The sequence below is a fragment of the Microbacterium aquimaris genome (assembly GCF_039531285.1).
In the GTDB taxonomy this organism is placed as follows: Bacteria; Actinomycetota; Actinomycetes; order Actinomycetales; family Microbacteriaceae; genus Microbacterium; species Microbacterium aquimaris.
The window spans coordinates 283,953-739,500 of record NZ_BAAAPT010000002.1 but is presented as its reverse complement, the minus strand read 5'-3'; the positions used below and the strand labels follow the sequence as shown (position 1 = coordinate 739,500).

437 protein-coding genes, 17 tRNA genes, 2 other RNA genes, 5 pseudogenes, 1 riboswitch and 1 other annotated feature (2 of these 463 only partly in view) are annotated in these 455,548 nt (G+C 68.8%); of the genes and pseudogenes, 296 read left to right on the top strand and 165 right to left on the bottom strand.

Translation table 11 applies throughout. The features are described from left to right. On the top strand, positions 1-1,160 hold the 3' portion of the coding sequence (locus ABD204_RS13150; protein ID WP_194424454.1) for a UPF0182 family membrane protein. 1,753 nt of this gene lie to the left of the window's left edge; the window shows 1,160 of its 2,913 coding nt (coding positions 1,754-2,913); the start codon falls outside the window, past its left edge; its stop codon occupies positions 1,158-1,160. Positions 1,161-1,256: 96 nt separating this feature from the next. Here ABD204_RS13150 and ABD204_RS13145 read toward each other — a convergent pair whose 3' ends face one another. The 7 genes from ABD204_RS13145 to ABD204_RS13115 form a co-directional block, all read right to left on the bottom strand. Continuing rightward, positions 1,257-2,150: a prenyltransferase gene (locus ABD204_RS13145; protein ID WP_194424455.1), complete on the bottom strand. Its 894-nt coding sequence runs from the start codon at positions 2,148-2,150 to the stop codon at positions 1,257-1,259. Next, positions 2,147-2,473: a lycopene cyclase domain-containing protein gene (locus ABD204_RS13140; protein ID WP_194424456.1), complete on the bottom strand. Its 327-nt coding sequence runs from the start codon at positions 2,471-2,473 to the stop codon at positions 2,147-2,149. The genes ABD204_RS13145 and ABD204_RS13140 overlap by 4 nt, the downstream gene beginning before the upstream one ends. Further along, positions 2,470-2,823, bottom strand: a complete 354-nt coding sequence (locus ABD204_RS13135; protein ID WP_194424457.1) for a lycopene cyclase domain-containing protein — start codon at positions 2,821-2,823, stop codon at positions 2,470-2,472. Before ABD204_RS13135 ends, ABD204_RS13140 begins: the two co-directional genes overlap by 4 nt. 2 nt (positions 2,824-2,825) lie before the next feature. Continuing rightward, positions 2,826-4,376 carry a phytoene desaturase family protein gene (gene crtI / locus ABD204_RS13130; protein WP_194424458.1) on the bottom strand — a complete coding sequence of 517 codons (1,551 nt, stop codon included), beginning with the start codon at positions 4,374-4,376 and terminating at the stop codon, positions 2,826-2,828. Beyond that, a complete protein-coding gene (locus ABD204_RS13125) occupies positions 4,373-5,248 on the bottom strand; it encodes a phytoene/squalene synthase family protein (protein WP_194424459.1) in 876 nt (291 codons plus the stop codon). The genes crtI and ABD204_RS13125 overlap by 4 nt, the downstream gene beginning before the upstream one ends. Beyond that, entirely contained in the window at positions 5,245-6,300 is a 1,056-nt protein-coding gene (locus ABD204_RS13120) for a polyprenyl synthetase family protein (protein WP_194424460.1), read from the bottom strand. Before ABD204_RS13120 ends, ABD204_RS13125 begins: the two co-directional genes overlap by 4 nt. A gap of 148 nt (positions 6,301-6,448) precedes the next feature. Then, a tRNA-Met gene (locus ABD204_RS13115) sits at positions 6,449-6,522 on the bottom strand. 102 nt (positions 6,523-6,624) lie between these two features. Here ABD204_RS13115 and ABD204_RS13110 point away from each other — a divergent pair. Both ABD204_RS13110 and ABD204_RS13105 read left to right on the top strand, forming a co-directional pair. Beyond that, on the top strand, positions 6,625-7,143 hold the full coding sequence (locus ABD204_RS13110) for a DUF6328 family protein (RefSeq protein WP_194424461.1): 519 nt from the start codon (positions 6,625-6,627) through the stop codon (positions 7,141-7,143). After that, a complete protein-coding gene (locus ABD204_RS13105; protein ID WP_194424462.1) occupies positions 7,140-7,937 on the top strand; it encodes a carbon-nitrogen hydrolase family protein in 798 nt (265 codons plus the stop codon). The genes ABD204_RS13110 and ABD204_RS13105 overlap by 4 nt, the downstream gene beginning before the upstream one ends. Before the next feature lie 75 nt (positions 7,938-8,012). Here ABD204_RS13105 and ABD204_RS13100 read toward each other — a convergent pair whose 3' ends face one another. Further along, positions 8,013-9,212 carry an aminotransferase class I/II-fold pyridoxal phosphate-dependent enzyme gene (locus ABD204_RS13100; RefSeq protein ID WP_194424463.1) on the bottom strand — a complete coding sequence of 400 codons (1,200 nt, stop codon included), beginning with the start codon at positions 9,210-9,212 and terminating at the stop codon, positions 8,013-8,015. Positions 9,213-9,310: 98 nt separating this feature from the next. Here ABD204_RS13100 and ABD204_RS13095 point away from each other — a divergent pair, with 98 nt between their 5' ends. The 3 genes from ABD204_RS13095 to ABD204_RS13085 are packed head-to-tail and all read left to right on the top strand — an operon-like array spanning position 9,311 to position 13,536. After that, positions 9,311-10,747, top strand: a complete 1,437-nt coding sequence (locus tag ABD204_RS13095; protein WP_194424464.1) for a S1C family serine protease — start codon at positions 9,311-9,313, stop codon at positions 10,745-10,747. Between the two features lie 51 nt (positions 10,748-10,798). Beyond that, positions 10,799-12,076, top strand: coding sequence for a CDP-glycerol glycerophosphotransferase family protein (locus ABD204_RS13090; protein WP_194424465.1), 1,278 nt, complete (start codon positions 10,799-10,801; stop codon positions 12,074-12,076). Then, positions 12,073-13,536: a CDP-glycerol glycerophosphotransferase family protein gene (locus ABD204_RS13085; protein WP_194424466.1), complete on the top strand. Its 1,464-nt coding sequence runs from the start codon at positions 12,073-12,075 to the stop codon at positions 13,534-13,536. Before ABD204_RS13090 ends, ABD204_RS13085 begins: the two co-directional genes overlap by 4 nt. Before the next feature lie 30 nt (positions 13,537-13,566). Here ABD204_RS13085 and ABD204_RS13080 read toward each other — a convergent pair whose 3' ends face one another. After that, positions 13,567-14,592: a glycosyltransferase family 2 protein gene (locus tag ABD204_RS13080; RefSeq protein ID WP_194424995.1), complete on the bottom strand. Its 1,026-nt coding sequence runs from the start codon at positions 14,590-14,592 to the stop codon at positions 13,567-13,569. Positions 14,593-14,700: 108 nt separating this feature from the next. On the opposite strand from ABD204_RS13080, the gene ABD204_RS13075 reads away from it, so the two are divergent. After that, complete coding sequence (locus ABD204_RS13075) at positions 14,701-15,963, top strand: CDP-glycerol glycerophosphotransferase family protein (RefSeq protein ID WP_194424467.1); 1,263 nt, start codon at positions 14,701-14,703, stop codon at positions 15,961-15,963. 16 nt (positions 15,964-15,979) lie between these two features. Here ABD204_RS13075 and ABD204_RS13070 read toward each other — a convergent pair whose 3' ends face one another. Beyond that, on the bottom strand, positions 15,980-16,915 hold the full coding sequence (locus ABD204_RS13070; protein ID WP_194424468.1) for a hypothetical protein: 936 nt from the start codon (positions 16,913-16,915) through the stop codon (positions 15,980-15,982). Positions 16,916-17,006: 91 nt separating this feature from the next. After that, positions 17,007-17,699, bottom strand: a complete 693-nt coding sequence (locus ABD204_RS13065) for a phosphocholine cytidylyltransferase family protein (protein WP_194424469.1) — start codon at positions 17,697-17,699, stop codon at positions 17,007-17,009. A 448-nt stretch (positions 17,700-18,147) separates the two neighbouring features. Here ABD204_RS13065 and ABD204_RS13060 point away from each other — a divergent pair, with 448 nt between their 5' ends. The 3 genes from ABD204_RS13060 to ABD204_RS13050 are packed head-to-tail and all read left to right on the top strand — an operon-like array spanning position 18,148 to position 21,524. After that, complete coding sequence (locus tag ABD204_RS13060) at positions 18,148-19,665, top strand: ABC transporter ATP-binding protein (protein ID WP_322597587.1); 1,518 nt, start codon at positions 18,148-18,150, stop codon at positions 19,663-19,665. Continuing rightward, positions 19,641-21,206, top strand: coding sequence for a hypothetical protein (locus ABD204_RS13055; protein WP_194424470.1), 1,566 nt, complete (start codon positions 19,641-19,643; stop codon positions 21,204-21,206). Before ABD204_RS13060 ends, ABD204_RS13055 begins: the two co-directional genes overlap by 25 nt. 51 nt (positions 21,207-21,257) lie before the next feature. Then, a complete protein-coding gene (locus ABD204_RS13050; RefSeq protein ID WP_194424471.1) occupies positions 21,258-21,524 on the top strand; it encodes a DUF3039 domain-containing protein in 267 nt (88 codons plus the stop codon). 24 nt (positions 21,525-21,548) lie between these two features. Here the strand turns inward: ABD204_RS13050 and ABD204_RS13045 are convergent, their stop codons facing one another. Beyond that, on the bottom strand, positions 21,549-22,880 hold the full coding sequence (locus ABD204_RS13045; protein ID WP_194424472.1) for a nicotinate phosphoribosyltransferase: 1,332 nt from the start codon (positions 22,878-22,880) through the stop codon (positions 21,549-21,551). Between the two features lie 57 nt (positions 22,881-22,937). On the opposite strand from ABD204_RS13045, the gene murI reads away from it, so the two are divergent. The 4 genes from murI (at position 22,938) to ABD204_RS13025 (ending at position 26,165) form a co-directional block, all read left to right on the top strand. After that, a complete protein-coding gene (gene murI, locus ABD204_RS13040; RefSeq protein ID WP_194424473.1) occupies positions 22,938-23,789 on the top strand; it encodes a glutamate racemase in 852 nt (283 codons plus the stop codon). Beyond that, complete coding sequence (rph, locus tag ABD204_RS13035) at positions 23,786-24,535, top strand: ribonuclease PH (protein WP_194424474.1); 750 nt, start codon at positions 23,786-23,788, stop codon at positions 24,533-24,535. Before murI ends, rph begins: the two co-directional genes overlap by 4 nt. 17 nt (positions 24,536-24,552) lie before the next feature. Beyond that, complete coding sequence (rdgB, locus tag ABD204_RS13030) at positions 24,553-25,167, top strand: RdgB/HAM1 family non-canonical purine NTP pyrophosphatase (RefSeq protein WP_194424475.1); 615 nt, start codon at positions 24,553-24,555, stop codon at positions 25,165-25,167. 89 nt (positions 25,168-25,256) lie between these two features. Next, the gene (locus ABD204_RS13025; protein ID WP_194424476.1) at positions 25,257-26,165 is read left to right on the top strand and encodes a cation diffusion facilitator family transporter; all 909 of its coding nucleotides are present in this window, start codon (positions 25,257-25,259) and stop codon (positions 26,163-26,165) included. A gap of 76 nt (positions 26,166-26,241) precedes the next feature. Here the strand turns inward: ABD204_RS13025 and ABD204_RS13020 are convergent, their stop codons facing one another. Next, positions 26,242-28,812: an ATP-dependent DNA ligase gene (locus ABD204_RS13020; RefSeq protein WP_194424477.1), complete on the bottom strand. Its 2,571-nt coding sequence runs from the start codon at positions 28,810-28,812 to the stop codon at positions 26,242-26,244. 92 nt (positions 28,813-28,904) lie between these two features. On the opposite strand from ABD204_RS13020, the gene ku reads away from it, so the two are divergent. Further along, positions 28,905-29,807, top strand: coding sequence for a non-homologous end joining protein Ku (ku, locus tag ABD204_RS13015; RefSeq protein ID WP_194424478.1), 903 nt, complete (start codon positions 28,905-28,907; stop codon positions 29,805-29,807). 138 nt (positions 29,808-29,945) lie between these two features. On the opposite strand, the gene ABD204_RS13010 is transcribed toward ku, so the two are convergent. The 9 genes from ABD204_RS13010 to ABD204_RS12970 all read right to left on the bottom strand — a co-directional run bounded on the left by ABD204_RS13010 (position 29,946) and on the right by ABD204_RS12970 (position 36,227). After that, positions 29,946-30,749 carry a DedA family protein gene (locus tag ABD204_RS13010; RefSeq protein ID WP_194424479.1) on the bottom strand — a complete coding sequence of 268 codons (804 nt, stop codon included), beginning with the start codon at positions 30,747-30,749 and terminating at the stop codon, positions 29,946-29,948. Positions 30,750-30,803: 54 nt separating this feature from the next. After that, positions 30,804-30,885 (bottom strand) — tRNA-Leu (locus tag ABD204_RS13005). 77 nt (positions 30,886-30,962) lie between these two features. After that, complete coding sequence (locus ABD204_RS13000) at positions 30,963-32,402, bottom strand: carboxylesterase/lipase family protein (protein WP_322597588.1); 1,440 nt, start codon at positions 32,400-32,402, stop codon at positions 30,963-30,965. 74 nt (positions 32,403-32,476) lie between these two features. After that, entirely contained in the window at positions 32,477-32,689 is a 213-nt protein-coding gene (locus ABD204_RS12995; protein WP_194424480.1) for a PLDc N-terminal domain-containing protein, read from the bottom strand. 113 nt (positions 32,690-32,802) lie between these two features. Beyond that, positions 32,803-33,066: a ferredoxin gene (locus ABD204_RS12990; RefSeq protein WP_194424481.1), complete on the bottom strand. Its 264-nt coding sequence runs from the start codon at positions 33,064-33,066 to the stop codon at positions 32,803-32,805. Then, positions 33,063-34,289, bottom strand: coding sequence for an NADH-ubiquinone oxidoreductase-F iron-sulfur binding region domain-containing protein (locus ABD204_RS12985; protein WP_194424482.1), 1,227 nt, complete (start codon positions 34,287-34,289; stop codon positions 33,063-33,065). Before ABD204_RS12985 ends, ABD204_RS12990 begins: the two co-directional genes overlap by 4 nt. Continuing rightward, entirely contained in the window at positions 34,286-34,897 is a 612-nt protein-coding gene (locus ABD204_RS12980; protein WP_194424483.1) for a ferric reductase-like transmembrane domain-containing protein, read from the bottom strand. The genes ABD204_RS12985 and ABD204_RS12980 overlap by 4 nt, the downstream gene beginning before the upstream one ends. Continuing rightward, positions 34,897-35,865 carry an FAD:protein FMN transferase gene (locus tag ABD204_RS12975; RefSeq protein WP_206697365.1) on the bottom strand — a complete coding sequence of 323 codons (969 nt, stop codon included), beginning with the start codon at positions 35,863-35,865 and terminating at the stop codon, positions 34,897-34,899. The genes ABD204_RS12980 and ABD204_RS12975 overlap by 1 nt, the downstream gene beginning before the upstream one ends. A 2-nt stretch (positions 35,866-35,867) precedes the next feature. Continuing rightward, positions 35,868-36,227 (bottom strand): hypothetical protein, encoded by a 360-nt coding sequence (locus ABD204_RS12970; RefSeq protein ID WP_194424484.1) that lies wholly within the window; start codon positions 36,225-36,227, stop codon positions 35,868-35,870. 312 nt (positions 36,228-36,539) lie between these two features. Here ABD204_RS12970 and ABD204_RS12965 point away from each other — a divergent pair, with 312 nt between their 5' ends. From ABD204_RS12965 to ABD204_RS12945, 6 genes are all read left to right on the top strand, one after another. Then, positions 36,540-37,691 (top strand): TadA family conjugal transfer-associated ATPase, encoded by a 1,152-nt coding sequence (locus ABD204_RS12965; RefSeq protein ID WP_194424485.1) that lies wholly within the window; start codon positions 36,540-36,542, stop codon positions 37,689-37,691. Next, positions 37,688-38,542 carry a type II secretion system F family protein gene (locus tag ABD204_RS12960; RefSeq protein ID WP_194424486.1) on the top strand — a complete coding sequence of 285 codons (855 nt, stop codon included), beginning with the start codon at positions 37,688-37,690 and terminating at the stop codon, positions 38,540-38,542. Before ABD204_RS12965 ends, ABD204_RS12960 begins: the two co-directional genes overlap by 4 nt. After that, the gene (locus ABD204_RS12955) at positions 38,539-39,495 is read left to right on the top strand and encodes a type II secretion system F family protein (RefSeq protein ID WP_194424487.1); all 957 of its coding nucleotides are present in this window, start codon (positions 38,539-38,541) and stop codon (positions 39,493-39,495) included. Before ABD204_RS12960 ends, ABD204_RS12955 begins: the two co-directional genes overlap by 4 nt. 108 nt (positions 39,496-39,603) lie before the next feature. Continuing rightward, complete coding sequence (locus tag ABD204_RS12950; protein ID WP_194424488.1) at positions 39,604-40,167, top strand: hypothetical protein; 564 nt, start codon at positions 39,604-39,606, stop codon at positions 40,165-40,167. Beyond that, a complete protein-coding gene (locus ABD204_RS14115; protein WP_194424489.1) occupies positions 40,164-40,643 on the top strand; it encodes a helix-turn-helix domain-containing protein in 480 nt (159 codons plus the stop codon). Before ABD204_RS12950 ends, ABD204_RS14115 begins: the two co-directional genes overlap by 4 nt. Positions 40,644-40,651: 8 nt before the next feature. Next, positions 40,652-41,086: a DUF6941 family protein gene (locus ABD204_RS12945; RefSeq protein WP_194424490.1), complete on the top strand. Its 435-nt coding sequence runs from the start codon at positions 40,652-40,654 to the stop codon at positions 41,084-41,086. Between the two features lie 78 nt (positions 41,087-41,164). On the opposite strand, the gene ABD204_RS12940 is transcribed toward ABD204_RS12945, so the two are convergent. Beyond that, positions 41,165-42,364 (bottom strand): phage major capsid protein, encoded by a 1,200-nt coding sequence (locus ABD204_RS12940; protein ID WP_194424491.1) that lies wholly within the window; start codon positions 42,362-42,364, stop codon positions 41,165-41,167. Between the two features lie 376 nt (positions 42,365-42,740). Here ABD204_RS12940 and ABD204_RS12935 point away from each other — a divergent pair, with 376 nt between their 5' ends. After that, on the top strand, positions 42,741-43,247 hold the full coding sequence (locus ABD204_RS12935; protein ID WP_194424492.1) for a hypothetical protein: 507 nt from the start codon (positions 42,741-42,743) through the stop codon (positions 43,245-43,247). Between the two features lie 67 nt (positions 43,248-43,314). Here ABD204_RS12935 and ABD204_RS12930 read toward each other — a convergent pair whose 3' ends face one another. The 6 genes from ABD204_RS12930 to ABD204_RS12905 all read right to left on the bottom strand — a co-directional run bounded on the left by ABD204_RS12930 (position 43,315) and on the right by ABD204_RS12905 (position 48,251). Beyond that, positions 43,315-43,557, bottom strand: coding sequence for a hypothetical protein (locus ABD204_RS12930; RefSeq protein ID WP_194424493.1), 243 nt, complete (start codon positions 43,555-43,557; stop codon positions 43,315-43,317). A 449-nt stretch (positions 43,558-44,006) separates the two neighbouring features. Next, complete coding sequence (locus ABD204_RS12925) at positions 44,007-45,161, bottom strand: AAA family ATPase (protein WP_194424494.1); 1,155 nt, start codon at positions 45,159-45,161, stop codon at positions 44,007-44,009. A gap of 393 nt (positions 45,162-45,554) precedes the next feature. Beyond that, complete coding sequence (locus tag ABD204_RS12920) at positions 45,555-45,830, bottom strand: excisionase family DNA-binding protein (RefSeq protein WP_194424495.1); 276 nt, start codon at positions 45,828-45,830, stop codon at positions 45,555-45,557. Between the two features lie 146 nt (positions 45,831-45,976). Further along, positions 45,977-46,486, bottom strand: coding sequence for a hypothetical protein (locus tag ABD204_RS12915; RefSeq protein WP_194424496.1), 510 nt, complete (start codon positions 46,484-46,486; stop codon positions 45,977-45,979). Continuing rightward, a complete protein-coding gene (locus ABD204_RS12910; RefSeq protein WP_194424497.1) occupies positions 46,483-46,800 on the bottom strand; it encodes a hypothetical protein in 318 nt (105 codons plus the stop codon). Before ABD204_RS12910 ends, ABD204_RS12915 begins: the two co-directional genes overlap by 4 nt. Continuing rightward, complete coding sequence (locus ABD204_RS12905; protein WP_194424498.1) at positions 46,797-48,251, bottom strand: recombinase family protein; 1,455 nt, start codon at positions 48,249-48,251, stop codon at positions 46,797-46,799. Before ABD204_RS12905 ends, ABD204_RS12910 begins: the two co-directional genes overlap by 4 nt. Positions 48,252-48,379: 128 nt before the next feature. On the opposite strand from ABD204_RS12905, the gene ABD204_RS12900 reads away from it, so the two are divergent. From ABD204_RS12900 to ABD204_RS12885, 4 genes are read left to right on the top strand one after another with little or no spacing between them, the layout of a single operon-like run. Further along, complete coding sequence (locus ABD204_RS12900) at positions 48,380-48,580, top strand: hypothetical protein (protein ID WP_194424499.1); 201 nt, start codon at positions 48,380-48,382, stop codon at positions 48,578-48,580. Between the two features lie 24 nt (positions 48,581-48,604). Next, the gene (locus ABD204_RS12895) at positions 48,605-48,994 is read left to right on the top strand and encodes a TadE/TadG family type IV pilus assembly protein (RefSeq protein WP_194424500.1); all 390 of its coding nucleotides are present in this window, start codon (positions 48,605-48,607) and stop codon (positions 48,992-48,994) included. Then, on the top strand, positions 48,969-49,484 hold the full coding sequence (locus ABD204_RS12890; RefSeq protein WP_194424501.1) for a TadE/TadG family type IV pilus assembly protein: 516 nt from the start codon (positions 48,969-48,971) through the stop codon (positions 49,482-49,484). The genes ABD204_RS12895 and ABD204_RS12890 overlap by 26 nt, the downstream gene beginning before the upstream one ends. Continuing rightward, positions 49,481-49,990, top strand: a complete 510-nt coding sequence (locus tag ABD204_RS12885) for a pilus assembly protein TadG-related protein (RefSeq protein ID WP_241747982.1) — start codon at positions 49,481-49,483, stop codon at positions 49,988-49,990. The genes ABD204_RS12890 and ABD204_RS12885 overlap by 4 nt, the downstream gene beginning before the upstream one ends. Before the next feature lie 57 nt (positions 49,991-50,047). On the opposite strand, the gene ABD204_RS12880 is transcribed toward ABD204_RS12885, so the two are convergent. The 5 genes from ABD204_RS12880 to ABD204_RS12860 all read right to left on the bottom strand — a co-directional run bounded on the left by ABD204_RS12880 (position 50,048) and on the right by ABD204_RS12860 (position 53,939). Continuing rightward, positions 50,048-50,704 carry a DedA family protein gene (locus ABD204_RS12880; protein WP_194424502.1) on the bottom strand — a complete coding sequence of 219 codons (657 nt, stop codon included), beginning with the start codon at positions 50,702-50,704 and terminating at the stop codon, positions 50,048-50,050. Positions 50,705-50,811: 107 nt separating this feature from the next. Continuing rightward, positions 50,812-51,552: an HPr family phosphocarrier protein gene (locus ABD204_RS12875; RefSeq protein WP_194424503.1), complete on the bottom strand. Its 741-nt coding sequence runs from the start codon at positions 51,550-51,552 to the stop codon at positions 50,812-50,814. Further along, complete coding sequence (dhaL, locus tag ABD204_RS12870) at positions 51,549-52,193, bottom strand: dihydroxyacetone kinase subunit DhaL (protein ID WP_194424504.1); 645 nt, start codon at positions 52,191-52,193, stop codon at positions 51,549-51,551. The genes ABD204_RS12875 and dhaL overlap by 4 nt, the downstream gene beginning before the upstream one ends. Position 52,194: 1 nt before the next feature. After that, entirely contained in the window at positions 52,195-53,187 is a 993-nt protein-coding gene (gene dhaK / locus ABD204_RS12865; protein ID WP_194424505.1) for a dihydroxyacetone kinase subunit DhaK, read from the bottom strand. After that, positions 53,184-53,939, bottom strand: coding sequence for an MIP/aquaporin family protein (locus ABD204_RS12860; protein ID WP_194424506.1), 756 nt, complete (start codon positions 53,937-53,939; stop codon positions 53,184-53,186). The genes dhaK and ABD204_RS12860 overlap by 4 nt, the downstream gene beginning before the upstream one ends. Before the next feature lie 153 nt (positions 53,940-54,092). Here ABD204_RS12860 and ABD204_RS12855 point away from each other — a divergent pair, with 153 nt between their 5' ends. After that, positions 54,093-54,842 carry an IclR family transcriptional regulator gene (locus ABD204_RS12855; RefSeq protein ID WP_194424507.1) on the top strand — a complete coding sequence of 250 codons (750 nt, stop codon included), beginning with the start codon at positions 54,093-54,095 and terminating at the stop codon, positions 54,840-54,842. Positions 54,843-54,851: 9 nt separating this feature from the next. Here the strand turns inward: ABD204_RS12855 and ABD204_RS12850 are convergent, their stop codons facing one another. The 5 genes from ABD204_RS12850 to ABD204_RS12830 all read right to left on the bottom strand — a co-directional run bounded on the left by ABD204_RS12850 (position 54,852) and on the right by ABD204_RS12830 (position 63,089). Continuing rightward, the gene (locus tag ABD204_RS12850; protein ID WP_206697366.1) at positions 54,852-55,244 is read right to left on the bottom strand and encodes a VOC family protein; all 393 of its coding nucleotides are present in this window, start codon (positions 55,242-55,244) and stop codon (positions 54,852-54,854) included. An 88-nt stretch (positions 55,245-55,332) separates the two neighbouring features. Further along, a complete protein-coding gene (locus ABD204_RS12845; RefSeq protein ID WP_194424508.1) occupies positions 55,333-57,198 on the bottom strand; it encodes a YcaO-like family protein in 1,866 nt (621 codons plus the stop codon). After that, on the bottom strand, positions 57,195-59,399 hold the full coding sequence (locus ABD204_RS12840) for a YcaO-like family protein (protein WP_194424509.1): 2,205 nt from the start codon (positions 59,397-59,399) through the stop codon (positions 57,195-57,197). The genes ABD204_RS12845 and ABD204_RS12840 overlap by 4 nt, the downstream gene beginning before the upstream one ends. Positions 59,400-59,604: 205 nt before the next feature. Further along, positions 59,605-61,386 (bottom strand): ABC transporter ATP-binding protein, encoded by a 1,782-nt coding sequence (locus ABD204_RS12835; protein WP_194424510.1) that lies wholly within the window; start codon positions 61,384-61,386, stop codon positions 59,605-59,607. Then, positions 61,383-63,089, bottom strand: a complete 1,707-nt coding sequence (locus tag ABD204_RS12830) for an ABC transporter ATP-binding protein/permease (protein WP_194424511.1) — start codon at positions 63,087-63,089, stop codon at positions 61,383-61,385. Before ABD204_RS12830 ends, ABD204_RS12835 begins: the two co-directional genes overlap by 4 nt. Positions 63,090-63,170: 81 nt before the next feature. On the opposite strand from ABD204_RS12830, the gene ABD204_RS12825 reads away from it, so the two are divergent. The 3 genes from ABD204_RS12825 (at position 63,171) to ABD204_RS12815 (ending at position 66,107) form a co-directional block, all read left to right on the top strand. Further along, a complete protein-coding gene (locus ABD204_RS12825) occupies positions 63,171-64,244 on the top strand; it encodes a FecCD family ABC transporter permease (protein WP_194424512.1) in 1,074 nt (357 codons plus the stop codon). Positions 64,245-64,312: 68 nt separating this feature from the next. Then, the gene (locus tag ABD204_RS12820; protein WP_194424513.1) at positions 64,313-65,329 is read left to right on the top strand and encodes an ABC transporter substrate-binding protein; all 1,017 of its coding nucleotides are present in this window, start codon (positions 64,313-64,315) and stop codon (positions 65,327-65,329) included. A 7-nt stretch (positions 65,330-65,336) separates the two neighbouring features. Continuing rightward, positions 65,337-66,107: an ABC transporter ATP-binding protein gene (locus ABD204_RS12815; RefSeq protein ID WP_194424514.1), complete on the top strand. Its 771-nt coding sequence runs from the start codon at positions 65,337-65,339 to the stop codon at positions 66,105-66,107. A gap of 45 nt (positions 66,108-66,152) precedes the next feature. On the opposite strand, the gene ABD204_RS12810 is transcribed toward ABD204_RS12815, so the two are convergent. Both ABD204_RS12810 and ABD204_RS12805 read right to left on the bottom strand, forming a co-directional pair. Further along, positions 66,153-66,497 (bottom strand): hypothetical protein, encoded by a 345-nt coding sequence (locus ABD204_RS12810; protein WP_322597590.1) that lies wholly within the window; start codon positions 66,495-66,497, stop codon positions 66,153-66,155. Between the two features lie 4 nt (positions 66,498-66,501). Then, entirely contained in the window at positions 66,502-67,788 is a 1,287-nt protein-coding gene (locus ABD204_RS12805) for an MFS transporter (RefSeq protein WP_194424515.1), read from the bottom strand. A gap of 122 nt (positions 67,789-67,910) precedes the next feature. Here ABD204_RS12805 and prfB point away from each other — a divergent pair, with 122 nt between their 5' ends. From prfB to ssrA, 10 genes are all read left to right on the top strand, one after another. Continuing rightward, positions 67,911-69,020 carry a peptide chain release factor 2 gene (gene prfB, locus ABD204_RS12800; RefSeq protein WP_194424516.1) on the top strand — a complete coding sequence of 370 codons (1,110 nt, stop codon included), beginning with the start codon at positions 67,911-67,913 and terminating at the stop codon, positions 69,018-69,020. A gap of 145 nt (positions 69,021-69,165) precedes the next feature. Then, entirely contained in the window at positions 69,166-70,428 is a 1,263-nt protein-coding gene (ftsE, locus tag ABD204_RS12795; protein ID WP_194424517.1) for a cell division ATP-binding protein FtsE, read from the top strand. Further along, on the top strand, positions 70,425-71,342 hold the full coding sequence (gene ftsX / locus ABD204_RS12790) for a permease-like cell division protein FtsX (protein WP_194424518.1): 918 nt from the start codon (positions 70,425-70,427) through the stop codon (positions 71,340-71,342). The genes ftsE and ftsX overlap by 4 nt, the downstream gene beginning before the upstream one ends. A gap of 69 nt (positions 71,343-71,411) precedes the next feature. After that, complete coding sequence (smpB, locus tag ABD204_RS12785) at positions 71,412-71,888, top strand: SsrA-binding protein SmpB (protein ID WP_194424519.1); 477 nt, start codon at positions 71,412-71,414, stop codon at positions 71,886-71,888. 118 nt (positions 71,889-72,006) lie between these two features. After that, a complete protein-coding gene (locus ABD204_RS12780) occupies positions 72,007-72,153 on the top strand; it encodes a hypothetical protein (RefSeq protein WP_194424520.1) in 147 nt (48 codons plus the stop codon). A gap of 111 nt (positions 72,154-72,264) precedes the next feature. Further along, positions 72,265-73,089 (top strand): DUF4397 domain-containing protein, encoded by an 825-nt coding sequence (locus tag ABD204_RS12775; RefSeq protein ID WP_194424521.1) that lies wholly within the window; start codon positions 72,265-72,267, stop codon positions 73,087-73,089. Positions 73,090-73,097: 8 nt separating this feature from the next. Continuing rightward, positions 73,098-73,736 (top strand): class F sortase, encoded by a 639-nt coding sequence (locus ABD204_RS12770; RefSeq protein ID WP_194424522.1) that lies wholly within the window; start codon positions 73,098-73,100, stop codon positions 73,734-73,736. A 37-nt stretch (positions 73,737-73,773) separates the two neighbouring features. Continuing rightward, positions 73,774-74,322, top strand: a complete 549-nt coding sequence (locus ABD204_RS12765; RefSeq protein WP_322597641.1) for an RNA polymerase sigma factor — start codon at positions 73,774-73,776, stop codon at positions 74,320-74,322. Further along, entirely contained in the window at positions 74,309-75,274 is a 966-nt protein-coding gene (locus tag ABD204_RS12760; protein ID WP_194424524.1) for an anti-sigma factor, read from the top strand. Before ABD204_RS12765 ends, ABD204_RS12760 begins: the two co-directional genes overlap by 14 nt. Positions 75,275-75,408: 134 nt before the next feature. Beyond that, positions 75,409-75,778: a transfer-messenger RNA gene (ssrA, locus tag ABD204_RS12755) on the top strand. A gap of 75 nt (positions 75,779-75,853) precedes the next feature. Here ssrA and ABD204_RS12750 read toward each other — a convergent pair. After that, complete coding sequence (locus ABD204_RS12750; protein ID WP_194424525.1) at positions 75,854-77,488, bottom strand: hypothetical protein; 1,635 nt, start codon at positions 77,486-77,488, stop codon at positions 75,854-75,856. Between the two features lie 216 nt (positions 77,489-77,704). Continuing rightward, positions 77,705-78,007 (bottom strand): putative quinol monooxygenase, encoded by a 303-nt coding sequence (locus ABD204_RS12745; RefSeq protein WP_194424526.1) that lies wholly within the window; start codon positions 78,005-78,007, stop codon positions 77,705-77,707. Positions 78,008-78,121: 114 nt separating this feature from the next. Here ABD204_RS12745 and ABD204_RS12740 point away from each other — a divergent pair, with 114 nt between their 5' ends. Beyond that, positions 78,122-79,018, top strand: coding sequence for an aldo/keto reductase (locus ABD204_RS12740; protein ID WP_194424527.1), 897 nt, complete (start codon positions 78,122-78,124; stop codon positions 79,016-79,018). A gap of 263 nt (positions 79,019-79,281) precedes the next feature. Here the strand turns inward: ABD204_RS12740 and ABD204_RS12735 are convergent, their stop codons facing one another. Next, the gene (locus ABD204_RS12735; protein ID WP_194424528.1) at positions 79,282-80,706 is read right to left on the bottom strand and encodes an HNH endonuclease signature motif containing protein; all 1,425 of its coding nucleotides are present in this window, start codon (positions 80,704-80,706) and stop codon (positions 79,282-79,284) included. 206 nt (positions 80,707-80,912) lie between these two features. Here ABD204_RS12735 and arfB point away from each other — a divergent pair, with 206 nt between their 5' ends. From arfB to ABD204_RS12710, 5 genes are all read left to right on the top strand, one after another. Beyond that, a complete protein-coding gene (gene arfB, locus ABD204_RS12730; protein WP_194424529.1) occupies positions 80,913-81,350 on the top strand; it encodes an alternative ribosome rescue aminoacyl-tRNA hydrolase ArfB in 438 nt (145 codons plus the stop codon). A 174-nt stretch (positions 81,351-81,524) separates the two neighbouring features. After that, complete coding sequence (locus ABD204_RS12725) at positions 81,525-82,298, top strand: potassium channel family protein (RefSeq protein WP_322597591.1); 774 nt, start codon at positions 81,525-81,527, stop codon at positions 82,296-82,298. Between the two features lie 31 nt (positions 82,299-82,329). Continuing rightward, a complete protein-coding gene (locus ABD204_RS12720) occupies positions 82,330-83,412 on the top strand; it encodes a type I restriction endonuclease (RefSeq protein WP_194424531.1) in 1,083 nt (360 codons plus the stop codon). A gap of 157 nt (positions 83,413-83,569) precedes the next feature. Beyond that, a complete protein-coding gene (locus tag ABD204_RS12715) occupies positions 83,570-83,890 on the top strand; it encodes a nucleotide pyrophosphohydrolase (RefSeq protein ID WP_194424532.1) in 321 nt (106 codons plus the stop codon). Beyond that, positions 83,877-85,661: a DUF2075 domain-containing protein gene (locus ABD204_RS12710; protein WP_194424533.1), complete on the top strand. Its 1,785-nt coding sequence runs from the start codon at positions 83,877-83,879 to the stop codon at positions 85,659-85,661. Before ABD204_RS12715 ends, ABD204_RS12710 begins: the two co-directional genes overlap by 14 nt. Here the strand turns inward: ABD204_RS12710 and ABD204_RS12705 are convergent. Next, positions 85,658-86,224, bottom strand: a complete 567-nt coding sequence (locus ABD204_RS12705; RefSeq protein ID WP_194424534.1) for an AAA family ATPase — start codon at positions 86,222-86,224, stop codon at positions 85,658-85,660. The genes ABD204_RS12710 and ABD204_RS12705 overlap by 4 nt on opposite strands. A gap of 139 nt (positions 86,225-86,363) precedes the next feature. Here ABD204_RS12705 and ABD204_RS12700 point away from each other — a divergent pair, with 139 nt between their 5' ends. Together ABD204_RS12700 and ABD204_RS12695 are read left to right on the top strand one after the other, a co-directional pair. Further along, positions 86,364-87,131, top strand: coding sequence for an enoyl-CoA hydratase/isomerase family protein (locus ABD204_RS12700; RefSeq protein WP_194424535.1), 768 nt, complete (start codon positions 86,364-86,366; stop codon positions 87,129-87,131). A gap of 289 nt (positions 87,132-87,420) precedes the next feature. Then, entirely contained in the window at positions 87,421-87,915 is a 495-nt protein-coding gene (locus tag ABD204_RS12695) for a hypothetical protein (protein ID WP_322597649.1), read from the top strand. A 69-nt stretch (positions 87,916-87,984) separates the two neighbouring features. On the opposite strand, the gene ABD204_RS12690 is transcribed toward ABD204_RS12695, so the two are convergent. Then, a complete protein-coding gene (locus ABD204_RS12690; protein ID WP_194424536.1) occupies positions 87,985-88,665 on the bottom strand; it encodes a PhzF family phenazine biosynthesis protein in 681 nt (226 codons plus the stop codon). 67 nt (positions 88,666-88,732) lie between these two features. Here ABD204_RS12690 and ABD204_RS12685 point away from each other — a divergent pair, with 67 nt between their 5' ends. Genes ABD204_RS12685 through ABD204_RS12675 form a run of 3 tightly spaced genes read left to right on the top strand, consistent with a single transcriptional unit; the run spans position 88,733 to position 90,367 of the window. After that, a complete protein-coding gene (locus ABD204_RS12685) occupies positions 88,733-89,512 on the top strand; it encodes an alpha/beta fold hydrolase (protein WP_194424537.1) in 780 nt (259 codons plus the stop codon). A gap of 51 nt (positions 89,513-89,563) precedes the next feature. Beyond that, positions 89,564-89,887 (top strand): hypothetical protein, encoded by a 324-nt coding sequence (locus ABD204_RS12680; RefSeq protein ID WP_194424538.1) that lies wholly within the window; start codon positions 89,564-89,566, stop codon positions 89,885-89,887. 12 nt (positions 89,888-89,899) lie between these two features. Beyond that, on the top strand, positions 89,900-90,367 hold the full coding sequence (locus ABD204_RS12675) for an aldo/keto reductase (protein WP_194424539.1): 468 nt from the start codon (positions 89,900-89,902) through the stop codon (positions 90,365-90,367). A 76-nt stretch (positions 90,368-90,443) separates the two neighbouring features. Here ABD204_RS12675 and ABD204_RS12670 read toward each other — a convergent pair whose 3' ends face one another. The 3 genes from ABD204_RS12670 to ABD204_RS12660 form a co-directional block, all read right to left on the bottom strand. Continuing rightward, positions 90,444-91,376, bottom strand: a complete 933-nt coding sequence (locus ABD204_RS12670) for a nucleoside hydrolase (RefSeq protein WP_194424540.1) — start codon at positions 91,374-91,376, stop codon at positions 90,444-90,446. Positions 91,377-91,436: 60 nt separating this feature from the next. Beyond that, positions 91,437-92,402: a squalene cyclase gene (locus tag ABD204_RS12665; protein WP_194424541.1), complete on the bottom strand. Its 966-nt coding sequence runs from the start codon at positions 92,400-92,402 to the stop codon at positions 91,437-91,439. 105 nt (positions 92,403-92,507) lie between these two features. Beyond that, a complete protein-coding gene (locus tag ABD204_RS12660) occupies positions 92,508-95,420 on the bottom strand; it encodes an amidase (RefSeq protein ID WP_206697367.1) in 2,913 nt (970 codons plus the stop codon). A gap of 176 nt (positions 95,421-95,596) precedes the next feature. Here ABD204_RS12660 and ABD204_RS12655 point away from each other — a divergent pair, with 176 nt between their 5' ends. Beyond that, positions 95,597-96,304: an HAD family hydrolase gene (locus ABD204_RS12655; protein WP_241747983.1), complete on the top strand. Its 708-nt coding sequence runs from the start codon at positions 95,597-95,599 to the stop codon at positions 96,302-96,304. A gap of 43 nt (positions 96,305-96,347) precedes the next feature. Here ABD204_RS12655 and ABD204_RS12650 read toward each other — a convergent pair whose 3' ends face one another. Next, positions 96,348-96,800 (bottom strand): hypothetical protein, encoded by a 453-nt coding sequence (locus ABD204_RS12650; protein ID WP_194424542.1) that lies wholly within the window; start codon positions 96,798-96,800, stop codon positions 96,348-96,350. Between the two features lie 173 nt (positions 96,801-96,973). Here ABD204_RS12650 and ABD204_RS12645 point away from each other — a divergent pair, with 173 nt between their 5' ends. From ABD204_RS12645 to ABD204_RS12625, 5 genes are all read left to right on the top strand, one after another. Then, on the top strand, positions 96,974-97,972 hold the full coding sequence (locus tag ABD204_RS12645) for an ABC transporter substrate-binding protein (RefSeq protein ID WP_194424543.1): 999 nt from the start codon (positions 96,974-96,976) through the stop codon (positions 97,970-97,972). 181 nt (positions 97,973-98,153) lie between these two features. Then, complete coding sequence (locus ABD204_RS12640) at positions 98,154-99,098, top strand: ABC transporter permease (RefSeq protein WP_241748025.1); 945 nt, start codon at positions 98,154-98,156, stop codon at positions 99,096-99,098. Continuing rightward, complete coding sequence (locus tag ABD204_RS12635) at positions 99,088-100,134, top strand: iron chelate uptake ABC transporter family permease subunit (RefSeq protein ID WP_194424545.1); 1,047 nt, start codon at positions 99,088-99,090, stop codon at positions 100,132-100,134. The genes ABD204_RS12640 and ABD204_RS12635 overlap by 11 nt, the downstream gene beginning before the upstream one ends. Then, entirely contained in the window at positions 100,131-100,895 is a 765-nt protein-coding gene (locus ABD204_RS12630; protein WP_194424546.1) for an iron ABC transporter ATP-binding protein, read from the top strand. The genes ABD204_RS12635 and ABD204_RS12630 overlap by 4 nt, the downstream gene beginning before the upstream one ends. 503 nt (positions 100,896-101,398) lie before the next feature. Then, positions 101,399-102,421: a LacI family DNA-binding transcriptional regulator gene (locus ABD204_RS12625; RefSeq protein WP_194424547.1), complete on the top strand. Its 1,023-nt coding sequence runs from the start codon at positions 101,399-101,401 to the stop codon at positions 102,419-102,421. Here the strand turns inward: ABD204_RS12625 and ABD204_RS12620 are convergent. The 4 genes from ABD204_RS12620 to ABD204_RS12605 are packed head-to-tail and all read right to left on the bottom strand — an operon-like array spanning position 102,392 to position 105,867. Beyond that, complete coding sequence (locus ABD204_RS12620; RefSeq protein WP_194424548.1) at positions 102,392-103,303, bottom strand: fumarylacetoacetate hydrolase family protein; 912 nt, start codon at positions 103,301-103,303, stop codon at positions 102,392-102,394. The two genes, ABD204_RS12625 and ABD204_RS12620, sit on opposite strands and share 30 nt — an antisense overlap. Beyond that, positions 103,300-104,379 carry a zinc-dependent alcohol dehydrogenase gene (locus ABD204_RS12615; protein ID WP_322597592.1) on the bottom strand — a complete coding sequence of 360 codons (1,080 nt, stop codon included), beginning with the start codon at positions 104,377-104,379 and terminating at the stop codon, positions 103,300-103,302. The genes ABD204_RS12620 and ABD204_RS12615 overlap by 4 nt, the downstream gene beginning before the upstream one ends. A gap of 7 nt (positions 104,380-104,386) precedes the next feature. Then, the gene (locus ABD204_RS12610) at positions 104,387-105,160 is read right to left on the bottom strand and encodes an MBL fold metallo-hydrolase (RefSeq protein WP_194424549.1); all 774 of its coding nucleotides are present in this window, start codon (positions 105,158-105,160) and stop codon (positions 104,387-104,389) included. Continuing rightward, positions 105,157-105,867 carry a FadR/GntR family transcriptional regulator gene (locus ABD204_RS12605; RefSeq protein ID WP_194424550.1) on the bottom strand — a complete coding sequence of 237 codons (711 nt, stop codon included), beginning with the start codon at positions 105,865-105,867 and terminating at the stop codon, positions 105,157-105,159. Before ABD204_RS12605 ends, ABD204_RS12610 begins: the two co-directional genes overlap by 4 nt. A 133-nt stretch (positions 105,868-106,000) precedes the next feature. On the opposite strand from ABD204_RS12605, the gene ABD204_RS12600 reads away from it, so the two are divergent. The 11 genes from ABD204_RS12600 to ABD204_RS12550 all read left to right on the top strand — a co-directional run bounded on the left by ABD204_RS12600 (position 106,001) and on the right by ABD204_RS12550 (position 120,739). After that, positions 106,001-106,975: a C-terminal binding protein gene (locus tag ABD204_RS12600; protein ID WP_194424551.1), complete on the top strand. Its 975-nt coding sequence runs from the start codon at positions 106,001-106,003 to the stop codon at positions 106,973-106,975. Then, the gene (locus tag ABD204_RS12595; RefSeq protein WP_194424552.1) at positions 106,972-107,778 is read left to right on the top strand and encodes an SDR family oxidoreductase; all 807 of its coding nucleotides are present in this window, start codon (positions 106,972-106,974) and stop codon (positions 107,776-107,778) included. The genes ABD204_RS12600 and ABD204_RS12595 overlap by 4 nt, the downstream gene beginning before the upstream one ends. A gap of 133 nt (positions 107,779-107,911) precedes the next feature. Then, positions 107,912-109,219, top strand: coding sequence for an ABC transporter substrate-binding protein (locus tag ABD204_RS12590; RefSeq protein WP_322597593.1), 1,308 nt, complete (start codon positions 107,912-107,914; stop codon positions 109,217-109,219). 86 nt (positions 109,220-109,305) lie between these two features. Further along, a complete protein-coding gene (locus ABD204_RS12585; protein WP_194424554.1) occupies positions 109,306-110,190 on the top strand; it encodes a carbohydrate ABC transporter permease in 885 nt (294 codons plus the stop codon). 140 nt (positions 110,191-110,330) lie between these two features. Beyond that, the gene (locus ABD204_RS12580; protein ID WP_194424555.1) at positions 110,331-111,104 is read left to right on the top strand and encodes a carbohydrate ABC transporter permease; all 774 of its coding nucleotides are present in this window, start codon (positions 110,331-110,333) and stop codon (positions 111,102-111,104) included. Positions 111,105-111,157: 53 nt separating this feature from the next. Then, positions 111,158-113,857, top strand: a complete 2,700-nt coding sequence (locus ABD204_RS12575; RefSeq protein ID WP_322597594.1) for an alpha-L-rhamnosidase — start codon at positions 111,158-111,160, stop codon at positions 113,855-113,857. Continuing rightward, positions 113,791-114,858: an alcohol dehydrogenase catalytic domain-containing protein gene (locus ABD204_RS12570; RefSeq protein ID WP_344098540.1), complete on the top strand. Its 1,068-nt coding sequence runs from the start codon at positions 113,791-113,793 to the stop codon at positions 114,856-114,858. Before ABD204_RS12575 ends, ABD204_RS12570 begins: the two co-directional genes overlap by 67 nt. Before the next feature lie 34 nt (positions 114,859-114,892). Beyond that, positions 114,893-117,505 carry an alpha-L-rhamnosidase gene (locus ABD204_RS12565; protein WP_194424558.1) on the top strand — a complete coding sequence of 871 codons (2,613 nt, stop codon included), beginning with the start codon at positions 114,893-114,895 and terminating at the stop codon, positions 117,503-117,505. 93 nt (positions 117,506-117,598) lie between these two features. Then, positions 117,599-117,690: riboswitch (TPP riboswitch) on the top strand. Beyond that, positions 117,682-118,524, top strand: a complete 843-nt coding sequence (gene thiM, locus ABD204_RS12560; RefSeq protein WP_194424559.1) for a hydroxyethylthiazole kinase — start codon at positions 117,682-117,684, stop codon at positions 118,522-118,524. It overlaps the preceding riboswitch by 9 nt. Then, the gene (gene thiE / locus ABD204_RS12555) at positions 118,521-119,201 is read left to right on the top strand and encodes a thiamine phosphate synthase (protein WP_322597595.1); all 681 of its coding nucleotides are present in this window, start codon (positions 118,521-118,523) and stop codon (positions 119,199-119,201) included. The genes thiM and thiE overlap by 4 nt, the downstream gene beginning before the upstream one ends. Before the next feature lie 17 nt (positions 119,202-119,218). Further along, positions 119,219-120,739 (top strand): bifunctional hydroxymethylpyrimidine kinase/phosphomethylpyrimidine kinase, encoded by a 1,521-nt coding sequence (locus ABD204_RS12550; RefSeq protein ID WP_322597596.1) that lies wholly within the window; start codon positions 119,219-119,221, stop codon positions 120,737-120,739. A 25-nt stretch (positions 120,740-120,764) separates the two neighbouring features. Here the strand turns inward: ABD204_RS12550 and ABD204_RS12545 are convergent, their stop codons facing one another. Together ABD204_RS12545 and ABD204_RS12540 are read right to left on the bottom strand one after the other, a co-directional pair. Next, complete coding sequence (locus ABD204_RS12545) at positions 120,765-121,352, bottom strand: hypothetical protein (RefSeq protein WP_194424560.1); 588 nt, start codon at positions 121,350-121,352, stop codon at positions 120,765-120,767. Further along, on the bottom strand, positions 121,352-122,185 hold the full coding sequence (locus tag ABD204_RS12540; RefSeq protein WP_322597597.1) for an inositol monophosphatase family protein: 834 nt from the start codon (positions 122,183-122,185) through the stop codon (positions 121,352-121,354). The genes ABD204_RS12545 and ABD204_RS12540 overlap by 1 nt, the downstream gene beginning before the upstream one ends. Positions 122,186-122,289: 104 nt before the next feature. Here ABD204_RS12540 and ABD204_RS12535 point away from each other — a divergent pair. From ABD204_RS12535 to ABD204_RS12490, 10 genes are all read left to right on the top strand, one after another. After that, positions 122,290-122,365, top strand: a tRNA-Lys gene (locus tag ABD204_RS12535). Between the two features lie 308 nt (positions 122,366-122,673). Next, the gene (locus tag ABD204_RS12530; protein WP_194424561.1) at positions 122,674-123,879 is read left to right on the top strand and encodes a substrate-binding domain-containing protein; all 1,206 of its coding nucleotides are present in this window, start codon (positions 122,674-122,676) and stop codon (positions 123,877-123,879) included. Positions 123,880-123,897: 18 nt separating this feature from the next. Then, positions 123,898-124,671, top strand: coding sequence for an ABC transporter ATP-binding protein (locus ABD204_RS12525; RefSeq protein WP_194424562.1), 774 nt, complete (start codon positions 123,898-123,900; stop codon positions 124,669-124,671). Next, a complete protein-coding gene (locus tag ABD204_RS12520) occupies positions 124,668-125,381 on the top strand; it encodes an ABC transporter ATP-binding protein (protein ID WP_194424563.1) in 714 nt (237 codons plus the stop codon). Before ABD204_RS12525 ends, ABD204_RS12520 begins: the two co-directional genes overlap by 4 nt. Further along, positions 125,378-126,253: a branched-chain amino acid ABC transporter permease gene (locus tag ABD204_RS12515; RefSeq protein ID WP_194424564.1), complete on the top strand. Its 876-nt coding sequence runs from the start codon at positions 125,378-125,380 to the stop codon at positions 126,251-126,253. The genes ABD204_RS12520 and ABD204_RS12515 overlap by 4 nt, the downstream gene beginning before the upstream one ends. A gap of 1 nt (position 126,254) precedes the next feature. Beyond that, positions 126,255-127,376 carry a branched-chain amino acid ABC transporter permease gene (locus ABD204_RS12510; RefSeq protein ID WP_194424565.1) on the top strand — a complete coding sequence of 374 codons (1,122 nt, stop codon included), beginning with the start codon at positions 126,255-126,257 and terminating at the stop codon, positions 127,374-127,376. After that, complete coding sequence (locus ABD204_RS12505) at positions 127,373-128,941, top strand: class I adenylate-forming enzyme family protein (protein WP_194424566.1); 1,569 nt, start codon at positions 127,373-127,375, stop codon at positions 128,939-128,941. Before ABD204_RS12510 ends, ABD204_RS12505 begins: the two co-directional genes overlap by 4 nt. Next, a complete protein-coding gene (locus ABD204_RS12500; protein ID WP_194424567.1) occupies positions 128,925-129,611 on the top strand; it encodes a TetR/AcrR family transcriptional regulator in 687 nt (228 codons plus the stop codon). The genes ABD204_RS12505 and ABD204_RS12500 overlap by 17 nt, the downstream gene beginning before the upstream one ends. Beyond that, positions 129,604-130,356 carry a 3-hydroxybutyrate dehydrogenase gene (locus ABD204_RS12495; protein WP_194424568.1) on the top strand — a complete coding sequence of 251 codons (753 nt, stop codon included), beginning with the start codon at positions 129,604-129,606 and terminating at the stop codon, positions 130,354-130,356. Before ABD204_RS12500 ends, ABD204_RS12495 begins: the two co-directional genes overlap by 8 nt. Further along, positions 130,353-131,258, top strand: a complete 906-nt coding sequence (locus tag ABD204_RS12490; protein WP_194424569.1) for an alpha/beta fold hydrolase — start codon at positions 130,353-130,355, stop codon at positions 131,256-131,258. The genes ABD204_RS12495 and ABD204_RS12490 overlap by 4 nt, the downstream gene beginning before the upstream one ends. 137 nt (positions 131,259-131,395) lie before the next feature. Here ABD204_RS12490 and ABD204_RS12485 read toward each other — a convergent pair whose 3' ends face one another. Next, the gene (locus ABD204_RS12485) at positions 131,396-132,202 is read right to left on the bottom strand and encodes an IclR family transcriptional regulator (protein ID WP_194424570.1); all 807 of its coding nucleotides are present in this window, start codon (positions 132,200-132,202) and stop codon (positions 131,396-131,398) included. A 95-nt stretch (positions 132,203-132,297) separates the two neighbouring features. Between ABD204_RS12485 and ABD204_RS12480 the strand changes: the two genes are divergently transcribed. The 4 genes from ABD204_RS12480 to ABD204_RS12465 are packed head-to-tail and all read left to right on the top strand — an operon-like array spanning position 132,298 to position 135,472. Continuing rightward, positions 132,298-133,074: a CoA transferase subunit A gene (locus tag ABD204_RS12480; protein WP_194424571.1), complete on the top strand. Its 777-nt coding sequence runs from the start codon at positions 132,298-132,300 to the stop codon at positions 133,072-133,074. Position 133,075: 1 nt separating this feature from the next. Next, the gene (locus ABD204_RS12475) at positions 133,076-133,759 is read left to right on the top strand and encodes a CoA transferase subunit B (protein WP_194424572.1); all 684 of its coding nucleotides are present in this window, start codon (positions 133,076-133,078) and stop codon (positions 133,757-133,759) included. Further along, positions 133,756-134,940, top strand: coding sequence for an acetyl-CoA C-acetyltransferase (locus ABD204_RS12470; protein WP_194424573.1), 1,185 nt, complete (start codon positions 133,756-133,758; stop codon positions 134,938-134,940). The genes ABD204_RS12475 and ABD204_RS12470 overlap by 4 nt, the downstream gene beginning before the upstream one ends. A 43-nt stretch (positions 134,941-134,983) precedes the next feature. Continuing rightward, positions 134,984-135,472: an acyl-CoA thioesterase gene (locus tag ABD204_RS12465; RefSeq protein WP_194424574.1), complete on the top strand. Its 489-nt coding sequence runs from the start codon at positions 134,984-134,986 to the stop codon at positions 135,470-135,472. Positions 135,473-135,490: 18 nt separating this feature from the next. Here ABD204_RS12465 and ABD204_RS12460 read toward each other — a convergent pair whose 3' ends face one another. Beyond that, positions 135,491-135,751, bottom strand: coding sequence for a hypothetical protein (locus tag ABD204_RS12460; RefSeq protein WP_194424575.1), 261 nt, complete (start codon positions 135,749-135,751; stop codon positions 135,491-135,493). 127 nt (positions 135,752-135,878) lie between these two features. On the opposite strand from ABD204_RS12460, the gene ABD204_RS12455 reads away from it, so the two are divergent. The 9 genes from ABD204_RS12455 to serA all read left to right on the top strand — a co-directional run bounded on the left by ABD204_RS12455 (position 135,879) and on the right by serA (position 146,170). Continuing rightward, positions 135,879-137,306 carry an alpha,alpha-trehalose-phosphate synthase (UDP-forming) gene (locus ABD204_RS12455; RefSeq protein ID WP_322597599.1) on the top strand — a complete coding sequence of 476 codons (1,428 nt, stop codon included), beginning with the start codon at positions 135,879-135,881 and terminating at the stop codon, positions 137,304-137,306. Beyond that, complete coding sequence (otsB, locus tag ABD204_RS12450; RefSeq protein ID WP_194424577.1) at positions 137,303-138,070, top strand: trehalose-phosphatase; 768 nt, start codon at positions 137,303-137,305, stop codon at positions 138,068-138,070. Before ABD204_RS12455 ends, otsB begins: the two co-directional genes overlap by 4 nt. Before the next feature lie 30 nt (positions 138,071-138,100). After that, positions 138,101-139,807, top strand: a complete 1,707-nt coding sequence (gene ilvD, locus ABD204_RS12445; protein WP_194424578.1) for a dihydroxy-acid dehydratase — start codon at positions 138,101-138,103, stop codon at positions 139,805-139,807. 42 nt (positions 139,808-139,849) lie between these two features. Then, complete coding sequence (locus ABD204_RS12440) at positions 139,850-141,652, top strand: acetolactate synthase large subunit (RefSeq protein ID WP_194424579.1); 1,803 nt, start codon at positions 139,850-139,852, stop codon at positions 141,650-141,652. A gap of 1 nt (position 141,653) precedes the next feature. Continuing rightward, positions 141,654-142,163 (top strand): acetolactate synthase small subunit, encoded by a 510-nt coding sequence (gene ilvN / locus ABD204_RS12435; protein ID WP_194424580.1) that lies wholly within the window; start codon positions 141,654-141,656, stop codon positions 142,161-142,163. Positions 142,164-142,250: 87 nt separating this feature from the next. Beyond that, positions 142,251-143,276 carry a ketol-acid reductoisomerase gene (gene ilvC / locus ABD204_RS12430; RefSeq protein ID WP_194424581.1) on the top strand — a complete coding sequence of 342 codons (1,026 nt, stop codon included), beginning with the start codon at positions 142,251-142,253 and terminating at the stop codon, positions 143,274-143,276. Positions 143,277-143,442: 166 nt separating this feature from the next. Then, positions 143,443-144,069, top strand: coding sequence for a DNA polymerase III subunit gamma/tau (locus ABD204_RS12425; protein WP_194424582.1), 627 nt, complete (start codon positions 143,443-143,445; stop codon positions 144,067-144,069). Next, positions 144,066-144,422 carry a hypothetical protein gene (locus ABD204_RS12420; protein WP_194424583.1) on the top strand — a complete coding sequence of 119 codons (357 nt, stop codon included), beginning with the start codon at positions 144,066-144,068 and terminating at the stop codon, positions 144,420-144,422. The genes ABD204_RS12425 and ABD204_RS12420 overlap by 4 nt, the downstream gene beginning before the upstream one ends. A 143-nt stretch (positions 144,423-144,565) precedes the next feature. Beyond that, on the top strand, positions 144,566-146,170 hold the full coding sequence (serA, locus tag ABD204_RS12415; RefSeq protein ID WP_194424584.1) for a phosphoglycerate dehydrogenase: 1,605 nt from the start codon (positions 144,566-144,568) through the stop codon (positions 146,168-146,170). A 4-nt stretch (positions 146,171-146,174) separates the two neighbouring features. On the opposite strand, the gene ABD204_RS12410 is transcribed toward serA, so the two are convergent. Then, positions 146,175-146,723, bottom strand: coding sequence for a TetR/AcrR family transcriptional regulator (locus ABD204_RS12410; RefSeq protein WP_194424585.1), 549 nt, complete (start codon positions 146,721-146,723; stop codon positions 146,175-146,177). A 91-nt stretch (positions 146,724-146,814) separates the two neighbouring features. Between ABD204_RS12410 and ABD204_RS12405 the strand changes: the two genes are divergently transcribed. From ABD204_RS12405 to ABD204_RS12370, 8 genes are all read left to right on the top strand, one after another. Beyond that, positions 146,815-148,347 (top strand): MFS transporter, encoded by a 1,533-nt coding sequence (locus tag ABD204_RS12405; RefSeq protein ID WP_194425005.1) that lies wholly within the window; start codon positions 146,815-146,817, stop codon positions 148,345-148,347. A 54-nt stretch (positions 148,348-148,401) separates the two neighbouring features. After that, positions 148,402-149,454 carry a 3-isopropylmalate dehydrogenase gene (locus tag ABD204_RS12400; RefSeq protein WP_194424586.1) on the top strand — a complete coding sequence of 351 codons (1,053 nt, stop codon included), beginning with the start codon at positions 148,402-148,404 and terminating at the stop codon, positions 149,452-149,454. Positions 149,455-149,498: 44 nt separating this feature from the next. After that, the gene (locus ABD204_RS12395; protein WP_194424587.1) at positions 149,499-150,605 is read left to right on the top strand and encodes a branched-chain amino acid aminotransferase; all 1,107 of its coding nucleotides are present in this window, start codon (positions 149,499-149,501) and stop codon (positions 150,603-150,605) included. Positions 150,606-150,632: 27 nt separating this feature from the next. Continuing rightward, positions 150,633-151,400, top strand: coding sequence for a fumarylacetoacetate hydrolase family protein (locus ABD204_RS12390; protein WP_194424588.1), 768 nt, complete (start codon positions 150,633-150,635; stop codon positions 151,398-151,400). Next, the gene (locus ABD204_RS12385; protein WP_194424589.1) at positions 151,393-152,649 is read left to right on the top strand and encodes an MFS transporter; all 1,257 of its coding nucleotides are present in this window, start codon (positions 151,393-151,395) and stop codon (positions 152,647-152,649) included. Before ABD204_RS12390 ends, ABD204_RS12385 begins: the two co-directional genes overlap by 8 nt. Before the next feature lie 10 nt (positions 152,650-152,659). Next, on the top strand, positions 152,660-154,168 hold the full coding sequence (gltX, locus tag ABD204_RS12380) for a glutamate--tRNA ligase (RefSeq protein WP_194424590.1): 1,509 nt from the start codon (positions 152,660-152,662) through the stop codon (positions 154,166-154,168). 72 nt (positions 154,169-154,240) lie between these two features. Continuing rightward, positions 154,241-154,315 (top strand) — tRNA-Gln (locus tag ABD204_RS12375). Positions 154,316-154,411: 96 nt separating this feature from the next. After that, positions 154,412-155,263, top strand: a complete 852-nt coding sequence (locus ABD204_RS12370) for a hypothetical protein (RefSeq protein WP_194424591.1) — start codon at positions 154,412-154,414, stop codon at positions 155,261-155,263. On the opposite strand, the gene ABD204_RS12365 is transcribed toward ABD204_RS12370, so the two are convergent. Beyond that, complete coding sequence (locus ABD204_RS12365) at positions 155,257-155,598, bottom strand: YchJ family protein (RefSeq protein ID WP_206697371.1); 342 nt, start codon at positions 155,596-155,598, stop codon at positions 155,257-155,259. The two genes, ABD204_RS12370 and ABD204_RS12365, sit on opposite strands and share 7 nt — an antisense overlap. A gap of 134 nt (positions 155,599-155,732) precedes the next feature. After that, positions 155,733-156,368 carry an MBL fold metallo-hydrolase gene (locus ABD204_RS12360; RefSeq protein WP_194424592.1) on the bottom strand — a complete coding sequence of 212 codons (636 nt, stop codon included), beginning with the start codon at positions 156,366-156,368 and terminating at the stop codon, positions 155,733-155,735. Positions 156,369-156,475: 107 nt separating this feature from the next. Between ABD204_RS12360 and ABD204_RS12355 the strand changes: the two genes are divergently transcribed. Further along, positions 156,476-156,551: transfer RNA gene (locus ABD204_RS12355), tRNA-Glu, on the top strand. A gap of 541 nt (positions 156,552-157,092) precedes the next feature. On the opposite strand, the gene ABD204_RS12350 is transcribed toward ABD204_RS12355, so the two are convergent. After that, a complete protein-coding gene (locus ABD204_RS12350) occupies positions 157,093-158,691 on the bottom strand; it encodes a serine hydrolase (RefSeq protein ID WP_194424593.1) in 1,599 nt (532 codons plus the stop codon). Between the two features lie 139 nt (positions 158,692-158,830). Here ABD204_RS12350 and ABD204_RS12345 point away from each other — a divergent pair, with 139 nt between their 5' ends. Continuing rightward, positions 158,831-160,528, top strand: a complete 1,698-nt coding sequence (locus tag ABD204_RS12345; protein ID WP_194424594.1) for a histidine kinase — start codon at positions 158,831-158,833, stop codon at positions 160,526-160,528. Next, the gene (locus ABD204_RS12340) at positions 160,516-161,163 is read left to right on the top strand and encodes a response regulator (protein ID WP_194424595.1); all 648 of its coding nucleotides are present in this window, start codon (positions 160,516-160,518) and stop codon (positions 161,161-161,163) included. The genes ABD204_RS12345 and ABD204_RS12340 overlap by 13 nt, the downstream gene beginning before the upstream one ends. Before the next feature lie 21 nt (positions 161,164-161,184). Here ABD204_RS12340 and ABD204_RS12335 read toward each other — a convergent pair whose 3' ends face one another. Then, a complete protein-coding gene (locus ABD204_RS12335; protein WP_194424596.1) occupies positions 161,185-162,342 on the bottom strand; it encodes a DUF4349 domain-containing protein in 1,158 nt (385 codons plus the stop codon). After that, a complete protein-coding gene (locus ABD204_RS12330) occupies positions 162,339-162,896 on the bottom strand; it encodes an RNA polymerase sigma factor (protein WP_194424597.1) in 558 nt (185 codons plus the stop codon). Before ABD204_RS12330 ends, ABD204_RS12335 begins: the two co-directional genes overlap by 4 nt. Before the next feature lie 248 nt (positions 162,897-163,144). Between ABD204_RS12330 and ABD204_RS12325 the strand changes: the two genes are divergently transcribed. The 7 genes from ABD204_RS12325 (at position 163,145) to ABD204_RS12295 (ending at position 170,828) form a co-directional block, all read left to right on the top strand. Next, complete coding sequence (locus tag ABD204_RS12325; RefSeq protein ID WP_194424598.1) at positions 163,145-164,266, top strand: TerC family protein; 1,122 nt, start codon at positions 163,145-163,147, stop codon at positions 164,264-164,266. A gap of 166 nt (positions 164,267-164,432) precedes the next feature. Further along, the gene (gene leuC, locus ABD204_RS12320) at positions 164,433-165,917 is read left to right on the top strand and encodes a 3-isopropylmalate dehydratase large subunit (RefSeq protein ID WP_194424599.1); all 1,485 of its coding nucleotides are present in this window, start codon (positions 164,433-164,435) and stop codon (positions 165,915-165,917) included. Position 165,918: 1 nt separating this feature from the next. Continuing rightward, on the top strand, positions 165,919-166,515 hold the full coding sequence (leuD, locus tag ABD204_RS12315) for a 3-isopropylmalate dehydratase small subunit (protein ID WP_194424600.1): 597 nt from the start codon (positions 165,919-165,921) through the stop codon (positions 166,513-166,515). Positions 166,516-166,583: 68 nt separating this feature from the next. Beyond that, the gene (gene murA / locus ABD204_RS12310; RefSeq protein WP_194424601.1) at positions 166,584-167,954 is read left to right on the top strand and encodes a UDP-N-acetylglucosamine 1-carboxyvinyltransferase; all 1,371 of its coding nucleotides are present in this window, start codon (positions 166,584-166,586) and stop codon (positions 167,952-167,954) included. Between the two features lie 4 nt (positions 167,955-167,958). Further along, positions 167,959-168,720 carry a lysophospholipid acyltransferase family protein gene (locus ABD204_RS12305; protein ID WP_194424602.1) on the top strand — a complete coding sequence of 254 codons (762 nt, stop codon included), beginning with the start codon at positions 167,959-167,961 and terminating at the stop codon, positions 168,718-168,720. After that, positions 168,710-169,840, top strand: coding sequence for an NAD(P)H-dependent glycerol-3-phosphate dehydrogenase (locus ABD204_RS12300; RefSeq protein WP_206697373.1), 1,131 nt, complete (start codon positions 168,710-168,712; stop codon positions 169,838-169,840). Before ABD204_RS12305 ends, ABD204_RS12300 begins: the two co-directional genes overlap by 11 nt. Next, on the top strand, positions 169,746-170,828 hold the full coding sequence (locus tag ABD204_RS12295) for a D-alanine--D-alanine ligase family protein (RefSeq protein WP_194424603.1): 1,083 nt from the start codon (positions 169,746-169,748) through the stop codon (positions 170,826-170,828). The genes ABD204_RS12300 and ABD204_RS12295 overlap by 95 nt, the downstream gene beginning before the upstream one ends. Before the next feature lie 11 nt (positions 170,829-170,839). Here the strand turns inward: ABD204_RS12295 and ABD204_RS12290 are convergent, their stop codons facing one another. Next, complete coding sequence (locus ABD204_RS12290; RefSeq protein ID WP_322597600.1) at positions 170,840-171,328, bottom strand: DUF3515 family protein; 489 nt, start codon at positions 171,326-171,328, stop codon at positions 170,840-170,842. A gap of 52 nt (positions 171,329-171,380) precedes the next feature. On the opposite strand from ABD204_RS12290, the gene thiL reads away from it, so the two are divergent. Next, on the top strand, positions 171,381-172,361 hold the full coding sequence (gene thiL, locus ABD204_RS12285) for a thiamine-phosphate kinase (RefSeq protein WP_194424604.1): 981 nt from the start codon (positions 171,381-171,383) through the stop codon (positions 172,359-172,361). A gap of 21 nt (positions 172,362-172,382) precedes the next feature. Here the strand turns inward: thiL and ABD204_RS12280 are convergent, their stop codons facing one another. Then, positions 172,383-172,943, bottom strand: a complete 561-nt coding sequence (locus tag ABD204_RS12280; protein ID WP_194424605.1) for an RsmD family RNA methyltransferase — start codon at positions 172,941-172,943, stop codon at positions 172,383-172,385. 52 nt (positions 172,944-172,995) lie between these two features. Between ABD204_RS12280 and ABD204_RS12275 the strand changes: the two are divergent. From ABD204_RS12275 to mutM, 7 genes and pseudogenes are all read left to right on the top strand, one after another. Further along, positions 172,996-174,810, top strand: a pseudogene (locus ABD204_RS12275) (ATP-dependent DNA helicase RecG); the annotation flags it as partial. A gap of 129 nt (positions 174,811-174,939) precedes the next feature. Then, a complete protein-coding gene (locus ABD204_RS14110; protein WP_409264001.1) occupies positions 174,940-175,161 on the top strand; it encodes a hypothetical protein in 222 nt (73 codons plus the stop codon). A 28-nt stretch (positions 175,162-175,189) separates the two neighbouring features. Beyond that, complete coding sequence (coaD, locus tag ABD204_RS12270; RefSeq protein WP_194424607.1) at positions 175,190-175,687, top strand: pantetheine-phosphate adenylyltransferase; 498 nt, start codon at positions 175,190-175,192, stop codon at positions 175,685-175,687. Between the two features lie 117 nt (positions 175,688-175,804). After that, positions 175,805-176,278: a YceD family protein gene (locus ABD204_RS12265; RefSeq protein WP_194425009.1), complete on the top strand. Its 474-nt coding sequence runs from the start codon at positions 175,805-175,807 to the stop codon at positions 176,276-176,278. A gap of 39 nt (positions 176,279-176,317) precedes the next feature. Next, positions 176,318-176,527, top strand: coding sequence for a 50S ribosomal protein L32 (gene rpmF / locus ABD204_RS12260; protein ID WP_045297913.1), 210 nt, complete (start codon positions 176,318-176,320; stop codon positions 176,525-176,527). A gap of 19 nt (positions 176,528-176,546) precedes the next feature. Beyond that, entirely contained in the window at positions 176,547-177,260 is a 714-nt protein-coding gene (gene rnc / locus ABD204_RS12255; protein WP_194424608.1) for a ribonuclease III, read from the top strand. After that, positions 177,253-178,158 carry a bifunctional DNA-formamidopyrimidine glycosylase/DNA-(apurinic or apyrimidinic site) lyase gene (gene mutM / locus ABD204_RS12250; protein WP_194424609.1) on the top strand — a complete coding sequence of 302 codons (906 nt, stop codon included), beginning with the start codon at positions 177,253-177,255 and terminating at the stop codon, positions 178,156-178,158. The genes rnc and mutM overlap by 8 nt, the downstream gene beginning before the upstream one ends. Before the next feature lie 3 nt (positions 178,159-178,161). Here mutM and ABD204_RS12245 read toward each other — a convergent pair whose 3' ends face one another. Further along, positions 178,162-179,268 carry a GNAT family N-acetyltransferase gene (locus ABD204_RS12245; protein ID WP_194424610.1) on the bottom strand — a complete coding sequence of 369 codons (1,107 nt, stop codon included), beginning with the start codon at positions 179,266-179,268 and terminating at the stop codon, positions 178,162-178,164. Positions 179,269-179,526: 258 nt separating this feature from the next. Between ABD204_RS12245 and smc the strand changes: the two genes are divergently transcribed. The 5 genes from smc (at position 179,527) to ffh (ending at position 186,842) form a co-directional block, all read left to right on the top strand. Next, positions 179,527-183,096 (top strand): chromosome segregation protein SMC, encoded by a 3,570-nt coding sequence (smc, locus tag ABD204_RS12240; RefSeq protein ID WP_194424611.1) that lies wholly within the window; start codon positions 179,527-179,529, stop codon positions 183,094-183,096. A 51-nt stretch (positions 183,097-183,147) separates the two neighbouring features. Continuing rightward, entirely contained in the window at positions 183,148-184,020 is an 873-nt protein-coding gene (gene ftsY, locus ABD204_RS12235; protein ID WP_194424612.1) for a signal recognition particle-docking protein FtsY, read from the top strand. Positions 184,021-184,080: 60 nt separating this feature from the next. Further along, positions 184,081-184,581, top strand: coding sequence for a DUF2004 domain-containing protein (locus ABD204_RS12230; protein WP_194424613.1), 501 nt, complete (start codon positions 184,081-184,083; stop codon positions 184,579-184,581). Positions 184,582-184,691: 110 nt separating this feature from the next. Then, positions 184,692-185,267 carry a TetR/AcrR family transcriptional regulator gene (locus tag ABD204_RS12225; protein WP_194424614.1) on the top strand — a complete coding sequence of 192 codons (576 nt, stop codon included), beginning with the start codon at positions 184,692-184,694 and terminating at the stop codon, positions 185,265-185,267. Positions 185,268-185,279: 12 nt separating this feature from the next. Further along, positions 185,280-186,842, top strand: a complete 1,563-nt coding sequence (ffh, locus tag ABD204_RS12220; protein WP_194424615.1) for a signal recognition particle protein — start codon at positions 185,280-185,282, stop codon at positions 186,840-186,842. 3 nt (positions 186,843-186,845) lie between these two features. On the opposite strand, the gene ABD204_RS12215 is transcribed toward ffh, so the two are convergent. From ABD204_RS12215 to ABD204_RS12205, 3 genes are read right to left on the bottom strand one after another with little or no spacing between them, the layout of a single operon-like run. After that, positions 186,846-188,009: a glutamate--cysteine ligase gene (locus ABD204_RS12215; RefSeq protein ID WP_194424616.1), complete on the bottom strand. Its 1,164-nt coding sequence runs from the start codon at positions 188,007-188,009 to the stop codon at positions 186,846-186,848. A gap of 39 nt (positions 188,010-188,048) precedes the next feature. Then, positions 188,049-188,372 (bottom strand): DMT family transporter, encoded by a 324-nt coding sequence (locus ABD204_RS12210; protein WP_194424617.1) that lies wholly within the window; start codon positions 188,370-188,372, stop codon positions 188,049-188,051. Continuing rightward, the gene (locus ABD204_RS12205; RefSeq protein ID WP_194424618.1) at positions 188,369-188,767 is read right to left on the bottom strand and encodes a DMT family transporter; all 399 of its coding nucleotides are present in this window, start codon (positions 188,765-188,767) and stop codon (positions 188,369-188,371) included. The genes ABD204_RS12210 and ABD204_RS12205 overlap by 4 nt, the downstream gene beginning before the upstream one ends. Before the next feature lie 230 nt (positions 188,768-188,997). On the opposite strand from ABD204_RS12205, the gene rpsP reads away from it, so the two are divergent. Genes rpsP through trmD form a run of 4 tightly spaced genes read left to right on the top strand, consistent with a single transcriptional unit; the run spans position 188,998 to position 190,949 of the window. Then, positions 188,998-189,420, top strand: a complete 423-nt coding sequence (gene rpsP, locus ABD204_RS12200; RefSeq protein WP_194424619.1) for a 30S ribosomal protein S16 — start codon at positions 188,998-189,000, stop codon at positions 189,418-189,420. A gap of 3 nt (positions 189,421-189,423) precedes the next feature. Continuing rightward, on the top strand, positions 189,424-189,654 hold the full coding sequence (locus tag ABD204_RS12195; RefSeq protein ID WP_194424620.1) for an RNA-binding protein: 231 nt from the start codon (positions 189,424-189,426) through the stop codon (positions 189,652-189,654). Further along, complete coding sequence (gene rimM, locus ABD204_RS12190) at positions 189,647-190,267, top strand: ribosome maturation factor RimM (protein WP_194424621.1); 621 nt, start codon at positions 189,647-189,649, stop codon at positions 190,265-190,267. Before ABD204_RS12195 ends, rimM begins: the two co-directional genes overlap by 8 nt. Before the next feature lie 7 nt (positions 190,268-190,274). Beyond that, complete coding sequence (trmD, locus tag ABD204_RS12185) at positions 190,275-190,949, top strand: tRNA (guanosine(37)-N1)-methyltransferase TrmD (protein ID WP_194424622.1); 675 nt, start codon at positions 190,275-190,277, stop codon at positions 190,947-190,949. Positions 190,950-191,005: 56 nt separating this feature from the next. On the opposite strand, the gene map is transcribed toward trmD, so the two are convergent. Continuing rightward, positions 191,006-191,788: a type I methionyl aminopeptidase gene (gene map / locus ABD204_RS12180; protein ID WP_194424623.1), complete on the bottom strand. Its 783-nt coding sequence runs from the start codon at positions 191,786-191,788 to the stop codon at positions 191,006-191,008. A gap of 60 nt (positions 191,789-191,848) precedes the next feature. Here map and ABD204_RS12175 point away from each other — a divergent pair, with 60 nt between their 5' ends. The 4 genes from ABD204_RS12175 (at position 191,849) to ABD204_RS12160 (ending at position 194,546) form a co-directional block, all read left to right on the top strand. Next, positions 191,849-192,430, top strand: a complete 582-nt coding sequence (locus ABD204_RS12175; protein WP_241747985.1) for an MFS transporter permease — start codon at positions 191,849-191,851, stop codon at positions 192,428-192,430. Between the two features lie 167 nt (positions 192,431-192,597). Then, positions 192,598-192,945, top strand: coding sequence for a 50S ribosomal protein L19 (gene rplS / locus ABD204_RS12170; RefSeq protein ID WP_194424624.1), 348 nt, complete (start codon positions 192,598-192,600; stop codon positions 192,943-192,945). Positions 192,946-193,095: 150 nt separating this feature from the next. After that, positions 193,096-193,890: a signal peptidase I gene (lepB, locus tag ABD204_RS12165; protein WP_194424625.1), complete on the top strand. Its 795-nt coding sequence runs from the start codon at positions 193,096-193,098 to the stop codon at positions 193,888-193,890. Continuing rightward, a complete protein-coding gene (locus ABD204_RS12160) occupies positions 193,887-194,546 on the top strand; it encodes a ribonuclease HII (protein ID WP_194424626.1) in 660 nt (219 codons plus the stop codon). The genes lepB and ABD204_RS12160 overlap by 4 nt, the downstream gene beginning before the upstream one ends. A 16-nt stretch (positions 194,547-194,562) precedes the next feature. Here the strand turns inward: ABD204_RS12160 and ABD204_RS12155 are convergent, their stop codons facing one another. Beyond that, a complete protein-coding gene (locus tag ABD204_RS12155; RefSeq protein ID WP_322597601.1) occupies positions 194,563-195,240 on the bottom strand; it encodes an alpha/beta fold hydrolase in 678 nt (225 codons plus the stop codon). A 128-nt stretch (positions 195,241-195,368) separates the two neighbouring features. Here ABD204_RS12155 and ABD204_RS12150 point away from each other — a divergent pair, with 128 nt between their 5' ends. The 7 genes and pseudogenes from ABD204_RS12150 (at position 195,369) to ABD204_RS12120 (ending at position 201,031) form a co-directional block, all read left to right on the top strand. Next, positions 195,369-195,692 (top strand): DUF2469 family protein, encoded by a 324-nt coding sequence (locus tag ABD204_RS12150; protein WP_194424627.1) that lies wholly within the window; start codon positions 195,369-195,371, stop codon positions 195,690-195,692. Between the two features lie 88 nt (positions 195,693-195,780). Next, on the top strand, positions 195,781-196,143 hold the full coding sequence (locus ABD204_RS12145) for a YraN family protein (protein ID WP_194424628.1): 363 nt from the start codon (positions 195,781-195,783) through the stop codon (positions 196,141-196,143). Positions 196,144-196,289: 146 nt separating this feature from the next. Next, a complete protein-coding gene (locus ABD204_RS12140; protein WP_194424629.1) occupies positions 196,290-197,342 on the top strand; it encodes a YifB family Mg chelatase-like AAA ATPase in 1,053 nt (350 codons plus the stop codon). 382 nt (positions 197,343-197,724) lie between these two features. Further along, the gene (locus ABD204_RS12135; RefSeq protein WP_277816680.1) at positions 197,725-197,979 is read left to right on the top strand and encodes a type I restriction enzyme endonuclease domain-containing protein; all 255 of its coding nucleotides are present in this window, start codon (positions 197,725-197,727) and stop codon (positions 197,977-197,979) included. Continuing rightward, positions 197,972-198,328 (top strand): annotated as a pseudogene (locus ABD204_RS12130) (YobI family P-loop NTPase); the annotation flags it as partial. The gene ABD204_RS12135 and the pseudogene ABD204_RS12130, both read left to right, overlap by 8 nt. 55 nt (positions 198,329-198,383) lie before the next feature. Next, a protein-coding gene (locus tag ABD204_RS12125) for an IS3 family transposase (protein WP_241747986.1) occupies positions 198,384-199,648 on the top strand; the annotation gives its coding sequence in 2 pieces (ribosomal slippage) (positions 198,384-198,687 and positions 198,687-199,648; 1,266 coding nt in all). After that, positions 198,683-198,817 (top strand) — a sequence feature (AL1L pseudoknot). It overlaps the preceding gene by 135 nt. A gap of 711 nt (positions 199,649-200,359) precedes the next feature. Further along, complete coding sequence (locus tag ABD204_RS12120) at positions 200,360-201,031, top strand: hypothetical protein (protein WP_194424632.1); 672 nt, start codon at positions 200,360-200,362, stop codon at positions 201,029-201,031. A 206-nt stretch (positions 201,032-201,237) separates the two neighbouring features. On the opposite strand, the gene ABD204_RS12115 is transcribed toward ABD204_RS12120, so the two are convergent. Then, positions 201,238-201,981: a hypothetical protein gene (locus ABD204_RS12115; protein ID WP_194424633.1), complete on the bottom strand. Its 744-nt coding sequence runs from the start codon at positions 201,979-201,981 to the stop codon at positions 201,238-201,240. Positions 201,982-202,151: 170 nt separating this feature from the next. Continuing rightward, positions 202,152-203,177 carry a recombinase zinc ribbon domain-containing protein gene (locus tag ABD204_RS12110; RefSeq protein WP_194424634.1) on the bottom strand — a complete coding sequence of 342 codons (1,026 nt, stop codon included), beginning with the start codon at positions 203,175-203,177 and terminating at the stop codon, positions 202,152-202,154. A 324-nt stretch (positions 203,178-203,501) separates the two neighbouring features. Between ABD204_RS12110 and ABD204_RS12105 the strand changes: the two genes are divergently transcribed. Beyond that, positions 203,502-204,548, top strand: a complete 1,047-nt coding sequence (locus tag ABD204_RS12105) for a DNA cytosine methyltransferase (RefSeq protein WP_322597602.1) — start codon at positions 203,502-203,504, stop codon at positions 204,546-204,548. Here ABD204_RS12105 and ABD204_RS12100 read toward each other — a convergent pair. The 4 genes from ABD204_RS12100 to ABD204_RS12085 all read right to left on the bottom strand — a co-directional run bounded on the left by ABD204_RS12100 (position 204,515) and on the right by ABD204_RS12085 (position 207,965). Next, a complete protein-coding gene (locus ABD204_RS12100) occupies positions 204,515-205,462 on the bottom strand; it encodes an HNH endonuclease (RefSeq protein ID WP_206697375.1) in 948 nt (315 codons plus the stop codon). The two genes, ABD204_RS12105 and ABD204_RS12100, sit on opposite strands and share 34 nt — an antisense overlap. A 363-nt stretch (positions 205,463-205,825) precedes the next feature. Further along, positions 205,826-206,965, bottom strand: coding sequence for a YaaC family protein (locus tag ABD204_RS12095; RefSeq protein ID WP_194424636.1), 1,140 nt, complete (start codon positions 206,963-206,965; stop codon positions 205,826-205,828). A 182-nt stretch (positions 206,966-207,147) separates the two neighbouring features. Continuing rightward, positions 207,148-207,360: a hypothetical protein gene (locus ABD204_RS12090; RefSeq protein ID WP_194424638.1), complete on the bottom strand. Its 213-nt coding sequence runs from the start codon at positions 207,358-207,360 to the stop codon at positions 207,148-207,150. A 125-nt stretch (positions 207,361-207,485) separates the two neighbouring features. Then, positions 207,486-207,965, bottom strand: a complete 480-nt coding sequence (locus ABD204_RS12085) for a hypothetical protein (protein WP_194424639.1) — start codon at positions 207,963-207,965, stop codon at positions 207,486-207,488. A 443-nt stretch (positions 207,966-208,408) separates the two neighbouring features. Here ABD204_RS12085 and ABD204_RS12080 point away from each other — a divergent pair, with 443 nt between their 5' ends. Continuing rightward, the gene (locus ABD204_RS12080) at positions 208,409-208,981 is read left to right on the top strand and encodes a hypothetical protein (protein ID WP_194424640.1); all 573 of its coding nucleotides are present in this window, start codon (positions 208,409-208,411) and stop codon (positions 208,979-208,981) included. A gap of 834 nt (positions 208,982-209,815) precedes the next feature. Next, positions 209,816-210,130 (top strand): helix-turn-helix domain-containing protein, encoded by a 315-nt coding sequence (locus ABD204_RS12075; protein WP_194424641.1) that lies wholly within the window; start codon positions 209,816-209,818, stop codon positions 210,128-210,130. Between the two features lie 526 nt (positions 210,131-210,656). Here the strand turns inward: ABD204_RS12075 and ABD204_RS12070 are convergent. The 3 genes from ABD204_RS12070 to ABD204_RS12060 all read right to left on the bottom strand — a co-directional run bounded on the left by ABD204_RS12070 (position 210,657) and on the right by ABD204_RS12060 (position 215,940). Next, complete coding sequence (locus tag ABD204_RS12070) at positions 210,657-212,393, bottom strand: hypothetical protein (RefSeq protein ID WP_194424642.1); 1,737 nt, start codon at positions 212,391-212,393, stop codon at positions 210,657-210,659. 335 nt (positions 212,394-212,728) lie between these two features. Next, a complete protein-coding gene (locus ABD204_RS12065; protein WP_194424643.1) occupies positions 212,729-214,078 on the bottom strand; it encodes a hypothetical protein in 1,350 nt (449 codons plus the stop codon). Positions 214,079-214,527: 449 nt separating this feature from the next. Continuing rightward, positions 214,528-215,940 carry a tyrosine-type recombinase/integrase gene (locus tag ABD204_RS12060; RefSeq protein ID WP_322597642.1) on the bottom strand — a complete coding sequence of 471 codons (1,413 nt, stop codon included), beginning with the start codon at positions 215,938-215,940 and terminating at the stop codon, positions 214,528-214,530. A 144-nt stretch (positions 215,941-216,084) separates the two neighbouring features. Between ABD204_RS12060 and ABD204_RS12055 the strand changes: the two are divergent. The 5 genes and pseudogenes from ABD204_RS12055 to ABD204_RS12035 all read left to right on the top strand — a co-directional run. Then, positions 216,085-216,213, top strand: a pseudogene (locus ABD204_RS12055) (ATP-binding protein); the annotation flags it as partial. Continuing rightward, positions 216,208-216,561: a magnesium chelatase subunit ChlI family protein gene (locus tag ABD204_RS12050; protein ID WP_241748037.1), complete on the top strand. Its 354-nt coding sequence runs from the start codon at positions 216,208-216,210 to the stop codon at positions 216,559-216,561. The pseudogene ABD204_RS12055 and the gene ABD204_RS12050, both read left to right, overlap by 6 nt. Continuing rightward, the gene (gene dprA / locus ABD204_RS12045; RefSeq protein ID WP_322597603.1) at positions 216,558-217,754 is read left to right on the top strand and encodes a DNA-processing protein DprA; all 1,197 of its coding nucleotides are present in this window, start codon (positions 216,558-216,560) and stop codon (positions 217,752-217,754) included. Before ABD204_RS12050 ends, dprA begins: the two co-directional genes overlap by 4 nt. 65 nt (positions 217,755-217,819) lie before the next feature. Further along, entirely contained in the window at positions 217,820-218,722 is a 903-nt protein-coding gene (locus ABD204_RS12040; RefSeq protein WP_194424645.1) for a tyrosine recombinase XerC, read from the top strand. Between the two features lie 10 nt (positions 218,723-218,732). Beyond that, positions 218,733-219,317, top strand: a complete 585-nt coding sequence (locus ABD204_RS12035) for a hypothetical protein (RefSeq protein ID WP_241747987.1) — start codon at positions 218,733-218,735, stop codon at positions 219,315-219,317. 125 nt (positions 219,318-219,442) lie between these two features. Here ABD204_RS12035 and ABD204_RS12030 read toward each other — a convergent pair. Continuing rightward, positions 219,443-219,877: pseudogene (locus ABD204_RS12030) on the bottom strand (peptidoglycan DD-metalloendopeptidase family protein); the annotation flags it as partial. Positions 219,878-220,179: 302 nt separating this feature from the next. On the opposite strand from ABD204_RS12030, the gene rpsB reads away from it, so the two are divergent. The 9 genes from rpsB to ABD204_RS11985 all read left to right on the top strand — a co-directional run bounded on the left by rpsB (position 220,180) and on the right by ABD204_RS11985 (position 226,868). Then, the gene (gene rpsB, locus ABD204_RS12025) at positions 220,180-221,118 is read left to right on the top strand and encodes a 30S ribosomal protein S2 (protein WP_194424647.1); all 939 of its coding nucleotides are present in this window, start codon (positions 220,180-220,182) and stop codon (positions 221,116-221,118) included. A gap of 83 nt (positions 221,119-221,201) precedes the next feature. After that, complete coding sequence (gene tsf, locus ABD204_RS12020) at positions 221,202-222,029, top strand: translation elongation factor Ts (protein ID WP_194424648.1); 828 nt, start codon at positions 221,202-221,204, stop codon at positions 222,027-222,029. Positions 222,030-222,113: 84 nt separating this feature from the next. Next, positions 222,114-222,836: a UMP kinase gene (pyrH, locus tag ABD204_RS12015; protein WP_194424649.1), complete on the top strand. Its 723-nt coding sequence runs from the start codon at positions 222,114-222,116 to the stop codon at positions 222,834-222,836. 34 nt (positions 222,837-222,870) lie between these two features. Next, a complete protein-coding gene (gene frr, locus ABD204_RS12010) occupies positions 222,871-223,425 on the top strand; it encodes a ribosome recycling factor (RefSeq protein ID WP_194424650.1) in 555 nt (184 codons plus the stop codon). A 7-nt stretch (positions 223,426-223,432) separates the two neighbouring features. Then, positions 223,433-224,485 (top strand): phosphatidate cytidylyltransferase, encoded by a 1,053-nt coding sequence (locus ABD204_RS12005; RefSeq protein ID WP_194424651.1) that lies wholly within the window; start codon positions 223,433-223,435, stop codon positions 224,483-224,485. After that, entirely contained in the window at positions 224,482-225,063 is a 582-nt protein-coding gene (locus tag ABD204_RS12000; RefSeq protein ID WP_241747988.1) for a DivIVA domain-containing protein, read from the top strand. Before ABD204_RS12005 ends, ABD204_RS12000 begins: the two co-directional genes overlap by 4 nt. 54 nt (positions 225,064-225,117) lie before the next feature. Further along, positions 225,118-225,849, top strand: a complete 732-nt coding sequence (locus ABD204_RS11995; protein ID WP_322597604.1) for an aggregation-promoting factor C-terminal-like domain-containing protein — start codon at positions 225,118-225,120, stop codon at positions 225,847-225,849. 3 nt (positions 225,850-225,852) lie between these two features. Next, complete coding sequence (locus ABD204_RS11990; protein WP_194424652.1) at positions 225,853-226,140, top strand: hypothetical protein; 288 nt, start codon at positions 225,853-225,855, stop codon at positions 226,138-226,140. Further along, positions 226,140-226,868 (top strand): alpha/beta hydrolase, encoded by a 729-nt coding sequence (locus ABD204_RS11985; RefSeq protein WP_194424653.1) that lies wholly within the window; start codon positions 226,140-226,142, stop codon positions 226,866-226,868. The genes ABD204_RS11990 and ABD204_RS11985 overlap by 1 nt, the downstream gene beginning before the upstream one ends. 1 nt (position 226,869) lies before the next feature. Here ABD204_RS11985 and ABD204_RS11980 read toward each other — a convergent pair whose 3' ends face one another. Continuing rightward, the gene (locus ABD204_RS11980; RefSeq protein WP_194424654.1) at positions 226,870-227,931 is read right to left on the bottom strand and encodes an AI-2E family transporter; all 1,062 of its coding nucleotides are present in this window, start codon (positions 227,929-227,931) and stop codon (positions 226,870-226,872) included. 173 nt (positions 227,932-228,104) lie between these two features. Between ABD204_RS11980 and ABD204_RS11975 the strand changes: the two genes are divergently transcribed. Both ABD204_RS11975 and ABD204_RS11970 read left to right on the top strand, forming a co-directional pair. Then, positions 228,105-229,925 carry a DUF8094 domain-containing protein gene (locus tag ABD204_RS11975; RefSeq protein ID WP_322597643.1) on the top strand — a complete coding sequence of 607 codons (1,821 nt, stop codon included), beginning with the start codon at positions 228,105-228,107 and terminating at the stop codon, positions 229,923-229,925. 11 nt (positions 229,926-229,936) lie between these two features. Then, complete coding sequence (locus ABD204_RS11970; RefSeq protein WP_194425016.1) at positions 229,937-230,851, top strand: tetratricopeptide repeat protein; 915 nt, start codon at positions 229,937-229,939, stop codon at positions 230,849-230,851. Positions 230,852-230,863: 12 nt separating this feature from the next. Here the strand turns inward: ABD204_RS11970 and glgB are convergent, their stop codons facing one another. Genes glgB through glgX form a run of 3 tightly spaced genes read right to left on the bottom strand, consistent with a single transcriptional unit; the run spans position 230,864 to position 237,260 of the window. Further along, positions 230,864-233,044 carry a 1,4-alpha-glucan branching protein GlgB gene (gene glgB, locus ABD204_RS11965; protein ID WP_194424656.1) on the bottom strand — a complete coding sequence of 727 codons (2,181 nt, stop codon included), beginning with the start codon at positions 233,042-233,044 and terminating at the stop codon, positions 230,864-230,866. Further along, positions 233,044-235,122 carry an alpha-1,4-glucan--maltose-1-phosphate maltosyltransferase gene (locus tag ABD204_RS11960; protein ID WP_322597606.1) on the bottom strand — a complete coding sequence of 693 codons (2,079 nt, stop codon included), beginning with the start codon at positions 235,120-235,122 and terminating at the stop codon, positions 233,044-233,046. Before ABD204_RS11960 ends, glgB begins: the two co-directional genes overlap by 1 nt. A gap of 38 nt (positions 235,123-235,160) precedes the next feature. After that, complete coding sequence (gene glgX, locus ABD204_RS11955; protein ID WP_194424657.1) at positions 235,161-237,260, bottom strand: glycogen debranching protein GlgX; 2,100 nt, start codon at positions 237,258-237,260, stop codon at positions 235,161-235,163. A gap of 67 nt (positions 237,261-237,327) precedes the next feature. Between glgX and ABD204_RS11950 the strand changes: the two genes are divergently transcribed. The 3 genes from ABD204_RS11950 (at position 237,328) to ligA (ending at position 241,971) form a co-directional block, all read left to right on the top strand. After that, a complete protein-coding gene (locus ABD204_RS11950) occupies positions 237,328-238,491 on the top strand; it encodes a cysteine desulfurase family protein (protein ID WP_194424658.1) in 1,164 nt (387 codons plus the stop codon). A gap of 45 nt (positions 238,492-238,536) precedes the next feature. Continuing rightward, a complete protein-coding gene (gene mnmA / locus ABD204_RS11945) occupies positions 238,537-239,634 on the top strand; it encodes a tRNA 2-thiouridine(34) synthase MnmA (RefSeq protein WP_194424659.1) in 1,098 nt (365 codons plus the stop codon). A 69-nt stretch (positions 239,635-239,703) separates the two neighbouring features. Continuing rightward, positions 239,704-241,971, top strand: coding sequence for an NAD-dependent DNA ligase LigA (gene ligA / locus ABD204_RS11940; RefSeq protein ID WP_194424660.1), 2,268 nt, complete (start codon positions 239,704-239,706; stop codon positions 241,969-241,971). Between the two features lie 65 nt (positions 241,972-242,036). Here the strand turns inward: ligA and ABD204_RS11935 are convergent, their stop codons facing one another. After that, a complete protein-coding gene (locus ABD204_RS11935; RefSeq protein WP_194424661.1) occupies positions 242,037-243,740 on the bottom strand; it encodes a long-chain-fatty-acid--CoA ligase in 1,704 nt (567 codons plus the stop codon). A 58-nt stretch (positions 243,741-243,798) separates the two neighbouring features. Between ABD204_RS11935 and gatC the strand changes: the two genes are divergently transcribed. The 6 genes from gatC to ABD204_RS11905 are packed head-to-tail and all read left to right on the top strand — an operon-like array spanning position 243,799 to position 249,405. Continuing rightward, positions 243,799-244,098 (top strand): Asp-tRNA(Asn)/Glu-tRNA(Gln) amidotransferase subunit GatC, encoded by a 300-nt coding sequence (gatC, locus tag ABD204_RS11930; RefSeq protein ID WP_194424662.1) that lies wholly within the window; start codon positions 243,799-243,801, stop codon positions 244,096-244,098. 11 nt (positions 244,099-244,109) lie between these two features. Continuing rightward, entirely contained in the window at positions 244,110-245,624 is a 1,515-nt protein-coding gene (gene gatA / locus ABD204_RS11925; RefSeq protein WP_194424663.1) for an Asp-tRNA(Asn)/Glu-tRNA(Gln) amidotransferase subunit GatA, read from the top strand. Beyond that, complete coding sequence (gene gatB / locus ABD204_RS11920; protein ID WP_194424664.1) at positions 245,624-247,153, top strand: Asp-tRNA(Asn)/Glu-tRNA(Gln) amidotransferase subunit GatB; 1,530 nt, start codon at positions 245,624-245,626, stop codon at positions 247,151-247,153. The genes gatA and gatB overlap by 1 nt, the downstream gene beginning before the upstream one ends. Before the next feature lie 60 nt (positions 247,154-247,213). After that, positions 247,214-248,473, top strand: a complete 1,260-nt coding sequence (dinB, locus tag ABD204_RS11915; protein WP_194424665.1) for a DNA polymerase IV — start codon at positions 247,214-247,216, stop codon at positions 248,471-248,473. A gap of 43 nt (positions 248,474-248,516) precedes the next feature. Beyond that, the gene (locus tag ABD204_RS11910) at positions 248,517-248,837 is read left to right on the top strand and encodes a hypothetical protein (protein WP_194424666.1); all 321 of its coding nucleotides are present in this window, start codon (positions 248,517-248,519) and stop codon (positions 248,835-248,837) included. After that, the gene (locus ABD204_RS11905; protein ID WP_322597607.1) at positions 248,812-249,405 is read left to right on the top strand and encodes a nucleoside/nucleotide kinase family protein; all 594 of its coding nucleotides are present in this window, start codon (positions 248,812-248,814) and stop codon (positions 249,403-249,405) included. Before ABD204_RS11910 ends, ABD204_RS11905 begins: the two co-directional genes overlap by 26 nt. A gap of 7 nt (positions 249,406-249,412) precedes the next feature. Here ABD204_RS11905 and ABD204_RS11900 read toward each other — a convergent pair whose 3' ends face one another. The 5 genes from ABD204_RS11900 to orn form a co-directional block, all read right to left on the bottom strand. Continuing rightward, positions 249,413-249,886, bottom strand: coding sequence for a DUF2017 family protein (locus tag ABD204_RS11900; protein WP_194424667.1), 474 nt, complete (start codon positions 249,884-249,886; stop codon positions 249,413-249,415). Further along, positions 249,883-250,179: an ATP-dependent Clp protease adapter ClpS gene (gene clpS / locus ABD204_RS11895; protein WP_194424668.1), complete on the bottom strand. Its 297-nt coding sequence runs from the start codon at positions 250,177-250,179 to the stop codon at positions 249,883-249,885. Before clpS ends, ABD204_RS11900 begins: the two co-directional genes overlap by 4 nt. Then, complete coding sequence (locus ABD204_RS11890; protein ID WP_194424669.1) at positions 250,176-250,526, bottom strand: metallopeptidase family protein; 351 nt, start codon at positions 250,524-250,526, stop codon at positions 250,176-250,178. Before ABD204_RS11890 ends, clpS begins: the two co-directional genes overlap by 4 nt. Next, a tRNA-His gene (locus tag ABD204_RS11885) sits at positions 250,527-250,602 on the bottom strand. A 37-nt stretch (positions 250,603-250,639) separates the two neighbouring features. Next, a complete protein-coding gene (orn, locus tag ABD204_RS11880) occupies positions 250,640-251,263 on the bottom strand; it encodes an oligoribonuclease (protein WP_194424670.1) in 624 nt (207 codons plus the stop codon). Positions 251,264-251,326: 63 nt separating this feature from the next. Here orn and ABD204_RS11875 point away from each other — a divergent pair. Continuing rightward, a tRNA-Arg gene (locus tag ABD204_RS11875) sits at positions 251,327-251,399 on the top strand. 89 nt (positions 251,400-251,488) lie between these two features. Then, complete coding sequence (locus ABD204_RS11870; protein ID WP_194424671.1) at positions 251,489-251,701, top strand: methyltransferase; 213 nt, start codon at positions 251,489-251,491, stop codon at positions 251,699-251,701. Here the strand turns inward: ABD204_RS11870 and ABD204_RS11865 are convergent, their stop codons facing one another. Further along, a complete protein-coding gene (locus ABD204_RS11865; protein ID WP_241747989.1) occupies positions 251,702-252,148 on the bottom strand; it encodes a YczE/YyaS/YitT family protein in 447 nt (148 codons plus the stop codon). A gap of 200 nt (positions 252,149-252,348) precedes the next feature. Between ABD204_RS11865 and yczR the strand changes: the two genes are divergently transcribed. Then, positions 252,349-253,773 (top strand): MocR-like transcription factor YczR, encoded by a 1,425-nt coding sequence (gene yczR / locus ABD204_RS11860; RefSeq protein WP_194424672.1) that lies wholly within the window; start codon positions 252,349-252,351, stop codon positions 253,771-253,773. Between the two features lie 17 nt (positions 253,774-253,790). Here the strand turns inward: yczR and ABD204_RS11855 are convergent, their stop codons facing one another. Further along, positions 253,791-254,042, bottom strand: coding sequence for a hypothetical protein (locus ABD204_RS11855; protein ID WP_194424673.1), 252 nt, complete (start codon positions 254,040-254,042; stop codon positions 253,791-253,793). Between the two features lie 205 nt (positions 254,043-254,247). On the opposite strand from ABD204_RS11855, the gene ssb reads away from it, so the two are divergent. From ssb to ABD204_RS11835, 4 genes are read left to right on the top strand one after another with little or no spacing between them, the layout of a single operon-like run. Next, complete coding sequence (gene ssb / locus ABD204_RS11850; RefSeq protein ID WP_194424674.1) at positions 254,248-254,769, top strand: single-stranded DNA-binding protein; 522 nt, start codon at positions 254,248-254,250, stop codon at positions 254,767-254,769. Positions 254,770-254,805: 36 nt separating this feature from the next. Further along, entirely contained in the window at positions 254,806-255,345 is a 540-nt protein-coding gene (locus tag ABD204_RS11845) for a DUF6993 domain-containing protein (RefSeq protein WP_322597608.1), read from the top strand. A 56-nt stretch (positions 255,346-255,401) separates the two neighbouring features. Then, positions 255,402-257,081: an energy-dependent translational throttle protein EttA gene (gene ettA, locus ABD204_RS11840; protein ID WP_194424675.1), complete on the top strand. Its 1,680-nt coding sequence runs from the start codon at positions 255,402-255,404 to the stop codon at positions 257,079-257,081. Continuing rightward, on the top strand, positions 257,074-257,562 hold the full coding sequence (locus ABD204_RS11835; protein WP_194424676.1) for an acyl-CoA thioesterase: 489 nt from the start codon (positions 257,074-257,076) through the stop codon (positions 257,560-257,562). The genes ettA and ABD204_RS11835 overlap by 8 nt, the downstream gene beginning before the upstream one ends. 12 nt (positions 257,563-257,574) lie before the next feature. Here the strand turns inward: ABD204_RS11835 and ABD204_RS11830 are convergent, their stop codons facing one another. Continuing rightward, a complete protein-coding gene (locus tag ABD204_RS11830) occupies positions 257,575-258,477 on the bottom strand; it encodes an acyl-CoA thioesterase (RefSeq protein ID WP_194424677.1) in 903 nt (300 codons plus the stop codon). A gap of 60 nt (positions 258,478-258,537) precedes the next feature. Here ABD204_RS11830 and ABD204_RS11825 point away from each other — a divergent pair, with 60 nt between their 5' ends. Further along, positions 258,538-259,209: a DUF8185 domain-containing protein gene (locus tag ABD204_RS11825; RefSeq protein WP_194424678.1), complete on the top strand. Its 672-nt coding sequence runs from the start codon at positions 258,538-258,540 to the stop codon at positions 259,207-259,209. A 7-nt stretch (positions 259,210-259,216) separates the two neighbouring features. On the opposite strand, the gene ABD204_RS11820 is transcribed toward ABD204_RS11825, so the two are convergent. The 3 genes from ABD204_RS11820 to pepN are packed head-to-tail and all read right to left on the bottom strand — an operon-like array spanning position 259,217 to position 263,943. Further along, positions 259,217-260,878 carry an FAD-binding dehydrogenase gene (locus ABD204_RS11820; protein WP_194424679.1) on the bottom strand — a complete coding sequence of 554 codons (1,662 nt, stop codon included), beginning with the start codon at positions 260,876-260,878 and terminating at the stop codon, positions 259,217-259,219. 25 nt (positions 260,879-260,903) lie between these two features. Continuing rightward, entirely contained in the window at positions 260,904-261,371 is a 468-nt protein-coding gene (locus tag ABD204_RS11815; protein WP_194424680.1) for a globin, read from the bottom strand. A gap of 22 nt (positions 261,372-261,393) precedes the next feature. Next, complete coding sequence (gene pepN / locus ABD204_RS11810; RefSeq protein WP_194424681.1) at positions 261,394-263,943, bottom strand: aminopeptidase N; 2,550 nt, start codon at positions 263,941-263,943, stop codon at positions 261,394-261,396. A 126-nt stretch (positions 263,944-264,069) separates the two neighbouring features. Between pepN and ABD204_RS11805 the strand changes: the two genes are divergently transcribed. From ABD204_RS11805 to ABD204_RS11790, 4 genes are all read left to right on the top strand, one after another. Continuing rightward, on the top strand, positions 264,070-265,278 hold the full coding sequence (locus tag ABD204_RS11805) for a ferrochelatase (protein ID WP_194424682.1): 1,209 nt from the start codon (positions 264,070-264,072) through the stop codon (positions 265,276-265,278). Positions 265,279-265,301: 23 nt separating this feature from the next. Next, positions 265,302-265,847 carry a ribose-5-phosphate isomerase gene (locus ABD204_RS11800; protein ID WP_194424683.1) on the top strand — a complete coding sequence of 182 codons (546 nt, stop codon included), beginning with the start codon at positions 265,302-265,304 and terminating at the stop codon, positions 265,845-265,847. After that, positions 265,847-266,845, top strand: coding sequence for an Fpg/Nei family DNA glycosylase (locus ABD204_RS11795; protein WP_194424684.1), 999 nt, complete (start codon positions 265,847-265,849; stop codon positions 266,843-266,845). Before ABD204_RS11800 ends, ABD204_RS11795 begins: the two co-directional genes overlap by 1 nt. Before the next feature lie 79 nt (positions 266,846-266,924). Next, positions 266,925-268,421, top strand: a complete 1,497-nt coding sequence (locus ABD204_RS11790) for an amidohydrolase (RefSeq protein ID WP_194424685.1) — start codon at positions 266,925-266,927, stop codon at positions 268,419-268,421. Between the two features lie 55 nt (positions 268,422-268,476). Here ABD204_RS11790 and ABD204_RS11785 read toward each other — a convergent pair whose 3' ends face one another. After that, entirely contained in the window at positions 268,477-268,962 is a 486-nt protein-coding gene (locus ABD204_RS11785; RefSeq protein ID WP_194424686.1) for a Dps family protein, read from the bottom strand. A gap of 162 nt (positions 268,963-269,124) precedes the next feature. Here ABD204_RS11785 and ABD204_RS11780 point away from each other — a divergent pair, with 162 nt between their 5' ends. Beyond that, a complete protein-coding gene (locus tag ABD204_RS11780) occupies positions 269,125-269,667 on the top strand; it encodes a gamma carbonic anhydrase family protein (protein WP_194424687.1) in 543 nt (180 codons plus the stop codon). A 220-nt stretch (positions 269,668-269,887) separates the two neighbouring features. Here the strand turns inward: ABD204_RS11780 and ABD204_RS11775 are convergent. Next, positions 269,888-269,961 (bottom strand) — tRNA-Gly (locus ABD204_RS11775). 134 nt (positions 269,962-270,095) lie between these two features. Between ABD204_RS11775 and ABD204_RS11770 the strand changes: the two genes are divergently transcribed. From ABD204_RS11770 to clpX, 5 genes are all read left to right on the top strand, one after another. Then, positions 270,096-270,169 (top strand) — tRNA-Pro (locus ABD204_RS11770). 65 nt (positions 270,170-270,234) lie between these two features. Further along, positions 270,235-271,611, top strand: coding sequence for a trigger factor (gene tig / locus ABD204_RS11765; protein WP_194424688.1), 1,377 nt, complete (start codon positions 270,235-270,237; stop codon positions 271,609-271,611). A gap of 144 nt (positions 271,612-271,755) precedes the next feature. Continuing rightward, on the top strand, positions 271,756-272,343 hold the full coding sequence (locus ABD204_RS11760; protein WP_194424689.1) for an ATP-dependent Clp protease proteolytic subunit: 588 nt from the start codon (positions 271,756-271,758) through the stop codon (positions 272,341-272,343). Between the two features lie 29 nt (positions 272,344-272,372). Then, positions 272,373-273,044, top strand: coding sequence for an ATP-dependent Clp protease proteolytic subunit (locus tag ABD204_RS11755; RefSeq protein WP_194424690.1), 672 nt, complete (start codon positions 272,373-272,375; stop codon positions 273,042-273,044). Between the two features lie 164 nt (positions 273,045-273,208). Beyond that, complete coding sequence (gene clpX / locus ABD204_RS11750) at positions 273,209-274,477, top strand: ATP-dependent Clp protease ATP-binding subunit ClpX (RefSeq protein WP_194424691.1); 1,269 nt, start codon at positions 273,209-273,211, stop codon at positions 274,475-274,477. 57 nt (positions 274,478-274,534) lie between these two features. Here the strand turns inward: clpX and ABD204_RS11745 are convergent, their stop codons facing one another. Further along, a complete protein-coding gene (locus tag ABD204_RS11745) occupies positions 274,535-276,586 on the bottom strand; it encodes a M3 family metallopeptidase (protein WP_194424692.1) in 2,052 nt (683 codons plus the stop codon). A gap of 93 nt (positions 276,587-276,679) precedes the next feature. On the opposite strand from ABD204_RS11745, the gene ABD204_RS11740 reads away from it, so the two are divergent. Beyond that, the gene (locus ABD204_RS11740; protein WP_194424693.1) at positions 276,680-277,306 is read left to right on the top strand and encodes a winged helix-turn-helix domain-containing protein; all 627 of its coding nucleotides are present in this window, start codon (positions 276,680-276,682) and stop codon (positions 277,304-277,306) included. Continuing rightward, positions 277,303-277,515: a hypothetical protein gene (locus ABD204_RS11735; protein WP_194424694.1), complete on the top strand. Its 213-nt coding sequence runs from the start codon at positions 277,303-277,305 to the stop codon at positions 277,513-277,515. The genes ABD204_RS11740 and ABD204_RS11735 overlap by 4 nt, the downstream gene beginning before the upstream one ends. Before the next feature lie 25 nt (positions 277,516-277,540). On the opposite strand, the gene ABD204_RS11730 is transcribed toward ABD204_RS11735, so the two are convergent. Then, positions 277,541-277,789 (bottom strand): hypothetical protein, encoded by a 249-nt coding sequence (locus tag ABD204_RS11730; RefSeq protein ID WP_194424695.1) that lies wholly within the window; start codon positions 277,787-277,789, stop codon positions 277,541-277,543. Then, on the bottom strand, positions 277,789-280,353 hold the full coding sequence (valS, locus tag ABD204_RS11725) for a valine--tRNA ligase (protein ID WP_194424696.1): 2,565 nt from the start codon (positions 280,351-280,353) through the stop codon (positions 277,789-277,791). The genes ABD204_RS11730 and valS overlap by 1 nt, the downstream gene beginning before the upstream one ends. Positions 280,354-280,683: 330 nt before the next feature. On the opposite strand from valS, the gene ileS reads away from it, so the two are divergent. The 4 genes from ileS to ndk are packed head-to-tail and all read left to right on the top strand — an operon-like array spanning position 280,684 to position 286,173. Then, complete coding sequence (gene ileS, locus ABD204_RS11720) at positions 280,684-284,016, top strand: isoleucine--tRNA ligase (protein WP_194424697.1); 3,333 nt, start codon at positions 280,684-280,686, stop codon at positions 284,014-284,016. Beyond that, positions 284,013-285,368, top strand: coding sequence for a bifunctional folylpolyglutamate synthase/dihydrofolate synthase (locus tag ABD204_RS11715; RefSeq protein WP_194424698.1), 1,356 nt, complete (start codon positions 284,013-284,015; stop codon positions 285,366-285,368). Before ileS ends, ABD204_RS11715 begins: the two co-directional genes overlap by 4 nt. Continuing rightward, the gene (locus ABD204_RS11710) at positions 285,361-285,759 is read left to right on the top strand and encodes a DUF4233 domain-containing protein (protein ID WP_194424699.1); all 399 of its coding nucleotides are present in this window, start codon (positions 285,361-285,363) and stop codon (positions 285,757-285,759) included. The genes ABD204_RS11715 and ABD204_RS11710 overlap by 8 nt, the downstream gene beginning before the upstream one ends. Further along, positions 285,760-286,173 (top strand): nucleoside-diphosphate kinase, encoded by a 414-nt coding sequence (ndk, locus tag ABD204_RS11705; protein WP_194424700.1) that lies wholly within the window; start codon positions 285,760-285,762, stop codon positions 286,171-286,173. Between the two features lie 61 nt (positions 286,174-286,234). Here ndk and ABD204_RS11700 read toward each other — a convergent pair whose 3' ends face one another. Continuing rightward, entirely contained in the window at positions 286,235-286,852 is a 618-nt protein-coding gene (locus ABD204_RS11700) for a vitamin K epoxide reductase family protein (protein WP_194424701.1), read from the bottom strand. Between the two features lie 420 nt (positions 286,853-287,272). Here ABD204_RS11700 and ABD204_RS11695 point away from each other — a divergent pair, with 420 nt between their 5' ends. Continuing rightward, the gene (locus ABD204_RS11695; RefSeq protein WP_194425020.1) at positions 287,273-289,747 is read left to right on the top strand and encodes an Rne/Rng family ribonuclease; all 2,475 of its coding nucleotides are present in this window, start codon (positions 287,273-287,275) and stop codon (positions 289,745-289,747) included. Positions 289,748-289,774: 27 nt separating this feature from the next. Here ABD204_RS11695 and ABD204_RS11690 read toward each other — a convergent pair whose 3' ends face one another. Next, positions 289,775-290,047: a DUF4031 domain-containing protein gene (locus ABD204_RS11690; RefSeq protein ID WP_194424702.1), complete on the bottom strand. Its 273-nt coding sequence runs from the start codon at positions 290,045-290,047 to the stop codon at positions 289,775-289,777. Between the two features lie 189 nt (positions 290,048-290,236). On the opposite strand from ABD204_RS11690, the gene rplU reads away from it, so the two are divergent. The 11 genes from rplU to ABD204_RS11635 all read left to right on the top strand — a co-directional run bounded on the left by rplU (position 290,237) and on the right by ABD204_RS11635 (position 298,251). Next, on the top strand, positions 290,237-290,545 hold the full coding sequence (rplU, locus tag ABD204_RS11685; protein WP_194424703.1) for a 50S ribosomal protein L21: 309 nt from the start codon (positions 290,237-290,239) through the stop codon (positions 290,543-290,545). Between the two features lie 20 nt (positions 290,546-290,565). After that, positions 290,566-290,823 carry a 50S ribosomal protein L27 gene (rpmA, locus tag ABD204_RS11680; protein ID WP_194424704.1) on the top strand — a complete coding sequence of 86 codons (258 nt, stop codon included), beginning with the start codon at positions 290,566-290,568 and terminating at the stop codon, positions 290,821-290,823. A gap of 82 nt (positions 290,824-290,905) precedes the next feature. Next, the gene (gene obgE / locus ABD204_RS11675) at positions 290,906-292,414 is read left to right on the top strand and encodes a GTPase ObgE (protein WP_194424705.1); all 1,509 of its coding nucleotides are present in this window, start codon (positions 290,906-290,908) and stop codon (positions 292,412-292,414) included. After that, the gene (proB, locus tag ABD204_RS11670) at positions 292,411-293,244 is read left to right on the top strand and encodes a glutamate 5-kinase (protein WP_194424706.1); all 834 of its coding nucleotides are present in this window, start codon (positions 292,411-292,413) and stop codon (positions 293,242-293,244) included. Before obgE ends, proB begins: the two co-directional genes overlap by 4 nt. Before the next feature lie 6 nt (positions 293,245-293,250). Beyond that, positions 293,251-294,513 carry a glutamate-5-semialdehyde dehydrogenase gene (locus tag ABD204_RS11665; RefSeq protein ID WP_409263993.1) on the top strand — a complete coding sequence of 421 codons (1,263 nt, stop codon included), beginning with the start codon at positions 293,251-293,253 and terminating at the stop codon, positions 294,511-294,513. Between the two features lie 57 nt (positions 294,514-294,570). Then, positions 294,571-294,795, top strand: coding sequence for a hypothetical protein (locus ABD204_RS11660; RefSeq protein ID WP_194424708.1), 225 nt, complete (start codon positions 294,571-294,573; stop codon positions 294,793-294,795). 9 nt (positions 294,796-294,804) lie between these two features. After that, positions 294,805-295,401: a nicotinate-nucleotide adenylyltransferase gene (nadD, locus tag ABD204_RS11655; protein WP_194424709.1), complete on the top strand. Its 597-nt coding sequence runs from the start codon at positions 294,805-294,807 to the stop codon at positions 295,399-295,401. After that, complete coding sequence (locus ABD204_RS11650) at positions 295,398-296,426, top strand: hypothetical protein (protein WP_194424710.1); 1,029 nt, start codon at positions 295,398-295,400, stop codon at positions 296,424-296,426. The genes nadD and ABD204_RS11650 overlap by 4 nt, the downstream gene beginning before the upstream one ends. Continuing rightward, entirely contained in the window at positions 296,426-296,803 is a 378-nt protein-coding gene (rsfS, locus tag ABD204_RS11645; RefSeq protein WP_194424711.1) for a ribosome silencing factor, read from the top strand. The genes ABD204_RS11650 and rsfS overlap by 1 nt, the downstream gene beginning before the upstream one ends. Positions 296,804-296,906: 103 nt before the next feature. Further along, a tRNA-Ala gene (locus tag ABD204_RS11640) sits at positions 296,907-296,979 on the top strand. A 69-nt stretch (positions 296,980-297,048) separates the two neighbouring features. Beyond that, positions 297,049-298,251: a glycoside hydrolase family 3 N-terminal domain-containing protein gene (locus ABD204_RS11635; RefSeq protein ID WP_322597609.1), complete on the top strand. Its 1,203-nt coding sequence runs from the start codon at positions 297,049-297,051 to the stop codon at positions 298,249-298,251. 9 nt (positions 298,252-298,260) lie between these two features. Here the strand turns inward: ABD204_RS11635 and ABD204_RS11630 are convergent, their stop codons facing one another. Genes ABD204_RS11630 through ABD204_RS11615 form a run of 4 tightly spaced genes read right to left on the bottom strand, consistent with a single transcriptional unit; the run spans position 298,261 to position 301,594 of the window. Further along, positions 298,261-299,121 carry a 3-methyladenine DNA glycosylase gene (locus ABD204_RS11630; RefSeq protein ID WP_194424712.1) on the bottom strand — a complete coding sequence of 287 codons (861 nt, stop codon included), beginning with the start codon at positions 299,119-299,121 and terminating at the stop codon, positions 298,261-298,263. Then, entirely contained in the window at positions 299,118-299,831 is a 714-nt protein-coding gene (locus tag ABD204_RS11625; protein WP_194424713.1) for an SOS response-associated peptidase, read from the bottom strand. The genes ABD204_RS11630 and ABD204_RS11625 overlap by 4 nt, the downstream gene beginning before the upstream one ends. A gap of 33 nt (positions 299,832-299,864) precedes the next feature. Next, positions 299,865-300,902, bottom strand: a complete 1,038-nt coding sequence (locus ABD204_RS11620; protein ID WP_194424714.1) for an App1 family protein phosphatidate phosphatase — start codon at positions 300,900-300,902, stop codon at positions 299,865-299,867. A 5-nt stretch (positions 300,903-300,907) separates the two neighbouring features. Continuing rightward, entirely contained in the window at positions 300,908-301,594 is a 687-nt protein-coding gene (locus tag ABD204_RS11615) for a DedA family protein (protein ID WP_194424715.1), read from the bottom strand. A 36-nt stretch (positions 301,595-301,630) separates the two neighbouring features. Between ABD204_RS11615 and pabB the strand changes: the two genes are divergently transcribed. From pabB to holA, 5 genes are all read left to right on the top strand, one after another. Beyond that, positions 301,631-302,935 carry an aminodeoxychorismate synthase component I gene (gene pabB, locus ABD204_RS11610; RefSeq protein WP_194424716.1) on the top strand — a complete coding sequence of 435 codons (1,305 nt, stop codon included), beginning with the start codon at positions 301,631-301,633 and terminating at the stop codon, positions 302,933-302,935. Between the two features lie 61 nt (positions 302,936-302,996). After that, the gene (gene leuS, locus ABD204_RS11605; protein ID WP_194424717.1) at positions 302,997-305,591 is read left to right on the top strand and encodes a leucine--tRNA ligase; all 2,595 of its coding nucleotides are present in this window, start codon (positions 302,997-302,999) and stop codon (positions 305,589-305,591) included. A gap of 87 nt (positions 305,592-305,678) precedes the next feature. Then, on the top strand, positions 305,679-306,266 hold the full coding sequence (locus tag ABD204_RS11600; protein ID WP_322597610.1) for a ComEA family DNA-binding protein: 588 nt from the start codon (positions 305,679-305,681) through the stop codon (positions 306,264-306,266). Then, complete coding sequence (locus ABD204_RS11595) at positions 306,266-308,608, top strand: ComEC/Rec2 family competence protein (protein ID WP_194424718.1); 2,343 nt, start codon at positions 306,266-306,268, stop codon at positions 308,606-308,608. Before ABD204_RS11600 ends, ABD204_RS11595 begins: the two co-directional genes overlap by 1 nt. A 9-nt stretch (positions 308,609-308,617) precedes the next feature. Then, positions 308,618-309,655 carry a DNA polymerase III subunit delta gene (holA, locus tag ABD204_RS11590; protein ID WP_194424719.1) on the top strand — a complete coding sequence of 346 codons (1,038 nt, stop codon included), beginning with the start codon at positions 308,618-308,620 and terminating at the stop codon, positions 309,653-309,655. Between the two features lie 138 nt (positions 309,656-309,793). On the opposite strand, the gene rpsT is transcribed toward holA, so the two are convergent. Next, the gene (gene rpsT, locus ABD204_RS11585) at positions 309,794-310,054 is read right to left on the bottom strand and encodes a 30S ribosomal protein S20 (protein ID WP_194424720.1); all 261 of its coding nucleotides are present in this window, start codon (positions 310,052-310,054) and stop codon (positions 309,794-309,796) included. Between the two features lie 109 nt (positions 310,055-310,163). Beyond that, positions 310,164-310,910, bottom strand: a complete 747-nt coding sequence (locus tag ABD204_RS11580; protein ID WP_194424721.1) for an alpha/beta hydrolase — start codon at positions 310,908-310,910, stop codon at positions 310,164-310,166. A gap of 159 nt (positions 310,911-311,069) precedes the next feature. Between ABD204_RS11580 and lepA the strand changes: the two genes are divergently transcribed. The 14 genes from lepA to ABD204_RS11510 all read left to right on the top strand — a co-directional run bounded on the left by lepA (position 311,070) and on the right by ABD204_RS11510 (position 325,903). Beyond that, positions 311,070-312,929: a translation elongation factor 4 gene (lepA, locus tag ABD204_RS11575; protein WP_194424722.1), complete on the top strand. Its 1,860-nt coding sequence runs from the start codon at positions 311,070-311,072 to the stop codon at positions 312,927-312,929. 52 nt (positions 312,930-312,981) lie between these two features. Beyond that, positions 312,982-313,632, top strand: a complete 651-nt coding sequence (locus tag ABD204_RS11570) for a DUF1990 domain-containing protein (protein ID WP_194424723.1) — start codon at positions 312,982-312,984, stop codon at positions 313,630-313,632. Positions 313,633-313,651: 19 nt separating this feature from the next. Next, complete coding sequence (hemW, locus tag ABD204_RS11565; protein WP_194424724.1) at positions 313,652-314,869, top strand: radical SAM family heme chaperone HemW; 1,218 nt, start codon at positions 313,652-313,654, stop codon at positions 314,867-314,869. Positions 314,870-314,966: 97 nt separating this feature from the next. Then, positions 314,967-316,007: a heat-inducible transcriptional repressor HrcA gene (gene hrcA / locus ABD204_RS11560; protein WP_194424725.1), complete on the top strand. Its 1,041-nt coding sequence runs from the start codon at positions 314,967-314,969 to the stop codon at positions 316,005-316,007. Between the two features lie 50 nt (positions 316,008-316,057). Continuing rightward, positions 316,058-317,182 carry a molecular chaperone DnaJ gene (gene dnaJ / locus ABD204_RS11555; RefSeq protein WP_194424726.1) on the top strand — a complete coding sequence of 375 codons (1,125 nt, stop codon included), beginning with the start codon at positions 316,058-316,060 and terminating at the stop codon, positions 317,180-317,182. A gap of 3 nt (positions 317,183-317,185) precedes the next feature. Beyond that, positions 317,186-317,920, top strand: a complete 735-nt coding sequence (locus ABD204_RS11550; protein WP_194424727.1) for a 16S rRNA (uracil(1498)-N(3))-methyltransferase — start codon at positions 317,186-317,188, stop codon at positions 317,918-317,920. A gap of 49 nt (positions 317,921-317,969) precedes the next feature. Beyond that, positions 317,970-318,317 carry an HIT domain-containing protein gene (locus ABD204_RS11545; RefSeq protein ID WP_194424728.1) on the top strand — a complete coding sequence of 116 codons (348 nt, stop codon included), beginning with the start codon at positions 317,970-317,972 and terminating at the stop codon, positions 318,315-318,317. Then, the gene (locus tag ABD204_RS11540; RefSeq protein WP_206697379.1) at positions 318,262-319,389 is read left to right on the top strand and encodes a PhoH family protein; all 1,128 of its coding nucleotides are present in this window, start codon (positions 318,262-318,264) and stop codon (positions 319,387-319,389) included. Before ABD204_RS11545 ends, ABD204_RS11540 begins: the two co-directional genes overlap by 56 nt. Further along, entirely contained in the window at positions 319,386-319,853 is a 468-nt protein-coding gene (gene ybeY / locus ABD204_RS11535) for an rRNA maturation RNase YbeY (protein ID WP_194424730.1), read from the top strand. Before ABD204_RS11540 ends, ybeY begins: the two co-directional genes overlap by 4 nt. After that, entirely contained in the window at positions 319,850-321,202 is a 1,353-nt protein-coding gene (locus tag ABD204_RS11530; RefSeq protein WP_194424731.1) for a hemolysin family protein, read from the top strand. The genes ybeY and ABD204_RS11530 overlap by 4 nt, the downstream gene beginning before the upstream one ends. Then, positions 321,199-322,095: a GTPase Era gene (gene era / locus ABD204_RS11525; RefSeq protein ID WP_194424732.1), complete on the top strand. Its 897-nt coding sequence runs from the start codon at positions 321,199-321,201 to the stop codon at positions 322,093-322,095. Before ABD204_RS11530 ends, era begins: the two co-directional genes overlap by 4 nt. A 164-nt stretch (positions 322,096-322,259) precedes the next feature. Beyond that, positions 322,260-324,020, top strand: coding sequence for a 2-isopropylmalate synthase (gene leuA / locus ABD204_RS11520; RefSeq protein ID WP_194424733.1), 1,761 nt, complete (start codon positions 322,260-322,262; stop codon positions 324,018-324,020). Positions 324,021-324,023: 3 nt separating this feature from the next. Further along, complete coding sequence (locus tag ABD204_RS11515) at positions 324,024-324,851, top strand: MTAP family purine nucleoside phosphorylase (RefSeq protein ID WP_194424734.1); 828 nt, start codon at positions 324,024-324,026, stop codon at positions 324,849-324,851. Further along, the gene (locus ABD204_RS11510) at positions 324,851-325,903 is read left to right on the top strand and encodes an NAD-dependent epimerase/dehydratase family protein (RefSeq protein ID WP_194424735.1); all 1,053 of its coding nucleotides are present in this window, start codon (positions 324,851-324,853) and stop codon (positions 325,901-325,903) included. The genes ABD204_RS11515 and ABD204_RS11510 overlap by 1 nt, the downstream gene beginning before the upstream one ends. A 2-nt stretch (positions 325,904-325,905) precedes the next feature. Here ABD204_RS11510 and ABD204_RS11505 read toward each other — a convergent pair whose 3' ends face one another. Together ABD204_RS11505 and ABD204_RS11500 are read right to left on the bottom strand one after the other, a co-directional pair. After that, positions 325,906-327,054, bottom strand: a complete 1,149-nt coding sequence (locus ABD204_RS11505) for a sensor histidine kinase (RefSeq protein ID WP_206697380.1) — start codon at positions 327,052-327,054, stop codon at positions 325,906-325,908. Next, the gene (locus ABD204_RS11500; protein ID WP_194424737.1) at positions 327,051-327,794 is read right to left on the bottom strand and encodes a response regulator transcription factor; all 744 of its coding nucleotides are present in this window, start codon (positions 327,792-327,794) and stop codon (positions 327,051-327,053) included. Before ABD204_RS11500 ends, ABD204_RS11505 begins: the two co-directional genes overlap by 4 nt. A 123-nt stretch (positions 327,795-327,917) precedes the next feature. Between ABD204_RS11500 and ABD204_RS11495 the strand changes: the two genes are divergently transcribed. The 3 genes from ABD204_RS11495 to ABD204_RS11485 are packed head-to-tail and all read left to right on the top strand — an operon-like array spanning position 327,918 to position 329,948. Beyond that, positions 327,918-328,577, top strand: a complete 660-nt coding sequence (locus ABD204_RS11495; RefSeq protein ID WP_194424738.1) for a glycosyltransferase family 2 protein — start codon at positions 327,918-327,920, stop codon at positions 328,575-328,577. Next, positions 328,574-329,212: a TIGR04282 family arsenosugar biosynthesis glycosyltransferase gene (locus ABD204_RS11490; protein WP_194424739.1), complete on the top strand. Its 639-nt coding sequence runs from the start codon at positions 328,574-328,576 to the stop codon at positions 329,210-329,212. Before ABD204_RS11495 ends, ABD204_RS11490 begins: the two co-directional genes overlap by 4 nt. After that, positions 329,202-329,948 (top strand): class I SAM-dependent methyltransferase, encoded by a 747-nt coding sequence (locus tag ABD204_RS11485; protein ID WP_322597611.1) that lies wholly within the window; start codon positions 329,202-329,204, stop codon positions 329,946-329,948. Before ABD204_RS11490 ends, ABD204_RS11485 begins: the two co-directional genes overlap by 11 nt. Here ABD204_RS11485 and ABD204_RS11480 read toward each other — a convergent pair. Then, entirely contained in the window at positions 329,849-330,301 is a 453-nt protein-coding gene (locus ABD204_RS11480) for a hypothetical protein (RefSeq protein WP_194424740.1), read from the bottom strand. The genes ABD204_RS11485 and ABD204_RS11480 overlap by 100 nt on opposite strands. Beyond that, the gene (locus ABD204_RS11475; RefSeq protein WP_194424741.1) at positions 330,298-331,533 is read right to left on the bottom strand and encodes a molybdopterin-dependent oxidoreductase; all 1,236 of its coding nucleotides are present in this window, start codon (positions 331,531-331,533) and stop codon (positions 330,298-330,300) included. The genes ABD204_RS11480 and ABD204_RS11475 overlap by 4 nt, the downstream gene beginning before the upstream one ends. A gap of 99 nt (positions 331,534-331,632) precedes the next feature. On the opposite strand from ABD204_RS11475, the gene ABD204_RS11470 reads away from it, so the two are divergent. The 4 genes from ABD204_RS11470 to ABD204_RS11455 are packed head-to-tail and all read left to right on the top strand — an operon-like array spanning position 331,633 to position 335,301. Beyond that, on the top strand, positions 331,633-332,988 hold the full coding sequence (locus ABD204_RS11470; RefSeq protein ID WP_194424742.1) for a hypothetical protein: 1,356 nt from the start codon (positions 331,633-331,635) through the stop codon (positions 332,986-332,988). 45 nt (positions 332,989-333,033) lie between these two features. After that, entirely contained in the window at positions 333,034-333,762 is a 729-nt protein-coding gene (gene recO, locus ABD204_RS11465; protein WP_194424743.1) for a DNA repair protein RecO, read from the top strand. Continuing rightward, the gene (locus ABD204_RS11460; protein ID WP_194424744.1) at positions 333,759-334,568 is read left to right on the top strand and encodes an isoprenyl transferase; all 810 of its coding nucleotides are present in this window, start codon (positions 333,759-333,761) and stop codon (positions 334,566-334,568) included. The genes recO and ABD204_RS11460 overlap by 4 nt, the downstream gene beginning before the upstream one ends. Positions 334,569-334,614: 46 nt before the next feature. Beyond that, positions 334,615-335,301: a DsbA family oxidoreductase gene (locus tag ABD204_RS11455; protein ID WP_194424745.1), complete on the top strand. Its 687-nt coding sequence runs from the start codon at positions 334,615-334,617 to the stop codon at positions 335,299-335,301. Between the two features lie 4 nt (positions 335,302-335,305). Here ABD204_RS11455 and ABD204_RS11450 read toward each other — a convergent pair whose 3' ends face one another. Beyond that, positions 335,306-335,803, bottom strand: coding sequence for a glutathione peroxidase (locus ABD204_RS11450; RefSeq protein WP_194424746.1), 498 nt, complete (start codon positions 335,801-335,803; stop codon positions 335,306-335,308). Between the two features lie 57 nt (positions 335,804-335,860). Here ABD204_RS11450 and dusB point away from each other — a divergent pair, with 57 nt between their 5' ends. From dusB to ABD204_RS11415, 7 genes are all read left to right on the top strand, one after another. Then, entirely contained in the window at positions 335,861-337,027 is a 1,167-nt protein-coding gene (gene dusB / locus ABD204_RS11445; protein ID WP_194424747.1) for a tRNA dihydrouridine synthase DusB, read from the top strand. Between the two features lie 10 nt (positions 337,028-337,037). Further along, positions 337,038-338,381, top strand: coding sequence for a deoxyguanosinetriphosphate triphosphohydrolase (locus tag ABD204_RS11440; RefSeq protein ID WP_194424748.1), 1,344 nt, complete (start codon positions 337,038-337,040; stop codon positions 338,379-338,381). After that, positions 338,381-340,231, top strand: coding sequence for a DNA primase (dnaG, locus tag ABD204_RS11435; protein ID WP_194424749.1), 1,851 nt, complete (start codon positions 338,381-338,383; stop codon positions 340,229-340,231). Before ABD204_RS11440 ends, dnaG begins: the two co-directional genes overlap by 1 nt. 45 nt (positions 340,232-340,276) lie before the next feature. After that, a complete protein-coding gene (locus ABD204_RS11430; RefSeq protein WP_194424750.1) occupies positions 340,277-341,077 on the top strand; it encodes an ATP-binding cassette domain-containing protein in 801 nt (266 codons plus the stop codon). 59 nt (positions 341,078-341,136) lie between these two features. Next, positions 341,137-341,209 (top strand) — tRNA-Asn (locus ABD204_RS11425). 119 nt (positions 341,210-341,328) lie between these two features. Next, the gene (locus tag ABD204_RS11420; protein ID WP_194424751.1) at positions 341,329-342,675 is read left to right on the top strand and encodes a ferredoxin reductase family protein; all 1,347 of its coding nucleotides are present in this window, start codon (positions 341,329-341,331) and stop codon (positions 342,673-342,675) included. A gap of 10 nt (positions 342,676-342,685) precedes the next feature. Next, on the top strand, positions 342,686-342,868 hold the full coding sequence (locus tag ABD204_RS11415; protein ID WP_194424752.1) for a hypothetical protein: 183 nt from the start codon (positions 342,686-342,688) through the stop codon (positions 342,866-342,868). 44 nt (positions 342,869-342,912) lie between these two features. Here ABD204_RS11415 and def read toward each other — a convergent pair whose 3' ends face one another. Continuing rightward, positions 342,913-343,479 (bottom strand): peptide deformylase, encoded by a 567-nt coding sequence (def, locus tag ABD204_RS11410; RefSeq protein WP_194424753.1) that lies wholly within the window; start codon positions 343,477-343,479, stop codon positions 342,913-342,915. Positions 343,480-343,530: 51 nt separating this feature from the next. Between def and ABD204_RS11405 the strand changes: the two genes are divergently transcribed. From ABD204_RS11405 to gnd, 4 genes are all read left to right on the top strand, one after another. After that, the gene (locus ABD204_RS11405) at positions 343,531-344,604 is read left to right on the top strand and encodes a DMT family transporter (protein ID WP_194425024.1); all 1,074 of its coding nucleotides are present in this window, start codon (positions 343,531-343,533) and stop codon (positions 344,602-344,604) included. A gap of 31 nt (positions 344,605-344,635) precedes the next feature. Then, a tRNA-Ile gene (locus ABD204_RS11400) sits at positions 344,636-344,709 on the top strand. Between the two features lie 4 nt (positions 344,710-344,713). Then, the gene (locus ABD204_RS11395; protein ID WP_206697381.1) at positions 344,714-345,007 is read left to right on the top strand and encodes a GNAT family N-acetyltransferase; all 294 of its coding nucleotides are present in this window, start codon (positions 344,714-344,716) and stop codon (positions 345,005-345,007) included. An 85-nt stretch (positions 345,008-345,092) separates the two neighbouring features. Then, complete coding sequence (gene gnd, locus ABD204_RS11390; protein WP_194424755.1) at positions 345,093-346,142, top strand: phosphogluconate dehydrogenase (NAD(+)-dependent, decarboxylating); 1,050 nt, start codon at positions 345,093-345,095, stop codon at positions 346,140-346,142. Positions 346,143-346,146: 4 nt separating this feature from the next. Here the strand turns inward: gnd and ABD204_RS11385 are convergent, their stop codons facing one another. Continuing rightward, positions 346,147-348,141, bottom strand: coding sequence for a DUF262 domain-containing protein (locus ABD204_RS11385; protein ID WP_194424756.1), 1,995 nt, complete (start codon positions 348,139-348,141; stop codon positions 346,147-346,149). Positions 348,142-348,292: 151 nt separating this feature from the next. Here ABD204_RS11385 and ABD204_RS11380 point away from each other — a divergent pair, with 151 nt between their 5' ends. Next, positions 348,293-349,066 (top strand): hypothetical protein, encoded by a 774-nt coding sequence (locus ABD204_RS11380; protein WP_194424757.1) that lies wholly within the window; start codon positions 348,293-348,295, stop codon positions 349,064-349,066. Positions 349,067-349,244: 178 nt separating this feature from the next. Then, positions 349,245-349,748 (top strand): DUF3145 domain-containing protein, encoded by a 504-nt coding sequence (locus tag ABD204_RS11375; RefSeq protein WP_194424758.1) that lies wholly within the window; start codon positions 349,245-349,247, stop codon positions 349,746-349,748. Between the two features lie 161 nt (positions 349,749-349,909). On the opposite strand, the gene ABD204_RS11370 is transcribed toward ABD204_RS11375, so the two are convergent. The 6 genes from ABD204_RS11370 to aceE form a co-directional block, all read right to left on the bottom strand. After that, the gene (locus ABD204_RS11370) at positions 349,910-351,148 is read right to left on the bottom strand and encodes a beta-ketoacyl-[acyl-carrier-protein] synthase family protein (RefSeq protein WP_194424759.1); all 1,239 of its coding nucleotides are present in this window, start codon (positions 351,146-351,148) and stop codon (positions 349,910-349,912) included. Between the two features lie 59 nt (positions 351,149-351,207). After that, positions 351,208-351,456 carry an acyl carrier protein gene (locus ABD204_RS11365; protein WP_071043424.1) on the bottom strand — a complete coding sequence of 83 codons (249 nt, stop codon included), beginning with the start codon at positions 351,454-351,456 and terminating at the stop codon, positions 351,208-351,210. Between the two features lie 76 nt (positions 351,457-351,532). Beyond that, entirely contained in the window at positions 351,533-352,534 is a 1,002-nt protein-coding gene (locus tag ABD204_RS11360) for a beta-ketoacyl-ACP synthase III (protein WP_194424760.1), read from the bottom strand. Positions 352,535-352,548: 14 nt separating this feature from the next. Beyond that, a complete protein-coding gene (locus ABD204_RS11355) occupies positions 352,549-353,457 on the bottom strand; it encodes an ACP S-malonyltransferase (protein WP_194424761.1) in 909 nt (302 codons plus the stop codon). A gap of 115 nt (positions 353,458-353,572) precedes the next feature. Next, complete coding sequence (locus tag ABD204_RS11350) at positions 353,573-354,787, bottom strand: PucR family transcriptional regulator (protein ID WP_194424762.1); 1,215 nt, start codon at positions 354,785-354,787, stop codon at positions 353,573-353,575. Positions 354,788-354,795: 8 nt separating this feature from the next. Then, positions 354,796-357,522 carry a pyruvate dehydrogenase (acetyl-transferring), homodimeric type gene (gene aceE, locus ABD204_RS11345; protein ID WP_194424763.1) on the bottom strand — a complete coding sequence of 909 codons (2,727 nt, stop codon included), beginning with the start codon at positions 357,520-357,522 and terminating at the stop codon, positions 354,796-354,798. Positions 357,523-357,708: 186 nt separating this feature from the next. Here aceE and ABD204_RS11340 point away from each other — a divergent pair. From ABD204_RS11340 to rnpB, 5 genes and pseudogenes are all read left to right on the top strand, one after another. Next, positions 357,709-357,781, top strand: a tRNA-Val gene (locus tag ABD204_RS11340). A 33-nt stretch (positions 357,782-357,814) separates the two neighbouring features. Continuing rightward, entirely contained in the window at positions 357,815-358,546 is a 732-nt protein-coding gene (locus ABD204_RS11335) for a zinc ribbon domain-containing protein (protein WP_194424764.1), read from the top strand. Then, a complete protein-coding gene (locus tag ABD204_RS11330; RefSeq protein ID WP_194424765.1) occupies positions 358,543-358,971 on the top strand; it encodes a reverse transcriptase-like protein in 429 nt (142 codons plus the stop codon). Before ABD204_RS11335 ends, ABD204_RS11330 begins: the two co-directional genes overlap by 4 nt. Continuing rightward, positions 358,925-360,669: pseudogene (locus ABD204_RS14100) on the top strand (bifunctional 3'-5' exonuclease/DNA polymerase). Before ABD204_RS11330 ends, ABD204_RS14100 begins: the two are co-directional and overlap by 47 nt. Positions 360,670-360,697: 28 nt before the next feature. Next, positions 360,698-361,054, top strand: an RNA gene (gene rnpB, locus ABD204_RS11315) — RNase P RNA component class A. Positions 361,055-361,058: 4 nt separating this feature from the next. Here the strand turns inward: rnpB and ppgK are convergent. Next, positions 361,059-361,820 (bottom strand): polyphosphate--glucose phosphotransferase, encoded by a 762-nt coding sequence (ppgK, locus tag ABD204_RS11310; protein ID WP_194424766.1) that lies wholly within the window; start codon positions 361,818-361,820, stop codon positions 361,059-361,061. A gap of 88 nt (positions 361,821-361,908) precedes the next feature. Between ppgK and ABD204_RS11305 the strand changes: the two genes are divergently transcribed. The 3 genes from ABD204_RS11305 to ABD204_RS11295 are packed head-to-tail and all read left to right on the top strand — an operon-like array spanning position 361,909 to position 366,506. Next, positions 361,909-362,127, top strand: a complete 219-nt coding sequence (locus ABD204_RS11305; RefSeq protein WP_194424767.1) for an SPOR domain-containing protein — start codon at positions 361,909-361,911, stop codon at positions 362,125-362,127. A 40-nt stretch (positions 362,128-362,167) separates the two neighbouring features. Continuing rightward, entirely contained in the window at positions 362,168-363,505 is a 1,338-nt protein-coding gene (gene glnA / locus ABD204_RS11300; protein WP_194424768.1) for a type I glutamate--ammonia ligase, read from the top strand. A 10-nt stretch (positions 363,506-363,515) separates the two neighbouring features. Continuing rightward, complete coding sequence (locus ABD204_RS11295; protein ID WP_194424769.1) at positions 363,516-366,506, top strand: bifunctional [glutamine synthetase] adenylyltransferase/[glutamine synthetase]-adenylyl-L-tyrosine phosphorylase; 2,991 nt, start codon at positions 363,516-363,518, stop codon at positions 366,504-366,506. 91 nt (positions 366,507-366,597) lie between these two features. Here ABD204_RS11295 and glnA (ABD204_RS11290) read toward each other — a convergent pair whose 3' ends face one another. Then, positions 366,598-368,022, bottom strand: coding sequence for a type I glutamate--ammonia ligase (gene glnA / locus ABD204_RS11290; protein WP_194424770.1), 1,425 nt, complete (start codon positions 368,020-368,022; stop codon positions 366,598-366,600). A 135-nt stretch (positions 368,023-368,157) separates the two neighbouring features. Between glnA (ABD204_RS11290) and ABD204_RS11285 the strand changes: the two genes are divergently transcribed. Beyond that, complete coding sequence (locus ABD204_RS11285; protein WP_194424771.1) at positions 368,158-368,577, top strand: RDD family protein; 420 nt, start codon at positions 368,158-368,160, stop codon at positions 368,575-368,577. A gap of 51 nt (positions 368,578-368,628) precedes the next feature. Here the strand turns inward: ABD204_RS11285 and ABD204_RS11280 are convergent, their stop codons facing one another. Continuing rightward, the gene (locus tag ABD204_RS11280; RefSeq protein ID WP_194424772.1) at positions 368,629-369,336 is read right to left on the bottom strand and encodes a DUF4191 domain-containing protein; all 708 of its coding nucleotides are present in this window, start codon (positions 369,334-369,336) and stop codon (positions 368,629-368,631) included. A 134-nt stretch (positions 369,337-369,470) separates the two neighbouring features. Between ABD204_RS11280 and ABD204_RS11275 the strand changes: the two genes are divergently transcribed. After that, positions 369,471-370,745: a hypothetical protein gene (locus tag ABD204_RS11275; RefSeq protein WP_194424773.1), complete on the top strand. Its 1,275-nt coding sequence runs from the start codon at positions 369,471-369,473 to the stop codon at positions 370,743-370,745. 12 nt (positions 370,746-370,757) lie between these two features. Here the strand turns inward: ABD204_RS11275 and sucB are convergent, their stop codons facing one another. The 3 genes from sucB to ABD204_RS11260 all read right to left on the bottom strand — a co-directional run bounded on the left by sucB (position 370,758) and on the right by ABD204_RS11260 (position 375,419). Continuing rightward, on the bottom strand, positions 370,758-372,494 hold the full coding sequence (gene sucB, locus ABD204_RS11270) for a 2-oxoglutarate dehydrogenase, E2 component, dihydrolipoamide succinyltransferase (RefSeq protein ID WP_194424774.1): 1,737 nt from the start codon (positions 372,492-372,494) through the stop codon (positions 370,758-370,760). 94 nt (positions 372,495-372,588) lie between these two features. Continuing rightward, positions 372,589-373,959: a dihydrolipoyl dehydrogenase gene (lpdA, locus tag ABD204_RS11265; protein WP_194424775.1), complete on the bottom strand. Its 1,371-nt coding sequence runs from the start codon at positions 373,957-373,959 to the stop codon at positions 372,589-372,591. After that, positions 373,959-375,419, bottom strand: a complete 1,461-nt coding sequence (locus tag ABD204_RS11260; protein ID WP_194424776.1) for a leucyl aminopeptidase — start codon at positions 375,417-375,419, stop codon at positions 373,959-373,961. The genes lpdA and ABD204_RS11260 overlap by 1 nt, the downstream gene beginning before the upstream one ends. A gap of 83 nt (positions 375,420-375,502) precedes the next feature. On the opposite strand from ABD204_RS11260, the gene ABD204_RS11255 reads away from it, so the two are divergent. The 3 genes from ABD204_RS11255 to ABD204_RS11245 all read left to right on the top strand — a co-directional run bounded on the left by ABD204_RS11255 (position 375,503) and on the right by ABD204_RS11245 (position 378,630). Then, positions 375,503-376,426: a proteasome assembly chaperone family protein gene (locus ABD204_RS11255; protein ID WP_194424777.1), complete on the top strand. Its 924-nt coding sequence runs from the start codon at positions 375,503-375,505 to the stop codon at positions 376,424-376,426. Positions 376,427-376,636: 210 nt separating this feature from the next. Continuing rightward, positions 376,637-377,935 (top strand): RNA polymerase sigma factor, encoded by a 1,299-nt coding sequence (locus ABD204_RS11250; protein ID WP_194424778.1) that lies wholly within the window; start codon positions 376,637-376,639, stop codon positions 377,933-377,935. Then, on the top strand, positions 377,932-378,630 hold the full coding sequence (locus tag ABD204_RS11245) for a coenzyme F420-0:L-glutamate ligase (RefSeq protein WP_194424779.1): 699 nt from the start codon (positions 377,932-377,934) through the stop codon (positions 378,628-378,630). Before ABD204_RS11250 ends, ABD204_RS11245 begins: the two co-directional genes overlap by 4 nt. A 39-nt stretch (positions 378,631-378,669) precedes the next feature. On the opposite strand, the gene ABD204_RS11240 is transcribed toward ABD204_RS11245, so the two are convergent. Beyond that, positions 378,670-378,894, bottom strand: a complete 225-nt coding sequence (locus ABD204_RS11240) for a DUF7455 domain-containing protein (protein WP_194424780.1) — start codon at positions 378,892-378,894, stop codon at positions 378,670-378,672. Positions 378,895-379,058: 164 nt separating this feature from the next. Between ABD204_RS11240 and ABD204_RS11235 the strand changes: the two genes are divergently transcribed. Beyond that, the gene (locus tag ABD204_RS11235) at positions 379,059-381,128 is read left to right on the top strand and encodes a DNA gyrase/topoisomerase IV subunit B (protein WP_322597614.1); all 2,070 of its coding nucleotides are present in this window, start codon (positions 379,059-379,061) and stop codon (positions 381,126-381,128) included. Between the two features lie 24 nt (positions 381,129-381,152). On the opposite strand, the gene ABD204_RS11230 is transcribed toward ABD204_RS11235, so the two are convergent. Then, the gene (locus ABD204_RS11230) at positions 381,153-383,597 is read right to left on the bottom strand and encodes a DNA gyrase/topoisomerase IV subunit A (protein WP_194424782.1); all 2,445 of its coding nucleotides are present in this window, start codon (positions 383,595-383,597) and stop codon (positions 381,153-381,155) included. A gap of 67 nt (positions 383,598-383,664) precedes the next feature. Here ABD204_RS11230 and ABD204_RS11225 point away from each other — a divergent pair, with 67 nt between their 5' ends. Further along, a complete protein-coding gene (locus ABD204_RS11225) occupies positions 383,665-384,789 on the top strand; it encodes an alkaline phosphatase family protein (protein ID WP_194424783.1) in 1,125 nt (374 codons plus the stop codon). Between the two features lie 12 nt (positions 384,790-384,801). On the opposite strand, the gene sepH is transcribed toward ABD204_RS11225, so the two are convergent. Next, positions 384,802-385,860: a septation protein SepH gene (sepH, locus tag ABD204_RS11220; RefSeq protein WP_194424784.1), complete on the bottom strand. Its 1,059-nt coding sequence runs from the start codon at positions 385,858-385,860 to the stop codon at positions 384,802-384,804. A 203-nt stretch (positions 385,861-386,063) separates the two neighbouring features. On the opposite strand from sepH, the gene ABD204_RS11215 reads away from it, so the two are divergent. Then, positions 386,064-386,360: a DUF4193 domain-containing protein gene (locus tag ABD204_RS11215; RefSeq protein ID WP_194424785.1), complete on the top strand. Its 297-nt coding sequence runs from the start codon at positions 386,064-386,066 to the stop codon at positions 386,358-386,360. Here the strand turns inward: ABD204_RS11215 and ABD204_RS11210 are convergent. After that, positions 386,327-386,830, bottom strand: a complete 504-nt coding sequence (locus ABD204_RS11210; protein ID WP_194424786.1) for a DUF3093 domain-containing protein — start codon at positions 386,828-386,830, stop codon at positions 386,327-386,329. The genes ABD204_RS11215 and ABD204_RS11210 overlap by 34 nt on opposite strands. Positions 386,831-386,842: 12 nt before the next feature. On the opposite strand from ABD204_RS11210, the gene dut reads away from it, so the two are divergent. From dut to dxs, 5 genes are all read left to right on the top strand, one after another. Next, positions 386,843-387,295 carry a dUTP diphosphatase gene (gene dut / locus ABD204_RS11205; RefSeq protein WP_194424787.1) on the top strand — a complete coding sequence of 151 codons (453 nt, stop codon included), beginning with the start codon at positions 386,843-386,845 and terminating at the stop codon, positions 387,293-387,295. Further along, entirely contained in the window at positions 387,292-387,861 is a 570-nt protein-coding gene (locus ABD204_RS11200) for a DUF3710 domain-containing protein (protein WP_194424788.1), read from the top strand. Before dut ends, ABD204_RS11200 begins: the two co-directional genes overlap by 4 nt. Next, entirely contained in the window at positions 387,858-388,610 is a 753-nt protein-coding gene (locus tag ABD204_RS11195) for a DUF3159 domain-containing protein (RefSeq protein WP_194424789.1), read from the top strand. The genes ABD204_RS11200 and ABD204_RS11195 overlap by 4 nt, the downstream gene beginning before the upstream one ends. Before the next feature lie 136 nt (positions 388,611-388,746). After that, positions 388,747-391,575 carry an aconitate hydratase AcnA gene (gene acnA, locus ABD204_RS11190; RefSeq protein WP_194424790.1) on the top strand — a complete coding sequence of 943 codons (2,829 nt, stop codon included), beginning with the start codon at positions 388,747-388,749 and terminating at the stop codon, positions 391,573-391,575. A 141-nt stretch (positions 391,576-391,716) separates the two neighbouring features. Beyond that, positions 391,717-393,672: a 1-deoxy-D-xylulose-5-phosphate synthase gene (gene dxs / locus ABD204_RS11185; RefSeq protein ID WP_194424791.1), complete on the top strand. Its 1,956-nt coding sequence runs from the start codon at positions 391,717-391,719 to the stop codon at positions 393,670-393,672. 53 nt (positions 393,673-393,725) lie between these two features. On the opposite strand, the gene ABD204_RS11180 is transcribed toward dxs, so the two are convergent. The 4 genes from ABD204_RS11180 to ABD204_RS11165 form a co-directional block, all read right to left on the bottom strand. Continuing rightward, the gene (locus ABD204_RS11180; protein WP_194425025.1) at positions 393,726-395,870 is read right to left on the bottom strand and encodes a 3-hydroxyacyl-CoA dehydrogenase NAD-binding domain-containing protein; all 2,145 of its coding nucleotides are present in this window, start codon (positions 395,868-395,870) and stop codon (positions 393,726-393,728) included. A gap of 8 nt (positions 395,871-395,878) precedes the next feature. Beyond that, entirely contained in the window at positions 395,879-397,087 is a 1,209-nt protein-coding gene (locus ABD204_RS11175) for a thiolase family protein (RefSeq protein ID WP_194424792.1), read from the bottom strand. Positions 397,088-397,160: 73 nt separating this feature from the next. Continuing rightward, on the bottom strand, positions 397,161-398,360 hold the full coding sequence (locus ABD204_RS11170) for a ribonuclease D (RefSeq protein WP_194424793.1): 1,200 nt from the start codon (positions 398,358-398,360) through the stop codon (positions 397,161-397,163). After that, positions 398,353-398,913 carry a DUF3000 domain-containing protein gene (locus tag ABD204_RS11165; protein ID WP_194425026.1) on the bottom strand — a complete coding sequence of 187 codons (561 nt, stop codon included), beginning with the start codon at positions 398,911-398,913 and terminating at the stop codon, positions 398,353-398,355. Before ABD204_RS11165 ends, ABD204_RS11170 begins: the two co-directional genes overlap by 8 nt. A gap of 52 nt (positions 398,914-398,965) precedes the next feature. Here ABD204_RS11165 and ABD204_RS11160 point away from each other — a divergent pair, with 52 nt between their 5' ends. Next, positions 398,966-400,180, top strand: a complete 1,215-nt coding sequence (locus tag ABD204_RS11160) for an alpha/beta hydrolase family protein (RefSeq protein ID WP_194424794.1) — start codon at positions 398,966-398,968, stop codon at positions 400,178-400,180. Here ABD204_RS11160 and ABD204_RS11155 read toward each other — a convergent pair. Genes ABD204_RS11155 through ABD204_RS11145 form a run of 3 tightly spaced genes read right to left on the bottom strand, consistent with a single transcriptional unit; the run spans position 400,128 to position 402,212 of the window. Continuing rightward, positions 400,128-400,874 carry a dihydrofolate reductase family protein gene (locus tag ABD204_RS11155; RefSeq protein WP_194424795.1) on the bottom strand — a complete coding sequence of 249 codons (747 nt, stop codon included), beginning with the start codon at positions 400,872-400,874 and terminating at the stop codon, positions 400,128-400,130. The genes ABD204_RS11160 and ABD204_RS11155 overlap by 53 nt on opposite strands. Further along, positions 400,864-401,313, bottom strand: coding sequence for a SufE family protein (locus tag ABD204_RS11150; protein ID WP_194424796.1), 450 nt, complete (start codon positions 401,311-401,313; stop codon positions 400,864-400,866). The genes ABD204_RS11155 and ABD204_RS11150 overlap by 11 nt, the downstream gene beginning before the upstream one ends. Further along, complete coding sequence (locus ABD204_RS11145) at positions 401,310-402,212, bottom strand: sulfurtransferase (RefSeq protein WP_322597615.1); 903 nt, start codon at positions 402,210-402,212, stop codon at positions 401,310-401,312. The genes ABD204_RS11150 and ABD204_RS11145 overlap by 4 nt, the downstream gene beginning before the upstream one ends. A gap of 114 nt (positions 402,213-402,326) precedes the next feature. Here ABD204_RS11145 and zapE point away from each other — a divergent pair, with 114 nt between their 5' ends. The 4 genes from zapE to ABD204_RS11125 all read left to right on the top strand — a co-directional run bounded on the left by zapE (position 402,327) and on the right by ABD204_RS11125 (position 405,918). After that, positions 402,327-403,355, top strand: a complete 1,029-nt coding sequence (gene zapE, locus ABD204_RS11140; protein WP_194424798.1) for a cell division protein ZapE — start codon at positions 402,327-402,329, stop codon at positions 403,353-403,355. Positions 403,356-403,615: 260 nt separating this feature from the next. Next, positions 403,616-404,830 (top strand): ammonium transporter, encoded by a 1,215-nt coding sequence (locus ABD204_RS11135; RefSeq protein ID WP_194424799.1) that lies wholly within the window; start codon positions 403,616-403,618, stop codon positions 404,828-404,830. A gap of 98 nt (positions 404,831-404,928) precedes the next feature. Continuing rightward, the gene (locus ABD204_RS11130; protein ID WP_409263994.1) at positions 404,929-405,441 is read left to right on the top strand and encodes a type II toxin-antitoxin system PemK/MazF family toxin; all 513 of its coding nucleotides are present in this window, start codon (positions 404,929-404,931) and stop codon (positions 405,439-405,441) included. Between the two features lie 204 nt (positions 405,442-405,645). Beyond that, a complete protein-coding gene (locus ABD204_RS11125; protein WP_194424800.1) occupies positions 405,646-405,918 on the top strand; it encodes a hypothetical protein in 273 nt (90 codons plus the stop codon). Between the two features lie 62 nt (positions 405,919-405,980). On the opposite strand, the gene ABD204_RS11120 is transcribed toward ABD204_RS11125, so the two are convergent. Further along, positions 405,981-406,053: transfer RNA gene (locus ABD204_RS11120), tRNA-Val, on the bottom strand. Positions 406,054-406,219: 166 nt separating this feature from the next. On the opposite strand from ABD204_RS11120, the gene ABD204_RS11115 reads away from it, so the two are divergent. From ABD204_RS11115 to ABD204_RS11105, 3 genes are all read left to right on the top strand, one after another. Further along, a tRNA-Gly gene (locus ABD204_RS11115) sits at positions 406,220-406,292 on the top strand. A gap of 55 nt (positions 406,293-406,347) precedes the next feature. Next, positions 406,348-406,418, top strand: a tRNA-Cys gene (locus ABD204_RS11110). A 27-nt stretch (positions 406,419-406,445) separates the two neighbouring features. Further along, positions 406,446-406,520, top strand: a tRNA-Val gene (locus ABD204_RS11105). 66 nt (positions 406,521-406,586) lie between these two features. Here the strand turns inward: ABD204_RS11105 and ABD204_RS11100 are convergent. The 13 genes from ABD204_RS11100 to ABD204_RS11045 all read right to left on the bottom strand — a co-directional run bounded on the left by ABD204_RS11100 (position 406,587) and on the right by ABD204_RS11045 (position 415,940). Further along, the gene (locus tag ABD204_RS11100) at positions 406,587-406,763 is read right to left on the bottom strand and encodes a hypothetical protein (RefSeq protein WP_194424801.1); all 177 of its coding nucleotides are present in this window, start codon (positions 406,761-406,763) and stop codon (positions 406,587-406,589) included. Positions 406,764-406,991: 228 nt separating this feature from the next. Beyond that, positions 406,992-407,195: a hypothetical protein gene (locus ABD204_RS11095; protein WP_194424802.1), complete on the bottom strand. Its 204-nt coding sequence runs from the start codon at positions 407,193-407,195 to the stop codon at positions 406,992-406,994. Between the two features lie 70 nt (positions 407,196-407,265). Further along, positions 407,266-410,046 (bottom strand): phage tail tape measure protein, encoded by a 2,781-nt coding sequence (locus tag ABD204_RS11090; protein WP_194424803.1) that lies wholly within the window; start codon positions 410,044-410,046, stop codon positions 407,266-407,268. Continuing rightward, positions 410,018-410,254 (bottom strand): hypothetical protein, encoded by a 237-nt coding sequence (locus tag ABD204_RS11085; protein WP_322597616.1) that lies wholly within the window; start codon positions 410,252-410,254, stop codon positions 410,018-410,020. The genes ABD204_RS11090 and ABD204_RS11085 overlap by 29 nt, the downstream gene beginning before the upstream one ends. A 178-nt stretch (positions 410,255-410,432) precedes the next feature. Next, the gene (locus tag ABD204_RS14095) at positions 410,433-410,699 is read right to left on the bottom strand and encodes an HNH endonuclease (protein ID WP_194424805.1); all 267 of its coding nucleotides are present in this window, start codon (positions 410,697-410,699) and stop codon (positions 410,433-410,435) included. A 62-nt stretch (positions 410,700-410,761) separates the two neighbouring features. After that, positions 410,762-411,547 (bottom strand): hypothetical protein, encoded by a 786-nt coding sequence (locus ABD204_RS11080; protein ID WP_194424806.1) that lies wholly within the window; start codon positions 411,545-411,547, stop codon positions 410,762-410,764. Then, entirely contained in the window at positions 411,544-411,798 is a 255-nt protein-coding gene (locus ABD204_RS11075) for a hypothetical protein (RefSeq protein WP_194424807.1), read from the bottom strand. The genes ABD204_RS11080 and ABD204_RS11075 overlap by 4 nt, the downstream gene beginning before the upstream one ends. Before the next feature lies 1 nt (position 411,799). Next, positions 411,800-412,045, bottom strand: a complete 246-nt coding sequence (locus ABD204_RS11070) for a hypothetical protein (protein WP_194424808.1) — start codon at positions 412,043-412,045, stop codon at positions 411,800-411,802. A 156-nt stretch (positions 412,046-412,201) separates the two neighbouring features. Then, the gene (locus tag ABD204_RS11065) at positions 412,202-413,236 is read right to left on the bottom strand and encodes an AAA family ATPase (RefSeq protein ID WP_322597617.1); all 1,035 of its coding nucleotides are present in this window, start codon (positions 413,234-413,236) and stop codon (positions 412,202-412,204) included. After that, positions 413,233-413,565, bottom strand: coding sequence for a hypothetical protein (locus ABD204_RS11060; RefSeq protein WP_194424809.1), 333 nt, complete (start codon positions 413,563-413,565; stop codon positions 413,233-413,235). The genes ABD204_RS11065 and ABD204_RS11060 overlap by 4 nt, the downstream gene beginning before the upstream one ends. Positions 413,566-413,694: 129 nt before the next feature. Next, positions 413,695-413,877: a hypothetical protein gene (locus ABD204_RS11055; RefSeq protein WP_194424810.1), complete on the bottom strand. Its 183-nt coding sequence runs from the start codon at positions 413,875-413,877 to the stop codon at positions 413,695-413,697. Between the two features lie 499 nt (positions 413,878-414,376). Continuing rightward, positions 414,377-414,703 (bottom strand): hypothetical protein, encoded by a 327-nt coding sequence (locus ABD204_RS11050; RefSeq protein WP_194424811.1) that lies wholly within the window; start codon positions 414,701-414,703, stop codon positions 414,377-414,379. 91 nt (positions 414,704-414,794) lie between these two features. Beyond that, positions 414,795-415,940 carry a tyrosine-type recombinase/integrase gene (locus ABD204_RS11045; RefSeq protein WP_194424812.1) on the bottom strand — a complete coding sequence of 382 codons (1,146 nt, stop codon included), beginning with the start codon at positions 415,938-415,940 and terminating at the stop codon, positions 414,795-414,797. Between the two features lie 504 nt (positions 415,941-416,444). Here ABD204_RS11045 and thrS point away from each other — a divergent pair. Both thrS and ABD204_RS11035 read left to right on the top strand, forming a co-directional pair. After that, complete coding sequence (gene thrS, locus ABD204_RS11040; protein WP_206697479.1) at positions 416,445-418,382, top strand: threonine--tRNA ligase; 1,938 nt, start codon at positions 416,445-416,447, stop codon at positions 418,380-418,382. Beyond that, positions 418,379-418,927, top strand: a complete 549-nt coding sequence (locus ABD204_RS11035) for an HIT family protein (protein WP_322597618.1) — start codon at positions 418,379-418,381, stop codon at positions 418,925-418,927. Before thrS ends, ABD204_RS11035 begins: the two co-directional genes overlap by 4 nt. 6 nt (positions 418,928-418,933) lie before the next feature. On the opposite strand, the gene pdxY is transcribed toward ABD204_RS11035, so the two are convergent. After that, positions 418,934-419,785, bottom strand: a complete 852-nt coding sequence (pdxY, locus tag ABD204_RS11030) for a pyridoxal kinase PdxY (RefSeq protein ID WP_194424814.1) — start codon at positions 419,783-419,785, stop codon at positions 418,934-418,936. 8 nt (positions 419,786-419,793) lie between these two features. Beyond that, a complete protein-coding gene (locus ABD204_RS11025) occupies positions 419,794-421,131 on the bottom strand; it encodes an aminotransferase class I/II-fold pyridoxal phosphate-dependent enzyme (protein ID WP_194424815.1) in 1,338 nt (445 codons plus the stop codon). 111 nt (positions 421,132-421,242) lie between these two features. On the opposite strand from ABD204_RS11025, the gene pdxS reads away from it, so the two are divergent. The 10 genes from pdxS (at position 421,243) to ABD204_RS10975 (ending at position 431,440) form a co-directional block, all read left to right on the top strand. Continuing rightward, positions 421,243-422,133, top strand: coding sequence for a pyridoxal 5'-phosphate synthase lyase subunit PdxS (gene pdxS / locus ABD204_RS11020; protein WP_194424816.1), 891 nt, complete (start codon positions 421,243-421,245; stop codon positions 422,131-422,133). Further along, the gene (gene pdxT, locus ABD204_RS11015) at positions 422,123-422,734 is read left to right on the top strand and encodes a pyridoxal 5'-phosphate synthase glutaminase subunit PdxT (protein WP_322597619.1); all 612 of its coding nucleotides are present in this window, start codon (positions 422,123-422,125) and stop codon (positions 422,732-422,734) included. Before pdxS ends, pdxT begins: the two co-directional genes overlap by 11 nt. A 27-nt stretch (positions 422,735-422,761) precedes the next feature. Beyond that, positions 422,762-423,526: a YebC/PmpR family DNA-binding transcriptional regulator gene (locus tag ABD204_RS11010; protein WP_194424817.1), complete on the top strand. Its 765-nt coding sequence runs from the start codon at positions 422,762-422,764 to the stop codon at positions 423,524-423,526. A 55-nt stretch (positions 423,527-423,581) separates the two neighbouring features. After that, positions 423,582-424,145: a crossover junction endodeoxyribonuclease RuvC gene (gene ruvC, locus ABD204_RS11005; RefSeq protein WP_194424818.1), complete on the top strand. Its 564-nt coding sequence runs from the start codon at positions 423,582-423,584 to the stop codon at positions 424,143-424,145. Between the two features lie 46 nt (positions 424,146-424,191). Then, positions 424,192-424,815, top strand: coding sequence for a Holliday junction branch migration protein RuvA (ruvA, locus tag ABD204_RS11000; protein ID WP_194424819.1), 624 nt, complete (start codon positions 424,192-424,194; stop codon positions 424,813-424,815). Further along, positions 424,808-425,848 (top strand): Holliday junction branch migration DNA helicase RuvB, encoded by a 1,041-nt coding sequence (ruvB, locus tag ABD204_RS10995; RefSeq protein ID WP_194424820.1) that lies wholly within the window; start codon positions 424,808-424,810, stop codon positions 425,846-425,848. The genes ruvA and ruvB overlap by 8 nt, the downstream gene beginning before the upstream one ends. A 77-nt stretch (positions 425,849-425,925) precedes the next feature. Continuing rightward, the gene (locus tag ABD204_RS10990) at positions 425,926-426,381 is read left to right on the top strand and encodes a preprotein translocase subunit YajC (RefSeq protein ID WP_194424821.1); all 456 of its coding nucleotides are present in this window, start codon (positions 425,926-425,928) and stop codon (positions 426,379-426,381) included. 37 nt (positions 426,382-426,418) lie between these two features. Then, the gene (secD, locus tag ABD204_RS10985) at positions 426,419-428,149 is read left to right on the top strand and encodes a protein translocase subunit SecD (protein ID WP_194424822.1); all 1,731 of its coding nucleotides are present in this window, start codon (positions 426,419-426,421) and stop codon (positions 428,147-428,149) included. After that, on the top strand, positions 428,149-429,141 hold the full coding sequence (gene secF, locus ABD204_RS10980) for a protein translocase subunit SecF (protein ID WP_194424823.1): 993 nt from the start codon (positions 428,149-428,151) through the stop codon (positions 429,139-429,141). Before secD ends, secF begins: the two co-directional genes overlap by 1 nt. Positions 429,142-429,193: 52 nt before the next feature. Then, positions 429,194-431,440, top strand: a complete 2,247-nt coding sequence (locus ABD204_RS10975; protein WP_194424824.1) for a RelA/SpoT family protein — start codon at positions 429,194-429,196, stop codon at positions 431,438-431,440. Here ABD204_RS10975 and ABD204_RS10970 read toward each other — a convergent pair. The 3 genes from ABD204_RS10970 to ABD204_RS10960 form a co-directional block, all read right to left on the bottom strand. Then, positions 431,427-431,975: a type IV toxin-antitoxin system AbiEi family antitoxin gene (locus ABD204_RS10970; RefSeq protein WP_322597620.1), complete on the bottom strand. Its 549-nt coding sequence runs from the start codon at positions 431,973-431,975 to the stop codon at positions 431,427-431,429. The two genes, ABD204_RS10975 and ABD204_RS10970, sit on opposite strands and share 14 nt — an antisense overlap. Before the next feature lie 65 nt (positions 431,976-432,040). Continuing rightward, positions 432,041-433,399 (bottom strand): DUF349 domain-containing protein, encoded by a 1,359-nt coding sequence (locus tag ABD204_RS10965; RefSeq protein ID WP_194424825.1) that lies wholly within the window; start codon positions 433,397-433,399, stop codon positions 432,041-432,043. 87 nt (positions 433,400-433,486) lie between these two features. Further along, complete coding sequence (locus ABD204_RS10960) at positions 433,487-433,774, bottom strand: dioxygenase (RefSeq protein ID WP_194424826.1); 288 nt, start codon at positions 433,772-433,774, stop codon at positions 433,487-433,489. A gap of 119 nt (positions 433,775-433,893) precedes the next feature. On the opposite strand from ABD204_RS10960, the gene ABD204_RS10955 reads away from it, so the two are divergent. The 15 genes from ABD204_RS10955 (at position 433,894) to ABD204_RS10885 (ending at position 451,143) form a co-directional block, all read left to right on the top strand. Next, complete coding sequence (locus ABD204_RS10955) at positions 433,894-435,255, top strand: replication-associated recombination protein A (protein WP_194424827.1); 1,362 nt, start codon at positions 433,894-433,896, stop codon at positions 435,253-435,255. A gap of 177 nt (positions 435,256-435,432) precedes the next feature. Beyond that, positions 435,433-436,062 carry a 30S ribosomal protein S4 gene (gene rpsD / locus ABD204_RS10950; RefSeq protein WP_194424828.1) on the top strand — a complete coding sequence of 210 codons (630 nt, stop codon included), beginning with the start codon at positions 435,433-435,435 and terminating at the stop codon, positions 436,060-436,062. A gap of 180 nt (positions 436,063-436,242) precedes the next feature. Beyond that, positions 436,243-436,497: an ATPase gene (locus tag ABD204_RS10945; RefSeq protein WP_194424829.1), complete on the top strand. Its 255-nt coding sequence runs from the start codon at positions 436,243-436,245 to the stop codon at positions 436,495-436,497. Positions 436,498-436,558: 61 nt separating this feature from the next. Next, positions 436,559-439,219: an alanine--tRNA ligase gene (gene alaS, locus ABD204_RS10940; protein WP_194424830.1), complete on the top strand. Its 2,661-nt coding sequence runs from the start codon at positions 436,559-436,561 to the stop codon at positions 439,217-439,219. Next, positions 439,216-439,689 (top strand): Holliday junction resolvase RuvX, encoded by a 474-nt coding sequence (gene ruvX, locus ABD204_RS10935; RefSeq protein ID WP_194424831.1) that lies wholly within the window; start codon positions 439,216-439,218, stop codon positions 439,687-439,689. The genes alaS and ruvX overlap by 4 nt, the downstream gene beginning before the upstream one ends. Beyond that, a complete protein-coding gene (gene mltG / locus ABD204_RS10930) occupies positions 439,689-441,254 on the top strand; it encodes an endolytic transglycosylase MltG (protein WP_194424832.1) in 1,566 nt (521 codons plus the stop codon). Before ruvX ends, mltG begins: the two co-directional genes overlap by 1 nt. Next, complete coding sequence (locus ABD204_RS10925) at positions 441,224-442,081, top strand: shikimate dehydrogenase (protein ID WP_322597621.1); 858 nt, start codon at positions 441,224-441,226, stop codon at positions 442,079-442,081. The genes mltG and ABD204_RS10925 overlap by 31 nt, the downstream gene beginning before the upstream one ends. A 4-nt stretch (positions 442,082-442,085) precedes the next feature. Continuing rightward, positions 442,086-443,303 (top strand): chorismate synthase, encoded by a 1,218-nt coding sequence (aroC, locus tag ABD204_RS10920; RefSeq protein WP_194424833.1) that lies wholly within the window; start codon positions 442,086-442,088, stop codon positions 443,301-443,303. Further along, positions 443,300-443,887, top strand: a complete 588-nt coding sequence (locus tag ABD204_RS10915; protein WP_194424834.1) for a shikimate kinase — start codon at positions 443,300-443,302, stop codon at positions 443,885-443,887. Before aroC ends, ABD204_RS10915 begins: the two co-directional genes overlap by 4 nt. Further along, positions 443,884-444,960: a 3-dehydroquinate synthase gene (gene aroB, locus ABD204_RS10910; protein WP_194424835.1), complete on the top strand. Its 1,077-nt coding sequence runs from the start codon at positions 443,884-443,886 to the stop codon at positions 444,958-444,960. Before ABD204_RS10915 ends, aroB begins: the two co-directional genes overlap by 4 nt. Beyond that, positions 444,957-445,424, top strand: a complete 468-nt coding sequence (aroQ, locus tag ABD204_RS10905) for a type II 3-dehydroquinate dehydratase (protein WP_194424836.1) — start codon at positions 444,957-444,959, stop codon at positions 445,422-445,424. Before aroB ends, aroQ begins: the two co-directional genes overlap by 4 nt. A gap of 88 nt (positions 445,425-445,512) precedes the next feature. Beyond that, positions 445,513-446,073, top strand: coding sequence for an elongation factor P (gene efp, locus ABD204_RS10900; protein ID WP_194424837.1), 561 nt, complete (start codon positions 445,513-445,515; stop codon positions 446,071-446,073). A gap of 6 nt (positions 446,074-446,079) precedes the next feature. Next, positions 446,080-446,490 carry a transcription antitermination factor NusB gene (nusB, locus tag ABD204_RS10895; RefSeq protein ID WP_194424838.1) on the top strand — a complete coding sequence of 137 codons (411 nt, stop codon included), beginning with the start codon at positions 446,080-446,082 and terminating at the stop codon, positions 446,488-446,490. Positions 446,491-446,523: 33 nt separating this feature from the next. Beyond that, positions 446,524-449,499 carry a DEAD/DEAH box helicase gene (locus ABD204_RS10890; protein ID WP_194424839.1) on the top strand — a complete coding sequence of 992 codons (2,976 nt, stop codon included), beginning with the start codon at positions 446,524-446,526 and terminating at the stop codon, positions 449,497-449,499. 81 nt (positions 449,500-449,580) lie between these two features. After that, positions 449,581-451,143 carry a Rieske 2Fe-2S domain-containing protein gene (locus ABD204_RS10885; protein ID WP_194424840.1) on the top strand — a complete coding sequence of 521 codons (1,563 nt, stop codon included), beginning with the start codon at positions 449,581-449,583 and terminating at the stop codon, positions 451,141-451,143. Between the two features lie 28 nt (positions 451,144-451,171). Here the strand turns inward: ABD204_RS10885 and ABD204_RS10880 are convergent, their stop codons facing one another. The 5 genes in view from ABD204_RS10880 to mvaD are tightly spaced (each overlapping or abutting the next) and all read right to left on the bottom strand, a layout consistent with a single transcriptional unit that may run on beyond the window. Continuing rightward, on the bottom strand, positions 451,172-452,335 hold the full coding sequence (locus ABD204_RS10880) for a hydroxymethylglutaryl-CoA synthase (protein WP_194424841.1): 1,164 nt from the start codon (positions 452,333-452,335) through the stop codon (positions 451,172-451,174). Next, positions 452,332-453,381, bottom strand: coding sequence for a hydroxymethylglutaryl-CoA reductase (locus tag ABD204_RS10875; RefSeq protein ID WP_194424842.1), 1,050 nt, complete (start codon positions 453,379-453,381; stop codon positions 452,332-452,334). Before ABD204_RS10875 ends, ABD204_RS10880 begins: the two co-directional genes overlap by 4 nt. Next, entirely contained in the window at positions 453,371-454,444 is a 1,074-nt protein-coding gene (gene fni / locus ABD204_RS10870) for a type 2 isopentenyl-diphosphate Delta-isomerase (protein ID WP_194424843.1), read from the bottom strand. Before fni ends, ABD204_RS10875 begins: the two co-directional genes overlap by 11 nt. Further along, positions 454,434-455,543 (bottom strand): phosphomevalonate kinase, encoded by a 1,110-nt coding sequence (locus ABD204_RS10865; protein WP_194424844.1) that lies wholly within the window; start codon positions 455,541-455,543, stop codon positions 454,434-454,436. The genes fni and ABD204_RS10865 overlap by 11 nt, the downstream gene beginning before the upstream one ends. Then, positions 455,540-455,548, bottom strand: partial view of a diphosphomevalonate decarboxylase gene (gene mvaD, locus ABD204_RS10860; RefSeq protein WP_194424845.1) — the 3' portion only. Its footprint extends 951 nt past the window's final position; the window shows 9 of its 960 coding nt (coding positions 952-960); its start codon lies beyond the right edge, outside the window; it ends in the stop codon at positions 455,540-455,542. The genes ABD204_RS10865 and mvaD overlap by 4 nt, the downstream gene beginning before the upstream one ends.

Here is a 455,548-nt window from a genome sequence, read left to right as displayed (position 1 = left end):
TCGACGGGTACACCCTGAGTGCGAACTACCCGTACTCCTCGACGGTGAGCCTGTCGTCGGCGATCTCGGACTCGACCAACCCCGCGCCGCGCTTCGCGCTGGATGACATCAACTACATCCGCAACTCCGTCAAGGCGACCGTGGACGCGTACGACGGCTCGGTGACGCTGTACGCGTGGGACGAGGAGGACCCGCTGCTGCAGGCCTGGCAGAAGGTCTACCCCTCCAACCTCCAGTCGTACGAGGACATGTCCGCCGAGCTGATGGCGCACGTGCGGTACCCGACCGATCTGTTCAAGGTGCAGCGCGCGATGTTGCAGGTCTACCACGTCGACACCGCGCAGTCCTTCTACCAGCGTGACAACGCGTGGGCGACCCCGGAGGACCCCCAGAGCGACGCCGAACTGCAGCCGCCGTACTACCTGACGATGCAGATGCCCGATCAGGACGAGCCGTCGTACTCGATGTTCACGACGTTCATCCCGTCATCGGAGGGCGGCGCGAGCCGCAACGTGCTGATGGGCTATCTCGCGGTCGACTCGAACGCCGGTTCCGAGGAGGGCGTCATCGGCGAGGGCTACGGCACGCTGAGGCTGCTGGAGATCTCGGCGGACACGACGGTCCCGGGCCCGGGACAGGTGCAGAACACCTTCGATTCCGACACGCAGGTCTCTTCGCAGATCAACCTGCTGAGACAGGGGCAGTCGGAAGTCCTCAACGGGAACCTGCTCACCCTGCCGGTCGGTGGCGGTCTGCTCTACGTGCAGCCCGTGTTCGTGCAGGCCTCGCAGGGCACGCAGCTACCGCAATTGCGGAAGGTCCTGGTCGCCTTCGGTGACGACATCGCCTTCGAGGACACCCTGGATGAGGCGCTGGACGCCCTGTTCGGCGGAGACTCGGGCGCGAGCGCCGGTGACGGCGACGTCGATCCCGACGACATCCCGACACCGGACCCCACGGACACCGGTGACACCGATGACACGGGCGACACCGGGGAATCCACCCCGACGCTCGAGTACGAGGCGGCCCTCGTCGAGGCCCAGCAGGCCATGCTCGACCGCGACGCGGCGTTGCAGGCCGGAGACTGGACGGCATACGGCGAGGCGGACGAGCGGCTGACCGCCGCGGTCGAGCGCCTCATCGAGCTCGGCGGCGAGTGAGCCGGCGCGACTGACGGACGAAGGGCGACGGGGGCGAATCCCCGTCGCCCTTCGTCGTGCCCGGCGTCGGAGGGCCCCCCGGAGCCGCGCCGCGGGTCACGCGGTGAGGAGGGCGTACCAGATCAGCAGCAGGGTGGTGAGGAACCCGGCGAGCTGGTTGATCCAGAGGAACCGGCCCCAGCCACGTGTGGCGGTGTCGGCGGTCTGGTCGGTGATGTTCCGGAACGGCCATACGGTCACGAGGTAGGGCACGGCGATGAGCGAGCCCAGCGGCCCGGGCCACGCGGTGCCGAGCATCAGCAGGCCGGATGCGGCGTAACACACGAGGGCGAAGCGTACCGTCCACCGTGCGCCCCGCGCGGTGGCGATCGAGGCGATGTCGGCGTCGCGGTCGGCGACCACGTCCTGCACGGCGCCGAACGCGTGCGAGGCGACCCCCCACAGGGCGAAGGCGGCGATGACCGCCCCGAGTTGCCAGGTCCACGTGGCCCCGGCCAGGACCAGGCCGTAGACGGCGGGGGAGAAGAAGTGGATGCTGCTGGTCATCGAGTCGGCGAAGGGTCGTTCCTTCAGCCGCAGTGGCGGGGCGCTGTAGAAGACGACGAAGAACATGCTCGCCGCCAGGACCAGGGACGCGAGCCACGAACCGACCGCGACCAGGTAGACGAGGAAGGGAAGGCAGGACAGCCCGGCCGCCCACACGGTGATGCGGTGCAGGCGGCGGTCGAGGACGGCACCGTGCGCGCCTCCCTTGCGTGGGTTGCGCAGATCGGACTCGTAGTCGAAGACGTCGTTGATCCCGTACATGGCGAGGTTGTAGGGGATGAGGAAGAAGACGGTCCCGAGGATCAGGGTGAGGTCGATCTGCCGGGTGGTGAGCAGGTAGGCGGCGGCGAACGGGTAGGCGGTGTTGATCCAGCTCACCGGCCGGGAGGAGACGAACAGTTGTGTGAGCACGGCGGCGGGGCGAAGCGGCGCGGGGGTGGTCATGCGGAGGCCTCCGGGGTGCGTCGGACGGCGCGGGATTCGAGGATCGTCCACACGGCGGGGACGAGGAAGGCCGCGCACAGCGGGTAGGAGAAGTCTTCCAGGGGCGCCAGCCCGAGGCGGAGTCCGCTGAGGTGCTCGTCGGGATAGGTGAACAGGCCGGCTCCGATCATGACGTTGTCGAACACCGCGGTGAGCAGGCAAAGGACGACGGCCGCGAGAGCGGACGCGGCCATCCGGGCCCCGAATCGGGGGAGCCGGAGGGTGGCGAGGGTGACTGTGAGGGTGAGCAGCGCGAACGGCACCACGATGAGGGCGTACGTCATGTCCTCTCCGCCCCGTCGGAGTCTGCCACCGGACGGGTGCGACCCTCGATCACGCGCATCGCCGCACGCCAGCACACGAGAGACAGGTAGCTGAGGAACACGAGGAACACGAGCTCCTCCAGGGGGAGGTGCGGGGCGAGGTCGATGCCGAGGTACAGCGGGCTGTCCCCCTGGACGAACACCCCGGCGGAGATGCCGATGAGGTCCCACGCGAGGAAGAAGGCGGTTCCGGCGGCGGTGGCGGCCAGTGTCCGCGCGGGATGGCGGGCCAGGGCCAACCCGAAGCGGGCATCCAGCAGGACGATCCCGGTGAGGGAGAGCAGGATCGCGCCGAGATAGACCCCCGGCACCCCTACAGCTCCACCGAGGCGGGCTCGGCCAACGGCCCGGCTGTGCGGTCGCCGCGGAGGCGTTTGAGGACGAGCTCTGCGGAGATGAGGCACATCGGCAGCCCGATGCCGGGCAGCGCGGAGGTCCCCGCGTACGCGAGGTTCTCCACGCGGCGGGACATGTTGCGCGGGCGGAACATCGCGCTCTGTCCGAGCGTGTGGGCGAGGCCCAGCGAGTTGCCCCGCCACGAGTTGAGGTCGGTGGCGAAGTCGCCCGGCGAGATGGTGCGTCTGACCACGATGCGCCCGGCGAGGTCGGGGATCCCCGCCCAGGACCCGATCTGCTCGATCACCCGGTCGGCTGCCGCTTCGACGCGCGGGTCTCCGTCGCCCTCGGTGCCCCCGTGGCCCAGCGAGGGGTCTGCGGGGATCGGGACGAGCACGAAGAGGTTCTCGTGACCGGGAGGGGCGACGGTGGCGTCGGTGGCGCTGGGGCGGCAGACGTAGACGGACGCCGGATCGGGGATGCGGGGACGGTCACCGAAGATGTCGTCGAAGTTCCGGTGCCAATCGTCCGTGAACAGGAGGGTGTGGTGCGAGAGCTCGGGGACCTCCCCTTCGACGCCGAGGAGGAGGAGCAACGCCCCCGGGCTGGGCGTGCGCTTGTCCCACCACGACTGGGGATAGCTCTGCAGCCGCTCGGGCAGCAGCGTCGTCTCGGTGTGGTGCAGGTCGGCGGTGGAGACGACGAGGTCGGCGGTGAGGTCGCTTCCGTCTTCCAGCCGCACGCCGGTGGCGCGCGCCTGGTCGGTCGTGATCGAGGTCACCGGTGTCCCGGTGCGCACGGCGACCCCGCGCGCACGGGCGAGACGTTCGATCGCCGAGATGACGGTCGTGAACCCGCCACGCGGGTAGAGCACCCCCTCGTCGAGGTCGAGGTGGCTCATGAGGTGGTAGAGGCTCGGTACGCCGTAGGGTGAGCCGCCCAGGAAGACGGCGGGGTAGCCGAGGATCTGGCGCAGCATCGGGTCCGTGAAGCGCTTCTCCACGTGGCTCGACAGGGACCTCGTCAGCAACGGTGCGAGCTGGGGCACCCGCCGCAGCAGGGCGGGGTCGCGCAGGCCCGCCGTGGTCTCGTACGTGTCGTAGAGGAAGCGACTGACGGCCAGGTCGTAGGCGTCACCCGCGGAATCGAGGTAGGCCGCCAGGCGATTCCCCGCGCCGGGCTCGATGGTTTCGAACAGCGCGGTCGCGGCCTCCCGCCCGGAGCGCACGTCGATGGGGGGCGTTCCGGGAGGACCGTACACGCGGTATGCGGGATCCAGGGGGACGAGGTCGAGCTCGGCCTCGGCGGTGGTGCCCAGCAGGCGGAAGAAGTGGTCGAAGACCTCGGGCATGAGGTACCAGCTGGGGCCGGTGTCGAAACGGAAGCCGTCCTGCTCCCATGACCCGGCGCGACCGCCCAGTTCCTCCCGACCCTCGACGAGGGTGACCTCGTGGCCCTCCTCGGCGAGCAGGGCGGCGGTGGCCAGCCCCGCGATGCCCCCGCCGATGACGATCGTGCGCGTGCTCATGACGTTCGAGCTCCTCTCGGTGCGAACCCCAGCCATGCGCGGGCGGCGAGCCCGGCCTTCACGGGGTCGGGGACGCGGACGCGGACGCGGGCGGTGTCGCCCTCCCGCCGCAGTCGCGTGGACAGTTCGGCGAACAGGTCGTGGGCGGCGGTGACGGCGCGGCGGCAGTCGGCAGGGAGCCTGGGCACCACGGCGGCGGCCGCCGCGAGGTCGCCGTCGATGCGGTCGAGCACGTCGCCACGGTCGACGGAGCCGTTCTCGATGCCGAGGTAGTCGCGCCCGAGCGCGTCTTCGTCGAAGTCGAGGTCCCGCAGGAAATTGACGTCCTGGAAGGCGGCGCCCAGGCGCCGCGCCCCCTCGACGAGTTCGGCCGGCGCCGGCGCGGTGCCGGGCCGCCCGGCGTTGACGAACACCTGCAGGCACATGAGCCCGACGACCTCCGCGGAGCCGTAGACGTAGGCGTCGTGCGAGGCGGCGTCGTGCTCGTGGGTGGTGATGTCCACGCGCATCGACTGGAAGAACGGTTCGATGAGGTTGGGTCCGATGCCGCATTCACGGGCGGTGCGGGCGAATGCATGGACGATCAGGTTGGAGCTGAAGCTGCTCTCGATCGCGGCGTAGGTCTCCCTCTCGAGGTCGTCGAGCACGCGGCGCTGCGCCGTCGTGTCCAGACCGGCGTCCTCCCCGGGGCCGTCGACGATCTCGTCGGCGACACGCACGAGCGCGTAGATGTTCCGTACGTGCGGGCGCGGCCTCGGTCCGAGCAGGCGGCAGGCCAGGGCGAAGGACGTGGAGTAGCGGGAGATCACCGCAGCGGCGGCCGCCTCGGCGGTCCGGTGGTACAGGGCGAGGCCGGTGGGGGCGCCGCTCACGGGATGCGCTCCTTGACCTGTTCGGCGAGGTCGCCCAGGAGGTGCTCGGCGGCCGTCGGCAGGGCCGGGTCGCCGGCCTGCCGCAGCGCATCGGCGAGCGTGTCGTCGATGACCGAGCGGAGCCGTTGCGGCGCGCCGCTGCGTTCGAGGAGGCGCTGGGCCTGCCGGACCGCGACCGGACCGGTGTGCGCGAGCGCGACGGCGGCGTCGACCCGTGCCCAGTCGGCGCTTTCGCGCGCATACGCGATCAGCGGGGTGCGTTTGGCTTCGCGCAGGTCCACCCCCTCGTCCTTGCCGGCTGCGGCGGCGGTGCCGAAGGCGCCGATGAGGTCGTCGACGAGTTGGAACGCCAGACCGATCCGACCGCCCGCGGAGCCGAGGCGTTCCACGGCTGACGGCGGTGCGCCCGCCAGGAGCGCCCCGGCGCGCAGCGGGGCGGAGAAGGAGTAGACGGCGGTCTTGTTGTAGGCGGCCGCGAAGATGGATGCGCTGTCGGCGACGTCGGCGGCCACCGCGTTGCCCACGTCCGCCAGCTCCCCGCCCGCGGAGACGTAGACCGCGTCGTCGAACTGGTCCAGCAGGGCGCGTCGCACGGGTTCCGCGGCGGGGGAGAGGGCGATGATGCGCTGTGCCTCGTGCAGGAGCAGGTCACCGGCGAGGATACCGGCGGCGTCGCCGAGGAGTGTCGCGCCGGCGCCATCGGCCCCGGTGTCGAGCGCCCGCTCGCGGAACTCTCCGCCGATGTTGGGGATCCCGCGTCGGACGGTGTCGTGATCGATGACGTCGTCGTGCGCGACGAAGGCGGTGTGCAGGAGTTCGAAGGCGGCGGCCACGTCGTACACCCCGAGCGCACCGGCGTCGCCACCTCCGAAGGCTCGGAAAGACGCGACGACCAGTGCGGGCCGGAACCGTTTGCCGCCGTCCGCGGCCCGCTCGATGGCCGACCCGAGGGCCGCCATCTCGCCGCCGATCGCGGTGGCCCGGGACTTCACGCGGGCAAGACTGCGCGCGATCGCCTCGTCGGTGGCCGCGCGGGCATCGGTGTCGATCATCGGCGCCTCCCCACATTGCTAGTTTGCCTAGCAATACCGCTCGAGACCGATGCTACCCGCCTGTGCGGGCCGTGTCCACGCGTGGAAAACAACCCCCGAATGGGGTATGCAGAAGGCCCGGATCCGTGTGGATCCGGGCCTTCGTCCGTTGCGGGGACAGGATTTGAACCTGCGACCTCTGGGTTATGAGCCCAGCGAGCTACCGAACTGCTCCACCCCGCGGCACAAGAGATGAGCCTAGCACGGGGTTTTCGGGGTGTCGAATCGTGCTCGGACATCCGCCGTGCCGTTGCCCCCGAAGCCGTCGGTGATGAGGATGGCGTCATGGTCGATCACTCCGCCTCCGAGCTCTCCGACGATCGGCGTGAGGGCCGGGACGAGACACCGTACGAGCGCGCGGACCGGAACTGGAACGAGATGCTCCAGGAGCTGAGGGTGTTGCAGACCGGTGCGCAGATCCTCGCCGGGTTCCTGCTCGCGCTGGCCTTCCAACCGGCCTTCGACGACCTCGACGGCGGCCAGCGGGTGCTCTACCTCTCGCTCGTCGTGCTGGCCGGGGTCACCTCGATCACAGCGCTCGCGCCGGTGGCGATGCACCGTCTGCTGTTCCGACAGCGCGTGAAGGTCGAGGTCGTCTCGCTCAGTCATGCGGCGGTGGTCGTCGCCCTCGGACTGGTGGCCGTGCTGGTGGTGGGGGTGGTGGCTTTCGTGTTCGACGTCGTGCTGGGCGGGACCGCTGCGTGGATCATCCTGGCCGCCCTGGGTACGCTCGTGATCGTGGCGTGGATCGTCGCCCCGTTCGTGCTCCGCACGCGTCGGCGCGTCGGAAAGGGGAGCTCATGACCGTCGCCGTCGCCGTCGCGCAGTTCGCGCCCGTCGCCGACACCGAGCGAAACATCGCGGAGATCGGTGAGCTGGTCGCGGTCGCCGCGGACCGTGGCGCCCGTGTGGTCGTCCTCCCGGAGTACTCGAGCTACTTCATCGACCCCTTCGACGCGTCGTTGCGCGCGAACGCCCAACCCGTCGACGGGCCGTTCACGGCGGCGTTGCGCGAGATCGCCACCGCCCACGGTGTGACCGTCGTCGCCGGGTTGCTCGAGACGGGGGAGGGCGAACGTGTGCGCAACACCGTCGTCGCCGTCGACGAAACCGGGGTGCTCGCCTCCTACCGGAAGCTGCACCTCTACGACGCGTTCGGCCAGCGTGAGTCGGACTGGGTCGAACCCGGTGAGATCGTCCGGCCCCCGGTGTTCGCCGTCGACGGGCTGCGGCTGGGCATCATGACCTGCTACGACTTGCGCTTCCCGGAGGTCACGCGCCTGCTCGCCGATGCCGGGGCGGAGGCGGTCCTCGTCGCGGCCGAGTGGGTGCGCGGTCCGTTGAAGGAGCACCACTGGCGCACCCTGCTCCACGCGCGCGCGATCGAGAACACCGTGTTCGTCGTCGCATCCGACCACCCGCCGCCCCTCGGTGTGGGTCATTCGATGGTGGTGGACCCGCAGGGTGTGGAGGTCGCCGCCGTCGGCACCGGTACCGGAGTCGCCGTCGCGCACCTCGACCCGGAGGCGATCTCACGCGTGCGGCGGGTGAACCCCGCGCTGGCGCTTCGCCGATTCGGTGTCGTGCCCCGGGACTGACGCCTCACTCGCGGCCCGGAGCCCGTTCCGCCGTGCCGCGGGCCGGTGCCTGAGGCGTGTGACCTGCCGTGCCCGTCAGATCATCGCGGCCAGGCGTCCCCCGGCGTCGCGGATGACGTCTTCGCGCTTGCAGGCGGCGAACCGCACCAGCGTCGCGTAGTCGGGACGCCGTGCATCGGTGACGAACGCGGTGAGGGGGACGGCGACGACGCCGGCCCGGTCGGGCAGCTCACGGCAGAAGTCGTCGGCGTCGCGCGCGCCCAGCGGCGCGGCGTCGGCGACGGTGAAATACGAACCGGCGGGGGTCGACACCGCGAATCCGGCCGCGGCCAGACCCTCGCCGAGGAGGTCGCGCTTGCGCCGCAGCGTGTCGGCGATGCCGTGGAAGAAGGAATCCGGCAGGCGCAGCCCCGCGGCGATCGCCGGTTGGAACGGGCCGCCGTTGACGTAGGTGAGGTACTGCTTGACGGTCATCGCCGCGTCGATGAGGTCGGCGGGACCGGTCGCCCAGCCGATCTTCCATCCGGTGGTGGCGAAGGTCTTGCCCGCCGAGGAGATCGCGATCGTGCGCTCGCGGGCGCCGGGCAGGGTCTGCACGACGGTGCGTTCCCCCTCGAGGACGAGATGCTCGTACACCTCGTCGGTCACGATGATGGCGTCGTGGCGTTCGGCGAGGGCGACCACGTGCTGGAGCACCTCGCGCGTGAACACGGTGCCGGTCGGGTTGTGGGGGTCGTTGACGAGGATGACGCGGGTACGGTCGCCGACGGCGGCGGCGAGCTCGTCGAGGTCCGGCTGGAAATCGGGCCACCGCAGCGGAACCGTGACCAGACGGGCGCCGGCGAGGGCGACGAGGGCGGCGTAGGCGTCGTAGTAGGGCTCGAACACCACGATCTCGTCTTCCGGGGAGTCGATGAGGGCGAGCAGGGCCGCCGCAAGCCCCTCGGTCGCGCCCGCCGTGGCGATGATCTCGGTACCGGGATCGAGGGCGACCCCGTCGAACCTCGCCCGGTGTTCGGCGACGGCTTCGAGGAGGTCGGGATGGCCGCGGCCGGGCGGGTACTGGTTCATCCCGTCGGAGATCGCCTGCCGAGCGGCCTCGAGCACCTCCGCCGGTCCGTCTTCGTCCGGGAAGCCCTGACCGAGGTTGATCGCGCCCGAACGGGCCGCGAGCGCCGACATCTCGGCGAAGATGGTGGGGGAGGCGACGCCGTCCGCGCTCATGAGCCCTGCGCCCCGGGCGGTGCGGCGCCAGGCGCCGGGTATCTCTCGCATCCGGCCCACGCTACTCGCATAGAGGCATCCCATCTGTGCCATAGGGAACCCACAGGCTCGCTCGGCATCGTTGTCGACGTGAGGCAGAAGGAGCAGCAATGACCGAGAACCAGGGCGAGCGCCCCGAAGACCGCAATCCCGTGGAACCGCAGGCAGGCGCCGTCTGGCAGCCGCCCGCGCAGCCGCCGCTGCCGACCACGCCGGCCAGCGAGGGGTACCCTCCCCGTGCCACGGGGGTCCCGCCGCAGCCGCAGGCGTCGCACGCACAGTACGCCTTCGGACCGGCTGCGCCCACGGGGGTCCAGCAGACGCTCCCGATCCAGGACGCGCCGACGTCGCCGAAGAAGCAGAAGGTCGGCGCCGGCAAGGTCGCCGGCATCATGATCGCCGCCGCGATCGTCGGCGGTGCCGCCGGACTGGGCGGCGCCTATGCAGGGGCGAGCCTGTTCTCGACCACGAGTGAGACCGCCGTGGCCGGACCGTCCACCGTGACCGTCAACGACACCGACTCGGTGAACCAGACCACCGCGATCGCCGCGAAGGTCGTGCCGAGCGTGGTGACCATCTCGGCGAACAACGACACCACCGGCGGGACCGGTTCCGGCGTCGTGCTCAGCGAGGACGGCTATGTCGTGACCAACACCCACGTCGTCACGCTCGACGGCGCCACCGCCGACGCGTCGATCAGCGTCACCACCTCGGACGGCCGCGTGTACAGCGCCGAGATCGTCGGCACCGATCCGATCTACGATCTGGCCGTCATCAAGCTGGAGGACGCCGAGGGGCTCACCCCGATCGAATTCGCCTCGTCGGCGGATCTCAACGTCGGCGACACCACGGTCGCCGTGGGAGCGCCGCTGGGACTGTCCAACACGGTCACCACCGGCATCGTCAGTGCGCTCAACCGGTCCATCCAGATCGCCTCGTCGGCCGCACCCGACATCGAGCAGGACGAGACACAGGACGACGGCAACGACCGCACCCCGCCGTTCTACTTCGACTTCGGTGACGAGGGGCAGCAGACCACCGCGACCGAGACCATCTCGATCGCCGTCATCCAGACCGACGCGGCGATCAACCCCGGCAATTCCGGCGGGGCCCTCGTCGACGACGAGGGGAACCTGATCGGCATCAACGTCGCGATCGCCTCGGCCGGCAGCTCCGCGGAGTCCGGTTCGATCGGGGTGGGCTTTTCCATCCCCTCCGACGTGGTCCAGCGCATCACCGACGAGATCATCGCCGAGGGCGGTGCCACGCACGGTCTGCTGGGGGCCAGCGTGATGCCGGCCGCCGCGGTCGAGGGGGCCACGATCTCCGGTGCGTACCTCGCCGAGGTCGTCGCCGGTGGCGCCGCCGAGGGTGTCGGCCTGCAGGCCGGTGACATCGTCACGGCGTTCAACGGCGTGCCCATCACCGACGCCACCGATCTGACCGCGCAGGTACGCGCGGCCGCCGCCGGTAGCGACGCCACCGTGACCTTCGTCCGGGACGGCCAGACCCAGACGGTGGAGGTCACCCTCGGCGAGCTCGGCTGACCCCCCGGCCGCTTCTGCGGCACCGACGCCACCCCGCGATAGGCTCGCGGGGTGGCGTCCTTCTCGTTCGGCGCGGGGAATGCGCGCAAGCTCCTGAGCATCCCGTTGTACGGCCTCGGTCGCCTGGCCACCCTCGTGATCCCGCGTACCGCGGACCGGTGGGTGTTCGGATGCGCGGTCGGGGTGACCGACGGGGCCTTGGCGCTGTGGAACGCCGCCGGTGAGGATCTCGACGCTCGCGCCACATGGCTCGTCGACGACGATGCGCAGGCGGCCGAAGCCACCCGCCGCGGGATCCCGTGGGTGCGCAAGAACTCGCCGCGTGGGTTCTGGCGCACCGCCCGCGCGCGCGTCGTGGTCGTCACCCACGGGTTCGGCGATGTGCACCGCTACGCCGTATCGGGGGCGTTCATCGTGCAGCTGTGGCACGGTATCCCGCTCAAGCGCATCGGTCTGGACTCGCCCGTCACCACCCGCAGCCGCATCCTCCCCGCGTCCCGACTGGTCCGTGCGCTGCTGGCGTTCATGTACCGGGGGGCGACCCGCCGCATCAGGCTGATCCCGGCGGCCTCCCACCGGGTCCGCGGGCGGCTCGAGTCGGCCTTCGCCCTCGCCGATGAGCGGGTTCCGGTCACGGGGGAGCCGCGCGTCGATGTGCTCTCGGCGGGTACGGCCGACCACCGGCGCGGCTCCGCCCTCGCCGCGCTCGCCGCGGCATGCGGCCGGGACGGCGTACAGCACCGCGTGCTGTACGCCCCGACGTGGCGGGACGGGGAGCCGGACCCGGCTGTCCCGGATACGGGGGAGTGGCGGCTCATCGCCGAGGTGTTGGAGCGGCATGATGCGGTGCTGTACATCCGCTCGCACCCCTTGGGTGCGGGGGAGTACGCCCCACCGGATGAGATCACCGGCCGCCGGGTGCGGATGCTGGGCTCCGACCTCGTCCCGGAGATCACCCCGTTGCTGCCCGCGTTCGACGCCCTCGTCACCGACTATTCCTCGCTCGTGTTCGACACGTCCCTCGTGCCGCTCCCCGTGATCTTCCTCGCGCCGGACCTCGAGCGGTACGCCCGCGAGCGGGGGTTCTACGGGGCGTATCGGGACGTCGCCGGTGACGATGTCGCGACCACGTGGATCGAGGCCGCCGGGCGTCTCGACGCAGTGTTCGCCGATCCGGCCGAGCGCGAGCGCCGCCTCGCACGTGCCCGAGAGCTCGACGCGCGGGTGCACACGTTCCACGACGGCCGGAACGCCGCCCGGGTGTACCGTGCCATTCTGACCGCGCTCGCCGACGAGCCGCACTCCGGTTCGAGGGAAGGAACCCGATGATCCATGCCCGCTTCGACGGAGGGGATGCCCCCACGCTGGTGCTCTCCGGAACCGGTCCGCGCCCTCGGGCCGTCGAACTCGCCGGCAGCCGTGCTCGCACCAGCGCGAGGCTGACCGGCCGCGGCAAGACGTGGCGGGCGGTCCTCCCGCTCACCGTGTCGCGGTGGGGTGGGCCGGTGCTGCCGATCCCGAGCGGCGAGTACCGCGTCGAGATCACGCCGGCGGCGGACGCGCAGGACCCGCAGGAGGCCGCTCCGATCGAGGACCTGCCGTTGACCCAGCTCGGCGGTCTGCGCGCCCACCTGACCGGGGGCCTGATGACCGCCGGTCCGCCGATCGATCCGGCCTACGATTCCGGAGAGGGGCAGGACGCGCTCGAACGCCGCTACGCCACCCGGCCCGGCGGTCTCGAGAACGCGGTGTTCTTCGAGAGTTTCTACGGTCGCAACGTCAGCTGCAACCCGCTGGCCATCGACCGTGAGCTCGCGCGACGCGCCCCGCGTGTCACCCGGTATTGGAGCGTCGTCGACCTCTCGGTGCCGGTTCCGGACGGGGCGGTGCCGGTCGTCGAGGGGAGCCCGGAATGGTGGCGCGCGCGCGGGCACAGCCGGCTTCTGGTGATCAACGACTGGTTGCGACGCCGGTTCGTCCGAGAGCGTGGCCAGATCGTGTTGCAGACCTGGCACGGCACCCCGTTGAAGCGCCTTGCGCTGCACCGGCCCGGCTTCGACCCGCGACGCATGGCGGCGGTGCTCAAGGAGTCTCGTAGGTGGAACGTGCTGCTCGCGCAGAACCCCTATGCCGCGAAGGTGCTCGGCAAGGCCTACGCCTTCCTGACCCGACCGATGTGGGTGGAGGGCTACCCGCGCAACGACGTCCTGGTCCACGGCGACGACGACGGCACGCGCGAGGCCCTCGGCATCGGCGCGGGGGAGCGTGTGCTGCTGTACGCGCCGACCTGGCGCGACGACCGTCGCGAGATCGTCGATTTCGTCGACCCCGCCGCGCTGGCCGCCGCGACCGGTGCCGTCGTGCTCGTGCGCGGCCATTCGCGCACGCTCCAGCCGGGGCGCGATGCCGAGGGGCCGCGGGTGGTCGATGTGACCGGTTTCCCGGACACCTCGCGGCTGCTGCTGGCGGCCGACGCGCTCATCACCGACTACTCCTCGGTCATGTTCGATTTCAGCGTGACCGGCAAGCCGATGTACTTCCTCGTCCCCGATCTCGAGCGCTACCGCGGGGAGCTGAGAGGCTTCTACTTCGACCTGGCCGACCGGGCCCCCGGTCCGCTCGTGCGCTCACAGGAGGAGCTCGTGGCGGCGTTGTCACGCGATGACGCCGATGTGTACGCCGACCGCTATGCGGTGTGGCGACAGACCTTCAACGCCCGCGACGACGGACACGCCGCCGAACGTGTCGTCGATCGCATCCTCGATCAGGGGTTCGTCGACGCCGGCTGAGCTCGCCGCGGTCGGCGACGACGACCCCGATCAGGGCAGGGGCGTGTTGCGCCCGTCCAGACGTGAGGTGTCGACGGTGTCGTCGGCTCCGCGCACGGTGCCGACGAGGAATCCGGCGCCCCACGCCACGTGCATGGTGGGAAGCACCGCGAGCGTCCACAGTTTGTCGCGCCAGCCGGTTCCCCCGCCGCGACCGGCCGCGACGCCGCCGACGAGCATCGCGTAGGCGATGATCGGCAGGTACACCACCGCCGCCAGCCACGCCCACACCCCGGTGAGCACGCGGGTCACCTGCAACAGGCCGACCACGGTGGCCGCGCCCAGCACGGCCACCAGAGCGGGGGGCGCGAAGAAGCGCACCGAGTTGGTGCGTCCGTAGCGGCGGACGAGTTCTCCGCGCCAGCGGCCCGTGGCGAAGAACTGACGGACCAGGCGCGTCCAGCTGTCGCGTGGCCAGTAGGTGACGGCGAGCTCCGGGTCGAACCACACCACGTGGCCGGCCTGGCGGATGCGGAGGTTCAACTCCCAGTCCTCACCGCGTCGGATGCTCTCGTCGAACAGGCCGACCTCTTCGAGGACGTCACGCCGCATCACCCCGAGGTAGGCGGACTCGGCCTCCCCCTCGCGGGCTCCGACGTGGTACGCCCCGCCCCCGAGGCCGATGGGGGAGTTGTAGGCGCGGGCCACGGCGCGTTGGAAAGGCGTCCGGCCGTCGGCGCGCATGACGCCGCCGACGTTGGCGGCACCGACGCGTCGCAGGGTCGCCAGGGCGCGCACGGTGTATCCGGGGTCGAGTTCGGAGTGGGCGTCCACGCGCACGACGATCGGGTGGGCGCCGGCGCGGATCGCGAGGTTCAACCCCACGGGGATGTCGGCGGCCGGGTTGTGGACCAGGCGCACACGGGGATCTTCCGCAGCGAGCTCCGCGGCGACGGCTTCGGTGCCGTCGGAGGACGGGGCCAGGGCGAGGATGAGCTCCAGCGGCCCGGGCAGCTGCTGCGCGAGCACGGATTCGACGGCGCGACGGAGGTAGGCCCGCTCGTTGAGGACGGGCATGACGAAGGTCACGCCGGTGGTGTCCGAGACCTCCGGCGCGTCCTCGCGCCCGGGCTGGTGGACATGCACCCGACGATCATGTCATGGGCGGCTGGGTAGGCTGGGAGGGTGAGTGTGGTGACGGACGCGCGCAAGGCGGTCGCTCTGCTCCGCAAGGCCGTCGACCAACGGCGTGCGGTGCGGGACGTCAAGCGGCGGGTCGCGGCGCAACCGCACCACCCGTCCCGGCACTACCGTGTGGCGGTGTACTTCGCCGACGGCGACGTGAACATGTATCAGATGCGGCAGTGGTACAAGCCGCTGGCGAAACTGGCACAGACGTGGCCGGTCGTCGTGCTCAGTCGTGCGGTCACCGGTGCGTCGGCGTTGCTGGCCGATGGCGCCTTGCCGGTGGCTTTCGTCCCGACGGTCCGTCAGCTCGAGCAGTTCGTCGCCGATCAGGACATCCGGGTCGTCCTCTACGTCAACCAGAACACCCGGAACTTCCAGATGTTCCGGTACGGCCGCCGCTGGCATGTCTTCATCAACCACGGCGAGTCCGACAAGATGTACATGACCACCAACCAGTTCAAGGCCTACGACTACGCCTTCGTGGCCGGGGACGCCGCGCGTGAACGCCTCTCGAGGGTGCTGTGGGACTACGACCTGGAGGCCCGCACGATCGAGATCGGTCGACCGCAGGCCGACCACTACTCCGGCGCGACGCCCTACACACCCGATGAGCGCACCGTCGTGCTGTACGCACCCACATGGGAGGGCGACCGCCCGTCGGCCCACTACGGGTCCGTGCGCACGCACGGCGAGGCCCTCGTCAAGGCGTTGCTGCAGACCGGTCGCCACCGCGTCGTCTACCGCCCGCACCCGCGATCCGGAGTGGTCGACGCGGAGTACGGAGCGGCGAACCGTCGCATCATCGCCGCGCTCGCCGAGGCGAACGACGCCGACCCGTCGGCCCAACACGTCTACGACGACGGGCCCGAAGTGGGCTGGCAGCTCGCGGCCGCGGATGTCGCCGTGGTGGACATCTCGGCCATGGTCTACGACCGTCTCGCCGCCGACAAGCCGCTGTTGGTGACACGCCCCGTCGACCCGGAGGCCGTGGTCGACACCCACGGCTATCTGTCGGCGTGCGAGTGGTTGGATGCCGGCCTTGCCTCGCACATCGTCGAACAGACCGATCGCGTGCTCGCCGATCCCGAGGCGGTCGCCCGACTCGAGCAATGGGTGCGCCACTACTTCGGAGACACGTCTCCGGGGGCGGCGACCGCGCGTTTCCATGCCGCCGTCGATCACCTCATGGACGAGTGGAACCGATGGGATCGTCAGGACGACGAAGACCACGACGGCGAAGAGGCCGAGCTCGACGCGTGACCGGGTCCGTCCGGGATCAGCCGGGCGCGGTGGTCTCGCTCTCGTGCGGGCCGGTTTCGATCTCGCGCGACCCCTTCTTGCGGGTCAAGGCGCCGCGCACGCCGGCGGCGCCTCGGGCGGTGCCGCCGGTGATGGCGTCGCCGACCCGACGGATGCGGCGGCCGGCCCGGTATTCCAGTCGCGTCGCGCCGGGCGGCGGTTCCAGCTGCGCGGGCAACGTGTAGGGGGCCTCCGGGAACGCCCGACGTGAATTGACGAGTACGCGGCGACCGAGGATGTTGTTGCCCGCCCCGCCGACGGCGGCGCCGATGCCGAAGGGAAGGGCTTTGCCGATCCAGGAGGCTCCACCGCGGGCGGCGAACTGGCGGATGAAGGTGGTCTTGAGCCGGTCGACCAGGGGCCCGACGGCGGCACGCGGAAGGGTCTGCGTGACCATCTGGCCCCAGTAGGTGTCGCGGGAGGGGCCCTTGCCGGTGGCTTGGTTGGCCAGCTGCGCGACGAGGTCGACACCCTCCTGACCGAGCATGAGGGTCAGCACGAGCGCGCGGGCACGGTTGGGATCATCGACCGGGATGCCGTGGACCTCGGCGACCGATTGTGCGAAGAGTGCCGTGGCCTCCAGGAAGCCGGCGGTCTCGACACCGCTGAGGGCGAGGGTGACGCCGGTTCCGATGCCGGGGATGACGGCCGTCGCGCCCACGGCCGCTCCACCGGTGGTCACCGCGGCGAGGTACCGACGCTCCAGCATCCGGATGATGTGGACGGGGTCGGCGTCGGGATGACGAAGCCGGATGCTGCGCAGGTGCGCGAGGACCGCGGGGCGTTGGATCGCCAGGACGCGGTCGAGGGCGCGGATCGTCGCCGGGTGCTCCTCGGAGCCCACCGGGGGGATCCCGCCGTCCCATGGGGTGTCGTCGGGGAGGGAGTGGATGCGGTGCACCTTCTCGGACATATCACCGCGATCCTAGGCGGCGGGCCTGGGATGAAGCCGGAAACGCCCCGAGCGGGTCGGAACCCGGTCGGGGCGTTTCTGCGCCCGAGGATCAGACGAAGAGGTTGGCGCGCTCGAGGTCTTCGGCGAAGTCGACCTCGACGGCGTACAGGTCGGAGATGTCCAGCGGCGCGACGCGCAGGCCGTCCTCGGCGATGGCGAGTTCGAGGCCGCGCTCGAAGTAGTCCTGGTCGTCGACGCGCTGCAATTGACGCATGAACGCCTTCTTGTCGCGCGAGGAGATGTAGTTGATGCCCACCGCTTCGCCGATTCCGCCGCGGACGGTCTTGGACAGCTCGTCGATGTGGCCGTCGGCGGTCACGGTGTACTTGACCTCTTCGTCGCTGACCTTGGAGGTGTTGACCGTCACGAACGAACGGTCTGCGTCGATGTGCGCGAGGGCTCGGCCCAGGACCCGCGGGTCGAAGACGACGTCTCCGTTCATCCAGAGCACACCGGAACGCCCGGTCTTGTTGAGGCCGCGCAGCAGGCTCTTGGAGGTGTTCGTCTGGTCGTAGCTGTCGTTGTAGACGTAGTCGGCCTCGGGGAAGGCCTCCACGATCGTCTCGGCGCGGTAGCCGACGACGGTGGTGACGCGCGCGTCGGAGCCGAAGGCGGCGCGGATGTTGTCGTGCTGCTGGCGCATGATCGAGCGGCCGTCGGACAGCTGCGTGAGCGGTTTGGGCAGGCTACGGCCGAGGCGCGAGCCCATGCCGGCCGCGAGGATCACGATCTGAGTCGTCACGATTAAGTCTCCTGGAGTGTTGGTTCACCGTCGGTTCACCGACGCGACACCCCGTTGTGCTTTGTGAATGGTAGCGAGATCGTCTGGGAACAGACAGAGTCCCCGGGCGGCGTTGCCGATTCGTGATATATCGGTGGGGATGCGTGTGCGGTGCGAATCCTCTGAACGTGGGGCGGTGGGCTACAGGCGTGTCCAGCGGGATTGGTACCTTGGATCGGTGACAGCATCGCTGCCCATACCGGGGGATTCCAATACGCCGCACAACGGCGTTCGTGGGGCGGGCGCGCGCGAGAGCGGAGCGGTCATCTCCCTTCCGCCGAAGCCACCTCTTCCCGACGACGTGGCGGCCCCGGCGGATCCCGGTCCGCCCCCGCCGCTTCCGCACGATCTCGCTCAGGCGCCTGCATCCCCCGTGCGCCGGGCCGAAGCCGTTCGCCTGGATGACCTCGTGATCCCGCCCCGCCCGCCGCTTCCGCCCTCGGTCCCGGGCTCCGACGACGGGGATCTCGAGGCCCACGATCTCCCGGACGACGGGGACGTCACGGACGGCGATCCCGTAGACGGCGAGAAGGCCACGCCACGCGAATCCTCGGACGAGGGGCCGGTCGACATCGACGCCGGCGATGAACGGGATCTCGAAGATCTCGACGCGGACGACCTGCCGCTCGCCGACGGTGACGGGGACGAGCACCTGCTGGTCGATGACGAACCCACCCCGCTCGCCGACGTCGTCGATGACGGGGACGACGACGAGGACCTCGAGGACGAGGACGACACCGTCCGTGCCGCCTCAGACGACACCGTCCTCCATGACGAGCCGACGGTCCAGGACGACGCGATTCCCGAGGCGGCAGGCTCTCCCGAGGAAGGCACTGCTGCCGTCGAAGACGGCGCCGCTCTCGAAGACGGCGCCGCTCTCGAAGACGGCGCCGCTCTCGGGGAAGACCCTGCTCCCGAGGAGGACCCTGCTCCCGGGGAGGACACCGCTCCCGAAGAGGACACCGCTCCCGTCGCAGACACCCTTCTCGAGGTCACCGACCCGGGGGACGCCGCCGCAGGCGGTATCGACGAGTCCACCGACGCGGACCTCCCCACCGATCCGGATGCCATCGACCCGGACGAACCCACCGGCGTCGACGACGCCTCCGGCGCGGCAGCCGTGACCGACATCGTCGCGTCGGTGCTCGCCGACGACGAGCCCGCGGCCGATTCGGCTCTCGCGCTGCGAGGCGTGACGAAGGTGTTCGGGCAGACGCGGGCGGTGGACGGCATCGACCTCACCGTGCCCGCCGGCACGTTCTACGGGCTGGTCGGCCCGAACGGCGCGGGCAAGACCACCACGCTGTCGATGATCGCGGGTCTGCTGCAACCGGACCGCGGGGCGATCAGTGTGAACGGCGTCGACGCGATCAGCGACCCGGTGCATGCCAAGAGCATGATGGGTGTGCTCCCCGATCGGCTGCGGACCTTCGACCGCCTGACGGGGCGCCAGCTGCTCTACTACTACGGCGTCCTGCGCGGCCTGTCGCCGTCGGTGGTCGAGTCGCGCACGGCCGACCTTGCCCGGGCGTTCGACCTCACCGACGCCCTCGGTCGGGTGGTGTCGGACTACTCGGTGGGGATGTCGAAGAAGGTGATGCTCGCCGGGGCCCTCATCCACTCGCCCCGCGTGCTCGTGCTCGACGAGCCGTTCGAGTCGGTCGACCCCGTCTCCAGTTCGGTCATCCTCGACATCCTCGGCACCTACGTGGAGCACGGCGGGACCGTCATCCTCTCCAGCCACGGCATGGATCTGGTCGAACGCGTCTGCAGTCGTGTGGCGGTGATCGTCGCCGGTCAGGTGCTCGCCGAGGGGACGATCGACGAGGTGCGTGGCGAACTGACCCTCGAACAGCGGTTCGTCGAGCTCGCCGGCGGCCTGAGCGACGTGGAAGGCCTGGAGTGGCTGCACACATTCTCCGACTGAGGCTCGCGATGATGCTCGGCGCCCTGCGCGGCGAGCCCCGACACACCATCCGTACCGCCGTCGGCCTCGTCCTGCTCGCCGCAGCCGTCGCGGCCGGCTGCTGGGCCCTGGTGACGTTGGACGAGGCGACCCCGGAGGCGTTCGCCGCGGTGGCGATCATGGGCGGCGCGGCCATCACGCTCGGGTTCGCGCTCGCCCCCGTCGTGACCGGGTCGGCCGACCCGCTGGATCCGCGTCGTTTCGGCGTGCTCGGGCTGGCCCCCCGTCCCCTGTCGGGGGTCCTCGCCGTGGCCGGCATGCTCTCGGTCCCGGTCTTGGCCGTGCTCGCTCTGGCGGTGACGACGGCGATCGTGTGGGGGTCGCTGGAGGCACCCATGTGGATCGGTGTGTTCTCGGTGGGGCTCATCGTCGTGACGTGTGTGCTCTTGGCCCGTGTCGCCATGGCCCTGACCTCGATGTTCCTGCGGGAGCGGCGCTCGCGTGAACTGTCGAGCGTGCTCGCCGTCGGCATCCTCGTCGTCGTCGTCCCCGTCGTGGTCTTCCTCGCCTCGCTCGAATGGGAGGGCACCGTCCCGGTTCAGCTCATGGAGGCCGTGCGCGTGCTTTCGTTCACGCCGTTCGGAGCCGCGTGGGCGCTGCCCGGCGTCGTCCTCAGCGGTGAATCGGTGGCGCTCACCACCCTCGTCGCGGTCGGCACCCCGCTGGCGTTGGGCGCCGCGTGGGTGGGTCTGGTCACACGCATCCTGTCCACCACCGAGCGACCGGTGTCGGTGAAGGAACGTGGCGGGCTGGGGTGGTTCAACGTCACCCCCGGCACCCCCACGGGCGCCGTCGCCGCGCGCAGCCTGGTCTACTGGCTGCGCGATCCGCGCCACATCGTCAACGTCGTCGTCATCCCCGTGGCGGCGGCGATCGTGCTCATCCCGCTCCTGCTGGCCGGCGTGCCGGCGCATCTCGTGGCGCTCGTGCCGGTGCCGATCATCGCCCTGTTCCTGGGATGGCTTCCCCACAACGATCTCGCCTACGACTCCACGGCGGTGTGGATGCACATCGCCAGCGGATTGCACGGGGCGGCCGACCGGATCGGCCGGCTGGTCCCGGTCGTGCTGCTGGGTGTGCCGTTGCTGGCGATCGGGATCCCCATCGCGGTGTCGTTTCACGGGCGCTGGGCGATGCTGCCCGCCATGGTCGGCGTGTGCGTCTCGCTGTTCCTGTGCGGGTTGGGGCTGTCGAGCATCTCATCGGTGGTCAGCCCCTACCCGGTCTCGCGTCCCGGCGACAGCCCGTTCCAGCAGCCGCAGCGCACCGGTGCGAGCGGCGCACTGTCGCAGTCGTTCGTGATGCTCGGCACGATCGCGCTGAGCGCGCCGGTGCTGTGGTGGGCCTGGCTCGCCCTGGATGGCGATGTGGCATCGGCCGAGCTCGCGCTGTGGGCGGGGATCGGTGTCGGCGTCGTGGTTCTCGCCCTGGGCGTCGGGATCGGTGGCGGGGTGTTCCGTCGACGCGGCAGTCGCATCATGGAATTCGCCGAGGCGAGTTGAGCCCGAGACCATAGCCCCGGCGTGCGCGCGGCGGCGGTAGAATCTCTCACCATGAGCACCCCTCTCGACAGTCCGGACCAGGGCGGTCTGGCGACACTGGACCGCGAGCTTGAAGAACTCATCAAAGAGGAGAGTGTCGAGCCGGGCGATCACGAGCGGTTCTCGCACTACGTCAAGAAGGACAAGATCCTCGAGTCGGCGATCACCGGCAAGCCGGTCCGCGCCCTGTGCGGCAAGAAGTGGACGCCGGGCCGCGACCCGGAGAAGTTCCCCGTCTGCCCGCAGTGCAAAGAGATCTACGAGAGCCTCAACGGCTGAGTCCGGCGACGATCTCCGGTACGCTCACGCGGCGTCGACGTAGACCGTCGGCAGAGCCGGGTCGGAACGGCTGAGCGCCCGCGCGGCCAGCGGGAGTTCCTCCCGCACGCGCATGTGGTGTTCGCGGGCGGCCGCCACGCCGGCGTCGCCGAGGGCGGCGGTGTCGGGCCGGCCGTGATCGATCAACGTCGTCTGGAGCGCGCGCGAGCCGGGGTGCTCCACGGCGGTGTCGAGCTCGTCGAACCCGTCACTGACGGCGATGAGCTCGGAGGTGGCCACACCGTCGGCCAGCGTGCGGAACGCCGCCTTGCGACCGCCTTGTGAGCCCTTCGCGGTCGAGGTCTTCGCGACGGGGACCCATCCACCGGCGGCGTCCTGTCGGGCGACGAGCTTGTAGACCATGCCCGCGGTGGGGGTGCCCGACCCGGTGACCACGGACGTGCCGACGCCGTAGGCGTCCACGGGACTGGCGGCGAGTGCCGCGATGGCGAACTCGTCGAGATCGCTGGTGACCGTGATGCGCGTCCGGGTCGCCCCCAGGGCGTCGAGCTGACGGCGCACCTGCGCGGCGACGGTCGGCAGATCGCCCGAGTCGATGCGGACACCGCCGAGCCCGGTGCCGGCGACACGGATGGCCGTGTCGACACCGGTGGGGATGTCGTAGGTGTCGATGAGCAGCGTCGTCGCCGTCCCCAGCGCGTCGATCTGTGCGCGGAAGGCGTCTTCCTCGCTGTCATGCAGGAGCGTCCACGAGTGCGCGGCGGTCCCCATCGTCGGAACCCCCCACTCGGCGCCGGCCCGCAGGTTGCTGGTGGCACCGAATCCGGCGATGTGCGCGGCGCGCGCGGCGGCGACCGCGGAGCGTTCGCCCGCGCGGCGCGAGCCCATCTCGGCGAGCGGACGGGACCCGGCGGCGATGCTCATGCGCGCAGCGGCCGTCGCGACGGCGGAGTCGTGGTTGAGCACCGACAGGGCGAGGGTCTCGAGGATGACCGCCTCGGCGAACGTGCCCTCCACCGTCAGGACGGGCGAGCCCGGGAAGTAGAGCTCGCCCTCGCGGTAGCCGGTCACCGACCCGGCGAAGGAGTATCCCTCGAGCCAGCGCACGGTCTCCGCGTCGACGATCCGCTCATCGCGCAGGTATCGCAGCTCGTCGTCTCCGAAGCGGAAGTCCTCGATGAGCTGGAGGAGGCGGCCGGTGCCTGCCACGACGCCGAATCGGCGCCCACCGGCCAGGCGTCTGCCGAACACCTCGAACACACAGCGGCGGTGCGCGGTACCGTCGCGCAAGGCGGCATCGAGCATCGTCAGCTCGTAGCGGTCGGTGAGCAAGGCGGTGCTGTCGGGGGCACTCATGTCGCCAGCCTAGCCACGCCGGGGCGGACGTCTGCGCGACCGGTAGGCTGGGCGATCGTGGATGACGCGCCGATCGGGATCTTCGACTCCGGCGTGGGCGGACTGACCGTGGCCCGCGCCGTCTCGGCGATGCTGCCGCGGGAATCGATCGTCTACATCGGCGACACCGCGCGCTCGCCCTACGGTCCGAAACCCATCGCCGACGTGCGCCGATACGCCCTCGAGATCCTCGACGGACTGGTCGAACAGGGCGTGAAGATGCTCGTGATCGCGTGCAACACCGCGTCGGCGGCGATGCTGCGAGACGCGCGGGAGCGCTACGACGTCCCCGTGGTGGAGGTCATCGGCCCCGCTGTGCGCACGGCGATGTCGACGACCCGCAGTGGCCGGATCGGTGTGATCGGGACATCCGGCACGATCGCGTCCGGCGCGTACCAGGACATGCTCGAGGTCAACGAACGTCTGACGGTGTTCGCACAGGCGTGCCCGCGGTTCGTCGAGTTCGTCGAGCGCGGCGTCACCGACACGCCCGAGGTGCTCGCCGTGGCCGAGGAATACCTGTCGCCCCTCCGCCACGCCGGCGTCGACACCCTCGTTCTGGGCTGCACGCACTATCCATTCCTCGAGGGCGCCATCAGCTACGTGATGGGCCCCGACGTGTCACTGGTCTCCAGCGACACCGAGACGGCCAAAGACGTCTACCGGCAACTGGTGGGTCGTGACCTCCTGGCCGGCCCGGATGCGGTCGCCACCCATGTCTACGAGGCGACCGGCTCATCCGCCGACGAGTTCGTCGACCTCGCCCACCGCCTGATGGGTCGCGAGGTGCGGGATGTGCGTCTCGTGCAGACCGGTGCCATCGACCTTCCCCACCGAGCCAACGCATCCGAGGAGGATCCCCGCTCATGACCGACATCACCCGTGCCGACGGTCGCACCGTCGACGAACTGCGCCCCGTCACGATCGAACGCGGCTGGTCGTCGCAGGCAGAAGGATCGGCCCTCATTTCGTTCGGGGGCACCAAGGTGCTGTGCACGGCGTCGTTCACCAACGGTGTGCCGCGTTGGCTGATCGGAAAGGGCAAGGGGTGGGTGACCGCCGAGTACGCGATGCTGCCGCGCGCGACCAACGAGCGCAACAACCGTGAGAGCGTCAAGGGCAAGATCGGCGGTCGTACGCACGAGATCTCCCGCCTGATCGGCCGGGCACTGCGCGCCGTCGTCGACACCAAGGCGCTCGGGGAGAACACCATCGTCATCGACTGCGACGTGTTGCAGGCCGACGGCGGCACGCGCACGGCGGCGATCACCGGGGCCTACGTCGCGCTCGCCGACGCGATCGAATGGGGACGTGACAAGAAGTTCATCGGACAGAAGTCGAAGGTGCTGTTCGACTCGGTCTCCGCCGTCTCGGTGGGCATCATCGACGGCACACCCATGCTCGACCTGGCCTACGTCGAAGACGTGCGTGCCGAGACCGACATGAACGTCGTCGTCACCGGCCGCGGCCTGTTCGTCGAGGTGCAGGGAACCGCCGAGGGAGCGCCGTTCGACAAGCGCGAGCTCGACCAGTTGCTCGAGCTCGGGGTCGCCGGCTGCGCCGACCTGCGCGACCGGCAGGTGGCCGTGCTCGACGGCGCCGGACAGCCCCGCTGAGACAGGGGGCGAAGGGCATGACCGAGACGACGCGCCGCATCGTGCTGGCCACGCACAACCCGCACAAGGTCGAGGAGTTCCAGGCGATCGTCGCCGCGGCACGCCCGGACCTCGAGGTCGTCGGCTATGACGGACCGGAGCCGGTCGAAGACGGCGTGACCTTCGCCGAAAACGCCCTGATCAAAGCCCGTGCCGCGAGCGCCCACACCGGTCTCCCGGCCCTCGCCGACGACAGCGGCATCTGCGTCGACGTCCTCGGGGGGGCACCCGGGGTCTTCTCGGCGTATTGGGCCGGGCATCGCAAGGATGCCGTCGCGAACCTCGAACTGCTGCTGGACCAGCTCGCCGACGTCGCCGACCCACACCGGAGCGCCCGGTTCGTGTCGACCATCGCGCTGGTCCGTCCCGGTCGAGACGGTGCGGAGCAGACGGTGGCCGGCGTCTGGCCGGGGCGCCTCGCGACCGAGCCCGCCGGGGTCGGCGGCTTCGGGTATGACCCGATCTTCATCCCGGACGGGCAGGATCCCGCGGCAGAGCGGACGGTGTCGCAGTGGAGCGCCGCGGAGAAGAACGCCGCCTCCCACCGCTCGCGTGCGTTCGCCGCGCTGCTGCCGTTGCTCGCCGAGGTCTGATCGCGGCGGCGCGAGCACTGAGAATCACACTCGTTCCCGAGTTCGACCGAGGGCGGTCACCGGAGGCGGTCGCGGCCTAGCCTGGGGGGATGCACGACCATGCCCCCGGCGTCCGAGGCGCCGGCAACAGGCGACTGCTGACGGTGTCGTTGATCATCACCGCATCGGTGATGATCGTGCAGATCGTGGGGGCCGCGCTCACCGGGTCGCTCGCCTTGTTGGCCGACGCCGGCCACATGTTCGCCGACACCGCGGCACTGGTCATCGCCCTCGTCGCAAGTGTCGTGGCCGCCCGGCCCGCGAACGACCGTCGCACGTTCGGCTACCAACGCGCCGAGGTGTTCGGTGCGCTCGCGAACGGTGTCATCCTCATCGTGCTGTCGGTGTGGATCGCCGTCGAAGGCGTCTTTCGGCTGGTGGCCGGGGGAGATCACGAGGTCGCCGGCGGGCTCATGCTGGTGGTCGCCGTGATCGGACTCGTCGCGAACGCCGTGGCGATGTGGCTGCTCAGCTCGGCGCAGCGGCGCAGCATCAACGTCCGGGGCGCGTACCTCGAGGTCCTCGGCGACCTCATCGGGTCGGCGATGGTCATCGTCGCCGCCGTGGTCATCATCGTGACGGGATGGACCGGCGCCGATGCGCTGGCTTCGCTCGCGATCGCCGCTCTCATCATCCCGCGTGCGATCGCCCTGCTGCGCGAGGTCGCGTCGGTGTTGAGCGAGGCGGCGCCGAAGGGCATCCACGTCACCGAGATCCGTGAGCACATCGTGGCGACACCGGGGGTCGTGGCCGTCCACGACGTGCACGTGTGGCAACTCACCCGCGGTGCACCGGTGTTCAGCGCGCATGTCGTGGTCGACCGGCAGTGCCTGCGCGATGGGCGTGGGCCCGTCATCCTCGCGTCCCTCCAGTCGTGCCTGGCCGATCACTTCGACGTCGAGCACTCGACCTTCCAGCTCGAACCTGCCGACCATGTCGAGCACGACACGCACGCCTGATCGAGACCGGACCACGCCCCCGGGGAGGCTCCGCGGTGGTCGAAGGGTGTGTGCGCATCCGCAAGTCCGGACGAGGTCAGCCGTCTTCGCGTCGGACCTCGTCCGGGGACGTGTCGGGGCGTAGTCCTCGCCACCGGGCGTGACGCAGGATCCCTCCCGGGGTGAACTCGGCGAACTCCACCTCGCCGACGAGGTCGGGGGTGACCCAGAGCGCGTCGCGGGTGTCGGTGTCGGGGACGCCGACGAACGGATTGGCCTCGGTGCGGCGGGGGAGCAGAGCCTTCTCGAGCCGGGTGAGGGTCGCATCAGAGAACCCGGTCCCGACGCGTCCGGCGTAGCGCAACCCGTCGGCGTCGGGGATGCCGACCAGGAGTGATCCGATCCGGCCACCCCGCCCGCCCTTGCCGGGGCGGATGCCGCCGATGACGACATCCTGCATGCGCGTGAGTTTGACCTTCAGCCATGACTCGGTCCGCTCGCCCCGTCGATACGGTGAGGACGGATCCTTCACCACCACACCCTCGAGGGCGAAGCGCTCCGCGGCGGCCAGTGCCGCATCCACGTCGTCGAAGACCGGCGGGACCCGCACCGGCGCGGCGGTGTCGCCGGCGATGCTCTGGAGCAACTCTCGGCGCGCCGACAGGGGCAGAGCGGCGACATCCCGCCCGTCGATCGACAGCACGTCGTAGAGGTACCACTGCACCGGCGTGCGGGGGGCCTCCCGTGCGATCTCCCGCGGATCGGCGAGATTCATGCGGTTCTGCAACAGGGGGAAACTGGGCCGGCCGGAGTCGTCGAGGGCGACGATCTCGCCGTCCAACACGGCCGGCAGCGCCCCGAGGTCGAGGGGCGTGTCCGTGAGATCGGGGTACGTCGCGGTGATGTCCCTCCCGCTGCGGGCGCGCAGGACGAGCGAGCTGCCGTCCCACACCCCGACGGCCCGGATGCCGTCCCACTTCAACTCCGCCCACGCCGCGCCATCCGCGTCGGTGGCCCATCGCCCGGCCGCCCGGCGGGCGATGCCGACGGTGGCGCTCACCGCGAGCATCGGCCGCAGGGCCCCCGCCCCGCCCACGGCCCTGGGCAGGGCCTCCGCTGTGTGGGCCGCTGTGGCGGAGATGGGCTCCGCGGGCGCGCCGGCGGGGGGCGTTGCCGCTTCGGGCGACGACGCGGGGACATCGGCTGGGGGTGGATCTGCAGCTGTGGTGAGGAAGCCGTGGTCCGAGCGCTCGACGGGGGCGCCCTCGGCCTGGGGGCGGCCGGCGGCGTCCGTCTTCATGCGGTGCAACAGCCACGACGACTTCTCCCCGTCGCCCTCGGTGCGGATGAGCGCCAGACGCACTTCGCCGAGGGGGCCGTCCTCGCGGCCGCGGGCGGTGAAGATCACCTCGTCGTCCCGCCACTTCTCCAGCTCGTAGTGGCCGGTGTCCCACACCGTCATGGTGCCGGCGCCGTACTGCCCCTTCGGGATGACCCCCTCGAAGTCGAGGTAGCTCACAGGGTGGTCCTCGGTCATCACCGCGAGGTTGTTGCGGGTGTGACTGTGCGGGACGCCGCGGGGGACCGCCCAGCTGACCAGGACTCCGTCGTGTTCGAGGCGCACGTCCCAGTGCAGTCGCGATGCGTGGTGCTCCTGGATGACGAACCGAGGGAGGGCATCGGGGTCGGGGCTCTCGCCGGTGGGATGCTCCGGCACCGGTTCGGGGGTCCGCGTCGCCGTGCGCTTGGCGATGTAGGCGGTGAGCGGCCCGTCGGCCGGCGGCGGGTCGAGGGCTGCCAGGGGGTCGCCGTGCTCGGCCACCCGTGCGAGGACGGCGTCGAAGGTGAGGTGGGCGAGGGCGGGGTCGTCGAGCTCGTCCCAGGTCCGGGGCGCGGCGACGGTCGGTCGTGCGCGGCCCCGCAGCGAGTACGGGGCGATGGTGGTCTTGGCGGCGTTGTTCTGACTCCAGTCGATGAACACCCTGCCGGTGCGTTCGGACTTGGCCATCTGGCTCACCGCCAGGCCGGGATGGTCGGCTTCGATCGCGCGGGCGAGCTCGCGTGCGACCGTCGAGACCTGCTCGCTCGTCCACGTCCCGTCCAGGTGCGCATACACATGGATGCCCTTGCTCCCGCTGGTGACCGGGAACGCCTCCAGACCCATGCCATCGAGGATGTTCTTGGCGTGCCGTGCGACCTCTGCGCACTCCGGCAGGCCCACACCGGGGCCCGGGTCGAGATCCAACACGATGCGATCGGGGTTCCCGCGCTGGCCGTCGCGACCGAAGCGCCACTGCGGGACGTGTAGCTCGAGGCTCGCGACCTGCGCGAGATAGACGAGGGTGGGCACGTCGGAGGCGAGCGGGTAGTCCTTCGGCCCGCCCGAGTGCGGGATCGGCAGGCGCCGCAGCCACGAGGGTGCGCCCGGCTCGAGGTCCTTTGCGAAGAAGGACATCGCCGGATCCGCCTCCGTCCCCACCCCGTCGGGCCACCGTTTTCGGGTGATCGGACGGCCGGAGACGTGGGGGAGGAGCACGCCCGCGATGCGGGTGTAGTAGTCGATGACCTCGCCTTTGGTGGTGCCGGTCGCGGGAAAGAGCACCTTGTCGAGGTTGGTGACGCGTAGTCGGCGCCCGTCGATGCGCACCAGCTGCTCCGACCCGGCCATGGCCTCAGGCTAGTGGCCCCGGGCGGTGTGGGGCTGATCGTCCGGAGCGCAAGGGGTGGCATGCGCGGGCGGGGACGGTGTGTACTGGCGGGGTGAGAGCGATCTGGAAAGGTGCCCTGACCTTCGGCCTGGTGAACGTACCGGTGAAGGTGTATTCGGCGACCGAAGACCACGATGTGCCCCTCCACCAGGTGCACGACAAGGACGGCGGGCGCATCCGATACCAGCGCATCTGCGAAATCGACGGTGAGGTGGTCCCCTACGCCGACATCGACCGGGCCTACTCCGACGGTGAGAAGACGGTCATCCTCACCAAGGAGGACCTGCGCTCGCTTCCGAGTGAGAAGAGCCGCGAGATCGACGTCGTCGAATTCGTCCCGAGCGACCAGGTCGACCTGTTGACGCTCGACAAGGCGTACTACCTCGAGCCCGATTCGTCGTCACCGAAGGCGTATGTGCTGTTGCGCAAGACGCTCGAGCAGACCGATCGCACCGCAATCGTGCGCTTCTCTTTGCGGCAGAAGACGCGTCTGGCGGCGCTACGGGTGCGCGGGGAGGTGTTGGTTCTGCAGACGCTGCTGTGGGCGGACGAGGTGCGCGAGGCGTCGTTCCCGGCGCTGGACGAGTCGGTGAAGATCTCGGCGAAGGAGCTGGAGATGTCGGCGGCGCTCGTCGACAGCTTCGCCGCCGACTTCGATCCGGAGGAGTTCGAAGACGAGTATCAGGCGGAGCTGCGGACCCTCATCGACGCGAAGCTCGAGCGGGGCGACGCGGTCGACACCGCCGAGACGTTCGGTGAGAGCGAGGAGGTGGCGTCCGGTGGAGAGGTGATCGACCTCATGGAGGCGTTGCGCGCGAGTGTGGAGAAATCCCGCGCGGCCCGCTCAGCGAAGGCCTCCGGTGCCGACCCGGCCGAAGACGCGGAGGAGGGATCTGACGGTCACCCCTCCCGCGCATCGTCGAAGAAGAAGAAGTCCTCCGCCAAGGCGTCCTGACACCGCCCGCCGCCGACCCTTTCGCGCCGACCCACCCCTTTCACGCCCACCCGCCCCTTTCGTCGCGGCAGGAAAGGGCGGTTTCGCCAGGAAAGGGCGCGCTCGGGGCGGTTGGTCGAGGCGGCGGGGCTGAGCGGGTCAGCGCTCGGCGGGGTCGTCGGGCCGGTGGCGGGCGCTTTCGCCGTGGCGCTCGGGATGCTCGAAGACGTCATGGTCGAGTACCAGGTGGCGGGCTTCGTCCTCGTCGGTGACGACGTCTTCGCCGGCGGCCGCGGCGCGCTGTGCCTTGCGTCGCTGCTGGATGTAGTGGGTGGCGACGAAGGCGACCGTGGCGAGCACGGCGACCAGCAGGATGACGTCGATGTACTCGGCGACGAAGTCGCCGACGCCCGGGATGAGGCTCACGCCGTAGCCGAAGACGGTCAGTCCGAAGCCCCACAGGAGCGCGCCGATGAAGTTGTAGAGCGTGTACGTCCACCGGTGCATGTGCCCGACACCGGCGGCGACGGGTGCGAAGGTGCGCACGATGGGCACGAAGCGGGCCAGGATGATCGTGAGTCCGCCGAAGCGTTCGAAGAAGGCGTTGGTGCGTTCGACGTTCTTGACGCTGAAGAAGCCGGACTCCTTGCGTTCGAAGATTTTCGGGCCGGCCTTGTGCCCGATGAGGTAACCGACCTCGCCGCCGAGGAACGCGGCGAGTCCGATCAGCAGGCCGACGATCCAGACGTTCACCCCGAACACACCGTGTGGCGGGTGCGCGACCGGGTTCGACAGCAGCCCCGCCATGATCAGCAGGGTGTCACCGGGGAGGAGGAACCCGACGAGCAGACCGGTCTCGGCGAAGACGATCCCGCACACCACCAGGAGTGCCCACGGCCCGGCGGCGTCGATGATGGCGGCGGGGTCGAGGAAGGGGATCAATGCGGTCGGCTGGGGATGCAAGAGGTTCCCGTCGTCGGAACGGCGTCGGTCAGGGATGTGCGAAGGATGCTCGCGTGCGGAAGGTGGGACTTGAACCCACACGCCCGAAGGCACAGGAACCTAAATCCTGCGTGTCTACCGATTTCACCACTCCCGCGGGTGGGTCAAGTCTACTGACCGCGGTGAACGACTCCTGTGGGGGATGACCCCCGCATCCACGGCGGAAGACTCCCGTCACATCAGCGCGTCGACGATGCCCGTACGTCGTTGCGGGCCGACCGTGTCGGGGAGATCCCAGACCTTCGTGGTGCGCTCGTGCGCGTACGGCGGCCAGCCCGGATCGCCGTCGCGGATGAACGACACCCACGCCTCGTGCATCTGCAGCGCGAGCGTCGCAGGCGCGTCGGAGCCGTTCAGGCGCACGGCGTCGTCGCTGTCGAGGCGGCCGAACGCGAACGCGATCTCGACCGCGTGCGCGGCGCCGAGGCCGCCGACCGGGCTCGGCCATGCGAATTCGTACACGTAGGTGGCGCAGGCGCGCGAGGCCGCCACCCGGGTGGCGGGACCACGCAGCATAAGGTCCGTGACCGCTTGGCCGAGGACCTCCCCCGGCGATGCTCCGGGGAACGCCGCGCGGATCGCGCGGGTCGCCCGCCCGGACACTCCGAGAAGGCGCCGGATGGTCGCGGACTTCGCGCGCGAGATGCCGGCGACCGTCTCCGGGCTCAGCCAGAGCCGGTACTCCTCCGTATTCGTGCCGATGAGCAGCGGGACCCCCGCATCCCGGAGGAGTTCGATGGGGGACCCGGGAAGGGTCTCCTCGTCGAGGACCAGGGCGAAACCTGCGGGCCCGTCGAGCAGTGTCGACTCGCCCACGATCTGCGCGCGGGTGCGCGACAGCTCGCGTGGGGCGATGGAGGAGAACCCGGCGCGGGTGGTGTCCACGCTGAGCGCGCGGGCGATCGCGTCCGAGGCGCGGCGGGCCTTCTTCACCGGCGCGACCTCCAGCGGCGCGGACTGGATGATGGCGCCGGTGATCATCCGGCGGGTGTCGGCCCTGGCCGCGAGGGCCGCGACCAGGGCACCGCCGGCCGACTCGCCCATGAGGGTGATGCGGGAGGGGTCGCCGCCGAACGCGGTGATCTCGCGCTCCACCCACGCGAGCGCCGCGGCGGCATCGCGCAGACCGAGGTTGCGGGGCGCGTCGTCGAGCACGCTGAAGCCCTCGGCGCCCAGCCGGTAGTTGGCCGAGACGAACACGATCCCGTCACGGGCGAAGGTGGACCCGTCGTAGCCCTCCTGCGAGGCGGCACCGCGCTCGAGACCCCCGCCGTGGAGCCACAGCACGACAGGCGCGTCCTGCGCGTCGGCGGGCGTCCAGACGTTGACGGTGAGGATGTCCTCGCCGGAGACGATCGGCACATCGATGAAGGTCGCGAGATGCCCGCGGTACGGATTCTGCGGCGCGGTCGGGCCGAACTCTGTCGCTTCGCGCTCGCCGTCCCAGGGGTCGACGGGCTCGGGGACGCCGAAGCGCCGCGCACCGAACGGGGGTTTGGCGTACGGGATGCCGAGGAAACGGCGGATTCCATCGTCGCCCGTGATGCCTCGCACCCGTCCGGCGGTGGTATCGGCGAGCGGGCGGTCTCGGGCGTCGGCGATCGGGTCCGTCACGGCACCCAGGCTATCGAGCGCCCGAGGTCTCGATCCCCGGACGGGCGCACGACCTGGGGGCGTCGGGAAGTGGCTCAGCGGCGGATGCCGAACAGGAAGTAGCTCGCCGTCCCGATCCAGTTGACGAGGATCACCGGCACCCAGACAGGCTTGGGGCCGACGACGCTCCGGCGGTCGCGGTGGGCGAGGTCCCAGAACGCGAGGAAGGCGAACGCGACCTGTACGACGCCGAGGAGACCGAGGCAGAGTCGGGCGACGGGGGAGAGGTCCTTGGTGGAGGCGCGCATGGTGGTCCTTTCGCGGTCGGGTCCATTCTCGCCCGACCGCCCCTCGCGCACCAGCCCCGCACTCGCACCGGACCGCACCGTCCTCGGTCCCGTGTCACCCTGGCGACGCGGGCTCACCGCGCCGAGCGGTGGGTCTGTCGGGGCGCTGCGGCGGGATCGGTATCCGCCCGGCGGCGCAACGACAGCGCTTGCAGGGGGCACAGTGCGACGGCTTCGCGGGCCGCAGCGAGGTCGCGTCGTGCCACCGGGACGTCAGATCCCGTGCCGTCGGCGGCCAACGGGTACCCCCACTCGTCGCGGTCGAGGCTGTCGAGCAGTTCGGTGCACAGCCCGCGGCCTCGGCAGGCGGTCCAGTCGATGTGCAGCGATTGCGTCATGGGTGGATCCTCCTTCCGCATCGCCCGCCGAGATGGTCGGCGACCTCGGCGGAGAAGGCCTGCAGCGTGCTCAGCACGAATCGTGCGGTGCCGTCGGGGTGGTGGCACGATCCGCGTCCCGCCACGAGCGCGCTGAGGCGGTGGATCTCGGTCTCGGTGTACCCGTCGGCGCGGCCGGTGGCGAGATCGGTGAGTGTCTCGGCCATCCGGGGCAGGCCGTTCAGGCACGGCCCGCACTGTCTCGCGGACTGCGAGGCGAGGTATGTCGCGATGCGTGCCGCAGTGTCCAGCGGGCACTCTTCCGGCGGGATCGCGAGGAGGATGCCGGCGCCGGGTGAGGCGCCGAAGGGGGCGAGGGCGGTCCGGCTGAGAGCCGTGTCGAGCCGATCGCCGGGTACCCAGGCACCGTGGTAGCCGCCCACGAGCGTCGCGGCGACCCGGTCCGGGTCGATGCCCGCCACCTCCAGGGCGCGACGTATCGGTATCCCGCCGGCGGCCTCCACGACGCGCGTGCCGTGCTCGGCGGTGATCGACAGCAGACGGGTCCCCGGCTCGTCCGCCGTGCCGACGGTGCGGAACCATTCCGCACCCCACCGGGCGACCAGGGCGACGTGGGCGAGGGTCTCGACGTTCTGTACGAGGGTCGGACGACCCCTCAGGCCGGCATCGGTCAGGCGGACGGTGCGGTCGGTTGGCACGGCGCGGCCGCCGCGCAGGGAGTTGACCAGGGCGGAGGCCTCGCCTGAGATGAAGGTGTCGGCGGTTTCGTGCAGGCGCACCTCGCGCGCGTCGGTGCGCTCGGCGATCGCGGCCCGCACGGACGCCAGCTGTCGGGGGCCGGAGGCGAGGTGGACCTCTGCCGCATCGAGCGTGCGGGCGAGGGTCATCAGTCCGTCGAGGACCAGGTGCGGTGCCCGTGTCAGGAGGGTCGCATCCTTGACGCTCAACGGTTCACCCTCGGCGCCGTTCGCGATCACGACGGGTCGATCGCTGCGCGGGTCGATCGCGGTGAGCTTGCGCCACGTGGGGAATGCCGCGCCGCCGCGGCCACCGAGACCCGAGGCCTCAAGCTCGGTGACGAGCGACGTCTTGGCGATGTCGGGGAGCGGGCCGTGGGTGGCGAGGTGTTCGGCCCGCGAGGGGCCGGGGGCCGAGAGCAGACGGGATGCGCCGGTCGGCGCTGCGGGGACGGTGATGCCGCGGGAGGTGAGCGTCGCGGTCATGGGCGGACTCCGATCGTGGGCGGCGCCGCGCGGTGCGGTGCGGGTGCGGACGGAACGGTGGGGTCGGTGGCGGCGACGTCGGGACGCGTGAACCGCGGAGTGAGCCGCCACACCACCGCGGCGACCACGGCGGCGGTGCAGATGGCGGCGAAGACGAGGAATGCGGGGGCGGCGGCATCGGTCCCGGTGCCCAGGGCGTGGGCGAGGGCGATCGGCCACAGCGCGTAGGTGCTCCAGTGGACGATCCGGAACGTGCGGCGTCCGATGCGATTGCGCAGGAGCCCCGTGACCATGATCGCCAGCAGCAGATCGAATCCCACTGTTCCCAGGCCCAGCCAGAACGGGCTGTACTCGCCGAGGAACGGCACGACGAGATCGATGAGCTCGAGCTGCGCGTACGGGTCGAACAGCAACGTCACGATGTGGATGAGGATGAACACGGTCGCCAGGATCGATGCGTTGCGGTGGACGAGTGTCACGGCGAAGCGTGGAAGCCCGAACGCCGGTCGTCCGGCACGGGTCAAGATGCCCAGCACCACCGACAGCGTGAACAGGCCGAGCCCGACGATGCCGGTGGCACGGCCGACGGCCCAGAGTGCTTCGTCCATCAGGCGGCGCTCCCGAGATCGGCGGTCTCGGCGTCGCAACCGAGCTCGGCATCCCGCGGCCAGTCGCCGGTGAAGACGACCGCTCCGTCTTGCCGGACCAGGCGTGCCGGAACGCCGTGCCTACCGAGCCACTCCGGGGCGGCGTCTCCGGCGACGATCGCGCCGGTGCTGAAACTGTTGGCGCGCACGCACGTGCGTGCGGCCACGGTGACGGTGCGCCAGACCGGGTCGGCGGGGGTGCCGGTCCGCGGATCGAGGATGTGGTGCCGGGTGAGACCGGCACGGTGCCAGCGACGCTTCTGGGTGCTGGAGGTCGCCAGGCCGCGGCCGGGTCCGAGGGCGACTCGTGCGGCCGGATCGCCGGGCATGTCGCGCACGGTGACGTTCCAGCCGGCGGCCGGGGCCGCGCCGGATGTGGAGATGTCGCCACCGAGGCTGACGAGGACGCTGTCGCCGAGCTCGGCGTGCACGAGTGCTGCGGCCCGATCACTCGCCACCGCCTTCGCCGTCGCGCCGAGGTCGAGGGCGAGATGGGCGGGAACCTGGAGGGTGTGTCCGCGCAGGCCGACGCTTCGCCACCCGGGCCGGGGTGAGAGGACCGCGCGGATGAGGCCACCGTCGTCTTCGATCAGGTCGATGTCCCGGTCGTAGCCGACCGCGTCCATCGCGTAGCGCAGCGTGGGGTCGACCCGGCCCTCGGTGAGGGCTGCGGCGTCGAGGGCGGCGCGGACGAGGGCGGCGAGCAGAGGGCTCACCTCGGCACCGGTGGGCAGGGACGCGTGCAGTCGGTTGAGTTCGGAGTCGCTGCGGAAGCGGCTGCACGCGAGGTCGATCTCGGCGAGCAGGTCGTCGACGAGCGCCGCGGCTCGACGCATCCGCGTCGGGTCGTGCGCGTCCGGTCCTGCGAGCACCAGACGCGCGTCGGTACCCCAGACGGTCCAGTCCCGGGTGGCGGTCTCACCGGTCACGGTCACGATCCGCTCGAGGTGGCGGACGATTCCGAGGCGGAGCTCGAGGCGACGGATCCGGAATCCTGGCTCTCGGTCTCCTCCGTGGCGTCCGCGGTGGCGTCGGTCGAGCTGTCGCTGCCCGCTTCGGTCGTGCTCGTGGACGCGGATTCGGATGCCTCGGTCTCCGTGGTGGTCGAGGTGTCGTCGGAGGTGCTCGACCCGACCGTGGACGTGTCGGTGGTCGCGCCATCGGCGGTCGTTTCGGTGACGAAGGCGTCGCCGACCACCAGCGCCGTGGCGCCGGCGCCGACGATGCCGGCGACACCGAGCATCAGGGTGGTCAGGCTCGCTTTGCGTCGTCCGCGTGCTCGTTCGCTCATGGCTCTGGCTCCTCGTTCCGTCGGGTGGGTGATTCGAGTGTGGAAGCGCTCGCTATGCGCTCCCTATGACGCGATGCGGACGCGGATATGAGATCGCCGCGGGCCCTGCGGGCGGTCGCCGCGGGGAGATGCTGTCCCCGCCCTGCGCCCCCCGCCCCCCGCGGTCGCTTGCCTGTGGATCCTCTGTCGCCCGGCCTGTGGTTCCGTTGTCGCTCGTCCGGTGGTTCCGTTCTCGCCCGTCCGGTGGATCCATTTCGCCCGTCCTGTGGATAACGAGCGCGTCGGATCGATGGAACTTGCGAGGATTCCCGCGTGACCATCGCCGCAGATCCCGCCGTGTCGGTCGCCGAACGCGTCCGTGATCGGTTGCGACGTGAGGCGGCCGATCCTTCTCGCGAGCCGGACCGGGCCGTGCAGATCGCGCGGGCGGAGGTGCGACGCCACAACGATTTCGCCCTGGCGCGCGGTCTGCGACCGGTCGATGACGAAGCGGCCTGCGTGCGTCAGGTCCTGGCGAGCGTGTCGGGATTCGGGGCGCTGCAGTCCTTCCTCGATGATCCGACCGTCGAAGAGCTGTGGATCAACGCGCCCGACAGCATCCACATCGCCAGGGCCGGTGTCGCCGAGCGGGTGCCGTTGGCCCTGACCGACACCGCCGTGCGCGATCTCGTGGAACGGATGTTGCATTCGACCGGTCGTCGCGTCGATCTCTCCCAGCCGTTCGTCGATGCCTCCTTGCCCGACGGATCGCGCTTGCACGTGGTGATCCCCGACATCACCCGACGTCATTGGGCGGTCAACATCCGCAAGTTCTCGCCGCGGCTTCGGGACCTGCGCGAGCTCGTGCGGTCGGGCTCGGTCGCGCCGGAGGCGGCGGAGATCTTGTTCGACGCGGTGCGCGCGGGGCGGAGCATCGTCGTCTCGGGCGCCACCCACGCCGGGAAGACCACCCTCCTCGGTGCCATCATCGCCGCCTGTACACCCGAGACCCGCATCGTGACGGTGGAGGAGACCTTCGAGCTGGCCGTCGACGCGCCCGACATCGTGTCGCTGCAAGGGCGTCAGCCGAGTCTGGAGGGCACGGGGGAGGTGAGTCTGCGGCGTTTGGTCAAGGAGGCTCTTCGCATGCGTCCCGACCGACTCGTGGTCGGGGAGGTCCGTGATGCGGAGGCGCTCGACCTCGTCCTCGCCCTGAACACCGGCGTTCCCGGTGCCGCGACGGTCCACGCGAATTCGGCCCGCGAGGCGCTGACCAAACTCGCCGCGCTGCCGCTGTTGGCCGGGCGCAACATCGACGCCGGATTCATCCAACCCGCTGTCGCCTCGTCGGTGCACCTGGTCGCGCACTGTCGCCGGGAGCCGGACGGGCGCCGCCGGGTCGTCGAGATCATCGCGCCGGACGGTGTCGATGAGCGAGGCATTCGCGCCCGCACCCTCTTCCGCGCCGAGGGCGGTGCCGGATGACGTGGGTGTGGGGTGCGCTGCTCGCAGCGGGTCTCCTCCTGGTGATCTCGCCCTGGGTGTGGCCGGAGCGGCCGAAGGCCCAGGTCGCGGCGGTCGGTCGGGTCTCGTCGCTGCTCGAGGGTGCGGGCCTGGCGCGCGTCGCCCCGACGAGCGTCGCGGCCGTTGCCGTCCTGTGTACCGTGATCGCCGCCGCGGTCGCGTGGCTGGTCGCCGAGGTCGCGGCGCTGGCCCTCGTGGCGGCAGTGGCGGCGGCGTTCGTGCCGTTCGCGTACCTGCGCGCACGCCGCACGAGGTTGCGTCGTGCACGGCGGAGCCTGTGGCCGGACGTGTGCGATCTGCTCATCGCCTCCGTGCGGGCCGGGATGTCGCTGCCGGATGCGGTCGCGGCGCTCGCCGATTCGGCGCCGGTTTCGCTGCGCCCGGCCTTCGTGGTGTTCGCACGGGACGTCTCGGCGTCGGGTCATTTCGATTCCGCGGCGGCGCGACTCAAGCAGAACCTCGGTGACCCGGTCGCGGACCGCATCGTGGAGACCCTCCGCATGGCGCGGCAGGTGGGTGGGACCGAGCTGACGACGGTACTGCGGGCCTTGTCGGCGTCGGTGCGCGCGGACGCCGCGTTGCGCGCGGAGGTCGAGGCGCGCCAGTCGTGGGTGCGCGGCGCCGCCGTGCTCGGGGTCACCGCCCCGTGGGTGATCCTCGGATTGCTCGCGCTACGCCCCGAAGGTGCGCGCGCTTACGGGAGCCCGGAGGGTGTCGTGCTGATCGTGGTCGGTGCGGCTGTGTCGGTCGTGGCCTATCGGATCATGATCCGTCTCGGGCGTCTGCCGGAGCCGCGGCGGTGGTTCGCATGACCGCCGCGACCGAACTGGCCGTGGCGATCGTGCTCGGCGCGGCCTTCGGTCTGGGGGCGTGTCTGCTGCTGGCGCGTACGCCGCGGCTCGGGGCTCCGAGCCTGTCGCGTCGCATCGGACCGTACGTGCGTGATGTCATCGACCCGCGAGGGGTCATCGTCGACACGGGTGTTCCGGCGTGGGACACCGGCGCGCTCGCGCGCCGGGTGGCCGACGGGCTCGGCCGGCTCCTCGGTGCTTCGGAGGTGATCGAGCGTCGCCTGCGTCAGGCGGGCCTGCCGATCGATGTGACGGCGTTCCGCGCCCGTCAGCTTGCGTGGTCGGTGGCGGGCCTTGCCGTGGGTGCCGTGCTCGCCGTGGCACTGGTCCTTTGGGGCCGTGGGAGCGCCGCGTCGGTTCTGCTGCCGGCGATCGGTGGCGTCCTCGCTTTCTCCGTCTGCGACCTCCGGCTCTCGCGCGCGGCATCGGCACGGCTCGCCCGCATCGGCGAAGAGGTTCCCACCGTGCTGGAGTTCCTCGCCCTCTGCCTGTCGGCCGGAGAGGGGATCCTGGACTCCCTCCGTCGTGTCTCCTCGGTGGGTGCGGGCGAGCTGACGGGCGAGATCCGTGTGGTCGTGGTCGATGTGGGCACCGGGTCGTCGCTGACCGAATCGCTTTCGGCGATGTCGCGACGTCTCGAGCTGCCGTCCCTGCGTCGCAGCGTCGACCAGCTCGTCGCGGCGATCGACCGAGGAGCTCCGCTGGCCGAGGTGCTCCACGCGCAGGCATCCGACGCCCGCGAGGACGCCAAGCGCGCCCTCATCGAGAGCGCCGGGCGCAAGGAGATCGCCATGCTCGTGCCCAGCAAGATGGCTTATGAATCTTCTTCAATGGAGACTTCCGTGCGAGAGCCACGCGCTGTGAGCAGGTCATACGCGAGGATGCCACCTGCGGCCGCGTATGACGCCTGGTGAGTGATGCGACTTGCAGGCTACGTCGATTGACTTCATGGTCGGCGAATCAAAATGACTCACCCTGTGCCGCCGAGACTTGAAGCCGTCACTCTTTGGATGCTTCGGGTCTTGACCAGCGTCGCCAGCGTCTGCGGGACGGCCTACGGAGGCTGGGGGCGGAGCGCCGCTATGGTTACTCGAGAAGTGGGGGGCGGGATGGTCGATTGGGGGAGTACAGTGGTGACTGTACGATTTGATTGTGGCGGCGACAGGCCGTGCGAGCAGTGCGGTCGGTGGCTGCTTGCTGACGGCCAAGCCCTCTCAGTCGAACTTTGCAACAGTCAACTGGCGGTGGACCATGCGTTGGGCTATCTCGAATCGCTTTCAGAGAGCACCTCGAAAGCGGACATGCAACGATTCGAAGATCTTGTCGACCGACTTGAACGACTCAGTATCTACGGAGATCTTGAACCGAAACGCGAGCTTCGGCACCTCGAAGGTGATACATGGGAGATAAAGACGGCTGCCGATCGCGTCCTGTTTTATTTTGTTCAGGCGGATGGCAGACATAAGAAGGCGGTGCGTGTGACCAACTGTGCGGAGAAGACGAAAGCCAAGACCGCGCAGGGCAGGTTGCCCGCGAAACACAAGAACAGGGCTGCACGTATTCAGAAGGAGGATCGCGCATCATGACTCGGACTGAAGTTCAGAAGGTCGAATCAATCGATCGGTCAGTGCTGCGCAGCGGGAGCCGTCTGCGCTCTCGGGCCCTCGCGTTGATTGAGGGTGCGATGGAGCGAGATCAGGTCAAACCTGCTGAGCTTGCTAGACGACTGGGGGTTCGTCGAAGCGCCGTGAACTCGGTCTTGAAGGGCACAGGAAATCTCACGCTCCAGACTCTCGCGGAATACTTGGGAGTGCTCGGGTATGAAGTCGAACTCGCCCCGATAGAGCGGGGCGAACTGGTTCTGTCCATGCGCGAACGTCGTGCTCCGCGACTAGCGCAGCTCACGATGCGTGACGCGGATTTTGGCGGGGCGATAGCTGCGACTGAAACACGTGAACGCCGTATGGTCCCGCAAATCTTTCACGATGCAATCGATCCTTCGTCCCCGAAGCCGACTGCTGACCGGCGTCGAAACGTTCGCGCGCGATTGGTCGCTCCGTGAGGGTCCGCATGTTCGATCTCGCGACGGCCGCGTCCACTAGGGGAGGTCTGACGACGGTCGTGGACGGGGGGTTCAACGTGGTAGAAGCTGACACGTATCCAACATCGCTTGACTTGAGATTGGCGTTAGCGATTGAGGTGGACCTCGATGGAAGTGTTGCCGACGTTGACGTCCGGCTCGCAGTGACCACCGAGGATGGCGAATCTGTTGGTGTCGAGGACTTTCGAAGGACCTCCCGGGTGGAGATTGAGACCACCGAATACGGAGAGCAAACAACGCAGGGTGCCTCTGTAATCATTCCGATGCCGATCGACACAACAAACCTGATGATTCCGGCACCGGGCCGCTATCGATTCACGCTGTACGACGGCGAGAAAGAAGTCTCCTTCATTCGACTCTTTGCGGAATTGGCGGAGAAGGTCGACTCTGACAGCCACACCTAGCCCGACCCCGCGGCGCACAGCCAACGGTCGGTCTGTCGCGAGACGAGCCTCGCCAGAGCGACCGTTGGCTGGCCACAGTCAGGGGATCAGGTCGACGGACACGAAGTCGAAGGGCTTCTTGACGCGGAGTCCGTAGCGGCCTTCGAACATGAGCCGGAAGGTGTTGTTCTCGGTGCGGTTTTTGCCGTCGAAGACGAGGGCGTCGTCGCCGACAGGCAGCAGTTCGGCCTGGTTCCAGTCCGCGGCCATCGCCCGGCCTGTGGGGAGGCCGAGGGAGGTGACGACGGGGCCGCCGAGGAAGCCTTCGATGTCCGCGCGCGACTTGAACAGGAATGCTCCGTTGTCTCCGTTCTCGCGGAGCATTTCGAGGGCCTGCAGGTCGAGCGGGTTGAATGCCCATCCAGTGAGGTTGCGGTCGTGTGCGAGCAGCTTGTACTTCGCTGCCGACAGGGTGGTCAGCAGGTCGGCGGTGTATGCCTGAACCTGTACCCCGGAGGTTTCGAGGATGCCGGTGAAGCGGTCGTCGAGGCCGTCCCCGGAGAGCACGTCGCGTTCGATCGCGGCGAGGGTGTCGTCGCGGAGCTGGACGCTGAGTATGTCGATCAGGGCGGTGAAGTCGTCGAGGTAGCGCCAGGGGAGGTCCTCGGTCTTGTTGGCGTAGACCCGGTAGGTGTCTTCGACCGGTCCGAAGGTGTACGTCGAAGTCGGCTTCTCAGCACCGTCGGGCACAGCCCCGGCGTTGCTGGTCCGGGCGCTCTGGCGGATGAACGAGAAGACATTGCCCATCTGGTCACCCGCGCTGCGTCCAACAAAGCCCACGCTGTCACCGTCGGTGGGGCGGGCGCTGCCGCTGATGCGGGGACTCGCGACCGGGATGAGGTCGAGGAGGGAGCGCGGTGCCGCCTCGACAAGGTCCGGGCTGAGGATTGCGGGTACAGAGACGGTGCCCGATACGAGCGACTTCGCGCCCTGCGGGGACGAGGACGCGAGGGTCGCGAGGCTATCGACGGCCTTCTTGCCCCACCCCTTCTTGCCCGTGAGGTTCGGCTCCCCGGTTAGGGGGTTGTAGCTGTTGTGCTCCAGGCCGCCGATCGAGTCCATGATCGACTTTGCCTGCTCGGACCGCTCGATCTTGCCCTTCAGTTCCTGGGCCTGTTCGGCTTTCACTTCGAGGTCGGTCATCTCAGCGTCGGTGAAGTCGCGGCCGGATGCTTTGACGTTGTCGACGATGGTGCGCATGGATTTCTGCAGCTCGGCGAGCTGTTCCTTGATGGTCATGGGTGTGCCCTTCCGGGTGGGTGCGCTCGGGTCGATGCGACCTCGCGAGCGTGTGTGAATGGTTGAGCGGCACCACAGATACGGGACTGGCCGACTTACCCGCGCAGGGTCTCGTCGTGGTCGCGTTGGTGCGCTTTCGCTCAGGCGGACGGGCTGACGCGGTCGCTGCGGGAACTTGGCCCGTGGGCTCCTCGTTCTCGGCGACGGCTTGACCGACGGCCTTCACTCGCCGCTTGAAGGGTGGGGCAGCTCGAACTTGACCTGGCGGCCCTCGTTCTTCAACCCGACGCTGCTCGCGACGTGCCCACAGGTTAACACCCGTCTCCGACATCGGTGCGCCTGGCTTTATCGATAGCGCGTAAGTACCGTTGCGGGCATGCAGAAATCCACGAAGATCGCCCTCGGGGCCTCTGCCGTTGTCGTCGCCGGACTCACCGCGATCGCTGTCCCCACCGTCGCATCGGTCCACGGCGAACTGTCCAGCTGGGCCATCTTTGACGCCCCCGAACCCGTCGCGACGAGCGATGCGCAGGCAGGTAAGGGGCCGAACGCAGAGACGACCCCAGAGGCATCGCCCACGCCGCGTAGTCCGCTACAGGCAGCCGCGTGGGAGATTGGCTGCGACGACTTCGCGAAGGTCGGCGGTTACGCGGGGTACCCCAAGCCGTCCGCCCGCCCTGACATGGGCGCGACCGAGTACGCGGCAGGCACCGTGACCTACGGAGATGACGGAGGCGTTGAGACTTACACCGTCGCCGCGGGAGACGCGCCCCAGGCGATCGGGGAGCGCTTCTGCGTGGACTACATCACGATGACCGTCGCCAACGACGTCTACCCCTCCTGGGAGATCAACCCCGGCGACGTCCTCCAGATCAACCCGTAACGCTCCGTCCCCGAGCGAAGGTCCGCCCCCGGATCTGGAGGCGGGCCTTCGCAGTTGTGGGGACTGCTTACGTGGTCCCGGTCGGGTCGATGTCGTCGAGTTCGGCGTCGAGCATCGCCACCGACAGCGCCTGCCGCCAGTCGTCGCCGTGCAGCTGCTCCAGCGCGAGCGCGGCCGTTTCGGCGAGGGCGAGCATCAGGGCCAGATTTCCCTCGCGGGGGTAGTCGCGGATCGCCGCGGCGATCTGCTTCATGTCGCGGTCCGCGGTGCCGAAGATCAGCGCCCCCGCGGTCTGCTGTGCGTTAGCCACGAGCGACCTCCTCGCGCGCGCGCACGCGCGCAGGCGATGGGCCTCCCTGTTCGGGGGGGGGGGTATATGTCACTGACGGTGGAGGCTCCGGGGGAGGAGGATTCCTGCGATCCAGACGCCCCTACCCACGTGAGGGTGATGGAGATGAAACGCGCGCTGCGCGGGGCGATGCGCGGCTGCCATCCATCGAGGGCGAGCATGGCGAGGTCGGCGACATGCCTCGTGGTGAGCTTGCGGACCTTGACATGCCAGCTGGTGTCGTCGGCGTAGGGGGCGGCGTGTGCGAGCCAGAGGGCTTCGTGGCCCTGGCGTTCGAGCGTGTCTTTCGGATGCATCTGTGTGTCCTTCCGGTAGGTGTGATTGTTCGTTTCGGTGCGACGATTCGTCGCGCTGCTGCGGCACCTCGCCTGACCTCGCCCACCCCTTAAGGGGTGGGGCGAGGGGCGAGGTCACGGTGACGTCGCCCGGGGCGAGGTGGGGCGAGGTCGGGCGAGGTGGGCGAGGTCGCTCTCACCCGCGGGATTCCGCGGGTCTGTCGCGTTCGACCTCGCCCCGGCCGCAGGCGGCCAGTCGAGGTCTCCCGAGATGATCTCGCCCCGGGGCTGGGGCGAGGTCGCGAAAGGCGTCACGAGGGTGTGGATCACCGCGCCGCGGGCACCAGGGGTGCGCGTCACGTTGCCCTCGACAACGAGGAGATCCAGCGCCCGGCGGACCGCGTCACGGCGGCCCCTGACGCCGCTCTCGACGCCCGCGCCGGTCAAAGGCCCCTGGCTGCTCAACAGGTCGCTGACGCGGCCCATGAGAACCGTGGGGCGATGCCCGCCGTCTGTTGCCTCCTCAGCCCGGTCAGGCCCTGCGAGAGTGACCCGCAGGTCGTCCCCGGGTGTCACGTGCAGCGTGGCGACCCGCTGGCCGACGGTGTAGTGCCCGTGCCGGTCTTTCGCGCATACGAGCTTCGCGGCCCCGGCGCGCTCGCGGCTGAACGGTGACAGCGTCTCGATGAGGTACTGCGCGCCACTGATCGCTGCCCGTTTGCGGTGGGAGCCCGCAGGCGAGAGCTCGTTCACTGATCTCTTGCCGCTGTGGTCGAGCACCACCACTGCGGGGCCGATGTCGGAGATCCTGCGCGGAGTCTTCCGGAACCACGGTGTGACGTCGCGGTCGGCGTTCGAATCGCCGTCCTCGATCGACATGCCCTCGCCGACTGAGTCGATCACCACCAGCGACACCTCGTTGTCGGTCAGCATCTGCAGGAAGGGCTCAGCGTCGTCCGTCAGGGGAGTGTCGGGCTGCGTATAGATGAATCGCCGAACAATGCCGTCGGCTGTGACTCCGAGGTCGAGCAACCGCGCGATGGTGCTCCGCGGGTCGCCCTCATAGTCGATGTAGGTCGCTGCGCGTCCGGCGTTGATCTCCTGCGCGCACGCCAAGAGCGCGACCCAGGTCTTGCCTGACCCGGAGTCTCCGTGTACCCCGTTGACCTTGCCGCGGTAGAACAGTGCAGCGCCGTCCGCACGGGTCAGGGTTGTCGGACGAGGACGCCCGTCGATACCTGCGGCGACCTCATCAACGATCCAGGCAAGCTCGACCGGTTCCCAGGTCACGACTGACCCCCCGACAGGCCGCGGTGAACACGGCGGAGACGCTTGGTCTCCCGCCAGTACCCCGGCGGCGGCGGGCAAGAATCGCTGTAGGCGCTGTCCGGCGTCTCCTCGACGCACGTCGCAGGGCGATTAGTCCACGCTCGACCCGCGGAGTCCCGGGGCAGCCCGTCACTGAAGCGCGGACGCCGACTCGTGTCCGCGCGCGCCACTACCCTGAGATGCGACCGCCGACCAGCAGTCTTGCGCGCCGCTCCGTCTCCCTCGGGGCGGCGTTCGGCATTCACGAGGCACCACCGCTGAGCAGCATCGCCAAGTGGGCACGCTGCGCATCGGAGAGAGGGGGAGCCTCGGCGACGACGCGATCGATGTATGCCTCGAGCGTCTCCCGGGCGGTCATGCGTCCGCTCCGGCGGGAAATGCGTCGCCTTCGTTGAGATCATCGCGGCCTGAGCGGTCGGTCTCGCACCTCGGGCCGAGAGGCACACGTTCGACGCTGCCGAGGTCAACGCGGATGAGGCGCGGACCAAGACGCTCGGCGTACAGGTCTCCGCTGACGATCCAACGACGGACTGTGTCGCGGCTGACATCCAGTGCGGACGCAGCCTGCGAGATGGTGCACCAGCCCGTGAGGCGGCGCGAGGACACGGGAGCGGTCTGCTCAACGGTCATTGGTTACTCCAGGTAGCACAAATGACCCGAGCTGCTAGGTCCCGGGATTTGGACTACCTAGGGTGACCGGCAGGTAACCGGAGCGGTGAGCCCGCCGTAGTTCAGATTAGCAGCATTGCCTTGCATAGCCTTGCATAGGGCGGCAGTCAGTAGCGGTCGCGGAGCTCGGCCAGGGTGACTGTGTGTTGGCCGTCCTCGAGAAACGATGCGAGCGCGGCGGCGATGCGGGCCCCGTTCTTGAACACGAATCGGTCCGGACAGCCCGGGCACGATATGACCTCACGCTCGTGCCCGGTCTCCCTCTTTGCCGTGTAGCTATCGGAGCGAACGGCGTTCGCCCACGGGGAACGCGCGCTGTTCGTGTCCAGGTCGAGTGCGGCGCTGAGAGTGCCACCGAACTCCCACCCACCCTCGCTGTCAAGACGCACCGCGTACGCTGCACGCGGGGTCTTGACCTTGCCGTTGACGCTGTGTCCCGAGCACCGAATCACGATCACGTCGACTGGGTGTCCGAGCCTTGCTTCAAGCGCCGCGCGCGTGCGCACCCCGGACGATGGGGTCTGTCGCCGCTCGTTCGCCGCGAGTGCCGCGCTCATCGCCGCATGTGCCGCGCTTCCAGGCTCGAAGGCTTCGAGCGCCGATCGGTCGGGGCTCACGGTTGCGCGTCCAACTCATCCGCGCGGTCTCTCAACCAGGCAGGGAATCTCTCGTAGCGCTCCGCGAGCACGCGTAGCTCGCCCGCGGTCACGTCGCGGCACACTTCCAGGATTAGGGTCGCCGAATCCCCACCCTTCGTGCGGGGAGTCGTGAGCAAATCAATGCCAGGCGCGAACGTTCGTCGCCTTGCCACGGCGCCAGCGTCGAGTTCCCTGTTCGAGCAAGAGGTCACGGCCATCCACGCGCGCGCGGCGGCCTCAAGCGCCTCGTCGCGTGTGACGCGAGGACGCCGCGGGTCGGGGTGGTTGGTCACGAGCCTTCCTCTCCATGAGATTTCCATTCGATGCGAACGAGCTCGGGGTTGAATGCCCGCCCCGGCCCGGACGGCAGGATAGTCACCCTCATCACCGCGCGGAGAATCGCCCTCTGGGAATCCAGGCCGAGGGCATCCCAGCGCGTTTCGACTTCGGGTCCAGCGATGTCCGTCGGGATCGCGGTCGGAAGTGAGCGAGCGAGGACGGCTTCATGGGTGGCGCGATCTTCCCGGAGCTGTGCGGTGATGCGTGTCAGCTGGCCGAGTTCGAGCGCTCCCGCAGCGTATGCGTCCGCGGCGTTGGACAGGCGTGCGTCGATTGCAGCGATCGCGTTCCGGGCGGTGCTCGCCGCCGCGTCATCGCCGCGGGTGAAGAGCGCGAGCGCATCGGGCTGTTGAAGCCGTCGGAGAAGCGTTCCGACGACCACTCTCTCGACGTCCTCCTGCTTCCGACGCACCTTGTAGCAGGTCGTGCAGAAGTACGACGGTGGCTGACGCTTGGTGCGACCGTCCCGGGTGGTCACAAGCTTGCCGCTCGCGCGTCGCATCACCGCAGGGGCCGCGTTCGGCTGAGCCTCGCAGCGACCGCAGTAAATGATCCCGCTGAGGAGATGCTTCGGCGGCTTTCCGACGCCGCCGGACTCGCGGCTCGGGTTTCGGAACAGCGCGACGAGACGATCGTGAGTGTCCCGGTCCAGGATCGACGGGTGCCAGTCGGGGTCGAACTCACCGACCACCTCTCCGCGGTGGGTGCGAAGCCCCGCCAGGGAGGGCCGCAACAGAAGCTGTCGGAGCGTCGGCGACGACCACTCGATCCGTGCAACGGACTCGCCGGTCCGCCCCTGTTCGGCGGTGCGCGGAGAAGGGACGCCCCGCCGGTTCAGATCGGCAGTGATCGAGCGAATCGAGTGGCCTTCTAGAGCGCGGCGTGCGACGTCACGGATCACGGCAGCCTCGGCCTGATCGATGACATCACGACGGTCAACGCGGCGGTATCCATAGCCCGGGCGTGAGGTCGGCCTACCCAACGCTGCCCGCTGATCCCCTGCACGACGCTGACGCTCAGCTTTGCGCCGCACCTCAAAGCGCGCGACCGACGCAAGCACGCTCGCGCGCAGTTCACCGTCGGCCGAGGCGAGGTCGATCTCGCCGTCAACGGTCACGAGCGCGAGCTTGTGGTCGATCAGCGTGTTCAGGTCGCGGGTCGATCTCGCTATGCGATCGAGGTCCGTCGCGATAACAACGTCGATCGACTCAGATGCAGAGAGCAAACGCCCCCAAGCAGTCGCCGAACCGCGCGGTTTTGACGCTGACACGTCGTTGTCGACGTACGTCTCGACGATCGTCCACCCGCGCGCCGCAGAGAGCGCCGTGGTGCGATCGCGCTGACGCTCGATCCCCTCGTCGTCTGCCTTCGACTGACGCAGGTACAGGGCGGCGCGCTTGGTCATGAGAAGACCCTATATCTGATGCTCGTGCCGCTCGTTTTCTTGATCCTGCCGCTGAGCGTTCTGTTCGCGGTGTTCCCCGGGATCCTCATGCTGCGGCTGGGGGTCGGATGACACAGAAGGAGAATCGGATGCTGCGAATCTGGAGTCGGTTCGAGACGGCGCTGCATGCGCGCCTGGTCGACACGCTCGATGACGACACCGGTGACGTGCCCGGCTGGGTGCTGATCACCCTCATGACCGCCGGATTGGTGGTCGTGATCTGGGCGCTCGCCGGACCGGCATTGGCCGGGCTGTTCGAGCAGGCGATCGATCGCGTCTCGGGCTTCTGACGCGTGCGGGCTGTGCGGCGGCGGATGCGGGCTGTGCTCGCCGACGAGACGGGTTCGGCGCCGGTCGAGTTCGTGCTCGTCGGCGTGCTGCTGACCGCACTCACCCTCGCCGTGCTCCAACTGGGTGTCGGGATGTATGTGCGCAACGTCGTACACGATGCCGCGGTCGAGGGCGCCCACCGCGCCGCGCTCGCCGACACCACGCTCGGAGAAGGGGTCGCCCGCACGCGTGAGATCGTCGACCGCACGGTGGGGCAAGGATTCGCCGCCGAGGTCGCCGTCTCCCAGACCTCCCATCTCGGTCACCCCGCGGTCGCGGTGACCGTGCGGGGGACCCTCCCTCTGGCGGGGCTGTTCGGGGTCCCCGGAGCGATGGAGGTGACCGCCCATGCGCCGCTGGAGAGCTTCGACTGAGCCGGGACGGTTGCCGGAGGGGATCCGCCGATGCCACACATGGGTGCGCGGACACCTGGGACAGGACGATTCCGGGTCGGCGGCGTTGGAGTTCATCGTCGTCGGGCTGCTCATGCTGGTTCCGTTGGTGTATCTGGTGATCACGCTGTCGCTGGTGCAACATCAGTCACTCGGAACCGAGGCCGCCGCCCGTCACATCGCCCGCGCGATCTCGACCGCGACCGGAACCGGCGCCGCGGACGAACGCGCGCACCGCGTGCTGGACTCCGTTGTGGCCGAGTACGGCATCGATCCGGGGGCCGTGGCGATCGACGTGGACTGCCGGCCGGCCGGTGACTGTCCGCAGGCGGGTGCGCTGGTGGTGGTGACGGTTTCGGCGACCGTGTCGCTGCCGCTGGTGCCCGACATCCTGGGGCTGGACCGTCTTGCCACCGTGCCGGTCGAAGCGACCTCGGCGCAGGAGGTCTCCCGGACATGGCGCGAAGGATGACCGCGCCTGCCCGCGCCTTCGCGCACCCGCGGTGGCGAAGGATGACCCCGGGTGCCTGCGCGTTTGCGCACCCGCGGTGGGTGCGGCGTGGTGCGGATGCGTCCACGGGGGAGGACGGGAGCATCCTGCCGCTGACACTGGGATATGTCGTGCTCGCGCTGGTCGTGGTGCTCGTGTGCGTGAACGCCACGAGCTTGTACCTCGCGCAGAAGCGCGTGGACGCGCTGGCGGACGGGGCCGCGCTCGCCGGTTCCGACGGGTTCGTGTTCACGGCCGTCGACGGTGAGCCCACCGCGCAGCTGACCGACGCCGCGGTGTCCGAGCAGGCCGAGACGTTCCTTGACGCGTTGCGGACCGATGCGGTGCTCGTGTCGGCCGCTTCGCCGGATGGTGTCTCGTCGCGCGTGACGGTGGCCGCGGCGTGGCATCCGCCGGTCGTGACCCTCTTCGTCCCGGATGGCGTGCGCCTGGAAGCCACCGCGACCAGCCGCACGGTGCTGCGCTGACACGCGCTCGTCCTGCGCCGCACCCGGTGCGGGGATGCTCGATCCCGTGCGCTCCGCCTACGCGTCGACCCGGGCTGCGGCGCGCCGCTCCCGCAGATAGTGGATGCCGACGAAGACGGCGGTGCCGGCGACGACGGCGAGGAGGATGACATCGATGTACCGGGTGACGAAGTCGCTGACCCACGGGATGTAGGCGATGACGTATCCGAGCAGGGTGAAGCTGAAGGCCCACAGCACCGCACCGATGAAGTTGTACAGCGTGTAGACACGGAGGGGCATGTGCCCGACGCCGGCGGCGACCGGGGCGAAGGTGCGCACGACGGGGACGAACCGGGCGACGATGATCGCGAGGCCTCCGAACCGGTCGAAGAACGCGTTGGTGCGTTCGACGTTCTTCCGGCTGATCAGGCCGGTCTCTTTCCGCTCGAACAGGGCGGGACCACTGCGGTGGCCGATGTAGTACCCGACCTGCCCGCCGATGAACGCGGCGATCGCGATCGCCGAGCACACCACCCAGATGTTCACGTGGAACACGTCGACGGTGTTCGTGAGCAGGCCCGAGATGATGAGCAGGCTGTCTCCGGGGAAGAGGAACCCGATGAGCAGCCCCGTCTCGGCGAAGATGATCGCACAGACCACGAGCAACGCCCAGGGGCCTGCCGCGTCGATGATCGTCTCGGGGTCGAGCCAGGGGATCAGCGCGAGTGAGGACATGTCTCCTGCTCGCCCGCGCGGGTCGGGAGGCGCGGGTCGATCGAGTCTATCGACGCCCCGTGGTCGCCCGAGGACGGGGCCGCGACGCGGACGCCGCGGCCCCGCGCTCAGTCGTCCAGTTCGCCGAAGCCCTCGAGGATCAACGCGTCGAACGCCGCGACGGCCTCGGCCGCGTCGGGCCCGGTCGCCTCCACGCGCACGACGTGATCCTTCGCGGTGCCCAGTGACAGCATCCCGACCATGCTCTTCGCCTTGACCGGGCCCTTCCCGGTCGTGACGTCGCTGATCTCGATGGTCGCATCGAAGCGTCCGGCCTCCTTGACCAGCACGGCCGCCGGTCGGGAGTGGATGCCCATCGGGTTGAGCAGGGCGCGTTCGATCACAGCGTGCTCCGCCGACGGCGCGGTGTCCTTCTGCTCCGGCGCGGGGTCGGTCGCCGGCGCGGTCGGCGCCCCGCCCGCATCGGGCTGCTTGGCGCGCAGCGCGCTGTCGGCGTCGGCGACGACCTCCTCCAGTGTCCCCCCGGTGGCGGCGCGGACGATGCCCGCCGTCGCCCCCTCGACGAAGGGACCTGTGCTGATGCGCACCGGCTGGCTGCTCTCCCGTAGGTCGAGGGCCAGTTCCGAGCTCAGCGTCGCCGAGCCGAGGTCGGTGAGGACGACGACGCCCTCACTGTCGGCCAACGCGTCGATCGCACCGGCGATCGCGGCCGCATCGGTGCCGAACCCGCCGGCGGCGCCGGCGGCGATCTTCACGGGGGGTTGCTCTCCGTGAACCATCTGGAGGGCGAGGTCCACGGCCGCTTCGGCCAGGGGCTCGCTGTGGGAGACGACGACGAACCCGATCACGCGGACTCCGCGCTCTCGGCGTCGGCGAGGGCCGCCCACAGGATCGCGGTGCTGGCCGCGCCCGGGTCGAGGTGGTCGGCGCTCCGGTCGCCAAGGTAGGAGGCGCGTCCCTTGCGTGCCACGAGCGGCTTGGTCGATTCGCAGCCGGCGGCAGCGGCCGCCGAGGCGGCCTGCAGCGACTCGGCCAGTGACGCGCCGCCGTCGAGCTTCTCGCTCAACGTGTCGATCGCCGGCTGGAACGCATCGATCATCGTCTTGTCGCCGACCTGGGCGTGCCCGCGTGCGATCACCGCCGCCACCCCGGCACGCATGGCCGCGGCCAACTGCTCGGCGCTCATGGACGCCTCCGCGGGGCTGTTCCGGCCCATGTCGAGGAAGAACGTGCCGTAGAGGGACCCGCTCGCCCCGCCGACGGTGGTGACCAGGGTCATCCCGACCGACTTCAGTCGCTCCTGCACGGTGGCCGCGGCGGTGTCGATTTTTTGCACGACGGCGGTGAACCCGCGTGTCATGTTCGTGCCGTGGTCAGCGTCTCCGATGGCGGAGTCGAGCTCGGTGAGCCGCTCCGCTTCGGCGTGCAGACGTTCCGCGGACAGCCTCAGCCATCGGTCCAGGTCTTCAACGGTGATCATGTCTGCCATTTCAGCATCCCCAGCGCAGCGCGGTGGTGTTGACGGGGGCATCCCACAGGCGGAGCATCTCGTCGTCGGCGCGCAGGAGGGTCAGCGAGCAGCCGGCCATGTCGAGGCTGGTGATGTAGTCGCCCACGAGCGAGCGGGCGACGGTGATGCCCTTCTCGGCCAGGAGGTCGGCCACATCGGCGTACACGCCGTAGAGCTCGATGAGGGGGCTTCCGCCGAGGCCGGTGAGCATGGCGATCACGGGGCCGCCGGTGAAGTCCAGGTCGGCGGTGATGGCCTCCACCATCTCGGCGGCGATCTCGCGGGCCGTGGCCAGCTGCTCACGCTTGCGCCCCGGCTCGCCGTGGATCCCGACGCCCACCTCCATCTGGTCTTCGGGCAGCTCGAAGCTCGGCTTGCCGACCGCAGGCAGGGTGCAGCTGGTCAGAGCGATACCCATCGAGCGGCCGCTCTCGGACACCTTCTCGGCCACCGCCTTCACCTCGGCGAGACTCTTTCCCTCGGCCGCGGCGGCGCCGGCGATCTTCTCCACGAACACCGTGGTTCCCACGCCGCGACGTCCGGCGGTGAAGGTCGAGTCCTGCACGGCGACGTCGTCGGCGACGACGACCGAGGCGGTGTCGATGCCCTGCTCGCCCGCCAGTTCGGCGGCCATCTCGAAGTTCAGCACGTCGCCGGTGTAGTTCTTGACGATGAACAGCACACCGGCGCCCCCGTCGACCTGGGTGGCGGCGGCGAGCATCTGGTCGGGGGTGGGGGAGGTGAACACCTCGCCGGCGCACGCGGCGTCGAGCATGCCGGCGCCGACGAAGCCGCTGTGGAGCGGTTCGTGGCCCGACCCGCCGCCGGAGATGAGGGCGACACGGCCGTCGCGGGGTGCTCCGCTGATCACGACGCGGTTGGTGTGGTCGACGGTGAGGTCGGGGTGAGCGGCCTCGACGCCCCGGAGCGCGTCGGCGAGGACGGATTCGGGGGTGTTGATGAGCTTCTTCATGAGCGGGTCTCCTCTTCGGTGAGTGCGTCGGTGAGAGTCGTGCGGTCGGCCTCGGTGCGGGCGATGACGGTGAACAGTGCGGCTGCGGCGATACCGGCCAGCAGCTCGGCCGCGATGTACACCGGCCACTGTTCCCAGAGCACCTCGCCTCCCAGCAGCGACTGGACGATCATCGGACCGGTCGTGCGAGCGGGGTTGATGGATGCTCCGGTGGCCGGGGCGACAGGGATGATGGCGGCGAACACGATGAAGCCGATGACGATGCCCGCGAAGCCGGGGGCGGCCTTGCGGTGGATGACACCGAACACCGTGAACACCAGCAGGAAGGTGCCCACGAACTCCGCGGTGAACGCCTGCCAGACGGGGATGTCGCCGTACGCGGCGATGCCGAGCCCGAGGTCGCTTGCGGTCATGCCCAGGACGCCGACGATGCCGAACGCCCCGAGGATGGCGCCGAGCACCTGGGCGATGAGGTAGCCGGGGACCTCACGCCACGGGAACTTCCCCGTGATGGCCAGGCCGATCGTGACGGCGGGGTTGATGTGGTTGCCCGAGATGTACCCGAACACGTAGACCGTGGCGACGACGACCAAGCCGAAGCTCAGGGAGATGAAGCCGAGGTCTGCGCCGCTGAACGGTTGGGTTCCGTTGACCATCGCGAGGGCCGGCACCGAGCCGACGCCGACGAAGACCAGGAACGCGGTGCCGAGGAATTCGGCGGCGAGTTTCTGCCACGTGCGATATTCGTCCATTGCTGGTTGTTCTCCTTCGAACGGGACGGCCGAGATGGGGATCAGATTCGATAATGTCGACTCGGCTTCGTCAATATCGAATATGCTCGTCCCCGACGGCGCTGTCAAGGGGCAAAATGGATGCACCGCGGCCCGCCGAGAACAGGAGCGACGATGATCCAATCGATCGACAGAGCTGCGCGCATCCTGAACCTGTTGCAAGGCGCACGCCGCCTCGGTATCAGCGATCTGGCGTCGGCGCTCGATCTACCGCCGTCGACGGTCCATGGGCTGGTGAAGTCGCTGTCGGCGCACGGGCTGGTCGCACAGGAGCCCGCAGGGAACCGGTACATGCTCGGACCGGCCCTGTTGCGGCTGTCCAGCGTCTACCTGGACACGCTCGATGTGCGTGCCCGGGCCTTGCGGCGGATGCACGAACTGTCCCTGGGTACCGGCTTGGCGTCGCGCCTGGGGGTGAACCTCAACGGTGACGTGTTGGTGATCCACCACGATCGCCGACCCGACGGCACCGAGCAGATGCCCGAGACCGGGTTGACCCTGCCGGCCCACGCCTCGGCGCTCGGGAAGGTCCTGCTGGCGTATGACGACGAGATGCGCGGGGATGTGCTGGTGCGAGATCTCGACGACCTGACGGAGAACACGGTGACCGACGCGGCGGCTTTGACCGCCGAGCTGCACGGGGTCCGCCGTGATGCGCTCGCCATCGAGCGGGAGGAGGCCGTGCTGGGAGATGCGGCGCTCGCCGCGCCGGTCGTCGACGAGTCCGGCAGCGTCATCGCGGCGGTGGGTGTCGCGCTTCCCGTCGAGGAGTTTCCGCCCCGCGACGCGGTGGTCCGGGAGCTGCGCGAGGCGGCGCGGAACATCTCGCGAGATCTCGGCGCCTCCTCCTGGCCGCCGCGCTGAGCGTTTCGATCAGGCGGGGCTGGTGAGCTGGATGAGGTTGCCGCACGTGTCATCGAGGACGGCGGTGACGACCGGGCCCATCGCCAGGGGATCCTGCGTGAAGCTCACGCCGCGGTCGCTGAGGGTGGCGTGGGTGGTGGCGACGTCGTCGACGGTGAAGGATGCGGCGGGGATCCCGTCAGCCATGAGCGCGGCCCGGTAGGTGCGTGCAGCCGGGTGCTCGTCGGGCTCGAGCAGCAGCTCGGTGCCGGTGGGTTCGTCGGGACTGACGACGGTGAGCCAGCGGTGCTCGCCGAGAGGGATGTCGTTCTTCGGGACGAACCCGAGCATGTCGGTGTAGAACGCCAGGGCCTTGGCCTGGTCGTCGACGAACACGCTCGTGAGGTTGATGCGGATGCCCATGTGATCGGTCCTTCGTCGGTGTCGGTCACCGCTCGGCGACCGACACCGACGCTAGGCACGTGGCTCCGTGCGTGTCAACAACGACGGTTCACCAGCCGGGATACGGGTGCGAGGCGCGGCTCGGGTCGTCGAAGGCGGCCACGTCGATGCGACGGAGGTCGGGGGCGAGCACACGGACGGCGTGGGTCCCCGCCTGGCGCACCTCGTCGGTCGTGACATCGACCAGAACCGTCCGCGCCGATCGGGTGAGCGCCTCCCACGGCGACGGTCCGGCCCCGGTCGCGGGCCCGCCGACATCGACCGACGCTTCCGGAGCGGCGGGGGTCACACGGCGCCGCGTGTCTGCCACCACGCGCGGGTCGAGGCCGCGCTGCAGATGGCACATCGGATCGATGAGGCGACGGGTGTCGGCGAACGCGTCGGCGTAGCGGCGGTCGGGGTCGAACGGCATGAGCCCGGCGACGCCCCCGTTACCCAGCACGGCCGCGTTGCGGATCAGGCTCGTCTCGCCGGCGAGGTCGCGCGCGGACGCGTGCTGGATGAGGGCCGCGGCGACCGCGCTCTCGGTCGCGTCATCGGCCTCACGCGCGCACCCGAACCCCAGCGCGACCACGCCCTGATCCGCCGCGTCGACGACCGCCAGGCGCACCGGCACCCCGAACCGTGACGGGACCGCCAGGACCCGCAGGGACCACCCGCATCCGACCCATGCCTCCCGGACCGGACCTGGTGCGTCGACCTCGCGGAGGGCGTCGTCGCTTTCCCACCAGCGGGACACGGCGTCGTGGGCGATGAGATGCGCGGCGGCGCGGTCGCGGGCCTCCGCGGTGGTGAATCCGGCTCCGAGGCCGACGAGGTTGTGCCCGTTCGTGCGGGGGAGCGGATCGAGTTCAGAGGCGAGGTAGCCGGCGTGCACGAGGCTGAGCGGCACCCAGCAGGTGCGCCCGCACTCGTCTCCGCGCAGCCACCAGGTCGGGTCGTCGTCGCCGAGCCGGACGAAGGGGAACCCTGGATGTGTATGGAGTTCGGGCGGGTGCGGGCGCCATCGGTCGACCGTCAGCACCTCGTCGCCGGCCGCGCGCAGGCTCGTCGCGTCGGCGAGCCGGATCTGTCCCTGACCCAGGTACGCACCGCACAGGTGGGCCAGCCCGGAGCGGACCGCTTCGTCGTCGGGCGAGGCTCCGCCGCGGAACCCTCCGGCCGGGGCGAGGGGGTCGGGCTGGAACCTCTGATCCACACTCGTGAGATGGGGGAGCTCCGCGTGCAGATGCACGAAGCCGGGTGGGGCGTCCGGGTCGACGGGGCGTGCGGTGACGCGGGCGAGGATCCCGGTGACGGGGTCGACCAGTGGACGCGGTCGCCGGCGGTGCGCGCACCACGATGCCCCGTTCCACTCCTCCACCGCATCGTGCTCCCTCGCCGTCCCCGTGACGTCTGCGCCGGCCCGTAGCAGCGGGGTGATCTCGTCGCGGACGGCGGGCCCGGCGAGGGTGGCGGCGTGCGCGGGTTCGGCGATGGTCGCGCGCAGCATCCGGGACAGCTCCGCCGCATCGTGCGCCGAGTCACCCGGCGCCAGGGTGGTGCGGAAAAGGCGACCGGCGAAGAGGACGCCGACCGTCGTCTTCCGGCGCACCTTCGCGGCGAGAGTGCCCAACGCATCCAACCCGACGACCACCGGCGGCGTCTCGCGGCCGGTGACGAGGCGCCCCTCGCCGTCCTTGCCTTCGCCGTCGGAGCCGGCGGACTCGTCGCATTCCTCCCACCCGGGTGACGTGCCGAGGGTGGCGGGAAGTGCCGGGGCGTTCTCGGCGGATGCGCGCAGCCGATCAAGCGCCGCCTGGACGGCCGGGGCGTCGATCTGTGACGGCGGGGCCTCCAGCACCCACCGGCGACCGCCCCACGCGCTCACCAAGAGTCGATCCTCGCCGAGCGCGTGCACGCTCAGGGGGGTCATGCGTGCGGGATCGGGAAGTGGTTGAGCTCGTCTTCGGCGAGCGGACGGGTGCGCCAGCCCAACTCGACGGCGAGGTCCTGCACGCGCCCGCCGCCGAGGAAGGGGAACGCGGCGGGGGCGTTGCCGACCGTGCCCGGGACGATCGCCCGCACGACGGCCATGCCGGTGCTGGCGATGTCGGGGGAGGTGATGTCGACGACGATGACCTCGTGCCCGGCCGCCTCCAGCGCGCGGCGGTAGGCATCCGGCGTGCGGGATTCCAGCCGCGGCGCGTCAGCGAGCGTGCGGGTCACGGGGCGTTCCAGCAACGGGGCCACACGGCGCACCGCCCGAGGATCGAGGTGCACCTGCTGCTGCACCATCAGGTCGTCGCAGTCGCGCATGTCCTCCCGGTACGAGTCGAGGTAGGCCCGGTCGGCGCGCCAGGGCTTGAACGAACGGCTGTTGAGCTCTCCGCGGGACATGGCGTCCCAATGCGCCCCGTCGGCGCGCAGCAGGTCGCGGCTGCCCTCCTGGAGCGTGCAGGCCTCGGTCCAGGCTTTGAGGGCGGCGGCTTCGGGGGTGTCGCGGCAGGCGAAGCCGACGTTCACGAGCGTGTCGAGGTCGTTGTGGAGCACGCCGGCGGCCACCGGGACCCCGAATTCGTTGTCGATCATGATCAGGGACGGGCGCTGTCCTGCCTCGGCGGGTATGTCCTCCCACACGGCGCCGAGGGCGCCGGGGTCGGTCGCGTCGAGGGGTTGGGCGTTCAGCCACCAGACCATGGTCGCGTGGCGTTCGATGATCTCCTCGAGGGCCGACGTGATGGCGTAGTCCATCGTGGGGCCGGCGGCGATCCCCGCGAAGGGGCAGAAATTGGTCACCGGTGCGGCGGAGTATCCGGCGGTGAACCAGTTGACGTAGACCATGCTGGCCGGCACGAGGAGGTCTTCCCCGGTCGTGAGCGAGCGCCCCGGCACCCAGTGCATCTCGAGGTCGTGCGTCATGCGGGCGAACGGGAACCCGGGGGTGTCGTACTGCCGGTCGGAGTAGAGCACGAGGTGATCGGGGTCGAGGACCCGCATCGGGCCACGGCTCAGGGCGTCATAGCTGGCGAAGGTGACCGGCAAGGTGTCGAGGAGGTTGCCGCAGTACCGTTCCGCGGCCTCCCCGATGGCGCTGGCCCGCGCCTGTTCGGGGTCACCGAACGCGGCACCCTGGCACGAGGTGTTGTTGGCCCACCGCGAGACGCGACGCATATTGCACACGTCGCTCTGCGCGGTCGCGAGGGAACGGGGGATGCTCGGGTGGTGGGTGACGTCCCTGGTGCGTTGGACGATCCCGGTCACCGGGTCCACGAGGTCGCCGGGCGCATGCGGGTGCGCGGCGCTGATGACGCTGTCAGGCAGCGGGAGGACGGGGTGGCGCACGGCAGAACCATCGGGTGAGACATCGAAGACGGTGTCGCCGACCCGTTCGTCGGTGAGGATGTCGCGGGCCGCCCGCATCGCGATGTCCAGCCGGTGTGGCGGCAATCCCGCGTCGCCGCCGACGGCGGGCGTGCGAAGTGCGCGGTGTGCGGCGGCGTCGAAGGCCGCGGCGGTGCGGCGCGCGGCGAAGTCTTCGTAGTTGGCGCCTACGCCGGGTGTCACGAACGGGCCGACCCACACGTGTGAGCGGGTGACCTCCACGGCCACCCACGGCGTCCGGGCGTCGCTACACAGCCGATCCAGTGCGATGAGAGTGGCGTCATCGCCTCCGCGCACAGCGAAGACGAGCAGTTCACCGGTGCGGAAGGCGCGATGCACCACCCGCTGCCAGTCGTCGGCCGGCATCGCCCGCAGCGGTCTCGTCGAGGCCTGTTGCAGGCTTGCCACGACGATCGGGTCGCCGGTGAGCAGGAGGTCTCCCGCAGAGGCGTCCGAGCCGTCGCTCTCGTCCCACCTCGGCGGTGCGTCGGGGAGGATCCCCGCGTCGTCGGGTACGTGGAAGGCGCCGTCGCGTTCGAGGACGTCGCGGAGCAGACTCCCCGCCTCGTCCCACCCCTCCGCGAGAGCGGGGGAGGCGTGCCCGCTCGCCCACGCGTCGACCATGCGCAGCGCCGTCGCGGCGTCGATGTCGACGGTGAATGACGCGCCGGTCGGCGTGGTCAGCAGGCTCTGTGCCGGGCCGAGGGCCCGGATCTCGACGCGGGCGGTGGCTGTGGTGGATGGGGCGGACATGGCGACTCCTCGGTCACGGGCGGGGAAGGGGGGCTGCGGCACGTGGATGGGCGCGGGCGCCCCGTTCACACGGGACGCCCGCGGGACGATCACGACCAGGCGAAAGCGGTCGAGACGTGTCCGTGGTTGTTGGCGTTGGGTGCCAGGATCTGCTCTTCCGAGCGCTCCGTGGCGACCTCCGAAACGGCGATCTGCTGCATGTGTTTCACCTCCTTCCGGGGGGCGTGGCGGTGCCGGCGAGGTCCGCCGGCGGGGCTTGGTCGTGGGCGATGAGGGTGCGGTAGGCGTCCTGGGTCGCGAGCAGGTCGGCGTGCGCGCCGTCGGCGACCACGCGACCGTCTTCGAGGAGCACCACACGTGGCGCGCGGCGGATGGTCGACACCCGGTGGGCGATCACGATCGTCGTGCGTCCGTCGCGGAGGCGTGCCACCGCATCGGCCAGGTCGGCCTCGCGGACGGTGTCGAGTTGGGCGGAGGCTTCGTCGAGGATGAGCACCGCCGGATCGCGCAGGAGCACCTGTGCGATGGAGAGGCGTTGGCGCTGGCCCCCCGACATCGTCGCGCCGCGGTCACCCACCCGGGTGTCGAGCCCGTCGTCCCATGCGCGGACGGTGTCGGCGAGACCCGCGTCGGTCAGCGCGCGCCACAGCGCCGTCTCAGTGGCGTCGGGGTCGGCGAGGAGCAGATTGCTGCGCACGGTGCCTCGGAAGACGAACGGGCTCTGCGAGACCAGCGCGACTTCGTGGCGGAGGGAGGTGCCTTCGATATCGCGCAGGGAGACGCCGTCGAGGGTCACGGTGCCCGTGTCGGCGCGCCAGAGGCCGGCCAACAGTCGCGCCACGGTCGTCTTACCGGCGCCGGAACCACCGACCAGGGCGACCGTCTCGCCGGCGGCGATCTCGAGGTCGAGTCCGCGCAGCACGGGCGGGCCGCCGGTATACGAGAAGGTGACGGCGTCGAAACGCACCGCTCCGTGCCGTGGGGCCTCGCGAAGTGCTCGCGGCGCGGGCTCGTCGTCGACCTCGTCGAGGAGGGAGAGGACGCGAGAGGCCGCAGCGGACATCTCGCCCAGGCGCTGCACCATGACGAAGGCTCCCGCGGCGGGGACCACGGCGGCGGAGACGAGCACGAGGGCCACGGGGATGACGACGGGGTCGACGGTGCCGGCCGCGGCCCCGGCCATCAAGGCGACCAGGAAGCTGAGGCTGGTGGTGGCGACGATGATGTCGGCGAGTGCGGATTCGCCCGCGGCACGCATCGCGAAACCGCGTTTGGCGCGCTGGACGTCCGCCGTCCGGGCGAGCACCTGTTCGCGGTGATAGTCGGTGAGACCGAGCGCGGTCAACTCGCGGCGGGCTTCCGCGCCTTCGAAGGAGACCGCCTGCAGGTCGCCCAGCCGGGCGCGGATGCGTGTTCCCTGTGCGACCTGCACGCGGGCCAGGACCCAGGGGACGGCCAGCAGCAGGGCGACACCGGCGGGGACGATCAGTCCGATGGGTCCGGTGATGGCCACCAGGGCGACGGACACCAGGGCCGGTGACACGATCGCGTTGACCCCGGAGCCGAGCGTGTGGGCGTAGAACCACTCCAGTGTCTCGACGTCGTTCATCGCGGTGCCCGCGACCTCGCCGGTGCGTCGGGTGCCGGTGCGGGCGGGGACGATCCTCTCGACGGCGTCGTAGACCCGCATGCGCAGCGCGGCGATGACGCGATAGGCCAGCACGTGGCTGAGCCAGGACTCGATCCAGGTGAACACCGCCGCGGCGATCACCGCGGCGACCAGGCCCACCAGGAGGGCGACGACCAGGCTGTGCGGCGTGTCGGCGATGACGCTGGTCGCGACGGCCGTCGACAGCCCCGCCGCGGCGGCGGTGGCCGCTTGGAACGCCGTCATCGACAGCGTGGAGCGCAGGAACAGGCCACGTTCGTGACCGACCTCGTCCAGAAGACGCACGACGGGGCGCAGGAGGGCGGTGGAGGAGGTCACGCTGCGACCTCCTCGGCCTGGGCGGTGTGGAGCCGCCAGAGGGTTCCGCGGCGCTCGAGCAGCTCGTCATACCCGCCCTGCTCGACCACCTGCCCGCCGTCGACGACGACGACCAGGTCGGCGTCGCGGATCGCGGTGAGGCGATGGGCGATGACCACGAGGGTCCGCGCGCCGCCCGCGCCGCCCGCGTCACGGAGGGTCGTCAGTAGCGCACTTTCGCGTCGCGCGTCGAGGGCGGAGGATGCCTCATCGAGCAGGAGGACGGGGGAGCGGCGCAGCAGTGCGCGGGCGATCGCGACGCGTTGGCGTTGGCCCCCGGAAAGGAGTGCGCCGCCGTCACCGACGGGCGCGTCGAGTCCGCGCTCGACCAGTTCGGCGGCCTGCGCCTGCTCCAGCGCGTCGATCAGCGACGCGTCGTCGCTGTCGGGGGCGACGACGGTGAGGTTCTCGCGGAGTGTGCCGGCGAAGATCACCGGATCCTGCGAGACGAGGGAGACCGGCGGTACGCCGACGATCCTGTCGAGTGCCACCGACCCGGTGGCCGGGGCGAGAAGGCCCAGGATCGTGTTGGCGACGGTGGACTTGCCGGCACCCGAGGGGCCGACGATCGCGGTCAGTCGCCCACGGGGGACGCGGAGGGTGAGATCGTGCAGGGCGTCGTGCGCCGCGCCCGGGTACCTCACGGTCACGTGGTCGAGTTCGACGGCGATCGATGCGTCCGGCGGAGTCTGCGGAGCGGGAGCCGGCGCGGTCTCGACGGGCGCGTTCAGTTCGGCGAGGATCCGGGATCCGACCGTGACACCCAGGTACCCCGCGTGCCAATGGTTGGAGAGGTCGCGGAAGGGGCGGAAGACCTCGAAGCCGATGAGGGTGACCGCGAACAGAGCGGAGGGGGCCAGCGTGCCCGCCCAGACGCGCGTGACTCCGACCGTCAGGACGAGGGCGGGGCCGGCCACGAGCAGGAAGCCGGTCAAACCGGACTCGACCAGGGACAGCCGCACCTGGCGGAGGGTCGCGGCCAGCAACGAGTCGCTCGCGCGGTCGAGCTCGTCCCGACGGCGACCGGCGGCGCCGAGGAGCTTGAGGGTCTCCATGCCGCGCATCGCGTCGACGACGTCGGCGTGGAGTGCCGAATAGGCACCCCAGTGCTCTTCGCCGCGTCCCTTGAGCGCACGGTCCCACAGTCGGGGGATGAAGGGCACCAGGAGAGCCGTTGCGCCGGCGACGACGCCGACGACCGGGTCGATGGCGATGAGGATCCCGACGGTGACCACCGCGGTGACGCCGGTGACGAGGACCTGGGGCAGGTATCGGGTGACGTAGGGCTCGAGGTTCTCGACGCCGTCGACCAGGAGCGCATGTCGCGAGCCGATGCGTTCCGTGCCCGGTGCGAACGGTCCGCGTGCGGTCTCGTGGTCGAGGATGCGGCCGCGAAGCCGTCGCTTCATGCGCGAGGCGACATGGTGCGCGACGAGCTCACGGGAGGCCGTGCCCACGGGCCGGAGCAGCAGCGCTGCGGCGAGGATCAGCAACGGCAGGACCAGGGCGGTCGGGGAGAGCCCGTCGAGGATGCCACTGAAGACCGACGCGGTGGCGAGCGCCTGGGTGATCGCGAGTGCGCTCAGCGCGAGGCCCACCGCGGCGCCCGCCGCGATGCCGAGGCCGTGGGGGCTCACCAGGCGCACAAGAGCGAAATTGACCATGGGTGACCCTCTGCTAACGTGCTAACGACAATCATTATCAAGAACGGTGCTCGACAAGTTGTACACGACTTCTGCCCCCCGATGCCAGCGGTGACCGTGGCGCCCCCGGCGCCCGCCGCGGCAGCGCGCGCGACACGCCGTCGGAATCTTCTGCTGACCATCGCGCTCGCCGTCGCCACGGCCGTCGTGGCCGTCGTGGCAGTCGGGATCGGCCCCGTGGCGATTCCGCCCGACGTCGTCGCCCGCATCATCGCGGGGGAGATCGGTCTCGGTCCCGCGCAAGCGTCGTCGACTTCCGATCACTCGATCGTGTGGATGATCCGCGTCCCCCGGGTGTTGCTCGGCCTGTTCGTCGGAGCCGCGCTCGCGGTTGCCGGAGTCGTGATCCAGGCGTTGGTGCGCAACCCGCTGGCCGATCCGTATCTGTTGGGCATCTCGTCCGGAGCCTCCACCGGTGCCGCCGCGAGCATCCTGTTCGGCATCGGCGGCTCCCTCGGGGCGATCGCCCTCACCGGCAGCGCCTTCGTCGGCGCGCTGGCCGCGATCGTGCTGGTCCTTTCGATCGCCCGCATCGGCGGGCGGTTGATCACCTCGCGCCTCGTGTTCGCGGGGATCGCCGTGGGCTTCGCCCTGACCGCCCTGACCAACTTCCTCGTCTTCGCCGGGCAGACTCGCGACGGTGCGCGCGCGGTGATGTTCTGGATGCTCGGCTCGCTCGCGCAGGCACGCTGGGCATCCGTGCCGCTGCTGGTCGTGCTGGTCGTGGCCGCGTTCGTGATCTTCCTGGTCTGGGCCCGCCGCTTCGACGCCCTGGCCATCGGCGACGACACCGCGCTGGCCCTCGGAACGCATCCGACCCGTTTCCGTGCGGCCGCGGCCCTGGTGGTCAGCATCGCGGTCGCCGCGGCCGTGGCGGTCTCGGGTCTCATCGGCTTCGTCGGACTGGTCGTGCCGCACATCGCCCGACGTCTGGTCGGTGGCCGCCACAGCATCCTGTTGCCCGTTTCGGCACTCATCGGCGCGGTGCTGTTGGTCGCCGCAGACGCCCTCGCCCGAGTCGCCTTCGCGCCACGTGAACTTCCGCTGGGCATCGTCACCGCCCTGATCGGCACGCCACTGCTGATCGCCCTGGTGCGCCGCACCATCACGCGCTGACCGCCTCGCCGCGTCACATCGACTCAGACCCTGTCCCGAAAACACCCGAAAAAGAGAGAAGGAACCACATGTCCCTCCCCACACCACTGCGACGGGCGAGCTTCGGCGCCCTCGGCCTGGTCGGCGTGCTGGCGTTCGCCGCGTGCAGCACCGACGCCGAGCCGGTATCGGTCGAGACCGAGGCGGTCGCCGTCGAAGAGACGGTGTACCCCGTCACGATCGTCAACTGCGGCGAAGACCTCACCATCGACTCCGAGCCGGAGAGCGTGCTGACCATCGGCACCTCGGCGGTCGCGCTGGTCGATGCCGCCGGTGCGTCGGACCGGATCATCGCCCGTGCCGGCGAGTTCGGTGCCGACCTGCCCGCCGGGCTGTCGAACCCGCCGGAGGACGTCGAGATCGTCGACCCCTCCGACCCCGCGATCGAGGCGATCGTCGGGACCGAGGCCGACATCATCGTCGGATACGGACTGTTCAACGCCTCCGATGAAGACGTGGCCGCCGTCGGCATCCCCAACGTCGTCATCGACGGTGAGTGCAGCCACGATGCGGCCCTGACCGACAAGACCGACTTCGACGCGATCTTCGCCGACGTCGAGCGGCTGGGTACCGTGTTCGACACCAGCGAGGTCGCGGAGGCGAATGTCGCCGCGCTGCGTGCCGAGGTCGACGCGCTCAGCGATGTGGACACCTCGCAGAACGCCGGCGAGAGCGCTGCGGTCGTGTACTACTTCTTCGACGGGGCGACCATGTCGGCCCGTGGCGGACAGGGCATCGCCGACGACGTGCTCGCGCGCGCCGGGTTCGACAACGTCTACGGCGACGAGCCGTCGGTCTACCTCGAGGCCAACATCGAGACGTTGCTCGACGCCGACCCCCACACGATCGTGCTGGCCTACGGCCTGTACGGCGAGAGCTTCGACGAGGCGCTGGCGCTGTTCCTGGCTGAGCCGGGCGCGGAGAACCTCACCGCCGTGCAGGAAGACCGTGTGATCGGCGTGCTCGCTTCGGACCTCGCGCCCGATCCGGGTGCGGTGCGCGGTCTCGAGCAGGTGCTCGTGGGCACCGGCGCACTCGAGGGATGATCGTCGGATGATCACCGCCGAGGGGGTGACCGTCCGCTACGGCCGGACGGTCGCCCTCGACGCGGCCGACCTCACCGCGTCGACCGGGATCACCTTCGGGTTGATCGGTCCGAACGGATCGGGGAAATCCACCATGTTGCGCGCCATGCTGGGGGCGTTGCGGCGCGCCGGCGGCCGGGTGGAGGTCGACGGTGTGAGCGTGGACGACCTCACCGCGCGACAGCGCGCCGAGCGTATCGCCGTCGTGGCGCAGGAGGAGCCGAGCGGTCTTCCGTTGACGGCGTGGGATTCGGTGCTGCTGGGTCGTTCGCCGCGGCTGTCCGGCTGGAGCCGCTACCGTCCCGTCGACGAGCAGGCCGCCGCCGAGGCGATGTCGCGGGCGGGGGTGGACGCGTTGGCGCACCGCGGCATCGATGAGCTCTCCGGCGGCGAACGCCAGCGCGTGCTCATCGCTCGCGCGCTGGCCCAGGAGGCCACCCATCTGCTGTTGGACGAGCCGACCAACCACCTCGACGTGCGCTACCAGCACGACATCCTCTCGCTCGTGCACTCGTTGCCGCTGACGACGGTCGTGGTCCTGCACGATCTGAACCTCGCCGGGCGCTACTGCGACGAACTGATGTTGCTCGACGGGGGGCGGATCGCCGCACGCGGGACCCCGCACGATGTGTTGGTGCCCGACGTGCTCGAACCGGTCTACGGCATCTCGATGCGCCGCGTCGACCTGGACGGCGTTCCGCAGTTGGTCTTCCGTCCGGCCGAGCGGGCGGTGACGTGACTCGCCGAACGATTCGTCGCGGTCGGCGATACGGCTCGGTGGGCCTCACCACCCGAAGGTATTGAACCACTCGCGTCGCCGGAGCGCCTCGGCCCGCGGCTCGCCCGCGTCACTGGTGTCGTGGGGCGCGAGGACACCGTCGTGGAGCGGGACGAAGCGGTGGCACGCCGCGCAGAGCGCGCGTCCGTGCGGCCACCCGTCGGGGACCATCGCGGCAGGTTCGCCGGGGGCCCCGGACCCCGGACAGCGGAGCGGGTCGGCGCCGGTGTCAGCCCACATCACCGTGCGGTGACGGTGGAGCCCGGCATGGTCGACGGGGCGGGTGCAGCGTCGTCCGTCGCGGCGACTGCGGCAGAACCGCATGATGTCGTCGGGTGCGCCGGTGGTCACCGCGTCAGTCTCGCACCCGGGGCACGAACCGGGGGACCCAGCGCAGGAACGCACCGGCTCCGGCGAAGGCGATCACCCCCATCGCGGCCACGGCGATCGGAAGCGAGGCGACCGCGGTGATCGCGGAGACCAGGACCGGGGCCAGTGCGCCACCTGCGTCGCTGAGGGTGCGCCAGGATCCCAGGAACGGCGCGGGATCGGTCGGCGGCGCGACATCCGCACCGAGGGTGAGGAGGATGCCGCTGGACAGGCCGTTTCCGACACCGAGCACGGCGGCGAACATCGCGAACCACATCGCCGCCTGCTCCCCGTCGTGGGTGAAGGCGAGGGCGGCGAACCCCGACCCCATGAGGATCATCGCCGGAAGCGCCGCCCACAGTCGCCCGAACCGGTCCATCACCTGGCCGCTGGCGTAGAACAGCGCGAAGTCGATCGCCCCCGAGACGCCGACCACGAGGGCGATCGTCTGCGCGTCGAGGCCGATCGAGACACCCCACAGGGGCAAGACGACAGAGCGTGCGGCGCGCGCCGCCGACAGCGAGGCGGCGGCCAGACCCAGGCGGGACAGCACCGTGCGGTATCGCCACATGGTGCGGAAGACGCCGTCGCGCGCGCCGGTGGTGGCCACCGGTCCGGTGATCACCTCGCCGGTGTCTTCGTGGTCGCGCTCGTCGCGGCGCGGGTCGGGGGTGCTGACGGCCGTCTCCGGGTCGGGCCCGAAGAGCACCAGCAGGATCGTCCCGACCAGGCACGCGGCGAAGAACCAGATCGTGGCGTGCTCGTCGCCGAACACCGCCAGGAGGGCGGCGGCGAGGAACGGGCCGGTGAACGAGCCGAGACGGAAGGTTCCTCCCAGCAGCGACAGCGCGCGGGCGCGGAACGACAACGGCACCCGCGTGGTCATGAACGAGTGTCGCGCCAGACCGAACGCCGCGGCGCTCAGGCCCACGACGAACACCGACAGGGTGAAGGCGACCAGGCCGGGCGTGAGGGCCATGCCGATGACGCCGGCCAGACCCAGGAATCCGGCGATCACCATGGTGACCCGTTCGCCCAGGCGCGCCACGGCGTAGCCGGCGGGGATGTTGCCGACGAGTTGGCCGATCACGACGGCCGCGGCGACGAGTGCCGCTGCCGCCAGGCTCGCGCCACGGTCGGCGGCGATCACGGGGATGAGGGGGAGGACGGCGCCCAGCCCGACGGCGAACAACAGGGTGGGGCCGTAGATCATCGGCGCGAAACGGGTGAGGATGCGCCCCGCAGAGTCGTTGATGTTGGCCGAGTCGTTCATGTCGCCGAGTCGTTCATGTCGGCCCCGACGATACCCCGGCTCGTGACCGGCGGCTGTCTCTCTGCCCCGCGCACCGGCTCGTAGCGGCGGGACGCGGCCCGACGGCGGTAGGCTGGAGCGCCATGCTTGAACTCGATATGTCCGCCGACATCCAGGCCCTGCGTTCGACCTTCTCCGATATCAAGGCCGTCGTCGATGTCGACGCGCTCGAGAAGGAGATTGCCCGGCTCAACGACGAAGCCGCAGCCCCCGACCTCTGGGACGACGTGGAGAACGCGCAGAAGGTCACCAGCGCGCTCAGCCACCGCCAGCACGAGCTGAAGCGGATCACGGAACTGGAAAAGCGCATCGACGACCTCGAGGTGCTCGTCGAACTCGCCGTCGAGATGGACGACGAGGAGTCGGCAGAGGAGGCCCGTCACGAACTGGCCGAGCTCGAAGACGTCGTCAACCAGCTCGAGGTGCAGACGCTCCTGGACGGGGAGTACGACGAGCGGTCGGCGGTCGTGACCATCCGTTCCGGCGCCGGCGGCGACGACGCGACCGATTTCGCGGAGATGCTGCTGCGCATGTACCTGCGGTGGGCCGAACGTCACGGCTACAAGACGAAGGTCATGGACACCTCCTACGCCGAGGGTGCGGGCATCAAGTCGGCGACCTTCGAGATCGACGCGCCGTATGCCTACGGCACCCTGTCGGTCGAGGCCGGCACGCACCGCCTCGCGCGCATCAGTCCGTTCGGCGGCGCCGACAAGCGTCAGACCAGCTTCGCCGCGGTCGAGGTCATCCCGGTGATGGAGGAGGCGCAGGAGGTCGACATCCCCGAGAACGACATCCGCGTCGACGTCTTCCGCTCGTCGGGCCCGGGCGGCCAGTCGGTGAACACCACCGATTCGGCGGTGCGCCTGACCCACCTTCCGACTGGCATCGTCGTGTCGATGCAGAACGAGAAGTCGCAGATCCAGAACCGCGCCGCCGCGATGCGCGTGCTGCAGACCCGCCTGATGCTGTTGCAGAAGGAGGAAGAGGCGGCGAAGAAGAAGGAGCTCGCGGGCACCATCACCGCCAGCTGGGGCGATCAGATGCGCTCCTACTTCCTCTACGGCCAGCAGCTCGTGAAAGACCTGCGCACCGGCCACGAGGTGGGAAACCCCGCGACGGTGTTCGACGGCGACCTCGACGGTTTCATCGCCGCGGGCATCCGCTGGCGCAAGCGCAAGGACGACGACTGAGTGCGTCCCGGCTCGCGACGGGCGTCGTGCGGCGGTGCGGCCTGGCGCCCTACCCGACCGCCGTTGCTGTGCATCGGTGATGTGCGCGCGCCGCGCGGGTGTCGCTGAGGGTGTGGCGGATGCGCTCGCTTAGGCTCGATTCGCCATGATCCGGTTCGAAAACGTCACCAAGCGCTATCGCGGCACGAAGAGCCCGGCGCTCGACAACGTCGACTTCGAGGTCCTCCGCGGAGAGTTCGTCTTCCTCGTCGGCGCCTCGGGGTCGGGCAAGTCGTCGTGTCTGCGTCTCATCCTGCGCGAAGAGGTGCCCAGCGACGGCCGCGTGGTCGTACTCGGCCGCGACCTGCGCACCCTGTCGAGCCGCAAGGTCCCGTACTTCCGCCGTCACGTCGGTGCGGTGTTCCAGGACTTCCGGCTGCTTCCCGGCAAGACCGTCTTCCAGAACGTCGCCTTCACGCTCCAGGTGATCGGATCGTCGCGCGCGTTCATCCAGCAGGCCGTGCCCGAGGTGCTCGCCCTCGTCGGGCTCGCCGGCAAGGAGAAGCGGATGCCGCACGAACTCTCCGGCGGTGAGCAGCAGCGTGTGGCGATCGCCCGTGCGCTGGTCAACCGCCCGCAGGTGTTGCTCGCGGACGAGCCGACCGGCAACCTCGATCCGGCCACGTCGATCGACATCATGCGGCTGCTCGCGCGCATCAACGCCGGCGGCACGACGGTGGTGATGGCCACCCACGAGGCGAACTTCGTCGATCAGATGCAACGACGGGTGATCGAGTTGAAGAACGGCGTCATGATGCGCGACGACAGCCACGGCGGCTACGGCGACACCTCCGGCCTGCCGACCCTCGCACCCGAGCCGGTGCGCGGTGCCGCCGCGGTGGCCGCCCTCACCGAGGTCCTTGAGGTACAGCGCGAGGCTGCGGCGTCGATCGCCCGCGGCGTCGAGCCGGGCATGACGCGTCCCGCCGCCGAGGCAACCCCCGCCGCGGCGTCCCCGTCCACGGCGGCGTCCCCGTCGGACGCGGCGTCCGCCGCTCCGGCGTCATCCGCCCCGTCCGCGAGCGGCTCGACCCGACCCGCCGCGGCGTCCGCTCCCGCGGCTTCCTCCGCCGATCGCCCCGCACCCGACGCGGCCACCGCGACGCCGGAACCCGCCGCGTCCGCCGCCCCGGTCGCGCCCTCTACCGCCGACGCGACCGTTCCCCGGTCGCACGCCGCCTCGACGGCCGCGCCGGCGGGGGAGTCGGACCGCGCCGACGCCTCGGAATCCGACGCGGAGGGGCGTGTGCACCGCACGCAGCCGGTGCCGGTCATCGACCTCCCCGAGGTCGAGGTGGAGGAGCTGGGTCTGGCCGACCGGCTCGGCCTCGGCACGGGCGACCAGGACGAAGTGGGGCCGACCTCGTGAGATTCCGTCTGGTCCTCGCCGAGGCGCTCGGCGGGCTTCGCCGCAACGCGTCGATGGTCGTGTCGGTGGTGCTGGTCACCTTCGTCTCGCTCACCTTCGTCGGCGCGGCGATGCTCATGCAGATGCAGATCAGCACGATGCGCGACTACTGGGTCGATCGTGCCCAGGTGGCCGTGTACATGTGCACGTCGGTATCGCAGCAGACCGCGACGTGTTCGGGTGGCGTGGCCACCGAAGACCAGATCGCGCAGGTGCAGGAGACCCTCGACGGGGCCGCGCTGGAACCGCTCATCCGCGATGTGCGGTTCGAGGATCAGGACGAGGCGTACGCGAACGCCCTTGACCTGCTGGGTGAGGATTACGCGAACATCATCTCGCCCGAACAGATGAACCAGACGTTCTGGATCAACCTCGTCGACCAACGTCAGTCCGACGTGCTGATCGAGGCGTTCGCGGGCATGGAGGGGGTCGAAGAGGTCGCCGATCAGCTCCAGTATCTCGATCCGCTGTTCTCCGCATTGACGATCGCCACCTACATCGCGGTCGGGATCGCCGTGCTGATGCTGATCGCGGCGGTCCTGCTGATCGCGACGACCATTCGTCTGTCGGCATATGCACGCAGGCGAGAGCTGGGCATCATGCGCCTGGTCGGTGCGTCGAACCGGTTCATCCAGACGCCGTTCGTGCTCGAGGGCGTCTTCGCGGCGTTGCTCGGATCGGTGCTGGCCAGCGGCGCCGTGCTCGCCGGGGTCCACTTCGGTGTGGAGGAGTACCTCCGTGACAGGGTGGACTTCGTGACCACGTGGGTCGACATCGGCGATGCGTTGCTGGTCGTGCCGGTGCTGATCGTGATCGGTGCGGTGCTGGCGGCGTTCTCGGCGAGCTTCGCGATCCGACGCTGGCTGCGCGCCTGATCCGCCCGTCTCGTCGGGGTAGACTGACGGGCTGCCGTTCGAGTGGCATCAGTCATCCAAGGAGTCATCATGGTCCGGGAACGCGGAGAGAAGGTCGTCGCGACCAACCGTCGCGCCCGCCACGACTACACGATCGAGAAGACCTACGAGGCGGGTCTGGTGCTCATGGGCACCGAGGTGAAGTCGTTGCGCGAGGGGCGCGCGAACCTGACCGACGGGTACGCCTTCATCGACAAGGGTGAGGCGTTCCTGGATGCGGTGAACATCCCGCAGTACTCGCAGGGGCACTGGACCAACCATGCCGCCAAGCGCGTGCGCAAGCTGCTGTTGCACAAGGACGAGATCGAACGGCTGGGTCACGCGGCGTCCGCCGGCGGCTACACGCTCGTTCCGTTGCGGCTGTACTTCAGCGACGGTCGGGCCAAAGTCGAGATCGCGATCGCGAAGGGTAAGGCCGAGTACGACAAGCGCCAGACCCTGCGGGAGCGTCAGGACAAGCGTGAGGCCGAACGAGCCATGCGCACCCGCAACCGTCTCGGGGAGTGATCGGACGCTCGCTGGACGCCTTGCGGCGGTCACGATAACCTGACGCGGGATGAAGACGTCGGTTCCAGAGACCTCGGCCCGGAAGGCATCAGCCCGGGAGACATCGGGCCGGAAGAGCGTGGCGCTCAAGATCCTCGTCGCCTCGGTCGCCCTCGCGACGGTCGTCGGTCTTGCCGCCATCGTCTCCACCACCGTCGTGGCACCCATGATGGGCGTCACCTCGACGGACGACGACGGCGTCCCCTCGCTCCCGGTCACCGGCTGATCCGGCGAGCCTCAGAACTTTCTTTAGCCGGCTGCATCCGAATCGCACGCCCTCCGGGAATACACCTCATGTCAGGCGGTAATCAGCCGCCATCGATCAAGGAGGATTATCGTGCGTAAGACCCTCGCAGCGGGAATCGCTGCCGGAGCCATCGCTGCTTTCGGACTCGCGGCCCCCGCCTACGCCATCTCGGACACCACGGCCGACCTTTCGGTGCTCCATGGCATCCCCGACACCCCCGTCGACGTCTACGTCAACGGGGAACTGACCCTCGACGACTTCCAGCCGGGCGACCTCGCCGGTCCGTTGGATCTCGCTGCCGGTGACTACGAAGTCGCCCTGACGGCGACGGATGCCGCCGACGACAGCGATCCGATCCTCGGTCCGATCAGCGTGACCCTCGAGGCCAACACCAGCTACACCGCGGTGGCGCACCTCACCGAGGGCGGCGATCCGACCGTCACCCCCTATGTCAACGACATCTCCGAGACCGCCGCCGGCGAAGGCCGACTGACCGTTCGTCACGATGCCGCCGCCCCCGCGGTGGACGTGCTCGCCGGTGACACCCCGGTGATCGAGAACCTCTCCAACCCTGAAGAGGCCAGCCTCGACCTCGCCGCCGGAACCATCTCGGCCTCCGTCGCCGCGACCGGGACCACTGACCCGGTGATCGGGCCGGCCGATGTGGCCGTCGAAGAAGGCGTGCTGACCATCGTCTACGCGTGGGGCAGCCTGGAGGACGAGAACCTCCAGCTCGCCGTGCAGACCATCGACGGACTGCACTCGGCACCCGACGGAGTCCCCTCGGGCACCGGCGGACAGCTGGCTGAGCGTGACGCGATGATGCAGACGCTGCTGATCGTCGGAGCCTTCGGTGTCGCCGCAGCCGTGGCCACCTCGGTCGTGGTCGTCTCGCGCAAGCGGGCCGAGCGCTGAGAATCGCCATGCCTCGCACGGTGATCGCGACGGGACTCGCCCCCGTCGCGATCGCCCTTGCCCTGACCGGGTGCGGGCAGACGGCCGTCGCCGATTCCCCCACGGCGACCCCCACCCCTGTCCGCACCGCGGCGGCACCGGCCCCGACAGCGTCGGTGGAGGTGCCGGTCGCGGCGGCGACTCCCTCGCCGCCGCGACGCTCCGTTGCTCCGACGCTCGTCAGCATCCCGGCGATCGATGCCGAGGTTCCCGTGGTGGATGTCGGCGTCGAGGAGGGCGGGTTCATGGAATTGCCCGTCGATCCCGCCGTCGCCGGGTGGTACCGGTGGGGCTCGGACCCTTCGAGTGAGCAGGGCAACACGGTCATCTCGGCGCACGTGGACGCCCCCGGCTATCCCATCGGTCCGTTCAGTCGCCTCCGCGACCTGGGACCGGGGGAGCAGGTCGAGGTCGTCGACGCCGAGGGGACGGTGCACCGGTACATCTTGCAGAGCGTGACCTACTACCCGAAAGCGGAGCTACCCGTCAATGAGCTGTTCTCGCGCGATGGAGAGGGCACACTTGTCCTCATCACCTGCGGCGGAGCGTTCGATTCCGCCACCGGCCGGTACCAGGACAACGTGGTCGCGATCGCCGTCCCCGCCTGAGTCGCCCGAGGTGGTGACCCGAAAGGCAGGTGGCGTCGTGGATCCCGACGAACTCGATCTGTATGACCGGTTCCGTCGAGGCGAAGACCGCGCTCTGGAAGAGGTGTACCGCCGGTGGTCGGCGGTCGTGTTCACGCTGGCACTGCGGTCACTCGGTGATCGGGGCGACGCGGAGGACGTCACGCAGAAGACGTTCGTCTCGGCCTGGACCTCGCGGGAGAAGTACGACCCGTCGAAGGCGAAGCTGTCGACCTGGCTGGTGACCATCTGTCGGCGTCGGATCGCCGACACCCATGAGGCTCGGGCCCGTGTGCGGCGGTTGCAGGATGAGATGCAGCACTACACCGATCCCGACAGCTTGGTCAGTTCGGAGGTGGATCTGGCCGATCAGTTGCTCCTGGCAGATGAGCTCGACCGGTTGGAGCCGGACGCGCAGAAGGTGGTGAGGCTCGCGTTCTACGACGACCTCACACACGATCAGATCTCCCACCGGCTCGAGATGCCGTTGGGTACGGTGAAGAGCCACATCAGACGAAGTTTGAAACGACTACGAGAACGACTGGAGGTGAGTCATGTCGCGCATTGATCCTGACCGGCTGGCGCTGATTGCGCTGGGCGAAGAGGCCACGGCCGACGAACTGGCGCATCTGCAGGAGGACGAGGCGACCGCCCAAGAGCTCGCGGATCTGCGCCGCGCGGTACTCGTGGGTCGATCGACCCTCACGGTCGGAGATCTCGAGTCACCGCCCGAGCGGGTATGGGACCGCATCGCCGCCGAGGTGGGGGTGCCCGCGGTGTCGGCACCCGACGCGGTCGCTAATCCTGTCGAGGTGGAGGTCGACCCGGTGCTGGTGGCGGACATGTCACCGCCTGTCGACGATGTCTCGCCCGCCGCTCCCGCCGCGTCCGATGCTCCAGTCGCGTCCGATGCCGATGCCGATGCCGATGCCGATGCCGATGCTGCGGCGTCCGCGTCCGATGCTCCGGCCCATGCCGTGTCCGCGTCCGATGTTGCTGCTCGCACCGCGTCCGACACGTCCGGGTCTGATGCCCCGGCGCCGGTGGACGCCCTGGACGATGACGCGCGGCCCGCCCGGGGTGTTCCCCGCTGGACGAAGCTGATGTTCGCCCTCGCCGCGTCGATCGCGGCGGTGCTGGCGATCGTCGGCGTGACCTCGGTGTTGCGCCCGGCGCCGACCGAGCTGGCCGCGGCGGCGCTGGACGCCTTCCCGAACCATCCCGGCGCCTACGGGACGGCGGTCGTGGTCGAAGACCCCGACGGGGAGCGCCTCATCACGGTCGAACTCGACGCGGACGAGGCCGGCACCGACGCGTACCGCGAGGTGTGGCTGATCACCGCCGACGCATCGGCGATCGTCAGCCTGGGTGAGTTGGAAGGGGACGAGGGGACGTTCACGATCCCCGACGACATCGACATCGACGAGTTCGTGTTGGTCGACATCTCCGAGGAGCCGCTCGATGGCGACCCGACCCATTCGGGGGATTCGATCGTGCGGGGCGAGCTCGAATCGGTCTGAACATGCGTCGATCCGGGTGTATCGGGAATGGCGGCGAGTCGGTATCCGTTGTATCCTGATGTGCTCGGGTCGCATGGATCCGAGGATTGACAACTCCACAGCGTGACAACGGTCCTTCGCACGAAGGAACGCACGGGGATGATCGGTTTCGACATCGTCTGCGTAACTGCGTGAAGCGGGCCGAGGATGCAGGGTTATCTCGTGAACGCCCCCTGCAAACCAATAACTGCCGAAAAGCAGCAGTCTGACTTCGCCCTCGCTGCGTAAGCGAGCCCGATAGTCCGTCAGTCCGTGTGTGATCCCGACACGGGTACTGGCGTCATCTAGGGATCTTGCTGCGTGACGGCGTCTGGACGTCACGCGGGACTCTTTCCAGGCTGGGCCCGTCGACTTAGGTGTCTGTGACAAAGGTCGGGGCCGAGCAGAACGTCTGCACAGACTGCGCCCGGAGAAGCCGCAGCGACCCAGCGATGGACGGGGGTTCGATTCCCCCCATCTCCACAACCGTTGTCACGGACCGAAGGTCCGGATGCCGACTCCCGCCGTCGGTATCCGGGCCTTTTGTTTTCCCCTGGCCGTTCAGCCGAGCCCGACGAGGAAGACCGCACCGTCGACGGCCGCGCCGGTGACCACGTTGCCGCTGAGGACGAAGAGCGCCGTGGCGCGGTCGACGTTCACGAGCATCCGCACGTCCATGCTGGGGAGAAGGCCGAGTTCGTCGACGGGGACGAACAACTCGAGCGCGTCGGTGGCTGTGGCGGAGTCGAACTCCATCGCCTTCCACTCCGAGGATCCGAGCCACCAGTTGTTGGACTCGCCGTCGTCGAAGTTCGACCCCTGGCCGATGCACAGCGGCATGCTCGCGGTGGCCGTGCCTCCTTGCGGGGTGAGGTCACCGCAGAAGGCGAAATTGAGTTTGCCGGGCGCGGTGGTGCCGTCGTTGACGCCGGCTCCGACCATGCCGCCGCTGCCCACGGCGTCGACGAACCAGTCGGCCACATCGTCGCTGGCGTTGCGACCGGCGGTGACGTTGATGCTGTAGTTGTTGAGGTTCGTTCCGTCGAGCAGATGGGTCCAGAGCACGCCGTCGTATGTCGTGGTGTCGTGCACCCCGGCCCACAGCTGACCCGAGGTGATCGAGGAGGTGCAGTCGGTGCCGCAGGAGATCTGCCAGGACGTGGGGACATCCACCGGATCGTCATCGAGTTTGCGGGCGAGCGTGTGGAACACAGCTTTCTCGCCGGCGCTCATGTCGGGGTGCGCGTCGACGAAGTCGGTCAGGTGCGTGCCCGTGAGCGCGGGAAGTCGCGAGGGGCTGTAAAACGACAGGTGGTTCGGGTGGGTGCCGCCGGCATCGAGTTCGAAGGTGTAGGACGATGTGCCTTCGGACGCGATGCAGGCCACAAGACTGGTGGCGTTCGAATCGGTGGCGTCTTCGTCGATGTAGCACCCGTTGCGGGTGTCGTCGTAGGCGCTTCCGCCCATCCACCAGTTGTACTTCACGCCGCTGTCGCCCTGCCCGAAGCAGGTTTCGACGCCGGCACCGGCGAAGTCGCTGAAGGTGAGGGTGCCGCAGAAGGCGTAGTGCAGGGTGTCGGGTTCGGAGTCGCTGGAGGCGTCGGTGTGGACGGCGTGCCCCCCGGTCTGGTCGTTGAACCAGTCCGCGACCGAGTCGCTGCCGTCGTGCGTTCCCTCCACGTCGATGGTGAGGACCTGCGAAGAGCTGTTCCACTCGGCGTCGTCGAAGGAGAAGTCCTCTCCGGAGTAGTCGCCGTAGGTGAAGGACAATCCTCCGATGTCGCTGGTGACCTCGACGCTGTCGTCGTGTGTCTTCGACTGCTCGGGATCGGCGTCTGCATCGGCGTCGTCTGAGGACTGCGCGGGGGAGGGCGAGGCGGCGGTGTCTGCGCCGTTTCCGGTGGCGCCGTCAGCGGTTGTGCCTCCTGAGACCGGGGCGGTGCCGGATCCGTCGGTGTCGTCCTCGGTTGCGACAGGCGGGCTCGGTGCGGGGGAGCGCGTCGCCTCGGGCTCGGGCTCGGGCTCGGGCTCGGCGGCGTCGGTGGGGCCCGAGACGGTCGCGCTGGGGATCGGCGTGGGGGTCTCGACGGCCTCTTCGGTCTCGGCAGTCGCGGTGCAGGCGGTCAGCAGCAGAGCGGTCGCGAAAACCGTCGCGGCGGCTCGACGGATGGTGCGGGGTGATCGTCGGTCGGGCATGGCGTCCTTCGGCAGGCATCCGGAACGGAGGGGGCGTTGCGCCCGGCGGGGTGTTCAGGCGACACGCGCGACGGCCGGTTCGGGTTCGGCGTCATGGCCACGTTATCGGTGCGCGGCGCCCGAGCGCTCGTCGAGGGAGTCAACCCATGAGCGAACGAGACCAGCTCGTGACGCGCCAGAGGAGCTGTGCGCGGCGGCCCGAGTCACGCGGACGGTTCAGTCGCGCAGGGGCGAGCCGGCGACGTCGAACCGGAATCCGCCCATGGCCCCGGAGAGCATCGGCATGGCTTCGGCGATCGCCGCCGTGACGCTCGGCAGCTGAAGGGATGCGCGGTGTGCGTCGGCGGATTCCCACAGCTCGATGACGAAGACGGTGTCGGGGTCGTCGTCGTTCGTGCCCACTTCATAGAGCAGACATCCGGCATCGGCGAGATCTGTGCCGCGCCTGGTGAGGATGGCCACCACGTCGTCGCGGCGACCGGGCTGGACACCGAGTGAGCCCACGTTCGCAAAGGTCATAGGCCCACCGTATCGACCGCCGACGACACAGGTCGATCGTCCACGTCAACCCTCGACGGGGGATGACGGATGCTGTCAGGCTGGACGAGGCATCCGTACCGCGAAGGAGACTCCATGAAGTACCGCACCCTGGGCCCCTACACCGTTTCGGCGATCGGTCTGGGGGCGATGCCGGTGTCGATGAACCGGGACGGTGTCTTTCCCGAACGTGACGCGGCGATCGAGATGGTGCATGCTGCGCTCGAGGCGGGTGTGACCTTCATCGACACCGCCGATATCTACGCGCCAGACCACGAGGAGATGGGGCACAACGAGCTGATCGTGCGCGATGCCCTGGCGTCGTGGGGTGGGAACACCGATGACATCGTGGTCGCCACGAAGGGTGGTATCACGAGGCGTGAGGACGGTTCGAAGGGTCGCGACGGGTCGCTGGAGTATCTGCGGTCGGCGGTCGAGAAGTCGTTACGCAACCTCGGTGTCGACACGATCGATCTGTATCAGTACCACCGTCCGGACCGGTGGATGGTCTATGGCGACATCATGCAGAACCTCAAGACGCTGCGCGACGAGGGCAAGGTGCGGGCGGTCGGCATTTCGAACGCAAGTGTCGAGGAGATCGAGATCGCCCAGCAGGTGCTCGGCGACGGTGGGTTGGTGAGCGTGCAGAACGAGTTCTCGCCGAAGCATCCGGGCAGCTTCGATGAGCTGACGTACTGCGGGGAGCAGGGTGTTGCGTTCCTGCCGTGGAGTCCGTTGGGTGGCACCGGTGGTGGCGCGCGGGATGTGGGGGAGCGGTTCGCCGTGTTCGCCGACATCGCGCGTGGTCACGATATGAGTCCACAGCAGGTGGTGCTCGCGTGGGAGCTGTCGCTCGGTGACCACGTGATCCCGATTCCGGGTGCGCGTCGACCGCAGTCGATCACCGATTCGGCCAAGGCTGCCGACCTGGCGCTGACGGCGGATGAGCTTTCCCGCTGCTCGGCCGCCGTCGGGCTGCACATGGAGCAGTAGGTTCCGGCACCGGCCGAGGGGGTCCGCGTGCGTCGTTGTCGCTTTCACGGCGTACGTCGTCGCCGTCTGGTGCGCGCTGACACTTGTCACTTGGACTCGTCGCCGTGATGCCTCCGCGCAGGGTGCAGTGGTGTGCTGCGTGCGTTGCGGTCTTCTCCTCGAGCGCCGAGTGGACGCGGTGGGATGGATGACGCGTCGTCGGTGCCGGGGAGGCGTTGTGCGGTGACGGGTTGTGCCGTCTGGCGGGCTATTCCGTGGTCGCGTCAGAACGGTGCGGGGACGGCGGGTTCGGGGTCGAACTCGGCGTCGGTCGCGAAGTGGACGCTTGAGGATGGGCGGTCGGTGTAGACGCGTCCGCCGGGGCTGGTCCATTCGAGTGAACCGTCGGGTTTCTGGACGACGGCCCAGGGCGTGTGGTGTTTCAGAGTGTGGTGTCGACGGCAGAGGTGTCCCAGGTTCGAGACCACGGTGGTACCGCCGAATTGCCAGTCGATGGTGTGATCGAGGTCGCATCGGGAGACGGATTGTCGGCATCCGGGGAATCGACAGTGTCGGTCGCGCACTTCGAGTGTCCGGCGCATCTCTTTGGTCGGTTGGTAGCGGTCGACTCCGAGGACGGCGCCCGAGATCGGGTGGGTGAGGATCCGGTCCCATCCCGGGGCGGTGCGGGCGAGGTCTCGGGCGGTGTCGGGGTCGATGGGTCCGTGCCCGGTGAGGGTGATCGGGTCGAAGGGGTCGTCGACGGGGGACCCGAGGAGCGCGAGGACGGGAACGGTGACCTGGACGGTGGCTTGAATGCTGCCGAGCCCCGCGTCGGAGGTGCCGGTGTGGGCGTCGGGTGCTGCGGTCAGCAGCATGTCGGTGAGGATGTCGACGCGGACGGCGTCGAGCGGGCGTCGATTCGCGAGCAGGTCGTCGAGGTGGAGCCGCGCACGGTCGAGGTCTTCTTCGGCCGTGGTCGCCTCGGGTGCTGTGGCGTCGCGGAGCTTGCGCGCCTGGAGCTTGACCTGCTCGCGTGCCTCGCGGATCGCTTGGGTTTCGGCGTCGGCGACGTCGCGTGCCATCTGGGTCAGCCGGTCGTGCACGCCGTGGAGGAGAACGGCGGAGCCGGTGACGTGCAGTTCGGCCATGCCGTCGTCGAGGTCGTCGACCCGGACGGACCGGATCGCGGCGGCGTGAGCGTGCCTCTCGCGGATGGTCTCGTCGAGGTACCACTCGGCGCGGCGTTTGGCGACGGGACGCAGGCGCGAAGCCGACTCAGCCTCGGCGTAGGGGAGAACGCTGTCCTCGTAGTCGGCGATGAGTTCGGGGTGCTGGATGCGGTCGCCGGCCTCGACGATGACGCGTGCGTGTGCCAGCGAGATCCGCCCCGCGCTGAGTGAGGCGACCGTGGCGGGGAATGCCTGCAGCATCCGCTCAGCATCGCCGACCTGGCGTTGCACCGTGCGGTCGGACACGCGAAGGGCCGCCGCCAGTTCGGCCGCGACCGAACGTCGCGCGAGTTCGGCATCGGAGCGTGTCTCTTCTGCGGCCGCCCACTCGTCGGCGATCTGCCCCGCCGATGCCAGGGCGCGCGCCTCGCGCGCGTCGAGAGCGGCCTTCATGCGCCGGATCTCGACGAGCTCGGCCGTCACCGGCGCCAGTCGCGCGGCGGCGACATCGGCGGGGGAGGTGGCCGTTTCGAACATGACTCCATCATGCCACCACCCTCAGACATTTGTTCGATGAAGGGGGGATCTGTGCACACATCTCGCGAACCATCCCGGGTCGAAGCACTATGGAGAGGTGGTTTACGCGGCGCAGATAGAACATAGATACGACTTTACCTGTAGCTCGCCGGCATCCGCCGGCGGGACGACTCGCGGCTTCGCGTGTGACCCGGGAGGATGGAGCCATGCCATCCCCTGAGCGCCCCGGTCTGCGGGTCAACGGGCGTCTCACGATCCCCGAGGGGGAGCTGGTCTGGCGATTCTCCCGTTCGTCGGGTCCGGGCGGTCAGGGCGTCAACACGACGGACTCCCGTGTCGAACTCAGCTGGGATGTGGCGGCATCGAGCGTCGTATCCGACTCGCAACGCACGCTCATTGCGGACAAGCTCGCCACTCGCCTGGCAGGGGGAGTGCTCACGGTCGCCGCGTCGGAGAATCGCGCGCAGCTGCGCAACCGGGAAGCCGCACGAGACCGACTCGCCGCGCTCGTCGCCGACGCGCTGCGGCCGCCAGGCCCGAAGAGGCGGAAGACGAAGCCGAGCCGCGGCTCACAGGAGCGGCGGCTCTCAGCGAAGAAGCGTCGTACCGACGTCAAGCGTCTTCGGCGCCCGCCGGCGGAGTGACGCGGAGAGACTTCAGCTCGACACGGTTCACGTACAGGGCCGCAGGTTCACGCGGCCTGCGTGCAGGCACATCGATGCTCCGAGCAGGGTGTATCGGGCGTTCTCGTGGGGTGGCCGCCGGCCGGTTCGGTCGGAATATGAAGCGGCTGGCGCCGCGTATGTATGCTCGCCTGGGTGTATGGGGAAAGACTCGAGCGCTGGGAGAAGATTGTCGAATGGCCGCTAACGGCGGCTGCCGTGCTCTTCCTGGTCGCATATGCAGTACAAATCATAGAGCGAGACGCGGGGTCGGCTTCCGCCGTCGCCGAGGTCGTGCTCTGGGTCACATGGGGCATGTTCGGGATTGACTATCTGGCGAGGTTGACGCTCGCACGCCACCGAGGTAGATGGTTTATTCGCCACCTTCTCGACTTGGCGATTGTCGTGTTGCCGATGCTGCGGCCGCTCAGGCTTATGCGCTTCCTGGCGATTCTCGCAATCATACAACGCAGCTCCGGTTCGATGCTGCGCGGAAAGGTCGCGGCGTACACGATCGGGACGACGATTCTCGTGATCCTCATTGGTGGTCTCGCTGTGCTTGACGCAGAGCGTGGGCACGGCGGAAGCATCCAGTCCCTCGGTGACGCAGTGTGGTGGTCGTTCGTCACGATAACGACCGTTGGATACGGCGATTACTTCCCTGCGACCGTCTCGGGGCGGATCGTCGCCGTTGGCCTGATGATCGGCGGAGTCGCGCTCATTGGCGTTGTGACCGCGACGCTGGCGTCGTGGATCGTTGAGCGAGTATCGACAGAGACCGGGAGCGTCGCGGCCACTCAAGATCAGGTAGATGAACTGCGTGACGAGATTCGTGAACTCAAGGCGATGGTGCGGGATCTCCGCGGATGTTCGGACACTCCACAGGTCACGCCTTCGCGCGTGTCACAGTCAGATACGCTCGGCAGTTGACTGTCTAATCACGATCCGGGGGGATTCCGCGATGGAATTTGTTGAGCGCATCGGAGCGCTTGCGACGAAGGTGGCCAATCAGGCCGATGCGATTGTCACGGAGGAGGCGACGAAGAACGCGTTCGTCATGCCGTTTATCTCGACGGTTCTTGGCTACGACGTCTTCGACCCACTGGAGGTTGTGCCTGAGTACACCGCGGATGTCGGAACGAAGAAGGGCGAAAAGGTCGATTACGCGATCATGCGTGATGGCGAAGTCCAGATTCTGATTGAATGCAAGCCCTCGCGCGGCACATTGAAGATTGAGCACGCTTCTCAGCTCTTCCGATACTTCGCCGTGACGAATGCGCGTCTAGCCATTCTCACAAATGGTCTCGTGTGGCAGTTCTTCACCGACCTTGACGCACCCAATCGGATGGACGCAAAGCCTTTCCTAGTGCTGGATCTTCTTGATGTCGATGACACGCTGATTCCTGAGATCCAGAAGCTGAGCAAGTCGAGTTTCGACCTGGACTCGATCATCAATGCAGCCGAGGAGTTGAAGTATGTTGGCGCTATCAAGCGTGCGATCGCCGCTCAGTTCCGAGAGCCCTCGGATGACTGGGTGAAGTTCTTTACGTCGCGGGTGTACGACGGTTCCTTCACGCAGCGGGTGCGTGAACAATTCACCGCGCTTGTTGCCAAGGCCTCTACCCAGTTTCTGACGGAGAGCGTCAACGATCGCCTCAAGACCGCACTCGGAGCTGGTATCCCCATGAGCGAGGATCAGGAAGAGGCTGTTGCGAGCGAGCCCGTGGCGGAGCGAGACCTGTCCCGGGACACAGAGATTGAGACGACGCTCGAGGAGATTGAGGCCTACCAGATCGTGAAGGCCATCTCGTGCGCCGTTGTGAAGCCACATCGCATCACGCAGCGCGACTCCAAGAGCTACTTCGCGGTTCTGCTAGATGACAACAACCGTAAGCCGATCGCGCGCCTGCACTTCAATACGAAGCAGAAGTATCTCGGTCTCTTGGACGCGGACAAGACAGAGACTCGGCACCCGATCGACAGCATCGACGAAATCTACACCTACGCCGACGTGATACGGGAGGCGGTAGATCGCTACGCCTAGGTCGTGTTGGTCAAGCACCTCGTGTGTAATGGTCACGGTCGACCATGAGGGATGATGATCACCGGCGGGAAGATCAACGAAACCACAATGATGGTGATCCTCGCCATGGCTCCATGTTCACCCGCCGCCACATGGGTGCGCTGGTACGGTCGCATTCGTGACGAGTGAGCGAGTTCGAGCCGCGCTGGAAGAGTTCGTGGGTGAGCGTGACTGGGCGCAGTTCCACACTCCGGCGAACCTCGCGAAGAGCATCTCTATCGAAGCTGGCGAGCTCCTCGAGTGCTTCCAATGGAACGACGACGCCGACGAGGCGCACGTGCGCGAGGAACTCGCAGATGTTCTGACGTACTGCACTTTGCTCGCCGCGCGACTTGGTGCTGATGCTGATGAGTTGGTGATGGAGAAGCTGGCGAAGACGCGGCAGAAGTACCCCGTCGACCGTGCGCGGGGGAGGAGCACGAAGTATGACGCCCTCTGAGATCGAGCGACTGGAGTTCTCCTCGGGCGGCGTCGCGTCGTGGGTCTCAAGCAACGAGCGCCATCGAAACTGGCCCGTCGTTTACGTTCTCGACGATGCTCGCTCGGCCGGCGTCACGTCGGTCTACGTCGGGGAGACTGTCAACGCGGGCTCTCGTATGCGGCAACACCTCGCCAACCCTGCCAAGGGACAGTTCCGGCGCGTGCGCGTCGTTATCGATGAGACGTTCAACAAGTCGGCAGCTCTCGATCTCGAATCCCACCTGATCCGTTGGTTGGCAGGGGAGGGCCGCTTCACGGTGATGAACGGCAACGAGGGCATTGTTGACGCGCAGTACTACGAGAGAGACCTCTATCGGGAGAGTTTTCGGGACGTCTTCGAACGCCTTCGCGCAGATGGATTGTTCGAGCGCAGCATTCCGGAGATCGAGAACAGCGACCTCTTCAAGCTCTCACCGTTCAAGGTCCTGACTCCAGAACAGGCCATCGCCGTTGAAGATATCGTCGAGGGGCTGCTGGAAGATCTCACCACGGCCTCGCCCTCTGCGAGTGTCATTGAGGGGCATCCAGGAACAGGCAAGACGATTGTCGCCATCTTCCTGATGAAGTTGCTCGCCGACATTCGTGACTATGACGACCGTGACGAGGTCGAGTCGGACTCGATGTTTGCTGAGTTCTTCGTCCCCGAGAACCGTGAACTTCTGAGAATGCTTCGAATCGGGCTCGTCGTTCCGCAGCAGTCCCTTCGGGAATCGGTCAAGCGTGTTTTCAAGAAGACGCCGAGGCTGAGTCCGACGCAGATCTTGACGCCTTTTGACGTGGGCGAATCCGCAGACGACTGGGATCTGCTCATCGTCGACGAGGCTCACCGCCTCAATCAGCGTGCGAACCAGTCTTCCGGTGTCAACAATCGGCGGTTCATCGCTATCAACCAAGAGCTGTTTGGACGCGACGATCCTCACAAGAACCAGCTCGACTGGATCCGGGCGCGAAGCCGTCACCAGATCTACCTGCTCGACGCCGCGCAGACGGTGAGGCCGGCAGACCTACCGCAAGAGGTGTTGCGCACTCTCACCGACGATGCGCGTTCGACACACCGCCACTATCCGTTGTCGACGCAAATGCGCGTAAGGGCAGGGAGCGACTATGTGGAGTTCGTGCGCGCGCTGCTGCGCGGAGAACTCGGTCCCGCGGAACGTCCAGACTTCGGCGACTACGACCTACGGTTGTATGACGACCTTGCGCACATGCAGCGGGAAATCATCGCCCGTGACGCAGAGTACGGTCTGGCACGGCTGATCGCCGGATATGCCTGGGAATGGAAGAGTCGTCGAGACCAGAACGCCTACGACATCGAGCTCGACGGCGTGAAGCTGCGCTGGAACAGTCAGCCGAAGGACTGGATCAACAGCCCTGGCTCGCTTCAGGAAGTCGGGTCCATTCACACCGTTCAGGGCTACGACCTGAACTACGCCGGTGTGATCATCGGGAACGATCTTCGATATGACCCGGGAAGTCGGCGTCTTTACATCGATCGCGACTCGTATCGAGATGCGAAGGGCAAAGAGAACAACAAGCAGCGCGGGATCTTCTACTCCGACGACGATCTCCTTGAATTCATAACAAACATCTATGGCGTCTTGTTGACGCGCGGGATGCGCGGGACGTACGTCTATGTGTGTGACCCTGCGCTGCGTGCCTACTTCGAGCAGGCCATCGTTCCGAGAGAGGGCGAACCCGCACAGATCAGAAATCAACCAGACTCGGCTTAGACCCGTTGGTGGTCGACGGGCCCAGGGCGGTTGACCGCGAGTCGCAGCCGAGCGAGTCGCTTGGCTGGTTGGCCGACGATCTCAACAGTCCTTGCGGACCCCACAATCGCCGTGTCGTCGGCGAGCTCCAGCAACGCGTCGTTCATCGCCTGGCGGAGCTCGGGGTCTTCGTCCTCGGGAGCGCGGACGCCGTCGTCCACCGTGATCGGGAGCAGTACGAGCAAATCGACACACGCCATGGCCGCCGCGGTCAGCGCGATGGCGCGGGCCAGGACGTCTTCGTCGAGGTGGATGCGGCCGAGGCCGTCCAGCGCGACGAGATAGGCGAGGAAATCGAGCGGGCCTCGCTCGGCGATGACGTCGTCGCCGGGGGCGAAGTCGAGGAGACGGTCCGCAGAGATACGGAGCTGCGCGAGGTAGGTCGATGCGTCGGGTTCGTCTGCGGCCGCATCGATGAGTTCGAACGGGTCGGGGAGCACCTCGTACTCGCGGTGTGCCGCGGAGAAGTCGCCGATCAGCGTGCTCTTGCCGATCGCGTGGGTTCCCGAGACGACGATCCGCATGCCCGGAGCATAGCGGGGACGCGGCGCGCGACGCCGGGCACACCTGCGCCGGGCCACGCTCCCCGACCCGTTCTGTACGAGCAGGAGCGCGCGCCGGTTTGTATTCAATAGCGACGAATGGACCCGGGCGGGAGTGAGTATGGCGTCAATCGACCTGCGTATCGACGCGACCGACCGCGTCGCGTGGATCGTTCTGAACAATCCCGCGCGCGCGAACGCGATCTCCGCATCCATGTGGACGTCCCTCGCAGAGACCGTCACGTCGCTTCGAGACAGAGGCGACGTGCAGACCCTGTGCATCGTGGGCGACGGGGCGCACTTCTCCAGCGGCGCGGAGATCTCCGAGCTGCACCGGGTCCTCTTCAGCGGCGAGAACCTCATCCCCGCCGCCACCGACGCCCTGGAGGCCTTCCCGAAGCCGACGATCGCGATCATCCGCGGCAACTGCATCGGCGGCGGCTGGGAACTCGCCAGCGCATGCGACCTGCGGATCGCCGCCACCAGCGCGAACATCGCGATCACCCCCGCGCGGCTCGGCGTCGTCTACCCCGCCACCGGCGTCAGGCGGCTGGTCGAGATCGTCGGCCGGCCGCGTGCACGCCAGTTGCTCTACACCGGACGACACCTCCCCGCCCCGGAGGCGGCCGCCTACGGGCTGCTCTCGGACGTCGTCGACGACGACGAACTCGATGCGGTCGTCGCACGACTTCTCGCGACCCTCCGCTCCCGGTCGCAACTGTCGATCATGGCCGCCAAAGACCTCATCGCCTCCGCCGACGACCCCCGCACCGCGGCGGAACGGCACGCCACCTGGAACGAGCTCTCCGCGACAAGCGGCGAGGTGGCGGAGGGACAACAAGCCTTCTTCGAGCAACGCGCCCCACGGTTCCCCTGGTCGCCGAGCTGATCGACGGGCCCCGCCGCCATCCGGCGACGAAGTATCCGAACCGGGCCCGGACTCCGGCGCACGACGGCTGACCATCGGCACACGCGCCCGCTCGGCTCGGCACCGCACATCGGGTCGAGCGGGCGCGACGGCCTACGTCAGCGGACGCCTGCGCGATGAGTGCCTCAACGTCAACAGCTTCTCCTCGTTGTTGCACGCCCACGTCGTGATCGGCATCCTCGCGAACAACCCTGCGTCGGCCAACTCGCATCCGCTAGCGTCGGTGGTACCCCCGTCCCGAGGAGGCACTGTGGTTCCGGTCAGTCGCTATGAAGCGGTCGAGCTCATCAAGAAGTGGGGTGTGCTCTTTGATCTGCATGCCTCGCCAGAGGCGGTGTTCTCGCACACGATCGGGGACGACTTTGTGATCGCCTTCGAAGACATCGAGATGGTGGGGATCGCGGGGCTTCGAGAACACGACGAGACGAAAGAGCAGTTCTACGACGAGTTGCACTTCTATTACGACCACGTCATCGAGCACGAGGGAGACCCGCTCGTGCTGACGACGCGGATGATCTGGGATACCTGGCGGCGCCGCTCGGACGGACAAGGCGAGCATCTCATCGCCGACCTCCGTCACCGATGGACCCTCACGCGGCGAGCAGACGGTCGACCGGTATTCCAGCGCCACGAACTGCTCTCGCTGGACTACCGCGACGGCTACGGTCCGAGCGAAAGCGACAGCGAAAACCTCCACATCGACAAAGACCGTGTCGGCATGGGATCTCGCTCGCCCCAATCGTGATCTGCGGCCCGGCCGACCCCTCGCGTGGGGGTGTGGTCGATGGCGGCGGCGGTATGCGAGCTCACCGCATCAGGTCAGCTCCATGAGACGCGCGTCCGACACCCGACCACCTACCTCGACCTGCTGACCGAGATAGCGGGCGTGGGTGTAAAGGCGTGATCCGTGCCCCTGCGTGATGTCGAGGTCGCGACCCAGCTCGGCGGTCAGGCGCACGGCGGCAGAACCGGTGGCCTCGTCTTCCCGGATGCCGAGGTCGGGGGCGAACATCCGCGACCGCACCGTGCCGGCCTCCTTGTCCACCCACGCCCACACGTAATTCGCACCGAACGAATACGCGTCGGGATCGACGGCATCCACTTCTTCCGGGGCATCCAGGCGGTACAGGGTGAACTCCGGGCACCACTGCGGTAGGGCGTTGACGAACACCCGGTCGTCGTCGAAGCGCAACCGCGCGCTGCCCGCGGGCACGTCGATCTCGTGAAGGTCTTCGCCGGTGCTCTGCAACCACGATGCGAGCCCCACGATCGGGTGGCCGGCGAACTTCAATTGGCGGGACGGAGTGAATATCCGCGCCTTCGCGGTGCCGTTCTCGACCGCATCGATGAAGATCGTCTCGCTGAAGCCGAGGTCGGCGGCGATGTCCTGTTCGCGCTTCTTCGTCTGCGGCGAGGCCCAGACGATCCCCAGCGGATTCCCGTGGTCGCCGCCGTCATCGACGAAGACGTTGACGACATTCACCATCAAGCTCATCCCGCGATTCTTGCAGGGTCGCGTGCGTCGCGTGACGCGTTGACACCCGTGGCCCTACATTTGCTACATGACAGGCGCACCCGACACCGCCGCACCACTCGTCCTCGCCCACGACATCGCCGGATCCGGACCGTTGCTCGTGCTCATCCACGGCATCACCGAGAACCGTGCCGCATGGGATCCCATCGACCTCACCGCCGACTTCGAAGTGCTCCGCGTCGACGTGCGCGGGCATGGGAGATCGCCGGTGCAGGCACCCTTCGACCCCCTCACCCTCGCCGCCGACGTCCACGCCACCGTGGAGGCCGTGCGGCCGGGAGTGGTGCCGATCGTGGTCGGCCACTCCATGGGTGGGGTGATCGCCACCGCATACGGCTCGAAGTATCCCGCCGCAGCGATCATCAACATCGACCAGGCACTGGCGCTGGGAGACATGCAGAAACAGGTCAAGTCGATGGAACCGCTGCTGAAGAGCCCACTGTTCCCGGTGCTCGTCGCGCAGCTGTTCCGCTCGATGAAGGGCGTGCTGCCGCCGGAGGAGAACAAGCGCCTCAAGAAGATGCGCACACCTCGCCGCGAGGTCGTGCTCGGTGTCTGGGAACCGATGCTCACCCAGACACCCGAAGAGCTCGCCGACACCGTCGATGAGACCGTGGCCGTGCCCGAAGACGTGCCCTATCTCGTGATCGCCGGACTCGACCCCGGGCCGGAGTACGGGGAGTGGTTGCGCGGACGCATCCCGAACCTCACCTACGAGGTGTGGCAGAAGACCCACTACCCCCACCTGGTCGAACCCGAACGTTTCGTCGCCCGGGTGAAGGAGTTCGCCGCTGCGGCGGGGGAGTAGCGCTCCCGCCCGGCGGTTGCGCGGACGCCCTTGCGGCGGAATGCTGGCGGGATGGAAACGCTCTGGATCATCGCCGCCGTCATCGGCGCGGTCTGCTACGCCGGCGGCGTGATCGCCTACGCCCGGTCGAACCCGGGCACGGTGATCCCGTGGTCCACGCAACCCGACGGGGAAAAGCCGTGGATGGCCGTCATGCGCGGCATCGGAATCGTGCTCGTCTTGCTCGGGGTCGTCATGTGGGCGATCACGCGGTCGGCGACATGGGAGGGGCCAGGACTCGGCTGGCTCGCCGGGCTTCTCATCATCGCGTTCCTGCTGCCCGCGGCGATCGTCATCATGGTCGTCAACAGTCGGATCTCCCGCGGCGGGAAGTGACCGCGGCGGGCGGTGCCCGCCCGGTCGACGGAATACCGCGCCGGTCGTGTCGTTGATGCGCACCCCGCGTTCAAGGGACTCGCCGCCGGCACCGTGCGCGCCGCCGCGGAGGCGTCGCTGAAGCGCCTCGGACTCGAGACCATCGACCTGTACTGGGCGCACTTCGACGACGCCGACACGCCCCTCGAAGAGACCGTCGCCGCCTACGCCGCGCTGCAGCGCGACGGCCTCGTGCGCCACGTCGCCGTGTCGAATCACCGTGCCGACCGCATCCGCGAGTGGGTGCGCATCGCCGACGAGCAGGGAGTCGCCCGCCCCGTCGCCATCCAGCCGCACTACAACCTCGTGCACCGGCAGGACGTCGAAGAGAACATCGTGCCCGTCGCGGAGGAGTTCGGCATGAGCGTCGTGCCCACCGCCGACGAGGTCGACGACCTCAACCGTGCGTCGGCCTGGGCCTCGGAGACCGCCTCGGTCTGAGTCCGACGGGCGCGGATCGCGTGCGACCGGGTGCGCCGCGGAGAGGATCCCGCTCCCGCGGACGCCCCGTTGCCATTCAGGACAGGGCGCGCAGCATCGTGGTGAAGAAAAGGTCCTGATCGATCTCCTCGATCACCCGGGCGTTCGGTTCACGCCCCGAACGGCGTACGGCATCGACCAGCAGGTAACCCTGCGTGAGGCCGGGAGCGGTCTCGACGTCGACGAAGTAGTCGGTGGCGCGCGTGACGATGTCCGGCTCCACCGCGATCGCGGCAGCGATCGAATCCGGATGCGTGCTGCCGCGCACGCCGTGGGTCTTCTCGACGTATTCGACGCTCGCGCGATTCGCCTTCGCGAAGAATCGTGACTGCGGTGTGTCGAGCTCGTCGATGATACGGAGCTGCTCCGGGCTGAGGCGCCCCTGCGCCATCACGAGATCCCACGTCACGAGGGTCACCGGGAACCCTGCCGCGAGAACGATCTTCGCCGCTTCCGGGTCGTGCCAGAAATTCGCCTCCGCCGCCGCGGTGATGTTCCCGAGCCCGTTGTTCGTGCCGCCCATGATGTAGAGATGCTTCACCTTGCCGGCGATCGAGCGATCGGCGACCACCGCGCAGGCGAGGTTCGTGAGCGGAGCCTGCGCGATGATCGTGAGCTCGCCGGGATTGTCGTTGATCATCCGGATGAGTGCCGTGACCGCGTTCTCCGCTTCGGGGCGCTGGGTCGCCTTCGGGAAGCCGGCGCCGCCGAACCCGTCCACGCCGTGGACGTAGGAAGAGTCGTCGAACGGCGCGATCATCGGGAGTCGGCAGCCCTCGAACACCGGCACGTGGTGGTCGAGGTCGGCCACTTCGATCGTGTAGAGCGCGTTCTCGACCATCTGGTCGAAGCCGACGTTGCCGTAGTTGATCGTGACCGCCTCGACGGTGGCGTCCGGGTGACGCAGTCCGATCAGCAGGGCGAACGCGTCGTCCTGGGCGGTGTCGGTGTCATGGATGAGCCGCAGCATGGGCGCGACGCTACCGCGGCGCCGTTTCGCCGTTGTTTCCTGTCCGCTCTGGCCGGAGACCTACGCCGCGTCCCACCAGTCCAGCACCCGCGTGCCGATGAGGGTGAGCCATCGCGAGGGTTCGCCTTCGGCGACGTCGACGTCGACCCAGGTGCGCCCGGCCAGCGGTGCGCCCTGCCGCCACGTACCGTCGGGCTGACGCGCCGCGCGGACGACGTCGATCGCATCGGACAAGCGCGGGTCCGGCGGCGTGCCATCGTGCAGCGTCGCGCTGCGGAAGTAGTCCAGCGCCGCGAGGACGTTGTAGTGCCAACGGTTCGGGTAGACGATCCGGCCGACGAAGTCGCCGACGACCTCACCGGTCGACGCACGGTACATCAGGCGTCGAGAGAGCAGATACTCCGCACCGCCGTGGCGTGCATGCTCCAACGCCGGGTCGCCGGTGAAGCGCTGGTACTCGAGGATGCCGACGAGTGCGTTGAGGGTCGAGTGGAACGACGACCGAGTCGAATCCCCCTCCTCGGCCTCGCAGTTCCACCCGCCGTCCTCGAGTCGGTGCTCGCGGAACCACGTCGCGAGACCTGTCATGTCGACGCCGAGCCACGCACCGGTGGCGAGGGTGAACGCGTTGATGCACACATCGACCTCCCCGTCCCAATACGGGAGGTCGTCATAGTCCCAGCGGCTGTTGCGACCCAGACGCTCTGCGGTGTCGCCGAGCCGTCCGGCATCCACACCGAACTCCCGAAGGTCCTTCAGTGCCCACGTCGTGGCGACGTACGGCTGTCCGGGGCGATCACGCTCCGAGCTGTCGAAGAATCCCTTCGGAAAGTACGACCCGCCTGCCCATTGGCCGTCGGCATCCTGTTGCGACAGCAACAGGGCGCCCCAGCCCTCATCGGGTATCCGCGCCCGTGTCGCCTGCCACGTCTCCGGCGGTGCATGGACGATGTCGCGCTCGACCTGCCAGCGCAACGCCGGGTCGGAATCGAGCATCCAGTCGAGCGTGCGCTGATCGGTCACCATGGCTCGCACCGTAGTCCCGCTCGAGGTCGGCGGAAAGAGGGCACAAGGATCGGGACGACGAAAGGGCCCGAGGCCGAAGCCCCGGGCCCTTTCGCGTGCGATGCGTCAGGCGCGACGTGCGCGCCGCGCGATCAGCAGCACCAGGCCACCCGCGCCGAGGAGGCCGGCCGCGATCGGGATCAACCACGCACCGTCGTACCCGGTGCTCGCCAGGCCCGCGGTCGAGCCCGTGGCCGTCACCTCGAGGTCGGCGAACACGCTCGCGTCACTCGTGCGCACCTCGATCTCGTGCGAACCCGGATCGGTGGCCGCCGGAATGGTGACCGTGATGCTCAGCGACTCGTCGTCGGCCACCACCGAGGCCAGCTGGACCGGGTCGGAGTGCAGCCAGATCTCCACCGACTCGCCGGCCTCGAGACCGGTCGCCTCGACGGTGATGTCGCCACCCGCCTCGACCGAGCCCGCCGACAGCGACAGCTCGAGCTCGGTGGTCGGCTCGTCGGGGTCGGTCGGCTCCGTCGGGTCCGGCGTCGGAGTGGGATCCGGCGTCGGGGTCGGATCCGGCGTCGGGGTCGGCTGCGGCGACCCGTCGTAAGCCAGTGCCGGAGCGGTGGTGACGAGCTGCTGTCCCTGAGCCTGCTGCTCGAGGGCGTAGCCCATGGCGAGCACCTCGGCGTCCGACCACGGGGTTCCCATCAGCTGCATGGCGATCGAGTACCCGTGACCGTTGGTCCCCACCGGAACGACGACCGTCGGCAGACCCGCGTTCGAGGTCAGCACGCCCGTCGAGCGGTCGGCGCTGTGCTGTGTCGAGTTGCCGTCGTTGTTGTACATGTCGCTGAGGAACCCGGCGTACACGATCACGTCGACGTCGTACTCGGCCATCCAGTCCGAGATGCGCTGCTTGTACTCATCGCGGTAGGCCAACCACGCGTCGACCTCTTCCTCGGTCATCCGCTCGTCGTCACGCTCGCGCTGGTTGTAGGGCAGCACGCGCGGGTCGGCGCGCAGCTCGTTGCCGTCGGCGAACGGGAACAGACCGTTCTGCTCTTCGATGTAGCGAGCCCAGCCCTCCGCGGTGCGGCTTCCGCCGACCGAGTCCGGACGGCTCGGCACGTCACTCATCTCCACCATGGTCGCGCCGGCGGCCTCGAGCTGCGAGAACTGCGCCATCACCGCGGCACCGGTGTCGTCATCGGAGTACGACGAGACGAACGAGTCGGGCAGATATCCCACCCGCTTGCCCTGCAGGGCGTCGGTCGACAGCGATGCCGTCCAGTCCTCGGGGCGGTGCTCGTCGGCCTCCGCCGTGAGTTCATCCATCGGGTCGGTGCCCGTCGTGGCGTTCAGCAGGTACGCGAGGTCGGTCACGGTGCGTGCGATCGGGCCGGCGTAGTCCTGGCCCCACGACAGCGGGATGACTCCGGCGACACTGGCCATGCCGTCGGTGCCGCGGAAGGTGGTCAGACTCGAACCGACCGTCGGTGCGTACAGCGACACACCGGTCTGGGTGCCCAGCGACCCGGCCGCAAGGCTCGCGGCGACCGACACGGCCGATCCGCCCGACGAACCGAAGGACGTCTTCGACGGGTAGAGCGCATTCCACACCTGGCCCCAGCCGCTCTCGCTGCGGCTTCCCGACGACGCGAACTCGGACAGGTTGGCTTTGCCGATGATGATGGCCCCGGCTTCACGGAGCATCTCGACCTGGTACGCGTCGTGGTCGGGCTGGTAACCCTCGAGCGCGAGCGTGCCACCGGTGGTGGGCATGTCGTAGGTGTCGAAGAGATCCTTCACCGCGATCGGGATACCCAGCAGTTCACCGGTGACCCCCTCGGCGCGGAGCGCATCGGCTGCGCGGGCCTGCTCCAGCGCATTGTCCGCGACGGTGATGAACGAGTTGTACCCGAACTGCCCCTCGTCGTAGACGCGGATGCGGTCGAGGTAGGCCTGCACGATCTGCTCGGACGTCGCCGCGCCCGACTCCATGTCGGCCTGTAGCTCGGCGATGGTCTTGTTGACCACGTCATAGGACGAGCTGGTGGTCGCCACCGGAGCGGTCGGCGTCGCCGGGATCTCCAGCATGATGGGCGCACCGCACTCCGGGGCTTCCTCCAGGGAAGCGAGGTCCCAGTTCGTGATGGTGCAGATCTCATCCGCCGTGAGTCCTTCGAGGTCGGGCTCTGCGGCGAGATCGGCGAGGGTCGCGCTCAACGCATCCTGAGACCCCTCCGCGTCGTCCCCGATCGCGATGAAGCGCGCCAGTGACTGCGTCTCGCCCGGGTCGATCGTGAGGGTGTTGATGTAGCCGTTGTAGTTGGCCTCGTGTCCCGTTGTGGCCATCGGGGTGGCGAACGGGTCGCGCTCCTGGTTGCCGGTGCCCACCATCGCGCCTGCGAACGGGGCGGGGGAGCCGAGGGCCACGCCGACCGGACGCACATCGGTCTCGGTCGTCGCCGACAGTGTCCACGCATCTTCCGGCGTGACCACGGCGTCGCCCGACGAGGTCAGGCGGATGAGGCTCTGCTCTTCCTCGGTGCCGTACCCGAGCGCGCCACCGAAGCTCACGTCGACCGTGATCGGGGCGTCGGTGGTGTTGGTGAACGTGTCGAAATAACGCGCGGTGCTGTCCGCGACGTCGACTGAGATGTCGCGGGTGATCGCGACCCCGCCCAGATCCACGGCAGCCGTCGAGGCGTACTCGCTCGTGCCGTCGAACGTCAACCCGAATCCGCGCATCATCTCGCCGTTGAACCGCGGTGCCGGGGTCGAGGAGACCTGAACGAAGATGTTGCCGAAACCGTCCACCTCGGAGTCGCTCACTGCGCGGAGGCTTCCGGTGTCGAGCCCCGGGGGAGCGGCGTCGTGGACCTGCCATTCGGCGTCGTTGTCAGTGGTGACCGTCGTGACGGCGCTTGCGCCGAGGGCGGGGACCACACATCCGGCGGTGACGACCGCGGCGATCGTCGATGCGCCGAACAGGCGCAGATGTCTCTTCCTGCGTTGGGGCTCGTTCATGGACACTCTCCAGTTGTGAGGGGATCGGGACCTGCGGAGGCGACGTTAGGGACGTCGCGTTTCGCCGATGTTTCGCAGCAAATCCGCAATGTTTCCACAACAGAATCCAAGAATTCCGCTAGGTCCCACGGATCTCCGGGAACGCAACCCCTGCCCTGGAGATATCGCCGACTGAGATGCTGGCCGCATCCGCCATCCCGAACACGCCACCCGGAGGACTCATGGCCGACACCGCGATCTTCGACGTCGACGGAACCCTCGTCGACACCAACTACCACCATGCGCTCGCGTGGTACCGGGCGTTCCGGCGGTACGGGATCACCCCGGCCGTGTGGCGCATCCATCGAGCCCTCGGGATGGGCGGAGACCACCTGGTCGGCGAGATCGCCGGTGCAGAAGTCGAAGAGGAGCGCGGCGATGCGCTCCGGGCGGCGTGGACGGAGGAGTTCGAACCGATGCTCGAGGAGATCCAGCCGTTCGAAGGGGCGCAAGAGCTCATCGAGGAAGTCAAGGCGCGCGGCTTCCGCCTCGTGCTCGCCAGCTCCGGCCAGAAGGCGCACGTGGAGCACTTCCTCGACCTGGTGGGTGGTCGCAAGATCGCCGACGCCTGGACCACCTCAGACGACGTCGAAGCGACCAAACCTGCGCCCGACCTGGTCGGCGTGGCTCTCGAGAAGGTCGGTGGTGATTCCGGGGTGATGATCGGCGACTCGGTGTGGGACGCGGTGGCGGCCCGCAAGCTGGATGTCCCCACCATCGCGGTGCGCACCGGCGGCTTCTCGGCGGAGGAGTTGCGGGAGGCCGGGGCGTTGGGCGTGTACGACTCGCTCCGGGAGCTTCATGGGAACCTCGACAGCGGTCCGCTGGCGCGCGCACATCGCTGATCGCCGTGGGGCTGTCGCGGTCCGGAGGTGGACGGGTGCGCCGTCAGGCGGGCGGCACCCCTCGCGGCGCGGTGTCGGGGTCATCCGGGTCATCCGGGTCGTCGAAGTCGCGTGAGGCGGGCCGGTCGAGCGGGCCGGGTGCGGGTTGCCACCACAGAGCCCCGATGGGGGGCGTGCTCGGCGGGGGTGCGTCGCGGGGAGAGTCGGTGCCTTCTCCATCCCCCGAATCGGTCGGGGGAGGAGGCCGCAGGGAGGCTGTCTCGATGAGCGCCCGCACGAACATCTTCCCGTGCTCGCTCACCGCGGAGACCACCAACCCCACCGCCGTGAGGGTCAGGCCGGTCACGACGAAGGTACCGGCAGCGCGGATCCCCTCGACGTCTGCCCGCATGCTCGCCGTCACCATCGCGATGAGCGCGATCACGGTGGCGCCGATCCCGGCGGCCAGAAGCGCGCGAAGGAGCGCGCCACGGCGGGCGGGGGATGGAGCGTGCACAGCGGCAGGCTAACCCGTCGCGGGGCGTCGCGGGTGATCACGAAATTGACCGACCGTCGGCGTGATGTACGCTTTAGTTAGGTTGTCCATACCTAAGCCCTCGCACACGAAGCGGTTCACACCGCCGACCTTGCGCGGGTTCCCACGTCCCCTCACACCGGAGGCAAAGCCCTATGTTCCGTGCCCGCTCCGTCGCGACGCTCTCCCTCGTCGCCGCATCCGCACTTCTCCTTGCCGGTTGCGCAGGCTCGTCCGAGCCCGACGCCACCGCAGCCGCGGCGACCGACGACGACTACTACCCCGTCACGGTGACCGACATGGCCGGCAACGAGGTCACGATCGAGAGCGCAGATGCGGTCGGAATCACGGACAACCGTTTCTTCGGCATCGCCGAAGCCTGGGACCTGCCCGTCGTCGTCGCACCGCGTGTGCTGATGAGCGAGAACAACTCGTTGAAGACGGATGAGGAGATCCTCGACACCGGATCCCACGGCGAGCCCGACCTCGAGCAGTTCGTCGCCGCCGACCCCGACCTGATCATCAACGGCTACCGCTACGGCGGAGACACCTCTGAGGCGGTCCAGGAGGTCGCGCCCGACGCGGCCTTCGTCAGCATGGATGCCGCCGAGGAACTCACCGCCGACGAGTACGTCGTGCAGAGCGTCACCCTCATGGGAGAGGTCTTCAACAAGCAGGATGAGGCCACCGCCCTCATCGAGGAGTTCGAGACCGCGATCGACGAGGCCTCCGCAGCATACGACCCGTCGGAGACCGTCATGGGGCTGATCACCTCCGGTGGCGAGATCAACTACTCCAACCCCACCGACGGACGCGGCGCCAGCATCTTCTTCGAGCTCGTGGGGCTGACCCCGGCGCTCGACACGTCCGGCTCGAGCGACCACACCGGTGACAGCGTGTCGCTGGAGGCACTCGCGGAGGCGAACGCCGACTACTTCCTCGTCCTCGACCGTGACGCAGCCGTCTCCGAAGAAGGCGAAGAGGCCACCCCGGCCCTCGAGCTGATCAACAGCTCGGCGGCACTTTCCACCGTCCCCGCCGTCGAGAACCAGGCGATCTACGTCATGCCGGCCGACTATTACCTCACCGAGGATGTCTTCGCCTACATCACCGTGCTGAACGGTCTGACCGAGACCTTCTCGGCAGCTTCCTGAGCGCAGATCCTTCGCGGCCCATGCCGTCGCACGTCGCAGGACGGCGACGGCATGGGCCTGCTCCCGACGACCCCCCCGAGCGATGTCTTCCACCTCTCCGGCACCCCGAGTGACCAACGTCGACGCACTGTCGCATTCGGCCGACGCGCGACGGCATGCGCGACAGTCTCGCTGGCGACGAATGTGGCCGCTCCTGCTCGCACTCGGACTCACGATCGGGCTGATCGTCGTGTCGATCTTCACGGGCGTGGCCGACATCACCGACATGGAGGGGCGCGGACACGAATTTCTCTGGATCACACGCATCCCGCGGACGGTCGCCCTGGTCCTGGCCGGGGCGAGCATGGCCATGGCGGGACTGATCATGCAGCTGATGACGCAGAACCGGTTCGTGGAGCCGACCACCGTGGGCACCACCGAATGGGCCGGGCTCGGGCTCCTGCTGACCTACATCCTCCTGCCCGGGTCGGGAGTGTTCACCAAGATCGTCGTCGCGATCCTCTTCGCGTTCGCCGGAACGCTCGTCTTCTTCGCGTTCCTCCGCAAGGTGACGCTGAAGTCCTCCCTCATCGTGCCGATCGTCGGCATCATGCTCGGCGCCGTGGTGGGCGCCGTCACCACCTTCCTCGCACTCGAATTCAACCTCCTGCAGACGTTGGGCGGGTGGTTCATGGGGCGCTTCACCGGCATCGAGATCGGCCGCTACGAACCCCTGTGGATCGTGCTGTTCGTGGCCGTCGCGGTGGTCGTGGTCGCCGATCGCTTCACCGTCGCCGGACTCGGCAAGGACATCGCCACCAACGTCGGAGTCCACTACGAGCGGGTCGTGCTCCTCGGAGTCGCGCTGGTCGCGCTGGCGACCGGAACCGTCACGGTCATCGTCGGCGTCCTGCCCTTCCTCGGTCTCATCGTGCCGAACCTCGTCTCGATGGTCCGCGGCGACGACCTCCGCTCGAACCTCCCCTGGGTCTTCCTCACCGGCATCTGGATCGTCACGGTCTGCGACCTCATCGGGCGCACGATCATCGCGCCGTTCGAGGTGCCGATCTCCCTCGTCCTCGGCGTCGTCGGATCGGCCGTGTTCATCGCCATGCTCCTTCGCACGAGGAGGGCCAATGTCCACTGACCTGTCGGTCGAGCGGCCCCGGGCCACGCAGCACGATCGCCACCACGGCGCCTTCTCTTCGGCGGCGCACCGTCGGCGCTACATCCTGACCCTCTCCGCGCTCGCCGTCGCGGCGGTCGTGCTCATCGTCCTCATGATGACGTGGGGCAACGAGTACGAACTCTTCAGCGAGCGCTGGTGGCGCATCAGCGACCTGCGCAGCTCGGCGATCCTGGTCATCGCCGTCGTCACCCTGTGCCAGTCGCTGGCGACGGTGGCCTTCCAGACGGCGACGAACAACCGCATCATCACACCGTCGATCATGGGCTTCGAGTCGCTGTACGTCCTCGTTCAGACCTCGATCATCTTCTTCTTCGGCATCACCGGGCTCGACGCCGTACCGCCCCTGGTGCGCTTCCTCGGTCAGTCGGCGCTGATGGTGCTGTTCGCCGTGTTGCTGTACTCGTGGCTGCTGTCGGGGCGCTTCGGCAACCTGCACGTGATGCTGCTGGTCGGCATCATCCTCGGCACCGGGATGGGGGCCCTGTCGACCTTCATGCAACAGCTGCTGGATCCCAACGAGTTCGATGTGCTCGCCGCACGCCTGTTCGGAAACATCGGAAACGCCGACACCGATTTCCTGTGGATCGTGATCCCGATCTGTGCCGCCGCAGCGGCCGGCATCTGGATGATCGCGCGACGGCTCGACGTGATCGCACTCGGCCCCGCCATCAGCACCAATCTCGGCCTTCATCACCGGCGTCAGGTGATCCTCATCCTCACCCTCGTGTCGGTGCTGATGGCGATGAGCACCTCACTGGTCGGTCCGATGACCTTCCTCGGGTTCCTCGTGGCCACCTTCGCCTATTCGCTCACGGACACGTACGACCACCGTCGGGTCTTCCCGATGGCGTGGTTGCTCGGCTTCGTCGTCCTCGGCGGGGCGTACTTCCTGCTTCGCCACGTGTTCAAGATGGCCGACACCGTCAGCGTGATCGTCGAACTCATCGGGGGGCTCGTCTTCCTCGTCGTCATCCTCCGAAAGGGGCGTCTGTGATCCGCCTGACCGACGTGACCAAGAGCTACAGCGCCGATGTGACCATCGGGCCCATCACGGTGGAGATCCCCACCGGCGGCATCATCGCCCTGGTCGGTCCGAACGGGGCGGGCAAGTCGACGGTGCTGACGATGATGGGCCGCCTCCTCGCCCCCGACGGGGGAACGGTGGAAGTCGGTGGGCTCGACGTGCACACCAGTCCGTCGAAGCAGGTGGCGCGGACCGTGTCGATCCTCCGCCAGGAGAACCATTTCGTCACCCGCCTCACCGTGCGCCAGCTGGTCAGCTTCGGGCGCTATCCGTACAGCGGGGGTCGGCTCACACAGGACGACGAGGACAAGATCTCCCAGGCGATCGATTTCCTCGACCTCACCGACCTCGAACAGCGATTCCTCGACCAGCTCTCCGGTGGGCAACGTCAGCGCGCCTACGTCGCGATGGTGCTGGCGCAGGACACCGACTACCTGCTGCTGGACGAACCTCTGAACAACCTCGACGCGCAGCACTCCGTGCAGATGATGCAGCAGCTGAGACGTGCGGCCGACGAGCTCGGCCGCACCATCGTGATCGTGCTGCACGACATCAACTTCGCCGCCGCCTACAGCGACCGCATCATCGCGATGGAAAGCGGGAGGATCGCCGAGCACGGCACACCGGATCAGATCATCCGCGACGACGTGCTCACGAGGATCTTCAAGACCCCCGTCACGGTGCTGCCCGGCCCCACCGGTCCGATAGCCGCCTACCACCGCACCGTCTGAACCCCGAGAATCCGGCGATCGAATCGGGCGAACGACCCGTTAAGAACTGCGATTCTGACCCCAAAGACAAGAAACCGCTCTCAAATCGTTACGGACTTTGTCAAGGGCATAGGTTGCGGTGGGGGTGTAGTGCAGAGTAATGGGACCGCACAACAAAGGGGGTCTCTATGACGACAGACGAAAGCACCCACGTGGCCGAGGCTACGTCGGAGAGCGAAGACACATCCTTCGGTCGCTGGCTTCACGTCATCAACCACGGGGCCAAGTAAGCGCCCACCGCTTACGTGCGAAGAACCCTCCCGATCCGGCTCCCCCGGAACGGGAGGGTTCTTCATGTCGTCGGCAACCTGTGGGCGGCCGACGACATGTGCGGCCATCGGCCCGCTTCCTTTCGACGACCCAGGTGTGGGGCATACGAGCACGAGCACTGCTGGGCTACGCTCACAGCTAGCCGGTCGAGGCCCGTGGATGTTGAGGGGTCGAAGCGCGTCGAGGGAGTATAGATGTCGAGAGCACCGCGACTTCAGGATGTCGCAGCGGTAGCGGGTGTCTCGGTCTCGTTGGTGTCGAGCTTCATCAATACCCCGCACAAGGTCGGCAAGCAAAGCGCCGAGCGGATAGCCAAGGCCATCGAGGAACTCAAATTCGTGCCAAATGATGCTGCTCGGCAGCTTCGGCGTGGGGGCAGCCGAATGGTGGCCTTCGTCGCATACGACATTGCGGATCCGAACTTCTCGAGGATCGCGCAAGGCGCTCAGGCGCGCGCCGCGGCGGCCGGGTTGCAATTGGTGCTTGCGGACACCAGCGGTCAGGTCGAGACAGAGCGAGCGTACATCGCAATGTTCGAGGAACAGCGGGTGCGGGGTGTGCTGCTGTCACCGGCCCAACACCCGGAAGAATATCTCGAGAGCCTCGAGACTCGCGGAATTCCCGCCGTACTCGTCGACCATCGGCCGCCGTCGCAGAATTGTTCCGCGGTGAGATTCGACAATCATCAGGGCGGCGTTCTCGCATCGAGCCACCTGCTGGGGGCCGGGCGCCGGCGGCTCGTCGTCGTCGGTGGAGACCGGGCGATTCCACAGGTGGGTGAGCGCCTTCGCGGCGCAGCAGAGGTTGTCGCGACGTTTTCCGGCGCGCAGATGAGATTCGTTCCCACTGCGACGCGTGGGGTGGCGGCGGGTCGAGAAAGTGCGGGCGAGATCCTGGCTGCAGGGCCGATGCCTGATGCTGTTCTCTGCATCAACGACCTCATCGCGATCGGGCTCATGCAAGAGCTCACGGCGGCTGGTGTGCGCATCCCGGACGATGTCGCCGTGGTCGGCTACAACAACATCGCGAGCGAGGTCTCCAACGTGACCGATCTATCGTCGATCGAGCATCCTCATCGAGCTCTGGGCGGCTCGGCGGTCGAGCTTCTGCTCGATGAGCTGGAGGGACGCAGCAGCACCGAGTCTCGGCAGATCGTCTTTCCACCCAGCCTCGTCGTGCGGGGCAGCTCAACGAGTTCGCCCACCGAGACCGCGTGAGTCGTCACATCCTTGCGCTGCGCTCGCACTGACGCCGGGGGCGTCGACGAACGTCTGTCGCTGACGGCCCAGGCCTTCGATCTCGATTTCGACCACGTCGCCCGCGCGCAGGTAGTCGAACCTTCCCGAGAGTGCAACGCCTTCTGGCGTGCCGGTCAGAACGAGGTCCCCGGGTTCGAGCACCATGTACTGACTCAAATGCCAGATCAGGGTGTGAACGTCGAAGATCATGTCGGCGGTGGACGAATCCTGACGTGGCTGTCCATTGACCCAACTCCGAAGCCGGAGATCACCGACGTCGAGATCCTCCGCCGGAACGAGCCACGGGCCCGTCGGATTGAAGCCGAGGGCGCACTTGCCTTTGCTCCATTGCCCCCCGGACTGCTCGAGCTGGAACGATCGTTCCGATACGTCGTTGGCCACGGTGTAGCCGGCGATGTGGTCCACGCTGTCGCCGGGCTTGTCCAGATAGCTGGTGCGACGTCCGATCACGATGCCGAGTTCGACCTCCCAGTCCGTCTTGGACGAACCCCGGGGAATCGTGACGTCGTCATCGGGCCCTGCCACCGTGTTGGGGGTCTTGAGAAACATGACGGGAACCTTCGGCGGCGCGGCCCCGGACTCGGCGGCGTGGGCCGCGTAGTTCATGCCGATACACACCACCGCGCCGGGGCGGACGACCGGGGCACCTCGACGAAGTCCCGCGACGTCGGTGCGTGGAAGCGCGCCGGCATCGAGGGCCGCGCGTGTTTTGGCGATACCGTCGGACGCCAAGAATGCGCCGTCGATGTCCGACGTGATCGATCCGAGATCGAAGCACGTGTCCGCGCGCCATACGACAGGGCGCTCCGCCCCGATCTCGCCCACTCTTGCGAACCTCATGCCGGACCTCCGATCGTCGGGATGTCCTCGAGCGCGGCCGCCGCCGAGAGGACCAGGGTCTTGTTGCGGCTTCCGTCAGCCGCTACCGTCCGGAACGCTTCGGCGCCGCGGTCCAGCGGGAACGTGTGGTCGATCAGAAGATCGAGTTCGGGCCTGCCCTGGGCCACCCATCGGGCGGTGTCCTCGAAGTGCAACGTGGAGTAGCAGTACGAACCGATCACGCTGCGCTCCGCGACCGTGATGTCGTATGGCTGGATCGGCATCGATGGTGACCCCATGCCGACGAGCACGATCCGCGCTCGCACACTCGAGTGTGTGAGAGCGGTCGACATGCTTGCGGCGACACCGACCGCGTCGACCACGAGGGTCGCGCGATCGCCCAGAACGCGCGGTATGTCGGCTGCGATGCGCTCCGGCGACGTGGTGGCGAAGCCGAGAGCATCGACCAGCGTCCGCCGACTCGCCATGGGTTCGCTCACAAGGACACGCGTGAGGCCGCGGCGGCGCGCGGCAATGGCGACGGCCTGTCCGATCGGACCTCCGCCGATGACGAGCACGCGGTCGCCATCGACCGGATTCCCGCGCATGAGTGCGTGATAGCCGACGGCGAGCGGTTCGACGAGTGCGCCGTGGTGAACGGAGGGATCGCCGGCGAGGGGCACGACGTTGCGGCTCGGCGCGACGAGTGTGTCAGCGAGGCTCCCGTGCAGAGCGGGATCGACACCGATGACGCGTGCGCGATCACAGGACTGCGTCTCGCCGCACTCGCACATCGTGCACCCTCCGCAGGACACGATCGGGTTGACCGTGACGAGAGTGCCCGCCTCCAGCGGTCCGCCCGCGCGCACACGACCGACCACCTCGTGGCCCATGATCTGTCCGTTCGTCCTCCGGTCGGTGTCACCGGTGTAGCCGTGGATGTCGGATCCGCAGATACCCGTCGCAATTACCTCGATGAGGGTTTCGTCAGGGCCGGGCTGTGGCACGCAACGCTCGTCCACGTCCATCTGCCATGGCCCGGAGTAGACCAGCGTCCGCACCGGTCGCTCGCGGTCGCCGCGATCTTTCGCACACATCTCCATGTCAGCAGACCACCCCGTCCGGGTGCCGCGCGAAATTGTCCGGGTCGTAGAGCGGGAGGATCACATCCGCGCTCGCGCGAACTCGTCGATAGCAGTCGAGAACTTCATACATGTTCTCGTTGATGCCGATCGGGATGTCATCGACGACGTTGTCCATTCGGAAGTAGGTATCCGAGATCGCCACGACACCCTCCTGCGTGTCGACCTCGACCACCAGCGAGGCGCGGTGGTGCCCACCAGCCCACCACGTCCGCAAACCCGGCGCGATCTCGTCTTCGTCCGCGAGCAGACGCACCCGGGGCCATGCCGTGGTGACCAGCTCGGTGAGGATATCGTCGGGAATCGACGTGCCCCTGTCATCGTGAGGGTGGTCGTGTGTGGTGTGAAAATGCACCCATCCGCGCTCCGCGATGCAGATCTGCGCGTGGGGGAACGCCAGTACGTTGCTGACGCTGTAGAGCTGGAGTGGCGTCAGAACGACGTGGGTGACTTCTCCAGGAGAGACACCATGGCGAGCGAGTTGGTCCAGGATGAACTCGCCCGGCCCTCGTTGCATTCGGGCCTTCGCCCCCAGGAACGACTCCCACCTGGCGTTCATCGGTTCCAGATCCTCTGCGGGGCCGGTATTCACGAGCGCAACGACCCCGTTCCCCCGGACGAGCACGCATTGGAACGTCACGGGGTACCAGCGATCGAAATCGGCCATCCAATACAGTTCCGGCCCCGGCACTTGGCCATGTCCGACGGCGAGGGTTGTCACGGAATAGTCGGTCACGATTCTTCTCCAGGGTCTTCGGGGTGGCCGGGCTGTGTGGTGCGGAGGTCTTCCCTCACTTGGGTGAGATGAAGGTGCATCGCAGAGGAGGCGCCGGTAGCGTCGCCCGCGCGGAGCGCGTCGATGATCTGTTCATGCCAGAACACCGCGCGGTCGATCGCGCCAGGAACCGCGGCTGCGGCGATCCTTGTGTGCTGGCCGAGGCCGGTGATCGAGCTGTGCAACGAGACCAGGATCACGTTGTCGGTGGCTCGGGCGAGCGCGTCGTGGAAGGCGATGTCGAGTTCGGCGTGGCGCTCAGGATCCTCGTGCTGTGCGGCGAGCTGAGTGTTGAGCGCCACCATCTCCGTGAGCTGGTGATCCGAGATGCGGGCTGCGGCGATGCGTGCGAGCGCAGGCTCGAGGAGCTCGCGTGCTTCTTGGAGAAGAGGGAAGTACTCTGCCGGATTCGTCGCGTCGAGGAAGTCCTTATCGAGCACATGCCAACGGTGACGGGGGGCGACGACGGCGACGCTGCCCTGTCGGACGATGACGAACCCTTTGGCGTCCAGAGCCTGGAGCGCGTCACGCACCACGCTGCGGCCGACGCCGTACTCGCGGCAGAGCGCTGATTCCGGTGGCAGCGGAGTTCCCGGTTCGATGTCGTGCGAGCCGATCCGCCGCATGTAGTCGACGACGATCGCGTTGCTGAGGCGGGACTTCGCCATCGGTCTACCCCCAAGTGTGCGGAGATCGTGGAGTGAGGGAAAACGTATCCACTCATCGTATAAGTGTCAAATAAAGCTTGCCTATCGGTGCTAAATCGGCCACTCTGGGGCTCACTTGTATGAGAGGTAGAGCATGACACAGACAGTATTGCTGACGGACAGTGACCTAGGAGATCGTGGACTGGAGGTCTCGTGGCTTACTGCGGAGCTCGACGTCGAGGTGGTGGTGGCGCACTGCACCACAGCCGAGGATGTCGCGCGCGAAGTAAGAGCCTGTCGGCCGGACGCGATCGTTACGCAGTGGGCGCCGATCGACGCCGCGGTCGTGGCAGAGGCCGCGCCCTCGTGTCGGATCATCAGTCGGCTCGGGATCGGCATCGACATGATCGACGTCTCGGCAGCGGAGGCCGCGGGGATCCAGGTGCGCAACGTCGCGCATTACTGCACCGAGGAGGTCGCGACGCACGCCGTCGCCGTCGCCTTGTCGCTCTGGCGACGTCTGCCCGATCTGGATCGAGAGGTGCGAGCAGGACGGTGGGGTGCCGCAGCGCACGCAGGGCGGATCTCCCGGCTGTCCGACGCCACGCTCGGACTGGTCGGATGCGGGCGCATCGGACGCCTCGTCGCCCGCGCGTTCGAGGCGTGGGGGACGAGGGTGATCGTGTTCGACCCGGTGGATGCGCGCGACGGGTACGAGCGCGTGGGGTTGGGTACCTTGGCTGAGCGCGCCGACATCGTCAGTCTGCATGCGCCGCTGGTCGACAGCACGCGACACATCGTCGGAGAGGAGTTTCTTGCCGCGGTGCGACGTCGGCCCATCGTCGTCAACACGGCGCGCGGCGGACTCATCGACGTAGACGTCGCGGTCGCCGCTCTCGATGACGGCCGGATCGGTGGGTTGGGGCTTGACGTCTTCGATGTCGAACCTCTGAGCGAAGACGCGGCAATCCGCCACGCACCGTCGACCATCATCACGCCGCATGCGGCGTGGTGCTCCGCCCAGGCGCTTCCCGACTTGCGTCGCGGAGCGATCGACAACGTCGTCGAGGCGCTCACGCAGCCCCTGGCGGGAAACGCGGCCGTCGCGACGACGGAGATGGTCCGATGAGCGGCGACTTCTCCGGGAGGACCGCTCTGGTCACCGGTGCCGGTTCCGGGATCGGGGCGGCCACCGCCCTCGCATTCCTCGATGCCGGAGCGGTGGTGTTCCGCATGGATCTCGATGCTCGCGCGCTCGAGCGTTCGCGCAGGACGATGTCGCCGGCCGTCGCGGACCGCGCACGAGACCTCGTCGTCGATGTCGCCGACACGGCGGCGGTGGCGAAGGCGCTCACGGTGGTATCCGACGAGAGGGGCGAGATTGATCACCTCGTGAACTGTGCCGCGAACTTCGTCGCCGCCGGGGTCGAGGCGACCGAGGAGGATTGGTCACGCTCGCTCGGAGTCAACGTCACCGCATCGGCGATGCTCACCGCGCAGGTCGCGACGATGATGTCCGCGGGGGCGACGGTGGTCAACGTCTCGAGCATTTCCGCGCATGTCGCACAGCCGCGTCGGTGGACGTACAACGCGGCGAAGTCGGCCATCCTGGCGTTGAGTCGCGGGCAGGCGATGGACCTCGCCCCCCGGGGGATCCGCGTCAACAGCGTGAGCCCAGGGTGGATCTGGACGAAGGAGGTTCAGAAGGCAGCCGGGGGTGACCGGGAGCGGTGGGAGCCCGTCTGGGGTCGCTACCACCTCCTGCAGCGGCTCGGCGAACCGGAGGAGGTGGCTGCTGCGGTGCTCTTCCTCAGCAGCGATGCGGCCAGCTTCATCACCGGGACCGAACTGTTCGTCGACGGCGGGTACAGCGCGATGGGGCCCGAGGGCCTCGGCGAGACAGCGCAGTTTGCCGGGGCTGACAGGAGATGACCCGTGCGATACACGGGACGAACGGTTGCGCCGTGAATCGTTCCAAGGTAGCTTTTTCTTCCAGGGCCTGTAACGTTACAGGTCACCACCCTTCACCACCTCGAGCGTTCAAAGATGCGCTCAGTAAGGAACAATGATGTTTCAGTCTCAAGCCAAGTTCGCCGCCTCCCTGGGCGTGACCACGGTCGCCGTGCTCGCACTATCCGGGTGCGGGGCAGCGGGGTCTTCCGGAAGCACGGACACGAACGCGGACATCGATCCGTCCGAGGTCAGCGGTGACATCCGCTTCGCGACGTGGTGGGCATACGTCGACGACGATCTGATCGCGGGGTTCAACGAGAAGTACCCCCTGGTGAATGTCGAACTCGAGTTCACCGCGGTCGATTCATACCGCACGAAACTCCAGGCCGACGCGGCCGCGAACGACCTTCCCGATGTCTTCTCCATCCAGGAGGAGATCACGACCGCTCTCGGAAACGGTGGCCGACTCTACGACCTCGGGCCGGCGCTGGACACCGCGTCCTACGACATCGCCGACACGACATGGCGGGAGACCTTCAACCCCGCATTGCTCGCTCAAGCGGATGCCGCGGCGACGGAGAAACCGGACGGTCAGCAGCTCGGGGTTCCGTTCAACGCGATCACCTTCGCGTCGATCTACAACGAGGACATCTTCGACGAAGTCGGAGTCGCCCCTCCGGAGACGTTCGAGGAACTGCTGAGCAACTGCACGGTACTGCGGGACGCGGGGTACATCCCGATGTCCCTGACCGGGCAGACGTGGATCGAGCTGTGGCCGCGTCTCGCGTGGGACCAGACCATGCGTGATCTGAGTGCCGACGACTTCACGGTGGAACAGCCGGAGTACATCGCCGGCTTCCAGGCGGTCGCCGACATGGCGGACGCGGGATGCTGGGACGACAGTCAGATCGCGACGGACATCGCGGAAGAAACCTCGCTGTTCCTGCAGGAGAAGACGGCACAGTTCGTCAGCGTCCCCGAGAACTTCCTCGGTACGGTCGCAGACGGTGCGGAGTTCCCCATCGCCACGTATCCGCTACCCGCCATCGGCGGAGACCTGCCCGCCCGTGCGCTCGGCGGCGGGAGCGGAAACGTCATCGCGGTGAGCCCCGACTCCGAGAACTCCGCTGCTGCAATCGCGTTCTCCAAGTACCTCACGTCCGAAGCGGTCCAGACAGAGCTCGCGAACTCCGTCTACACCATGCCGAGCATCGAGATCGAACTCGAAGCGTCCAGCCCGCTGATGGCGGCGTACGTCGATGCCGCCGAGCAGGGCTTCGCCGACCCCGGGGCGTACCTGCCGCCGCAGACCACGGCAGGCCGGACCAAGCTCCTCGGGGAGATCATCCCCCAGCTGATCCTCGGCCAGATCAGTGCTGAGCAGGCCGCTGCCGACAGCGTCGGCGTATTCGAGAACTGAAACCGCTCGACTCGTGAAGGTGCATTGTGTCCAACAGGTACGCGGCTAGCCGCCGACGACGAGCATCACGATGGCTGGGCGTGGCGATGGCGACACCTGCCGTCATCCTGCTCGTGATGTTCCTCCTCTGGCCCATCGTCGTGGCCGGCCAGTACAGCGTGACCCGCGCGTCCGGCTTCGGCGATCAGAGTTTCGTCGGGCTGGACAACTACACGCGAGGACTCCAGGACCCCGAACTCCTGGCCGCGATCGTCCGCAACATCATCTTCGCGGGCGTCGTCGTCGCCGTGTCGGTCCTCGTGGGGTTCGCGTTGTCGTACTTGCTCATGATCGGCGTTCGTGGATGGCGGCCACTACAGATCGTGCTGATGGTGCCGTACATCCTGCCCGTCGTCGTCACCGCGCTCATGTGGCGCTTCATCCTGGAGCCGAACAGCGGTCTCGCCAACACCGTGCTCCGCGGAATCGGCCTTGACTCCTTGGCCGGTCCTTGGCTCACAAGCGAGACCACCGCGCTCGCAACGGTGTCCGTCGTCCAGATCTGGGTGACGGTCCCGTTCGCGATGCTCCTGATCTTCGGCGGAATGGTGTCGCTGCCGGGTGAGGTCCTCGAGGCCGCAGAGATCGACGGTGCAGGTCACCTCACGCGGATGTTCAAGGTCGTGCTGCCGATGGTCTGGCCCACGATCGTCATGGTCGTCTTCGTCCTCGCCATCATGCTCTTCCGATCGTTCGACCTGGTCTACCTGCTGACGCAGGGCGGACCCATCAACTCCACAACGATCGCGACGTTGTATGTGTTCAAGCAGGGATTCATCAACAACGAGTACGGGTACGCGAACGCGCTCGGTGTGATCGTCGGCCTGCTCCTGGTCGTCCTTGCCGTGCTGCCGCAGGTGTGGAGTCGACTCCAGCGTCGGCGCACCGAGCGCGCGGAACGCCGCCAGGCAGCGGAAGTGGAGAGTGTCTGATGACTGCTGTGGTTTCGCCCGTTCCCACACAAGAGCCGGTTCGGCCGGTACCGGGCCGTCGACACCGGCCGCCCGCTCGAGTGCGCAACCAGCGCGGCGCACCGCGGATCGCAACGGTTCTCGCCTGGGCTTACGCACTGATGTCCGTGTACCCGCTGATCTGGCTCTTCCTCCAATCCTTCCGCACCGACTCGGAGATCCTCGGCGACCCGTTCGGGGTGCCGGTGCGGCCCACTCTCGATGGATACGCCAGTGCGTTCGCGACCACCCCGCTCCCGCAGTACTTCCTCAACAGCCTGCTCGTGACGATGGCTGTGGTGATCGTGTCCGTCGTGGTCTGCGCAGGAGCCGGGTACGCCTTCTCGGTGTTGACATTCCCGGGGAGCAAGGCCGTGTTCTTCGCGTTCATCGGAGTTCTTGTGATCCCGGCTCCGGTCCTGTTGCTGCCGGTCTTCCTGATCTCTCGGGACCTCGGGATCCTCAACTCCTACATCGGTCTCATCGGTCCGTTCTCGGCGGGCGTGCTTCCGCTCGGGGTGTTTCTCATGAAGACGCACTTCGATGCCCTGCCGTCCTCGTTCATCGAAGCCGCAGAGATCGATCGAGCAAGCCCGTGGCAGACCTTCCGGCTGGTCATGTTGCCGCTCATCCGGCCCGCGGCGGCCACCGTGGCGGTCCTCGCTTTCATGTCTGCCTGGAATGAGTACATCTATACCCTCGTCGCCGTCCGTAGCCAGAGCCTGTTCACCCTGCCCGTCGGCATCGCCGACCTCGCCGCAAAGCAGTTCCTCTATGGATACGCGCCGGTCTTCGCGGCGATGGTTCTGACATCGATACCGGTGTTCGTCGCGTTCGTCATCGCACAGAGGTCGTTCATCGCCTCCATGAGCTTCGGCGGCGGGGTGAAGGGATGACTCCGCCACCGTTCGTCGACCTGCGCACGTGTGCCCGAACCGAGCCGCGCGAAGTGGATGATTCGCGTCCGCTGTTGTCGTGGAAGTGTGGGAGCGAAGCGCTGCACGCCGCGGGGAATCGAGCCAGAGTGCAACTCGAGCAACTCGACGCCCACGGCACGGTGGTCGATGCGGTCTGGTCCACCGAGGTCTCCTCCGACGTTCTCTCGGTGCGCATCCCAGAAGGGGCCTTGCGCCCTTGTACGAGCTATCAGTGGTGGATCGCACCGATCGGTGGGCCGGAGCGGCGCACGCTCGCACGGTTCGAAACGGGTATGCGCGACAGGCCCTGGTCAGCCAAATGGATCGCCCGGAACGACGTGAGGCGAGCGGACGACGCAGGTGAGCCGCTCGATCCCGCCGACACCGGCGATCTTCCCCGATCGTGGGCGACCATGTATTCCCTGCCACCTACCCAGTTCCGGCGTCAATTCGCGCTCGGGTCTCGTACGCCCGTCCGAGCGCGGCTGCACATCTCGGCGCATGGTATTTACCGGGCATGGATCAACGGTGTGCGTGTCGGCGATGACGAGCTGGCTCCGGGCTGGACCCGCTACGAAACGCGGATCGACTACCAGGTGCACGACGTCACCGCGTTATTGGAACCGGGCGACAACGTGCTCGGTGCGACCGTAGCGGATGGATGGTGGAGCGGCCGTGTCGGGTACGACACGCGACGTCAGGCGAAGCTCTACGGAGCTGCGCCCGAGCTGATTGCAGAGCTTCACGTCGAGTTCGCGGATGGTTCGCACGTCTCAATCGAGACGGATCATCGGTGGCGTGCGGGGGCGGGGGAGATCGTCATGTCCGATCTCCTGATGGGCGAATACCACGATCCTCGAATCGCGACCCCGGGGTGGCATCGCCCTGAGTTCGACGATTCGAGCTGGACTCGGGTGGAGGTTCGGGACGCGCCCACGAGCGTGCTGAAGGGACAGCAGTCTGATTCGATCCGGGTGGTCGAGGAGCTTCCCGCTTGCGCACAACATCGCGCCGGCACCGCAACGGTGTTCGACTTCGGGCAGAATCTCACCGGCCGCGTGCGCTTGCGCATACGAGGTGCTTCAGCGGGAGACATCATCGAGCTCCGACATGGCGAAGCGTTGTCGGGGGAGAGGGTCTACACGGAGAATCTCCGCTCGGCGGAGGCTCGGGACGTTGTGGTCGCCACGGGGGATCCGGTCCAGCTGTTCGAGCCTCTGTTCACCCTGCACGGGTTCCGGTACCTCGAAGTCGATGGGCTTCGCACCCCCGCGCACCTGACCGATGTCCACGCTCAGGTGTTGGCGTCGGACCTTCCGCGCGTCGGCGGATTCTCCAGCGGAAATCCTCTCCTGGAGCAACTCCAGTCGAACATCTTCTGGAGCCTGCGGGGGAACTACGTGGGGATCCCCACGGATTGTCCGCAGCGAGACGAGCGCCTCGGATGGACGGCGGATACGCAGATCTTCGCTCGCACGGCGAGTTTCAATGTCGACACCCGGGCCTTTCTCACGAGCTGGCTTTCCGATCTGTTCGCAAGCCAAACCCCGGATGGTTGCGTTCCGGATGTCGCGCCGGTCCCCCCGGGATCGTCCAACTTCGACGTCGGCGCGCCCGGTTGGGGTGACGCCGCGGTGGTCGTGCCGTGGGTCCTCTACGAGGAGTACGGCGATCTTTCACTCCTCGCCGAGCACTACCCGCATATGCGCGCGTGGGTTCAGTGGGTGGAGCGGAACAATCCCGACAGCCTGTGGACGCGGATGCTCGGCAACAATTTCGGCGATTGGCTCTCGGTCGACGAACACACGCCCCATGGCCTCGTCGCCGCCGCCTACCAGATCCGATCCCTCGACCTGGTGGTACGCGCGGCGTCAGAGCTCGGATTCGCAGACGATGCGGCGCTCTTCTCCGCGCGGGCCGCGCATCGGCGGTCTCTGTATGCCGAGGAGTTCATCGCGGGGGGCACCGTGAAGGGAGATACCCAGAGCGGCTACCTCTTCACCCTCGCCTGGGATCTCGCGCCGCCGGAAAATCGCCGGGCTCTTGGAGACAGGCTCGTCCGAAAGATCGAGGGGCGTGGAGGTCGCCTCACATCCGGGTTCCTCGGCGTGAACCTCATCGGTCCGGTGCTCACACGTATCGGGCGCTCGGATCTCGCCCTCGCGCTGGTGCTTCAACGCGACTACCCGTCGTGGGGGTACTCGATCGACCGTGGTGCGACGACGATCTGGGAACGGTGGGATGCCTATACCGAGCATGCCGGGTTTCAGGACGTTCGCATGAACTCGTTCAATCACTACTCGCTGGGATCGGTCGGAGAGTGGATCTACCGGGTGATCGGCGGTATCGACCAAGAACCTGGCTCGTGTGCCTACCGATCGTTGCGGGTGGAACCGCTTGTCCGCGAGGAGCTGTCGCCCGTTCACGCCTGGCATGAATCACCGCGCGGGCGGATCGCGGTCGAGTGGGAGGTCGTCGATGGTCGAGGCTCCGCGACGCTCACCATCCCACCGGGGAGCACGGCGGTCATCCGGCTTCCGGGACTTGAGAGGCACGTGGGAGCGGGCACACACACGTTCGACTTCGATACTTCGCACCCGCAAGGGGAGCCCCACTGTCTGCGCGCGAACGACCCCGGTGGTGACGCGACACAGACCTTGCCCGAATGGTCTTCGCGCCCCTCAACCTTCGATACGACTTCCGCGTGTGGCGACCTCGCGCGGAACAGCTGACTCAGCGTAGGAGACTCATGAACACCTCAGCACGGGCCCTGATCGCCGACCCCCCGAAGCCTCCGCGCATCGGTGAGGTGACACTTCGCGCGCTTCGCCCGGACGAAGTCCTCATACGATCGTCCCTGTCCGGCTTCAGTACCGGGACCGACCGATGGGTCATGACGGGGCAGTTCGAATGGGGCGATTTCACGTACCCGCTCATTCCGGGCTACCAAGTCGCCGGGACCGTCGAGGCAGTCGGCGCGGATGTGACCGGGTTCGATGTGGGCCAGTCGGTGGTCGCCGTCTCGGCGACGGGAGTCACGGGCGTCGAAACCGGGTGGGGGTGCCACGCGTCGGCGGTGATCAGCACCGCGCAGAATGTCTTCGATGCGACAGGAGTCCCTGAGGTGAGCTCGGCTTTCGTCATCTCTGCGCAAGTGGGCTACAACGCCGCGTCGCGTCTTGCCGGAAGCCCTGGAGAGAGCGTCTGCGTCATCGGTGACGGCATCATCGGTGCGTCGGCGGCGCTCGCCGCCCACGCGCGCGGGTTCCGGGTTCTGCTGCAGGGTCGGCACGACGAGCGGCTTGCGCCGTTCGAGGGGACGGGCATCTCGACCCGCAACGCACGCGCGACGGGCGCCGATCCGCTTGCCGATTGGGGTCCTGTGGCTGTGATCGACACGGTGCAGAATGACGACGCATTCGCTGGCTACATCGATGCGCTTGAGCCTGGGCGGGGACAGATCGTGTACAGCGGACACTCGCCGAACGGCGTGCGCCACTGGGGTGATATGGCGGCACTTCAACAGCGGGAGATGAGAGCTGACTTCGTCGCAGGATGGACTCCCAACCGCATCGTGGCAACTCTCGACGGCATGCGCAGCGGGGCGCTTGACCTCACCGCGTTCGTTTCTCACTTGGCGATGAGTGTGGATGCCGTCCTCGAACTCGCGCGCACCGTCGCTGAAGGCAAGCTGGGCGCCGTCGCGGCGGCGATAGATTGGCGGACGGTATGAGGCCGGCGACGACGTACCCGATCGAAAGCGAACGATGACCCTCTCCTCGAACACCCCCCATCCAGCGGCGTCACCCCCCGACGGTTCCCATCGACACGCCGTCACGCCCCTCGTCCGGAACGTGCAGCTCGAGCATGTCGAGCCGGGGGAGATCCTCGGCGTGGGCGCCCCGCGGCTCTCGTGGCGTCTAATCGGGGGAGCCCCCGATTTCCAACAGCATTGCTACGAGGTCGAGTTCGCGTCGGGGGGTCAGTCCTCGACACAACGCGTGGAGTCGCGGGACAGCGTGCTCGTCGCGTGGCCGTTCGAGACGATGGCGTCGAGGCAGAATGGCGTCGTGCGGGTGCGTTGCCAGGCCCGGGATGGGCGGTGGACTGCGTGGAGCGATGCCTGCGAGGTTGCCGTGGGCCTCCTCGAATCATCGGACTGGTCTGCGCAATTCGTCACTCCGCGGACGTTGGGCGGGTTCACGGACGGCGCGCCACACATCTTCACGACATTCGAGCTGCAGGAAGCCCCGGCCGCCGCGCGGCTGTACATCAGCGCACACGGCATCTACGAGCCTTACGTCAACGGCGTCCGTGTCGGAAAGGACATCTTCGCGCCCGGCTGGACGGCATACGAGAAGAGACTTCGATATCAGTCATACGACGTCACGTCGCATCTGGGAGAAGGCGTCAACTCTCTCGGCGCGATCCTCGGCAACGGATGGTTCCGTGGTCAATTGGTGTGGAAGGGCAATCGTCTGAACTACGGTGATCGACTCGCGCTCATCGCGCAGCTTGAGCTCGAGTTCCCGGATGGTTCGCGCCGCATGGTCTTGTCGGACGGATCCTGGTCGGCGTTGCCGACAGGCATTCTCTCCGATGACTTCTACGACGGTGAGTGCCGGGACATGCGTCTGCCCCTGTCCATCGACGCCGCTCGGTCGGAGCTTGTCGACGTCCTGGACGAGGATCGCTCGAGACTCGTCGCGCGACGGGGGCCATCTGTGCGCGCAACGGAGCGCAAGCCCGCGGTGTCGCTGATGAGATCGCCCTCGGGGCGGCTTCAAGCCGACTTCGGTCAGAACCTCGTGGGCTGGGTGGAGCTTGTCGTCCGTGATCGACAGCGCGGCGACAGAATCGTCGTTCGGCACGCGGAGGTGTTGGAAGGGGGCGAGCTAGCTCGAAGGCCGTTGCGATCCGCCGAAGCGACGTGCACCTACATCTGCGCCGGCGACGGGGAGGAGATGCTCCGCCCTTCGTTCACCTACAACGGCTTCCGGTACATCGACATCGCGGGTGTCGACGAATCAGATGTCGTGTCGGTGGTCGCGGTCGTACTCGGCACCGACCTGCGACGCATCGGGTGGATGACGACATCCGATCCCCGACTCAACCGCCTCCATGAAAACGTCGTATGGAGCGCGAGGGGGAACTTCTTGGAGGTGCCCACCGACTGCCCCCAGCGCGACGAGCGGCTGGGGTGGACCGGCGACATCCAACTCTTCGCACCGACGGCCAACTACTTGTTCGACTCCTCGGGCTTCCTGGCCGACTGGCTCGAAGATGTGGCCGCTGAGCAATGGGCGGACGGCTCGGTGCCGTTCATCGTCCCCGACGTTCTGCGCGAGATGAGGGCGACCGCCGCCGGGTGGGGAGATGCGGCGGTGGTCGTGCCGATGTCGTTGTACCTGTCCTTCGGCGATCTCGGTCTTCTCCGACGTCAGTATCCGTCCATGCGTGCGTGGGTCGACAAGGTCCGCGCACTCGCGGGCGAGGACCACATCTGGACCACAGGGGGACCCTTCGGGGATTGGCTCGACCCGCTCGCGCCCCCTGACGATCCCGCGCGAGCACAGGCCGATCCGACCGTCGTTTCGACGGCATACTTCTCCCGATCCGCGCAGCTCCTGGCCGAAGCCGCTTCCCGCCTCGGGCTGAACTCCGATGCTCGCCACTACTCGACGATGGCCGGCGAGATACGAGCGTCCTTCGAACGCCACTTCGTCGCCGAAGACGGTGTGGTGCGTAGCGACTGCCAAACCGTTTACGCGTTGGCCCTGTGCGGGAACCTCATCAGCGACGAAGGTCGACGTGCGCGTGCCGGCGAACGCCTCGTCCGGCTCGTGCTCGATGCTGATTGCACCGTCGCCACTGGTCTCCTCGGCACCGCCGTGATCCTTGACGCACTCGTGATCGCAGGCAGACCTGACGTCGCGCTTCGCATGCTCACCCAGACTCGACTTCCCTCCTGGCTCTACGCGGTCGAGATGGGGGCGACCACGATGTGGGAACGCTGGGACTCGATGCTGCCGGACGGGTCCGTGAATCCGGGCGAGATGACCTCCTTCAACCACTACGCGAACGGCGCCGTGGCCGATTGGATGCATCGCAGAATCGGGGGGATCGCTCCGACTGCTCCGGGGTATCGACGATTCGAGGTACGCCCGCTCGCGTGCTTCGCGCTCGATCACGGTTCGGCCCGCCACACTTCGCCATACGGGGACATCGCGGTCCGGTGGGTACGCGAAGATGCCACGGTAGAGTTCCACGTCGAGGTGCCACACGGTACCGAGGCGGATGTGTGGTTACCGGGCGGCTCCGGGCCGATAGTGGTAGGTCCCGGTCAGCATGGGTGGTCGGGACTGCGGGAATCGGCCTGAGCTCGAATGCGGGGGAGCCGCGCCTATGACGTCGGTCGACGTCCTCCCTCGCCACCTCCGAGCGCGCCCCGGGGGCGCGCCGGTAGGGTGGAACCGAGTGACACGGGGTGCGCGCACGCGCTGAGAACACACCCGTCGAACCTGATCTAGTTCGTACTAGCGAAGGGATGTCGCGAATGACTGTTCGCACGTCTGCGTCCGTATCCACCCTCGACGGCGACGTCTCGGCGTTCGCCCGCACGAGTGCCGACCTGCTTCAGCGGGTCCGCGCATCCGAACCCCTGGTGCAGTGCATCACCAACGCGGTGGTCACCGGGTTCACCGCCAACGTGCTCCTGGCCACCGGCGCTTCGCCGGCGATGTGCGACATCCCGGACGAAGCCGGAGTGCTCGCCGGCGTCGCCGGTGGCGTGCTCGTGAACCTCGGGACCCCCACCGCCGAGCAGCGACAGGCCGCACTCGAAGCGGTCGAGGCCGCCACGCGGACCGAGACACCGTGGGTGCTGGACCCCGTCGCGGTCGGCGTGCTCCCGGTGCGCACCGAGCTGGCCGCCCGTCTGCGCGACGCCGCGCCGACGATCATCCGCGGAAACGCCAGCGAGATCCTCGCTCTCGCCGGCGCGGGGTCCGGGGGCAAGGGCGTCGACTCGACGGACTCCGCGGAGGACGCCGCCGACGTCGCCCGCGAGCTCGCAACCCGCACCGGTGCCGTCGTCGCCGTGAGCGGGCCGATCGACCTCATCACCGACGGCGCCCGCACCGTCCGCGTCGCCAACGGGCACGTGTGGCTGACCGCCGTCACCGGCGGCGGATGCGCACTCGGTGCCCTCATGGCCGCATTCGCCTCGACGACCGACGACGCGCTCGCCGCCGCCGTGGCGGCGACCCTGGCCCACACGGTCGCCGCCGAAGACGCCGCGGCGGTCAGCACCGGGCCCGGGTCGTTCGCGGTGGCCCTGCTGGATGCGTTGCACACCCTCACGCCCGAGCAGCTCGAGCAGCGCGCGAGACTGTCGTGAACGGCGTCACCACCACAGTCGACCTGCGCACCTACCTCGTCACCGACTCCGCGCTCAGCGGCGACCGCGGTGTGCTCGCCGTGATCGCGGGCGCCGTCGCCGGAGGGGTCGGAGTCGTGCAGATCCGCGAGAAGAACGCCCCCACACGCGACGTGTTCGACCTCGTCCTCCGTGCCGCACAGATCACCGCCGGGCGTTCCGCACTGGTCGTCGACGATCGCGTCGACGTCTTCCTGGCGGCCCGGGCCGCCGGCGCGGCCGTCCACGGCGTACACGTCGGCCAGTCCGACCTCCCCGTCGCGGCCGTGCGCGACCTCGTCGGCACCCACAACCCCGACGGAACCCGCGCGCTCGTCGGGCTGACCGCGAACACGCCCGCGCACCTCGACGCCGTCGCCGCCCACCCGCCGGGGACGGTCGACTACCTGGGGGTGGGGGTCATCCGCGCCACGGCGACCAAGCCCGACCACCCCGCACCGCTCGGCGTCGACGGCTTCGCCGCGCTCGCCGCCACCGCGCCGGCGCCCTGCGTCGCGATCGGCGGCATCGACCTGCCGGACATCCCGGCGCTCCGTGACGCCGGTGCCGCCGGCGCGGCGGTGGTCTCGGCGATCTGCGCCGCGCCCGACCCGGAGGCCGCGACGCGCGGGTTCGCGACCGCCTGGGGACGGTCGTGACCGCCGGACGGAGGGTCGTGCCCCGCGTTCTCAGCATCGCCGGCAGTGACCCGAGCGGCGGGGCGGGCATCCACGCCGACCTCAAGTCCATCGGCGCCAACGGTGGCTACGGCATGGCCGTGGTCACCGCCCTCACCGCCCAGAACACACGGGGCGTGACCGACGTGCACGTGCCGCCGGTGGCGTTCCTTCGCGGACAGCTCGACACGATCGCCGCAGACATCACGATCGACGCGGTCAAGATCGGCATGCTCGGCACCACGGCGGTCATCGACGAAGTCGCCGTATGGCTGCGCGCACATCCCGTGCCGGTGGTCGTGCTCGACCCCGTCATGATCGCCACCAGCGGCGACCGGTTGCTGGACGCCGACGCCGAAGACGCCTTGCGCCGGATGCTGCCCCTGGCCGACGCGGTGACCCCGAACATCCCCGAACTCGCCGTCATCGCGGGGGAGCCGCGTGCCGAGGGGTGGACCGACGCGCTCGCGCAGGCGCAGCGAGTCGCCGCACGCGACGGCGTCGTGGTGATCGTCAAGGGCGGACACCTCACGGGCGCCGAAGCCCCCGACGCGGTCGTCACCGCCGACGGCGTCTTGACCGAGATCGCGGGGGAGCGGATCGTCACGACATCCACCCACGGCACCGGATGCTCCCTGTCCAGCGCCCTGGCCACCCGATACGCCGCGACCGGCGATTGGGCGGAGGCTCTGCGCCAGACCAAGCACTGGCTCCACGCGGCCATCGAGGCGGGTGCCGCGCTGGAGGTCGGGGAGGGGCACGGTCCCGTCGACCACTTCGTGGCGCTCCGCGACCGTGCGCCGCACGTCGCCGCGGACGAGCCGGCAGGCTCGGTCGGTGACCCGGGCTCGTGGGGCGGCGGCGTGTTCACCGCCGCCGCCTGGGCGCGCACGCGTGCCGTGCGTGAGGCGATCGACGACGTCTGGTTCGTCCGGCAACTCGCCGATGGCGACCTTCCCGCCGAGGACTTCGCGCACTATCTGCGTCAGGACGCGCGCTACTTGCGCGACTACGCCCGCATGCTCGCACGGGCCAGCACCCTCGCCCCGACGCGCGACGCGCAGGCGTTCTGGGCGGATGCCGTACACGGCTCCCTCGTGGCCGAGCTCGACCTCCACACCACGTGGCTCGGAGGTGAACCCGATATCGACCCGTCCGCGGCGTGTCGCGCCTATCTCGAACACCTCGCCGCGTCGGCCGACCGGTACGAGACCCTCGTGGCGGCACTGTTGCCGTGCTTCTGGATCTACATCGACATCGGGCGGCGGTTGGCGCCTCGCGCGACGACGGGGCATCCGTACCGCGAGTGGCTGCAGACCTACAGTGCCCCGGAGTTCGCCGCCGCGACACGCACCGCCATCGGGTACGTCGACGACGCCGCCGGCGCCGCCGACGGCGAGACGCGGGAGCGGATGGCGGTCGCCTTCGACGCAGCCGCCGCGTTCGAATACGCCTTCTTCGCCCAGCGCGCCGACGACACCGTCGTGCGCACCCCGCCCATGCAGGTCGCCGACCGATGACACGCGGCCGGCCGACGCGGGCGGATCAGCTGCGCGGCCACTCCACGAGCACGAGGCTCTGCTTCGTGTCGGCGTACTTCACCCAGCCGTCGCCGAACAGGTAGGTCAGGCCGTAGCCCTCGTCATCGGTCGCGACCGTCGTATCGGTGCTCTCGGTGACGATCACGCCGCGGTCATCGGTCTCGCTGCGCCAGCCGGCCGACACGAGCTCGGCCTGGGCTGCGCCGGACTCTTCGCTCGTGATCGGCGCCCATCCGAACAGCTGCACGTGGTCGCTGGCGACCGTGAAGTCACCCCAGAGGCACTGCACCCCCTCGGTGATCTCGAGGCCGCCGACCCGGAAGGTGCTCTCTTCTACGGACCACCCGGCTGCCTCGTACTCGGCGATCAGCGACTGCGGGATGATCCCTTCGCAGGTCGGCACGCCGATCGAGACCGGCTCGGGGTCTTTCGTCGGGTCCGGGGTCGCCGTGGGCTCAGGGGTCGTCGCGTTCGGCGAGGGCAGCGCGTCCTCCGTGACGACCGGCTCGGGGGTGGCGCTGCAGGCCACGAGGGTCAGCGCCGCGACGGTCAATGCGGTGAGCAGGCCGGCGCGGACAGGGGACAGAGGCATCAAGAGGTCTCCGGGAGGCGGTCGTGGATGAGATCGAGGAACGGGCGGTGCAGGTGGCCGTTGGTGGCCAGGGACGACAGGGCGTCGAGGTCCTCGCCCCCGTCGATGTCGGTGAACGTGCCGCCGGCTTCCCGGATGATCGGGATGAGCGCCGCGATGTCATAGCGCTTCACGTCGAACTCGGCGACGAACTCCAATCGACCCTCTGCGAGCAGCATGTACGGCCACGCATCGCCGTAACCGCGGTCGCGCCACACCGCGCTCGTGACGCGTTCGAGGGCGTCGAGGCGCCCGTACCCGCGCCACTGGCCCATGGACTGGAAGCTCACACTCGCGTCGGCGACGTCGTCCACATCCGACACCCGGATGCGACGGTCGCCCGCCGGGGTGTTCGTCCACGCGCCGTGTCCGGTCGCACCCCACCAGCGGCGGCCGAGGGCGGGCTGGGCGACCACGCCGACCTGCGGCACGCCGTCGACGGCGAGGGCGATGAGGGTGGCCCACATCGGGATGCCCTTGAGGTAGTTCGCGGTGCCGTCGATCGGGTCGATGATCCACTGTCGTGAGCCGTTGCCGGTCACACCGAACTCCTCCCCGAACACACCGTCGTCGGGACGCTCCGCAGCGAGGATCTCGCGGATCGCCCGCTCGGTGGCGAGGTCGGCTTCGGTCACGTGCGAACGGTCGGGCTTGAGCCGGACGTCGAGGTCGGCGGCGTCGAACCGGGCCATCGTGACCGCGTCTGCGGCATCCGCGATGCGCAACGCGAGGTCGAGGTCGGCGTGATCGGCGCGTATCGGCTCGGATGGCGTCGAGAGGTCGGGGGAAGACACGACTCCAAGGATAGGTGGCGCACGCGCGTCTCGATTTCAGATGTGGCGATCGTGATGGTAACGTTGACCCTCGGTTCGCCCGGTAAGAACGGCGGACCGATTCCGCGCCTCTAGCTCAATCGGCAGAGCAACTGACTCTTAATCAGTGGGTTCAGGGTTCAAGTCCCTGGGGGCGCACCACCACCCGAAAGCCCCGGAGATGCGCACGCATCCCGGGGTTTTCGCGTCTCCCGCGCCCGCCCCACCCCGACCCATCCCGCCACGCCCGTGGTCGCATCCGGCGAGGCTTCGACAAACCCGTTTTCGCGCGAAACGCCTCGCATTGCGCGGTGTTTCGCGGCGATCGGGGTTTCTCGGGGTCCGGGTCGGGGTGGCTGGGGGTGTGGATGTGCGGGTATTGACCTGAACAAGGTCTCATGTTTAGGTATCTGCATGACCTGAACGGGGTTTCAGGTCATGCACCCTTCTCAATGGCGAAAGGCACGCACATGCGGAGTACGAAGAAGTTCCTCCTGGGGTCCGCGGTCGCCGCGGGCGCCCTCGTCCTGGCGGCCTGTGCGCCGCAGACCGGTACCGACGGTTCAGACTCCTCGGGCGACGACGGCGCGACGAGTGAGGTCACCGTCGGCATCGTCACGAGCGAGACCGGCGCTCTCGCCGGCTATGGCGAACAGTACCTCGACGGCTTCAAGGCCGGTCTCGACTGGGCCACCGACGGCACGATGGAAGTCGACGGCACAGCCATCAACGTCGAGTACCGCGACGACGGGGGCGACCCCGACAAGGCCGTCACCGCCGTCAAAGAACTCATCGGATCGGGGGTGAACATCCTCGCCGGCACCGTTTCGTCCGGTGTCGCCCTCGCCGTCGCCGAACAGGCCGAGCAGAACCAGGTCCTCTACATCTCCGGTCCCGCCGCGGCGGATGCCGTGACCGGCATCAACGACTACACGTTCCGCTCGGGCCGGCAGAGTGCGCAGGACGTCGCGACCGCCGGTACCTTCCTCGACGACCTCGAAGGCATGAAAGTCACCGTCTTCGCCCAGGACACCGCCTTCGGGCAGGGCAACGAAGCGGCCGTCTCGGCGATCCTCGGAGCCCAGGGCGCCGAGGTCGACTCGGTCCTCGTGGCCGAGGACATCACCGAGTTCACCCCGTTCGCCCAGCAGGTGCTCGCCGGCGACCCCGACCTCGTGTTCGTCGCGTGGGCCGGTGCCACCAGCGGCGCCATGTGGCAGGCGATGAGCCAGCAGGGCGTGCTGGAGGAGATCCCGGTCGTGACCGGCCTCGGCGACGCCGCGACCTTCGGCGCCTACGGGGAAGCTTCCGAGCAGATCAACTTCCTCAACCACTACTTCCCCGGCGGACCCGACAACGACGTGAACGCGGCGATGGTCGAGTACATCGAAGCAGAGGGAGGGACACCGGACCTGTTCAGCCCCGACGGCTTCAACGCGGCCGTGATGATCGTCCAGGCGATCGCCGAAGGCGGCGGCGAGGTCGACGGCATGATCGACGCCCTCGAAGGCTTCACCTTCGAGGGCCCCAAGGGCACCATGACCGTGCGCGAGGGTGATCACGCCCTCATCCAGGAGATGTACCAGGTGCGCCTGGTCGCCGACGGCGACACGTTCGTGCCCGAGCTCATCGACACGGTCGACGCCGACGCCGTCGCCCCCGCCGAAGCACAGTAAGGCGGGGCAGCACCAGAGATGAACGCACCAGTCCCGCCCGTGGAGTCCGCCATCCGCGTCGAGAGCCTCGGTCTGCAGATCGGGGGAGCGACGATCCTCAAAGACGTCCAGCTCGACGTCGCCGCCGGGTCGTTCGTCGGGGTCATCGGCCCCAACGGCGCCGGCAAGACCACGCTGTTCAACGTGATCTCCGGACTCGTCAAGCCCACCGCCGGCCGCGTGCTCATGCACGGGGAGGACATCACCTCGATGTCCGTGCCGGCGCGGGCCCGGGCGGGACTGGGGCGCACCTTCCAGACCTCGAGCCTGTTCCCGCAGCTGAGCGTGCTGGAGAACGTCCGGTTGGCAGCCCAGGCCGCCCGAGGCGGCTCAGGGTCGCTCCTGCACTTCCCGCGGCGCGCCGACCAGGCGGTCGAGATCGCCCACGAGAAGCTGCGCACCGTCGGCCTGGACCACAAAGCGCGCGCCCTGGCCGGGGACATCTCCCACGGCGACAAGCGCAAGCTCGAAATCGCGGTGATCCTCGCCACCAAGGCCGACATCGTGCTCCTGGACGAGCCGATGGCCGGTGTCGCCTCGGGTGACGTCGCCGGACTCGTGGACAACATCCGCACGATGCAGGCCGACAAAGCCTGCACCGTGCTCATGGTCGAGCACCACCTCGAGGTGCTGCTCGGCCTGGTCGAGAAGGTCGCCGTCATGTACTTCGGCAGCATCATCGCCTACGACACACCGCAGAAGGTCATGGAGGACCCCGTCGTGCAGCAGGCCTACTTGGGGAGTGCCGCATGAGCGCGGCGCCGATCCTCACCGTCGAGCACCTGCGGTGCTCCATAGCCGGTCAACAGGTCGTCGAAGACGTCTCCTTCGAGGTCCCCGCAACCGGGATCACGGCCGTCCTCGGCCGCAACGGCGCCGGGAAGACCTCCACGTTGCGCGGCATCCTCGGCCTGATCCAGCGACGCGGCACCGTCACGCTGGGAGGCACCCGCATCGACGGGATGCCCACCCACCGCATCGTCCAGCGCGGCGTGGGCTACGTTCCCGAGGACCGCGAGGTGTTCGCGAAACTCTCCGTGGCCGAGAACCTCGCGCTCGCGGAGCGACAGAAGAACCCGCGCCGGGAGTTCGTCGACGCGCTCTTCCCCGACCTGGTCGAACGACGCGACCAGCCGGCCGGCACGCTCTCGGGCGGTCAGCAGCAGATGGTCTCGGTCGCGCGCGCCCTCATCAACGACAACGAACTCCTCTTGGTGGACGAGCCCACCAAAGGCCTGGCCCCCCGGATCGTCGCCGAGGTCGCCGAGGCGCTCCAGGAGGCGGCGAAGGTCGTGCCGATCCTGCTCGTCGAGCAGAACCTCGAGGTCGTACGCCGCCTCGCCGACTCCGCCGTCGTGATCGGCGCCGGACGCGTGGTGCACACCGGCTCGGCCGCAGAGATCCTCGACGACGACGAGCTGACCAAGCGCCTCCTCGGCGTGCACGCGGAGGCCCACGCATGAGCACCCTCGTCCTCACCCTCGTCACCGGCGTCGGACTCGGCGCCCTCTACTTCCTCGTCGCCAGCGGCCTGAGCCTCATCTACGGCCTCATGCACGTCCTGAACTTCGCCCACGGCGCCTTCCTCACCCTCAGCGCGTTCATGGGGTGGTTCGTCGCACAGGCACTCGGCACCGACTCGTGGGGGTCGTTCCTCCTGTCGATCCTCGTCGGCGCCGTCGTCGGCGCCGTGTTCGCCACCCTCACCGAGCTCGTCCTCATCCGACCGCTGTACGAAAGACACATCGAACAGGTGCTCGTCACCGTCGGTCTGTCCCTCGCCGCCGTCGCGCTGTTCGAGGGCATGTGGGGCACCGACGCGATCACCATCGCCGGACCGCCGTGGCTGACCCAGACCACCGAGATCCTCGGTGCGCGCATCCCCAACAAGTACTGGGTGCTCATCGTGGCCGCCGGTCTCGTGCTGCTGGGCCTCGTGCTGTTCCTCCAGAAGACGCGCTACGGCATGGTCATCCGTGCCGGGGTCGAGAACCGCGCGATGGTCACCGCGCTCGGTATCGACGTGCGACGCTCCTTCACCCTCGTGTTCGCCATCGGCGGTGCCGCCGCCGGCATCGGCGGGGTCATGGCGATGCACTACACCAACTACGTCTCGGCGCACATGGGGGCGACGCTGCTGATCTTCGCGTTCATCGTCACCGTCGTCGGCGGTCTCGGCTCCCTCACGGGCGCCGCGATCGCATCCATCCTCGTCGCGGTGCTCCAGCAGGTCGCCAACACCTACCTCAACGGCACCGGCGACTTCATCGTCGTCATCCTCCTGGCCGCGGTGCTGCTGCTGCGACCGACCGGACTCATGGGAAGGAGGGCCTGACATGTCGCGCTCCTCGAAGAACGTGCGCCGGTTCGTCCCGGTCGGTATCGGCATGGCGCTGGTCGTCTTCATGGCGGTGTTGCCGCTCCTCAACCTGTCGCTGCCGGGGATCCTCCCCACCCCCACCTACATGCCGGGCACGCTCGCCCTGCTGTCGCTGTGCATGGTGTTCGCCGCCCTCGCCCTGTCGTACAACCTGCTCCTGGGCACCTCCGGGATGCTCTCGTTCGGGCACGCGCTCTACTTCGGGGCGGGCGCCTACGGCCTCGGCATCGCACTGGAACACCTCGGAGTGCCGTTGTGGCCGGGGGTGTTCATCGCCCTGCTCGGCGGCATGGTGATCGCCCTGGCCACCGGTGCGGTGTCGATGCGGGTCTCCGGCATCCCCTTCGCCATGGTGACCCTCGCCTTCGCGCAGGCGGGGTCGGTGCTCGTGCGTCGAAACTCCGACATCACCGGCGGCGAGGAGGGCCTCAGCTTGAACACCGACTCCGTGCCGGATGCGCTGGTCGGTGTGGTCAACACGCGCAACCTCTATTGGCTCACCCTCGCGATCCTCGTGGTCGTCTACCTGGTCGCCCTGTGGGTCGACAAGAGCCGGCTCGGCCACCTCGCACGCGCCACCCGCGAGAATGAGCAACGCGTGCGGGTGTTGGGGCTGTCGCCGTTCACGGTGCGACTGACGGTCTTCGTCATCGCGGCCGTCCTGGCCAGCCTCGCCGGCGTCGCCTACATGCTCCTGCAGTCGGGCACGGTGCCGCGTGCGGTGTCGGCCGATCTGACCATCACGATCCTCGTCATGGTCGTCCTCGGCGGCGTCGGCTTCCGCTGGGGTGCCATCGTGGGGGGTGTGTTGTACACGCTCCTCGACCAGCGCCTCACCGTGCTCGCCGGATCCGAGGCCGTCGCCGGTCTCCCCGACGTGCTGCGCATCCCGCTGTCCGAGCCGTTGTTCCTGCTCGGTGCGCTGTTCATCCTCGTGGTGATGTTCCTCCCCGGGGGTATCGCCGGAACCGTCGACAAGCTGTTCCGTCGCCGCGGGCCCGGTCACGACGAGAGCACGCTGGAGGAGATCGACGACGCCGCGACCCAGGCGGAGCACCCCGTCGAGGTGCGGGCATGACCACGGTGCCCTCGCTCGAGACGGCGGGAGCGCACACGGTCGGCCGCTGGGTGACCGACCGGGCCGCGCAGTCACCGCACGCGATCGCCATCGACGACCGCGGTGTCACCGTCGACTACGCCACCCTCGCCGGTCGCGCATCCGCCCTCGCCGCCGCCATCCGCGCGGCGGGCTACGGGCCGGGCAGCCGTATCGCGACGATCTCCGGGAACTCCGCCGACCACGTCGTGGCCTTCTTCGGATGCGCGCTGGCCGGCGTCGCGTTCATGCCGCTGTCGTGGCGCCTCACCCCGGGTGAGGCCGGCGACCTCATCCGGCGCAGCGACCCCGACCTGCTTCTGGTCGACGACGAGCACGTCGTGTTGGCGGGTGAGGCGTTGCGTACGGTCGACGACACCCCCGCCACCGTGTTGCTCGGCGCGGGAGGCGTCGAGACCCAGGTGCCGCGCGCCTCCCGGCCCGGTGCGGACCGGTCCGTGGGCGACGACGACCCCCTCCTGGTCATCTTCACCTCCGGTTCGGAAGCGGCACCGAAGGGGGTCGTGCTCACCCACGCCAACTGCTTCTGGAACAACATGGCGCTCGCAGGGGCCCTCCCCCTGACCAGCGCCGACGTCGTGCTGGCGATGCTCCCGCAGTTCCACGTCGCGGCGTGGAACTGCCAGCCGTTGCTGGCGTGGTGGGTGGGCGCGACCGTCGTCCTCGAGCGTGCCTTCCAGCCCGCCCGGGCGCTGCAGCTGCTGGCCCAGCGCAAGGTCACGGCGATGATGGGCGTGCCCACCCAGTACGCGCTGCTCGCCGCAGATCCCGGCTGGGAGGAGGCCGACCTCGATGCGCTCACCCTCGCCCTCGTCGGCGGTGCCACGGTCCCCGGTGATGTGCGTCGACGCTGGGCGGCCCGCGGCGTCGCCCTCACCCAGGGCTACGGACTCACCGAGGCCGGACCCAACGTGCTGTACCTTTCCGAGGCCGACGCGAGGGAGCATCCGGATGCCGTCGGACGCCCCTACCCGCACGTCGACGTCTGCGTGGTCGACCCCGAGACGGGGCTCGAACTGGACGGGGCGGGGATCGGGGAGCTCTGGGTGCGCGGTCCCAGCGTGTTCGCCGGCTACCTCTTCGACGACGCCGCGACCGCACGGGCACGAGCGGGGCAGTGGCTGCGCACCGGTGATCTCGTCCACCGCGACGTCTCCGGGATCCACACGATCGTCGACCGCCTGAAGGACATCTTCATCTCCGGCGGCGAGAACGTCGCGCCCGCCGAGGTCGAACGTGCGCTTGTGGGCCACCCGCTGATCGCCGCCGCGGCCGTCGTCGGTGTCCCCGACCCGGTGTGGGGGGAGCGGGGCGTCGCCTTCTGCGTGGCGGTGCGCGGCACGACCCCGTCCGCCGACGAGGTGATCGCCCACGCCAGGGCGCGCCTGGCGGGGTTCAAGGTCCCGGTCGCGGTCGCTTTCGTGGACGCGTTGCCGACGTCGGCCATCGACAAGATCGCCCGTGCCCGGCTGCGCGATCGCGCCGCACGCCTCGCGGAGGGAGCCTCCCTTGACCACACCCGCTGACGCCGAGCTCGATGCACCGGTCGTCTCCAAGGCGACCGGCCGCCCGCTCACCAAACGCGGCGAGGCCACCCGCCGGCGGCTGCTCGAGGCGGCCGAGCAGGTCTTCGCCGAGCAGGGCTACCACGAGGCGTCGATCGTGAAGATCACCGAGCGTGCCGGCATCGGACTCGGGACCTTCTATCTCTACTTCGACAGCAAACAGGCGGTCTTCGAGGCCCTCGTGATCGACCTCAACAAGCGCGTGCGTCACTCGATGAGCGAGGCCATGATCGGCGCGGCCAGTCGGCTCGAGGCCGAGCGCGCCGGGTTCGCCGGGTTCTTCCGCTTCACCGCCGCGCATCCCGCTCTGTATCGCGTGGTCCGTGAAGCGGAGTTCGTCTCGCCCGAGACCCTGCACCTGCACTACACACGCATCGTCGAGGGCTACGAGGAGGGCCTGCGTGCCGCGCAGCAGGTCGGTGACGTCGATCGACGCCTCGACCCGACGGTCACCGCGTGGGCGCTCATGGGCATGGGGGAACTCATCGGCATGCGCTTCCTATTGTGGGAGCGGGATGCCGACGGTGTGCCCCCCGAAGAACTCGACGCGCACGTGTTCGATGCGATGATGCGCTTCATCGACAACGCCCTCGCCCCCCGAGGTGGAATGGAAGGACCCACGGATGCCTGAACAGACCCTGGCCGGAAAGCGCGCCCTCATCACCGGCGGTGCCAGCGGGATCGGCTTGGCCTGCGCGGAGGCCTTCGCCTCGCGCGGCGCCCACGTGATCATCGTCGACCTCAACGCCGACGCCGCCGCGGAGACCGCGGACCGACTCGGCGGCGAGGCGTGGGCGGTCGATCTCGCCGACACCGCCGCCCTCGACGACGTGCGGCTGGACGCCGACATCCTCGTGAACAACGCCGGTGTCCAGCGGGTCGCGCCGATCACCGACTTCGTCCCCGACGACTTCCGGTTGTTGTTGCGCCTCATGCTCGAGGCGCCGTTCCTGCTCGTGCGCGCCGCGCTGCCCCACATGTACGACAGCGGGTGGGGTCGTGTCATCAACATCTCCAGCGCGCACGGACTGCGCGCGAGCGCCTACAAGTCGGCGTACGTGTCGGCCAAGCACGGCCTCGAGGGGCTGTCGAAGGTCACGGCGCTGGAAGGGGCCGCGCACGGGGTCACGAGCAACTGCATCAACCCGGCGTATGTGCGCACCCCGCTCGTGGAGAAGCAGATCGCCGATCAGGCCCGCGCCCACGGCATCGACGAGTCGGAGGTGGTCGAGAAGATCATGCTCACCGAGACGGCGGTCAAACGCCTCATCGAACCCGACGAGGTCGCCTCGCTCGCCGCGTGGCTGGCCGGCCCCGACGCCGGTATGGTCACCGGTGCCTCCTACACGATGGACGGCGGATGGACGGCCCGATGAGCGCGCAGATCTCCCGCGACGTCGCGGTCGCCGTGCCCGGCGGCACCCTGCACGCCGTGGTGTGGGAACCGGAGGACGCGGCCGAGGACACGCCGACGATCCTCGCGGTGCACGGGGTCACGTCCTCACACCTGGCCTGGGCGTGGGTCGCGCCGCGCCTGCCCGGTGTGCGCGTGATCGCGCCGGATCTGCGCGGGCGCGGACGCAGCAACGCCGTCGAGGGTCCGGCCGGCATGGCCGCGCACGCCGACGACATGGCCCGGCTGCTGGACACCGTCGGCGTGGAACGCGCCACCGTCGCGGGCCACTCCATGGGTGGCTTCGTCTCGGTTGTGTTCGCCCACCGGTACCCGGAGCGCGTGTCGCGACTGGTCCTGGTCGACGGCGGCCTGCCGCTGGCGGTGCCCGCCGGCGATCCGGACGAGATCATGGCCGCCGTCCTCGGCCCCACGGCCGCGCGCTTGTCGATGCGGTTCGACGATGAATCGGCCTACCTCGCGTTCTGGCGTGCGCATCCCGCCTTCACCGGTGCATGGGAGACGCGGCTCGAGGACTACTTCGCGTATGACCTCGTCCCGGCGGCCGACGCCCCCGGGCGGCTGCGCCCCGCCACCAGCCATGCCGTCACCCGCGACGACACCGCGGACATGACCGGCGGAACGACCCTCGGCGCAGCGCTGCGCGCCCTATCCCACCCGACGGTTTTCCTCAGCGTTCCCCGCGGGCTGCAGAACGAGGAACCCGGCCTCTACCCGCCGGCGCACCTGGACACGGTCCTGGCCGCGCACCCCGACATCGAGCATCGTCGCGTCGACGGATTCAACCATTACACGGTGGTGATGTCCGACGCCGGCGCCGACGTGGTCGCGGGCATCCTCCGCGCCGAACTCGCCCTCGTCTGACGCCCTGTCCGGGTCGCGCCCGCGCCTCTTGCGCGTGCGAGAAACCACTTCCGCCGCGAGACGCACCGCAACACGCGGTTTCTCGCGGCGGAAGCGGTGTCTCGCCGGCGATGCGGGGCGGGATGCGGGCGGCGGGGTCACCGGCGGGTGGCGGCGATGCGCGACGTGAGCTGGTGGGCGTGGGCGAGCAGGGTGCGTCCGAGCTCGGGGAGTCGGTCGGGGGAGAAGCGGAACTCCACTCCGGTGAGGCTCAGCGCCCACTGCGGGTGGCCTTCCCTGTCGAACACCGCGGCGCCCATGCCCCAGCTGCCTTCGACGATCAGCCCGGGGTTGACGGCGTACCCGCGTGCGGTCGTCTCCCGCAGTCTCGCGCGCATGCGGTCGGGGGAGTGGCCCTCGCCCCACGCGTCTTCGATCCCCGGGTGGCGTGCGAGGTAGGCGTCCACATCGTGGCGTGGCAGGAACGCGAGGATCGCGATACCCGCGGAGGCCACGCCCAAGGGGAAGCGCACACCCTCCGAGAGCACGAAGGAGCGAATCGGGAAGCTCCCCTCTTCGCGCAACAGACACACGGTCTCATCGCCTCGGCGGACCGACAGGAATGCGCTCTCCTCGGTGCGCACCGCCAGCGATCGCACCACGTCGCGACCGACGGCCGTGATGTCATAGCGCGATGCGGCCACCGAACCCATGAGGTAGAGCTCGGGGCCGGGCATCCAGCGCCCGGTCTGTTCATCGTGGTCCACGAGGCCCTCGTGGCCGAGCGCGGTGAGCAAACGGTGCGTGGTCGGACGGGTCAGATCGGCGCGGCGGGCCAGATCGCCCGCGGAGGCGCCCTCGTCACCGGCGGCCGTGACCAGCCGCAGCAACGCCGCGGCCCGCGCGATCGCCTGGGCGCCGGGAACGGTCACCTTCGTCCGGTTCGCCGCTGAGTTGTCCACCATATGGACGCTACGCCCCGGCTCATCCACATCGCAAGAGCGCGCTGGTGGGGGCGGTGTGTGCGGGGGAGGATGGAGATCACGACGAAGGAGTTCGTGTGATCGACAAGACCTATTCCTCGGCCGCGGCGGCCGTCGCCGACATCCCCGACGGAGCATCGCTCGCGGTCGGCGGATTCGGCCTGTCCGGAAACCCCATCGCCCTCATCGAGGCGTTGCTCGCGCAGGGCACCGGCGACCTCAGCGTCGTCAGCAACAACTGCGGCGTCGACGACTGGGGCCTGGGCGTCCTGCTCCGCGCCAAGCGCATCCGCAAGATGACCTCGTCCTACGTCGGCGAGAACAAGGAGTTCGAGCGGCAGTTCCTCTCGGGCGAGCTCGAGCTCGAACTGACGCCGCAGGGCACCCTGGCCGAGAAGCTGCGCGCCGGCGGGTCCGGCATCGCCGCCTTCTACACCCAGACCGGTGTCGGCACGCAGGTCGCCGAGGGCGGTCTGCCCCGGCGCTACGACGGATCCGGGGGCGTCGCGGTCGCCTCACCCGCGAAAGACGTGCGAACATTCGACGTCCACGGCGAGCCGAAGGAGTTCGTCCTGGAGGAGGCGATCCGCACCGACTTCTCGCTCGTCCACGCGCTGCGCGGAGACCGCCACGGAAACCTCGTGTTCAACAAGGCGGCACGCAACTTCAACCCATTGGCCGCGATGGCCGGGCGCGTGTGCATCGCCCAGGTCGAAGAGCTCGTCGAACCCGGCGACATCGACCCCGACGCGGTGCACCTCCCCGGGGTTTTCGTCCACCGGATCATCGAGGTCGGCACCGACATCGACAAGCGCATCGAACGACGCACCGTCCGCACCGAAGAGGAGGCGTGAGATGGCTCTCACCCGGATCGAGATGGCGGCCCGCGCCGCCCGGGAACTCGCCGACGGCTCCTATGTCAACCTCGGCATCGGCCTGCCGACCCTCGTGCCCAACCATGTGCCCGAAGGGGTCACCGTCGTGCTGCAGTCGGAGAACGGGATCCTCGGGGTCGGTCCCTACCCGACCGAAGACGCCGTCGACCCCGACCTCATCAACGCCGGAAAAGAGACGGTCACCACCCTTCCCGGCACGGCCTTCTTCGACTCGGCCACCAGCTTCGGGATGATCCGCGGCGGGAAGATCGACGCCGCCATCCTCGGTGCCATGCAGGTCTCACGGACCGGGGACCTCGCGAACTGGATGATCCCCGGAAAGATGGTCAAGGGGCCCGGCGGAGCGATGGATCTCGTCCACGGCGCCGGAAAGGTCATCGTGCTCATGGAGCACGTCGCCAAGGACGGGTCGGCGAAGATCGTCGAGGACTGCACGCTGCCGCTGACCGGGCGAGGGGTGGTCGACCGCATCATCACCGACCTCGCCGTCATCGACGTCACCGACGACGGCCTCGTGCTCGTCGAGGTCGCCCCGGGGGTCGAGGTCGACGACGTGATCGCCGCCACCGAGCCACCGCTGTACATCTCGGAGTCGCTCACGGCCGTCGCCGTCGACTCCGTGCCCGAAGGGAGCCGCTCATGACCACCGACGACATCGTCATCGTCGCCGCAGCCCGAACCCCGCAAGGGCGGCTCAAGGGCCGGCTCGCGCCGCTCACGGCCGTGCAGCTCGGCGCGACCGCCATCCGGGGGGCGCTCGAGCGCGGTGGGGTCGCCCCGTCCGCCGTGGACGCCGTGCTCGTCGGCCAGGTGTTGCCGGCCGGAGCGGGGCAGAATCCCGCGCGGCAGGCGGCGATCGCCGCCGGGATCGGCTGGGACGTGCACGCGGCGAGCGTGAACAAGGTGTGCCTGTCGGGGCTGACCGCGGTCATCGACGGCGCCCGCATGCTCGCCCTCGGCGACGCCACGGTGGTCGTGGCCGCCGGTATGGAGTCGATGACCCGGGCACCGCACCTGATGATGGGGTCGCGCTCGGGGTGGACCTACGGGTCGGTCGAGGTGATCGACCACATGGCCCATGACGGACTCACCGACGCCTACGACCAGGAGAGCATGGGGGCCTCCACCGAACGCCACAACGAACGGCTCGGTCTCACGCGCGAAATGCAGGACGCCGTCGCCGCACGGTCGCATCAGCGCGCCGCTGCGGCGCAGCAGGCCGGGGTCTTCGAGCCGGAGATCGTGCCGGTCGAGATCCCCCAGCGCAAGGGCGAGCCGGTCGTGGTCGACACGGACGAGGGGGTGCGCCCGGAGACCACCGTCGACACGCTCGGGGTGCTGCGTCCCGCATTCGCCGAGGGCGGGTCGATCACCGCCGGCAACGCGTCGCAGATCTCCGACGGGGCCTCCGCGGTCGTGATGACCACCCGATCGCACGCCGATGAGAACGGATGGAGGGTCCTGGCCGTCGTCGGTGCCTCGGGCCAGGTCGCCGGTCCCGACAACTCCCTGCACGCCCAGCCGGCCCGGGCCATCGAGAAGGCCTGTGCCCGGCAGGGGATCGCCCCGACCGATCTGGACGTGGTCGAGATCAACGAGGCCTTCGGTGCCGTCGTGGCGCAGTCACAGGCCGAGCTGGGGCTGTCGGACGACGTCGTCAACCCGCACGGCGGCGGTATCGCGATCGGGCATCCGATCGGGGCCTCCGGAAACCGGCTCGTCGTGCACGCGGTGCACGAGTTGCTCCGACGCGGCGGCGGGACGGCCGCCGTCGCGCTGTGCGGCGGCGGTGGTCAGGGCGACGCGCTGATCCTGAGCAGGTGACCCCTGTCGCCTGGGCGAAACACATGCGTATTAGCCTCGAGTCATGCCCAGCGACGACAACCCCGATCTGCTCACGCAGGGTGACCCCGCGGTCGACGACACGGTCAACTTCCGCACGCGCAAATGGGTCAAGCCGGAAGACCTGAACGCCAACGGCAGCCTGTTCGGCGGAAGCCTGTTGCGTTGGATCGACGAAGAAGCGGCCATCTATGCGATCATCCAGCTCGGCAACTACCGAGTGGTGACGAAGTTCATCTCGGAGATCGAATTCCAAGCCTCGGCGAACCAGGGCGACCTCATCGAGATGGGGCTACGCGCGACCCGATTCGGGCGCACGTCGCTGACGATGCGGGCCGTGGTGCGGAACATGATCACGCGCCGGAAGATCCTCACCATCGAGAAGTTGGTGTTCGTCAATCTCGGAGAGGACGGACGGCCCGCTCCGCACGGGTACGACTCGATCACCTACCGACGCGACCGCATGCCCCGGGAGAACCCCGCGACCGGAACGCTCACGCTCCCACGACGCTGACCCTGACGGGACGAACGATCAGTGGCTGCGAGCGAGCCGCTTCTTCATGAGCTTCTCCTCTTTGCCGTGCACGGGGGAGTCCTGTGGGACCGTGTGTCCACGCGCGGCACGACGCGTGTCGACGATGGCGCCGATCGCGAGGGCGAGGGAGATGCCCCAGCTCGCCCACGCCAGCGCGGTGCGCCACGTGAAGGGCTCATCGTTGCGGATGCTTCGCAACAGGGTCATTCCGCCGGTGACGGCGCTGAGGATTCCGGTGCCGAACAGGTACTGGCGCATGGCCCCACGCTATCGCGACCGGAGACCCGGTGTGCGCTCTTGACACCCCGCGATGCCCCCGTCAAGGCGCGGTTTTTCGAAACACGGCGCTGTTAGCCTGAAGGCCCGATCACCGTCAGGAGGACCTGTGACCCAGGCCGAATTCGTCGTCGTCGCCAATCGCCTGCCCGTGGACAAAGCCGGACCGGGGGAGGGGGAGGACGGCTGGCGCCGGTCGCCGGGAGGACTGGTGACCGCGCTGGAGCCGGTCATGAAGGAGACCGACGGCGCGTGGGTGGGATGGCCGGGACAGGCCGATCTGGAGGTCGAGCCTTTCGACTTCGACGGCACCCAGCTCATCCCCGTCGCGCTGAGCGCGGACGAGATCGAGAAGTACTACGAGGGATTCTCCAACGACACCATCTGGCCTCTCTATCACGACGTCATCGCGGCCCCGCGCTACCGACGCGTGTGGTGGGACTCGTACGTGCGCGTCAATCGTCGCTTCGCCGAGGCCGCCGCCAACGCGGTCAAGGAGAACGGCACCGTCTGGGTGCAGGACTATCAGCTGCAGCTGGTCCCGAAGATGCTGCGTGAGATGCGCCCCGACCTGACGATCGGGTATTTCCACCACATTCCATTCCCCGCATACGGCCTGTACTCGCAACTGCCGTGGCGTCGGTTGGTGCTCGAAGGACTCCTGGGCGCCGACGTGATCGGCTTCCAGCGCGTGGCGGATGCGGGCAACTTCGCGCGCGCCGTGCGGCGCCTGTTCCGGTACGAGACGCGCGCCGGCCGCATCACGGTCCCCGGCGAGGACGGCACCGCGCACACCGCGCTCGCGAAGGCGTTCCCGATCTCCATCGCGGCGGAGACCTACATGGAGCTGGCCAAGAAGCCCGAGGTGCAAGCCCGCGCGAAGGAGATCCGCGAGGGGCTCGGCAATCCCAAGGCGATCCTGCTCGGTGTCGACCGGCTCGACTACACCAAGGGCATCCGCCACCGGCTGAAAGCGTTCGGCGAGTTGCTCGAGGACGGCCGGGTCACCGTCGACGACGTCACGCTCGTACAGGTCGCCAGCCCCAGCCGCGAGCGCGTCGAGGCATACGTGCAGTTGCGCGACGAGATCGAGCTGACCGTCGCGCGCATCAACGGCGACCACGACACCTTCGGGCACAGCGCGATCAGATACCTGCACCAGGGGTACCCGCGGGAGGAGATGGTGGCGCTGTTCCTCGCGGCGGACGTCATGCTCGTCACCGCGCTGCGCGACGGGATGAACCTGGTCGCCAAGGAATACGTCGCCACCCGCAACGACAACCGCGGGGTGCTCGTGCTGTCGGAGTTCGCCGGCGCCGCCGATGAACTCGGCTCGGCCCTGAAGGTGAACCCGCACGACATCGACACGTTGAAGGACACGATCATCCAGGCGATCGAGATGCCCGAGGCCGACCAGGCGCGCCGCATGCGGTCGATGCGCAAGCGCGTGTTGGAGCACGACGTGAAGGCATGGTCGGACTCGTTCCTGGCCGCCCTCGACGATGCGCGCGCCGCGAAGGAGAGGGCGACACGATGAGCGACGCCGTCTCGGCCCTGGCCGGCACCGACGTGTTGCTGGTCGCCCTCGACTTCGACGGCACGTTGTCGCCGCTGCACGACGAGCCGATGCAGGCCCGCATGCATCCCGAGGCGCGCACCGCGCTGAACGCCCTCCGGGCGGCGCCGCGCACGACCGTGGCCCTGGTCTCGGGGCGCAGCCTCGGAGACCTCCGCGTGATCGCCGAGCACGACGACACCTCGTCGGTCTGGTTGGCCGGCTCCCACGGCGCCGAGTTCTGGCAGCCCGGCGTCGGCGTCCACGCTTCGGCGGAGGACGCGGTGGACGATGGGCTCCGCGACACGTTGCGCTCCCACGCGGAAGAGGCCACCGCGGGTCTGGAGGGGGTGTTCATCGAGCCGAAGACCTTCGGGTTCGGCGTGCACACGCGCCTGGCCACGCCCGAGGACGCCGAGAAGGCCAACGGGGCCGTCGATGCGATCGTCGCCGCGGAAGCCCCGCATTGGCGGCGCCGGACCGGGCACAACATCGTCGAGTACGCCTTCCGGCATGAAGGCAAGGACTCGGCGGTCGCGCATCTTCGTGAGCTCGTCGGGGCGACCGGTGTGTTGTTCGCCGGCGACGACGTGACCGACGAAGATGCGCTGGCCAGCCTCGGGCCGCACGACCTCGGCGTGCACATCGGAACCCGCCAGACCCACGCGAGTGTCTCCGTCCCCGACATCCCGTCCTTCGCCGCACTCCTGTCGAGGCTCGCCGCCGAACGCACCGCCGGTGTCTAGGAGCCCGTCCTCGGGAATAGACTCGGAGGCATGGCCAACCCCGAGGAATCGATCGACATCAAGCCCCGCAGTCGCGCCGTCACCGACGGCATCGAAGCCACCACCTCACGCGGAATGCTCCGCGCGGTCGGCATGGGCGACGAAGACTGGGACAAGCCCCAGATCGGCATCGCATCGAGCTGGAACGAGATCACCCCGTGCAACCTGAGCCTGGACCGCTTGGCGCAGGGCGCCAAGGAGGGCGTCCACTCCGGGGGCGGCTATCCGCTGCAGTTCGGCACGATCTCGGTTTCGGACGGGATCTCGATGGGTCACGAGGGCATGCACTTCTCGCTGGTCAGCCGTGAGGTCATCGCCGACTCGGTCGAAGCGGTGATCATGGCCGAGCGACTCGACGGCACCGTCCTGCTGGCCGGGTGCGACAAGTCGATCCCCGGCATGATGATGGCCAGTGCCCGGCTCGGGCTGTCGAGCGTCTTCCTCTACGCCGGTTCGACCATGCCCGGCTGGGTCAAACTCAGCGACGGTACCGAGAAGGACGTCACGATCATCGACTCCTTCGAGGGCGTCGGGGCCTGCCGCGCCGGCAAGATGAGCGAGGAGGACCTCAAGCGCATCGAATGCGCCATCGTCCCGGGCGAGGGCGCCTGCGGCGGCATGTACACCGCGAACACGATGGCCTCGGTCGGTGAGGCCCTCGGACTCAGCCTCCCCGGCTCGGCGGCGCCGCCTGCGGCCGACCGTCGCCGCGACTACTACGCGCACCGATCCGGCGAAGCCGTCGTCAACCTGCTGCGGCAGGGGATCACCACCAAAGACATCCTGACCAAGGAGGCGTTCGAGAACGCCATCGCGCTGGTGATGGCCCTCGGCGGCTCGACCAACGCCGTGCTGCACCTGCTGGCCATCGCGCGCGAGGCCGAGGTGGACCTCAGTCTCCACGACTTCAACCGCATCGGCGACAAGACGCCGCACGTGGCCGACATGAAGCCCTTCGGCGAATACGTGATGAACGACGTCGACCGTCACGGCGGCATCCCCGTGGTGATGAAGGCGATGCTGGATGAGGGCCTCATCCACGGGGACGCGCTGACGGTGACCGGCAAGACCGTCGCCGAGAACCTCCGCGACCTCGCCCCCGACCCGATCGACGGTGATGTCATCCACACCTTCGACGACCCGATCCACGCCAGCGGCGGCATCACGATCCTCCACGGCTCGCTCGCCCCCGAGGGTGCCGTGGTCAAAACCGCCGGATTCGACGCGGCGGTCTTCGAAGGTCCCGCCCGTGTGTTCGAGCGCGAGCGCGCCGCCATGGACGCCGTCGCCGCCGGCGACATCGCCCCCGGCACCGTCATCGTCATCCGCTACGAGGGCCCCAAGGGCGGTCCCGGCATGCGCGAGATGCTCGCCATCACGGCCGCCATCAAGGGCGCTGGGCTCGGGAAAGATGTACTACTGTTGACGGACGGCAGATTCTCAGGCGGCACAACCGGCCTGTGCATCGGCCACATAGCACCCGAAGCGGTCGACGCAGGTCCGATCGCCTTCGTGCGCGATGGTGATCTGATACGGGTCGATATCGCAGCCCGCAGTCTCGACCTACTCGTCGACGACGCGGAGCTGGACTCCCGCCGCTCTGGCTGGGAGCCCCTTCCCCCGCGCTACACCCGTGGCGTCCTGGCCAAGTACTCCAAGCTCGTGCGCTCCGCCGCGCACGGCGCCGTCACGGGGTAACGGCCTCAGACACATCTGTTCGTTCTCGACAGAGGAACCACCATGCCTTCAGAAACCGCAGCCGCCGTGCCGCGGCCACCCGCTCGCAGCGCCTCTGCGCCCGTGCTCTCCGGGGCAGAGGCGATGGTCCGCTCGCTGGAGCTGCTCGGGGTCACCGACGTGTTCGGAATCCCCGGCGGTGCGATCATGCACTTCTACGACCCGCTCATGGACGCCAGCAAGCTGCGCCACATCCTCGTGCGCCACGAGCAGGGCGCCGGTCACGCGGCGGAAGGGTACGCCTCGGCCTCCGGGCGTCCCGGTGTCGCCATCGCCACCTCCGGCCCGGGCGCGACCAACCTCGTCACCGCGATCGCCGACGCCTACATGGACTCCGTGCCGCTGGTGTGCATCACCGGGCAGGTGTTCTCGCACCTGATGGGCACCGACGCGTTCCAGGAAGCCGACATCGTCGGCATCACGATGCCGGTCACCAAGCATTCGTTCCTGGTCAAGGACGCCTCGGAGATCCCCGGTGCGATCGCCGCGGCGTTCGAGATCGCCACCACCGGGCGCCCCGGCCCCGTGCTGGTGGACATCACCAAAGACGCACAGCAGGCCGAGGTGCCCTTCGTCTGGCCGCCGAAGTACGACCTGCCCGGATACCGTCCGGTCACCAAGGCCCACGGCAAGCAGATCCAGGCGGCGGCACAGCTGATCGCCGACGCGAAGAAGCCGGTGCTCTACGTCGGCGGCGGTGTCGTCCGCTCCGGCGCCGCCGACGAACTGCGCACCCTCGCCGAGTCGACCGGTGCCCCCGTGGTCACCACGCTCATGGCCCGCGGAGCCTTCCCGGACTCGCATCCGCAACACCTCGGCATGCCGGGCATGCACGGCACCGTGCCCGCCGTGCTGGCGCTCCAGGAGGCAGACCTCCTCATCACCCTCGGTGCACGGTTCGACGATCGCGTCACCGGGAAGGCGGCGCTGTTCGCCCCCGGCGCGAAGGTCATCCACGTCGACATCGACCCCGCCGAGATCTCCAAGATCCGCACTGCGGACGTGCCCATCGTGGGCGATCTGAAGGACGTGCTCGTCGACCTCGACACCGCGTTCCGCGGTGTCGCGAACGGACAGAAGCCCGAGATCGACCAGTGGTGGTCGTTCCTCGACGGGCTGCGCGATGAGTTCCCCCTCGGATTCGCCCCGACCTCCGACGGCCTGCTGTCCCCGCAGCACGTGATCCAGCGCATCGGCGAACTGACCGGTCCGGAGGGCGTGTACGCCGCGGGCGTGGGTCAGCACCAGATGTGGGCTGCGCAGTTCATCCGGTACGAGCGTCCCAACGCCTGGCTCAATTCCGGCGGCGCCGGGACCATGGGATACGCCGTTCCGGCGGCGATGGGGGCGAAGGTCGCCGAACCCGAGCGTCCGGTGTGGGCGATCGACGGTGACGGCTGCTTCCAGATGACCAATCAGGAACTGGCCACCTGCGCGATCAACGGCATTCCGATCAAGGTCGCGGTGATCAACAACTCCTCCCTCGGCATGGTCCGCCAATGGCAGACCCTGTTCTACGACGGGCGTCACTCGAACACCGACCTGAACACCGGGCACGGCACGGTCCGCATCCCGGACTTCGTCACCCTCGCCGAGGCGTACGGTTGCCTCGCGATCCGCGTCGAGAGCGAAGATCAGGTCGACGATGCGATCAAGCTCGCGCTGGAGACCAACGACCGTCCGGTCGTGATCGACTTCGTCGTCAGCGCCGACGCCATGGTGTGGCCGATGGTGCCGCAGGGCGTCAGCAACAGCTACATCCAGTACGCGCGCGAGCACGCGCCGTCGTTCGAAGGGGACGAGTGACATGTCGAAGCACGTCCTGAGCCTCCTCGTCGAGGACAAGCCCGGTCTGCTCACGCGCGTGGCGGGCCTGTTCGCCCGCCGTGGTTTCAACATCGAGTCCCTCGCGGTCGGGGTGACCGAGGTGCCGGGGCTTTCGCGCATCACCGTCGTCGTCGACGTCGAAGGGCTTCCCCTCGAGCAGGTGACAAAGCAGCTGAACAAGCTCGTGAACGTCATCAAGATCGTCGAGTTGGAGCCGGCCGCGTCGGTGCAGCGCGAGCACATGCTCGTCAAGGTGCGCGCCGACAACCAGAACCGGTCGAACGTCCTCGAAGTCGTCAACCTCTTCCGCGCCTCGGTGGTCGACTACGCCCCCGACGCGGTCGTGGTGGAGATCACCGGCGACCACGGCAAGGTCGAGGCCTTCCTGCGCGCCATCGAGCCGTTCGGCGTGAAGGAACTCGCCCAGTCGGGCCTGCTCGCGATCGGCCGCGGCCCCAAGAGCATCACCGAACGCGTCCTGCGCGGCTGACGCATCCTTTTTCGCTTCTCGCTCCCCGGTCGTTGAGCGCGCGAAGCGAAACCATACGCAACGACCCACACTGAAGGAGACACACGAATGGCCGAGATCTTCTACGACGACGACGCCGACCTGAGCATCATCCAGGGCAAGAAGGTGGCGATCGTGGGCTACGGCTCGCAGGGCCACGCCCACGCGCAGAACCTGCGCGACTCGGGCGTCGAGGTCGTCATCGGGCTCAAGGACGGCTCGAAGTCGACCCAGAAGGCGCAGGAGGAGGGCTTCGAGGTCAAATCGGTCGCCGACGCCGCCGAGTGGGCCGACCTCATCATGATCCTGGCGCCCGACCAGCACCAGCGCTCGATCTTCACCGACAGCATCAAGGACAAGCTGACCGCGGGCAAGACGCTCGCCTTCGCGCACGGCTTCAACATCCGCTTCGGCTACATCGATGCGCCCGAGGGCGTGGACGTGATCCTGGTCGCCCCGAAGGCCCCCGGTCACACCGTGCGTCGCGAGTTCGTCGCCGGCCGCGGCATCCCGGACATCATCGCCGTCGAGCGTGACGCGTCGGGGTCGGCCTGGGACACCGCGCTGTCGTACGCGAAGGCGATCGGCGGTACCCGCGCCGGTGTCATCAAGACCACGTTCACCGAAGAGACCGAGAGCGATCTGTTCGGCGAGCAGGCCGTGCTCTGCGGCGGTGTCTCGCAGCTCGTCCAGTACGGCTTCGAGACCCTCACCGAGGCCGGCTACCAGCCGCAGATCGCCTACTTCGAGGTGCTCCACGAGCTCAAGCTGATCGTCGACCTCATGTGGGAGGGCGGCATCGCCAAGCAGCGGTGGAGTGTGTCGGACACCGCCGAGTACGGCGACTACGTCTCGGGGCCGCGCGTGATCGACCCGAGCGTCAAGGAGAACATGCAGGCCGTTCTCGCCGACATCCAGTCCGGGGCGTTCGCGAAGCGCTTCATCGACGACCAGGACAACGGCGCGACGGAGTTCATGGAGCTGCGCGAGAAGGCCGCGTCGCACCCGATCGAAGCGGTCGGCAAGGAACTGCGCTCGCTCTTCGCGTGGAAGCAGCAGGACGAGGACTACGTCGAGGGCAGCGCCGCGCGCTGACCGAGGTCGTGAACGGAGGGCGGGTGCTTCGGCGCCCGCCCTCCGTCGTTCTTCGTGGGCGGATCGGCCTTCGATGGTCGGGCGATGTCGTTTCGCGTCGCCACGACGACCGGTGGTGACAGGTGACGGTGGCGACGGGCGAGGAGGCCGCGGCTAGGCTGGGGGAGTGACCCCCCGAGACCGCGATGCCCTGAGCTGGGACGGTGACGACGACCCGACCCTCGACACCGGGTCGCACGTCGATGGCCCGGTCGACGACGAAACCGAGGTCGGCCCCGAGCCGGCGGACGGCGCCACCGGGTCCGCGGCGCCGATCGACCTCCCGCCGGGGTACACGGCCGTCGGTCGCGGGTCCGAGGGTGTCGCCCCCTCCGACGGCGAGACCGCTGCGGCAGCCGACGTCGAGGTGTCCGCCGACGCCGAGGTCTCCGCCGGCGAAGACGCGTCCACCGGCGAGGACAGCGGGGATCCGGCAGACGAGGTCGTCGACACACCGTCAATGGGTAACGCCGCGTTGATCGCCCTCGGCGTGCTCGGCGGGGTCTACCTGCTCTACACGGTGGGCTGGATCGTCGGCGGTCTCCGCCTGCAGGATGTCGCCCAGTTCCTCGTCGCCCCCGTCGCCTATCAGGTTGCGCTGTGGATCGCCGTGGCCGCACCCGCGATCTGGTTCGCCGTGACCGTGCTGCTGACGCGTCGCTCGCGCTCCTGGGTGCGATTCGCCTGGCTGGCCGCGGGCGTCGTCCTCCTCGTGCCGTGGCCCTTCGCCATGATCGGAGCCATCGGACAATGACCGACACCACCGGTTCCACCGCGCGCCGTCTCCCGACCTGGATCACCGCCGTCATCTCGGGCGGGTTCGGCCTCTTCTACGCCTACGCCGTGTGGAACGCGCTCGACTTCCTCATCTCCCAGGCCGGTGGCTACCTCGGATTGAGCGTGATCGGCTGGGTCGTGCTCGGCTTCGCCGTCGTCTTCCCGCTCCTCGTGTTCGCCGCCGCCTTCGCACTCGGCCGTCGCCGCGGCGCCATGGGTCTCGCGCTCGTGCTGTTGGTCGGCCTCGGGTTGGTCTCGGTTTTCTGGCTCGACGTGCTCGCCTACTCGTATGCGGCGCCCGAGATCCTGCTCAACGCCCCCGAGGCCTGATCGCGCAGCCACCCGGGCCGTCACACGGTTCGTCGGCCCCGCGCCCGCGCGATAGGCTGAAGGCGGCCTCGCCCTCGCCCCGCGCGGCGCGGCATTCCGCATTGCACCGCGCATTCGCGCACCGCCACCGAAGGAAACACCACGTGTCGAAGCCCGTCGTGCTCATCGCCGAACAGCTCTCTCCCGCCACCATCGACGCCCTCGGTCCGGACTTCGACGTCCGCCACGTCGACGGCACGGACCGCCCCGTGCTCCTGTCGGCACTCGCCGACGCGCACGCGGTGCTCGTGCGCTCCGCGACGAAGATCGACGCCGAGGCCCTCGCGGCCGCGCCGAACCTGAAGGTCGTCGCGCGTGCCGGTGTCGGGCTCGACAACGTCGACATCAAGCAGGCGACCACCTCCGGCGTCATGGTCGTGAACGCGCCGACCTCGAACATCATCTCCGCCGCGGAACTGACCGTCGGCCACATCCTGAGCCTGGCCCGGCGTATCCCCGCGGCGCACGCCTCGCTGTCCGGAGGTGCCTGGAAGCGCAGCTCCTACACCGGCACCGAACTGTTCGAGAAGACCGTGGGCATCATCGGTCTCGGTCGCATCGGTGCGCTCATCGCCGCCCGCCTGCAGGCCTTCGACATGAAGGTCGTCGCCTACGACCCCTACGTCACCAGCGCGCGTGCACAGCAGCTGGGTGTGCAGCTCCTCGGCCTCGACGAGCTGCTGGAGCAGAGCGACTTCGTCACCATCCACATGCCGAAGACCCCGGAGACGACCGGCATGATCGGCGCGGCCCAGCTGAAGCTCATGAAGCCCACCTCCTACGTCGTCAACGTCGCCCGCGGCGGTCTCATCGACGAGGAGGCGCTGTTCGAGGCGCTCACGACCGGCGAGATCGCCGGCGCGGGCCTGGACGTGTTCACCTCCGAGCCCCCGGCCGAAGGCGGCACGGCACACAAGTTGCTCGACCTGCCCAACGTGGTGGTCACCCCGCACCTGGGCGCGTCGACCGAGGAGGCCCAGGAGAAGGCCGGCGTCTCGGTCGCCCGCTCGGTGCGCCTCGCGCTCGGCGGCGAGCTCGTCCCGGACGCGGTCAACGTCGCCGGTGGCGTCATCGACCCCTATGTGCGCCCCGGCATCCCGCTCGTGGAGAAGCTCGGCCAGATCTTCTCCGCCCTCTCGCATTCCCCGCTGACGAGCCTGGACATCGAGGTGCACGGCGAGCTGAAGGACTACGAGGTCGGCGTCCTCAAGCTGGCGGCGCTCAAGGGCGTGTTCACCAACGTCGTCAGCGAGACCGTCTCCTACGTCAATGCTCCGCTGCTGGCGGAGCAGCGCGGTGTCGAGGTGCGTCTGCTCGTCGACGACGACAGTCCCGAGTACCGCAACGTCATCACGTTGCGCGGTGCGCTCAGCGACGGGTCACAGCTGTCGGTGTCGGGCACGCTGACCGGTCCCAAGCAGGTGGAGAAACTGGTGGGCATCAACGGTCACGCGATCGAACTGCCGATCGAGAAGCACCACGTCGTGATGCTCTACACCGACCGTCCGGGCATCGTGGCCGTCTACGGCCAGAAGTTCGGCGAGGCCGGCATCAACATCGCCGGGATGCAGATCGCGCGCGAGACCGCCGGTGGTCAGGCGCTCTCGGTGCTCACCGTCGACTCGCCGGTCGAGGACGCCCTGCTCGAAGAGGTCAGTTCGGCCATCCACGCCGATCTGTTCCGTCAGATCGAGATCACCGAGGCCTGAGCCCTCACGCGTCGCGCGTGGCCTGAACCACCAGCTCCACGAGAGCGTCGAGGTCGGCGCCGCGCGGCAGCGGGCCGGGGAGCACGCCGGTGACCAGGGCGTTGTTGAAGTAGAGCCCGTCACTGACGAGCAGCACGAGCTGCAGGGCGGTCTCGTCACGCACGTGCGGGCGGACCATGTCGGCCCAGCGGTCCCGGATGCCGCGTAGCGCGTCGGACGCGGCCGTGTTGCCCGCCTGAGCGAGCTTCGACGTCGCCGTGATCGCCCGGTCGAGCGGGTGACCGGTCATCACCGACGTGCGCACGAACGCCGCGACGGGACCGTCCGGTGCGGCCGCCAGCTCGTCGATGTCGGCGAGGGCGAGATCGGTCATGCGGCCGATGAGCGCCGTCTCGAGCGCTTCCTTCGACTCGTAGTGGTAGAGCAGGCCGCCTTTGGACACCCCCGCGTCGCGGGCGATCGCATCCATCGTCGCGGCGCGTTCGCCGTCGGTGATGAGGATCGCCTCGTACGCATCGAGGACCTTCTCGCGGGCCAGGGGCGGACGACTCATGTGCTCGATCGTATCGACGGGACACACCCCTCCCTGTTACTATACCGGCTAGACGGTACAGAAATGGGGGTGCGATGTGACGGCACAGACGATGGAGGGCACGCGGGATCAGGGCACCCGTGTGGGGCGGCGCGGCTGGGCCGCGCTGGTGGTCCTCATGCTCCCGGTGCTGCTGGTCTCGGTCGACAACACCGTGCTGAGTTTCGCGCTGCCGGCCATCGGGCGCGACCTCGAACCGACCAGTGCGCAACAACTCTGGATCGTCGACGTGTACCCCCTTGTCCTCGCCGGACTGCTCGTGACGATGGGAACGATGGGAGACCGGTTCGGCCGGCGGCGGATGCTGCTGATCGGCGCCACCGGATTCGCGGCCGTCTCGGCCCTCGCGGCGTTCGCGCCGACGGCCGAAGCCCTCATCGTCGCCCGCGCGGTGATGGGCGTGTTCGGTGCCATGCTCATGCCGTCGACCCTGTCTCTGCTGCGGGGCATCTTCGTCGACCGGGACCAGCGCCGGCTGGCGGTCGCGGTGTGGGCGTCGATGTTCTCCGCCGGTGCCGCGCTCGGGCCGATCGTCGGGGGCGTCCTGCTGGAGCACTTCGGCTGGGGATCGGTGTTCCTGCTGGCCGTGCCCGTGCTGATCCCGCTCCTGCTGCTCGCGCCGTTCGTGGTCCCCGAGAGCCGGGACCCGAAACCAGGGCGCATCGACCCGACCAGCATCGCGCTGTCGATGGCGACGATGGTCCCGATCGTGTTCGCCGTCAAGGAACTCGCGGTGCACGGCGTCGCCGGCGCCACGTGGGCTTTCCTCGCGATCGGGATCGGCTTCGGCGCGGTGTTCGTGCGTCGTCAGTTGCGCATGCCGGTGCCGATGCTCGACATGCGACTGTTCCGCGACGGCACGTTCACCGGTGCGTTGCTGGTGAACCTGCTGTCGGTGGTCGGTCTCGTGGGCTTCCTGTTCTTCGTCGCGCAGCACCTGCAGCTGATCCTCGGCCTCTCGCCGCTGGATGCCGGTCTCGCGCTCGTGCCGGGATTGGCCGCGATGATCGTCTCCGGGCTCCTCGTGGTGCCGGTGGGGCGTCGCGTCGCCCCACGGGTGCTCGTCCCGGCGGCGCTGGCCTTCTCGGCGCTCGGCTACGTCATCGTCGGGCTCTCCGGGTCGGACGCCTCACCGACCACGCTGATCGTGGCGTTCGTCGCGCTGGGCATCGGCATCGGGGCGGCCGAGACCGTCTCCAACGAGCTCATCCTCGCCGGCGCCCCGCCTGCGAAGGCCGGTGCGGCCAGCGCGGTGTCGGAGACGGCGTACGAGCTCGGTGCCGTGTTCGGGACGGCGGTACTCGGCGGGGCCGTGACCGCGCTCTACCGGGTCCGGCTGGACCTGCCGGCACCGCTTCCGTCCGCGGCGTCCGCGGCGGCACGCGAGACGCTCGCAGGAGCGATGCAGGAAGCCGATCGGCTGGGGGGAGCCCTGGGAGGCGCGCTCCGGGACGCCGCCGCGAGCGCGTTCGGCGCGGGTGTCGGGGTCACCGCCGTCATCGGCGCGGCGCTGGTCGTCGTCGCGGCGGTCATCGCCGCCGCTACCCTGGGAGGGTCCCGCGCCCCGTCGCGCATCGAGCGTTGAGGGGGCCGCAGCCCGCGCCGCCCGGTCACCCGGGCCCTGCACCCTAGGAGAGCGATGTCGCGTGTCGTCAAGCTCGCCGTCATCCCCGGTGACGGCATCGGTCCGGAAGTCGTCGCCGAAGCGGAGAAGGTGCTCGGCGCCGTCACCGCCGGAGGGGGGACACGCTTCGAGGCCACCCATTTCTCGCTCGGCGCCGCGCGCTATCTGGAGACCGGCGACACCCTGACCGATGCGGATCTCGCCGCGATCGCCGAGCACGACGCGATCCTGCTCGGCGCGGTCGGGGGAGTACCCGGCGACCCGCGCCTGGCCGGGGCCAACATCGAACGCGGTCTGCTGCTGAAGCTCCGCTTCGAGCTGGACCACTACGTCAACCTGCGTCCCTCGAAGCTGCACCCGGGGTCGAAGAGCCCCCTCGCCGAACCCGGCGACATCGACTTCGTCGTCGTTCGGGAGGGTACCGAAGGGCCCTATGTCGGCAACGGCGGTGCGATCCGCACGGGGACCCCGGCCGAAGTGGCCAACGAGGTCTCGGTCAACACCGCCTTCGGTGTCGAGCGTGTCGTGCGCTACGCCTTCGAGCTGGCGCAGGCCCGCCGACGCGCGCTCACCCTCGTGCACAAGACGAACGTGCTCGTGCACGCCGGTTCGATCTGGAAGCGACTGGTCGAGGAGGTCGGCGCGGAGTACCCCGATGTGGCCGTAGACTACCTCCACGTCGACGCGGCCACGATCTTCCTCGTGAGCGACCCCAGCCGCTTCGACGTGATCGTCACCGACAACCTCTTCGGAGACATCCTCACCGACCTGGCCGGCGCCGTCACCGGTGGCATCGGCCTCGCGGCCTCGGGCAACATCAACCCCGAAGGCGCCTTCCCGTCGATGTTCGAGCCCGTACACGGATCGGCGCCCGACATCGCGGGACAGCAGAAAGCCGACCCCTCGGCGGCGATCATCTCCGTCGCCCTCATGCTCGAACACCTCGGCATGACGGACGAAGCGGCCCGCGTCACCCGCGCGGTCGAAGAAGACGTCGCCGCCCGAGACGGCTCGCCCCGCACCACCTCCGAGATCGGCGACGCGATCGCCGCACGGGTGCAGGCGTAACCTTTGACAAGGCGCATCCCGCGCCTCGAACGCCAGGACGTGACATGACCCTCATCGACTCCGACATCGACGCCGACCTCGAGCCGCTCGAGTTCGCCGTCTCCCGCAACCTCAACGGCGCCTCCGACCAACGCCGCGCGGAGATCCTCGCCGACCCCGGCTTCGGCACCCACTTCACCGACCACATGGTCGACGTGTGCTGGTCGGTCAAGGGCGGATGGCATCGTCCGCGGGTACAGCCGTACGGGCCGTTGTCGTTGGACCCGGCCGCCGCGGTGTTGCACTACGGTCAGGAGGTCTTCGAGGGCATCAAGGCGTACCGCCACGCCGACGGTTCCGTCCACACCTTCCGGCCCGACCAGAACGGTCGACGACTGCAACGCAGCGCCCGACGCCTCGCGCTACCGGAACTGCCCGTGCCCTATTTCCTGCAGTCGCTGACCGAACTCGTCCGCGCCGATCTGGACTGGGTCCCCGCCGGGGACGACCAGAGCCTCTACCTGCGTCCGTTCATGTTCGCCAAGGAGGCCTTCCTCGGCGTGCGCCCGGCCCACAAGGTCGGCTATTACGTGATCGCCAGCCCCGCAGCGGCGTACTTCAAGGGCGGCGTGCAGCCGGTGTCGATCTGGCTGAGTGAGAACTACGCGCGGGCGGGCAAGGGCGGTACCGGTGCGGCCAAGACCGGCGGCAACTACGCGGCGAGCCTGCTTCCGCAGTCCGAGGCGTACGAGCAGGGATGCGACCAGGTGGTCTTCCTCGACTCCGACGGCAACGTCGAGGAGCTCGGCGGGATGAACGTCGTGTTCGTGCACAAGGACGGCACGCTGGTCACGCCCGAGTCGCCCAGCATCCTCGACGGCATCACGCGCAACTCCATCCTGCAGCTGGCACGCGATCGCGGGCACAAGGTCGAAGCGCGCGGCGTCACCCTCGCGGAGTGGCGCGACGGCGTCGCCTCGGGCGACATCGTCGAGGTCTTCGCGTGCGGTACGGCCGCCGTGGTCACACCGATCGGCACCCTCAAGGGCGCCTCCTTCGAGGATCAGCAGCCGCTCGGTGACCTCGCACTGTCGTTGCGGGAGGAACTCACCGACATCCAGTACGGGCGCCGCGAAGACACGCATGGCTGGCTGTACCGCCTGGATGCCTGAGGCCGCCGAGGATCGTAGGGTGGACGGGTGAGGATCGCCCGCTTCAGCCACCAGGACGCCATCAAGTACGGCATCGTCGACGAGCGCGAGCTCGTCGTGCTCGCCGGAGACCCGATGTTCGCGGGGTACGACACGACCGGAGAGCGCGTGCCGCTCGGCGACGTCGCGCTTCTGGCCCCGGTCATCCCGCGCTCGAAGGTGATCGCCGTGGGTCGCAACTACCGCGATCACGCCGCGGAGTTCGACAACGAGGTGCCCGAACAGCCGTTGCTGTTCTTCAAGCCCAACACCTCCGTGATCGGACCCGACGACGCCATCGTGCTGCCCACGCAGTCCGAGCGCGTCGATTTCGAGGGTGAGCTCGCGGTGGTCATGGGGCGCATCGCCAAGAACGTCACGGCCGAGAACGCCCTCGACTACGTCTTCGGCTACACCAACGCCAACGACGTGACCGCTCGCGATCTGCAGCGCACCGACGGACAGTGGGCGCGAGCGAAGGGCTTCGACACGTTCTGCCCGCTCGGACCGATCATCGAGACCGAGTTCGATCCGACCGGTGACGCCGTGCTCACCACCCGCGTCGACGGCGAGGTGCGCCAAGAGGCACCGCTGACCGACATGGTCCACGGTGTCGCGGACGTGATCGCCTTCGCCTCGGCGGCGTTCACGCTGCTGCCGGGCGACGTGATCCTGACCGGTACGCCCTCCGGCGTCGGGCGCATCGGCGCCGGCCAGGCGGTGGAGGTCGAGATCACCGGGCTGGGGATCCTCCGGAACCCCGCCCGCGATGCCTGATACGCCGGTCCTCCCACCCGCCGACGTACGCGGTGTGCAACGGCGCACCGTGGTCGTGCTCTCGATCGGGCAGGTCCTCGGGGGTGTCGCGTTCGGTGCGACCATCTCGCTGGGCGCGGTCCTGGCCGCGCAGATCAGCGGCGACGAAGCGTACTCGGGGCTTGCCACCGCCGCGGTGACGCTCGGGACGGCGGCCTTCGCCGCCCCCCTGGCCGCCTTCGCCCGTCGTCGCGGCCGTCGCCCGGCGCTCGCGACCGGCATGGCCGTGGCGCTCATCGGTGTGCTCCTGGTGGTCGTCGGGACGGCGACGTCGATCTTCCCCGTCCTGCTGTTGGCGTTCGCCCTCATCGGAGCCGGGCAGGCGGCCAACCTGCAGTCCCGCTTCGCCGCCGCCGACCTGGCGACGGAGGCGTCCCGCGGCCGGGACCTGTCGGTCGTGGTGTGGGCGACGACCCTCGGCGCCGTGCTCGGACCGAATCTCATCGGACCCGGTGAGGCCCTCGGTGCGATGGTCGGGATGCCGCCCCTGACCGGACCGTACCTGTTCACCGTCGCCGGTCAGGGCCTGGCCATCATCCTCTACCTCGCCGCGCTGCGACCTGACCCGCTGTTGACCGCGCAGGCGGCCGTCGCCGCCGACCGCTCGCGTGGGACGGGGTCGATCGCCGGGGCCGACCGACCCCGGGTGGCCCGATTCGCGATCTTCGCGGTCGCCGCAGCGCACGGCGTCATGGTCTCGGTGATGGCGATGACGCCGGTCCACCTGCTGCACCACGGCGCGACACTCACCATCGTCGGCCTGACCATCAGCCTCCACATCGCCGGGATGTACGCTCTGGCGCCCGTCTTCGGCGTGCTGGCCGACCGCTGGGGGAGGATGCCGACGATCCTCCTGGGCCAGGTGCTCCTGGCAGCGTCACTCGTGCTGGCCTTGGTCGGGCAGGACTCCACGGCGCTGGTCACCGTCGCGCTCGTGCTGCTGGGGCTCGGGTGGAGTGCCGCCACCGTCGCGGGGGCGGCACTGCTGACCGAGGCCAGTGACGAGGACCGTCGCACACGCCGTCAGGGCCTCAGCGACACCGTCATGAGTCTCGTCGGTGCCGCCGGGGCGATCGCCGCCGGGGTCATCCTCGGCTGGATCGGGTACGGCGGCCTCGCCCTGGTGGTCGGAGTCGCCGTGGTCGCGGTCGTGGTCTGCGCCCCGGCCGGTCGGCTGACCCCGCAACGGGCAGGGTCCGCGCCGACCTAGACTGGAGGCGATGGCTTCCGTTGACCCCCGCACCACCACCGCATCCGGCTCCGACATCCGGGTGCGCTTCTGTCCCTCGCCCACCGGCCTGCCCCACGTCGGGCTCGTGCGCACCGCGCTGTTCAACTGGGCGTACGCCCGCCACAACGGCGGCAAGATGGTCTTCCGTATCGAGGACACCGATGCCGCACGCGACAGCGAAGAGAGCTACCTGCAGCTGCTGGACGCACTGCGGTGGTTGAAGATCGACTGGGACGAGGGCGTCGAAGTGGGCGGTCCGCATGCGCCTTACCGGCAGTCGCAGCGGCACGACTTGTACCGCGGGGTGCTCGACAAGCTCCTCGCCGCCGGGGTGGTCTACGAGAGCTACTCCACCGCTGCCGAGATCGACGCGCGCAACGAGGCCAACGGTCGGGCGAAGCAGCTCGGCTACGACAACTACGATCGCGACCTCACCGACGAGCAGAAGGCGGCCTTCCGCGCGGAGGGGCGCGAGCCCGCGTACCGTCTGCGCGTGCCGGACGAGGATCTGACCTATGTCGACCTCATCCGCGGCGAGGTCACCTTCCCCGCGGGGTCGTTCCCGGACTTCGTCATCGTGCGCGCCGGGGGAGTGCCGCTCTACACGTTCGTGAATCCCGTCGACGACGCGCTCATGGGGATCACGCACGTCCTGCGCGGCGAAGATCTCATGCCCTCCACCGCACGCCAGCTCTCTCTGTACCGGGCGCTCGTGGATGCCGGGGTGACCGACTTCATCCCGCGCTTCGGCCACATGCCCCTCGTGCTCGGCGAGGGCACGAAGAAGCTCTCCAAGCGTGACCCGCGTGCGGACCTGTTCCTCCAGCGTGAGAAGGGTTTCACCCACGAAGGTCTGCTGAACTACCTGGCGCTGCTCGGATGGTCGATCGCCCCCGATCGCGACGTCTTCACGCTCGACGAGCTGGTCGAAGCGTTCGACATCGCCGATGTGAACCCGAACCCGGCCCGATTCGACCAGAAGAAGGCCGAGGCCATCAACGGCGACCACATCCGGATGCTGCAGCCGGCGGACTTCGCCGCGCGTATCGTCCCCTACCTCGTCGCGGAAGGGCTCGTCGCCGACCCGCCCACCGACGACGAGCACCGCCTCATCGCTGCGGCCGCTCCGCTCGTGCAGGAGCGTATGCCCCTCCTCGGCGATGCGCCGGGCCTGCTCGGGTTCCTGTTCGTCGATGAGGTGGACTATCAGGAGGACGCGCTCAAAGGGCTTCCGGACAACGCCGACGAGGTGCTCGTCGCCTCGGTGGCGGCGTTGGAACTGATCCCCGAGGCCGAATTCGCCGCCGCCGCCATCCAGGAGGCGCTCGCGGGCGCACTCGTGGAGGGTCTGGGGCTCAAGCCCCGTGTCGCCTACGGTCCGCTCCGAGTCGCGTTGAGCGGACGCCGTGTCTCGCCGCCGCTGTTCGAGTCCATGGAATTGCTCGGCAAGCCCGAGACGCTCCGCCGCCTCGGTGCGCTGGTCGGACACCGGGGTTGACGCGGGCCTGGTTTGTCACCGGGCTCCGAGTCGTCTAGACTCGATCTTCGGCACGACCCCGGTCGGAACCGGTGGGGTATGGTGTAATTGGCAACACGGCTGATTCTGGTTCAGTTGTTCTTGGTTCGAGTCCAGGTACCCCAGCCAACGTGCGAAAACCCCCGCTCAGCGGGGGTTTTCGCGTTTCCGGATCGATCGCACGAGGCGCGCCTTCGTGGGGTCGCGGCATCCGATAATGGGGGGATGAGTACCGCGTCGCCCGTGCCGGAGCGGGAAGAGCTCGCCGAGCTCCGCCGGCGTGCATACGGGCCGGAGCCGGACATCACGCGCGCCGAGGCCTTGCGTCTCCACCGACTCGAGGAGGCCCGGCGCCACGGACGCGTCCGCTACGTGACGGTGCGCGATCCCGAGGTGGCCACGGGTGCCCCCGGCGGCGCAGCGGCCGGTGGGGGAGGCGCCACCGCCGCGGCAGAGGCGCGCGTCGTCGACGCGACACCCGGGATCACCTCCGACCGGGGATCTCGCGACGACGACTCCGCGGTGGCCCTGTCCGACGAGACAGCCGACCCGACACGCGTGCGACCACCTCACCGCCGGCGATGGACCCGCGGGTCGGTCGTCCCCTTGATGTGGGCTCTGGGCGGCGCGGCATGCGGTGCTGCGGTCGTGGCCGGGACGTGGGCGCTGTCCGTGCCCCGCCCCGATATCACCCTCGAGCCGGTCGATCCGGCGACCACCGGTCTCGTGGAGGTGCCCTCGGACCTCGAGGCCGAGCTCGAGCGCGGTGGGTCGACCTCCACCAGGTTCGAGGACTACTCCGGGGCCGCGCTGTTCGGCCAGGCACGCGAGGACGGCGGCCGGTGTCTCGTCGCCGCCGCCGAGGAGGGGCCATTCAGCGTGGGGTGCGCGCCGGCGGGGTTGGTGCCGGTGATGGATGTCCCCGCCTCGACCGAGGGCGGGTTCACCGCGGTCGATCCCCGCACCGGGGAGGGGCTGCCGGATGGGAGTACCGTGCGCTTCACCTGGGAGAGCGAATCCGGGCTGCAGGGGTGGGTGGCGCTCATCGACGGCGAGGCGACCACCGGATTCTACTGATCGTCGTCCGAGGCCCTGATCTGCCCGTCGACGTAGAACCAGCGCCCTCCCTCGCGGACGAATCGCGAGCGCTCGTGCAGGATACCGAGGCCGGCCGTGGTCAGATAGGTCGCGCGGAACTCCACGACCCCGGTGTCCTCATCCGGTCCTCCCGCGACGACGTCGACGATCTGCAGGCCGCGCCACCGGGGCCCGTCATCGAGGTCGAGCCGTGCGGGACGGGTGTCGGGATGCCACGTGCGCAGGAGCCATGCGGCGTCGCCTCGACGGAACGCGTCGAACCGCGAGCGCATGAGTGCTTCGGCAGTCGGGGGTTCGTCGGAGTCTGCGTCCATGCCGCCATTCCACCATTCGACCGGGGCGGGGTGGGGGAGCGGCGCCGAGCGTTCTCGTCGTCTGTCCGATTCTTCTCGTCGTCTGTCCGATACAGACGTCGACCGACTCGCCTTCTTCTCGTCGTCTGTCCGATTCAGACGTCGACCGACTCGCCGGGGTCGAGCTCGAAGAACTCTCCGCCGTTTTGCTCGACGGCCCACGTGAGACGAGCCCGGCCCATCTGGCGTCCTGCCACCGAGAGGGTCATGTCGTGTGTTCCGAACGCGCTGCGCGGCTTCACCGCCAGGACGAACTCCATCGCCTCGCCGATCTTGAGCCACGGCGCCCCGACGGGCGCGGCGAGCAGTTTCACGGGGGCCTCCGGCACGGCGTAGGAGTCGCCGGGGTAGTACACGGTGTCGTTGACCAGGACGCCGATGTTGTCGATCACCGGGATCGATTCGTGGATGACCGCGTGGCGCCCGCCGAAGAAGCGCAACGTGAACGGCCCCGCCGTCACCGCGTCGCCGGGGGAGACCACCGTGATCTCGTAGTCGGCCGCCGCGTCGGCGACACCCCGCGGGCCGAAGATCGGCGTCCCCGGGAAGGCCTTCAGGATGCGGTCGAGGTGTTGCGGTGTCCAGTGGTCCGGATGCTCGTGGGTGATCACGACGCCGACGACGTCTTCGAGGTCCGTCAGCGGAGACGTGAACGAGCCGGGGTCGACGATGAGGGTCTTCCCGGACTCCCGGAGAGTGAGCGTGGCATGCTCGAATTTGGTCACTCGCATGCTCAGAGTCAACTCCGGCGGGGGTCTCCGGGCAAGCCGAAGCACCGGGTGTGACCTCGATTTGTACGATCGAGAAAACCCGTGCCATAATCGAACGGTTGCCTTCCGGCCCCATCGTATAGCGGCCTAGTACGCCGCCCTCTCACGGCGGTAACGCGGGTTCGAATCCCGCTGGGGTCACCAGACGAGAAATCGTCTCCGGCAACGTCACGAAGCCCCCGGTCAGACCGGGGGCTTCGTTCATTTCCGATGTGGTGTCGCGGCCCCGGGGTGGGTCGGGGCGCCCGTCGATGACGCAGGAGATCCTGACGCCGATCAGCGGGATCACCCTTCTTCCAGCGTGTTCGGCGTCGATCTCCTGCGTTGTTCACGCATGCGCGCGGACGCCGTGTGCTGGCCAGGCCGGGGGGGTAGTGCAGCGACGAGCGGCGGGGGTGAGCCGGCCCCAGCTCCGGCTCACCCCCGATCGACGGTCCTCGCCGTGGCATCGAGCGCGCGACACCGGCGGTACGCGGCCTCGCACGCTGATGGCGCCCCGACCGTCGCGGGAGGACCGGTTGCGGCCGCGTTGGGGGCACGACCGGGCGCGGGCGGGCGGTGGATCCTCTGATCGTGACGTGAGGATCCGCCGCACTTCCTCCCGGACGATCGGGGGCAGGACAAGTCTTGTCCGGGCCGAGTCGCGACGACATAGACCCAGGTCCACAACGAGCGGATCGCGTGGTCAGCGTCGCCAGGTACCGAGGCCTTGGGAGTCGAAGAACTCCAGCGTGAGGGCGTCGACCCCGGCGGGGCCGCGGGTGAACGTCGCCGACGACAGGGAGCCCTCGGGCGCGTTCTCCCCGGTCGGGACGAAGGAGAACACATCCCCGTCCCAGGCGGACAGCTCGACGGTGTAGTCGCCGTCCGGGCCCATGGCCAGCACCAGTGCGCCGTCGCGTTCGGAGACGGTGAGGGCGCCGAAGTAATCGTTGCCATAGGTCCCCGTGTAGTCGGACGGAGGACCGGCGGGCTCGGGGTCGCCGGGCGCGGATGCGTCGACCAGGTCGCCGGCCGGCGCGGTGAGGCTCGCGACGGCGCTCTGGTAGTCGGTGACCCAGTCGCGGGTCACCTCCCCGTATTGCACGAGATCGAGGAACTGCGCGTTCACCGCTTCGGGCAGGCCGTAGGGCGCACCGTTGGTGAGGGTGACGATCCCGAGGTCCAGGCTCGGGATCATGCGGATGTTCGTCGCGGCGCCCAGGACGAATCCGCCCGAGTGGCCGATCACCGTCCGGCCTCCCGCGGCCGACTCGGCGTTGAACCCGAAGCCGTACAGGCTGGTGCGCCACGTGTTGTCCATCGGGTGTCCGGAGACCGTTTCGCCCGTGGTCGCCGCGGTCAAGGCGGCCGGGTCGAAGACCTGATCGCCGTCGTGCTCACCATCGGCGAGTACGGCGTTCATCCACACGGCCAGGTCGAGCACGTTCGAGGAGACACCACCGGCGGGCGCCTGCGGGTCGGGGTCTCGTGTGAAGACGGGCTGGAACTCGCCGTCGACGAAGGCGTGGATGTCGGCGCGGTTGTCCCGGGCGAGGAAGTCGTCGTAGCGCGAACTGGTGTGCGTCATCCCGAGCGGCTCGTACACGAGCTCTTCGACGGCATCCTCCCAGGGCATCCCCACGGCGGCAGCGGCCGCCTCGGCACCGACGGTGATGCCGTAGTTGGAGTAGTGGTAGGTCGAGCGGAAAGCGTCCAGCGGGAGCATCTGGAGGTGTTCCAGCACGTATGCCCGGTCGTACCCGAGGTCTTCGAGGTCGTCTCCCGCGCCGGTGGCGAGGCCCGAACGGTGGGAGAAGTAGTCGGCGACGGTGGCGTTCTCGGTCACATAAGGGTCGGCGAGGGCGAAGTCGGGCAGGAGCGAGGAGACGGGGGTCTCCCAGGTCAGGGCTCCTTCGGCGATCGCGGCCGTGATCGCCGTCGAGGAGATCGACTTCGACACCGATGCGATCTGGAAGACGGTCTCGGCATCGACCGCGTCGTCGCCACCCGCGCTCTTCACCCCGTAGCCGTCGGAGAAGACCACCTCGCCGTCATGGACGACGGCGACGGCCAGTCCGGGAACGCCCGTCTCCTCGAGGTCGGCTTCGATGATCTCCGGAAGGGCGCTGAGGGCGTCGGCGACCGCGTCGTCGAGGTCGCCGTCGACGACGGCGATCGCGTCCGCGGGCGGGGCCGCCGCGACGTCGACGTCGACGATGCCGTCGGCGGACTCGGGGGCGCACGCCGTGAGGGCGACCCCCAGAGCGGCGAGTCCGGCGAGGGGGGCGAGGAAGCGGGGCATGGGATCTCCCGAATAGAGACAGAAAGGGGCATCCTCAGTCTTGCCGACCCCGTGCGGAAGGGACATGGACCCAGGTCCATTCCCCACGGGGCGGATGCGGGAGGATAGTCGGATCCGCCGATGATGACCGGGAGGATGGATGTCGACGCCCACGCGCTATCGCGCGCCCTCCATCCGCTCACTGTGGTGGGCGCTGAGCATCCTCGTCGTGCTCGGCTCGATGCTCTCGATGGTCGTGTCGGCGATGGTGTTGCCCGACGCCGGGAGCGGGGCGGTGCCGATCGCGTTGTTCGCCGTCGTGGCGGTCGTCTACTTCATCGCCGGGGGCATCGCGTGGCTGCGCCGCCCCGCCAACGCGATCGGGATGCTGCTGGTGTGGGGCGGTATGGCGCTGACCGTCGCCAACCTCGCCAACGCGCCCGTGCCGGCGTTGGCGGCACTGGGCGACATGTTCGCCACCGCCGTGCTCGCGGTGATCGTGCACCTGCTGCTGGCCTTCCCGACCGGGCGATTGAAGGGGGCGGCGCCGATGGCGCTCGCCCTCTCGGCATACGCGATTGCGATACTCGTCCCCCTTCCGGCGCTCGTGCTGAACACCGGAGCGGGTGTCGTCGCGATCGTGCAGAGCGCGGCGGGGCTGGTCTTGATGATCTCCACCGCCGTCTTGCTGGCCGCCCGGCTCCGGCGTTCGGACGGGCGCGCCCGGCGTGTGCTCCTGCCGCTGTACACCTATGGGATCGTGGCGGTCCCGGCGCTGGTGGCGCTCCCGGCTCTCCTCCCGAGCGACCAGGGCGTCCTCCGGGCGGGCCTGCAGCTCCTGCTCCTGCTCGGCGTTCCGATCGCCTTCCTCATCGGTGTGCTCTCCGGCGGGTTCACCGCCACGCGCGAGCTGGCCGACCTCGGGGAAAGACTGTCGACGACGTCTCCCGGCGACGGGTCCCTCTCTGATGCGGTCGCCGACACACTCGGTGACCCCTCGCTGCGGGTGCTGCTGCGTTCCGGGGCTGTCCTCGTCGACGAGGACGGCGATCCGGCCCGGGTCTCGGCACACCCTGACCGCGGCGTCGTCGTCGTCGACGTCGACGGGCGCCCCGTCGGGGCGATCGAGTACGACAAGCGATCCGAGATCGACGAGGCGCGGGTCCGCCGCGCGGGTCGGATCATCGCCGTCGCAATCGACCGGGCCCGCCTGACCGCCGAGCTCCGTCAGAGCCGCCGCGAGGTCGTCGCCTCCCGCATCCGCATCGTCGAGGCCACCGACCGTGAGCGCTTCCGTATCGCCCAGGACCTCCACGACGGACTGCAGGCTCAGCTCGTCCTGCTGGGTGTCGAGGCGCAGCAGATCGCGCACACTCCCGGGGCGGGCGACGAGGTGGCCGACGCCGCCACTGCGCTGCGCCGCCGCATCGACGAAGCGGCGGGCGATCTGCGACGCCTGGTCCACGACGTCCTACCGATGCCGTTGATGGAGCGCGGCGTCGTCGCCGCCGTCGAAGACCTCGTCGATCGGATGCCGATCCCGACGGCACTTTCCGCACGGATCGACAACGGGGCGTTGCCGGATGCGACCGGTACGACCGCCTACTTCGTCGTGGCCGAGGCCCTGGCCAACGCGGTCAAGCACGCCGACGCGCAGCGAGCGACCGTGACGCTGTCACACGAAGGCCCGACCCTGCACATCACCGTCGTCGACGACGGCACCGGCGGGGCGGATGAGAACGGCCGTGGCCTGCGCGGACTCGCCGATCGCGTCGACGCGATGGGCGGCGCATGGTTCCTGTCCTCGCCCGTGGGGGCCGGTACGCGGGTGGAGGTGCGGCTGCCGTGCGCGTCGTGATCGGTGAGGACGAAGCGCTCCTGCGGCAGGGACTCGCGCTGCTGCTGCAGCAGGACGGTCTCGACGTGGTCGCGGTGGCCGCGAACGCCGCGGAGCTCGAGGCGGCGGTAGACCTGCACGAGCCCGACGTCGTCATCACCGACATCCGGATGCCGCCCTCGTTCACCGATGAGGGCCTCGTCGCCGCCGCACGGATCCGTCGCCGCCGCCCGTCCATGCCGGTGGTGGTGCTCTCGCAACACGTGCAACGTCGATACGCCGAGGAGCTGATCCGCGACGGGGGAGCGGGGATCGGCTACCTGCTCAAGCAGCGCATCGCCGACGTGCGCACCTTCACCGCCGACCTGCGGCGGGTCGCCCGCGGCGGTACGGCGTTGGACCCGGACGTCGTCGAGATCATGGTCGCGCGGGCCCGCATGCTCGGCGGGGGTGTGGAAGCGCTGACGCCTCGGCAGCGCGAGGTGCTCGCCCTCATGGCGCAGGGGCGCAGCAACGGTGCGATCGCCGCGGAGCTCGGCTTGTCGGAGAAGGCGATCGTGCAGCACACCTCGAACATCTACGACATGCTCGGGCTGGCCGTCGACGCCGACGACCACCGCCGGGTGCTCGCCGTCATCCACTACCTGACGCATTGACCTGCCCCGGCCGGGCACGTCTCACGCGTCGCGTGGGTTGCTCCCGCCGGGTTCGGCGGTCTCCGGGCCGTCGCCGGTGGGGGCTGTCCGCGCGTGGCCGCGGCGAGAACGGCGGCGGCGACCGAGCGCGATCACGAGCCAGACGACGGCGAAGGCCAGCGCGACGACGAACAGCCACGGCACGAGGAACCCGAGTCCGACGACGATGCCGTTCAGGGTGGCGATGAGCCCGTTCCAGCCGGCGGCCAGACCGTCCGCGAACCCGGCCGGGTCCGCGGCGACCTGCTCTGTCGGTTCGACGAGTGTGACGGTGAGGGTGGAGGTGGCGACGCGTTCTTGCAGGTCCTCCCATTGCGCGCGGTAGGACTCCAGGAGCGCCTGGCGTTCGGCGAGCGCGGCCTCCGCGGCGATGAGGTCGGACAGGTCGCCGGCTTCATCCAGCAGCTCGGACAGCCGCTGTACGGACGCTTCGGCCGCCTCGATACGTGCACGCAGGTCGATCGTCTGCTCGGTCACGTCGAAGCCGTCGACCGAGGTCGAGCGCACCTCGCCGATGCCCGACAGGTCCGCCAGCATCGCATCCAGGTGATCGGCGGGCACGCGCACGGTGATCCACGACCCGGGGGCGGACGGGAAGGGGAACGATGTGTCCACGATTCCGGAGGTGGCGGGGTCGTCGGACGGGCCTTCCGCACCGTCTGCGGCGCCTTCTCGCGTGATCGTCAACGTCTCGACCCAGCCGCCGCGTGCGCGGGCGTTCTCGGCGACCGCGTCGGCGGCGACGGCCACGTCCTCGACGTCGAGGGTCGCCGATGCCGAGGTGACGACATCGCGGTCGACCTCACCGACGATCTGAGACATCGCCGCGTCCGCGTCGGCCAAGCCGGAATCGGACGCCCCGTCGCTCGAGAGGTCTCCCAGCTCCTCCTCGGTCCGCTCCACCGCCTCACCCGCGATCACCGCACCGTCCCCGGCGGAGGGTGTCGTGGCGGTCACCACGGCGGGACCGATGACCGCGGCGACGGCCACCACGGCCACGGCCGCGGTGCCGCCCGCCCACCAGCGCGCCCGGCGGGTGCGCCGGCGTGCACGGTCATCGGCGATCCCGGTGAACACCGAGGCCTCGATGCGGTCCAGGCTCTTCTCCGACAGGTCCGGCAACGGCTCGTTCGAGGTCATGGCGAGTTCTCCTTCACGGTCGTCCGCAGCCGAGAGCGGATGCGGGACAGACGATTGCGGACCACCCCGTGGGTCACACCCAATCGCGCCGCGGCGGCGGCGTAGTCGAGCCCGTCGACGGCGCACAGCAGGAAGATGCCGCGGTCCAGGTCGCCGAGCCCCTCCACCTCGTCGCCGATGCGTCGGGCGAGGTCGGCGCCGATCACCTGCTGCTCCACGTCGGTTCCCGCGGGAACGGCATCGGTCAGGTCGCTCCGGTGCTCGCGGTCGCGGCGCTGCGCGCGCATCCGGTTCGCCGACTGCAACCGGCAGATCGTGACCAGCCAGGGAAGCAGCGACTCACCTGCCAGCCGTAGCGTCGGCAGCTTGCGCCAGGCGACCAGGAACGTCTCCTGGAGCACGTCCTCGGCGTCGGCCGCGTCCCCCAGGAGGGCGTAGGCGACCCGGTACAGCGGCGTGGCGTAGGAGCGGTACAGCGCGCGGAACGCGTGCTCGCTGCCGCTCGCGGCACGGGCGACGAGCGCGGCATCGGTCGACGCGGGCGCGGTGTTCATCGGGGCATGGGGGTCATGCGGTCTGGCTCCTTCGGGGCCGGGGGCCTTCACCGGGAAAGTGTCGGCACGGGCGTGATCGTCTCACATGGGTCCGGTCCGCCGTCGGCGGGCGGGTATCGTGGGGCGCGCGAGAGGGAGTATCCCGTCCTCGCGTGTCCGTCATCACGGGTCCTCGCCGACCCCGGGCGCGCGCCGCGTGAGCGGGGGAGAGACTTTCGGTGATTCGTCCTCCCCTTCGAAAGGCCCCCATGGGTTACGAGATCCCCACGTGGTTCCAGATCGCGGCACTGTCGGTGCTGGTGCTCATCCTGATCGCCGACCTGCTGCTGATCCTCAAGCGGCCGCACATCCCCTCGATGCGCGAAGCGACGCTGTGGGTGGTGTTCTACGTGAGCCTGGCACTGGTGTTCGCCGCGGTGTTGCTGTGGGTGACCGGAAGCCACGACGCGATGGGCGAGTTCGTCGCCGGATGGTTGACCGAGTACAGCCTCTCGGTGGACAACCTGTTCGTCTTCGTCCTCCTCATGAGCCAGTTCGCGGTCCCGCGCCGCTACCAGCAGGAAGTCCTGATGGTCGGGATCATCATCGCCCTGGTCCTCCGGGCGATCTTCATCATGCTCGGTGCGGTGCTCATCGAGAACCTCAGTTGGGTCTTCTACGTCTTCGGACTCTTCCTCGTCTACACCGCCTGGCGGCAGGCGTTCCCGGGCAAGCACGAGGAGGACGCGCAGACAGAGACCGGCCTGGTGCGCTTCATGCGCCGCTTCGTCAACATCGCCGACACGTACGACGGACCCAAGCTGCGCACGGTGGTGGCGGGCAAGAAGGTGTGGACGCCGATGATCCTCGTCTTCGTCGCGATCGGCTTCACCGACCTCGTCTTCGCGATCGACTCGATACCCGCGATCTTCGGCATCACCCAGAGCGCGTTCATCGTGTTCACCGCGAATCTGTTCGCCCTCATGGGGCTGCGCCAGCTGTACTTCCTCCTCGGCGGCCTCCTCGACCGACTCAAATACCTCCACTACGGCATCGCCTTCATCCTCGCCTTCATCGGGGTGAAGCTGTTCCTGCACGCCCTGCACGTGAACGAGTTGCCCTTCATCAACGGCGGTGAGAACGTCTCGTGGGCGCCGGAGATCTCCACGTGGGTCTCGCTCGCGGTCATCGTGCTGTCCATGGTCGTCGCCACCGTGGCAAGCCTCATCGCCGCCGGAAGGCAGCCGCATCCGGCCGTCGCCGGCGGAGGATCGGTCCCGTCGGTGCCGGACGGCACCGGTGCCACCGGTGCGGAGGAAGCCGCCTCACAGGTCGCCGAGGAGAAGGCGACCCCGCCCACCGTGGAGCCGCCCCACGAAGATCGCCGCTGATCGGGCCGGGCGCCCACGCGTCCGACGGCGATCGACACGGTGGTAACCTGGCAGCGTGCGGATCGCTCGCCTTCTCCTTAGCGGCCGCGACGAGTCCTCGTAATCCAGGCCTCACTCGTCGCGGAGTTTCGTCGCGGGCTTGATCCCCCATCCCGAGGAGAACGCAATGAGCACACCCACACCCGACGCGTCCGTCATCCCGGACCGCCCCCGGACCTTGGCCGAGAAGGTCTGGGAGGACCACCTCGTGGTCAAGGGCGAAGACGGTCAGCCCGACCTGATCTACATCGACCTGCACCTGGTCCACGAGGTCACCAGCCCGCAGGCCTTCGACGGTCTGCGCAGTGAAGGACGCCGCGTCCGCCGCCTCGAGCACACGATCGCCACCGAGGACCACAACACCCCGACCCTCGAGATCCACCGGCCGATCGCCGACCCGACCAGCCGCACCCAGATCGAAACCCTGCGACGCAACGCCGAGGAGTTCGGGGTGCGTCTGCACTCGCTGGGCGACAAGGAGCAGGGCATCGTCCACGTGGTCGGCCCGCAGCTGGGACTGACGATGCCCGGCATCACCGTCGTGTGCGGTGACTCGCATACCTCGACCCACGGCGCGTTCGGCGCGATGGCGTTCGGCATCGGCACAAGCGAGGTCGAGCACGTCCTGGCCACCCAGACCCTGCCGCTCAAACCGTTCAAGACCATGGCGATCACCGTCGAGGGCGATCTGAAACCCGGCGTCACCGCGAAGGACATCATCCTCGCCGTGATCGCGAAGATCGGCACCAACGGCGGGCAGGGCTACGTGCTCGAGTTCCGCGGCAGCGCCATCCGCAGCCTCTCCATGGAGGGGCGCATGACGATGTGCAACATGTCGATCGAGGCCGGTGCCCGCGCCGGAATGGTCGCCCCGGACGAGACGACCTTCGCGTACCTGAAGGGACGCGACCACGCCCCGACCGGTCAGGACTGGGAGGACGCCGTCGCCTACTGGCGCACGCTGCCTTCGGATGAGGGCGCCGTCTACGACGCCGAGGTCTTCCTCGACGCCGCGGAGCTGGAGCCGTTCGTGACGTGGGGCACCAATCCCGGCCAGGGCGTGTCGCTCAACGACAGGGTGCCTTCGCCGGAGGAGTTCTCCGACCCGAACGAGCGGGTCGCCGCCGAGCGTGCGCTGGACTACATGGATCTGCAGGCCGGCACGCCGATGAAGGAGATCCCCGTCGACGCCGTCTTCATGGGCTCGTGCACCAACAGTCGCATCGAGGACCTGCGCGAATTCGCCTCGATCATCCAGGGGCGCACCAAGGCCCCCGGTGTGCGGGTCATGGTCGTCCCCGGTTCGGCGCGCGTGCGCCTGGAGGCCGAGGCCGAGGGGCTCGACAAGATCATCACCGACTTCGGGGCGGAGTGGCGGTTCGCCGGATGCTCGATGTGTCTGGGCATGAACCCCGACCAGCTGAGCCCGGGGGAGCGGTGTGCCTCCACGAGCAACCGCAACTTCGAGGGCCGGCAGGGCAAGGGGGGCCGCACCCACCTGGTCTCGCCCCTGGTGGCGGCCGCGACGGCCGTCCGCGGGACCCTGTCCAGCCCCTCTGATCTCGAACCCGCGGCCGAGAACGTGCCCGCGACCACCGGAGCGGAGGCCTGACATGGACAGCTTCACCACCCACACCGGCGTCGCCGCCCCGCTGCGCCGTTCGGCCGTCGACACCGACCAGATCATCCCCGCCGTGTACCTCAAGCGGGTCACCAAGACCGGTTTCGAGGACGCGCTGTTCGCCAACTGGCGTCAGGACCCCGACTTCATCTTGAACCAGCCCGCGTACGCGTCGGCGTCGATCCTCGTGGCCGGCCCCGACTTCGGCACCGGATCGAGCCGCGAGCACGCCGTCTGGGCGTTGCGCGACTACGGGTTCAAGGTCGTGCTGAGTACGAAGTTCGCCGACATCTTCCGGGGGAACGCCGGCAAGCAGGGGCTGGTGACCGGGGTGATCACCGAGGCGGAGCTCGAGGCCTTCTGGGCCGCGATGGAAGCGGATCCCGGTGCGCAGATGACGGTGGACCTGGAGACGCGAACCGCCGTACTCGGCGATCTCGAAGCTGGATTCGAGATCGACGATTACACTAGGTGGCGGCTTCTCGAGGGGCTCGACGACATCGGGCTCACCCTGCGGAACGAACACAAAATCGCAGAATTCGAGGCTCGCCGCGAGGCGTGGCGGCCGCGGACGATCCCCGTCCGTTGAGCCCGGGCTCCTCCCCACGGAGGAGTCGGCGACAAGCGCCCCTCGAACATGCAAGTGAGGTTCACCGGATGAAGACACTTCTCAACGACACGGCCGAGCCCACGTCAGGAGAGAAGCACATGACCGGAGAAACGCTGCGGATCACCGGCGGCCGTCCCTTGCGCGGCCGCGTCGAGGTGAAGGGTGCGAAGAACCTCGCCACGAAGGCGATGGTCGCCGCGCTGCTCGGGGAGACGACCAGCGTGCTCCGGGACGTGCCCGACATCAGCGACGTGCAGGTGGTGCGCTCGCTCCTCGAGGTCCACGGCGTCACGGTCGAGGAGGGGCCCGAACCGGGGAGTCTGACCTTCGACCCGCGCGGCGCGGTCGCGGCGCACTTCGAGGAGATCGACGCCCACGCCGGTGCCTCCCGCATCCCGATCCTCTTCTGCGGACCTTTGCTGCACCTTCTCGGTGAAGCGCTCATCCCGGATCTGGGCGGATGCCGGATCGGCGACCGTCCGATCAACTTCCACATGGATGCGTTGCGCGCCTTCGGCGCGGTCATGGACAAGAGCTACGAGGGCATCCGCATCACCGCCCCCGACGGGTTGCACGGCGCGGCGATCGAACTGCCGTACCCGAGCGTCGGCGCCACCGAGCAGGTGCTGCTGACCGCGGTCCGTGCCAAGGGGACGACCGAGTTGCGCAACGCGGCGATCGAACCCGAGATCATGGATCTGATCGCCGTGCTGCAGAAGATGGGCGCGATCATCTCCTACGAGCCCAACCGGGTGATCCTCATCGAGGGCGTCGAGACCCTCCGTGGCTATGACCACCGTTGCATCTTCGATCGCAACGAGGCCGCCTCGTGGGCCTGTGCGGCGCTGGCCACCGACGGGGAGATCTTCGTCGGCGGCGCCAAGCAGCAGGAGATGCTCGTCTTCCTCAACGTCTTCCGCAAGGCCGGCGGTTGGTTCGACGTCCACGAGGACGGCATCCTGTTCCGGCGGGACGGCTCCCTCAAACCCGTCATGGTCGAAACCGACGTGCACCCCGGATTCATGACCGACTGGCAGCAGCCGTTGATCGTGGCGCTCACCCAGGCAGAAGGGCGCTCGATCGTGCACGAGACGGTGTACGAGAACCGGCTGGGGTTCACGGCGGCCCTCAACCAGATGGGAGCCGACATCGTCGTGCACCCGGACGGTCTGGACACCCCCGACCGTCGTGTGCCGCGCCGTGCTCTCGAGCAGGCCGCCGTGATCAACGGACCCACGCCCCTGCACGGTGCCGACGTGGTCGTCCCGGACCTCCGCGGTGGATACAGCTATCTCATCGCGGCCCTGGCGGCGGAGGGCGAGTCGATCGTCCGGAACGTCGACATCCTCCGGCGCGGGTACGAGAAGCTGTTCACCAAGCTCGACGCCCTCGGGGCCGACTACGACGTCATCGGATGACCCGGTGAGCCCCCGTCCACGCGCCTCGACGGAGAAGACGCGTCCCAGCGTGTTCTGGCCGCTCGCGGCGATCATCATCCCCCTGACGGGCCTGATCGCCAAGATCGAGATCATCGGCGGGGAAAAGCTCCCGCGCGAGGGCGCGTACGTCCTCGCGCCGAACCACAACAGCGAGTTCGATCCGCTCATCATCGCCGTCGCGACGTGGCGGATGGGACGGGCTCCACGGTTCATGGCCAAGGAGAGCCTGTTCCGGGTCCCCGTGCTGGGGTGGGCCCTGCGGGCCACCGGCATGGTCCCGGTGGCCCGCTCGGCGTCGGCCTCCGCGTCCCGTGCCACCTTGGACGCCTCGACCGAGATCGTCGAGAAGGGTCGCGGGGTGATCGTGTACCCGGAGGGCTCGCTCACGCGTGATCCCGACCTGTGGCCGATGCGCGGAAAGACCGGCGCGGTGCGCCTGGCGATGGGCGGCGGCATCCCGGTCATCCCGATGGCGCAGTGGGGCACCCAGCAGATCCTGCCGCGCTACGGCAAGCTGAAGCTGTGGCCCCCACGGCGACGCGTACGTGTGATCGTCGGAGACCCCGTCGACCTGTCGGCGTACGAGGCACACGACGGGCATGCGCCCGCGTTCGTGGCCGCCACCGACGCGGTGATGGGGGAGATCTCGGAGTTGCTGGCGCAGCTACGCGACGAGCCTGCTCCCGCGCAACGCTGGGACCCGAGCGCGCACGGACAGAAGGAGACCGGTCGTCTTGAGTCGTAGACACGACGCGTCGCTGCCGCGGGTGACGGTGATCGGCGCCGGCAGCTGGGGCACGACATTCGGCAAGATCCTCGCCGACGGGGGAGCCCACGTGACCATGTGGGCACGCCGCGCCGAGCTCGCCCACGAGATCGACGAGGCCAAGCGCAACAGCCAGTACCTGGCGGGGATCAACCTTCCGCGCGAGATGAGCGCCACGGCCCACCTCTCCGAGGCGGTCGAAGGGGCGGAGCAGATCTACCTTTCGATCCCGAGCCAGTCCGCGCGGCAGAACCTCAAGGCGCTTCGGCCTCTCGTGGCCGCCACCGACGTGCCGATCGTCTCGCTCATGAAGGGCGTGGAGCGACGCAGCGGTCTGCGCATGAGCGAGGTGATCGAGCAGGAGTTGCGGTGTGACCCCGCGCGCATCGCCGTCGCGTCGGGCCCGAACCTCGCTCTCGAGATCGCGCGCGAGCAACCCACGGCCGCGGTGATCTCCTCCATCAGCCAGGAGACCGCCGACGCCGTCGCACGGCGCTCACGCAACCGCTACTTCCGCAGCTTCGTGAACACCGACGTCATCGGCACCGAGTTCGGCGGGGTGCTCAAGAACCTCATCGCCGTCGCGATCGGCATCGTCGACGGGGTCGGTTACGGCGAGAACACCAAGGCCTCGATCATCACGCGGGGCCTGGTCGAGATGACCGATTTCGCCGTCGCCCAGGGGGCCCAGCCCGAGACCCTTCAGGGACTGGCCGGGCTCGGCGACCTCATCGCGACCTGCCAGTCGCCCCTCAGCCGCAACAACACCGCCGGTCGCCTGCTCGGGCAGGGCTACAGCTTCCAGGACGTGGTCAAGCAGATGGAACAGACCGCCGAAGGCCTCGCCTCGGTGGCGCCGGTGCTGCAGCTGGCCCGCGAGGCCGGCATCCAGATGCCCATCGTCGAGCAGGTCAAACGCGTGCTCGATGGGACGATGGACCCGCGGGAGATCGCGCCGCATCTGACGACCGACGACGAGGACCCCCAGGGGGAGAGGACCCAGAATGGACAAGCGGGCGGTGGCGGTGCTCTTTGGCGGTCGCTCCAGCGAGCACTCGATCAGCTCCGCGACGGCGGGCGGCGTCCTCCGCGCGATTGACCGCGACCGCTTCGACGTGATCCCGGTGGGGATCACCCGGTCCGGTGCCTACGTGCTCGAGGACGACGACCCGGACAAGTTCGCGCTCGACCCGGGCAGCATGCCCGAGGTGGTCGACAACGGCACGCGCATCGTCTGGCCGGACTCCGTGGACAGCCGCGAGCTGCGGGTACGCGACACCGACGGCGAACGCTCGCTCGGGCCGGTCGATGTCGTGTTGCCGATCCTTCACGGGCGATTCGGCGAGGACGGCACGGTCCAGGGGTTCCTCGAATTGCTCGGGATCCCCTATGCGGGTGCGGGGATCTTGATGTCGGCGATCGGCATGGACAAGCACGCCACCAAGAGCGTGCTGATGGCCGCCGGTGTGCCCGTCGTACCGTGGGTGACCCTCACGCGCGCCGACCTCGCGCGCGATCGTGCTCAGATCGAGCACCGGGTACGCGCGCTGGGGCTGCCGGTGTTCGTCAAGCCCGCGCGCGCCGGATCCAGCGTCGGCGTGACCAAGGTCGCCGAGATGTCCGCTCTGGAGGCCGCCCTGGAGGTGGCTTTCGACGAGGACGACACGGTGCTCGTCGAGCAGGCCGTGTCGGGGCGCGAGATCGAGTGCGGGGTGCTCCCCGGGCGTGAGGGGGGACCGCCGCGTGTGAGCCTGCCGGGTGAGATCGTCATCTCCGGGCGCGATTTCTACGACTTCGAGGCGAAGTACCTCGGCGCGCCGGGCATCGATCTGGTGTGCCCCGCCGAGCTCCACGACGGCGAGCTCGCCGAGATGCGACGGGTCGCCGCCCGCGCCTTCGAGGCCGTCGGCGGTGAGGGTCTCGCCCGTGTCGATTTCTTCTTCACCGGCACCGAGTTCTACGTCAACGAGGTCAACACGATGCCCGGCTTCACCCCGATCTCGATGTTCCCCAAGTGCTGGATCGCGACGGGGATGACCTACACCGACCTCATCTCGGAACTGATCGACGGCGCACGCGAACGCTGACCGCCCGCCCCTCAGGGCAGCAGGGTGTCGGTGGTGGTGCAGTACGCATCGGCGGGGAGCTGCTCGACCAGCGGCCCGAGCGAGCCGAGCACCTCGTTGGGCGAGACGGCCTCGTTGTCGACGAAGACCTCCACCGCCGGTGTCCGGCCGTAGCTGGTGATCAGATAGGTCGGGGCCTGCGAATCGTCGACGATCCAGTCGACGCCGCCGATGGTGATGCACTGGGCCTCGGTCGGCCCCGGTGGCGTGACGCCGCAGGTCAGCAGGACCGCGGAGGGGTCGCCCCACGCTCCCGTCGCCTGCGCGTCGGTCCACCGTCGGTCCTGTCCGTCCAGCGCGTCCGGCAGGCGCACGATGATGTCCGCGCACAGCGGGTCGTCGGCATCCGCCGCGGGGTCGAGGGCGACCGTCGAGGAGCACCCCGCGAGCAGGGCCGCGGCGACCGGCACGATCACCGCGGCCGCCAGACGGGTACGGCGCGGGAGTCGGGGGAGGATCACCCGTCCACGCTACCCGGCGTTCCTTGGAGCGCGCCGCCGATAGCGTGGAGGGATGACCGACTCCCGTACCGTGGGTGAGCTGGGCGAGGCACAGGTCCTCGCGCGGATCCTCGACCGCATCGGCCCCTCCGACGCGCTGGTCGGACCCGGCGACGACGCCGCCGTCCTGGCCTTGACCGACCCTCGGGTCGTGGCCACGACCGACACGCTGGTCCACGGCCCCGACTTCCGCCTCGCCTGGTCGGGTGGGTACGACCTCGGGTGGAAGGCGGCCGCGGTGAACCTCGCCGACGTCGCGGCGATGGGAGCGCGTCCGGTGGCGCTGCTGGTCGCCCTCGCGATGCCCGACGACACCCCGATCGACACGGTCGAAGCGCTCGCCGACGGGCTCCGCGCCGCGTGTGACGCTCTCGCGCCGGGCTGCCGCGTGGCCGGCGGCGACCTCACCGCGTCGGACACGCTGACCATCGCGGTCACCGCGCTGGGATCGTTGGATGGAGGTCGACCGGTGCGTCGAGGCGGCGCGCGGCCGGGGGATGTCGTCGCCGTCGCCGGCGAACTCGGTCCGGCCGCGCGGGGGCTCGCGCTGCTGTTCGAGCGCTTCCGCGACGCGGCGGGTTCTCCCGTCGCAGTCGACCCGGGCGCGCTCGACGACGCCGAACGCGCCGACCTGTCGCGACAGCTGCGTCCGGTCCCGCCGATCGCCGCCGGGGTGACGGCCGCCCGCGCGGGCGCCACGGCGATGATGGACGTCTCGGACGGTCTCGTGCTCGACGCGACGCGGATGGCGGTCGCATCGGAGGTCGTCATCGACCTGGACGCGGCGGCCCTCGGTCCCGAGCCGGCGTTGTCGGGAGGGGAGGATCACGCACTCCTCGCGACCTTCCCACCCGATGTGGTCCTGCCCGACCCCTTCCGCGCCATCGGCCGGGTGACCGCCACAGGGCGGGGTGTGGTGCAGGTCGACGGTGCGGCGCCGCGTGGCCGCGGCGGGTGGGACCCCTACGCCGATTGGGACGCCGGGCGCGGCTGAGCGCGGGGGATCGGGTCCGGTTCAGGCGCGCGTGCGGGCCCACCACACGGTGGTGTCGCCGTAGCGACGGGACCTGTCCATCGCCAGGCCCGCAGGGAGGGAAGGTTCCCCCGAGCGTGTCGCGCGTTCGATCACGACGTCGGCGTCGGCGGACAGGACCTCCCCGACGAGGGTGAGGGTCGCCGCCAGCTCGGCGTCGCCGAGGTCGTACGGCGGATCCAGGAAGACCAGGTCGAACCGCAGCGACGTGCCGCGCAGGAAGGTGTCGGCGGCGGCGCGGTGCACCCGCGGGGTCGGACCGCCCAGGGCGGCGCCGACCCGCTCGGCGTTGCGCCCGGCCACGGCGGCCGCGCGGGGCGCCTTTTCCACCAGATCGACCGACGCGGCACCGCGCGAGAGGCACTCCAGGCCGAGCGCCCCCGAGCCGGCGTAGAGATCGAGGACGGCGGCGCCGGTGACGGCTCCCGCGGCCTCGAGGGCGCCCACGATCGACTCGCGCACGCGGTCGGAGGTGGGGCGGGTGCCGGTGCCGGGCACGTCCAACGCGAGCGAACCGGCGCGTCCGGCGATGATGCGGGTCACCGCTCCACCTTACAAAGCCGACGACGTCGGCGGCCGTGCCTAGACTTCTCACATGCCCACGCTCGATTCGCGCCTCGACGGCGTCGTCGGCACCGCGGCCAAGACGCTCGAGCGCGCGTTCGGGATGAAGACCGTCGGCGACCTGCTCGGGCACTATCCGCGCCGCTACGCCCGGCGCGGTGAACTCACACCGATCGCTTCCCTCCCGGTCGGCGAACCGGTCACGATCGTGGCCGAGGTGCGTACGGTGAACGAACGTCGCATGCGCAACCGCAAGGGCAGCCTGCTCGAGGTGGTCATCAGCGACGGAAACGGAGAGCTGTCGCTGACGTTCTTCAACCAGAGCTGGCGCATGAAGGAACTCCAGCCGGGGCGGCGCGGCACCTTCGCGGGCAAGGTGGGGCAATACCGCCACACCAAGCAGCTCGCCCATCCCGACTACGAGCTCTTCGAAGACGTCGAGACGGCGCGGTCCTCCGCCGAGACCATGGCGCGCCAGCCGATCCCCATCTACCCGGCCACCGCCTCGCTCACCAGCTGGCAGATCACCAAGCTCGTCCGGCACGCGCTGGACGTGTTGGACCCGATCGAAGATCCGCTGCCCGAATCGATCCGCGCGCGCGAAGGCCTGCTCCCCCTGCGCACGGCCATCGAGAACCTCCACCGGCCCGAGACCGAGGAGCAACTCCCGCCGGCGCGACACACGCTCCGGTGGCACGAGGCGTTCGTGCTTCAGGCCGCGTTGCTGCAGCAGCGACAGTTCGTGCGCTCCCTCGCCGCCACCGCGCGCGAGCCCGGTGCGCTGTTGGAACGGTTCGACGCGCGTCTGCCGTTCGAGCTGACACCGGACCAGGCCGAGGTGGGGGAGCGGATCCGTGCGGATCTGGGTGGCCGGTGGCCGATGAACCGACTCGTGCAGGGCGAGGTGGGATCGGGGAAGACCCTCGTGGCGTTGCGCGCGATGCTGCAGGTCGCGCAGAACGGCGGACAATCCGCCCTCATCGCCCCGACGGAGGTCCTCGCGGCCCAGCACCTGCGTTCGATCACGCGCATGCTGGGGCCGGAACTGGCCCCGGCATTGATGCCGACACTCCTGACCGGCCAGATGAGCGCGGCCGAACGACGTAAGGCGGCCCTGCGCGTCGCCTCCGGCCAGTCGCTCATCGTCGTGGGCACCCACGCGCTCCTCAGCGAGACGACCACGTTCGCCGACCTCGGCCTCGTCGTCGTGGACGAGCAGCACCGGTTCGGCGTGGACCAGCGGGAGTCGCTGCGGGCCAAGGGGAGCGCGCCACACGCACTCGTGCTCACGGCCACCCCCATCCCGCGCACCGTCGCGATGACGGTCTTCGGCGACCTCGACGTGTCGACCATCCGCACGATGCCCACCGGCCGCGCCGGGATCTCGACCCACGTGGCGCCGTTGGCGGAGCGGCCGTCGTGGTTCGCCCGCGTGTGGGACCGCGTCGCCGAAGAGGTCGCACAGGGACGCCAGGCTTTCGTGGTGTGCCCCGCCATCGACGCCGATGCCGCCTCGGGGGCCACCACCGATGGGGCGGATGCGCCCGAAGCGGACGCGACGTCGACGGGCGGGCCGGCGCGCACGCGATGGGGTGTCGTCCAGGTGGCGGAGCTGCTTTCGGGGCATCCGGCGTTCAGCGGCATACGCGTGGAGATCCTGCACGGCAAGATGCCCGCAGAGAACAAGGACGCCGTCATGCAGGCCTTCGCCCGGGGGGAGGTCGACGTGCTCGTGGCCACGACGGTGGTCGAGGTCGGCGTCGACGTGCCGAACGCCTCGACGATGGTCATCCTCGAGGCCGACCGGTTCGGTGTCTCCCAGCTGCATCAGTTGCGTGGCCGCGTCGGCCGTGGCGGTGTCCCGGGACTGTGCCTCCTGGTGACCGAGGCCGAGGCGGGGACCCCGTCGCGGGCGCGCGCCGAAGCGGTCGCGCGGACCCTCGACGGGTTCGCCCTCGCCGAGGTCGACCTCGAGCTGCGCGGCGAGGGCGACGTCCTCGGCGACGCTCAGTCGGGGGCACGCTCCTCGTTGCGGCTGCTGCGGGTCATCACGGATGCCGACATCATCGCCGACGCCCGTGCCGCCGCCGAGCGCGTGCTCGAGGACGATCCCGCGCTGGTACGTCACCCGGCGCTGGTCGAGGCGATCGAACGGCGGGTCGGGACCGCCGAGCGTGCGGCGCTCGCGAAGAACTGAGGCCCCGATCCACCGCTAGGCTGGGCCCATGAGCAGCCGGATCGCCGTCGTCCCGGGTTCCTTCGATCCGCCTACCCTCGGACACCTCGACGTGATCCGCCGCGCCGCGGGTCTGTACGACCAGCTCCACGTCCTCGTCGTGCACAACCCCGACAAGGAGGCGATGCTGCCGATCGCCCAGCGCCTGGCGTTGCTGGAGGAGTCCATCGCGGACGCCGATGTGGACGGTGATGTCGTGGTCGCGGCGTGGAGTGTCGGCCTCCTGGTCGACTACGCGGTCGATGTGGGCGCCGGCGTCCTCGTGAAGGGCATCCGATCGCAGGTCGACGTCGCGTACGAGACCCCCATGGCGATCGTCAACCGTCACCTCGCCGAGATCGAGACGGTCTTCCTGCTTCCCGACCCGGCGCACGCCATGGTCTCGAGTTCGCTCGTGCGTCAAGTCGCCTCTCTCGGCGGAGACGTGTCGCCTTTCGTCCCAGGTCCGGTCGCGCGGTTCCTCGACACCGGATCCCGCGGGATCTGACCCCGCTGCGCGCGGCCCGCACCCGACGACGCGCGGGTAGCATGGACGACCGTGGTCAAGCACACTCAAGGACCGTTCGTCCTCCCCGTCCGTGATATCACGCATCGTCCCGGCGAGATGCGCGAGTTCGAGATCGACGTCACCGCGCCCGAGAAGTGGGGCGAGGGCCTCGTGACGATCCCGCAGGGCGAACCCGTCACGGTCGAGGTCCGCCTCGAGTCCGTCCACGAGGGGATCCTGGTCTCCGCGGAGATCGACACCGACTACCGCGGGGTATGCGGTCGGTGCCTCACCGACGTGTCCGCGCCGGTCGAAGTCGAGTTTCAGGAGCTTTTCGCGTATCCTGGATCGGAACAAACTGACTTCGAGGTTCAAGACGACCACGTGGATCTTGAAACTCCGGTCAGGGAGGCGATCGTCTTGTCGCTTCCGTTCCAGCCGGTGTGTCAGCCGGATTGCCCCGGGATCGACCCGGAGACGGGCGAGAAGCTGACAGGGCGCACGGTTCAGGAGCAGCCCGCTCCCATCGATCCGCGCTGGGCCGCGCTGCAGGACTACACCACAGACCACGACGACACGTCACGCCCGTGAGGTCGGACGGGTCGGCGAGAACACAGAAGAGAGTCAGCCATGGCAGGTAACCCCCCGAAGCGGAAGGTCTCCCGTTCCAACACCCGCTCGCGTCGCGCGCAGTGGAAGGCGGAGGCCCCCACGCTCGTCAAGACCGTCGAGAACGGCAAGACCGTCTACAGCCGCCCGCACCAGGCGAAGGTCGTCACCGACTCGCAGGGCACGGAGCTGTTCCTGGAGTACAAGGGCCGCAAGGTCGCCGACGTCTGATCCGCCGTCCCGGCTGATCGTGGCGAACAGCGCAACGCGCACGTCGTCCTCGACGGCGTCGGACGCGTCCCTTCTCGAGAAGCTCGGGGTCGACATCGACCCCGAGCTTCTGTCACTCGCGCTCACGCATCGATCGTGGGCTTACGAGAACGGCCAGGTGCCGCACAACGAACGTCTCGAGTTCCTCGGAGACAGCGTGCTGGGGCAGGCCGTCACCGTCCGTCTGTACACCGGTCATCCGGACCTGGACGAGGGCTCCCTCGCGAAGCGCCGTGCGAGCGTCGTCTCGACCGTCGCGTTGGCCGAGGTGGCGCGAGGGATCTCCCTCGGCGACCACCTCCGGCTCGGCGTCGGTGAGGACCGCACCGGAGGCCGCGACAAGGACTCCATCCTCGCCGACACGATGGAGGCGGTGATCGGGGCGACCTACTTGTCGGCCGGACCCGACGCCGCGACCTCTCTCGTGCTGCGACTGGTCGAACCGCTGCTGGACGACCCGGAGCGCTACGGCGTCGCGATGGATCCCAAGACGGGTCTGCAGGAGCTCGCCGCGCGTCTCGAACGCCCCGCGCCGGTGTACACGGTCGAGTCAACCGGACCCGACCACGATCGCGTCTTCACCGCCGTCGTCCGCGTCGGGGACCACGCGTCGACCGGCGTCGGCACCAGCAAGAAGCAGGCCGAGATGGCCGCGGCGCTGACCGCGTGGCGCGAACTCAACACGCGTGCCTGAGCTGCCCGAGGTCGAGGTCGTCCGCGCCGGCCTCGCACCCGCGGTGACCGGTGCCCGCGTCTGCGGCGTGACGGTGCACGATGAGCGTGCGCTCACGCGTCATCCCGGCACCGGTGCCGACTTCGAGGCGCGGCTGACCGGACGCACGATCCGGGCCGCGGTCCGTCGGGGGAAGTTCCTCTGGTTACCCCTCGTCCCGGTGCCGGGGGAAGAGCCGGTCTGCGTGGTCGCGCACCTCGGGATGAGCGGTCAACTCCTGCTGCGCAGCACCGGCGCCCCGCAGGAACGTCACGAACGGGTGCGCCTGGATGTTCAGCATCCCGACCACGGTGAGCTCGCGGTCGTCTTCGCCGACCAGCGGACCTTCGGATCCCTCGCGTGGGACACACTCGTGCCGACCCCGGACGGCGCGGCAGGCGCCGGCGGGGACGACCCGGCCGTACCGACCCAGGTGGCCCACATCGCCCGCGACCCGCTGGACCCGCTCTTCGACGACAGCGTGTTCCGCGCCGCCCTGACTCGCAAGCGGTCTGCGATCAAACGGGTGTTGCTCGACCAGACGGTCGTCAGCGGCATCGGCAACATCTACGCCGACGAGGCGCTCTGGGCGGCTCGGATCCACCCCGAGATCGTCGCAGCGTCGTTGTCCTCGCGTGCGGCGCGCAGACTGCTCGCCGAGGTGCGGGACGTGCTCGCGAAAGCCCTCGCCGAAGGCGGGACGAGCTTCGACGCGCAATACGTCAACGTCAACGGTCAGGCCGGCTACTTCGCACACTCCCTCAACGCCTACGGGCGCACCGGTGAACCGTGTCCGCGGTGCGGACATCCCCTCGTGCGGGTCTCGTTCACCAATCGCAGCAGTCACTTCTGCGCGCGCTGTCAGAAACGCCCCGAATGACGATCACACGAGGGACTTCTTCCACGCCCCGTCGTACATGATCGGCGCGAAGCCGATGGCCTCATTGATGTCGAGCATCGGCCGGTTCTCCTCGGCGTTGTAGGTGATCACGCGGGGGGAGTCGGCGGCGATATTCCGCCACCGCAGGAGTCCCGCGCACTTGACGAGCATCCCCAGCCGGTGTCCGCGATGCGTCTCGAGCACAAGGGTGTCCTCTTGGAACGTCACCGCCCCCGGCGTGTCGCCACGTACCAGCTCGTTGAACGCACAGAGTTCGCCGGTCCGGATGTGCTCGGCGGCTGTGACCAACACCCGATGGCCGCCGTCGACCCAGAGTGCGTCGTGGCGGCGGACCCGTGCCGCATCCCACCGTTCCTCATCGACGGTCAGGGCCGCCGCCGGCACGTCCGTGGACATCCGTGACTTCATCCACGCGTATCCGTCGAGGCGCTCCGGCGGCGTGGGCAGCATCCACTGCACGACGCGGTATCCGGTCGCGGCGGTCTGGGCGGTCGAGATCAGCTCCGTCAGATGCTCCCGCGGCGCGGCCAGGTCGTAGGCGCTGCATCGCTCGATCTGCTCGAGGGTGTAGCCGTGACGACGGTAGAACCGAGCCGCGTGGTCGAGGGGGATGCTGCCGTACCCGGTCGGGGGCGTGATCCGTTCGCCCGGGGCGTCGGGGTGGTCCGCCCACGACTGCAGCACGGTGCGGCCGTGTGCGCGGGCGGTCCGCTCCACGAGCGCGTGGGCGGCCGTGCCGATGCCGCGCCCCCATCGATCCCGGACGAGCTCGATCTGCGCATACGCGACCGTCGAGCCGGTCTCGAGAGGGATGTCCACGCCGACGCGCCCGATCGCGTTCCCGGCCGCATCCTGCACGAGCCACAGGTGTCGCACCTCGTAGGCATCCGGTCGGTAGTGCGGCAACAGTTCCGCCGCGGTCCGCGTATGGTCCTCGGTGCCCGTGATCTCGCGGGAGACGGTGTTGCGCGCCTCGACGGTGGCGATGAAGTCCGCCGCATCGGCATCCGCGACCGATCGCGGGATGATGACGCGGCGCAGCTGGCCGCCGTCGTCGAGGGGGATGACCTCATCGGTGGCGTCGGACATGGCGCGGTCGCCCTCAGCTACGGACCGGGAGGGCGATGTCGGCGGGGCCGGTCGGCGCACGACGTGTGGACCTGACCATGATCGGCGACCACCCCCTCGGACCGGATCTGGACAGTAGCGCGCGGCACGCGGCGCGTCAAGGAGATCGACCGTGCGGTCGGCGTGTCGGATCCGCCGCGCGCCCGTCTGTCGCCCTGGCCCGGCGCCGGGCGTCGGGTAGCGTGTATCGGTGATCCAGACAGGCCGGAGGACGCATCCATGCACCTGAAGAGCGTGACGCTCAAAGGGTTCAAGTCGTTCGCCCAGCCGACGACCTTCGAACTCGAACCCGGGGTGACGTGCATCGTCGGCCCGAACGGATCCGGCAAGTCCAATGTCGTCGACGCGCTGGCCTGGGTCATGGGCGAGCAGGGCGCCAAGACCCTCCGCGGCGGCAAGATGGAGGATGTCATCTTCGCCGGGACCGCCACGCGCGGTCCGCTGGGTCGCGCCGAAGTGCAACTGACCATCGACAACAGCGACGGTGCTCTACCGATCGAGTACTCCGAGGTGAGCATCCGCCGCACGTTGTTCCGCAACGGCTCCAGTGAGTACGCCATCAACGGCGAATCGTGCCGACTGCTGGATGTGCAGGAGCTGCTGAGCGATTCCGGTCTGGGGCGGGAGATGCACGTCATCGTCGGTCAGGGGCGTCTGGACGCGGTCCTGCAAGCCTCCCCGGAGGACCGTCGAGGCTTCATCGAGGAGGCCGCCGGAATCCTCAAGCACCGCAGACGCAAAGAGAAGACCCTTCGCAAGCTCGAGGCGATGGAAGCCAACCTCACCCGCCTCAGCGACCTCGCCGGCGAGCTGCGTCGCCAGCTGAAGCCTCTCGGGCGACAAGCCGAGATCGCCCGCGAGGCACAGTCGATCGCCGCGATCGTGCGCGATGCGAAGGCGCGCCTGCTGGCCGATGACCTGGTCGCGCTCCGCACGGAACTGGACGGCTTCGCCCGCACCGAGCAGGAACGCCATACCGAGCGGGGCGCACTGCAGGAGCAGCTCGACACCGTGCGCGCGCGAATCGCGCACCTCGAGGCCGACCAACGCTCAGAAGCCGTCGACGAGGCCCGACGCGTCACCCACGGGCTGGAGCGCGTCCAAGAGCGTCTGCGGTCGCTCTACGCGCTGGCCGGGCAGCGACTTGCCCTGCTCGCCGAACCGGACCAGAACGAGCTGTCCGAGGCGTCGACGGTCACCCTGGCCGTCATCGACGACGCGCGAGCCGAGATCGACGAGATCGCGGCAGGCCTCGGTGACGCGCAGGACGCCGCGGAGGCGGCGGCACGCGATGTCGTCAGGGCGCGCGCGGAGCTCGATGCGCTCGATGCCGACATCGCCGAGCAGAGCGCGCTCGTCTCCGAACACGACATGAAGATCACCGCCATGCGCGGAACCGCCGAAGCCGCCGATTCGGCGCTGGCCGCGGTGCGCAGCGCGGTCGAGCGGCAGCAGAAGGCCCTCGACGCGGCGCTCGCCCGACGGGCGGAGGCGGAGGCGGAATTGGCGGGGATCGACACCGAGTCCGTGCCCGCCACGACGGCGGACGAACACGCCTCGGCCTATGATCGCGCGCAGCGGACGGCGGCCGACCTCGAGGCCGAGGTGGCGGAACTGCGTGACAAGCTCCACGCCGCCGAGCGTGAGGGCGAGGCGCTCACGGCGCAGACCGCGGCCCTGTCACGTGCGTTGGACGTGCGCAACGCCGCCTCTGAGCTGCTCTCCGAGGGATCCGCCGGGCTCGCCGGACTCGTCGGCGACGCCGTGCAGGTCACGCCCGGCTACGAGGCGGCGATCGCCGCAGTCCTCGGACCGCTCGCCGAGGGTGTGCTCGCCGACGATCGCGACGCGGCCTTCGCCCTCGCCTCGACACTCCGCGGCCGCGATCTCGGGGTCGTCGACATCGTCGTCGCCGATGCCCCCTCCGGTGATGTCGACCTGCCGGCCGTGGCGGGGATGCGTCCCGCGGTCGACGTCGTCCGCGCGCCCTCCGGGGTGAAGCGGGTGCTCGCCCATGTGCTCGTGGCCGACGACCTGGATGCGGCACGGGCCGCCGCCGATGTCCTCGACGAACGCGCCGCCTCGCTCGTGACCGTCGTCACGCGCGAGGGCGAGGTGTTCACGGGGCACACCCTTCGCGCGGGCTCCGGGCAGGGCCGCTCGCGGCTGGAGCTGGCCGCCGAGCGCGACGCCGCCGCGGAACGGCGCGCCGAGATCACCCTCGTGGTGGACACGTTGCGCGAAGCCCTCACCGACGCCTCCGCGAGGCTGACGCAGGCGCGCGCCGACACCAAGGCCGCGCTGGCCGCGTTGCGCGAGCACGACGCCGCGCTCGCCGCGCACGCCGAGCAGCTGAATCGCGCCACCGTGCGGTACGAGTCCGCCGCCGCGGAATGCGAGCGGCTGACCGCCGGGCTCGGGCAGGCCCAGGCCGCGGTCGAAGAGGCCGAAGAGTCGGCCCGGTCGGCGCGGGATCAGCTCAATCATGCGTTGGAGCTTCCCCGACCCATCCTCGACGCGTCCTCGCGTGACGGGCTGCTCGCCGCGCTCGAAGAGGCCCGTGACACCGAGATGCGCGCGCGCTTGGACGTCGAGACGCTGAAAGAACGCGTGCGTGCGGGGGAGAACCGCGTGCAGCAGCTGCAGCGGCAGCGCGAGCGCGAGCGCGCCGCCGCGGAGGAGGCCGCGCGCCGCGCCGTCATCCGGCGGGCCCAGCGCGAGCTCGCCCAGGGGGTCTCCGGGGCGTTGCCGGCCGTGCTCGACTCGGTGGACCGATCGCTCAGCCAGGCCCGTGTGGAGCTCGCGGCGGCGGAATCCGCCCGCACGGCGCTGACCGCCGAGCTCGCCGACCTCCGTCGCTCCGAGGCGGCCACGCGCGAGCGTCTCGCCGGGCTCACCGAGAGCGTGCACGGGCTCGAGCTGTCCATCCACGAGAAGAAGCTCCATCTGTCGAGCCTGCTCGAGCGCGTCTCGAACGAGCTCGGTCTCGACGGAGACATCCTCGTTGCGGAATACGGCCCGGACCAGGCCATACCCGACGACTCGGCGCTGGTGTCGTCCCCAGAGGCAGACGGCGTCGACCCGAGGGAGGAGCGCCTCGGTGATGACATTCCTACTGTTGCATACGACCGTGCCGCGCAGAAGCGCCGATTGCAGGACGCCGAACGGAAGCTCGCGCAACTCGGCCGCGTGAACCCCCTCGCACTCGAGGAGTTCGCGGCCCTCGAGCAGCGCCACAAGTTCCTGGTCGAACAGCTGGACGATCTCACCCGCACACGCAAGGACCTGTTGACGATCATCGAGGAGCTCGACGAACGTATGCGCTCGATCTTCCTCGACGCGTTCGAGGACACCCGCGTCGCGTTCGGCGAGGTATTCCCGATCCTGTTCCCGGGGGGTACCGGCAGCATCTCGCTGACCGACCCCGACTCGCCGCTCACGACGGGCATCGAGGTGGCGGTTCGACCGGTCGGCAAGAAGATCGAGCGGCTGTCGTTGTTGTCGGGCGGAGAGCGGTCGTTGGCGGCCGTCGCGCTGCTGACGGCGATCTTCAAGGCGCGCCCGAGCCCGTTCTACATCCTCGACGAGGTCGAAGCCGCGCTCGACGACGCCAACCTCGGTCGCCTGCTGGGGGTGTTCGAGCAACTGCGGGAGAGCAGTCAGCTGATCGTGATCACCCACCAGAAGCGCACGATGGAGATCGCCGACGCGCTGTACGGCGTCTCCATGCGGCAGGACGGGGTGTCTGCGGTGGTCGGACAACGGGTGCGCGAGCGTAGCGCGGTCTGAGGAACGTCCGCGGGTCCCTGCCGTTTCCGGCCGGCGTCTTAGGCTGGGGGTATGGCAGAGAGTTCCTGGTCGCTCGGCCGCGCACTGCGCGGCATGTTCGTGAAGCCGACGATCGATGAGACGACATGGGAAGACCTCGAGACCGCGCTGCTGACCGCCGACTTCGGGCCCGACATCACCGAGCGCATCGTCGATGAGCTGCGTGAGAAGGTCGAGCGCTATCACACGACCGATCCGAAGGACCTGCAGCGCATGCTCCGTGAGACCCTCGAGGAGCACTTCGCGAAGTTCGACACCACCCTCCGCCTCACCGAGCGGCCGGCCGTCGTCCTCGTGGTGGGCGTGAACGGGGTGGGCAAGACGACGACCATCGGCAAGTTCGCCAAGTTCCTCCAGCGGTACGGACGAACCGTCGTCGTCGGCGCCGCCGACACCTTCCGTGCGGCCGCCGTCGACCAACTCGCCACGTGGGCCGAACGTGGCGGCGCGACGATCGTGCGTCCCCAACAGGAAGGGCAGGACCCCGCCTCGGTGGCCTTCCAGACGGTGGATCACGCCAAGCAGACCGGTACGGAGATCGTCCTCATCGACACCGCGGGCCGCCTGCACACCAAGGGTGGGCTGATGGACGAGCTCACCAAGATCCGGCGGGTCGTGGAGAAGCAGGCGCCGATCAGCGAGGTGTTGCTGGTCCTGGACGCCACGACGGGGCAGAACGGGGTCATGCAGGCCGAGGCGTTCCTCCAGCACGCCGGCGTCACCGGGTTGGTGATCACCAAGCTCGACGGGTCCGCCAAGGGCGGGTTCGTGCTCAACGTGCAGGAGCGCACCGGCATCCCGGTCAAACTCCTCGGCCAGGGCGAGGGGATCGGCGACCTGACCGGGTTCACCCCGCACGTGTTCGCGGCGTCGCTGGTGGATTGATCCGGACGACACGACCCGCAGATCTCCCCGGACGGCCGGCGTGCTGGTTTCATGGAGCACATGGCGTTCGAGCACGATTACTTCGGCCTTCTCGAGTCCGGCCCCGACGGGTCACTCTTCTGGTCGGAGGTCGTCGAGCTCGGCGACCAGGCGGTGACGGTCGATCTGACCGCCCCCGACCAAGACGACGTGTCCCCGGCGGCCTTGGATGTGGCGGCCGCGCTCATCGCCGCGCTCGAGGCGGTCGACGCGAAGGCACGCGGTGCGATGGTGTCGGAGCTCGGTGACCGCACGAGCGAGGTGATCGAGTACATCCTGCAACAGCAGGAGGCGCTCGGCGACGAGCTCGAGGGGATGCTCGTCGACATCAGCGGCGACACGCACGTCGACATCATCCGGTCCCTGCAGATCATGAGCATGACGATCCTGGCCGACGAGCTGGGCGGGAAAGATCCGTTCGTCGTCCTCGAGTACGCTCTCGACCCCGACGCGACCGACGACGTCCTGCTGGTGAACCTGGACTCCGACGGCGAGATCCTCTCGGTCTCCAGCGCCGACTGACGCCACCCCGCCGACGCGACACCCCCGGAACACGCCGCGGTGCGCGGTCTCGCGCGTCGGATGCGGTCTGTCGGTACGCGGCGATCGGCGCCGGTCGATACCGTGGAGCGGTGGACACCGGAACACGCGTCGGCCGCCCGCGGGCATCGTCGCGGGAGACCCTCGCCGAAGCCGCCTGCGAGCTCTTCCTCGAGCAGGGCTTCGCGGCGACCTCGATCGTGGACATCACCCGCCGCGCCGGGGTGAGCAGATCGAGTTTCTTCAACTACTTCGCCTCGAAGTCCGACGTGCTGTGGAGCGGCTTCGACGAACGACTCGACGTGCTCACGCGGACGCTCCGCGGCGGGGCGGACGTGGATGCCGCGCTGCGGGCGTTCGCCGTCGACTTCGCACCCGACAGCCTCGCGCTCGGCATCGTCAACGCGGCCGCGATGGGCATCGAGGAAGACCTGGACGACGAACGGGCCAGACGCCAACTGCGCCTGGGGGCGTTGATCTCGGAGCGTCTGCGGGCGGCCTCCGACGACTCGGCTGCCCCGGACATCGACGGCGCGGCACGGGCCGCGGCGATCTTCACCGCGATCTGGCGCTGGGCGCAGTCGGGTCCGGGTACGGCGTCGCTTCCCGATGAGCTGTCCGCGGCGCTGGACCTGGTCGTGCCGCGCCCGCCCCGCGCGGGCGCGTAGAATCGGGGGATCATGGCGACTTTCGGCACTCTCTCCGACCGGCTCACCGAGACCTTCCGCAACCTCCGCACCAAGGGGAAGCTCACGCCCGCGGACGTCGACGGCACCGTCCGCGAGATCCGTCGCGCGCTCCTGGACGCCGACGTGGCGCTCCCGGTCGTGAAGGAGTTCACCGCCAAGGTGCGTGAGCGCGCGCTCGGCGACGAGGTCAACCGTGCCTTGAACCCGGCCCAGCAGGTGGTCCAGATCGTCAACGAGGAGCTCGTGGCGATCCTCGGCGGGCAGCAGCGACGACTCCAGTTCGCCAAGAACCCGCCCACCGTGATCATGCTCGCCGGTCTCCAGGGGTCGGGGAAGACCACCTTCGCCGGAAAGCTCGCCAAGCAGCTCGAGAAGGACGGCCACACCCCCCTTCTCGTGGCCTGTGACCTGCAGCGGCCGAACGCCGTGAACCAGTTGCAGGTGGTCGCCGAGCGTGCCGGCGCCGCGATCTACGCGCCCGAGCCGGGCAACGGCGTCGGCGACCCGGTGAAGGTCGCTCGCGACGGTGTCGAGACCGCGCGCCGCCAGCAGCACGATGTCGTGATCATCGACACCGCCGGTCGACTCGGCGTCGACCAGGAGCTGATGACCCAGGCCGCCGACATCCGCCGCGCCACCGATCCCGACGAGGTCCTGTTCGTCATCGACGCGATGATCGGTCAAGATGCCGTCACCACCGCCAAGGCCTTCCAGGACGGCGTCGACTTCACGGGTGTCGTCCTCTCCAAGCTCGACGGCGACGCGCGCGGCGGTGCCGCGCTGTCCGTGGCCTCGGTCACGGGGCGCCCGATCATCTTCGCGTCGACGGGGGAGGGGCTCGAGGACCTCGAGGCCTTCCACCCCGACCGCATGGCCAGCCGCATCCTCGACCTCGGCGACATCCTCACCCTCATCGAGCAGGCCCAGCAGGCCTTCGACGAGGAGGAGGCGCGCAAGGTTGCGGACAAGATCGCCACCGAGCAGTTCACGCTCGAGGACTTCCTCGAGCAGATGCAGCAGTTCAAGAAGATGGGCTCGATGAAGAAGATGCTCGGGATGCTCCCGGGTATGGGCCAGATGAAGCAGCAGATCGACGATTTCGACGAGCGCGAGATCGATCGCACGGAAGCCATCATCCGTTCGATGACGCCCGCCGAGCGGCGTAACCCGAAGGTGCTCAACGGATCACGTCGACTGCGCATCGCCCGCGGTTCGGGGATGACCGTCACCGATGTCAACCAGCTCGTGCAGCGATTCGAGCAGGCCGCGAAGATGATGAAGACCGTCGCGCGGGGTGGCGTGCCCAGCGTCCCCGGCATGGGTTCCATGGGAGGAAAGCCCGGCGCGTCGGCCAAGCGCGGCAACAAGAACGCGAAGAAGAAGGGCGGCTCCCGGTCGGGGAATCCCGCCAAGCGTGCCGCGGAGAACGCCGGCATCGCGTCGCAGCCGGCCGAGCCCACCGGGACCGGGTTCGGACTGGGCGGCGGTGCCGCCGGCGGCATGCCGAGCGAGGCCGACCTCGCCGAACTGCAGAAGATGCTCGGCAAGGGCTGACGCTCAGGGGCGCATCGAGGCGAGGTGTTCGCGGAGGGTGGGGCCGCTGCGGAACTCTCGGATGAGATGACGCACGACCTCGCGGAGATCGCCGTCGGCCGCGTCCGCCACCGTCAGCTGGCGTGAATAGCTCGCGCCCTCCTCGAGGATGCGCGCGACGCCCGCGTACTCCTTCGCGCACTTCAGCTCGAGCGCGATCTCGGCGTGACGTTCGAGGGTTTCGGTGAGATGTTCCCGCACCGGAACCTGAGTGCCGTCGGGGTCGACGATCACGCGGGCGTCCAGGCCGTAGCGGGCCGCGCGCCACTTGTTCTCCCGCACGTACCAGGGCTGGAGGGTGGTCAACCCCCGACCTTCGTCCAGTTCGCGGGAGAAGTGCTCGACGAGCACCTGCACGAGCGCGGCCACGGCGGCCAGCTCCGGCAACGTCGACATCCCGTCGCACGCGCGCACCTCGATGGTCCCCCAGCGCGGTGCCGGGCGGATATCCCATCGGACCTCGGAGGCATCGGCCATGACACCGGTGCGGACCATGTCGTCGAGGTAGGCCTCGAACTCCGCCCAGTCCCGCAGCGGCCAAGGAAGGCCAGCGGTCGGCAGCTGCTGGAACACCAGGGCGCGGTTGGAGGCGTAGCCGGTGCGGTCACCCGCCCAGAAGGGGCTCGACGCGGAGAGTGCCTGCAGGTGGGGAAGATACACCGACAGCGCGTTGACGATGGGGAGCACCTTGTCGACGTCGTCGACGCCCACGTGCACGTGGATGCCCCAGATCATCATGTTCCGTCCCCACCACTGGGTGCGCTCGATGAGCTCGTGGTACCGCGTCTTGTCGGTGACGTCCTGCTCGTACCACTGCGCGAACGGGTGGCTGCCCGCGCACATCATCTCGATGCCCAGCGGGTCGGTGACCGCGCGCACCGTCTCGATGGCGTCGGCGATGTCGTCGACCGCGGCGGCGACGGTGCGACCGACGCCGCTCGTCACCTCGAGCGTGTTGGTGAGCAGCTCCTGCGTGATGGTGAACCGCTCCAGGTCGGTGTCCTCGGAGAGCGCCTCGAACACCTGCGGCGCACGGGGCACCAGGTCCCCGGAGTCGCGGTCCGCGAGCATGAGTTCCCACTCAATGCCGACCGAGGACCGCGCGGATGTCGCGAAGGGCACCGTCATGTCGTCAGTCTCCCACGCCCGCGCGCGCCGGGGCGCGGATCAGTGCGACGCGCCGAGCTCGATCAGCAGCACACCGCCGGCGATGGCGACGATCCCGAGACCCATCACCCAGGTGAAGGGCTCTTTGAACAGGAAGTGCGCCAGCACCGCGGTGAGGGCGACTCCGCAGGCGGACCAGATCCCGTACGCCACGCCCACCGGCATCCCGTTGGCCAGGCACAGGAACAGCATCGTGAACGCCAGGAGGTAGGACACCACGACGGGGACGATCCACACGCGCTTCTTGAAGCCCTCGGAGGCCCGCAACGACATGGTCCCGGTGACTTCGAACACGATCGCACCGGTCAGCAGCAGCCAGGTCATCGTCGTTCCTCGGGGATCTCGGTCGATCCGGGGGTGATCGTCGCGATCACCCCGGTCGCGGGCGCCTGCCGCGAATGCGTGCTGGCCCCCATCTCCACCAGCAGCACCCCGCCGATGACGATCGCGATCCCGAGGCTCATCAGCCAGGTCAGCGGATCGCCGTACAACACGGCCGCCAGCACCGCGGTGAGCGCGACGCCGGACGCGGCCCACACGCCGTACGTGAGTCCGATCGGCGCACCGGTGCGCAGCAAAAGGGCGAGGCAGAGGAACGCGCCGGCGTAGCCGATGACGACGAGCACGATCCAGGCGGCGTGTTCGACGAGTTGTCGCAACGCGAGCGTCGCCGACACCTCCAGCACGATGGCGCCGACGAGGTACAACCATTTGGTCATGGGGAAGGACTTTCGGGCGAGGATGGGCCGTTGACCCGCTCACCCTAGCGGACGCCCTCGACGCGGCCACGACGCGGTTCGCGCGGCCGCGCCGGATCTGGCAGAATAGAGGGTCGGACCCGGTGCTCGACCCTCTATCCAGCACCGTGGGCCGTTCCAGAGCTTCCGCCGGGTGTGCACCCCACGCTCCAGGCGATCGGTTCGTTCGCTTTCACTCATTCAGGAGAATCGTGGCTGTCAAGATCCGCCTCAAGCGCCTCGGAAAGATCCGCGCGCCCTACTACCGCATCGTCGTCGCCGACTCGCGCACCAAGCGCGACGGTCGCGTGATCGAAGAGATCGGCAAGTACCACCCCACCGAGGAGCCCTCGTTCATCGAGGTCGACTCCGAGCGCGCCCAGTACTGGCTCGGCGTCGGCGCCCAGCCGACCGACCAGGTTCGCGCCATCCTCAAGCTCACCGGCGACTGGGGTCGCCACAAGGGTGACAAGGACGCCGTCTCGACGGTGAAGACCGCCGAGGCCAAGGCCGCGTTCGAGGTCGACGCCGACAAGAAGTCGGTCGTCAAGCCCAAGGCCGAGAAGAAGGCCGAGGAGCCCGCCGCCGACGCATCCGAGGACGCCGCGGCGTCCGACGAGTCCGCCGAAGCGTAATCCGTGCTCGCCGCCGCGCTCGAACACGTCGTCAAGGGGATCGTCGATCACCCCGACGACGTCCGCATCGTGTCCTCCGCGTCATCGCGAGGGGACGTCCTCGAGGTGCACGTGCACTCCGACGACCGCGGACGCGTGATCGGGCGCGGCGGACGCACCGCCAAGGCGCTGCGCACGCTCATCGCCGCGCTCGCCGACGGCCGCCGGGTCCGGGTCGACGTCGCGGATGACTGACGTGGCGCCCACCGGTGACGCCCGGCCCCCGCAGGGCTCCAAGACCCAGTTGCGCGTAGGGCGGCTGGTCAAGGCCCACGGACTCAAGGGTGCCCTGAAACTCGAGCTGTACACCGACGACCCCGACGGTCGTTTCGTCCCGGGGGCGACCTTCACGTTGCAGGTCCCGGAGTCGTCGCCGTGGCACGGGAAGCCGCTCACCGTGCGCGAATTCCGGTGGATGAACTCCCACCCGGTCGCCTTCTTCGAGGGCGTCGAGGATCGCACGGCCGCCGAAGAGCTCGTGCGTGCGATCCTTTGGATCGACGAGTCCGGCGCCTCCGACGAAGAAGACGCCTGGTACGACCATCAGCTGGTCGGCCTGGACGTGGTCCGCGACGGAGACGTCGTGGGCAGGATCGTCCGCGTGGACCACCTGCCTGCACAGGACCTCTTGGCGGTGCGCCTCTCCGACGAGCGCGAGGTGCTCGTGCCCTTCGTCAAGGCGATCGTCCCCGAGGTGGACCTCACGGCCGGGCGCCTGACCGTGACGCCCCCGGCGGGTCTCCTGGAAGACCTTCCGTCCGACGAGGTCGAACCCGCCGCTGCGGACGCCGCCACCGAGCGGGACTGAGCGCGCCATGCGCATCGACATCGTCACGATCTTCCCGGCGTTCTTCGATGTGCTGGACCTCTCGCTGATCGGCAAGGCACGCGCGCGCGGCCTGCTCGACGTGAACGTGCACGATCTGCGCGCGTGGACGCGCGATCGTCACCGCACGGTCGACGACACGCCCTACGGCGGGGGCGCCGGGATGGTCATGAAGCCCGAGCCGTGGGGCGAGGCGCTCGATGAGATCCTCACCGACGAGACGACGTTGATCGTCCCGTCGCCGGCCGGCGAGAAGTTCACCCAATCCGTCGCCCGCGAACTCTCGGCCCGACCGCACCTCGCCTTCGCGTGCGGGCGCTACGAGGGCATCGATCAACGGGTCATCGACCACTACGCCGACCGCGGGAGAGTGCGCCTGGTCAGTCTCGGTGACTACGTGCTCAACGGCGGCGAGGTGGCGGCGATGGCGATGATCGAAGCCACGACGCGGCTGATCCCCGGGGTGATCGGCAACCCCGGCAGTCTCCTCGAAGAGTCGCACGAGGAGGGGTTGCTGGAATATCCGATCTACACCAAGCCGCCGGTGTGGCGCGGTCACGAGGTGCCCGAGATCCTCCTCAGTGGCAACCACGGCGCCATCGCGCAGTGGCGCCACGAGCAGTCCGTCGCGCGAACGCGCGAGCAACGCCCCGACCTCCTCTGAGGCGGGGCCGCTCGCGGAAGCCGGGTCGGCCGTGTGTGAGGCCGAGAGGCGGGGCGTCAGTGCACGCCCAGGTGCGAACGATCCGTCAGGATGATCGGTCCGTCGGCGGTGATCGCGATCGTGTGCTCGGAGTGTGCACCGCGGGAACCGTCGGCGCTGCGCAGGGTCCAGCCGTCGTCGTCGGTGACGAGCTTGTCGGTCGACTGCAGGAACCAGGGCTCGAGTGCGAGGACCAGACCTTCGCGCAGCGGGTATCCGCGACCGGGTTTACCGTCGTTGGGCACGTGCGGGTCGCCGTGCATCTCGCGTCCGACCCCGTGCCCGCCGAAGTCGGTGTTGATCGACAGTCCCTCGGCGTGTGCGACCTCGGCGACGGCGTGGGAGATGTCTCCGATGCGGTGACCGACCGTCGCGGCCGCGATGGCGGCATCCAGCGCGCGCTCGGTGGTGTCGATGAGCGCGAGGTCTTCGTCCCGCGGCGTGCCGACGACGAACGAGACGGCCGAGTCGGCCACCCAGCCATCGACGGAGACGGCGAAGTCGAGGGTCACCAGATCGCCGTCGCGGAGCGCATAGTCGAACGGCAGGCCGTGGAGGACCGCGTCGTTGATCGAGGTGCAGATGACCTTGCCGAACGGGCTCGCCCCGAAGGACGGGTGATAGTCGATATAGCACGAGGTGGCCCCGGCACGTCGGATCAGCTCGTGCGCACGACGGTCGATCGCGAGCAGATTGGTCCCCACCTTGGTCTCCTCCCGGAGCGTCGCCAGGGTCTCGGCGACGAAACGGCCGGCGGGGCGCATCGCTTCGATCTCGGCCGGAGTGCGCAGTTCGATCATGGGGGTCCTTTCGCGTGACTGGACCCATTGTCGCCGATACCCGCGCGGGGGGCTGAGAGGATGCCCATCATCGGCCGTGCGGGCGCGCGCAAGCCGGGGGCGCGGCGTAGCATCTGGATCATGTGGCTGCGTCGTGTCGTCTTCGCGTGGCTGATCCCTGCCGCGTTCGTCCTCCCCGTGTGGCTTCTCGTGGGGTGGGCCGTCTTCGATGCGGGCGGTTGGGCCTTCTTGTGGGTGCTGTTCCTGGCCATCCCGTCGGTCTTCCTCGGCCAGCTGATCCTGAGCCTGCTCGTGAGGGCGCGGGGCACCGTCCGTGCCGAGCGCGCCGTGTCCTGGTGGGACGTCGGCGGATTCGCGCTCTGGCACGTCTCGATCGTCTCGTTGGGCTTTTTCGACCCGGCGTGGTGGGCACCGGTCATGGTCCTCGCGCTGTTCGTCGCGGCGGGACTGTTCTGGCTCGAGCTGTGGCAGCTGTGGCGGGAGGCGCGCCCGGCCGCGGTCTACTTCCGTACCGACCCGTCGGCCGTGCCGGGGGCCGCGACGACGCGAGGTCGTGCGGGGGAGTCGACCGGCGACGATCAAGATGTCTTCGTCATCGCCGAGAGCGGCGAGACGCCGGGCGACCACGGGAGCCGCGGCTGACGCACGCGGTTTGGCCGCCGGTCGGATCCATGGCAGAATCGACGTTTGTGCCCTGACCGCTCTGCCTCAGGGGAGTCAGCGCCGGAGAGATCCGAGACGCTCGGGCACACACCCTCCTTTCCGAATATCCCGCGGTCGACCTGTGGCGGCCGCAGAGAGACACGATCATGCAGATCCTCGACTCCGTCGATGCGGCATCGCTCCGCAACGACATCCCCGACTTCGCCCCCGGTGACACCGTCAAGGTGCACGTCAACATCACCGAGGGGAACCGCTCGCGCGTCCAGGTGTTCCAGGGCGTCGTCCTCGGACGCCAGGGTGACGGCGTGCGCGAGACCTTCACCGTCCGCAAGATCAGCTTCCAGGTGGGCGTGGAGCGCACCTTCCCGGTGCACAGCCCCGTGATCGACCACATCGAGGTCGTCACCCGCGGTGACGTGCGTCGCGCGAAGCTCTACTACCTGCGCAACCTGCGCGGCAAGAAGGCCAAGATCAAGGAGAAGCGCGGAAACTGACGCGCTCCTCGACCAGACCCCCGGCGACACGACGCCGGGGGTCTCGTCTTTTCCGCCACGATGCGGGTGCGCCGCGCACCCCGGTGCACACGAGGATGTGCGAACCTAAAGGAGCCGCCCGGGAGGGTGGTGTGGAGGGGACACGACCAGATGACGACAGAGAAGACCGGGACACCGCCGTCCGGTGCGGAGGACGACGAGGGGATCGAACGCCCCCGGGGACGCACCCGCGGAGTGCTCGTGTTCCTGCGCGACGTGTTGATCATCGTCCTGGTGGCGCTCCTGGTCTCGTTCCTGGTCAAGACGTTCCTGGTCCGGTCGTTCTACATCCCGTCCGGGTCGATGGAGGACACCCTCGAAGTCGACGACCGCATCCTGGTCGACGAGATCACACCGCGGTTCGGCGACTACGAGCGCGGTGACATCGTCGTGTTCGAGGACCCCGGCGGGTGGCTGCCACCGAGCGAGGAACCCGACCGCGGGATGCTCCTGGACACGGGGGAGTGGCTGCTCTCCCTGATCGGACTCGCGGCTCCCGACAGCGACGACCATCTCGTCAAGCGCATCATCGGGTTGCCCGGCGACGAGGTCGTGTGCTGCAACGACGTCGGTCAGATCACCGTGAACGGCGTGGCGATCGATGAGACGGTCTACCTCAAACTCCCCACGCCGGTCTCCCCGGCCTCGGGGGAGGAGTTCGACGTCGTCGTGCCCGAGGACGGTCTGTGGGTGCTGGGCGACAACCGCTACCGGTCCAAGGACAGCCGCTTCAACCAGGACCAGCCGGGCGAGGGGTTCGTGCCGATGGAGAACCTGGTCGGGCGTGCGTTCCTGATCACGTGGCCCTTCGACAGGTTCGGCCTGCTCGATTCCCACCACGAGGTCTTCGCGGGTGTGCCCGACGATCCGCCGACGGACGAGGCCGAGGGGGAGTCCGCGCCGTGACGGTCGTGGCACCGCGGCTCACGCGGGAACGCCGGTTGCTGCGCGAGCACGCCCTGGTCATCGCCTGCGACGAGGTCGGCCGCGGTGCACTCGCAGGTCCGGTCGCCGTCGGTGCGGCGGTGATCGACCCCGCAGGTGCGCGCACGCGTGTGCCGGAGGGCCTGCGCGATTCGAAGCTGGTCGCCGAGGCCCGGCGGCCGGATGTGGCGGCACGCGCCGCGTCGTGGGTCGCCGCAAGCGCGGTGGGCTGGGCCAGCGCCGCCGAGATCGACGAGGTCGGGATCATGCGCGCACTCGGGTTGGCCTCGTTGCGGGCGATCGGCGACCTGCGTGCGCACGGCGTCGTCGCCGAGGACGCGATCGTCATCCTCGACGGCAACCACGACTACATCACTCCGGCCGGAGGAGCCGGGCTCACCGTGACACCCGTCATCAAAGCCGACCGCGACTGTGCGAGCGCGGCGGCGGCGTCGGTCATCGCGAAGGTGGCCCGCGACACGCTCATGACCGATCTCCACGAAGAGCTCCCGGCCTACCGGTGGGCGCGCAACAAGGGGTACGCCAGCCCGGATCATCGCGAGGCGATCCGGCGGCACGGGATGAGCCCGCACCACCGCGCATCGTGGTCGATCGCGGCCGCCCCCACCCTCTTCTGACGGTCCCGCGCGCCGATCAATCCCAGTCGAGGTAGTCCTCGATCGGCCAAGCCGTCTCGCCGACGTGGGTGAGGGGGAACAGGTCCATGGCGCCGTCGATGGTCTTCACACTCACGCGTTCGGGAGCGCTCGCGCGGAGCGCTTCGCCGTGCGACGGGGGCATCACCGCGTCGTCGGCGCCCTGGATCACCAGAACCGGGATGCCCGGGGCGAGGGTGTGGGCGGCCACGTCGGGGGTGTTCTGGCGCGCACCGTGCTGCATGCGCAGGCGCGCCTGGTCGTAGGCGTTCTCGGGGATCTCCGACAGCGGAGAGACCGACACGGGCGCCTCCCCCTCGACCGCGAGCAGAAGAACGCCGGAGGCGCGCGAGGGGTGGTCCAGGGCGACTGTACGCGCGAGTGTTCCGCCGAAGCCGTGCCCGCCGACCCAGGGGCGGGTGAGCCCGATGTGGTCCATCACATCGACGACATCCTGCGCGAGATCGTGGAGCGTGGGTGTGAGGTCGGCGGCCGGTTCACGAGTTCCGATGCGGACGACGCGGAAGTCCTCCTCGCCGAGCGCCTCGGCGAGCAACCCGAGGTATCCGATCCGCAACCCGGCACCGGGCAGGAGCACCAGTGTCGGTCCGTCACGCTGATCGTCAGCGAACGGGATGGCGCGTCCGTGCGGTTCGAAGATCTGCGTCTCTGCCACGGGTATCGAGTCCTTTCAGTGGTGCGGGAGCGTGCCGCGGACCTCAACGCTACGCGAACGGCGGCGAGATCCCGCGACGTGATCCGCCGGTTCGCACAGCCCCTTCTCGGTCCTAGGATGGAGGGATCATGGATGACGAAGTCTTCGAGGACTACGACCGCGAACTCGAGCTTGCTCTGTACAAGGAGTACCGCGATGTCGTCTCCCAATTCCAATACGTCATCGAGACGGAGCGGCGGTTCTATCTCGCCAATGACGTCAATGTCGTGCGTCGCGACAGCGAGCACGACTTCTATTTCGAGATCACGATGACCGACGTGTGGGTGTGGGACATCTACCGGGCGGACCGCTTCGTGAAGTCGGTGCGGGTACTGACCTTCAAGGACGTCAACGTCGAGGAACTCACGCGTCGCGACTTCCGGCTGCCCGACGAGCTGTCACTGGACGGCTGATTCCTCCACATCCCGTGGCCGGATCGGTCGCTCCACCGTTCTCGTCGCCGGCACCCGCGCGTGGTGCGGGACGGGGCATGCTCGGGCCGTGGCGGCGAAGGACGATCTCGGCAGAGCGGGCGAGCAGTTCGCCCACGACCATCTCCTCGCGAGAGGGTACGTGGTCCTGGATCGGAACTGGCGTTGTGCCGAGGGCGAGATCGACATCGTCGCCCGCGAGGGCCGGGACCTCGTCGTCGTGGAGGTCAAGACCCGTCGCTCGCTCGGCTACGGCCATCCCTTCGACGCGGTGGACGAGCGCAAGCGGGCGCGGTTGTGGCGGCTCGGGCACGCCTGGATGCGCGGACACCGTGAGCAGACCCGGGGTCTGCGGGTGCGGGTCGACGTCGTCGGCGTGATCGGCACGCCGCCGCGGCCGGCGACGCTGGAACACCTCCGCGATCTGCGCTGACGCGGCGCGAGCGGTGCGCCGGGACCTCTCCTCCCCATCCGCTCGCGCGCGCCCCGCATCCACCGATGCCCGGGACCGTACCCGATACTCCTCCGACTCGCCCAGAGTCGTCACATGACCCGTTCCCCCCTGACCCCGACCCGCCCGTGACCGTCGCCCGGACGTGGGCGGTGGCACTCCACGGCGCCGTCGGCTCGATCGTCGAGGTCGAGGCCGATCTGTCGAACCAGACGCCCGACCTGCGCATCATCGGCCTCGCAGACAAGGCCCTCAACGAGTCGGCGCGACGCGTGCACAACGCCTGCCAGAACAGCGACCTGCCACTTCCGCGTCGACGGCTGACCGTGAACCTGTCGCCGGCGAACCTCCCCAAGCACGGCTCGTCCTTCGACCTGGCGATCGCGGTGGCCGCCATCGCGACCGAGACCGACCTCGATGTCGCCTCGATTTCGCGGACGGTCCACATCGGCGAGCTCGGCTTGGACGGACGACTTCGCCCCGTGCCGGGCGTTTTGCCGGCGGTGGTGGCGGCCGCGCGCGCGGGCTTCCATCGCGTGGTGGTGCCGCACGCCAATCGCGAAGAGGCCGACCTGGTCGCGGGCATCGACGCGCGCGGGGTCGGCACGCTCGCGGAGGTGGCGGCCCTCCACGGCGCCGACGTCGAGGTGCCCGACGGCGAACCGGTTCCCCCAGCCGTGTCGCCCGCGCGGATCGAGGAGGTGCCCGACCTCGCCGAGGTCATCGGGCAGGAGGACGCCGTGGAAGCGTTGACCGTGGCCGCCGCCGGCGGGCACCACCTTCTCATGTCCGGACCACCCGGTGCCGGGAAGACCATGCTCGCCCGTCGCCTGCCGGGGATCCTGCCCGAGCTGGACGACGCGGCCGCCCTCGCCGTCGCGACGATCCGCTCGCTGACCGAGGGGGGCATCACCTCGCTGCCCCGCATCCCCCCGTTCGAGGCCCCGCATCACAGCGCGTCCACCGCGGCCCTCGTCGGCGGCGGCAGTCGGGTGATCCATCCCGGCGCGGTGGCGCGTGCGAGCGAGGGGGTGCTCTTCCTCGACGAGGCGGGAGAGTTCAGCGGACACGCGCTGGATGCGCTGCGTCAACCCCTCGAGACCGGTGTGATCGAGATCCACCGATCGGGGGCGGTGGCGAGCTTCCCGGCGCGGTTCCAGCTCGTGGCCCATTGTGTATGACTAGACAGTGTCCGGTGTCGCGTGCGTCCCCGCTTCGCCCCCGTCCACGGGGCAGCGAGGGCTCCAGCATGTTGCGCGGCATGCGGGACGATGCGCTCCGCGAACTGGCGCCGGATTCTGCGCCAAGCCCGAGAACGCGTTGAAGGGCACGGGCTCCATCGAGTGGGAGCGCTTCGAATTCGAACGAGTAGCGCCGAACTGAGCGATCAGTCGCATCGCGATCGCGATCTCGAGTTGGTTGTCCGTGCCGCTAGATAGCATGAGATTCATCGATGCACCGGGGCCCTCCCAGCGCGAACGACAGTCGTACGACGACGCCGCCTCAGGCTGCGTCGAAGCCTGAGGAGCGCAGTGCCCCCGAAGATGAAGCACACACAGTCACTTGAGGAGACTCTCGGGGAAGCAGCCAGCCGCGAAGCTCGCGATGGAAGAGGCCGTCATCAAGCAGATTGCGCACGAGGTGACCGAGATCGTACGCAACGATGCGAAGACGGACTGGAACCTCAAAGAGACGGTGCGAGCGAAGCTGCGCACGCGCATCAAGAGGCTCTTGCTCAAGCATGGATATCCGCCGGACCAGGAGCTTGCGGCGACCGAGCTGATGCTGAAGCAAGCGGAGGTGACCGCAGGTGGGTAGTGACACAAGCGAAGCGAGCCTGAGCACGGTAGAGCCAGCCGAGTCAGTCAAGGCGCCGGGTGCCGCCGAGAACGCGACGGCTGGCGAAGACTTGCCCAAGAAGGTGATCAAGCTCAGGTCTCTGGCGCCGGAGTACAGGGGTGACCACCACAACGCATACGTGCGGCACCTCGAGAACGCCGTTGGCGAGAAGAGGAATCGAAACATTGCCCTCACAGGCCGCTACGGTGCCGGCAAGTCGAGCGTGCTCGACGAGTTCGAAAGGAATCACCGCGACAAGACCGTCCGCATCAGCATCAACACACTTGGACCGGACAAGAACGATCAAGACCTAACGAATCGCATCCAGATGAAGCGCCCTGAGTTTGTTGGAGGCTCCTGACCTTGGAAACGAGGATGGAGTTATGCCGAAGGAACTGGCGTCGGGGAAGCCGACGACGCGTCGCTACTCGGACGAGGAGAAGGCCACCGCGGTGCGGATGGTGAGGACGCTGCGCGCAGAGCTCGGCGTCACCCAGGGGACGGTGCAGCGGGTCGCGACGCAGCTCGGCTATGGGGTCGAGTCCGTGCGGATGTGGGTGAAGCAGGCCGACATCGACGACGGAGTCACCCCGGGCGTGAGCAGCGCGGAAGCGCAGCGGGTGAAGGAGCTCGAGCAAGAGGTGCGCGAGTTGCGCCGGGCCAACGAGGTGCTGAAGCGCGCGGCGTCTTTCTTCGGGGCGGAGCTCGACCGCCATTACCGGAAGTAGTCGCGTTCATCGACGCGAACAAGGACGACCTGGTCGACGGTCGCCGGCTCGGAGTCGAGCTCATCTGCAGACAGTTGCAGGTGGCTCCGAGCACCTACTACGCCGCCAAGACCCACGCTCCCTCGGCCCGCGCGGTGCGGGACGAGGCGCTGATCCCGCAGCTGGTCGAGCTGTGGGAGACCAACTACCGGGTCTACGGGGTCCGCAAGCTCTGGAAGACCGCCCGGCGGGCGGGGATCATGATCGGGCGGGACCAGACCGCGAGGCTGATGAAGGTGGCGGGGATCGAAGGCGCCAGGCGGTCCAAGAAGGTCAAGACCACGCGGCCCGATCCGGCGTCGGCGCAGCATCCGGACCTGGTGCGTCGGGAGTTCACCGCGACCGCACCGAACCGGCTCTGGGTCACCGATCTGACGTTCGTGCCGACCTGGGCCGGTGTCGCGTACGTGTGCTTCATCATCGACGCGTTCTCCCGCATGATCGTCGGCTGGCGGGTCGCATCGCACATGCGCACCGAGATGATCCTCGACGCGATCGAGATGGCCCGCTGGTCCAGAGGTCACCACCACACCGACCTGCGGTGTCACAGCGACGCGGGCTCTCAATTCACGTCCATTCGCTATGGCGAACGCCTCGCGGAGATCGGCGCGACCCCGTCGATCGGGACCGTCGGGGACAGCTATGACAATGCCCTGGCCGAGACGGTGAACAGGTACTACAAGGCCGAACTCGTCCGCGGACCAGCGCGCTCCGGCCCGTGGAAGACGGTCGAGGATCTCGAGCTCGCGACCCTCGGCTGGGTGCACTGGCACAACACGCAGCGCCTCCACGGCTACCTCGGCGACGTCCCGCCCGCCGATTTCAAGAACGCGTTCTATGCTGTCCAAGCCGACCGCGAACACCTGGTCGGAATCAAATAGCGCGAGTCTCCATCAGACCCAGGGCGCTTCAACGTCGGTGTTCATGAAAAATGCTCCCTACACGACTGGGGAAGCCATCTAGCCGCTTCTCTGGCCGGCGTGGTGGATAGGTGCATTCGATCCGTGGCGGATGTTGCTCACGCCCCAGCTGACTCTCGTAGACTAGGTGTCTGAAGGTCACGGGTTGCTGCCGTGACTGTTCTGATTCACCCTTGATGGGCGACGGTTCTATCGCTGGGTGGGGTGGCGTCGGTCGTTCTGGTAGCGCGACGCCTAGGAAGGAGTGGCGGCCGGATGGGACCCTCGATGACGCGCACGTCACGGTTGCTGTCGATGGTGTGCCTGCGGGTGTGATGCTCACGTACGAGTCAGCGGGAAAACTCGCGCTCCGCGGCCGCACCGTTGATGCTCGAGGACCCAAGTCTTGCCGAGATCCAGAGGCTGCGAGCATGGATAGCGACGGTGTGGTCTCGAGAACGGGTCCCGCGCGCCCCCGGACTGGACGACCGCATCCGATTTGTCTGCGAGTACGGAGGCGACTCGCGCTCGACCTCGTCGACTCGACCCGCCGAGACCTGCGGCCACCAAGTCCACGCTCACGGGCTTCGCTGAGGTGAGCCAAAGCACCTGCGAGCGATTCGACGCCACGGGCTCGCGGCGCTTCTCCCTCATCGTGCTGTCCAGCAGCTGCGGTGAGGATCGGCTGAAGACATGACCGCGCCTTGCGATCCGCGCGCCGTCGTCGCGCTCGACATCGACGGCGTCCTCCGCCTCCCTAAGCGTGCGCTCACTTTGGACCGCTGGCCGGGACTGTTCCACGCCGAACTCACCGTGCACCGTGACGCGTACCCAACTGCTCATCACCACCGGCCGCCGTGGGACGAGGATGGCGCCTGGCGAAGTACCGACAGGTACTCCGGTGCTGGCGTCGAATGGGTGCACAGACTCACCCACGACCCCCGCGTCGAGGTGTGGTGGGCGACGACGTGGGCTGAGTACGCGAACACGTACATCTCCCCGCTGCTAGGCCTACCCTTGCTGCCAGTTGCGACGAGTTCGACCGCAGCAGCGCACACGTCGTCCGCAGAATGGAAAGCCCAGCAGCTTCTCGACCAGTTCCCTGGCCGAGCACTTCTCTGGGTCGACGACAACCCACTCACCCGCCCCCGCTTCGAGGACGAGCGCCGCCCCTGGGACCGAGCCATCACCCGAGTGCAGGAGATCAACGACTCCACCGGCATCACCGAACAAGACGTCGCAGACATGGACGAATGGATCGACCAAGTCACCAGCATCGAAGGCCGTCGCCAGCTTCGCCACGAACGACGGAGCCTGCTCTCGCGGCGACGCTCCTGGTACCGGCGCCACGCGCTCCGACGCTAAGTCTCTGCGGAGCTGGGTGGGGCGAGTGTTGACCCCAGCGCTCGGATACTCGTCAGCGGCGATTTGGATCACGCGCAAGCGAACCCACGCGTCGTTCTCGTCGAGCCAACCCGAGACTTCCAGAACGCCCCGGCCTCACGGACAAGAAGTTCCCGGGCAACCCTGAGTTCGTACCGGATAAACTCCCACGTGAGACGCTGAGATCATCAACTTGGGCTCTTCTGTGCGCATTCTGGGACGTCGCCGGGCTTAGGCAGAATCAGGTTCTGAAGGGTGGCTACCGTCCACTGATCGCAGATCACACGCTCCATGATGTCTTCGGATGGAACGCGAATGAGGGTCCGCTCAGTGGTCAGGATCGTAGTCCAGTCGCCCTGATTCGTCAGAACGTATCCGTCGTAGTCGTCGATCCCGACGGTGACGTTCTCGCGCGGAAGCCAGAAGGAACTCCACGCAGTGAGCGTGCCGATCAGTAGAGGGATGATCGCGACCCCCACGACGATGGATGGCAAATCGTTGGTGTCAAGGATGTTCGTTACGCGAACGACCCGCTTGGCCCATTCCTTGCTAGATCTGCCCATGACGGCCACCGTGATGACTAATGCATAAGTAACGGCGATCACCACCGCCCAGTAGACGGGCGATGTCCAGATCACGACGATCCCTAGGACATAGAGAGCCATCAGCACAAGTCGGCGATTGGGAATTGCCCAGAGCGCGGCGCGGGCAGACCCGTTCATAAGCAGGATGGCCCCAATGATGAAAAAGGCCCAGGGAAGGATGAGCAAAGACGTCGCCATCAGTACTGGCACGATTTGAAGAGTTTCCAGCAGGACACGAAGGAGCGTCGCATCCCCACGGGAGAACATGAGGACCCTGATGGCCGCGAGAGCGACAGGAACCGCCGTGATCCACAGAGCGGCATTCAGAGACAGACGAGGTTTCCCCACGAGCACGACGATAGTGCGCCGTCCACCGATCGTCGTGGTATCGACGATCAGTTGTCACCGACTCGTTGTTCACGCACCCTCTTACGCAGTGTGGCGCTGGCGTAGCAAGGACGAGTACGCGACCCACGCCATGAGGGTCCTCATCTTCTTCACCGGCCTGTCCGTGACGGTCAACGCGCTCCATGTGGCGTCCGGCTGGAACTGGCAGTGGACGACCATCGAGCTCTACGGCGGTATCGCCATGGAGCGACCCCCGGTGCTGACTGAGCCCCGCTGGGCGAATCAGCCGGTGTCGGACCAACCGACGACCCGCCGTTGTCCGAATCCGAACCCCACATGCGCGGGTCGACGACCCCACTGATCGCGACCGACTCCGGCATCCCAGCGACCACCGGACCCGAGCAGACCACAGACACCTGGAGGATGCGCACCACCTCGGCGCGCTCCGCGTCCGACATCGTGTGAAGCCTCCCGCGCGCCCGCTCCGCCAGCGCCGCCACGTCGCGGAGCGCCTGCCCGCGCGCAGCCTCCGACGACACCAGAGCCTCGTACCCGGCCAGCCGATCACAGGCGGCAGACAGCTCTCTCTTGAGCTCGGCCACCAGCGCGGCCTGCCGCCGCTCGTCCTCGTCCGAGTCTGCGAGGAGCACCCCGCGCTCAGCCTTCGCGAGCCCACGCTCGAAACGCTCGATCTCCGACCGCACGCCGTCCAACGCGCGCCGGCCCGCCTCCCCGTCGCCGCCCTCCTCGGGCAGGGCGAGGTAGGCCCGAGCCGCCGCCTCCAGCCGTGCAGGGTCCGACAGCACCCGGGCGACCTCGGCCCATACCAGCGCGTCAATCGGGAGCGCCCGAAGCTGAGGGCACGAGCACCGCTGATCGCCAGCGCTGGGGCGGCGCATCGAGCACCGGTAAGCGCCCCGCCACTCCTCGCGCGGCAGGTTCACCCCGTACATCGCGTGGCCCTCACTCGTGAACACCCGGCCCGTGAGGAGCCGTGACACTGCCGGGTTCGGCACCGCCCCGGTGCTCCGACGCTCCAGAGCGCGGACGAGGGCGCGATGCTCCTGCGCAGTGAATACCGGCTGTCCGAGGTCGATCTCGACCGGGTCGCCCCACTTCGGCGTGCCGTCGCGGTTCAGTTTCGCCTTGTGGTTCCGCTGACCTCCGGCCTCGCTGGTCTTCGGCAGACCCCACATGACCTTGCCGGTCGCTCAGGTCCGTTGCTCGAACCTGGGTCTATTTTACCGCTCGACCAGGGGTTCTGTCTATGTGCCACTCTCGCCCGTGCGGAGGGAGAGTACGCATTCGCCCCCAGTCAGGTCGACCAGGGGCGGATGCGGCAAAAGGAGTTAGGCCAAGTCACGTTCCAGTTCCAACATCCGCATATGCGCGCCCCCAACCACCCGCTTACCGAGTCGGGCGTCAGTGCCCCGCGCAACGCGTAGAGTCGATCGCCTCCCTCCTCGCGGCGAGTCTCCAGAGAGACCCCATGTCGGTGGTTCAAACTAGAGTGCGAAAACGTGACCAAGGAAGACGGTAAGCGCGTGACGGCCAAGACGAAGACAGTGACCTCCGCCTCGCGGATTGATGCTGTCGACGATCAGCCTAAGCTCCGAGTCGCGAGCTTCTTCGCGGGCATCGGCGGCTTCGACCTCGGGTTCGAGAACGCAGGCATGGAGACCGTGTGGCAGTGCGAGAAGAAAGACTTCTGCCTCGACATCCTGGCGAAACACTGGCCCAACGTTCCCCGGGTCGAAGACATCACGGAGGTAAAAGCCGATGACATCCCGGAAGCCGACATCTGGGTCGGAGGATTCCCCTGCCAAGACGTCAGCCTCGCTCGAATGGGTCCCCGGAGCGGCCTCCGAGGCAAGCAGTCAGGCCTCTTCTACGACTTTGCCAAGCTCATTGAAGCGCGTCGCCCCGAAGTTGTCGTCCTCGAAAACGTTGCGGCACTCCTCTCTTCCCACGATGGACGAGATTTCGCAATCATCCTTCGGACGCTGGCCGACATCGGGTATGGCGTCGCATGGCGAGTTCTTGACAGTCGATACTTCGGCGTCCCCCAGAGCCGAAGTCGAGTCTTCATTGTCGGATCTCTTAGAGGCGCAGACGCCGCCGGATCGATACTTTTTGAGTCCGAACGCGGCGACCGGGATTCTGAGAAGAGCCGACCGAATGGGGAGAAATCTGTTTCCCCCTTTGCGATCAGCGTTGGAGATTCTGAGCGAGGATTCGTCAAAAAGCTCGCGCACTGCCTCTACGCCGAGTCCGCTCGACACACCGGAACCGACTGGTCCCGAAACTACGTCTCGTACCCCGACGGACGAGTCCGCCGACTAACCCCGTTGGAAACCGAGCGGCTCCAGGGATTCCCAGACGACTGGACCATGCCCGTCAAGGAAATCTCCAACATCAACACGCTGGATTCTGCCCGCTACCACGCGTGCGGGAATGCGGTGTCGGTTCCGGTGGTCGAATGGATCGGTCACCGACTGGTGGAGCAGCTCGGGGATCAGATTCTCGAAGCGCGCTACGCCGCGAACTCGATGGCCAAGTCCGCGTAGAGCCGTTCGAGGTACTTCTTACTCGGCCACAGAGACCGGTCGGCGGGTAGCCACTCGTCGGGCACGACGAATTGGTGCACTCCGAGTTTGGCCAACGTGTCCGGTGCGAAGTTCTCCGTAGCAAGTTCTGTGAAGCGCAGAGTGCACGCGGTTCCCTCGTAGGCTGGAACGAGTAGCGCCGCGTCGAATGCCCAGTGGTGAAGCTTGCAGAGGCTGATCCCATTGGGCACGACATCGAGGTCGTACTTGCTCCACGCCAGAATGTGGGCGGCGTCCACTCCTGAACGCACCGCGGGCACGCCACCGTAGACCCCTCCGCAGAAGGCGCACCGGTTTCCGTAGGCGGCGCGAATGCTGGAGCTGAACTTCCGACCGGACGCGCCTCTGATCTTCGCGAGCCGGTACTCATGCGCTGAACGTGCGCTGACAACGGGCTCCTCTTCCCCGATCTCGTCAGGCGGCGGGAGTGACGGACCAGTTTGCAGCTTGATCCCCAACAAGTGTTCGAGCGCCGGTAGTGGGTCAGTCTCAGCAACCCACGCCGGAACGGCCGACACCAAAGCACGTTCCAGGCTGAGGACGATGCCGGGGAGTGTCGTGTTGATTGGGTCACCGCTGGCCATGAAGTTGCGATGCTGGCTGACGATAGACCGCACGTTGTCGGGCAAGGAATCCATTGCCGCGTAGACCGCCTCAACTCGTCGCCACCGGTGGACGACGCCAATAGTTGTCTTGTCGGTGAGGTTGTCCAGGTCCACGAATGTGGGGTCGATAGTCACTACATCGTTGAAGCCGGTGAACTCGGTGTCAGGTCCGAACCCGAGGCGCGACAACACATAGCCCTTGTGACGCGCGACAGGGAGACCTCTTGAGGTTTCGGCGTACTCACGTCGCGGGTCGGGGAGCATCAACATCGACGCGACTTGACGACCGATTTGGAACGGCTGCGCTCTGAGTGACCTCAGGCGCGGCTTTCCGCTGTCGGCGGGCTCCAAGACCAGATCGGTGTCCCGAACGATCCCATCGGGCCAGCGGAGGTGGAACGACCAGCCCTCCAGTCCGATCGCTGTGTAGCCAGTGTGGCTACCTACGACTTCGTACTCGCCCCGACCACCGGAACGCTGAAAGCCGATATGCATCGAGGTCCTTCCGGCCCGTGTGTCGTTGATGTCGTCCCGAGCATATTGGACGACAGAGACCGTGCTCGTGCGGCGCGCTCTCTGCGCCCAGAACGAGTAGCCGCGACAGGGACTCTGACCCGACACAGAAACTGCGGTCTAGACGAGGGCTGGCTTTGACACATCTTGCATCCGCGCTTCCGACGCGAAGGTATACAGGAGCTGGGCGGGCTGAGTCTCGATGAATTCCTCGAAGAATGGGCCGTACGGTCCCGCTAGCGCGTCAAGCAGTTCAACCGGCTGGTACCGAGTGAGGCTCCCCAGCCAGAACAGCAACGAGTACGTGCTGGCCCACTGCGGCAGACGAACTTCGTTCGCGGGCGAGAGATACAGGTAGAAGCGTCGAAACCCGTCGGTCGACGTGATCGTCTGCCAGATGTCGCGGCGAACTCCATTTACGCTGTCCATCACGACGTCAGATGCACGCCCGGTGTAGGGCGTCGCTGTGCTCTGTTCGAAGGCGTGAAGGTCGTTGGCGACGCCGTAGGCGTCGTTCACTGCGCGGAAGCGGCCTACCAGACCCGCCTCGCGGATTGTCTCAGTGACTCCTCGACCTTGCGATCGGAGCGTGTCACGCCGCAAATAGATCTTCAACCAGATCTCGCGAGCAACAGCGTCTTCATACCAGCGCGCGTCCTGTAGCGCGAAGAAACGCTCTTTACGTATGGACCCCGTGGCGGCGCGCCACATCCGGTGCCCGACTACGGACTGAGGCATCAAGTCGGCGATCTTCACCTGCCCGGCCCGCACCGTTGTTCCCTCGAGCGCCCAGTGAAGCTCATCAATCGCGCTGAGGTTCCCTGGTCCTGAGCGTTCCAGGGCGATCTCAGCACTCGTTGGAAGATATCCCGCCGAATGCACGGAGGCGACGCCATGTCGCACTTTGCCTACCATGTTCGGCCTGCCTCTCGCGATTGAGATCGCCTTGCCGAGGTTCAGGAACGAGTAGTAATACAGCAACGGTCGCGTCTCCAATGCGCCTGCTCGCTCTGCCGCGCTGAAGTACTCCTTCGCCTGACGAACGAACGACAGGGCACTTCGTTCCTCGTGGTCTGGCAGGGAGCGCGCGACGGCGGCGTCGCGGATCGCGCCGCTTATGACAGCCCATGGCTCGGCCGCATACAACATCGTGTTCAGCCCCCATCGCCGATTGGTCCTGGTCATCGGGAAGAACGAGAAGTCCAACTGCCGGTTCTTGACCTGGAGGAGTGTCCCGGCCCGTTCAGGAGGCAACGTCATGCACTCAGCATGCCTCAGGGATCGCTCTTTACGTCTGAGCCCCGCCTTCGCCGCATTCAGAGCAGGCCCACACCGGATCCCCGTCGACCTTCGCGGGCTCCATGCGGTGCAGGCACGCCGGGCAGTTCGGGGTGTTCAGTGCTTCGTCTCGGAGCCGTCGAAGCTCACGCTGACGCGCCAGGTCATCGGCCACGGGTACGGGCCAGATCGTTGCTCAGCTGGTCCGCGAGCGCAACGGTGGGGAGATCGGCGCGTGCCTGATCCTCGGTGATCTCGCACGCCAGCACCGCCTGGTACAGCTCGCCGCGATGCTTCGAGTCGTGCCCCGGCGCGTACTCGCCGCCACGGGTCGGCTCGCCACAGTGGCGGCAGACTGTCGGCTCGGCGGTGGTCATGCCCAGATACTACCGAGCGCGAGCATGCGCCTCCTCGACGCGCCGTCGGGTCTCCGAGACACTCGGACGGCCCGAGAGCCCCGGAGTAGGGATCGGGCCGTCCGACGTCACGGGAGAGGCGCGGATTACTCAGCGGGTGCCGAGTAGGTGATCTGGTTCGCCAGGTTGTAACCCGGGTCCGAATCCACCCCCTCCATGAACGCCAGCGCGACCGCCGAGTCCGCCGCTTCAGGGTGGGCGGCCTTGTAGGCGTCCATCGCGTTGGTCCACCCCGCGTGGCGGGCGCGGTAGCCGACCGCGTCAGCAAGCGTGTCGTCGCCACCCCGCGAGGCGTCGGCGAGCACCGAGAGCGCCTCGGTTTCGTCGGCGATCTTGCGGGCGCGGTCGGCCGCATCGCGGCGCAGGAGCACACTCGACGCGTCGGCGGGCTGGTTCCCGGCCAGTTCCTTCTCCAGCCGCGAGCGAACGCCCTTCACGTAGGACTCCTGCTCGCCCTTCAGCGTGTCGAGCTTGGCGCGGGTGTCCTTGCTGAGGTCGGCGATGCGGGTCTGCTTCGCCAGGTCGGACAGCATCGGGTCGTACTCCTCCGGGTTGTATACAGGCATGTTGTTTCCTCCTGATCTGCGCGCGCCTAAGCGGCGGGCCTCTCGGCCTCGATGGTGAAAGTGAAGGGCGGCAGGACAGGCACAAGGCGTGACTGAGCGTCCAGTAGGCGCGGGCTGTCGGAGGATGGCTGCGGTCGCGTATCGGTGCGCTGCTTGCCGGCCCACGAAGTGACACGCCTCGGGCTCATCGATGACGTCGATGAGCCCGTGTTCGCAGAAGTCCTCGCCTCTCAGGAATTGATCTGAGCCTGAGCCTGACCCTAACGAGCCCGGTCGGACGGGATTTTGGCGGGTAGGCAGGAAGCGTGTATCTGGCTTGCGCGGGTGAGTGCTCGGGAAGCCGTGTCCCGTACCAACCCGCCCAAATGAGTTCGGCGCGTCGAGCAACACCCGCAAGAGCGCCCACAGTGCCGCTCACGACGCAATCGGCCTATGCTCGCGCCATGGAGCTCAGCGATGATGACGGCCTCGACACAGCGATGCCTGCGAGCCGTGACTACAGAACGTGTGCGGAGTGCGGTCGTGACTGCACACCGGACGCCACGGTGGACCCTCGCTACGGCGCCCGAATCGCATTTGTATGCGAGGAGCACGGCGCGCAGTCGATCGTCGACCCCTGGGCCGACATCAGGGAAGCGTCGCCACCCAGGGTCGTCGATCTGATACCCGGGGACGCGTACGAACTGACGACCGAGCACGGCACGAGAATCATCATCGACCGCCGCCCGGGACGTCGCCGATGGATGAGGCTGCCTTCACTCGACGGCCCCTTGAACCTCGACCCGAGCGACGGCAAATGGCAGCGCCTGGCCGGCGTCCGCCCTTCGGTGCCGGCCCCGGCCCACGAGCGCGCGAGGTGGGCCGAGTTCGAGTGCCCGATACGGATCGGCGAGTCCATATGGATTTTCAAGGGGGTCCACACGTACTGGATGACCACGGCTGTGGTGGACGTCCGTGTCATTTCCGACGATGAAATACCTACAGAAGTGCCAGTCACCCAAGACGACGATGACTAGCGTCGGCGGGGACGGCTGAGTGGTGCGCGAAAGCACATCCGGATCCACAATGACTTCGTACGCGGACTTGGTGTGCGTGTGGCATGCACTACTCCTCCGGCGGCGATTGGGTGGTGGGAGTCAACAGATCTACGCGGGTTCTTCCCTTGGGATTGATCTCATCGCTTGACCGCAGCGCCGTCTTCTACGCCAGCGCAACTTGGATCTGGGCAGGCTCGCAGCGCTGTCATCGGAGCACGCCGAACAGCGAACGGAGACTAGGCGGAGGTGCGGTCAAGTTGACGATGCTGGCGAGAACGCGCACGGAACGTGCGTCCTACTCGGAGGCTCCGTGTGACGCCAGTTCGCCAGGCGATCCATCCGCGCCGCTTCCATTCGATCGCGCAGTGCAGCCGGAAGTCGCGGATCAGCTGGCGTCGCTGCTTGGGCGCCAATGAGGCGGGGAGTAGCGAGGGCAGCCCGCCGGTGTCCGGTAACAGCTCGCGGAAGACTTCTGAGAACGTGGGCCCGGCACCGGTACGGCGGCGCGTGCGAGCAACGAAGATCGCGACGGCGAGACCCCACTCGTCAGCGCTGCGATCTGCGGTGAAGTCAGCGAATGCATCGACCCAGGCGGGTGGTGGCGGCTCGTCCGTCGCGCGCCACCAGATTGGCCGGTGAAGATCTACCACCTACACCCCACAAACAGGGTCGACTCGCACGGACCGCGATTCCGAGGTCGACCCTCTGCCCGGAAGCGGTCAGCACACGTGCAAGTCGATGAAGGGCAGGACGCCCCGGTCGAGTGAAGATTGTTTCGTATGGCCTCATGGATTATGCCACATGGATTAGGCCATGCACCGGTGGCAAGCTCGAGACGCTGGAGGGGTGCCGCGCCGTACTGATGAGATTGAGGTCGTGTGGCGCGCGTACGCGCAAGAATTCGGGGCCAACTTGCATCGCACACGAATTGCCAGGGGCTTGAGTCAAGAAGACGTTGCCTACCGATCGCGGCTCACGCGCTACACCTACCAGAAGTACGAGAAGGGCGAGTCAGCTCCGGGCCGGCCGGCAAACCCGACGTTGCGGACAGTGATCGCGCTCTCGCAAACGCTTGGGGTATCTGTTGCTGACCTTCTCCCCGCGGCACCCGATCTGCGCCTACGTTAGAGTCGCGACTGGTATGTCTTCCGAGGGCAGGCGGTACACCTCGCGGCGGAGCGGGTGAGAGGGCTCTGGCCCACCGCAGCGACCGCCCACGGCGTCATTCCGGTTGCACGTGCGCCGACATCGGGCCCCGGACTGTTCCTAGTCGAACCGATCCCAACGGGGGATCCGCGCGATGTTGTCTTGGGCTGTGAGGTGCTCACGCAGTGTGTGATTCTCCAGCGTAAGCCGCTGGACTTGGACGGCCGCTGTCTGGATTTGCGCGGTGAGATCGATGATTTGAGCGCGAAGACGAGCCTCGACTACTCGAGCCGGAGTGTCCGTGCGGTTCCCGGCGGTGGCAGCCTGCGTACGCGCGGCCTGCCGGCGGCCGTCCGCGACTTTCTGCGCGATGTCGGGGAAGCGCCGCCAGAAAGTGCTATTGCTGAGACCAAGCTCCCTGGCGAGCGCTGTCACCGGTGGTGTTGCGCCACCGGCCTCGTCGGTGAGCCTGTGAAGTGCATCCCGAATCGCCCCTTCTGACGGAAGGTCAACTGGTCGAGACATCTTGGTTCCCTTCGAACAAGCGCCTGATCTGCGCGCGGCGCTTCTCTAGGCGATCAACAAGGAGCGGCGGCAGCGCCGGGCGATGCGCGAGATCAGCGTCGATCTGTGCGACTTCCGTCTGCCAGACATCGACGTTGTCTTGCGACAGCGCGACGTTCTGACATGTTAGAGGCTGGCAGGAGGGTAGGTCGGGTCCGTTCGCACTCGCATGACACTGAGCCTTCGCGTGGTCGAAGACACATGTGACATATCGTCCCGGGTAGACCTCTGGACCGCGGGCGTTGAGCAGGCGTACAAAGCGGCGAGGATCGGTCTGCACAGTGCCAGCGAATGTCTGCTCGGCGCCCATGTCGCGGAGCCGCACGTATGCCTCGTTTGCCGCAGGACCACCAAGCTGAAAGTGGTCGTTTCGCTCGATCATCGCGAGGAGATGTTCTCCGCGGGCGAGTGCTTGCTCCGCCTCAACCTCTGCTCGGAAGCCGGAGTCGCTGGTGCCGGCGTAGCCTTCGAACATCTGGATGGTGTGATGCCTATAGGCGATCGCTCCGGCGATCGATCCTCCCGGCCGGCGCGCGATGTACCACGCGAGGGTACGCCGGAACTGGCGGGTGGACAGTCGCCAGACGCGTCCGTTGTAGTCGGGAATCGCATCCTCGCGACCGCGTTCGCGACAATAGCGCTGGACCCACGGGATGAATCGGTTAAGGCTGAGAATCGTCCCGGACACAGTAAGCGCCTCGTTGCCGCCGCGCCCGCCTGACCCCGCGCCGGGGCCGGTGCGCACCGGCGCGAACAGCCAGGGCGTCGTAGAGCCGGAGCTCCCGCGCAGTCGCTCTAGGACGCCAATCGCGCGGGCGGCCGGCTCGCCGACGATCCAAGCTGCGGGCACTCCTTCCGCACTCGCTTCTCCTTTGAACGCGAGGCTGTGCGCCCGCCATCGGACAACACTCCCCTGGGAGTCAAGGACTGCCTCGGCCGCACCAACTTGTAGGTGCTTGATCTCGGCGTCGCGCATGCCAGACAGGAATGCGATGACGATGTAGCACGCAGTCTGCAGCAATTGCGCCATCGACGAGATTGAGTCGGGTTCGGTCGGCTCAAGCCGGAAACCTTCGGTCCATGGTGCACCGTCGAGCAGTCCGGTGATCTCGATGTCAAGCGCCGCATAGTCAGATACGCCGAGAGACTCCGCCAGTGCTTTGATCTCCTGCGCAAACGGCAAGAGAGCCGTGCGCTGGCATCCGATGGCTCGTGCGATCGCAGCCAAATTCACATCGCCGCCCCGCCCGGGCAGCGGGCGACCAGTCATCTTGGCGCCGTCTAGATATCGACGAATCTTGTCGGGAGCCGTTCCCCACGCGATGGGCTCTCGCCGGTGAACCGCATCACGCCGCTCACGCCATGTCTCCGTACCACGCAGGATGTCATCGGAGAAGTCGTCGACGAACCTCATCGCCCACACCAGCAGGGGACCGTGAACGGACTCCGGGATACGCGCCGTCGCGTTTTCCCCGCGTTTGCCGGGGTATGGTTCCGCGTCCCAATATGGCAGCAACCGCGGGTCGAACCGGAGAGCGCGCGTTCCGAGAACGAAGCGATACCGCCAGAAGTACGCGACGGTTCTGCGGAGGACATGGCGTTGCCAAGGGGAGCGGACGTGAGTGAATAAGTACGCCTGATAGGCCTCGAGATCCGCAGGGCGCACGTCGGAGAGGAGCATCTCTGCACGGTGGGCGTCTAACCATTTGCAAAAGTGCCGAATTCGATGATGGATCGAGATGATGGTTGCGATCCCTGGACGGTCTTCCTCCGCTGGAAGATCCCCCGACAGTGCTGCGTAGCAGACAAGCTTGATGTTTAGGCGGTGTTCAGCGGGAATCTCGCGGAAGTGCAAGTACTGGGATCGCCCGCTACGTTGAAGGACGGCGGGACCGAGCGGCCATGCGTCGTCACTGAATTTCGCAGTGTCGCTTAGCTTGTGGTCAGGGCGTAGCTGACGTGCATGGAGTACGTACGGATCCTCGATCAGCAACCGAGACGGCTGAGCGTGCGGTATCACAGGTGCTCCCATCCGGGCTCGACCAGATCGAGAAGAGCGTCGCCCGTCGTCTCTTCAGTGGCCGCCTGCACTTCGCCTTCCGTAAACCTGGGTAGCACGTCGTGCCGGATCGCTGTCCAGGCTGGCCCGTACCGTCTCCACCACGCATCGCTGGGTAGCTGTATCCGGCGCCGCTCGAGGGCGTCTAGCAGCTCGAGCAGACGAGGGAGGTGCTCGGACGTGATCACGCTGTTGGCGCAGTGAAAGCAAGCCAAGAACGACTGTGAGCAGCGCCGTCCAGTCAACGGATGGTGTGCGTGATCGAGACACGATGTCCAGGCTGTTGCCTCTGGGGCTGTCGACCTGACAGCAGCGTCACTCTTGCCTTCGGCCGAGGGACGAACGTCCAGGCGTTGCCTGCCCATCGACTCGAGCGCCCGCTCATGAGCGGACCATGCTGACCGCTCAGCGTCGGCGACAGCGTCGGACATGATGGACTGTGCCCAATCGATGGTTGTCGGATCTCCCGCCAGATAGTTGCTGAAGAGCACAGGCACCGTGTTCGAACGCGCGGCAGAAGGGAGATGTCCGCCGAGAGCGCGCGTGCGGCGAACGTCCACGCTCTTCTTGAGGCGTCCGAAGTTCAATGACAATTGCTGCGTGTCAGGCGAGGGCGCATCGTGGTGGGGTGCGGAGTCAGCTCGAAGGCAGTGTTTCGCCGCCCACTCGCCATTGCTCGTCTCCGTATTGAGGGAGTCGGCGAAGGGGTTCGTCACGCGGTCGGGCCCCGAACGTCCGGCGCCCGACCACATAGCCCAGTAAGGAGCCTCCACGAGAAGTGCGCGGGCCGGCGCCATCAAGCGGTGCATGAGCAGGTAAAGGCCCCCTGGCGTGCGCAGTTCTTGACCAGCCTTCCCGATCTCCCAGGTCACGGTACGGTGCCACCGACCAGGGCCGCGGCGGCGCTTGAGGATCGGTACTTCCACCGCTACGCCTTCGATAACTCGATGCTCAGAAGGTAACTCCTTGATCGTCTCAACATTCCAGCCAGTAGTGGCCACGAATAGAGCCAGGAGGGGGATGAGATCCCCTCTCGTGATGAAAACTTGCTCGGCTAGGCGGCGCCGATGGGTCACGCGGTCTAGGAAGGGCACTCCATCGACTGCCACACTGCCTGTGCGCAGCAACGCCTCGATCATCTCGGAGTCAAACTCAGGGACAGGCGCTGCCAGGCGTTCACGAATCGCGGCGACATCGGTGCGGGCGGCGGTGACGATCGTGCGGAACTCACGATCTGAGTACCCAGCAGCGAACGCTCTGTTGTTGCGCCCGCGGATACGAAACAGGGCGCGCAGCTCTTCCGCCACCAGCTTTGCGAATGGGGGCTGATCCAGGAGCAACGCGATCGCACGGTGCGACTTCAGTACGGAGCTCGGATTGCATGTCGCTTCGAGGTCACGTCGGTACGCGTCCAGATGCCGCCGCCGCAGATCGGATGGCTGTGCCGGGGGTTCTAGTGAAGCCGCGAGGGAGCGCAAGAACCGCACGACTATGGTCCACCCGCCGCTGGCCGAAGAAAGTGTCCGCAGGGAGCCGGCAGGTCCCACACGCGCGGCCCAGCTCTGTGCGATCGGGACGTGCCATCCGGGTAGCGGAAGCGTACCGACATCGAAAGTTGTGCGCCGCCCGTCCTCACCGATAAACGGAACAAGCAAGCTCACATCATCGCGCTCTTCGTCAGGTCGGCTGTACTGACCGGTCGGGAGCCGGGCGGGACGATTTGGCCCAGTTGTCCCTCGGTGGCCAGACGCCGTGCTCATGCGCTGTCCTTCGCAACGAGGTGGGGGTCTCGCGCGTCTTCCCACTCGTCAGGGATAAGCGCCATTCGCGTCTGCATCTCGAGTTCAGCGAGGGCGTGGAGGTAAATGTGAGTCGTCTCTACGCTGCGGTGACCGAGACGGATCCGCACCCAATCCATCGGTTCACCGAACACGCGCACATATTGGGTGCGCTGACCAAGGGAGAGAGACCGGAGAGCGTCGATATGACCACGCTGCAACTGTTCGAGCGTGATCACCGCGAAGGAGTGCCGAAGCAGATGCGCGCTTGCAGACAACGCCACTCCCTGGGCGACGCATCTCGAACTGGCCCGGAGGAAGATGCCCTTCCACGAGGACACTGCCATCGGATCGCCGGATTCCGAGAGCCACAGGGCGGCCGGTTCGAATCCGCCGTTCGCTTCTACCAGCGTTTGTCGGCGTTCGTCCGGTGTCAACAACTCAAGCTTGACTCGCTGCGACGTTCCGTAGGCTGTTGCATAGCGCGCGTTCGGTTCGACCACGAGAGCACCGTGCCGCGGAACGTACCGTCCGGACTTGCGAGCTCGCTCAATGATCTGGGCGCGGTCCGTGGCGACGTATTCGTGCAAGTCGTGGAGCACACCGGATGGGACATAGATCCACCGTTCCGAACCGCCCTTGGCAATCCCGCGCGGAAGATAGAACCGATGATAACCATTCGTGCGGCTGGGCGCTGGAAGCTCGACCGTCAGAAGGCTTGCTTGCTCCGTCAGGCGCAGTCCTGTGCGAATGAGCATGTCGGTGAAGGTCGCGTTTCTCGAGGCCCAGCGCCCCCGGAACGCATCGTCTCTCCTTCCATCCGGACCATAGCCGCGAACCCCTATATCGCGCCAAACCCGGTATGAAGCGGACGGTAGCCACTCTACTTTCGCGCGCCTGCCACCGTGAGAGAGCATTGCAGGAGTGACGTCTTCCCCCCAACGCGGCGAATTACGGGCGTGGTACTTGCGGCGCTGGCGTTGAGGAATCGGATTCTGCGGAATTGTCTTCTCGCGCGCTTGCCACGAGAAGAACCTATTCAAAGCTGCTAGTTCACGATCCCAGGACGAGGCGCTCACGCGGGGGCCCAGAGGGTCCTCTCGCCGCCACGCGTAGTAGGCCTTGAGATCGTCTGCCGTTGTGTCACGCCATCCGCGATTGCCTCGGTTCCGCGTAAGGAAGTTGAGGAACGCTGTCAGATCGCGCGCGTAGCCAACCCGTGTCGTCATCCTAGAGGCGAGCATGCTCGCGGAATAGAAAAACGCATTCAGTGCGATGTCGTACTCAAATTTCGTGCCCAGCAAGTATGGCGTGCCGATCGGAATGCTGGGGCCGCGAGTCGTCGCCGCCATGAGCGGCTGGGACGAGGCAGACAGGGCAGCGTCATCCATCTCAAGCACGGGCTGAACGGTTGTCCTAAACATCCGCCAGCGAAGCGTGCGCGCAGGCTCGAGCTCCATGAGGCAAGACAACCAGCGATTGGCCCACCGGTCACTGGACACGCCGCTAACTAGCGCTACAATCTCGCGACCAATCCGTGCCCCTGCGGTCGGTACGGGATCCTCGGGTCGGCGTGCGACTGCCCGCCGATGGCGATCCGACGCTATCTGCAGCGTCTGTCGGGACCGCTCCTGGACAGGATCGACATCGAGCTGAGGATGCAGCGGGTCTCGGTCGCGCAGCGCCGGAGCGGGGCGGGCGCGACGACCACCGTGCAGGCGCGCGAACGGGTGGCCGCGGCGCGGGAGCGCTCGGCGCATCGACTGAGCGGGACCCCGTGGCGACGAAACGCCCAGGTCTCCGGGGCATGGCTGCGCGAAGGGCCGAGCGCGCCCGAACCGGCCGTTCGTCGCCCGTTGGACCTCGCTCTGCAGCGAGGCGCACTGACCCTGCGCGCGTACGACCGGGTGCTGCGCCTGGCGTGGACGCTCGCGGACCTCGCCTCCCGTGCGCGCCCCACGATCGACGACGTCGGCCGCGCCCTCTACCTGAAGAAGGGCATCCCCGCATGATGACGCTCGACCTGTCTGCCGCGAGCGCCCGAGACGCGCTGGGCGCGCACGGCGATCCGCTCACCGACGACGAGGCGATCGACGCGTTCGCCCGGGTGTGGTGGGGGCATCTGGCCGAACCCGGGGACGCCGACGCCGGCGCGCTGATCGGGGCCCTGGGAGCGGCCCCGGCGCTCGAGGTCGTGGTCCATTCCGTGCCGACCCCCATCGCCGACCTCGATGCGGTCGCGGCCCGCCACGCCTGGGCACGGTGGAGACCGCGTCTGGACGGCTCGGCGGTCCGGCGCTCGCTGCGGACCGCGACGCTGGTCGGGTTGCGCCTGCTCACCCCCGCCGACGCCGCCTGGCCCGAGGCCCTCGACGACCTCGGACCGCACGCGCCGTCGGCGCTCTGGGTCAACGGATCGCTCGAGGCCGTGCGTGAGGCGACTCCGATCTCGGTTGTCGGGGCCCGGGCAGCCACCTCCTACGGTGAGCACGTCGCCGCCGAACTGGCCGCCGGCATCGGCGCCCACGGGGGAGCGGTGGTCTCCGGCGCCGCCTACGGGATCGACGGTGCCGCCCATCGTGCGGCGCTCGCCGTCGGCTCCCCGACCGTGGCGTTCCTCGCCGGCGGTGCGGATCGGGCGTACCCCTCCGGCAACGCCGGCATGATCGCCGAGATCGCCGAGGCGGGGGCCGTTGTCAGCGAGCTGCCGCCCGGGTCCGCTCCCACACGGTGGCGCTTCCTGCAACGGAACAGGCTGATCGCCGCCATGGGGGCGGCGACGGTCGTGGTCGAGGCCGGGTGGCGCAGCGGCTCGTTGAACACCGCCGGACATGCGGCCGGTCTGGGTCGCCCTTTGGGGGCGGTGCCCGGACCGGTCACCAGTGCCGCATCCGCGGGCTGTCATCGTCTCCTGCGCGAGTACGACGCTGTCGCCGTGACCTGTCCCGACGACGTCTGGGAACTGGCCGGAGGACCCGGAGATCCACGCGGCGGTCCCCCACCCGGCGCAGAGGACGGCGTTCAGCGTCGCAGGACGGATGTGACCACCCGTGTTCTGGACGCCCTCAGCCCACGGGCCGATCGGACGGTGGCCGAGATCGCCCGCGGTGCCGGTCTCTCGCTAGAGGAGACCGGCTCGTTGCTCGGACTGTTGGAGCTCGAGGGGCTCGCCGGACGTGGCGGGAGCGGGTGGCGGCGCGCGTGAACGATCCGCCGCACGTCACGGTGCGCCGCCGCCGGCAGAAGCGGATGCCGCGAGAAACTGAAGGCATGATCCTGAGCGATGCGGCCGAGGACTACCTGCGCCACCTCGCGCACGTGCGTCGTCTGTCACCGCGAACCGTGCGGGCCTACCGCGGGGACCTCGCCGACGTCGTCACCGTCCTCGGCGATCCACCGCTGGACCGGGTCGACGTCGAGGCGTTGCGCGAGTGGCTGTGGCAGTCGGTCCAGCGCGGGCACGGCAAGGCGACGCTCGCGCGGCGCACCGCCGCCGTCCGCGGCTTCTTCGCCTGGGCGTGCGAGACCGGCCTGATCGCGAACGACCCCGGTGCGCGCCTCGTCGCCCCCAAGCGGGGTCGAACGCTCCCGAAGGTCGCGACCGCGGACGGCGTCGCCGAGCTCCTCGACGCGCTCCGCGAGAGCGCGCGGGAGGGGGACACGACGGACCTGCGCGACAGCGCGATCCTCGAGATCCTCTATGGCACCGGCATCCGCGTGGCGGAACTGTGCGCCCTCGACCTCGACTCCTTCGACGCCGGCCGCCGCACCCTGCGTGTGATCGGCAAAGGCGACAAAGAACGGGTCGTCCCCTACGGCGCACCCGCGGCGCAAGCGCTCGATGCCTACCTGGTCCGCGCGCGACCGGTGTTGCTCGCGCGCCGAGAACTCCGCGAGGCCACCGCCCTCTTCCTCGGCGCACGCGGTGCCCGCATCGGCGCGCGGTCGGTGTACGACGTCGTCGCGCGCCGCCTCGGCCCCGTCGTGGGATCGACCGTGGGCGCGCACGCGCTCCGCCACTCCGCGGCGACGCACCTGCTCGACGGCGGCGCCGATCTGAGGTCCGTCCAAGAACTGCTCGGTCATGCGAGCCTGGGCACGACACAGGTCTACACGCATGTGTCGAACGAGCGTCTGGCCGCGACCTACCGCCTGGCACACCCCCGTGCCTAGGCTGAACCGTATGAGGATCGTGTCGCAGAACCCCGCCACTCGTCGACGACTCGGCCTCGCCGCGGGCGCCGTGCTCGTGAGCACACTCGCCCTCAGCGGCTGCACGACCGAAACGGTCGTGCAGCTCCCGGAGGAGCCGACGTTCGTCGAGGCCTCGCCGAGCAGTACGGATGAGCCCCGCGTGGTGGAGGAGCAGGACGGCGCCGCGGCGGCCATCGACTGCGCCGGAGGACCGATCGAGGTCCCCAGCGGGACGACCACGGGCGTGGAGGTCACCGGTGAATGCCCGACGGTGACCATCCGCGGAAACGACCTCACGGTGGATATGACCGGCGCCGTCGTCGACGATGTCGTCGTGCGGGCCGATCGTGTCACGGTGTACGCGAGCGATGTGCGCTCGCTGTCGATCGACGGCTACGACACCGTGGTCGATCTCGACCGGGTCGCCGATGTCGCAGTGTCCGGCGATCGCAACACCGTGCGCGCGGCCGGTGGCATCGACGCGGTCTCCGTCGACGGCGACGACAACATCCTCCGCGCGGAGACGGGCATCGGCCTCATCGACGACGCGGGCGAGCGCAACACCATCGGCTGAGCGGTCGCGATCGGTTCGCAGCACGGCAGCAGCACCGCCCGTGGCACCTCGCCGAGCAGAAGCAGGGGATTGATGTACTCCCCGTGCCATCTCACGCCGACGTGAAGCGCTCCGGTGTGCGTGTGGCCGCCGATACCGAGCGACCCCACCCGCTGGCCCGCGACGACCGGCGTGCCCGGCGTCACCTCCGGATCGACCGGCTCCAACGTCGTGACGAGACCGTCGCCATGGTCGATCGTGACCACCCCGCGCCCGGCCACCGGGCCGGCGAACGCCACGACCCCGACCGCGGGTGAGCCCACGGGGGCGTCCGGTGAGGCGGGCTCGAGATCGATCCCGCGATGGCCGGGTCCATACGCGTGGGCCGGCGCGACGAAATGCTCCACGACCCGGAAGGGATGCACCGGCCAGGTCCAGCCGGTCCGCGTCGGCACCGCATCCGCCGACGCCGACGCCGGAGGTGCAGGCGGCGCGGGGGCGATCGTCAGCAGGGTGATCGTCACCAGGGCGACCGTCAGCGTGAGCAGAGGCCGTCGGCTCGACGACGGGTGGGGCGCCATCGCCTCATCATCCCGGCCGGCGCGCGCCGACCGGGAGCGGTTCGCGAGGCCTGTGGATGGAGGCGTCGCGCGGGCGGTCGGGGAGGAACCTCGCCTGGTACACTCGGAGGGCATCCCGTTCTCGGGGTGACTACGCGTGCCCACAGCGCGCCGTTTCCGGCGCGTGGCATCCACTCCCTCCGGTCCTCCACCGATCCCTGATCGACGGAGGCGGGAGTGCGTCGGGCACCAGGACGTGTCGATCGACCGATCGACCGAGAAACCGAAAACCGGCGCGCACGCGCCAGAACAGGAGAACGGCCATGGCCGTCGTCACCATCCGCCAGTTGCTCGACAGCGGCGTTCACTTCGGACACCAGACCCGCCGGTGGAACCCGAAGGTCAAGCGCTTCATCCTCACCGAGCGCAGCGGCATCCACATCATCGACCTGCAGCAGTCGCTGTCGTACATCGACCGCGCGTACGAGTTCGTCAAGGAGACCGTCGCCCACGGCGGCACCGTCCTGTTCGTCGGCACCAAGAAGCAGGCGCAGGAGATCATCGCCGAGCAGGCCACCCGCGTCGGGCAGCCCTACGTCAACCAGCGTTGGCTCGGTGGACTGCTGACCAACTTCGCGACCGTCAGCAAGCGTCTGGCCCGCATGAAGGAGCTCGAAGAGCTCGACTTCGACGACCCCGCGGCCAGCGGCTTCACCAAGAAGGAGCTCCTGCTGAAGAAGCGCGAGCTCGACAAGCTCCACAAGTCGCTCGGTGGTATCCGAAACCTGCAGAAGACCCCGTCGGCGATCTGGGTGGTCGACGCCAAGCGTGAGCACCTCGCCGTCGACGAGGCCACCAAGCTCGGCATCCCGATCATCGGCATCCTGGACACCAACGCCGACCCGGACGAGTTCCAGTACCCGATCCCCGGCAACGACGATGCGATCCGCTCGGTCAGCCTGCTGACCCGGATCATCGCCGACGCCGCCGCCGAGGGTCTCATCCAGCGTCACCAGCCCGCCGACGAGGTCGAGGAAGCCGCCGAGCCCCTCGCCGAGTGGGAGCGCGAGCTGCTCGAGTCCGGCGCGCCGGCCCAGTCGTCCGCCGAGACCGAGAAGGTCGCCGACGAGGGCGAGGCCAAGGCCGAGGCGAGCGAGATCGTCGCCGAGGAGCAGGCCGCCGAGGGTGAGAAGGCCACGGAGTCGGAGGCGGACGCCGAAGGCGCCGCCGCGGCCGACGCCACTGCCGCCGACGCCAAGTAACCGACTCGTCATCGCGGCGGGGCCGCCTCATCGCGGCCTCGCCGGACCGAACACCGAACCACCTGAACAAGGAGCCGCCACCCATGGCAAACTTCACGATCGCCGACATCAAGGCGCTGCGCGAGCAGCTCGGCACGGGCATGGTCGACACCAAGAAGGCGCTCGAGGAGGCCGACGGCGACGTCGACAAGGCCACCGAGATCCTGCGTCTGAAGGGTGCGAAGGGCAACGCCAAGCGCGCCGACCGCTCCACCAGTGAGGGCCTCGTCGCCGCTCACGAGCAGGACGGCAGCGTCACCCTGATCGAGCTCGCGTGCGAGACCGACTTCGTCGCCAAGAACGAGCGCTTCGGTGCCCTCGCCGAGAAGGTCCTGGCAGCCGCCGCGGCCGCCGGTGCGGACTCCGTCGAGGCCGCACTGGCCGCAGACGCCTCCGGTCAGACCGTCGACCAGCTCATTTCGGACGAGGCCGCCATCATCGGCGAGAAGGTCGAACTGCGCCGCGTCCGCACGCTGTCGGGCGACAACTTCGAGATCTACCTGCACAAGACCAGCAAGGACCTGCCCCCGCAGGTCGGCGTGGTGCTCGCCTACACCGGCGACGACGCGGAGACCGCTCGCAGCCTCGCGCAGCACATCTCCTTCGCCAACCCGTCGTACCTCTCCCGTGACGAGGTACCCGAGGCCGACGTCGAGAAGGAGCGCGAGCTCGTGACCGAGATCTCCCGCAACGAGGGCAAGCCCGAGGCTGCGCTTCCGAAGATCGTCGAAGGCCGCGTCAACGCGTTCTTCAAGCAGGTCGCGCTGCTCGACCAGGACTACGCCAAGGACAACAAGCAGTCGGTGGCCAAGGTCGCCTCCGACGCCGGTCTGACCCTGACCGGATTCGCCCGGTTCAAGGTCGGGGCGTAATCGCTTCGAAGGCCCGCACCGCCCCCGGTGGTGCGGGCCTTTTCTCATGCCCTTCGATAGGTTGTACGCGACGAGAGGAATCACGTGATCGATGAAGCGACCGGACGCCGGCGCGTCCTGCTGAAGCTGTCGGGAGAAGCGTTCGGCGGGGGAGCGCTCGGGGTCAATCCCGACGTCGTCTCGCAGATCGCGCGCGAGATCGCCGAGGCGGTGGATCGTGTGGAGATCGCCGTCGTCGTCGGCGGCGGCAACTTCTTCCGTGGTGCCGAGCTGAGCCAGCGCGGGATGGACCGCGGGCGAGCCGACTACATGGGCATGCTCGGAACCGTCATGAACGCCCTGGCGCTGCAAGACTTCCTCGAGCAGGCCGGCGCCGCGACGCGCGTGCAGTCGGCCATCTCGATGACACAGGTCGCCGAGCCCTACATCCCCCGGCGTGCCGAGCGCCACATGGAGAAGGGGCGCGTGGTGATCTTCGGCGCGGGGGCCGGTCTGCCGTATTTCTCCACCGACACCGTCGCGGCCCAACGCGCACTCGAGATCGACGCCTCGGAGGTGTTGGTCGCCAAGAACGGGGTGGACGGCGTGTACACCGCCGACCCGCGCACGGACCCCTCGGCGACGCGTATCGACCGCATCACCTACCTCGACGCGCTGCAGCGCGGCCTCAAGGTCGTCGACTCGACCGCATTCAGCCTGTGCATGGACAATCGCATGGACATGCGCGTGTTCGGCATGGAGCCGGCCGGTAACGTCACCCGGGCGCTGCTGGGTGAGTCGATCGGCACGCTCGTCACGGCTGACTAGACTGAGTGTTCGGTTCTAATGATGGGAGTCACTTGTGATCGCTGATGTGATGGCGGATGCCGGATCGCGCATGGACCGTGCCGTCGAAGCGGCGAAGGAAGACTTCGCGACCGTGCGGACGGGGCGTGCGAACCCGCAGCTGTTCCAGAAGATCCTCGTCGACTACTACGGCAGCCCGACTCCGCTCGCACAGCTGGCGTCGCTGGCGAACCCGGAAGCGCGCTCGCTGATCGTGACGCCGTACGACAAGTCGGCACTCAAGGCCATCGAACAAGCGATCCGCGATACACCGAACCTCGGGGCGAACCCGACCAACGACGGCAACATCGTGCGCGTCACCATGCCCGAACTCACCGAGGAGCGCCGCAAGGAGTTCGTCAAGATCGTCCGGACGAAGGCCGAGGATGCGAAGGTCCACGTCCGTGGCATCCGTCGCAAGATGAAGGACGACCTCGACACGCTCAAGAGCGAGGTCGGCGAGGACGAGTTGGTCCGCGCCGAGAAGGAGCTCGACGCCCTCACGCGCGCGCACGTCGATGAGATCGACGAGGCGCTCAAGCGCAAAGAGGCGGAACTGCTCGAAGTCTGAGTGACGCATGACCGACGCCCCTGACACGCCGTCAGACGACGAGGACGTCGCGCCGCCCGCTCGGCGCGACGCCGACTCGCCGCGCCTGGACACCGATCCGGATGCGCCCGAGTCCTCGCCGGTGTTCCAGGAGCACATGCGTGCCATGCGCACCGGCGTCGAGTCACAGATGGCGCACGCCCGTGCCGAGTTCGATCAGGCCAACGAGCGGATCAAGGAGCGCACCGGTCGCGACCTCATCGTCGCGATCCTGATCGGTGTCGCCATCGGCGGCACGCTTCTGCTCTCCCTGGTGCTGCTGAAGTGGATCTTCGTCCTGTTCGCGCTCGTGGCGACCGTGTTCGGCATCCTCGAGATCAGCCGGGCCCTCACCGTCTCCGGCCGCCGCATCGACGTCGTCCCGCAGGTCGGCGTCGGCGTGGTGCTCGTGCTGTCGGGGCTTCTGACCGACCTGTGGCTGCACTGGGTCGTCACCTTCGTCGCCGTCGTCGTGGTGGCGGTGTGGCGCCTGATCGCGCAAATGGTCGCGGTGGACGACAGGTCCCCCTCGGACGTGCTCGCCGATGTGCTCACGGGCGGATTCGTCCAGCTCTACGTGCCCTTCCTCGGCAGCCTCGCCCTCGTGCTGCTGCGCCAGGACGGTGGCGAGTGGTGGATCATCACCTTCATCCTCATCGCGGTCGTCGCCGACACGGGCGCCTACGTGAGCGGACTGACGCTGGGGCGCCACCCGATGGCGCCGAAGATCAGTCCCAAGAAGACCTGGGAGGGCTTCGCCGGTGCCGCTGTCGCCGCGCTGGCCGCGGGTGTCCTGGCATGCATGTTCATGCTCGGTCTCCCCTGGTGGACCGGTCTGATCTTCGGCGCCGCCGTCCTGCTGACCGCGACGGCCGGAGATCTGGGCGAGTCGATGATCAAGCGGGACATGGGCATCAAGGACATGAGCTCGTGGCTGCCCGGTCACGGCGGAGTGCTCGACCGGCTCGACTCGATCCTCCCGTCCGTGACGGTCGCGCTTGCCTTGTCCTACCTGTTCACCCCGTTGGTGGTGACCGCATGATGAGCACCGCCGCGGAGTCCGCCGACGCACCCGAGCGCACGTCCTTCCCCCTCGCGCAGGGGCGTACACGCGGGTACGACCGTGACGCGGTGGACGAATTCCTCGCCCGCGCACGACGCGTCTTCGAAGGGGACGGCACAGAGCCGCTGACCTCCCACGACGTCCGCCGTGCCGCCTTCCCGCTGGCACGGCACGGATATGCGATCGCGGCCGTGGACGCGGCCCTGTCGCGCATCGAAGACGCCTTCGCCGCGCGGGAGCGCGAGACCGTGCTCGCGGACGGTGACGTCGAGGAGTGGGTCGGCGCCACACGGGAGGTCGCCCAGGAGGTGCTCGATCGGCTGAGCCGCCGCAAGGGGCGACGATTCGACCGGGTCGGCGCGCTCCGGTACGGCTATCGGGTCGACGAGGTCGACCTCGTCGGGGACAAGCTCGCGCGGTATCTCGCGGACGGTGAGCCGGTCTCGGTCGAGCAGGTGCGGTCGGTCGCCTTCCGCATGCAACGCGGCGGGTATCGCGAAGCCCAGGTCGACGCGGTCCTCGACGCGGTCGTGGACGTCATGCTCGCGGTGCGGTGATCACCCCGCGGGTCGCATGACACCGCGGGATGGCGTCGCTAGAATCGGGTCATTGTGACTGACGGAAGCGATCGCACCCCCGCGCGCCGCACGCGCCGAGAGGTCGAGCCCGCCGTCGCGGCGGGACGGACACCGGCCACCCCCGCGGTGCGCTGGTCCCGACGGCGCGGCGTCCTGGCCGTATTCGCCACCGTCGCGGCATTCGGGTTCGTCGCCGCCTACGCCGGCCCGACCGGGGTCGCTCTGAGCGAGGCGAGCGCCGAGGCCACGCAACCGATCACCTTGTACGCGAGCACGCTGGGTGACGCCCAGTCCCTGGTCACCGCGGCGGACGACGAGGAGATCCCGACCTTCGACCGCGGGAACTACGAGGTGTACGTCACCCCCACGCCCACACCCACTCCGGAGCCGGTCGTCGCATCGCAGAGTTCGTCCTCGTCGGCCTCGGCGACCGCATGGGCCCCGCCGTTCGTGACCCCCGATCCCGGGACGGCGCAGGCGATCGCCTACGAGATGGTCGCGGCGCGGGGCTGGGGAGACGGGGAGTTCTCCTGTCTGGTGGCGTTGTGGAACAAGGAGTCCGGGTGGCGGGTGAACGCCTACAACGCCTCCAGCGGCGCGTACGGCATCCCGCAGTCGTTGCCCGGCAACAAGATGGCCAGTGCGGGTGCCGACTGGGAGACCAACCCTGCCACGCAGATCGCCTGGGGTCTCGGGTACATCGGTGGGCGATACGGTACGCCGTGCGGTGCGTGGGGGCACTCGCAGTCCGTCGGCTGGTACTGAGCGATGGCGCGGTCCAACCGTCGGCGCCGTGATTCCGCGGCCGGCGACGCCTCCTTCGAGCGTCTGCTGGCCGGGTGGAAACGCACCGAGGTCCGCCGGGGGGTGGAGTGGACCGTGCAGCCGGTCTCGGCCGCCCGGGCGGTCAAACCGTACACCTGCCCCGGTTGCGGGCGCACGATCGAGCCGTCCATCGCGCACGTGGTCGCGTGGCGTGCCGACGGTGTGCTCGGCGACCGTGCGGATCTCGAGGCACGCAGACACTGGCACACGTCCTGTTGGAGGATCAGCTGATGGAGATTCGCGGACCGCTCATGCTTCCCGCGCGCAGGGAGGAGATCGAACTCGAGACCCTCGACGGGCTCACCCTCGTCGGGGAGATCGCTCTACCCGCCGACCGTGAGCCGCGAGCGACTCTCGTGACCCTGCACCCGCTTCCGACCGCGGGTGGCTTCATGGACTCCCACGTGTTCCGCAAGGCGGCGGCGCGGCTGCCGGCTCTCGCCGATCTCGCGGTGCTGCGGTTCAACACACGCGGCACCTCCTCGCCGCGGGGCACGAGCGAAGGCGAGTTCGACGGCGGCCGGGCCGAGGCGTTCGACGTCGCGGCCGCGATGGACTTCGTCCGCGAGCGTGGGCTGCCCTCGCCGTGGCTGGTGGGATGGTCGTTCGGCACGGAACTCACCCTCAAGTACGGCCGAGACCACGCCGCCGAAGGGTACATCCTGCTCTCGCCACCGCTGCACCGTGCCACGGAGGAGGAGGTGGCGGCGTGGGCGGGGGAGCCACGGCCGCTGGTGATCCTCGTTCCGGAGTTCGACGATTTCCTGCGGCCGGAGGAGGCCGTGCGACGCTTCGCCTCGGTGCCACAGGCGAACCTGATCGCCGTCGAGGGGGCGAAGCACCTGTGGGTCGGGGAGTCGCAGACCCGACGCGTGCTCACCGAGATCGTCGCGGCGGTCAACCCCGACGCGCTGCCGCTTCCGACCGAATGGTCCGGCCCGCTCCCCGACGCGATCTGACTCAGCGTTCGTTCTGCCGGGGGATCAGCACCTGGCGGTACAGGATCAGGATACTGGCGGCCACGGGGATGGCCACCAGTGCTCCGAGCAGGCCGAGCAGCGAACCGCCCGCGAGAGCCGCGATCACGATGACGGCTCCCGGCACCGACACGGCCCTCCCCATGATCCGCGGGGCGATGACGTACGCCTCGAGTTGCATGTAGATCAGGTAGTAGATCGCGGCGATCAGTGCCGTGGTCGGGCTGCCGAGCCCCGGGATGAGACACAGCAGCACGATGATCGTCGAGCCGGTGAGGGTTCCCACCAGCGGGATGATCGAGAACAGGAACGCCACGACGGCCAGCACCGCGGGAAACGGGGCGCCGATGATGCTGAGGAAGACCGCGCTCAGGGCGCCGTTGAGCACACCGAGCGACAATTGTCCGATGACGTAGTAGCCGACCGAGTCGGTGATCTGCTCGGCGAGGTCGATGAAGCGGGCCCGCCGCGAGGCCGGCACCAGCTGGTAGACGGCCCGCTTGAGGCTCGGGGTCGACGCGGTGAAGTAGATCGTGAGGATGAGGACGATGAACGCACCCGTCAGACCGGCCAGTACCGCACCACTGAAGGCGATGACCCCCTGACCGATCGACTCCCCGATCTCGGCGACGTTCGTGGTCAGCCACTCCTCGGCGAACGCGAAGACGACATCGACGTCCAAGGTCGGGAACGTCGCCTGCAACCACGATCGCAGGTCGTCGAAGAAGGTTCCGCGCTCGACCAGGCGGGTGACCGCGACCACGAGCTGGGAGATCTGCGACACGATCAGCGGGACGATGACCAGCACGATGCCGGCGAACAGTGCGAGCACGCCCAGGACGGTCACCAGGACCGCCGCCCACCGGGGGAGCCGGCGCCGTTCGAGGAACGAGATCACCGGGTCCAGGCCGAGGGAGAGGAACAGCGCGGTACCGACGTAGAGGAGGATCGTCGAGAGGGTCTGCACGCTGCCGATGAGCACCAGGCCCAGTCCGACGCCCAACGTCGCCAGGAACGCCACCCGGAACGGGTTGTGGATCTTCACGCGGTCTCCTACCTCGGCCGTGGGCCTGTGGAGTCAGGATACGCATGAGCGCCCCGGAGTCGGTGCATCGACGCCTCCCGGTGGGTTTTCAGTTCAGGTCCGCTAGTCTGAAACGTCGATTGACGTCTGCACCGTGACCCGAGCGGACGTGGAGAGGTGTTTCCTTGCGATTCGTGTGGGCGGTTGTGGCGTTCGTCCTCGCCGCGGTGATGATCGGCGCGGGGATCGCGCAGCGCACCGTCTTCCAAGGCCCTGATGCGCAGACCGCGCAGTTCGACGTCGAAGAAGGCGTTCCGTACGTGCTGGTCGACGGCGGTGCGATGACCGCGTTCGCGGGCCCGCAGACGCTCCGCGTCCAGGGCGAGGGGGAACTGTTCGCCGCATACGGCCGTACGGCCGACCTCGAAGCGTGGCTCGCCGACGCCGAGTACGCGCACGTGACCGCGGACGACGCGGGGGCGATCTCCACCGCGACCGTCGAGCCGGTCGTCCCCGAGCCGACCGAGTCCGCGGCCGCCGACGACGCCGCAGACGAAGACAGCGCCGAGGAGGATGTCGTGCCCGGCCGCAACCCGGTCGGATCGGACCTGTGGCTCGACGAATACCAGCAGACCGATCTGCTCATCGCGCCCCTGCAGCTTCCCGCCGAAATGAGCGTGCTGGTGGCCGCGGACGGCACCGAACCGGCCCCGACCGACCTGAGCGTGTCGTGGCCCATCGAGAACAGCACCCCCTGGGCGGGGCCGCTGATCGTGGGTGGCGCGATCCTGATGGCGGTCGGCCTGTTCCTCTACGTGCTCGGCATCCGCCATGTCCGGCGCTCGCGCGGTCCGCGTCGCAAGGGACTGCCGCTGCCGGCGACCGAGCCTATCGACATCGCCGTCGACGACCCCGACAAGGGGGTCATCAGCGCCACCCCGACGCGTCGCACGATCGGCCGTGGGCGACGCAGCCTCGTGGCGGTGCCGGTCGTCGCGGCGTCGGCGCTGGTTCTCGGCGGCTGCTCCGCCGACGCCTGGCCCGAGTTCGGCAGCACCCCCACGCCCTCGCCCACGGCCTCCGTGATCGTCCCCGAGGGCCAGCAGGCGCCCGCGGTGACCCGTCCGCAGGCCGAGCGGATCCTCGAGCGGGTGGCGGCCACGGTCGCCGAGGCGGACGAAGCACACGACCCCGACCTGGCGGCGACCCGCCTGGAGGGGGCCCCGCTGGCCGAACGCGAGACCCTGTACACGTTGCAGGACGCGATCGACGACCGCGAAGGCCTTCCCGCGATCCCCACGACACCTCTCGAGGTGGTCCTCCCACAGGCCACCGACGGCTGGCCGCGCACGTTCCTGGCTGTGGTCAACGATCCGGAAGGGACGGCGGCGACCACGATGTTCCTCACGCAGCAGGACCCCTGGTCGGACTACAAGCTGAGCTACTACTCCTACCTCGAAGCCGACACGACCCTTCCCGACCTCGCACCGGTGTACGTCGGCGCGACGCAGGTCCAACCCGACTCGCCGTTCCTCATCATGGAACCGCAGGAACTGTCGGCCGCCTACGCGGACGTGATCAACAACGGCGAGGACAGCGAGTACGCCCCGATGTTCGAGCTCGACGAGGACCAGTTCCGCATCGGCGTCGCCGCCGACCGGCAGAAGCGCCTCGACGAGTTCAACGAGACAGCCGAGTCCACCGGCGAGCTGACCTTCTCGACGGAGCCCGGCGCGGAGGAACCCGCGGCGTTGGCGACGCTCGAGAGCGGCGCGATCGTCGCGGTGACGATCGAAGAGATCGACACCGTGAAGCCGACCGACGACGACGCCGTCATCAAACTCGACAACAACCCCACCGTGCAGACCCTCACCGGGGTCGACGAATCCTCCGAGGGATTCAGTACGGTGTATGTCGACCAGCTGTTCTTCTACGTCCCCGGACAGGGGTCCAGCGAGAAGATCAGACTCCTCGGATATGTTTCGAACATCCTCGACGCGAAGGTGATTGAGTGACCGATGCCTCCATGGCGGCCGCGATGCGCGGTGCCGTCGACCTGTCTTCCCTCCGCAACCGACCCGATCCCGCCGCGGCTCCGGCCTCGGGCGGTGCGGCGTCGTCCGCCCTCGTGCGTGACGTCACCGACGCGACCTTCCCGGAGGTGCTCGAGCTCTCGCGCACCGTCCCGGTGGTGGTCGACCTGTGGGCCGAGTGGTGCGAACCGTGCAAGCAGCTCAGCCCGATCCTGGAGAAGGTGACGGTCGAGCTCGGCGGACGTGTCGTGCTCGCGAAGGTCGACGTCGACGCGAACCCTCAGCTCGCGCAGGGCTTCCGCGCCCAGTCGATCCCGATGGTGGTGGCTCTGCTGGCCGGGCAGCCCGTCCCGCTCTTCCAGGGCGCCGTGCCCGAGCAGCAGGTCCGTGAGGTGTTCGGGCAGCTGCTGCAGGCGGCCGCCCAGAACGGTGTGACCGGAACCGTCACGCCCGACGACGCGGCCTCCGACGAGGACACCGAGACCGAGCCTGCCCTGCCGCCCGCGCATGCCGAGGCCTACGCGGCGATCGAAGCCGGCGACTATGAGCGGGCGGCCCGAGCGTACGAGTCGGCGATCAGCGAGAACCCCGGTGACAGCGACGCGAAGGCCGGGCTCGCGCAGGTGAGACTGCTCAGCCGCGTGCAGGGTGCCGACCTCCAGGCCGCGCGGACCGCCGCAGCGGAGGCCCCGCAGGACGTCGACGCCCAATTGCTCGTGGCAGACCTGGATGTCGCGGGCGGTCACATCGATGACGCGTTCGAGCGCCTCCTGACGCTGTTCGCCGCCCTCGCGGGAGACGAGCGCACGCCCGTACGGACGCGCTTGCTCGAGTTGTTCCAGGTCGTCGGTGACGCCGACCCGCGCGTGGTCCGCGCTCGGGCCAAGCTCGCCTCGCTGATGTTCTGACCGCGCCTCCGGTCAGTCGTGAGTGGCTGACGGGATGCGCGCGTCGGGGTCGTGGCGCAACCACAGCACCCCGAGCGGGGGGAGCGCCATCGAGGCGCGGCCGTTCTCGTCGGCGTGCACCACCCCGAGGTTGCCGACGCCGGAACCGCCGTACTCCTGCGCGTCGGAGTTGAGGATCTCCCGCCACACCCCGGCTTCGGGCAGGTCGAGCTCGTGCGGGCGGACCGGCACCCCGGAGAAGTTGCAGACCACCGCGACGGTGTGGCCGTGCCCGTCGCGGCGGGCGAAGGCGATCACGTTGGGATTCCACACGGGTCCGCCGATGCGGGAGAACGCCGACCCGTCGGTGTCCCGTGACCACAGCGCGGACTCGTCCCGGTAGACGCCGTTGAGGGTCGACACGAACGAGGCCAGCTGTGCATGGCTGGGCTGGTCGAGCATCCACCAGTCGAGACTGCGCCCCTCGGACCACTCCGACATCTGGCCGAACTCCTGCCCCATGAACAGCAGTTGCTTGCCCGGGTGACCCCACATGAAGGCGAGGAAGGCACGCATGTTCGCCAGCTTCTGCCAGTGGTCGCCCGGCATCCGGCCGAACAGGCTCCCCTTGCCGTGCACGACCTCGTCGTGGCTGATGGGAAGGATGAAGTTCTCGCTGAAGGCGTACACGAAGGAGAAGGACAATTCGCCCTCGTGATGACCGCGGTACATCGGGTCACGTGCGATGTACTGCAGCGTGTCGTTCATCCACCCCATGTTCCACTTGAACCCGAAGCCGAGCCCGGCGTGGTCGGTGGGCGCCGTCACCCCCGGGAAGCTCGTGGACTCCTCGGCGATGATCGAGATCCCCGGGTAGCGCTTGTACGCGGTCGCGTTGACCTCCTGGAGGAAGCGGATGGCTTCGAGGTTCTCCCGGCCGCCGTGTACGTTCGGCTCCCACTCGCCGGGTTCGCGCGAGTAGTCGAGATACAGCATCGAGGCGACCGCGTCGACACGGAGCCCGTCGACGTGGAATTCCTGCAGCCAGTACAGCGCGTTGGCGACGAGGAAGTTGCGCACTTCGTTGCGACCGTAGTCGAAGATCAGCGTGCCCCAGTCGCGGTGCTCGCCCCGCCGCGGGTCGGCGTGCTCGTACAGCGGCTCGCCGTCGAAGCGCGCGAGTGCCCACTCGTCCTTCGGGAAATGCCCGGGGACCCAATCCATGATCACGCCGATGCCGGCCTGGTGGAGACGGTCGATGAGGTGGCGGAGGTCGTCGGGGTGACCGAAGCGGCTCGTGGGGGAGTAGTACCCCGTCACCTGGTAGCCCCAGGAACCTCCGAAGGGATGCTCCGCCAACGGAAGGAACTCCACGTGGGTGAAACCGTGTGCGGTGACGTAATCGACCAGCGGATCGGCCGCCTCACGATAGGACAGGCCGGGGCGCCACGAGCCCAGGTGCAGCTCGTAGATGGACATGGGACGAGACAGGGCCGGTGCGGCGGCGCGCTCGTCCATCCACGCCTGGTCGCCCCATTCGTAGGAGGTGTCGACGACCACGGAGGCCGTCGCGGGGGGGACCTCGGCCCACCGCGCCATCGGGTCGGCCTTCTCGACCCAGTAGCCGTTCTTCGTGCGCAGGGCGAATTTGTACGTGGTGCCCGCTTCGACCCCGGGGATGAAGATCTCCCAGACCCCGCTCGAACCCATCGATCGCATCGCGTGGGCGGTGCCGTCCCAGCCGTTGAAGTCGCCGATGACGCGGACGGCCTGCGCATTGGGTGCCCAGACGGTGAAGGCGGTGCCGATGCTGCCGTCGCTGACGCGCGGATGTGCACCCAGCGCCAGCCACAGCTGTTCATGGCGTCCCTCACCGATGAGGTGCAGGTCGAGCTCACCGATGGTGGGAGGGTGTCGGTACGGGTCGTCGACGCGCCATTCGGAGCCGTCCTCGTAGGTGGTCACGATCTCGTACGCGCCGGCGTCGCCGCCACGGGTCCCCTCCCAGATCCCCTCGCGCACGTGCTCGAGCGGCACGCGGGTGCCGTCGGTGAACACGGCGACGACGCTGTGCGCCAGCGGTCGGCGGGCGCGCACGGTCCACACCGCACCGCCCTCGTCGTCGCGGGTCGCGTGCAGGCCGAGCACGGCGTGCGGGTCGTGGTGCGCGCCGGAGGCGACGGCATCCAGCAGAGCGTCGTCGGGGTAGGTCATCACGCCTCCTTCACGTGCAGGATGTGCACCGGCTGGGTGAACGCGTCCAGTCGCACGTAGTTGTGGTCGGTCCAGGTCCAGCGGGCCCCGGTGAGGAGGTCTTCGACCTCGAAGCCTTCGCCCGGTGCGACGCCCCAGATGCGGGTGTCGAGGTGCACGGTCGTCTCGCGGACCGAATGGGGATCGACGTTGACGACGACGATGATCGTATCGGCGGCCCCGTCCGGGCTGACGGCGGCGTCGAGGTGCTTGGAGTACACCAGCACGGCGTCGTCGTCGCTCCAGTGCGCGGAGAAGTTGCGCAGCTGCCGCAGCGCGGGATGTGCGCGTCGGATCTCGTTCAGACGCGTCAGGAACGGGGCGAGCGAGTCGCCTCGATCGATCGCCCCCTTCCAGTCGCGGATCTTGTACTCGTATTTCTCGTTGTCGATGTTCTCTTCCGAACCCGGACGCGCGACGTTCTCGAACAGCTCGAACCCGGCGTACACGCCGTAGACGGGGGCCGCGGTGGCCGCGATCGCGGCGCGGATCGCATAGGCCGGACGCCCCCCGAACTGGAGGTATTCGGTCAGGATGTCCGGGGTGTTCACGAACAGGTTCGGCCGGAGGAAGTCGGCGGTGTCGTGGGCGAGGCCCCCGAGGAACTCCTCCAGCTCCGTCTTGCCGTTGCGCCACGTGAAGTAGGTGTAGCTCTGCTGGAAGCCGACTTTGGCCAGACCCTGCAAGGGTGCCGGTCTCGTGAACGCCTCGGCGAGGAACACGACCTCCGGCTCCTCGGCGGCCACGGTGGCGATGAGCCACTCCCAGAACTGCAGGGGCTTGGTGTGGGGGTTGTCGACACGGAAGATCTTCACGCCTTGGGCGATCCAGTGGCGCACGATCCGCAGCACCTCGGCGCGGATGCCGTCGGGGTCGTTGTCGAAGTTGACCGGGTAGATGTCCTGGTACTTCTTCGGTGGGTTCTCCGCGTAGGCGATCGAACCGTCCGGAAGAGTCGTGAACCACTCCGGATGCGCGCTCACCCAGGGGTGGTCCGGGGAGGCCTGCAGGGCCAGATCGAGCGCCACCTCGATTCCTTCGGCGCGCGCGGCGCGGACGAATGAGCGGAAGTCCTCGATCGTGCCGAGGTCGGGATGGACCGCGTCGTGTCCACCCGCTTCCGAGCCGATGGCCCACGGTGACCCCGGATCGGCCGGTCCCGCGTCGAGGGTGTTGTTCGGCCCCTTGCGGTTGGACAGACCGATGGGGTGGATCGGGGGCAGGTACAACACGTCGAAGCCCATCGCGGCCACGGCCGGCAGACGCTCGGCGGCGGTGGTGAACGTTCCCGAGGCGATGGTGCCGTCCGCGCGCCGCGTCGCACCCTCCGAGCGTGGGAAGAACTCGTACCACGCGCCCACGCCGGCGCGCTCGCGCTCGACCAGGAGGCGGTGCGACTCCCGCCGGGTCATCAGGGCCGTCAGCGGGCGTCGCCAGAACATCTCGGCGATCTCCTCGTCGATGACGATCGCATGCGCGACGGAATCCTCGACGCGTTCGTCGCGCAGGGTCGTCGCGGCCGCCGTGAGCGTTTTGCGCTCACCGTCCGGACGTGACTTCTCGGCGGCGGCACGCGTGAACAGAGCGGCGCCCATCTCGCGCATGAGGGCGGTGTCGACGCCCGCCGTGATCTTCAGGTCCGCGGCATGCCGCCATGTCGCGAATTCGTCGGAGAAGGCTTCGAAGCGGTAGCGCCACTCGCCCTGCTCGAGGAGGGCGACCTCCGCACTCCACCGGTCCAGACCGCCGTCGAGCGGGCTCAGCCGGTGCAGGGACTTGTCACCGCTGGGCGAGGTCAAGCGCACCTGCACCCCGATCTTGTCGTGGCCCTCCCGGAAGGCGGTGATCCGGAACGGGACGACCTCGCCGACGAATGCCGACGGGCGGAATCCGCCGCCGGGGACGGCCGGTGCGGGGGCGTCCGTGGCGATACGCCCGGTGACGGTGTCCCGCGCGGTCTGCGCATCGGATGCGGGGCGGACGGGGATCGAGGCGGCGCTCCGCCAGGGCAGGGACTGTGCTGTGCGCGACTGGACCACGGTCCGAACCTATCGTGACCGGGTCGTCGGATACAGGCCTACGGGTGGGGGTTGACACTCTCGATGCGGAACAGTTCCATGGCGGTGCCCGGAAGGTCGATGCGGTCCCCGGGGGCGTGCCGGGAAGACACCTCGAGCGGCCGCTCGAGGACGCTCGACCACAGGCGGACGAAGCGATCCCCGCCTTCGACCTCGGGGAGGACGACCGAGACCGGACGTTCCGAGCCGTGCACGATCAGCAGAACACGGTTGTGCTCCTCGTGCTCCGGTGTCGAGGCGGCGACGTACTGCAGCGTCCGCTTGGCGGAGTCGTTCCAGCGCTCGTCCGACATGGTGTGACCGTCTTCGTCGTACCACTGCATCAAGGATGCGGAGGGGACGTGTTCCCCGCGCTTGGCGTACCGCACGGGGCGCAACGCCGGATTCTGCGCACGAATTCCGATCAGGTGCTTCACGTGCGCCCTGAGGTCCTGCTGCCACGGCGCGTGGTCCCACGACAACCAGGTCAGCGGCGAGTCGTGGCAGTAGGCGTTGTTGTTGCCGCGCTGACTGCGTCCGAACTCGTCCCCGGCCGTCAGCATGGGTACGCCCGCGGACAGCAGAAGGGTGCCGAGGAGATTCCGCATCGCTTTGCGCCGCGTGGCGAGCACGGTTTCGTCGTCGGTGTGACCTTCGGCCCCGTGGTTGAACGAGCGGTTGGTATCGGCCCCGTCGCGGTTCTGTTCACCGTTGGCGAGATTGTGCTTGACGTCGTAGGAGACGAGGTCGTGCAGCGTGAACCCGTCGTGCGCGGTGACGAAATTGACACTCGCGAGGGGACCGCGTGCCGGGGAGAACGTGTTCGAGGACCCCGCGAGCCGGGTCGCGAAGCCGCCGACTCCGACCGGGGTGAGGTCCGCGCGGCGGGCGTAGTCGATGTCGCTGAGCCAGAAGTTGCGCACCCGGTCCCGGTAGCGATCGTTCCACTCGTGCCAGCCGGCACCGAAGGCACCCGTCTGCCAGCCGCCCATCCCGACATCCCACGGTTCGGCGATCTTCTTCACGTCCGCGAGGGCCGGGTCATCGAGGATCGCCTGGAGCAGCGGGTGTCCGGGGGTGAACCCGTGCGCGGCGTCGCGTCCGAGCGTCGCGGCCAGGTCGAAGCGGAAACCGTCGATCTGCACGTCTTCGGCCCAGTATCGGAGCGAATCCAGGACGAGCCGGGCCGCGGCGTCGGTCGCGGTGTTCACGGCGTTACCGCACCCGGTGACGTCGATGTACGTCCCATCCTCCTGCTGGCGGTAATAGCCGCGGTTGTCCAATCCCCGCAGGCTGGTGCGCGGACCGCCGATGCCCTCTTCGCTGGTGTGGTTGTAGACGACGTCGAGGATCACCTCGATCCCGGCCTGGTGGAGGAGCTTCACCATGCCCTTCACCTCCCGCAGAACCGCCCCCGCTCCGCGTCGTCGGTTCTGCTCCGTCGCGTATGCGGCGTGCGGGCTGAAGAAGTTGAGCGTGTTGTACCCCCAGTAGTTCGTCAGACCGTGCTGCAGAAGACGTGGCTCGGTTGCGAACGCGTGGATCGGAAGAAGCTCGACGGCGGTCACACCGAGGTCGAGGAGGTACTCGATCATCGCCGGATGGGCCAGACCCGCGTACGTGCCGTGGAGAGCCGGCGGCACGTCGGGGTGACGCTTGGACAGACCTTTCAGGTGCGTCTCGTAGATGACGGTGCGGTCCATCGGCGTGCCGGGTCTGCTCACCCCGCCCCAGTCGAAGCCGCGGTCCACGACGACCGAGCGCCAGTCCTCGTATCCGTCTCCGGTGGCCAATCCGCGGGAGTACGGTTCCACGAGCAACGTCCCCCGGTTGAACATGTCGCCGGTGCCCCGAGGGCCGTCCGCGCGCACCGCGTAGCGGGACCCCGGCGTGAGCAGCTCGCTGGTCACGCTCCACACGCCACCGCCGACCGGGGCGAGGGGGATGTCGGCGATGCTCCAGTCCAGATCGGCGTCGTCGAAGACCACCAGCTCCAAGGACTCGGCCCTCTCCGACCACACCCGCAGCGTGCCGCCGCCGTCGTGGACGCGCACGCCCAGGTCGTCCAGGTCGGGGGACAGCAGGCCGGGCGCGGCTCCGGCGGGCCGGTCGGGGGACATGCGATCTAGAGTAGTGACGCCGTGACCCCGCGACGTGCGGGCGAGGGCGCGAGGCGGAGGAGCAGGTATGGTCGTCTACCTCGATCACGCCGCCGGGGCCCCGCTGCGTCCTGAGGCCCGCGAGGCGTGGCTTCGAGCCCAGAGCATGCCGGGGAACGCCTCGGCCGTACACACCGCGGGGCAGGCGGCGCGCCGTTTGCTCGAGGAGTCTCGGGAGCGACTGGCCGCGGTGCTCGGGTGCGGGGCGATCGAGGTCGTGTTCACCTCCGGCGGGACCGAGGCGGTCAACCTCGCCGTCAAAGGACTATGGGAGGCGCGGGCGGCCGAACGGGATGAGATCGTCCTGCCCGACGGTGAGCACCACGCCACGGTCGACACCGTCGCATGGCTGGCACGGCGGCGTGCCGCCCGGGTGCGCCCCGTCGCGCTGGACCCCCTCGGACGCATCCTGCCCGGCCCGTTCGGTCTTGCACTGTCGGGGGCCGCATTGGCCACCGCCATCGTGGCCAACAACGAGGTCGGGACCGTCAACGACGCCGGCGCGCTCGCAGCCGAGGCCGCGCTCGCGGGGGTGCCCCTGCACCTCGACGCCGTCTCGGCGTTCGGGCACGTGCCGGTCGACTTCGCCGCGTGGCGGGCGGATGCGCGGGGCGGGACCGGACTGGTCGCGATGAGCGTGTCCGCCCACAAGGTCGGCGGACCGGTCGGGGTCGGTGCGCTGGTGGTCTCGCGACACGCGGACCCCACGCCACTGTTGCACGGTGGCGGTCAGCAGCGCGCTCTGCGCGCGGGTACGCAGGACATCGCGGGAGCCGCCGCCTTCGCCGTGGCGGCCGAGCTGGCCGTGGCGGAGTCGGCGGCCGAGGCGGAGCGGCTGACGGCCCTGCGCGAACGGGCGCTGGCCGCCATCCGGCGCGACATCCCGGACGTGGTGCCGCTTGGCGACCCGGTCGACCGGATCCCCGGCAACCTGCATCTGCACTTCCCCGGGGCAGGGGGTGAAGCGATGCTGTTCCTGCTAGACCAGCGCGGCGTGGCGGTCTCGACCGGCTCCGCATGTCAGGCCGGCGTCCCCGAACCGTCCCATGTCGTGCAGGCACTCGGGTATGACGACCGTGCCGCGCGTCAGGTGTTGCGGGTGAGCCTCGGTCGGACATCGACGGTCGACGACGTCGACGCGCTCACCGCCGCGCTCCCGGAAGCGGTCGCGCGTGCACGCGCGGCCCGCTGAAAACCCGCTCAGGCCGGACCGGAGGAGCCGACCTAGACTTGAGTCATGCGGATTCTTGCGGCGATGAGTGGTGGTGTCGACTCGGCGGTGGCGACGGCCCGGGCGGTCGAGGCCGGTCACGATGTCGTCGGGGTCCACCTGGCGCTCTCCCGTGCCGGTGGCACGCTTCGTGCGGGCAGTCGCGGATGTTGCACGATCGAGGACGCCATGGACGCGCGCCGCGCCGCCGACGCGCTGGGCATCCCGTTCTACGTGTGGGACTTCTCCGAGCGGTTCCGCGAGGACGTGATCGACGATTTCATCGCGGAGTACCGCGCAGGCCGCACGCCCAACCCCTGCATGCGGTGCAACGAGAAGATCAAGTTCGCCGCGCTTCTCGAGCGTGCACTCGAGCTCGGCTTCGACGCCGTGTGCACCGGTCACTATGCGACGCTGGTCGAGGGCGAAGGCGGGTTGGAACTGCATCGGGCCTCCGATGCGGCGAAGGACCAGTCCTACGTCCTGGGCGTGCTCACCGCCGAACAGCTCGCGCACACCTACTTCCCGCTCGGCGACACCCCGTCCAAGGAGCTCGTCCGTGCCGAGGCCGAGCAGCGGGGGCTCACCGTGGCACGTAAGCCGGACAGCCACGACATCTGCTTCATCCCCGACGGAGACACCCGCGGGTGGCTCGCGGACAAGGTCGGCGCCGAAAAGGGCGAGATCGTCGATCGCGCCGGCGACGTGGTCGGCTCGCACGACGGTGCCCACGCGTTCACCGTGGGTCAGCGTCGAGGGCTGCAACTGGGGGTTCCCGCCGCCGACGGCAAGCCGCGGTTCGTGCTCGAGGTGCGACCGGTTTCGAACACCGTCGTCGTGGGCCCGAAAGAGGCGTTGGCGTGCGTTCGCATCGCCGGTGCCCGCTACTCGTGGGCCGGAGCAGCACCGACCGCCCCCGCCTTCGACTGCCACGTGCAGATCCGCGCCCACTCCGACCCGGTTCCGGCGCGCGCATGGATCGCCGACGACATCGTCACCGTGGAGCCGGAGAGCCCGTTCGACGGCGTCGCCCCCGGCCAGACGGCCGTGCTCTACGAGGGGACGCGCGTGCTCGGACAGTTCACCATCGACCGGACCGAGTCCGCCGTTCCCGTCGAGGCCTGACCGTCGCGTGCGAGCGTGCGCCCGGCGACCCCCGCCGGGGGTGTCGGCGGGCGTCTTTAGACTGACGGGGTGGCTGAAGGTGAACGGGCTGAGCTGACTCTCGAGCGGGCGCGCGACGAGGTGAGGGATCTCACCGAGCGCATCAGCGCCGCACGTGACGCCTACTACGGCGACGACGCCGAGATCGTCGACGATGCGACGTACGACGGGTGGATGTCACGGCTGGCCGAGCTCGAGCGGCTCCACCCGGAGTTGCAGGGCCAAGACTCTCCTACGTTGACGGTCGGGGCGGCCTCCGGAACGCTGTTCTCACCGGTGACCCACGCCGAGCGCATGCTGAGCCTGGACAATGTCTTCAGCGACGAGGAGTTCCTGGCCTGGGCGGCTCGTGTCGAACGAGACGCCGGCCGCGCGGTGCCGTTCCTGTGTGAGTTGAAGATCGACGGACTGGCCTTGTCGTTGCGCTATGAACACGGTCGGCTCACCAGCGCCGCGACCCGTGGCGACGGGCGCGTCGGCGAGGACGTCACCGAGAACGTCCGGGGCATCGCGGGCATCCCCTCTGTGCTCGAGGGCGCCGGCCACCCGCCCCTGGTCGAGGTCCGCGGCGAGGTCTTCTTCACCGTCGCCGACTTCGAATCCCTCAATGCGTTTCAGCAGGAGCAGGGGGATCGCCTGTTCGCGAACCCGCGGAACGCCGCGTCCGGGTCGCTGCGCCAGAAGCGCGAGGGCAAGAACGAGCGACAGCTGCAGGCGATGCACGAACGACTCTCGCGACTCCGGCTGACCGTGCACGGGATCGGCGCCTGGCCGGACCCGCCCGTGGCCTCGCAGAGTGAGGTCTACGGATTGCTCGCCTCCTGGGGGCTACCGATCAGCCGGTACTTCACCGTCGTGCCGGATGCCGCCGAGGCCGACGCCTTCATCCGGCACTACGGAGAGCACCGTCACGACGTCGAACACGAGATCGACGGCATCGTCATCAAGGTCGACGACCTCGCACTCCACGACGAGCTGGGCGCGACCAGCCGCGCCCCGCGTTGGGCGATCGCCTACAAGTACCCGCCGGAACAGGTCAACACCACCCTGCTCGACATCGTCGTCTCGGTCGGCCGCACCGGACGGGCCACTCCGTTCGCCGTCATGGAGCCGGCGAAGGTGGCCGGTTCGGTGGTGCGCCAGGCGACGTTGCACAACCAAGACGTCGTCAAGGCCAAGGGCGTGCTGATCGGCGACACGATCGTGCTGCGCAAGGCGGGAGACGTGATTCCGGAGGTGCTCGGCCCGGTCGTCGAACTCCGTGACGGCAGCGAGCGGGAGTTCGTGATGCCCACCGCCTGCCCCGAGTGCGGGTCGACACTGGCGCCGGCAAAAGAGGGCGACATCGATCTGCGCTGCCCCAACACCCGGTCGTGCCCCGCACAGGTCCGCGGCCGCGTCGAGCACATCGGGTCGCGTGGCGCCCTGGACATCGAAGGTCTCGGGGAGGTGTCGGCCGCGGCCCTCACCCAGCCCGTGCGGCCGGATGTGCCACCCCTGGTCACCGAGGCCGGGCTGTTCGATCTCGGTCCACGGGACCTGTTCGGCATCGACGTCGTCGTGCGTGACGCCGAGACCGGCCTGCCCCGGCTGCTGGCGGACGGCACCCCGGACACCCGGTCACCGTTCCGGCGACAGCGACGACGTAGCGACCCCGAGTTCGACTCGGCGGGGGAGTTCGACGGCGATGCCGACCACATCCTCTCCGCGGCCGCGACCTCCCTGCTGGCCAATCTCGAGCTCGCCAAGACCAAGGAGCTGTGGCGATTCCTCGTCGCGCTCAACGTCCGGCATGTCGGACCGGTCGCCGCACGGGCACTCGCCCGATGGTTCGGATCGGTCGAGGCGATCCGTGCCGCGAACCGGGACGAGCTCGCGGCTGTCGACGGAGTCGGCGGCATCATCGCCGACTCGCTCAAGGCGTGGTTCGAGGTCGATTGGCACCGGGAGATCGTCGAGCGCTGGGCTGCGGCGGGGGCTCGTCTGTCGACACCCGGGCACCCCGGTCCCGGGGCTGCGGCCGCCGCGGGCGGCGTCCTCGACGGGGTGACCGTCGTGGCGACGGGGACCCTCGAGGGCTACACGCGGGAAGGGGCCCAGGAAGCGATCATCGCCGCGGGCGGCAAGGCCGCGTCGAGTGTGTCGAAGAAGACGGACTTCGTCGCCGCCGGGCCCGGTGCCGGATCCAAGCTCGCCAAGGCGGAGCAACTCGGTGTGCGGGTGATCAACGCCGCGCAGTTCCACGTTCTGGTCACCGAGGGTCCCTCGGCGCTCGGCGAGCCGGCGCCGGAGGCCTGAAGAACCCCGCGGGTGCGCGGCATCCGCGCGCGGCGCGGGAGTGGCCCGAGGGAGGACAGGTCCGGTCAGGTGTCGTCGTCGAGGAGGCGGTCGCGCACCTGACGGCGCAGGACCTTCCCGATCAGAGACGTCGGCAACTCGTCGACGACGACCACGCGTCGGGGCACCTTGTAGGGCGTGAGCTCTTCACGGGCGAAGGCGCGGATGACCTCCGGGTCGATGTCGTGTCCGGGAGCGGCGACGACCGCGGCGACGACCTGCTCGCCGGCGCGCTCGTCCGGGAGGCCGACCACGGCGGCGTCGGCCACGGCCGGGTGTTGCCGCAGCGCGTTCTCCACCTCGGTCGGCGCGACGTTGAACCCTCCGGTGATGACAAGTTCCTTGATGCGATCCACGATGCGCACAAAGCCGTCTTCGTCGATCCGGACGATGTCGCCGGTGCGGAACCAGTCGCCGGCGAAGACGGCGGCCGTCTCGTCCGGCTTGCGGTAGTACCCGCTGAAGACCTGAGGCCCCCGCACGAGGAGTTCGCCGGGCTCACCGGCGGGGACGTCCTGCGACGGATCTTCCGGGTCGACCACCCGGCACTCCGTGCCCGGGAGGGGAAGGCCGACGGTGCCGGGGACCCGGTGGGGCGCCACCGGATTCGCCATCAGCACCGGGGAGCACTCCGACAGACCGTACCCCTCGACGAGGTAGCCGCCGGTGGCCGCCTCGAACGGGACGACGAGGTCGTGGGGGAGTGCCATGGCGCCGGAGATCGCGATGCCGGTGCCCGCGAGCGGGACGCCCTGCTCCTCGGCGGCGGCCAGTAGCCGGCCCGCGATGGGCGGCACCAGCGGGAGGAACGTCGCAGGGCGTCTCTTGGTCGCGGCCAGCACCATGTCCGGGTCGAAACGGGGGAACAACACGAGGCGGGCGGCCATCGACATCGCGAACGTCAGACAGAGGGTCAGCCCGTACGCGTGGAACATCGGCAACACCGCGTACACGACGCACCCGTCACCGCGGGTGATGCTCGGCACCCACGCCTGCGCCTGCGCCGCGTTGGCCAGAAGGTTCCCGTGGGACAGGCACGCGCCCTTCGGGGACCCCGTGGTGCCGCTGGTGTACTGGATCAGCGCGAGATCGTCGACGCCCGGACGTGGGTGCGACGCGCTCAGTGGCGCCGTGCGGAGCACGTCCTCCCAGGAGGTCGTGCCCGAGGTCGTCGCGGTCAAGGCATCACGCCCCTCGCGGGCCTTGCGGATCGGAAGTCGCAGCGCGAGTCGCGTGCGCCACGGCATGGCGGTGGTCAGGTCGACCGAGACCAGCGTGCCCGGCGTCGTCGCGGCGGGGAACGCCTGCACCGTGGCGGCCACCTTCGACCAGACGATCGCATGCTTCGCGCCGTGATCTTCGAACTGTCGTTGAAGCTCGAACGGCGTGTAGAGCGGATTGTGCTCGACCACCACCGCCCCCAGTCGGAGCACCGCGTAGAAGGCGACGATGTGCTGCGGGCAGTTCGGCAGCACGATCGCGACCGGGTCGCCGGCGGTCACCCCCAGCTCCGCCAGCCCTGCCGCGGCCCGGGAGATCTGCTCCTCGAGCTCGCGGTAGCTGGTCGTGCGGCCGAAGAACTCCAGAGCGGGCGCGTCCGGATGGCTGCGCGCCGACTCGGCGACGATGTCGACGAGCGAGCCCGTCATCTCGCCGAGGTCCTCCGGAACCCCGTCGGCATAGCTGCGGATCCAGGGCCGGGGCGGGTCATAGGTCGCTGACACGGCCATCAGCCTAGACGGGCGAGATGCCCACAGGTGCGTCGGGACACCCGCCTACAATGGTGTGGTGTCTGAAATCACCCCCGATCTCGTGCGCCATCTCGGTGTGCTCGCCAGGATCCAGCTCGACGACGAGGAGGTCGAGCGACTCACCGGGCAGCTCGACGTGATCGTCGGCAACATCGCCAAGGTCTCGGAGGTGGCCACCCCCGAGGTGGTGGCCACGAGCCACCCCATCCCGATGCGGAACGTCTTCCGCGCCGACGAGGTGGGGTACACCCTCACCGCCGATGAGGCTCTGAAGAACGCCCCCGACGCCGCCGAGGACCGGTTCCGTGTGACCGCGATCCTCGGCGAAGAGCAGTGAGGACGACACCCGTGACCGACATCACCACGCTCTCCGCCGCCGCGCTCGCCGACAAGCTCGCCGCGGGCGAGGTCTCCAGCGTCGAAGCCACGCAGGCGCACCTCGATCGCATCGCCGCCGTCGACGGCGACGTCCACGCCTATCTCCACGTCAGCGACCACGCCCTCGAGGTGGCGGCCGACATCGATCGTCGACGCGCATCCGGGGAGGTGCTCGGACGCCTCGCGGGGGTCCCGCTGGCGATCAAGGATGTGCTCGTGACCACCGACATGCCCTCCACGAGCGGATCGAAGATCCTCGAGGGCTACATGTCCCCCTACGACGCGACCGTCGTGGCGCGCGCGCGGGCGGCCGGTCTCGTGCCGCTGGGCAAAACGAACATGGACGAGTTCGCGATGGGCTCATCCACCGAGCACTCCGCATACGGTCCGACCCGCAACCCGTGGGACCTCGATCGCATCCCCGGTGGGTCCGGAGGCGGTTCGGCCGCCGCGGTGGCCGCATACGAGGCTCCGCTCGCCCTCGGCTCGGACACCGGCGGGTCGATCCGTCAGCCCGCGCACGTGACCGGAACCGTCGGGGTCAAGCCCACCTACGGAGCCGTGAGCCGATACGGGGCGATCGCCCTGGCCTCCAGTCTCGACCAGGTCGGACCTGTCACTCGCACGGTGCTCGACGCCGGTCTTCTGCACGACGTCATCGGCGGACACGATGCGAACGACTCCACGTCGCTGCCGGACCGATGGCCCTCGTTCGCCGACGCCGCACGAGAGGGTGCCCGTCAAGACGTCCTGAAGGGCCTGCGCGTCGGTGTCATCCGTGAGCTCGGTGACGATGGGTTCCAGACGGGCGTCACGGCCGCATTCCGTACGTCGCTGGCGGCCATGGAGGCCGCGGGGGCGGAGATCGTCGAGATCAGCGCACCTCACTTCGAGTACGGCGTCGCCGCCTACTACCTCGTCCTTCCTGCGGAGGCCTCCAGCAACCTGGCCAAGTTCGACTCGGTGCGGTTCGGCATGCGGGTCACCCCGCACGCGGGCGCGACGGTCGAGGACGTCATGGCCGCCACGCGCGACGCCGGCTTCGGCGACGAGGTCAAGCGGCGCATCATCCTGGGTACCTACGCGCTGTCGGCCGGGTACTACGACGCCTACTACGGCTCCGCACAGAAGGTGCGGACGCTCATCCAGGCCGACTTCGACGCGGCCTTCGAGAAGGTGGACGTCATCGCCACCCCGACCGCTCCCACGACCGCGTTCCGACTCGGCGAGAAGGTCGACGACCCCATGCAGATGTACCTCAACGACGTCACGACCATCCCCGCGAACCTGGCCGGCGTCCCCGGCATCTCGATCCCCGCCGGCGTCGCCGAGGAGGACGGACTTCCCGTGGGCATCCAGTTCCTCGCCCCCGCGCGCGAGGACGCGCGGCTCTATCGTGTCGGTGCCGCCCTCGAGGCGCGCCTGGTCGATTCGTGGGGTGGTCCGCTGCTGGACCGTGCCCCCGTTCTGGGAGGGGTCCGCTGATGGCGGCGAACAAGCTGATGGACTTCGACGAGGCCCTCGAGCGGTTCGAGCCGGTCCTCGGCTTCGAGGTCCACGTCGAGCTGAACACGCGGACGAAGATGTTCTCCGGTGCACCGAACCCGGCGCACCCCGACAACCACGACGTCGCGCCGAACACCCTTGTCGCGCCCGTCGACATGGGGCTTCCGGGTTCTCTCCCGGTCGTCAACGAACAGGCTGTCCGCTCGTCGATCAGCCTGGGCCTGGCGCTCGGGTGTTCGATCGCCCCGTCCAGCCGGTTCGCGCGCAAGAACTACTTCTACCCCGATCTCGGCAAGAACTACCAGATCTCGCAATACGACGAGCCCATCGCCTTCGAGGGTCGTATCGAGGTGGAGCTCGAAGACGGAACGATCGTCGAGGTCCCGATCGAGCGCGCACACATGGAGGAGGACGCGGGCAAGCTGACCCACATGGGGGGAGCGACGGGTCGGATCCAGGGCGCGGAGTACTCGCTCGTGGACTACAACCGCGCCGGGGTTCCTCTCGTGGAGATCGTCACCAAGCCGATCTTCGGTGCGGAGCACCGCGCTCCCGAGATCGCGAAGGCGTATGTCGCGACGATCCGGGACATCGTGCGGTCACTCGGGATCTCCGAAGCGCGGATGGAGCGCGGGAACCTCCGATGCGACGCCAACGTGTCGTTGCGTCCCCGCACCCCCGAGGGTGAGCCGCCCGCTCCGCTCGGAACACGCACCGAGACCAAGAACGTGAACTCCATGCGCTCGGTCGAGCGGGCCGTGCGTCACGAGATCCAGCGACAGGCCGCGATCCTCGCTGCAGGCGGAACGATCACGCAGGAGACGCGGCACTGGCACGAGGACACCGGCACGACCTCCCCGGGACGGCCGAAGTCAGACGCCGACGACTACCGCTACTTCCCCGAGCCGGACCTGCTCCCGGTGGCACCGCCGGCCGAACTGGTCGAGCAGTTGCGCGCGGCGCTTCCCGAGGCGCCGGCCGCCCACCGTCGGCGGCTGAAGGAGGCCTGGGGCTTCACCGATCTTGAGTTCCAGGACGTCCGCAACGGTGGCCTGCTCGCCGAGGTCGAGGCGACCATCGCCGCCGGTGCCGCCCCGGCCTCCGCCCGCAAGTGGTGGACGGGTGAGATCAGTCGTATCGCGAACACCCGGGGCGCCGAGCCTGGTTCCCTGGTGGCACCCGCCGATGTCGCGGCCCTGCAGGGGCTGGTGGACGCCGGCACCCTGACGGACAAGCTCGCGCGTCAGGTGCTCGAAGCGATGATCGACGGCGAAGGCTCCCCGCAGGAGATCGTGGACGCCCGCGGTCTCGCCGTCGTCTCCGATGACGGCGCCCTCATCGCCGCGATCGACGAGGCGCTGGCCGCACAGCCGGACGTGCTGGAGAAGATCCGCGACGGCAAGGTGCAGGCCGCCGGCGCGATCATCGGTGCGGTCATGAAGGCGATGAAGGGGCAGGCCGATGCCGCCCGCGTTCGGGAGCTGATCTTGGAGCGCGCCGCACAGTGAGCACCGTCCGGGCCGCCCTCTCACGGCGAGGATGTCGGCGGCCCGGACGACAATAGAGACATGGGACGCGGGGACGGTTCGGGACGCATCGTCTCGGCACCCAGTGCCGATGACACCGGGGCGGGCATCCTCCACGTCGACATGGACGCGTTCTATGCGGCGGCGGAGGTGTTGCGCGACCCCACCCTGGCGGGCAAGCCGCTCATCGTCGGCGCACCCGAGGGACGCGGAGTGGTCTCGAGCGCGTCGTACGAAGCCCGACGTTTCGGCGTCCGGTCCGCGATGCCGGTCGCTCGCGCGCTGCGCCTCTGCCCCACCGCGATCGTCGTGCCCCCTCAGATCGATCGGTACGTCGCGCTGTCGAACCAGGTCATGGCGATCTTCCGAGACGTCACACCGTTGGTCGAGCCGCTGTCGATCGACGAGGCCTTCCTCGACGTGCGCGGAGTGCGGAGGTTGTGGGGGAGCCCGGGCGAGATCGCACGGATGATCCGCGAGAAGGTGAAGACCGAGACCGGGCTCACCTGCAGCGTGGGGGCGGCGGCGACCAAACACGTCGCGAAGATGGCGTCCACGATCAGCAAACCGGATGGCCTGCTGATCGTGGCCGAAGCGGACACCCGGCGTTTCCTCGCGGCCCGCTCGGTACGGGCGCTGTGGGGGGTGGGGCCGAAGGCGGCGGACGCCCTGGAGAGCAGGGGGTTGCGCACGGTCGCGGATCTGCTCGAGGCCCCCACCCCGGTGCTGGAGCGGGCGCTGGGTCCGGCCATGGCCGACCGTGTGTGGCACCTCTCGCGAGGTATCGACCCACGCGAGGTGACGACCGAACGGGTCGAGAAGAGCGTGGGCCATGAGGAGACGTTCGCCGACGACGTCGACGACCCGCGCGTGCTCCGCTCCGAGCTCCGGCGCCTCGGCGACCGCGTGGCCGCCCGGCTGCGCGCGCACGGCTGGGAAGCCGGTGTGGTCGCGGTGAAGATCCGGTTGTCGGATTTCACGACTTTCTCGCGGTCCCAGACCCTGGCGGAGCCCACGTCGGTGGGGCAGCGGCTCGGGGAGACGGCGATCGACCTGTTCGAGTCGGTGTCGCGCAATCTGCCGGTCCGTCTCATCGGGGTGCGTGGCGAGAAGCTCCGTCCGTCGGGGAGCGGGGCCTTGGCGCTCTGGGACGAAGACCAGGACTGGCGGCGGGTCGAAGACGCCCTCGACGGGGCGACGGCCCGGTTCGGCAAGGGGGTCGTCACCCGGGCGACCCTTCTGGGGCCGGGACGCGCCGGTGGCGGCGTCCCCTCGCATCCGCGTCCGCCCCACAGGACGTGAGACGCATCTGTCCACCGGCGGCGGATGCGGGTAGCGTGGGATCATGCCCAACATCGCACTCGAACTCGGCAAGCAGTCGGCGACCTTCGGCGTGAATAGCGCCTACGGCGAGCAGCAGGACGTCGACGGCGTCCGCATCGTCCCCGTCGCGCTGTCGTGGTCGGGCTTCGGCGGGGGGAGCGACGAGGCCGGGAACGGCGGCGGCGGCGGTGGCGGCTACGCGATCCCGCTGGGAGCGTACATCCGCCGTGGTGACGATCTGCGATTCGAGCCGAACATCGTGTCTCTGCTCGCCGTGGCGATCCCCTTCGTCTGGGTCGCCGGCCGCTCGCTCAGCCGTGTCATCCGCATCCTCAAGAAGTAGCCGCGACCCCGTCGACCACGCCCTGGGCCACGCGGCCTCCGTTCTCCGCGAGGCCGTCGCCGCGACCGCCGCGGCGAACCCGGTGGTGCTCATCGACGGCCGCAGCGGTGCGGGCAAGTCCTCCCTCGCGCGACGCCTGATCCGTGACTGGCCGATGCGCGGGCGTGTGCAGTCCGTCGCCCTCGACGCGATCTATCCCGGCTGGGACGGTCTGCGGGAGGGCGTCGACCTGGCGCGCACGCAGATCCTCGTGCCGCATGCGCGCGGGCTCATCGGGGTGTGGCGCAGCTGGGACTGGGACCTGCACGGATGGGACGCCGCGCATGCGGTGGATCCGTCGTTGCCGCTGATCGTGGAAGGTGCGGGACTGCTCACCACGGCGACCGCGCAGCTGGGCGACGTGCGCGTGTGGCTCGAATCCCCCGCATCCTCCCGCCGGCGCCGCGCCCTCGACCGCGACGGTGAGACCTATCGTCCCCACTGGGAGCGCTGGGCCGCGCAGGAAGACCGGCATGTGACGGAGGACCAGCCGGCCGCGCACGCGACCCACGTCTTCCGTGTGCCGTGAGGTCTGCTCAGGCGTCGAGGGCGTTCACCAGGCCGTCGAGGCGGTAGCCCAGCCACTCGTACACCCCGAAGCGCGGGTCGTCGGTATCGCCGTCGGTGTCGTCCTGGATGCCGAGTCGCTCGGCCAAGACCAGGCGAAGCGCGGCGAGGCAGCGCATCCACGCGGAAGCGGTCGGCGGGTCGAGGGGGAGGGCGACCGGATCGAGGTCACCGCCGTCTTCGGCCAGGAGCGGAGCGAGCGAAGACATGACCAGGGCCGCGTCGTCGCTGCGGCGCTCCAGAAGGGTCGGCTCGGTGAGACGGCGGAACTCCGCGGAGCCGGCCGGGTCGTCGGCGTAGACGTCGGGGACCAGCCGCGCCACGGCAGGGTCGGAGGCGGGTCGTGAACTTTCGAGAAGCTCGGCGAACTGCCGCACCAGATCGGTCAGGTGCGCCGCTTCGAGGGGCGTGATCTCCAAGATCAGGGTCTTTCCGTCGCTCATTCCGGCGCCTCTCTCACGGTCGCCCAGAGACCGTAGTCGTGCATCGCCTGTGCGTGCAGTTCCATTTGTTCCCGTGCTCCCTCGGCGACGACGGCGTGCCCGTCGTGGTGTACGGCCAGCATGAGACGTTCGGCCCGCTCTCGGGGGTATCCGAAGTACGTCCGGAACACGTGGACGACGTAGCTCATCAGGTTGACGGGGTCGTTCCAGACCACCGTCTGCCACCCCCGCGCCCGGCGCGTGTGCTCGTCGGTGCGTCCCTCGACGGCGGGAAGTGTGGGCGCGGCGGTCATGCCCACCCCAACTCGTGCAGCCGGTCGTCGTCGATGCCGTAGAAATGGGCGATCTCGTGGACGAGCGTGGTGTGGACCTCGTCGCGGAGTTCGTCCTCGTCGGCGCAGCGATCCAGATGAGGTTCCCGGTACACGATGATGCGATCGGGCAACTCGCCCATCCCGTATCGATCGCGCTCGGTCAACGACCAGCCGTCGTACAGTCCGAGCAGGTCGAGGCTGCCGTCCTCCGGACGGTCCTCCACCACGAAGACGACGTTGTCGAGGCCCTCGACCATGTCGTCGGGCAGACGATCGAGCTCGTCCACGACGAGCGCCTCGAATGTCTCGGCATCCATGTCATGCATTGGGGTGGCTAACGGGACTTGAACCCGCGACCCCCGCGACCACAACGCGGTGCTCTACCAACTGAGCTATAGCCACCATGTCCTCCCGCTGAGCGGGCAACCAGAAGATTCTCTCACATATTCGGAGCGAACGATGACACCACCGACGCTGCAGCGGTCCGTGCGTGGTCGCTGGTGGGACCCGGCTCGGGGACGAACACCGCCTGGCGGTAGTAGGCCAGTTCGCGGATCGATTCCTTGATGTCGGCGAGCGCCCGATGCCCGCCGTCTTTGGCCGGGGCGTGGATGTAGGCGCGCGGGTACCAGCGGCGGGAGAGTTCCTTGATGCTCGAGACGTCGACGTTGCGGTAGTGGAGGTAGTCGTCGACGTCGGGCATGTACTTCGCGAGGAACATGCGGTCGGTCCCGATCGTGTTGCCCGCCAGGGGGGCCTTGCCGGCAAGCGGGGCGAAGCGGCGGATGTACGCGAGCGTCTGGACCTGCGCCTGCGCGAGAGTGACGCCTCCGGGAAGTTCATCGAGCAGTCCGGAGGACTCGTGCATAGAGGTGACGAAGTCGTTCATATGCGACAGCGCCGCGTCGGACGGTTTGATCACCACCTCGAAGCCGGGGTCGAGCATGCGCAGCTCGAAATCGGTCACGACGACGGCGATCTCGACGAGCTCATCGACCGCGAGGTCGAGTCCCGTCATCTCGCAGTCGATCCATACGAGTCTGTCGTTCTCGCTCCCGGCCATGTCGGCCATCCTATCGACCGCATCGGCACCGGCCCCGCGTGCATCGGCCGCTACTCTGGAAGGGCCCTCGTAGCTCAATGGATAGAGCATCGGCCTTCTAATCCGGTGGTTGCAGGTTCGAGTCCTGTCGGGGGCGCTCTGCAGGTCCCTTCGGGCGCCGGCGCAACCCCTTCCGCTCGCGCCGGGTTCGGCGTATCTTCGGCAATGTCGGAAAGGAGTCACACCATGGGAACGACCGAGACCACGCACGGACTGTGGGTCGCCTACGGACCCGCGGGAGTCGTCGGTAGCATCCGCCACGACGATGAGGGCTACACCGTCACGATGGCCGGTGCAGACGAGACCACGGGCACCTATCCCACGATGGAGATCGCCAAGAACGCGCTCCACGCCCACCTCAAGCCCGGGTCGGACTGGCCCCAGTTCCGCCAGCACTGATCACGCGCGGGCGGGCGGAGAAGGTCGCGTGTCCAACAGGGGCATCGCGATGTGCACGAGCGGGCCGATCAGCACCGCGAACATCACGGTGCCGACACCGACGGTTCCCCCCAGCGCCCACCCGAGGGTGAGCACCGTCAGTTCGACGCCACCGCGCGCGAGGAACAGCGGCCATCCCCAACGGTGATGGATCCCGGTCATGAGGCCGTCTCGGGGGCCGGGGCCGAAGTGCGCCCCGATGGACAAACCCGAGGCGACCGCGACGAGGCCGATCCCGACCACGCAGACCGGGAGTTGCCAGAGGATGCCCTCCACGGGTGGGGTGAGGTCGAGTACCCCCTGCATCGCGCAGCCCACGACGAGGATGTTCGCGACCGTGCCGACGCCGGGGCGCTGACGGAGCGGGATCCAGACCAGGAGCACCGCGAACCCGATGAGATCGGTCACCCAGCCGACGCCGATACCGGTTCGGGCGGAGACCCCCTCGGCGAGGACCGTCCACGCCGATCCCGGCCCGCACCGTCAGGGCGCAACCGGCCCCGTACAACACGAGACAGGTGAGCAGCCGGAGGACGCGGCGTCGCATGACGCGATCCAATCTCAGGATTGGCGCGAGGTAAACAGGCCAATGTGATAGATCTGGCTTCGTGGATGCGAAGATCTCAGCCCGCGCCCTGGCCTCGGCTCTCGGAGGGTGGCGATCGCGTGAGCCTGCGTACGAGGCCCTGGCGGACGGTGTCCGGTTGCTCTGCATCGACAACCGCATCGCGCCGCGCACGGCCCTCCCCGCCGAACGAGAACTCGCCCGCGCGCTCGGGCTCAGCCGCAGCACGGTCGCGGCCGCATATCGCCGGCTCCGCGAGACGGGCCACATCGCCAGCGTGCGCGGCTCGGGCTCGATCACGCTTCCGTTGCGCCGCGACGACCCCGGGCACGCCGGTGGTGCGGACGGCGCGATCGACTTGCAACGTGCAGGTCCGCCCGCGTGGCCGGGCCTTGCCGGCGTGGTCGCGGAGGCAGCCGCGGGTGCGTCGTCGATCATCGGTCGCTCCGGGTACGACCTCATCGGCGACCTCCGGCTGCGGGAGGGGATCGCCGCCCGGTACGCTGCGCGCGGGTTGCCCACCGACCCAGACCAACTGCTCATCACCAACGGTGCGCAGAGCGCCATCCACCTGATCGCACGCACGCTCGTCGGGCGTGGTGATCGCGTGCTGCTGGAGACGCCGACCTACCCGCACGCCGCAGATGCGTTCCGGGGAGCCGGGGCCCGTCTGGTGGGTGTCCCGGTCACGACCTCGAAGGGCTGGGACCTCGACCGTGCCGTCCAGGCCTTCGGCCGGACGATGCCGATGCTCGCCTACCTCATGCCGGACTTCCAGAACCCGACGGGGCGCTCGATGTCCGACACGGAGCGTGCGGTGTTCCTCCGGGAGGCCGAACGCGCCGGCACGACGTTGATCGTCGACGAGACGACGGCAGACCTCGGCATCGACCACCGCACCGGGGACCGCTCCTTCCGTTCCGCCGATCCCGCACACGTCGTGCGCATCGGCTCGGTCGGCAAGACCGTCTGGGGCGGTCTCCGGGTGGGGTGGGTCCGCGGCGAGACCGGCCTGATCCGCCGCCTGGTGGCCGCGCGCCCGGTGGGCGACCTCGGAACCCCGGAGTTGGAGCAGGAGATCGCGCGTCGTCTCGTGGGACGGATGGACGAGATCATCGCGCAGCGCGCACACGTGCTCGGAGAAGGTCGCGACGCACTCGTGCGATCGTTGCGTGCGCACCTGCCGGACTGGTCGGTTCCCGACGTGCGTGGCGGCGTCTCGCTGTGGATCGGCCTGGACGCACCGTTGAGCTCGGCGCTGGTCTTGGACGTGCGTCCACGAGGGCTCCTCCTCTCTGCCGGACCGCGATTTTCTCTCGAGGGAGGACATGATCGACATCTCCGCGTGCCGTTCACCGCGTCTGCCGAGACCCTGCGGCGGGCGGCGGGCATCCTCGCGGAGCGATGGCCCGAGGTGCGGCGTCTTGCGCCGCAGGTGGGCGCCGAGACGTTGGCCTCTGTCGTGTGAACCGGTGACGGACCTGTTCACAGATAGCGGATGCAGTCCACGGCGTCGTCGGGTGACCAGAACTCGCCGAGGCTCTGGAACTGTCTGCGCAGGGGGTTGAGGCGCCGCGCCCGCCAACGCCCTTCGCCCTCGTCTCCCGCGCGCTCGAGATGCCCGAGGATATGCCCGTGCGCGTCGAGCACACGCCAGAGACCGGATGACGCCGGCTGCAGGTGCACAGGCGTGCTCCGTGTGAGGCGGGGCGCCGGAGAATGGGTCGCGACAGTCATGGTGGACTCCTCTCGTGTCGAAGCTATCTTCGACCCCGGACATCGCGGTTCTTCTCCTGCACAGGTGATCTCCCTCGCGCCCTGTCCACGGCGCGCCCGCACGTCCGTGCCCGTCGACGCCGTCTCCGGGACGCTGGTCGTGTCGACGGCCGCCGGGTACGAGCCCGTCGCCTGAGGGGACAGTCCCCGCACCCGAGGAGGAGACATGAACGACACCATCACCGTCATCGGCAACCTCGCCACCCCGCCGGAGATCAAGCGGCTTCCCGACGGCACATCGGTCACGAGCTTCCGCCTCGCCTCCAACCGGCGGAAGTTCGACAGCGGGGCGGGGCGCTTCGTCGACGTCGACGCCAACTACTACACCGTTTCGGTGTATCGCGAGTTCGGTGACCATGTCGCCCGGTCTTTGCAGAAGGGGGACCGGATCGTCGTCGCCGGGCGGTTGCGTCTGCGGTCGTGGCAGACCGAGCACGGCTGGCGCACGGTCCCGGAACTGGACGTCGATGCGATCGGCCCGGACCTCCGTTTCGGCACGACGACCTTCGTCCCGATGGAACATCCCCGCCGTGACGCCGACCGACCGGGATCGCCGGGGGAGGATGTCGCAACGCGCGGCGACGATGGGGCGCGCGCATCTTCGGATCCGTCCGAGCAGATGTCGGGGGCGGCTCCGGGGGACTGGGGTGCGCCCTCCCGTGTCGGCGCCGACCCGACGCCGTTCTGAACGGGGGCACAGGTCCGTCCCCGTAGACTCGGCATCGTGTCCCCGCGCCTGCGAGTCGCCCTCCTCCCGCGTCCGACCCCGATCCGTCCGGGCAGCGCGTCGCGTCGCGGCGTGGGCGTGTTGTCCCTGGTCGGAGTGATCGCTCTGGCCGGCTGCGGGGTCTTCGCCCCCGAGTCGGAGCCGGCCACGACACCGACGATGTCGATCGATGTCACGCCGACGCCCACGCCGACACCGGAGGAACCGGCCCTCGATCCCGACGGGACGGCCCAAGACAACCTCGCCTACTTCACGCTCATCGTCGAAGAGGTCTGGGCGGGGGAGGACCGCGCGTCCGGACGCGCGTATGTGGATGCGCTGGTGGCCGCGGGGTTCGACAAGGACGCCATGCAGGTCACCGAGGACATGTCCACGGTGGGCAACCCCGCCGAGAGCATCCAGTTCTCCGTCGAATGGGGGCAAGAGTGCCTGGTCGGGCAGGTGGGACCGGCCACGGGCGATCCGTTCACGGTGGTTGTCGATGTCCTTCCCGGTGGCGGATGCCTCGTCGGGGACACCCGCGTCATCGACTGGTGATCGCCGTCCCGGGCCGGGCGCGGCGGGGGCTCCGAGCCGCATAGACTGGACGCGCTATGGCTGAGTACATCTATCAGATGGTCCGCGCGCGTAAAGCCGTGGGCGAGAAGTTGATCCTTGACGACGTCACGATGTCGTTCCTCCCCGGCGCGAAGATCGGCATGGTCGGCCCGAACGGCGCCGGCAAGTCGACGATCCTCAAGATCATGGCGGGGCTCGACCAGCCCTCCAACGGTGAGGCGAAGCTCAGCCCGGGCTTCACCGTGGGGATCCTGATGCAGGAGCCCGAGCTGGACGAGACCAAGACCGTGCTCGAGAACATCCAGGACGGCGTCGCCATCAAGGCCAAGCTCGACCGGTTCAACGAGATCTCCGCGCTGATGAGCGACCCCGACGCCGACTTCGACACCCTGCTGGCGGAGATGGGGCAGCTGCAGGAGGAGATCGACGCCGCCGACGCGTGGGACCTCGACTCTCAGCTGGAGCAGGCGATGAACGCGTTGCGCACACCCCCGGGTGACGCCGAGATCGCCCACCTGTCGGGAGGTGAGAAGCGTCGTGTCGCGCTGACCAAGCTCCTTCTCCAGAAGCCGGACCTGTTGCTTCTCGACGAGCCCACCAACCACCTCGACGCGGAGAGCGTGCTGTGGCTCGAGCAGCACCTGCAGAAGTATGCCGGCGCGGTCATCGCGATCACGCACGACCGGTACTTCCTCGACAACGTCGCCGAGTGGATCGCCGAGGTCGACCGCGGGCGGCTCTACCCCTACGAGGGCAACTACTCCACCTATCTCGAGAAGAAGCGTGAGCGCCTGGAGATCCAGGGCAAGAAGGATGCGAAGCTCGCCAAGCGCCTGTCCGAGGAACTGGACTGGGTGCGCTCGAACACGAAGGGACGCCAGGCCAAGTCGAAGGCCCGTCTGGCTCGCTACGAGGAGATGGCCGCAGAGGCGGAACGCACGCGGAAGCTCGACTTCGAGGAGATCCAGATCCCACCGGGGCCGCGACTGGGCAACATCGTGATCGAGGCCAAGAAGCTCCAGAAGGGCTTCGACGGTCGATCGCTCATCGACGGTCTCAGCTTCAGCCTCCCGCCCAACGGCATCGTCGGGGTCATCGGACCCAACGGCGTCGGCAAGACGACGCTGTTCAAGACCATCGTGGGTCTCGAACCCCTCGATGGCGGAGACCTGAAGGTCGGCGAGACGGTCAAGATCAGCTACGTCGACCAGACCCGCTCGAGCATCGACCCGAACAAGTCGCTGTGGGAGGTCGTCTCGGACGGACTGGACATCATCACGGTCGGCAAGACCGAGATCCCCTCGCGCGCCTACGTGTCGAAGTTCGGGTTCAAAGGTCCCGACCAGCAGAAGAAGGCCGGCGTGCTCTCCGGAGGAGAGCGCAACCGCCTGAACCTCGCCCTCACGCTGAAGGAGGGCGGGAACCTGCTCCTGCTCGACGAGCCGACGAACGACCTCGACGTCGAGACGCTCGGCTCGCTCGAGAACGCGTTGCTCGAATTCCCCGGCTGTGCCGTGGTCATCACGCACGATCGGTGGTTCCTGGACCGCATCGCGACGCACATCCTGGCGTACGAGGGCACGGACGAGAACCCCGACCGGTGGTACTGGTTCGAGGGCAACTTCGAGGCGTACGAGCAGAACAAGCTCGAGCGGCTCGGGCCCGACGCGCTCAACCGGTCCAGCTCGACCTACCGCAAGCTCACGCGTGACTGAGACCACCGGCGGTCGTCTGCACATCCCCATCCACCTGCGGTGGGGGGATCTCGACGCGTTCAACCACGTCAACAACGCCACCATGCTCAAGCTCCTCGAGGAGGCGCGCGTGCGGGCGTTCTGGGCGCCGCGGGAGGGGGAGACGGCACCGTCCACGGCTGTGCTGGACTCCGGGCTGCACAGCGGGGTTTTGACGCTGATCGCGCGGCAGGAGATCGAATACCTCGCGCCCGTGCCCTACCGACGTGAACCGCTCGACGTGCAGATCTGGTTCGGACGCCTCGGCGGATCGAGCATCGAGGTCTGCTACGAGGTGTGCGGGCCGATCACCGATCCGGAGCCGGAGGTGTTCGCCCGGGCGACCGGCGTCGTCGTGAAGGTGGATGCCGCCACGGGGCGCCCGATGAAGCTGTCCGCCGAGGAACGGGCGGCGTGGGAGCCGTTCCTGGGTGAGCCGATCACGTTCGGCCACCGCCGCTGACGCGCGCGCCGGTCACGGAGTCGGCACCCGCACCATCACCTCCTGGGCGATGCTGGCAACCAGTATGCCGTCCTGCGTGTATATGCGACCGGTGCCCAGCCCGCGTCCACCGCGGGCGCTCGGTGACTCCTGCACGTACAGGAGCCACTCGTCGACGCGGGCCGAGCGATGCCACCACATCGCATGGTCGAGACTGGCGACTTTGAGCCCCGGCTTCGCCCACGGTATCCCGTGGGCGCGCAGGATCGGCTCCTGGATCGTCAGGTCGCTCATGTAGGCCAGAACCGCGCGGTGGATCACGGGGGTGTCGCCGATCGGTCGTCGCACCCGCAGCCAGACCGCCTGGCTGGGGCTGTGTTCTCCGTCGACCGAAAGGTAGATCGGTCCGGGGATGTGCCGAAGATCGATCGGGCGATCCACGAAGAGGCTCTTCGACATCGGGTTCATCCCGCTCAGGTGCGCCTCGATGTCGGGAAGCGCATCGGGGGCGGGGAGCCCCTCCGGCATCGGGGCGTGATGCTCCATTCCGGGGTCCTCGTCCTGGAACGACGCGATCATCGAGAAGATGGGCACACCCTCCTGGAACGCCTGGGTGCGTCGGGTCGAGAAGGAACGACCGTCGTGGATGCGGTCCACCGCGAAGGTGATCCCCTTATCGGCATCACCCGGTCGCAGGAAGTACCCGTGCATCGAATGCACCGCGCGGTCGTCGGGGATCGTCCGTTCGGCCGCGACGATCGACTGCGCCAGCACCTGGCCGCCGAACACGCGCCCGAGGGGCATCGCGTGGGAGGAGCCGATGAAGATGTCCTCGGTCGTCCGCGCCGCGGTCGAGGAGAGGTCGAGGACATCCAACATGCGGGCGACGGGGTCGGTGTCGCCGGGTGCGGGCGAAACGGGGTCGACGTCGGTCATGGTGCCTTCCGGATGCCGGTCACGCCGCGGGGAGCACGGCTGGTCGATAGTCTAAGTCGGATGTCCCCGCGCCTCCTGCTCGCCGACCCGCACGCCGCCGCGGATGCGCTCACCTTCGCCGGCCGGACCCGTCCTCTCGGCGACGGGGCCGTCCGCCTCCGCGCGTCCCGCGGCGTCCTGGTGATGACCGCCGCCCCGCTTTCGCCGCGTGGATTGTTCGACCGGACTCCGACCGTGCTGGCCATGCGGATACTCCCGGCCGACCCCGAGCTGGAGTGTGACATCGTCGTCGACGCCGCCGCTCTGGCGCCGGCAGAGGGTTCCGCGTCGGCGCTGGAATTGCCCGACACGGCTCTCTCGGCGCCCTGGGCCGGTGTGTCTCCGCCGCGCGGCGGCTGGAAGCCCAGCGGCGCGTTGGCCGCGTCGGTGCTGGCCACGCGTGCACAGTTCGGTATCGCGGCGGTCGCGGAGGCGATGCCCGTCGATCCGGGCGAAGACGTCGTGCGCGAAGTCCGGGCGGCGGTGTGGGGCGAACCCGACGCTGCGCTGGCCGATCTTCCGCTCGGCACGGCGTTCGCCGCCTTCGCACTCGGCTTCATCGCCGGCGAAGAAACGGCGACGGTCTTCGAGAACGGGCCCTGGACCCGCGTCACGCTGGACCGCGGACACGTCCTCGTCCGAGGCCCCGCGCGTGTCGGCCTCACGGAGGTGCGCGCCACCGGCGCGCGGTGAGCGGTGTTCAGACCGCCGCCGCGGCGGCCCGCCCGGCGGCGCGGCCGCTGAAGAGGCACCCCCCGACGAACGTGCCCTCCAGCGCACGATAGCCGTGGACTCCGCCACCGCCGAACCCGCTCGCCTCGCCGGCCGCGTACAGCCCCGGGACGGGGTCGCCGTCGGCCCTGAGGGCGCGGGACGCGAGGTCGGTCTCGATGCCGCCGAGCGATTTCCGGGTGAGGACGTGCAGCTTCACCGCGATGAGGGGACCGGCCGCCGGATCGAGCAACCGATGCGGCGACGCGGTGCGGATCAGGCGGTCGCCGCGGTACGCGCGAGCGGAACGGAGCATCGCGATCTGCGCGTCCTTGGTGAAGGTGTTGCCCACCTCCCGGTCGCGGGCCTCGACCTCTGAGCGCACCAGGTCCGCGTCCAGCACGTCGCCGCCGGGGAGTTCGCGCATGCCGCGCACGAGTGCATCGAGGTCGTCACGCACGACGAAGTCGGCGCCGTGATCGAGGAAGTCCTGGACGGGCCCACCCGGTCCCTTTCCGAGTCGGGAACGCAACAGGAGCTTCAGATCCTTGCCCGTGAGGTCGGGGTTCTGCTCGCTCCCCGAGAGGGTGAACTCCTTCTCGACGATTTTCTGCGACAGCACGAACCACGAATGGTCGTGGCCGGAGGTGCGCAGGTGCGCCAGGGTACCCAGCGTGTCGAAGCCCGGATACAGCGGGACCGGAAGCCGCCTCCCGGTCGCGTCGAGCCACAAGGACGAGGGGCCGGGCAGGATGCGGATCCCGTGCCCGGGCCAGATCGGGTCCCAGTTCTGCAGGCCTTCGACGTAGTGCCACATGCGGTCGCCGTTGATGAGGTGGGCACCGGCGTTCTCGGTGACCTCGAGCATCGAACCGTCGACGTAGGCCGGGACGCCGGTGACCATCGTCGCCGGCGGGGAACCCAACCGGTCGGGCCAGCGCCTGCGGACCAGGTCGTGGTTGCCTCCGATACCGCCGGATGCCACGATCGTCGCGGCCGCCTCGATGCGGAAATCACCGACGACCTGGCGCGAGGACTCCGCGCCACGGGCCGCGCCGGAAGGGGCGAGCACATCGCCGGAGGCCCCGGTGACCGTGCCCGCGTCGACGGTGAGCTCCCGCACGCGGTGACGCGGGAGCACCGTGGCGCGCCCGACGGACTCCGCCCGTTCCAGGTCGGCCTGGAACGGGGCGACCAATGCCGGTCCCGTCCCCCAGGCGATGTGGAAGCGGGGCACGGAGTTTCCCGGCCCGGTGGCGCCGTAGCCGCCCCGCTCGGCCCAGCCGACCACCGGGAAGAACCCCACGCCTTTCGCCCGCAACCATTCGCGCTTCTCCCGATGGGCGAATTCGAGGTAGGCCTCCGCCCAACGACGTGGCCAGGCATCCTCCTCGCGGTCGAAGCCCGCGGTTCCGAACCAGTCCTGCCGCGCCAGCTCCGGGGAGTCGCGGATGCCCATCCGGCGCTGCTCGGGGGAGTCCACGAAGAAGAGCCCTCCGAAGGACCACCACGCCTGCCCGCCGAGGTTGGCGCGGGGCTCCTGGTCGATGACCGTCACGTGCTTGCCGACCGCGAGTGCCTCGCTCGCGGCGACCAGGCCGGCCAGCCCCCATCCGATGACGAGGACGTCGGTCTTCACGGGGGCGGTCATCGGGACTCCTTCGTCTCGAGGGGCGTCAGTCGGGCGTGTCGTCGCGAACGGTCACCGACAGGTTCCCACGATCCCGCCCGTCGGGCGGCGCGCCGATGCCGGCGGGCTCGAACGTGTTCACCATCGCATGCGCGGCCCGTTGCAGATAGTCCCACAGCGTCTCCTCGTACAGCGGCGGCAACCGGAGGGATTCGACCGCGGCGCGCATGTGGGTCAGCCACCTGTCGCGGGCGGGCGGATCGACGTGGAAGGGACGATGACGCATGCGCAGGCGTGGATGACCCCGTCGCTCACTGTAAGTCGTCGGTCCGCCCCAGTACTGCTCCAGAAACATCAACAGACGTTCTTTGGCCGGGCCGAGATCCTCTTCGGGATACATCGGCTTGAGGAGGTCGTCCTGTGCGACGCCGTCGTAGAAGACGTCGACCAGTCTGACGAAGGTGTCGTGCCCGCCGACCTGGTCGTAGAAACTCCCCGGTGTCGAATCGGTCATCGTCGCTGTCCTCCGACCCGGGTCACTCTTGCGCGTCGCGCTCCTGGACCGCCAGGGCCCGCTCGACGCCCGCGAGGTTCTCATAGACCATACGGCGCAACGCCGCGGGGGCGTCGCCATGGGCCTCCAGCCATGCGCGCGTGGCGTCACGCAGTTCCGTCGAGGCGAGCACGCTCGGGTACAGCCCCGTGATGAGATACTCCGCGATCTTGTAGGTGCGGCTGGTCCACACGGTGTCGAGCATGCCGAAGTACGGTTCGATGAACTCCGGGAGCAGATCGACGCCCGACGGGTGCACGAAGCCCATGGCGGCGAACCGCACGATGGTGTTCGGCAGGTCGTCGCGTTCGACCAGTGACGCCCACGCGGCCTTCTTCGCCTCCGGTGTCGGCAAGGCCGCCTTGGCCTGGGCGGCGAACTCGCCACCCTTGGCGGTGTTGTCCTGTGCGAGCGCGCGGTCGATGTCGGGGACGTCCACGACACCCCCGGCGGCGAGGGAGACCAGGAGCTGCCAGGCCAGGTCGGTGTCGATCTCCAGTCCCGCCAGGGTCGTTTCGCCCTCGCGCAATGCGCGAACGTGTTCCCACTGCGCCGGGGTGGCCGCGGCGGACGCGAACGAGGTCACGAACTGCAGTTGGCTGTCGCTTCCGGCGGGGGCCGACCGCGCGAGCTCCCACAGGGCGTCGGCGACCTTGATCCGTGTGACGTCTCGCTTTTCGGGGGCCACATACGCACCCGCCGCGAGCTGGAGCTGCGCGAGCGTGGTGCGCACGGTCGTCGACTCGGTCTCGGTCCCGATGTTGCGCAGCACCAGATCGACGTAGTCGCTCGCGGACGCCTCCGCGTCACGGGTCTGGTCCCATGCCGCGCCCCACACGAGGGATCGGGCGAGGGGGTCGCTGATCTTGGAGAGGTGGTCGACCGCGGTCTGCAGGGAGCGCTCGTCGAGGCGGATCTTCGCGTAGGCGAGGTCTTCGTCGTTGAGGAGGACGAGGTCGGGGCGCTGCTCACCGACGAGATCCGGCACCTCGGTGAGGTCGCCGTCCACATCCAACTCGATGTGGCGGGTGCGCACGAGGCTGTCGCCGTCGAGGTTGTAGAACCCGATCCCGAGGCGGTGCGGGCGGATCGTCGGGTAATCGGCCGGGGCGGTCTGGACCACGGCGAAACGTGAGATCGTCCCGTCGGCACCCTCGGTGATGGCGGGGGACAGGGTGTTCACCCCGGCGGTCTCGAGCCACTTCTTCGACCATCCGGACAGGTCGCGACCACTCGTGGCCTCCAGCTCGACGAGAAGGTCGGGGAGCTCGGTGTTTCCGAACTCGTGCTTCTTGAAGTAGGCCGACACTCCGGCGAAGAACGCCTCGACGCCGACCCATGCAGCCAGCTGTTTGAGCACCGAACCGCCCTTGGCGTACGTGATGCCGTCGAAGTTGACCTGTACGTCCTCGAGATCGTTGATCTCCGCGACGACCGGGTGGGTCGAGGGCAACTGATCCTGGCGGTAGGCCCAGGTCTTCTCCATCGCGTTGAAGGTCGTCCACGCGGCGGTCCATTCGGTGGCTTCGGCGGTGGCGATCGTCGACGCCCACTCGGCGAAGGACTCGTTCAACCACAGGTCGTTCCACCACTTCATGGTGACCAGGTCACCGAACCACATGTGCGCCAGTTCGTGCAGGATCGTCACGACACGGCGCTCACGTACGGCGTCGGTGACCTTGCTGCGGAACACATAGGTCTCGGTGAACGTGACCGCGCCGGCGTTCTCCATCGCGCCGGCGTTGAACTCCGGCACGAACATCTGGTCGTACTTGGCGAACGGGTACGGGTAGTCGAACTTCTCCTCGTAGTACGCGAAGCCCTCCCGGGTCTTCTCGAACACGTAGTCGGCGTCGAGGTACTCCCACAGGCTCTTGCGGGCGAAGACGCCGAGCGGGATGACCCGACCGGACGCGCTCGTCAGCTCCGAGAAGGTGGCTTCGTACGGTCCGGCGACCAGCGCCGTGATGTACGACGAGATGACCGGTGTCGGCTCGAAGGTCCACATGGCCAGGCCCTCGCCGGCGGGCGTGGGGTCGGGGGTGGGCGAGTTGGAGATGACCTTCCACTGCGCAGGCGCGATGACGGTGAATTGGAACTGTGCCTTCAGGTCGGGCTGCTCGAACACCGCGAACACGCGGCGCGAGTCGGGCACCTCGAACTGGGTGTACAGGTAGACCTCTCCGTCGACCGGGTCGACGAAGCGGTGCAGGCCCTCACCGGTGTTGGTGTAGACGCAGTCCGCGTCCACGATCAGCTCGTTCGACGACGCCAGCCCGTCGAGGGCGATGCGCGAATCGGCGAAGGCGACGGCCGGGTCGATGGCGCGGCCGTTGAGGGTGATCTCGCGGATCTCCCGCGCGATCAGGTCGATGAACGTCGAGGCGCCCTCGGTCGCGGTGAACCGCACGACCGTTCGGGAGCCGAACACCTCGGCGCCCTTGTTCAGATCGAGCGTGATCTCGTACGACTGCGTGTCGACGATCGCACGGCGCTCCTGCGCTTCGAGGCGGGTGAGGTTCTCTCCTGGCACTGCGTCTGCTCCCGGGGTTTGGGTGGATGCCGCGGAGCGGCGCTGCTGGCGCCGGCGACAACCCTCCTACCCTACGACAGTCCGAGGGACGGATACGGTGTCCTCCCACGGTGCGAAGATGAAAGGGTGAGTACGAGTTCTCCCGCATCCGACCCCGCCGAATCCGGCCCCGTACCGTTCGCATCGCCGTGCGCCGCGTCCGGCCCCGCCCACGTGGAGGTCCCCGTGGCCTACGACGGACTCCTGCTCGCGGGGTTCGGTGGTCCGGAGGGTCAAGACGACGTCATCCCGTTCCTGCGGAACGTGACCCGCGGGCGCGGGATCCCCGATGAACGCCTCGAAGAAGTCGCACACCACTATCGGCACTTCGGTGGGGTCAGCCCCATCAATGCGCAGAATCGCGCTTTGAAGGCGGCGCTCGAAGCCGAACTCGACCGCCGCGGCATCGATCTGCCCGTCTACTGGGGAAATCGCAACTGGTCCCCGTACCTCGAGGACGCGGTCCAGGAGGCCGCCGAAGCGGGGGACACCGCGCTGCTGGCCTTGGCCACGAGCGCCTACAGCTCCTTCTCGAGCTGCCGCCAGTACCGCGAGGACTTCGCGCGCGTGTTGACCGACACCGGACTGGGGGACCGGGTGACCATCGACAAGATCCGGCAGTTCTTCGATCACCCCGGCTTCGTCCAGCCCTTCATCGACGGCGTCGAATCCGCCGTCCGACGCTTCGTCGTCGACGAGGGTGTGGACCCCCGGAAGGTGCACGTGCTGTTCTCCACCCACAGCATCCCGACCGCCGACGCGCAGCGGTCGGGCCCCCGCGACATCGACTTCGGTGACGGCGGCGCCTACGCCGCCCAGCACCTGGCCGTCGCCGAGGTCGTGATGGACGCGGTCGCCCGGGCCGTGACGGGCGCCGAGGAGACCCCGTGGGAACTGGTGTACCAGTCGCGTTCGGGTCCCCCCACCCAACCCTGGCTCGAACCCGACGTCTGCGACGTCATCTCCGCTCTGCCCTCGCGCGGGGCCGAGGCGGTCGTCATCGTGCCGCTCGGCTTCGTCAGCGACCACATGGAGGTGCTCTGGGACCTCGACACCGAAGCGATGGAGGCCGCGGAGGAAGCCGGGCTCCGGGCCGTCCGATCTCAGACGCCGGGCGTCGACCCCGCCTACGTGAGCGGTCTGGTCGACCTCGTCGAAGAGCGACTCGCCGGCACGAAGAAGGGTGACCGGCCGCATGCGACCCCGCTCGGGCCCTGGTTCGACGTCTGCCGCCCGGGCTGCTGCGAGAACGTCCGCGCCGGGTTCAAGCCCGCCGCCGCCGGCATCGCGCCGTGAGCGCCGTCAATAGGATGGGCGGCATGCGCATCCACATCGCCACCGATCACGCCGGTCTGGAATTCTCCACGCAACTGCAGCACCACCTCGCCGCGCAGGGACACGACGTGATCGACCACGGCCCGATCGAGTACGACCCGATCGACGATTACCCGGCGTTCTGCATCCGTGCCGCCCAGGCCGTCGTGGCCGACCAGGCCGCGGGGATCCCCACCCTCGGTGTCGTCTTCGGCGGCTCGGGAAACGGCGAGCAGATCGCCGCGAATAAGGTCGACGGCATCCGCGCGGCGCTCGTGTGGAGCATCGCGACGGCGGAACTGGCGCGGGAGCACAACGACGCGAACGTGATCGCGATCGGCGCGCGTCAGCACACGTTCGACGAGGCGGTGACCTTCATCGACCGGTTCGTGGCGACGCCGTTCTCGCACGACGAACGACACGTGCGGCGCATCGGTCAGATCGCCGCCTTCGAGCGCGACGGGTCCCTCGTCGCCGATCCGCGCGCCACCCCTGCGGGAGCGGACGTGCTCGCGGCCGAGGGTAGCTCGTTCGATCCCGAAGCCGGCTGATGCCCGAAGGGCATTCCGTCCACCGCATCGCGCGTCAGTTCGATCGGAACATCGTCGGGCATCCCGTGGCGGCCTCCAGCCCGCAGGGGCGTTTCGCGGAGGGCGCGTCGCTGCTGGACGGTCGGACGCCGCGGGAGGTGCGCGCGGTCGGCAAACAGATGTTCCTGGCCTTCGACGACGACCTGTGGCTGCGCGTCCACCTCGGGATGTACGGTGCCTGGGACTTCGCCGGCGACATCCTGGTGGACCCCACGATCGCCTCAGCCAACGGGCGGATGGGACAGACCGCCCAGCGCGGCACCGACCTGGACCGACCGGTCTTCGACGATGCGGGTGAGAACTCGCTGTCGTCCATCGGCGCCCCCCGTCGGGCGCGCGTGCACGTGCGCATGTCGGAGCAGACGACCGGACTCGGCGACGACGGACATCAGTGGCCCCCGCCGATCGTCGGGCAGGTGCGGCTGCGGTTGATCACCGACGCGGTGTGCGCCGATCTTCGCGGCCCGACCGCGTGTGCCATCCAGACCGGGGAGGAGATGGCCGCGACCGTCGCCAAGCTCGGCCCCGACCCGCTCGTGGACGATCTCCAGGACGGCGAGGAACGGTTCACCTCCGTCGTCCGGCGCAAGCGGACCGCCATCGGACTCCTCCTCATGGACCAGGCGGTCGTCTCCGGCATCGGCAACGTCTACCGCGCCGAGATGCTGTTCCGCGCCCGGTTGAACCCGTACACTCCGGGTCGCGACGTGGCGGAGGAGACCGTGCGAGGGCTGTGGCGCGACTGGGCGCAGTTGCTCGCGGTCGGTGTCGAGACCGGTCAGATGATGACGATGGACGGACTCGGGCCCGACGAGTACCGCAAGGCCATGGCCCATCGGGACGACCGGCACTGGGTGTACCACCGCGCCGGTCTGCCGTGCCGGGTCTGCGGCACCGAGATCGCGGTCGAGGAGGCCGCAGGCCGCAAGCTGTACTGGTGCCCGCGCTGTCAGACGTGAGCGGCTCGGACCCGTAGGCTTGCCGGGTGCGTCAAAACCCTCCGCGGGCGGCCGCCCGCGCCGCAGACAGGTGGGACCGATGATCGGTCCGGGGGCCGAGATCGGCACCATCACCGGGGGCCGTCTGGCCGGCCCGGGGTGGGAGCTCGCCCCGCCGGGGCCGGTCGACATCTTCCTCGAGCACGGGCGAATCCTCGACATCGCGCCGGCAGGTGTGCTCGCGCCGCGCGGCGTCGTACTCGACGCCGACGGCGGTTTCGTGGTCCCGGGCCTGTGGGACCACCACGTGCACGTGATGCAGTGGTCCCTCGTCGCCCAGCGGCAGCACCTGGACATCGCAGAGTCGGCGGCCCACGCGGCCGAGATCATGGCGTGGGCCCCGGTGCTCTCGGACGGGCGCCGCGTGGGAACCGGTTTCCGCGACGGGCTGTGGGCCGACGCGCCCTCCCTCGACCTTCTCGACGCGGCCACCGGCGCCGTGCCGACCTATCTCATCAACTCCGACGTGCACAGCGTCTGGATGAACTCCGCCGCGTTCGAGCGCGAGGCGATGACGGCCGACGAGACCGGAGTCGTCCGCGAGGAGCCCGCGTTCGAGATCTCCCGTCGCCTCAACGACGTCGATCCCGCGGTCGGCGACGCCGCCGTGGCGGCGATGGCATCCGAGGCCGCCTCGCGAGGGGTGGTCGGGATCGTCGATCTCGACATGGCGTGGAACGCCGCGGCGTGGGAGCGCCGTGTCGCGGGGGGGTTCGACACGCTCCGCGTCGACTTCGGCGTGTATCCCGAAGACCTCGAGCGCGCGATCACGGAGGGGCTTCGTAGCGGGGCCGCGCTGCCGGGGTCGGGCGGACTCGTGAGGATGGGGCCGTTGAAGATCATCACCGACGGGTCGCTCGGAACGCGGACCGCGGCGTGCTCGCGCCACTACACCGGCGAACCCGGCAACACCGGTGTCCTCAACTACCCGCTCACGGAGGTGCGGGCGTTGATGACCCGGGCCACCGGAGCAGGGATATCGTGCGCGATCCACGCGATCGGTGATGTCGCCAACTCCGCCGCCCTCGACGCCTTCGCCGCCACCGGGGCCACCGGGACGATCGAACACGCACAGTTGGTCGCGCACGCCGACATCCCCCGATTCGCCAGGCTCGGCGTCGCGGCGAGCGTCCAGCCGGAGCACGCGCTCGATGATCGCGACATGACCGATGCGATGTGGCGCGATCAGACCGCGCAGGCCTATCCGCTGCGTGCGCTGGCCGAGGCCGGAGCCAACCTCCGCCTGGGTTCGGACGCGCCGGTCGCTCGGTTGGACCCCTGGGCGGCGATGGCCTCTGCCGTGTACCGCACCCGGGACGGACGGGAGCCGTGGCGTCCCGACGAGCGCATCAGCGCCGACATCGCGCTGGCCGCCTCCACCCGGGGAGGGTCGGGTGCGCCGTCCACCCTCGCGCCGGGCTCGGTCGCCGACCTGGCCGTGTGCGACCGGAACCCGCTCGACGCCGACGAGTGGGAGATGCGCGCCACGGTCGTCTCCGCGACGCTCCTCGCCGGTCGACTCACCCATCTGGCCTGAGACGCGACGAAGCCCCCGGGCGGACCCGGGGGCTTCGGTCAGTCGGCGACCGCGGTCACTCCGCGACGTGCGCGACGAGGAACCAGCGGTCCTTCTCGATGGTCTGCTTGAGGCCGATCGCGATGTCCTGGCTGGTCAGGTCGACCTCGTCGAGGCCTTCGATCGCAGCCTGCAGGTCGGCGATCACCGCGTCCATGTCCGCGATGACGGCCCGCACGATGTCCTGCCACTGCGTGAATCCGGCGGGGACGGCAGTGGCCTTGGTCTTCTCGGCGACCGTCCCGAGTCGCGCGTCGACGGGGAGGCCGAGAGCCACGATGCGCTCCGCGGCTTCGTCGGCACCGGCCTGCGCGTGGTCGACCACGGAGTCGAGCAACTCGTGGATGGCGATGAAGTTCGCCCCGCGCACGTTCCAGTGCGCCTGCTTGCCGTTGACCGCGAGAGCCTGCATGCCCAGCACGACCGGGGTGAGGAACTGAGCGGTACCGGCCGCGACCGTGGGGTCCGCGGCGGTGGTGGGTGTGGTCTGAATGTCTGTCATCTCGTCGCCTCCATCCGGGCGGTTCCCGGCGGGTGTGCCGGCTCGTCGCCCTGTTGAGGACAACGCTACTCAGCCGGCGATATTCCGCAAGCAAGCCCAGGCTGTGCTTGGTTTTCTGAGGCTATCCATACCCGCCTGGGTCCGGGCCGCTAACCTGCACCCATGATCTCTTCAGATTCCTCCGTCCTGGCCGTGTCGGGCAAGACTCCGGTCGTCGACGACTCGGCGTTCGTGGCTGCGGGCGCCCGGGTCATCGGTGCGGTCACCCTCGGTGCCGACGCGAGCGTGTGGTACAACGCGGTGCTCCGGGCCGACAGCGCATCGATCACGATCGGCAACGGCAGCAACCTGCAGGACAACGTCTCGGTCCACGTCGACGCCGGGCGACCGGTCGTCCTCGGCGAAAACGTCTCGGTCGGGCACAACGCGGTGGTGCACGGCTGCACCGTCGGCGACGGTTCGCTCATCGGCATGGGCAGTGTGATCCTCTCCGGGGCGCAGATCGGCGCGGGATCTCTCGTGGCCGGGGGAGCGGTGGTGCTCGAAGGGACCGTCGTGCCGCCCCACTCGCTCGTGGCCGGCGTGCCCGCGAAAGTGCGTCGTGAACTGACGGATGAGGAGCGTGCCGGCATCCGTCGCAACGCGGACACGTATCGTGCACACCTCGCCGCCCACCGCGACGCCGAGCCGATCGACGGATCGTAGACCGCTCCGGCCATCGCCACACCGGATCCCCTCCCACCCATCCCCTCGCACCCATCCCGCTCCGCAGTCGTGTTCTGCGGGTTTCCGGCGTGAAGATCCACATGGACCGACTGCGGAAGGCGGAGCCGCCGCGGGGGGGGGGTGACTGCGGAGAGGGAGGAGGGGGCGCGGGGGACATGCGAAAGCCCTTCCGCACCACGGGAGGGGTGCGGAAGGGCGGTGGAGGGGATGACGGGAATCGAACCCGCACCATCAGTTTGGAAGACTGAGGCTCTACCATTGAGCTACATCCCCGCAGCGGCGAACCGCGGCGGGACCAGTCTAGACGAGATTCCGGCATGGTCCGGACCACCGCGAAGGCGAGTCCCCGTCGCGTCGGCTAGACTTCTCGGGGCCGATCGCCGCACGTCTACGTGCGCGCACCCAACCGGGGCGTAGCTCAGCTTGGTAGAGCGCCCGCTTTGGGAGCGGGAGGCCGCAGGTTCAAATCCTGTCGCCCCGACGTCCACCGACCAAGACTCAACCGCCGCGCTCTCGCGCGGTCGATACCGAGGAGAACGAACAGGCATGGTCACGAGCACCGTCGAGAAGCTGAGCCCCACCCGGGTGAAGCTGCACATCACGGTCACCCCCGACGAGCTGAAGCCGAGCATCACGCGCGCCTACGACGTGATCGCCAAGGATGTGCAGATCCCCGGCTTCCGCAAGGGCAAGGTCCCCGCGCCGATCATCGACCAGCGCATCGGGCGCGGTCCGGTTCTGGAGCAGGCCGTCAGCGACGGTCTCGACGCGTTCTACCGTCAGGCCGTAGAAGCCGAGGGTGTCCGCGTGCTGGGTCGTCCCAGCGCCGACGTGCTCGAGTGGCCTGACGAGAAGGACTTCTCCGGTGACCTCAAAGTCGCCGTCGAGGTCGATGTGCGACCCGAGTTCGACCTCCCGGCCTACGAGGGCCTGACCGTCGAGGTCGACTCCGTCGAGGTCGACGAGACCGCCGTGGACGAGGAACTGGACAAGCTGCGCGCCCGCTTCGGCACGCTGGTCACCGTCGAGCGTCCCGCCGCCACAGGGGACTTCGTCGAGCTCGACCTCGTCGCATCCATCGACGGCGCCGAGATCGACCGCGCCGAGGGCGTGTCCTACGAGGTGGGCTCCGGTGAGCTGCTCGAAGGCATCGATGAGGCCATCGACTCCCTCACCGCCGGTGAGGACACCACCTTCCGCTCGAAGCTCGTCGGCGGAGACCACGCCGGCGAGGAGGCCGAGGTCTCGGTTTCGGTCAAGGCCGTCAAGGAGCGCGAGCTCCCCGAGGCCGACGACGACTTCGCGCAGATCGCGAGCGAGTTCGACACGATCGCCGAGCTCCGCGAGAGTCTGAGCGAGCGTGCGTCGCAGCAGTCGGTGTTCACGCAGGGCTCTGCGGCGCGCGACAAGCTCGTCGAGCAGCTGCTGGAGCAGGTCGAGATCGCCGTTCCCCCGCAGCTCATCGAAGACGAGGTGCACGCCCACCTCGAGCAGGAGAGCCGCCTTGAGGACGACGAGCACCGCGCCGAGGTGACCGAGGCCAGCGAGAAGCAGTTCCGCACCCAGATGCTGCTGGACGCGATCGCCGAGCAGGCTGAGGTCCAGGTCTCGCAGGAAGAGCTGACGCAGTATCTCGTGCAGTCGGCCTCGCAGTACGGCATGGCCCCGCAGGAGTTCGTCCAGGCGCTGCAGCAGCAGAACCAGCTGCCGGCCATCGTCGCCGAGGTCGCCCGGAACAAGGCCCTCGCCGTCGCGCTGGGCAAGGTCACCGTCGTCGACTCCGCCGGCAACCCCGTCGACCTCACCGGCTTCATCGCCGTCGAGGACGAGGAGGCCGCCGAGGAGGAGGTCGTCGAGGAGGCTGAAGAGATCCTCGAAGAGGCCGCCGAGGCCGAGGCCGAGGACGCCGACGACACGAAGTGATCGCCCTCGGGTGATGAGGGGCGGATGCTGCGGCATCCGCCCCTTCGTCGTCCCATCACCGACGATCTGCCCACGGCGAACACGGCCGGTCCGCCCGCCGGGCGCCGGTAGATTCTTCTCAGACCCAAGGAATCAGGAGCACACATGGCCGCTGAACCCCTTGTCGCGACGAGCGTCTTCGACAAGCTGCTGAGAGACCGCATCATCTGGCTCGGGTCGGAGGTGCGCGACGAGAACGCGAACGAGATCTGCGCGAAGATCCTCCTCCTCGCCGCCGAAGACCCCGAGAAGGACATCTACCTCTACATCAACTCGCCCGGAGGTTCGATCACCGCGGGCATGGCGATCTACGACACCATGCAGTTCGTGCCGAACGACATCGTCACCGTCGGCATCGGCATGGCCGCGTCGATGGGGCAGCTTCTGCTGACCAGCGGCACCAAGGGCAAGCGTTACATCACCCCGAACGCGCGAGTGCTGCTGCACCAGCCGCACGGAGGATTCGGAGGCACGGCCAGCGACATCCAGACGCAGGCGCAGCTCATCCTCGACATGAAGAAGCGTCTCGCCGAGATCACCGCGTCCCAGACCGGAAAGAGCGTCGAGCAGGTCAACGCGGACGGAGACCGCGACCGGTGGTTCACCGCCACCGAAGCGCTCGAATACGGCTTCGTCGACCACATCCGCGAGCACGCCGCCGACGTCTCGGGCGGCGGCGGTACCGCCAGCTGATCCCGTAGGCGAAAGAGAGAGAAGCGCACATGTACACCCCCACCCACGGTGTTCCCGCCCCCGCCGGCGTGCAGATGCCCGGCAGCCGCTACGTGCTCCCGCAGTTCGAGGAACGCACCGCCTACGGCTACAAGCGTCAGGACCCCTACAACAAGCTGTTCGAAGACCGCGTGATCTTCCTCGGCGTGCAGGTCGACGACGCATCGGCGGACGATGTCATGGCTCAGCTGCTCGTGCTCGAGAGCCAGGACCCCGACCGCGACATCATCATGTACATCAACTCGCCCGGCGGTTCGTTCACCGCCATGACGGCGATCTACGACACGATGCAGTACGTCTCGCCGGAGATCCAGACGGTCGTGTTGGGTCAGGCGGCGTCCGCCGCGTCGGTGCTCCTGGCCGCGGGTGCCCCGGGCAAGCGCCTCGCGCTTCCCAACGCACGCATCCTCATGCATCAGCCCGCCGTCGGCGAGGCCGGGCACGGGCAGGCCTCCGACATCGAGATCCAGGCGGCGGAGATCCTCCGCATGCGCACGTGGCTCGAAGAGACGATGGCCGCGCACACCAACCGCACCGCCGAGCAGGTGAACAAGGACATCGACCGCGACAAGATCCTCTCCGCCTCGGAGGCTCTCGAGTACGGGGTCGTCGACCAGGTGCTGAGCACGCGCAAGCGCACGCCGGCCGCGATCACGTCCTGACGCAAGATCGCCGCTGGACGCCCCGTCTCCTCCGCGAGGCGGGGCGTCGTCGTGTCACCGGCCGGTCGGGACATTCGGTCGTCGCAATTCCCACCGATGTCACAGGCACGGGTTAGGCTCGAAGGACACCCGGGGCAGACGCCCGCTGTTTGAGGAGGAGCCGGATGGCACGCATCGGAGAGAGCGCCGACCTGTTCAAGTGCTCCTTCTGTGGCAAGAGCCAGAAGCAGGTGCAGCAGCTGATCGCCGGTCCCGGCGTGTACATCTGTGACGAGTGCGTCGAGCTGTGCAACGAGATCATCGAAGAGCGCATGGCCGAGTCATCGTCGGACGAGGTGGCGGACTTCGATCTGCCGAAGCCGCGGGAGATCTTCGCCTTCCTCGAGGAGTACGTGGTCGGGCAGGAAGACGCCAAGCGTGCCCTGTCGGTCGCGGTCTACAACCACTACAAGCGGGTCCGCGCCCACGGCACGATCCAGTCGGCGGAGCAGCGGGCCGAAGAAGTCGAGATCGCCAAGAGCAACATCCTGCTGCTCGGCCCCACCGGGTGTGGCAAGACCTACCTCGCCCAGACCCTCGCGAAACGTCTGAACGTGCCGTTCGCCGTCGCCGACGCGACCGCCCTGACCGAAGCGGGATATGTCGGGGAGGACGTGGAGAACATCCTCCTCAAGCTGCTCCAGGCGGCGGACTTCGACACCAAGCGCGCCGAGACCGGCATCATCTACATCGACGAGGTCGACAAGGTCGCCCGCAAGGCCGAGAACCCCTCGATCACCCGCGATGTCTCGGGTGAGGGCGTGCAGCAGGCCCTGCTGAAGATCCTCGAGGGCACGGTGGCCTCGGTGCCGCCGCAGGGGGGACGCAAGCACCCGCACCAGGAGTTCATCCAGATCGACACGACGAACGTCCTGTTCATCGTCGCCGGCGCGTTCGCCGGGCTGGAGGACATCATCTCGTCGCGTGTGGGCAAGCACGGTGTCGGGTTCGGTGCCCCGCTGCACACCAAGGGCGACGACCTCAACCTCTTCTCCGAGGTGCGCCCGGAGGACCTCCACAAGTTCGGTCTGATCCCGGAGTTCATCGGCCGCCTCCCGGTCGTCGCCGCGGTCTCGCCGCTGGACCGCGAGGCACTCATGGAGATCCTCACCGCCCCGAAGAACGCCCTCGTCAAACAGTACGAGCGCATGTTCGAACTCGACGGGGTGGACCTGGAGTTCGATCGCGCTTCGCTCGAGGCGATCGCCGATCTCGCCGTGGAGCGCAAGACCGGTGCGCGCGGTCTGCGTGCGATCCTCGAGGACGTGCTCGGTCCGATCATGTTCGAGATCCCCTCCGCCGACAACGTCGAGAAGGTCATCGTCACCCGTGAGTCCGTGGAGAAGGGTGCGGCACCCACGCTGGTCATGCGCGAGAAGCGAAAGAGCGCCTGAGGCCGTTCTGCGACGAAGGCCCCGTCCGTTCATCGGGCGGGGCCTTCGCGCGTGCGGTCAGGCGGTGAGTCCTCGTCGTTCGAGGAGCGGGTCGATCTGCGCGTCACGACCGCGGAAGTCCCGGTAGGCCTCGAGCGGATCCTTCGATCCGCCCACTCCGAGCAGTCTTGCTCGGAAGCGGTCGCCGTTCGCCCGGGTCAGGCCACCGTTCTCGCGGAACCACTCGACCGTGTCTGCGTCGAGCACCTCGCTCCAGATGTAGGAGTAGTAGCCCGCACTGTAGCCACCGGAGAAGACATGCGCGAAGAACGTCGAGGAGTACCGCGGGGGAACGGCCGGGTGGTTCAACCCGATATCGGCGAGTGCCGCGGCTTCGAACTCCGCCACGTCGATGTCCGCGCTCGCCTCGTCGACACTGAGACGGTGCCAGGCCTGATCGAGCCATGCCGCGGCGAGGTACTCGCTGGTCGCGAAGCCCTGGTTGAACGCCTCGGACGCGTGCAGCTGTTCGACGACATCCGCCGGGAGTGGCTCGTCCGTGTCGATGTGGCGTGCGTACGAGGCCAGCACCTCCGGCCAGAAGATCCACATCTCGTTGACCTGACTGGGGAATTCCACGAAGTCCCGGAAGACGTTGGTGCCGGCGAAGTGCGGATACGTCACCCTGGCGAGCAGACCGTGAAGGGCATGCCCGAACTCGTGGAAGAGCGTCGTCACTTCATCGAGGGTGAGGAGGGTGGGCGTCCCCGTGGGCGGCTTGGCAACATTCAGGTTGTTGACCACGACCGGGGCCGTGCCGCGCAGTGTCGACTGGGAGACGATCGGGTTCATCCAGGCCCCGCCGCGCTTGGTGTCGCGCGTGTAGAGGTCGAGGACGTACAGGCCGACAGGGGAGTGGTCGTCGTCGAACACCTCGAACACGCGGGCGTCGGGGTGATACGCGACAAGATCGGTCCGTTCTCGGAAGGACAGCCCGTAGAGGTCGCCGGCCGCGCGGAACACGCCGTCGATCAGCACGCGCTCCGCTTCGAACCACGGCCGGAGCGCGGCCCGGTCCAGGGCGTACCGTTCGGCGCGCACCTTCTCGGTGTAGAGCGCCCAGTCATGCGCCGCGACCGTCTCCGCGTCGTGCGATGTCGAAGCGATCTTCTGCAACGCTTCGTACTCGGCGGCGGCATTGCGTGACGCCGGCCCCGCGAGGCGGCGCAACATCCGCTCGACGGCCTCCGGCGTGCCGGCGGTCTGATCGGCGGTGATGTAGGCGGCGTGCGACGGGTAGCCCAGAAGCGCCGCGCGCTCGGCGCGTAGGCGCACGATCTCCCGCAGGACCGGACGGTTGTCGTGCGTGCCGCCGCGACTGCCGCGCGCCCGCGAGGCGTGCATGATGCGCTCGCGGCTGTTCCTGTCGGTGAGCGAGGACAGGGATGGATGCCCGGTGAACAGCGGAAGTGTGATCACATAGGCGCTGTCGAGGCCGCGCTGCTTCGCGGCTTCTGCGGCGGCCGAGATCTCGCCCTCGGTGAGGCCGTCGAGTTCTGCGACGTCGTCGAAGACGACCGCCAGCTCGTTGGTGTCGGCCAGGAGGTTCTTCTCGAACGTGGTCGTCAGCACCGAGAGGCGTCGGTTGAGCTCGGACAGGTGTTCCTTCTCGGCCTGGTCCAGTGCTGCGCCCGCGTGCGCCATCTCACGGTGGTGACGTGCGATCAGATAGCGCTGTTCGTCGTCGAGGTCGAGCTCGTCCAGGCGGTCGTAGAGGTCCTTCACACGGGCGTACAGGCGCGCGTCGAGACGGACCGCATCGTCATGGGCGGCCATCAAGGGCGCGAGTTGCTCGTCGATGTGCTGGATCGCCGCGGTCGCATCGGCGGACGAGACCGTGTAGAAGGCGTGGGCGACGTCTTCGAGCATGCGGCCGGATTCCTCGAGCGGAAGGACGGTGTTCTCGAACGTGGGCGGATCCGCGGCGGTCGCGATCGCCTCGATCTCGTCGCGGTGACGAGCGAAGGCGGCTTCGAAGGCCGGGAGGTAGTGCTCGGGTCGGATCCGCGCGTAGTCCGGGAGTCGATACGGCAGCGGAGAGGGGGACAGCAGGGGGTTCTCATCGACCATGTTCACCACCCTACGGCGGAGCCGCGAAAAGCCAAAGAGACATTTGCAAAGACATGCTTGCAAAGATTGCTTTGCTTTCGCTATCCTGGCGGCATGGATGAGCGACAGGACGACCCCACCGCGCGCGCCGCCGCCCGTCACGCGGAAGACCGCGTGTTGGATGCCGGCGCGCTCCGTGCTCTCGCGCATCCCCTGCGGGTCCGGATCTACGACATCCTCAGTCAGTACGGGCCGCAGACGGCCAGCACTCTCGCGCAGCAGCTGGGGGAGTCGAGCGGTTCGACCAGTTATCACCTCCGGGCTCTGGCGAAGCATCAGCTGATCCGGGAATGTGCCGACCGGGGCACCGCGCGTGAGCGGTGGTGGGAGCGTCCGGTCGGCGGTGTCTCGTTCACCAATCCCGCCGGTGCGAAGACGCCGTCGGAGCGGTCGGCGACCCAACTCGTCATGAGCGAGTTCTTCCGTCACCGTCAGGATCGACTGCTGGAGTTCGTGATGCACACCAACGACGGCCTCGAAGACGCCTGGTCGGACGGTGCCATGGTCTCCACCGCGATGGCGCGGATGACGCCGGAGCAGCTGAAAGAGCTGTCCCTGCGGATCATGGCGCTCATCGACGAGGCCGTCGACCGCTATCGCGACCAGGACGGCGACGGAGTGCGCCCGGTGTCCATCCGTGCCGATCTGTTCCCGCTGACCGAACTGAAGGAAGGGTCATGAGCACGTTCGTCCAGGAGGCACCCGTCGTCCGTCCGACGGTGCTCGACCGCGTCCTGCTCGCCGCCTCCCGTATGCTCGCAGCCCACGTCGCGGTGCGGACGGCCCGACGTGCCGGACGCTCCGCGTGCGAAGCGGAGCGGGCTCGTTCCGCGTACGCCCGACGACGCGGGACCGCGCAGGCGACCGGCGCCGTAGGCATCCTGCCGTGATGGAGGCGACGCCGGTCGAAACCGCTCAGGCGAAGTCGTCGTCGGGCGCGTGACGCACGACCGCGTTGCCGTCGTCGTCCAGCTCCACCTGCACGCCTGTCGCCAGCTCTGCGATCGGTTTCCCCTCGAGCCAGGTCAGCGTCCACCGCGGACGCGGCGCGCCGAGCATGTCGACCGGGATGGTCGCGTCAACGCCTGCGATACCCTCCCGCAGTGCCTCCGGGACCGCCTGGGGCGGTTCCTCACCAGAGGTCCATCGTGTTCCGAGTCTCATCAGGCCTCCCCGAGCTCGATTTCGACGACCGCGGTGTCGGCCGCCTCCACATACGTCAGATCCATGATCCTGCCCACGGCCTTCAGATCGCCCTCAGCGAGTCGGAGTGCCGCCAAACGGTCCGCGGGAGCGCCCAGCACGACACGCGACACCGGCGTCTTCTGCGAGGCTTTCGCCTCCGTCTTGGCGCGCCGGATGCCGATCAGGGCCTCGCCCACGGCGGTGAGTACCGCGGGGTCGCCGGCATCGCCGAGCGGTTCGGGCCACGGTGCGGTGTGGATCGAACCCTCCTCGAACCACGACCACGCCTCCTCGGTGGCGAAAGAGACCACCGGGGCCAGGAGACGCAGAAGCGTCGACAGTGCAGTTCGCAATGCGAGGGCGGCGGAAGCCTGTCCCACGTCGGTGCGATCGTACGCACGCTCTTTGACGAGCTCGAGGTAGTCGTCGCAGAACGTCCAGAAGAACGACTCGGTCACCTCGAGCGCGCGAGCGTGGTCGTAGGCCTCGAGGGCCTTCGTCGCGTCCAGGACCACGCGGTCGAGCGTCGCGAGCATCGACGCGTCGAGCGCATGGGTGATCGTCGCGTCGTCGGGGACGGGGAAGGACAGCACGAATTTCGCGGCATTGAGGATCTTGATCGCCAGGCGTCGGCCGATCTTCACCTGCGTCGGGTTCTGCGGGTCGAACGCCGCATCCGCTCCGAGCCGGCTCGAGGCCGCCCAGTACCGCACGGCGTCGGATCCGTGCGTGGAGAGGATGTCGGCCGGGGTGACGACGTTGCCCTTGGACTTGGACATCTTCTTGCGATCCGGGTCCACGATGAACCCCGATACGGCGGCATCGGTCCACGGTGCCCGGTCGTCCTCCAGCACGCTGCGCAGCATGGTCGAGAACAACCAGGTACGGATGATGTCCTGTCCCTGAGGGCGCAGGTCGAAGGGCGATACGAGATTCCACAGATCTTCGTCGCGCTCCCATCCGCCCACAAGCTGCGGGGTGAGGGAGGAGGTGGCCCACGTGTCGAAGATGTCGCGCTCGGCGTCGAACCCGCCCGGCACGCCCCGCTGGTCTTCGGTGTACCCGGTGGGGACGTCGACGGTGGGGTCGACGGGAAGGTCCGCGAGGTCCGGGACGATGACCTTCGCATAGTCGCGCTCACCCTGTGCATCCAGCCTGTACCAGACCGGGATCGGCACCCCGAAGAACCGCTGGCGGGAGACGAGCCAGTCACCCGTGAGCCCCTCCGTCCAATTCTCGTATCGGACGCGCATGAAATCGGGATGCCACGACATCTCCCGCCCGAACGCGATCAGGCGCTCGCGCAGCTTCTCGTCGCGGGCGCCGTTGCGGATGTACCACTGTCGGGTCGAGACGATCTCGAGCGGGCGGTCGCCCTTCTCGAAGAACTTCACGGGGTGGCTGAAGGGCTTGGACACCTCGATCAGCTCGCCGCTGGCTTCCAGCAACTCCACGACGGCCTTCTTGGCGCTGAACACGGTCTTGCCGGCCAGCCGCGCGTAGGCGGCGCGTCCGCTCTCCGAGACGATCACTTCGGGCGCGTCCGCGACGACGCGACCGTCCTTGCCGAGGATGGTCCGATTGGGCAGATCCAACTCGCGCCACCAGATGATGTCGGTCATGTCGCCGAACGTGCAGATCATCGCGATGCCCGAGCCCTTGTCCGGCTGGGCGAGCGGGTGGGCCAGGACGGGGACCTCGACGTCGAAGAGCGGCGTGCGCACCGTCGAGCCGAACAACGGCTGGTACCGCTGGTCATCCGGATGCGCGACCAGTGCCACACACGCCGGCAACAGCTCGGGGCGGGTCGTCTCGATGTGCACGTCGCCCGAGCCGTCGGAGGCGTGGAACGCCAGGCGGTGATAGGCCGCCTGCTGGTCGCGGTCCTCGAGCTCGGCCTGGGCGATCGCCGACCGGAAGTCGATGTCCCACAGCGTCGGGGCGAGGGCCTGGTAGGCCTCGCCGCGTTCGATGTTGCGCAGGAAGGCGAGCTGGCTCGTGCGGATCGTGTCGTCGCTGATGGTCCGGTAGGTCTGGTCCCAGTCGACGCTCAGACCCAGTTGGCGGAAGACGGCCTCGAACTGCTTCTCGTCCTCCACCGTCAATCGCTCGCACAGCTCGATGAAGTTGCGGCGGCTGATCGGAATCTGGTCGGCGGGCTTGATCGTCTTGGTGGTTCCTTCGAACGGCGGGGTGAATTCCCCGTCGTACGCCAGCGACGGGTCGCACCGCACTCCGTAGTAGTTCTGCACGCGTCGTTCGGTCGGCAGACCGTTGTCGTCCCAGCCCATCGGGTAGAACACGGACTTGCCGCGCATGCGCTCGAAGCGCGCCTTGATGTCGGTGTGGGTGAAGCTGAAGACGTGGCCGATGTGCAGGCTCCCGGACGCCGTGGGCGGGGGAGTGTCGATCGAGTAGACCCCGGCGCGTCCGGCGGCCTCGGCCGCGGCGCGATCGAACCGGTAGGTTCCCGCGTCGTTCCACGCCCGGTCCCACTTCTGTTCGAGGCCTTCGAGGACGGGCTTGTCGGGGATCTCGGCCATGGTGCTCCTTGCGCGGTATGGGCGGCACTGTGTGAGCGTGCCTGAATGTGCGGGGTGGCCCCATTCTACCGGCGTGACCGACCCCGTGCAGGGCGCGTAGACTGGGGGCATCGACATCGATCCGGCCATCACCGGGGAGTCCTCGGAAGAACGTCCACGCACGCCGACGGGTGCGCGGGGATCAGTAGAGCCGAGCGGGGCAGGCCCGTCACAGCCGCAGTGAGAGAGGCCCGCGCCGCTGACCGGCGATGCGCGAGGCACGCGGGGTGGTACCGCGGTCTTCCCGACGGGAGGGTCGTCCCCGCAGGACGAAGAACCTGCGAGAGTGCGATGACCTACCCCCGATCCTCCTTCGGCCCCGCCGCCGACGTGCAGCCCAGCCCGCGATTCCCCGAGCTCGAACAGCAGACCCTCGCGTTCTGGGCGGACGACGATACCTTCCGCGCTTCCATCGACCAGCGCGAGGGCGCGCCGGAGTGGGTGTTCTACGACGGGCCGCCGTTCGCCAACGGGCTGCCCCACTACGGCCACCTGCTCACCGGGTACGCCAAGGACCTGTTCCCGCGCTTCCAGACGATGCGCGGCAAGAAGGTCGACCGCGTCTTCGGATGGGACACCCATGGCCTGCCCGCCGAGTTGGAGGCCATGAAACAGCTCGGCATCACCGAGAAGAGCGAGATCGAGGCGATGGGGGTCGCCACCTTCAACGACAAAGCCCGGTCGTCGGTACTGGAGTACACCCGCGAGTGGGAGGACTACGTCACCCGGCAGGCCCGCTGGGTGGACTTCGAGCGCGGCTACAAGACGCTGGACACCGGATACATGGAGTCGGTGCTGTGGGCGTTCAAGACCCTCCACGACCGCGGTCTGGCCTACGAGGGCCACCGCGTCCTGCCCTACTGCTGGCGCGATGAGACGCCGCTGTCGGCCCACGAACTGCGGATGGACGACGACGTCTACAAGATGAGGCAGGACCCGTCCGTGACGGTCACCTTCCCGCTGGTGGGCGCCAAGGCGGAGTCCCTGGGGCTGACCGGTGTCCGCGCGCTCGCGTGGACCACCACGCCGTGGACGTTGCCGACCAACCTCGCGCTCGCCGTGGGCCCCGAGATCCGCTACGCCGTGCTTCCGGCCGGCCCGGCCGGTGCCGCGGACGTCCACCGCGGCGACGACCCCGTCGAAGCCGCCGCGCACCGGTACCTCCTGGCCGAGGACCTCCTCGCCGGGTATGCCAAGGACCTCGGTTATGAGTCGGCGGAGGCCGCGCGAGAGGCCGTCACGGAAACGCTCCTGGGATCGGCGCTCGCCGACGTCTCCTACGACCGACTGTTCGACTACTACGCCGACGATGAGACGTGGGGGACGCACAACGCGTGGCGGATCCTCGTCGACGACTACGTCTCCACGGGGGACGGCACCGGGATCGTGCACCAGGCGCCGGCGTACGGTGAAGACGACCAGCGGGTGTCGGCGGCCGCGGGGATCCCGCTCATCATGAGCCTCGATGACGGTGGCCGCTTCCTGCCGCAGGTGACCGATGTCGCCGGCGAACTCTGGATGGACGCGAACCGTCCGCTCATCCGACTTCTCAAGCGCGACGGCCGCATCCTGCGCGAGGCCAGCTACGAACACTCCTATCCGCACTGCTGGCGCTGCCGGAACCCGCTCATCTACAAGGCCGTCTCGAGCTGGTTCGTCCGTGTGACCGACATCAAGGACCGTCTGCTTGCGGGCAACGAGCAGATCTCGTGGGTGCCGGAGAACGTCCAGCACGGTCAGTTCGGCAAGTGGCTCGAGGGTGCGCGCGATTGGTCGATCAGCCGCAACCGGTATTGGGGTTCGCCCATCCCGGTCTGGAAGAGCGACGACCCCGAGCACCCCCGTGTCGACGTGTACGGATCGCTCGAGGAGATGGAGCGCGACTTCGGGGCACTCCCGCGCAATGAGAAGGGGGAGGTCGATCTTCACCGCCCCTACATCGACGAGCTGACCCGGCCCAATCCCGACGACCCGACCGGGCGGTCGATCATGCGCCGCATCGAGGACGTGCTGGATGTGTGGTTCGACAGTGGGTCGATGCCCTTCGCCCAGGTGCACTACCCGTTCGAGAACCAGGGATGGTTCGACGAGCATTCGCCGGCCGATTTCATCGTCGAGTACATCGGTCAGACCCGTGGGTGGTTCTACGTCATGCACGTACTCTCGACCGCGCTGTTCGACCGTCCCGCGTTCACGGGAGTGTCTTGTCACGGCATCGTCCTCGGCAACGACGGGCAGAAGATGTCGAAGTCGTTGCGCAACTACCCCGACGTCAGCGAGGTCTTCGATCGCGACGGCTCGGATGCGATGCGGTGGTTCCTCATGTCGAGCCCCGTGCTGCGGGGTGGGAACCTCGTCGTGACCGAGGAGGGCATCCGTTCGGGTGTGCGGGAGTTCCTCCTCCCGCTGTGGAACTCGTGGTATTTCTTCGCCACCTACGCCAACGCGAGCGGCTCCGACGGGTACGAAGCAACGTGGCGGACCGACAGCGAGGACGTGCTCGACCGCTACATCCTCGCGGTGACCGGTGACCTCGTGCGCGGCGTGGCCGCCGACCTGGAGGGGCTCGATTCGACGACGGCGGCCGCGCGTCTGCGCGACTTCGTCGAGGTTCTGACCAACTGGTACATCCGGCGCTCCCGCGACCGCTTCTGGGTGGGCGTGACCGACGACCCGAACAGTCGCGACGCGTTCGACACGCTCTACACCGTGCTCGAGACGCTCACCCGCGTCGCCGCCCCCCTGTTGCCGCTCGTGGCGGAACAGGTGTGGAAGGGCTTGACCGGGGGGCGCAGCGTCCACCTCCAGGACTGGCCGGACGCGGACGCGTTCGCCCCGGCCACCGACATCCGCTCCGCGATGGATACGGTGCGTGAGGTGTCGAGTGTGGCCAACGCCCTGCGCAAGCGCGAGGGCCGCCGGGTGCGTCTGCCGCTGGCGTCGCTCACCGTGGTCGTACGCGACGCGCAGGCGCTCGCGCCGTTCGAAGCGATTCTGCGTGAGGAACTGAACGTCAAAGCGGTGGAGCTCGTCGAGCTCGACGAGGCCGTCGCCGCGCGATACGGCATCAGCCGTCGACTGTCCGTCAACGCCCGCGCCGCCGGGCCCCGCCTCGGCAAGCGGGTCCAGCACGTCATCAAGGGCGCGAAGGCGGGCATCTGGGAGGAGCGCGACGGCGCGGTCGTCGTCGACGGGATCGCCCTCGAGCAGGGCGAGTACGACCTCACCCTCGAGGCGGGTGGTGTCGCCGACGGCGTCGCGATCGCGCTGCTCGCCGACGGCGGGTTCGTTCTGCTGGACACGGTGACCACCCCCGAGCTCGAGGCCGAGGGCCTCGCACGCGACATGATCCGCGCGGTGCAGGACACGCGCAAGGCCGCCGGGTTCGACGTCAGCGACCGCATCCGACTCGAGCTCGTCTTCTCGGATCCCGCCGATCGCGCCGCGGTCGAGTCGGCGTTCGACGCCGCCGACGTCGCAGGGGAGACCCTCGCCGTCGCCTACGTCCTGGGGGATGCCCCGACGGAGGTGGGGGCGGAGTTCGAGAACACCGTCGCCGCGTCCACCTACGCCAACGCCGGTGCGGTCACCGTGCGTGTGTCGCGCGAAGGGGTCGACGCATGAATGATCGCGAGAAGGCCGACGCCGTCTACGCGGCGCTGCTGGATCGTGCCGGCGAGCGCTGGGTCCAGCCACGTATCGACCGCACGCAGCGCGTGTTGGATCTGTTGGACGACCCCCAGCGGACCTACCGGGTCGTCCACATCACCGGGACCAACGGCAAGACGTCGACCGCGCGGGTGGTCGACGCGCTCGTGCGCGCGCACGGCCTGCGCACGGGGGTGTTCACGAGTCCGCACCTGGAGCGCTTCACCGAACGCATCCTCATCGACGGGGAGCCGATCGACGACGCGGCGGTCGTGTCGGCGTGGGAGGAGATCACGCCTTTCGTCGGGATGATCGACGCCGAGTTGGAGTCGGACGGGCAGGATCCTCTGACGTTTTTCGAGCTCCTCACCGTGCTCGCCTTCGTCGCCTTCGCCGACGCGCCCGTCGACGTGGCAGTGATCGAGGTCGGCATGGGAGGCTCCTGGGATTCCACGAACACCGCGGACGGTGACGTCGCGGTGGTCGCCCCCGTGGGGATCGACCATGCGGACCGGCTCGGCCGGACCCCGGCGGAGATCGCGACCGTCAAGGCGGGGATCATCAAGAACGGGGCGCTGGTCGTCTCCGCGCGTCAGGAGCCGGAGGTCGAAGCGGTCCTGCGGGCCACGGCCAACGAGCGCGGGGCCAGGATCGCCTTCGAGGGGCGTGACTTCGGGCTCACCGACGCACGTCTGGCCGTGGGAGGACAACAACTGACCGTCCAAGGTCTCGCCGGGCGGTACGACGAGGCCTACCTGCCCGTGTACGGCTCGCATCAGGGACGGAACGCCGCCCTGGCGATCGCCGCGGTCGAGATGCTTCTCGGGGCGGGGGAGCGGGCGATCGCGCCGGAGGTCCTCACGGAGGCGTTGACGGTGGTCAGCACGCCCGGCCGACTCCAGCTCCTCGGAACCGATCCCACCGTCCTCGTCGACGCCGCCCACAACCCACACGGCGCTGCAGCACTGGCCACGGCGTTGCGCGAATCTTTCGCGTTCGAGGAGTGGGGGCTCGTGCTCGGGGTCCTCGGCGACAAGGATGCGGCCGGGATCGTCACCGCGCTCGCGCCCGTCGCCACGCGCGTGTTCGTCACGGCCCCTGATTCGGAGCGCGCGGGGGATCCGGATGCGCTGGCCGACCTCGTCGAGGCCGTCGGGCTCGATGTCACCGTCCACGGCGACCTCGCTGCGGCCTCCGAGGAGGCGCGCGCCTGGGCCGGCGAGTCGTCTCAGCGTGCCGTGGTGGTCGCGGGATCGGTCGTGCTCGCCGGTGAGGCCATCGCGCTGTCGGTCGAAGAAGGCTGGAAGAGCGGAGCCGTCGATGACTGAACCGCGACGTCGCCGGGCCCGAGGGGCTGCGGAGTCCCTCGGGGCGGTGGTGCTCGGCTTCGAGTCGATCATCGTGTTCCTCGGGGGGTTGGCGGTCTTCGGGTTGCGGGTGCTGCCCGAGCCCATCCCGTCGTGGTGGGGCATCGTGGCGGGCAGCATCGTCGCGCTCGCGATGGTCGTGACCGCCGGACTGCTGGGTCACCGGGCGGGGATCGTCGTGGGATGGGCACTTCAGGTCGTCGTCCTGCTCGGCGGATTCCTCGTCCCGGCGCTGTTCGTGGTGGGGCTCGTTTTCGGTGCGATGTGGGCGTATGCGACGATCAAGGGGGCGGCGTTGGACCGCCAGAACGCCGCGCGCGCCGCTGACGCGGAACCCACGAACGGAGACTGAATGGCCACCGAAGAAACCCTCGTCCTCGTCAAGCCCGACGGCGTCGCCCGCGGCCTGACCGGCGCCATCCTGGCCCGCATCGAGTCCAAGGGCTACGCGCTCGTGGATCTGCGCCTGGTCGAACCCGACCGCGAGCGTCTCGAGCGTCACTACGCCGAGCACGCCGGCAAGCCCTTCTACGAGCCCCTGCTGGAATTCATGATGTCGGGCCCCTCGGTCGCCATCCGCGTGGCGGGGAATCGCGTCATCGAGGGCTTCCGATCCTTGGCCGGCACGACCGACCCGACGACGGCCGCTCCGGGGACCATCCGTGGCGACCTGGGTCGCGACTGGGGTCTGAAGGTGCAACAGAACCTCGTGCACGGCTCGGACAGCCCCGAGTCGGCGGCGCGTGAGCTCGCCATCTGGTTCTGAGCCCTCGAGATCGCAACGAGGCGCCGGCCCCGGGGGCCGGCGCCTCGTTGCGTACGCGCGCTCAGCCGAAGAGCGTCTGGAAGATGTTCGGCAGGGCGTTCAGCTCGAGCTGGGCGACCAACACGACCACCGCGTAGCTGAGGATCGCCATAAGGGGGACCCAGGCCATGAGTCCCGCGGCCGCGCGGCGAATCCGGGCCGGCGCCGGGACCAGGCCCGACCGCAGGAGGTGGATCGTCACGGCGTAGAACGAGGGGATCGTCACCGCCCATGTCACCATGCACCAGGGGCACAGGGTGCCGAGATCGAAGATGCTCTGGGTGATGAGCCACACGACGAATCCGAACGCGAACCCCATCCCCGCCCAGAAGCACCACCAGAACCAGCGGGCGAAGCGGGCGCCGGCGAGGATCGCCATACCGACCACGATCGGAGCGACCCAGCCGGTCAGCCCGAGGATCGGGTTGGAGAACCCGAAGACGCTTCCCTGCCAGGAGTCGAGGTTCGCGCTGCACTGGACCAGGACGCTGAAGTCGCACGACGCGGACGAGGTGGGGTCTGCGAGGCGTTCGAGCTTTTCACGCGTGAGGCTGAAGGCGGCGAACCAGCCGACGACTCCGGCGATCACGAGCCAGACGGCCAGACCGGTGGGACGCGTGTGCGACGAGGGCGTTGCCATGATCTGAACCTTCTCACCGTCCGCTATGGGTCCGCTGTGGGGGCCGCGCCGGCCACTCCGGCAGGGCGGTTCGCACATTATCCGGGCGAAAGTGCGATAATGAACGGCGATGCACGGCGGCCGCGCCGCCACGGGCATCGACAGAAGACTTCGGGCGATGAACGCCCTATCGCCGCCGCAGGCCCCGCCGGAGCGGGAACGACGGCAGACCGAGTGAGTTCGCGGAACGCCTCGTCCTCGGAGGACGAGCGGGACGCCAGAGATTTCGACGGGTGACGCGCGGTGTCACCCGCGGGGAGTACGCCAGAGATGGCCGATGGAAATGATGTACACGTCGAAGCCCATTCCGAGCCGGGGGTCGTTGCCGACCGGCTCGTAGAGACCGCCGAGGCAGGGGTGACATCCCCGACGGACGAGGCGATGCCCACCACCACGGCGGAAACGGAGGCGGAGGGTCCCGTGCCGTCGAAGGACGAGCCCGCCGCGGATATGGCCGCAGCGTCGGGTCCCGACGCCTCGGAGCGACCGTCCGACGACGAGCAGACCGGCGAAGCCGCGGAACCGCTGCGTCCTGACGAGGCCGAGGACCTTTCGGAGGCCGGCGGATCGACCGAGCCGGCGGAGGCTGCGCAGCCCGACGCGACGGAGGAGCCGGAGAAGCCCGGCGAGCCGGAGGAAACGGCCGGGGTGGAGAAGCCCGCTGAGCCGGAGGAAACGGCGGAGCCGGAGAAGCCCGCTGAGCCGGAGAAGCCGACGGCAGTCAGTCTCGGCCTTCTGCCGGAGCGGTTTGTTTCCGCGGTGTCCACCCAGCTCCACTTCTATGCGCCCGAGATCACGGTGCTTCCGGCGCGGGATGAGAGTGAGCCGGAGCCGGATCGCGAGCAGTCCTCGGGCGGTTCGCGTCGCCGGGGACGCCGACGCGGGGGTTCGGGAGGTCAGGGCGAGAAGAACGACGCCCCGAACGACGAGGCGCCGCGATCGTCCGGTCGCAAGCGAGCCGTCGAAGTGGTCAACGAACCCCAGCGGATCAAGGGGTCCACGCGGCTCGAAGCGAAGAAACAACGTCGTCGCGACGGCCGCGAGGCGGGACGACGACGCGCGGTGGTCACCGAGGCCGAATTCCTCGCGCGCCGCGAAGCGGTGGACCGTGTGATGGTCGTGCGTTCGAAGAACGGGCGCGTGCAGATCGCGGTGCTCGAGGACGACGTCCTCGTCGAGCACTATGTCGCCCGCAACCAGGACTCCTCGCTCATCGGCAACGTCTACCTCGGGCGCGTGCAGAACGTGCTCCCCAGCATGGAGGCGGCGTTCGTCGACATCGGTCGCGGACGCAACGCGGTGCTGTACTCCGGTGAAGTCGACTGGGACGCGGTCGAGACGGGCAATCAGCCCCGCCGTATCGAGCTGGCGCTCAAGTCGGGTGACAAAGTGCTCGTGCAGGTCACGAAGGACCCGGTGGGCCACAAGGGCGCGCGTCTGACGAGCCAGATCTCGTTGCCGGGCCGCTATCTGGTCTACGTGCCGGGCGGCGCGATGAACGGCATCTCGCGCAAGCTCCCCGACACCGAGCGCGCCCGCCTGAAGAAGATCCTCAAAGAGGTCCTCCCCGAATCCTCCGGCGTCATCGTCCGCACGGCTGCGGAAGGGGCGACCGAGGAGCAGCTCACCCGCGACGTCAACCGTCTCACCACGCAGTGGGAGCACATCGGTCGCCAGGTCCAGTCGCAGCAGGCCCCGGCGCTGCTGCACTCCGAGCCCGACCTGCTCGTGAAGATCGTCCGCGATGTCTTCAACGAGGATTTCTCGAAGATGCTCATCCAGGGCGAGGACGCGCACCAGACGATCACCGCGTACCTCGAGGGTGTCGCGCCCGATCTGCTCGAACGTGTCGAGGCGTACGACGGCGAACGTGACCCGTTCGACAAGTTCCGGATCACCGAACAGATCGAGAAGGCGCTGGACCGCAAGGTGTGGTTGCCCTCGGGTGGTTCCCTCGTGATCGACCGCACCGAAGCGATGACCGTCGTCGACGTCAACACCGGCAAGTTCGTCGGTTCCGGTGGGAACCTCGAAGAGACCGTCACCAAGAACAACCTCGAGGCGGCCGAAGAGATCGTGCGTCAACTGCGGCTGCGCGACATCGGCGGGATCATCGTGGTGGACTTCATCGACATGGTCCTCGAGTCCAATCGGGATCTCGTGCTGCGTCGGCTCGTGGAATGTCTGAGCCGTGACCGCACCAAGCATCAGGTCGCCGAGGTGACTTCGCTCGGCCTCGTGCAGATGACCCGCAAGAAGCTGGGGCTCGGGTTGCTCGAGACCTTCAGCGAGGCGTGCGAGGTCTGTGCCGGACGTGGCGTGATCGTGCACCACGACCCCGTCGTCAAGCACCGGTCGGCGGGATCTTCCTCCGGTGGTCGGCGCCAGCGCCAGAACAACAACAACGGGGGGTCCTCCAACGGCGGCGGCGCATCGAACAGCGCCCCGGCCGGCGGCACCCACACGATCACCGAAGGGGTCAAGTCGGCGCTTGCACAGATCGCCGCGTCGACGATCCATCCCTCCCAAGCCGAGGAGGCGGCGTCCGGCGACGTGCAGGTCGACGTCGTGCTGCCTGAGCCCAAGAACGGTCAGCCCGCCCCGAAGAACGCCGAGGGCGCCGAGGGCGCTGGGCGGGCCGAACCGTCCGAACGGCCCAAGAAGTCGCGGCGAAAGAAGTCCGAGGGTGCACGGGGCCCCCGTACCGACAAGGACGTCCTGCTGGATTCCGTCCTCGAGGCGCTTCCCGAACCCAAGGCACCCGGCCAGGGGCGGGGCCGTCGACGGGTGACCACGGCGGCCCTCACGGGGACCCCGGTGAGTACCGTCACGCCGGAGACGCCCACCGACGACTGACTGCGCGCGACCGCCCGTGTGCGGGGGCTATCGGCCCCGGCGTTCGCGGGCGGTCACCCGCAGTCCCGATGCGATGAGCCGCCGTACGAGTTCGTGCCCGTCGACGGGCACGGCCCCCGCGGCCACGAGGTCGTCGTACGACACATCGGGGACGTCGTAGTGGTCACGGTCGAAGCCGCGGCGGGGGATCCCGTGTTCGGCGGCGAACCGGTGCAACTCGTCGAGGCTCGTGTCGCTGACCAGGTGTGACCACAGGCGACCATGGGCGGGCCATCGCGGGTCGTCGATCAGGATGGCCATGACCACGATCCTACGACGCGCCGCGGCGGGGTCGCTTTGCGCGGGGGTCGGGCATACGGTAAAGTTTCCCTTTGGTGCGTTGCGTGCCGCAGCCTCATGGCGACACGCCGAGAGCATGGCTTCCGCACCGTTACCCGTCTTTCAAGACAACTGGAGCCGAACGCTCCCCAAGACGAAACAAGGTGTGAAGTGGTTTACGCAGTTGTGCGCGCCGGTGGCCGGCAGGAGAAGGTCGAGGTCGGCTCGATCGTCGTTCTCGATCGTCTCGCCGCGGAGATCGGCGACGAGGTCACCCTCCCGGCCGTCCTGTTCGTCGACGGCGACGCCGTCACGACCGACGCCGACAAGCTGGCGAAGGTCTCCGTGACCGCCGAGGTCGTCGGCGAGGAGCGCGGTCCGAAGATCGTGATCCAGAAGTTCAAGAACAAGACCGGCTACAAGAAGCGTCAGGGGCACCGTCAGGACCTCACGCGCCTCAAGATCACCGGCATCAAGTAACTCCAGGAAGAGAAGCTGAGATGGCACACAAGAAGGGCGCAAGCTCCACCCGAAACGGTCGTGACTCCAACGCACAGCGCCTCGGCGTGAAGCGCTTCGGTGGCCAGGTCGTCAACGCCGGCGAGATCATCGTCCGCCAGCGCGGCACCCACTTCCACCCCGGCGCCAACGTGGGCCGCGGTGGCGACGACACGCTGTTCGCCCTGGCCGGCGGCTCGGTGGAGTTCGGCAACAAGGGCGGCCGCAAGGTCGTCAACATCGTCGCAGCGGCGGAGTGATCCGAGGCTCGCGAGAAGTCTTCGATGAGGGGCGGGCTTCGGCTCGCCCCTCATCTGTATCCAGATCCTTAAGGGGAGAAACATGGTCACCTTCGTCGATCGGGTGACCCTTCACCTGCGCGCAGGAAAGGGCGGCAACGGCTGCGTCTCGGTCCGTCGCGAGAAGTTCAAGCCGCTCGCGGGCCCCGATGGCGGCAACGGCGGAAACGGGGGCGACATCGTCCTCGTCGCCGATCCGCAGGAGACGACGTTGCTGTCGTACCACCACTCACCGCACCGCACCGCCGACAACGGCGGCTTCGGGATGGGCGACAACCGTTCCGGCGCGGCGGGAGAGCATCGCGAGCTGCCCGTCCCGGTGGGGACGGTCGTGAAGTCACCGGACGGTGAGACCCTCGTCGACATGATCCACCCGGGCATGCGCTTCGTCGTCGCCCCGGGCGGACTCGGCGGACTGGGCAACGCCGCGCTGGCGTCCCCGAAGCGCAAGGCGCCGGGTTTCGCGCTGCTGGGCACGCTCGGCTGGGAAGGCGACGTCGTCCTCGAGCTGAAGACCGTCGCCGACGTCGCGTTGGTGGGCTTCCCGTCGGCCGGGAAGTCGAGCCTGATCGCGGCCGTCTCGGCCGCGCGTCCCAAGATCGCCGACTACCCCTTCACCACCCTCCATCCGAACCTCGGCGTCGTGCAGGCGGGGGACATCCGCTTCACGGTCGCCGACGTGCCCGGCCTCATCGAGGGTGCCAGTGAAGGCCGTGGACTGGGGTTGGAGTTCCTCCGCCACGTCGAGCGGTGCACCGCGCTGGTCCACGTCTTGGACTGCGCGACCCTGGATCCGGGCCGTGACCCCCTGAGTGACCTCGACGTGATCCTCGCCGAACTGGCCGCGTACCCGGTCACCGAAGGGCAGGTGCCGCTGATCGAGCGCCCGCAGCTTGTCGCGCTGAACAAGCTCGACGTGCCCGAGGCGAAAGACCTTGCGGATCTGGTGCGCCCGGAGCTCGAGGCCCGCGGATTCACGGTGTTCGACATCTCGACAGTCGCGCGTGCGGGACTGCGTGAACTGACCTTCGCACTGGGGGAGATCATCGCGGAGCATCGTGCCGCCCAGGTCGACGACGGGCCGCAGGAGCGGGTGGTCATCCGCCCGCGCGGTTCCGAGAAGGAGTTCACCGTGCGTGTCGAGGGCGGTACCTACGGCAACCTGTATCGCATCCTCGGTGCCAAACCGGAACGCTGGGTTCAGCAGACCGACTTCCGCAACGAGGAGGCGGTCGGATTCCTCGCGGACCGACTCGACAAGCTCGGTGTCGAGGATGAGTTGTTCCGCGCCGGCGCGACACCGGGGGCGACGGTGGTCATCGGCGGCGGCGACGGCGTCGTGTTCGACTGGCAGCCCTCCCTCAGCTCGGCCGCCGAACTGATGACGGCGCCCCGCGGGACCGACCCGCGTGTCGATCCGAGTTCGCGGCGGACGACCTCCGAGCGCCGCGAACGGTATCGCGAACGGATGGACGCCAAAGCCGAAGCCCGCGCCGATCTGGAGGCCGAGCGCCTCGCCACCGCGGGGTGGGACGAGGAGGACGAGGCGTGAGCATCGTCGATCGCGGCGACCTGGCCGGTGCCCGCCGTGTCGTGGTGAAGGTCGGATCCTCGTCGATCAGCGGTGAGAACCGCGACAAGATCGCGCCGATCGTCCACGCGCTGGCACAGGCCCACGCCCGGGGCACGGAAGTCGTGCTGGTCTCGTCGGGGGCGATCGCCACCGGCATGCCGTACCTCGCGCTGGACGAGCGTCCCTCCGACCTCGCCACCCAACAAGCCGCGGCGGCGGTCGGGCAGAACGTGCTCATCTACCGATACCAGGACGCGCTGCGTCCCTTCGGCGTCGTGGCCGGCCAGGTGCTTCTGACGGCGGGCGACCTGGAGCATGCGACACCGCGCTCCAACGCACGGCGCGCCATGGAACGACTCCTGGGGCTGCGCATCCTCCCGATCGTGAACGAGAACGACACCGTCGCCACACACGAGATCCGTTTCGGCGACAACGACCGGCTCGCCGCACTCGTGGCACGGCTGCTCGGCGCCGATGCGCTCGTGCTGCTCAGCGACATCGAGTGTCTCTACACCCGACCCCCGAGTGAACCGGGCGCGCAGCCGATCGATCGGGTCGCATGGGGTGACGACCTCGACGAGTTCGAGTTCGGCGCCACGGTGGTCAACAGTGTCGGAACGGGCGGCGCGGCGACCAAGGCCTCCGCGGCGAAGCTCGCCTCGTCGGCGGGCATCGGCGTGCTCGTCACCAGTGCGGATCTCGTCTCCGAGGCCCTCGAAGGGCGAACGGTCGGAACCTGGTTCGAGCCCGACCCGTCCGCGGAGGCGACGATCGCCACCGGGACGGTGCGTGCGGCGTCGAGTCAGTAGGCTGGGATGATGACGATCGTGACGGAGACCTCCGCGCGGGGGCGCATGCGGCTGGCGAAGGAAGCAGGCCGTGGCGTCGGCCTTCTCGACGATGCGACCAAGGCCCGCGCCCTGTACGCCATCGCCGACGCGATCGACGGCGCCGCGGATGAGATCGTCGCCGCCAATGCCGAAGACCTCGACCGTGGCGTCCGCCACGGACTGGCCGAGGGACTGCGCGACCGTCTCCGCCTGGACGCACCGCGGGTCGCCGCGCTCGCCTCGGCGGTGCGTGACGTCGCCGCCCTCCCGGACCCGGTCGGTCGCGTGCTTGAGACCCGCACGATCGGTGGCGGGATCGAACTGACCAAGGTCTCGGTACCGTTCGGCGTCATCGGGGCCATCTACGAGGCCCGCCCGAATGTGACGGTCGACATCGCCGCCCTCGCGTTGCGCTCCGGCAACGCGGTGGTCTTGCGTGGCGGGACGGCGGCCGAGGCTACCAACGCCGCGCTGGTCGCGGCCATGCGGGGCGCCCTCGACGAGGTGGGTATCGACCCGGAAGCGATCCAGACCATCGACGCGTTCGGACGGGAGGGCGCCCGAGAGCTGATGACCGCGCGGGGCCTGATCGACCTCTTGGTCCCACGGGGGAGCGCGCAGCTGATCGAGACGGTCGTGACCGAATCGACCGTGCCGGTCATCGAGACCGGGGCCGGGGTCGTCCACATCGTCATCGACGCCTCCGCGCGCCCCGATTGGGCGCGGGAGATCGTCGTCAACGCGAAGGCACAGCGTCCGAGTGTGTGCAACGCCGTCGAGACGGTGCTGGTCCATCGGGACGCGCTGGGACTGGTTCCCGACCTGCTCGACGCGCTCGAGGACGCCGGCGTGACCGTGCACGGCGACGAGGCGATCCGCGCGCTTTCCCCGCGCGTGGTAGCCGCGACCGACGAGGACTGGGCGACAGAACACCTCAGCCTCGACCTGTCGATGCGTGTCGTCGACGATCTCGACGCGGCCCTGGCGCACATCCGCACCTACTCCACGCACCACACAGAGTCGATCATCACCGAAGACGTCGCGAACGCGGAGCGCTTCCTCGCGGAGGTGGACTCGGCGGCGGTCCTGCACAACGCCTCGACGCGTTTCACCGACGGCGGTGAGTTCGGCTTCGGTGCCGAGGTCGGCATCTCGACGCAGAAACTCCACGCGCGCGGCCCGATGGGGCTGCCGGAACTGACGAGCATCAAGTGGATCGGGCGAGGCGCGGGCCACGTCCGCAGCTGATCCCAAATAGACTGGACGGCGACCGGGCTGTCCGGTCCGACCCGGAACGGAGCACGAATGACACTGGCTGAGATCCTCCTCCTCGCGGCGGAAGAGACCGAGCATCACGGGAACGTGGCGCTCGAGACCTTCTGGTACGGCGCGGTGGCCCTGGCCGTCTTCGGTCTGCTGGCCCTCGTGACGGCGTCGTACCGCAACGTGGCCAACCGCCACTCCCACAAGGCGGAGGCCTACGCGAAGGCCCACGCGAACGACGTGCAGAAGGCGGGACACGGGCACTAGGCCCGCTGCATGTCCACGGCGCGAGCCCCCCGGATCGGGGTGATGGGTGGGACCTTCGATCCCATCCACCACGGTCACCTCGTGGCGGCGAGTGAAGTGGCGCAGTCCTTCGACCTGGATGAGGTCGTCTTCGTCCCCACCGGGCGCCCCTGGCAGAAACAGAGCGTCACCCCCAGCGAGCACCGCTACCTGATGACGGTCATCGCCACGGCATCCAATCCCCGTTTCACCGTCAGCCGCGTCGACATCGACCGTGCCGGCCCGACGTACACGATCGACACGCTGAAGGATCTCCGGCGGGACCGCCCGGATGCGGAGCTGTTCTTCATCAGCGGTGCCGATGCGGTGGCGCAGATTCTCAGTTGGCGCGATCATGATGAACTGTGGCAACTCGCCCACTTCGTCGCGGTGTCGCGTCCCGGCCACGTGCTGAGCACGGAGGGATTGCCGACCGAGAACGTCAGCCAACTGGAGATCCCCGCCCTGTCGATCTCCTCGACGGACTGTCGAGACCGCGTTCATCGGGGTCACCCGGTGTGGTACCTCGTGCCTGACGGGGTTGTCCAATACATTGCGAAGCATCACCTCTACCGGAGCATGGAATGAGCACACCCGAGCACCCCGCGGACAAGCCGCTGACACGCCGTCAGCTGCGTGAGATCCGCAACACCGGCTCGACGCCCGTCGTGACACCCCCGGACGCCGACACCGATGCCGCCCCTGAGTCCGAGGAGGTCGCCTCCGAGCACACAGCGCCCGCCACGCCGCCCGCTCCGCGCACGCCGAGACCGGCGCCGCCCGCGCAGGTCGCACCCGCCCCCGCGCCCGACGCCAGCGTCAACCTCGGCGAGGCGCCCCTGACGCGACGGCAGGCCCGCCAGCAGGAGAAGATCCGCACCGCGTCGGTGCCGGTGATCACCCCGGAGGTGGCCGCGAAGCACGCCGCCGAGGCCTCGGCCGCGGCCGGACCCGCGTCGACCGGTGAAGACGACGCCCCCGTGGCGGCACCGCCCGAGGAACACCCCGAGACGGGTCCCGCGCCGACCTCGGACGGCGCCGGCGAGCAGACCATCGACGGCGCCGAAGCCCTCGCGGCGGCGGCCGACGAGGCGGAGCGCGAAGCGGAGACCGAAGAGCGCCCCGTGGTCAACCCCGCACTCGGCGCAGGACTGCTGGCCGGTGGGACCGCGGAGGCGGCAGGGGAGCCGGCTTCGTTCGACCAGCTCCTCACCCGCTCCTCGAGCGGATCGATCAGCACTCCGAACGCGCTGATCATGTCCCAGACCCCGTCGACGCTCGCGTCGCCGGTCGCCTCCACGGGCGAGGTCATCCTGACCGGCTCGTACGACCTGCCCGAGGGGTACGGATCGACCGGGCATGCGAAGGGCGCCGCCGACGGCAAAGAGGTCGACGCCGTCCTCGTCGACGGTGAGCTCCCCGCCCACTCGTCGCCGACCCCGATCGCGGCGAGTGCGGCGATCAGCACCCACAAGACCCCGGGCGACGTGATCAAGCCCCCGGCTCCGGAGAAGGGCGGTCGGCTGATGCTGACCCTGGCCATCACGGCGGGGGTCCTGGCGCTCGCGCTGGTCGGCGTGCTGATCATCGCCTTCGCGACGGGGACCATCTGATGCCGGCCACCGAGCAGTCGCGCGAGATGCTCCAGGTCGCGGCGGCGGCGGCGGATGCGACCGGCGGCGAAGACCTCGTCGCACTCGACGTCTCGGAGCCGCTTCCGCTGGTCGACGTCTTCCTCGTCGTCACGGGGCGCAGTGAGCGCAACGTGGCGGCGATCGCCGACGAGATCGAAGAGAAGCTGCTCGAGGTCGGGCACAAGCGGCTGCGGCGCGAGGGGCGCCAGGAGTCGCGGTGGATTCTGCTCGACTTCGGTGATCTCGTCGCCCATATCTTCCACGAGGAGGAGCGGTCCTACTACGGGCTCGAACGTCTGTGGAAGGACTGCCCGGTCGTTCCGATCGAGCTCGCCGGTGCGCGCTCGGCGGACTGATCCGACGCCGTCGGACGCCACGCCCGGGTGTGCGTCCGAATTCGGACTCGGGCAGATCGTGTTGTAAGCTTGTCGAGTTGCCCGCGAGAGCGGAAGACGATCTGGGCCTGTGGCGCAGCTGGTAGCGCACCTGCATGGCATGCAGGGGGTCAGGGGTTCGAGTCCCCTCAGGTCCACACAGAAAGCCCCCGGGAGACCGGGGGCTTTTCCCGTTCCCCGATGGGGCCCTCGCGTACGGTGGTCACGTGTCCCATCTCCTCCGCACCGCCGTCGCGACCGTGCTGAGTGCCGCGCTGGTCGTCGGCGTCACGTCGGCTGCGACGGCATCGGCGCGGGGGAACCTGTCCTCGGGCCCGGATGGAGCTCCAGTGACCGTGGTGGCCGCGGGGGAGCGCGACCTGCAGGACGCGGCAGCCGCGCTCGTCGAGACGATGACGCTCCGCGAGCGTGCGGCGAGCGTGGTGATGGGCCATCTTCCGACCACGGACACCGAGGCGTTGCGGGAGTACATGCAGACAGACGCGATCGGCGGGTTCATCCTCATGGGCGCCAACGTGCCCGCCGACGAGGCGGCGCTCCGTGAGGTGGCCGCCGCTCTGACGGTCGACGAGGAACTCCCGCCCCTGCTGGCGATCGATCAGGAGGGCGGTGACGTGTCACGGCTCCCCTGGGACGACTTCCCCGCAGCTCCCGTGCTGAAGGAGGCCTCTGCTCCCGACGTGGCGGACGCCTTCGCGGGGCGTGCGTCGCTGGTGGACCGCGGCGGCCTCAACGTGAACTTCGGCATCGTCGCCGATGTGACCGCGGACCGCGGGATGTTCATCTACCGCCGCGCGCTCGGCGCCGACCCGGCGACGGCGGCCGATCACGTCGCGGCCGCCGTCCGCGCAGAGCACGGCCTTTCCGCGTCGACGTTGAAGCACTTCCCGGGGCACGGCGCCGCCGCGGGAGATTCGCACGCCGGCATCCCGACGACCGAAATGCCGTACGACGAGTGGGCGACAACCCACGCGCCCCCGTTCGTGGCGGGCATCGACGCCGGAGCGCCGCTGTTGATGTTCGGACACCTCACCTACACGGCAGTCGACGACGCGCCGGCGTCCCTCTCGCCGGAGTGGCACCGCATCGCGCGGGAGGAGCTCGGCTTCGACGGGGTCGCGGTCACCGACGACCTCGGGATGCTGCAGGCCTCCGGTATCCCGACGTACGCGGACCCCGTCGCGAACGGCGTGGCCGCGCTGGTGGCGGGCAATGATCTCGTGCTCACCGTGCTGTACAGCGACGCGGGCAGCGCCGAGCGGATGGTCGACGGGATCGTCGCCGCCGTCGACGAGGGCACGCTTCCCGTCGACCGCCTGACTGAGGCGGCCGAGCGCGTGACCGCCCTGCGGTTGGCGTCGGCGGACACGGCACTCGTCCCCTGTCAGGAGTGCGCGGGGGTGCGATGAGACGCCCGCTCAGGACGTGAGCGCGGCGATCAGGCGCTCCCGGAGAGCCGCGCCGGTCTCGGCGAACGCCCGCTGGCGTCTGATGTACTCCGCTTTGCCCTCGGCGGTCTCGACCGCGACGGGCGGGTATCCCCAGTCCCGGAGATCGTAGGGCGAGGCCTGCATGTCGAGCGTGCGGATGGCCCGGGCATGGTGGAACGTGTCCAGCAACAGGTCGCCGGGAACGAGGGGGCCGCCTTTGACAGCCCACTTGTAGAGATCCATGCCGGCGTGCAGACAGCCCGGCTGCTCGCGCTCGGCCTGATCGTCGCGTGAGAGCACCTCGCGATTGCGTGGTGCCGCATCCGGAGTGAAGAAGCGGAACGCGTCGAAGTGCGTACAGCGCAGGTCGTGGCCTTCCACGACCGCGTCGGTACCGGACGCGCCGAGGCGCAGGGGGAGGTCGTGTCGGGGTCGCGGTGTCCGGTAGACCATCGCCCACTCGTGCATCCCGAAGCAACCGAACGCGGGGGCGCGGGAGGCGGTGGACTCCAGGATCCGGACGACGTTCGCGAGCATCGTGCCCCGTGTGGCACGGTAGGCCTCGGCATCGACGACCAATGCGCCCGCCGGTTCGGTCGGTACGTATCCGCGCCACTGGGCGCGTCGGGTCGACGCCGCGCCCTCGAGCACGACGCCTGCGCCGGGGTGCCATCGGCGCAGGACGGACGGCTTGTACGAGTAGTACGTGAACAGGAAGTCTTCGACCGGATGGGTGCGGCGGCGGGCCGCCCGCGCCCGGTGCGTCGCGGTCAGCTCGTCGGCGAGCGCGACGTGCCGGGCCTCGTGCTCGCGCCACTGTTCGGCCCGGAGGACGGTGTGGGTGGTCACGACGGGACCGGATCGAGCAGATCGGGCCGATTGTTGCGGACGTTGCCCACCGCGGTCGACACGGGGCGTAGCTCCAACGTCCCGGCGACCGCGGGAGCGGCGTCGACGGCGGCGTCGAGCACGTCGCGGACGTTCTCGGTCGTCGGGTCGAGCCACGCGTCCGCGTGGTCCGGGTCGACGAACACGGGCATCCGGTCGTGGATCGAGCCGAGGGGTCCGAATGCGTCGCGGGTGAGGATGGTGAAGCTAAGCATCCACCGGCCCGGATCGTCGTCGGCTTTGCGGGGATCGCGCCACCACTCGTACAGGCCGGCGAAGAACAGCGGGGCGTCGTCGACAGGATGGATGTAGTGGGGGATCTTCCCGTCGGCCGTCTTCTGCCACTCGTAGTACCCCGAAACGGGCACGACCGCGCGACGCTTGTGGAGGGCGTTGCGGAACATCGGCTTGTCCTCGAGCTCTTCCGACCGCGCGTTGAACGCGCGGGCACCGATCGAGGGGTCCTTGGCCCAACCGGGGACCAGGCCCCACCGTGCACGGGCGAGACGGCGCGTCGGCGGCTCGGTCTTCACGGAATCGAGCACGACGGCGGCCGGATCGGTGGGGGCGATGTTGTAGGACGGGGCGGGCAGGTCCTCGCCTTCCACATCGACGCGCAACACACCGACCAGCTCGGAGCCCACGTTGGCGACGACGAACCTTCCACACATGTTCACCAGCCTACGTGCGGAAGTCGGCACGGTTCAGGCGTCGACCACACCTTCTTCCCGCAGCCGCCGCAGCAGGCCTTCGCCGTGCGAGGCGGTGACCCAGGGCACGGACGCGGCGGTGTGGTCGTTCACGGCGGTGCGCCCCCCGGCCAGGACCGCCTCAGCGGGGGACAACCGTCGGATGGCCACGGCGGCGACGTTGTCGGGATGCTCGCTGGCGAAGGTGGTGTAGATCTCGTCGTCGTGCTGGCCGTCGTCACCGACCAGGAGCCAGGTGATGTCCGGGAACTCGGCCGCGAGTCTGCGGAGGTTGGCCTCTTTGTGCAGCTGCCCGCTGCGGAACCAGCGGTCGTGCGTGGGCCCCCAGTCGGTCAGCAGCGTCGCGCCCGCCGGATAGAGGTGACGTCGGAGGAACCGTGTCAGGGTCGGCGCGATGTTCCAGGCCCCGGTCGACAGGTAGATCACGGGGGTACCGGGACGATCGCGCACCAGGGTCTCCAAAAGCACGGCCATGCCGGCCACGGGTTGGCGAGCGTGCTCGTCGACCACGAAGGAATTCCACGCCGCCAGAAGGGGACGGGGCAACGCGGTGACCATCACGGTGTCGTCGACGTCCGAGACGATGCCGAAGCGGACGTCGGGGGCGACGATGAACGCGCGCGTCTCGACGGGCGCGCCGCCTTCGACGGACATGGTGAACGTCTGCCAGCCCGGTTCCAACCCGGCCGGCAACACGGTGTCGATGACCCCGCCGCGGTCGGCGACGACATCGTGGGCGACACCGGCGATGGTCACGGTCACCTGCGCGAACCCGATCGGGACGGCGACGAAGCTTCGCCAACCGCGCACGCCGCCGTACTCCCCGCCGTTGCGCGACGACGGCGGCGGCACGATCAGCACCCGTCCGAGGACGCGCACCCATTCGGTGCTGCCGTATCCCGGGAACGGTGTGACGGTCGGGGTCAGTCCGCGCTTGCGTGCCCGACGCTCGCGCCAGGCGTGGAAACGGCGTTCCCACCGGGCCAGCCACAGCACTTTCGGGCGTGCGGGTTCCTCGGTGGGGGCGACCATGCCTCTCAGTCTTCCACGGCGGAGCGGCGGTGGAGGGCCGTCGTGGATGTGCCGTCGTCGACGAGGTGCTTCCGCTCCGCGCGTTCGATGATCTTCTTGGTCACCACGACGAGGACGAGGAAGACCACGATGACGCCCACGAAGATGTACCCGGCGTAGTGGAGCTGGTCGGCGAGCTCCCGATACGTGCCGGCCGCCGCGGAGGACACCGACACGTACAGCGCCGACCACACGATGCACGCGGGAGTGGTCCAGGCCAGGAAACGGGTGTAGCGATAGCCGCTCATCCCGACCGTCAGTGGCACGAGGGAGTGCAGGACGGGCAGGAACCGGGACAGGAAGATCGCCGGTCCGCCACGCCGTTCCAGATAGCGCTCCGATCGCACCCAGTTGGCCTCGCCGATCCGACGGCCCACACGTGAGTGGCGGATGCGGGGGCCGAGGAAGCGTCCCAGAGCAAAGCCGATGCTCTCGCCGATGAGGGCTCCGATCACGACGACGACCCCCAGGATCACGCCCTCCCACACGGTGGAGACCGCGGTGCCGGCGACGATCACGATGGTGTCGCCGGGGACGATCAAGCCGATGAGGACACTCGTCTCCAACATGATCGCCAGCCCCGCGAGGGCGGTGCGCAACACCGGATCGACCGACTGCACAGCGTCGAGGATCCAGGTGAGCAGGTCGTTCACCCCATCGAGATTACGTGCGCGGCCTAGCCTGGAGGTGTGAAATCCCCGTCGGTCCGCGTCGAATACCCCGAGTGGGTCGACCCGGAGGACGTCTACGTCGCGTTGTGCGGCGACGCGGAGAATTCGTTCTGGCTCGACGCCGGGGACGACGCCGTCCAGGGGTGGTCATGGGTCGGGGCCGGCCTGCCGGGGCGCGACCACGACGCTCCGCCGCGGGTGCACATCCACCCGGGGGCAGGCTCCGCATCCGGTCCGACCGTCGGCGGATGGGTCGGATGGATGGACTACGACTCCGCCGCCCGGGGCGCCGGAGTCCCCGCCCACATCGAGGCACCGGGCGCACGGGGGATGCGCGTGGACTGGTGCATCGGCTTCGACCACGCCCGAGAGGCCGTCGTGCTCATCGCCGCGCCGACACGGATCGACGCCCTCATGGCGGCGGTCGCGCGGGTGGCCGTCGCGCCCCCGGTCGCGCCGGCGCCGCGACTCGAGGCGGTCGCCCGGCACCGGCCCGACGCCTACGTGCGGGCGATCGCCGCGTGTCGGCGGGCGATCCGGGAAGGCGAGGCCTACCAGCTGTGCCTGACCACGCGCTTCGAGGTCGCCACGCGGGCGGACGCCGTCGCGGTCTTCCGGCGGCTACGGGCGGCGACCGGTTCGCACCACGCGGGCCTCATCCGTTCCGGCGAGGTCGCGTTGGCCAGCGCGAGCCCCGAGCGCTTCCTCGAGATCGACCGGGGACGGGTCGCCACCCACCCGATCAAGGGAACCCGCCCGCGCCACGGCGATCCCGTGGCGGACCGGGCCGCCGCCGACGAACTGCGAGCCAGCGCGAAAGAGCGCGCGGAGAACGTGATGATCGTCGATCTGATGCGCAACGACCTCTCGCGCGTATGCCGACCGGGCTCGGTACGCGTTCCGCGCCTGCTCGCCGTCGAGTCCTACCCGGCGGTGCACCAGCTTGTGAGCACGGTCACCGGACGGCTCCGCGTCGGGGTGTCCACCACCGACGTCCTGGCCGCGACATTCCCCGCGGGGAGCATGACCGGGGCGCCGAAGGTGTCGGCGATGACCATCCTCCACGGGCTCGAACGAGGTCCCCGCGGGGTCTTCGCGGGCTGCTTCGGATGGGTCGGTGAGAACGGGGCGGCCGACCTCGCGATGGTGATCCGCTCGGTGCTCGTGGAGCCGCACCGAGCGGTGGTCGGGGCGGGCGGCGGGATCACCTGGAGGTCCGTCCCCGAGGCCGAGGTGGCCGAGGTCGCGGTCAAGGCGCGTGCGCCGTTGGCCGCCGTGGGTGCCGAACTCCCGGAGGCATGGCGGCGGGCGGGGCCCGCGTGAGACTCAGGTAACCTGAAAGACGCCTTCCGCGCGCCCCGGTACTCCTCGATTGGTTCCCCACGTGTCACAGAACTCCACCCCCGACAGCGCCGCTTCCCACGACGGAGGCGGCTTCGACGCGCACGCCGTCGAGCGCAAGTGGCAGCAGCGTTGGGAACAGGCCGATCCGTTCAAGGCGGGCGGCCCCGAGGACACCCGTCCTCGCAAGTACGTGCTGGCGATGTTCCCGTACCCGTCGGGCGATCTGCACATGGGTCACGCCGAGAACTACCTGTACTCCGACATCGTGGCCCGCTTCTGGCGTCATCGTGGGTACAACGTGCTCAACCCGATCGGATGGGACTCCTTCGGCCTTCCCGCCGAGAACGCGGCGATCAAGCGGGGGGCGGACCCGCGCGAGTGGACCTACGACAACATCGCCCAGCAGAAGACGGGCTTCCGTTCCTACGGGGTGTCCTTCGACTGGAACCGGGTCCTGCACACGAGCGACCCCGACTACTACCAGTGGAACCAGTGGCTGTTCCAGCGTCTGCACGAGCGGGGGCTCGCCTACCGCAAGGACGCTTCGGTGAACTGGGATCCGGTCGACCAGACCGTGCTCGCCAACGAGCAGGTGCTGCCCGACGGCACCTCCGAGCGCAGCGGCGCCGTCGTGGTGAAGAAGAAGCTCGAGCAGTGGTACTTCAAGATCACCGACTACGCCGACCGCCTGCTGGACGACCTCAACCAGCTTGAGGGACGCTGGCCGCAGAAGGTCATCCGGATGCAGCGCAACTGGATCGGCCGCTCGGTCGGCGCCGACATCGACTTCGAGATCGAGGGACGCGACGAGAAGGTGACGGTGTTCTCCACGCGCCCCGACACGCTCCACGGCGCCACCTTCTTCGTGGTCGCGCCCGAGAGTGACCTGGCCGCCGAGCTGGCCGCCGGGGCCTCCAAGCAGGTGCAGGAGAGGTTCGCGGAATACCTGGAGTCGGTGGGACGCCAGACCGAGATCGAGCGGCAGTCGACCGACCGTCCCAAGACCGGTGTGTTCTTGGAGCGCTACGCGATCAACCCCGCAAACGGTGAGCGGTTGCCGGTGTGGGCGGCGGACTACGTCCTGGCCGACTACGGACACGGCGCCGTCATGGCCGTTCCCGCCCACGACCAGCGCGACCTCGACTTCGCCCGCGCATTCGACCTGCCGGTCAAGGTCGTCGTCGACACCACCGCGCCCATCACCGGCGCCATCCCGGTGATCGACCTCGACGAGGAGGGCAACCCCGTCGACCCGCTCGCCGACGATCCGTCGTTGGACGATCTCGACCCGGCGCGCACCGGCGTGGCGCTGGCCGGTGAGGGGCGGATGATCAATTCCGGCTCGCTGGACGGCCTGTCCAAGCGCAACGCGATCGCACGCATGATCGAGGAACTCGAGGCCAAGGGCGCGGGGCGTGCATCGAAGTCCTACCGTCTGCGCGACTGGCTCATCTCGCGCCAGCGGTTCTGGGGCACGCCCATCCCGATGATCCACACCGATGACGGCCGAATCGTGCCGGTCCCCGAGGACCAGCTGCCGTTGACCCTGCCGGATGCGGCCGGGCTGGACCTCGCTCCGAAGGGCACCTCTCCGCTGGGGGCGGCCACCGACTGGGTGGAGACGGTCGACCCGGAGACCGGTCGACCCGCGCGGCGAGACCCCGACACGATGGACACCTTCGTCGACAGCTCGTGGTACTTCCTGCGGTTCCTCTCGCCCGGTGACCCGAACGAGGCGTTCTCGCCCGCAGAGGCGATGAAGTGGGCACCGGTGGACTTCTACATCGGTGGCGTCGAGCACGCCATCCTCCACCTGCTGTACGCGCGTTTCATCACCAAGGTGCTGTACGACATGGGCCTGGTCGATTTCACCGAGCCGTTCTCGAGCCTCATCAACCAGGGCATGATCATCCTGGGCGGAACGAAGATGTCCAAGAGCAAGGGCAACCTCGTCGTCTTCCAGGACGAACTGGACGCGCACGGTGCCGATGCGCTGCGGGTCGCGCTCGCCTTCGCCGGGCCGGTGGAGGACGACAAGGACTGGAACGACGTGTCGACCACCGGCGCCCAGAAGTTCCTGTCGCGGGCGTGGCGGGTCGCGCACGATGTCACCAGCGCCCCCGACGTCGTGTGGAAGGACGGCGACGTGGGACTGCGGCGCATCACCCACCGTCTGCTCGCGGACGCCCCGACCCTGGTCGAGCAGACCAAGTTCAACGTCGTGGTCGCCCGGCTGATGGAACTGGTCAACGCGACCCGGAAGGTGATCGACACCGGCGCCGGCGCTGCAGACCCGGCCGTGCGCGAAGCGGCGGAGGCGACGGCGATGATCCTCGACCTGTTCGCCCCGCACACCGCCGAGGAGATGTGGGAGACGCTCGGGTATGAGCCGTTCGTCGGCCTCGTCCCGTGGCGGCACGCGGATCCGACCCTCCTCGTGGAGGAGTCGGTGACGGCGGTGGTGCAGATCAACGGCAAGGTGCGCGCGACCCTCGAGGTGCCGGCTCGCATCGAGCCCGACGCCCTCGAGAAGCTCGCCCGCGAGGACGCCCGTGTCGTCCGCGCGCTCGGCGACAAGACCATCGCACGAGCCATCGTCCGCGCGCCGAAGGTCGTCAGCTTCAGCGCGAACTGATCCTCCCCAGGCGGCGTCTGCGGCGAGTCCTCCACCGGTGTGCCGCCGGGTACGGGGCCGGTCTCGTGCCGCCCGTAGCGTGAGCTCGTGACGCGCACGCCCGAGACCCCGACCGCCCGGCGGTGGGGCGTGGGCGGACTTGTCGCGCTGGTGCTCGGCGCCCTCGCGGTGACCGTCGCCGTCGGGTTGATCCGTGGGGCGGCGACCCCCGTCGAACCGGTCCCTGTCGAACCCGCCGCCACGGCTGCACCCGCTGCTTCCGGACTGTACATCCATGTTTCGGGAGCCGTCGCGAAACCCGGGCTGTACGTGCTCGAGCCTGATGCGCGGGTGATGGACGCGATCGCGGCGGCCGGCGGGCTGACAGGAGACGGGGACTCCGCGGCGGTGAACCTGGCGCGGCCTCTCGGCGACGGCGAGCAACTCCACGTCCCGGAAATCGGCGAGTCCCCTTCGCCGCCCACGTCCGCGGGCGAGGGCGGCGGGCCGGTGGACCTCAACACCGCGGACGTGACGACCCTCGAGACGCTGCCGGGCATCGGACCGGCATTGGGCGCGCGGATCGTCGCGTGGCGAGAGCAGAACGGCCGATTCGGCAGCGTCGAAGACCTTCTCGCGGTCGCGGGCATCGGCGAGAAGGTGCTCGCGGGGCTGCGTGATCTGGTCGTGGTCTGATGCGGCGGGCGTGGACGCTCCTTCCGGCGGCCGTGCTCACATGGATCGTCGCCGGCCTGGTGACGACACGGCCGGAGTCGGCACCCGCGGTGGTCGCCGCGAGCGCCGTCGCTGTCGCGGTCGTCGCCGTGGCGTACCCGGCGCTGCGGCGACGGGCGGATGCGCGGCGCTTCGGTGCGGTGGCGGTGATCGCCGCGTTGGCGGCGCTGGTGGCGGCATCGGGGGTGTGGGCGGCATCCGAGTCCCGCGAACGTTTCCTCGACCTCCGCGAGGGACGCGGCGTGGGAGAGCTGACCGCCGTCGTCGCGGGGAAGATCGAACGGTGGGGGTCCGATCGTGTCGCGTTCGACGCCGTCACGGTCAGCGTCGCCGGCGCCTCCGAGCCGCTCGCCGTCCCCGTCCAGATCATCGTCGCACCCGCCGACGTCGCATCCTTCGTCGATCTCGATGCGGGAGCCACCGTCCGCACGGTCGGGATGCCCGAGCCGACGGCGCCGGGGGAGCGTGCGGTGGCGCGCCTGCACGCCTCGGGCGGCGTCGACGTGCTTGCCCCGCCCGAGGGAATCCTGCGGGTCTCCAGCGACCTGCGCCGTGGCCTGTTGGAGGCGGTCGCGGGCCTGCCGACGGACGGAGCGTCGCTGGTGCCCGGATTGGCCGTCGGTGACACCCTCCTCGTGCCCGAACCGCTGGACGAGGCGATGAAGCAGGCATCACTGTCGCACTTGACGGCCGTGTCCGGCGCCAACTGCGCGTTGGTGGTCGGCATCGCCTTCGGGCTCGTGGCGGCCGCCGGAGCCGGTCGAGGCGTGCGGATCGCCGTGGCCATGGTCTCGCTCGCCGGATTCGTCCTGCTGGTCACGCCCGAGCCGAGCGTGGTGCGCGCGGCCGGAATGGCCGCGGTCGCGATGTTCGCGCTGCTTCTGGGCCGCACCGCCCAGGGGATCGCCGTGCTGTCGGCGGCGGTGGCCGGGGCTCTCGCGCTGGACCCCTGGCTCGCCGGCTCCCTCGGGTTCGCCCTGTCGGCGGCGGCCACCGCGTCGCTGCTGCTGTTCGCACGACCGTTGGCGGCCGGGCTCGCCCGGATCCTCCCGGCGCCCCTCGCCCTCGTCGTGGCCGTCCCGCTCGCGGCGCAACTGGCGTGCGGGCCGCTGCTGATCCTGATCACCCCCGTCGTCCCGATCTACGGCGTCGCCGCCAACGTTCTGGCCGCGCCGGCGGCACCTGCGGTCACCGTCCTCGGGCTGGCCGCGTGCCTGGCCGGGCCCCTGCCCGTCCTGGCCTCGGGGTTGGCTGCCCTCGCGTGGTTGCCGGCGGCGTGGATCGCCGCGACGGCCGCGACGGTGGGTGCGCTTCCCGGCGATCAGCTGCCCTGGATCGGTGGCCCCGGCGGGGCGGTGCTCCTGGCGGCGGCTTCGATCGCCGTCGGCCTGTCGATCGGGCTACGCGGCGACGCTCCGCTCCCGCGGCGCGTGCGCGGCGTGTCCCGCGCCCTCGTCGCCGTCCTCCTCGGTGTCGTGACCGGGACCGCGGCACTCGGGGGCGTCCTCGGGCCGATGACGATCCCGGCGGGCTGGCAGATCGTCGCGTGCGACGTGGGTCAAGGGGACGCGGTCCTCGTGCGGGCGGGAGACCAGGTCGCGCTCATCGACACGGGACCCGACTCCGTCGCACTGGGAAGGTGTCTGGAGCGCACCGGTGTCGACCGCGTCGACCTCCTCGTGCTCACCCACTTCGATCACGATCACGCCGGCGCGGCGGACGCGGTCGCAGGGCGGACGGCGACGGTCATCCACGGTCCCGTGGGCTCGGCGGAGGACGCGGCGATCCTCGCGACGCTCGAGCACGGTGGCGCGGAGGTCCACGAGGTCGCCGCCGGGGCGGCGGGTGCGCTCGGACCCGCCGCGTGGGAGGTGCTCTGGCCGCCCGCGGATCGGACCGTGGCACCCGGAAACGACGCGAGCGTCGTGACGGCCTTCTCCGGTGGGGCGATCCCCTCCGTGCTGTTGTTGGGGGATCTCTCCGAGGCGCCCCAACGACAACTCCTTCCCCGCGTGACCGGCCGCTTCGAGGTGGTGAAGGTCGCCCACCATGGCAGCGCCGACCAGAGTGCGGTGCTCTACGAACGGATCGCCGCGCGCGTGGGCCTGGTCACGGTCGGCGCCGACAACGGCTACGGGCATCCGCGCGCAGAGGCCCTGGCTCTGGTGGGCGGGAACGGCGGGGTCGTGGCGCGGACCGACCGGCACGGGCTGGTGGCGGTCTGGCGGGAGGGTGATGAACTGTCGGTGTGGCGCGAGCACGCCGCCGCTGTCGCACCCGCCGCTGTCCCACCCGCCGGATAGGCTGGAGCCATGTCGCCGTCCGCCCGCCGTCGTTCCCCGGCGGCGTCCAAATCGGCCATTCCGCAACATTCCTGGCGGTCGCCGCAACCGGCACCGCTCGTGCTCGTGTCCGGGCCGGAGGAGGTGTGCGCGGAACGCGCGATCGCCGGCATCCGCGACTACTTGCGGGCCGAGGACGCGAGCTTGGAGGTCTCCGATATCCGGGCCGACTCCTACGAGGCGGGAGCCCTCCTGGCGATGACCTCGCCTTCGCTGTTCGGCGAGCCGCGGCTGGTCCGCGTGAGCGGAGTCGAGCGGTGCTCTGACGCGTTCCTCCGTGAGGCCTTGGCCTACGTGCAGGCCCCCCAGGAGGGCGCCACCGTCATCCTGCGCCACACCGGCGCGAGTGTGCGGGGCAAGAAGCTCCTCGAAGCCGTCCGGTCGGGACAGGGCGGGGGAGTCGAAGTGGCCTGTCCCGCGATCAAGCGCGATGCGGACCGATACGACTTCGCGGCGGGGGAGTTCTCCGCAGCCGGCCGCCGCATCCAGCCCGCCGCGCTCCGCGCGCTGACCTCGGCGTTCGCCGACGATGTGACCGAGCTGGCCGCCGCGTGTCAGCAGTTGATCTCCGATGTGGCCGGCGATATCACGGAACAGACCGTGCAGCGCTACTACGGCGGTCGTGTGGAGACGTCCGCGTTCACCGTCGCCGACACGGCGATCGCCGGGCGCTACGGCGAGGCGCTGGTGTCCCTGCGGCACGCGATCGCCTCCGGCGCCGATCCGGTGCCGCTCGTGGCGGCGATCGCGTCGAAGCTGCGCACGATGGCGCGCGTGTACGGCGTCCGGGAGTCCTCCGGCGCGTTGGCGGCTCGCCTGGGACTGAAGGACTGGCAGGTCGATCGTGCCCGACGCGACCTTGCCGGGTGGGATGAAGCCGCCCTCCAACGCGCGATCCAGGCGGCCGCGCGCGCCGATGCGGAGGTCAAGGGGGCGTCCCGGGACGCCGTGTTCGCCGTCGAGCGGCTCGTGACGGTCATCGCCACCCGCGCACCGTTCGGAGACTGACGCGCCGCCCGCACCCACGCGGTTCCGGCTCGCGTGGGTGCCTCGTGCCTCGTACCCGGCCGAGGGCGTGCCCCCTCCGTGAACGAGGAAGGCCCGCCCCGGAATCGGGACGGGCCTTCCTCGGGTGAGGTGCGTCGCTCAGAGCGATGCGACCTGCTTGGCGATCGCCGACTTGCGGTTCGCCGCCTGGTTCTTGTGGATGACGCCCTTGCTCACGGCCTTGTCGAGCTTCTTGGTCGCCGACCCGAGGGCCTTCTCCGCAGCGGTCTTGTCGCCCGAGGCGATGGCCTCGTGGGTGCGACGCACTGCGGTCTTCAGCTCGCTCTTGACGGCCTTGTTGCGCTCGCGCGCCTTCTCGTTGGTCTTGTTGCGCTTGATCTGCGACTTGATGTTCGCCACGTCGACGTATCTTTCGTTCGGAGTGATCGGTGGAATGCCGAGAGGCAAGAGAGGGATGCCGCACGGCGGTCGTGAGGGTGGGAACCCACACGCAAGCCAAACACCGATCTTACCAGGTTCGCGGGGCTTGCTCCGACGCGGGGTTCTCCAGGGTCGCGATCGCCAGATCCAGGAGGGCGTTGAACACGCGCGGACGCATCGCGGTGACCAGGTGAGTGGTCTTCGGGACGACGATCAGCTCGGCGTGGGGGGCGATCTTCGTGAACAGCCGCTCGTTCACGCGGAGCTGGTCGTACTGCCCGTTGACGAACCACATCGGCACGTCGATGCGCTCCAGGGCGCCGAGCAGATCCAGCACGGACAGGGTGCGCAACGCGACGTCCTGCGCGGCGTAGGCGTAGCCGCCGGCGGCGAAGTCGTATCGCGTCTCATCGGGCAGCGTCGCATCCAGCACGCGGTCGGTCAGCCACATCCCGCGGTCGGGAAGGGCGTCGAAACCGCGGGCCAACATACGGTACGTGGCCAACCCCACGCCGCGTGGGATCGCCGTGCACGCGGCTGCGATGAATCCGGCGACCGGCGGCGGGTCTTCCGCGCCGGCGTACTCGATCGACAGCAGCCCGCCCATCGAGTGGCCCACCAGCAGGACCGGGCCCCGCTCGGCCGCCGCTCGGACGGCGCGGTCGATCGTGACGAACGCCTCGTCGAGCGTGAACACGTCGTGCATGCGCGAGCCGTGGCCGGGAAGATCGACCGCGGTCACCGCGTACCCGCGCCGGTCGAGATGCTCCATCTGCGCGCGCCACATCGTCGCGGACGTGCGGATCCCGTGCACCAGCACGACCTGAACCGCCATGTCTCCAGACTAAACGCGGGTTCACCCCCGCGTGGTGTCCGATCGTGTCCCCTTCTCTGCGCTCAGCGGCCGGCGTGCGCGCCGATTTCGGGACATGGGTGAGGAGTGGGGTGTGCGGTGGCGACGGGGGAGACGGCTCCCCCGTAGAATCGTCGGGACATGTCACCGCGCGCACTCACGCCCCTGCAGCCTTCCGCGACCCCGCCGGAGTCGATCCGGAACTTCTGCATCATCGCCCACATCGACCACGGCAAGTCGACCCTGGCCGATCGGATGCTCCAGATCACCGGCGTCGTGGCCGACCGTGACATGCGTGCCCAATACCTCGATCGCATGGACATCGAGCGCGAACGCGGCATCACGATCAAGTCGCAGGCGGTGCGGATGCCGTGGGCGGTCACCGACGAGGCCGGTGTCGAGCACACGTTCGCCCTCAACATGATCGACACGCCCGGCCACGTCGACTTCACCTACGAGGTCTCGCGCTCTCTCGCCGCGTGCGAGGGGGCGATCCTGCTCGTCGACGCCGCGCAGGGGATCGAGGCGCAGACCCTCGCGAACCTGTATCTGGCGCTCGAGAACGACCTCCAGATCATCCCTGTCCTGAACAAGATCGATCTGCCGGCCGCCGACCCGGACAAGTTCGCAGCCGAGCTGGCCGGTCTCATCGGCGGTGAGCCGGAGGACGTGCTGCGGGTCAGCGGCAAGACGGGCATGGGGGTCGAGGCGCTCCTGGACCGCTTGGTCGAGACGATCCCGGCGCCGGTCGGCGACGCCGACGCGCCGGCGCGCGCGATGATCTTCGACTCGGTCTACGACGCGTACCGCGGTGTGGTCACGTACGTCCGCATGGTCGACGGCAAGCTCGAGCCGCGCCAGCGCATCCAGATGATGTCCACGCGCGCCACCCATGAGCTCCTCGAGATCGGCGTGTCCAGTCCCGAACCGATCCCGACGAAGGGGCTCGGCGTGGGCGAGGTCGGCTACCTCATCACGGGTGTGAAGGATGTACGTCAGTCGAAGGTCGGTGACACGATCACCGACCAGCGTAAGCCGGCCGCTGATCCGCTCCCCGGCTACACCGACCCGAAGCCCATGGTCTTCTCGGGTATCTATCCCATCGACGGCAGCGACTACGCCGACCTGCGCGAGGCGCTCGACAAGCTCAAACTCTCGGATGCCTCTTTGCAGTACGAGCCCGAGACCTCCGTCGCCCTCGGATTCGGGTTCCGATGCGGGTTCCTCGGTCTGCTGCACCTGGAGATCATCACCGAGCGGCTGACCCGCGAGTTCGGGCTCGACCTGATCACCACCGCCCCGTCGGTGACCTACGACGTGGTGACCGACACCGGCGAGACGGTCAGCGTCACCAACCCGAGCGAGTATCCCGACGGCCGGGTCGCCGAGGTCTCCGAACCGGTCGTGAAGGTCGGCATCCTGTTGCCGAAGGACTATGTCGGCACCGTGATGGAGCTCTGCCAGGCGCGCCGGGGATCTCTGCTCGGCATGGACTACCTCAGCGAGGATCGTGTCGAGCTGCGCTACAACATGCCCCTCGGTGAGATCGTGTTCGACTTCTTCGACCACCTGAAGTCGAAGACGCAGGGGTACGCGAGCCTGGACTACGAGCCGGCCGGTTCGCAGACGGCGGACCTCGTGAAGGTCGACATCCTCCTCCAAGGGGAGAAGGTGGATGCGTTCAGTTCGATCGTCCATCGCGAGAAGGCGTACAGCTACGGCACGATGATGACCGAGCGACTGCGCAAGCTCATCCCGCGCCAGCAGTTCGAGGTGCCCATCCAGGCCGCCATCGGCGCCCGGATCATCGCCCGCGAGAACATCCGCGCCATCCGCAAGGACGTCCTGGCCAAGTGCTACGGCGGCGACATCTCCCGAAAGCGCAAGCTTCTGGAGAAGCAGAAGGAGGGCAAGAAGCGCATGAAGATGGTCGGTCGCGTCGAGGTCCCGCAGGAGGCGTTCATCGCCGCGCTGTCGGGTGACGTGGAAGCGAAGAAGTAGAACGCATCCGGCTCTCGCCAGATGCCCGGGAGCGGATCGGTAGGCTCGGTATATGCGCCGCGGAACCTTCAAGGACGACACGGTCGATTACGCCGCCGTCGGAGCCACACAGGCGCCCGACCTCATGCACTTCCCGCCGGAGCGCAGCATCCCCGCGGAGCAGTCGTGGCGGATCGGGTCGGGTGAGGCGCGCTTCCTCCGCGCGGGTGAGGCGCTGTTGTCGTGGGCGGCCCAGCGGGGCACCGGTCTCACGCTCAGCGACGTGCGTCCGGCGCCCGGGCCGATGTACTCCGGTGTCAGCTTCGATGCGGAGGGGGCGCCGATCGCGCCGAGCCGGACCCAGGCCGACCAGCGGTTCGACGCCGACGGAACACCGTTCGTCGCCGCGGGCACGACCATCCATCTGTCCGGCCGGGTCGGTGGGATGAGCGCCGACGCGGAGCTGCGCGTGATCTTCGCGATCGAGGAGCCGCGTCGCACCGGCTTCGCGTTGGGGACGCTCGGTGGCTCGGTCGTCAGCGGCGAGGAGTCGTTCATGGTCGAGTGGTACGACAACGACGAGGTGTGGTTCACCGTGCGCGCATTCGATGCGCCTCGCGCGTTGCCGTACCGTCTGTGCCCCGCGTTGACACGCCGTCGCCGCCGCGAGCTGTTCACCCGCTACCTGCGGGCGATCTCACCGCTGTACACGACGCCCGCGTGAGCGTCGATCAGAGGCGCTGATGGGCGCCGCGCTTCCTCTCGGTGATCCCGCCCCGGCGGACGGCGCCCTCCCCGAGGACCTCGTCGTCGACCCCGGCACCGCATTCGGCGCGTACCTGCACGTGCCGTTCTGTCGGGTCCGCTGCGGATACTGCGACTTCAACACCTATACCGCGACCGAGCTGCGCGGCGCACGCCAGGACACCTATGCCGACACGCTGCTCGAGGAGGTCGCTCTCGCCGGGCGGGTCCTCGCAGCGCGCGGGGGGCTTCGTCCGGCCTCGACGGTCTTCTTCGGCGGAGGCACCCCCACGCTGCTCCCGGCGGGCGACCTCGCTCGCATGCTCGACGGGGTGCGCGAGACGTTCGGGATCGACGCCGACGCCGAGGTGACGGTGGAGGCCAATCCCGACACGGTGAGCCCGGACGTGGTCGAAGAGCTCGCGGCGGCCGGTGTCACGCGCATGTCGATCGGCATGCAGTCGGCCGTTCCCCACGTGCTCGCCGCACTCGATCGCACCCATCGTCCGGAGAACGTCGAGACGGCGGTCATGGCGGCGCGTGCGGCGGGGCTGAAGGTGAGCGTGGATCTCATCTACGGCGCACCGGGGGAGAGTCTGGAGGACTGGGCGCGTTCGCTCGACGCGGCTGTGGCGCTTGCTCCCGACCATGTCTCGGCCTACGCGCTGATCATCGAGGACGGCACGAAGCTCTCCCGGCAGATCCGACGGGGGGAGGTTCCCGCCCCGGACGATGACCTCCAGGCCGACATGTACGAACGTGCCGAGGCGACCCTGACCGGTGGCGGCCTCCAGTGGTACGAGGTGTCCAACTGGGCTCGTGGTGACACCGACCGGTCCCGGCACAACCTTGCCTACTGGCGGGGTACGGACTGGTGGGGGTTCGGCCCGGGGGCACACAGTCACGTCTCGGGTCTGCGCTGGTGGAACGTGAAGCATCCAGCCGCATACTCGGCGCGGTTGGCGCGCGGGGAGTCACCCGCCGCCGGCAGGGAGCGTCCCGACGAGACCTCCCGCACTCTCGAGACCGTTCTGTTGCGCTCCCGCATCCGCGAGGGGTTGCCCGTGACGGAGGTACCCGCCGACGGTCGCGCCGCCGTGCCGGGGCTCATCGCCGACGGCCTCATCGACGGGGCGCAGGCAATCGCCGGCACCGTCGTGCTGACGATGCGCGGGCGGCTGCTCGCGGACGCGGTCGTCCGCGCACTCACCGGCTGAGCGGCGGGCCGGAACGCGACCGCCGTCGGGCACGGTAGAATTGGCACTCACTCGAGACGAGTGCCAGTGCACGCCGGACACGTACGCGGGAGGATCAATGGTCAGCGCACGCGGACTGGAAGTCCTCCGCGCGATCGTGCAGGACTTCGTCGAGACGCGCGAGCCGGTCGGGAGCAAGTCGATCGTCGATCGTCACGCTTTCGGCGTGTCGGCTGCCACGATCCGCAACGACATGGCCCTGCTCGAGGACGAGGACCTGATCGAGGCGCCGCACACATCGTCCGGGCGAGTGCCCACCGACAAGGGGTACCGCGTCTTCGTCGACCACCTTGCCGAGGTGCGTCCCCTCTCGCCCGCGCAACGCACGGCGATCGCATCGTTCCTGGAGGCGCCGGGAGACCTCGACGACCTGATGGTGCGCACCGTCCGCGCCCTCACGCAGCTGACCGGCCAGGTGGCGATCGTCCAATACCCGTCCTTCGCCCAGGCCCACGTCTCCCATGTGGAACTGGTCGGACTCGACACGGGGCGCATGTTGGTGGTGCTCGTCACCGACACCGGCCGCGTCTCGCAGCGACTCGTGTTCCTGCCCCACGACCCGGCCGAGGAAGACATCTTCCGCATGCGCACGGCGATCGCAGATCTCACCGTCGGCCGGCCGATCCGCGACGGTGCACAGGCCATCGCCGACCGGCTCGCGGCGGCCTCAGACGCGCGGGCGCCGCACGAAGCGCTCGTCGACGTCATCGCCATGGTCGTCGCCGAAGAGCTCGAGGAGTTCCGGCAGGATCGCCTGGTGATGGCGGGGACAGCCAACCTGGCCCGGCGTGAATCGGACTTCCGCGGCAGCATCTACCCGCTGTTGGAGGCCATCGAGGAGCAGGTGACCCTGATGCGCCTCATGGGTGAGATGGTCGCCGACGAGCACGGACTCGCGGCGAGTATCGGACGCGAGAACGAACCCTTCGGCCTGGCGGAGGCGTCGGTCGTCGCCGGCGAGTACGACGCGTCGGGTGCCCGCGCGCGCGTCGGCGTGCTGGGGCCGACCCGAATGGACTACCCGAGCAACCTCGCATCGGTGCGCGCCGTGGCGCGCTACCTGTCGCGACTGCTCGAAGAGGACGAGAACGCCCGCTGAGGCGTTCGACGACAGACGATCCCGTGGCGACACGGGTGGGAGAGGCGAACGTGGCTGACCACTATGAAGTTCTGGGTGTCTCGCGAGATGCGAGCCCCGAGGAGATCAAGAAGGCGTATCGGCGGCTCGCGCGCGAGCTCCACCCCGATGTGAACCCGGGGGCGGATGCCGCCGAGCGTTTCAAATCCGTGACGCACGCCTACGACGTGCTGAGCGACCCCGATCAGCGTGCGCGGTACGACATGGGCGGGGATTCGCCCTTCGGCGGCGGCGGCGCGGCCGGATTCGGCTCGTTCGGCGACATCTTCGAGACGTTCTTCGGCGCCGGTGGTGGCGGTGGCGGGGCCCGCGGCCCCCGTCCGCGGTCGCGTCGTGAGCGCGGCCAGGACGCGCTGGTGCGTGTGACCCTCGAGCTGGGCGACGTCGTGTTCGGCGTGCACCGCGACATCGACGTCGACACGGCCGTGCTGTGCGAGACGTGCGAAGGGTCCTGCTGCCAGCCGGACACGCAGCCGGTCACGTGCGACATCTGCCACGGCTCCGGTCACGTGCAGCAGCAGGTGCGCAGCCTGCTCGGCAACGTCCTCACCAATGCGCCGTGCCGCGTGTGCCAGGGGTACGGGACGACCATCCCGTACCCGTGCGCGACCTGCCAGGGACAAGGCCGGGTCCGCGCGCGCCGCACGGTCTCGCTCGACATCCCGGCGGGCGTCGAGACCGGTCTGCGGTTGCAGCTGCCCGGTTCGGGCGAGGTCGGTCAGGCCGGGGGGCCGAACGGGGACCTGTACGTGGAGGTCACCGTCAAAGACCACGAGACCTTCAGCCGGGAGGGCGACGACCTGCTGGCCACGCTCGAGGTGTCGATGCCGGATGCGATCCTCGGCACGACCACGACGATCGAATCACTCGACGGGCCGGTCGATCTGGAGATCCGCCCGGGCGTGCAGGCCGGCGACGTGCTGACCATCAAGGGTCGTGGCATCACCCCGCTGCGAGGAAACCAGCGCGGCGACCTCCGGGTGGGGGTGCATGTGGTGACCCCGACGCGTCTGGACCACAAGGAGCGCGCCCTCATCGAGGATTTCGCCAAGCGCACGAAGGCCCCCTCGCCGCAGCTCGCGCAGTTCCACCAGGGACTGTTCGCCAAGTTGCGGGATCGCCTCCGGAACGGCTGATCAGTGCCTCTGCACTTCGTCGTCGACGACCCCGCGGCTTTGGCGGGCGACGAGGTCGTCCTGCTCGGCAGGGAGGCCCACCACGCCGCCGCGGTGCGTCGCGTGCGGGCGGGGGAGGCGGTCACCGTCGGTGACGGCCTCGGTGTCTGGCTGACCGGCCGCGTGGCCGACGTGGCGCCGCAGCGCGTGGCGGTCACCGTCGAGTCACGCCGCACCGTTCCCGCACCCACGCCGCGCCTCGTGCTCGTCCAGGCGCTCGCCAAGGGCGACCGGGATGAGTTGGCCGTGCAGGCGGGCACCGAGATCGGTGCGGACGAGATCGTCCCGTGGCAGGCTGCGCGCAGCGTCTCACGGTGGGAGGGCGCCAAGCGTGAGAAGGGGCGGGCGCGTTGGGCGAGCATCGTCCGGGAGGCCGCCAAGCAGGCACACCGGGCCTGGATCCCGCCGGTGGGTGCGCCGGTGGGCACCGGCGAACTGGCCGCGCGTGCGTCGAAATCCCGCATGCTCGTGCTCGTCCCGGATGCGGGGGAGGCCCTCACGGCGGTGGAACTCGATCCGACGGCCGACGCCGACGTCGTGGTGGTCGTCGGCCCCGAAGGGGGCATGCCCGCCGAGGAGGTCGAGCGGCTGCAGGCGGCGGGTGCGCGCCCGGTGCGCCTCGGTGACACGGTGCTGCGGACCTCCACGGCGGGGCCGGCCGCCCTGGCCGTGGTCAATGCGGCGTTGCGGCGCTGGTGAGCCGGAGCGGGCGGGCCGCTCCGACCTGCCGCGCCGATAGACTCGACCCATGACGGAACCGTCTGTTTTCACCCGCATCCTCCGCGGCGAGATCCCCGCCGAGATCATCGCCGAGACCGAGAACGCCTTCGCGATCCGTGACATCGCGCCGCAGGCGCCGGTCCACCTCCTCGTGATCCCCAAGTCCGAGCGCTATCGCGACGTGGTCGAGCTCGCCGAAGGCGACCCGGAACTGTTGGCGGAGGTCGTCGGGCTCGCACGTGCGGTGGCCGCCGAACACGCCGACGGGGAGTTCAGACTCGTGTTCAACACCGGTGCCGCCGCCGGACAGACCGTCTTCCATGTGCACGCCCACGTGCTCGCCGGACAATTGCAGGAGAAGACCCTCGGTGCCTGACCAGGAACCCACCGTCGACCGCGTGTCCGCGGACGGCGTCGCGATGGTGCAGCTGCTCGGACCGCAGGATCGTCTCCTGCGCGTGGTCGAGCGCGAGCATCCCGACGTCGATGTCCACGTACGCGGGAACGAGATCACCCTCACCGGAGGCGCCGGTGCGGTCGCCTCGGCGCGCACGCTCGTCGACGAGTTGTTGGCGATGACCAAGGCCGGGCACGAGATGGCCCCGACCGACGTCGCCTCGTCGAACCGCATCCTGCGCTCCGACGCCGGCATGCGTCCCTCGGAGGTGCTGGGCGAGCAGATCCTCTCGTCGCGGGGCAAGGTCATCCGGCCCAAGACGGTGGGTCAGAAGGCGTACGTGGACGCCATCGACGAGCACACGATCGTCTTCGGGATCGGACCGGCCGGAACCGGCAAGACGTATCTCGCGATGGCCAAGGCCGTACAAGCGCTCCACCGCAAGGAGGTCAGCCGCATCATCCTCACCCGTCCCGCCGTCGAGGCAGGCGAGCGGCTCGGGTTCCTGCCCGGCACGCTGACGGACAAGATCGATCCGTATCTGCGCCCGCTCTACGACGCATTGAACGAGATGATGGATCCCGAGATCGTGCCGAAGCTGATGGCGACGGGCACGATCGAGGTCGCCCCACTGGCCTACATGCGCGGTCGCACCCTGAACGACTCCTTCGTCGTGCTCGACGAGGCGCAGAACACCACGCCGGAGCAGATGAAGATGTTCCTGACCCGCCTCGGGTTCGGCACCCGGATGGTCGTCACCGGGGACATCACGCAGATCGACCTGCCCCAGGGTGCCTCCGGTCTGCGGTTGGTGACGCGCGTGCTCGGAGACGTCGACGACATCCACTTCTCCCACCTCACCAGCGAGGACGTCGTGCGCCACACCCTGGTGGGCCGGATCGTGGACGCCTACAGCGAGTACGACGAGAAACGGCTGGCGGCCCGACGCGAACGTGATGAGGCCGGCGAGCTGGCCAACCGAGCCGAGCGGCGAGCCGCGGATCGACCCGGTCGTCCGCGGGATCATCTTCCGAAACGAGGACGTTCATGACCATCGAGATCACCAATGAGTCCGGCGTCGAGGTCGACGAGACGGTGCTGCTTCGGCTCATGGAGCACGACTTGGCGGAGCTGCGCGTGAGCCCCGACGCCGACCTGGCGATCCTGCTCGTCGACGAGGGCGCCATGGAGGCGCTCCACGTGCAGTGGATGGATGAGCCGGGCCCGACCGATGTGCTCAGCTTCCCGATGGACGAGTTGCGCCCCGGCACCGAGGACGCCCCCACACCCGCGGGTCTGCTCGGCGACATCGTGCTGTGCCCCCAGGTCGCCGAGACCCAGGCCGCCGCCGCGCGGCACTCGACGATGGACGAGATCGTCATGCTCACCACGCACGGCCTGTTGCATCTGTTGGGCTTCGACCACGCCGAGCCCGACGAAGAGCGCGAGATGTTCGGCCTGCAACGCGACCTCATCGCCTCGTTCCAGGCGGCCGAACGCCGCCGCCGCGCATGACCGAGGCGCTCCTGCTGGTCGCCGCCGTCCTGCTCCTGGCGTTCGGGGGTCTGATGGCGGCCGTCGACGCCGCCTTGAGCGTGACCTCGCGCGCCGACCTCGAGGAGCTCGGCGAGGACGGACGCAGCACGACGGCGCTGCGCCGTATCGCCTCCGACCCCGACGCGCACACGACGGCGGTCGTCTTCATCCGGGTGGTGGTCGACACCACCGCGGCGGTGCTGGTGACCGTCGCCTTCACGTTGTTGTTCGAGAACCTCTTCTGGGCCACGCTCGCGGCTGCGGTGCTCATGTCGGGTATCTCGTTCGTGGTCGTGGGCGCCAGCCCGAGGAATTTCGGCCGCCAGCACGCACGGGGCCTGCTGCGCGGCGCCGCGCCGGTCGTGCGCGGGGTGCGCATCATGCTCGGCCCGCTCGCGCACGGTCTCGTGCTCCTCGGCAACCGCGTCACGCCCGGGGTGGGCCGCGGCACCTCCTTCGCCTCGGAGGAGCAACTGCTGAGCATGGTGGACGAGGCGGCCTCGCGTGACCTCATCGAGGAAGACGACCGTGAGCTGATCCACTCGGTGTTCGACTTCACCGACCGCTTCGTCCGCGAACTCATGGTGCCGCGCACCGACATGGTCACCGTCGACGCGGATGCCACGACGCGCGAGGCCATGACGATCTTCCTCGACCGCGGTGTCTCCCGCATCCCCCTGATGGACGACGACGCCGACGACGTCGTGGGGGTGCTGTACCTGAAGGACCTGGTGCAGTTTGGATTCCGTGACGAGTCCGGCTGGCGCGACACGCCGGTGGCCCGCATCGCCCGTCGCGCGGTGTTCGTGCCCGAGTCGATGAAGGCCGAAACACTGTTGCAGCAGATGAAACGCGACAGCGTCCACGTCTGCATGGTCGTGGACGAGTACGGCGGCGTGTCGGGTCTGGTGACCCTCGAGGACATCATCGAAGAACTCGTCGGCGACATCTCCGACGAGTACGACCCCCGCGCGGATGAGATCACGCCACTCGAGCAGGGACGGTTCCGCGTGAGCGCCCGTCTCGGCCTCGACGAGGTCGGTGAGCTGTTCGATCTCGATCTCGAGGACGACGACGTCGATTCGATCGGTGGACTGCTCGGGAAGGCCATCGGCCGCGTGCCCCAGCCGGGCTCCACCGCCGAAGTCTCCGGGCTGGTCATCACCGGCGGGGCCTCGCGCGGTCGAGGCCGGGGCATCTCCTCCGTGTTCGTGGCACGAGCCGAGCCGACACGGGACGACGGCGGGACGTCGAGAACAGGGGAGGTCCCCCTCCCCGAGAACCCCACCGGCGAGATCCGGGTCATCCGAAAAGGCGGCGAGTCATGACAGAGACGACACGATCCGGATTCGTCACGTTCGTGGGACGGCCGAACGTGGGCAAGTCCACCCTCACCAACGCACTGGTCGGCGAGAAGGTCGCCATCACCAGCGACAAGCCGCAGACGACTCGTCGCGCGATCCGGGGCATCCTCAATCGACCCGACGGTCAACTGGTGATCGTCGACACGCCGGGCATCCACCGCCCGCGGACATTGCTGGGCGAGCGTCTCAACGACCTCGTCGAGCAGGTCCTGGGGGATGTCGACGTCATCGGGTTCTGCGTGCCGGCCACCGAGAAGGTCGGCCCCGGCGACCGTCGCATCGCCCAGTCTCTGGACGGCTACCCCCGCGCGCGCAAGGTCGCCCTCGTCACGAAGACGGATGTGGCGGACCGCTCACAGATCACCGACCGCCTCCTCGAGGTCGATGCGCTGCGGGAGGACTGGGATGCGGTGATCCCGCTGTCGGCGACGACGGGACAGCAGCTGGAGATCCTCTCGGACGAACTGCTCCGACTCATGCCGGAGGGACCGGCGTTGTACCCCGAGGGGGTGGTCACCGACGAGTCGATCGAGGATCGGATCGCGGAGATCATCCGGGAGTGCGCACTGGAGGGGGTGCGGGACGAGTTGCCCCACTCGATCGCCGTCGTCGTCCAGGACATCGCCGAGCGGGAGGACTCCGACCTGACCGACGTATATGCGGACATCGTCGTCGAACGCGACTCGCAGAAGGCGATCATCATCGGCCGCAAGGGTGCGCGCCTGCGCGACGTGGGCGCGGCGGCGCGCGGTCAGATCGAACGCCTCCTCGGCAGCCGTGTCTACCTGTCTCTGCACGTGAAGGTGGCCAAGGAGTGGCAGCGCGACCCCAAGCAGCTCGGGCGCCTGGGCTTCTGAGATGCCCCGCCCCGGCGGGCGGGTGTACTCTGGGGGCATGCGCTTCGGCAGGCTTCTCCTTCTTAGCCGCCGCGACGAGGCCTCGATCTAAGGGCCGTCCTCGTCGCGGAGCCTCGTCATGGCCCTGGGCAGCAGCCCCTCCCCGACGTAGAGAAGACGCGACCATGAAGAACACCCAGAAGCCCTCCGGGATGCCGGTGCACAAGTACCGCCCCTTCCACGAGCAGATCGTCGTCGATCTGCCCGACCGCACCTGGCCCTCCCGGCGCATCACCCAGGCGCCGCGCTGGTGCGCGGTGGACCTGCGCGACGGCAATCAGGCACTCATCGACCCGATGAGCCCCGAACGCAAGCGCCTCATGTTCGAGCTGCTGGTGAAGATGGGGTACAAGGAGATCGAGGTCGGGTTCCCGTCGGCGAGCCAGACCGACTTCGATTTCGTGCGACAACTGATCGAAGAGGAACTCATCCCGGATGATGTGACCATCCAGGTGCTGACCCAGGCGCGAGAGCATCTCATCGCGCGCACCTACGAGTCGATCCGCGGCGCGAAGCAGGCGATCGTGCATCTGTACAACTCCACGAGCGTGCTGCAGCGCGAAGTGGTGTTCCGCACGGACAGGCAGGGCGTGATCGACATCGCGCTCGAGGGTGCGCGGTTGTGTCGACGTCTGGAGAGCACGATCCCGGAGACGGAGGTCTTCTACGAGTACTCGCCCGAGAGCTACACCGGCACGGAGCTGGAGTTCGCGGTGGACGTGTGCAACCAGGTCATCGAAGTGCTCGAGCCGACCCCCGAGCGCAAGGTGATCATCAACCTGCCCGCCACCGTGGAGATGACGACACCGAACGTGTATGCCGACTCGATCGAGTGGATGAGTAGGAATCTGTCCCAGCGCGAGAACGTGATCCTGTCGCTGCACCCGCACAACGACCGGGGAACCGCGATCGCCGCCGCGGAACTGGGCTACATGGCCGGCGCCGACCGCATCGAAGGATGCCTGTTCGGCAACGGCGAGCGCACCGGCAACGTCGACCTGGTGGCGCTCGGTGTCAACCTGCTCACGCAGGGCATCGATCCGCAGATCGACTTCAGCGACATCGACCAGATCAAGCGCACCGCCGAGTACTGCAACCAACTGCCCGTTCACGAGCGCAGTCCGTGGGCCGGCGATCTGGTCTTCACCGCGTTCAGCGGCTCGCACCAGGACGCCATCAAGAAGGGGTTCGATGCCATGGCGGCGCGTGCCGCCGACGAGGGCGTCGACGTCGAGGAGATCGACTGGGCGGTGCCGTACCTGCCCATCGATCCGAAGGATCTGGGTCGTTCCTACGAGGCGGTCATCCGCGTGAACTCGCAGTCCGGCAAGGGCGGGGTGGCGTACCTGCTGAAGACCGACCACGCCCTCGACCTGCCGCGCAAGCTGCAGATCGAGTTCTCCGGGGTCGTCCAGGCCAAGACCGACGCGGAAGGCGGCGAGGTAACCAGCGATCAGATCTGGAACGTCTTCACCGACGAGTACCTGCCCGCCGACGACGCCGAGGCGCGGTGGGGCCGCTTCGAGCTGCTGTCCACACGCACGGAGAGCGACATGACCGGCGACGTCATCCTCGACGTTCGGCTGCGCGACGGCGACGATGAGGTGGAGGCGCGCGGCACCGGAAACGGCCCGGTCGCGGCGTTCCTCGAGGTTCTGCGCGCCGAGGGGATCCACGTGACGCTGTACGACTACGTCGAGCACGCCTTGAGCTCCGGCGGCGACGCGCAGGCCGCGGCCTACGTCGAACTGCAGGTCGACGACGAGAGGCTGTGGGGCGTGGGCATCGACGGCGACATCTCGACCGCCTCGCTGAAGGCGATCGTCTCGGCCGTGAACCGCGCGATCCGAACCCGTGCCCGCACCCCGGAACTCGCCGCGGTCTGACCGATGACCGACGCGATCCCCCTCGCCGTCATCGGCGGGACCGGACTGGAGCAGGCGTTCGACGCGCTCGAGGAACGCCTCGAGATCGACACCCCGTACGGCCCGACGAGCGAACCGGTGGCGGTGGGGGAGATCGCGGGTCGCCGTGTCGCGTTCCTTCCCCGGCACGGTCGGGGACACGCGTTGCCGCCGGGCTCGATCCCGGCGCGCGCCAACGCGTGGGCGCTGGCGTCGCTCGGAGTCCGCGGGATCGTCTCCTCCGCCGCGGTGGGGTCGCTGGACCCGGACCTCCCGCCGCCGGCCCTGGTGATCCCGGATCAGCTGCTCGATCGGACCCGGCACCGCGCCGACAGCTTCTTCGACGGGACGGTCCCCGGGGAGCCGGTGCGCCACCTTCCCCTGGCGGATCCGTTCTGCCCGGTATTGCGTCTGGCCGCGGCCGAGGCCGCGCCGACGGCGCATCGGGGCGCGACCGTCGCCGTGATCGAAGGTCCCCGTTTCTCGACCCGCGCGGAGTCGCGCAGCCTGCGGCGCGACGGCGCCCACCTGGTGAACATGACGCTGCTGCCCGAGGTGGCACTGGCCGCGGAGCTCGGGATCGGCACGGTGACCGTGTGCGTGGTCACCGACATGGACGCTGGCGTGGCCGAGGGGGATGAGACCGTCAGCGCCGAGGTGGTCTACGCGCGGTTCGCCGGCGCGCTCCCGGAGGTCGTGGCGTCCATCGAGCGCACGATCGCCGCGGTGCCCCACGACTATGCCGGGCGTGTGCTGCTCGACGAGCGGGCCCGCGGGGATGTCCTAGCCAGACCGCTCCTCGGACGCGACTGATGCGGCTGCTGGTCACCGGCGGAGCGGGCTTCATCGGCTCGCGTGTGGTCGAGGCCGCCCTCCGCGACGGGGCAGAGGTGCGTGTCCTGGACTCGTTCCGCGATGATGTGCACGGCGCCGCGCCCACCCTTCCGGACGGCGCCGAGGTCATCCGTGGTGACGTGCGCGATCCGCAGACCCTCGACCGTGCGCTGGAACGGGTCGACGCCGTCTCCCATCAAGCGGCGAAGGTCGGACTCGGAGTGGACTTCGCCGATGCGCCGGACTATGTCGGATCGAACGTGCTGGCCACCGCCGAGTTGCTCGCGGCGATGCGACGCGCCGATGTGCGACGCCTCGTGCTGGCGTCGTCGATGGTCGTCTACGGCGAAGGTGTCTACACGGTCGGAGGCGACGGTCCGACGATTCGACCGGCGGCGCGGCGCGTGGCCGATCTCGAAGCCGGGGTCTTCGACCCGCGGGACCCCGTCAGCGGATGCCTCCTGACGCCGGGGCCGGTCGGGGAGGACACCGCCGCGGACCCCCGGAACGTCTACGCCACCACCAAGCTCGCTCAGGAGCACCTCGCCGCGAACTGGGCCCGGGAGACCGGCGGCGCCGTCGCAGCGCTGCGGTATCACAACGTGTACGGGCCGGGGATGCCGCGGAACACCCCGTACGCGGGGGTCGCTTCGCTGTTCCGGTCGGCCCTGGAACGCGGCGAGGCGCCGAGGGTTTTCGAGGACGGCGCCCAGCGTCGGGACTTCGTGCACGTCGACGACGTGGCCGCGGCGAACATCGCCGCCCTGGGCTGGACCGGCACGGTCGGAGAGGCGACCGCGCGACCGTTCAACGTCGCGAGCGGGCACGTGGTGTCCATCGGCGAGGTCGCCGGAATCCTCAGCGAGGCGGCGGGCGGAGACGCACCCGTGGTCACCGGCGAGTACCGTCGTGGGGATGTGCGGCACATCACCGCGTCGGCCACGCGTGCCCGGGAGGAACTGGGGTGGCGCGCGGCGGTACCGCCGCAGACGGGACTGCGCCAGTTCGCCACGGCGCCCTTGCGCGCCTGAGGTCAGGTCAGCGCTCGCGCCGACGTCGCGGGCAGGCGGATGTCGAAACGGCATCCACCGGTGACATTGGTGGCGACGACGTCTCCGTCGTGCGCGGAGACGATGCCCCGCACGATCGCCAGCCCCAGGCCGGCCCCGGGGGGCGACCCGCTGCCGGCATGCGGTGTCCGCGCAGCAGATCCGCGCCAGCCGGGCTCGAACAGTCTCGGCAGGTCGTCCGCGTCGATGCCGGGGCCCTGATCGATCACCGACACGGTGGGTCGATCCTCGACACGTTCCACGCGCACCGTGATCGGGGCGGTCGGGGGAGTGTGCTGGACGGCGTTCATGAGGAGGTTGCCGATGGCACGGGACAGCTCGCCCGGATCCACGCGCACCGCCAGGTCGCGGGGCAGCGCGCTGTCCACGGTGATCTCCCGCTCCCCGGCGGCGGGACGCACGTCGGCGACGGCGTCGCTGACGACGTCCAAGAGCGAGACGTCCTCGAAACGCAGGCGCAGGGCGCCGGCGTCGATCCGTGACAGGTCGAACAGGTCGTCCACCATCGATGCCAGCAGCTCCACCTGTGCGCGCATCTGCCGGTGGTACCGACCCGGATCGTCGACCATGTCGTCTTCGAGTGCCTCGGCCATCGCACGGATACCGGCGAGGGGAGTGCGCAGGTCGTGCGAGATCCAGGCGACGAGCTCCCGGCGGGACGCCTCTACGCGGGCTTCCCGCTCGCGCGAAAGCCGGAGCTGTTCGCTGGTGTGTGCGAGCGCCTCCTCGACGCGGGCGAACTCCGCGCTCCCGGCGCGGGTGGAGGGGACCACCACCTCGCCCTTGCCGATCCGCGTCGCAGCCTGCGAGAGGACCCTCATGTTCGACGCGACCCACACGCACAGCGTGGCGGCCACCAGAAGGGAGCTCATCCCCGCCGCGATCGCCACGGCGATCGCGACGACGAGGTCGTGCGGGGAGAGGTACATGAGGTTGGCCACGGCGATCATGCTGATCACGACCGAGATCACGCCGACCGACAGCGCCGTGGCCAGCTGGACGTACAGCGGCGTGCGGCGCAGCAGAAGGAGGACGCCGACGCCGACCACACCGGTGACCACGCTGATGGCGAGGGTGATTGCGACGACGAGTGCGAGACCGCCGGGGCTCACGGCGCGCTCCTTTCCGCCGGCGGTGTGCCGGTCGGATCGAATCGGTAGCCGACCCCCCATACGGTGACCAGATGGCTGGGGTGGGTGGAGTCGGGCTCGATTTTCTCGCGCAGTCGCCGGACGTGCACGGTGACCGTCGAGAGGTCGCCGATGGACCACCCCCAGACCGCCTGCAACAGTCGTGTGCGGTCGAAGGCCTGTCCCGGACGACGGGCGAGGAATTCGAGCAGATCGAATTCGCGCGCGGTGAGGTTCAGCTCCACGCCGTCATAGGTCGCGATGCGCGCCGCCGGGTCGATCCGGTAGCCCCCGCACACGATGGGGGCATCCGACGGAGCGGCGGACGTCGTGCGCCGAAGCACCGATCTGACGCGCAACACCAATTCGCGAGGGGAGAAGGGCTTGGTGAGGTAGTCGTCGGCGCCGGCTTCGAGGCCGTCGATCCGGTCATCCTGCGACGTGCGGGCCGTCAGCATCAGCACTGCGGTGTCGCCCGCTTCACGGATGCGGCGACAGGTCTCGATGCCGTCGATGTCCGGAAGCATGACGTCGAGCACGACGAGGTCGGGCGCGAGGGCGTCGAGCTGTCGGAGGGCCTCGGCGCCGTCGGCGGCGCGGTCGACGACGAACCCGGCTGCGGTCAGATAAGTCCCCGCGACCTCGGCGACAGTCGGGTCGTCGTCGACGACGAGGATACGTCGACCGTCGAGGTCGCCGTTGCGGTGGGGCGACGTGCTCACGAGATCACCCTACGGCGCACGGACTCGCACCGCTCGGCAGGCGCGGGAAGTCGCGGCGGGCGTCCGCAGTTCGTAATGCCTCGTCACGGCCCGCGACGCCGCCGCACGGGCTAGCGTCGGAGCATGTTCCGGGTCGATGTCGTGCTGCCGTGCCTCAACGAGGCGGCGGCGTTGCCGCAGGTGCTTGCATCCCTTCCGCCCGGCTACCGCGCGATCGTCGTCGACAACGGCTCGACGGACGGCTCGGCGCACATCGCCGACGCAGCCGGCGCCCGGGTCGTCCGCGAGACACGGCGCGGGTACGGCGCGGCGGTGCACGCCGGTCTGACCGCCGCAGAGGCTCCGATCGTCGCCTTCGCAGATGCGGACGCGTCGTTCGACCTGTCCGAGCTGCCCGCGATCGTCGACCCGGTCGCATCCGGGGAGGTGGATATGATGCTCGGCTTCCGCGTCGCCCAGACGCGCGGGGCATGGCCATGGCACGCCCGGTTGGCCAATCGGTATCTCGCGCGTCGCATCTCCGCCGCCGCCCGGGTGCCCCTCCGAGACCTGGGCCCGATGCGTGCGGCACGCCGGGAGCCCCTCCTGGATCTGGGCATCCGCGATCGCCGCAGCGGGTACCCCCTCGAGACCGTGCTGCGTGCAGCCGCAGCCGGGTGGCGCATCGCAGAGGCGCCGGTGCGGTATCGACCTCGCGTGGGGGTGTCGAAGGTGACCGGGACGGTGCGGGGCACCGCCATCGCGATCGCGGACATGTCGCGGGTGCTGCGGGAGGTGTCATGATGCGCGTGACCGTCGCGGTGGTCGCCAAGGAATGTGTCCCGGGTCGGGTCAAGACACGTCTGACACCGCAGCTTTCCCCGGTGCAGGCCGCCCGACTCGCGCAGGCGAGCCTGGACGACACCCTGGATCTCGTGCGCGCCCTGCCTGCGGGGCGGCGCATCCTGTTCTTCTCGGGACAGGCACCCCCGAGCGCCGTCGGCGTCGAGGTGATTGAGCAGCCCGAAGGAGCGCTCGATGTCCGGCTCGGACACCTCTTCGATGCGGTGACGGGCCCGCTGCTGCTGATCGGTATGGACACACCTCAGCTGACTGCCGAAGCGGTCGCCGGCCCGGTGTGGTCCTGGCCGGATTCGGTCGACGCGTGGTTCGGTCCCGCGGCGGACGGGGGCTACTGGGCGCTGGCGATGCGGGAGCCCGACGGCGGACTCATCCGCGGTGTGACCATGTCCGCACCGGAGACCGGACGTGAGCAACGCCGTCGTCTGGTCGATGCGGGGCTGAGGGTGCGCGATCTGGAGACACTGCGCGATGTCGACCACGTCGAAGACGCGGGCGTGGTCGCCGTGGACGCGCCCCACGGGCGGTTCGCGTCGGTCTGGCACCGCATCCGGCAGGAGGTGCCTCGTGTGGGGTGACTCCGACACGGCCCGCTTCGCCGCGGGGGGAGCCGATCCGTACACGCGGATGCTCGAGGAGGGCAGCGACGGCGTGCTGCGCCTGCGCCGGCTCAGTAGCGGCACGATCGTCGAGGAGTGGGACTTCGTCGCCTTGGGAGGGTCTGCCGACGGTGACGACGTGGCTGCCCTCGGCCGATGCGAGGGCCCGTTGCTGGATGTCGGATGCGGTCCCGGCCGCATGGTTCGTGCCGCCGCGGAGCGGGCCTCCGCAGCCATGGGGATCGACGTGTCGCCGGCCGCGGTGCGCCGCGCACGCGCCCACGGCACCCCCGCGCTGGAACGCTCGATCTTCGATCGACTCCCGCTCGAGGGGCGGTGGCGGACAGTCCTCCTCATGGACGGAAACGTCGGTATCGGCGGCGACCCGCCCGCGCTGCTGGAGAGGTGCCGGGACCTCCTCGCTCCCGGCGGGGCGCTGGTCATCGAGGCAGACCCGGATGAGGACCTGGACGAGAGGTCGCTGTTCACGGTCGTCGACGCAGCGGGTCTGGAGAGCGAGGCCTTCCCGTGGGCGCGGGTCGGTTGGCGCACCGTGATGCGGGCGGCGCGGGCTGCCGGGTTGTCCGGCCCGGCCCATATGCGAAGCGGCGAGCGTCACTTCGTCCGGGCGGTCGCTCCTCGCCGGCCGATCAGCACCGCGGCGGCCGCGACACAGACGGCCGCCACCCACAGGCCGACGAGCACCAGCGGGTAGTCCACTGCGTGGATGGTCGGGTTGCGTGCGCCGGTGGCACGCACGACGAGGCCGGGCACCAGCACGAGCGAGCAGCATGCCGCCGCGACCAGAGCGGCGCGGGCCACGGCGGCCGCGCGGGGTCCGATCCGCTCGGAGGTCCCTCGGCCGAGCACGCCGAACGCGACCACCAACGGTGCCAGCACCCCGTCGTGCACCACGATCGCCCCGATCAGCCACCACAGGACCGCGGGATACTGTGCGGGCGCCACGGTGGTCAGAGCCAGGAATGCGGCGTAGCCCAGCACGGCGACCCCGCTCGCGCCGATCACGATGCGTGCGTTGGCCACGCCCGGTGCGGTCGCGGCCCTCACCGCAACACCTCGATGCTGCTGAGCCATTTGGTCTGCATGACCCCGGGGCGCCCGGGGGCGATGATGCGCGCCGGGTAGCCGTGGTCGATGTCCAGTTCCTCGCCACCCAGCTTCAGAGCGATCAGGGTGAGGGGATCGTCGACGTACACCTGGGGCATGACCGTCCGCGAGAACGCCCCACGTACCTGCAGGCTCGTGACCCGCACGCCCGCGCCGGCGGTGCCGCCGGCCAGCTCGAGGACCTCGCGCAGCGGGACCCCCGTCCAGGTCGCGGTCTGGCTCCACCCCTCGACACACGCGATGGGCAGGTCGGCGGTGGTCTGCGGCAGTGCCGCCAGCTCGCTTCGGGACAGCGCGAGGGCCGACGTGGCGCCGGCGATGCGTATCGTCCAGTCATCGTCGACATCGCGCTGCCGCACCCCCGCCTCGGCCGCGGTGCGGTTCACCGGCAGGCCCTGCGGCCCGATGCCCGGACGGCGGGGGGAGAGCACGGCCAACGACGCCAGGGGGGCCACCGTCTGCCCTGCGGTGCCCAGGAGGATCGCCCCGGCCGATGCGGCGACGGCGATCAGGGCGCCTCGTCGTGAGATGGCCTCGGCCTCGGTCGGCCGGCGATCCGGATCGGGGTCTGGATGTTCGGGCCAGGTCCGGGCCGGTGGTTGCTCGGTGGCTGCGGGATCGGCGGGGACGGGCCGCCAGAACGCGATGATCAGCGGGAGTTTGACGGCGATGTGGAGGATGACGCTGCCGACCAACACCCAGGCCAGCACGAAGTGGACGCGCCGGAAGGAGAAGTCGAACGCGTACCACTGGGCGATGTTCATGACGCCGATCGCGACCTCCACGAGGGCGGATCCGACCAACAGCGCGATGGAACCGCGCTCGAGGACCGCGACCGGGCCGGTCACAGGCGGCCAGGTGAACAGGCGTGGGTAGACGGCCCAGAGCTTTCCCAGCAGGACCGGCACCATCACCAGGCCGGCGAGCACATGCGTGCCCTGGGTGACCTGGTAGAGCCAGACGGGGCGCGGGAAGAGGGGGAGCCAGCCGACCGGGTTCTGGAGGAGGTGACTGTACAGCCCCGTCAGGAAGCACACCGCCACGAGTACCCCGAGGGCCCGCCCGAGCACGACCGTCGTGCGGGTGCGCCGTGGGGGAGTGGAGGTGCGCTCGCGCGCGGCATCGACGAAGCGTTCCACACGCGCCGATGCCGCCGCGGTCAATCCGGCCATGTCCCCAGCCAAGCACGCCGCACGGGTGATGCACCTTACGAAGCGGGGACGCCGGCGATCCGGCGACGATCCGGGCCGCGGATTGCCTACTCTCGGACTATGCCCTCCGACGACTCCGGCGCGCGCACCGGTGGCCGGGCGACCGTGATCGGCATCGGTGCGGCCCTCGTCCTCATCGTCGTCGCCGTCACCGTCCCGCTGGCAGCCGGGTGGGATGTCGCCACACGGGCGGCCCGATCGGCCGACGACCGCGCCGTGGCGCCACTGCATGGCCTGTGGGTGCCCCACGTGGGGCTCGCCACGGCGGTCGCGGTCCTTCTGGCGATCCTGGCGTGGCGATACGCCGATCGTTTGGCGGGCTCGTTGTCGTGGGCGGCGTTGCTCCCGGCGACGTTCGGTGCGGCCACGGCGTGGATGCTCGCCCTCGCGCTCGTCGACGGGCCCACCGGGATCTCGCGGGTCTTGGGTAACCCGTACGAGTACCTGCGCACCGCACGTGAGGTCGATGACATCGGCATGTTGTTGACGACCTACATCTCCCGCATCCCCTTGGCCGCCGACGACAACTGGGTCACCCATGTGGCCGGCCATCCCCCGGGAATGCTGCTCTTCTTCGTCGCGCTCGTGCGCATGGGCCTGGGCGCCGACGCGACCGCCGGGGTCGTGGTCACCCTCATCGCGGCGACGCTGCCCGCCGCCGTGCTGACGACCCTGCGACTGCTCGGAGTCGAATCCGTCGCCCGTCGCGCCGCACCCTTCCTCGTTTTCACCCCCGCCGCCGTTTTCCTGTCCGTCTCCGCGGATGCGGTCATCGCGACGGTGGGCGCGTGGGGTGTGGCGGCACTTGCCGCCGCTGCGACGCGACCTCGCGTGCTCGGGTCGGTCGGCTGGGCGGCGGTGGCGGGCGTGATCCTCGGCGCCACGGTGATGATGTCGTACGGGATGCTGCTCCTGGGCGTGGTGGCCCTCGCCGTCCTGGCACGGACCGGCCGGTGGCTTGCGCTGCCGGTCGCGGTCGCCGCCGCCGCCGGGGTTGTCCTCGTCTTCGCATCGGGTGGATTCGCGGTGTGGGAGGCGTACCCGGTCCTGGCTGAACGGTACGCGGACGGGATCGCCTCGCGCCGTCCGTACGCGTATTGGGTGTGGGGCAATCTCGCGGCGTTCGCGATCTGTGCCGGTCCCGTGCTCGGTGGAGCACTGGGGGCGGCTGCGGTCTCGGAACGCGCACGGCGGGACCGGGTGGCGTTGTGGTTGATCGCCGCCGGGGCGGTGATGGTCCTGCTCGCAGACCTGTCGGGGATGAGCAAGGCCGAGGTGGAGCGCATCTGGCTTCCGTTCGTCCCCTGGGTCACCCTCGCCTTCGCGTACGTGCCGGTGGCGTGGCGGAGTCGGCTGCTCGCGGCGCAGCTGATCTGGGCACTTCTGGTCCAGCATCTGCTCTATACGGTGTGGTGAGCCGGTCCTGCCGCCTTCCCGGTCCGGGCGCGGGATAATCGAGAGGTGCCCACCTATCGCGACGAAGTCGTGGTCCTGCGCACCCAGAAACTGGGCGAGGCGGACCGCATCGTCACGCTGCTCAGTCGCCGCCACGGCAAGGTGCGCGCGGTGGCCAAGGGGGTGCGTCGCACCTCGTCGCGTTTCGGGTCGCGGCTGGAGCCGTTCATGGTGGCCGACGTGCAGCTCTACGAGGGGCGTTCCCTCGACATCGTCCAGCAGGCGGAGTCGCTGGGTTCCTACGGTGCGGACATCGTCGTCGACTACGACAGTTACACCTCCGCGAGCGCGATGGTGGAGGCGGCCGACCGTCTGAACGAGGCCGAGGCCACGCCGCAGCAGTACCTGCTGCTGGTCGGCGGTCTGCGCGCGCTGGCGCGCGGCGAGCACGCCGCGCGCCACATCCTCGACTCGTACCTGTTGCGGGCGATGGCCCTGTCGGGATGGGCACCCGGTCTCGAGGACTGCGCGCGATGCGGCGCGCCGGGGCCGCATTCGTCGTTTGTCGCGCAGGCGGGCGGAATGGTCTGCGCCGCGTGCGCGCCCACCGGTGCGGCACGTGTGCACCCCGACGCGGTGTCGCACCTGACGGCGCTCATCCGCGGCGACTGGACCGCCGTCGACGCCGCCCCGCCCGCCGCCACCGCGGCGGCCTCCGGCCTCATCGCCGCCTACGCCCAGTGGCACCTGGAGCGCGGCATCCGTTCCCTGTCCCATGTCGAGAGGCGCCCGTGAGCCCCAAGCCGTACACCCACCGTGACGCCGTGCCGTACCGCCCGGTCGACTGGACCGGCCAGTACCCGCCGGCGTACCCGGCCGGCGCGGTGCCCGGGCACGTGGCCATCGTGATGGACGGCAACGGTCGATGGGCCAACCGGCGCGGTCTCACCCGCGTCGAGGGCCACAAGGCCGGTGAGGCGGCGCTGCTGGATGTGGTGGCGGGGGCGATCCAGGCCGGGGTCAGGCACCTGTCGGTGTACGCGTTCTCCACCGAGAACTGGTCGCGATCGCCCGATGAGGTGCGGTTCCTCATGGGGTTCAACCGAGACGTATTGCACCGCCGTCGCGATCAGCTCAACGAGTGGGGCGTGCGGGTGCGGTGGGCCGGCAGGAAGCCCCGGCTGTGGTCGTCGGTGATCAAGGAACTCCAATATGCGGAGCGGCTGACGGCCGACAACGACGTGTTGACGCTGACGATGTGCGTGAACTACGGCGGTCGTGTCGAGCTCGTCGACGCGATGCGTTCGATCGCTGACGACGTCGCCGCCGGTCGCCTTCGTCCCGGTGCCGTGTCCGAGAAGCTCATCGCGCGGCGGCTCTATCAGCCCGAGATGCCCGACGTCGATTTGTTCGTGCGCTCCAGCGGCGAACAGCGCACCTCCAACTTCCTGCTGTGGGAGAGCGCGTACGCGGAGTTCGTGTTCCTCGACACCTTGTGGCCCGACTTCGGTCGCACGGACCTCTGGCGCGCCATCGACGCGTACCTCGGTCGTGAGCGCCGGTTCGGGGCAGCGGTCGACACGCCCGACACCTCGGAATGATCACCCCGCGGGAATACGACCGCCGCGTGCGGATGTTGCACACGGCATGACGGATGCCATCACGATCGACGTCTGGTCGGACATCGCCTGCCCCTGGTGCTACATCGGAAAGCGCAACCTCGAGAAGGCCATCGCGGCGCGCGGCGAGGACGCCCCCGAGGTGCACGTGATGTTCCGCTCGTTCGAACTCGCGCCGGAGACCCCGGTCGACTTCGAGGGGGGCGAAGCGGAATACCTCGCCGCGCACAAAGGTGTCGACGCCGCCGCGGCTCAGCAGATGCTCGACCGGGTCACCGGTGTCGCCGCGGACGCCGGGTTGGAGTACCGATTCGATCTGCTGCACCACACGAACACGGTGAAGGCGCACCAGCTGCTGCACTTCGCCAAGGAGCGCGGTCGGCAACACGAGATGTCGGAACGGCTGATGTCGGCCTACTTCACCGAGGGCCGCCACCTGGGCCGGGACGACGAGCTGGCCGCGCTCGCAGCCGAGGTCGGGTTCGACGCCGACGAGGTGCGGGGCGCGCTGGGGCGGGAGACCTACCTCGAGGCCGTGCGGGCGGATCAGGCCCAGGCGGCCGCGTATGGCGTCACGGGTGTGCCGTTCTTCGTGATCGACGGGGCGTACGGGGTCAGCGGAGCGCAACCTCCCGAGGCCTTCTCGCAGATCCTCGCGCAGGTCACGCAGGAACGCGCGGCCGGCGGGGCGGAGCCGGTGGGCCCGCCCGCCTGAGCGATCAGCGCGGCAGGTTCCGCTCGATGACCTCCACGATCGCCGGGTCGTCGGGGGTGGTCGTCGGTCGGAAGCGGTGGACCTCGCCGGTGGGGGTGATGACGAACTTCTCGAAGTTCCACTTCACCGCCCCGGCCTTGCCGTGGGCGTCGCGGGTTTTCTTCAAGGCCGCGTACAAGGGGGCCGTGCCGCGCCCGTTGACGCGGATCTTCGCGTGGACCGGGAAACTCACCCCCCACGTGGTCGCACAGTAGTCCAGGATCTCCTCCATCGATCCGGGTTCCTGGCCGAAGAACTGGTTGCACGGGAACCCGACCACCGTCAGCCCTCGGTCGCCGTAGGACCGCTGTAGCTGCTCGAGTTGCCCGTACTGCGGAGTCAGGCCGCATTTGGAGGCCACATTGACCACGAGGACGACTCCGTCGCCGTACGAGGCGAGGGTCGCCTCTCGGCCGTCGGCGGTGGCGAAAGGGATGTCCCGCACGGGGGAGAGGTCGTCCATATCCCCAGGGTATTGCCGTCGCCGCAGGAGGGGCCCGAGTCTGGGAGAATGGTTTCGATGAACACCGCCGTCGCCGCGCCCGCGGCCGCACTGCGCATCGGGCCGATCGCCCTGGATGCGCCCGTCGTGCTCGCCCCGATGGCCGGCATCACCAACACCGCCTTCCGTCGGCTGTGCCGCGAGTACGGTGCGGGCCTCTATGTGAGCGAGATGATCACCTCGCGTGCGCTGGTCGAGCGCAACGCGACCACGATGCGTCTGATCACCCACCACGAGTCCGAGACGCCGCGCTCGATCCAGCTCTACGGCGTCGATCCGGCCACGGTCGAGAGCGCGGTCCGCCTGCTCGTCGACGAGGACCGGGCCGACCACATCGACCTGAACTTCGGGTGCCCCGTACCCAAGGTCACGCGCAAGGGTGGAGGGGCCGCGCTGCCGTGGAAGACCGGCTTGTTCCGCGACATCGTCACGCGCGCCGCGCGTGCCGCCGAGCATGTGCCCTTGACGGTGAAGATGCGCAAGGGCATCGACGCCGACCACCTCACCTTCCTCGATGCGGGGCGCATCGCCGAGGATGCCGGTGTCGCCGCGGTCGCCCTGCACGCGCGCACCGCCTCGCAGTTCTACTCCGGGACCGCCGACTGGTCGGCGATCGCCGCGTTGAAGGAGGCCGTCACCGACGTGCCGGTCCTGGGCAACGGGGACATCTGGTCGGCCGACGACGCGGCGCGGATGATGACCGAGACCGGCTGTGACGGTGTCGTGGTCGGACGCGGCTGCCTCGGGCGCCCGTGGTTGTTCGGCGACCTCGCCCGGACACTCGGGGGTCCAGGCACCGCGGCCGCGCCCGTGGACGCGACCCTCGCCTTCGTCGCGCGGGCGTTCCGTCGGCACGCCGAACTACTCGTGGAGTTCTTCGACGACGAGGGTCGCGGGTGCCGCGACATCCGCAAGCACGTCGCGTGGTACTTCAAGGGGTACCCCGTCGGCGGTGACCTGCGTGCCCGGTTCGCGACCGTGTCGACGCTGGCGGAGATCGACGATCTCGTCGGGGAACTCGATCTGGACGCCCCCTACCCCGGGGCCGCGGCAGAGGGTCAGCGCGGTCGTGCCGGAAGCCCCAAGCGCCCGGCACTACCCGAGGGATGGCTGGAGACCAGGGACCTGGCTGCGGACGCGACCGATGCGCTGGCCGAAGCGGAATCGGACCACAGTGGCGGCTGACGACGACGCGATGCGTTCAGAGCGCCCCGCGGGGTATGACGGCGATGACTCCGCCCGGTTCGTCGGCGAGCGGCACCGGTCCCAGCGGGACGGGTTCGCCCGCGACCGGGCGCGTGTGCTGCATTCGGCGGCGCTGCGGCGGCTCGCGGCGAAGACGCAGGTGCTCAGTCCCGCCTCTCCGGCGGATTTCGCGCGCAACCGCCTGACCCACTCCCTCGAAGTGGCGCAGGTGGGGCGCGAGCTGGCGACCGCCCTGAACCTTTCTCCCGATGTCGTCGACACCGCGTGTTTGAGCCATGATCTCGGGCACCCGCCGTTCGGACACAACGGCGAGCGTGCCCTCAACGACTGGGCCGAACCGTTCGGAGGGTTCGAAGGCAATGCACAGACGTTGCGGATCCTCACCCGTCTGGAGCCCAAGGTGCTCGGCCCCGACGGGGACAGTCACGGCCTGAACCTCACGCGGGCCAGTCTCGACGCGACGTGCAAGTACCCGTGGACGGCGGAACATCCGCTCCCCGACCCCGGAGGGCGGCTGAAATTCGGGGTCTACCCGGACGACGAGCCGGTGTTCCACTGGATGCGCGCGGGTGCGCCCGGGCGGGTGCGTTGCATCGAGGCCGAGGTGATGGACCTCTCCGATGACATCGCCTATTCGGTACACGACTTCGAGGACGCCGTGGTCAACGGATATCTGGACCCGCGACGGCTGTCGGACCCCGCCGAGCACGAGACCCTCCTGACGGCGATTCAGTCCTGGGTGGGCTACGACTTCACACGCGACGAACTGGCCGACGCCCTCTACCGCCTCCTGCGTCTGCCCGAGTGGATCGACGGGTTCACCGCATCGCGAGCCGACTTGGCTCGGCTGAAGAACCTCACCTCGGATCTGATCGGACGGTTCGCCCGCGCCGCGACCGGCGCCACCCGAGAGACCTACGAGGGTCCGCTCCTGACCCGCTACCGTGCACACGTGGTTGTTCCGCGCATCGTGGAGGCGGAGATGGCCGTGCTCAAGGGCATCATCGGGGCGACGGTGGTCTCCATCGAGGGGCGTAAGGAGCTCTACAAGGAGCAGCGTCGTGTGTTGAAGCGTCTTGCGACCGCGCTGTGGGAGTCGCCGGGGGCGCTGGACCCGCAGTTCGCCGACGACTTCGCCGGGGCGGAGGACGACGACGCCCGACGCCGGGTCGTCGTCGACCAGGTCGCCAGCCTCACCGATCAGGTCGCGATCGACTGGCACGGCCGCCTCGTCGGAGAGGTCGACGCGGCATCGCTGGGCGTGTGGGCCCCGCGCTACAGCGAGCCTCGCCCATCGGGTGTCCCGTCCACCCGCGAAGAGGTCGAGGTCTGATGGCGGGACGCATCCGGCAGGCGGACGTCGACGAGGTCAAAGCGCGGACCGACATCGCCGACATCATCGGGGAGCGGGTGGCTCTGAAGCCCGCCGGGGTCGGATCGATGAAGGGTCTGTGCCCCTTCCACGACGAACGCAGTCCGAGTTTCAACGTGCGACCGCAGGTGGGGTTCTACCACTGCTTCGGTTGTGGTGAGTCCGGAGACGTGTACACCTTCCTGCGACGCATGGACCACCTCAGCTTCACCGAAGCGGTCGAGCGTCTCGCGGGCCGCATCGGCTACGCGTTGCACTACGAGGACGGCGGTGCGGCGCCGCAGAACGGTGGGCGTGCGCGATTGTACGAGGCCAACGCGGCGGCTGCGGAGTACTTCCGCGCGCAACTGGCCACCGGCGAGGCCGACGCGGGACGCCGCTTCCTCGGTGAGCGGGGGTTCGACGCCGGAGCCGCCGCCCATTTCGGCGTGGGATTTGCGCCGAGAGGCTGGTCGGGGATGCTGGACGCGCTCTCCAAGCGCGGGTTCAGCCGCGAGGAGCTCCTGGCGGCGGGGCTGGTTTCGCAGGGGCGGCGCGGGGTCTACGACCGGTTCCGTGGTCGTCTCGTCTGGCCCATCCGCGACGTGACCGGCCAGACGATCGGCTTCGGGGCACGGCGGTTGTTCGACGACGACAATGGTCCCAAGTACCTCAACACGCCGGAGACGCCCATCTACCGGAAGGCTCAGGTCCTCTACGGGCTGGACCTCGCGAAGCGGGATGTCTCGCGTCAGCACCGTGTGGTGGTCGTCGAGGGCTACACCGACGTGATGGCATGTCATCTCGCCGGAGTCACCACCGCGATCGCGACGTGCGGAACGGCGTTCGGCGCCGATCACATCTCGGTGCTGCGACGGGTGATGGGCGACGATTCTCAGGCGGGGGAGGTGGTCTTCACTTTCGATCCCGACGCCGCGGGGCAGAAAGCCGCGCTCCGGGCTTTCGCGGACGCCAAGCGCTTCCATGCGCAGACCTATGTGGCCACCGGGCCGGACGGGCTCGACCCGTGTGACCTGCGCCTACAGCGCGGCGACGGGGCGGTGCGCGGACTCATCGAGTCGAAGGCTCCGATGGTGGAGTTCGTCCTGGACCAGCGCATCGCCACCTACGATCTGGCATCCGTCGAAGGGCGCATCGGTGCGTTGCGTTCGGCCGCCCCGGTCGTCGCCGATCTTCGTGATCCGCTCATCCAGCCCGAGTATGTGCGGGTGCTGGCGCGCCGCCTGGGCATGGACACCGAGGATGTGCGCCGGGAGGTGGAGCGCGCGGGTCGCCGGGAGCCTGATGAGCGGCGTCGGATGACCGCGGCCCCCGCCGCGGAGGAGCCCGCTCCGGTGCAGCGGGTGACGATCGCGCATCTGCCCCGCACGCCCGACGCGGCGCTCGAACGCGACGCGTTGATGGGGTTCTTGCAATTCGGTCATCGGCTCGACTCGGCCCTGCTGCGCCGTGCGGTGGACCAGCCCTTCCGCACGCCGGGCCTTGAGGCGGTACGCCAGGTGGTCGCCGAAGCCGCCGACGTGTCACGGCCGGGCTGGGCGGTGGAGGCCATCGACGCGGTGCGTGAGCCGTATCGGTCGCTGGCATCGGAGCTTCTGACCATGCCGTTCCCGGCATCGACCGTGGAGATCGCGGAGGCGTCGACCACCGATCTGGCGCGCCGCCTCGTGCGGCGGGGGCTCCAGACCGAGAAGACGGAGCTGTTGGGGGCGATCCAGCGTGTACCCGCAGACAGCGAGCAAGGCCGGCGCATCCGGTTGCGGCTGCGCGAGTTGGACGTGGAGCGGCAGCGCATCGACGCGGAGGACTGACCCTCCCGGCTGGTCATCGCGCCCCGGACACGGCAGGATGTTGCCATGGCGGCGCGCATCGAAGAGGCAGACGTGGCGATCCGTGCCGACGATCTGTCCATCTCGCGTGCCGGGCGTGGTGCGCCGAGCGAACGTGTGGTGGACGGGATGTCCTTCACTGTTCCGTACGCCCATGCGCTCACGGTGATGGGCCCCACCGGGGCGGGCAAGTCGAGCCTCCTGGCCGTTCTCGCCGGTGCCTCCGAGTCCGGCCTGGCCGTCGTCGGCGGTGACGCGCGCGTGCACGGCATCCGCGTGCGGCGTCCGCGGCGGGCGTTGCGGCGCTTGACCTATCTCACCGGATACCTGCCGCAGTCCGCCGGTGCGAAACTCGCATCGAGGTTCACCGTGTCGGAGCTGATCGGACACCCGATCACCAGTCGGGACAAGAACGTCAACTCGCGTGGTCTGGCGGTACGCGTGGCGGCGCTACTGGACGAGATGCAGCTGCCGTTGGGGGCGGCGGCGAAGTACCCGTACGAACTCAGCGCGGGCATGCGCCAGCGCGTCGCGTTCGCGCAGGCATTGATCCTCGAGCCGAAGTTGTTGGTGGCCGATGAGCCGTTCGCGAACCTCGACGTGGAGGTGCGCGCCGCCGCCCTCGATGCGGTGTTGCGCCGTCGCGACGATTACGGCATGGCGATTCTCGTCGGCACGAACGACCGCGACGTGGTGCGCGGGCTGGACGCCGACGTCATCGTGATGCGGGCGGGCCACGCCATCGCGGCCGGACACGGCACCGACGACCTCCTGTGGACGCCCAGCGGTGACGCCGACCACCGGCTGGTGGCAGACGGCCGGGCGTGATTTCTACCCGCGGCGGGAATCCTGTTAGGATCATCTGGTTGCCCGCTCAGCGGACATATTCCTCCATAGCTCAATTGGCAGAGCAATCGGCTGTTAACCGGTAGGTTCTTGGTTCGAGTCCAAGTGGGGGAGCAGGAGAAGTCCCGGAACGCGTCTCGCGGTCCGGGACTTCGTGTTCTGGTCACTGTTTTGGGGCAAAACCGAGGTAAACGATAAGATTTGTCCACATTGTTTCCCCGGAGGCCGCTCGAATGACCCCCCAGACCGACCGCGTTCCGTGGCGAACCGTGGGCTGGACGGTGGTGTACGCCCTGATCGCCCTCGCGCCGCTCATCCTGAGCCTCATCCAGCTCGACCCCGGCCGCGGTTTCTGGGTGAACCTCTCGGTGGCGGCCGGTTTCGTGGGCCTGGCGTTGATGGGGCTGCAGTTCGCCCTGGCGGCGCACACGGTGCGCACCGCGCGCGTGTTCGGCCTGGATCTGCTGCTGCGGTTCCACCGACAGGTGACCTGGCTCATCGCGGTCCTGATCTTCGCCCACCCGATCATCCTGTTCGTCTGGGACGCGCGGTTCCTGTCCCTGCTGGATGTCGCCCAGGCGCCGCTGCGTGCACGCTTCGCCGTGATCAGCGTCACGCTTCTGGGCCTCTTGATCGCCACGTCGATCTGGCGGCGGCGGCTGCGCATCCGCTACGCGGTATGGCAGGTGATGCACAGCGTGCTGGCCGCGCTCATCGTGATCACCGCTCTGGTGCATGTGTTGCTGATCGGCTACTACGTGCGCGAGCCATGGGAGCAGGCGCTGTGGATCGCGTACTCGCTGGCATTCGTGGCGATAGGGATGTGGGTCCGCGTGATCCGTCCGATCATCCGATGGCGGCGTCGGTGGCGGGTCGTCTCCGTCGACGGGGACGGGGCGGGCTCCTCGACGATCGAGCTCGAGCAGGTCGATCCTGCCGCGTTCGGCGCGCGAGGGTTCGCGTTCCAGGCCGGCCAGTACGCCTGGATCCACACCGGCGGTTCCCCGTTCGCGATGACGTACCATCCGTTCTCCTTCTCGTCGAGCGCCCAGCATCCCGAACGCGTGCGCTTCACGATCAAGCCGGAGCGCGGGTTCACCGCGACCGTCTCCGAGTTGGACCCGGGCGCCGTGGTGTACCTCGACGGGCCCTGGGGGCACATGACGATGGAACGCCATGAGTCCCACGGCTTCGTGTTCCTGGCCGCGGGTGTCGGAGTCACCCCGATGCTCAGCATGCTGGAGACCCTCGCCGATCGCGGCGACGACCGCCCGTGCCTGCTGGTCCTCGGCAACCGCAGCGAAGACCACATCATCGGACACGGTCAGATCCGGCGGCTTCAGGAACGCCTGCCCCACCTGCGGGTCGTGCATGTGATCAGCAGGCCCGGTGAGGACTGGGAGGGGGAGACCGGGCACATCCGGACGGAGCTGCTGGACCGGGTGCTCCCCGAGGACCGTACGAGCAGGCAGTACTTCCTCTGCGCGTCGGAGCCGGTCATGGACGCAGCCACTGCGGCCCTCGCCGAGCTCGGTGTGCCGGAGGCGCGCGTGAGCGCCGAACGATTCGCGATGGTGTGAGGGGACGACGATGACACCGAAGAAGACGAAGCTCGGCTTCCGAGAGCGTCGTGTCACCCGCGTCGTCTGGATCATCTCCGGCGTGCTCGTGGGTGCGTGCATCGGATGGAGCGTCCTCGTACAGGTGATCGTGCCCGACGCGTGCAGCTACGATCCGCCGCCGAGCAACGCGCAGTACCTGCACTGCGACTGAGCCACCTGCACGACGACTGAGCCGCCCGCGCGGGGGAGACCCCGTCAGCCTTCGAGGTGGTCCACGCCCGGTGTCCATGCGACGCCGGGCCGGCCCCATCCGCGCTTGCGTGCGATCTTCTGCACGGTCTTCCAGTCACCGTCGTCCAAGCGGTCGATGTAGAGGACGCCGTCGAGATGATCGAACTCGTGTTGCAGGATGCGCGCGCGCCAGCCGTCGACCTGGATCTGCACCGGCTTTCCCTCGAGGTCGGTGCCGTGCACGCGGACCTCGTCCGAGCGGCGGAGCGGGAATCGCTCGCCCGGGAAGGACAGGCATCCTTCGGACTCCTCGTCGGGATCCGGCGCCCCCGGTTCGGGGGGTCGCATCCACAGTTGCGGATTCAGGATCACACCTCGCCAGGGATTCCCGTCGTCATCCTCGTAGGTGTAGGTGAAGATGCGCAGCGGAACCCCGACCTGGGGCGCGGCGAGACCGACGCCCGGCGCGGCGTCCATGGTCTCGAACATGTCGTCGACGAGGGTGCGTATCTCCTCTGTCACGGACTCGACCGGGGAGGCGGGGCTGTGCAGGACGGGATCGCCCATGATGCGGATGGGAAGAACGGCCACGTCCGACAGCGTATCTTCCGGGCGGCCGGGTATCGTCGAAGCGTGATCGCGATGGATGTCGGCAGTGTCGAAGATGTCGGCGATCAGCTGGTCGGTGCGTTCCAGGACCCGGGTATCCTCATCGGGATCCCGCTCGCCCTCATCGGGGCCGTGTTCATGTCCTTCGGCGCCCAGTACCAGCACCGCGGCGTGATGAAAGTCGAGCGCCTCAGCGGTGCCGGGGGGAAAGGGCTGACCGCCGCCCAGTTCGGTCGCCTGCTCGCGCGTCCGTCCTGGGTCCTCGGCACGGTGATGCTGGGGCTGGCCATCGTCTGCCAGCTGTCGGCACTGTCTTTCGCGCCCCTCATCGTCGTCCAGCCGCTCGGCGCGATCGCGTTGGTGATCACGACGCTCCTGAACGCCAAGATCAGCGGGCACCGGCCGACCCGGCGGTCGGTGATCGCCATCGTGGCGTGCGTCGGAGGAATCTTCCTGTTCGTGACGATCGCCGCGCTCTTCGCGACCGAGTCGCCTCTCAGCGACGCGCAGCTGATCACCGTGCTGCTGATCCTGGCGGTGGTCGCCGTGCTGTTCACCGCGGTCTGGTTGTGGCGGCGACACCACGTCGGCGCCCTGTTCTACATCATGGCCGCCGGCATCCTGTACGGGTTCGTGGCGACGCTGGCGAAGGTCGTCCTGAGCCGGATCGAATCCGGGGACTTCGAGTGGCTCACCCTCACCTGCGTGGCCGCATTGCTGATCGTCACCGCGGTCGGCGCCTACTTCGTGCAGTCGGCGTACTCGTCCGGCCCGCCGGACCTGGTGATCGCCGGGCTGACCGTGATCGATCCGATCGTGGCGGTCGTGATCGGACTGACGGTCCTCGGTGAGGCCCAGAACGCCCCCCTGTGGGCCTATGTCGGCTTCGCCGTCGCCGGCGCGATCGCGGTGTGGGGCGTGCTGCAGTTGGCCCGTCACCATCCGCAGATCGTCTCGGACAGTCAGGGGTTGCCGATCGAGCGTGGCAGCGCGGGGGGTGGGCTGGACGGCCCCAATCCGCCGACGGGTTCGACCCGCCTCGGTGAGGCGGTCGCGAAGGTGTGGCCCGAGCCGCCGGTCCACGACCCGGACGACAAGGCCCGGTAGGCTCGGAGACGGTCGTCCTGAAGGACGATGCGGGGCGGTGGCCAAGCTGGTCAAGGCAGCGGGCTCATAACCCGACGATCGTGGGTTCAAGTCCCACCCGCCCTACCGGATGCGTGATCAGGCGAGTCCACCCGGCCCACCGCGGTGCATCGGGCGGACTGGCCGCACGCTCTCGTGCACGGCCCGCGGCGGCGGACTGGCCGCCGAGCTCATGCGACGCGCCATCGCCGAATCGACGCGTCGCCGGCCGGATCTGGAGATTCGCCTCGACGCTCAGGCGCGCCTCGCGTCCTGGTACGGCAGATTCGGTTTCGAGGTCGCCGGTGCGCCGTTCGAGGAGGACGGGATCCCGCACGTGCCGATGGCCCGGGCGCCGCACGCGCCGGCCCCTGACGCGGGGTGAACGGATCTGACCCGTCGGCTCTGCGCGCGTCTTCCCTCCCGGCCTCGAGCATCGATAGGGTCGCTGTGACCGGAAGGGGACGCAGATGCGGATGGCAATGGTCGGACTGGGGCGCATGGGCGCGAACATCGTGAGGCGCCTTCTGCGCGACGGGCACGAATGCGTCGTCTACGACGTCAATCCCGACGCCGTCGCGGCACTCGCGGCCGAGGGGGCGGTTCCGTCCACGGACATCGCGGACATGGCTTCACAGCTCGAAGGACCCCGCGTGGTGTGGCTGATGATCCCGGCCGGGTTGACCGGTACGGTCGTCTCCGAGGTCGCCGAGGTCCTCACGGCGGGGGACATCGTCATCGACGGTGGCAACTCGAACTACCGCGACGATGTCCGCCGCGCCGCGAGCCTACGCGAGCGGGGCATCCACTACGTCGATGCGGGAACCAGCGGCGGCGTGTTCGGGCTGGAACGCGGCTACTGCCTGATGGTCGGCGGTGCGGACGAGGCCGTCTCGACGATCGAGCCGATCCTGCGCACGATCGCGCCCGGCCCCGGGGACATCGAGCGGACGCCGGGGCGTGAGGGTGATTTCGCGCCCGAGGAGCTCGGCTATCTGCACTGCGGCCCCGCCGGTGCCGGGCACTTCGTCAAGATGGTGCACAACGGAATCGAATACGGCATCATGGCTTCGCTGGCGGAGGGGTTCAACATCCTCCACAACGCGGATGCGGGTCTGCGGGAGGCCGACCACTCGGCCGAGGTCGCGCCGCTGGAAGAGCCCGAGTTCTACCAGTTCGACATCGACGTCCCCAAGGTCGCCGAACTCTGGCGTCGCGGGTCGGTCATCTCGTCGTGGCTGCTGGATCTGACCGCCGCCGCGCTCGAGCAGAGCCCGACGCTGGAGGGGCTCGCCGGGCGCGTGTCGGACTCCGGGGAAGGGCGCTGGACGGTCAAGGCCGCCGTCGACGTCGGAGTGCCGGCGCCGGTCCTCGCCGCGTCGCTGTTCGAGAGGTTCGCGTCGCGGGACGAAGACCAGTACGCCAACCAACTGTTGTCCGCGATGCGTCTGCAGTTCGGCGGGCACCAGGAGCTGCCCACCGGTGACCGGCTCGAAGCCGGCTCGCGCAAAGCCGAGTGAGACCTCAGTCCGACCAGAGGTAGGAGTACTTCACGAACACCTCGGGGGCCAGCCCGGCTTCGAGCAGGACACCCTGGATCGCGGTGAGCATGTAGCTCGAGTCCCATCCCATGTAGAGGAAGTGGGAGTCGTCCAGGCTGTCCCACTGCCCGGTCCACGACATCGCGGGGTACACCGGCCCCCCGCGTCGTTCGCTGTAGCTCACGACCGATCCCCGTGAGTCGGCCCACAGCCGCTTGAAGACGCGATTGAAGAGGTACTTCACGTCGGGTACCTCCCAATGCTCGCCGACGTACTCGACGTACGCGAACTCCCGCTCCCACCCGCGGGGCCATCCGCGGCGGGGGACCGCGTCGAGGATGGGCGTGAGCCCGTCGTCGTCGATCACGAGGGGCCCCCGGCGCGGCCATGTCTCCATGAACGCCGCCGCCAGCCGGGCGGACCGTGCCGAGATGGTCGCGGTGTTCCAGACCCGCTCGTCGGCCAGCGGACGGGCCAGGGTGATCTCGCTGCGCCGGTACGCCTCGCGCTTGGCCGGGAACGAGGCCCCGAACGACGACATCGCGAGGTCCTCCTCCAGCAGGGTGAGGTTGCCGATCGTGCCCGCCAGCGCGCGGTGTGCGTTCTGCTGATCGTCGGTGAGATCCGCCCATGCCGTGATCCCGTCGCCGGTCCAGTCATCGGAGGGCGCCGCCGGGAGGATGTGGTCGACATCGAGCGTCTGGATGCCTGTCAGGCCGCTCAGACGGGCCAGGACGTACTCGGGGTGGGGTAGGTCGGTGAACTTCAGCGCCACGCGCACGCGATCATCCGACGGCGTCAGACGCGAGATGCTGAGGGCCAGCGCCTCCGGGCCGTCGTCGAGGGCGCGCAGCAGTCGGGCCACGAGCCGCTCGTTGCGGAGGGCGACGATCGTCCTGCGCAACTGCAGCGACTGCAACTGCTCGAGGACGGACACGATCGAGGACGTGTCCATCGCACCGGTGAGCCACTCGCGGTAAACCCGCATCACCAGGGGATACATGCCCCGTCCGAAGACGTTGAGCCAGCGCAGATGGCGGGCGATGTCGGGGTCGGTCGCCCGCGAGGGATCCAGGAGGGTGCCGTACACCTCCGCGTAGGCACGCCACCCCTCGGCGTGCGTGCGAAGCGTGGCCGGTTCGAGGCGCGGGAAGTTCTCCCGGAAGGCCTGGTACACGCCCCGACCGCGGGAGACCGCGACCTCGCGGCCGCTGATCATGACCAGGTAGTGGTTCCAGAAGTCGGCGATCCGTTCGCCGGTGTGGCGCTCGATCGGCAGCCAGTACTCGTCCTCGATCGCCGTCTGCTCGGCGTGCGAGAGCCCCATGAGCACGTAGTTGTGGATCAGCTCGTGGTCGCGTAGCGGCTCGCCCGTCGAATTGAGTGACTCGAAGATCTGCTGCGCGTTCGCACCGGGGCCCAGCGTGATCGCGACGTGCTCGAGCTTTTGAAGACCACGCCAGACGCGGGCGACGTCGTCGGGGCGCACCTGGCTGCGGAAGAAGGCGTAGTTGTCGTCGAACCGGGACCCCCGCGCCGCATCGCCCCGGGCGTCGCGCACGACGGCGTCGAACACGTCGGCCCACGCGCGATGCGGCCGCAGCTTCGTCTCGCCGCTCCCCGCGTGAATCAGGACGCGATCCAGCTCCTCGGCGAGTTCGGGGTCGTGCCCCTGGATGGTGTGGTGCAGTGCCGCGACCAAGAGCATGAGTGTGGTCACGCGCTGCTGGCCGTCGATGAGGACGAGTTCGGAACGGCCGGCGCGGCGATCTTCCGCACTCAGGATCGAGCCGATGAAGTGCATGTGGCGATCGTCGGAATCGGCGACGGCGCGCACATCGGACAGCAACTGCTCGCATCCGCCGATGTCCCACCGGTACTGCCGCTGGTAGACGGGGACGACGATGGTCGCGTCCGCGGCGGAGAGCCAGGCGATGGTGTTGACGGCATGGGCTTCGATGTTCGTGGCGGTGAGCATTGGTGCGATTCGCTCCGTTCGTGGCAGACCGCCGTCGAGTCTAGTGAACCGCTCCGAATCCCCGTGGCGTGTAATCCCCCCGGGGTAGGCTGGCCTAACTCGGGCCTGTAAAAACGCGCTGGCCCCGAACCGAAAGGTCATGATTCGCATCATGGGTTACATCAAGAGCGCTGCTCTCGAATCGACCGGCTTCGTCGTGCTCGACTCGTACGACAAGGAGATCGACCCCAAGGAGTGGCTCGAGATCGAGTACGTCGACTGGAAGTCCTCGGGTGACACCCGCTTCGCACCGCTGGCGTCGGCCAAGGGCGAGATCGAGTGCAACGGCTTCTGGAACCACGAGCCGCCGCGCACCGACAAGGACGGTGTGTGGATCGACGAGCAGACCGAGAAGGCGCCGACCCTCACCGCGCGTGCGAAGGAGCCCGGCGCGAACGTCGGGCGGTGCCGGATCATCGAGTTGCAGCCCAACTCCTACGCGGACTGCCTCTACAACCTCCACCAGGACGACAACAACCGGCTCAACCCCGACGGCACCGGTTGGGTCGTGCGCGGATTCTTCAACCTGACCGACGACAAGGACAGCTACTTCGTGCTGCGCGAGAACCGTAGCGATCCGAGCATCGAGTACCGTATCGCGCTGCCCGCCGGGGCACAGCTGATCGTCGACACGCAGCGCCTGTGGCACGCCGTGCACCACCAGGGTGACCAGCCGCGCTACTGCCTGATCACGTCGTGGGAGTCCGGTCCGGAGCTCGACGCCTACATCGAGAAGTACAACGGCAAGCCCACGACCGAGTACTACCCGGTCTCGGAGGAGATCCGCGAGGCCGGCCAGGCCGAGCAGGCCCGCCGCGACGCCGCGCGCGCGGCGTACTACGCCGCGAAGGGTCAGAAGGAGAGAATCGCGATGAGCGAGGCCTGACCCGCCACGATCCGCAGGCCCCCGACGCGTCTCGGGGGCCTGCGGCGTGTCGGGGTGGCACCCTTGTGATTCCCGTTCCGCCGGGTGATAATGGCGGCAGAAAACCGAACATGTCCGCCACGTTCTCCGTGGTGCCAGGTCGTAGGGGAAGACGCACCTGACAAGAAACGGAGACATCATGGCGACATCGCGTTCGCGCGGAGTGGTGTACGTCCACTCCGCGCCACGTGCGCTCTGCCCCCACCTCGAGTGGGCGGTCGGTCGCGCGCTCGGGCGAGCCGTCAATTTCGACTGGTCCGATCAGCCCGTGCAGCCCGGTACTCGGCGTGCGGAGTACTACTGGGAGGGCCCCGCCGGCACCGGAGCGGCCCTCGCGAGCGCCATCCGGGGGTGGGAGCACCTCCGCTTCGAGGTGACTGAGGATCCCTCCGCCGGTAACGACGGCGGACGGTGGCTGCATACGCCCGGACTGGGCATCCACTTCGCCCAGACCGACGCCGCGGGCAACATCGTCATCGGCGAAGACCGCCTGCGGTACGCCATGGATCTCGCGGGGGGCGACGCCCGCGAGATCCGACGAGAACTCGACCTCGCTCTGGGGGCCGCCTGGGACGAGGAACTTGAGCCGTTCCGTCACGCCGGTGATGACGCACACGTCGTCTGGCTCCACAAGGTGGGGTGAGGCGAGCGACAGGATCGACGAGGCGCCACTACCGAGACTCGGAGGAAGACTCCCGGGCAGCGGGAAAGCGAATCGTCGCCTTGCGCCCAGGGTGGGCCGCCGCGCATCCCACCCACGACGAAGCCCCCCGCATCCACGCGGGGGGCTTCATCTCGTACGGGTCAGGCCGATGCGAATGCGACGACGGCGTTGTGGCCGCCGAAGCCGAACGAATTGCTGATCGCGAGCTGGTCGCCCCCGCCGAGCTCGGTCTGCGATCCGGAGATGTTGAACGGCACCGCCTCGTCCTGCGTCGTGATGTTGATGGTCGGGGGAGCGAGCCGGTCCTGCAGGGCTTTGACGGTGAACATGGCTTCAAGAGCGCCTGTCCCGCCCAGGAGGTGACCGGTGCTCGCCTTGGTCGCCGACACGGGGATCTCGTCGATGCGCGTGCCGAAGACCGACTTCAGTGCGGTGTACTCGTTCGGGTCTCCGACCGGGGTCGAGGTCGCGTGGGCGTTGATGTGGGTCACGTCGTCCGGTGACGCGTCGGCCGCCGCGAGTGCCATCTCCACCGCCCGTTGGGCGCCGTGCCCCTCGGGGTCGTTGGCGGTGATGTGGTACGAGTCGGCGGTCACCCCACCCCCGACGACGTAGGCGTAGATCTTGGCGCCGCGCGCGCGGGCGTGCTCCTCGGACTCGAGGATGAGCACCGCAGCGCCTTCACCCATCACGAACCCGTCGCGGTCGACGCTGCAGGGCCGCGACGCGGTCGCGGGATCGTCGTTCCGTCGTGACAGGGCCTGCATCGAGGCGAAGGAGGCGATGGTGATCGGGTGGATGGCCGATTCGGTACCGCCTGCGATCACGACATCGGCGAGACCGGCTCGGATGTGCTCGGCCGCGTTGACGATCGACTCCGTGCTGGAGGCGCATGCGCTGGCGACGGTGCGCGCGAAGGCCCGTGCACCGAAGTGGAGGGAGAGGTTGCCGGCGGCGGCGTTGGGCATGAGCATCGGAACGGTCATCGGCATGACGCGCCGCGGGCCCTTCTCCCGCAACGTGTCCCACGCATCGAGGAGCGTCCAGACCCCGCCGATTCCCGTGGCGAAGTCGACGCCGAGGCGTTCCGCTTCGACGTCCGGGGTGCCGGCGTCTGCCCACGCCTCCATCGCCGCCACCATCGCGAACTGCGACGCGGGGTCGAGACGCTTGGCGATGGGACGCTCCAGAACCGTGTCGGGGCGCACCGCCGCCTGAGCGGCGAAGGTCACCGGGAGCTGGGTCTGCTCGACCCAGTCGTACTCGAGCGTGCGTGCGCCCGAGGCGCCGGCCAGCAGCGCGGACCAGCTCTCGGGGGCGGTGCCGCCGATCGGCGACGACGCGCCGATGCCGGTGACGACGATGCGTGACGTTGTCATGGGGAACGAGCTCCTCGTGAAAGAACGCTGGTGGGGGCGAATGCCCCCACCAGAAGGGGTTACGCCTGGTTGGACGTGATGTACGTGACGGCGTCGCCGACGGTCTTGAGGTTCTTGACCTCGTCGTCCGGGATCGTCACGCCGAACTTCTCCTCGGCGTTGACGACGATCGTCATCATCGAGATCGAGTCGATGTCGAGGTCGTCGGTGAACGACTTCTCCATCGCGACCTCGTCCGCCGAGATGCCGGTCTCGTCGGTGATCAGTTCGGCAAGTCCTGCGAGGACCTCGTCATTGGTCAGTGCCATGGTGTTCTCCTTGTTCATCGGGGATGCCGGCGCCGCGGGCGGGCCGTTGATCAGTCTAGGACGGAGGGGCCGGGCCTTACGGCAGCACGACCACCTGCGCGCCGAAGACCAGTCCTGCTCCGAACCCGATCTGCAGGGCGAGGCCGCCGCTGAGGTCGGGGTGCTCTTCGAGCAGACGGTGGGTGGCCAGCGGGATGGACGCGGCCGACGTGTTTCCGGTCGTGGCGATATCGCGACCGATCGCGACGGTCTCGGGCAGGCCGAGCTGCTTGGCGAACTCGTCGATGATCCTCATGTTCGCCTGATGAGGGACGAACGCGGCGAGGTCGGACGCCTGGACACCGGCCTCCTCCAGCGCCTGCCGCGCGACCTTCACCATTTCCCACACCGCCCAGCGGAAGACGGTGGGGCCCTCCTGCCGCAGCGTCGGCCAGGGGGCGACGCCGTCGCGGAACTCGGTGAGGGTGTGGTTCATCCCGACGGCGTCGGACTTCGAGCCGTCCGACCCCCACACCGTGGGACCGATGCCGGCCGTCTCGCTCGGCCCGACCACGACGGCGCCGGCGCCGTCGCCCAGCAGGAACGAGATGCTCCGGTCGGTGGGGTCGACGATATCGCTGAGTTTCTCGGTTCCGATCACCAGCGCATACTCGGCCGCGCCCGAGCGGATGAGGGCGTCGGCCTGCGCGACGCCGTAGGCGAAGCCCGCGCACGCGGCGTTCACGTCGTAGGCGGCGGCGGGGTTCGACCCCACGCGATCGGCGACGATCGCCGACACCGACGGTGTCTGCTTCGGGTTGCTGACGGTCGCCACGATGACCGCGCCGATACGGTCGGCGGCCACGCCCGAGCGCGCGATCGCTTCGTTCGCCGCGATGGTCGCCAGATCGATCGCCGAGGTCTCTGCGACCGCGCGCGTGCGGGTGACGATTCCGGTGCGCTGGCGGATCCACTCATCGCTCGAGTCGATCGGCCCGACGAGGTCGTCGTTGGGGACGACGTTCTCACCGCGCGCGGCGCCGTAGGAGTAGATGCGCGTGTATGCGGCGCCCTGGGACTGCCGAATGGTGGGGGTCATGGTTGGGGCTCCGCTCAGGAGGTCGATGGGCTCAGGAGGTCGCTCGCGGCGGCGAGGTCGTCGGGTGTCTTCACGGCCACCGCCGGGGTGCCGCGGAGGCCGCGCTTGGCCAAGCCCGTGAGCGTACCGGCGGGGGAGAGCTCGACCAGACCGGTCACGCCCGCGTCCGCGAACGAGGTCATGCACAGGTCCCAACGCACCGGCGAGGCGACCTGTGACACCAGCAGATCGACGAAGGCGCGCCCGGAGGTCACTTCGGAGCCGTCGCGGTTCGTCCAGAGGCGGGCGTAGGGGTCGGCTGTCGTCACCTCCGCGGCGGCCAGGCGGAGTTCGTCGACCGCGGGTGCCATCGCGTCGGTATGGAACGCCCCGGCGACCTGGAGCGGGATCACGCGCGTGCCGCGCACCGGGTCGGCGGCCAGAGCCTCGAGGGAGGGGAGCGCGCCTGCCGCGACGAGCTGACCGCCGCCGTTGTGGTTGGCCGCGGTCAGTCCGAGCTCGGACAGACGGGCCAGCACGGTGTCGGTGTCGCCTCCGAGCACGGCGCACATGCCGGTGGGCGACGCGGCCGCCGCGGCGGCCATCGCGCGCCCTCGGAGTCCGACCAGCCGGAGCGCGTCCTCTTCGGAGAGGACTCCGGCGGCGGCCGCCGCGGCGAACTCGCCGACCGAATGCCCGGCGACGCCGTCGACCGCGCCGTCGAGGGCGTTCCACGACAACAGACTCGCCGCGACGATCAGCGGCTGTGCGACCGCCGTGTCGCGGATGCGGTCCGCGTCCCACTCGGTCCCGGCCGCGACCAGGTCCACGCCCGCCCATTCCGAGTAGGCGGCGAGGCGGTCTGCGGCGCCGTCGAGTTCGAGCCACGGAGAGAGGAAACCGGGGGATTGTGAGCCTTGCCCGGGGAAGATCGCGATCAGCACCATCCCATCCTGCCAAGGATCAGCGCACACGATGTGTGGCATGCCGCACAACAGTGCCGCGATCGTTTGTCGCCTGGGCACATCCGGCCCGCTCGAGGTCGGCGATCACGTGGGGTCAGGACGCGCGACGCGGGGTGCCCCGGCGACGCGTCGCATCGGTTCCGATCGAGCCGAGGACCAGGGAGGTCTGCAGGATCAGCGCTTCGCGCGGGCCGGTCGCATCCCACCCGATCACTTCCGAGACGCGTTTCAAGCGATAGCGGACCGTGTTGGGATGCACGAACAGCTCACGGGCGGTCGCCTCGAGGGATCGGCCGTTGTCGAGGTAGCTCCACAGCGTCGTCACCAGATCGGTGCTGTGCGCCTGCAAGGGACGGTAGATACGTTCGACCAGCGTCTGCTTGGCCAGGGGGTCGCCTGCGAGTGCGCGCTCGGGCAGCAGATCGTCCGCCTCCACCGGGCGTGGCGCATGTCGCCAGGCCCGCGCGACGGCGAAGCCCGCCAGCGCCGCGCGAGCGCTCTGTCCGGCATCGACGAGGGCGGGGACGACCGGACCGAGGACGAGGTGTCCGGCACCGAAACCGGGCTCCAGGCGCTTGGCGATCTCGACGAACGCAAGCTCGCCTCCTCCTTCCTCGGTGCGCACGGGCTCTTCGGCACGCCCGATCACCAGCACGAGCCGGGAGCCCTGCACGCCGATGAGCACATCCACACCGAGCTTGCGCGCGGTCCGTCGCAGCTGGTCGACGTCGAACTGCGCCGGGGTGGTCCCGACCAACACCGCGACTTCGCCGTGACCGTGCCAGCCGAGGGCGGCGATGCGGCTGGGTAGCTCTTCGTCGGTCTCGCCGGTGAGGATGGAGTCGACCACGAGCGCCTCCAGGCGCGCGTCCCACAAACCACGCGCCTCGGCGGCACGCGCGTAGACGTCGGCGGCGGCGAAGGCGACCTCGCGCGAATACAGCAGGATCCCCTCGCGCAGGTCCTCGCCCTTGCCGGCCACCCGCTCTTCGGTGACCTCCACCGTCGCGCGGATCAGTTGCAGCGTCTGCTGCAGGCTGACGCTGCGCAACAGCTCGCGGGGGGCCGCGGCGAAGATGTCCGACGCGATCCACGGCGTCGAGCCGGGGTCGTCGTACCACTGGATGAACGAGGTGATGCCGGCCTGGGCGACCAGACCGACCGCCGACCGACGTGCCGGGGGCATCTCGGCGTACCAGGGCAGCGACTCTTCGAGACGCTGGATGGTGGCGGTGGCCAGGTCACCCGAGATGCGGCGTAGCCACGCCAGCGTCTCGTCCTTGTCCATCTGCGCGGGGCGGGGCGGCATCGCTCGGGTCAGCTCTCGCCGCCCGCGTTGCCGCTCGTGCCGGCGGTGACGTCGTGCAGACGGTACTTCTCGATGGCCTGGGCCGACAGCGACGCGTCGACCGCGCCGTCCGCCGCGAGCGCCTGGAGGGCGCGCACGACGATCGACGGGCCGTCGATCTTGAAGTACCGACGTGCCGCGGGTCGGGTGTCGGAGAATCCGAATCCATCGGCGCCCAGCGTGGCGAAGCGCTGCGGCACCCAGGGACGGATCTGGTCCTGGACCGCGTGCATGAAGTCGCTCACGGCCACGACCGGGCCCTCGGCATCGCGCAGCTTCTCGGTCACGTAGGCGGTGCGGGCCTCCTGGTCGGGGTGGAGGAAGTTGTGCTCGTCGGCGGCCAGCCCGTCGCGACGCAACTCGGTCCAGGAGGTGACCGACCACACGTCGGCCTGCACGCCCCAGTCCTCGCGCAGCAGTTGCTGGGCCTCGAGCGCCCACGGCACCCCGACGCCCGAGGCGAGCAGCTGCGTGCGGGGACCCTCGCCCTCTGCCGCGGCGATGCGGTGCATACCACGCACGATGCCGTCGACGTCGACATCCTCGGGCTCGGCCGGCTGTACCAGCGGCTCGTTGTACACGGTGAGGTAGTACATGACGTTGGGGTCGGGGTGGTTGCCGCCGTACATGCGCTCGATGCCCGCACGCACGATGTGGGCGATCTCATAGCCGTACGCGGGGTCGTAGGAGACCGTCGCCGGGTTCGTCGAGGCGAGCAGGTGCGAGTGGCCGTCGGCGTGCTGGAGTCCCTCGCCGGTCAGCGTCGTGCGGCCGGCGGTGGCGCCGATGATGAACCCGCGCGCCATCTGGTCCCCGGCAGCCCACTGTGCGTCGCCGGTGCGCTGGAACCCGAACATCGAGTAGAAGATGTAGACCGGGATCAGCGGCTCGCCGTGCGTGGAGTACGCCGTGCCGACCCCGGTGAACGCAGCCATCGCGCCGGCTTCATTGATGCCGACGTGCATGATCTGGCCCTGCGGGCTCTCCTTGTAGGCCAGGAGGAGCTCGCGGTCCACCGACGTGTAGTGCTGTCCGTTGGGGTTGTAGATCTTCGCCGTCGGGAAGAACGCGTCCATCCCGAAGGTGCGCGCCTCGTCGGGGATGATCGGCACGATGCGGTGTCCGAAGTCCTTCGCCCGCAGCAGATCCTTCAGCAACCGCACGAAGGCCATCGTCGTGGCGACCTCCTGCGTGCCCGACCCCTTCTTCGGGAGCGCGTAGGCCTTGTCGTCCGGAAGCTGGAGGCCGACGTGGTGGGTGCGTCGCTCGGGCAGGAAACCCCCCAGTGCACGACGACGCTCGAGCATGTACTCGATGGTCTCGTCCTGCTCCCCCGGGTGGAAGTACGGCGGGACGTAGGGGTTCTCCTCGAGCTGTGCGTCCGAGATCGGGATGTGCATCGCGTCGCGGAAGAGCTTGAGGTCGTCGAGGGTCATCTTCTTCATCTGGTGCGTCGCGTTGCGCCCTTCGAAGTGAGGACCGAGGCCGTAGCCCTTGATCGTCTTGGCGAGGATGACCGTCGGCTGGCCCTTGTGCTCGCGTGCCGCCTTGAAGGCCGCGTAGACCTTGCGGTAGTCGTGTCCGCCGCGCTTGAGGTTCCAGATCTGCTCGTCGGAGTAGTCCTTCACCAAGGCGGCGGTGCGCTCGTCGCGGCCGAAGAAGTGCTCGCGCACGAAGGCGCCGTTCTCGGTCTTGTAGGTCTGGTAGTCCCCGTCCGGGGTGACGTTCATGAGGTTGCGCAGCGCCCCGTCGGTGTCGCGGCCCAGCAACTCGTCCCACTCGCGGCCCCAGATGACCTTGATGACGTTCCAGCCGGCGCCCCGGAAGAAGCTCTCCAACTCCTGGATGATCTTGCCGTTTCCGCGGACGGGGCCGTCGAGACGCTGCAGGTTGCAGTTGACGATGAAGGTCAGGTTGTCCAGGCCCTCGTTGGCGGCGACCTGCAGCTGCCCGCGGCTTTCGACCTCGTCCATCTCGCCGTCACCGAGGAAAGCCCACACGTGGGAATCGGCGACGTCTTTGATGCCGCGGTTCGACAGATACTTGTTGGTCATCGCCTGGTAGACGGCGTTGATGGGCCCGAGGCCCATGGACACCGTCGGGAACTGCCAGAACTCCGGCATGAGGCGCGGGTGCGGGTACGACGGCAGCCCGTGCGGGGCGGCGGACTTCTCTTGACGGAATCCGTCCAGCTGGTCCTCGCTGAGGCGCCCTTCGAGATAGGCGCGGGCGTAGGTGCCGGGGGAGGCGTGGCCCTGGATGAAGATCTGGTCTCCGCCGGACGGGTCGTCCAGCCCCCGGAAGAAGTGGTTGAAGCCCACTTCGTACAGCGCGGCCGACGACGCGTAGGTCGAGATGTGGCCACCCACGCCGATCCCGGGACGCTGGGCGCGGTGGACGGTGATCGCCGCGTTCCAGCGGATCCAGGCGCGGTAGCGGCGCTCGAGCTCCTCGTCACCGGGGAACTCCGGCTCGGCGTCGGGCGCGATCGTGTTGATGTAGTCCGTGGTCGGCACCATCGGGACACCGAGGTGGAGCTCTTTGGACTCCTTGAGGAGGCTGAGCATGATCTCGCGTCCGCGTTCGTGGCCGCGGGCGTCGACGAGCTGCTGGAGGGACTGGCGCCACTCCGCGGTCTCGTCGGGATCGCTGTCGAGAGGGCCCTGGGAGTACGGATCCTGGTCGTGGACAGTCACGTGAGACCTTTCGTCGAATGGCAGATCATGCCAGGCAATCGGAGGGGCGCGATGCGGCGTTTGTCCGCAATGCACAAACACGCCGCCGCTCAGCCTACCGCCACCACGGCGGGGAGACATCGACGCACCGCGAGAACGCGACACCGACGCACGGCCGGGGCGCGGTCGTCTTAGACTTGCCGTCAGGGGCCTTTAGCTCAGCTGGTAGAGCGCCACGTTTACACCGTGGATGTCGTCGGTTCGATCCCGGCAGGGCCCACACCGTCGCATCCGCGTGAATTATGTTGGTCGGGTGAAGGCTTCTCCCCGCGACCAGCGCGCGCTCCTCGACCTGGCCGAGCTCGACTCCCGCATCCGACGCGCCGAGGCGGCACGTGCGAACCCGCCGCAGGCTGCGCGTGTGAAGGAGCTCCTCGCGGAGCGCCAGTCACTCACCCACGAGCTCACGGCGCTGCTGGGCACCCGTGATGATCTGCGGGCCGAGGTGGCGCGGATCGAGTCGGACGTCGCCGTCGTGGACGCGCGACGCGCCCGGGACACCGAGCGACTGGCCGCGACCGCCAACGTCAAGGAGGCGCAGGGGCTCGAGAGCGAGCTGGCCTCGCTCGCCCGGCGCAAGAGTGACCTCGAAGACGCCGAACTCGAACTGATGGAGCGGCTCGAGGCGGCGGATGCGGCGGTCGCGGCACAGGAGGACCTCGTCGCCCGGATCAATGCGGAGGGGGCCGAGCTCAGCGCGGCCGCCAAGGCGGCGGTGGCGGAGGCCGAGAGCGTGCTCGATGCGGCCTCACGCGATCGGGAGGCGGTCTCGGCCGGCATCGCGGAGGACCTCGTCGCGCTGTACGAAAAGCTCGCCCCCCGCAACGCGGGTGCGGGGCTGCTCACGCGGAACACCTGCGGGGGATGTCACATGGTCCTCTCCGGCACCGACCTGGGCGACCTGCGGCGCGCCGAGGAGGACGACGTCGTGATGTGCCCCGAGTGCGGTTGCGTCCTCGTGCGCACCGAGGAGTCCGGCCTGTGAGCACGATCATCGTCGAGGCCGACGGAGGTTCCCGAGGAAACCCCGGGACCGCCGGGGGCGGAGCAGTCGTCATCGACGCCGCGTCCGGGGCGATCGTCTGCGAGCTCGGCGTCTACGTCGGGGTCGCGACCAACAACGTCGCCGAGTACAACGGGATGATCGTCGGTGTGCAGGCGGCCCTCGAACGCGATCCTGATGCGCCGGTACACGTCAAGATGGATTCCAAGCTCGTGGTCGAGCAGATGACGGGTCGGTGGAAGATCAAGCACCCCGACATGCAGGTGCTCGCCCGACAGGCGCGCGAGCTGATCGGTTCGCGACGTGTCACGTTCGAGTGGGTGCCTCGGGCGGAGAACGCACGGGCGGACGCGGTGGCCAATGAGGCCATGGACCGCCGTGAGAGTTTCCGACGCGACCTCGGCTGAGCCGACGACGACGACGGTCTGGTCGGTCGTCGGAGACGACGATCGAGGTGTCGTCGTGGTCGATCTCGACGCCGACGGGCGGGAGCTGTCCCGGAGCGTCGTCGCGCCCGAGGAGTTCCCCTCCCATGTGAGGGAGCGCGAGCGGAGCGCCCCGACACGGTGGGTGTGGCACGATTCGTCACGCCGGTATCCGGCCCTGCTGGCCGCAGGCGTCCGCGTCGCCCGTTGTCATGACCTCCGACTGGTCCACCGGATCCTGCTCGGTCTCGAGGGCACCGATCCGACCGCTCGGCAGCGTGATGACGTGTGGGCGGGTGAGGGCGTTCCGGCCCCGGATGCAGGGCAGGCCCTGTTCGATCTGGTCGCCCCCACCGGGTCGACGGCGGCTATCGAGGAGACCCTGGCGGAGTTCGCCCGGCAGCGTGACGCCCTCGGCCGTGCGCGTGCCGGGCTGCACCTCCTGGTCGCCGCGGAGTCGGCCGGTGCCCTCCTCGCCGTCGAGATGCACACGGCGGGGCTGCCGTGGGACGCGCGGGCCCATGAAGAGGTCCTCGACGCGGAACTCGGCGCGCGGCCGACCGAGGGGCGCGTCCGGCGCGGCTGGAGGCGTTGGCGCGTCGCCTGCGGGAGGAACTGGATGATCCCGGCCTGAATCCGGACTCTCCGACCAAGCTCCTCCGAGCGCTGCACCGGCAAGGATTGCCGGTCGAGTCGACCGGGCGTGGCGAATTGGCCGCGGTGGACCACCCGGCGGTGACGACGCTGTTGGAGTACAAACGTCTCGCGCGACTGTGGACCGCGAACGGATGGGCATGGTTGGACGAGTGGGTCGCGGGTGGCCGGTTCCGTCCCGTGTACATCCCCGCCGGCGTGGTCACCGGACGCTGGGCTTCCGCCGGCGGTGGTGCCCTGCAGATCCCCCGAGGCCTGCGCGTGGCCGTGCGCGCCGATCCCGGGTGGCGGTTGGTGGTCGCAGACGTGGCCCAGCTGGAACCGCGGGTGCTGTGTGCGATGGCGCAGGACACGGCCTTGGCAGAGGCGGCGCGCGGGCGCGACCTCTACGAGGGGATCGTCGCCGACGGGGCGGTCACCTCCCGTGAGGATGCCAAGCTCGCCCTTCTCGGTGCGATGTATGGGGCGACCACGGGGGAGAGCGGACGGCTCATGCCGCGCCTGCGACGTACGTATCCCCGCGCAATGGGGCTGGTGGACGCCGCGGCGCGCCGGGGCGAGGACGGTGAGGCGGTCTCGACGCTGCTCGGACGGACCAGTTCCGTCCCCGACGGGACGTGGCTGCGGACGCAGGCCCGGGCCACTGAGGCCGACGCGGCGGCGTCGGAGATCGCGCGTGCCCGACGTGAGGCGCGTGACCGCGGACGCTTCACGCGGAACTTCGTCGTCCAGGGCACGGCAGCGGAGTGGGCGCTGACGTGGCTGGCCGACCTGCGTGGGCGTTTGGCCCGGATGCCCGCCGCGCGCGTGGACGCGACCCGGTCCGGGCCCGTCTTCTCCCGACACTCGCACATCGCGTTCTTCCTGCACGACGAGGTGATCGTCCACTGCCCCGAGGAACAGGTCGGGGAGGTGTCTGCGGCGGTGCGCGCCGCCGCAGATGCGGCGGGGCGTCTGCTGTTCGGGGACTTCCCGGTCGATTTCCCCCTCGATGCGCGCGTCGCGGACTCCGCGGCGAAGGCGTGAGCGCGCGGGATAGGATCGTGGATGCGAATGGGTCGGCTGGACGGTCGCGTTGCGCATGTCGCACCGAGGAACGTCCGGGCTCCACAGGGCAGGGCGGTGGGTAACACCCACCCGGAGTGATCCGCGAGAAAGTGCCACAGAGAGCAGACCGCCGGGCGATGCCCGGTAAGGGTGAAAGGGCGGTGTAAGAGACCACCGGGGTCGTGGTGACACGACCCGCACGGCAAACCTCGCCCGGAGCAAGGCCAGACAGGGGATGATGACGCGGCCCGCCGAGTCCCCGGGTAGGCCGCTGGAGCGTCACGGTGACGTGACGCCGAGAGAGATGACCGTCGAAGGGGCGTCAGCCCCGGAACAGAACCCGGCGTACAGGCCGGCCCATTCGCCTCTCAGTCCACCGCGAGCGAGGCGGCGCCGATGATGCCCGCATTGTTGCGGTGGACGGCCGGCACGATCGGTGTCCGGATGTCCAGCAGGGGCAGGAAGTGGTCGGCGTGCTTGGACACGCCGCCGCCGACGACGAACAGGTCGGGGCTGAAGAGGAACTCGATGTGGCTGTAGTACCACTGCAGGCGCGAGGCCCACTTCTTCCACGACAGCTCGTCGCGCTCCATCGCGGAATACGCCGCGTAGGCTTCCGCATCCTTGCCGTGGTTGGCCCGGTGCACGTGCCCGAGCTCGCTGTTCGGGATGAGCGTGCCGTCGTAGATCATGGCCGATCCGATCCCGGTGCCCAGCGTCGTGAGGATCGTCAGTCCGCCGACTCCCTTGGCCGCGCCGTACCGGACCTCGGCCACACCGGCGACGTCTGCGTCATTTGCGAAGTGGATGTCTCGCCCGAGGCCGTTCTCGAAGAAGGTCTCCGCCTCGAACCCGATCCACTCGTCGGAGACGTTCGCGGCCGACAGCGTCCGCCCGGCTTTCACGATGGCCGGAAAGGCCACGCCGAGCGGCAGTGCTTCGTCGGTCACACCCAGCTTGTCGAGCACGACGGTGACGGCCTCGAGCACGTCTTGGGGCTTGGCGCCCTTCGGGGTGGACACCTTCATGCGGTCGCTGATGAGCTCACCGCGCTCCAGATCGACGATGCCGCCCTTGATTCCCGTACCGCCGATGTCGACGCCGACCGCCCGCGTGCTCTTCGCTGCCATGCTTTCACCCTATCCAGCGCGGCGGGGTGGATCAGTAGGATCGAGCGCAGGGCGTCATATCGACGCACGCGAACCGGAGGAGGCGGCGATGTCGGGCAGCGAAGAGAAGTTCTGGTACAACCTTTCGACCGGGCAGGTCGAGAAAGGGCATGTGTCGCCGGCGATCGACCGCGCCGGACCCTTCGACACCGCGGAAGAGGCCGCGCGGGCACCCGAGTTGCTCAAGGAACGCTCCCGTGCGTGGGCCGACGACGACGCGCGGGACGACGGGTGGGGTGTGGGCGGATCCGCTTCCGACGACAAGTAGTCTGGCAGTCAGCCGACCGACCTTCATTGGAGGGAATGTGATGGACAAGCAGCGCGACTTCGTTCTGCGCACGATCGAGGAGCGCGGCGTCAAGTTCGTCCGACTCTGGTTCACCGATGTGATCGGCACCCTCAAGTCGGTGGCGATCGCGCCGGCGGAGGTGGAGGGCGCCTTCAACGAGGGGCTCGGCTTCGACGGTTCGGCCATCGAGGGGCTGACCCGCACGTACGAGTCGGACCTGCTCGCACACCCCGACCCGACCACGTTCCAGACGCTGCCGTGGCGTGGCGAAATCGACCCGACGGGGCGGATGTTCTGTGACATCACCACCCCTGACGGGCAGCCCGCGGTGGCCGATCCGCGCTACGTGCTCAAGCGGTCCCTCGCGAAGGCCGCCGATGCGGGGTTCACCTTCTACACGCACCCGGAGATCGAGTTCTACCTGCTGAAGTCCTCGCGCTTCGGCGCGGAGGGCCCCGAGCCGGTCGATTCGGCCGGCTACTTCGACAACGTCCCCGGGGGAACGGCCCACGACTTCCGTCGGCGGTCGGTGCGGATGCTCGAAGACCTCGGGATCTCCGTGGAGTTCAGCCACCACGAGGGCGGTCCCGGGCAGAACGAGATCGACCTGCGATACGCGGATGCCTTGACGACAGCCGACAACATCATGACCTTCCGGACGGTCATCAAGGAGGTGGCGATCGAACAGGGCGTCTACGCGACGTTCATGCCCAAGCCCCTCGGTGGCCGACCCGGGAGCGGCATGCACACACACATGTCGCTGTTCGAGGGGGACACCAACGCCTTCTACGAGGAGGGCGGGCAGTACCAGCTCTCGAAGGTCGGACGGCAGTTCATCGCGGGGCTCCTGCGTCACGCGAACGAGATCTCCGCCGTGACCAACCAGTTCGTCAACTCCTACAAGCGGCTGTGGGGTGGCGACGAGGCGCCCAGCTTCATCTGCTGGGGCCACAACAACCGTTCCGCGCTCGTGCGTGTGCCGATGTACAAGCCGAACAAGGGCCAGTCGTCGCGCGTGGAGTACCGCGGGATCGACTCGGCGGCGAATCCGTACCTCGCCTACGCACTGATGCTGGCGGCGGGACTCAAGGGGATCGAGGAGGGTTACGAGTTGCCCGCCGAGGCCGAGGACAACGTGTGGTCGCTCAGCGACTCCGAACGTCGCGCCCTCGGATATGCGCCGCTTCCCACCAGTCTCGACCACGCGCTGGAGTACATGGAGGAATCCGAACTGGTCGCCGAGACGCTGGGCGAGCAGGTCTTCAACTACGTGCTGCTGAACAAGCGCCGCGAATGGCAGGAGTACCGCTCGCAGGTGACGCCGTACGAGCTGAAGAGCAACCTCGAGATGCTCTGACACCGGCTCCATGGCCAGCGACCGCTCCTCGACGCTGACGGGGCTCGCCCGCGTCGGCTTCCGTCGGCTCACCGAAGCCGACGCGGACCTCAACGAACTCGCCGACCTCATCGGTGTCGCCTGGGGGGACCTGCGCGACGCCGCGTCCGACGCGGCCGATCCCGACGCGGCCGTCTCGGGAATCCTGTTCATCGCCCGCCGCGACGCCGATGCGGTGCGTTCCCTCGCGTCCTCGGAGACGGGCTGGCGCGCCCTGTGGGCGCTGTTGGGCGCCTCGACCGGGTTCGCGGAGTTCTTCCTCCGGCACCCCGAGGAGTTGCGGGAGCTTGTGGACGCCGGAACCCGGCTCCCCACCGATGTCGAGATGCTCGACGAACTCCTGGACGCCGTGGGCGCGCGCGACGGGTTCGCCGAAGACGGCAGTGAGCGCGCGTGGGTGGCCCTGCGGGTGCGCTATCGACGTATGCTCGCCCGGATCGCCGCTTTCGACCTGCTCAGCGCGTCGCCGGTGGACCAGGTGCCCTTCGTCGCCGGACGCCTCGCCGACGCCGCGGCGGCGGCGTTGGAGGCATCCCTGTGCGTCGCGCGCACCCGGGTCTCCTCGACGGGTGCGGCCTTCCCCCGCGAGCAGGTGGCGGCCACCCGCCTGGCGGTGATCGGCATGGGCAAGACCGGCGCGCGCGAGCTCAACTACGTCAGCGACGTCGATGTCATCTTCGTCGGAGACGGCGAGCCGTGGCTGCGCGACGAGGTGGGTGAGAGCCGGGTCATCGACATCGCGACGCGGCTGGCGGTGCAGATGATGCGCGGGCTGTCGGAAATGGAGATCGAGCCCCCGCTGTGGGAGGTCGACGCGAACCTCCGCCCGGAGGGCAAGCAGGGCGCTCTGGTGCGCACCCTCGAGTCCCATCTGTCCTACTACGACCGCTGGGCCAAGAGTTGGGAGTTCCAAGCGCTTCTGAAGGCGCGGGCGATCGCCGGGGACGTCGAGCTCGGAGAGTCCTACGTCAACGCCGTGGGCCCGAAGATCTGGACCAGTGCCGCCCGCGAGAACTTCGTGGACAGCGTGCAGCGCATGCGTGAACGCGTCACCGATCACATCCCGCCCGAAGAGGTCGCACGCCAGATCAAGCTCGGCCCCGGCGGCATCCGCGACATCGAGTTCACCGTACAGCTGCTGCAGCTGGTCCACGGCCTGTCCGACCACGGCATCCGGCAGCGGAGCACGCTGGCGGCCCTGGACGCTCTCGTGGCCGAGGGGTACATCGGCCGGGCCGAGGCGGCCGCGTTCTCCCGCGACTATCGCATGCTCCGCCTCCTCGAGCACCGCGTACAACTGCGTCACCTGCGGCGGACCCACCTCATGCCCGACGAGCCCGATGCGCTGAGCGCCCTGGCCCGTGCCACCGACCTCGGTGACACCGCCGACGCCGTGGTCACGATGTGGGAGTCGGTCAAACGCGAAGTGCGCGACATCCATGTCCGGCTGTTCTATCGTCCGCTGCTGTCAGCGGTCGCCGCTCTTCCCGAGGGGGAGCGCTCCTTGTCCGCCGAGCAGGCCAAAGACCGCCTGGCGGCGATCGGCTTCCGCGATCCCGGAGGCGCACTCCGACACATCGGCGCGCTCACGTCGGGGCTCAGTCGCAAGTCCCAGATCCAGCGTCACCTCATGCCGGTGATGCTGCGGTGGTTCGCCGACGGGGTCGATCCCGACTACGGTCTGATCGCGTTCCGCCGACTCAGTGAACGGCTGGGCGATTCGCCGTGGTTCCTGCGGATGCTCCGCGACTCCTCCGGCGCCGCAGAGGACCTCACGCGGGTGCTCTCGGGGTCGCGGTACGTCGGAGAGCTCATGGAGTGGATCCCTGAGTCCGCCGCGTGGCTCGACGACCAGCAGCGGTTGCGTCCCCGATCCGGTGTCGCGTTGCAGGAGGAAGCCCGGGCCATCCAGACCCGGCACGACAACGTCGAAGACGCCATGCACTCGGTGCGCGCGCTGCGCCGCCGGGAGATGCTCCGCACGGCGATGGGGGGCATTCTCGGTGTCCTCACGATCGAGGAGATCGCCGACACGCTCACGACCATCAGCGAGGTCACCATCCAGGCCACCCTGCGCGCGGTCCGCCGCGAAGTGGTGCCTGAACAGGACCAAGCCCTCGACTTCTCCGTCATCGCGATGGGGCGGTTCGGCGGCCGGGAACTCGGGTTCGGATCCGACGCCGACGTGATGTACGTCTACCGACCGAACGGCGTCGAGCCGCAACGCGCGCATGAACTGGCACAGGCGTTGGTCAAGGGGCTGCGGCGCCATTCGGAAGACCATCGGCTTCCGTTGGATCTGGACGCGGACCTGCGGCCCGAGGGACGCAACGGGCCGATGGTGCGGTCCTTGGATTCCTACGCGGCGTACTACCGGCGGTGGTCGTTGTCCTGGGAGGCCCAAGCGCTCCTCCGGGCGCGGGGCATCGCCGGCAGCGTCAAGCTCATCCGCGCCTTCACGGAACTGGCCGACGAGGTGCGCTACCCCGTTGACGCGGATCCGCAGGGGCTACGCGAGATCAAGCGCATCAAGGCCCGCGTCGAAAATGAGCGGCTGCCGCAGGGGACGGACCCCGCACGGCACCTGAAGCTGGGACCCGGAGGGTTGAGCGACGTCGAATGGCTCGTGCAGCTGCTCCAGCTGCAGCACGCGCACGCGGTCCCCGGAATGCGGACGACCTCGACCCTGGGTGCGCTCGAGGCGGCTCGGGACGCGGGCCTGGTGGGCGCGTCGTCGACGGACCGTCTCGCGGCCGCTTGGCGGTTGGCCAGCCGTCTGCGATCGGCCAATACGCTCCTGTCCGGGCAGACCAGCGACGTGCTTCCCACCGACCGTGTGAAGCTCGACGGGATCGGGCGGCTCCTGGAGATGCCTCCCCACAGTGCGAGCGTCGTCGAGGAGGAGTGGGTGCGCACCGCTCGACGTGCCCGCCGTACCTTCGACAAGCTCTTCTACGGCTGATCGAGGGCGCACGCCATCAGACTCCGGCCGCGATCGTGACGGAAGAAGGCCCCCGGTTTCCCGGGGGCCTTCTTCCGTCACACGATGTGCGTCACACGCCGAAGTAGAGCTCGAACTCGAACGGGTGCGGGCGCTGGGCGATCGGCTGGATCTCGTTCTCGATCTTGTACTCGATCCACGTCTCGATCAGCTCGGGGGTGAACACGCCGCCGGCGAGCAGGAACTCGTGGTCCTCGCGCAGCGCCTCGAGCGAGTCCAGGAGCGAGTTCGGAACCTGCGGGATGTTCTTGGCCTCCTCGGGGGGAAGCTCGTAGAGGTCCTTGTCGACGGGCTCGTGCGGCTCGATGCGGTTCTTGATGCCGTCGATACCGGCCATCAGCTGCGCGGCGAATGCGAGGTACGGGTTGCCCGACGCGTCCGGTGCGCGGAACTCGATGCGCTTGGCCTTCGGGTTCGACCCGGTGATCGGGATGCGGATGGCCGCCGAGCGGTTACCGGCCGAGTAGACAAGGTTCACGGGCGCCTCGAAGCCCTTCACCAGACGGTGGTAGCTGTTCAGCGTGGGGTTGGTGAACGCGAGGACCGAGGGGGCGTGGGCCAGGATGCCGCCGATGTACCAGCGTGCGACGTCCGAGAGTCCGCCGTACCCCTTCTCGTCGTAGAACAGCGGCTGTCCGCCGTTCCACAGCGACTGGTGGGTGTGCATGCCCGATCCGTTGTCGCCGAAGAGGGGCTTCGGCATGAACGTCGCCGTCTTGCCCCACTGGTCGGCGGTGTTCTTCACGATGTACTTGAACTTCAGAATGTCGTCCGCAGCGTGGACCATCGTGTCGAACTTGTAGTTGATCTCCTGCTGGCCGGCGGTGCCCACCTCGTGGTGTGCGCGCTCGAGCTCGAGGCCGCTTGCGATCAGGCGGAGGCTGATGTCGTCGCGAAGGTCGGCGGTCTTGTCGACCGGCGAGACGGGGAAGTAGCCGCCCTTGTAGGGGGTCTTGTTGGAGAGGTTGCCGCCCTCTTCGGCACGCGCCGTGTTCCACGCGCCCTCGACCGAGTCGACCGAGTAGAAGCTGGTGTTCTGCTTCACTTCGTAGCGGACGTCGTCGAAGATGTAGAACTCGGCCTCGGGGGCGAAGTAGGCGGTGTCGGCGATTCCGGTCGAGGCGAGATACTTCTCGGCCTTCTTCGCGACCTGGCGCGGGTCCTTGCCGTAGATCTCGCCGTTGCGCGGGTTGTAGATGTCGAAGACCATGATCAGGGTCTTCTCGTCGCGGAACGGGTCGAGGTAGGCGGTCGACACGTCCGGGATCAGCTGCATGTCCGACTCGTGGATGTTCGCGAAACCGCGGATCGACGAGCCATCGAAGAGCTGTCCGACGGTGAAGAACTCCTCGTCGACGGTCGAGGCGGGGATGTTGAAGTGCTGCTGCACACCAGGGAGATCCGTGAAGCGGATGTCGAGGAACTTGACGTCCTCGTCCTTGATGAACTTCAGCACCTCGGATGAATCACTGAACATGGAGTCTCCAGAGGTAGGGCGTTCGGGAACTGCCAACCCGCGAGCGGGCATGGCTTGCACGGTACCGACAAGGCATTGCCCCGTCGTGACACCAATGTTTCCGCAAGGTTACAGGGGTCTGGGTAGGCTTGTTCGGTGACAGAGCCGCGATATCCCGGAGAACGCCTGGGCCTGCCCGAATCCGGCAGGGGTTCGATCGGTCGGATCGGTCGGCGTGTCGGAGCCCTGTTCGTCGACTACGGCGCGGCGTACATCCTGGCCGGCCTGTTCGTGACCGACCCAGACGGGTTGCCCGCGGTGTTCTCCGGCGACCCCGTCGTGATCGCGGCGTTGTTCGTGGCGATCCAGGTGGTTTTCGCACCCATGCTGCAGGGAAGTCCCGGGCATCGCATCTTCGGATTGCGCCTCGCGCGCGCCGACGGCGCATGGGTGGGGCTGTGGCGGCCGATCGTGCGCGCGCTCCTTCTCGTGCTGGTGATTCCCGCGGTCATCTGGGACAGCGATCAGCGCGGCCTGCACGACAAAGCCGCGGGAACGATTCTGCTGCGCGGCTGAGGTCCGGACCGAGGTCCGGCGCCGAATGGCGTGGGCGCGATGGGCGCCTCGTCAGCGCGGGCGCGGCGCGCGGACGCGGTTGGGGTCCATCCCCTTCGGGATGGGCAGCGACGCGAGCGACTGCGACACCGAATCGACCCGCTTGATGACCGCGGCCATCGTCGCGCGGTCGATCGCCTTCGGAAGCTTCTTGATGGTCGACGCGAGTTTGGCGATCGGCACCTCGTCGTCGCCATGCCCGACGTAGAGGACCGTGATCGGTACGCCGGAGGCGACGCGCTTGATCTTCGACCGCTCATCGTTCACCAGGCGCGTGAGACGGCCACGGGTCCCTTCGCCGACGATCACGACGCCACCTCGGCCGATCGCGCGGTAGACCGCCTCCTGGGTCTTGGGGTTGATGCCCACCGGCATCTCGCTGGCCTGCCACTTGCGCCCCAGCGACGTGGACAGCACGTGACCGGTCGCACCCGGCATCCCGTCGATCTGGCGGTACATCGCCTTGGTCGACAGGCGGGTCATCGTCATCATGGCGGCGAGGATGCCCGCCATGAGACCGGTGATCGCCCACAGCAGGACGCTCCACCACGCGACCGGCTGGATCACGAAGCCGATGCCGATGCCGGCACCCACACCGAGGACGAGGATGCCGATCAGGAGATACGGCAACCACGGGAACGCGTTGCGCGTGAAGGTGAACAGGGTGCGGAGCTGGGAGAAGAAGCCGGGACGCTTCTCCGGGGTCGTGCTGCGGGCCATGAGACAAGACTACCTTTCGGCGGCGCCGGGTACCGGCCACCACCTTTCCTCCCCAGGTGTGCAACCTGAGTGATCCTCCCCAGCTGCGGGCGCGCGGGCAGACCGCACACCGTGGACGCGGCAATGTCGGCCAGGTGTCCGAAGTCACCGATCCCACCCCGTCCTCCCTGTTCACCCCGGCACTGCGCGCGGGCGCGAGCGTCATCCGGCGCATCGACGGGGACGACACCCCCTGGCCCGGGGTGGTCGCCCGGCTCGGCGACGGTGTGCCGGTGCTGGTCGTGGCGGTGCGGGCCCTCGGGGAGGACTGGCCCGGCTGGACCCTCCCCGGGGGAGGTCACGTACTCGTGCCCGTCGACGTCCGCAGATCCGATGACGGACACGACGCGGTCTTCCCGCTGTGCGTCGAGAGGGTCGCGGCATTCCTCGCGCGCCGCCGCGAGGCGCTGGAAGACGGGGAACGGGTCACGCTGGCCGTGAGTATCCTGCGCGGCACGCGTTCGGTGGCCGAGGCGGGCGTGGACGCGTCGATGCCCGGCACCTGGTGGCTCACCGACGACGGCCGCCCGGTGCTCGCGGTGCGAAGCGCCCGTGGCATCGAGCTCGACCGCGCGGCGTCGGACCTGTTGCGCGACCCCGCGTTCGGAGACGGTGAGCTCGGGCGGGTGTGCGCCGCAGCGGCACAGGCAGTCGAAGACGGACTCTTGGACACCCGGACGGCTCGTCGGCTCGAGGACGACCTGTTCCGCGCCGCGGAACCGGCACCCCTGGCGATGGTCGGCTTCGGCCCGCGCCCCTCGGCGGCGGCCGGACCCCGCCTTCAGCAGGGCGACGCCTCCGGAAGGGATCTGCGCGGTACCGGCGCGATCGCCCAGCTGGGCCGGTTCGCCGACCGGTGGTGGGCGCAGGCGGTCCCCGCGGCGATCACGAGGGTGCGTTCCCGCGCCCGGGCGTCACGGCGTTCGACGGTACTGTTCGCCGGGGCCGCGGCCAGTGGCGCGCTGGCGCTGGGATTGCTGTGGCCGGCCGCCGCGGAGGAGTCTCCTCGACCGGTGGCGGCGACCTCCGGGGCCGCCACGCCCTCGCCCGGGGTGTCTGTTCCGGCCGAGGACGGGCAGGTCGACCTCGCCGCCGTCACGGGGGCGCTTCTGGACGCGATCGGTCGGTGCGGGCAGGACGCGGCATGTCGCGACGGCGTGACGTGGACGGGGGAGTCGACCTTCCCGCCGGGCGTGGTCGATCTTCCGGCGGGTCTCCGCGAGATCCAGGTGCTGGACGATTTCGGGGGAGTGGCGGTCGTCCGTGTCTCGGACAGTCGGGGTGAGGACGCCGACCAGCTCGTCGTGATCGCCCGCAGAGACGACTCATGGCTGCTGCGTGACGTCCACGACGTCACGCAGCAGCCATGAAGGCGGTTCGGGTCAGACTCCGAGGTTCGCCGCGAACGAGGCGTCTTCGAGGCGCTTCTTGACCGCACCGAGGAAACGGGCCGCGTCGGCTCCGTCGATCGTGCGGTGGTCGTACGACAGCGCGAGGTACACGTACGAGCGGACCGAGATGGCCTCGACGCCGTCGACGTCGACCACTCCCGGGCGCTTCACGACCGTTCCGGTCCCCAGGATCGCCGACTGAGGCAGGAACACCACGGGTGTGTCGAACAACGCGCCACGCGACCCGGTGTTGGTCAGCGTGAAGGTGCCGCCGGCGAGCTCATCGGGCTTCAACTTGTTGTCGCGCGTGCGCGCGGCGAGGTCGGCGATTTCGTGCGCGATCTCGGCGAGGTTCTTCGTCGCCGCATCCCGCAACACCGGCGTGAGCAGGCCGCGCTCGGTGTCGACGGCGATCGACAGGTTCTCGGACGCCGGGTAGACGATCTTGTCGCCGTCGACGGTCGAGTTGATGATCGGGTAGGTCTGCAGCGCCTCGGCCGCAGCCAGCGCGAAGAACGGCAGGAACGACAACTTGTCGCCGGTCTTGGCCTGGAAGTCCTTCTTCACGCTGTCGCGGTACTTCGACAACTTGGTGACATCCACCTCCACGACCGTCGTCAGCTGCGCCGTGGACTGCATCGACGCGACCGCCCGCTCGGCGAGGACCTTGCGCAGACGCGACATCGGCTGGGTGGTCCCGCGCAGCGGCGAGACCTCGATCTCGACCGGACCGTCGGCGGCGGGAGCGACCGCGGCCGGGGCCTCGGCCGCCTTCAGCACATCCTCCTTGCGGATACGCCCCCCGACACCGGTTCCGGTGACGGTCGTGAGATCGACTCCCTGCTGGTGAGCGAGGCGCCGCACCAGAGGCGTGACGTAGATCTCGTCCGAGCCGACCGATGCGGGCTTCGACCCGGCAGCCGCCGGCTGGGGTGCCGCAGCGGGAGCGGCAGGTGCCGGAGCGGCCGCTGCCGGTGCGGCGGGTGCTTCCTGGGCCGGGGCGGCGGCGGGGGCCGCTGCGGCCTCTTCAGCAGGGGCCGGTTCCGCGGCGGGCGCGGGGGCCGCTTCGGCGGCGGGCGCCTGCTCCGCGGGAGCGCCGGAGCCGATCGTGGCCAGCGGGGAGCCGACGGCGACCGTCTCGTCCTCGTCCACCAGGATGGCCTGCAGGGTGCCCGCGAAGGGGGAGGGGATCTCGGTGTCGACCTTGTCGGTCGAGATCTCGAGCAGGGGCTCGTCCACCTCGACGTCGTCGCCGACGCTCTTCAGCCAGCGTGTGACGGTGCCCTCGGTGACGCTCTCGCCGAGCTCGGGAAGGACGACGTCCTTGCCGTCGCCGTCCGACGAGGTGGTCTTGGCCGGGGTCGGCTCAGGCGCAGGCTCCGCGGCGGCCGTCTGCTCTGAGGCGGACTCCTCGGCGGCGGGTTCCTCGGGTGCGGTCGGCGCTTCGGCCTCGGCGGCCTGGTCGGAACCCCCCTCGGCGGGGGAACCGCTGCCGTCACCGATCTTGGCGAGCACGGCGCCCACCTCGACGGTCTCGTCCTCGGGAACGAGGATCTCTTCGATGACGCCGCTGACCGGAGAGGGAATCTCGGTGTCGACCTTGTCCGTGGAGATCTCGAGAAGACCCTCGTCCTCCTGGATCGTGTCGCCGACCTGCTTGAGCCAGCGGGTCACCGTCCCCTCGGTGACGCTCTCGCCGAGCGCGGGGAGGACGACGGATGTGCTCATGTGCTTGTCTCCTTCGGAATGCCGATTGGTTCTAGCTTAGTGATGACGCCCGGTATCGGGCGTCGGTTGGCGGTGTGGCGTCGGAGCCGGCGGCTCAGAGTGTGTGCAACGGCGAGCCGGCGAGGGCGAGGAACGCCTCGCCGAGTGCCTCGCTCTGGGTGGGGTGGGCGTGCAGGAACGGGGCGACGTCTTCGGGATGCGCTTCCCACCCGACCACCAACTGGCCCTCGGTGATGAGCTCGCCGACGCGATCGCCGACCATGTGGACCCCGAGCACCGGCCCGTCGGTCCGGCGGACCACCTTCACGATGCCGGAGGTTCCGAGGATTTCGCTCTTGGCATTGCCCGCGAGGTTGTACTCGAAGCTCGCCACCGCGTCGCCGTGGAGTTCGCGGGCCGCCGCCTCGGTGAGTCCCACCGACGCGGCCTCCGGAGAGGAATAGGTCACTCGCGGGATCTGGTGGTCGGGCACCCGTGGGGGACGCCGACCGGCGATGCGCTCGGCCACCTGGATGCCCTGCTGGAAGCCCCGGTGCGCCAACTGAGGACCGGGGACGATGTCGCCGACCGCCCAGACGTGGTCGGCCGCGGTGCGCAGGTCTTCGTCCACGACCACGAAGCCCCTGTCCAGCACGACTCCGGCCTCCTCGAGGCCGAGGCCCGCCGTCACCGGCGCGCGGCCGATCGCGACCAGCAGCACGTCGGATTCGATCTCGGTCTCGTCCTCGAGCCGCACGACGACCCGATCCGCGTGCGGGGTCACCGAGGACACGGGTGTGCCGAGCGTGGTTCGGATGCCGCGACGTCGGAACGCGCGTTCCATCTGTTTGCCGATCACGACGTCGTCCGCCGGCAGCAGGCTCGGGAGTGCTTCCACGATCGCCACGTCCGCCCCGAGCGAGCGCCACATGCTGGCGAATTCGACACCGATGACGCCGCCGCCCAGGACGGTCACCCGGGTGGGGATCTCGTCGAGCGCGAGGGCCTGTTCGCTGCCGAGGACCCGCCCGCCGAGTTCGACCCCCGGGAGTGTCCGCGTGGACGAACCGGTCGCGATCACCACGTCCTTGCCGCGGTAGACCTCGTCGCCGACGCGGACGGCGGGGCCCGCTTCGAGCGTGCCCTCGCCGTGGACGACCGTGATGCCGCGTGCGGCGACCAGACCCTGCAGCCCCTTGTACTTCTTGGCGACGATGCCCTCGCGGTACGCCGTCAGCGCCGGCATGTCCACGCCGTCCCACGTGGCCCGGATCCCCACGGAGGCGGCATCGCGGGTGTGGTCGGCCACTTCGCCGGCGTGCAGCAGTGCCTTGGTGGGCACACAACCGCGATGCAGGCAGGTGCCACCCAATCGATCCTTCTCGACGAGGACCACCGAAGAGCCCAGCTCCGCGGCACGCAACGCGGTGGCGTAGCCTCCGGAACCGCCGCCGAGGACGACCAGATCGGTCTCGTGCATGCCCATCAGCGCGTCTGTCCCGCGAGGAATCGGATGAGGGTGCGAACGGTCGCACCCGTCGGTCCCTTGTCGGTGAATCCGTACCCACCGCCCTTGTGCCATCCGCTCCCGGCGATGTCCAGATGCACCCAGGGGATGCGGGGGGCGTCCTCGGCGTCGGAGGTGTGGCCGACGAAGCGTCGGAGGAACAGTCCTGCGAACAGGGATCCTCCCGACGGATCGCCGATCTTGGCGTTCTGCATATCGGCGACGGGCGAGTCCAGCTCCTCCTCCATGTGGTCGGGAAGCGGGAGCGCCCAGGCGTCCTCCCCGGCCTGCGCGGCTGCGGTGAGGAACCGGGCCACCGCCGCATCCTCGCCCATCACGCCGGTGTGCCGCGTGCCGAGGGCGACCGAGATCGCGCCGGTCAGCGTGGCGACGTCGACGATGAGGTCGGGGTTCTCGCGGCTGGCGGCCGCGAGTCCGTCGCCGAGGACGAGACGGCCTTCGGCGTCCGTGTTGAGGACCTCGACGGTCGTCCCGTCGAGCATGGTCAGGACATCGCCCGGGCGTGTCGCCGACCCGGAGGGCATGTTCTCGGCGAGACACAGCCATGCGGTGGCGTGCACCGGGGCACCCAGACGCGCGAGAGCGCGCACGACCGCGAGGGCCGTTGCGGCGCCGCACATGTCGTACTTCATCCCCACCATCGACGCCGGCGGCTTCAAGGAGAGTCCGCCGGTGTCGAACGTGATGCCCTTGCCGACCACGGCGACGTGGCCGGCCGCGCCGTCGGGGGCGTAATCGAGACGTACGAGGCGTGGGGGCCGCGCCGATCCGCGTCCGACGCCGAGAATGCCGCCGAAGCCGCCCTCCTCGAGTGCGGCCTCGTCGAGAACCTCGACGGTGACGGGCAGATCCGCCACACTCGCGCGGGCGCGATCGGCGAACTCGACCGGTCCGAGCCGATCGGCGGGGATCGTTGACAGGTCCTTCACGAGGGCGACGGCCTCGGCCTCGGCGCGCACCGCCGACCGTTCCGTGTCGTCGATGTCGCCATGCACGATGACCGTGGCGGCTCGAGCGGGCGGAGGGGAGGACTTGTACGTGGCGAACCGGTAGCCGCCGAGGGTCGCGCCTTCGGCGACGGCCCGTGTGTGCGTGCTGCCCGGGGCGGCGACGGCGACGGTGGAGAAGCCGGTGAGGGTGCGCACGCCGGTGCCGACCGCCGCGCGCACGGCGTGGGCGTCCGGATCCGCGCCGGTGCCCACGACCGCGAGCGGGAGCGTGCTCGATGCGGGGGCGGACACGCGTAGGTAGGAGGATCTCGCACCGGTGAATCCGACGGACTCCAGTGCCTCGCGGAGACCGGGCCACTCGGTGAGGTGGTCTCCGGCTTCGTCGAGCGGGGGGAGCGCCAGAAGGATCGCTTCGGCGTCGGACTCTCGGATCGGACTGTCTCGGAACTCGAGGTCGGGGAACGACATGCCCCCATCCTAGGGATGGTCGTGTTCGCTGTGAGCGGGAGTGCGTGCGCCGTCGCACGGGTGACGGCTCGTAGCATGGGTGGATGCCCCTGTCCTCGCCGCTGTTCGAGCGCGCGGCCTCCGCGCCACCGATCCCGAAGGGCCTTCCTTTGGTGATCACCCTCACCGGCTTCACCGATGCCGGAAGCGCGCTCTCGCGCACCATCGAGTATCTCCGCGACGACCTGGACCCGACCCCGATCGCCGTCTACGCCAACGACCGGTTGCTGGATTACCGGGCGCGTCGCCCGGTGATCGCCTTCGACCAAGACCACCTGACCGAATACCGGCCGCCCCGGCTCGAGCTCTCGCTCGCACACGACACGCTGGGCTCCCCGTTCCTGCTGCTCGCCGGATACGAGCCGGATTTCGCGTGGGAGGCCTTCGCTTCGTCGGTCCTCGCCTTCGCCGAGGAGTTCTCGGTCGCGACGATCACCTGGGTGCACTCGATTCCGATGCCGGTGCCACACACGCGGCCGATCGGCACGACCGTCAGTGGCACCCGCGGCGACCTCGCCGAGGCGCACTCGGTGTGGAAGCCCACCACCCAGGTGCCGGCCACCGTCGGGCACCTGCTGGAGTACCGCTTCGCCGAGCACGGTGCGGCCGTGGCGGGCTTCGTCCTGCTCGTCCCGCACTACCTCGGCGACACCGAGTACCCGGCATCCGCGATGGCCGCGCTCGATGCGGTCACCGTCGCGACCGGACTGGTGTTCTCCGGCGATGCGCTGCGTGAGGAGAACCGCGAGTATCTCGAGAAGGTCCAGGAGCAGGTCTCCGGCAGCGAGGAGCTCTCCCGCATGGTGGAGAACCTCGAGGAGCGGTACGACGCCTACATGGCCGGCTCCACGCAGGCGACGCCGATCATCCACACCGGCGATCTGCCGAGCGCGGACGAACTGGCCGCCGAGTTGGAGCGTTTCCTCGCCAACCGCCCCTCGGGTGACGACGACCGCTTCGGGGCCTGAACCGGAATACCCGTCCGCGTGGCGCTGTTTCCATACATGTGTCGACCGTGGCCGGTCAAGTGCCGCCACGGAATGTGAGACAATGGACGAGTCGACCCATTGTCGAGGCCTGAGCGCACCCCACGCGCCATGAGGACTTGACAAGGGTCTTACTAGTGTCCGAAATCGACCGGGGGGCGTCGACACGCGTCCGCCGGTGAAAGGCGAAACGTGACCACAGGCACGAAGACCAGCACCCGTGCAACGCGAGCGGCGGACACCGAGGCCGACGAGATCGTCGAGGAGACGCCCGCGAAGAAGCCGGCTGCCAAGAAGACGACCGCCAAGAAGTCCGGCACGCGCGCCGCGAAGGGCTCGACGAAGGCGAAGACCTCGAAGGCCAAGGCCGACGAGGACGAGATCGACGAAGACGAGGTCGACGCCGAAGACGTCGACGAGAACGACGACGACGACACCGACGCGAAGTCGGGTGGCAAGAAGGCCGGTTCGTCCGACGCCAAGAAGGCCACCGCGGAGCCGCTGCCCACGGGGGCGATCGTCATCTCGTCCAACGACGACGAAGATGTGCCGATCTACTCGACGCAGATCACCGGCGCGACCGCCGACCCCGTCAAGGACTACCTCAAGCAGATCGGTAAGGTCCCGCTGCTGAACGCGGCCGAAGAGGTCGAGCTCGCGATGCGCATCGAGGCGGGTCTGTTCGCCGAGGAGAAGCTGTCGAACATGTCGGCCGCCGAAAAGTCCTCTCAGCTCGGGCTCGATCTGCAGTGGGTCGCGCGAGACGGTCAGCGCGCCAAGAGTCACCTTCTGGGCGCCAACCTGCGCCTGGTGGTCTCGCTCGCCAAGCGCTACACCGGTCGCGGTATGCAGTTCCTGGACCTGATCCAGGAGGGCAACCTCGGGCTGATCCGCGCCGTGGAGAAGTTCGACTACACCAAGGGCTTCAAGTTCTCGACGTACGCGACGTGGTGGATCCGACAGGCGATCACCCGTGCGATGGCCGATCAGGCCCGCACGATCCGCATCCCCGTGCACATGGTCGAGGTCATCAACAAGCTCGCCCGCGTCCAGCGGCAGATGCTGCAGGACTTGGGGCGCGAGCCCACACCGGAGGAGCTCTCCAAGGAGCTCGACATGACCCCCGAAAAGGTCGTCGAGGTGCAGAAGTACGGTCGCGAGCCGATTTCGCTGCACACCCCGCTCGGTGAAGACGGCGACAGCGAGTTCGGTGATCTCATCGAGGACACCGAGGCGGTCGTCCCGGCCGACGCGGTGGGCTTCACCATGCTCCAGCGCCAGCTCGAGTCGCTGCTGGATTCGCTCTCCGAGCGCGAGGCGGGTGTGATCCGCATGCGCTTCGGGCTCGGCGACGGTCAGCCCAAGACCCTCGATCAGATCGGTGACACGTTCGGTGTGACACGTGAGCGCATCCGCCAGATCGAATCCAAGACGATGGCCAAGCTCCGCCACCCGTCGCGGTCGCAGTCGCTCCGGGACTACCTCGAGTGAGCGACGCACCCAACGACGGCAAGGCTCTCACGACCACGGTCGACGGGGAGTCCTATGCCCGCATCCCGATCCGCACCCGTGTGGTGATGCCCGGCGATGACCTCGAGGGCATCATCCGGGAGTACGCCGCGGGCGTGGTCCGGGAGGGGGACACCCTCTTCGTCACGGAGAAGATCGTCGCGATCACGCAGGGGCGGTCGTTCCCGCTGGATGAGATCGAACCGCGCCGACTGGCGCGGTTCCTGTCGCGCTTCGTCGTGCGCACGCCGTACGGGATCGGACTCGGGATGCCGGAGACGATGGAGATGGCGTTGCGCGAGTGCGGCACGTTGCGCATCCTGTTCGCGGCCGGGGTGTCCGCGGTGACGAAGCTCTTCGGTCGCCGAGGGGACTTCTACCGGATCGCCGGCGACAAGGCCCGCGCGATCGACGGACCGACATCGGGCACGATCCCGCCGTACAACAACGCCGTCGTACTGGGCCCGGAGCGTCCTCGCGAGGTCGCGGCCCAGATCAAGGGTCTGCTCGATGTCGACGCCGAGGTCGCGGTCGTCGACATCAACGACATCGGGGGGAACGTCCTCGGGTCGACCCTCACCCGTGACGGTGAGCGCCGCCTGGTAACGATCCTCGGCGACAACCCTCTCGGCCAGGGGCACCAGTCGACGCCGCTCGGGATCGTCCGCCCCGCCTGAGGCGTGATCCCGGCGGCGCCGGAGGGTTCGTCGCGCGTGTCAGTCGGCGTCGACCAGACGAGCGGTCTCGTCGTGCCACGACGTGGCGACCTCGCGCAACTTCTCCTCGTACTTGCGTCCGTGGTGTGCGCAGAACAACAGTTCGCTGCCATTGACCTCCGCGGCGATGTACGCCTGCGCTCCGCAAGAGTCGCAGCGGTCCGTCGCCGTCAGGCGGTAGTCGAGGACGGCGCCCGGGTCGGTGGGTGTCGAAATCGAGCTCATGTCGGTCCCTCCTCGAACGTTCGGTCGATCGTGTCGTACAAGACAACCACGGGTTTGTTTCGAGAATGCCGCGAAGAGGTCACAGTTCGCTCACCGCGTACGGGTCGCACGCTCCTCGTGTGTCCATCGGGCCTGGAGCCGGCAGCGCGATATCCTTGACCGTTGTGACTGCCGAGTATTCCGCCCATCATCTGCAGGTGCTCGAGGGCCTGGAAGCCGTCCGGAAGCGCCCGGGCATGTACATCGGCTCGACCGATTCCCGCGGCCTGATGCACTGCCTGTGGGAGATCATCGACAACTCCGTCGACGAGGCCCTGGGCGGTCACGGTGATCGCATCGACGTCGTTCTCCATCGAGACGGCAGCGTGGAGGTCCGCGATCGGGCCCGCGGTATCCCGGTCGACGCGGAACCGCGCACCGGCCTGTCGGGTGTGGAGGTCGTGTTCACCAAGCTCCATGCCGGAGGGAAGTTCGGCGGCGGATCCTACGCCTCCTCGGGCGGCCTCCACGGTGTGGGCGCGTCGGTGGTCAACGCCCTGTCCGAGCGGCTCGACGTCGAGGTCGATCGCGGCGGCAAGACCTGGGCGCTGTCGTTCCATCGCGGCGAGCCAGGGGAGTTCGCGGGGCAGGCCCCTGACAGCGCCTTCACCCCGTACGAGCAGAGCAGCCGCCTCCGGCAGATCGGCAAGGTCCCGAAGGGCGTGACCGGAACGCGCATCCGGTACTGGGCCGACACGCAGATCTTCACGAAGGACGCGAGTTTCGCCGTGTCGGAACTGGAGCAGCGTGCGCGCCAGACGGCGTTCCTCGTCCCCGGACTCGAGATCGTCATCAGCGACGAACGGGGGGACGAGCCGCGCGAGACCAGCTTCCGGTACGACGGAGGGATCTCGGAGTTCGCCGAGTTCCTCGCCCCCGACGCGCCCGTGACCGATACGTGGCGTTTGCAGGGCGAAGGGACCTTCACCGAGACCGTCCCGGTGCTGCAGCCCACCGGGGCGATGGTCCCCACAGAGGTCGAGCGCACCTGTGAGGTCGATGTCGCGGTGCGATGGGGGACGGGCTATGAGACCGTCACGCGCAGCTTCGTGAACATCATCGCCACGCCCAAGGGCGGTACGCATCAGCAGGGTTTCGAGCAGGGGCTGCTCAAGGTCGTCCGAGCTCAGATCGAGGCCAACGCGCGACGGCTGAAGGTCGGCAACGACAAGCTCGATAAGGACGACATCCTCGCCGGGCTCACCGTCGTGCTCACCGTGCGCCTGCCCGAGCCGCAGTTCGAAGGCCAGACCAAGGAGGTGCTCGGGACGCCGGCGGTCCGCCAGATCGTCTCGAGCGTCGTGAGCAAGGGGTTGCAGGCGCGGTTCGCCTCCACCAAACGGGATGACAAGTCGCAGACATCCCAGCTCATGGAGAAGATCGTCTCCGAGATGAAGGCCCGCATCTCGGCCCGCACGCACAAGGAGACCCAACGCCGCAAGAACGCCCTCGAGTCCTCGTCGCTGCCGGCCAAGCTCGTCGACTGCCGCAGCAACGACGTCACGGATTCCGAGTTGTTCATCGTGGAGGGGGACTCGGCGTTGGGGACGGCGAAGCTCGCCCGCAACAGCGAATATCAAGCGTTGCTGCCGATCCGCGGCAAGATCCTCAACGTCCAGAAGGCCTCGATCAGCGACATGCTCTCCAACGCCGAGTGCGCATCGATCATCCAGGTCATCGGCGCCGGCTCGGGCCGGTCGTTCGATCTGTCGACGGCGCGGTACGGCAAGATCATCCTGATGAGCGACGCCGACGTCGACGGTGCGCACATCCGCACCCTGCTGTTGACGCTGTTCTTCCGCTACATGCGCCCACTCATCGAGGACGGTCGGGTCTTCGCCGCGGTGCCGCCGCTGCATCGCGTCGTCGTGCAGCACCCCGGGTCGAAGCCGAATGAGACGATCTACACCTACTCGGAGAAGGAGCTGCACACCCTCCTGGCGAAGCTGCGCAAGTCCGGGAAGAAGTGGCAGGAGCCGATCCAGCGGTACAAGGGTCTCGGAGAGATGGACGCCGAGCAGCTCGCCTCCACGACCATGGATCGTTCGGGGCGCATGCTGCGTCGTGTCCGGATGACCGACGCGGAGTCCGCCGCGACGGTCTTCGAGCTGCTCATGGGCAACGAGGTCGCCCCGCGGCGCGAGTTCATCGTCGACTCCAGCGATCGGTTGGGCCGAGAGCGCATCGACGCCTGAGCGTACCGAGCTCGCCCGGTACGCTCAGCGGACGGCGGTACCCACGGAGCCGATCACAGCGTCCAGGGCTGTGCCGGAACCGTCGCGCTTGGCCCCCGACGTCGGCAGCGAACGCGTGGACCCTTCCGTGCCCACCGCGCGCGGCTCATCGCCGACCCATGCGAGGGAGAGCCCGTCTTCCCCACGCACGAAGCGCTGTGCGCGAACGCCACCGGTCGCGCGGCCTTTCGTCGGGAACTCCTCATAGGCGGTGACCTTCGCCGACCCCGAATCGGTGCCCACGAGCGCATCGGCGCTGCCGGCGACGGTGACCACGACCGTGTCCTCGGTGGGGGAGACCGCGCCGAAGAAGATGACGCGCTGCCCCTGCGTCACACGGATGCCGGCCATCCCGCCCGCGGAGCGGCCCTGGGGGCGCACCGCCGCGGCGTCGAAGCGCAGCAACTGCGCGTCGGAGGTGACGAAGACCAGGTCCGTGCCCTCGGAGGCGGGGGCCGCGCCGACGACGCGGTCGCCGTCCTTGAGGGAGATGATCTCGATCTCGGACTTCGCGGCGATCTCCGCCGCCGAGACGCGCTTGACGACCCCCGCCGCGGTGCCCAGGGCGATCGGCGGGTCCGCGTCGAGGGGGACGAGGCCGACCACCTGCTCGCCCTTGCCGAGGGCGAGGTACTGGTCCACGCGCGCGCCGGCCGCCAGCGCCACGGAATTGCCGGGGACCGAAGGGAGGTCGACGGGGGAGAAGCGCACGAGGCGCCCGAGCGAGGTCACTGCGCCGAGATCGCCCCGGGTCGTGGTCGCGACGCGGGAGCGGACCGCGTCGTGCTTCGAGCGACGCGTGGGTGCGACCAGACCGCCGCCCTCGGCGTCGGGGTCGAGCTCCGCGCGCACCATGCGGCCGGTCGTGGAGAGGAAGACCACACACGGTGTGTCCGCGATCTGGAGGTCCGCCTGCGCGGCTTTGCGTGAGCGGGGCTGGACGGGACCGCCGTTCAGCAGCAGTGTCCGTCGTGGCGTGCCGAACGTGTCGGCTGCGGCCTGCAGCTCACGGGCCACCTGGGCGCGCAACAGCGCGTCGCTGGAGAGCAGCTCCTCCAGCGCGGCGATGTCGGCCTGGAGCTGGTCGCGTTCGGCCTCCAGCTCGATGCGGCTGAACTTCGTCAGGCGCCGCAGCCGGAGCTCGAGGATGTACTCGGCCTGAGGCTGGGACAGATCGAAGACCTCGATCAGCCGTGCCCTGGCCTGCTCGCCGTCGTCGGAGGTGCGGATGACCTGGATGACCTCGTCGATGTCGAGGATGGCGATCAGCAGGCCTTCGACCAGGTGCAGACGTTCCTTCTTCCGCGCGAGGCGGTACCGGCTGCGCCGGGTGACGACCGAGAGTCGGTGGTCGAGGTAGACGCGGAGCAGGTCCCGCAATCCAAGGGTCTGCGGCTGCCCTTCGACGAGGGCGACGTTGTTGAAGCTGAAGTTGTCCTCGAGCGGCGTCAATCGGTAAAGCTGCTCCAGAACGGCCTTCGGGTCGAAACCGGTCTTGATGCCGATGACCAGACGCAGCCCGTGGCGACGGTCGGTGAGGTCGTTGACGTCTGCGATGCCCTGGAGCTTCTTGGAGGTGACGGCGTCCTTGATCTTCTCGATGACCCGCTCGGGACCGACGAGATAGGGCAGCTCGGTCACCACGATCCCGGTCCGTCGCGGGCCGACCGGCTCGATAGAGGTCTTGGCGCGGGTGCGGAAGGAGCCGCGCCCGTTCGTGTACGCGTCCTTGATGCCGTCGAGCCCGACGATGATTCCGCCGGAGGGCAGGTCGGGGCCGGGGACGAACTCCATGAGCTCGTCGACACCGGCCTCGGGGTTCTCCAGCAGATGCGTCGCCGCGGCGACGACCTCTACCAGATTGTGCGGGGCCATGTTCGTGGCCATCCCGACGGCGATGCCCGACGCTCCGTTCACGAGCAGATTCGGGAATGCCGCAGGCAGCACCTCGGGCTGCTGGAATTGACCGTCGTAGTTCGGGATGAAATCCACGACGTCTTCGTCGAGGTTCTCTGTGAGGGCGAGCGCCGCCGGTGCGAGCCGTGCCTCGGTGTAGCGCGCCGCGGCGGGACCGTCGTCGAGCGACCCGAAGTTGCCGTGTCCGTCGACCAGCGGGACGCGCAGGGAGAACGGTTGGGCCAGACGCACGAGGGCGTCGTAGATCGCGGCGTCTCCGTGGGGGTGGAGCTTTCCCATCACCTCTCCGACCACACGGGCGCTCTTGACGTGACCGCGGTCGGGACGCAAACCGAGCTCCGCCATCTGGAAGAGGATGCGCCGTTGCACCGGCTTCAGCCCGTCTCGTGCGTCCGGGAGGGCTCGGGAGTAGATCACCGAGTACGCGTACTCGAGGAAGGACCCCTGCATCTCCGCGGATACGTCGACGTCTTCGATGCGTTCGGACTGGGGTTCGGAATCGGTGCGGGGCATAGACGGTGAGGGCCTCGTGGAGGGACGGTCGGGTGGCCGTGCGCGCCCGTGTGGGAGACTGGCCGGGATGTCCCTCAGCCTACCCGCCGAGTCCCCGCGTGCCCGGAGCCTCACCGGTGTGCTGCCGGAGTCGATCGCCGCCCTTTCGGGTCGCTCGGCGTGGTTCCCGGCGGCACGCAGCGCGATCGTGTTCGTGCTGGATGGCCTGGGTGCGGCGAACCTGCGGGCGCGGTCGGGGCACGCCCGGTTCCTGGCCGCCGCGATGGCCCGACGGGACGTCGTGCAGACGGTGTTCCCGTCGACGACCGCCGCCGCGCTGGCGGCGTTGTTGACCGGCCAGCAGCCGGGGCGGACCGGCATGGTGGGGTATCGGGCACTCGACCCCGCGACCGACCGGGTCGCCAATCAGTTGCGCGGGTGGGAACACGACGGTCTTCCCGAGGATTGGCAACGTGGCGCACCGCTCCTCGAGAGCGAGACCGCGGATGGGCGATCATGTTTCGTGGTGACCAAGAAGGAGTACGCCGACACTGGCTTCACGCGCTCGACGATGCGCGGAGCGCAGTTCGTCGGCGTCGACGAACTCGACGGGCGGGTGGAAGCTGCGGCGGAGCTCGCCGCGGCGCATCCCGGTGCGCTGGTCTATCTCTATGCTCCGGACCTCGACGCGATCGGACATCGCCACGGCTGGGAGTCGGACGAATGGTCGGCGACCCTGGAAAAGGTCGACGCCGCCGCCTCGCGGCTGTCGACGGCGATCCATCCGCAGACCGGAGTCGTCGTCACCGCCGACCACGGGATGATCGACGTCCCGCGTCATCGACACGTCCTGTTCGAAGAGGGGACGCTCACGGCGGGACTGCGCCACGTGGGAGGCGAGCCGCGCATGCTCCACCTGTACGCGCAGGACGGGGCGGCGTCGTCGCTGCTGCACGTGTGGCGGGCGGCCGAGGCGCAGCGCTCCTGGGTGATGGCGCGCGATGAGGCGATCGAAGCGGGCCTGTTCGGGCCGGTCGACGACGCCGTGCGGTCACGGATCGGCGACGTTCTCGTCGCCGCGCGGCAGGGAATCGCCTATTACGACGACCGCGTGGCCGATACCTCGCCGCAGAAGATGGTCGGCCAGCACGGCTCGCTCACCACGGAGGAGAGAACAGTCCCCTTGATCGGGCTCGGGGCCTTCGCGCGCTGAGTTCGTGGCCGATCAGTCTTCGGTGCGTGCGCCGAAGACGATCTCATCCCAGGAGGGCATCGAGGTGCGTCCCTTGCGCCGCCCCGCGCCCTCGGCGATGACGACGGTCCGGTCGTCGATCTCGTCGTCGGAGGCGACCGTCTCGTCGTCCGAGGCCTCGTATCCCGGCTCGAGCGCGTCGAAGAGCGCGACCGGGGCGCCCGCGGAGGAGGGGGTGGTCGGTTCGTCCTCCGGCGCGGGCAACGGTTCCCGCTGCCCGCGCCGACGACGCAGCGCTTCGAGCAGATCGGCCGTCTCGGCGGAGGTGGCAACCTCAGGGGTGTCGGCGCGCTTGGTCGCGGCGTGGCGGACGGCTTGCGAGGTGACCGGCGCCTCTGCCGTGACGGCGGGGGCATCGTCCTCGGCCTCCGGCTCGGGCACCCGTCGCGGGCCGAAGGCGCCGCTGTCGAAGCGTGACTCGTCCTTGCCGGCGTTGTCGAGGGCGCGAAGGCGGGGGATGAGGCCCTCGGGGAGGGATCCCTGGCGGGAGAGTTGGACGGCGTCGCCGTTCTGGGGGGACAGGGTCGAGCGGCGCGGGTCGAAGCCCCAGCGGGCGTCGTGGTCGATTCCGCCCGAGACGAACTCGAGCTTGACGATCCAGCCGCTCTGCTCCTTCCAGCTGGTCCATCGCTCTCCCGACGCCCCGGCGTCGGCGAGTTTCGCGCGCACGGCGGTGCCGAAGCTGACGTGGGCGTCGTGGTCGAGCTCGGATCCCATCAGCACCGGTACGGCCAGCGCCTGCCCGACGATGTGTTCCCGCTCGGCCAGGACGGGGCGCTCGAAGCGCTGGACGTCCTCGACGCGCACGTCCAGGAGGTCCGCGACCTCCTGGGCGGACAGGCCCGCCCTGATGTGGGATTGGATCTCCCGCGGGCTCGCGCGCTTGACGGGGGCGTCCGACTCCTGCTCCCGTTTGGCCCGGCGCATCTCGGCCCGCAGCACGTCATCGAGGGCGAGCGCGAAGCGGTCGCCGGCCTCGGTGGCGAGGACGAGTCGGTCGTCTTCGGTCCCGATCACTCTGAGCTGTTCCATGCCATTCGCCTCTCCGGTTCGGCGTACGTCGCCCATGGTGACACAGCGGGCCCTCGTGACCGGGAATATCGCGGGCGCGCCGTCCGTTCCCGCCGGAGCGCCCGGCGCGTGGACCGCATTTGCGAAAACGCATCCGGTCGTGCAAACTATCGCCGCCCCGATGGGGCCCACAGCAAACTTCTGGGAAGTAGAGACCCGCACGAATGGCTACTGATTACGACGCTCCGCGCAAGTCCGAGGACGAGAGCGAGTCGATCGAAGCGCTCAAGGAACGCGTTCCCGACAAGGCATCCGGCTCTGTCGACGTGGAGGACGCGGACAACCCCTCGGGCTTCGAGCTGCCCGGTGCGGACCTGTCCGACCTCGAGCTCGACGTCGTCGTGCTCCCGCCGCAGCAGGACGAGTTCACCTGCATGGACTGCTTCCTGGTCAAGCACCGTTCGCAGGCGGTTCTCGGCGCCGACGGTCACCTCAGCTGTCGGGAGTGCGACGCCTCCTGAGTAGCCCTGCGCACGGCCGCCGCGAGCCGGTCCGGCGTGCGCGAGGAGACATACCAGGCAGGAACCGGGTCGTCGGGGTCCTCCACCGGGATCACGACGACCCCGTCTATGCCGCCGCGAAGGAGATGCCACGCGCGGGGATGCAGTCCGGGTCCGCGCGCGTGGCGCGCGTCTTCACCCGACAGCACGACCGGATCGCCGAGGTGGACCGCGTCGATGTGTGCTCTGCCGACACGCAGTTCTGACCCGATCACGCCGATCCGCGGAGACGCCGCGATCCATGCGGCGATGAGCCCGATGCCGACCACGGCACCCAGCCCCAGGGCAACGGTGGTGTCGATCGGCGTGATCACCAGCGCGACCATGGGTCCCGCGAGTGCCGCGGCGACCAGACCCCACAGCGAGGGGCTCAATCGTTCGCGATACCGCACGGTGCCCCGACCGCCGTCGTCGACCTCTGTGTTCTGCATTACCCTCGTTGCGTGACCGAATCGGTGGATGTCCTCATTATGGCCCGTGAGGCCCCGTTGTTCGCACATCCCGGCGATGCCGGTGCGGACCTCGTCGCCGCCGAGGACGTGCGTCTCGAACCGGGGGCCCGCGCGTTGGTGGGGACGGGGGTCCGCATCGCGCTGCCGGACGCGCACGTCGCGTTCGTCGTCCCGCGCAGCGGTCTGGCCGCCAAGCACGGCATCACCGTCCTCAACGCACCCGGCACCATCGATGCCGGCTACCGCGGCGAGGTGAAGGTCGCGCTCCTGAACACCGATCCCCGCGACGCGTACGACATCCGTGCGGGGGACCGCATCGCCCAGATGATCGTGATGCCGGTCCCGCCGGTACGATTCCTCCCGGTCGACGAGCTCCCCGACAGCGCACGCGGTGCCGGCGGATTCGGCTCGACCGGCTACCACAAGGACGGAGCATCCTCATGACCGACGCCACCCCCGCAGATCGGGCGACCACGGGCCCGTTCGACGACAGCGAGGCGAACCCCGTCCGCCCCTACATCGACCTCGGCGGGATCAAGATCCTTCCGCGGGAAGGGCTCAACCTCCGACTGGAGGTGGAGGAACAGACCAAGCGGATCGTCGCCGTCGGGCTGGACTACGCCGAGTCGACCCTCCAGGTGCAACCGTTCGCCGCACCGCGCTCGAGCGGTCTCTGGGAGGAGACGCGCGAGCAGATCCGGGAACAGGTGCGCACGCAAGGGGGCCGCGTCGAGGAGCGCGAGGGACCGATCGGCCCCGAGCTGCTCGCGGAGGTCCCCGTCGCGGCGGCGGACGGCTCGACGGGCAAGCGCCTCGCACGTTTCATCGGCGTCGACGGGCCGCGCTGGTTCCTGCGCGGTGTCATCGGTGGAGCGGGTGCCTCCGACGCCGACGCCGCCGCGAAGGTGGAGGATCTGTTCCGCTCGATCGTCGTGGTCCGCGGCGGGTCGCCGATGCCGCCGCGCGATTTGATCCCGCTGAAGATGCCGGCCACGCCGGGTTCCGCGTGACCGACGAACGCGACCGCCCGCTCGAGCCCGACGACGAGCGGGTGCAGGAGCCGTCGGCGTCCGAGGCGATCGGCGCCGCTCTGGGCCAGGCGGCACGGCGCGCGGGTATCGACCCTTCCGAACAGGCGAGCACCGGCCACGTCGTGTGGCGCTCGATGGGCGGTTTCCGAGGCGTGCTGGAGTCGGTCCTGCCGGGCTTGGTGTTCATCGTGGTGTTCACCGTCACGATCGACCCGGGTACCGGTGATGGGGACCTGTGGCTCTCGCTGACCCTCTCCGTGGCCGTGGCGGGCGCGTTCACCCTCGTGCGCCTGATCACCCGGCAACCGGTGACCGCCGCGGTCGGCGGCCTCGTGGCGGCGGTCGTCGCCGCCGGGTTCGCCCTGCTCACCGGAGACGCGAGCAATAATTTCGTGCCGGGGTTCATCACGAACGCGGTGTACGGGACGGCGCTGCTGGTCTCCGCACTGACGGGATGGTCCCTCATCGGGCTGGCCGCCGGGTTCCTCATGGGCGAGGGGACGGCGTGGCGGTCCGATCGCCGGAAACGTCGCGTGTACTTCTGGCTCGCGCTGGCGTGGGCGGCGCTGTTCGCGGCCCGCCTGATCGTGCAGCTGCCGCTCTACTTCGCCGGCGATGTCACGGCCCTGGGCACGCTCAAGCTGGTGATGGGCCTGCCGCTGTTCGCTCCGATGCTGGCGGTGACGTGGCTCGCCGTACGCGCACTCTATCCGCGCCCGGTGGAGTGATAGGATTTATCTTGACATCGAGATAAATCCATCGCCCGCAGTTAGGTCTGCCTTGCTGGTCACCGGCCACGGGGAAGGGTGAAGATGGGGAAGCCGGTCCCATGCTGGGGGCCCGCCGGCGACGAAGGAGACGGACGTGTCCACAGTTGACAGCTTCGGTGCCAAGAGCACCCTGACGGTCGGCAGCACCGACTACGAGATCTTCCGCATCGACACCGTTCCGGGGTACGAGAAGCTTCCGTTCAGCCTGAAGGTGCTGCTCGAGAATCTGCTCCGCACCGAGGACGGCGCCAACGTCACCAAGGCGCAGATCGAGGCCCTCGGCGGGTGGGACGCGGCGGCCGAGCCCGACACCGAGATCCAGTTCACCCCCGCGCGCGTGGTCATGCAGGACTTCACCGGCGTGCCCTGCATCGTCGATCTCGCGACGATGCGCGAGGCGGTCACCGCGCTCGGCGGAGACCCGAACAAGATCAACCCGCTCTCCCCGGCCGAGTTGGTCATCGACCACTCCGTCATCGCCGACCTCTTCGGCTCAGAGAACGCCCTCGAGCGCAACGTCGAAATCGAGTACCAGCGCAACGGCGAGCGATACCAGTTCCTCCGCTGGGGGCAGACGGCCTTCGACGACTTCAAGGTCGTCCCGCCCGGGACCGGCATCGTCCACCAGGTCAACATCGAGCACCTCGCCAAGGTGATCTACGACCGCTCGGTCGACGGCGTCCTCCGCGCCTACCCCGACACCTGCGTCGGCACCGATTCGCACACCACCATGGTCAACGGGCTGGGTGTGCTCGGGTGGGGCGTCGGCGGCATCGAGGCCGAGGCCGCGATGCTCGGCCAGCCGGTGTCGATGCTCATCCCGCGCGTGGTCGGCTTCAAGCTCACCGGGGAGATCCCCGCCGGGGTCACCGCGACCGACGTGGTCCTCACGATCACCGACATGCTCCGCCAGCACGGCGTGGTCGGCAAGTTCGTCGAGTTCTACGGCGAGGGCGTCGGGTCCGTGCCGTTGGCCAACCGCGCCACCATCGGGAACATGAGCCCTGAGTTCGGATCGACCGCGGCCATGTTCCCGGTCGACGACGTCACTCTCGACTACCTCCGCCTGACCGGGCGCGACGAGCAGACGGTCGCCCTCGTCGAGCAGTACGCGAAGGAGCAGAAGCTCTGGCACGACCCCGCCAACGAGCCGACCTTCAGTGAGTACATGGAGCTCGATCTGTCCACGGTCGTCCCCTCGATCGCCGGGCCGAAGCGTCCGCAGGATCGGATCCTGTTGGCGGAGGCCAAGGAGCAGTTCGAGAAGGACGTGGTGGACTATGCCGACATCGATCACGACCTCGTCGACCTGACCGTCTCGGAGTCCTTCCCGGCATCGGACCCGCCCGGGCTCAGCCCCGAGGACGCGGACAGCCACCACGAGCACCACCACCACTCGCACGCTCCGAAGGCCGTGTCCAAGCCGTCGCCGGTCACCACCGCCGACGGGGCGTCGTTCACGCTGGACCACGGCTCCGTCGCCCTCGCGGCGATCACCTCGTGCACCAACACCTCGAACCCGTCCGTCATGATGGCCGCGGGCCTGTTGGCGAAGAAGGCGCTCGAGAAGGGGCTGAAGACCAAGCCGTGGGTCAAGACGACGCTCGGACCCGGGTCGAAGGTCGTGACCGACTACTACGAGAAGTCGGGCTTGGACAAGGCGCTGGAGGGACTGGGCTTCTACACCGTCGGCTACGGCTGCACCGTCTGCATCGGCAACTCCGGACCGCTCATCGAAGAGGTCTCGGCGGCGATCAACGACAACGACCTGGCCGTCACCGCGGTTCTGTCGGGCAACCGCAACTTCGAAGGCCGCATCAGCCCCGACGTGAAGATGAACTATCTCGCGTCGCCGCCTCTGGTGGTGGCCTACGCCCTCGCCGGATCGATGAACTTCGACTTCGAGACCGACCCGCTGGGTAAGGACGACCAGGGCCGCGACGTCTTCCTCGCCGACATCTGGCCGGCACCGGAGGAGGTCCAGGAGGTCATCGACTCCTCGATCTCCCGTGAGCAGTTCATCAAGCAGTACGCCACCGTGTTCGAGGGTGACGAGCGCTGGAAGAGCCTGCCGACGCCCAGCGGCCCGACCTTCGAGTGGGCCGACGATTCGACCTACGTGCGCAAGGCGCCGTACTTCGACGGCATGTCGATCGACCCGGCCCCCGTGACCGACATCACCGGCGCGCGTGTGATGGCCACGCTGGGGGATTCGGTGACCACCGACCACATCAGCCCCGCCGGCAACATCAAGCCCGGCACCCCGGCCGCGCAGTACCTCACCGAGCACGGAATCGAGCGCAAGGACTTCAACTCCTACGGCTCGCGTCGGGGCAACCACGAGGTGATGATCCGCGGCACGTTCGCGAACATCCGCCTGAAGAACTCGCTGGTGGCCTCCGTCAACGACGGCAAGATCGTGGAGGGTGGCTACACCCGCGACTTCACGCAGCCCGGTGGCCCGCAGTCGTACATCTACGACGCGTGCGTGAACTACCAGGAGCAGGGCACGCCGCTGGTCGTCCTGGGCGGCAAGGAGTATGGCTCGGGTTCGTCCCGTGACTGGGCCGCGAAGGGGACCAGCCTGCTCGGCGTGAAGGCGGTCATCACCGAGAGCTTCGAGCGGATCCACCGCTCGAACCTCATCGGGATGGGTGTCGTCCCGCTGCAGTTCCCTGAAGGGGAGAGCTGGGAGTCGCTCGGACTCGACGGAACGGAGATCATCTCGATCACCGGACTGGACAAGCTCAACGAGGGCGTCACCCCGAAGACGGTGCGGGTCACCGCAGAGCCGAGCGAGTTCTCGGCGGAGGGCGCGAAGACGATCGAGTTCGACGCCACCGTGCGCATCGACACCCCGGGAGAGGCCGATTACTACCGCAACGGCGGCATCCTCCAGTACGTCCTGCGTTCGCTGGTCTGACCCGCGTCCGCACCCCTCGGAAGGCCTCGTCTCTGCGGAGACGGGGCCTTCCGCCCTTCCGAACGGCTTCGCCGATAGACTGACCGCCAGGCGTCTCGAACCGACGTGGCGGGGCCAAGGACGATGACGAAGGGAGCCCCGATGGCGATCCTCCCCTCCATCACGGGCCCGCGCGATCTGGACGCGTTGACCCCGGACGAACTGCGCCGGCTCGCCGACGAAGTGAGGACGTTCCTCATCGAGAACGTCTCGCGCACCGGCGGCCACCTGGGCCCGAACCTCGGCGTCGTCGAGTTGACGATCGCGTTGCACCGCGTCTTCGACTCACCCACCGACCCGTTCGTGTTCGACACCGGCCACCAGTCCTATGTCCACAAGCTCCTCACGGGACGCCAGGACTTCGACGACCTACGCTCGCGCGGCGGGCTTGCCGGCTACCCGCAACGGACCGAGAGCGATCACGACGTGGTCGAGTCCTCGCACGCGTCCAGCTCGCTGAGCTGGGCGGACGGGATCTCCCGCGCACTGACGCGCACCGGTCGCGGAGACCGACACGTCGTGGCCGTCGTCGGGGACGGGTCGCTCACGGGTGGGATGACCTGGGAGGCGCTGAACAACATCTCCGACGACAACGATCGGCGCCTGATCATCGTGGTCAACGACAACGGTCGCTCCTACGCCCCCACGATCGGCGGTATGGCGCGCTACCTGAACAAGGTGCGGACCGCCGACGCGTACCGGTCGCTGCGCCACGGTTCGGCGAGCCTGTTCGGACGGCTCGGTCCCGCCGCACGCGCGATGTATCGGGGGGTCCGGGGTGGTACGCGCGGTTTCCTGTCGCGCTTCGTCAACAACGAGGCGTTGTACTCGAACCTCGACATCAAATACCTCGGCCCGGTCGACGGGCACGACATCGACGCTCTGCTGGAGACGCTTCGACTGGCCAAGGGCGTCGGCGCGCCCGTGATCGTCCATGCGATCACGGAGAAGGGGCGAGGATTCCGCCCGGCGGTCGAAGACGAAGCCGACCAGTTCCATGCGGTCGGCAAGATCGATCCCGTCACGGGCGCCACGCTCGGCGGCGGCACCGGCGGGTCGTGGACGGATGTCTTCTCGCGCGAGCTGGTGGCGGTGGGGGAGCAGCGTGACGACGTCATCGCGATCACCGCGGCGATGTTGCGGCCGACGGGACTGCTGCCGTTCGCGCAGCGCTTCCCCGACCGCGTCCAGGATGTGGGAATCGCCGAGCAACACGCCGTCGCCTCCGCCGCCGGTCTGGCATTCGGAGGATTGCATCCCGTCGTGGCGATCTACGCCACGTTCATGAACCGCGCCTTCGACCAGGTTCTCCTCGATGTCGGCCTGCACCGGGCCGGGGTCACGTTCGTCCTGGACCGTGCCGGGGTCACTGGGCCCGACGGGCCGAGCCATCACGGCATCTGGGACCTCGCGATGCTCCAGATCGTGCCGCATATCCGCATCGCCGCGCCGCGCGACGCGCAGCGGCTACGTGAAGAGTTCCGGGAGGCTGTCGCGGTGGGCGATGCGCCCACCGTGGTCCGGTTCCCGAAGGGGACCGTCGCCGAGGAACTCCCCGCCCTCGAGCGGTTGCACGACGGCGTCGACGTGCTCGCGAGGATGGACGATCCCGATGTGCTTCTCGTGGGGATCGGGCCGATGGCGCATGTGGCCGTCGACGTCGCCGAACGCCTGCGCGCGCAGGGCATCGGTTCGACGGTGATCGATCCACGTTGGGTCGTGCCGGTGCAACCCTCCGTCATCGAACTCGCCGCCGAGCATCGCCTGGTGATCACCATCGAGGACGGTATCCGTGTCGGCGGGGTGGGGACCCGCGTCCGCCAGGTGCTCCGCGAGGCGGGGGTCGACACGGCGGTGGACGAACTCGGCGTGCCGGACGAGTTCATCGAGCATGCCTCCCGCGACGAGATCCTGGCCGATGCCGGTCTGACGGCGGCGAAGATCGCCCAGGACGTCGTCGCCCAGGTGCTGGGGATCCGGTTGCCGATTGCGCGCGGTGCGGCGATGCCGGTCGACGAGGACCTCGACGATCTCGCTCACCGCCGCGACGAGGACTGACGCACGAAGCCGTCGGCCCGGAGGCCGACGGCTTCGTCACGACGTGCGCGGGCTCACTCCCCGATGCCGACGATCACCGGGTGGTGGAAGGTGTCACCGAAGACGCGCTCGGACGCCCCCTCGCGGTCGAGGTAGGGCGATGCGCCGCCGTCGATGAAAGGCCAACCGGCGCCGAGGATCAGGCACAGGTCGATGTCTTCGACCGCGGGGACCACGTCCTCTTCGAGCATGACGTGGATCTCCTGTGCCAGACCGTCCTGCACCCGGCGCAGGATGTCGGATTCGGAGGCCGGTGTGTCGCCCACGGCGCCCTTGAGCACCTTCTCGGCACCCTTGGTCCACCCGGTCACCCGCCCCGACTTGTCCTTTTCGACCACGCGGTCCAGCTCGGCGAGCCGGTGGAAGTTCTCCGATGCGAAGAATCGCTCGGGGAAGGCAGCGGCCATGGTGTCCTGCACGTGCGCCGCGACCTTCCACCCGACCAGGTCGATCAGCTGGAACGGCGTCATCGGCAGCCCGAGCGGCTGGAACGCCTTTTCCACCGTGAGCAGCGGGGTTCCCTCGTACACGGCACGGGCGGCTTCGCCCATGACCTTCGCCAGCAGCCGGTTCACGACGAATCCCGGCGCGTCGGCGGTTAGCACGGCGTTCTTTCCCAGCCCCTTCGCAACGACGAAGGCGGTCGAGAGTGCGTCGTCGGACGTCTTCGGCGTCTTGACGATCTCGATGAGGGGCATGACCGCGACGGGGTTGAAGAAGTGGAAACCCACGAGACGTTCGGGGTGATCCAGCGTCGAACCGATCTCTTCGACCGAGAGCGAGGAGGTGTTGGTCGCGAGGATCGCATCAGGAGCGACGATCTTCTCGATCTCGCCGAAGACCTGTTGCTTGACACCCACTTCCTCGAAGACGGCTTCGATGACGAAGTCGCAGTCCGCATATTCGGACTTGTCGACCGTGCCGTGGACGAGCGCGCGGAGCCGGTTGGCGGCGTCCGCATCGAGACGCCCCTTGGCTTCGAGCTTGCCGATCTCTTCGTGGATGTAGGCGATGCCCTTGTCGACGCGGGCCTGGTCGAGGTCGGTGATCAGCACCGGGACCTGGAGCTTCCGCACGAACAGCAGGGCGAACTGACTGGCCATCAGGCCCGCGCCGATGACCCCGACCTTCGTGACCTTCTTGGCCAACGCCTTGTCGGGTGCACCGACGGGTCGCTTCGCGCGCTTCTGCACGAGATCGAAGGCGTACATCGACGCGGCGAACTGGTCGCCGGTCACGAGCTCGGCGAGCGCCTCGTCCTCGCGGGCGAAACCTTCCTCACGCGTACCGCTGCGGGCGCGGTCCAGGAGCTCGAGTGCCGCGTACGGCGCGGCCGGGACCGTGCCGATCTTCGACTCGAGCATCCCGCGCGCCATCTTGACGGCGATCGGCCACTTCGTCATGCGCTCGATGCGTCCGGGCTCGTTCCGGCGTTCCACCTTCACGGCGCCGCTGAGGACCCCGTCCGCCCAGCGCAGGGAGTCCTCGAGATAGTTCGAGGCCGGGAAGATCGCGTCGACGATGCCGAGGTCGTACGCCTGGGCGGGCTTGAGCATGCGGTTCTGCTTCAGCGGGTTCGAGATCACCACCTCGAGGGCGTTCTCGATGCCGATGAGGTTCGGCAGGAGGTAGGCGCCGCCCCAACCCGGGATGATGCCCAGGAACACCTCCGGGAGGGCGATGGCCGCCGCCGACGCGTCGACCGTGCGGTACGTGGAGTTCAGGGCGATCTCGAGCCCGCCGCCGAGCGCGAGCCCGTTGACGAACGCGAAAGTGGGCACCCCCAGATCGGAGAGTCTGCCCAGCACGTGGTGGCCGAGCTGGGCGACCTTGCGCGCGTTCTCCTTCGAGCCGACCAGGGTGATGTCGGACAGATCGGCGCCGGCGGCGAGGATGTACTGTTTGCCGGTCACCGCGACGGCATCGATCTCGCCGGCCGCGGCCCGGGTCTTCAGCTCGTCGAGCCGCTCACCCAGCTCGATCAGCGTGCGCGGGCCGAGCGTGTTCGGACGGGTGTGGTCGCGTCCGTTGTCGAGGGTGATCAGGGCGAGGATCGCCCCGGAGGGCAACGTCACGTCCCGCACTCGCGAGTGGGTGACCACCTCGTCGTCGGAGAGCGAGAGGAGCGGGGTGAAGTCGATCTGTTCGTAGTCGGTCATCTCGGTGCTCACTTCTTCCGCTTCTTGCCGTCGTAGTGCGGGTTCTCCCAGATCACGGAGCCGCCCTGACCCAATCCCACGCACATGGCCGTCAGGCCGTACCGAACGTCGGGCCGCTCGGCGAACTGTGCCGCGAGTTGGATCATCAGACGCACCCCGGAGGCCGCGAGCGGGTGGCCCAGGGCGATCGCGCCGCCCCACTGGTTGACGCGCGGATCGTCATCGGCGATTCCGAAGTGGTCGAGGAGCGAGATGACCTGGACGGCGAAGGCCTCGTTGAGTTCGAACAGGCCGATATCGTCGATGCTCAGGCCCGCCTTGGCGAGGGCCTTCTCCGTGGAGGGGATCGGTCCGATCCCCATGATCTCGGGCTGGACGCCCGCGAAGGCGAAGGAGACCATGCGCATCTTGGGGCTCAGGCCCAGCTCCTTGACGGCGCCGCCGCCGGCCAGGAGCGACATGGTCGCGCCGTCCGTCAGCGGCGAGGAGGTCCCGGCCGTCACGCGGCCGTGCGGACGGAACGGCGTCTTCAGCCCGGCGAGGTCTTCCATCGTCGTCTGTGGACGACGCCCCTCGTCCTCGGTCGCCAGGCCCCACGCGCCTTCGGCGTCCTTGATGGCCACGGGAACCAGATCCGCCTGCAGTTTGCCCGCGTCATAGGCGGCTTGGGCCTTGTGCTGGCTGAGCATGCCGAACCGGTCGGAGCGTTCTTTGGTGAGGTGCGGGAACCTGTCGAAGATGCGCTCGGCCGTGACGCCCATGTTCAGCGCGCCCGGGTCGACCATCTTCTCCGCGACGAAGCGCGGATTCGGGTCGGCGTTGGTGCCGATCGGGTGATGGCCCATGTGCTCGACCCCGCCCGCGAGGGCGAGATCGTACATACCGACGCCGATCGATGCCGCCATCGTCGTCACGCTCGTCATCGCCCCCGCGCACATGCGGTCGATCGCGAATCCGGGAACGCTCTGCGGCAGGCCCGCGAGGATCGCGACGCTGCGCCCCAGGGTGAGCCCCTGGTCGCCCGTCTGCGACGTCGCGGCGATGGCCACATCGTCGATGCGGTCCTTGGGAACGTCCGCGTTGCGCTCCATGAGCCCGATCGTCGCCTTCACGGCGAGATCATCCGATCGGGTGTTCCAGTACATGCCTTTTTCGCCGGCGCGCCCGAAGGGGGTGCGCATTCCATCGACGAAGTAGACGTCCGAGAGCTCGGCCACTCTGCCTCCAAAGTTCGGGGTTGATCCCAGCCTAGGAGGGGCCCCCATCGGCCCGGAATCGGTTGGTCCGAATCTACGAATCGGCCTCGGAGGCGCTCTCGGCAGATTGCACGGAAGACACAAAAGCATCAGCGATTGCCTGTGCAGTTCGCCCAATCTGCCACTCGCGGGCTCCCCAGGAGCGCAATGCCTCGGCGATCGATCCGGCGTCGAGGTCATCCGGCGGGCTCCACGCGACGCGTCGCAGGGTGTCGGGGGTCAGGAGGTTCTCCGTGGGCATGCGCAACTGTTCGGCGAGCTCCTCGACCACGGGGCGCGCGGCCTTCAGACGCAGGTCCGCCTCGGGGTTGCGTTGGGCCCAGGCACGCGGGGGAGGGAGGGTGTCGCCGCCGGTCGCCCGTTCGCGCGGCGGATCGGTGTCGGCTCGTCCGCGTTCGATGGCCTCCCACCAGCGATCGAGCTCGCTGCGGCTGGCGCGACCGGTGAACTCCTTCACCTGTGCGAGATCGTGTTTCGAGCGAGGGTCCGCGAGGACGGCGGCCACGAGTGCGCGGTCGGGGACCAGACGCCCGGGAGCGGTGTCCTCGGCTTCGGCGTACTCCTCGCGCGCCGTCCACAGTGCCCGCGCGACCGCCAAGGCCTTCCGACCCCGCACGGCGTGCAATCCGCTCAATCGGCGCCATGGTTCCGCGCGGGGAGGCTTCGGCGGCCGCTCGCGGACGTCGGCGAACTCCTCCGCGGCGAGGTCGGTCTTCTCCTGCTCCTCGAGCTGACCGCCGAGGACATCGCGCACGTCGATGAGGTGCACCACATCGAGCGCGGCGTACTCCAACCAGGACTGGGGGAGAGGACGCTGCGACCAGTCCGACGCGGAGTGGGCCTTGGCCAAGGTGATGCCGAGGGTGTTCTCCACGACGGCCCCGAGCCCGACGCGGTCGTGACCCAGGAGTCGGGCCGCCAGCTCGGTGTCGAACAGTCGAGGCGGGACCAAGTCGAGCTCACGCAGGGACGGCAGATCCTGACTGGCGGCGTGCAACACCCACTCCGTGTCGCCGATGGCCTGCTGCAACGGTGCGAAGTCTCCGATCGCGGGCGGGTCGAACAGGAAGACGCCGGCACCTCTGCGGAAGATCTGGATGAGGTAGGCGCGTTGGGAGTAACGGAAGCCGGACGCGCGCTCGACGTCTACGGCGACGGGTCCGGACGCGCCGGCCAGGGTCTCGCACGCGGCGAGAAAGGTATCGCGGTCGGCGATGACGGGGTATTCAGTCACGGGGATTCCTTCGAGAGCCGAGGACGGCTATTCCCTCGGAGCCGGGCGGCAGCCCGGCCAGCATGCAGGTCAGCTCACCCCATGCCTCCACATGGGGTGTCACGGGTCCCTCCGGCGACCAGGAGGCGCGCAGTTCGATCTGCGCGCCGTCGCCTTCGGCCGCGAGCGTGCCGAAACCTTTGGACAGGGTCTTCGTCGCCGTCCCGGACGCCGAGTGGTGCGCCGCGCCGCGGGCGGCCAGGGCTTCCATCAGCCACGACCACGCCACATCGGCCAGGAGCGGATCCGTACCGATCTCGGTCTCCAGCGGAGCTTGCGCGAAGCACACGATGCGCCACGGGGCGTTCCACACGGCCGGTTCCGCCGGATCGTGCAGGAGGATGAGGCGGCCGGTGCCGAAAGCCGACACCGCGTCGTCGGTCTCGGGACGCACCTCCCCGGCCAGCGCGAGAGCGTCCGGGGCGAGACCGCTCGGGGCGGGGATCTCGTGCACGGTGAGGTCTTCGCGGAAGGTCATCGCCCGCACCTGCTCGGCGGCGGAGGCGAAGGCCATCGGCGCGCGGGGAGGGGTGACAGCCACGTCGACAGACTAGAGTGATGCCTCGATGCACGCCCACAGGCGCGCCGCGCAGAACGGCGCCACTCCCGCACCCGTCACGGCCATCCGCTTCGCCGTCACCGCTCTCGGTGCCGCGCTCGCCCTGGTCGTGTCCGCGATGTCACTCATCTCCCTCCGGGTGGCCAGACAGGTCATCACGCCGGCGCGCCGGTTGCCCGACACCCGGTTGCTCGATCTGGACACCCAGGCGCAGACGGTCACGCTCACTCGGACCCCGGACACGGTCCTCCCCGGCCGTTACGGCCTTTTCACCACGGGGACCGAGAGTTACGTGAAGATCGGGACGGTGCTCTCCTCCGACGAGGAGACCGTCACCCGCAAGCTGCTCACCCATGTCGGATCAGACGCGGAGCTGGCTCCCGACGCGGCTTTCAGCGGCTGGTACTTCAGCCGTCCCGATGAGGTGCACCTGCCCTGGACACCGGAACTGATCGGTTCCGCCGTCGGGCCGTGCCCGGCGTGGCAGTTCCCCGCCGGTGACGGGACGACGTGGGTGGTGCAGGTGCATGGGCGTGGGGCGACGCGATCCGAGGCATTGCGTGCGGTCCCCGCATTCCACGCCCTCGGGATCACCTCTCTGCTCGTGTCGTATCGGAACGACGGGGAGGCGCCGCGGAGCCGGACGGGGACGTATGCACTGGGTGCGACGGAGTGGCGTGACATCGACGCGGCCATCGGGTTCGCGCGTCGGCGCGGAGCGAAGCGGGTGATCGTCATGGGGTGGTCGATGGGCGGCGCGATCGCGCTGCAGCTCGCGCTGAACTCCGCCCACCGTGACGTCATCGTCGGGCTCATCCTCGAGTCTCCCGTGGTCGACTGGCGCATCGTGCTCGACTATCAGGCCGGCCTCATGCGCCTTCCCGCCCCGGTGACGCGACTGGCGATCGACGCCCTCGGGTCCGACTGGGGCACCGCCTTCACACGGGCCGGCGCCCCCATCCCGTTCGATCGTCTCGATGTCGTCTCCCGCGCGGGGGAGTTGCGCCACCCGATGCTGATCCTGCACAGCGACGACGACGGATTCGTGCCCTCCGACGCCTCGCACGATCTGCTGGTCGCGCGTCCCGACCTGGTCGAGCTGGAGGTCTTCGACGTGGCCCGTCACACCAAGCTGTGGAACTACGACGAGGAACGATGGACCGGCGCGATCACCTCGTGGGTGCGCCGCCACGGTCTCGCACCCGCAGGCGCAGATAGCTGAACCCCCGATCGTCGACCAGCATCCCGGCGACGTCGGTGGCGCGTGTGCGCGACGGTGACACGAAGGGGGTGCCCGGTGGCGTCAGGGCCGGGGCGATCGTCACACACACCTCATCGAGCGCGTCGGTCTCCAGGAATCGGGTGGCCAGGGTCGGACCGCCCTCGCAGACGATGCGATCGAGCCCCGCGCGCACGAGCGCTTCGATGATCGCCGCGGGTTCGAGGTCGCCGGAGCCGGGGACGGTGAGGTGCTCGACGGGTGCGGCCCCGAGACGTTCGCGCACGCGGGGCGCGTGGGCGGAAGAGGACAGCACGATCGCCGGCGGCCGGCCCTCGCGCAGCAGGTGAACCCCGTCGAGATCGCCCGAGGATGTCACGACAGCCAACCGCGCGTGGGAAGGAAGGACATAGCGCTCCGCCCTCGCGGTGCCGGCACCGACGACGACCACATCGGCGGCGGCGCGGACCGCGCGCAGCACGAGGCGGTCGGTGGGGGAGCTGATCGTGTCGCTTGTCCCGTCCTCACCCGCGATGGACCCGGTGACGGTGGTGACCATGTTCAACCGGACGAACCCGCCGTCGACGCCGTAGCGCTCGGCCAACCAGGACGACGCCTCCGGGGAGTCCGACTCGACCACGTCGAAGGTGCGCGGGAGAACCTCCGTGATCGTGCTCGCGCGCGGATCACGACGCACGGGTGGCGAGCCTCTCGCGGATCTGCCGCTTCGCGCGTGCGAGCATCCCCGTCATCCCGGCGATGCGTAGCGGCGAGACCGCGCGGGTCAGGCCGATCGACTGCGGGAAATCGTCCGGGACGCTCAGCGCCTGCTCCGCCGTGAGCCCGCGCAGGCCCTCGACGAGGATGCCGGCGAAGCCCCGTGTGGTCGGTGCCGTCGCGGGAGCGGTCGCATGCATCGCGACCGCATCGTCGTCGTCGAGCTCGACGACGATGTAGACCGGTGACTGGCACTCGGCGACCCGTTCCTGCAATTCGGGGTGGTCGGCCAGCCGCGTCGGCATCTCCGGAAGCTCGTGGGAGAACTCCAGAAGGAGCTCGAGACGTTCCGGCTCCGGGAGGTCGAGGAAGTCCTGCCGGATGCGTTCGAGCGACGGGGGCAGTTCCGCGCCGTTCATCGGACGACCGGGACCCCACCCGGCTCGGATCCCACCACGATCGGGACCCGCACCGCGCTGCCCCACTCCGTCCAGGAACCGTCGTAGTTCCGCACGTCGGGGAACCCGAGCAGGTGGGCGAGCACGAACCACGTGTGGCTGGAGCGCTCTCCGATCCGGCAGTAGGCGATGATCGGGTCCTCGTCGTGGAGTCCGAGTTCCTCACGGTAGATCGCCTCGAGCTCGGCACGGGGCCGGAACGTGCCGTCCGCAGCGGCGGCCCGCGCCCAGGGCACGTTGTGGGCCGTGGGGATGTGCCCCGCGCGTAGCGCGCCCTCCTCCGGGTAGGACGGCGCGGAGGTCCTCGTGCCGTCGTACTCCTCGGGGGAGCGCACATCGATCAGCGGGTTGCCGAGGTGTGCGAGCACGTCGTCGCGGTAGGCGCGTAGCAGCGAATCGTCGCGCTCGACCACCGGGTACGCGGTCGCGCCCCGTGCCGGACGGTCGGTGCTCAGGGGGCGGCCTTCTGCGATCCACAGATCCCGTCCGCCGTCGAGCAGACGTACGTCGGCGTGCCCGAACAAGGAGAAGACCCACAGGGCGTACGCCGCCCACCAGTTGCTCTTGTCGCCGTAGAGGATCACGGTGTCGTCGCGGGAGATCCCCTTGCGGCGCATGAGCCGGGCGAATCCGTCACCATCGAGGTAGTCGCGCACCACCGGGTCGTTCAGTTCGGTGTGCCAGTCGACTTTCACCGCCCCGGGGATGTGCCCGGTCTCGTACAGGAGCACGTCCTCGTCGGACTCGACGACGACAAGCCCCGGGTCTCCGAGATGCTCGGCGAGCCATCCGGTGCTCACGAGCCGTTCGGGCGCGGCATAATCGGCGAACTTCTCGGCGGGGTCGAAGGCGACAGGCACGGAGGTCTCCTCGGGGCAGGGGGTGGTGCGGACCGCGTAGGGTGGATCCGCGTCCCCGAGCCTATTTCGCGTGGCCGGGGAGCGCATCCGCGACAGCCGCGACCGAAGGACGACATGACCGCGACCCGCACCGGCATCGTGCACCTCGTCGATCGTCAGCCCCAGCTGAGCGGACAGGACATGGTCTCGGCACTCGTCCCCCCTCCGCAATTCGCCGGCGCGACCTTCGAGTCGTATCGGGCCGACGCCGACCACCCGTCGCAGCAGGAAGCCAAGGAGAAGCTCGCCGCCTTCGCCGGTGGGGGTTCCGCCCCCGCCCGGGGCGGCCTGTTCCGTCGTGCGAAGAAGGGTCCCGAAAAGAAGCCGGGGGTGTATCTCGACGGCGGATTCGGCGTCGGTAAGACGCATCTGCTCGCGGCGATCTACCACGCCATGCCCGCGCGTCGGAAGTACTTCGGGTCGTTCATCGAGTACACCGCGCTGGTCGGCGCGCTCGGCTACAAGAACACCGTCGACCTCTTCCGCGGGGCCGATCTGTTGTGCATCGACGAGTTCGAACTCGACGATCCCGGTGACACGATGGTCATGACGCGGTTGCTCGGCGAACTCGTCGCGTCCGGGACGCGACTGGCCGCGACCTCGAACACCCCGCCGAACGCGCTGGGGGAGGGGCGATTCGCCGCCCAAGACTTCCTCCGCGAGATCCACGCGATGGCCTCGAGCTTCGAGACCCTTCGGATCGACGGCACCGACTACCGTCAGCGCGCCGTGGACGGGCACGCCGATGTGCTCACCGACGACGAATACGACAAGCGGATCTCCGCCGTCGCCGCCCACGGCCTCGTCTCCGACGACACCTTCACAGCCCTCGTCGCCCACTTGGCGCAGGTGCACCCCTCCCGCTACATCCGTTTGATCGACGGACTGGATGCGGTCGGTGTGCGTGAGGTCACCGCGTTCGACGACCAGTCCGCCGCGCTCCGGTTCGTCGCCTTCATCGACCGGGTCTACGACGCGCAGATCCCGATCCGGGCCACCGGCCTCTCCCTCGACGGGGTCTTCCCCGAGGAGATGCTCGCCGGCGGCTACCGCAAGAAGTACCTCCGCGCGATCTCCCGACTCGTCGCGTCCACGCTCTCCTGAGGTCAATCCCCTTCTCCAGACGTCGATCCGTGACGGGGTTCTCTGACGCGCGCCAGAGATTCGGGCCATCTCTCGGCACAATCCCGCCACCGGGAAACCTGATGTTTACCTGTGCGCGCCGTACGTAACACACACGAAACACGCGGTGCACGGCGCCGGAAACCCCCGGTCGCGACACTGGGTACGTCCCACCGGGGCCGCTACCCGAACTGCGGCGACCGTGGGCACTCGAGTAACACGACACATGGATGAGGAACTTCATGGACAGCGGAAATCTTGCCTGGCTGATCACAGCTTCGGCACTCGTGCTCTTTATGACGCCCGGCGTTGCGTTCTTCTACGGAGGCCTCGTCAAGGCGAAGAGCGTCGTCAGCATGATGATGATGAGCTTCGGCGCGATGGCATTGGTCGGCGTGCTGTGGATCCTTTACGGATTCAACATGAGCGGCGTCGAGAGCACCTGGGCCTTCGCGGGCAACCCCTTCTCGGACTTCGGACTGGCCTCGGCCTCCAGTGACGATCTCGTCGGCGCGCTGTTCGGCGCGACCTTCGGCATCATCACCGTCGCGCTGATCTCCGGCGCGATCGCCGACCGCGCCAAGTTCGGCGCATGGATGCTCTTCGCCGGCATCTTCGCCACGGTGGTCTACTTCCCGGTCTCCGCGTGGGTCTGGGGTGGTGGCTGGGTCTACAACCTCGGCACCAGCTTCGGCTTCTCCACGGAGGTCATCGACTACGCCGGTGGTACGGCCGTGCACATCAACGCCGGTGCCGCGGCGCTGGCCCTGGCGCTCGTCCTCGGAAAGCGCATCGGCTTCCAGAAGGGCATCAACAAGCCCCACAGCGTGCCGCTGGTCGTCCTCGGCGCTTCGATCCTGTGGTTCGGCTGGTTCGGCTTCAACGCCGGTGCCGAGGGCTTCGGCGCCCTGGGTACCGAGGACACCGTCGTCGGCCTGATCGTCATCAACACGCTCGGCGCGACCGCCGCGGCCATCATCGGCTGGCTGATCGTCGAGAAGCTCAAGGACGGCAAGGCCACCTCGGTCGGTGCCGCGTCGGGTGCCGTCTCGGGTCTGGTCGCGATCACCCCGGCATGTGCCAACCTGACCCCCGGCTGGGCGCTGGTGCTCGGTGTCGTCACCGGTGCGGTCTGCGCCCTGGCGATCGAGCTCAAGTGGAAGCTCGGCTACGACGACTCGCTCGACGTTGTCGGCGTGCACCTGGTCGGTGGACTCGTCGGAACGATCTACCTCGGCTTCTTCGCGACCGAGACCGGTCTGTTCCTCGGTGGTGGCTTCGAGCAGCTGATCCTCCAGGTCGTTGCGGCCCTCGGTGTGCTGATCTACTCCTTCGTGATCGCCTTCATCCTCGGCTTCGCGATCGACAAGACGATCGGCTTCCGCATCAAGAACGAGGACGAGCTCGCCGGCGTCGACACCACGGTGCACGGCGAAGAGGGTTACGCGATGGCGTGATCCACCCGCAGCTCGCTCTGCTTCGAAGGGGCGTCGTGGTTTCGGCCACGGCGCCCCTTCGGCGTGCCCGCCCGGAGGGGCGCCGATAGGATGACGCCGTGAAGCGTCGCGGAATCCTCTCTGCCGTCGCCGGCGTCGTCGGCCGTCTGGTCCGCCCACGGACGGTGGCAGGCACAGGGGAGGGCCGATCCGGCGCCACCGCGACGGTCGAGATCGCGCCGCCGCGCGCGTCGGAGCTGCGCATCACGTACGCGCCACACAAGGACGGCGACCCCGACGCCGGTGAAGTGGTCTGGACGTGGGTGCCCTTCCAGGAGAACGACGGCCGTGGGAAGGACCGCCCGGTACTGGTGATCGGCCGTCACGACGACGAGCGCGTGTACGCCGTCAAGCTGACCAGCACCTCCCACCAGGGCGACCGCGACTACGTGGCGTTGGGCAGCGGCCCGTGGGACAGCCGCGGCCGCCCGTCGTGGGTGGATGTGGACCAGGTATACCTCGTCCACCGCCAGGGCATGCGGCGTGAGGCGGCGGTGCTGGACCTGGATCGGTTCGTCCGCGTCGCCGACGTCCTCCATCGACGGTTCGGGTGGTCGGTCGGCGAGGCCTGAGCCGTCTCGTCATGGCGCGACGACGTCGAACCGCCGGTCTGACCGGCGGTTCGGAGGACCCGTCACCGTCCGCGCGGATAGAATGGTGGTTCGACGAACACCGGTGAGGTTTCTGGGGGAGTGGGGTTCCACCGGGGTTCGCCGACCGGGCGACGTCGCCCGGTCGTGATCTCCGTGCCGCGCGTACGGAGGCGAGAAGGAGGCATGATGAACACCGACTACGCACCGATCATCCGTGACGCGTTACGACCGTTGCGCGTGGCGGGCCCGAAGGCACGCATGGCCGCGGTGACGCAGGTCCTCGTACCGGCGGTCGTGGCACACTCCGGTGTGTGCGAAGAGACGGCGCGACGCGTCGTGACGTACGCATTGGAGGAGGCGCAGCTCGCGGGGCCGTTCTCGACGGTCACCGACTATGCACAACACGTCGCGGAGGACCTGCGCGAAGTGCTCGGCGCCGGGCTGGTCCCGGCCTGACGCGCACGACTGATAATGCAAGAGGGCCTCCCCGCATCGCGGTGAGGCCCTCTTGCATCCGGTGGGCGATGCGGGACTTGAACCCACGACCTCTTCCGTGTGAAGGAAGCGCGCTACCAGCTGCGCCAATCGCCCTCGACCCTGGGGCCGATGACCCTCGCGGGCCGAGTACCGATCGTACCTGATTCCGCGGCACGCTTCGAACCGAGACGTGAGACACGCGCGGGGGGAGAGTGGTTTTGCGCGCGGCTCGGAATCGGCTAGAGTCTTTCAAGTGCCCGGGAAACACCGGGAACGAAATGCGGATGTAGCGCAGTTGGTAGCGCATCACCTTGCCAAGGTGAGGGTCGCGAGTTCGAGTCTCGTCATCCGCTCGAGTGCGGGGATCGTTCTTCGAAGCGATCACGACACGTGGGTCGAACCACACGCGGTGGCGTGGCCGAGCGGCTAGGCACCGGCCTGCAAAGCCGTTTACACGGGTTCGAATCCCGTCGCCACCTCGCATGACAAGTGAACAGCCTTCACAGGCGCGATTGGCGCAGCGGTAGCGCGCTTCCCTGACACGGAAGAGGTCACTGGTTCGATCCCAGTATCGCGCACCAAGAAACCCCCGGAAATCCGGGGGTTTTCTCGGTTCAGCGCGGTGTCGTGCAATATGCGTGCAACATCTACGAGGCTTCGATTCGCTTGATGTGGCGCACAACATCCGCCTTGATGATGAACTGGGTGATCTTCATTCCATCCCGGAAGTAGAAGAAGCCGTCCTGCTGAGAGACCGCGACGGCTCCCTTGACGACGACGCGATCTCCGTACCCCTCATTGATGACGTATTCGGTGCTGGCCATTGTGTCCGTTCCTCTTGCTCGATATTCCAACTGGTGGGCGACGCCCACGCTAGCTGTGGCCACCGACATCAGCCGCCGTGGATGCTGGGCAGATCCGGGCCAGGTGCTACATCGGTACGTCCGGTGGAGTCATACGGCCCTGTACGGCCACACCACGGGCATGAGAAACCCCGCGGGGTGTCACGCATCACAACACCACACGCGGGGCACACAGGCTGCCCGAGAAGGTCATCCTGACTGATCGGCAATGTGCTTCTCTGCCTCCTCAGCGATCTTGTCGCCAGCTTCCGCGGTCGCGGACTCGTAACCATCAATCCGCTTCAGCATCTCCGCCACCTTGTCATGTCCAACGATCGCGCCGAACGCGTGGAGTTCGGCCGGCGACATGTTCCTGAACGCCGCAACCATTGCCTCGGTGTCTCTGAAATCCATTCTGTCCCCCGTGTGTTGTGGGTGTCCAAGAGTAGGGGGTGAGGCCGACAACCCCACCCCCCTCGTCCGGTTAGCGTGCTTTGCCGCCTCGTGCTCGACGTTGCGCCGCCGAGTCGTGTGACGCGATCTGCTGATCCGCGACCACCCGTGCACGAGTCAGGATCGACCCGTCCGCATCGACCAACGTCACCGTGTCCGGGAACGGCGCCGACGCCGGCTGAGGTGCCGCACCACTACCCGCCCCATACGTCGGAACCCACGTCGTGTTGTCCCGCGTGTCCTGCGGCGGTTTCCACCCCGACTGCAACGCACGCCGGAACTCATACACAGCACCCTGCCCGCCCATGTCCTGCACGTCATCCGCAGTCAACACATGCTCACCGTTCGACAACCTGTAGAGGCCGGCCTCGTCCGACGTGCCCGTGCCGGGTCCGTAGATCGCGCCACCGAACGCGCGCCCCTCAGGGCCGTTGCCGATCTGGAACGACAGGTCACCCGCGGCATCCTTCCGGTACGTCGTCACCCCGATAGTGATGTCCTTCGCGGAGGAGTCAGCAATGAACTGGGCGATCTGAGATGTCGCGTTCTGTGTCTCCGCGATCACCTCCCACTCCGTGGAATCCGGGATGCGGTAAATCTGATCCGCCAACGCCTCCGCCTCGTCCGCGTTCGCCCCCAGGTCGATCGCCCGGTCGATCAACGCTTGCCGACCGTTCTCCAACGTCTGCCGGTACGCGTCCGTGTTCCCATCCAGATCAAACTGAGCCTTCGCCGCATCCTGCGACTGCGCGGCAAGATCAACCAGCATCTGCTGATTCACCCGACCCGCCTCCGTGTTCACATCCCAACCAGTCGTGCCCTCAGCGATCGCCGCATCAACCTCAGCCAACGCATCCTTGTAGGCGATGTTCTGCGAGATCGCGTCCTGACCGACACCATTCGCCTCATTAATCGTCTCGATAAGCTCCTCGAGCTGCCCGCGAAGATCCTGAACACCCTCGGTCGCTTCCAGGTACGCCTCCGCGGCCGACTCAGCCGACTCCGCGTTCTCGTCCGTCGCACGCGCTGCCTGATCACGGATCACGTTCGCACGCTCCTGCGCCTCACGCTCATCGTTCACCTGCTCCGTCAACGTGCCCGCCGTCTGAGTCAAGTCCAGGTAGGAGATTCCGAGCTTGTCGGCCATCTCCTGCGCCGCCTCACCACCACCGGTCGCAACGTCCAGAATCTCCGTCAGCTCATCGAGGGCCGCACCACCCTCAGTGACCGCATCCTCAACAAGCCCGAGCGAGATTCCCAACTTGTCGGCGTTGTCATACGCGGAACCGAAGTCGAGGAACGCGAGCGTCTTATCCAACTGCAAGTTCGCTTCCACCAGCTCACGCACCGCATCCTCACCGGACCCGAGCGCATCCGCATATGACTGCGCTTTCGCACGCGCCTCAGCCTGCTTGCGTGCCACCTCACCGATGATCGCGAACAGCCCACCCAACGCGAGCCCCGCAGCACCAGCGGTCAACGTGACACCCTTCATCGACACCTGCGATGCCGCGAGGGCCGACCGCATCTCGATGAACTTCGTCGTGGCCAACAGTGCGGCACCACCCGCAAGCCCGACCGACGCAGCCACACCACCGGTCGCGAGGACAACATCCTTCACCGGCCCCGGCAGGTCGTTATACATGTCCACCAGACCCGTGAGGGCTTGCACCATCTCCCGCAGCGTGTCGTTCGCCGCGGAACCCGTCTCGATCAGAGCCGTATCCAACGCACCACCCAGAGCCTCAATATCGCCCTTCAAATTGTCCAGGCGGGCCGCTGCCGTCTCCGACGCATACCCCTGGTCATCAACCGCCGCGGTCCACTCATCGATGCCCTCAGCGCCCTCCCGGTACAACACGGTCGCCGCACGCACCGCATCCGACCCGAAGATCGTCGCCAACGCCGCGTTCCGTTGCTCCGGCGTCAAATCCTGCAACGCCCCCTGAAGATTCCCCGCGAACTCCGACAACCCCACGAACTCACCCGACGCGTCATACGCCGCAATCCCCAGTTCCTTCATGGTCCGCTCAGCCTCAGCCGACTGCGGCGTCAAACGTTGCAACATCGACTTGAACGCCGTACCCGCATCCGAACCCAGCAAGCCCTGCGCAGCAAACGCCGACAACGCCGCCGTGGTCTCCTCAATACTCAACCCGGTAGCCTCCGCCACCTGACCGCCCTGAGCCAACGCAGACGCCAAATCCGAAACGTCACCCATCGCCTTGCCGGCACCAGCCGCGAGCAGATCAGCGACATGCGCCATGTCCTCGCCCTGCAACCCGAACGTCTTCAACGCCGTCGCCGCGATCCCAGCCGCCTCAGCAACCTCGAGCTCACCCGCCGCCGCAAGATTCAGCGACGCCATCAACCCGCCACTGAGAATGTCTGCCGTGGACACACCAGCCTTCGACAACTCCTCAATGGCACCAGCAGCCTCAGTCGCGGAGTACACGGTCGACGCGCCAGCATCCAACGCCGCCTGCCGCAGCAAATCCATGTTCCCCGCAGTCTCATGAGTCGCCGCCTGCACATTCGACATCGCCTCATCGAAGTCCGCGAACTTCTTCACCGCGACCGTCACACCTGCACCGATCAGCGCACCCATACCGACCCCGGCACGCCCCACAGCGTTAAACGCTTCCTTGTACCGCGCCAACCGCTCCGACTCAGTACCCATCGTCGCCGTCGCCTTCGCAGCCGACAACATGTTCCGCTCGTACTCCTGCACCTGCGCAACGAGCTTTACCGCAATAGTCCTATTCGCCATTTTCGTCCCCTCGCTATAGCGACGACGGATCGAACGGCTCATCCTGAACGTGAGCGATCCAATCCGTGTCTTCCTCATCAATGACCCGGATCTGCCCATCCAGCCGATCCAGCTCCGTCACCAACCGCGCCAACGCATGAGCCGGCGCGCCATCATCAATCACCTGAGCGATCCGCAACCGAGCCGCCACCAGCAACTCCCGGCGCCCCTTCTCGATCGCCCCAACAACGCCCTCAGACGCCTCATCCATCACCAAACCCCCTCACACCGACATTCGTTTTTTTCGAAGAGAGAGCGCGTCCCAGAGCCCAGTGACGACAGAGCCACGGTCAAGGGGTGCAGTCCCCCTGGGGTCGCGGTCGTCGAGATCCCTGACCGACCCGTGTCGTTGGTCGTCGCGTGTCCGCGTTCGTGTGTCTCTGCCCATGTCAATCGAGCGCTCCTGATCGTCTGACGATCGGCGCGTATGCCCGTGCCCGCTTTGTGCTGTTGCATGTGTTGTGCGCTGCCGCTTTGTTCGCGAGGGTGTCGGCTCCACCGTTCGCGAGCGCTTTCACGTGGTCGACGACGAAGCTCATCGGATCTGGGTACTTGAGGGTGTAGTCGATGGGTTGCCCGCATATGTGGCAGTTCGGCTTGGTCCTCGCGATGATCACGCGGTGTCGCTTCCGTAGAGCGTCCGATCTCTTCACCATCTGTGCTCCTGTTCAGTTATGTGGTGGGGACGCTCACACCCGAGCGCCCCCACCAGCGGGGTTCAGACCGCGGGGATGAGGCTGATCCCGGCGCTCGGGTTCATGAGCTTCCTGCGTGCTGCGTCTCCTGCTGCGATGCGGTCTGCGTGCTCTTCGGCGCGTCGACTGTTGCGGGCCTGGATCGTGTCGGTGTCGATGGCGAGGTCGATGCTGTGACCGGCGACGATGAGATCCCACGGGTTGCAGCGGCGACGGTGCTTCTCGAACGTGTCGAGGTCGACATCGGCGAGGCGGACGATCCACTCGGATGCGGGGGCGAACCGGGTGAGGGTTTGCAGCCAACTCCAGGCGCGGTCGACATTCTTGAGCGTGGAGTTCGCGGCGGTTGCTTGCTCCCATGCGGCGAGGTGCTTGGATCCGTGCGCGGCGATTGTTTCGCGGTCTTCGAGGGGGAGTCCTCGGAGGACAGTGTTGGCGTCCTCGAGGGTTTTGCCCGCGGTGGTTGCGAGGTTGCGGAGTGCTTCGAGGATCGGGCGTGTGTTGGCCCGGAGTGCGTCGATGATGTGGTCTTCGGCGGTGTCGGCCATCTTTTGTGCGATGGAGTCGCCGAGCGCGTTGATCGTGATGAGTCGTTGCACGGCCGGGTCGGTGTGGGGGTCGCGGTCTTCGAGGATCGCTGTGCCCCATGCGTGGGCGATCTGCTTCGACGTGACGGGTTCGATGTCGCGTGCGGCGGTGTTGAGTCGGTCGGTGTCCGCGTAGGCGTCTCGGATGGGCTTGGGCAGTGTGATGTCGAGCTTGCGGAGGATGGTTCGCAGGCTGGTCAGGGTGGTCGTGTTCGTGCTCATGAGTTCTCCTTGTTGGGTCGTTCGATTCGGATTCGGATTCGTGGGTAGACGGGGTGGATGTGGATGGTCCAGCCGTCGACTATGAGGTGGGCGAGGTCGCGTAGTGCGGTGTCGGCGATGAAGGTGAGTTCGTATTCCCATCGGCGTCGTTCGCGGTAGACGGTGACCTTCTCTTGTTTCGGCCATCTCGGTTCGATGCCGAGCTTTCGGAGCTCTGCGATCGGTCCTGCGGGGTCGAAAGTGGCGCTCATGTCAGCCCTCCTTCGGTGCGGGGTAGTAGGTGCCGGCGTAGTAGCTGCCGGGTGGTCGTGTGACGGCTCCGTAGGCCTTGCAGGCTGTGCGGAGTTGGATGGGGCACCGGTCGCAGATGCGGCTGAGTGCGTTTTGTTCCGTCTCGGTCAGGTCGTCCTGGATGAACCGGTCGTCGCCGTCGCATGCCGGTGCCGTGTGCTTGAGCTCGTCGCGTAGCGACGCCCACTCGTTGTCACCGCGTGCCACAGGTCACCTCCGTTGAGTCGGATCGTTGGATGCGTGGCCAGACCGTGCATCCGTCTTCGTGCATCGCTTGGACGATGGGCATTCGTGTGGACGGGTGGGGGATGACTCGGGTCCAGGGTTCACAGCCGTGGCATTCTTCGAGCCAGACACGGTGACTCATGCGGCCTCCGTTTCGGTGTTCCCGGTGAGCGTTCCCCGTTCCCCCCCTTTAGGGGTGGGGAACACGGGAACACGCACATCACCCGACGTTCCCGGAACGTTCCCGGGCGTTCCCGGAACATGCTGGAAGTCTCGAAACGCCTTGCTTGCTCGGGTAGATCCCCAGGTCATCCGGTCTTTCACGTCACGAACACTGGTCGGGGGAGGAGTGAGCTTCTGCAACATCTCCACGTCCGACACCGAAGGCGCCTTCACCGCGGGCATCCCGAACCGTGCGAGGGACGCACCGTCTCGTGTCTCGATGGAGAAGACGGTGACGGCGGGTTCCCGGTCGGGGTCGACGAGTTGGCGGAGTGCACCGTGTCGGTCTTTCACGATCGAGAGGACTGCTTCACCGCCGTGTCCCGGTCGGAACGGTCGGGTGTTCGTCACTCGAAGCAACGCCCCATCGATGGCACGTTTCTTCGCCGCTGTACCCGTGGCGCCGTAGTTGCTGCTGGACTGGGACTTCGCTTCGTGGTCGATCGCGAGGACACCTGCCCCGGTTGATGCGAGCGCGGTGAGCACTTGCCTGTTGACTCGCGTGTAGTCGTCGGCGTCGTTGGAGTTCGCACCGAACATGGGCAGCAGTTCTCCGATGGAGTCGACGATCACGAGCGACGGCCGCCAGTTGATCGTGTCGGCGACGAGCTGCATGACCTCCTGCGGGTCTTCGGGTACTGCGAGCCGGAAGCTGGAGTTGTCGATGAGCATGTCGCGGGACACACCGAACTCGCGGAAACGGGTGACGATCGCCGCCGGCCCGTTGTGGTCGAGGTCGATCCACAGGACACGCCCACTGCTGAACATCTCGTCGGCGGCCATTGCGCCCGCGACCAGGGTTTTCCCGGCCTCAGGTGCCCCTAGGAGCACGTTTACGGCTGAGGCGTAGCAGAGGGGCACGCCGTCGCTCCTGCGGCCTCCTACGGCCGTCTGCGGGGCGGTGATGTTGCCGTCGAGGATCGCGGCGACATCGATGTACTGGGCAGTCACGCGACTACCTCCGATCTTTCCGCGGCGACACGATCGAGTGCCGCCCACTGTTCACTTGTGGATTTGCGGTGCTGTGCTGCGTTGAATTCCGCGAGAGCACGTGCATGTTGAGCGCGTACCTCGGCGGGGTTGTTCGCGATGTAGTACCAGCTGTCTGCTTCACGCTCGGCCCGGTCAACACGGGTTTGCATCTCGGTGCATCCGGCGCGGTATCCGTCCGCCCATAGATGCCAGAGAGCGCCCGGGAGCTGGTGGGATTCGATTTCGCCAGCGAGGAATCGACGCACAATGTCATTCGTCACTTGCGTCACCGCCTCGAGCACGGTCACGTTGCTCCGCGATTTCGCGTTGTGCCTTGTGAAATCGTGCGAGGATTCGGCTAAACTTTGGGTTAGAACCCGGCCGCCCAGCAGAGTTCTCGGGACCCCCAGAGATGGGGGTTTCTTCGTGTTCGGTGGTCAAACAGAACCACCTCGCAATGCGCGCGCGTAGGACTCCCATTGCAGGAGTTCCGCGTTGTCGAAGTAGTTGTCGACGATCAGGGCCGCGACGGCGAACCCGTACTTGCGAGCCGCTTCACGGACGAGCTTCGACATCTTCGACGGCGATACGTGAATGCCGGCAGCGTCGAACTTGCCCATTCCGTAGACGATTAGGTCGTCTACCTTCCGCGCATTCAACTTCACGCGGGATGTGGCGGTGTGCGCCAGCGTCAAGCGATGTCCTGGAAGCTCAGCGGCCGTCCGTGGATGCTGTTGAGATCAACACGGATCAGTCGCGGTCCGAGACGTTCGGCGTAGATGTCGCCGCTTGAGATGTAACGTCGTACCGTCTTTGTGCAGAGTTGCCATTCGTCGGCGGCCTCTGCGACCGTTCCCCAGCGTCTTTCTTCTTCCACTTGTTCACCTCTCTCAGTTGGGTTTGTGTTGCTAAACCCCTCCGAGTGGAGGTGGTGTCAATACGCCGGGGCGCTTGACCAGTGGTTTCAGATTAACACCTTTGGCAGACATTTCCACTCCGGTCCACAAGGTGCACGCATGCTTTACGCAGGAAAGCCCTACTGGTTTCCCTTTACGCGGCGAAAAGAGTATGGGGGCGCCGACACAGGATGTGCCAACGCCCCCTTGAGGTCGAATGGGATTACTGGTCGTATTTCTCGGCCCAGTACTGCGCGAGCGCGATCAGGATTGTCGCGGCCTGGAATTGCTCGAACGTGATCTGGTCTCGGAAGTCGATTCCGAGCTGCCAGACGCCCGTGTCGTCGAGGTCGAGGAACGCCTTCCCTGCGAGTCCGAGGGGGAGTTCGTAGCCGGGGCGTCCGTCCTCGAGGGGTGACTCCTGCCCGAACATGAGCCCCAGCCCGTCTGCGTCGAGTTCGAGCGTGGCGGCGGCGTTCAGCATCTCCGTAACCCCGATCGTCGATGCGCTCGGGAACGCGGGGCGGGTTTCGATACTCTTGGTGTTCATCATCGTGCTCCTATGTGTGGTGGTGGTTGCCCCCGCTCGAGGTTCCAGCTCGGCGGGGGCTCTTTCGTCAGGTGGAAAAGTGTTGTCCACCTCAAGCGAGGTCTGACATGCGCCTCGCAAGCTCTTCATCACGGCCAGCCGTGTGCTGATACCGCATCGCCGCAGCAACAGTCGAGTGCCCCAACCGCTCCTGCAACTCCTTTAACGTCGCACCGGCCAACGCCGCACGGGTCGCCCCGTAGTGCCGCATCGCGTGCCACGGCATGTCTTCACGTCCAGCCGCACGACGAGCCTTATCCCAGTGCCTATAGAAGGAGGTCTGGGGGAGGTGCGACGAACCATCCGCAGCGGGGAACAGCAGCGCCTCAGGGAACCGGCTCGCATGGTCGCGTAGATGCTCATCGATGATCGGTGTGACGTGCGGGGGAAGCGCGACGGTCCGCACGCCGGCCTCAGATTTCGTGCGGCCGACGATGTACCCCTGCCCGGTGACGTGCGTCACAGCTCGGGTCACGTTGATCACGTACACGTCGGACACCTTTGCAATGTCCTTCACCCGCAACTCTGTTAGTTCTCCATACCGAACCCCTGCCCATGCGGCGAGGATCACGGCGGCACGGTACCGGTCGGGCATGGAGTCCAACATGACCTGCAACTCAGCCGAGGAGGGTGGGCGCACCTCTTTACCCGTCGACACCGACGAGCCCCCTCGCACCATGCAGGGGTTTCTCTTGATGCGGCCATGATCCACCGCGGTTGCCATCACGGACTTCAGCAGTTCATATGCGCGTGCGGTCTGAGTCTTCGTCCCGGTGGCGAGCTGTTCGGAGTACCAGACCTGGACATCCTCAGGGCTGATGCTGTTGAGCCGCGCGTCTTTGAACGGTGACAGCGGCCCGTTGAGCAGACGCCGGTACTCGGTGAGGGTGCGAGGGCGTAGGTGTTCACCTCGACGGTTCGTCCGGGTGGTGATGCACTGTTCGGCGTATGTCGCGAACGTGTCGGTCTGCGTCGCCTTCGCGGTGTCCACGGCTTTGGCTTCGTGGGCGGTCCAGTGGCCGTCCGCGATCTCGACACGTCGTCGTGCGAGCCACGCGCGTGCATCTTCTATTGCCGTGAATGTGAGGGGTGCGGTGTACCGGTTCCCGTCTGGCCCGGTGTAGCTGGCCTGGTAGCGCTTGGACGGGAGCTTACGGATGGCGCCGAACGCCTCCCTGCGCTTGCGCTTCGTGGCCATGCGTTTCCTTCCGTGCAATACCGTGCAATATCGCGTGTCCGGTAGTGTCCTCTTGTGTCTTCCAGTGACCTTAACACGATCCGCCACGATCCGCACCAAATCAACGAACAAACCCGGAAACACGCCAAAGTTACCAGTATCGTGAACACTGGTTCGATCCCAGTATCGCGCACCACCTGAAACCCCCGGGCCGCCGGGGGTTTTCGCTTTTCCGGCGTGCGTCGCGCGCCGAACGCTGCGCGTACACTGGCGGTCATGGACCTCCGTCGGCTCGGCACCGTTCGCCCGGTGCGCAGTGCCCGAACGCCGAGCGCCTGAGCGGGCGAGGCGCCACGGGCGCCCGAAGCTGAGCACCGCCGCCCGACGGACCGGTACGGCCCGGGCGGTAGCCTTGATCCGAGCCACTTTCTGGAGAGTTTCCCTGTGACTGACGTTGCCCCTCCGTCGGACGTGTCCTATCCCGCCGACGGCTTCGCGCTGTTCCCTGATCGTTCCATCGTCGCCATGCGCGTCAACGGCGAACTGAAAGACCTCGCCGCGACCGTCGAGCGCACCGATGACGTCGAGCCGGTGGCGGTGTCCAGCCCCGACGGACTCGACATCCTGCGCCACTCGACGGCGCACGTGCTCGCCCAGGCCGTGCAGCGGATCCGCCCGCAGGCGAATCTCGGCATCGGTCCGCCGATCACCGACGGCTTCTACTACGACTTCGGTGTCGACGAGGCGTTCACCCCCGACGACCTCAAGGCCATCACCAAGGAGATGCAACGCATCATCCGTGAAGGTCAGCGCTTCACCCGTCGCGAGGTCTCCGACGCCGACGCGCGCGTCGAGCTGGTCGACGAGCCCTTCAAACTCGAGCTGATCGATCTCAAGGGCGGCACCGCGGCCGGTGGAGAAGCCGCCGAGGGCGCCGCCGTCGAGGTGGGCGCCGGTGGGCTGACCATCTACGACAACGTCGACCGCGAGGGGCAGACGGTCTGGAAGGACCTGTGCCGCGGCCCGCACGTGCCCAACACCCGCATGATCGGCAACGGCTGGGCGCTGCAACGGGTCGCCGGCGCGTATTGGCGAGGGAGCGAGAAGAACCCCCAGCTGCAGCGCATCTACGGCACGGCGTGGCCGACGAAGGATGAGCTGCGCGCGTACCAGGCCCGTCTGGAGGAGGCCGCGAAGCGGGACCACCGCAAGCTCGGGAAGGAGCTGGACCTCTTCTCCTTCCCGGAGGAGATCGGTCCTGGCCTGTCCGTTTTCCACCCCAAGGGCGGCATCATCCGCTACGAGATCGAGCGGTACATGCGTGAGCGTTTGCTCGCGAACGGGTACGAGGTCGTCAACACCCCGCACATCACCAAGGGCGACCTGTTCATGACCAGCGGCCACCTGCAGTGGTACGCCGAGGGGATGTACCCCCCGATGCAGCTCGACGAGGTCGTGGACGACGCGGGGAACGTCACCCGTCAGGGGCAGGACTACTACCTCAAGCCCATGAACTGCCCGTTCCACAACCTGATCTTCCGTTCCCGCGGGCGCAGCTACCGAGAGTTGCCGTTGCGGCTGAGTGAGTTCGGGAGCGTCTACCGCTACGAGAAGAGCGGCACGCTGGCGGGCCTGACCCGCGTGCGCGGCATGACGCAGGACGACACCCACATCTACGTCACCGAGGACCAGGTGGAAGGTGAGCTCGTCCACAGCCTCAAGTTCGTGCTGGAGACGCTGCGCGACTACGGCCTGAACGACTTCTATCTGGAACTGTCCACGAAGGAGCCCGGCAACGCCAAGTTCCTCGGCGACGACGCACTGTGGGAATCGGCGACCGAGACCCTGCGCCGTGTCGCGGAGGGCTCGGGCCTCGAGCTGGTCCCCGATCCCGGTGGCGCGGCCTTCTACGGCCCCAAGATCTCCGTCCAGGCCCGGGATGCGATCGGTCGTACCTGGCAGATGTCGACGATCCAGCTCGACTTCAACCAGCCCGAGCGGTTCGAGTTGGAGTACACCGGATCGGACGGTGAGAAGCACCGCCCGATCATGATCCATCGTGCGTTGTTCGGTTCGATCGAGCGCTTCTTCGCGATCCTCCTCGAGCACTACGCCGGCGCGTTCCCGGTGTGGCTGGCCCCCGTACAGGTGGTGGGCATCCCCGTGGCCGAGGAATACGCCGACCACCTCCAGGGGGTCATCGACCGCCTCAAGGCCGCCGGCGTGCGTGCCGAGGTCGACCGCTCCGACGACCGCATGCAGAAGAAGATCCGCACCCACACTGCGCAGAAGATCCCGTTCCAGCTCATCGCCGGCGAGCAGGACCGTGACGCCGGTGCGGTGTCGTTCCGATTCCGCGACGGCAGCCAGCAGAACGCCGTGCCGATGGAGGAAGCCGTCGACCGGATCCTCGCGGCGATCCGGGGCAAGGCGTTGATCGACACCGCCGAGGACTTCGCGTGAACGACGCCGACGAGCAGGCGGACGTCGTCGACGCGGCCTCGTTCGCCGGCGCTCCGGATGCGTTCCAGCGGCTGTGGACCCCGCACCGGATGGCCTACATCCAGGCGGGCCCGCAGGTGCTCCGCGACGAGTGCCCGTTCTGTGCGGCGCCCGACAAGAGCGACGAGGACGGGCTGATCGTGGCGCGGGGCGAGACGGCGTACGTGCTCCTGAACCTCTTCCCCTACAATTCCGGACACCTGCTGGTATGCCCGTTCCGGCATGTGGCCACCTACGACCAGGCCACGCCCGAAGAAGTCGCCGAGATCGGCGACCTCACGCAGATCGGCATGCGCGTTCTGCGTGAGGTGGGCCGCTGCGACGGGTTCAACCTCGGGATGAACCAGGGCGCGGTCGCGGGCGCCGGCGTCGACGAGCACCTGCACCAGCACATCGTGCCGCGCTGGCGTGCCGACGCGAACTTCTTCCCGATCATCGGCCGCACCAAGGCGTTGCCGCAACTGCTCGGCGAGGTGCGCGAGGCGGTCAGCGCCGCCTGGCCGTGATCCCGATCAACGGACCCGCTGCACGTCGAACTGCATCTGCGGGTCGGCGTAGTGCTCCTGCGCCTGGATGAGTTGGAGCTCCCGCTGACCTGACTCGTGTGTCATCGACAACAGGGCGAACACGCTCGAGGTGGTGCGCGCGAGCGCATCGGCCGCGTCGCCGGTGCGCCGCAGGTGGGCGGTGAACAGCGCGGCGGTGACGTCGCCGGAACCATTGGCCTTCATGGGGATACGCGGAGTCTGCACGATCCACGCGCCGTCGTCGGTGACCGCCATCATCTCGATCGTCCCCTCGGGCCGGTCGGGACGCTCCACACTGGTGACCAGCACGGTACGCGGCCCCATCGCGCGCGCGGCGTCGGCCGCGGCCAGGGTGGATTCCAGATCGCTCGGCTCGGTGCCGGTGAGGAAGCCGAGTTCGAACTGATTCGGCGTGATGATGTCGGCCGCAGGCACCACCCGCTCGCGCAACAGCACCGGGATGGCCGGGGCGACGAAGCACCCGCTCTTGGCGTTTCCCATGACGGGGTCGCAGGCGTAGACGGCCGACGGGTTGGCCGCTTTGACCTGCTCCACGGTCTCGAGGATGACGTCTGCGATGCCTTCGCCGCCCTGATATCCGGAGAGCACGACATCGATGTCGCCGAAGGCTCCCCGCTCCTGAACGCCGCGGACCACTTCTCGCACATCGTCCGGACTGATCATCGGACCACGCCACTGTCCGTAGCCGGTGTGATTGGAGAAGGTGACGGTGTACACCGGCAACACCTCCACACCGATGCGCTGGAGCGGGAAGACGGCGGCGGAGTTGCCGACGTGGCCGTACGCGACCGCGGACTGGATGGAGAGGATCTTCACGGCTCCGATCATGCCACCCCCGTCTCGCGAACCCGCACCGTACGCACCGCGTCGCCGACGTCGGAGGCCAGCAGAGCGAGGTCCGCGTCGTCGAGATCGTGCACGGTCAGGCGCAGCCGCCGCGAGGGGGTCGCGCCCGCCTCGACGGCGAAGTCGTCGCCGGCGCGGGCGAGCCAACCGCGTCGCATCAACTGTGTGACGACCGCTTCGGCCGAGCACTCCACATCCACCCACAGGTTCAGCCCGTCGGGCACGGTGGCGGTGATGTCGTGCGCGGTCAGCAGGTGCACGAAGGCGGTGTTGCGTGCCGCGTAGTGTGCCGCCGCCTCCCCGATCCGCGTGCGCACCTGTGGGTCGGTCATGAGGGCGTGCACAAGGCGCTGAAGCAGGTGGCTGACCCACGTCGTCCCCGGCGTCAGCCGCATCGCCAATCCCGCCGCGGTCTCGGTGTCGGAGGAGGTGACCGCGAGGCACATGTCCGGTCCGAGGAACTTCGACACCGACCGCACCAACGCCCAGCGTCGATGGCCGACGGGGACGACCGAGTGGAACGGGCGGGTCGAGAGCATCGAGAAGTGGTCGTCCTCGATGACCAGCACGTACGGGTGCTCGGCGAGCACATCACGTAACTCGCGGGCGCGCGGTGCGCTCAGACTCGCGCCGGAGGGGTTCTGGGCCCGCGGGGTGCAGACGACGGCGCGTACGCCGTGGGCCAATGCGTCACGCAGCCCCGCCACGGTCATACCCTCGTCGTCGCACGGGATCGCGACGGGGCGGTATCCCCCCACCTGCACGGTGTGCTTGCTCGTGAGGAAACACGGATCCTCGAGGCCGACGGCGTCCTCGCGTGTGAGCGCCTGGGCCAGGAGACGCTCGACCGCGTCGGCGGCTCCGCTGGTCACGGTCAGCCGGCCCGCGGAGGCGTTGGTCGCGTCGGACATCCACGCCGTCGCCCACGATCGCAACCCCGGATCGATGACCGGTTCGCCGTAGAGCACCGGGTGCCCGCCCGCACGTGCGAGCGCATCGGACGCGTCCGGGATCAGCGCGGGGTCGGGATTGCCCGTCCCGACGTCTCGGAGCGCGCTGTCGGTGGCGTACCCCTCCTGCGCGACGACAGTGCGAGCCGCGACACGGGTGCCACCGCGTCCGCGGGAGACCACCAGTCCCGACCCGGCGAGATGCCGGTATGCGGCCACAACGGTGTTGCGGTTCACGCCGAGCGACTCCGCGAGCGCTCGCACGGGAGGGAGCGCGTCCCCGGGTTGCAAGATACCGCGGTCGATCCCGGAGCGGACGCTCTCGGCGATCTCGGAGGCCGTCGTGCCTTCGATGTGTCGGTGCATGACATCGATCCTCTCGCGTCGACGGAGACGACGGGGTCGATGCTATCGTTTGGCCTAGATCATTGCTCGCCATTGTCTGAGCCGCACATGCGGCCCGCCGAAGGGACACCCGTGACCACGAACGCCACCGGATCCGATCGCGTCAAGCGCGGACTCGCGGAGATGTTGAAGGGTGGCGTCATCATGGACGTCGTCACCGCGGACCAGGCCAAGATCGCCGAGGACGCCGGCGCGGTCGCCGTGATGGCGCTCGAGCGTGTGCCGGCCGACATCCGCGCCCAGGGGGGCGTCGCGCGGATGAGCGACCCCGACCTGATCGACGACATCATCGCCTCGGTGTCGATCCCCGTCATGGCCAAGGCCCGCATCGGCCACTTCGTCGAAGCGCAGGTGCTCCAGCAGCTGGGCGTGGACTACATCGACGAATCCGAGGTGCTTTCACCCGCCGACTACGTCAACCACATCGACAAGTGGGGGTACACCGTCCCCTTCGTGTGCGGCGCGACCAATCTGGGTGAGGCGCTGCGGCGCATCAACGAAGGCGCCGCGATGATCCGGTCCAAGGGCGAGGCCGGCACCGGGGACGTGTCGGAGGCGACCAAGCACATCCGGAAGATCACCGGCGAGATCAACGCCCTCCGCTCGATGAGCCGCGACGAACTGTACGTGGCCGCCAAGGAGCTGCAGGCGCCCTACGAGCTGGTGGCCGAGGTCGCCGAAACCGGCACGCTTCCGGTGGTCCTGTTCGTCGCCGGGGGAGTGGCGACCCCGGCCGACGCGGCGATGATGATGCAGATGGGTGCCGACGGTGTGTTCGTCGGTTCCGGCATCTTCAAGTCGGGAAACCCGGCCGAGCGCGCCGCCGCGATCGTCAAGGCGACCACCTTCTACGACGACCCCAAGGTGATCGCCGATGTCTCGCGTGGCCTCGGGGATGCGATGGTCGGCATCAACGTCGCCGACCTGCCCGCCCCCCACCGCCTCGCCGAGCGTGGCTGGTAGCCCGCGGATCGGCGTCCTCGCCCTCCAGGGGGACGTCCGTGAGCACGTGCGGACGCTGCGCAGCCTCGGCGCCGATACGGCGTCGGTCCGTCGGGCGGAGGACCTGGCCGGCGTGGACGGCGTGGTGCTGCCGGGGGGAGAATCCAGCGTCATCGACAAGTTGGCGCGCTCGTTCGGACTCGCGGAGCCTCTCACCGAGTCGATCCGCGCCGGTCTGCCGGTCTACGGGACATGCGCGGGACTGATCCTGCTCGCGGACCGGCTCGAGGACGGCATCGTCGGTCAGCGCACCTTCGGCGGGATCGATGCCACGGTGCGTCGCAACGCCTTCGGTGGCCAGGTGGAGTCTTTCGAGACGGCACTGTCGGTGCCGTCTCTGGGTGGCCCGCCGGTCGAGGCGACCTTCATCCGTGCCCCGCTCGTGGTCGAGACCGGCCCCGACGTGGAGGTCCTCGCCACCCTCGACGACGGCGGCGTCGTCGCCGTCCGCCACGGCAACGCCATCGGCACCGCCTTCCATCCGGAGGTCACCGGGGAGAGGCGTTTCCACGAGCTCTTCCTCGCGATCGTCGATGCCGCGTCACCGAGCGAGAAGGCGTGAGCGCCGACCCTCGATAGACTGTCCGGCATGTCCGGTCACTCCAAATGGGCGACGACGAAGCACAAGAAGGCCGTCATCGACGCCCGTCGCGCCAAGTCGTTCGCCAAGCTCATCAAGAACATCGAGGTCGCCGCCAAGATCGGCGGCGCCGACCTCGCAGGCAACCCGACGCTGTATGACGCCGTGCAGAAGGCGAAGAAGACGTCGGTCCCCAACGACAACATCGACCGCGCCATCAAGCGCGGCGCGGGCATCGGCGGCGAGGCCGTCGAGTACCAGACGATCGTGTACGAGGCGTACGGCCCCAACGGGGTCGCCCTCATGGTCGAGTGTCTGACCGACAACAAGAACCGTGCCGCCGCAGAGGTGCGAACGGCCCTCAACCGCAACAACGGGACCCTCGCCGACCCCGGCAGCGTGGCCTACAACTTCACGCGCAAAGGCGTCATCGTGGTCTCGGGTGAGGGCACGACCGAGGACGACGTCATGCTCGCCGTCCTGGACGCGGGAGCCGAAGAGGTCGAACCCCACGCGAAGGGCTTCGAGGTGCTCACCGACGCCTCCGAAGTCGTGAAGGTCCGCACGGCACTCCAGGACGCCGGCATCGACTACGAGTCCGCCGACGTGGAGTTCGTGCCCAACCTCAAGGTGGAGGTCGACGCCGACACGGCGCGCAAGATCTTCCGCCTCATCGATGCTCTCGAGGACAGCGACGACGTGCAGAACGTGTTCAGCAACGTCGACCTCACCCCAGAGGTGCAGGCCGAGCTGGAGGAAGACGAGGACGAGTGACGGTGACCGGGCGCGCCTGGACCCGGCTCCGGTCCGGCTCGCCTAGCGTGAGTGCGTGACCCTCCGCGTCCTCGGCATCGACCCCGGCCTGACCCGTTGCGGTGTGGGCGTCGTCGATGTGGCGCCCGACCGCTCCGCATCGCTCGTGCACGTCGGAGTGATCCGTTCGGGAGCCGACGAGGCCATCGAGGTGCGCCTGGCGGCCGTCGCGCGCGGCATCCGCGAGGTGATCGGTGCGCATTCGCCGTCCGTGGTCGCCGTGGAGCGGGTGTTCGCCCAGCAGAACCGCAGCACGGTGATGGGCACCGCCCAAGCCAGTGGGGTGGCGCTGCTCCTGGCCGCCGAAAGCGGCCTCCCCGCCGCCACCCACACCCCGAGTGAGGTCAAGGCCGCCATCACCGGGTACGGCGCGGCGGACAAGCGGCAGGTGCAGACGATGGTGGCGCGCATCCTGCGGCTGGAGGAGCTTCCCCGTCCCGCGGACGCCGCCGACGCCCTGGCCTTGGCGTTGTGTCATGCGTGGCGAGGCGCACCGTCGACCTCCGCCACGATCACCGGGCGTGCGCTCACGCCCGCGCAACGCGCGTGGGCGCAGGCCGAACGCGCCAGCCGCCGGTAGCGTGTCGCTCGAACATACCTCCGAAGCGCCCGCTTAGGCTGTCGGCATGATCTCCTCTCTGCGCGGTCGCGTGCTGCACACCGAACCGGACGGCGTCGTGGTCGAGGTCGGCGGCGTCGGCTTCACCGTCGCCGTCACGCCGCAGGTCGTGCGCACCGCCCACCTGGGCGAAGAGCTCCGGCTCCACACCTCGCTGATCGTCCGTGAGGACGCGCTGTCGTTGTTCGGGTTCACCGAACGCGAGGAGCTCGCCGTCTTCAGCCAACTCCTCGGCGTCACCGGGGTCGGGCCGAAGTCGGCGCTCGGCGTGCTGGCCACCCTCACCGTTCCGCAGATCGCCGACGCCGTCACCGCCGATGACGACGCCCCGTTCCGTCGCGTGTCGGGCATCGGACCGAAGACGGCGAAACTGATCGTGGTCCAACTCGCCGGCAAGCTCGCGCCCTCCAAGCCTGCACCGGGCGCCTCGACACAGGTCACGCAGGCCGATGTCCCCGCGCAGGTGGTCGAGGCGCTCGTCGGACTCGGCTGGCCGGAACGCCTCGCCGCCGAAACGACCGCCGCGGTGGCCGCAGACGCCTCGACCGACGTGGCCGCGACCGTGGGTGGTCTGCTGCGCGCCGCACTGGCCCAGCTGGGGCCGGCGCGCAAGGAGCGCCTGAATGGATGACGTGACCGTGCCGAACGTCGTGGACGCGCAGGTGGCGGACGACTCGGAGCTGGCGATCGAAGGGGCCCTGCGCCCCTCGTCGCTGGGTGAGTTCATCGGGCAGCACAAAGTGCGCGGTCAGCTCCAGCTCCTCCTCGACGCCGCCCGGATGCAGCAGCGCCCGGCCGACCACATCCTGCTCGCCGGGCCTCCCGGGTTGGGCAAGACGACGCTTGCGATGATCGTCGCGCACGAGAGCGGCCGGACCCTCCGTCTCTCGAGCGGGCCGGCCATCCAGCACGCCGGCGACCTTGCCGCCCTGCTGTCCAGTCTGGTCCCCGGCGAAGTGCTCTTCATCGATGAGATCCATCGCATGGCGCGCTCGGCGGAAGAGATGCTCTACCTCGCGATGGAGGACTTCCGCATCGACATCATGGTCGGCAAGGGCGCCGGGGCGACGAGTATCCCGCTGGATCTCGCGCCGTTCACCCTCGTGGGCGCGACGACCCGTTCGGGGCTGCTTCCCAACCCCCTGCGCGACCGATTCGGATTCACCGCCCATCTCGAGTTCTACGACGCCGAAGAGCTGGAGGCGGTCGTGGCACGCTCGGCCGACCGACTCGAGGTCTTCCTCCCCCCGGCGGCACGTGCCGAGATCGCTCGCCGGTCACGGGGTACACCCCGCATCGCAAACCGGCTTCTGCGTCGCGTACGCGACTACCTCGTCGTGCACGGCCGCGGCGAAGAGGCCGCCGTGGCCGACGTGAGCGCCGCCCTCGACCTCTACGACGTCGACGCGATCGGTCTGGACCGCCTCGACCGTGCCGTGTTGGAGGCGGTCGTCCGGCGCTTTCGCGGGGGGCCGGTCGGGCTGAACACCCTCGCGGTGACGGTCGGCGAGGAGGCCGAGACCATCGAGTCGGTCGTCGAGCCCTACCTGGTGCGCATCGGGTTCATGGGCCGCACCCCCCGGGGCCGTATCGCGACGCCGGAGGCGTACACCCACCTCGGGGTCCCCCATGCGGAGGCGGCCCTGAGATTCGATGACCTATAATCTCTGGAGGCTTCGGCCCACCCCACCCTGAATGAACCGCGCGTCCGCGCGCGCGATCGAAAGGCATCGCCTCGCCCATGGACTTCGCGCTCTTCTTCTCCAACTACGGCCTGATCATCCTTCTGATCCTGCTGCTCGTCTTCATGTTCTGGAGCTCGCGTCGCCGGATGCAGAAGCAGAAGCTCGAGCAGGAGGAGAAGGCCCGTCAGACCGTTCCGGGCGCGGAAGTGCTGTTGCAGGGAGGCCTGTACGGGACGATCATCGAGTTCGACGGCGAGAACCTCGACCAGCCCGCGATCGTCGCCATCGCCCCGGGGGTCGAGATCAAGGTCCACAGCCAGGCCATCCTGCGCGTGGTGAACCCGACCGAAGGCGTGGTCACCGAAGACGAGTTCCTCGAGGCGGAGGTCAGCCAGGAGGAGTACGCCGCCGGCGTCGCCGACGGCGAGATCTCGTCGCTCAGCGACGACGCCCGCGAGGCCCACGAGAACGAGGCCCGCGAGAACGACGACAAGAGCAAGCCCGACGCCTGAGCCGGCGTCGGCCCGCTCCGAAGAAAGCTGATCCTCCGTGGCGACACCCACCCCCGTCCGGCACGCCTGGCGTGCACTGATCGGACTGCTGGTCATCACCGGCGTCCTGTTCGGCATCAACGCGCTCGGCGTCTACGTGTTCAAGGAGAGCTCCTGGGCGCCGGAGCTGGCACTGGACCTGCAGGGCGGAACGCAGATCATCCTCGAAGCGCAGACGGAGGATGGGGTGACCCCGTCCGACGAGCAGATGCAGCAGGCGGTGACCATCATCCGTCAGCGTGTCGACGCCTCCGGTGTGGGCGAGGCCGATGTCACCACCGAGGGCGGCACGAACGTCGTCGTGCAGATCCCCGGTGAGGCCGACGAACAGACCCGTGAGCGTATCGAGGCCTCCGCGCAGCTTCAGCTGCGCGCCGTCCTGTACGCGGGCTCCGCGCCGAACACCTACATCGGTGAGGACGGCAACGCCACGCCGTACCCCACCCCCGATCCCACGCTCGAGGCGACGCCGACGATCGAGCCCACTGACGGCAGCGACACCAACTGGATCACCCCGGCCCTGCAGGCCGAGTTCCTCGCCTACGACTGCACGGATCCCGCGAACGACCCGGCTGCCGCGCCGGCGGACGAGCCGCTGATCACGTGCGACGCGGACAACACCGTCAAGTACATCCTCGGGCCCGTCGAACTCGACGGCTCCTCGATCGACGACGCCAGCTCGGGTCTCGAGCAGACGACCAACCGGTGGGCGGTCAACCTCGAGTTCGACGACGAGGGCACCCGCATCTTCGGGGAGATCAGCCAGCGGCTGTACGGGGCCACCTCGCCCCTGGACCAGTTCGCGTTCGTCCTGGACGGGTATGTGCTCACCGCGCCGCAGATGAACTCGATCATCCTCGGCGGCAACCCCAGTATCACGGGCGATTTCACGCAGGAGAGCGCGCAGGTCCTCGCAGACCAGCTCAAGTACGGCGCCCTGCCGCTGAGCTTCGAGGTGGTCAGTTCCGACACGATCTCGGCGACCCTCGGCACCCAGCAGTTGCAGGCGGGCCTGATCGCCGGACTCATCGGACTGGCCCTGGTCGCGCTGTACTCGCTGCTGGTCTACCGCACCCTCGGGTTCGTGATCATCGCGTCGCTGGCGGTCATGGCGGTGCTCACCTACATCATGCTGGCGATCCTCGCGTGGCGGATGGGCTTCCGACTCTCGCTGGCGGGCGTCGCAGGCCTCATCGTCGCGATCGGGTTCACGGCCGACTCGTTCATCGTGTACTTCGAACGCATCCGTGACGAACTCCGCGACGGGAAGTCGATCACCACGGCCGTGGAGGACGGATGGTCCCGGGCCAAGCGGACGATCTACATCTCGAAGTCGATCAACATCCTCGCCGCGGTCGTGCTGTACGTGCTGGCCGACGCGACGGTCAAGGGCTTCGCGTTCACCCTCGGGCTGACCACGGCCATCGACATCTTGATCTTCATCCTCTTCACCCACCCGGTCATGCAGCTGCTGGCGCGGACGCGGTTCTTCGGGTCGGGGCACCCCCTGTCGGGGATGGACCCGGCCGCGCTCGGGGCCGTCTACCGCGGTCGTGCCGAGTTCCGCGCGCCCGTGGCCGCCGGCGGACGCGGGGCCGCGGCCAAGCGTGCGGAGCGGTCGCGGCACGAGGCGGAGAAACGCCAGACCATCGCCGAACGCAAGCGAGCCGAGCTGGCCGCGGCCGACTCTTCGCCGCCGGCCACGATCTCGAAGGAGGGAGACGACTGATGCGCTCCATGAGCCAGCTCGGCAACGAACTGTACACCGGCAAGACCTCTTTCCCCTTCGTGGGACGGCGGCGGCTGTGGTTCATCATCGCCGCAATCCTCGTGATCGGCTCCGCGTTGGTGCCGCTGCTGCGGCCCATCCAGTTCTCCATCGAATTCACCGGCGGCTCGCAGTTCACGGTCTCGAGCCTGTCGTCACCGGACCAGTCGTTGGCCGGCGAAGCCGTCCAGGAGGTCGTTCCCGATGCGACGGTGAAGGTCACGACCGTCGGCGACAGCGCGGTGCGGGTCCAGACCGACCAGATGACCGACGACGAGACCCGGGAGGTCGCCACGTCGCTCGCGGCGGCGTACGAGGTCCCCGAGGCCGAGGTCACCACGTCGTTCATCGGACCCAGCTGGGGGCAGGATGTGACCCGGCAGTCCCTGTGGGGCCTCGCGATCTTCCTGGCCCTCACCTTCCTCATCCTCGCGCTGTACTTCCGGACGTGGAAGATGTCGGCGGCTGCCATCCTCGGATTGGTCGACGTGCTCGTGATCACCGTCGGGATCTACGCCCTGGCCGGTTTCGAGATCTCTCCGGCCGCCGTGATCGGCTTCCTCACGATCCTGGCGTACTCGCTCTACGACACCACCGTCGTGTTCGACAAGATCCGCGAGAATACGACCGAGGATGGTGAGATATCCGGCCGTACCTTCGGCGAATCGGTCAACCTGGCCGTCAACCAGACTCTCGTGCGCTCGATCAACACGACGGTCGTGGCGATCCTTCCGGTCGGTGCGATCCTCTTCATCGGACCGTGGCTCGGCGCGGAGACGCTCAGCGACATCTCGCTGTCGATCTTCGTCGGCATCATCGTCGCCGCCTATTCGACACTGTTCGTGGCCGCGCCGTTGTACTCGCTGTTCCGTGAGAGCGAGCCCGGGATCAAGGCCCGCGATGAGCGGGTGCGGGAGGCACGGGCTCTCGCGAGCGCTCCGGCCGACGCGTGAGCGGCGCCCGCGGGCGTAGGATGAGGGCAATCGTCGCGGGGGAGGAGGACCGATGACCGAAGCCGCCCCTCCGGCGCAGTCATCGCTTCGGCGGCTCGTGCCGCGCATCTTCTCGCGCGCGGCCCGACGTGATGACGTCGAGACCCTCATCAGGACGGTTCGCACACACCACCCGAAGAGCGACCTCACCGTCATCGAGAAGGCCTACGGGGTCGCCGATGCGGCGCACGCGGGACAGAAACGACAAAGCGGCGAGCCGTACATCACCCACCCGCTCGCGGTGGCACAGATCCTCGCCGAACTCGGACTCGGTCCCAAAGCGATCGCAGCGGCGCTGCTGCACGACACGGTCGAAGACACCGGATACCCGCTCGACACGTTGAACGCCGAATTCGGCGATGAGGTCTCGATGCTGGTCGACGGCGTCACGAAGCTCGACAAGGTCAAGTACGGCGAGAGCGCCCAGGCCGAGACGGTCCGCAAGATGATCGTGGCGATGTCCAAAGACATCCGTGTGCTGGTCATCAAGCTCGCCGACCGCCTGCACAATGCGCGCACGTGGGGTTTCGTCCCGCCGCACAAGGCGGCCAAGAAGGCGACCGAGACGCTCGAGATCTACGCCCCGCTGGCTCATCGTCTGGGAATCCAGACCATCAAATCCGAGCTCGAGGATCTGTCGTTCGCCGTGCTGCACCCCAAGCTCTACGCCGAGATCGACAGTCTCGTCAAGCAACGCACTCCGCAGCGCGAGCAGTACGTGCAGAACGTCATCGGGGCCGTGGAGTCGGACCTGCGCGATCTGCGCATTCGCGGGCGGGTGATGGGACGGCCCAAGCAGCTCTATTCCGTGTACCAGAAGATGGTCGTGCGCGGTCGTGAGTTCGACGACATCTACGACCTCATCGGCATCCGCGTCCTCGTCGGAAGCGTGCGCGACTGCTATGCCGTCCTCGGCGCCATCCACGCGCGGTGGACCCCTCTGCCCGGCCGGTTCAAGGATTACATCGCGACCCCCAAGTTCAACCTCTACCAGTCGCTGCACACCACCGTCATCGGACCGGGCGGTCGCACGGTCGAGATTCAGATCCGCACGCACGAGATGCATCAACAGGCCGAATACGGCGTGGCGGCGCACTGGAAGTACAAGGAGCAGATGGCCGGCGGCAAGTCCGACGGCAAAGCCGTCGACGCCGACATGGCCTGGCTCGCGCACATCTCCGACTGGCAGGCCGAGACCGCCGACCCCGGCGAATTCCTCGACTCGCTGCGGTTCGAGATCGGCGCGAAAGAGGTCTACGTGTTCACGCCCAAGGGGCGCGTGATCGGGCTCGCGTCCGGCGCGACGACCGTCGACTTCGCCTATGCGGTCCACACCGAGATCGGCCATCGCACCATGGGGGCCAAGGTCAACGGCCGTCTCGTGCCGCTGGACACCGAGCTGACCAGTGGTGACGTCGTCGAGGTGTTCACCTCGAAGAACCCCGACGCCGGTCCCAGTCAGGACTGGCTCGGTTTCGTCAAGAGCACGCGGGCGCGCAACAAGATCCGGGGCTGGTTCACCAAGGAGCGGCGCGAAGAGGCGATCGAACAGGGCAAGGAGTCCATCGCCCGCGCGATGCGGCGTCAGAATCTGCCGCTGCAGCGGCTCATGAACCAGGACTCCTTCACCGAGGTCGCTCAGCAGCTGCGCTATGAGGACGTCTCCGCGCTGTACGCCGCGGTCGGTGAAGGCCATGTGTCCACGCAGTCCGTCATCGAGAAGGTGACGGCCTTGGTGGCGGCGGAGGAGACCGCCACCGGCCCGATCGACATCCCGCTCGTGGGCAGGTCGCGGCCGCCGCGCGCAGGAGATTCCGGAGTGCTCGTACGGGGCGCGCCGGACATCCTCGTCAAGCTCGCGAAATGCTGCACGCCGGTACCGGGCGATGAGATCGTCGGGTTCATCACGCGGGGCAGCGGGGTCTCGGTCCACCGTGCGGACTGCACCAACGTGAAGTCCCTGATGCAGGACCCCGAGCGTCTCATCGAGGTCGAGTGGGGCGCGACCGGCAAGAGCGTGTTCCTGGTGCAGATCCAGGTGGAAGCGCTGGATCGTTCGGGGTTGCTCAGCGACGTGACGCGGGTGCTGAGCGAGCACCACGTGAACATCCTCTCGGCGTCCGTGTCGACTTCCAACGACCGGCTGGCGATCAGCAAGTTCGTGTTCGAGATGGGTGACATCGTCCACCTCGACCGCGTATTGAACGCGGTGCGGCGCATCGATGCCGTGTACGACGTCTACCGCGTCACGTCGTCGTGACGGCGGCGAGTCCGGTGAGCAGCGCGAGCGCCGCGCGTCGGTGAGGAAGTCGCTCGCGCGCTTTCACCCATTTCAGCGCGCGCTCGGCCGAGCCGGGGACAACCCGTGCGAGCGCGCGGGCCGCGAAACGATGATGCTCATCGCCGCTGCGCGCGAGATCGACGAGGGTGCGATGCGGGCGGGTGACCCACACGCCGCCGATGCGTTCTCTGTCCGCGTCCGGGACGGCGCGGTCGTGCAGCACGATACGGCGGTCGATGACGTGATGCATCCGCGCCTGTTCGGTGCGACACACGGCGTGCCTGCCCGGAGGGCGGTCACCGGCGCCGTGCACCCAGGCCGCCGAGAGGTGGCTGACGGTGAACACCGGCGGTGCGAGGTCACGCAATGATCGCGCGCGGAGTTCGGCCGTCTCCACGGCATCCGACGGCATCCATGCCTCGCCGACCTCGATCACATCGCCGTCCAGCCGCGCGGCGCACAACTCGGCCTCCGACAGTTCATGACCGGCGAAGTAGAGGAATCGTGGGCCCACCCCGCCAGTGTGTCGCGCACGGCCCGCTCAGCGCACGGCCGGAGCTCGATCTGTGGAGGAGAAGATCAGCCTCCGAGTGCCCGCAGCCATGCGCGGCGCGCGTCGAGCGCGTCCTTGGCCGCCGCGATCTTGCGGGCGTCGCCCCCGGCCTCAGCGGCGGCCAGGTCCTCTTCGAGCTTGGCGATGGCGTCATGGAGCTGACGGGTCATGTCATTGGCGCGCGCCTTGGTTTCGGGGTTGTTCCGCTTCCAGTCGGCGTCTTCGCGCGCCCGCACACCCTGCTCGATCTTGCGGAGGTCGTCATCGAGAGCGCGCTCGGCCTCGCGTGGATGGATGCGCCCGATCTCGTCCCACTGACGCTGGATGCTCGTCAGCAACGCGCGCGCCTTCGACAGATCAGGCTCGTCGGCGATGGGGGCGGCCTGCTGGAGGAGTTCCTTCTTCGCGTCGATCTTCTCCTTCGACGCCTCGGCATCGGCGGCGGCCCGCTCGGTCCGCGCCTGGAACAGGGCGTCGCCGGCGGCCTTGAAGCGAGCCCACAGGGCGTCATCGGCCTTCTTGCCGGCGCGCCCTGCCGCCTTCCACTCGTCCAGGAGCGCCCGGTACGCCGGGATGCCGTCCTCTCCTTGCGGGGCGAGGGCCTCGGCACGTTCGACGAGACGGTTCTTCCGCTGACGGACGACTTTGTGCGCCTCGTCGAGCTGCGAGTAGAACTCGCGCCGGTGCTTGTCGACGGTCGAACGCGCGTCGCGGAACCGCTTCCACAGTTGCTGTCCCGCGGCCTTGGGCAGGCGAGGCCCGTTCTGCTGGTGCTGCTGCCACTGATCGAAGAGGGAAGACATCTCGGCGGACGCCTGCTTCCACTGCACGGTCTGCGGGTCCCGCGCCGCGAGGGCCTCGGCCTGCTCGACGATGGCCGTGCGTTCGGCGACGGCATCCTCGACGGCCTGCTTGGCCGCGGCGGCCTCACTCTCGCTGGCGGCGCTGAGCGCGGAGACGAGGTTCTGCAAGCGCGCGGTGAGCGCCGCCAGGTCACCGACGGCTGCGGCGCCGTCGACCTTGATCATGACGGCGGCGGCCGCGGCACGCAGGTCTGAGGCCGACGCACCGCCGCGACGGTGGCGGACCTCGAGAAGCGTGACCTCGCTGGCCAGATCGGCGTACTTCCGCTCGAAGTAGGCCAGGGCCTCCGCGGGGGTCCCGTCCGGGAACTGCCCGACGACACGCCACGTGTCGCCCTCGCGCACCGAGACGGTACCGTCCTCCTCGACGCGGCCCCAGTCCTCGGCGGCGGCCGTCTGTGCGGCAGCTCCGGCGCGGGTTGCGCCGGCCGGCGGGGTCGGGACGGCGGGCGTGGCCTCCGCGTCGCCGGGGTCGGCGTCGGTGGTCTGGGGGTCGACGGGGGAGTCTGCTGCGGCAGTCACGGATAGCACCTCATCACGGCACAGGGCCGCCTTCGGGGGATGGACGGTGCCAGCCTAGTACGGACGGTGCCCGGTCGAATATGCGCGTCAGGGTGTGGTCGACGGGGTCGGGTCGACGGTCTCGATGTCGGTCGCGGTGGGCGTCGGCTCGCTCACCACCGTCTCGGCGGGATCAGGTGTGGGAGCGCCGGGACCGGTGGTGAAGTACACCGTCTGCAGAGCGATCACCCCGGCGAGCACAACCGCGCCGCCGACGCCGGCGACGAGGTTGTCGCGGGAACGTCGCCGGACGTGATCGTCGTGGAAGCGTCGGCGGGCCTCGTAGAGTCGCGCGCGCTCACGCTCATCGCGGTTCCTGCGGTCGTTCCTGGCCACCGTTCCTCCTCCCGGCCCGTAGGCCGGGTCGATCCTATCCGGGCACCCCGTCGGCGGCGAACCGATCCGTCCCTCCGCCGGGTGCGCACGTGTCGTCGGCGGCGACTACCCTTTCCGGGATGGCTTCTTCTGCGTTGTTCCAGGGGCAGACGCCGCTGGCCGTGCGTATGCGCCCCACCTCGCTCGACGAGGTCGCCGGCCAGGGCCACCTGCTGCGCAGAGGGTCCCCGCTGGTCGCGTTGGCCGACCCCGACGCCACCACCGCCGGCTCCAGTTCGGTGATCCTGTGGGGACCGCCGGGCACCGGCAAGACGACCCTCGCCCAGGCGATCGCGCGGTCTTCCGGACGCCGGTTCATCGAGCTGTCCGCCGTCACCGCCGGGGTCAAGGACGTGCGTGAGGTGATGCAGGACGCCCTGACCCAGCGCGATCTGTACGGCCAGTCCACCATCTTGTTCCTCGACGAGATCCATCGCTTCACGAAGGCCCAGCAGGACGCGTTGCTGCCGGGGGTCGAGAACGGATGGGTCGTTCTGATCGCGGCGACGACCGAGAACCCGTCGTTCTCGGTGATCTCGCCCTTGCTGTCGCGTTCCCTCCTGCAGACGCTGAGGCCCCTCACCGACGAGGACCTCGGGCTTCTGGTCGATCGGGCCGTCTCCGACCCGCGCGGTCTCGACGGGGCTGTGGGGCTCGCCGATGATGCGCGTGAGTCGCTCATCCGCCTGTCCTCCGGTGATGCCCGTCGCGCGCTGACCGCACTCGAAGCGGCCGCCGTCCTGGCGCGCCCGGCCGCAGACGGCCCCGCCGAAGTCGACGACGCCGGTGCCTCTGCTCCGACGATCTCCGCCGAGCACGTCGCCGCAGCGGTCGACCGGGCGCTGCTGCGCTACGACCGGCAGGGCGACGAGCACTACGACGTCATCAGCGCCTTCATCAAGTCGATCCGCGGGTCGGACGCCGACGCGGCCATCCACTACCTCGCGCGCATGATCGAGGCGGGGGAGGACCCGCGGTTCATCGCCCGGCGCCTGATCATCTCGGCGGCCGAAGACATCGGTCTCGCCGACCCGCAGGCGCTGCCCATCGCGGTCGCCGCCGCCGAAGCCGTGCAGTTCATCGGCATGCCCGAAGGGCGTATCCCCCTCGCGGAGGCGACGGCCTATCTGGCCACCGCCGCCAAGTCCAACGCCGCGTACGTCGCGATCGACAAGGCCATCGCCGACGTGCGGGCCGGTGGATTCGGGCGCGTGCCGGTGCACCTGCGGGACGCGCACTACCCCGGTGCGAAGCGCCTCGGGCACGGCAAGGGATACATCTACCCGCACGACACAGACGTCGGGGTGGCGCGGCAACAGTACCTTCCGGACGAGCTCAGGGGCCGGCGATATTTCGAGCCGACGGCGCGCGGGAACGAGCGCGATCTGCGCGCACGGGTGGACAAGATCCGGCGCATCCTCGACGGCGGCGACGGCACCTGAGCGGCCGGCCGTCCTTCTGATACAATGGATCGGCTCGAAACGTGAGTTTTCGGGCATCCCCTCTCTTCTTCGACAACCATCCGGCGTGCCCCGGCGTGCAGTCCGGACAGGGCGAGGAGGGGGCGATACGTCCGTGAGCCGCGAGAGACGCGGCCACGTCATCGGAAGGAAGTCTTCGTGGCTACGAAGTCCCAGGACCGCCGCAAGGTCCGCCTGTCGCGCGCGCTCGGCGTCGCGCTCACCCCCAAGGCCGCACGCTACCTCGAGAAGCGTCCCTACGGCCCCGGCCCCCACGGTCGCAACAAGCGCAAGGCCGACAGCGACTACGCCGTCCGCCTGCGTGAGAAGCAGCGTCTGCGCGAGCAGTACGGCATCCGCGAGAAGCAGATGCGCAACACGTTCAACGAAGCCCGTCGCAAGGACGGCCTGACCGGTGAGAACCTGGTCGAGCTGCTCGAGATGCGTCTGGATGCCCTCGTCGTGCGCGCCGGGTTCGCCCGCACCACCGCCCAGGCCCGCCAGCTGGTCGTGCACCGCCACATCATGGTGGAGGGTCAGACCGTCGACCGCCCGTCGTTCCGCGTGAAGCCGGGTCAGCTGATCCACGTCAAGCCGAAGAGCGAGAACATGGAGCCGTTCCAGGTCGCCGCCGCCGGTGGACACGCCGAGGTTCTGCCCCCCGTCCCGGGTTACCTCGAGGTCGAGCTCGACAAGCTCCAGGCCCGTCTCGTGCGTCGCCCCAAGCGCGCCGAGGTTCCGGTCGTGTGTGACGTGCAGCTCGTCGTCGAGTACTACGCCGCGCGCTGAGCGCAGGGGAGTGCAACGGCCACACCGTCAGCGATACCGATACGCCGCGCGCCGAGCGCGGGGCCGTACCGCGGTGAAGCCGTCCGAAGGGCGTCGGGGAGACCCGGCGCCCTTCGTCGTCCCCGCTGGAGGGCTCCACCGCCTACGATGGAGCGGCAGGACACCGAAGGAGATCGTGACATGAACAAGCTCGTGTGGTTCGCGCTGGGCGTCGCCGGCGGATTCGTCGTCGCCCACATGGTCAACAAGGACCCGCGCGGGCAGGAGATGCTCGCCGACATCGACGCGCGCATCGGTGAATTCACCGACCGGATGGGCGATGCCTATCGCGAGCAGGAGACACGGATCGCCGGCATCGTCGAGAGCGTCGCCGACGCGGCCGCCGAAGCGGTGGCCACGACGAAGGAAGCCGTCGCCGACTCCTCCCGCGACTGACCGACCTCGATTCACCGATGCCCGATCGTGACGATCGGGCATCCTTTTGCAGAAGGACCGCATGAAGACCGCTGACATCGCCCAGCGCTACCTCGATTTCTTCGAGGACAACGGCCACACCATCGTCCCGTCGTCGTCGCTCGTGACCAGCGATCCGTCGCTGTTGTTCACGGTGGCCGGGATGGTCCCGTTCATCCCGTACCTCACCGGTGTCGTGCCCGCCCCGTACCCGCGTGCGGCAGATGTGCAGAAGTGCATCCGGACGAACGACATCGAGGAGGTCGGGAAGACGCCTCGTCACGGCACGTTCTTCCAGATGCTCGGCAACTGGTCCTTCGGCGACTACTTCAAGGAAGGGGCCATCGGCTACGCCTGGGAGCTCCTGACCCGCAGTGAGGCCGAAGGTGGACTCGGGTTCGACGAGAAGGACCTGTGGGTCACCGTCTACGAGGAGGACGACGAGGCGGAGGCGCTGTGGCGCTCCGTCGCCGGTGTCTCCCCCGACCGTATCCAGCGTCTGGGCAAGGACAGCAACTATTGGAGCACCGGGCAGCCCGGTCCGGCCGGTCCGTGCTCGGAGATCTTCTTCGACCGCGGTCCCGCCTACGGCATCGACGGGGGTCCGGCCACCGACGACGATCGATACGTCGAGATCTGGAACCTCGTGTTCATGCAGTACGCGATCACGAACGTGCGCTCGAAGCTCGACTTCGACATCGTCGGTGAGTTGCCCCAGAAGAACATCGACACCGGTATGGGCCTCGAGCGCGTCGCCTTCCTCAAGCAGGGGGTCGAGAACATGTACGAGACCGATCAGGTTCGTCCGGTGCTCGACCGCGCCGTCGACCTCTCCGGCCGGCGCTACGGTGCCGATCACGAGGACGACGTGCGGTTCCGGGTGATCGCCGACCACGTGCGCTCCTCGCTGATGCTGCTCTCGGACGGGGTGACCCCGTCCAATGAAGGTCGCGGCTACATCCTCCGTCGCCTGATGCGACGGGCGATCCGCGCGATGCGTCTGCTCGGGGTCGAGGGGGCGACCTTCCCGGAGCTGTTCGCGGCATCCCGCGACGCGATGAAGGAGTCGTATCCGGAGCTGGAGACCGACTACGCCCGGCTGTCCGCGTACGCATTCGCGGAGGAGGAGACGTTCCTTCGCACCCTCGCGGCAGGCTCCACGATCCTCGACCTGTCGATGTCGCAGACGAAGGGTGCCGGCGGCCGCACCCTCGCCGGATCCGAGGCGTTCCTGCTTCACGACACGTACGGCTTCCCGATCGACCTCACGGTCGAGATCGCGCAGGAGGCCGGATTGGATGTGGACCGCTCGGCTTTCGACTCGCTCATGCAGGAACAGCGGCAGCGTGCGAAGGCCGATGCCCGCAGTCGCAAGCGTGCGATCGCCGACCACAGCGTCTATCGCGAATTCCGCGCCCAGGGTGAGACCGTCTTCACCGGCTACACCGACTTGGAGACCGAGAGCTCGGTGCTCGGCGTGCTCGTGGACGGTGTCGCCGTCGACCGCGCACTCCAGGGACAGATCGCCGAGGTCATCCTCGCCGAGACGGCCCTGTACGCCGAGTCGGGCGGCCAGGTCGCGGACAAGGGCGTCATCGTCGGCCCGGGATTCGAATTGGACGTCCTGGATGTCCAACGTCCCGTCCCCGGTCTCATCAGTCACACCGTCGAGGTCGCCACGGGTGAGGTCGGCGTCGGGCAGGCGGCGACGACCGTCGTGGACGCGGCCAATCGTCGCGCCGCGCGCCAGGCGCACTCCGCGACGCACCTCGTGCACGCCGCGTTGCGCGACACGCTGGGCTCTTCGGCGACGCAGGCGGGATCGCTCAACCGTGCCGGCTATATGCGTTTCGACTTCACGTGGGGTCAGCAGCTCTCGGATGCGACGAAGACCGAGATCGAGGAGATCGCCAACAACGCGGTGCGGGACAACCTCGAGGTGACCACGCGGGTCCTCCCGCTGAGTGAGGCCAAGGAACTCGGCGCGATGGCGCTGTTCGGGGAGAAGTACGGCGACCGGGTTCGGATGGTCGACATCGGCGGGCCGTGGTCGCGTGAACTGTGCGCGGGGACGCACGTGTCCACCAGCGCCGAGGTCGGATTGATCAGCCTGGTCGGGGAGGCTTCGGTGGGCGCGTCCAACCGGCGCGTCGAGGCGTTGGTCGGGCTCGACGCGTTCCGCGAGCTGGCCGCGGAGCGGGCCCTGGTGTCCCAGCTGTCGACCTCGTTGAAGACGCCGCGCGAGCAGTTGCCCGCCCGCATCGCGGAGCTGTCGGCCAGCCTGAAGGCCGCGGAGAAGAAGATCGCCGCCTTCGAGGCCAAGGCGCTGTCTGAGAAGGCCCCGTCGCTGGTCGAGAAGGCGCAGGAGATCGGAGGCTTCCGCGTGGTCGCCGAATCGATCGGCTCGGCGGGTTCCGCGGACGACGTCCGCAGTCTCGCCCTGCAGGTGCGCGACCGTCTCGGATCGTCCGCCGGCGTCGTCGCCCTGGCGGCGACGGTCGGGGAGCGGGTGACCGTGGTCGTCGCCACCAACGACGGCTCGCGCGCGGCCGGGGTCAGGGCGGGTGCGCTCGCCAAGAGCGCCGCCGCCGTCCTCGGCGGCGGCGGTGGTGGCCGCGACGATGTGGCGCAGGGGGGCGGAACGGACCCCGCCGCGGTTCCGGCCGCGCTTGCCTCGATCGTCGACTCGCTCCGCGCCGCATGACCACGTTCCGACGCGGCGTTCGTCTCGGCATCGATGTCGGACGCGCCCGCGTGGGGGTCGCACGGTGCGATCCGGACGGGATGCTCGCGACGCCGGTCGAGACCGTGCCCCGGGACGACCGCTCGATCGCGCGCGTACGCGAAATCGCGGTGGAGCTCGAAGCCGTCGAGATCCTCGTCGGGCTCCCGCTCAATCTCCGTGGTGAGGACACACCGTCCACGGCCGACGCCCGTGCCTTCGCTGCGGCGGTCGCGCAGACCGTCGCGACGCCGGTGAGGCTCGTGGACGAGCGACTGAGCACCGTCTCGGCGCACGCTGCGCTGCGCAGTTCCGGGCGCTCGCAGAAATCGTCTCGTACGATAGTGGACCAAGTCGCCGCGGTGGTTTTGCTCCAGCAGGCCCTCGAGGTGGAGAAGAGCACCGGTCGCCCCCCAGGCTCCCCCGTCCCCCCGGTACAGGAGACCACCTGATGCCAGAGTCGTCGTCATCCTTCGACGATCCGTTCGCGGATCTGTTCGACAAGCTGCCCGACCCCAGACGCCGAGAGACCTCGCGTGACACGGAGGGCAACCAGGTGCCGGCGCCGAGTGGTGCGCCCGCGCCCACCTCGCGACGCGCGGCCCGTGAGGCCGCGGCCCGCGATGCCGCCGCTCGCGACGCAGGACCGGTGGACGGACCGGATGAGGCGTCGTCGGCGGAGTCCGAGATCCCGTCCCCTCCGCCCGCATCGCCGCCGTCCTCGTCGCCCGCACCGCAGTCCTCAAGCGCGACGCCGCAGTCGACGAACGCGACGCCGCAGTCGACGAACGCGACGCCGCAGTCGACGCGGTCCGGCCGACGCCGCCCGCCGGAGGATGCGCGTCCCGCCCCTCCGGCCGAGTCTCTCGATGCGTTGTTCGCCGGCGACGGCTCCACCGACCGACACGGGTCGACCCCGCCGCCGCGGGACAAGCGCCGCCGCCGGATCGGCGGCTGGATCGCCCTCGGGATCGTCCTGGTCCTCGTCGGCGGTCTGGCGGGGGCCGCCTACGTCGTGTGGTCCACCTACGAAGAGCAGATCCGGGAGGTGATGGGCTGGCAGGAGCCGGCCGACTACGAGCCGGGCATGGCGACCGGCGAGGCGCTGGTGACGATCTCGGCGGGGGACACCGGCGGACCGATCTCGCAATCGTTGTACGACGCCGGTGTCACCAAGACCCCCGATGCCTTCTACGACATGCTCGTGGACACCGGGCAGAACCCCACGTTCTACCCCGGCGTCTATCAGCTCCAGGAGCAGATGACCTCCGAGGCGGCGCTCGACGCCCTGCTGGATCCCGAGAACAAGCTCGAGAACTCCGCGTTGCTCCCCGAGGGGCTCACGGTCGATCAGTCCCTCCCCCTGCTCGCGGAGGGGACCGGCATCCCACTGGAGGACTTCGAAGCGGCGGTGGCCGATCCGGCACGCTACGGCGTCTCCGCGGACAGCCTGGAGGGGTGGCTGTTCCCCGCCATGTACACCTTCGATCCGGAGACCTCCGCGGCGGAGGTCATCCAGACCATGGTCGATCGCGCGATCGTGTCGCTCGACGCCGCCGGTGTCCCCGACGCCGATCGCGAGGAGATCCTCACGATCGCATCGATCATCCAGCGCGAGGCCCGCGAGGAGGCCGACTTCTACAAGGTGTCGCGCGTGATCCAGAATCGTCTCGCGCCCGACAACGAGGAGACGTTCGGTCGCCTCGAGATGGACTCGACGGCGCAGTACGGCATCGGCGAGGACGACGGGACGGTGAGCTCCTCCGAGGAGGCCCTCACCGACGACAACCCGTGGAACACCTATGTGCATCCGGGACTTCCCATCGGGCCGATCGCCAACCCGGGGGATGTGGCCATCGACGCGGCGATGAATCCCGCAGACGGACCGTGGATGTACTTCGTGACGGTGAACCTCGACACCGGTGAGACGATCTTCACCAACACCTACAGTGAGCACCTCGTCGCGGTGGAACAGTGGCGCGACTGGTGCAGCGAGAACCCGGACTCCGGGTGCTGAGCGGGGACCGCCTGGCGGTCTGGGGCGACCCGATCGGCCACAGCCGCTCACCCCAGATGCACCTCGCCGCCTACCGGGTCCTCGGCCTCGACTGGTCATACGGTCGCCGCCGTGTCGACGACACCGGTTTCCGGGCCGCCGTCTCCGCGCTCGACGGCCGTTGGCGGGGCCTGTCGCTGACGATGCCGCTGAAGTCGGTCGCGTATGCGACCGCGGCCACGCGTGACCACGCGGCAGATCTCACCCGGGCTGTCAACACCTACCTGCTCACCGACGAGGGCCCGCTCGGCTTCAACACCGACATCGGCGGCATCGTGGCCGCCCTGGCCGAGATCGGTCACGACCGGGTCGGGTCGGCGCGCATCGTCGGCGCCGGCGCGACGGCCACCTCTGCGCTGGTCGCACTGGGACAGGCCGGCGCCGAGCGTGCCGAGATCGTCGCGCGCCGGCCGGCCGCGGCCGAACCGCTCATTGCTCTGGGCGCACGCATCGGGGTCCGGGTGACGCTCGCCCCCCTCGACGGCCCGCACGGGGAGGTCCCCTTGACGGTTGCGACCCTGCCCGGTGACGCGGCCGTGGACCCCGAGGTCGCCGCGCGCCTGGCCGACATGGGGGGCACCCTCTTCGATGCGGTCTACGGCCAGTGGCCCACGACCCTCGCCGACGCCTGGAGTCGGGCCGGACACCCCGCCCATCCGGGTCTCGGGATGCTGCTGCACCAGGCCGTCCGGCAGATCCGCATCTTCCGCACCGGCGACCCGGAGGCGATCCTCCCCGACGAGGAGGCGGTGGTCGCCGCGATGCGTCTCGCAGTCGTGGGAGACTAGACCAATGCTCCGCGTGCTCACGGCCGGCGAATCGCACGGCCCCGAACTCGTCGCCATGATGGAAGGGCTCCCCGCGGGGGTCCCGATCTCTCGAGAGGCGATCCAGGCCGACCTCGCCCGCCGCAAACTCGGCTACGGCCGCGGCTCGCGGATGAAGTTCGAGGCGGACGAACTGAACATCTCCGCCGGCGTGCGACACGGGCTCAGTCTCGGGTCACCGATCGCGTTGCGGATCGGCAACACCGAGTGGCCCAAGTGGGTCGAGGTGATGAGTGCCGAGCCCGTCGAGATGACCGAACGCTCGCGCGGACGCGGCGCCGCGTTGACCCGGCCCCGTCCCGGCCACGCCGATCTGGTCGGTATGCAGAAGTACGGCTTCGAGGAAGCCCGCCCCATCCTGGAGCGCGCCAGCGCGCGCGAGACGGCGGCTCGTGTCGCCCTGGGTGCGGTGGCGCGCTCGTTCTTGTCCGAGCTCGGCATCCGCCTGGTCAGCCACACCCTGTCCATCGGCCCCGTGCGTGTGCCCGACGACGTCGCGGTGCCCGCACCCGATGATGTCGAGGCGCTGGATGCGGATCCGCTCCGGTGCTTCGACGCGGCCACGAGCCAGCGGATGGTCGCCGAGGTCGACGCGGCGAAGAAGGACGGCGACACGCTGGGAGGTATCGTCGAGGTCCTCGCATACGGTCTTCCCCCCGGGCTCGGATCGCACGTGCAGTGGGACCGCAAGCTCGACGCGAAGCTCGCCCAGGCACTCATGAGCATCCAGGCCATCAAGGGTGTCGAGATAGGCGACGGTTTCGAGACCACCCGCCGACGGGGCTCCCAGGCCCACGACGAGCTGTTCATCGCCGCGGAGGGCATCACCCGCTCGAGCGATCGTGCCGGTGGGACCGAAGGCGGCATGTCCACGGGGACCACGTTGCGCGTGCGGGCCGGGATGAAGCCGATCGCCACGGTGCCGCATGCGCTGCGGACGGTGGACGTGAGCACCGGTGACACGGCGTCGGCGCACCACCAGCGATCGGATGTGTGCGCCGTGCCTGCCGCGGGCGTGGTCGCCGAAGCCATGGTGGCCCTGGTGTTGGCGGAGTCGGTGCTGGAGAAGTTCGGGGGCGACAGCGTCGCCGAGACCCGACGGAACCTCGAGGCGTTCATCGCGGCGATCCCCGACACCCTTCGCACGAGCGCCGCCAGCGACGGCGCCCTGCTGGACGTATGACCCGGCCTGCTCTCGTACTCATCGGGCCGATGGGCGCGGGGAAGACCAGTGTCGGACGGAAGGTCGCGAAGGCTCTGCGACGCCCGTTCTACGACAGCGACATCGCCGTCGTGCGTGCCCACGGGCCGATCGACCGGATCTTCGCCGAGCAGGGCGAGCAGGTGTTCCGCGTGTGGGAGCGCGAAGCCGTCGCGACGGGGCTGGCTCAGGGGGGCGTGGTCTCCCTCGGCGGCGGGGCCGTGCTGGACACCGACACACAAGAGGACCTCGCCCACCATCGTGTCGCGCTGTTGACCGTCGAACCCCGTGTGGTGGCGTCGCGGGTCGCGGGCAGTGACCGCCCGCTGCTGCGGGGAGAGGACGCGCTCGCGCGGTGGGAGGAGATCCACCGTGCGCGTTCGCCCCTGTACCGTCGGCTCGCCGACCGGACCTTCGACACGTCGCACGGGCCGCTCCAACGCGTCGTCGAGTCGATCGTCCAGTGGGCTCGTGAAGACCAGCAGGAGACCGGCGGGGACCCGCACGCCGGTGATCGACAGAGGGTCCCGCACGAACAGCGGGCCCGAGACGAGGATGTGCGATGAGTGAGATCACGACCGTTTCGGTGACCGGTGACGCCGGATACGACATCACCGTGGGACGGGGCATCCTCTCGCGCCTGGGCGAGATGTTGCCCACCGCGGCCCGCAAGGTGCTCATCGTCCACCCGCCGACCCTCGCGGAGCAGGCGGCGCGGCTGCGTACCCGCCTGATGGCCGACCGTGAGGTGCTCCTGGCGGAGATCCCCGACGCCGAGCAGGGCAAGCGCATCGAGGTCGCCGCGTTCTGTTGGCAGATCCTCGGGCAGGCGGACTTCACCCGCACCGACGCGGTCGTCGGGTTCGGTGGGGGAGCGGTCACCGACCTGGCCGGATTCGTGGCCGCGACGTGGCTACGAGGGGTGTCCGTGGTGCAGGTCCCCACCACGGTCCTCGGGATGGTCGACGCGGCCGTCGGGGGCAAGACCGGCGTGAACACGGCGGAGGGCAAGAACCTCGTGGGCGCGTTCTGGCCTCCGCACGCCGTTCTGTGCGACCTCGATCTTCTGGAGAGCTTGTCCGAACACGAGCGCGTCGCCGGCTACGCCGAAATCGTCAAGGCGGGATTCATCTGGGCGCCGGAGATCCTCGATCTCATCGAGGCCGACCCCCGCGCGGCGGTGGACCCCCACAGTGATGCGTTCCGGCGCACGGTGGAACTGGCCATCGACATGAAGGCGCAGATCGTCGGAGCGGACCTGCGCGAGGCCGGCCAGCGGGAGATCCTCAACTACGGCCACACCCTCGGCCACGCGATCGAACACGCCGAACGCTACCGATGGCGGCACGGTGCCGCCATCTCGGTCGGCATGGTCTTCGCCGCCGAGCTGTCGCGTCTGGCCGGTCGTCTCTCCGACGACGCGGTGCAGCGCCATCGCGACATCCTCTCGGCCCTCGGTCTGCCGTTGACATATCGCGTCGGCGCGTGGAACCAGCTGCTGGCGACGATGCAGCGCGACAAGAAGAGCCGAGGCGGCATGCTCCGCTTCATCGTGCTCGACGACATCGCCAAGCCGACCGTCCTCCAGGCGCCGGACGAGTCTTTGCTGTTCGCGGCGTACCAGGAGGTGGGGGAGTGAGCGGGCGAGAGCGACCCCGCCGTCTCCTGTTGGTGAACGGGCCGAACCTCAATCTCCTGGGCACGCGGGAGCCCGACGTGTACGGAACGGAGACCCTCGCCGATGTCGAGCGATCCGTCGCCGAGGCGGCGGCACGCTCGGGATACGGGATCCGTGCGGTGCAGAGCAACCACGAGGGCGTCCTCATCGACGCGATCCACGACGCACGAGAGGACTGTGCGGGCATCGTCATCAACCCCGGCGGGCTCACCCACACGTCCGTGGTGCTGCGAGACGCCCTGGCGGGGGTGGCGCTTCCGGTCGCCGAGGTGCACATCTCCGACGTACGCAGACGCGAGGCGTTCCGCCATCACTCGTATGTCGCCGACGTCGCCGCAGTGCACGTCGTGGGGGAGGGTGTGCCCGGCTACGCCATGGCGGTGGACCGCCTGATCGAGGTCATCCGCGCCCGTACCGACGGGTGATCCGCGCCGTCGCCCGCGATCCTCTAGAATCGAACGTCGGACCGGCGCTGTGCGCCCGTGATCACCCAACGAACGGACTCTTCTCCTCATGGCATCCACCGCAGACATCAAGAACGGCGTCGTGCTCAGCATCGACGGACAGCTCTGGAGCGTCGTGGAGTTCCAGCACGTCAAGCCCGGCAAGGGCGGCGCCTTCGTGCGGACCAAGCTGAAGAACGTGATCTCGGGCAAGGTCGTCGACCGCACCTACAACGCCGGCGCGAAGATCGACATCCAGAACGTCGACCGTCGCGACTACACCTACCTGTACAACGACGGCGAAAGCTTCGTGTTCATGGACATGGCCGACTACGACCAGATCAACGTCCCCGCCGCCACCGTGGGCGACGCGGCGAACTTCATGCTCGAGAACCAGCAGGTCACCATCGCTTTGCACGACGGTCTTCCGCTGTACCTCGACCTGCCGGCATCGGTCGTGCTCGAGATCACCTACACCGAGCCGGGGTTGCAGGGCGACCGTTCGTCCGCGGGCACCAAGGCCGCGACGGTCGAGACCGGATACGAGATCCAGGTCCCGCTCTTCCTCGAGACCGGGACCAAGGTCAAGGTGGACACCCGTACGGGTGACTACCTCGGCCGCGTGAACTGACCGGGGATGAGCGCACGCACCAAGGCCCGAAAGCGCGCCCTGGACATCTTGTTCCAGAGCGACGTCCGTGGCGACGATCTGCCGGCGATGCTCGCGGTGGAGGCCCGCCGAGCCGCCAACGAGCCCGCTCGTGAGTCTTCCTGGCTGTACGCTCGCGAGATCGTGGACGGCATCATCGACAACCGCGACGAGATCGACGAGCAGATCACCACACACGCCCGCGACTGGTCGCTGGCCCGCATGCCCGCCGTCGACCGCGCGCTCCTGCGTATCGGCGTGTGGGAGATCGTCTTCAACGGCGAGGTTCCCACCGCTGTCGCGATCGATGAAGCCGTCGAACTCGCCAAGGAGTACTCGACGGACGACTCCGGCGCATTCGTGCACGGGATCCTGGCGCGCGTGGCCCGCGCCTCCTGACCGGGTCTCGTGCGGCCACGGGAGGATGTCCGCATGCCGCCCGCGCCAGACGAGCCCCGCGACGGCGAGGTGAGCGGCCCGGCCTGGCGGGAACTGTTCTCGCGGGGCGGATCCCGGGGTTCGTCGGGTGCGCGGCTGGCGCTGTTCGTCGATCTGCGACAGCGGACGCGAACCGGGACCTGGGGACCGACACGGCTCGAAGCCGCGACTGCAGAAACCCTCATACGCCGCCCGGGGGACGTGGTGGTCGGGCTGCGGCCGGCGGTGCGCGGCGCATCCGAGGGGAGCTGGATCCGCGGGGAGGTGAGTTGGGACGCGCTGCGCAGGCCGGGCGGGCCGTGGGACCCTGTGCAGGCCCGCTGGTTCGCAGAACTGCACAGCATCGCGCGCGAGGTCCGATCGCTCGCGACCTATTCGGACCTCGGGGAGTGGCTGGTCCTGGACACCATCGAATCCACTCTGCTGTGGCCGCACCTGGCCTCCGCAGACGCGGTGGGCGTTCCGCTGGTGGGCACCTCGACCCGTCGTACGGTCTCGCGCGCGGCAGAGGCCGCCGTGGGACTGCGCATCGATCGATCCGACGGGGACGCGTTGCGTGTGAGCGTCAGCGTCGACATCGACGGAGAGCGATTCGAGCCTCACACCGTCCGCCCGGTCGGCGCGACCGGCGTGTACGCCTACCGAACGGTCCACGCCGGCACCGGCCTCGTGCTGGCACCGGTCGCCCTGGATGACGTGGTCCGTGGTCTCTTGCACGACGGTGGCACGACGCTCGTCCCCGCGGACGACGCCGGCGAGTTCCTGCACGAGCATGCGCCCCCACTGGCACGAAGGCTGCCGGTCCACACCGGCGCCGGGGTGCAGATCCCTCCTGCGCCGCCGCCGTCTCTGCGCCTGAGGGTGGACGCCCGCGAACGCGATCGCGTGGTCGTCGAGGGCGAATGGAGCTATCCGGGATCGCCGCCCCTGCCCTTGGCGCCGCCCGCGGACGGTTCGGATCGCGACCTGACGCGCGATTCGGACCTCGAAGTCGCTGTGCTTGCGCGCGTGCATGCCGCGTGGACGAAGCACACGCATCAGCCGTGGGCCGCGCGGACCGTGTTCCGCGGGGTCGACGCCGCAGAGTTCACCACGGGACTGCTCCCGGAACTGGAGGCTCTCGCCGGGGTGCGCGTCGAGATCCGCGGCGACGCCCGGCGCCATCGTGAGCTCCTCGGTGACCCGCGTATCCGGATCACCACGGTCGAATCGAGCGATCCGGACTGGTTCGACCTCGGCATCCAGGTCACCATCGACGGGCGGCGGATCCCCTTCACCGGACTGTTCACCGCGCTGGCCACCCGGCGGACGAAGATGATGCTCTCCGATGGCGCCTACTTCTCGTTGCGGCACCCCGCACTGGACCGCCTGCGCGAGCTCATCGACGAAGCCGTGGAGATGACCGAATGGGAGTCCGGTCCGCGCATCCACCGCCATCAGCTGGCGCTGTGGACCGATTTCGAAGACCTCGCCGACGAATCCGACGCCGCGGTGTCCTGGCGTGCCGCGGCGCAGGCCCTCCGTGACACCGCCGCGGTGCCCGAGGTCGTGGTCCCCGACGAGGTGCGTGCGACCCTGCGGCCATACCAGGTGCGGGGTGTGTCGTGGCTGACCTTCCTCGCCGAGCATCGCCTCGGCGGGATCCTCGCCGACGACATGGGACTGGGCAAGACCCTGCAGGTCCTCGCCGCTCTGGCCGTGCGCAGCGGCAACGGCGCGGCGGATCCGTCGCTCGTGGTGGCGCCGACCAGCGTCGTGGGAACCTGGGTCGAGGAGGCGACGAGATTCGTACCGGATCTCCGCATCGCGGTGGTCTCGGGTGCGGGAGGGCTCACCGATGTGGGAGACGTCGACATCGTGATCACCTCCTACACCGTCCTGCGGATCGACCGGGATGCCTTCGCCGCGGCGCGGTGGGGCTGGCTCGTGCTCGACGAGGCGCAGTTCGTGAAGAACCCCGCCACCCGGGTCCACCGTGCCGTCGCCGGCATCCGCGCGGAGGTGCGGTTCGCGCTGAGCGGGACGCCGTTGGAGAACAGCCTCACCGAGCTGCACGCGATCCTCTCGCTCACCTCGCCCGGTCTGTTCCCCTCCGCGCGACGCTTCCGACAGGAGTACGTCGGCCCCATCGAGCGCGGGAGCGCCCCCGACGACGTCGAAGCCGGTGCGTACCGCGCGGCACGTCTCGATCGGCTCCGCGCCCGCGTCCGCCCCCTCCTGCTGCGACGTACCAAGTCCCAAGTCGCCGAGGATCTGCCTCCGCGCCAGGAGCAGGTCCTCCATGTCGAGCTCTCCCCGGGCCATCGCGCAACGTATGACACCGCACTGCAACGCGAGCGGCAGAAGATCCTCGGGCTGCTCGACGATCTGGACCGCCACCGCTTCATCGTCTTCCGGTCACTGACGTTGTTGCGGATGCTCAGTCTCGCTCCGCGGTTGATCGATCCGGAGGCGCCGGCCCACTCGCACAAGCTCGACCTTCTGGTCTCCCAGCTCGCCGAGGTGATGGCCGAAGGTCGGCGTGCCCTGGTGTTCAGCCAGTTCACGTCGTTCCTCGACCTGGCCGAGGACGCCCTCGACGCCGCCGGTATCGGGCACGTGCGATTGGACGGATCCACCGCGGACCGGTCCCGGGTTGTGCAGCAGTTCCGTGGCGGCGACGCGCCCGTGTTCCTCATCAGTCTCAAGGCGGGCGGGTTCGGTCTCAACCTCACCGACGCCGATGTGGTGATCCTGCTCGACCCGTGGTGGAATCCGGCTGCCGAGTCGCAGGCGATCGACCGCACCCATCGCATCGGTCAGACCCGTCCGGTCATGGTGTATCGCCTCATCGCCGCCGGCACGATCGAGGAGAAGGTACGTGCATTGCAACAGCGGAAAGCCCGTCTGTTCGGCGCGGTCCTGGACGACGACGACCTGTTCGCCCGCGCGCTCGAGGCCGACGACATCCGCGCGCTCCTGGGCGACTGATCCGGTCACCCCGCGCGTGCACGCCGAGCCGGAGGGCCCGAGCGCCGTAGAATCGACACGCGTTCGACACAGGAGGAACTCATGCGGATCACGGGCCTCGGCCACGCCGGGATGTTCATCGAGACGGCCGGCGGCAGCATCCTCTGCGACCCGGTCATCGGCCCGAGCTTCTACGGCTCGTGGTTCCCGTTCCCCGACAACCGCGCCCTGGACTGGGAGCGGTTCGGGAAGGCCGACTTCCTTTACATCTCGCACCGCCACCGCGATCACTTCGATCCGGCGCTGCTGCAGAAGTACGTCCCGAAGGAGATCCGGGTGCTTCTCCCGGAGTACCCCACAGACGACCTGGAGACGGATATCCGTCGCCTCGGATACGAGAACATCGTCTACACCCGCGCGGGGGAGACGCTGGTCTACGGTGACCTGAAGCTGATGGTCACGCCGCTACGGGCCCCCTCCGACGGGCCGATCGGTGATTCGTCACTCTCCGTCGACGACGGGACGGCGAGCATCCTCAACCAGAACGACTCGCACCCCCTCGACTTGGAGCGCCTCCTGACCTTCTCCAAGCCCGAGGCGTACTTCACGCAGGTCTCGGGCGCCATTTGGTGGCCCATGGTGTACGACCTGCCGCAGGATGCCAAACAGAACTTCGCGAAACTCAAGCGGGACGCCCAGAACAAGCGCGCGATGTACTACATCGAGAAGGTGGATGCGCCGCACGTTTTCCCGATGGCCGGTCCGCCGATGTTCCTGCGCGAAGAGCTGTTCCGCTACAACGGCGTGGGCCTCGAGAACGACTCGATCTTCACCGATCAACGCCAGTTCCTGGCGCACATGCGTCAGCAACGCCCCGACCAGAAGGGCTACGAGTTCGTGCCGGGAACGGTCGTCGAACTGGTGCACGGCGAGCTGACCGTCACGCAGTCGCTGTACACCGACGCCGAGATCGACCGCATCTTCGACGACAAGTGGGCGTACCTGGCCGAGCAGCGCGATTCCCGCCAAGACGAGGTGCGCGCCGAGGTCGCATCGCGCGCGGAGGTGCTTCCCCCGGCGGAGATGCTCTCCGCCATCAAGCAGTGGTGGGAGCCGCTCCTGCGCCGCGCGCGCACGATCCGCAACGGGGTCGGGGGCAACGTGCGATTCCGCATCGGCGACCTGGACATGGTGGTCGATTTCCCCAAAGCCAAGGTGCGCGAGTACGCCGGTGAAGAGTGCGTGTACTGGTACACGATCCCCGCCGACCTGGTCTCGACCAACATCCGCGACCGGGAGATCGACTGGTCGAACTCGATCTTCCTGTCGATGCAGTTCGAGGTCGGCCGCAGCGGAAAGTTCAACGAGTTCCTCACGACGTTCTTGAAGTGCTTGTCCCGCGACCGGATCGAGTACGTCGAGAACTGGTACGCGGAGCAGTCCGACCAGACCGAAGACGTCCACCTCGGCGAGTGGGTCGTCCAGCGCCGTTGCCCGCACCTGCGCGCGGACCTGACCAAGACGGGGAAGATCGAGGACGGCGTGCTGACCTGCTCACTCCACGACTGGAAGTGGGATCTGGCCAGCGGGCGATGCCTGACCACACAGGGGCATCCGATACGCTCCCGCGAGGCCACCGAAGACGCCGACGCCCCCGCGGCGTAGGGGGTCGGCGTCTCCGGTCGGCGGCGGTTCAGTCGCGCGTGTACCGGCGGGCGCGACCGACGATACCCGCGAAGTGGAACGGGCCGGCCGAGACCGCGTCGACGGTGATGTCGTTCGTCGTGTCACGAGGCACACCGCGGTGCAGCGCCCGGTAGTCCGCCACGGACACCGGCACGCGCGCATCGAGCATCTGCTCGGTACGCTCACGTCGCATGACCTCTCGGTAGCCGGGCCGGACGATCCCGGTGAAGAACTCGCCCACCGCACCGGAGCCGTAACTGAAGAGCCCGACGCGGGCGCCTGCGAGGTCGTCGTCGGCATCGAGCACGGCGGCCAGCGCGAAGAAGAGTGACGCCGTGTAGCTGTTGCCGATGCGACGGTTGTAGAACGTCGAGGGGAGGAACGTCTCCAGCGGGAGATCGACCCCGGTGTGTTCGGCCAGGCGACGGTGTGCCTTCTCCGCCATGCGGGTGAAGGGCTGGTGGTGGCAGAAGCGATCGATTTCACCGACGTCGACGCCGCCTTGCGCGCGATAGTCGTCCCACGCGCCGGTGAAGGCGTCCAGATACGCGTCGATGGACAGTTTGCCTTCCACCATCGCGACGTCGCTGTCGTTGGGACGCCAGAAATCGTCGATGTCCGCGGTCCAGACACCCGTCGGCCCGGGTATCTCCAACAGATCGGGGTCTGCTGCGACGAGCATGGCGACCGCACCGGCGCCCTGCGTGGGCTCGGCCGCGGTGTCGATACCGTAGCGAGCGACATCGCTGGTGATGATGAGCACACGTTCGCGCGGGTCGCGCGCCACGATCCCCATCGCCATCTGCAGCGCGGCGGTACCGCCGTAGCACGCCTGCTTCAGCTCCACGACGCGGCACGACGACGGCAGGCCCAGCAGCCGGTGTACGAACACGCCGGCCGCCTTGGACTGATCGACCCCGGTCTCGGTGGCGAACAGCACGGTGCGGATGCCGGCGGTGCCGTGCCGCTCCAGGATGGGTGCGGCGGCCGCGGCCCCCATGGTGACGATGTCTTCGTCGGGGGCGGGGACGCTCATCTGGTCCTGGCCCAGTCCCTTGTGGAACTTCGCCGGCTCGACACCGGTGGCGTACGCGAGATCGGCGAGATCGAGCACGCGGGAGCCGGTGGCGACGGCGAGATCGTGGATTCCGATGACGGGTGCGGTGTTCATGCTCTGCCTCCTGCGCGGCGCTCCATCAGCACATGCGATTGCATCAATTCTCCGGGATTGGTCTGTGCCGCCAGCAGGGACAACTCCCCGCACAGCACGGTCGCGGCGATGAGACCGGCCAGCCGCCGTGCGCCCGCGCCGGACTCTTCGAGGTCGCGGCACCCGAGACGCTCGATCGCCTGATCCACACCGGGGAGGTCCTTGCCGTTGCCCACGGTGCCGACGATGAGGTTGGGCAGAGTGCACGAGAACAGCAGGTCGCCCTCGCCCCGCTGCTCGGCGTAGGTGATGCCCTGTGACCCCTCGACGATGTTGGCGGCGTCCTGACCGGTGGCGAGATAGAACGCCAGCAACATGTTGGCGTAGTGGGCGTTGGCCGAGCGCAGAGCGCCGGCGACGGTGGAGCCGACGAGGTTCTTGCGCACGTTCAACTCCACCATCCGCGTCGCGCTCGTGCGCAGCTGCGCGTCGACGAGATCACTCGGGATGAGCATCTCCGCCACCACGCTGCGACCGCGCCCGAGGATGCCGTTGACGGCGGTGGCCTTCTTGTCCGAGCAGTAGTTTCCGGAGATCGAGCCGTACTCGAGCTCCGGGCGCCACGTCAGAATCGTCTCCATGAGCGACTGTGCCGCGAGGGTGACCATGTTGTGGCCCGACGCGTCACCGGTGGTCAGCGCGAAGCGCACGAACAGGAGGTGACCGACGATCTCCGTGTCGAGGTCGATGAGCTTCGCGTGACGGCTCTGCGCGGCCACGACGGCGGCGAGGTCGTCGAAACGGTCCGACAGGGCCCGCGAGGCCGCGACCGCCGCTGCCGCGGACGGCGCGACGAACAGGCTGGAACGTGTCATCCGCTCGTCCACGACGGAGATGCGGATGCCGTCGTCGACCAGGCGCGAGATCCGCGCGCCGCGCCCGACCGACGGCCACAGCGGTGACTCGTAGGTGGCCAGGGGCACGCTCTGCTCGCCCTCGACGTCTCCCGAGAGCTTCAGCGGACCGACCCATCGGGTCGGTATCGGCGTGACGAGGTCATCGGACATTGCTGCTCCTTCCGAGGGTGCGCTGTGCGAGCGCCGACAGGTCGACGCCGCGTGCGGCGCAGAACTCCGCGGTGGCTCCGCCGACGACGACGTCGGTGGAGCGCAGTGCCGCCAGGTCTTCGGCTCCGAGCAGTGCCAGGAGCGAGGTCAGATGCATCGCCCAGTCCGAGATCCGCTCGCGGAGCGCCTCGGCGCCGCCGTCGAGGACGACTGACAGGAAGGATCCGGAGACGCCGACCCCGCGGGCGCCCAGCGCGAGCGCCCGCGCGACATCGAGTGGGGAGCGTACGCCGCCCGAGGCCAGCAGCTCCGGCGCACCGGCCGGGGCGTCGAGAAGGCAGGCGACGGCGGACTGCCCCCATCCCTCGAGGTAGGTGTAGTCGCGTCGCGGACGACGCTCGTTCTCCACCCGGACGAAGTCGGTGCCACCGTTTCCGGACACGTCGGCGTAGGCCACTCCGATGTCGGCGAGGCGCTGCAGGGTGCGCGCGCTCAGTCCGAAGCCGACCTCTTTGACGATGACCGGCACGTCCACCGCGGCGACGATCCGCTCCAGTGACGCCGGCCACGTCGAGAAGGACCGGCTCCCCTCGGGCATCACGGTCTCCTGGACGGCGTTCACGTGGACCTGGAGCGCGTCGGCGTCGAGCAGCTCGACGGCGCGCAACGCGTCGTCGGCGCTGCGCTCGACGCCGAGGTTGGCCATCACGAAGCCGTCCGGGTTCTCGTCGCGCAGCACCCGGAACGTGGAGGCGACGTCGGGGTCGCCCAGGGCGATGCTCACCGATCCGGATGCGATGGCCACGCCGGTCTCGCGCGCCGCGATGGCCAGATCGCGGTTGACGGCGCCGGTCATCTCGCTGCCGCCGGTCATGGCGTTGATGTAGAACGGCAGTGGCAACCGGGTGCCGGCGATTTCTGTGTGCAGCGAGACACGATCCGCGTCGATCCCGTCGAGCGCGTGGTGCACGAACGTGACGTCGTCGAATCCGTTGACCCGCGCGCCGGCGGCCTGCTGCGCGGCCGCGAGCCGTACGTGGTCGTCTTTCCGATCACCCGACACGGCGACCTCCTTCCCGTTCGGCCACGGCGAGCGGCAGGGGGTGGATCCCGTTCGCGCGCCAGTCGGCCTCGAGGGCTGCGCGGTCGAAGTCCGGTCCGACCAGGGCGATTCCGCAATCGCCGCCGCCGGCCCCGGAGGGCTTGGCCGCCGCGCCCCTCACTTCGATGATGTCGCACATCCGACCCAGGGCGGCGGTTTCTATCGCCACTGCGCTGTGATCGCCCAATCGGCGGAGGACACCCCGCGCGTCGCGCAGCGCGTGTTGCGCCGCCTCGAGATCCCCGGCGTCGAAGGCGTCGCGGAGCGCGAGGACGGCATCCCGCGAGTCGGAGAGGAACCGGTCATGGTCGATTTCGCCGTCGGCGATGGCGGTCCGGACGGCGGCTACCAGGGATGTCGTGGAGGCAGGCGCCCCCGTCCAGCCGACGACCAGTCCCATCCCCGCCGGCGGTGTGAGGTGAAGTATCCCTCCACGGTCCCAGGCCGGCGCGGTGAGGAGCTCATCGATGGTGCGTCCCGCTGCCGCCGCGGCGGCGAGGGCGTCCCGATCGGGGGAGCGGTAGAGGATCCATCCTCCGAACGCGCTGGCGGCGACGTCCCCGCCGCTGGCCGTGGGCGCGACCGAGATGGTGGCCAGCATGGCCAGACGGTACTCCTCGAGCGGGGACAGACCCAGCCCGAGGTGACGCCCCACCGCGCGGACGACACCGACGGTGACCGCCGCCGACGATCCGAGGCCGTACTTGCGGCCGGAGCCGTGATCGAGACCACTGTCGATGTCGATGTCGAACGCGCTCACCGGGACCCCCCGGGAACGCCGCAACGCATCGACCACCGTGAGGGCGGCGACGACGTAGTCCGAGCCGTGGTGCGGCGGAGCGACCTCGATGCCGGTCGGGCCGGGCATCCAACGGAGGGAGGGGTATCCGGGGGAGTGCACCTCGCGCGTGGCCGACGTCGGATCGAGCGTCACCGTGATGCCAAGGTCCACCGCTGCCAGGATCGCGGGCTCTCCCGGGTTCACCACCGCGTACTCGCCGGCGATGAACAGCTTGCCGGGAACGTGGACGACGAGTCGATCGCGTGCGGTCCCGGTCACGCGGC

Coding starts and splice junctions, on each gene's coding strand:
- ABD204_RS13145 (WP_194424455.1), bottom strand. CDS start 2,150: ATGACCACCCCCGCGCCGCTTCGCCCCGCCGCCGTGCTCACACAACTG.
- ABD204_RS13140 (WP_194424456.1), bottom strand. CDS start 2,473: ATGACGTACGCCCTCATCGTGGTGCCGTTCGCGCTGCTCACCCTCACA.
- crtI (WP_194424458.1), bottom strand. CDS start 4,376: ATGAGCACGCGCACGATCGTCATCGGCGGGGGCATCGCGGGGCTGGCC.
- ABD204_RS13120 (WP_194424460.1), bottom strand. CDS start 6,300: ATGATCGACACCGATGCCCGCGCGGCCACCGACGAGGCGATCGCGCGC.
- ABD204_RS13110 (WP_194424461.1), top strand. CDS start 6,625: ATGGTCGATCACTCCGCCTCCGAGCTCTCCGACGATCGGCGTGAGGGC.
- ABD204_RS13105 (WP_194424462.1), top strand. CDS start 7,140: ATGACCGTCGCCGTCGCCGTCGCGCAGTTCGCGCCCGTCGCCGACACC.
- ABD204_RS13100 (WP_194424463.1), bottom strand. CDS start 9,212: ATGCGAGAGATACCCGGCGCCTGGCGCCGCACCGCCCGGGGCGCAGGG.
- ABD204_RS13095 (WP_194424464.1), top strand. CDS start 9,311: ATGACCGAGAACCAGGGCGAGCGCCCCGAAGACCGCAATCCCGTGGAA.
- ABD204_RS13085 (WP_194424466.1), top strand. CDS start 12,073: ATGATCCATGCCCGCTTCGACGGAGGGGATGCCCCCACGCTGGTGCTC.
- ABD204_RS13080 (WP_194424995.1), bottom strand. CDS start 14,592: ATGCCCGTCCTCAACGAGCGGGCCTACCTCCGTCGCGCCGTCGAATCC.
- ABD204_RS13070 (WP_194424468.1), bottom strand. CDS start 16,915: ATGTCCGAGAAGGTGCACCGCATCCACTCCCTCCCCGACGACACCCCA.
- ABD204_RS13050 (WP_194424471.1), top strand. CDS start 21,258: ATGAGCACCCCTCTCGACAGTCCGGACCAGGGCGGTCTGGCGACACTG.
- ABD204_RS13045 (WP_194424472.1), bottom strand. CDS start 22,880: ATGAGTGCCCCCGACAGCACCGCCTTGCTCACCGACCGCTACGAGCTG.
- rph (WP_194424474.1), top strand. CDS start 23,786: ATGACCGACATCACCCGTGCCGACGGTCGCACCGTCGACGAACTGCGC.
- rdgB (WP_194424475.1), top strand. CDS start 24,553: ATGACCGAGACGACGCGCCGCATCGTGCTGGCCACGCACAACCCGCAC.
- ABD204_RS13025 (WP_194424476.1), top strand. CDS start 25,257: ATGCACGACCATGCCCCCGGCGTCCGAGGCGCCGGCAACAGGCGACTG.
- ABD204_RS13020 (WP_194424477.1), bottom strand. CDS start 28,812: ATGGCCGGGTCGGAGCAGCTGGTGCGCATCGACGGGCGCCGACTACGC.
- ABD204_RS12995 (WP_194424480.1), bottom strand. CDS start 32,689: ATGCGCGCCTCCACCAAGGACCTCTCCCCCGTCGCCCGACTCTGCCTC.
- ABD204_RS12990 (WP_194424481.1), bottom strand. CDS start 33,066: ATGACGCAATCGCTGCACATCGACTGGACCGCCTGCCGAGGCCGCGGG.
- ABD204_RS12985 (WP_194424482.1), bottom strand. CDS start 34,289: ATGACCGCGACGCTCACCTCCCGCGGCATCACCGTCCCCGCAGCGCCG.
- ABD204_RS12980 (WP_194424483.1), bottom strand. CDS start 34,897: ATGGACGAAGCACTCTGGGCCGTCGGCCGTGCCACCGGCATCGTCGGG.
- ABD204_RS12970 (WP_194424484.1), bottom strand. CDS start 36,227: ATGAGCGAACGAGCACGCGGACGACGCAAAGCGAGCCTGACCACCCTG.
- ABD204_RS12960 (WP_194424486.1), top strand. CDS start 37,688: ATGACGTGGGTGTGGGGTGCGCTGCTCGCAGCGGGTCTCCTCCTGGTG.
- ABD204_RS12955 (WP_194424487.1), top strand. CDS start 38,539: ATGACCGCCGCGACCGAACTGGCCGTGGCGATCGTGCTCGGCGCGGCC.
- ABD204_RS14115 (WP_194424489.1), top strand. CDS start 40,164: ATGACTCGGACTGAAGTTCAGAAGGTCGAATCAATCGATCGGTCAGTG.
- ABD204_RS12945 (WP_194424490.1), top strand. CDS start 40,652: ATGTTCGATCTCGCGACGGCCGCGTCCACTAGGGGAGGTCTGACGACG.
- ABD204_RS12940 (WP_194424491.1), bottom strand. CDS start 42,364: ATGACCATCAAGGAACAGCTCGCCGAGCTGCAGAAATCCATGCGCACC.
- ABD204_RS12935 (WP_194424492.1), top strand. CDS start 42,741: ATGCAGAAATCCACGAAGATCGCCCTCGGGGCCTCTGCCGTTGTCGTC.
- ABD204_RS12920 (WP_194424495.1), bottom strand. CDS start 45,830: ATGACCGTTGAGCAGACCGCTCCCGTGTCCTCGCGCCGCCTCACGGGC.
- ABD204_RS12905 (WP_194424498.1), bottom strand. CDS start 48,251: ATGACCAAGCGCGCCGCCCTGTACCTGCGTCAGTCGAAGGCAGACGAC.
- ABD204_RS12900 (WP_194424499.1), top strand. CDS start 48,380: ATGCTGCGAATCTGGAGTCGGTTCGAGACGGCGCTGCATGCGCGCCTG.
- ABD204_RS12895 (WP_194424500.1), top strand. CDS start 48,605: ATGCGGGCTGTGCTCGCCGACGAGACGGGTTCGGCGCCGGTCGAGTTC.
- ABD204_RS12890 (WP_194424501.1), top strand. CDS start 48,969: ATGCGCCGCTGGAGAGCTTCGACTGAGCCGGGACGGTTGCCGGAGGGG.
- ABD204_RS12885 (WP_241747982.1), top strand. CDS start 49,481: ATGACCGCGCCTGCCCGCGCCTTCGCGCACCCGCGGTGGCGAAGGATG.
- ABD204_RS12880 (WP_194424502.1), bottom strand. CDS start 50,704: ATGTCCTCACTCGCGCTGATCCCCTGGCTCGACCCCGAGACGATCATC.
- dhaL (WP_194424504.1), bottom strand. CDS start 52,193: ATGGCAGACATGATCACCGTTGAAGACCTGGACCGATGGCTGAGGCTG.
- dhaK (WP_194424505.1), bottom strand. CDS start 53,187: ATGAAGAAGCTCATCAACACCCCCGAATCCGTCCTCGCCGACGCGCTC.
- ABD204_RS12860 (WP_194424506.1), bottom strand. CDS start 53,939: ATGGACGAATATCGCACGTGGCAGAAACTCGCCGCCGAATTCCTCGGC.
- ABD204_RS12855 (WP_194424507.1), top strand. CDS start 54,093: ATGATCCAATCGATCGACAGAGCTGCGCGCATCCTGAACCTGTTGCAA.
- ABD204_RS12850 (WP_206697366.1), bottom strand. CDS start 55,244: ATGGGCATCCGCATCAACCTCACGAGCGTGTTCGTCGACGACCAGGCC.
- ABD204_RS12845 (WP_194424508.1), bottom strand. CDS start 57,198: ATGACCCCCCTGAGCGTGCACGCGCTCGGCGAGGATCGACTCTTGGTG.
- ABD204_RS12840 (WP_194424509.1), bottom strand. CDS start 59,399: ATGTCCGCCCCATCCACCACAGCCACCGCCCGCGTCGAGATCCGGGCC.
- ABD204_RS12830 (WP_194424511.1), bottom strand. CDS start 63,089: ATGGTCAATTTCGCTCTTGTGCGCCTGGTGAGCCCCCACGGCCTCGGC.
- ABD204_RS12825 (WP_194424512.1), top strand. CDS start 63,171: ATGCCAGCGGTGACCGTGGCGCCCCCGGCGCCCGCCGCGGCAGCGCGC.
- ABD204_RS12820 (WP_194424513.1), top strand. CDS start 64,313: ATGTCCCTCCCCACACCACTGCGACGGGCGAGCTTCGGCGCCCTCGGC.
- ABD204_RS12815 (WP_194424514.1), top strand. CDS start 65,337: ATGATCACCGCCGAGGGGGTGACCGTCCGCTACGGCCGGACGGTCGCC.
- ABD204_RS12805 (WP_194424515.1), bottom strand. CDS start 67,788: ATGAACGACTCGGCCAACATCAACGACTCTGCGGGGCGCATCCTCACC.
- prfB (WP_194424516.1), top strand. CDS start 67,911: ATGCTTGAACTCGATATGTCCGCCGACATCCAGGCCCTGCGTTCGACC.
- ftsE (WP_194424517.1), top strand. CDS start 69,166: ATGATCCGGTTCGAAAACGTCACCAAGCGCTATCGCGGCACGAAGAGC.
- smpB (WP_194424519.1), top strand. CDS start 71,412: ATGGTCCGGGAACGCGGAGAGAAGGTCGTCGCGACCAACCGTCGCGCC.
- ABD204_RS12770 (WP_194424522.1), top strand. CDS start 73,098: ATGCCTCGCACGGTGATCGCGACGGGACTCGCCCCCGTCGCGATCGCC.
- ABD204_RS12760 (WP_194424524.1), top strand. CDS start 74,309: ATGTCGCGCATTGATCCTGACCGGCTGGCGCTGATTGCGCTGGGCGAA.
- ABD204_RS12750 (WP_194424525.1), bottom strand. CDS start 77,488: ATGCCCGACCGACGATCACCCCGCACCATCCGTCGAGCCGCCGCGACG.
- ABD204_RS12745 (WP_194424526.1), bottom strand. CDS start 78,007: ATGACCTTTGCGAACGTGGGCTCACTCGGTGTCCAGCCCGGTCGCCGC.
- ABD204_RS12740 (WP_194424527.1), top strand. CDS start 78,122: ATGAAGTACCGCACCCTGGGCCCCTACACCGTTTCGGCGATCGGTCTG.
- ABD204_RS12735 (WP_194424528.1), bottom strand. CDS start 80,706: ATGTTCGAAACGGCCACCTCCCCCGCCGATGTCGCCGCCGCGCGACTG.
- arfB (WP_194424529.1), top strand. CDS start 80,913: ATGCCATCCCCTGAGCGCCCCGGTCTGCGGGTCAACGGGCGTCTCACG.
- ABD204_RS12720 (WP_194424531.1), top strand. CDS start 82,330: ATGGAATTTGTTGAGCGCATCGGAGCGCTTGCGACGAAGGTGGCCAAT.
- ABD204_RS12710 (WP_194424533.1), top strand. CDS start 83,877: ATGACGCCCTCTGAGATCGAGCGACTGGAGTTCTCCTCGGGCGGCGTC.
- ABD204_RS12705 (WP_194424534.1), bottom strand. CDS start 86,224: ATGCGGATCGTCGTCTCGGGAACCCACGCGATCGGCAAGAGCACGCTG.
- ABD204_RS12700 (WP_194424535.1), top strand. CDS start 86,364: ATGGCGTCAATCGACCTGCGTATCGACGCGACCGACCGCGTCGCGTGG.
- ABD204_RS12690 (WP_194424536.1), bottom strand. CDS start 88,665: ATGAGCTTGATGGTGAATGTCGTCAACGTCTTCGTCGATGACGGCGGC.
- ABD204_RS12685 (WP_194424537.1), top strand. CDS start 88,733: ATGACAGGCGCACCCGACACCGCCGCACCACTCGTCCTCGCCCACGAC.
- ABD204_RS12680 (WP_194424538.1), top strand. CDS start 89,564: ATGGAAACGCTCTGGATCATCGCCGCCGTCATCGGCGCGGTCTGCTAC.
- ABD204_RS12670 (WP_194424540.1), bottom strand. CDS start 91,376: ATGCTGCGGCTCATCCATGACACCGACACCGCCCAGGACGACGCGTTC.
- ABD204_RS12665 (WP_194424541.1), bottom strand. CDS start 92,402: ATGGTGACCGATCAGCGCACGCTCGACTGGATGCTCGATTCCGACCCG.
- ABD204_RS12660 (WP_206697367.1), bottom strand. CDS start 95,420: ATGAACGAGCCCCAACGCAGGAAGAGACATCTGCGCCTGTTCGGCGCA.
- ABD204_RS12655 (WP_241747983.1), top strand. CDS start 95,597: ATGCTGGCCGCATCCGCCATCCCGAACACGCCACCCGGAGGACTCATG.
- ABD204_RS12645 (WP_194424543.1), top strand. CDS start 96,974: ATGTTCCGTGCCCGCTCCGTCGCGACGCTCTCCCTCGTCGCCGCATCC.
- ABD204_RS12640 (WP_241748025.1), top strand. CDS start 98,154: ATGTGGCCGCTCCTGCTCGCACTCGGACTCACGATCGGGCTGATCGTC.
- ABD204_RS12635 (WP_194424545.1), top strand. CDS start 99,088: ATGTCCACTGACCTGTCGGTCGAGCGGCCCCGGGCCACGCAGCACGAT.
- ABD204_RS12625 (WP_194424547.1), top strand. CDS start 101,399: ATGTCGAGAGCACCGCGACTTCAGGATGTCGCAGCGGTAGCGGGTGTC.
- ABD204_RS12620 (WP_194424548.1), bottom strand. CDS start 103,303: ATGAGGTTCGCAAGAGTGGGCGAGATCGGGGCGGAGCGCCCTGTCGTA.
- ABD204_RS12615 (WP_322597592.1), bottom strand. CDS start 104,379: ATGTGTGCGAAAGATCGCGGCGACCGCGAGCGACCGGTGCGGACGCTG.
- ABD204_RS12605 (WP_194424550.1), bottom strand. CDS start 105,867: ATGGCGAAGTCCCGCCTCAGCAACGCGATCGTCGTCGACTACATGCGG.
- ABD204_RS12600 (WP_194424551.1), top strand. CDS start 106,001: ATGACACAGACAGTATTGCTGACGGACAGTGACCTAGGAGATCGTGGA.
- ABD204_RS12595 (WP_194424552.1), top strand. CDS start 106,972: ATGAGCGGCGACTTCTCCGGGAGGACCGCTCTGGTCACCGGTGCCGGT.
- ABD204_RS12590 (WP_322597593.1), top strand. CDS start 107,912: ATGATGTTTCAGTCTCAAGCCAAGTTCGCCGCCTCCCTGGGCGTGACC.
- ABD204_RS12585 (WP_194424554.1), top strand. CDS start 109,306: ATGGCGACACCTGCCGTCATCCTGCTCGTGATGTTCCTCCTCTGGCCC.
- ABD204_RS12580 (WP_194424555.1), top strand. CDS start 110,331: ATGTCCGTGTACCCGCTGATCTGGCTCTTCCTCCAATCCTTCCGCACC.
- ABD204_RS12570 (WP_344098540.1), top strand. CDS start 113,791: ATGGTCTTCGCGCCCCTCAACCTTCGATACGACTTCCGCGTGTGGCGA.
- ABD204_RS12565 (WP_194424558.1), top strand. CDS start 114,893: ATGACCCTCTCCTCGAACACCCCCCATCCAGCGGCGTCACCCCCCGAC.
- thiM (WP_194424559.1), top strand. CDS start 117,682: ATGACTGTTCGCACGTCTGCGTCCGTATCCACCCTCGACGGCGACGTC.
- ABD204_RS12545 (WP_194424560.1), bottom strand. CDS start 121,352: ATGCCTCTGTCCCCTGTCCGCGCCGGCCTGCTCACCGCATTGACCGTC.
- ABD204_RS12530 (WP_194424561.1), top strand. CDS start 122,674: ATGCGGAGTACGAAGAAGTTCCTCCTGGGGTCCGCGGTCGCCGCGGGC.
- ABD204_RS12525 (WP_194424562.1), top strand. CDS start 123,898: ATGAACGCACCAGTCCCGCCCGTGGAGTCCGCCATCCGCGTCGAGAGC.
- ABD204_RS12520 (WP_194424563.1), top strand. CDS start 124,668: ATGAGCGCGGCGCCGATCCTCACCGTCGAGCACCTGCGGTGCTCCATA.
- ABD204_RS12515 (WP_194424564.1), top strand. CDS start 125,378: ATGAGCACCCTCGTCCTCACCCTCGTCACCGGCGTCGGACTCGGCGCC.
- ABD204_RS12510 (WP_194424565.1), top strand. CDS start 126,255: ATGTCGCGCTCCTCGAAGAACGTGCGCCGGTTCGTCCCGGTCGGTATC.
- ABD204_RS12505 (WP_194424566.1), top strand. CDS start 127,373: ATGACCACGGTGCCCTCGCTCGAGACGGCGGGAGCGCACACGGTCGGC.
- ABD204_RS12495 (WP_194424568.1), top strand. CDS start 129,604: ATGCCTGAACAGACCCTGGCCGGAAAGCGCGCCCTCATCACCGGCGGT.
- ABD204_RS12490 (WP_194424569.1), top strand. CDS start 130,353: ATGAGCGCGCAGATCTCCCGCGACGTCGCGGTCGCCGTGCCCGGCGGC.
- ABD204_RS12485 (WP_194424570.1), bottom strand. CDS start 132,202: ATGGTGGACAACTCAGCGGCGAACCGGACGAAGGTGACCGTTCCCGGC.
- ABD204_RS12475 (WP_194424572.1), top strand. CDS start 133,076: ATGGCTCTCACCCGGATCGAGATGGCGGCCCGCGCCGCCCGGGAACTC.
- ABD204_RS12470 (WP_194424573.1), top strand. CDS start 133,756: ATGACCACCGACGACATCGTCATCGTCGCCGCAGCCCGAACCCCGCAA.
- ABD204_RS12465 (WP_194424574.1), top strand. CDS start 134,984: ATGCCCAGCGACGACAACCCCGATCTGCTCACGCAGGGTGACCCCGCG.
- ABD204_RS12460 (WP_194424575.1), bottom strand. CDS start 135,751: ATGCGCCAGTACCTGTTCGGCACCGGAATCCTCAGCGCCGTCACCGGC.
- otsB (WP_194424577.1), top strand. CDS start 137,303: ATGAGCGACGCCGTCTCGGCCCTGGCCGGCACCGACGTGTTGCTGGTC.
- ilvD (WP_194424578.1), top strand. CDS start 138,101: ATGGCCAACCCCGAGGAATCGATCGACATCAAGCCCCGCAGTCGCGCC.
- ABD204_RS12440 (WP_194424579.1), top strand. CDS start 139,850: ATGCCTTCAGAAACCGCAGCCGCCGTGCCGCGGCCACCCGCTCGCAGC.
- ilvN (WP_194424580.1), top strand. CDS start 141,654: ATGTCGAAGCACGTCCTGAGCCTCCTCGTCGAGGACAAGCCCGGTCTG.
- ilvC (WP_194424581.1), top strand. CDS start 142,251: ATGGCCGAGATCTTCTACGACGACGACGCCGACCTGAGCATCATCCAG.
- ABD204_RS12420 (WP_194424583.1), top strand. CDS start 144,066: ATGACCGACACCACCGGTTCCACCGCGCGCCGTCTCCCGACCTGGATC.
- ABD204_RS12410 (WP_194424585.1), bottom strand. CDS start 146,723: ATGAGTCGTCCGCCCCTGGCCCGCGAGAAGGTCCTCGATGCGTACGAG.
- ABD204_RS12405 (WP_194425005.1), top strand. CDS start 146,815: ATGGAGGGCACGCGGGATCAGGGCACCCGTGTGGGGCGGCGCGGCTGG.
- ABD204_RS12400 (WP_194424586.1), top strand. CDS start 148,402: ATGTCGCGTGTCGTCAAGCTCGCCGTCATCCCCGGTGACGGCATCGGT.
- ABD204_RS12395 (WP_194424587.1), top strand. CDS start 149,499: ATGACCCTCATCGACTCCGACATCGACGCCGACCTCGAGCCGCTCGAG.
- ABD204_RS12385 (WP_194424589.1), top strand. CDS start 151,393: ATGCCTGATACGCCGGTCCTCCCACCCGCCGACGTACGCGGTGTGCAA.
- gltX (WP_194424590.1), top strand. CDS start 152,660: ATGGCTTCCGTTGACCCCCGCACCACCACCGCATCCGGCTCCGACATC.
- ABD204_RS12370 (WP_194424591.1), top strand. CDS start 154,412: ATGAGTACCGCGTCGCCCGTGCCGGAGCGGGAAGAGCTCGCCGAGCTC.
- ABD204_RS12365 (WP_206697371.1), bottom strand. CDS start 155,598: ATGGACGCAGACTCCGACGAACCCCCGACTGCCGAAGCACTCATGCGC.
- ABD204_RS12360 (WP_194424592.1), bottom strand. CDS start 156,368: ATGCGAGTGACCAAATTCGAGCATGCCACGCTCACTCTCCGGGAGTCC.
- ABD204_RS12350 (WP_194424593.1), bottom strand. CDS start 158,691: ATGCCCCGCTTCCTCGCCCCCCTCGCCGGACTCGCCGCTCTGGGGGTC.
- ABD204_RS12345 (WP_194424594.1), top strand. CDS start 158,831: ATGTCGACGCCCACGCGCTATCGCGCGCCCTCCATCCGCTCACTGTGG.
- ABD204_RS12335 (WP_194424596.1), bottom strand. CDS start 162,342: ATGACCTCGAACGAGCCGTTGCCGGACCTGTCGGAGAAGAGCCTGGAC.
- ABD204_RS12330 (WP_194424597.1), bottom strand. CDS start 162,896: ATGAACACCGCGCCCGCGTCGACCGATGCCGCGCTCGTCGCCCGTGCC.
- ABD204_RS12325 (WP_194424598.1), top strand. CDS start 163,145: ATGGGTTACGAGATCCCCACGTGGTTCCAGATCGCGGCACTGTCGGTG.
- leuC (WP_194424599.1), top strand. CDS start 164,433: ATGAGCACACCCACACCCGACGCGTCCGTCATCCCGGACCGCCCCCGG.
- leuD (WP_194424600.1), top strand. CDS start 165,919: ATGGACAGCTTCACCACCCACACCGGCGTCGCCGCCCCGCTGCGCCGT.
- murA (WP_194424601.1), top strand. CDS start 166,584: ATGAAGACACTTCTCAACGACACGGCCGAGCCCACGTCAGGAGAGAAG.
- ABD204_RS12295 (WP_194424603.1), top strand. CDS start 169,746: ATGGACAAGCGGGCGGTGGCGGTGCTCTTTGGCGGTCGCTCCAGCGAG.
- thiL (WP_194424604.1), top strand. CDS start 171,381: ATGACCGACTCCCGTACCGTGGGTGAGCTGGGCGAGGCACAGGTCCTC.
- coaD (WP_194424607.1), top strand. CDS start 175,190: ATGAGCAGCCGGATCGCCGTCGTCCCGGGTTCCTTCGATCCGCCTACC.
- ABD204_RS12265 (WP_194425009.1), top strand. CDS start 175,805: ATGCGCGAGTTCGAGATCGACGTCACCGCGCCCGAGAAGTGGGGCGAG.
- rpmF (WP_045297913.1), top strand. CDS start 176,318: ATGGCAGGTAACCCCCCGAAGCGGAAGGTCTCCCGTTCCAACACCCGC.
- ABD204_RS12245 (WP_194424610.1), bottom strand. CDS start 179,268: ATGTCCGACGCCACCGATGAGGTCATCCCCCTCGACGACGGCGGCCAG.
- smc (WP_194424611.1), top strand. CDS start 179,527: ATGCACCTGAAGAGCGTGACGCTCAAAGGGTTCAAGTCGTTCGCCCAG.
- ftsY (WP_194424612.1), top strand. CDS start 183,148: ATGGCAGAGAGTTCCTGGTCGCTCGGCCGCGCACTGCGCGGCATGTTC.
- ABD204_RS12230 (WP_194424613.1), top strand. CDS start 184,081: ATGGCGTTCGAGCACGATTACTTCGGCCTTCTCGAGTCCGGCCCCGAC.
- ffh (WP_194424615.1), top strand. CDS start 185,280: ATGGCGACTTTCGGCACTCTCTCCGACCGGCTCACCGAGACCTTCCGC.
- ABD204_RS12215 (WP_194424616.1), bottom strand. CDS start 188,009: ATGACGGTGCCCTTCGCGACATCCGCGCGGTCCTCGGTCGGCATTGAG.
- ABD204_RS12210 (WP_194424617.1), bottom strand. CDS start 188,372: ATGACCTGGCTGCTGCTGACCGGTGCGATCGTGTTCGAAGTCACCGGG.
- ABD204_RS12205 (WP_194424618.1), bottom strand. CDS start 188,767: ATGACCAAATGGTTGTACCTCGTCGGCGCCATCGTGCTGGAGGTGTCG.
- rimM (WP_194424621.1), top strand. CDS start 189,647: ATGACTGACGTGGCGCCCACCGGTGACGCCCGGCCCCCGCAGGGCTCC.
- trmD (WP_194424622.1), top strand. CDS start 190,275: ATGCGCATCGACATCGTCACGATCTTCCCGGCGTTCTTCGATGTGCTG.
- map (WP_194424623.1), bottom strand. CDS start 191,788: ATGATCGAACTGCGCACTCCGGCCGAGATCGAAGCGATGCGCCCCGCC.
- ABD204_RS12175 (WP_241747985.1), top strand. CDS start 191,849: ATGCCCATCATCGGCCGTGCGGGCGCGCGCAAGCCGGGGGCGCGGCGT.
- rplS (WP_194424624.1), top strand. CDS start 192,598: ATGCAGATCCTCGACTCCGTCGATGCGGCATCGCTCCGCAACGACATC.
- lepB (WP_194424625.1), top strand. CDS start 193,096: ATGACGACAGAGAAGACCGGGACACCGCCGTCCGGTGCGGAGGACGAC.
- ABD204_RS12150 (WP_194424627.1), top strand. CDS start 195,369: ATGGATGACGAAGTCTTCGAGGACTACGACCGCGAACTCGAGCTTGCT.
- ABD204_RS12120 (WP_194424632.1), top strand. CDS start 200,360: ATGACCGCGCCTTGCGATCCGCGCGCCGTCGTCGCGCTCGACATCGAC.
- ABD204_RS12110 (WP_194424634.1), bottom strand. CDS start 203,177: ATGTGGGGTCTGCCGAAGACCAGCGAGGCCGGAGGTCAGCGGAACCAC.
- ABD204_RS12100 (WP_206697375.1), bottom strand. CDS start 205,462: ATGTTGATGCTCCCCGACCCGCGACGTGAGTACGCCGAAACCTCAAGA.
- ABD204_RS12095 (WP_194424636.1), bottom strand. CDS start 206,965: ATGACGTTGCCTCCTGAACGGGCCGGGACACTCCTCCAGGTCAAGAAC.
- ABD204_RS12090 (WP_194424638.1), bottom strand. CDS start 207,360: ATGACCACCGCCGAGCCGACAGTCTGCCGCCACTGTGGCGAGCCGACC.
- ABD204_RS12085 (WP_194424639.1), bottom strand. CDS start 207,965: ATGCCTGTATACAACCCGGAGGAGTACGACCCGATGCTGTCCGACCTG.
- ABD204_RS12080 (WP_194424640.1), top strand. CDS start 208,409: ATGGAGCTCAGCGATGATGACGGCCTCGACACAGCGATGCCTGCGAGC.
- ABD204_RS12075 (WP_194424641.1), top strand. CDS start 209,816: ATGCACCGGTGGCAAGCTCGAGACGCTGGAGGGGTGCCGCGCCGTACT.
- ABD204_RS12070 (WP_194424642.1), bottom strand. CDS start 212,393: ATGCTCCTCTCCGACGTGCGCCCTGCGGATCTCGAGGCCTATCAGGCG.
- ABD204_RS12060 (WP_322597642.1), bottom strand. CDS start 215,940: ATGGATGACGCTGCCCTGTCTGCCTCGTCCCAGCCGCTCATGGCGGCG.
- ABD204_RS12050 (WP_241748037.1), top strand. CDS start 216,208: ATGCAGCGGGTCTCGGTCGCGCAGCGCCGGAGCGGGGCGGGCGCGACG.
- dprA (WP_322597603.1), top strand. CDS start 216,558: ATGATGACGCTCGACCTGTCTGCCGCGAGCGCCCGAGACGCGCTGGGC.
- ABD204_RS12040 (WP_194424645.1), top strand. CDS start 217,820: ATGATCCTGAGCGATGCGGCCGAGGACTACCTGCGCCACCTCGCGCAC.
- ABD204_RS12035 (WP_241747987.1), top strand. CDS start 218,733: ATGAGGATCGTGTCGCAGAACCCCGCCACTCGTCGACGACTCGGCCTC.
- rpsB (WP_194424647.1), top strand. CDS start 220,180: ATGGCCGTCGTCACCATCCGCCAGTTGCTCGACAGCGGCGTTCACTTC.
- tsf (WP_194424648.1), top strand. CDS start 221,202: ATGGCAAACTTCACGATCGCCGACATCAAGGCGCTGCGCGAGCAGCTC.
- ABD204_RS12005 (WP_194424651.1), top strand. CDS start 223,433: ATGACCGACGCCCCTGACACGCCGTCAGACGACGAGGACGTCGCGCCG.
- ABD204_RS12000 (WP_241747988.1), top strand. CDS start 224,482: ATGATGAGCACCGCCGCGGAGTCCGCCGACGCACCCGAGCGCACGTCC.
- ABD204_RS11990 (WP_194424652.1), top strand. CDS start 225,853: ATGGCGCGGTCCAACCGTCGGCGCCGTGATTCCGCGGCCGGCGACGCC.
- ABD204_RS11985 (WP_194424653.1), top strand. CDS start 226,140: ATGGAGATTCGCGGACCGCTCATGCTTCCCGCGCGCAGGGAGGAGATC.
- ABD204_RS11970 (WP_194425016.1), top strand. CDS start 229,937: ATGGCGGCCGCGATGCGCGGTGCCGTCGACCTGTCTTCCCTCCGCAAC.
- glgB (WP_194424656.1), bottom strand. CDS start 233,044: ATGACCTACCCCGACGACGCTCTGCTGGATGCCGTCGCCTCCGGCGCG.
- glgX (WP_194424657.1), bottom strand. CDS start 237,260: ATGTCCCCCGACCGGCCCGCCGGAGCCGCGCCCGGCCTGCTGTCCCCC.
- ABD204_RS11950 (WP_194424658.1), top strand. CDS start 237,328: ATGGTCGTCTACCTCGATCACGCCGCCGGGGCCCCGCTGCGTCCTGAG.
- mnmA (WP_194424659.1), top strand. CDS start 238,537: ATGCGGATTCTTGCGGCGATGAGTGGTGGTGTCGACTCGGCGGTGGCG.
- ABD204_RS11935 (WP_194424661.1), bottom strand. CDS start 243,740: ATGGCCGTGTCAGCGACCTATGACCCGCCCCGGCCCTGGATCCGCAGC.
- gatB (WP_194424664.1), top strand. CDS start 245,624: ATGGCGGCGAACAAGCTGATGGACTTCGACGAGGCCCTCGAGCGGTTC.
- dinB (WP_194424665.1), top strand. CDS start 247,214: ATGGGACGCGGGGACGGTTCGGGACGCATCGTCTCGGCACCCAGTGCC.
- ABD204_RS11910 (WP_194424666.1), top strand. CDS start 248,517: ATGCCCAACATCGCACTCGAACTCGGCAAGCAGTCGGCGACCTTCGGC.
- ABD204_RS11900 (WP_194424667.1), bottom strand. CDS start 249,886: ATGAGCGACGGAAAGACCCTGATCTTGGAGATCACGCCCCTCGAAGCG.
- clpS (WP_194424668.1), bottom strand. CDS start 250,179: ATGACCGCCGCGCCCACACTTCCCGCCGTCGAGGGACGCACCGACGAG.
- ABD204_RS11890 (WP_194424669.1), bottom strand. CDS start 250,526: ATGCATGACATGGATGCCGAGACATTCGAGGCGCTCGTCGTGGACGAG.
- orn (WP_194424670.1), bottom strand. CDS start 251,263: ATGGCCGGGAGCGAGAACGACAGACTCGTATGGATCGACTGCGAGATG.
- ABD204_RS11870 (WP_194424671.1), top strand. CDS start 251,489: ATGGGAACGACCGAGACCACGCACGGACTGTGGGTCGCCTACGGACCC.
- ABD204_RS11855 (WP_194424673.1), bottom strand. CDS start 254,042: ATGACTGTCGCGACCCATTCTCCGGCGCCCCGCCTCACACGGAGCACG.
- ssb (WP_194424674.1), top strand. CDS start 254,248: ATGAACGACACCATCACCGTCATCGGCAACCTCGCCACCCCGCCGGAG.
- ettA (WP_194424675.1), top strand. CDS start 255,402: ATGGCTGAGTACATCTATCAGATGGTCCGCGCGCGTAAAGCCGTGGGC.
- ABD204_RS11830 (WP_194424677.1), bottom strand. CDS start 258,477: ATGACCGACGTCGACCCCGTTTCGCCCGCACCCGGCGACACCGACCCC.
- ABD204_RS11825 (WP_194424678.1), top strand. CDS start 258,538: ATGTCCCCGCGCCTCCTGCTCGCCGACCCGCACGCCGCCGCGGATGCG.
- ABD204_RS11820 (WP_194424679.1), bottom strand. CDS start 260,878: ATGACCGCCCCCGTGAAGACCGACGTCCTCGTCATCGGATGGGGGCTG.
- ABD204_RS11815 (WP_194424680.1), bottom strand. CDS start 261,371: ATGACCGATTCGACACCGGGGAGTTTCTACGACCAGGTCGGCGGGCAC.
- ABD204_RS11800 (WP_194424683.1), top strand. CDS start 265,302: ATGCGCATCCACATCGCCACCGATCACGCCGGTCTGGAATTCTCCACG.
- ABD204_RS11795 (WP_194424684.1), top strand. CDS start 265,847: ATGCCCGAAGGGCATTCCGTCCACCGCATCGCGCGTCAGTTCGATCGG.
- ABD204_RS11790 (WP_194424685.1), top strand. CDS start 266,925: ATGATCGGTCCGGGGGCCGAGATCGGCACCATCACCGGGGGCCGTCTG.
- ABD204_RS11785 (WP_194424686.1), bottom strand. CDS start 268,962: ATGACAGACATTCAGACCACACCCACCACCGCCGCGGACCCCACGGTC.
- ABD204_RS11780 (WP_194424687.1), top strand. CDS start 269,125: ATGATCTCTTCAGATTCCTCCGTCCTGGCCGTGTCGGGCAAGACTCCG.
- tig (WP_194424688.1), top strand. CDS start 270,235: ATGGTCACGAGCACCGTCGAGAAGCTGAGCCCCACCCGGGTGAAGCTG.
- ABD204_RS11760 (WP_194424689.1), top strand. CDS start 271,756: ATGGCCGCTGAACCCCTTGTCGCGACGAGCGTCTTCGACAAGCTGCTG.
- ABD204_RS11755 (WP_194424690.1), top strand. CDS start 272,373: ATGTACACCCCCACCCACGGTGTTCCCGCCCCCGCCGGCGTGCAGATG.
- clpX (WP_194424691.1), top strand. CDS start 273,209: ATGGCACGCATCGGAGAGAGCGCCGACCTGTTCAAGTGCTCCTTCTGT.
- ABD204_RS11745 (WP_194424692.1), bottom strand. CDS start 276,586: ATGGTCGATGAGAACCCCCTGCTGTCCCCCTCTCCGCTGCCGTATCGA.
- ABD204_RS11740 (WP_194424693.1), top strand. CDS start 276,680: ATGGATGAGCGACAGGACGACCCCACCGCGCGCGCCGCCGCCCGTCAC.
- ABD204_RS11735 (WP_194424694.1), top strand. CDS start 277,303: ATGAGCACGTTCGTCCAGGAGGCACCCGTCGTCCGTCCGACGGTGCTC.
- ABD204_RS11730 (WP_194424695.1), bottom strand. CDS start 277,789: ATGAGACTCGGAACACGATGGACCTCTGGTGAGGAACCGCCCCAGGCG.
- valS (WP_194424696.1), bottom strand. CDS start 280,353: ATGGCCGAGATCCCCGACAAGCCCGTCCTCGAAGGCCTCGAACAGAAG.
- ileS (WP_194424697.1), top strand. CDS start 280,684: ATGACCTACCCCCGATCCTCCTTCGGCCCCGCCGCCGACGTGCAGCCC.
- ABD204_RS11715 (WP_194424698.1), top strand. CDS start 284,013: ATGAATGATCGCGAGAAGGCCGACGCCGTCTACGCGGCGCTGCTGGAT.
- ABD204_RS11710 (WP_194424699.1), top strand. CDS start 285,361: ATGACTGAACCGCGACGTCGCCGGGCCCGAGGGGCTGCGGAGTCCCTC.
- ndk (WP_194424700.1), top strand. CDS start 285,760: ATGGCCACCGAAGAAACCCTCGTCCTCGTCAAGCCCGACGGCGTCGCC.
- ABD204_RS11700 (WP_194424701.1), bottom strand. CDS start 286,852: ATGGCAACGCCCTCGTCGCACACGCGTCCCACCGGTCTGGCCGTCTGG.
- ABD204_RS11695 (WP_194425020.1), top strand. CDS start 287,273: ATGCCCACCACCACGGCGGAAACGGAGGCGGAGGGTCCCGTGCCGTCG.
- ABD204_RS11690 (WP_194424702.1), bottom strand. CDS start 290,047: ATGGCCATCCTGATCGACGACCCGCGATGGCCCGCCCATGGTCGCCTG.
- rpmA (WP_194424704.1), top strand. CDS start 290,566: ATGGCACACAAGAAGGGCGCAAGCTCCACCCGAAACGGTCGTGACTCC.
- obgE (WP_194424705.1), top strand. CDS start 290,906: ATGGTCACCTTCGTCGATCGGGTGACCCTTCACCTGCGCGCAGGAAAG.
- ABD204_RS11665 (WP_409263993.1), top strand. CDS start 293,251: ATGATGACGATCGTGACGGAGACCTCCGCGCGGGGGCGCATGCGGCTG.
- ABD204_RS11660 (WP_194424708.1), top strand. CDS start 294,571: ATGACACTGGCTGAGATCCTCCTCCTCGCGGCGGAAGAGACCGAGCAT.
- nadD (WP_194424709.1), top strand. CDS start 294,805: ATGTCCACGGCGCGAGCCCCCCGGATCGGGGTGATGGGTGGGACCTTC.
- ABD204_RS11650 (WP_194424710.1), top strand. CDS start 295,398: ATGAGCACACCCGAGCACCCCGCGGACAAGCCGCTGACACGCCGTCAG.
- rsfS (WP_194424711.1), top strand. CDS start 296,426: ATGCCGGCCACCGAGCAGTCGCGCGAGATGCTCCAGGTCGCGGCGGCG.
- ABD204_RS11625 (WP_194424713.1), bottom strand. CDS start 299,831: ATGTGTGGAAGGTTCGTCGTCGCCAACGTGGGCTCCGAGCTGGTCGGT.
- ABD204_RS11620 (WP_194424714.1), bottom strand. CDS start 300,902: ATGGTCGCCCCCACCGAGGAACCCGCACGCCCGAAAGTGCTGTGGCTG.
- ABD204_RS11595 (WP_194424718.1), top strand. CDS start 306,266: ATGCGGCGGGCGTGGACGCTCCTTCCGGCGGCCGTGCTCACATGGATC.
- holA (WP_194424719.1), top strand. CDS start 308,618: ATGTCGCCGTCCGCCCGCCGTCGTTCCCCGGCGGCGTCCAAATCGGCC.
- ABD204_RS11580 (WP_194424721.1), bottom strand. CDS start 310,910: ATGGCGGTTCAGGTCGTGCTGGTGCACGGGATCCGCACGTCCGCGACG.
- lepA (WP_194424722.1), top strand. CDS start 311,070: ATGTCACCGCGCGCACTCACGCCCCTGCAGCCTTCCGCGACCCCGCCG.
- ABD204_RS11570 (WP_194424723.1), top strand. CDS start 312,982: ATGCGCCGCGGAACCTTCAAGGACGACACGGTCGATTACGCCGCCGTC.
- hemW (WP_194424724.1), top strand. CDS start 313,652: ATGGGCGCCGCGCTTCCTCTCGGTGATCCCGCCCCGGCGGACGGCGCC.
- hrcA (WP_194424725.1), top strand. CDS start 314,967: ATGGTCAGCGCACGCGGACTGGAAGTCCTCCGCGCGATCGTGCAGGAC.
- ABD204_RS11545 (WP_194424728.1), top strand. CDS start 317,970: ATGACGGAACCGTCTGTTTTCACCCGCATCCTCCGCGGCGAGATCCCC.
- ABD204_RS11540 (WP_206697379.1), top strand. CDS start 318,262: ATGTGCACGCCCACGTGCTCGCCGGACAATTGCAGGAGAAGACCCTCG.
- ybeY (WP_194424730.1), top strand. CDS start 319,386: ATGACCATCGAGATCACCAATGAGTCCGGCGTCGAGGTCGACGAGACG.
- ABD204_RS11530 (WP_194424731.1), top strand. CDS start 319,850: ATGACCGAGGCGCTCCTGCTGGTCGCCGCCGTCCTGCTCCTGGCGTTC.
- era (WP_194424732.1), top strand. CDS start 321,199: ATGACAGAGACGACACGATCCGGATTCGTCACGTTCGTGGGACGGCCG.
- leuA (WP_194424733.1), top strand. CDS start 322,260: ATGAAGAACACCCAGAAGCCCTCCGGGATGCCGGTGCACAAGTACCGC.
- ABD204_RS11515 (WP_194424734.1), top strand. CDS start 324,024: ATGACCGACGCGATCCCCCTCGCCGTCATCGGCGGGACCGGACTGGAG.
- ABD204_RS11510 (WP_194424735.1), top strand. CDS start 324,851: ATGCGGCTGCTGGTCACCGGCGGAGCGGGCTTCATCGGCTCGCGTGTG.
- ABD204_RS11495 (WP_194424738.1), top strand. CDS start 327,918: ATGTTCCGGGTCGATGTCGTGCTGCCGTGCCTCAACGAGGCGGCGGCG.
- ABD204_RS11490 (WP_194424739.1), top strand. CDS start 328,574: ATGATGCGCGTGACCGTCGCGGTGGTCGCCAAGGAATGTGTCCCGGGT.
- ABD204_RS11475 (WP_194424741.1), bottom strand. CDS start 331,533: ATGGCCGGATTGACCGCGGCGGCATCGGCGCGTGTGGAACGCTTCGTC.
- ABD204_RS11470 (WP_194424742.1), top strand. CDS start 331,633: ATGCCCTCCGACGACTCCGGCGCGCGCACCGGTGGCCGGGCGACCGTG.
- ABD204_RS11455 (WP_194424745.1), top strand. CDS start 334,615: ATGACGGATGCCATCACGATCGACGTCTGGTCGGACATCGCCTGCCCC.
- ABD204_RS11450 (WP_194424746.1), bottom strand. CDS start 335,803: ATGGACGACCTCTCCCCCGTGCGGGACATCCCTTTCGCCACCGCCGAC.
- dusB (WP_194424747.1), top strand. CDS start 335,861: ATGAACACCGCCGTCGCCGCGCCCGCGGCCGCACTGCGCATCGGGCCG.
- ABD204_RS11440 (WP_194424748.1), top strand. CDS start 337,038: ATGCGTTCAGAGCGCCCCGCGGGGTATGACGGCGATGACTCCGCCCGG.
- dnaG (WP_194424749.1), top strand. CDS start 338,381: ATGGCGGGACGCATCCGGCAGGCGGACGTCGACGAGGTCAAAGCGCGG.
- ABD204_RS11430 (WP_194424750.1), top strand. CDS start 340,277: ATGGCGGCGCGCATCGAAGAGGCAGACGTGGCGATCCGTGCCGACGAT.
- ABD204_RS11420 (WP_194424751.1), top strand. CDS start 341,329: ATGACCCCCCAGACCGACCGCGTTCCGTGGCGAACCGTGGGCTGGACG.
- ABD204_RS11415 (WP_194424752.1), top strand. CDS start 342,686: ATGACACCGAAGAAGACGAAGCTCGGCTTCCGAGAGCGTCGTGTCACC.
- ABD204_RS11405 (WP_194425024.1), top strand. CDS start 343,531: ATGGATGTCGGCAGTGTCGAAGATGTCGGCGATCAGCTGGTCGGTGCG.
- ABD204_RS11395 (WP_206697381.1), top strand. CDS start 344,714: ATGCGTGATCAGGCGAGTCCACCCGGCCCACCGCGGTGCATCGGGCGG.
- gnd (WP_194424755.1), top strand. CDS start 345,093: ATGCGGATGGCAATGGTCGGACTGGGGCGCATGGGCGCGAACATCGTG.
- ABD204_RS11385 (WP_194424756.1), bottom strand. CDS start 348,141: ATGCTCACCGCCACGAACATCGAAGCCCATGCCGTCAACACCATCGCC.
- ABD204_RS11380 (WP_194424757.1), top strand. CDS start 348,293: ATGGGTTACATCAAGAGCGCTGCTCTCGAATCGACCGGCTTCGTCGTG.
- ABD204_RS11375 (WP_194424758.1), top strand. CDS start 349,245: ATGGCGACATCGCGTTCGCGCGGAGTGGTGTACGTCCACTCCGCGCCA.
- ABD204_RS11370 (WP_194424759.1), bottom strand. CDS start 351,148: ATGACAACGTCACGCATCGTCGTCACCGGCATCGGCGCGTCGTCGCCG.
- ABD204_RS11365 (WP_071043424.1), bottom strand. CDS start 351,456: ATGGCACTGACCAATGACGAGGTCCTCGCAGGACTTGCCGAACTGATC.
- ABD204_RS11360 (WP_194424760.1), bottom strand. CDS start 352,534: ATGACCCCCACCATTCGGCAGTCCCAGGGCGCCGCATACACGCGCATC.
- ABD204_RS11350 (WP_194424762.1), bottom strand. CDS start 354,787: ATGCCGCCCCGCCCCGCGCAGATGGACAAGGACGAGACGCTGGCGTGG.
- ppgK (WP_194424766.1), bottom strand. CDS start 361,820: ATGGCAGCGAAGAGCACGCGGGCGGTCGGCGTCGACATCGGCGGTACG.
- ABD204_RS11305 (WP_194424767.1), top strand. CDS start 361,909: ATGTCGGGCAGCGAAGAGAAGTTCTGGTACAACCTTTCGACCGGGCAG.
- glnA (WP_194424768.1), top strand. CDS start 362,168: ATGGACAAGCAGCGCGACTTCGTTCTGCGCACGATCGAGGAGCGCGGC.
- ABD204_RS11295 (WP_194424769.1), top strand. CDS start 363,516: ATGGCCAGCGACCGCTCCTCGACGCTGACGGGGCTCGCCCGCGTCGGC.
- glnA (WP_194424770.1), bottom strand. CDS start 368,022: ATGTTCAGTGATTCATCCGAGGTGCTGAAGTTCATCAAGGACGAGGAC.
- ABD204_RS11280 (WP_194424772.1), bottom strand. CDS start 369,336: ATGGCCCGCAGCACGACCCCGGAGAAGCGTCCCGGCTTCTTCTCCCAG.
- sucB (WP_194424774.1), bottom strand. CDS start 372,494: ATGAGCACATCCGTCGTCCTCCCCGCGCTCGGCGAGAGCGTCACCGAG.
- lpdA (WP_194424775.1), bottom strand. CDS start 373,959: ATGGGCATGCACGAGACCGATCTGGTCGTCCTCGGCGGCGGTTCCGGA.
- ABD204_RS11260 (WP_194424776.1), bottom strand. CDS start 375,419: ATGTCGTTCCCCGACCTCGAGTTCCGAGACAGTCCGATCCGAGAGTCC.
- ABD204_RS11255 (WP_194424777.1), top strand. CDS start 375,503: ATGCCCCTGTCCTCGCCGCTGTTCGAGCGCGCGGCCTCCGCGCCACCG.
- ABD204_RS11240 (WP_194424780.1), bottom strand. CDS start 378,894: ATGAGCTCGATTTCGACACCCACCGACCCGGGCGCCGTCCTCGACTAC.
- ABD204_RS11230 (WP_194424782.1), bottom strand. CDS start 383,597: ATGCCCCGCACCGATTCCGAACCCCAGTCCGAACGCATCGAAGACGTC.
- ABD204_RS11225 (WP_194424783.1), top strand. CDS start 383,665: ATGTCCCTCAGCCTACCCGCCGAGTCCCCGCGTGCCCGGAGCCTCACC.
- sepH (WP_194424784.1), bottom strand. CDS start 385,860: ATGGAACAGCTCAGAGTGATCGGGACCGAAGACGACCGACTCGTCCTC.
- ABD204_RS11215 (WP_194424785.1), top strand. CDS start 386,064: ATGGCTACTGATTACGACGCTCCGCGCAAGTCCGAGGACGAGAGCGAG.
- ABD204_RS11210 (WP_194424786.1), bottom strand. CDS start 386,830: ATGCAGAACACAGAGGTCGACGACGGCGGTCGGGGCACCGTGCGGTAT.
- ABD204_RS11200 (WP_194424788.1), top strand. CDS start 387,292: ATGACCGACGCCACCCCCGCAGATCGGGCGACCACGGGCCCGTTCGAC.
- dxs (WP_194424791.1), top strand. CDS start 391,717: ATGGCGATCCTCCCCTCCATCACGGGCCCGCGCGATCTGGACGCGTTG.
- ABD204_RS11180 (WP_194425025.1), bottom strand. CDS start 395,870: ATGACCGACTACGAACAGATCGACTTCACCCCGCTCCTCTCGCTCTCC.
- ABD204_RS11165 (WP_194425026.1), bottom strand. CDS start 398,913: ATGGCCTTCGCCTCCGCCGCCGAGCAGGTGCGGGCGATGACCTTCCGC.
- ABD204_RS11160 (WP_194424794.1), top strand. CDS start 398,966: ATGCACGCCCACAGGCGCGCCGCGCAGAACGGCGCCACTCCCGCACCC.
- ABD204_RS11150 (WP_194424796.1), bottom strand. CDS start 401,313: ATGAACGGCGCGGAACTGCCCCCGTCGCTCGAACGCATCCGGCAGGAC.
- zapE (WP_194424798.1), top strand. CDS start 402,327: ATGACCGCGACCCGCACCGGCATCGTGCACCTCGTCGATCGTCAGCCC.
- ABD204_RS11135 (WP_194424799.1), top strand. CDS start 403,616: ATGGACAGCGGAAATCTTGCCTGGCTGATCACAGCTTCGGCACTCGTG.
- ABD204_RS11125 (WP_194424800.1), top strand. CDS start 405,646: ATGATGAACACCGACTACGCACCGATCATCCGTGACGCGTTACGACCG.
- ABD204_RS11100 (WP_194424801.1), bottom strand. CDS start 406,763: ATGGCCAGCACCGAATACGTCATCAATGAGGGGTACGGAGATCGCGTC.
- ABD204_RS11095 (WP_194424802.1), bottom strand. CDS start 407,195: ATGGATTTCAGAGACACCGAGGCAATGGTTGCGGCGTTCAGGAACATG.
- ABD204_RS11090 (WP_194424803.1), bottom strand. CDS start 410,046: ATGAGCCGTTCGATCCGTCGTCGCTATAGCGAGGGGACGAAAATGGCG.
- ABD204_RS11085 (WP_322597616.1), bottom strand. CDS start 410,254: ATGGATGAGGCGTCTGAGGGCGTTGTTGGGGCGATCGAGAAGGGGCGC.
- ABD204_RS14095 (WP_194424805.1), bottom strand. CDS start 410,699: ATGGTGAAGAGATCGGACGCTCTACGGAAGCGACACCGCGTGATCATC.
- ABD204_RS11080 (WP_194424806.1), bottom strand. CDS start 411,547: ATGAGCACGAACACGACCACCCTGACCAGCCTGCGAACCATCCTCCGC.
- ABD204_RS11075 (WP_194424807.1), bottom strand. CDS start 411,798: ATGAGCGCCACTTTCGACCCCGCAGGACCGATCGCAGAGCTCCGAAAG.
- ABD204_RS11055 (WP_194424810.1), bottom strand. CDS start 413,877: ATGGGCAAGTTCGACGCTGCCGGCATTCACGTATCGCCGTCGAAGATG.
- ABD204_RS11050 (WP_194424811.1), bottom strand. CDS start 414,703: ATGAACACCAAGAGTATCGAAACCCGCCCCGCGTTCCCGAGCGCATCG.
- ABD204_RS11045 (WP_194424812.1), bottom strand. CDS start 415,940: ATGGCCACGAAGCGCAAGCGCAGGGAGGCGTTCGGCGCCATCCGTAAG.
- thrS (WP_206697479.1), top strand. CDS start 416,445: ATGCGCGTCAACGGCGAACTGAAAGACCTCGCCGCGACCGTCGAGCGC.
- ABD204_RS11025 (WP_194424815.1), bottom strand. CDS start 421,131: ATGCACCGACACATCGAAGGCACGACGGCCTCCGAGATCGCCGAGAGC.
- ABD204_RS11010 (WP_194424817.1), top strand. CDS start 422,762: ATGTCCGGTCACTCCAAATGGGCGACGACGAAGCACAAGAAGGCCGTC.
- ruvA (WP_194424819.1), top strand. CDS start 424,192: ATGATCTCCTCTCTGCGCGGTCGCGTGCTGCACACCGAACCGGACGGC.
- ruvB (WP_194424820.1), top strand. CDS start 424,808: ATGGATGACGTGACCGTGCCGAACGTCGTGGACGCGCAGGTGGCGGAC.
- ABD204_RS10990 (WP_194424821.1), top strand. CDS start 425,926: ATGGACTTCGCGCTCTTCTTCTCCAACTACGGCCTGATCATCCTTCTG.
- secF (WP_194424823.1), top strand. CDS start 428,149: ATGCGCTCCATGAGCCAGCTCGGCAACGAACTGTACACCGGCAAGACC.
- ABD204_RS10975 (WP_194424824.1), top strand. CDS start 429,194: ATGACCGAAGCCGCCCCTCCGGCGCAGTCATCGCTTCGGCGGCTCGTG.
- ABD204_RS10955 (WP_194424827.1), top strand. CDS start 433,894: ATGGCTTCTTCTGCGTTGTTCCAGGGGCAGACGCCGCTGGCCGTGCGT.
- ABD204_RS10945 (WP_194424829.1), top strand. CDS start 436,243: ATGAACAAGCTCGTGTGGTTCGCGCTGGGCGTCGCCGGCGGATTCGTC.
- alaS (WP_194424830.1), top strand. CDS start 436,559: ATGAAGACCGCTGACATCGCCCAGCGCTACCTCGATTTCTTCGAGGAC.
- ruvX (WP_194424831.1), top strand. CDS start 439,216: ATGACCACGTTCCGACGCGGCGTTCGTCTCGGCATCGATGTCGGACGC.
- mltG (WP_194424832.1), top strand. CDS start 439,689: ATGCCAGAGTCGTCGTCATCCTTCGACGATCCGTTCGCGGATCTGTTC.
- aroC (WP_194424833.1), top strand. CDS start 442,086: ATGCTCCGCGTGCTCACGGCCGGCGAATCGCACGGCCCCGAACTCGTC.
- ABD204_RS10915 (WP_194424834.1), top strand. CDS start 443,300: ATGACCCGGCCTGCTCTCGTACTCATCGGGCCGATGGGCGCGGGGAAG.
- aroB (WP_194424835.1), top strand. CDS start 443,884: ATGAGTGAGATCACGACCGTTTCGGTGACCGGTGACGCCGGATACGAC.
- efp (WP_194424837.1), top strand. CDS start 445,513: ATGGCATCCACCGCAGACATCAAGAACGGCGTCGTGCTCAGCATCGAC.
- nusB (WP_194424838.1), top strand. CDS start 446,080: ATGAGCGCACGCACCAAGGCCCGAAAGCGCGCCCTGGACATCTTGTTC.
- ABD204_RS10890 (WP_194424839.1), top strand. CDS start 446,524: ATGCCGCCCGCGCCAGACGAGCCCCGCGACGGCGAGGTGAGCGGCCCG.
- ABD204_RS10885 (WP_194424840.1), top strand. CDS start 449,581: ATGCGGATCACGGGCCTCGGCCACGCCGGGATGTTCATCGAGACGGCC.
- ABD204_RS10880 (WP_194424841.1), bottom strand. CDS start 452,335: ATGAACACCGCACCCGTCATCGGAATCCACGATCTCGCCGTCGCCACC.
- ABD204_RS10875 (WP_194424842.1), bottom strand. CDS start 453,381: ATGTCCGATGACCTCGTCACGCCGATACCGACCCGATGGGTCGGTCCG.